We start from the raw sequence: 461,373 nt of genomic DNA, 5'->3' as shown, positions 1-461,373 counted from the left end.
TCGAAACTAAAATCGATTCTACATCATTTGGGGTCAGAGAACTGAACTGTTCCAGGTGATGGAGCAGCTGGTTGTATTTCAGTTCAAAACCCTTAAGTTCCTGATCATCACCCAGTACCTTAACTTCGTTACCTCTTGCTACCACTTTAAGTTTAGGGAAAGCATTTTTGATCAACTCGTAATGCTCATTATTTGTACCCCAGAACTGTACCGGATCTACCGATTCTAATGTTAATTTTAGTTCGTTCAAAATATTGTTTTTTAGATAGGAGTGTATATTTTGATATAAAAATTGAATATTTGTACGCGATTTGCCGCTTACGCAAGATTAAGAATAAATATTCAATTTTTAATGGCCATTATTACTTTAACAACAGATTTAGGATCAAAAGATTTCTATCAGGCTGCCCTTAAGGGAAGTATCCTGAGTATCTTGCCTACGGCTACTATTGTTGATGTAACCCATGAAGTGCCATCCTTTAACATTTCGCATGCGGCATTCGTGTTAAAGAACGTTTACCCCTACTTTCCCAAGGGTACTGTTCACCTGATCGGCATCGATTCCGTATTCAGCCAGCACACCAAATACATTGCCCTGAAACACAAAGATCATTTTTTTGTAGGTGCCGATAACGGTATCTTTTCCCTGCTGTTTGAGGAAAGACCGGAAGAAATTGTGGAGCTGAATATCATGCAGGACCTCAAATACCTGCACTTCCCGCTGGTCGATATTTTTGTTAAAGCAGCAACACAGCTGGCTAAAGGCGCGAAATTAAAAGACATAGGTGTGCCTACCGACAATATTGAGGAACGCATGCTGCTCAACCCGGTCATTGAACGCGACATGATCAGGGGAAGTGTGATCTATATTGACACTTTCAGCAATGTGATCACCAATATCACCAAAGAACTCTTTACAAAAATCCAGCGCAACAGGGATTTCACCTTGTATTTCCGCAAAAGTGAAACCATCAGCCAGCTCAGCTGGCATTACAATGAAGTTCCTGAAGGGGAAAAACTCTGTTTATTCGGCATCAGCAACCACCTCGAGATCGCCATCAACAAAGGAAAGGCCAGCGGACTGCTTGGTTTGCACCTGAATGATATTGTCAGGGTCGAATTTCATCCTTAAGGCATAGAGTTTGCTGGATACCTGGCAAAAAACAATCCATGCGCAATATCCTATTCTTTTTACTGGCCTTTTTAAGCACTTTTAAAGCGCTGGCGCTCCAAAATGACACCAGCGCCTATCAGACCCAGCGTTTAAAAATTAATGCACTGCTGGCCGAAAGAAGTGCCAGATTTGGACAGTATGATGAAAGTTTAACTGCCCGTACCGGAATATTCGGCCTTCAGACTAAAAAAGACATCCGGAACTCGAACGAAATCCTGAGACAGGTGGTTTTGAATGACAACAACATCTTCAGGGAGCTAAAAATTTTAATGGAATATAAGGACCTGGAAGTAAAGACAGTTAAAAATGATGCGAATCAAACGAATGACAGGATACAAAATTACAAAACAGCGATCAAAACTTTACAGGACCAAAATGAAGGGCTCCGTAAAGAAGCCATAGCACTAAACGTAGATAAAAACTTGTTAAAGCTAACTGTTGCGCTATTTGTTCTGACAATTGCAGCACTAATCTGGTTTTTCACAAAAAAAATGAACCGTTTAACAAAAAGAAATGAAGAAGCAGTTTTTTAAAATACTCGTTAAGCTCAATAAAGTATTGCTGCCCAGTCTGTACAAAAAAGATCCGATGAAACTGACCAACGTACAAAAAGCCATACTCGGGTACAAATACTGGACGCTTACGAATTCTCTTTAATTGAAATAGCTGGTCAGTAAACCTACCAGGAACTTGGGTTCTACCCAGGTAGATTTGGGTGGCATCACCCCTCCTGCGTCGGCCACGGCAATCACCTGTTCAACAGATGGCGGGTATAAGGTAAAAGCCAGGGCGAACAAGCCGTTATCTACACGGCTTTGTAAGGTAAGCACCGGTGTGTTCCCGCCTTCAAATGTAATCCGTGCATCTGTTCTGGGGTCTTTGATGTGCAGTACCGGTTCCAGGATAAAGTTTTGTAAAATGCGCACATCCAATACTTCAACAGGATCATCTTCGTTGTATAAACCTGCTTTCGGAAGCAGCACATACCATTGCCCGTTAAAGTACATGCCCAACTGGTGCAATGCATCAGGTTTTACCGGGACAGCGGATTTCTCCAGTAAAAACGATTGCGAAACAGCATCCAGAAAGCCTTCGGCGGTCAAATTCCCCATATCCCTGATCAGCCGGTTAAACTCCAGTACCTTAACCTCCCTGGTATTCATGTATACCGTACTGAAATAATTATAAAGTTCGGTTCCATTGTGTTTTGCCGCATTCAGTAGTTTCTTTTGCAGTCCCATTTTTGCCATAGCAGCAGCCCGGTGATGCCCGTCAGCAATATAAACTTCAGGTAGCTGCGCAAAGGAATGTACAATAACCTCCAGGTCGTCCGTAGCAGTAACGGCCCAGATCTGGTGTTTCGTACCATCTTCAAAAACAAAATCGAGTGCTGGTTTGGCTGATAAATACTTAGCGGTTACCCTGTCTATCACCGCATCAGGACGGTAGGTTATCAGTACAGGATTGGCATCCAGACCTGTTTGCTGCAGGTAATCGGCTAAAAGTGTTTCCCTGCGCGCTACTGTCGATTCATGTTTTTTTATCCTGTTTTCCAGGTAGTCACTGATGTGCGTAAGTGTCCAGATCCCGGTCTGGACCAAGCCATTGTGGTTTATCCGGTAAATGTAAATGGCGGGTTGTGTTTGTTTAACCAGGTAATGATGCGCGATAAAATCTTCCAGGTTTTCGCTGATCTTTTTAAACACCAGCTCCTGTCTTGTGCCTCTCAGGTAAGGATTATCCAGTTCAGGGTCAATGAGATGGAGAAAACTGCATGGGTTTTCTGAAGCGATGAGCTTTGCCTCACCCGTACTGTAATTTTCAAGCGGACGCGTTACCACTTGCTTTTGCAAATGCACAGCAGGTTTAAGCGCACAGAATGGCTTAATTGTAGGCATATATTTGGTTTAAAAACAAAAAAGGGTACCTAATCCTTAAATCAGGTACCCTTTTTTAAAAATTACTTATTTATTAAAGTGCTCAATAATCAACGAAGCCAGTTCAGTACCGATACGTTCCTGCGCTTCATTGGTTGCCGCACCAATATGTGGCGTTAAAGATATTTTAGCATGTTGCAAAATAGCAGCATCCGGAGTAGGCTCGTTGTCGAATACATCCAGACCGGCAAAAGCAACTTTACCACTATCCAAAGCAGCAATCAAAGCCGCCTCATCAATGGTACCGCCACGTGAGCAGTTTACCACACCTACACCCGTTTTCATTTTAGCGAACTCATCTGCTCCTAAAATAGGTTTATCGGCAAATGGGGTATGCAAACTGATGAAATCGCTGTTTGCAATCACTTCATCCAGGGCAACTGTTTTGAAAGGGATCTCAACAGCAGCACCTCCCTGAAAGGTTAAGGCCAAGGTACCTTCGGCCGGATAAAGATCGTAAGCCAAAACGTTCATCCCTAACCGAAGCGCTACTTTAGCAGTTTCGCGGCCAATACGGCCAAAACCAATGATCCCCATTGTTTTACCCTGCAGCTCTACACCACCGGCATAAGCTTTTTTCAAGGCGTTAAATTTGGTATTTCCCTCAACAGGCATTTTTCTGTTGGAATCCTGTAAAAAGCGGATACCGGTAAACAAATGTGCAAAAACCAGCTCTGCTACCGATAATGAAGAAGCTGCAGGTGTATTTACCACTGCAATACCTTTACTGCGGGCATAATCCACATCAATGTTGTCCATTCCTACACCACCACGGCCAATCAGCTTAAGATTTGGCACCTGGTCTATCAGCTCCTTACGCAATTTGGTTGCACTTCTAACGGTGATCCCATCGTAATTTTTTAAGGCTTCTACCAATTGATCCTGTGGCACAGTATCAGTATCTACCACAAAACCAGCTTCTTCTAATAATCTTTTACCGACAGGATCTATCCCATCGTTTGCAAGTATCTTAATCATTAATATATAAATTATTGGTGTTTCTCAGCAAAAATCTGCATTAATTCTATTAAAGCGTGAACGCTTGTAATTGGCAATGCGTTATACATGGAAGCCCTGAAACCGCCCACACTTCTGTGTCCTTTTATACCTTCAACGCCGTTCTCTTCTGCAAACTTCAGAAATGGTTTTTCCAGTTCAGGATTCTCCATTACAAAACAAACATTCATTCTTGAACGGTCTTCCACTGCGCAGGTACCTCTGAACAAAGGATTTCTGTCAATCTCCGTATATAAAGCTTTTGCTTTAGCCACGTTTTCTTTTTCAATTTCAGCAACGCCGCCTTTAGATTTTAACCACCTCAGGTTCAGCATGGCCACATAGATAGAGAACACCGGCGGCGTATTGTACATAGAGCCCCCGTCAATGTGAACTTTATAATCCAGCATGGAAGGGATCGCCCGGCCTGATTTACCCAGGATCTCATCCTTAACAATCGCAATGGTTAAACCTGCTGGTCCGATGTTTTTCTGTGCACCTGCATAGATCAGGTCAAACCTGGAAACATCAATTACGCGGCTCATGATGTCCGATGACATGTCACAAACTACAGGAACCTTGGTTTCAGGAAAACTGAACAATTCAGTGCCATAGATCGTATTGTTTGAAGTGCAGTGAAAATAAGCACTGTCTTCAGGAATGCTGTAATCTTTAGGGACAAAAGTAAAGTTCTCCGCTTTTGAAGAAGCAACCACATTAGCCGTTCCAAAGGTTTTCACTTCTTTAATGGCTTTATTGGCCCAAACACCGGTCTCCAGGTAAGCAGCAGTACCACCCTGAGGTAATAAGTTCATCGGAACCATCGAAAACTGTAAACTGGCACCACCTTGTAACAATACAACCGAATATCCCGATGGTACGTTCATTAATTCCTTGATCAGTTTTACGGTTTCATCTACAACCGCTTCAAATTCAGGAGCACGGTGAGAGATTTCCAGAATGGATAAACCATCTTTAAAATCCAATACCGCCTGTGATGCTTGTTTAAATACTTCCTGAGGTAAAATACATGGGCCTGCGCCGAAATTGTGTCTCATTTTCTATACTATATTTATTGCGTGTAAATGTAACAGTTTTATGTCGTTTATCATTTCGGTTTTTTAAACTTCATGGCCAGTTTTACGTTAAGCCGTCTACCGGTTAAGTAGTTAGGTACAGCATATTGTACGTTGTCCAGATCTTTCAACCATAAATAAGAAACTGTATTATCAATATTTAACAAATTAAATACTTCAACACTGGCCGTAAACGAACTAAAATATTTCTCTAAAAAACCTGATTTTTTTACATTAAAATCATCTAAAAAATCTTTAGAGAAACCAATATCCACCCGCTTGTAGGCCGGGATATGAAAATCATCGGAATACCTTTGCAGCAAGGGCGAGCCTATTGGCAGTTTAGCCCCGTAAAGCAAGGTAAGGTGTACCTTATAAGCCGGACTGTTCAGCAACCTGTCCTGAAAATAAGCGGAGAAATTTACCCTTTGGTCTGCAGGCCGTTTCAGGTAACCCAGGCCGTCATCTTTCAGGTCCTGCGCCGACTTCAGGAAGGAGATCCTGAAGTAAGAGAGCAGGTCTTTCACAAACTCACCACCGATGTTAAAATCAGCGCCGTAAGTATAGCCACTGGCCGTCTGTCCGGCCAGGTACCTGATCCGTACATTGTCCATCATATAAGGCACCAGCCGGTCCAGGTATTTAAAATAGAGTTCTGAACTAAATTTTAAACGGGTCCCCAGGGCATCAAAAGCATAATCCAGCCCTGCAGAAGTATTGTAGGAGCGCTGTGCCTGCTGGTTTAAGTTAAGCGACCCGTTAAAATTCCGGATGCTCCGGTAATCCGGTGCCTGTTGATAAACCCCGGCAGTAAAGCGGAATATCTTCCTGTTTTTTGCCGGCCGGTAAGCCAGCAAGAGCCTCGGGCTTAGCAAAAACTGTTTACTCAGGTCGTTATAACTTCCCCTGAGCCCTAACTGAAGATCGGTATTGGACGAGAGTGGGTAACTGTCCTGTACATAAGCGGTATAATACTGGATGGCCAGTTTATTTTTAACAAGGATACTGTTGTCCTGATAAAAACTGTGCACTTGCTGGTTCGATATATATCCGGCAGAATCAATCAGACTGTACTCATTCAGGTCATCGTTATAATCCTTACGCTCAAAACGCAGCCCCCAGGAAAAAGTATGGTTCTTAAAAATCTGGTCTGCTTTCAGTTCTGTACTAAAACTCTGCGAGGTAAGCCTGTTCATGGCATAATTGATATACCCCCCTATCGCGCTGCCTGCTGCAGCAGTTCCAGCCCCTTTGTCAAACAAATACCAGCCCACCATGTCAATATGCTCTTTTTCATCCGTTTTGAAATAACTGCTGATCCACTTGATCACATAAGCTGGTTTTGGTATAAATTTTAAGGTTACTGCGCCACCTGCCGACTGGTAATTGTCTTTTTCCTCGCCCTCATAATCAATATTTAAACGGAGCTTCGTATCAGCCGTTCCAAACTCTGTTTCCCGGCTTTCCGGGATCAGTTTAAACCTTCCGCTATTGTAGTTACCCAGCAGATTTAAACTGAACCGCGGGGATAAATTATAATGGTAAAGTAGTTGCACATCTGTAAAACTGGGTGTATAAACCCCCTTGGTGTCCTGGCTGTTCAATATGCCCGTATTGTTCTTGTACCGTATGCCGGTAAGCAGGTAGCTGTGCTGGTTTACAATTTTTGAACTCAAGGCCAGACCAAGCAGTTCTGCAGTGAAGGTGGTTGCACTACTGTCGGGCCTGTCGTATCTCACATCCAATACGGAAGATAATTTGTCCCCGTACCTGGCTTCGAAACCGCCAGCCGAAAACTTTGCCGAACTCAGCAGATCCGTATTGATGAAACTCAGCCCTTCCTGTCGCGCATTCCGAACCAGCAGGGGCCTGCTGATCTCTATATCATTTACATAGACCAGGTTCTCGTCAAAACTACCGCCACGCACGCTGTATTGTGCACTCAGTTCATTATTGGGTGATACCCCTGGCAAAGTTTTCAGCACAGCTTCAAAATTCCCTGAAACCGAAGGCATAGCTGCTGCATCGGCAATATTAATCAGCGTACTGTTGCTCAGCTGGTTTTGTTTATTGGTAATGGTAACCTGCTCCAGTTCATTCGGATTTATGCTCAGCACCACATCCTGGGTGATCCTTCCGGCCTTCTGCTGATTGATGCTGATCAGCACCGGGTGGTATCCCAGCAGTGCATATTTTAAGGTAAAGGCTTTACTTTTTGAATAGATGTTGTAAGCCCCATGCTCATCGGTAACGTTGGATTGGCTTTGTCCCAATACCGTAACGGTTACCAGTTGTAAGAAATTCCCGGACTCATCTGTAACCAGGCCAGATACTTTTACCAATGGCTGCGCACTTGTCCTGGCAAAGCCGAGCAAAACAACAAAAACCAACAGGTATGTTCTGAGCATTAACGGATCATTTTTATTTAAACATGCTGTACAAAGCCACCGTCAATCTGTTTGAGTTCCGAAATCATGGCCATTGGCGATGCAGCAGCAAAAATAGCATTTCCGGCAACCAGTACATTGGCACCGGCCTGCAATAAAGCAGCGGTATTGTGTAGGCCTACCCCACCATCAACTTCAATCAGCAGATCAGGGTTTACAGCTGCCGCCATCTTCCGCAGCGCAGCAATTTTATTCAGTGAATTCGGGATGAACTGCTGCCCGCCAAATCCCGGGTTTACAGACATGATGAGTACCATATCCAGATCAGCAAGTATATCACTCAGCAAACTTACAGGTGTATGCGGGTTCAGTGCCACTCCAGCCTTACAACCAGCAGCATGGATAGCCTGAACGGTTCTGTGCAAATGGGTACAGGCCTCATAATGCACGGTAATAACCGCAGCTCCTGCAGCAGCAAAGCGTTCAATGTACTGGTCCGGGTTCACAATCATCAAATGCACATCCAAAGGTTTCCTGGCAAATCTGCTGATCGCCTCCATTACCGGAAAGCCAAATGAAATATTAGGAACAAACACGCCATCCATTACATCTACATGGAACCAATCGGCTGCACTGGAGTTGATCATTTCAATATCACGCTGCAAATTGGCAAAATCTGCTGAAAGTACGGAAGGTGCAATAAGATGGGGCATTTGAATATGATTTTTGATTTACATTTTTTAGCAATGGTAAAGATAAAAAAATAACCCATGTAAATAAAAAACCCCCGCTATTGGCGGGGGTTTAAAAAATTTATAGCACTCGTGTCAATTTCTATCGGCCTTAGCCATCACAAATTAACTATGCTTTGTTTTCAGCAGGGGCTGTTTCCGGTCTTGGCGGACGAGGCAATAATGCTTTTCTGGAAAGCTTCATTTTACCTTGTTTGTCAATATCCAACAATTTAACCTGGATTTTATCACCTTCTTTAAGCACGCCATCCATAGTTTCTAAACGTTCCCATGCAATCTCAGAGATGTGCAACAGTCCGTCTTTACCCGGCATGATCTCTACAAATGCACCAAATGGCATGATAGATTTCACTTTACCATCATAAGTAGCACCTATGTCTGGTTTAGCAGCAATGGCATTGATACGGGTAACCGCAGCATCAATTGCAGCTTTGTTATCCGCAAATATCTCAACGATACCTTTGTTGCCTACTTCTTCAATAGAAATAGAAGCGCCGGTTTCCCGTTGCATTTCCTGGATGATTTTACCACCTGGTCCTATTACCGCACCAATAAATTCTTTATCAATGCTCAAAGAAACGATACGCGGAGCGTGATCTTTGTAATCCTCACGAGGTGCAGAGATCGTTTTCTTCATCTCATTTAAGATGTGTAAACGGGCCTCTTTAGCCTGGTTTAAAGCGTTGGTCAATACTTCCCATTTCAAACCATTGATCTTCAGATCCATCTGGCAGGCTACAATACCTTTTTCAGTACCTGTAACTTTAAAGTCCATATCACCCAGGTGATCCTCATCACCCAAAATATCAGAAAGGATCGCATATTTACCGGTTTTCTCATCCGTGATCAATCCCATAGCAATACCCGAAACAGGTGCTTTGATTTTAATACCGGCATCCATCAGGGCTAAAGTACCCGCACAAACAGTTGCCATTGAAGATGAACCGTTAGATTCTAAAATATCAGAAACAATACGGATGGTGTATGGATTTTCTTCCAGTCCGGGCAATACTTTCTTTAAGGAACGCATGGCCAGGTTACCATGACCGATCTCGCGGCGACCGGCACCACGGTTAGGACGAACCTCTCCGGTTGAGAAACCAGGGAAGTTATAATGTAAAAGGAATTTGTTGTATCCGTTAATGAAAGCACCATCAATCATCTGCTCATCATCTTTAGAACCTAAAGTAACGGTAGTTAACGATTGGGTCTCACCACGTGTAAATACAGCTGATCCGTGAGCAGCAGGCAAATAACCAACTTCACTCCAGATCGGGCGTACAGTACGTGCATCACGGCCATCTAAACGAATTCCTTCGTCCAATACCAGGTTACGGATGGCATCATATTGCACATCATGGAAATATTTTTTAGACAAAAAGCCGGTAACATCATCGATATCTTCGCCTAAAGTAGCGATGAAATCCATCAAAACGGCTCCAAATGCATCACCACGTTCACCTTTACTGGTGTTGCTTTTAGCAATTGCATATACTTTATCATAAGTAGCAGCAAAAACCTGGGCTCTTAATTCAGGATTACTGTCTTCATGAGAATACTCGCGTTTAACCGTTTTACCTACCAGCTCAGCCAGTTCTTTTTGCGCCTGAACCTGGATCACAATAGCTTTGTGTGCAAATTCAATCGCTTCCACCATTTCAGCTTCAGAGATCTCATTACATTCCCCCTCAACCATCACGATATCATTCTCTGTACCGGCAACAAGGAACTCCATATCGGCCCGTTCCAGATCACTTACATAAGGATTGATTACAAATTTACCATCAATTCTTGCTACACGTACTTCAGAGATTGGTCCGTTAAAAGGAATATCTGAAACTGCAATAGCAGCCGAAGCAGCTAAACCAGCCAGACAGTCAGGCATTATATTTTTATCAGAAGAGATCAATGAGATCATTACCTGGGTATCGGAGTGATAATCTTCAGGGAACATCGGGCGTAAAGCACGGTCAACCAAACGTGAGATTAAAACCTCATAATCTGACAACCTGGCCTCACGGCGAAGAAAACCACCAGGGATACGGCCTGCGGCAGCATACTTTTCCTGATAATCTACAGATAAAGGTAAGAAATCAACACCTGCCTTAGCACCTACCGTAGATACTACAGTAGCCAAAAGCATGGTATCACCCATTTTAACAACAACAGCACCATCAGCCTGTTTAGCCAATTTACCTGTTTCAATTTCGATTGTTCTTCCATCGCCCAGATCGAACGATTTTTTTATTACATTCATTTAATAATAGTTGTGGTATGTTTTCCTCTTTCTACACACCTTGTTTATATAAGTTTTTTTATTTTTCACAAAAATAGCTAAAACCCTCCGGATTTTTAGCTGTAAATTAAAAAGCCATTCCCGGAAGAATGGCTTTTCTTGATATAAGTACGCTTATTTGTTGTCTTTCGACCCCAAAGGTTTGATGATATCCCTAAGTCCTAACGACTTAATGATCGCACGATAACGCTCAATATCTTTTTTGTAGAGGTAAGCCAGGATTCCACGGCGTTTACCTACTAATTTTTGCAGAGACAACTGGGTAGAGAAATCTTTACGATTTTTCTTTAAATGCTCTGTTAAGTGCGCAATACGATAAGTAAATAACGCTACCTGACCTTCTGCAGAACCCGTGTTTGTTTCTACTTCGCCGTGTTTTTTAAAAATATCGGCTTTTACTTCTTTACTTAAATACATTCTTGAATGATACTAAAGTGTGTATAAATTAATTAATTGCGGCAAAGATACAGTATGTTTTAATGATTAGCAAGTATATGCTGAACTGATATTTAAATAGTAAAACCTTATGTTTGTAAAATCAATCCTTACCCGATGGAGCAAACCCAGTACAGCACATTTGAAACCGAGTTAAAAGTACGCCCTGATGACATCGACATGTTTAACCATGTACACAACAGCAAGTATTTTGACTATGTGCTGGCTGCACGTTATGAACAGATGGCCGAACATTACAAAATGCCGATGGAGTCTTTCCTGGAGAGCGGATTTGGCTGGGTAGTGCGTACAGCCCTGGTTGATTTTAAACGCCCCCTGATCCTGGGCGACGTGATCCTGATCCGCACCGGCATCCTTACCATCAATGAAAAAGGCTGCAGAGTACAATTTGAAATAGCAAACAAACGGACCGGCAAGGTAGCTGCTGATGGCTGGTTCGATTATGTGATGATCGATACTACAACCGGCAGGGGCTGCAAGGTGACCGGTGAAATGATCAAAGCCTACAGCATTTAATTTCCTTTTTTACCTTACCAATACCCGGATGCCATTGGGCTTTTGCGCATGCCCAGATCACGTCAGCATTACAACAGCTTTAAAATGGGTTTTAATTGGGTTTAGCCGAGGCGAACCCGATATGGAGCCGTTATGAACCCGTTATCATCCTATGATGATGAACAGGTGTAAATTCAGCTTCCGGATGGATTATTTGAATAATAATTTTTGTAACTCCTAAAAATTTATAATTTTGCAGTACACAAACCGCAAAAACGATGAGAATCTTTGCAGTCCGTTTGAGGTTCTAAGAACCGAGGGCTCCTCCCTTCCCGCAAAACATCAGCTTCAGCACTAAATGCTGCATAACGGTTTATATTTTATTTTTTTCCATTTTTTATGTCAGAACAGAAAACAGCTTCCATGGGCAAGCTATCTCAAATTTTTATTCTTTTAAAACAGGCCCTTAAAGGCGAAGAGCTCGATTTTACAAAGGGCAGCATGCGCCGGGCTGTACTTTTACTGGCCATCCCTATGATGCTGGAAATGGCAATGGAGTCTGTTTTTGCATTGGTAGACCTTTATTTTGTAGGCCACCTGCACAACAGCAGTCATGCCATCCAAACCGTCGGTTTAACCGAATCGGTGCTCACCGTTATCTATTCCTTAGCGATAGGCATGAGTATGGCCGCAACTGCAGTGGTTGCCCGGAGGGTGGGCGAAAAAGATCCTGAAGCAGCTGGCAAAGCCGGTATGCAGGCCATTTTTATTGCGGTATTTTTTAATATACTGATCAGCATTGCCGGTTTCATTTATGCCAGGGAAATCCTGGTACTCATGGGTGCTTCGGCAGAAACTGCGGATCACGGCACTACATTTATGCGCATCATGATGGGCGGAAGTGTGATCATCGTATTGTTGTTCCTGATCAACGGCATATTCCGCGGTGCGGGTAATGCGGCCATAGCGATGAAAAGTTTATGGATCGCCAATATTGCCAACATCATTTTATGCCCGGTACTGATCAATGGATTTGGTCCTGTACCCGCCTTCGGATTAACAGGAGCAGCCATGGCCACCTCTATCGGTCGCGGTATCGGCGTTTGCTATCAGCTGTACCATTTATTTAAAGGAAGCGGCGTACTGAAAATCAAGCTTGCTTATTTAAAACCACACTGGGAACAGATCAAAGCCTTGTTAAAAATTGCCACACCAGGTATATTTCAATTTGTGATCGCTTCCTGCAGCTGGATATTTTTAGCGCAGCTGGTGGCCACTACCGGTGGTGACCACGGCTCGGCAGGTTATCAAACTGCCCTGCGCTTAATGATGTTCTTCATGCTGCCTGCCTGGGGCATGAGCAATGCAGCCGCTACCCTGGTAGGACAAAACCTGGGCGCCAAACAGCTGGAAAGAGCAGAACAGTCGGTTATGAAAACTGCCAAATACATCATTATCTATATGTTGCTGGTCATGGCCTTTACTTTTATCAGCGGCAGGTTTTTCATCTCTTTCTTCAGCAATGATGTACAGATACAGGAAATAGCCATTGACGCGCTGCAGATCATGAGCCTTGGTTATATCTGCTATGGTATAGGTATGGTACTGATCAGCACTTTCAATGGTGCGGGCGATACCTGGACACCTACCTGTGTTAACTTCTTTGGTTTCTGGCTGTTCCAGATCCCGCTGGCTTATGTGCTGGCCAAACATTTCGGGATGGGGCCCACCGGTGTATTTATAGCCATTCCGGTAGCCGAAACGGGCATCGCCATTGCAGGGTTGATCCTGTTCAGAAGAGGAAAATGGAAAACAGTTAAGGTTTAGGCACATAGCCTAAACCTGGTGTCAGCCAGTGTAAAAGGAATACGCGTGAGTAACGGTAATTGAACGGGGCAAATAAAAGTACACCTGCCAGGATGATCCCTGCGTAAACCCAAAGGTTTTCGTAAACCAGGTCAACCCCCAGGATATACGTGGCTACACTTATGGTGATCATTTCGGCAACGTTCATGGCATAGCTGATAAACATGGCCACATAAAAGAATCCGGGTTCACGCTCAAAGCGCAGGTTACAGGAAGGACAAAATTCATTTGTACCCTGCGCTTTAAAAGCATACATCCTTCCTGAAAAGATAGCCCCTTCGCGGCACCTTGGACATTTACATGCTACCACTGCCTGTAATTTTGAGATTGGTTTCATACACATACATTATAGGTATACAAAGATACGCAACCCCGCTTTCTCCATTTATGACCTGGATCATATTTGCATTTTAACGATCTTGCCCCGCTGTAGTTTTAACACATGCTGTTCCGATAATTTCTTTACAATACGGATTACGGTTTCTACCCTTAAACCACTCATGTCTGCCAGCTGTTGCCTTGTGAGGTCTAATACAGCCCCTTCTTCCAGGTTTCTGAGCAGATAGCTGATCAGTGTGCTGATGCGGTGTTCGGCCTGTTCATTGGCCAGTTCTTCGAGCATCATAGATTTGTAAAATAACCTGTTGCTTAAAGTTCTGATCAGTTCCATGCTAAAATTACGGTCCTGTTCCAGCAGTTTAAAAAACTCATCTTTGTTTACAACGATGAGTGCTGCATCTTTAGTAACAATGGTATAGGCCAGGTAAGGCTTATTTACCAGCAAGGCAGGTTCGCCAAAATATTGGTTTGCCTTAAAAATCCCCTGTATAAATTCTTTGCCGTCATCATTTACGGTTACCATCCTTACTTCCCCGCTTTTGATGAAATAAACAGCTTTGGGCTGGGCACCGGGTTCGTAAATTACCGTGTCCTTTTGGTAAACATGTACCGGGTAATGGTTATCTGTCAGATATTTCAGGATCATATGGCGTAAAAATCGTTACCTGCTAAGTTAATCATAGCATTTATAAAATACCTAGTTATGGGTATTTCCAGTGATATGAATTTAATGTAACTTCGGCGAAATATAAACCCTATATAAACGAATGATTATGAAAAAAAACTTTACTAAAAATTCAATTATTTTATTAACTATTATGCTGCTCAGTGCTGCTGTCTCTGTAAATGCACAGGAGAATAAGCCGGAAACAGAAAGTAAAAACCTGGTTAAGTGGAACTTTGCGGCCCTGGCGCTAAAAAATTACTCCTTTCAATATGAGCGGGCAATTGGTAAAAAGATCTCCGTTGCTGTAGGTGTGCGGTTTGCCCCTAAATCAGGTGTTCCTTTTCCAGGCCAGGTAGAAAAACTGATCGATGACGAAGACACCTGGAACAGCATTAAAGATTTTAAGACCGGAAATACAGCCATTACCCCTGAGATCAGATTTTACATGGGCAAAGGCGTATTCAGAGGTTTTTATGTAGCACCTTTTGTAAGGTATTCAAAATATACCGCCGAAGTACCCTATACTTTTGATGTGGAAGTTGGGGGAACAACAAGAACTGAAACCATGCCACTTAGCGGCGATGTAACTGCCTTAACCGGAGGTTTGCTTTTTGGTGCGCAATGGAAACTGAGCAAGCTGGTTTATTTAGACTGGTGGATCTTAGGTCCTAATTACGGAACTTCTTCAGGAAATATATCCGGTAAAAAGACTTTGAACTCAGAGGAGCAGCAGGCTTTGAGAGAATCTCTGGAAGACCTGAGCGACCTACCTTTGGTTAAAACTAAATATGAGGTAGACGGAGAAGGTGCCAAAGTTGACTTTGACGGGCCATGGGCCGGGTTAAGGGCCGGATTGAGCGTTGGCTTCAGGTTTTAACTGATCAAACAAAAAAGGCCTGGCACATTTAAATGTGCCAGGCCTTTTTTTATATTCAGCAACCTGTTAACCGATCGTTTCCCTGATCAGTTTGGTGTAAAAATCATTCAGCTTCATTCCGGCGGCAGCCACCTGTTGCGGGATAAAGCTTGTAGCGGTTTGTCCGGGAATGGTATTGATCTCAATGAAATAAAAATCACCTTCGTCTCCGTTCAGGATAAAATCTATGCGCACCACTCCCCTGCAGTTAAGCTTGAGGTACACGGCTTTGGCAATCTGCGAAACCCTTTCCAGAGTTTCCTTCTTAATTACCGCAGGTGTAGTTTCAGTAGCTACCCCAGGGGTATATTTGGCTTCAAAGTCAAAAAACTCTTTGGCGGTTTCTACCTCGGTAGCTGGCAGCACAGTAATTTCACCATCCAGTTTTACTACTCCAATGGTAAATTCCCTTCCGGAAATAAATTCTTCTATTAAAATCTGGTTATCCTCTTTAAAGGCGCGGTCTATTGCCGCCTGCAGCTCATCAGGATGGTTTACCTTGCTCATGCCGATGCTGCTTCCGCCGTTGTTGGGCTTCACAAAATAAGGCACTTTAAGGGTATTCTTTATTTCCTCCAGGCTGTATGCGGTATCTTTAAAGATCTGTGCCGACCGGGCAATATTCAAAGCTTCGATATCGTTAACAATGGCCTTGGTGTAGCCTTTATTCATCGTAACTGCCGATGTAAGTGCATCGCAGGTAGTATAAGGTATGCCCAGCATGTCAAAATAACCCTGCAGCTTGCCGTCTTCGCCAGGCGACCCGTGAATGGCTATAAATACCCCTTCAAACTTTATTTTTTTTCCGTCCAGGGTAATAGAAAAGTCATTGCGGTCTACCTCAATTTTTACCGAACCGGCTGGCTCATAGAACCAGCCTTGCTGGCTGAGCATAATTTTATATACATCAAACTTATCTGCATCCAGGTTCTGCGCAATGGTAGCTGCGCTTTTAACCGAAACCACCCATTCGCCGGTAGTACCGCCAGTTAATAATGCTATTTTTTTTTTCATTAGTTTAATATCTTGTTCATCTGCTATGCCCCACAAATATAAATTAGTTGATGCAGATGTCATTTTAATTCCAATAAAATATTTTTTTAGCCTAAATTTGGCCGCAATACCTTAAAAGAACAAATCGTGCTATGGGCAAATTCATTACTTATCTAAAGACCAACTCTTTTAGAAACAACCTTATTGCTGCTATCCTTACAGTAGTAGTGATATTAATGGCGGCCTTCTTTAGCTTAAGATATTATACCAAACACGGACAAGGACTTAATGTCCCTGCTTTAAAAGGCCTTGCTTTTACCCAGGCTGTGAGTAAACTGGAAGCACTGGGCCTGCGCTACGAGGTAGATTCGGTTTACATCATGGACTCCCCTCCGGGGATAGTGATTGACCAGGATCCAAATGCCAATACATTTGTGAAAGACAACCGTACGATTTACCTGACCATCAATACCGCCCAGGCACCCAATGCTAAATTTCCGGAAGTAGAATTTAAGTCTTTGAGGGAAGCGCAGGCATTGATTGAAAGTTTTGGTCTGAAAGTTGGGGATACCACCTACAAGGCCGATGTAAGCCGGGATGTGGTGTTACAGGTACTGTTTGGAGGACAAGTGATCAAGGCAGGTGAAACCTTACCTAAGGGTTCCAGGGTTGACCTGGTGCTTGGCGATGGAAAAGGGAATGAGGAAGTAAATATCCCGTCTTTAATTGGTTTAACCAGGGATGAGGCCTTATTTTCGTTAAGAAACGGGGCAATGCTGAACCTGGGGATCATTAGCTATGAAGGCACAATTACCGATTCGGCAACAGCTGTAGTGGTAAGACAAAACCCTTTTGCAACCGATTCGGTAACTAAGGTAAAGATCGGCACCCCGGTAAACATTACGCTCTCCAATAAATAACATGTAGAATTACTTGCTGTATATATGACAAACGAAAAGAAGAAGACCAAAGGCAAAATTATACTGGCCCTGGCACTGGCTGTTTTAGTGGTTGCCGGTTATTTTGGGTTCAATTTCTATCGGGTATATTTCTCGCCAAATGCGACCGGCAGCGAAAAATACCTGTATGTAAGAACCGGGTCTACAATGGACGATCTGTTTGAAGAGCTGAGGCGCAAGGACATTTTAAATGAGATCGGTACTTTTAGCCAGGCTGCTGCCAAAATGGACCTGGCAGGTGCCTTAAAACCTGGCCGGTATAAGCTGAATAAGGGGATGAACAACCGCAGCATCATCAATATGCTGAAATCAGGCAACCAGGATCCTGTAAAGCTGAAGTTTCAAAACTTAAGGAAAAAAGAAAACTTTGCAGGCTATCTGGCCCGTAACCTGGAGCCCGATTCCTTAACGTTTATCAACCTGCTGGATTCTGCCGCACTGATAGAAAAATATGGCTTCAATAAAGACAACAGCTATGTGATGTTTATTCCAAATACCTATGAAATGTACTGGAATGTAACGGCAGCAGTTTTTTTTGAAAGGATGCACAAGGAATATGAAAAATTCTGGAATGCGGAGCGCAAACAAAAAGCTGCCGCGTTAAATCTTACCCCCATACAGGTATCCATACTGGCCTCTATTGTGGATGCTGAAGCCTTATACGACAAAGAGATGCCTGTTATTGCAGGCTTATATTTAAACCGGCTAAATAAAGGTATATTGCTCCAGGCCGATCCTACAGTAATTTTTGCCAATGACGATTTCACGGTAAAGCGGGTAACCAATTCACTGTTACAAGTGCAATCGAGGTACAATACCTATAAATATGCAGGCCTGCCCCCTGGCCCTATTATGATGCCGAGCATCAATGCCATTGATGCCGTACTGAACAGGGAGCAAAACAATTACATCTATATGTGTGCAAAAGAAGACTTTTCCGGCTACCATAACTTCGCGGTAACTGTTCAGGAGCATGAGCTCAATGCCAGGAAATACAGAGCGGCATTAAATAAACGCAACATTTACAAGTAGATTTTAAGTAGATTTGGTAAATGGAGTGGGTACACCAGCAACTGTTAAAGATCAGAATTTATGCTTTGTTTATAGACTGGACCAAAGTATGTATACTTCCTGGCTTTAGCCCGCTCCCCCTTTATACCGTTGCGACTTTCTTTTTTAAAGAGATCGGAAAAGATTCTTTGGTGAACAAAGCTTCTTCCCTGGCCTATAACTTTATGCTGGCAATTTTTCCGGCCATCATTTTTCTATTTACCTTAATTCCGTTTATACCCAAAAGATTTCATTTTCAGGACCAGCTGATGCAGCTGATCATGCTGATCCTCCCGGCAGATGCTTACCATGCCTTTAGCGCTACGCTTGATGAAATTATACACAAACAGAACAGTGGCTTGCTGTCTTTTGGTTTTTTGCTTTCACTTTTCTTCGCCACCAATGGCGTGCATAACCTGATGATGGCCTTTAATAAATCCTCGCTGATCATTGAAACCCGTACCTGGTTTAAGCAGCGGCTAATTGCTATTGTTTTAACTCTGATCATTGCTTTATCGGTAATCGTATGCATTATAGCCATGGCCATCGGTGAATATGCGTTAACTTATATCGATACCGGACTGGACATTAAAGGCGATTTTATGGTTTACCTGATCAAGCTGACCAGGTGGTCGCTGCTGGGTATTTTATATTTTGTGACCATCTCTATATTGTACCGCTACGGCCCCGCCCATGCTAAAAAATGGCGCTTCTTTAGTGCAGGTTCCTGGCTGGCAACTATCCTGGCCTTTCTCACCATCTGGGGATTTTCTTTTTACATCAACAATTTCAGTTCTTACAATAAAATCTATGGTTCCATAGGTACGTTAATTGTAATTATGATCTGGCTTTACCTGAATTCTCTGATCTTATTGATCGGCTTTGAGCTGAATGCAAGTGTAGATCTGTCGAAACGGAGTGTAAAAATCATTCGCCCGAATTTCAATTTGTTCAAAAAAACGGCCTCTATTGATGAAAAATCAGAGAAAAGATAAATTTTTCTGGCTCAGTTTTAAGCATTTATCCATTTTTTACTAAAATAATCTAAACAGAGTTTGCAGAATCGAGCGGAGTTTGTACTTTTGTCGCGGAGAGTTGGCAGAGTGGTCGATTGCGGCAGTCTTGAAAACTGTTGACTTGTCAAAGGGTCCGCGGGTTCGAATCCCCCACTCTCCGCCAGAGGGTTCTTCCTCAAAAGAATCAAAGGGTTGTTCTAAAAAGAGCAACCCTTTTTCTTTAAGTATCAATAAGTTACATCCAAATTCCGGATTAATAAAAGGTGTTCTAAATACCTCCTCTCTAAATGTGAGTCCTTGTTTGAACACCTGGCGTAAAATAGCGTGTTTTTGTCCTAAACTGGAATCCTGGAAAATTTTCGGCATGTTCAACATGTAGGGTATGAGCGATAATTCTTCATGCAGTTCACCTTCCAGAAGTTCTGATAAATCAAATTCTTGTGCTGATCGCTGATTTGAAGGGTGGATTTGGGTTTTCGCTCGATAAGTTTTTCATAGGAATTTGATTAATCCACAAGGATGATCAAATACACGTCCGCTATTCCCAGGCGTCTGGGACTATTAAATAGTCCGTCTGGAAAGTCCACATCCTGGGTTGTCCTTTGTGTCCGACCAGAACCCGCATACCAAACCTGCCTAGCCATAGCCCCAATGAGGTAAAAGTCAATATCCATTTTCTCGAAGATTGCCTCCAGGTCGTCGAAAACCCCTTTTAATTCCCCTAATCTAATATTGTTCATATTCCTGCTTTAAAAACTTATGATATATCCGTTCCGCGGCTTCCATGTTTCTCGGATCCGCAGTAATCATTAAGTCTGCATAGATCAGCAATGCCGGCGCAAGAGGTGGTGGTCCTTCCTGCTCCTCCTGCCAGAATTTCTCATAAAAGGTAATATTTCCCTCAGTATCCGGTATTAGCCGCCATTGCTGCATCAGACTTGTTCGGGCTTCTGTTGTATAAACAGTCAGATCCTTGTGTTTAAGATAGTTGTTGAGTAGTTCAGCTGCTGGTTCCCCCCCCCAGACTGTTTCGCCCTTCTTTATCGGAAAATTCATTAAATCCCTGAAATCCGTTTCTCTGTTTAGCCGGTATTTCCCGATCAGCAGAAACGGCCTTAAAGTCTCCTTATAGCCTGCCATCCATCTTTCCAGTAAAGCGCTTTTGTTTTGAAGGGCCAGTTGTTGGTCATTGATTTGTAGCAGAAAACCTGCCTGCTTTAAACCCAAAATGATGTTCCTGATATTTCCCAGGGCAACCCCGGTAAGCCGGGCGAGTTTCCGGTGTGGCATATTGATTGCCTCTGGCTTCCATAACAAATAGAATACTGTTCTTAATCCTGTTTTCGTAAAAGCCCTGTTGGTAACAGTCCTTAGCTGCTCAGGCACTTTTCTGCCCTCCAGCCAGAGATAGATCCCCGGCTGTTCTACATATATATTCCCCGCACCATCCAGGTAGCTAATCTTATGTTCTCGAAGTTTTTCCTTAAGGATCGGAAAAATTCGCTCTGCGATCACCATCATAGGCTTAAAGTGTTCAGCTTGCTTCAGTATTTTAGGTAACTGGTATGCTCTTAGTTCATTTTTAACCTCAACAAAAAACCGAACCTTATTACCGGCCCATGCAAGATCAATCGTTCCATCAATCCCATCATCAGGTGGTGTATTAACTAAATTCCACTCCCCTTTTATGGGCGTATATTCTTCCAATTGATCTATTGCCTGTTGCGCTATTGTATGTTCATAGTTCATAATACATCGTGTTCACGTTACGTGAACAATCAAATATAGTGAACAACATTAGAATTATCAAATTAAAATTCAATATGATCTGGCTATAACAGGTCCATACGAATCGGGCTCTGGGCCTGGAAAGACGTTCAAAGAAAGAATTATCAAGCCTATGGTCATTGATACTGTCTAAAAAATTACCTCATGCGGCTCCCCTAAGTGGACAATTAATCTTCAAGTTTCCTGAAAGAGTTTCTTTTTAATGTGCTCACCAATAGTAACAGGCTCAATTGGATGGCATAATAATGATCCACATTTAACCAATATTCGAATCATTATAATTCCTTCTTTTTATCCTTATATATTTCCTTAATAACCTCAAATATTCCTTGCAAATGTTCAAATGGGCTCCCTTCATCCCCGTCAGAATAATTTAAAGCCCAACATTGTTGGGCTTTATTGTTTATAATGCTTTTGGATTCAATTTTCGGTGTTTTAAAGTTATTCATCTGCCACTTACTTTTCAATGGTATTTAAAGCCAAGTACGGCATCACTCCAAGCGAGTTTAAGAAAGTCAGTTGAATCAAATATAGTTTATTAACTTCGTGCTGATGAAGATTCCAGAAGAAAAACTCTCCATATCAGATAACATCATTCAAGCTATTGTTGATCAGCCCTCTAATGCGCCAAAAATACTTAAAGAGGATTTGAGTAACCAAAAAACTGAAATTAGTTACCTTATCGACAATTACCTGCCGGGTAGATATAAAGTATCCATATTCAAAATAATTGAACTCGTTTTTACTGATGAACTTCATGGTAAATTCAGGATAAACTACAATGCCACAGAATTTAGTGGATGCGAACTAACGGAAACAGAATTAGCTAATTTTATAAATGTGAACTTCGCTATTGATAAAGACACATTTCAGGTTATTTTAACAGGAGAGGAGATTAGGGAAAGAGACAGTTTCGAAGAATTTTAGTAAGCGATATCAATAACTCAACGCAAATTTCTGTTAGATACCAATCCATACCAGTAATTTACCAATTACAAGTTTGCCGTCCGATGCACAAACTGGATGTTTATAGAAAAAATTATGAAGATATCGCTTTTAACGTTCTTAACTGGTTGCTTGTACAGCTTAAATTCAATTGCTCAACCAAATGTGGTTATTGATACCGCTCATATTAGACCGGCTAAAATATCTGTATTTGATGACAATTGGTTGCTAACCAATAAACCAAAAAGAACATTTTTAGATCCGTACCTCGCTCTATTTCGAGAAAAAGAGTTTAACATAAAGCTATTTTCTGATGTGAAGGTCGACATTACGAATATTGCTAAAAATGCACATTATCGGCTTTACCTGAAAAACTTATCTGATGAAAGCTATGTGCTTATTTCAGACCGTTGGACATACAACCACTGCGACTCAAGTGCTAGCATTTTAATTGATCGCAAATTATTCAACCGGCCATTTAGGTACGAAGTGTCTGTTATTCCAATGGCTAAATTAGATGGTAAGACCTTTACAATTTTGAGTAACAAAGTTACCGACAAAAGCGTTTTCGGAAAAAAGAGAGCCTATTTTAATGCTGATGAGCTTTATAGGGTAAGAAAAAATTTCATATGGCTACATGCATTTCTCGCATATATGGGGATAGCCTTTTATTTAACTATAAGGTTCAGGGCGATTAATGCCACAAAACAAAAAGAAAAAGCCCAACTTCAATTAGATGCAGTTCGTTCTCAATTAAATCCGCACTTTCTATTCAATGCACTCGCGGGTATTCAAAACCTGATGAACACTAATCAATCAGAACAAGCCAATAGGTATTTAACCCGGTTTGCACGATTAACCAGGGCTGTTTTAAAAAGCAATGATCTTATTAGTCTGGAAGAAGAGTGTAACTTACTGGACGATTACCTTCAAATGGAGCAATTGAGGTTCAACTTTAAATATGAGATAACAACAGATCCCAATCTTGATCTTTATAATACTGAAATACCCTCCATGTTATTACAGCCATTTATAGAAAATGCGGTAAAACACGGTATCGCTAATTTAAACAGCGATGGACAAATCAATATTGCTATCTTTAAAACTTACAGTGATCTTATTCTCAAGATCGAAGATAACGGAAAGGGATTTGACGCCTCCAAATCTTATGAGGGTTTGGGTTTCGATTTGAGCACCAAACGGATAGCACTTTTAAACAAAATCTATAAAAAAGATCCAATACGATTAAGCATGGAGTCCAAACCAGGAAAAACGACAGTAACTATTACTTTAACCAAATGGCTCTAATTTATGAAAGCAATAATAGTTGATGATGAACTCGCCAATGTAAAAAACCTTACCATTTTATTGAATAAGTACTGTCCGCAAGTGGAAATATTAGGCACTGCAAATAACAACCAGGACGCATTTTCGCTATTTGAATTAGACAAACCACACCTTATTTTTTTAGATATCCAACTAGATAACGATACCGGTTTCAATTTACTCAAGCTGCTGCCGAAAAAAGACTTTGAAGTTATCTTTGTAACTGCCTACGATAATTACGGCATAAAGGCCGTTAAATTCGCTGCATTGGATTATATTTTGAAACCTATTGATATTGATGAACTGGTATCTGCAGTAAATAAGGCAGAAGTTAAACTAAAGGAGAAACAGCAAACCATGCAGCTGGATTTTTTGGTAAATCACATTAAACGAGATCACGCTGTGCCCCTCAAAATTGCTTTACCGCAGCAAAAAGAAATAATATATGTGTTGCTAACTAATATTGTGCGTTGCGAAGCAGAGGGTACTTATACGTTCTTTTACCTGCAAAATGGTGAGAAAATATTGGTGTCTAAAGTGCTTAAAGAGTATGCTGAACTTTTGGAGAATAATGGATTTATAAGAACGCATCAAAGCCATCTGGTAAACCTCAAATTTGTAAAAAGCTGGCTAAAAGAAGATGGAGGTATGCTGCTGCTAGAAACCGGAGAGAAAATACCGGTATCCAGACCACATAAAGATAAGGTTAAAAACCAATTAACAGGCGCAACTTTGTAAGCTTACAATACCTGCTTAATAATGCAGAGAAACCTGCTTTATTGAAAAGCTGCCTTGCCAAGTTGTTCGTCGCCAAGATAAACCCATACTGCACCCCTGAGGTATTTATTAAGGGCAACATGCATATCCTGAAGCTTAATCTTACTTATGGTTTCTATTTTGTTTTCCAGCAATTCGTATCCTCCCAGTGCTTCTGCTTCGCCCAGGTCATCAACGATCAGGCTTGAGCTCTCCTGGTGTTTGTAGTATTGGTTCCGGTAATTTTTCTTCATACCATCCAGAAATTCCTGACCATAACCACCTGACAAAACACGTTTATACACACTGACCATTGCCTGAAATGCCTTTTTTGGTTGTGTAGTACTTACATACATGGAAGCATAGGGGATTTGCTGTACTTCTACTGTAGCTCCCGGTGCATAGGAAAGCCCTTGTTTGGTTCTTACTTCATAATACAACATACTACTTAAAGCATTAATGCCCAGCGCAAAGGGATAATAATCAGGACTACTTAAAACGGGCGCATTCAGCACACAGCTCAGGTAGTTGGTAGCCAGGGGTCTGTGTTCCGTAAACAGCCGCTCTCCCTCCAAAGGTTTTTGTTCATAAACCGCGGGTGTATATGGTTTTGCCTTAAGTGTGCCAAACGCCGCTGTAATCTTTTTTTCCAGCGCTTCTTTTGTGATGTTCCCGGCAACAACAAGAAACATCCGGTTCTTATTCAACAGGATTTCATGATAGTAGTTTTTTACGCTATCCGCGGTAAAACCACTTAAGGTTTTATCTGTGCCCAATGGATCTATATCATAAGGACTGCCATGAAACATTACCGAAGCGGACATCTGATCAATCCTGCTTTCAGGATTAGATTGGCGCGCAAAAACGGAAGATATGGCTTTTTCCTTTTCATTTTGAAATTCAGCCGGATCAAATGCAGGGTTTACAATGGCGTCTGTAAATAATTTCCAGCCCTGGTCAAAGTATTTGCGGATACAGTCCATACCGATTGTGCCAAAGTCTTTCTTCGAGCCTCCCTCGATTTCGATCCCATACTCGTCGGCCAGTTCATGATAATCCTGTACCGTGTAATTTTTTGTTCCGCATGTGGCCGCCGTCGACAAGGCCAGGTTCTCCATCCCGCTTTGCTGTGGTGCATAGTTTGTTACCCCGCCTCTATAATACATACGCATACTGATTGTCTCTTTTTGTGTAGGTCTAAAAATTACTTTAAGCCCATTCACGTCAAAAGAAAAGGTTTGATGCTGGGCAAACAACTGGCAAAAACCAATAGACAAAAGTGTGGCTAATAAATATCGTTTCATGATGGTCTGACTATTTAGATTTGAAAAATTCCAGTGGCTTAAGGGATTGAATGGCGGGCTTATCAAGCATTAGCCCCGCACAGTAAGGTTTATTCTTGATATACTTTCTTACATAGTCGAGCAGGTCTTTCCGCGTAATTTTATGCAGGTTTTCTTCGTAATGCGTATAATATTCGACTGATGCCGAAGCCCACCAAAAGGAAAGTAAATGTGCATACTCTGAGGTTACCTCCCGGCGTTTTACCTCGTCGATCGACAACAGACGCTTAGCACGTTCAATCTGAATATCAGATAAATAATCTTCCTCATCCCATAGCGAAATTTGTCTCAGCACTTCTTCATAGCACTCCCTGATCCTGGCAGGGTTTGGACTAACCATAAAGCTGATCGGACCGGTATACTTCTGCGTATAATAATTAACATCTGCCTCCTGGGCAAGCCCGGAGTTGATTAAGGCCTTTTTCATTTTAGAGCCGTTCTGGTTTACGATAAAAGAAAAAACATCCGCCGCATAGGTTGCAGGAATATCATTTCTCGTATCAGGACCATGCCAGCTGATCAGCAGGTAGGGAATTGGGGTTTTATCGGATTCTACAATATAATAGTCCGGTTTTTCCAAGGGCTTCATTTCCGGAATGGGCCATTTTTTAAAAGGGTCAAAACCTGAACTTTTCCAACTGCCAAAAATTCGCTCAGCTTGTGAAAATGCTTCTTCTGTATTTACATCTCCTGCAATGACCAATATGGTGTTGTTAGGCCAATAATATTTAGCTTGTATGGAGTCCATTTTTGCGGGGGTAGCCGATAAGATAACCTCATGATTGCCAATTACATTTTTTCTGGAATAATTAGCGCCCCACATATGCCTTGAATTCGCCTCCATCAGCGCAAATACCGGACTGGACTCATGCCTGGTGAATTCTGCATTTACAATTTCATTTTCCTTCGTCATCTCAGCTTTAGCAAACTTTGGGTAACGTATGGCTGAATTCATAAATTTCATGCCCTCCTTCAAATTTGCCGCAGGCAGCGTGAAATAATAGTTCACTACTTCTTCGCGGGTCCTTGCATTTGAATTGATATCCAGCTCATTACTTTTGTTGGTAAAGTGCTCATAACTTGGATAGTCTTTGTTTGCTTTGAAGAACAGGTGCTCGTACAAATGGCTTAATCCATTATAATCGTCTGTTTCTGTAAAAGAGCCATTTCTGCAGGCGATCTCGATGGTAACCAAAGGCACAGTATTGTCTTTAACAACAAGAACTTCAAGGCCATTGGCAAGTTTTTTGAATTGGGTATTTCCGGCCGGGACTTCCTGGGCCCGGACCGTGCCCAGACACATTAAAAATAATGTGGCAAATAAGCGTGTGAATTGCGTCATGTATTTAGATAATTGCTGCCACTAATTAAACATATTTCACCCGAAAAAACAATTAAAACTTCCGGTAAACTGCTATTATTTATACCGAAATATTTTTCCGGTTTTTTCTCCCTTTATGTGGTTATCACATGGAAATTTTAAAACTGTATCATATCAAACAAAAAAATAATTAGATTTAGCGTCAACCACAAATTGAGATTTAATCTGAAAACAATGTCTAAGATCGACAGAAGAAAATTCATCAAACTTTCCGCGGGTGCGGGATTAGCCACTACCATTTGGGCCAGCTGGCTTGAAGAAGCGCTGGCCATCCAGGCGCATAACAAAACAAGATCCATTAAAGATGTAGAGCACATCGTTATCCTGATGCAGGAGAACCGTTCATTTGATCATTATTTTGGCACTATGCGGGGAGTAAGGGGCTTTGGTGACCGGTTTCCGATTCCATTGGAAAGCGGGCAGCGGGCTTTTTTCCAATCCGACGGAAAGAAGATCATTCCACCATACCATGCCAGTAAAAAAACAAGTAATGCGGCATTGATCAATGGAACGCCACATGACTTTCCTGATATGCAGGCAGCCTGGAACCAAGGTAAATATGGGTTCTGGCCTAAGTTCAAAACTCCCTTTTCTATGGCGTATTACACCAGGGAAGAGATTCCCTTTCAATATGCGCTCGCCGAAGCCTTTACCATATCCGATGCACACCACTGTTCTGTGGCCACCGGTACCGATCCGAACCGCATCATGTTCTGGTCTGGATCAAACTTTAACCCTGAAAAACGGGCCCAGGGAATCAACTGCACTGAGGCTGATTCCGAACCTACCAACATTCGCTGCTGGGTTAAGGGTGCCTTGCCGGAGCCCGGGTACATTTATAAAGGCAGCGCATTCCAGTGGCCTACCATTCCTGACGTGCTTCAGGAAGCAGGCATAAGCTGGAGGATCTACCAGGATCCGAACGACAACTGGGACGGCGCCATGCACGGCGGACTGGCATTTGAAAGTTTCCGGAATGCAAAGCCAGGATCTCCGCTCTATGAAAACGGGATGAAACACTGGTCGCTTGATGACTTGAGAACGCAGGTGAAGGACAATAAACTTCCGGCTGTGAGCTGGGTACTTCCATCCCAGAAAAATTCTGAACATCCAGGAGCCCCATCCAGCCCTTACCGCGGCTCAGATTTTACCCATGAGGTGCTGAAAGCACTCACCGCTAACCCTGAAGTTTGGAGCAAGACCGTATTCTTCCTCACTTTTGATGAAAACGACGGACTCTTTGACCATATCCCTGCTCCGGCAGTCCCGTCTTACAACCTGGACAATACACTGGCCGGAAAATCTACCATCGATGTAGCCGGCATGTATTTTAATAACGAAGCAGGAACCGGACGCGTTCCAATTCCGGCGTACCCGCCTAAACCCGGAGCGCCAGTTCCGGAAGTCAAGACCCGGTCTTACCAGGACAAGCGGGATACCATTAGTGGAAACATTCGTCCCTGGGGAATGGGCCCCCGGGTACCGCTTTATATCATATCGCCATGGAGCAAGGGCGGATGGGTGAATTCTGAAGTTGCGGACCACACCTCTGTAGGGCAGTTTATTGAAAAACGGTTTGGGGTAAAGATCCCGGCAATAAGTCCCTGGCACCGGGCCATCAGCAGCGACCTTACTTCGGCTTTTGATTTTGAAAGACCTAATGACCCTGTTTTCCCAAAGATGCCTGAAACTGCCAATTATGCGGAGCTGGATGAGGCTTCAAAAAAGCTGCCCCGCGCTACCGCACCTGACTCCCCTTCCCGTTTATATCAGGAAAAAGGAAACCGGTATTCCAGGGCCCTGCCATACCGGTTAAATACTTCATTAAAACCATTGAAAGAGAAAAAGAAAGTTCAGCTGCTCTTTAAGAACAATGGTACTGCTGGTGTAGTTTTCCATGTTTATGACCTGAAAGACCTGGATAAGATCCCCAGAAGATATACGGTTGAGGCAGGCAAATTTTTACAGGATGAATGGGCTGTCAAAACAGACGTTTATGATCTTGAAGTTTTTGGTCCAAATGGATATTTCCATAAATTTTCCGGAAATCTGGCACAGGAAGAACCTGTAATAGACCTGGAATATGACCACAGAAAAGGTGGCCTGAATCTGAACATATTCAATCCAGGCAGGTCAGCTATGGAGGTCTCTGTAGTTTCCAGTGCCTATGGTTATCCTACGCAAAAAATTGCATGCAAGGCTGGTGCTAAAAAGAGCCTGAAATGGGAATTGACAAAAAGTGCCTGTTGGTACGATTTTGTGGTCAGCACCTCCGGTATCTTTCATTATCGCCTGGCGGGAAGAGTAGAAACCGGGAAGCCGGGGATCAGTGATCCGGCAATGGCTGCTGAAATATAGTATGCCTATTCAAAGGCATGCTTAATTGCCTTTAACGGCCCGCAAAACGCGGATAAAATTCTCGCCCAAAATGAGTCGGATGTCTTTTTCGCTGTAGCCCCTCTTCAATAATTCTGCGGTAACCAGGGGATAATCTGCCACGCTGTTTATGCCCATCGGGTAAGACTCTGCACCATCGAAATCGGCGCCGAGCCCTACATGCTCGGGCCCAACCAGCTTTACCAGGTAATCAATATGGTCTATCAATACAGATAGCTTAGGCCGTATGCTTTCGGCCTCCAGATGATGCCGGGTGATCAGCGTATCGGCTGCATCGCCTCTGCTATATTTTGCAGTCAATTCTTTCAGTTCTCCATCATATCTGGTTAAAAAATTTTTCTTCCTTGCATAATACCCGGAATCTATGAAACCACTGTAGAAGTTTACAAACACTACCCCGCCGCTCTTCGCTACTTCTTTAATCTGGCTGTCCTTAAGGTTTCTCGGCACAGCATTTAAGGCATATACCGAGCTGTGTGAGGCAATCACCGGCTTGGTGGACACCTTCACCGCATCGTAAAAGGTTTGTTCCCCAACGTGTGACAGATCTACCATTACGCCGAGCTTGTTCAGGCGTTTCACTACCTTCTTTCCAAAAGCATTCAGACCGGCTTTGTTGCGCAGTTTACCCAGCACTTCTTCGGCGGCAGAGCTTGCCCAGGGGGTACTGTTGTTCCAGGTCAGGGTCAGATAGGTCATGCCTCTTTTGGCCAGGCTGTCTATATAGTCCAGCCGATTTTCGATCATATGCCCGCCTTCTACACCAATTAGGGCAGCCATTTTGCCTGAGGCTACGGCTTGTTTGAGGCCCGCTGCATCTGTGACCTGGGCGATACGGTCGGGATATCTTTTGATCAGGCTTTGCAGGGAATCGATTTGCCGGTTGGCCAATGCATAGCCGCCGGTATGGTCGCACCAGATGGAAAATACCTGCACATCCAGACCACCCTCTTTTGCCCTCACCAGGTCAAAATTACCAGTAGCCTGCCTTTGCCCGATGTCAATCCCAGACTTGATCTGGTTGAACATGATATCGCCATGTGTATCTACCACGATAGCCCGTTCGTGCAATGTTCTTGCAGGCTGCGCGTAGCTACTCAATGCGCAAAAGCTTAACAGCAAAAAGGCAGGGAATTTATTTTTCATCAGTATGCCATTGTTTTTATAGGTGATGAAGCTATCATGAGCAATATTCATCGCTGTTTGTGCGTGTTTTGCTCATGATGGTTTCCTGCCTTTAATTTAGGAAATAAAATCGAATATGTATAGTGATCTTAACCTCTACCTTGGCAATTCCGGCCTTGGCATGTGGTATTGAGTTGCCGTTACCGCTTGTAAGAAAGCTACAATAGCTTTCTTTTCATCTGGGTTAAGATTTAACTTTCTTAATATTTTATCGGTTTGAGGATACAATGGATCGGCGGCTTTTTGTTCCGGCTTCGGATCAATCATGTGCATCCCACTATTATAAATATTAATGATGCCATCGATGTTATCAAACAACCCGTTATGCATCCAGGGCGCACCATGCATCACATCCCTTAATGACGGGGTTCTGAACCTTCCTACGTCTTCTGGTTTTTTAGTAACATTATACCGGCCCAGGTCTTCATATTTACGTTTGTAATAGGTTAAGCCTATGTTGTGAAATTCTTCATCGGTTAGGTACTGACCATAATGGCAGTTCATGCAACGGGCTTTGGTACGGAACAAGTGTAATCCTTCAATCTCCTGGTCGGTAAGCACCTTGGTATCGCCCGCAAGGAAACGGTCGAAACGGCTTTGGCGACTGGTTATCGTGCGCTGGAAAGCTCCCAATGCAGTAACGATTTTTTCATAGGTCACCTTATCATCGCCAAAGGCTTCTTTAAATAGTTGTTTGTAGGCTTTGATAGCCCCTATTTTCTGTCCTACAACTTTTGGCTTCATGGCCATTTCGTTATGTGCTTCAATTGGCGATTTGGCCTGTTCTTCCAGAGTGGTTGCTCGTCCGTCCCAGAACAGGGTTTTGCGATGGGCCACATTCAATAAGGATATGGTATTGCGGTTGCCACTTAAATGGTCGTTACCCAGGGCAACGGCGCGTCTGTCTCCCCATGAAATTTGGGGATCGTGACAACTGCTGCAGGAGATTTGTCCTGAGCCAGATAACAAGGGGTCGAAAAATAGCAGTTTACCCAGCTTGATCTTAGGTTTTTCCATCAGGCGGAAATAACTGGTATCCGTTTTAGGCAGGGCTTTAAATTCCTGCCAGGCTATGCCGGAGTCTATATCCGGTTTTGGCCAATTACCAACGGGACGTCCATACATAGTCCTTAAACTATCCAGTGAAGTGCCATCATAAGTATAGCTGATCTGTCTGAATGACATGTGCAATAAAACAAATACGATAAGGAGACTTGTACCTACAAAAAACTTCATCTTTTGGAAAATTTATGCAAAAATAGGGTAATTATTCAAATACTAAAAGTTACAGCCTACACTGACATTGGTTGAGTAAAAATGATTACCCATAAACGTAACATCTCCTGCATAGGTATGCGCATAATTTAACTTTAGGTATGCGCTTAAATTATTTTGCACCGCCCTCGTATATTTGACCATCACATTTCCCTTAATGCGGGCCGCTGTGAGAAACTGGTATTCCTGGTTAAGAAATTGTGTCATTGTAGCCGGAGCCATATGGTCTGCCGCCGGCTTCGTTGCTGTTCCATCTATGGCCATTTCTCCACTTCCGGCGCCATAACCCATACCCAAGCCAATAGTAAAAGCATCTTTCTGTTTTTGGTATTCCCTGCTTAGTTGCCCGTAAATCTGATAACTATTTATTTTCTGATCTCTGTAATAGGGATACAGGTCTGTACTTTGATCTTTAACCATATAGTCAACAGTTAAACTGGCAGCCCACTTTGGGCGGCTATTTTTTACGCCAAGGTAAATATCATAGCTCAACCCGGCATTTATCGTCTCACCCGAAAATACATTGCGGTCTCCATAGTAAACGATCCTGTTTACCTCGCCTATGGTCGTTTCTCTTCTGTAAATAGTCTCTTTATTCTCCAGAAAATCGTATTTGCCCTTCAAAGTAAAGTGGTGTTCAATATCGTCAGCTTTCACAGACAATTGGCCGTTGTAAGCAAAACCTGACCCGTTGTGTCTGGTTAAAAGTATGGAAGAGGTCCCCTCTTCTCCAAAAAAGCCTCTTCTATCTTCGTAACTGAACTCATTAAACAAGGATACTTTTTTATTAAAATTAAGATTTAGCTGCAGGGAACCGCCCTGCCTGATATCTTTTAAGGGATTAGTGTTCTGACTTGAGGTGTAGCCATAGTCGCCGAACAGTTCTGTACGGCCGTAAAACGAGCCATAATCGATCAATGACAGGTACTGTTGATCAGTATTGCCATAGGCCCTAAAACTCAGGCTTTCAATCCGGCGGTTATAGTTATAATTTGCACCAAATTCAACAACCTTACTTAACTGATAAAGCGCACCAATACTTACATCCATTGTCAGGAGCTTGTTTACGTGCCGCAAATCTTTCCTTTTTGCAAAGTTGGCAGCTCCGTAACTGAGCTTGCCACCAATACTCCATTTAGAAGTTACCTGGGCGCTCAGGGCGCCATTTAAATTGTAAAATTCAGATTCTTTGGTACCATTATTAGCTGCATCCAGCTCTACAATATCAAAGGGATTCTGGTAAGGATCTAGAAAGGCAGAACCACTCATATTTTTGCCCTTAAAGTTTTGGTATTCAAACCCGCCGGCTAATACCACAGTCTGATTTAAACGCGTATAGGAATTTGCCTGTAAACCATAATCCTGGCTATCGTCAGACTGAAAGTAATTTCTAAAACCGCCATCCTGTTTATTAAAAAAGAGTTCAGCATTAGAAATATTAACCGATTGGTAATGGTTTAAGCCTGCAGCATTCCTGGAGTTCAGCCAGGCATTACTTTTACGGATATAGTCCATATCAGCATCAATACTTTCTGCTTGTTGCGCAAAGAGTGTGGTGGTTGTGCATATGCCGGCCAAAAGGGCATATAAAAAATATTTTGATCTAAACCTCATGTCAACAATTAATAGTTACTTAAAGATGCTTTTAAGCGTAAGTGCATGTCGTTACTTGAATTATTGGAGTCTTTGTATATAATCCGTGCCCCATTCTTTATTGAAGCTTCTGCATTGATATCACTTGCATCTGTACTTCCCCCTATGGCAACAGTGCCTAGGTTATAGCCATAAATTATTTTACCGGCATTTCCCTGTATAGCCAGCGTGGCTTCCTTATCTACATTTCTGTAAACGGTATAGCCCTTAGAATTGGTATGGTAAACATAGCCGGCATCGACAGTTGACAGGAAACGTTTTTTGCTGTTTTGGTTATTGAGCAGAAAACTCTCCACGCCATCCAATATCCAATCTATTGGTATCTTTTTGTAGGAACCGTTTACTGTGTAGCTGGCGTCAGAAGCCAGTGCTGCCGGTGTAATTCCTTTCGGCTCAAAAATAAATAACCCCGGACTTAGTACGCCCGGTGTCCAGGCATTTCCGGTACTGTAACTCAACGCTTTCAAATAATGCGTAGCTGGTATTAATTCTGAAGGCGACTTATAATAAGTGGCATTCTTATAAGTACTTGCCATATCATACATGGCATAATAATCAGGGTTGGCAAAATTGATAGACTTACTGTGCGTTAACGTATTGTTTACTGCCTGGTAAAAAGCAACTACTATCTGTGCTCCGGGCTGTAAAGTTAAAGGCTGGGTAAAGTACCAGAACCCGCCCGCGGCCGGTATGTAGTTTTCATTTTCATAAAGCAATTTGCCATCCGTTCCGTAAAAGTTGTTAGTAGCATGTGCATTTGCAGGGCCTGTTGCTGTAATACATAAATTGGTAGTGGTACAAGGAAAATCGGAGTTGTTATAAATCACGATGTATCCATCGTAATTAAAGGTACTGGAACCACTGTCGAAAGGTGTACCACCGACCAGTATCTCTTTGATCACCAATTGCGAAGATTTTGATTCCTGTAATTTCATGGTAATTATATCGCCATCTTTCCAGTTGTTTACAATTACCTGGTTGCTGCTTAACGCATTGTAATTATAGATATTTGTGCCAATTTTACGGGTTTCGGACGAGGCGATATCATAAACGTCCGAAGGGATATTAAGTACCACTTTACCTTCGGCATCAGTCAATCCTTCAAAAACAGAACCATTACCTGTTAATTTCACTTTAACGCCTGCCACCACAGATAAAGCACTGCCTTGCGGATATTCTAATTGAACCACTACTTGATGTAATTCAAACGATCTTTCTTTTTTACAAGCAAGGTTGAAAGCGGCAATGGCCAGCAGTAAAATTATCTTATTACTTATTTTCATGATCAGCTGATTAAAATTTTACCCTCAATGATGCCCCGTAATTAAATGCGGGAATATAGCTGCTGGCGAACAGTGAAGACGCTGTATCCGCCCCTGAGGACTTTACCTTGGCCATGTTGTTAAAAAAGTTATTGGCAAAAAAAGACAGAGAAGCATACTTGCCTATCTCTTTGGTCACATTAAGATTGGCTGAATAATAACTGGATATTTTATTCCTGTTAAAGTAATAATTGGTATTGCTTTTAACTACCATTTTTGCGAGCTCGTTGTACAGGGCTACATCATTATCTTTTGCCCATTTAAATTTTTCCAGAAAGGGAATCTGGGTATTTAAATCATCTAAACTGGTATAATAAGTTGGATAAACGGCGACAAACCGGTCTCCACCATAAATATCTGTTGAGGTTGCAGATGGTAAATAACTCTCTTTGTTGTCAAGTACATAAGCTCTTGTACCCAGATCGCTCTCCGATAAATTTCTTGAAAACCTATAGAACGACCCTTCTAACCTTGCTGACACAATTAACCTGATGGCAGGAATATGTGTGGTCACCGTGAAGTTCATGTTTAGCGATTTACTGGTTTCGCCGTTGGCAGAATTTGCACCACCAATAAAATAACCAACATATTTGTAAGGCTGACCATTGGCCATATTCTGGGTAGCATTAGGCATGTATGCCGATAAATTCTGTTCCAGGCCCTTATAATAATAGTAGCTGCCGTCCACAGTTAATGAGGTCTTTAAGGCCGCTATCCGTTTAAAGTCTATGATCCAGTTGATGCGTTTACGCGATACCTGCGAACCGTTACCATATTGGCCATTGCCATTAAAGCCGTACATATTGGTATAGCTGAGCTCCTCCGCCGGGAGTACTCCTGTTTTATCGCTTACCGTAACTATCCCTGTATTTTTATCAACGTTGTAGATCCTGTTGATACTTGGAATGGCCGAGCCCAGCAGATCGCTCTGGCCGGTATATTTATAAAAGTAAGGTTTAAAATTCTGGTAGTACTCGTAGGGGTTCCTGGTATAATCATCTGAAAAAGAGATAAAAACTCTGGTGCCTCTTAAATTAAAATTAATGGCCAGTTCCTTTTGTTCATTGCTTTGCCATTTCAGGTCCGGATTAAAAACCCGGTTCCGCTGTTCACTGTAATATGCGTAATACGTTTGTCCGTTGGCATCTGTGCCCGGCGAAAAGGTAAGTACATCGCGATAAGTAGGTGTAGCATACAGGGCATCGAAACCAGGAAGTTTTACCGTTTTACCCCATGATACTTTAATGCTGAAATCACTAAACAGCTGATCTTTGTTTTCCCAAAAAGTATATTTTGCATTAACCCTGGGCGACCAGTTGTTAATCCTGCCGTATTCAGAACCGTTGATATCCGTAATTTCCGAACGCATCCCCCCTATGAGTTGAAAGGTATTGTTACCAACCGGAACAGTCAATGCGTCTTCTGCAAAAAAGGCGTAGTTATTGATAAAGGATTCGTTTTTGTAAGGATAAGTCCGCCAGCTTGGTGCGGTCCCCAAGTCGCCATAATAAAGGCCCTCGCCATTATTGCCACTTACACTATAATCGGCACCCAGCATTAAATTGTTATATGATTGTCCAAACTTCTTTGCCCAGTTGGCCTTCAGGCGTGCATTGTAATTGATGGTCTTATTGGCTGTAAACTCACTCTCGTACCAGATTCCTTTAGGTATCAATACGATTGCTGCATCAGGATTGTTCTCATACAGTTCTCCTACGTGATATCCGTCTTCCTTTGTACGGATAGAAGCTACAGAGGCCGTAGCAGATTCTAAGCTTCTGTCTTCAAACAATTTATTGCTGTAATTCAGTGTTGCGCTTGCATCTAAACTGGTCAGCCAGGGTAATTTCAACAACCATCTCGCCGAAAAATTAGTCCTTATTGCATCATCCTTTTGTTTGACATAGGTATCACTGATTAAATCCGGATCACTTTCCGAATTATAGCCCCCAACATTACCTGTTACACCTAAATTTAAGGTCAGCGGACGATTGTTATTTTTATTGAGGGTATTGCTGTAATTTAAAGAAAGGCTATTTCTATCATACGTAGTATATGGAGAGGCCAGATTGGCTACAGATTTGGTATGCTCTACATTAAAGTTTAATACACCAGCTCTTTCCCCCAAACTCAAGCCCTTGCTTAACGCTACCAATTTAGAATTTGGCCGTGTAGACATTTCTACCAAATAAGGCGAAACACCTTTACGCGTATTAATTTTTACCATGCCATTGGTCATATCACCATACTCTACAGACGGTAAACCTGTGATCACCTCAATAGATTCGATATTGGTAGTGGAAATCGGCTTAACATCTGGCCCCTGCCCTGTAGGATTAGCACTGCCGGTAACCCCATTCCTATTCATGTCATCTCTTAGCCCGTTATTTGATACACGCACACCATCTATCTCTATACCTACACCAAAAGTGGCATTTCCACGTTCAGCACTGGTTCCGTTTATACTAATCCGTTGTGCTGCAGTGGTCGCCAGGTTCAGGTTGGTATTGGTTTTTCCACCAGGCAATAAACTCATTACATCTGTAACCTGAAGCATTTGTAAGTGATCAAGTGCCTGCCTGTCCATAATATAAGATGTTGCCAGGTCTGTTCCTTTTTTGGCATTTATTTCTACCGTAGGTAAGGTTAAATTATCCTCATCCATTAATAATACGACATCAATATTCTTAGTTATGGTATATTGGAATTCCCGCTTAACAAAACCTAAATATTGTACTGTTAATTTTACCTCACCTGCCTGCACATTTTTAAGCACAAAAGAACCTTCCGCATCGGCCATGGTCCAAATCCCACTTAAAGGAATAGAAACTGTGGCAAACTCAACGGGAGTCTTTTGTTGTCGGCTTAAAACCTTTCCAGATATAGAAAATTGTGCAAAGGCACTTACTGTACAACAGCATATGAACAATGCGATAACAATGCTCGTTTTTCCTGTATTTTTAATACCCAATTTGATAATGTATTAGCTATTCCTATTTAGACTGATTATAATTAGGGCAAAAGTAAAGTTTTTAACGAACAAACAAAGGCTTATTTTTAATTAATCTAAAGAAGCTTCAATAGAATTAAAGGAAAATATCAGGGAATTAATATTATCTTAATCCTGTATAAGTAGATTTACATCCATATGAACGGTTCAAGAAGAAACTTTATCAAAAATACCGGCCTGGTGAGCCTGGGTTTTATTGGTCTCCACAATTTTGCTGCAAATGCAGCAATGAATGTACTGGCAACTTCAGGAACCAGCCCCGGCTTTGGCCCACTCAACCAGCAGCCCGGGGATACCCTCAGCTTGCCTAAGGGCTTCACTTCCAGGATCATTTCCCGCAAAGGTGACCTGATGAAAGATGGACTGCTGGTACCCGGAATGTATGATGGAATGGGCTCATTTTCTACTGCAAACGGCAAAACCATATTGATCAGAAACCATGAAAATTCTCCGGGAGCAGATTTGCTTGGGCCGTTTGGAAAAAACAATGAACTGATCCATAAAATCAGTAAAAATAAGATCTATGATTTTGGTAAGGGTGAAGATACCTGCGTAGGTGGTACCACCACAGTCGTTTATAATGAAAAAACACAAAAAGTAGAATCCCAATACCTCAGCCTGATCGGCACTGTAAGGAATTGTGCGGGTGGCATTACTCCATGGAAATCATGGATCACCTGTGAAGAAAGCAGCCTGAAAGTAAGCGATGGCCTGGAAAGGGACCATGGCTTTAACTTTGAAGTTCCGGCGACAGAAAAAATCGGGGTTACTGATCCCCTCCCCATCAAAGCCATGGGCCGCTTCACACACGAAGCTGTGGCTGTTCAACCTAAAACCGGGATTGTTTATCAAACCGAAGATGAAGGAGACAGTCTTTTTTACAGGTACCTGCCCAATGCCTATGGCAAATTACACAATGGCGGAAAACTGCAGTGTCTCGCCATAAAAGAATGGAAAAGTGCAGATACACGCAATTACCCGAACCTAACTACAGACAGGTTTCCTGAAAAGCGGTCTTTTGAAGTAGAATGGATAGACCTGGCAGATGTGGAAGCGCCTGACAGCGATCTGAGATTAAGGGGATTTAAACTGGGTGCTGCCAGATTTTCCAGGGGCGAAGGCATCTGGTATGGAAAAGATGAACTGTTTTTTGCCTGTACGGATGGCGGCAACAACAGAAAAGGGCAGATTTTCAAATACATCCCCAGTAAATTTGAAGGACAGGCTGGAGAAAAAAGTGCTCCCGGAAAACTGGAGCTCTTTATTGAACCCAACAATACCGAAGTTTTTCAGAATTGCGATAACCTGACGGTAGCGCCCTGGGGAGATGTGATCATCTGTGAAGATAAAAAAAATGCAAGGGTAATCGGCATTACACCGCAGGGAAAAACCTATGTTATCGCAAAAAACATCGGCTACCCCAATTCAGAATTTGCCGGCCCTGTATTTTCTCCTTCGGGAAATACACTGTTCATCAATATTCAAACACCAGGACTGACACTTGCCATCACAGGCCCATGGAAAAGCATTAACAGTTAAAACTGCTTAGCGGATTTACACTTATTTTTTTTATTTTCGGCGCGCACCGTTTTTGAAAAATACAGGTGATTAGAAATAAATGCTGAAACCGATTTTACTTGAAAACGATACTTTACTGATCCACCCCTTCCGGCCTGAAGATTTAGACAGATTTGAGCAATTGACCGCTGACATCTTTTCTATTTTATCAGACGACACGACCCTGAAATTTATTCCGGGAAAGCGGCTGAACAGTTTGCAAGAAGCGGAGTTGTTTTTGCAGACCATGATCGTTAATTACCATTCGGGTCACAACTATATTCACTTCATCAGCCATAAACAGCTCGGCAAGGTAATCGGCATCATTGACCTGATCTCCCCAGAGGTGGCCAGCAAACATTATCAAATGGATCATTATCCCTTTTTTATTGAGTTTTACCTGAGTGGTTTTGCCAGTGGCTGCTACATCATGACAGGGGTGCTTCCGCTATTGATTGATAACCTTTCAGACCAGGGAATTGTTCAGATCGGTGCTGTAGTTAACCGAAAGAACATCGCGGCAAGAAAAGTACTTGAAAAAGCAAATTTCACATTTAAGACGCAATTTGACCTTTTACAAGACCTGTACGAAACTTCCTGACCTGCTTTCAGACCCTAAAATTGGATGTGCTGATGCTTTTTTGATGTCAAGATTCTTTACTACTAGGCTATTTTCTCATATAAAACACCAGTGCTTTTATAGGTAAGTTCGTTATGAGCTATCTCAGCAGATAATTTCATGATTTTATTGCCGGGAAAATAGAAAAATAAACAAATGGAACATATGAATTCTCAAATTTCGCAGGTAAGAATAGGTTTGATGCTATTTTTACTGTTAACGAACGTTGTTGCACAGGCCGGAGATCCGAAAAAAGAAAAAGAACCAGGAAAAAGTGAATGGGCATACCTTGGAAAAGATGGCAAACTGGTTTACAAAAAAAGTCCTAAAGGAGACCGGATGATGGATTTTTCCTATGCCGGTTACATGGGCGGCGGTGTGGCCCTGCCTGATGTTCCGGTAAAAGTTACCCTGAAGCCGCTAAGCGATGTAAATTCGGATTGTAGCACCTTAATTCAAACTGCAATTGACCAGGTGTCTGCCATGCCCCTGGATAAAAATGGTTTTCGGGGAGCTGTTTTGCTGGCACCAGGAACCTACCCTTGCGCTAAAACAATAAAAATTGCAGCGGATGGTGTGGTACTCCGTGGAAGTGGTAAATCAGAAAAAGGAAGCATTATTGCGATGAGTGGTGACAAACATACCGCTGTGGTCCTGTCAAATGGAATTAATCAACGTGTTGGCAATCGGCTGGGTAATGCTGCAGGTAATGAAAAATCTATTAAAATAACGGATAAATATATCCCTGCCGGAAGCCTGAATTTTATGGTAGCCGATGCCGCTGGGTTTAAGGTTGGGGACAATGTGGAAATCAGGAAACCGGTTACCGGCAAATGGATAAATTTCATACAAATGGATGACCTGCTGCGTGATGGGAAAGCGCAAACCTGGATTAAAGCTGGTTCTTTATTGATCACTGAACGTCGCATTGCAGCCATAAATGATCATAAAATCAGCCTGGATGTTCCTTTGGTGGATTCTTATGATGCAGGTTATACCAATGATGAAACAACAATGGTATTGGCCAATGGTGTAAAACGGCTTAAACAAGCAGGCCTGGAAAATTTACGTATTGTATCTCCTCCACAGGCAGTTAATCATACAAAAGCGCTTTATTATGCGGTCAGACTGAACGGAGAGGACTGCTGGATGAGAGATCTGGACCTGATAGAAACCATGGAAAGTGTGGGAACCGGAGGGCGAAGGATTACCCTGCAACGCATAACTGTTGTGCGCAAAGCCTTACATGAAGGTGCTTCAAAACCGGCAGAATTTGCACCCAATGCAGGGCAGATACTAATAGACCGCTGTTCAGTTGAAGGTGACAACATCTGGTACGTAGCTATTGGTGCCGGCCAAACGGGACCTATCGTTTTTCTGAATTGCAATTTTGTTGGTAATGGCCGTATTGAAGGGCATCAACGATGGAGTACAGGTATGCTTTTTGACAACTGTAAGGTACCCAATGGCGGTATCGATTTCAAAAACAGGGGGAGTATGGGTTCTGGTCATGGCTGGGGAACCGCCTGGTCTGTAGCCTGGAATTGTGAAGCGGGCAGCTATGTAAATCAAATCCCTCCAGGCACGTACAATTGGGTGATTGGCAGCAAAGGAAAAAGTATGCGCTTGCCAAGACCTTTTAATAACGCGGATCCCGCTTTACCGGAAGGCATCTTTGATGCTCAAAATGTCCGGGTTGATCCTTCAAGTTTATATCTGGCCCAGTTAGATGAGCGTTTAGGCAAAAAAGCACTGAAAGCAATCGGTTATTAAAAAAGGATCAGGTATTGTCGCTGGTGATGATCTCCTGTAATTTTGATTCGTTTATCACCTGGATTTTTCTACCGGTCAACATCACTATATCTTGTTTGGAAAAATCATTCAACACTTTGAAGAGGGTTTCGTAAGTGGTACCGGCAAAGGAAGAAATGTCTTGCCGGCTGATCTCTAGCTGGATAAAACCATTTTCATCCAGACCAAACTGTTGTTTTAACGAAACAAATGCCTGTGCAATACGTGCCTTAACAGACATGTGTGCCAGATCGCGCATGCTGCGCTGGGAATCCTGCAGTTCATTGGCAAAAAATCTCATCAGCTGATAAGTAAGGCCGGTATTTACTTTTAAGCTGGCCTCAAAGAAATCCATGTCCAGGTAGCAAACCACTGCAGGCTCCAGCGCCGTTGCAGATACCGGATACAAAGGCTGCTTACCTAAACCCATGTGGCCGATAATGTCGCCCGGTCGGGCAAAACGGATGATCAGTTCTTTTTCCTGGTCCCATCTTTTGTGAACTTTAAAACTGCCTTTGTATATAAAGTAAATCCCCTTTACGGCATCTCCTTCTTTAAATAATTGCGCTCCCTTTTTTACTTCGTAGTTCCGTTTCTGAACTGCAATAGCGGGCAACCATTCGGGCAGACAAAGCTGGCACAGGAAACAACTTTTAAGATCGCATACATTCCCGCATTCTTTCATTTTTCAAATATGCAATTTTTACCAGAATACATGAATTAGGGCTATAAAAATATACTTCATGTAAAAAATATAAATATTGTTAAAACAATGTATAAATACAATATTAACCAATAAATAAGATAAAAAATATAAAATAAACAATATTATAATTTTTAAATGATTTTATAAACCTTAGCTTTGCGCCAATTTTACACTGATCATTTACAGAAAACCATCATGAGCTTACCTACACAAACAGGAATTCCCATTGCTCCCTCTTTGCCCCATTTGCCAGCTAAAAAAAATACCGGCAACACCAGATCTTCAAAAAGGAGGTTGCTGCAGATTTCCCTTTTATCAATTGCGGTGGCCATCATCATCAGTTTAATTGCCAGGTTCCTGGTTTTATTGATCCACCTGGTTACCAATATCTGCTTTTACGGCAGTTTTGATTTTAGTTTTCGCAGTCCTGCCGACAATCAGCTGGGGCTATTTGTGATCATTCTTCCGGCAATTGGAGGATTACTGGTAGGATTAATGGCTTTATTTGGTTCTAAAGCCATCAGGGGGCATGGGATTCCGGAGGCCATGGAACAGGTATTGACCAATCAGAGCAGGATAAAACCCGCTATTGCCATTTTAAAGCCCGTATCATCTGCTATTGCCATTGGATCTGGTGGACCGTTTGGTGCTGAAGGACCAATTATCGCTACCGGCGGGGCATTGGGTTCTACCATAGGTCAATTGTTTAAAATCACACCCAATGAGCGGAAGGTGATCCTTGCTGCAGGTGCTACAGCAGGTATGTCGGCCATATTCGGCACGCCCATCGCAGCAGTTTTTCTGGCCATAGAATTATTGCTTTTTGAGTTTTCTCCGAAGGCCATTTTACCGGTAGCACTGGCCTGCATAACTGGCGCGGCCGGGCATCAGCTACTTTTTGAAGCAGGCCCGGTTTTCCCGATGCCTGATCTGGAAAGTCCCACAAATTTAGCCCTGGGTATTTACAGTGCGACTGGTATAGCTATTGGTTTTATTTCGTTGGGCTTAACTAAAATCGTTTACTGGATAGAAGATACTTTTGAGAAATTGCCCATACACTGGATGTGGTGGCCCGCAATAGGTGGCCTGGCGGTAGGGTTAATTGGTTACTTTGCCCCGCATACACTTGGTGTTGGCTACGACAACATTACAAGTGTGCTGTCGGGTAATGCACCCCTGACCCTTATGCTGAGTTTATGCTTCTTTAAATTTCTTTCCTGGGCAATTGCCCTGGGCAGTGGCACTTCGGGTGGCACACTGGCCCCGCTTTTAACCATTGGCGGTGCTGCAGGAGCAATTTTCGGGACGTTAATCCTGATCCTTTTTCCAGATTCAGGGATCAATATCCCTATGGCAGCACTTATTGGAATGTCTTCCATGTTTGCAGGTGCCTCCAGGGCTTATCTGACCAGCATTACTTTTGCTTTGGAGGCCACTATGCAATCGCATGCCCTGCTGCCCCTGTTAGGGGCCTGTACCGCAGCTTACCTGGTTTCTTTTTTCTTCATGGAAAATACCATCATGACCGAAAAGATATCCAGGCGAGGGGTTTATACACCCGATGCCTATGAACCTGATGTATTGAGGAGTATAACGGTTGCACAGGTGTTGGGCAAAGGCCGTAAAGTGCCGGGTGAAGGACCTGCTATTGACGAATTATTACAAAAAAACCTACCGGTAGTAAAAGGCAGTGACCCGCTTTCCAAAGCTGTGGAACTGATGGCTTCGACCGGCGAAGAATTCCTGCCGGTATCTTTATCGGCGAATTTAAAGGAGCCTACCGGCATTCTTACTTACAAAGACGTTTTGCATGCGTATAAGTTATACCATCAGGAGAACCAGGAGGCAGGTGTTAATTTATCGCTGAGGAGACAACGCATAAAAATTATGGTTAAAAGTCGTAAATTAATGGATAAGACCCGATCTGTATGATCCTGACCAAACGAATTTACGCCGCTGCTGAGGCATCGGAACCTTGTCTATTTTCATCAGTTAAACGATTACATTATTCGCGCCACCTTTCATGTTTTCAATCTTACTTAAAAACATGATCGCCATCATATCGGCTTTCTTTTTCGTTTCTTCAGCCATTGTACCTTCAAAATAGGTATCAATAGTTTGTTTGAACAGCAGCAACCAGCGTTCGAAATATTCTTTTTCCAGAGATAGCGGGGCATGCCGGGCAAAGGGATTGCCTTTAAATCCAGGTACGCCAAAAAGTGCGGCATTCCAAAAATTATACATCTTTTCCAGGTGTGGCTGCCAGTCGGTAATTACGGCATTAAAGATCGGCCCAATCAGTTCGTCTGACTGAACCTTATCATAAAAACTGTCTACAAACAGTTCAATATCTTCAAAATTAGCAAGTTCTTTTTTCATTGTGATGATTATTAAAAAGCGCTATGGGTTTTCGATCCCTAATCCGGTATAAATGTAAACAGATAAGGCCCAATAATGAAAGACATAAGGTTCTTTTATTATCGGGCCTTCAGTATCCCAGGGAAAATTACGATAATCTGGTAACTTCTTCTATCCGGTAAGCTTTTATACCTTCGGGCATTTCCCATTTCAATTCTGATCCCTGGCTGTAGCCCACCATAGCTACGCCGATAGGTGATAAAATAGAAATGGTGTTGTGCTTATTCCTGGCTTTTGCGGGCGGAACAATGGTATGGGTAAATTCTGCACCTGTTTCCAGTTCTTTTACACGCACCCTGGTGTTCACGGTCACTACGTTGGCAGGGATATCTTTATGGAGGATCTGCCTGGCATTGCGAAGTTCCTGTTCCAGTTTTGCCTGGTTATATTTGCTAAGTTTCCTTCTTCTGATGTGGTCTTTCAGGAGGTCAAAAATCCCTGTTGATAGTACGATTGATGTTGTCATGATGTAAATAAATTGATAAGGTTTAAAATAAATTATTGGATAGTTCATGCCCTGGCATGTAGATTTTTATTTAATATTCCATTCATTAATACCTCCCAATAGCGGGCTTTTTTTTCCAGCTTATTCCTTCTCCATTTATGGTCTGAGAATTTATTGAAGAAAGTAATGGTTAGGGGAGCTTTATCCTGATCCTGATAAATGAGCTCCATTTGGATACTGAGCTGCTTCTTAATCAGCCGGCAGTTGTCTATATCTTCCATATCCACAATCCGGATGATGTTGTTCTTCAGGTCTACGTACAGTACTTTGTGCTTCACCAGGTCGAACCCCAGGGTCTTTTTCCGGAAATGATCTGTAATGGAAAGCTGCATCCTGTTACTTGCAGCAATTTGTTTGACAAGCGTATGCAGACGGGCTTCATCTTTTATTTTCCATAGCCTGTATTTTTTGATCAGGAAGATCAGAAGGAATAAAAAAATGAGTATGATGGAGAATATAATGTGATCAGACATGTTTAAATAACTAAATGCCGGAACAGCAGTTCATGCCTGCTTAACCAGAAAAGACAATAAGAAAGAATAATTAAAAGGAAGGCCCCAGACCTGTCAGATAGGTTGGGGTTTAATTGATAAAGTCTTTACTGCTTTTTAGAAAAGCATCTCCCAATTCAGATTGGAGTGTAATAAAACGGTTAAACATAGCAGTAGCCATTCGCAATTGGCTTGCAAATTTTTTATCGGATAGGCTATTTAACTGTTTATATGGGTTCATTTAAAACAAATGTAACCCAATCGCCTTTCATAAAAAAATATTCAGGCTTATAAGCGGTATTATTGCACTATTATGCCAAATGGCAATTATAATACCGGAATTTTTGCCGTTTTCAGAAACCTGTTCCTGTATTCCTTAGGAATAATGCCTATGATCTTTTTAAAATGCCGGTAGAAATTAGAGAGGTTATCAAAGCCACTTCTGTAGCATATTTCTGAAATGCTGTAATTGTTTTCCATCAGCAACCTGCAGGCATGTCCTATACGTATTTCGGTAACGCAGTCAGAAAATGTTTTACGAGTATGGTATTTAAAGTATCTGGAAAAAGAGGCAACACTCATGTTGAGTTTTGAAGCGATTTCCAGCACATAGATCTCCTTGGTATAGTTTTTCATGATAAACTCAAATGCATTATTGATCTTCTCGGTATCTCCACTCTTATTGGCCGCGAACCCCGCAGAAAGCAGGGGTTTTAATTCTGTACTTTGAGATAGCTTTACCAGGATCGCAAGCAGGCTGAGCAGGCGTTCTGCAGGATCCTCTTCATGCATATGATACAATTTGTTGATGATGTATTTTTTTGTTTCTCCATGTATCTCCAATGCGAGGGATGACTTTTCAAGTAACTTACTGACCAGGTTCATTTCCGGAATTTCAAAAAACTGGCTGCCCAGAAAGTTTTCCGTAAAATGGATAAAGGTTGAGCCTGCTTCCAGGTTATTGTCTTCGGAATAAAACTCTTCACTGTTTCTGAAGAGATGCGGGATGTTGGAACCAATTAAGGAAAGATCGCCTTCTTCGAAATGACAAACACTATCGCCAATAAAACGGGTTCCCCAGCCTTTCCTGATCCAGACCAGTTCATATTCTTTATGCAGATGCCATCTTTTATCAAAATACTTGCAATTCCATTTGCTGTATAAAAAAGAAGCGTCAGAAGAACAGGGTAGTTTATGTAATTGTGGTTTCATACTTCTAATTATATTAATATAATTATCACGAAATAATAACCTTCTAATATAACCAATTAGCAGGTTAAAAATTCAATCATTTACAGATTCTGCTGGTCTGCCATTGCAGCCCAGGGTTCAACCTGTGAGATTTTTTTGGAGATCAGTTCCCGGTAACAGTCGGGCAGATCAAAAGTTTTCAGCACTCCCGGAAGCAAGGTCGCCAGGGGCCAGTTATAATCTTCAGCCACAGCAATATCGCTGTAACTCGTTAATGCATTTTTAAGGCTGACCTGGACAATATGGTCAGACAGCAAAGCCGCAAATGTTGCAGGTAAGGCTCCCCATCCCTTTCCCGCGATGTGGATTTCATCATATCCATTGAATTTAAGCCAGTTGACCACTTTAAGCACATCATAGGTACGCTGCCCCAGATAAGGATCATGGAGCATGATGCTATGGATGGCATAAAAATAATCACTGCCGTAAGGATCCTGAAAACCAATTGAACAGGTATTGGGTGTCGATTCGCCAATACCCCGCACATCGCAGGTAAACACCACCGAGTCAGGCTCTTGTCTGATCAACTCGTCAAGAAAAGGTTCTTCCTGCAATTCTGCATCTGCTGAACGGTGTGATATATAGAGCAGGGCGCGTTTTAGTTTGCGGGGTACTCTTGAAAACAGCTCGGTAGCAGACAGGCAATAAACTATAGAAAATATCCCCGGTACCGTTTCTACAGTATAGGTAGCACAGTGTTTTGATTTGCGCCGTTGACCAAAAGGACGCAGGATCCGATAATCTGCCAACCCATCAGCATCCGGTAATTTCAAAGCTGTTATTACCGCTTTTTTCAGGCCCTCTCCACCGGGATTTCCCCTGCCTGCCTTTTGTGCTGCAGAAAGTTTACTGCTGATCGATAACAAGGTTGCTTTTCCAATGTCCAGCTGTCCCTTTGCAGTGCACCAGAGGGTTTCTGGTTTTTCCAGTACAATTTCAGGTTCTGTATCTCCTGTGGTTGCTCCGGTTGCTTTGTTAAAGAAGGCATACATGGCCTGCCTGTTGGCTTTAGAATAGGCATGATAACCGGAGTCTGTAAACAATTGGATATTTTCTTCTTTACCCAGCAAACGATATAATTTTTTAAGTCTTTCATAGGCCTCGGCAGTTCCCCTTGTATCGAAAAAATCTTTTTCCTGGCTCAGTAAGATCACTGGTTTAGGGGCCATACAGGCAATAAAATCTGACTGGTCAAGACCAGCGGCAAGTACACCAGGCAGGCATTGTTCTGTATCGGCGGGTTCTTCATTTTCCAGGTTACGCCTAAATGTAGTAACCCAGCAGCAAGGGGCAGCCATGGTAAATCTTGGCTCTATGGCACATAAGAATGCGGTTTGCATGCCGCCTCCTGAATTTCCGGTTACACCTATATGGCTGGGGTCTACTTCCTCCCTGGTCAGTAAATAATCCAGGGCCCTGATGGCATCCCAGGCAAACCAGCTGGAGATCGATTCACCGGTGAGAAAGAGCTGGTTACCTGCATATATGTGTTCCGAGGTACCAATGCCATGACGTGGTTTTAAATCTTCAGAGACCGCCTGGATACGTTCTCCCTGCGCTATCGGGTCAAAAAGCAAGACCACATATCCTTTACTCACCAGGCCTTGGGCAAAGGATTGTTCATCGCCGTAAGCTTTGCTGGTTCTGCCATGCCCTACAGTACCAATAATACCGGGTAAGGGAACCGATTTGTTCTTTGGCAGGTAAAGATTTGCTGTTACCACGAAATCCGGGCGGCTTTCAAAGGTCACTTTTTCTATGGTATAATTATTTCGCTCAAGTATTTCAACAACTTTGGCATTAAGCGGCGTTTTTTCCGGCCAGGGGCCAAAACAGTCCATAAATTTTTTACGGACATCGCGAATATAAGCCAATGCATCATTTTTGCTCCGTATTCCCGCACGCCGCTTTTCGGCCCGCTGCTCTATTTCACGGACCCGATGCACAAAATATTCCTGCACCATTCTTGGAAAGCGGTTTAAAGCGGGCTGTTTGGCATTTGCAGCAATACTTACTTTATTACCTGTAATTTTTTTAGTGGCATAACCAGGAATTACGGCTGCTCCCATCAGGCTGAACCCGGTTAAACCGGTAAGTTTTAAAAAATCTCTTCTTTGCTTTTCCATGATCATAACTATTTTAAGCGTTCTATCTCGTTGCTCGCAAGCAGAAATGAGCCCACACCTTTCGGATCATTCGTTTTTACACGTTCTTTTAAATAATAGGCATAGCTACCATCCCTGTTGTCGTCTAAACCTGCTACCACTACTGTTCCCTTCAGATTTACCTGTCCATCAGGCGCGGTTTCAATAAAGGTATTGATGATCCCGTCAAATCCTTTTGTAGCTGTGTGTTTAAATTTCGCGGAGAGATACCCCAGCCTTACTCCTTTTGCAAGGGCATAAACAAACATATTTGAAGCAGAAGCTTCCTTATAATTTCCTTCGCCTTTCGGCTGATCAAGCACCTGGTACCATACTCCTGATGAAGGGTCCTGTACTTTGGCAATGGCTGTTGAAAACCGTTTGAGGATGGCCAGTATTGCTGGTCTTTTAGGGTGGTTCTGTGGAAAATATTCCAGTACATCAACCAATGCCATGCCAAACCATCCCATAGACCGGCCCCAAAAACTAGCGGATAAGCCTGTTTTTTTATCGGCCCATTTTTGTTGCCTGGCTTCGTCCCAGCCATGGTACAAAAGACCTGTTTTACTATCCCTTGCATGGTTTTCCATATAAATGAACTGGTTGGCGATATCGTCAAAACTGGCCGGTTCATTAAATGTGGCAGCGTACTCCGCGTAAAAGGGCTCTGCCATATACAAACCATCCAGCCACATCTGGTAAGGATAAATGTGCTGATGCCAAAATCCTCCTTCTTTGGTTCTGGGATGTGTTTTAAGTTGATCCCGCAACAGCATTGCTGCTTTCTGGTATTTTTCCTGATGGGTTGCTTTATAAAGTGTAAGCAGGATGCGGCCATTTTTTACCTGGTCCAGGTCATAATATTCTTTTTTGTAGCCTTTTATAGATCCGTTATCGGTAACGAAGCGATCCATGTTTTTTTGTACGTATTTGAAATAGCGCTCATTTCCTGTACGCCGCCAGATATTCGTCATTCCTTCCAGCACTAAGCCTGTAAAATAGGACCAGGAAGCAGGTCGGCCCTTCTTTTCCATTTCCACTGAATCTTTCCAAATCGTCATTACGGTATTTGCCATTTTTTCAGACCAGTTTTCCTGGCGCTGTCTGGCATTTACCGCAGTCCAGATCAGTATCAAAAAAACAACTGCAATATATTTAAGGGTTTGTTTCATCCTGTTTCCATTTAATGTTTAATAGGTAGCCCTGCCACCGGTAAGATCGAACGTAAAGCCTGTGGTAAAACTATTCTCTTTAGAAACAATATACATCGATAAATTAACGGCTTCTTCCAGCGTCCCGCACCTTTTCATCGGGATTTTATCAATCATATACTTTACCTGGTTTAAAGGCATGGCATCCACAAGGGCGGTACGTATAACCGCAGGAGCCAGTGCATTAACGGTAATTCCCGTTTCAGCATACTCTTTTCCCTGTACCTTGGTCATGCCGATCACCGCTGCTTTTGAGGCCGAATAGGCCAGCATACCTGCATTGCCCTCTTTACCAGCTACCGAAGCAAGATGGAGTATGCGACCATACCTGAGCTTCATCATATGGGGCAATACAGCCTTGGTAATGTAGAAACTACTCATAAAATTCAGCTCAAAAACTTTATGCAGGTCTTCACTGCTTACGTCATGACTAAACACATTCGTCGCACCCGTAATGCCGGCGCAATTGATGAGGATATCCACCTTGCCAAATTCGGCCACAATGGCTTCTATGGCTTTATTCACCAAAACCTGCTTTGTAATATCAATGGGAAATAATTTTGCCTTTGCGGCATAGCTTTTAAATTCGGTTTTCAAGGCCGCACCATTAATATCCAATAGCGCTACAATTGCACCTTCCTTTAATAATTTATGTGCCAAAGCAGAACCTATTCCCGAGGCCGCCCCTGTAACAATTGCTATTTGTTCTTTAAATTCATTCATCTGTTTGGTTTTCTAGGTGTCCGCTTCAACAATTTGGGTTATTCATTTATGGCTTTAAGCAGTCTTTTGTTTAGTTCTTTAATGTATGCCGCTGTTGATGCATCTGGTATATAGGCTGCTCTACGGGCTACACTGTTGTGCAATATTCCTCTGGCGATTAACAATTCTTTTTCAGCGTAGTGAAAGAGTTCCATATTTTGCAGGGAAAAGAAGATCTGCGGCATTACTTTTTCGAATAAATCGAATGCTTTATCGTTCTCGCCGTTTTTCCGCAACCGGAATACTTTTTGCAGGATATCTGCTACGGCAAGACCAGGCATTACCCCAACAATGCCAATCGGAATCAGCTCCATCATATACAAACCACCCCAGCCTTCCAGCAGGCCAACTTTTCCAGCGGTGCTTTTAATGATGTCCTCAAATTTTGGGGCACACAATGGTTCTTCCAGTTTCAGGTATTTGAAATTGGGATGTGCTTCCATTAATGTGGTAATCAGTTTTACACTTATCGATGAACCGCCTGGATTAAAATCCTGGATCAGGACTGGGGTATCAGGTACTGCGCTTAAAAATCCAGACAAATATTCTTTTATAGCATCCTCTGCCAGACCGAATATGCGGGGTACAGCAAGTGAGATCAGATCGGCTCCTGCGGCTACATTAGCCTGCGCCAGTTTAACTGCTATTTTTAGAGAAGGATGGTTAGATTGTGCTATAATTTTTAATCGCCCTGCAGCCTGGTCAACGGCAACTTTTACTACCCTTAACCGTTCCTCATCAGTGAGTTTATAAAACTCACTTGCATAAGCGGGTAGACAGGCTGCCTGTACACCGGAGCTTATTGCAAAATCGACCAGGCGCTTCAGTGCAGGCTCATCAACTTCTTCAGTTTCTGTAAATGGAGTAGGAATGATAGGTATAACACCTAATAATTCTTCAGTGGTTTTCATATTTATATTTTATCTGGTTGTTTTGGTTCATTCTATAATCCACTATGGTGATAATCAGCGTAGAAACAAAGACCAGGATGCCACCGGCAATGGCCTGGTTGTTCAGCGTTTCATTAAGCCATATTGCGGCAATCGGCAATCCCATAAAGGTGATGAGGTAATTGGATAAGGCGACCTGCATTGCATCTAATACTTTTAATGCCCTGAAAAACAAGACCATGGAAAGAAAATTATGAAAAAAAGTAAGCAGCAGCATCCCTGTCCAGGTTTGTGTGGTAAAAAAGGGAATTCTGGCATATATATCCCTTTCATAATACCATACCAGCGGCGAGAGCAAGATCAGCATGACCACATAGGTATAGCATACCATTTCCATTTCTGTATACCTGTCTGCCACTTTTTTACAGCCCACATTGTAATAGGCGTTGCCTAAAATGGCCAGAAAGATGAGCACATTGCCCAGCGCATACTTAGAGCCGAAATCCATTTGCTTGATATCGCCTGTAGAACATAATATGACACCTACAATAGCAATAAAGAAACTGAACCACCTGATTTTATTCATTTTTTCCCTCAGCAGCAGGAAAGCAAAAAGGGCAGTAATTACGGGTAAACTCAATGTAAGAATGGCCGCATTACTGGCCAGGGAATACTGGGTGCCCCAGGTCATCAATACTTGTGCAGGGAAAGCGCCCAACAAGGCCAGCTGCACGAATACCAGTACATCTTTAAAACGCTTCCCTTCCTTCTTAAAATCTTTGATTACGAAAGGAACCAGGAAAACTGTAGCCATGAGCATTGGGCCATATACGGTAAAATAAGGACCTACCTGATCCTGTGTTAGCTTGATACAGGTAAACTGCATGGCCCACATCAGGTTACAGGCAATGAGTAAAGACCAGGATACCAGCGTTTTTTTCATGATGGTGTATTTAATTGTATACCGGTTTTAAACTTTTCCATAGCAGCCCGGTCCAGTGATACACCTAAGCCATCACCTTGCGGAACCACTGCGGCCCCGTTTTGAAAAACAATGGGGTCTTCGATGAGGTCATCCGTCCGTACCAGCTCGCCAAAAATATCAGAGGGTATGCTGCAATTGATGCTTGCTACTGCAATATGCAAGGCCATAGCTTCTGAAATACCCAGGTCAACTTCCGATCCGCGCCAGCAGGCTTTCCCTTCCAGATGGGCAATTTCTGCCAGCAGCAGGCTATTGTAAGCAGAACCGTTAAAATTATATCCATCAGCTGCATCTGCCTTTACAAAAGTGATCATGTCTTTAATGTCCTGGGTATAGGGCAGGGAAATGTGCCTGAACAAGGGAATTCCAAGCTTTGCTTTCAGGTACCGGAACCCTGCTACATCTGCATGCAGAATAGGATCTTCCAGGCCAAGCATGATTTTCTTGTCTACGCCTTCCATCAGCCGCATGGTCGTTTCTACATCGTTCCACCTTTGGTTGGGGTCAAGAATAAGCTGGATGCCATCTCCGCAGCGTTTCCTGATTTCTTCCGTCCAAAGCCTGACCGGATCTTCGTCCGAGCACTTAAACTTAAACACTTTATGTCCTTTTTTCATGGCCTCAAAGGCCTTTTGTGCAGCATCCTCAGGAGTTCTTCTGCCAGTCCAGCCCATGCATTCCACCACCTGCCTGTACCCACCACCTAAAAACTGGTACACGGGCACGCCTAGTATTTTACCCAATAGATCAAGTATGGCACTTTCAAAAGCTTCGTAAATCCTTTGATCGGCAACAGGAAGCCTTCTCCAGTTCAATTTTAAAATATCCTGTCCCGTTAAGGTTTGCATGGCTTGATGGATCAGCTTTTTTGAGGCAGTTCTGTAAGTTTCTCCAATGCCTGTTAAACCATTGTTCAAGCTGATCTCCAGGATCCATTTTGGCTGATCAGCAAAGCTGGTCCAGCTTGCCCCGGTCAGGAATTTCTCCGCAAACTTAGCATCGCTGTCTATAACGCTGTCCGAATTCAGGCTGCCCGCTTTTGCAGGTACAATTACTTCAGTTGCTTTTATGGCTGTAATGATGGTATGGTTCATCTCGTTTATAAGTCTCCTATGTTTTGCGGATATTTTTCTGCCAGTTTCCTGATATCGTAACTGAATTCAATGAAAAGTTTTTCCCACTTTTCTGCACTCTCCTTGGTATAAGGGTAAAAACCCTTTGCATTACTTACGCCCTTAGCGCCCGATGAAACCAATTGTTCCAGCATTGCCGGTGTTTTTTTGCTATTGTCAAGATCCGGGAACAGCTCTTCCATTACCGTTAAATAGGCAGGTATCCCGGTCAGGTCCATAAACCTGAACGGCCCGGCAAAAGTAATCCAGTAGCCCAGGTCATTCCTGAGTGACCGGTCGATATCTTCGACAGTTGCAAAGCCTTTTTCTACCAGATGAAAGGCTTCTCTCAGCATCGCGTACATCAGCCGGTTGGTAATAAAACCCCTGACATCTTTTTTTAACAGGGAAGGCTCTTTTCCCCAGCCTTCTGCTAACGCGATGATTTTTTCAGCATATGGAACAGCAGACTGATTTCCACAGATTACTTCCATAAACCTGGTAATGTGTGCTGGTTCGGCCCAGTGTATACCCAGCAATCTTTCCGGATGTTTGAGTTCCAGTTGTAAAACTGATACGGGAATTGCAGAGGTATTGCTTCCTATAACTGCTGTAGCCGGTAAAACGGCTTCCAATTGTTTAAACACGTGTCTCTTTTCTTCAATATTTTCGATGATAGATTCAACAACCACCTCATAACCAGTCAGTGAAGCAACATTGTCGGTTATGGTAAATCTTTCCAGGATATCTGCAGGCGCTTCATGTATAATATTTTCAGTTTTTAGCTGCTCCAGATAAGCCTGAACACGATGGCGTGCTTCCGGAGCTTTATTGATATCCCTGATGAGAGAAGTAACCGGATGTCCGGCCGCTAAAATACAAGTAGCAATGCTGCTGCCCATCAATCCAAGCCCGACTGTTCCTATAGGTATCTTTTTATGCATCTTCATTAATTTCAAATTTTAGGTTTCATTTGGTGCTCAGATCATTAAGAAAGGGCCAGCTTTTAAAATCTTTAACAAAAGCTGTAAGTGCTGTTAAAGCCTGGGTAAACAAATGCTCCCCTTTTTTTGCCGAAGCCAGCTGGGGTTCTCCGCTGCTGCCATTACCCGAAATGTAGGGTGTTTGTTTAACCATGCTTATTCCTTTATAAGGTTCATCATCTTCCCATGGGATATAGCCATTGCTGGCTGGCCTTTGGGCACGTTTAATATGTTCCGGAAAAACTTTTTCAGGAAATAAATGAAGCATCAGACTGGTTTCATATTCACAGGCATGGCTGAGGGCCGGACTTTCCATCGGCTGATCTCCGCTAAAGGCACTGCCAGCCAGTTCCCAATAGGTAGCCAGTACGATATTTGGATTCATTGTTGCATCATACCTGGCACTTAAGATGGAAAGGGCCTGCCTCACCGGCGTAATGTTTCCGCCATGGCCGTTCAATAGTACAATCCGTTTGAACCCACCCGACAACAATGAAGCTACCAACTCGACAATAACCTGCGTGTAAACTTCCGCTGGCAAGCTGATCGTGCCCCCAAATGGAAGATGATGGTGACTGGAACCAAAAAACAGTGTTGGGCATAAAAGTATATCATTGGGTAATACCTGTTCGGCCGCAGCAGCCAGCCTGCCGACGATATCACTGTCGGTTGAAACCGCCAGGTGAGGACCATGTTGTTCTATCGCACCAAGTGGCAATATAGCTATATGGTCTTTACACTTATTAATTGACTGAAAACCGGCTGATGAGAATAACATATCTGTTTTTTTTCTATGTGATAAAATTAGAATATACCAGTAGCTGATAATTCTGTTTATGAATTGATTATGTATACTTTATTAACATACCTCCATAGATTAATAAAGTATTTTACCGGTAGTTGTTAAGCAATTTACATAAATCCCGAGAATCTTATTCCTTTCTGCCGCTCAATATGCAACGTATCGAGATCAATTTTGCCAGCCTGCTGCCCTGTATATTTTCAAATGGCTGTTCCGGTAAAAAAAGTACGCATAATAGATTGATTACTACATATTTATAACGCAACATCCCGATAATTTTAATACAATCAATTATTTAATCACAAACAAATTCTAATCATTATGAAAATCCAATCATTACTCCTCTTGTCGGCGCTCCTTTTTGGCAGCTGTTCGAAGGTACTTGGCCCAGGTGCCGAAAGCCCGGGCAAGACAAAAGCTGACCAGCTGATGCTCCAGGGCTTTACCGGTGACGAACCCTGTATTGGCTATGCCATGGTTAACGGAACCACTACCGGTGGCGCTGGTGGTTCTGTTGTTACTGTAACGACTTTTAACGATTTGAAGGCGGCTGCTGAAGGTAACACTACCCCTTTAATTATCCAGGTTTCTGGAAGTATAACCGGAGCTGGGCTCATCTATGTAAAATCCAACAAATCTATCATTGGCCTGCAAGGTTCAGTGATTACCGGTGCAGGTTTCGGGGTTTATGATGGGATGAACAATGTGATCTTCCAAAATCTGACCATAAAAGATGTGGAAACCTACACCAACATTATTGTTAAAAATGGTTCACACCATGTTTGGGTAGATCATTGTGAACTTTCATCCGACCGTACGCACGGATGGGACTTTTACGACGGCCTGATAGATATCGGAAACTGGTCTGACTATGTAACCATATCCTGGAATAAACTACATGACAGCCATATACCAATTCTTATTGGTTTTGGAGATAATGTAACACAGGATATCGGGCACTTACGCACAACTGTACACCACAATTACTTTTATAATGTATCAGAGCGTCAGCCCTGCACCAGGTTTGGCTATATGCACGTATTTAACAATTACGTTTCAAACAGCAGTGGTTACGGTGTTGGCGCAACAATGGGAGCCACTGTCCGTACAGATAATAACTATTTTGACAATACGTCAAGGCCGCTCTGGACCGATTTTAATTCAGCACCAGGATACTTCAGCGGAGCGAGTACCAATTACTATGCCCCATCCTGCGGACCAAACATCATATCAACTGCGCCGTCTACCTGGACACCAGTGGCCGACTATTCTTATGCCGCCTATCTGACTACACCTGCCCAGGCCAAAATTGATGTACTGGCTGGTGCAGGGCCTTATTTTACCACAACAGCACCGGCTATTGCCACACAGCCCAGCAGCTTAACCGTTAATGTAGGTGCCAATGCTACCTTTACCGTATCGGCAACCGGCACACCTACCCCAACTTACCAATGGAAGAAAAATGGGACCAACATTAGCGGTGCTACTTCAGCCTCATTAAATTTAACCAATGTACAAACTACAAATGCCGGCAGTTATACCGTTGTGGTAACCAATTCTGCTGGCTCGGTTACCAGTAACGCAGCAGTATTAACTGTAAATACCGTTTCAGGCACTACCTATCAGGCCGAAAATGCTGTACTTACAGGCGGTGCTGTCGCTGAATCAGACAATCCAGGCTGGAATGGTACAGGTTTTGTAAATTCACCAACTACCGGGGGCTCTATGCAGTTCAATAATGTTAACGGACAAGGTGGGGGTACCAAAACACTTACTATACGTTTTGCCAATGGTGCTGGCCCATTAACAGGACAGCTTGTGGTAAATGGGGGATCGCCTGTCAGTTTAACCACTGCTTCAACCGGTTCATGGAGCACCTGGAACACCATGACGGTAAGTATTACGCTGAACAACAATTCAACGAATACGATTGCCCTTAAATCGAATGGATCTGACCTGGGCAATATAGATGAGATCAACGTATCTAGCCCTGCCACTCCCGACACTTACCAGGCAGAAAGTGGAACACTTGCCGGTGGGGCAGTATTTGAGACCGCATTCTCTGGTTGGAATGGTACGGGCTATGTGAATCCGCCAACAACCGGAGGGTCGGTACAGATTAACAATGTGGATGGAAACGGTGGAGGAAGTAAAACGATAACCATACGCTATTCATTACTTTCTGCTCCAAGCCGTGTGGCACAATTGGTGGTCAATGGTGGTACACCGGTTAACATTACCGCTGCCGCTACCGGATCCTGGAGTACCTGGACAACCGTTAATGCCACAGTTACCTTAAATAATAATTCGACAAATACCATCAAGATACAAACCAACGGACAGGACTGGGGTCTGATCGACCAGATTATAGTTCCCTGAGCTTAACAATTAAAACTATCGAGGGTGTTCTTAACCGGACACCCTTTTTCATTTCCCGGGCAGGAAGCTATTTTTCTAAATTACCGTTCCCGTCAAAAAAGTACGCATAATAGATCGATTACTACATATATGTAAAGCGCTATCCAGATAAATTTAATACAATCAATTATTTACCACAAACTAACCTCAATCATGATGAAGATCCAATTATTATTTCTCTTACCGGTAATCCTTTTTGGCAGCAGTTGCTCGAAGGTAATTAAGTCAGGTGCCGAAAGCCAGGAAAAAAAAACGACCAAACAATTGATTGATAAAGGATTTACGGGTGATAAACCCTGCATTGGTTACGCCATGGTTAACGGGAACACTACCGGTGGCGCTGGTGGTGCTGTTGTTACTGTAACTAACTATGACGAACTGAAAGCTGCTGCAACAGGAAACACCAATCCATTAATCATCCAGGTTGCAGGAAGTATCACCGGAACCGGGCTCATTTATGTAAAATCAAATAAATCAATCATCGGCCTGCAAGGATCAGTAATTACCGGGTTGGGTTTCGGGGTATACGATGGTATGAACAATGTGATCTTTCAAAACCTGACCATAAAAGATGTGGTAACTTATACCAATATTATTGTTAAAAATGGTTCGCATCACGTTTGGGTGGACCATTGCGAGCTTTCATCAGATCGTACGCATGGATGGGAACATTATGATGGCTTAATAGATGTTGGAAACTGGGCAGACTATGTGACCATATCCTGGAATAAACTACATGACAACCATATCCCCATTCTTATCGGTTTTGGGGATAATGTAACAAAGGATACCGGACACCTGCGAACTACAGTTCATCACAATTTTTTTTATAATGTATCCGAACGCCAGCCCTGCACCAGATTTGGATATATGCATGTATTTAACAATTACATTTTAAACAGCAGCGGCTACGGAGTTGGCGTAACGATGGATGCCACAGTGCGCACAGATAATAATTATTTTGAAAATGCCAGTAAGCCTATATTTACTAATTTTAATTCGAAGCCAGGATACGTGAGCGGTGCAGAAACTAATTTTTACGACCCCTCTTGCGGTGCAAACATAATAGCAACTTCTCCTTCTACCTGGACACCAGTTGCCGATTATGCTTATGCAGCCTATCTTACAACGCCACAACAGGCCAAAACAGAGGTATTGGCTGGCTCCGGTCCATATTTTACAACAAGATCCAGGGAAAGCAAGTAGCAAATTAAGAAATGTTATATTTCAGGTTCAGTCCTATAAACGCATAGCAATGATTTGTAGCAGTATTTTATAATTCAGGTCTCTGGAATATTTACCCATTTCAGTTGATTTCCCTGCTTTATACGCTTGGAACACCCAGGCCGACAGTTCATTACCCGGCTCCTGATTCAGCCATTTTTGTAAAAGATCTTCAGCTTCGATGGCTTTTCCTTTTTGTTTTAAAGCCCAGGCACTGATCAGATTGGCAGCTGAATTTTGAATTTTACCATTGTTCTGGAAAACATCAAAGGCCAGAATTTTATCCAGCATTTGCTGCGCAGCTGTGGTTTCTCCCAACAGCATAAAGTTCCGGTAAGCCATCCAGTCTTCCAATCGTTCATCAACCTCGGTTTCGTAAGGTTTGCCTACGCCAAGATTTTCTGGCCATATGCGAGCTGCTGAGATTTCATTTAAAGCCTTTCTATAGTTCTTCTTGTTCATTTCTTCCAGTGCCAGCTTCAGCAAGGTTTCTTTATACAATTCTCTTCCGCTGGTTCCGCCTTCGCTTGGAAGAACAACAAGTGATTTCAGGAGTTTTTTCGCTTCAGCATACTTACCGTTCAGCACCAGCACTTTTGCTTTTATGGTCCCGATAAGATAGTTGCCGGAAAAATCTTTATAAGCAGCATCAGCCAGCTGCAAAGCCTTTACAGGAGCCTCCGCTGAAATATAATACTGGATCAGACTTTCCCTGTAGCGCCAGTTGTGTGGGTCAAGTGCTGCTGCCTTCTGCAGGTCGGCAAGCATAGCGGCGCTGTTCTTTTTAGGTAATTTAGCCCTTGCAGCATAATATGGAGCATATTTTGGTACATCAGCAATCTGATCAAACAATGCTGTTACCCGTTCCATATTGTTCAGGTGCCAATGAATTAAGGCCAGGTGGTACTTCAGTTGCCACTGCCCATTTTTTAATATCAACTGTTCCAGAATTTCAGCGGTCTCTGTGCGAAAAGGGAACACCAGATCCAAACTCAGATCGGCATCGGGCACCCCCTTATTTTGAAGAGCGGCTTTCCAATAACTAACGATGGTATGTGCAGGTGCCAGTTCAAGCACCTGGTTTGCTTCGAGCTTTAAACCTTTATGATCATACCATATGGCCAGTTCGAGAAAACTTTCCTGTGGCAGTTCATTGCTGATTAAAGTGGTAAACTGATGCTGAACGGCCAAACTGCCCCTAAGAAGGTATCGTTCAAACCTGGCAAAATGATTTAAAGGATCATATGTTAAAAGTGTATCCAATACATTTTCTGCTTCCTTTTTTTTATCGAGTAAACGGTAGCATACCGCCAGCTGCTGATAGGCATCCATAGCATAACGGTTATAATCTATACTTTTAATTGCATAAGCTATGCATTTTTCAAGCGCTTTCATTTTCAAATAGTGACCCGCGAGCAAGGTATAGGCGGCACTGCGGTACTCCACACCCATAGCCGCAATGGTCAGGCCATCGATCGCATCGGCATTCATGCCTAATTTTAAATTGATTAAGCCATAGTAATAATTTGCCGCATCGTCATAAGTATCGATAGCTAAAGCTCTTTTAACCTGGCTCAATGCCTCAGTGTACTGCATTCGACGGTATAACAGCATGGCCAGCTCTGTTAGTGCGGGCATATAATGGGGTTCTTTTTCCAGTGAAGCCCTTATATTTTCTTCTGCCGCAGTATACAATCTTTGTTTGTACTGCTCCTTGCCCAGGAGGTATAGTCCGTATCCGGATTTCCAATCAAAATCAGCAGGCATATCCATAGGCCGGTTTAATTTACCGCTTTCGGGTGATGCATGGTAACTAAGTTTATGCGCTCCGAGAATAGCAACTATCTGCCCATGTGCTGTTGTTAGCCGGACAGAATCTTTAAACAATTGCAAGGTATTTAGCCGGAGCGTCCTGGAATACACGACCTCATCATTTACCTTGATCTTTAATTCGTCCTGAACAGGCTGTAAGGGAGAGAAAAATACCTTTAACCAGCCATCCTCTTGTTTAACATTTAAAGCGCCATAGTTATTGGCTGCAACTACTCCTTTTGTTTTTACAATAGGAAACCAGGTTTCTGACCATTGATCTGTTAAAAATGGGGCAAAACCTTTATGTTTAAAAGGGCTGAAAGTACTTTTCTCATCCTCCTGAATAAATAAACGGCCGCTTTGCACTTCAACATACTGTCCATTGGTGTCTGTCAAAAGCTTTTCCCAGATCATACCTTGTGGAGACAGGCCCCAGATCCAGATCTTTTGTCCGTTCTTTTCACCCCTGCCAGAATACCTGCCCATTCCAAAATCCTCATCGTGCCAGTAGCCTGCAAAAAAATCATTTGCTTTACCAGCCACATGGTAGGATTTAAAACTGCCAAAATCATTGTTCTTATAAAAAGAGATGTCCCTACCATTTTTTTTATCGATAGGCCAATCGTTATGTTCTCCGCTATGTCCAAGATATTGAGTACCCGGAAAAACAAACTGCAAATTACCGTCCGCTTTAATCCCGGCGGTCATCCAGGAATAATAAGGTTGCGCTGTAGCAGTTAGATTGTACCAAAACGATGAGGTAGTAAAATAAGCTTTATCCTTGGGTAAATTAATGTCTAAACGCCATGCAGAACGGCTCAGCAGATCTAGATTTCCGATTACACAACTGGCGCTCCCATCGTTTTTATGGATCAAAGTATAATCTACCGGAGCAGATACATGGGCGGCATGTCCCATAATGCCATAATTGGCCTCTATTCCTCCGCTTGTCCAGGGGCCCCGCAATGCGATATCCCTGAATTTTACCACCTCATTGTTGTAGATAAAGGCTTTCCCTGTTGATTTTTCGATGGCAGTCCATATTTTACCACCAATTTCAGGCAAAATCGTTGCTTTGATGTAATCATTCTCCAGTTCAATCACTTTCCATTTCTTTTCGATGGCCTGATTGGTATAGCCATCAAAGCGAAAATACGGGTAGAGTTTTCCAAATTCAGGGATAGGATCAGGATCAGAAAAGGGATAGGTTTTAAAGATTTTAATGTATTCTTTAACAGTTGCTTTTTGTTGCCCGCTGCCGGCTAATGAAATGCATAAAACAGCGCAAATGCTTGCCATTAGTTTCTTCATAATTGCCCCTTCTTTTTTAGAAAATATTTAAGGAATGGTGAACATTACTGTGAATGGTAGTATAGAAATGCTTTTTGAATGGCTTCATGACCTTTCAAGGCAGTAAGGGGCCAGGCATTTGCCGGAGTAAAAACCTGCATTTCGGTGTGTTTTTGAATCCTGCAGCCACTTTCATCTACCTTTCCTGCTTTGTTTTTAACCGCATTTAAATTTAAACCCAGCTTTTTTGCAAAAAAACCATACATGGGAACCCTTTTTGAATACCCATAATCGTGACCTTCGTTGGGCAGGTGAACATTTTCGATGTTGGCTCCCTTTCCATAAAATCCATAGATCTTTTTAAGATATGGATAATCTGTACCAGGTACAGACCTGGTCCAATCGGTCCCATCAGATATCACCAACAGTGGTTTAGGCGCTATTAATGCAGCTATTTCCGTATTATTGGTTTTATGCCCATCGCAGAGGTCATGTATAGGTAAACCACTCTCACATGGGCAACCTCCGTAAAAACTGGAAGACACCATCACCACAGGTACGCTAATACTTATTCTATCGTCTAAAGCGGCCAGCAGAAAGGATTGTGTACCTCCTCCCGAAGCTCCGGTTACACCTACCCTGCTTTTATCAGCATTTGGTAAGCTGAGCAGAAAATCAAGTGCACGCATGCTGTTCCAGGTTTGTATGGCTAAAGAAAAACCCGTTTCATGAAAGGATGTACTGCCGGTTTGTACAGCCGACTCTCCCCAGGAATACATATCGTAATTGAAAACAATTGCACCCATTTTTGCCAATGCCGCACAACGGTATTGTACATCTTTACCGTAACGGCCACTACCTTCGCCGGTCATCGATTCACCTGCCCCATAAAAATGTCCGTTTGGCGACAGGATCACAGGAAATGGTTTAGGGCCATCATTTGGGAGGTATAATGTTCCACATACGAAATAACCCGGAATGCTTTCAAACGCCACATTTTGCACCGTATAGCCATGCATTTTAACCTTAGCTCTTATGATAGGATTAAGGGGCGTTCTTTTGATTTGCTGATTTATACCCAATGCAGTTAACATGCAGTTACGCAGGGCCCTTTTCCTTTTATCAAAAGCTGCTGCGTCGGGATAGGACTTTAACAGCTCATCCAGGTGTGCGCTACCGGCTGATTCAGAACGTCTGTAATATTCGTAACGCGAGATCAGGTAAGTATTGTTTCCCATTTCCCGGTATCCCAAGCCAATAGGATTTAAAATATTATCTAAAGTATGGCCCAGATCGGAGGTAATCCGCCAGCTGGCATATTGCACTTCTGCATTTTTTAACCTGTCATCACAGTTAATTTTAACCTGAAATGTTTGCTCCACTTCTGTTAAAACCGCACCCAGTGTCTTTTTATATACGTCTTTGGGTTGCTGTGCCTGTCCGATAAGTGGACTGGCTATAAAAAAAGCGATCAGGAAATGGTAAACAGCTGTTTTCATGGTTAATCTGTAATGGCAACATCGTGATAAAGCAAATAAGCTTTGGCTATTTTTAATCCGGAACTTTCATCTCCGGCAGTAATTTCAAAATTTACCTGCTGGTTTTCATCAAATTCTTTCAATAAGGTGATGGGTGCCCAGCCCCATTCTTTCCAGCTGATATAAAATTCTTGCGTAATGCCCAGGTATCTTACGACAACTTTCTGAGGTATGGTTGATTCGTTCAGCATCAGCAGCCGAAGCTGGATACCGCCTTTATGGCTGATGTTCAGTTTAACCGCAAGGGGCTTATTGCTCAATGCGGCTCCATTAACGCCTTTGATAAGCGTCCCTTTAGTTACACTGTATTTGGTTTCAGTTTTAAAATCTTCGAAAGTGCTATCATCGGTTACTGCGCTTGTTTTCACAAGCTCAACTTGCTGCCCCTGCAAAACGTTATTGCTCAGGTAAACAGCAGTCCCCATGTTGTCTTCCGCTTCAAATAAAGCTTTGCTGTAACCCATGGAAGTACAAAAACTGGCCATAATACGATCTGAATTTCGGAGGTAGACCATTGGGCTGGTCTTTTCTTTAATTTCGGCCTTCACCGAAAAGAGTTCCAGGTCATTGACCCTGTCAAATACCAATGCCGGTCTGCTCTCCTTTTCAGCCGCATACATTTTTACATTTTGTAAATGCAGGCCATCCACATTTCTGCAGTATAATCCATAGGCAGGCAGGTTTTTAAACATCGTGGACATCGGATATAAAAACTCAGCAAAAGGCACTTTATTATAAGGACCAGGTTTTTGTGCCCATACGTAGTTTACCGTATAATTGCTGATGCTTACATTTTTAATTTTTTGGCTGTGCATACCCATGATGCTGGAAGGTGATTTTGCATTTGTCACCGAAACATTATTGATCTGGATATCCTTTACTTCATCAATCTTATTTACATACTGACCAGCCTGATAAGGTCTTGCCCTATTGCCCAGCCTGATAAAAATCGGGGTGTTTACATTGTCCATTACAATGTTCTGGATCAGGATGTTCTGCATCATTCCTCCATCAACGGTCATCAATTCTATGCCCGCATGATTGGGTACGTCCTTAAATACACAATTACTTACCGTTATATTTTTAAAACCACCATTGGATTCTGTACCTATTTTTATAGCTGAACCTGTAGTTCTCATGACACAATTGCTGATGCTGATGTCCTGACAAAGCATATCGTTTGTTGCTTTCAATACAATGGCATCATCGGTGGTCAGAAACCTTGAGTTTGAAACCGTAACACGCTCGCAGGCATCAATATCCAGGCCATCTCTATTGCCCCTCGCTCTGTTTTCGATCACCAGGCCATCAATATTCACGTCCTTACAGGCTAATAAATGAAAGGTCCAATTGGCCGATTCCAACAACTGCACATCGCGGATGATGATATTCTCGCAATTTACCAACCGCATCAGATAAGGCCTGAGGTTTTGCGGCCTAACTTCCTGAAAATTTTTCAGGCCGTTGCCATGTATCACTCCGGATCCGGTGATAGAGATGTATTTGGCATCCTCAGCAAAGATCATAAAATATTTCGCATAGAGGTCTTTACTGCGTGAGGGCATTTTTTGCGCTACGGCGGTATAATCCTTATAATCAGGGCTGCCCAGCAACATGGCACCGGCCTGTAAATGTAAGTTGATGTGATCTTTAAGGATGAGGGTGCCAATTTTATAAACCCCCGCCGGAACCGATACCATACCACCTTTATTTTCAAAAGCCTTATCTATGGCATTTTGGATAGCACGGGTATCTAAGGCAACACCATCACCCTTGGCTCCAAATGCCTTTACATCGTACTGTGCATACAGCATTACCGGGATAAACAAACTTAAAACAACTAAAATAAACTTCATATGTATTCAGCAAAATATGGAACAAAAATTAATGGGCCTCCAGCCCTATCGCTTCAGTCACCTTAGGGTTTTCAGCAATGCTTAATGCCAAAAGAACAATGGCATTTCCCTTTTCCTTTTCATTCACCCCACAGAGCCTGACCTCTTTTATCTTTTTTCTAAACCTGGTATTTTTCCATTCAAATGCAAAAAAAGTAACCGAAGTATCCCCTGCTGCACTACAATCAACTGCGACAGCCTGATAAGCATGTGTGCTGGTGTTTTCGGTCATTTTATCCTTTTTTATTCTTTTGTTCAGGTTCCAGTCTAAAATATTTACCGCGTAACGGATAGGAACTGTTTCCACAAATCCATCTTCAAAAACAATCTCATACCAGCCCAGCAGTTCTGCCGTATCATCAAAATTGTATTGGGAGTAGTAGCCCTTTCGGTTGCCTGCTTCTTTTGCAGAGGCATGCAAAAACAGTAAGCTGCTTACATCTTTATTGATAGGAATTCCCTTAAGGGATGGCCTTGCCTCTGCTTTTTGGCTGCTGACTACCATTGCAATACCAGCTTGATCATCGGCAGGTTTTAAATCAAATGTCCGGTTCCCGGAACTTACCCTGCCCTGTAAAAGCTTTTGACCTAAACTATCGGTCCCTTTTGTTAAGGAGGAATTGTAAAGCCGGGAAATATCGACCGGACTCACTTTAGCACCATCATCGCTTGGCAGCGTTTTTCCACTTAGATTTTTATAGGTTTCAGCAACCAGTGGTTCCATCATTGTACTCAACTGATTTGGTGACAAATAGGATTTTGACCACAACAGGTTTGCATCAGCAAAAATATCAAACATCAGGTCCTTGTTCATGTTTAAGGGCGTTGTTGCAGACCAGGAAGAGGGGGCGCCACCTAATATTCCCTTGATTTTAGCCCTGTCCTGCCAGTTGCTGATCAGGGGATGAAAGTTCCCATATACCTGTTTAAAGCCAAAATCAGCTACTTGCTGGTCATTCTTAATATCAGTAAAGAACCAGTTAAAGATCAGAATATCCTTTGGGATCAGTTGCTTTACCTGCTCTAGTGTAAGTGCACCAGGGATTTTGTATTTATAGCCGGTTAAGCTTGTCCACTCCTGAAATCCTTTTGAAGTTACGGATTCCAGCAAATGGTCGCCCCAAATGGCAGTCTTAATTCCTCTTTTAGCGAGATAAGCATGGATTTTATTTAGATCCCCTGCATACAGTTCACCGTAATCTTTTCCCCGGCACAGGTTACATACGTCTTTTTCAACCCGCCATTCATCGTGCCCAACATGGATCATTGCGGGCTTTATCACCTCAATATACTCATCAAGCACATCAAAATAGATGTCGTAGATTTTAGGCTTTAACGGGCAATAGGTATCAGGATAGGTCTGTTCGGGATTCTCTGCCAATTCTTTATGCCCTGAAAGCAGGTAGTAAGCATGGGTTAAAGACGGTAATTCAGGAATCACCTCCATGTTAAATTCCCTCATATAACTGACCAGATCGGCCACATCAGCCTTCTCCAGTATTCCGCCATCTGCGTTATCCTGATGGGATGAATCCTGAAATTCGCGATGTTTTCCGGGTGGGCGGTCTATCCTGCTGTAATTTAAATATTTATTAAAGGCTACAGCACCAATATTCAGTTCGGGATGCAAATCCAGACGCATGTTGGCATTTAATTCCAGGATGATCTTATTGTATTTGTATAAAACTGCAAAGTCTTTAATGAACCGCTTAAAGAACTGGATATTTTCTTTACCCGGAAGATACAGTTTAATCCCTCTGAAAGCATATTTCGGACTGTCTTTAACCATAATCCCTGGGATAGAGATTTTATTGTTTTCTTTAGTAATGAGCTGCCGGAGTGATGAAAGTCCCATAAATGCACCATTTTTACTGTTTGCGGCAACAACAACCGTATTTCCGGAAACCGCTAAAATGTATCCCTCCTCTCCCAATTTCTTTAAGGCCGGGGTTAAACCATTTTTGTTACAATAGGCATTAACCAGTGGGTTAGCCAGCGAACCGATCAACAGGAACTTATCCTTTAAATTATAGCTTGTCTTTTTTACTGTTTTGATGGGAAAACCATATTTATCAGCCAGTTCATAAGCCAGAGATCTGGCTAAAAACTCATCTGCTGCATCTGGCTTTTCCCGCAGGATAATGAAGGTAGATTCATCCAGAATGAACCTACCTTCTGTTAATTTGACCTCCTGGGGAATTGGATAGATCAGTGGCCTGTCGCGGGTATTGGCATGCCCTTTGAAACACAACAGGTTAAATAAAACCAGGAACCCCAAGCTTCGGCAAATGATATTTTTTCTGATCGTCAAATTCATCCTAATCGCATTATAATTATCTCTCTGTAAAATACTTAATCTTTAGTAAACGTCCAATCATCTGTATACAGGGTTTTGCCCCCGTCAGAATAGACAAATACATGGATAGAAGTAGTACCCGCAGGTATCAATGTACTAAATGATTCCTTTTTAAAGGTTGCTGAGGTAAATGGAGGGCCGCCGACGTCTTTAAGTCTGCCGTCCGGACTGTAACATTGAACGTTAAAGTAAATGCCATTTCCGGCACCTACTACTTTACACCAGCCGGATAAGGTATAAGTTGCACCGGCTGTAAATCCGCTGGTAATGATCTGTCCGCGACCAGTATCTGCTGTAGGTCCTATTTTAAGTGAGTTCTTGCCTTTATAAACATGAGCAGGATCTGTATTCAATTCAGAATCAGAACCATATCTCTTGTCCCATTTGGTTAAACCATCTTCCAGGCCGGGGTTGACCAGCAGGTTTTCTTTTTCAACAACCACCTCGCAAACAGCTGTTTTACTACCATCTGCAGTGGTTGCAGTAATGATAGCCGAACCAAAAGTAACACCGGTTACCAATCCCGTTGCGCTTACTGTTGCGACGGCTGTATTGTTGCTGCTCCAGGTTACCAATTTATTGGTGGCCAATGCTGGTGCTACCACTGGTTTTAGTTGAGCGGTCTTATCTGGCTGAATAGATACCGTAGCAGGCAGTGTAACGCCTGTTACGGCTACTGGGTTTGCAGTAACCGTAACTTCACAACTGGCGGTTTTACCACCATCAGCAGTAGTAACTGTAATGAATGCTGTACCGGCAGTTACACCTGTCACTAAACCTGTAGCGTTTACAGTAGCTACAGCAGCATTGCTGGTAGCCCAGGTAACGTTGTTATTGGTAGCAGAGGCTGGTGCTATAATTGCACTCAGCTGAACGGTACGTCCAATGGCCGTAGCCGCTGTTTCATCGGCCTGCGTTACGGCAAATACCTCTATAACGTTAGCTGTTACGGTGATCACACATTTTGCGGTTTTATTCCCATCTACTGTCGTTGCAGTAATGGTAGCTGTACCCAGGGTAAGGGCGGTTACCAGTCCTTTATCACTGACCGAAACAACAGCTGCATTGCTGCTGGCCCAGGTTACGGCTTTGTTACCGGCGGTTTTTGGGGCTATAGTAGCAGTAAATGTGGAGGAACTGCCAACTACCATAGAAGCCGTTTCAGAAAACAATACTACATTTTCAACCGGTCCTCCGGTGGTTTCCTTATCCTTTTTACATCCGCTTAACCAGGTAAAAGACCCCAGAAGCAGCAAGGCGATATATTTTAATTGCAATTTCATCTGATTATTTTTTAAAGTATGAAATGATAATTTAGTATCCCGGATTTTGGGCATAGTCATCGTCATTGAGCAATATCGCTGCAGCAGGTATTGGTCGCAGTACTTTAAATTGCCCGTTAGTGCCCAGAAAAGGATTGATACCGATATCGAACCACTTTGTTTTGATGTCGCGGTTATACAATTTGGTACGCGACATGAGTGTGCCTGTTCTCTTCAAATCAAGCCAGCGATGATATTCTCCTACGAGCTCACGTGCCCGTTCATCCAGGATAAAACTCAGGTTAACATTTCCTGCCGATATAGCCATCGCAGCCTCCCGGCCTGGTTTGGCTGCCCTTCTTCTTACCTCACCAATCCTTGCAGCTGCTGTACCTGGGTTATTGGATTTGAAATAGGCTTCAGCAGCAATGAGATAGGTTTCTCCCAAACGTGCCAGGATCAGATCTCTGGAACTGGTGGCCACATCATACAATGCTGTCGGGTCATCAAATTTTTTAACAGCAGGAGAAGTAAAGCTTCCTGAAGCATTTTTACCTGGCTCCCATGCCGCACCATAAGGTATGATTTGTGTGGCAGTTCTATGTACGGGATCGGCTGCACGCCATTGCGCATCTGTCTGGGTGTCCCATTTAGGCTTGTAATAGTAAGCGATATTCAAATTTGCCCGGTTTGCTTTTTGATCATAATAATCGAGATAGCGTTGATACAAATAAACCATAAAGGTTGCTTCAAAACGCGAATCATCAGCAGTATAGCAATCATAAACATACAATGATGGTACTAAAGAAAAATAACGCAGCGGTGCTCCGCTACTAGGTAATGATCCCATATAAGGTCCAAAATAATAAGCTTGCTTGTTGCCACCGGCAAGTCCGCCATTGGTTAAAGAACTCTTATCGTATTGTACGGAAAACAAAACCTCAGGATTTTTTTCATTTCCAGGATAAAAGAGATCTTCAAAAGAGGTGGTTAATGTTTGACCCGCAATGGCTGCATCTGCCAGAGTTGCCGCAGTTGTAAAGTCCTGAGGGGTACCGAATGTGTCATATCCCCTTGTCAAATAAACTTTGGCCAGGAAATGTCTGACTGCTCTTTTGGTAACCCGTCCAAAATCCCCTGTTGTTTCAGGCACTGCTGCCAGCGCTTCGTTCATTTCTTTTAGCACAAAAGCATACACTTCCTCTGCAGTATTTCTTTTAAATCCAATAATAGGTTTATCGGTACGATCTGTAACAATGGCCACACCTCCAAAATTCTGGACCATCAGAAAGTAATAAAATGCCCTGATAAACTGCAGCTCCCCTTTTCTTAGTGGAAGATTGGCAGTTACAGCTGTTTTATCATTAAAATATAAACCTGTATTGCAAGCCTGGATAGCCCTGTACAAAGAAGTATAATAAGCAGAAACGTTTCCGTCATCAGCATTTAAGGTTCTATATTCACTTAAGCCAATAGGCAGTACATCTGCGGCCTCGAGGTACATATCTGTACCAACTTCATACATAAAAGGCTCAGCGTAGATGTTACGCAGGGATGCATAAGCACTGTTTACTAGTTTTTCATAGCCATCGGCAGTTTTAAAGAAATCTTCTGCCACCACATTGGACCTGTTTTCCTCTTTAAGAAAATCTTTCTTACATCCTGTCGTTGCGCACAACAGGAAGAACAAACAAAATATATTAATCTTTTTCATGTCCCTTCAATTAAAATTTCAAGTTTATACCAAACTGATAGGTAATAGATGCAACTCCGGTATCATTTAATGCTGCGTTCACATCGCCATCGGTTTCCGGGTCAAAGCCCTTGTATTTAGTGAAAACAAACGGATCTAACACATTTGCATAAACCCGGAGACTTTTGATCCTGGCTTTTTGCAGTAAACCTGCCGGAAACGTATAGCCCAGCGTGATGTGCTGTATCTTCACAAAAGAATTCGGTGTAATGTGCATTAAGCCCCTCCAATATGGCCCCGCATTATTGGGTTGAGGATAATAATTAGAGGCTTTACCCGCGTTTACATTATTGGGAGGCATGTAATAATCTCCATTTATAAAAACATAATTGGTAAGGCCGTCATACCTTAAAAAGTCGGCGTAGACACGACTAGACATCAGCATACCCTGCCTGGCATAAATTGATGCCGATAAATCAATATTCTTATAGGTAAAGTGAGTAGAAAACCCTCCGGTCCATTTTGGGTCTATCTGGCCCAATATGGTACGGTCTTCCGGATTACTGATCTTGTTGTCATTGTTCAGATCTTTTACTTTCGACTGTCCTGGAGTCTGGCTGTAGATCAATGCCTGTGCCTTTTCACTTTCCTGCCATACCCCATCTAAAACATAGTTATAAAAAACGTTGACAGGTTTACCGATGAACCAGCTGTTGGCCGGTAAATCAACGCGTTTCCCTAATAATTCTTCAATTGCGTTTTTATTGCGGGCAAAAGTAAAGGAGGTTGACCAGGTAAAATCTTTTGAGGCAACGTTCTGCGTTCTTAATGCTAATTCTATCCCTTTGTTACTTACAGAACCCACATTGTCTTTGATACTGGACCATCCGGATTCAACAGGGATGTTTCTTTCCATCAGCACACCTTTGGAAAGCTTGTCATAAACATCTACAGTACCCGATACCCTGCCTTTAAACAGTCCGAAATCCAGTCCCAGGTTATATTCACGTGTCCGCTCCCAGGTCAGGGCACCATTGGCAAGCCTGTTGGTCATATAACCTGAAGCTGGTGTACCGCCGAAATCATAAAGTGCCGGGTTTGACAGCAGCGCCTGGGTTTCATAAGGGTTAATGTTATTGTTGTTACCGGCTTCACCGGCACTAAACCTGAGTTTTGCTTCTGATACAAATTTTACTTTTTTTAAGAAGTCTTCCTGAGAAATTACCCAGGCAACAGAGGCAGAAGGGAATGATGCCCATTGACGACCTGCAGCCAGTTTAGATGCCCCATCCCAGCGGTTGACAACCGAAGCCAGGTATTTGTCTTTATAAGCATAATTTAACCTGGCAACGTAAGAGATCAGTGAAACTTTCGCATAAGAACTGCCGGTATTGGTACGGTTTAGTGTAGAGCCCATATTGTACCATCCCGACTCAAAAGGCAGATCAGCTACCGAAGCTGAACTACTTTCCAACTCATCATTTTGAATACTATATAAACCTGTAAAAGAAAAATTATGTTCTTTGATCGTCTTATTTACCGTAACCATGTTGTCCATAATGTAAGCAAATGTTTGCCGGTTGGTTACCTGGGCAGACGAGAGGTTCCCATTTCTTTCCTGTGTTTGCGGACCTGAAAAAAGACCATTCCTGCTGGAGTTTACCCTGGGCGAAAAGGTTGACCGGATGTCAATCCATTTGAGCGGTGAAAACTGCAGGAAAATATTTCCCAGGGCAAAATTAGTTTTGGTGTTATTTTGAGAATTCGCCAGTTCCAATATCGGATTTACAAACGTGCCATACCCGGTATAGCTTTTTGCCACAGGATCCCAGATCTGCCCTGGCTGAAAGGCCAGGCTACCATCTTTGATATCATAAGGCGCATAGAAATCCAGTTGTCGGAAGGCATTGTTAATGGCCACATTACTTCCGCGTTCTAAATCAGACCTGGTAAAATTAATGTTCATACCTGCACGCCATTTTTCGCTGATCGTAGTTTCTACACTAGCTTTGAAATTGTATCTTTTTAAGGCTTCATTAACCAGATTCCCTTTTTCATTCTGATAACCAGCGCCAATGATGTATTGGATATTGTTGTCGCCTGATGTTCCCGATGCAGTAAGCCAATGGTTCTGCTGATTACCCGTTTTCAATACAATATCACGCCAGTTGGTATAATCTTTCTCATTTATCCTTCGGAGGATCTCAGCATTTCCCCTGGCCGGAGAATTGGCATCATATGGCGTATTGTTGATCATTCCATTGGTAATAAAGCTGTTCTGTAACAATTCCCATTGCTGGTCGCCATTCATGAAATCGGGCATCCTGGCTACCTGCCTGCTGCCATAATAACTGTCTAAGGAAATGGTTGGTGCCCCCTTGGCACTTCCGGCCAGTTTGGTCGTAACCAGAATTACGCCATTTGACCCTCTTGATCCATAGATTGCTGTAGATGCAGCATCTTTCAGCACATCTATTTTAGTGATGTCCTGCGGATTTAAATAGTTAATGTCATCTACGATTACCCCATCTACGACAAATAAAGGCTGCCCGCCAGCCAATGAATTCTGGCCCCTGATCTGGGTGCTGAAGCTGGAAGATCCGGCCCTGCCGGATGTACTCTTGATGTCTACACCTGCTATCTGCCCTTGTAAAGCTTTCATCGGGCTTACCGTACCCCGCTCTGCTACAGCTTTTCCTTCTACACTGCCTACTGCTGTTGTTAATGAAGCTTTCTTTTGTGTACCATAGCCCACTACAACTACTTCGGTTAGTGATTTATCTTCAACACTAAGTTTAACTTGAATGGTAGTCTGGTTATTTACTGCAATTTCGCTGGCTACATACCCGATGTAGGAGAATACCAATGTGGCATTTCCAGGAACTTTAATGGAATACCTTCCTTTTGAATCGGTTGATGTACCAATGGAACTGCCTTTTAACTTAACGCCTACTCCGGGCAAAGATTCGCCATTAGTGGCATCAGTAACCAGACCGGTCACAACAACTTCTTTAGTCTGGCCATTTACCTTATTACCAGCAAGCAGTTGAATAGTTATGATAAAGATAACTAATACAATCATCCTGAGGCTAATAATCCTTTTTTTTGTAAAAAAATTCATAGTTTTATTTCGTTTTAATGGATGGTATGATCTTCGTATAACCGAAGACAGAATTTAAAACAGTACAGTGAATCGCGATGCCTGTCGCGACAAACTACCTATGAAATCATTTCACACCGGTGAAACGATTTCATAGGTTTTTTTAAGGGTAGTTGGGTTTATCTGACATTTTATTTGGTTTGGTTTTGGTTTGGTTTGATCTTTCAATTAACTATTGTTAAATTACATTAAGTAATTCTGATTAGCAGCGAGAGCAAAAATTGAAGCATTAAATCCCTTATCCGTTTTGATACAATAAAATTGTATTTTTTTTTGTTGTGTTAAGTGTGAATATTAATTGATTTTATATACTTTCTTAACATTATTGTATAAGTTATCCCATTAAAACTGATGTATTATAATAAATAAGTAAAGAATGCTACTTTATTTAGCTGAAGCGGGCAATCTGTTTCCGCTTTCAAACAGTTCATTTTTATTTATAGGTTTTAAACTCAATTTTTTAGCCTGGCTAAATTCATTGCTCATCAGCGTGACCTGTGTTGTTCCTTCATCAAATTGAAAAACTGCACCGGTATCCTTAGGTGCCCTGCAATTGTAAATATAAGCCCCTTTAACTTCCTTTAACCAGATAGCAGCCGATTTTGAGCGAAGCGATTGCCTGCCGTTAAACCCTGAAATTTCCAGGCCCCTGATGTACCAGCAACGAATGGCACTTCCCCATTCTTCCTTTTCTTCTTTAGCCCAGGTAAACTGAACATTTCTTAGTTTAAGGTCTTCAACGTAGCGGCACATGATATCAAACGGTGCTACCTGGTGCCCCCAAACGGTAAAAGGATAAGGAGGATCCTGATGAAAATCGGTTTCCCGGCCAGGACCGACAAAAATCCTGACATTATCCAGCGTTAAGCCACTGATGTATTTTTCCTTTGCGCCACTGATAAAAATACCGCCATATCCATTGGCAATGACATTAACAATGCTAATGTTTCTCACGGCACCAAATGCACCATCTTTTCGCCTTGGATGTGTCCACATATAAATAACCTGTCCTCCGTTCTTTAAACCAGAGGTTTCCAGGGTGATATTGCTTACGATCACTCCATCGATCACTCCCCCATCACGCATCCATAAACCGAATCCACAACCCGAGTCACGGATGGCACAATTGGAAAAAACAATATTTCTAAACTCACCATTTGATTCAGAACCAATCTTTAAGGCAGTCTCGGAGGATTGAAGAATGCAGTTTGTGACCACCACATCCCGGCAAAATTTATTCCCTCCCTCCCGGTCGGTAATCTTCAAAACAATACAATCGTCGCCGCATTGTAAATGACAGTCGGATATACGGACTTTTGAACAGCCATCAGGATTTATCCCATCTGTATTTGGTCCGTCTTTTTCGTAAACGCCATTCAGAATAGTTATTCCCGTTATAGTAACACCTTCACAATCGATCGGATGTATAGACCACCTGGGGCTGTTTATGATCGTAACCCCTTCGAGCAGCAGGTTATCACATCTTAAAAACTGCATCATCCATTCTGGTCTTCTCATCCGTCGGTTTATTTCATCCTCCGACAGTGCCTGTTTCAGCAGTTCAGCCCAAAAAGATTCTCCATTGCCATTAATCGTCCCCCTACCTGTAATGCTTATATTTTTTGCATCCTGGGCATAAAGCAAACATTTAAACCGGTATTCTTTTAAATCACCACTGGCAAAAACTGTGGTACCAGCCGACAGGTAGAGATTTACATTGGTTTTTAATTCAAGGGTACCTGTTAAAAAATTACCCTGGGGAAAAAATACAGTGCCACCTCCATTTTTAGTGCATTGATCAATTGCAGACTGAATCGCCCTGGTATTTAAAAAAACGCCATCTCCTTTGGCGCCAAAATCTTTAACGTTAAAAACCGGCAAGATGCTTTCAGCGTTTGTATGGAATACTTGAACAGATTTGGTGGTTCCATGTACCGGATTGGCAGACAACATGGCTAAGCCGCCTGTCGCTGCTGCAAATCCACCAATAAAATCCCTTCTGGAACGTTTACTATTTCTGTTCTTTTCATCCATGATCTAAAATGTTTCGAAATGTTAAAATCAAATTTAATGGTAATGAACAGCCTCAATAATTGATAATCTATTCAATATCTATACTTTTTTAACATTTGCCTGTAAACGGCCCGGATGAACTAGCTACTGGCAGGAAGCCGAAAAGAAAATGATACCTGTTCGGAGTTCAGGTGAACGGTGAGTTCTCCCCCGTTTTGCTGAATGTATTCCCGGCACAAATGCAAGCCCAGGCCCACACCTTTCTCATTAGCGGTACCATAAGCGGGGTTATGTATCTTATCTGCATGAAAGGTGTCCAGATGAACAGCAGCTGATCCGGAGACCGGATTGGTAATACATACCTGGATATATTGAGCCTCTTTTTTTAAGGTAATGGTAATGGTATTTTGTAAAGGTGTAAACTTAATTGCATTGTCTATCAAATTGCGCATGATGAGCTGCACCTGGTTTTCATCCGCAAAAACTTCCATGCCCTGCTCAGCAATCAGCACTGCCCTGATTGATTTTCGTTCAATAAGTGGCTGGTAAACCAATAACAGATCGTCTGTCAATTGCTTTAAATTAAAGTTTAACGGAAAAGCTGTTACCCCCTCCATCTGGCTCTTTGCCCAATAAAGAAGGTTATTTAAAGTATTATGAATGGTATCAATGCTTTTCCTGCTTTCATTGAGCAACATTTTAAGGTCCTCGAAGGTCAGCAGGTTCATATCTTTGAGCGAGAAAATACTCAAAAGGCTATTAAAAGGACTGCGCAAATCGTGCGCAATGATAGAGAACAGTTTATTTTTTACGGCATTTGTTTCCTCGAGGGTTGCTATGGTCTCGTTGAGCGTTGAAGTACGTTCTTTTAACATTTTAACACTGTTGTTGAGCTTTAAGGTTCTGCCCTGAACTAGTTTCTCGAGTCTTTCTTTTTGAGTCGTAATCAGCCGGATATTCTGTTTCCTGATGGTATTGAACCTATCACCCAGTGCAAAAGACAACAACAAGAGTTCAAAAGTGGTGCCTGCAGGAACAATGTAAAATGTATAATCATGATAAACAAAAACCCCTGACAAAGTTAGGGTAATGAATAAAATAGGAATGCATACAAAAGCCCAGGCCAATATATAATATAAGGCGGCTTTATGCCCCCTGTGATAAGACAGGAAACCATTAATCCATAAGAAAAGACTGGACAACATCAACAGGTAGTTTACTATTCCGGATATCGTACTTTTATAGCCTAAGCCACTGATAACCAAAATTACGAGCCAGCAGAAGATCAGAACATTATAAATTCTGATCACACCAGGCATCCTCTTTTTCAGCTCTAAAAAATTGATAGAAAACAAAGCCGAAGCCAGACAGGATATGCTTAAGAAAACATGTGGATAAAGATTGATAAAGGCCCGAAAATCCGCACCGAAAACATATCCATAGCCCCTGATGTAAAATACCAGGTAAATGAACAATGAGCCTACATAAATGCTGTAAATAAAATAAATATGATCTTTAAAACTCAGGTAAAGGAAAAGATTGAAAAAGAACAAAATGATCAGTGCCCCAATATACATGGCCTCAAAACGTGTTTTAACTGCAGCACTTGCAATTAAAGTTTCGGCTGTAACCAGTTTAACAGGAAGCAGCAGGATATTATTTGTTTTTACGCGGATATAAACCGTCTGGACGCCCGCCTGAGAACCGCCGCCCCCAAGATCAAAAACATAATTATTGGAAGCCACTACCCTTTTTGTTTTTGCAGCCAAACTACCGGTATGTAAATACAGCTGATTTCCGTCCGGAAAAGCAGCATGTAACTCAATAGATTCAACATTGGGAACATCTATTACCAAAAAGGCCTTCCCATCACTTTTATTGATGTAATTGAACTTCATCCAAAAAGCAGACTGACGATTTCCAAAAGCAAGAATATCCGCATTTGATTTTAAAAAATCCCCTTCTTTATCTGATTTCTTAACCTCATCAAGGCTTAGACTAGCCGTTTTATCCTCCAGATAGCTAAGAGATCTGCCAATATTATGATAGGGCGATCTGTCATCCAGCTCTATCAATGGTTGAGCAAGGCCCCTGCTTAACGAAACCAGGGAAACCAGTAAAATTAAAGAGTAGCGCATAAATTTGGTTAATGTCCAAAGTTAATATTAAGCAGGCTAATTCAAGCATGTGTGAAAATTTACTTTAAACATTTTTCGCCATGGATTGTAGTTAATATACCTAACCATTAATACTTTACATGATGAAAGCTAAAAACTTACTGACGATCGGCTTAATTGGCTTTTCTGTGTTGCAAGCCTGTCAAAATGCAGATAATAAAACCAGGGAAATGCAATCAGAAGTGATTGACTCTACAATGGAAGCACATTCCATTACAGATACAACAGCCTTAAACCGGGGGGCAGATATGTCCATGTTCGTCAATGAAGCTGCCATTGGCGGAATGAAAGAAATGGAACTTGGAAAAATAGCCATGGAAAAATCGGCCAATCCAAAGATTAAAGATTTTGCAAAGAAAATGGTAAAAGACCATACCAAAATTGCACAAAAATTAAAAACCCTTGCTGAGGGGAAAAAAATGGTTTTACCCACTGCCCTCTCTCAGGCAGATCTGGATCATTTCGCTGAAATGAAAAATATGTCTGCAAATGAATTTGACAAGCACTACATGGGCATGATGGTAAAAGATGATGTCAAAACATTAGACCTGTTTAAATCTGCAGCAACTTCCGGTGATACGCCCCTGCAAAACTTTGCCATCAGCACCCTGCGTACTATAGAAGCTCACTATAAAATGGCAACCAGTTTAAACGATAAGCTTAAATAAATAAGGGGGTTAGGCTCTTTTACTTAAACTTTCCATCAACTGTTCATACAAATCATCACTTGCTGCTTTTTTAGTTTTGATTTTCTTAACGGTAGCCCTTTTCCCCTGTGCTTTTGATTTGATGATCTTTAACAGTTCTTTACTGTAATCATTCTTAAATGCACTGATGTCAAACTTAGCGGTATATTGTTTGATCAACGCAAGACCTACCTGCAGTTCCTTTGGATTAATGGTAACTGCATCCTTCAGCAGCACCTCTTTCGTATCGCGTATTTCCTCCTGAAAACGAATCTTGGTGATCACTATGGTTCCATTAAGCGGATGAATAACACATAAGTTTTCGCTATTTCTTAATACAAACCTTGCTACTCCTGCTTTTTTTGATTTTTCTAAGGCTTTAAGTAACAAAGCATAGGCTTTTCTACCTTGATTTTCAGGTTGTGTATAATACGAGGTTTCGTAGTAAACCGGATTGATCTCTCCTATGTCTACAAAATTCTCAATTTCAATTACCTTGGTTTTTTCTGGTTTTACCTCTTCAAAATCGTGTTCATCAAGTACGATATACCGGTCTTTCAAAAAGTATCCTTTAACAATTTTATCATAGGGTACCTCTTTCTGGGTTTTCTCATTTACCCGTTTAAACTTGATATTGTTGTGGTCTCTTTCGTCCAGCATGTCCAGATCCAGCTGGCTGTTTTGAACTCCTGAAAATAGCTTTACCGGGATGTTAACCAAACCAAAGCCAATTGACCCTTTCCATATTGATCTCATCTGAATTATTTTTTGATACGGATACCTGTTGTCTGCTATAAACAATTAGCCGGGTAAAAGGTTCAAAAAATATTTTTATCAAACTGTAGCAAATGAGCTGCCGGTAACGTCTACCTATAAATAATGCAATGTATGGAGTCAAAAGAATTATTCAGAGAAATCGTTAAAGTTCCCCAAGGCCCTGATATGGATGCCGAACTGATTGCGGCACTAACCAGCTTGTGTTTTCAGGAAGAAAGCCTGGTGCCATCAGACCTGCTTTTTGTTTTTGGTTCAAATGTTCAGCACCGGGAAATTGCTGATATTATTAGTTATATGCTGAATATGGAACTTGTAAACCAGGTGTTAATTACTGGTGGTGTTGCCAATTACAAGAACTCTTTTTATAAAAAGGAGGCAGAATCCGAACAGATTAAGTCATTTATTCCGATGGAAAAGTATGGAGGTAAACAGATTTATACTGAAAATAAATCAAAGAATATTATAGAGAACATTGTGGAGGCCCGTAAGGTATTCTCTTTTAAAAATATCAGGAGCATGACATTTTTGTCACATTCTTATGCCTCTACAAGGGCCGTTTTATCCTTAAAAAGATTTTTTCCAGCTATTGCGCTGCATTGTATTCCGCTGCCACTTCCTACTGATCATTTAAAATACCCTATAAGTAAGCAGATGTGGTCCAAAACTGCCTATGGACGTGGTTTGATATGGGGGGAATACCTGAGGTTGAAGACCTATGGAGAAAGGGGTGATTTCCCTATAACCGAAATCCGAAATTCATTGGATCATATTCATGATTTATCATTGCAAAAGTCATTATATGTAGCATAACAGCTTCATCCGCTATTATGCTACATATCAGCTGCTAGTTGGCAGTACCCGAAATCTTATTATCATTAATGCTGATGTTTTTACTGCTTCCTTCAACGCGTACAAACTTTTTGGCGGTAACCTTGCCGGAAACGTTTTTAACAACTGCATGCTGAACATTTTCTAACCTGATGATGGATTCAGCACCAGTAGTTTCAGGAAGTTTCCAGTCTGACACTTCAATGTCTATCCCATCCTCACATACAAATGCTGGTCTTAAATCATTATGATCAAGATTGAATTTTACGTTTTTAAGCTTCAATCCTTTTACATGTCTGGCCCAAACACCATAAGCAGGTACACGCGGACCAAAAGTTTTCACTTCAGGATACTGATCAATAGCTTCAGGTACAGCCTGGCGGGCGTGTTCTGCCAAACCTCCACCTGCCAGACTGATCTCAATATTCTCCAATGTTAAACCAGTGATGTAATGACCTGGAACGCCGGTAATTAAGATCCCCGATGGCGGCATCAGTTGCGCATTTGCCGAAGCATTGGCCTTAACGTTCCTGATCACTACATTTTCAAATGTACCGGTAGGCTGTTTGGTGTCGCTTGTTTTGCGGAATACACTTAACCTGGAGCCCAGGCGGAATAACATGGGTGTTCTTACATCTTCCATGGTAATGTCCGAGATTTCTACATTACGCAAATGCGCACCATCCACCGTCAGCAATTTAATTCCTCCGTTCCGGGTTTCATAAATATGGCATTTAGAAATTTTGATGTTTTCGAATGCCGCCATTGATTCTGTACCCATTTTTATACCAGCCTGACTACTTTTCAAGCGTAAGCCAGTCACTTCAATATTTTTACAGGCCATTTTACTGGAGGTAGTTTTAAATACCAAAGCATCATCACCGCTCACTACATCACAGTTTTTAATCACGACTTCCTGACAGCCATCGATGCCAATGCCATCGTTATGTGCTACCCCAACACTCTGGATCTTTACATTTTCTATATGAAGATTTTTACTTTGAAAATAGTGCGATGTCCAGGCACCTGCGTATTTAAGTGTTACATCATTTACCTTCACCCCGTCACAGCGTACAATGCGGACCAGGAATGGTCTTAAACCCCAGCGTTGTCCTTCGGGCCGGGTATCAGTTAAAATGTGTTTTGCTTTTATGGCAGAGCCCTGCCCGTCAATTGTCCCTTCGCCTTCCAGTCCTATATTTTTAGCATCTACAGCAACCAGCAAAGCCCAGCCCACATCAATACCCAGTCCTTCAGTAAATGGGTCGAGATTTCTGTAGTCTTTCAAGTCAGTACTTCCCAGCAAAACCGCATTCTTTTCAAAATGTATGGTAATGTTATCTTTAAGTACAATGGTACCTGAAAGAAATTTCCCTTCGGGAAAGATCACTTTACCTCCGCCAGATTGGTAACAGGCATCAATGGCTTTTTGAATCGCCGTTGTGTTCAGGGTAATCCCATCACCTACGGCACCATATTTCAAAATGTTAAAATCAGCAGCTTTTACAAAATTTGTAAAAGCTGCAAGCAGAAATAAACCAAGCAGTAATTTCAATTTAATCGTTCGGATCATTATTTTTTTATAATATAATTTACATTTTTTTATGGACCATTAAAACCAGCCTGTATTTTGAGGATATTTAGGACCGGTAGTAACCCCATCGATTTGTTTTTGCGGTATCGGCCTTAAAACATGGAAAGGCTTAATGTTGGCCGCTGCCTCAGGATTATAATTTTTAGTTTTTACGCGATCAATCAGTTTGTTGGTCCGCACCAGATCCCACCATCTTACGTTTTCACCGCAAAGCTCTCTTGTACGTTCATCCAGTATAAAATCAAGCGAAGGAATGGCAGTCACATTCATTACCGCCGGGTTTGCATTGGGATAGGCACCCCTTCTTCTTACGATGTTGATGTTATCAAGGGCATCTGTTATCGTAGCTCCACCCATAAAAGCAGCCTCTGCAGCAATTAAATAGGTTTCGGCCAGGCGGTATACAATTACCGGTCTGATAGATGGATAATTTAAATCAGCGCGCTTGGTATCGTTATATTTTTTCATGTAAGGTGATAAGGTAATGTCATATTTACGCGGAGGGATCAGTAAATATCTGGTAGCCGCAATTTTTGCATCGCTGACGTCAAAACCAGGCATAAATATCGCCGTATCGCCAACGGTGAATTTAACCTGGCCAACGGCAGCATTAGCTGGAGCTCCCGGTGGTATTGGTGCTTCCCATTTAGGAAGAGAAGAGGCATTGTTACTGATCCAGGTAGTTAAAAAGGTTTTGTTGTAACGGGTGTCATTTACCCTTTCCTGGAAAGCCACATTGCTTAGCCATGCAGTAGGCACGCAACGGATATATGGACGGCCATAAGTTACAGAACGCTGCATACCAGGGCGCAGTTCGTACTGCGGCACCCACATATGATTCAATACATTATCAGCACCGCCACTGTTATTTGGGCCGTTATAAGCTAAGTTAGAGGTATGCTGAACATTCCAGATCACCTCATTGCTGTTTTCATTTCCTTCTGCAAACACATCACCAAAATCCTGCAGCAATGATAATCCGCTGGTCGTAATAACGGTTTTGGCCATATTGTAAGCATCTACATAATCATTTGCTTTTTTTGCCGGAGAACCTGCCCTGGTTAAATATACTTTAGCCAGCAAATGTTGTGCAGCTGCTTTTGTAGCTACCCCGGGTAGTGCTCCTGATGATTTTGGATTGGCATAAAAACTTGGGGTAGCAATGGCATCCTGTAGGTCTTTCACAATAAAATCGTAAACTTCTGCCATTGGCGTACGTGTTGCCGACGTGACAGGTGTGCTCTGGAAAGTCTTATTTAAAGTAACATCACCCCAAAACTGTACCAGGATAAAATAATAATTGGCCCGAAGGAATTTAGTTTCGGCCACAATCCTGCTTTTAAGGTTATCATCCAATCCGGTAACCGCGGCAGAATTATCAATGATACCATTACAGGTATTGATGTTCATATAACAGTCTTTCCAGATGGCTTCAACAGTACCGTTAGCAGTATCATAATTGCTATTGTATTTGTTGATGTTGTTGTTCCCGTCCTTTCCGGTATAAAATTCATCTGTTCCGATTACTGTCATCGTAAAAAGGTTTTGATTTCCCCAGAAAGAACGGGTTCCTGCATAAGCGGCATCAAGTCCTTTTTGAAAACCCTGAGCAGTGGAAAAAAACTCAGGAGTTAAGTCAGAATGTGGTTCTTCCACCAATGTTTTTTTACAACCTGCGGCCAACGCTAAATATAAGCAGGCTGTAAAGTATATAACTATCTTTTTCATAATCTTAATCATTGAATTATAAACTCATATTTAAACCGAAAGTCATAGAATAGCTTGCCGGCGTATCTACACCTACAGAACTCCTGTTGTTACTTCCGCTGATCGCTTCGGGATCTATACCCTTATATATATTTCTATACTTGGAGAAAAGAATAAATGCGTCATTTACTGAAGCGTATACCCTCAATGACCTTCCCCCTATCTTAGCGGCGAGCGGTGCAGGTAAATTATAGCCCAGTGCCATGCTCCTGATTTTCACAAATGTACCATCAAAATAACCCAAGGTAGAATTGTTAGGAGTATTGGTTGATGCGGCATTCGGCTTAGGCCAATAGTTCTCGTGGTTTGTTGGTGTCCAGTAGTTTACATCAAGATTGTTGTAGTTTGCCTGAAAGGTATTCGCAAATCCGCTGTTGTGCACACTACTGATAATGGTACTTCCAAACCTTCCAAAAGTAACTACGGTAAAGTCAAGATTTTTATAGGCAAAACGATGGGTCATACCTCCAGACCATTTGGGCTGGCTCGATCCTATAAATATCCGGTCATCTGCTGTAATTTTACCATCACCATTTGTATCGGCCAGTCTGATGTTCCCGATTACAGAACCGGTGCCGGTAGTTAATGTTAACCCTAACCTTTTAGCCTCTGCAGTATCAGCAGGGGTATTTTGCCAGATACCGATCCTGTTGTAGTCGTAAATGGTTCCGATAGGCTGACCTACATACCTGTTATTGGTAATGTCATTAATTATTCCCTCCTGTAACTGCGTAATTTTACCCCTGTTGATGGAAATATTCAGATCGGTGCTCCAGCTGAATTTTTTCTTACCATCACCGTCAATGTTTACGGTACTCAGCTGGAATTCCAATCCCCTGTTTTCAGATTTACCAACATTTGTTAAAACCGCATTTGGAATACCCGAGGTGAAAGGAAGATTTTGCGGCAATAGTAGTTTGTCCGTATAAACCTGGTAAGCTTCTATCGAACCGGTAATCCTGTTCTTTAAAAAGCCAAAATCGACTGCGACGTTTGCCGTTGTTGTATTTTCCCAGGTCAATGCAGGATTTGGAACATTGGAAAGGTATAAACCTGTAGTTGTCTTATCACCAAAATTGTAATTGACTCCAGTAAGCGCACCAAGTGTCGCGTAGGCATCTATGGAAGTGTTACCTACCATTCCGTACGAGCCCCTGAGTTTCAGGTTTGAAATAGCGCCCGCACTTTTAATAAAATCTTCCTGGATCAGATTCCAGGCTACCGCAGCCGAAGGGAATACTTTATATTTACCTCCTGGTGCCAGGCGGGAAGAACCGTCTGAACGCATGGTAAGTGTTAACAAGTATTTATCCCTGAAACCGTAGTTAAGCCTACCCATATAAGATATCAGTGCCCATTTGCTATAATCTCCTGAGCCAACAAGGTTAGATCCCAATTGAGGGTTGTAATACCATACGTTATCTGCGATCAGGTTGTTGTTGTTAAAGGAATTTGACTGATTCTGAGCTTCCTGCAAAGAAAACAATCCTGTAAAATTTATTTTATGATGGTCAGCAATTACCTTATCGTAGGTCAGGACATTTTCCAGCGTATAATCCGTTCTGAAACCCGTACGGTTACTGGAAGTTGATAAACCACCCAGATTATTGGAAGTCGCACTGGCATAAAAATTTCCATAGACATCAGATTTGATCTCTGCACCTCCATTAAAGCGGTACTTTAATCCCGGAGCCAAAGTAGCTTCCAGAAATAAGGTAGTAAATGTTCCAAAACGTTTCCTGTTTTCTATTTTAGCACCATCCACAAAGTCACCTAATGGATTCCATACCTGGTTTGCACTGCCTGGTACAAAGCCCCATAATTTGCCTGTTTCATCATAAGGAGTAGCAAGCGGACTGGCACGTAGCACCTGGCCCATCGGGTTTGCCCCCTCACCTCTGGTATAGCTGAAATTGTTTATGCTGTTCAGTCCTACCCGGACATATTTACCCAATTGATGGTCTATGCTTATTTTAGCCGTAAAACGTTCAAAGGATTGGCCAGGATAAATTCCCGTTTCGTTATGATAACCTCCGGATAAAGCATATTGCGTTTTTTCCGATCCACCGGACACGCCAACCTGGTGGTTTGTAGTGATCCCATTTTTATAGATCAGATCCTGCCAGTCGGTACTTCTGCCCATTTTGATAGACTCAAGCTCCTGAGGAGCGAAAATACCATCAGTCATGATCTTGGGGTCATCTACCCCTGTGTACTTAGGGGCTCCGCTAACAAAATTCCCATTTACTACAGCCCATTTTTTCAGCATCTCAAATTGTTTACCATCCATTACATCGATCTTACCGAGATTTTTGGTCACTCCGGCATAACCACTATAAGTAACTACTGCTTCGCCAATTTTCCCGCGTTTTGTAGTCACCAGGATCACGCCGTTTGCACCTCTGGATCCATAAATAGCAGTGGATGAAGCATCTTTAAGCACCTCGACAGATACCACATCGTCAGGGTTCAGATCATTGATATTGCCATTATAAGGGATACCATCCACCACAAATAGCGGATCATTATTTGCGCCTAATGACCTGGCTCCCCTGATCCTGATTACAGGCGAAGCCCCTGGTTTACTGTTACCCCCGCTTTTTTGAATGTCAATACCACTACCCCTGCCCTGAAGGGCCTGAGATAGATTCGCAACCGGCACCTCCTTAAGCGCCTGTTCGCTGATGGAAACAATAGAACCGGTAATGTCAGATTTCTTCTGGGTTCCATATCCTACTACGATTACTTCGGATAAGGTTTTGTTTTCCGGAACAAGTATTACATTTATTGTCGATCTGTTTTGAACCGCAACCTCCTGGGTAATATACCCAATTGAGGAGAAAACCAATGTACCTGTACCATCAGGCAAGGTTAAACTGTAATTTCCGGTTGCATTGGTTGAGGTGGAGATGTTTGTCCCCTTCAACTTTACAATCACACTCGGCAGTGGACCTTCAGCATCAGAAACTTTTCCTGATACGGTTATTTTTTTTGTAGAATAATTTTCAGTGCTGATTGTGTTACCCCTCGAATAGGAGTCCACCACACAACAACACAATGAAAAAACTACAATACACCAACGAATAGTAGAAGTTCGATTAATCATGATTAATGGCTGTTTAGTTAATATTTGATTACCCTAAATTAACCAAACGGCCAGGCTCATTTATCTCTTACATTAGCATTGTAATCATTCAGTTTGTCATTTCAATCCCCAATAATTCTGTCCGTCTGATTTTACGGGTTCAAGTATAAAATCAGGTGTTTTTTGTCCGTTATACAATACCACTTCCTCCCCTGCTTTTAAATCCAGTCTAACCACGCCATCTTTCTGCTGGCTAATGCTAAACTCCGGTTTTCCCGCAGCTTTAATATCACCCTTCCAACCGGTTTTAATTAAACAAGGCGAACCAGCCAGGCTTTTCACTTTAATAAATTGGGTTACTCCGTTCTTGCGGCTGGCACTGATTAAAAAAGCCCCCTTTGCACGCAGGTCATTAAAAGATGCCTCCTGCCAGGCATCAGGTACCGCAGGAAATACACGGATAATTCCATTCCAGCTTTGTAAAAGCATCTCATTCATGGTAGTTACCGCCGAAAGTGGCGTTTCTATTACCGGACCAGCCTCCAGGTACATGGTATTTGGTTTAATACTGTACTTGCCTTTCATCATTTCATTCAGCAGCTGATGGGTTTTATTTCCGTTACCCATCATCGCATAAATAGAACCGGAACCGGTATATGAATAGCCCCTCCAGGCGGAATTATTGTTTTCCCATTGACTTAAGGATCGCTGGATCAAGTCCCGGTTTTCCTGTTGGTCCCAGTTCACTTCATATATCGGGTAAATCTGCAGCAGGTGCGAATAATGGCGGTGCGAGATAGAGAAATCTGCATCACGGCCAATCCGGTAACCTAACTTATCCTGCGGGTAAGGGGTAAGCGCGGCCAATACTTCCTTCCATCTGGCCTCAAGCGGGTCATTTAAAGCCAGTGTTTTGTTGATGTGCAATAAAGTATTTAAGCCCCATTTAAATACAGACAGGTCATAATTTGCATCGCGCGTAATGCCTTTAGGATATTCAGGAGAATAAGTATATGGAAGATGATATTTTCCATCACTTTCTTTATTGATGATGTTCAGGTAGTAATTAACTGCCCTGTTTAAGACCGGGTATAGGTTTTTAATGATCCGTTTATCCATGGTATTTTCATAAGCCTGGTAATATACATGCAACAGCCAGGTCAGGTTGCCCAGTTCCATTGATGCTGCACTGGCACTGGTGCTTTCATTTCCTTTTAGTACTTTGATGCCGGAGGTCATGGCATAAGGCCCCGACCTGCCCAATGCTGCCGAATTGTGTTGGTAAGGCTGGGGGGCATTTTTAGAAAGATTAACTATATTATCGTCGATCATTTTCACCAGCGGCCCCACCAGTTCCACATGATTGGAACTAAAAAAAGGATAATAGGTAAGCTGGATGTTTAAGTTCCACCAGTATTTTGGCCAGGGCGTTGTCTTATACCAAGGCCCCATGAGATCAATTGGATACGCCCCCACCCTGGTTGCTGAAGCCATTTTATACTGCTGAATCCACCAAAAACTTTCCAGCCTGGAATCGGGAACAGAAATAAAACTTTTCTGATAAAACTCAAGCCAATGTGCGCGGTGAGCAGCAGTAATTTCCTTAACAGACGGAGCTGTTACTGTAGTCATTAGCGTTACAGCTGTTTCTTTTGAATCGTCTTTTGGATAGGCATTTGCAATCGTAATTAGTAAGGTATTTGAATTTCCTGATTCAATTTCCTTCCATGAAGTGGTATAGCCCCCACCCACTCTTAAAGGCTGATGGCTATAACTGACCGATCCTTCTTTAAGTAACTTTTGCACCGGGTTGGCCGGATATTTTGAGGCACTGTCCCGTCCTAAAGAAAGATAGGGGCTTAAAGCAAGAGCTGGTTTCCAATGCCAGTTCACCAGTTTTTCATTGTTCGCTTTGGTTGTGTTTAAAATGATGAGGTCTTTTGTTGCTGCCACTAAAGCGCTGAGCCGGATTGTGCCCTTATCCGTTTCCAAAGTACCTGCCAGCTCTGCTTTAAGTAGGTCTAATCGCAGTTTGATGGTCTTTATCTTTCCTTTAATCTCCATTAAAAAACTGCCAATGGGCAACCTCGCACGGCCAATTGAAGGGTTTATACCTTCTACATGGTCAACTACATCGGTACGGCCCAGGTCAAAGCGCAGGGTATTGGCATCTTCACGGTACACCATTATACCCAGCAAACCATTCCCTAAAAATGCACCCTCTTCCCATTTGTCAGATAAAGAATTGAACACCAGGTCGTTCCGGGACATAAAGGTTTCCCAGTTTATTTTCTGCTGAATTTGTGCAGCGCCCTGCTGCTCAAATCCCAGCAGCAACAATAAAGCAATTACAATAGATCTGTTCATGGTTAAGTGCTTAATTTTGGGCAACAATTTCAAAAATTGAACTACTGAGGGGGCTGATTTTACCTGCCGAAAGATTTAATCCGATATTCATCAGGTAATCGCCGCTAAATACTTTTCCATCATCAGGAAAGGTCGATTTTGCATCCGGCAATAAATTTATTTCCTTAATCTGATAACGTTTTAATGGATCAAGACCTGCTAAAAGTACCTTCCCCATATATTCTTTACGTCTGAAATTAAGCAGGTAATTAAAAAGCACTGCTTTGTTTTTAGGTTCATCCACATACATTAACACTGCCCTGTTCTCCTCATACGGAGAAACTAAACGGTACAGGTCACCAAACCAGATGACCTCACTGATCTTTTTATAAGTTTTAACCGCCTGGTTACTGAATTTAATTTCCTGCTCGGTCAAATTTTTAACCCTGATATCATAACCCATTTTGCCCATCATGGCCACATCGGTACGGAACTTCAACGATTGTTTGCCCATAGAGGTTACGTGGCTGGAAACAGTTAAGGCCGGGAAGAAGTTAAGGTAACCCCACTGTATAAATACCCGCTCCAATCCATCGGTATTGTCACTTGGCCAGAACTCTGTGAAATATTTCAGGCCGCCGTAGTCAACCCTGCCACCACCGCCTGCGCACAGCATGATAGGCAGATGTGGATGTTTTTTTCTTAATCGCTCCAAAATAGCATACAAAGCCCTGTTGTAATCGATGAAAAGATTACCCTGGTTCTCTTTTAGTGCAGGCGAATAGGTATTGGTCAGCATGCGGTTACAATCCCATTTGATAAAGGCGATGCCCGGGTTTTCCGTTACCAGATCGTTCACCATATCATAAATAAAATCCTGCACCTTTGGATTGATCAAATCCAGCACCAACTGGTTGCGCGAGTAAGCCTCTGCTCTGTTTGGCAATTTCAATATCCAATCCGGATGTTTCTCGTACAATTCACTTTTAGGGCTAACCATTTCAGGTTCCAGCCAAATGCCAAATTGCAGGTTCTTTTTACTGGCCTCAGTAACCAGGTAACCAATGCCACTTGGCAGTTTCTTTCTATCCACCTGCCAATCACCCAGTGCAGTTTTATCACCATCACGTGGGTATTTATTGCCAAACCAGCCATCATCCAGTAAAAAGAGATCTACCCCCAGTTTATTTGCCCCTTCAAACAATTCAACTAGTACATCCTGGTTAAAATCCATATGTGTAGCTTCCCAATTGTTTAAAAGCGTTAACCTGGGTTTATTTCCATCCAATACGCCATAATTCCTGGCCCAGCGGTGCAGGTTTCTGCTGGCTTCGCCCTTACCTTTTTTGGTATAGGTAAATATAAAAGCAGGGGTTTCAAAAGTTTTACCCGGCTGTAATTTATACTCAGAAGCATAAGGGTTCATTCCGGCGATCATCCGCAGGCTATTTTGCTGATCAATCTCAAATGAGCATTGAAAATTACCCGACCAGGCCAATGTGCCGGCAATCAGTTCACCGCTGTTCTCCTCAGCAGGTTTATTTAAAGCCAGGTAAAAACAGGGCGAACGATACATTTGCGCACGTGTACCCAGTTTGCTGTCCAGCACTTTTATCCCCGTAGTCAACTGGCTTTCCTTCATCCTCATCTCTGTCATGTAATCCCCATCAAACTGGCTTAACCAATATTTTGAAGCGTCAAAATGCAGCATAGCAGAAGCATAATTGGTTAAAGTAACCGGCTTTTTCTCCTTGTGTTTTATTTCTGTCCATTCTTTGATAATATCCTCATTAAAATAAGCGGCAAAATGTAGTACCACTTCTACCAGGTATTGTGGATCTTTAAGTGTTATGGAAGTAGTAGCTACATTGTCATCTTCCTTTTCAGTTTTATGCGCAACATACTTTAAATCCAAGGAAGGATTGCCATCGCTATGCACCATACGGATCGCAGGCTCAAATAAATCACCCATACCAGCACCGATATAAGCCTCACGACGGGTAGATTTTAACAAAGCCTGGTCGCTGGTACTGATTAGTTTCTGTCCAAGATAACTCTGGTAAAGCTTTTGCCCGGATATGGTAAAAATGAGCGATGTATGCTTTGTTTCCACAATAATCTGCTTGTCTTGCTGTGCAATGGCACTCAAACCAATTGTAAAAAGTAAAAAAAAACAAGCTGTATATTTATTCATTTGTAAATGGATATTCATGATGGCTTTTTGTATTATAGTTTAATTACCTGCATAGCACCTTCTTTTACCTGATATTTATAATCTTTTCCATCCTTTTTAATGGTGATCAGCAATTTGTCTTTGCCTGCCCGCGCTACTTCCAGGTCAAATACATTTCCAAAAGAATGGATATTGCGCAAAGCCATATTGTTCCAGTCTTTTGGCATTCGTGGCGTACATTCAAAATCACGGAATCCTACAGGGCGCATGCCAAACAATCCTTCTGTAAATATGCGGCAATATAAACCACTTTCAGCCGAAAGATGTCTTTGATTACCTTCAGGATAAGCCTCTACCGGATAAGGAACATGATCTCCAAGCAACCTGCGCCGCGAATAATATTTAATAAAGTCCATTGCTTTTTCGGTTTCTCCAGCCTGCAATACGCCCCTTAAAGCATAAAGCGTTGACCTGTCCCAGAAAGTTTCTTTGCCCGCCTGTGTGGCCAGTCCGTCGGCAGTCCATAACCTGGGTGAAAACAAGGCATCAATAGTTCCCTGTTTCCTGTCAAATATCCCCATCGTTAAAGGCAGGCAAATCCAGGCCCTAAGCACATCATTCCCTTCATAATATTTATAGGTTTCAAAACCTTCCACATTGCCGCCAAAGTATTTTTCCATATTTATCCTTAGTGCATCGGCCTCCTTGCGGTAAGCTTCAGTCTGGCTTTTGGGCTTATTTAATGCATGTCCAAGCAATACTGCCGAACGCAAGGCATCATAATATAAGGTATTGGTAGAAAGATTGGCCTTTCCTGCCGGAAAACGTCCTTCCAGTTCATCTCTGTCTGAAGTAACCACTCCCTCAGCATTCATTTTACGTTTGCTGTATTCCAGGCACCACTCAATCAAAGGCCATAATTTACGTGCCGAATCAATATTTCCGGCGGCCAGTGCATATCTCGAAGCACCGTAAGCGATCATGGCCTGGTCCCCCCTGTCTCCGGCGCCTTTCCATACAGCGTCACCTTCGGCAACGATAGAACTTGGAATGGCTTTATAGTCGGGGTTCATGTATTTTGCAAACCAGGCATAAGCATTCATGGCCGAAAGGTGGCCAATCCTGTCGCCAGAAAAAGCAAAATAAGGATTAATGTATTCAGCCTGGTCATTTGCCCATATGGCCGCATAATAGGCCAGGCCACCCGGACCATGCATATAGCCACCCTTTGTTTTATAAATACTTTCAGTTGCCCTTAGTTTAGCAAATTCAAATGCGGTGTTTAAAACCTGATCAGGAGTTTCCAGTTTTAGAGGAGCCTGTATTTCATTAATCCTTGTCACTCTTTTTTGCTCCTCCGCGTCTGCATTAATTACAGGCAACTGATCAGGATGGTCTGTTGCCAAATAATAAACTGTAAAACTGACCGATTGACCAGGCTTAACTACAGTGTTCCCATCACCTACCGTGCCCATAATTACACTATGCTGCTGTACTTTGCTTCTGGAGGGATCTGTTTTCACTTCACGTTTCAGGTATTCCATGGCTATGGGAAGATCATTTGCTGTAACGTTTGTAAATACAAACTTTTCCATCGCCATAGGCTGGTCAACAGAAGGGAAAAAGCTCCTTTCTATGGTGGCCAATACCGGGGTACCTGTTTCAGCGCTTACACGCATAATGCCTTTATGATTGATCTTTTTAATGCTATAGCCTAAACTGCCTGACTTCCCACTTTTGGCTGTACTAAAATCAAGCAAACGTTTATTTACATAAAATCTAGGCAGTTCATTATCCTGAAATGAATAAGAGATGTGGGTTCTGGTTCCGTCAGGCAACATCCTGAAAGTTGGAAAAACAACTGTACGGCTGATTTTTGATCTTTTAATACTATCCAGTCCATATTCCACCCAGATGGCTACCTTCTCACCAGCCATCTCTATGTGGTCAGTATGTGGTACAGTGTTGTTGATGGCCCAGGTAATGCTACCATTGGGTTGTATGGCCCAGCGGTCTGTTTGCTTTGACAAAGCGGTTTTTTGTGCATATACAGAAGATGTGGTGATGCAAAAACCAACAATAATAAGCTTCGTTCTTGTAAAAAATTTATTCATGCTGTTTGGGTTCAAATTGGCTACTGCAATTTGAAGATTTTTTACAGCAAATCCGGCCATACTATTGGCCAGTTAGTAAACTATCTTAGCATGGCATGAGCAATGACCATTTCATGGCAATCATTTACCGGATCTGCATTTCCCCAGTTTGCATTAACTTTGTATTTGAAGTCATTATGGCCAATTATTAATTCCATATTACAGTTCCGCTTCAAAGGCTTCCACTTCTTTAAATTTTGTCTGCCCTTTAACCAACCTGCCCAAACGTGGTTTACGTTCGTTGTACACCTCAACTGCGTCGGCATCGGCATACCTCAAAAATAAGATTCGTCTGTCCCTGCTCTCCGACATGTTACCATCAGATTTATGAAGCATCCAGCAATTAAAGATCAGTGCATCACCCGCCTTCATCTCCATTGGAATGGCAAGGCTGTCATCTGCCTTTACAATAATCTCAGATTGACTTGCCTTTTGATTTTCGTCCTGGTACACCCTGATCTGCCCTTCTTTATGACTGCCTGGAATCAACCATAAGCAACCATTTCCCCTATCCGTATCGTCAAGCGCAGTCAGCGTTGTCAGCGCATTATAAGGCTCCAGCTCCCCATAGCCATTATCCTGATGCCAGCCAAAGGGCCTGGTATTTCCCTTCATTTTGAAAGTCAATTGTGAAGTTGCCCCTTTTATGTTTGGACCAATAATTTCTGAAGCAATCTCAACCAGTGGTCCCTCAAAATAATAATCCCTGACGGTTGCTGCCTGGTGATGGATATTAACCAGTAAAGAATTTTGCAGCCAGCTCTTATCTGGATCAAAAGATTCCTTTTCCCTGCTCCAGGCTTCCATACACTCCGTCTGCATTTGTTTTAATCCTTCCGGTTTTAAAATGCCCCTGATGATCAGGTAGCCATATTCACGATAAGCTACCAATTCTTCCTCAGTTAACTTCCTGAAATTAAATAAACGTGCTGCTTCCATTTAGTTTTTTATTAGATCTGAATAATTGACGGTTTTAAAGACAATACCTTCATAAGGCTTTTCATACCCCGCCTCAAAAAAACTCGCAATTGTGGTTTTATCTATAACCGCGATGTCAGAATAAGCCGATGGGCCGGCATGTAAAACTAAATTGTATTTCCAGGTTTTGCCATCATTCAGGCTCATCCTCAAGGTCATATTTGCTCTCAGTTTAGCATTTGCAGGATTGCTAAACAGCAAAGCAGGTTTATTCTTATTGTAGAAGTGGCTCAACAAGCTGCCCTGACAAATAGGTTCTATTAAAACTGTATCCTTTTCAACATTATTCCAGCTCAATCCGCCATCGCTGCTGGTACTGGTATGCCTGGTTTTAATGCTCCGGTCGGCATTTCTCATGTTCAGCATTAAACGGCCTTTAGAAATTTCGGCAACAGTAGTTTCATTCATTTTATCCTGAGGGGTATTGTTGCCAAGGTTCCAGCTTTTACCGTGATCATCTGAGTAGATGATGTGCGCAAAATTTTGATTAGTAGCTCTTTCAATATGGTTTATAGGGATCACCAATCGACCTGCATATTTTCCTTTGGTTATTTGCAGCCCGTGGCAAGGCCCGGTAGCATACCATGACCAGTCGGATTTCTTTACCTGGTCTGTAATTTCTACCGGTCCCGACCAGCTCCTGCCATCATTATCTGAATAAAGCTTGTATACATGCCTTCCTTTTTTTGCAGCATTGCTGATGATCTGTTTTTCATGATCTGTACCAAGATTCCAGGTAGACAATAACCAGATCCTACCGGTAACCTTGTCCTGTACAGGAACAGGATTGCCACAGGTATTGGTCGAATCACTCCATACCACCTGTAAACTGCTCCAGGTTTTGCCCCTGTCCGCCGATCTTTTGATCACCAGATCGATATCACCCGAATCGCCACAATTATTTCTTCTGGCTTCAGCAAAAGCCAGTAAACTACCATTCCCGGTATAAATCAAGGCAGGGATCCTAAAACAGGAGTAGCCATTTTCTCCAGCTTTGTAAATGAAATTCAGACTATCAAGACGGGGATTTCCCAATGTTAAAGAAGCTGCCGAAGAAATGTTCCTGCAAAATAAGATCAGCATCAGGAAACAAAACACTCCGCCAATCATTTTTGGATTTTTGATTGAGGTATACATACATAAAAATTATTTGGTTAGCGCAGTTCCTTAAGATCCGCATTGCACAAATGTAATTAATACATATATATGTAGTACATAAAATTAATTATTCTAACTTATTTTTATTTAACTATTGCCAAAAACACTTTTGGCTTTATGGATCGTTTTTTCCAGGTCAATTCCTTTTCCCAGTACCCCTTTAAATAGATCCCCTTCACCCTTCAAGCGTTCCAGCGCATTAAAAATGCTAAAGTCAGTCATTTTTAAACCAGGTTTCACTTCCTCCCAATGCAGGGGCATAGAAACCGTTGCGCCTGGTTTTGGTCGCAGTGAATAAGGCCCCGCAATAGTCGCCCCTGGACGATTTTGTAAAAAGTCGAGGTACATTTTTCCCTTACGCGCCGGAATCATCCGTTCCAGACTTGTAAAATCCGGAATCTGCTGGTGAACAAGACTGACAATGATCCTGGCAAACATCTGCGACTGGTCATAACTATATTGTGCAGCCAGGGGAATATAAATGTGGATACCGGTAGAACCGGATGTTTTGCAGAAGCTGGGTACATCCATCTGGTCGCAAACCTCCTTTACCGCAAGGGCAGCTTCTACAACCTGATCAAAACTCTGCTTATCCGGATCAAGGTCGATCACACAATAATCAGGGTTGTCTGGCGAATCTACCCGGCTAAACCAGGGATTCATTTCAATGCATCCAAGAGATGCCATCCAAAGCAAGGTGGCTTCATCATCCCCCACCAGGTACTCTTTAGCTTCGCCCTCAGCAGTAGTATAAGGAAAAGTTCTGGCCCAGTCCGGTGCCTTACCTTTTACATCTTTCTGATAAAAACTTTGACCGTTAATACCACCTGGAAAGCGGTTCAATGACATGGGCCGGTCTTTCAGGTAAGGTAATATATACTCCGCAACCTGGTAATAATAATTGAACAGGTCTCTTTTGGTTACCTGGTCTTCTGGCCAGTATACTTTGCTCAGATGGGTGAATTTCAGTTCATGTCCACAAACTTTACGAACCTGAGTCTCATCATTAGGATTTAGTAACGTTTTGCGCGCAGCGGCCCTGGGCGGCTTAATTGCCTTTGCATGTTTATTTGTTTTAGCCATGTCTTCTGCCTCCATATCTAAATCTATAACAGCTTTGGTTTCAACTGCTGCCTCCCTTGTCACATCTTTTGCTTTCTTATCTATCCGCATGCCCTGAAAAGAAGGGTGTCTGAATACTCCATCCGAAGTTACTTCTGCATAAGCCACCTCACAAACCAGTTCAGGTTTCAGCCAGGTTGCCTTTGCTGCAGGTGGATTCGGACGAAAACGGGAAGGCTTGTTCACATCCGGAACTTCATCAAAAGGACTTTTAGTAATCATTAATGGCTCAAACTGCTTCATCATTTCCTTTTGTAACTGGTCGGAAAAACCCGTACCTACCTTACCTGCATACTGTAGATGGCCCTTTTCATAAACGCCCAGCAGTAAAGAACTGAATTGTTTAGAGCTGCCGGCATTTTTGGTAAATCCTGCTATCACTACCTCCTGTCTTTTGTTAATTTTAATTTTCAGCCAGTCGGTACTGCGGTTGCCGGGCGTATAGGTACTGCTTCCTCTTTTGGCAATAATACCTTCCAGTCCCATTTTTTGAGCAGCCTCAAAAAACTCGGTTCCTTCGGCGGTAAATATCTTACTCAGCCGGATGCGGTCATCGTCCTGCGGCAATATACTTTTTAAAATGGTTTGCCGCTGTAATAAGGTTAAGCCGGTAAGGTCCTTACCATCATACCAGATCAGGTCAAAAACATAGTACACCAGTTCGCCATCGGCCTCGCTACGCCAGTTTTGCAGCTCAGCAAAGTTGGAGACCCCTTTATCATTCAGCACCAGTATTTCTCCGTCTACAACTGCATCAATTTTCCAGTTTTGCATGACCTCGTAAATGGGGTAAAATTTTTCGTTGAATGGTTTATTATTGCGCGAGACCAATTGCACATCGCCATTTTTCCGGCTGAAGCCAAGTGCCCTGTAACCATCCCATTTCACCTCATAAATCCAATCCGGATCATCAAATGGCTCATCAACCAGCGTGGCCAGCATGGGTTTCATGCCAATGGGTATCTTTTTTTTCGGTGCTTTTTCCAGTTTTTCCTCGTGGCCATGCTGCCATACTTTATCGCTGGTCTGTTCCATTGCAGCAATGGTTTTGCCGGATAGCACTGATTTATCCTGTTTGGTGATATCGGTCGTAGCTGCATGGTCATCCTTATGTTTGATCAGCAACCAGCCATTCTCGCCCATGCCATGGGTTTTAACCAGGGCAAATTCACCTTTTAATTTTTTTCCATGCAGTTTTATCTTGAGCGATCCATCTTTCAACTGTTTCCGCAGATGCTTATCCTGCGCTTTTTTTCCTTCAATTTCCTCAATAGGTTCATAGACACCCTCATCCCAAACAATCACCGTTCCACCACCATATTCTCCTTTAGGAATCAAACCCTCGAAATCTTTATAATCGTAAGGGTGATCTTCCACCATCATGGCAAGCCGTTTCACTTTAGGATCGGTAGATGGTCCTTTCGGTACTGCCCAGCTCTTTAATACCCCTTCCATTTCCAGCCGGAAATCATAATGAAGGCGCGAGGCATCATGTTTCTGGATTACAAAATGTAACTGATCATTAGTTTTAGATTTACCAGCTTTTGGTTCAGCCGTTTTCTTAAAATCGCGTTTCTGGCTATACTTATCAAGTCCCATGGCATCATGTTTTCTCAGGGATTAACAATCCTGCGCCGGCATAGTTTCTCTTTATTCGCTAAAACTAGAATTTAATATTCCCTCTTAATTCTCCACCAGGAATTGTGGAACTGTGTACATTTAAATACCATTTGCCTGCAAGCAGCTGGCTTATTTCTGCGTCGGTAAGCACACGTGTTTCTCCCGACATGCTTCCTGAACTGGCTGTTGTAAAACCAGTAATTCCTATAACAACAACAGAACTTTTGGTATCCGAGCCATCTTCAGCTCCGTGAAAGTGCATATTTGTGGTTGTTGCAACAGTTGAACCAAGCTGCCATGTAAAACTATAAGTGATTGTTTTTGTATCAGGGTTAAATACAACATCCCCCATGCCTGTACCCGTGCTGGTGTTGGCAGGAACTTCCTGAGCACCGGAAAACATAACATGGGCTTTCTTTTTAAGGTCAACAGGGTCTTTATCTTTGTTCTTTTTACAGGCTGAGAAAGAGACGAATAAAATAACAGCTACAGCGATTGCTTTAGAAATCCGGGCAAATGATTTTGTTTTCATAATAGATAAGTTTATTTACTTATCTATACGTTAGTAATTGCTAAAAGGTTGCCTGTTGTGTTTTATTTAAAAAACCTCAGGCCATATTTAAGCATCACATAAACCGGAAAAGTTAATGCTATCCAGGACAACACATGCCAGACCCCAATGCCCATTATCGCCAATAACAAGCCTAAAATGGTAACTACTGCCAGCAAAATGGGAATGCCCCATACTTTAAAAAGGAATTTGTTATTTTTCTGCATCCTCTTGAACGGTTGATAAGGTTAGTGATCCGGAGGATGCTGCCATAAGTCTTTTTAACTGAGCTGATCTCGCCTTGCGTCTGGCGAGCCAGAGGTAGATCCCGGAAATCAATACAATAATGGTCGCGATATCAAAGATTGCCCATATCACCTTCATTGGCATCCCCCCATAATCTCCAAAATGAAAAGGCTGAGAGATAAAGATTGTTTTAAGGTACCACGGAAGATCTCTCATATCTGTCAGCTCACCCGTTTTGGCATCTATCAATGCAGGCTTAATGATTCTGGAAGTCAACGGAGTAGTTCCGATCATATATACTGCATAGTGGTATTTACTGGAATAAAGTGTACCTGGATATGCCACAAAAGATACATCCATACCGGGAGCAGCTGCTTTAGCTGTCTTAACAGCGGCATCCAGCGAGCTTAAGGTTCCAGTAACTTTAGGTTTGTCTTTGTATCCAGCGATCATTTCAGCCAGCTGCCCGGCCTTCCAGTTGTCCAGCGCAGGGTCCACTAAGGTATTTATAACTCCCGTTAGGCCTACCACAGATGCCCAGGCCAGTGTTACGATTCCAAGCAGGTTATGTAAATCCAGCCATTTTAATCTTAATGACTTTTCTGTCCTGACCATCCCAAAATCAAAACGTTTCATGATAGGCCCATATAACACAACACCAGAAATAATGGCTACAATAAAAAGCAAACCCATAAAACCCAGAAAGAGCTTACCAGGTAAGCCTGCCAGCATCTCCACATGCAGGTAATACATCACCAGCATAAAATCCATTTCATTGGGCGGCGTATCTAATACTTTGGCAGTATACTCATTCATGTTTAAATAATGATCTGCTTCAATAGGCGCTTCACTGGAATCTGCTACCACAACAAACATTTGTCCGGGATGGTGGTCTGTATCCCAGGACACATACTTAACAGCCTTTACAGGTACATTTTTTAAGGCCTCATCGAGCACTGTATCCTTTGAAGGCAATGGAGTTCCGGGAGCAATAGCGGCAACTTCCTGTTCCTTGCCCAGCATGTGGTCAATTTCCTCATAAAATATAAGCGGTAAACCGGTCAGGCAAAGCATCAGCAAAAACACTGTGCAGATCAGGCTGGTCCACTTATGAATATCAAACCATTTTTTAACCGTTTTAGCGTTCATAAGCTGTATTAAAAATCATTGAATGAATTAAGGAGTCATTTTTCACTAAAACTTAAAGGCGATACTTCCGGCAAAACTTCTTTGTCTTTGCGGATTAATAGACCAGTAGCCTATATAATACTGCTCGTTCGTGATGTTGCTGGCATTAAAAGCTACCCTAAATTTGCTGCAGTTATAAGACACCGTTCCGTTTAACAAAGTATAGCTTGGCAGTTCAAAAACACCGGTAACACTATTGTCAATCACCACGTATTTTCCGGCGTAGTTTCCGCCTAAGCCCAGCCCAAAGTTTTTAAAGGTACCATGTTCAAATTTATAGTTAGCCCATAAATTTACCTGGTCAGCAGGTCCCTGACCTCCCGGTGCCCTGCCTGGTTCATTATAAAAATCTACGTTAGATCCTTTCAGGACTTTTGAAGAATTGTGGCTATATCCTGCAAGAAGAGTTAGTCCGCTTACCAAATTAGCATTAACATCTATCTCAAAACCCCTGCTCTTTACTTTTCCACCTTGTATTTGATTGTTGGGATTTACAGGATCGGTATACACCCGGTCACTTATTTTGATGTTGTAATAAGACAAGGTCGCACTCAGTCTGTCAGACAGCAAATTGGTTTTTATACCAAACTCAAGCTGGTTGGCATGCTCTGGCTTGAACGATTGTATTTCGCCGGTTGGATTGCCATCCATATCGTAAACACTGCCGGGAGCAACATTAACAAAGGCATTCATGTAATTGGCAAAAAAAGATATTTTGTCAAGTATAGGCTGATATACCAGACCTAATTTTTGCGAAAGGGCAAACTGATTGAAATTATCTTCATCATCTTCTTTGTCTCCAGGAGATACGAAATAATCTGTCCTTAAACTCAACATAGCCGAAAAGCCCGACGTAATATTAACCACATCAGAAACATATGCACTATATGAGCTGTTTGAAATATCAGTATCAAAATCCGGATCATGCGTCAGTAAACCATCTACATAAGATTTTGTAAGCTGAGGTACAGCAACATACTCAACCGGATCAGGACCCGGTGTAGTAAAATCAACAGAGTTGCCCTGAGGGGTTACATACCTGGCTGTTGCATAGTTAGTACCCTTATTGATCACATTGCGGTTAAAATAATCCAAACCAACTAACAAGCGGTTTCTTATGCCGGCAATCTTAAAGTCGCCGTTAAAATTTTGCTGTACATCAATCGTCCTGGTATTGTTGTTTTCCCTGGTAATGTCCTGAGGAAAGAAATTATCAGGGGTACTGTCGTCAAAAATATAAGTATAATAGCCATCAGATTTTACCCATCCCGCTGACACTACGGTTTGGGAATTCCACTGGTCCGACAACTTATAATTCATTTGCGCCTGAATATTAGACCTCGGGTTGTTCATCGTCAGGCTGTTGCTCGTGAACGATTCTTTTACATTAAGGTTTAGATCTTCAACTGTTGTAAAAGGAAGCGCGGTAGCACGGTCCGAATGAAAGAAAACAGGCGGTACTGCTCTCTTCTCATGGTATATTTCAGCCATCAAATCAAACTTCAGTTTGTAATTTACTTCGTAAACCAATGCTGGAGATACAAAGTAAGATTTCTTAAAACCTGCATTCTGAAAACTATTCTCCTTATGGTAGGATGCATTTAAACGCAGTGCAATCTTTTCGGTCTTGCTAAGTGGAGTATTCACATCAACGGTTACCCTGTGCAACCCAAAGCTTCCTATATTATAAGCAACTTCTCCCCCGGTTGTATAATATGGCTTTTTAGTAATGGTATTGATCACACCTCCGTATCCATAAAAACTGGCACCAAACAAAGTTGCCGACGGGCCTTTGATCACCTGAATTTCTTCAACGTTGGCGACATCCATATTTCCACTCGTCAGTCCTGGAAGCCCATTGATTAGATTGGGCTGCGCATCAAATCCCCGCAATGCAAAATAAGAACCACCATCGCCACCACGTCCGGTAGACTCCCATGTTCTGTTGATACCAGGAACATTTCTCATGGCATCATCATAGCTTGTGATCACCTGTTGCTTTAAGACTTCTGTTGGCACAACATTATACACCTGTGGGTTCTCCAGATTTTTTAATGGCATTTTTGCTACCGCAGCCGTTACCTTATTTGCGTTTCTTGAAGATATGATCACTTCCTCTAACTGATCTGCATTTTCATTTAGTATAAAATCAGCAGCCGTAGTTGCGCCAGCATTTACTTTAACAGTTTGTTCCTGTTTTACCAAACCAATAAAGGTGGCAATTAAGCCATACGTACCCGGTTTAATCCCCTTTAACTGATATTTTCCTTTTTTATCGGTTAAAGCAGTTTTTCCGATTCCTTTGATATTTATAGTTACAAGTTCCGCGGGTTTTCCATCAGAGGTTTTTACGGAACCGCTAATAATACCGGTCTGCGCGTAAGACAGACTCACAGAAAAGAAGAGTAAAACAAGGCAATTGGTAATGCTTTTTATCATGGTTTAAATTGTTTGATCGATGCAAACCTACTATTTAAAAAGATTCTAAACAATATTATTTAAAATTAATCTAATTAATAACAAAAAAATATAGCAGACAGGCTACACTTGTTCGGCCCGGAATTTGATAGTTGATAACAAGGTCGTTAGCTTTAATTAAGCGGAAAGGAACAAAATGTATAACAGGAGCTTAAATATCAAATCAGATAACAAAAAAGTAATAGATTTTAACATTGTGCAGGCAGAACAGAAAGCACGTGAAAGGGAACTTTCTAGATCTTCAGCAGCGCAAAACGATGTTGCCCGCAATATGAAAAACAAAAAGCTTGCTTTGGAAACCATAGCCGAAATTACCGGTCTTTCTATAGCAGAAATTGAAGCGCTATAATGTTAACAAGGGCTAGACAACTTTCCACCTCGTTATTAGCTCGTCAATGCCTCAGTCGTACCTTGTTCGCAAAAAGTACCCGTTTTGCGAACAAGGTACGCGCAAGGTATGAGCAAAGTACGACCAAGGTGGATAATTGTCTAGCCCAATGGCAAAGTAAACCAGAAAGTGCTACCTTTTCCTTCAACACTTTCTACGCCAATCTCACCGTCATGTTTTGAAATAATTTCTGCACTGATGTAAAGACCCAAACCCAGACCAGTCTGATCAGAATGGCCTACACGAAAATAACGATCAAACAGAAAAGGGATCTTATCTGCCGGAATTCCTGGGCCTTTATCGGACACAGATAATTTCGCCACATTCTTGATCTTCTCGACATGAATTGCAATTACCTTAGATTCAGGCGCATATTTGGTGGCATTGGTAACAATATTGCTGATCACCTGCTCAATGCGTTTGGCATCACAGATGACCTCAAGATGTTTGTCACCGGTAATCACAATATCATATGAGTTCTTAGTCAAACTGGTTTCACAACAATCCTCAACTAGCTTACTCAAATTAACAACAGTCCTTTTTAAGGGTAGGCCGCCTTCATTTAACTGATCAGGATTTAATAAATCAGTGATCAGCCCACTTACCTTATCTGCACTTCTGCCAGCTACATCAATTAGATTTTGCATCCGTTCTGAAGAATCATGTTTCATTCGGTGCAACAGCTGCATGGATGCCTTTAAGGAGGCTACTGGTGTTTTAAGCTCATGAGTAGCAATATTGATCATGTCGTCTTTTTTTTGCTGCAGCAATTTAAGCTCATGGATATCTGTGGCGGTGCCTATCCAGAACAAAACCTCTTCAACTTCGTCCTTGATGGGCTGCATATGGATCAGGTACCAACGGTAATCTCCCTTTGCAGCCCTTATACGGAGCTCATAACTCCCATTGTCTCTGCTTTTAATGATAGTTTTAAACTGTTCAATATGATATTTTAAATCATCAGGATGCACCACTTCGGACATGTTTCCGTCCTTTTTTTTACCCACATCAATACCTGTATAGGAATGCCACTGTTCATTGTAAAAGTTAACTTCACCGTCAACCGTATTTGTCCAGGCAATTTGAGGAATTGCATTCAACAGCCCCCGAAAATGTCTTTCGTTCTCTTCAAACTCCAAACTCAGCAGCACAATATCTGTTACTTCATAAACGAAGATCATCAGGCCGTCTATCCTTTCATGCGAATCATAGCGGGCCTGGCAAATGAAATTAAAGTACCGGTCTTCTGACCTTAAAGTTGTTTCGTTAATCAGGGGGATCAACCATTCATTGCCCTGGAATGTTTTGCCATTTTGGTAAACCTTTTTTAAAATGTTCCATATTTCCAGTTCTCTAATTTCAGGAAAAGCAGATAAAAAGGTCTTACTTAAAAGATCGCGTTTAGGGAAAAGCTTAAAAAAAGACGGGTTAACAAACTCCAATACAAAATCGGGCCCGTCCAAAATACAGATACCAGCAGAAGCCTGCATTAAAAATCTCCTGAGCCGGTCGCGCTGATGTTCCGGTATCTCATTCAGTTCTTCCTGGGTCTGTACCAGCTCATCATTAACGGCTTCGAGTTCTTCAGCAACGGCTTCCCGTTCCTGGCTACCCTGTTCAATCTGTTCACCTGTACTGGCCAGTTCTTCTCCTAACGCTGTTTCCATCACAGGTACAATATCCTGAAGTTCCTGCTCCGGATCACTTCCCGATATACCGTGCCAAATGATCAGCAAACAATCAACCATCCTGGCCGGCCCTGAGATAGGCACAATTTCTATCTGCCAGAGCTTTCCTTTATCTGAACCATCCAGGTTCGCGTATTCTTTAAAATTTAAAACGGGGACTTTGATGGTTTCCTGGTTGCTTTGCGCCAGTGATAAGCTGTTCAGCAGTATACTAAGGTCATTGGATTCTTTTTCAAATACCGGCTTAAACACCTCAGTAACTGCCCTGCCAACCATATTATGGCCGGCTGTCCGGCTAATCATCTGGTGTTTATGGTTACGGGTTATGATGGTGAAATCAGGGCCATCAGCTTTAACCAACACCATTGGAATCGTCGCATAGTTAAATACGGACTGGAACAATTGTTCATTAGAACCTATCATTAGGCAGGAAAATTAATAATCCAGCAAAGATAAGCTAACTATTCTGTAAACTACAGCGGCAGGCTAAAAAAGAAAGAGGATCCAATACCTATTTCACTTTCTACCCAAATCCGGCCTTTATGCAGCTTAATAATCTCTGCACATAGATACAATCCGATCCCAAAGCCGGATATTGTTGTGGTATGTTTGGTTTCCACCCGGTAAAAGCGATCAAAAACTTTACTGATTTCATGTTGCTTGATACCCATGCCCTGGTCTTTAACTTCAATCACGACTTCGGCCTTAGTAAGCTTACAGATAATTGATACTACCTTACCCAAAGGAGAATATTTAACAGCATTGCTCAAGAGGTTAACCAATACCTGGGCAATTTTTTCCCTGTCGGCCAGAATTTCAACAGCTTCACAAAAATCTACAGTAATTTCATGCTGATTATATATCAAACCCGCTTCTTCGGCTACCTCTGCTACAAGCTGGCCCATATGTGTAGGTTGAAGGTTCAGCACCAGCTTTGCAGATTCCAACCTGGCCACATCGAGAAAACCTTTAATCAAAGAATGCATTTTTTCTACCTGCCCAAGTGATTTTTCAGAAATGGTACTGAAAAAAGCATGCGCTGCAGTATCATCGCACTTGCCCTTCATCAACTGCAGGTAGCCCTTCAAACTCGTTAACGGGGTTTTCAACTCATGGCTAACAATAGCAATAAAATCATTCTTGCGAATCTCCTCCAGTTTATGGGCAGTAATGTCTAATATGGTTCCTGAAAAATGTGCTGTCGATCCAGGCTCAGCCGGATACAATTTTCCTGTTGCCCTTAGCCAGCGGAGTTGTCCGTCTTTATAACTTTGAATGGGGTATTCCAGCTCAAATCTACTGCCCTTTGCAATGGCCTCTTCTATTGCCTTAGCTACGCTTTCGCGATAGTCGTCGGTAATCAGGTTTAATGCATCATTATAGGTCATCACTTCATCAGTCTGGAAACCGAACAACTCTTTCATTCGTTCAGAAGCTATAAATTCCATATTTTCGGTGTTGACGTACCATGTACCCAGTTCGGCCGACTGCACTGCCTGCTTTAATTGTTCCTGCGCCCATTCCACTTGTTTTCGGGCCTGCACCCAGGGGGTAACGTCGCTGAGAATAACCAGCAACCCAGTTACGCGCCCCTTTTCGTCCTTAAGCGGATGATATAAAGAATGTACATAGGCCTCCCTAAGCCCTCCGTTGTGGTATAAATTTATTTTTAGTTCATTATTTACGCGCGGAATACCAGTGTCGTAAACTTCATGGAGCCATCCAATCATCGGCTGCCCCTGAAGTTCTGGTCTTGCCAGTTCATGCGGTTTACCAATCACCTCCTCCCTGCTCCGTCCCCAGATCTTTAAAATATTCTCATTTGCCAGGTCAATCACCAATTCTTTCCCTTTAAGGAAACACATACCCACAGGCGATTGATCAAACAGACCACGAAACCTGGTCTGATTATCCTTTAAGCGTTCAAAGAGCTGCTTTAAATCTTCCTGGGTTTCAAAAAGTTCATCGTTGGTAGCCACAAGCTCTTCATTTGCCGCCAAAAATTCTTCATTCAGTGTTTCCAGTTCCTCCTGCCGTTGCTGCAGCATCTTTTTTCCTTCAGTGAGTTCTGTTACCTCATTTACACTGGCCAGTATGGCCTCTACCTTCCCTTCAAGATCAAAAAGCGGATCGTACGAGAAATCGACATAGATCTCTTTAGCTGTTCCATCAGGCAAAGCGATCGTAGCCTTAGCTGCCGGACTCGCCACCCGCTCGCCGGTATCAAAGATATTCCGGAGCAAAGCCGGAAAGGGCTGGTCTGCAAGCTCTGGAAATACATCTGTCAGGTTTTTATCAACAACCGCTTCTTCAGTACGGCCCCAGATTTCCAGCATCTGCTGGTTGGCAATCTCGATGCGCATTTCCTTCCCTTTAAGGATAGTGAGGCCAATTGGGGTAGTCATCACCATCCGCTTAAGCTGATGGGCACTTTCTTCAACTTCCTTACGCGCCCTAACCTGCTCCGTAACTTCAGTAGCTACTACCATGATACTCAGCGTACGGCCAGCCTCATCTTTAATGGGATGGTAAACAAAATTGAAATAACCTTCCTTAAGTACTCCTGAATATTCCAGTACAGCCATTACTTCATTTCCGTAAAAAGCTTTCCCAGTAACAAATATATCGTCAAGTATGCCCAAAAAAGCCTGGCCTTCAAGTTCCGGCAAAGCCTCATGTAAAGCTTTACCGATAACAGCATGGTTTTTTCCCCATATTTCCAGCATCCTTTTATTGGCTGAGTCGATCAGCAGGTCTCTGCCTTCCAGTACGCCAATGGCCACAGGTGCATCCTCTACAATAAATCTGGCCTTTTGCTCACTGTGTTGCAACTCAAGGGTACGCTGCTGTACCCGAAGTTCCAGCTCAGCATTTAACAATTTTAAGCGTTCCTGGGTGTTCAGCAATTCCTCGTTAATCGCAGTCAATTCTTCATTTGCCGCTGCAAGTTCCTCATTGGAAGTCGCAAGCTCTTCATTAAGCTCCTGATTATTATCCAGGAGATCATCACGTTCTTCCTTTGAGGCTGTTAATGCCTGTTCCTGCGATATACGGGCTGTTACCTCATGTAAAGTGCACATCAGGTATGCTGTAGCAGCACCTGAAACATCCGTTATCGGATGGATTTCCAGTTCCAGCCAGGTATGCTTATCTGTATGGGTATCCAAAACGGGATGCAGTACCAATACCTCGGCCTTTTCCATAACTTGCAGATACACTTCTTCGAGGTTCAATTCGGGATAAAGTTCAGCTATGTTCTTCTGGTTTTGCCATGCAGCATTACTGCTAACCACTATAAAATCTGGAAGTTCAGCTTTAAGAATTAGTCTTGCTTCAGCAAGCTGGTTAAATAGGATCTGGAAAAGTGGGTCTTTTGAATGGTGCATTGAGGTAAAAGTCGTGATTTCTGATTCAGGAAAAAAACAATTTATTTTTTTTAACACAATTGTAAATGCAGCTGCATGGTCGCAAACAATCAAGACCAGTCAACAAATCAGTATAAAATGTGTTATCCTATCAATGGCATCACCTACAACAGCAAACTGGCGTTTCAAATTACACGAAACCATTTATGAATCCAACACACCAGCAGGCAAAGCCTTTGATGTGGCGCTCCTCTTTGCAATATTTGCTAGCATTGTTGTAGTCATGCTGGACAGCGTACAAAGCATTCACAACCAATACGGAAAACTTTTCAGTACGATAGAATGGATTTTCACCGGACTTTTTACCGTAGAGTATATCCTCAGACTCATCAGCATCAAAAAGCCTGTTAAATATGTATTTAGTTTGCTGGGCATTATAGACCTCATCGCATTGATCCCAACCTATTTGAGTTTTTTCTTCATCGGCGCACAATCCTTGCTGGTATTTAGGGCATTAAGGTTGCTGAGGGTTTTCCGGATCTTTAAACTTGGCCAGTTTATTACCGAAATGAATTTCTTAAAACTGGCCCTTAAAGGGAGTATCAGAAAGATCAGCATATTTCTGCTTACCGTACTTACGCTTACCGTTATTTTGGGCTCTGTCATGTATCTGGTAGAAAAACGGGAAAACGGATTTTCCAACATTCCGGAAAGCATTTATTGGGCAATAGTAACCATCACTACAGTAGGCTATGGGGACATTTCACCCATCACCCCGATAGGTAAATTTGTAGCTTCTGTAGTAATGCTGATTGGCTACGCCATTATTGCTGTACCTACCGGCATTATCACGCACGATCTGGCCTTAGCCGCCCGGCAAAAAAAAGAATTACCGGAATCATGCCCTGGTTGTGGCAGTGAGGGTCATGACAGTGATGCATTATTTTGTAAATTCTGCGGTTCGTCCCTGTTCAAATGAACCGTAAGTTCTGGAATGAAAAAACTAGAAAAATCGCTTAGTTTCTGTAAAACTGATAGTTTTCTTTAGTAATGATGTCTATTGGCATATGGTAGATTTTCTCAACCGGGCTAGTATGAACAAAATGTGTATAAAGTGCCATTATCCCCCTGTATCCCTGCTCAATCGGTTTTTGACAGATCAAAAAATCAATGGTCTGTTTTTTAAGGTATTCGATATTATCTGTTAAAAAATCGAAACCGATCAGCTTTATATTTTCAATTTTTTCCTGTTCCAGGTACCTTGCAACAGAAGATACGCGTGAGTTGGTCACAAAGATCAGGTTTATCTGATTTGATTTCAATACAGTCGACAAGCTGGTCTTTACCGAATCGTAAGCAGTATCCCTGATATCGACTTTCAGGATCTCGTTGTCTTTATGGTTATCTGAAAAGTATTTCCTGAAACCTTCTTCTTTTCTAAGCAAATGGTGATGGTTGTCTATCTCTTTTGAAATATTAACTACCAGTACTTTATCCTTATCTTTTAATAAATATCCGGAAATGTGCGCAGTGAGGTATCCGCTATGGTACAGATCAGGTCCTATATAGCATAAGCTGTTCTTATCAGGAATATCCGAATTGATGAATACACAAGGCATATTCCTTTTGCCGCATTCATCTACAAACTTACTGGACTCTTCTATAAACATCGGCGCCAGCAATACTCCATTAAAATTCCCCTTAAGTACCAGCTCTGATTGTTTTTCAAAAGATTTTTTATCATTCTGATCAAAAAGAAAAGTCTCTATCTGGATCCCATAAGAAGATATTTCCGACTCAGCCTGCAAAACACCACTTAATGGCGCATTCCAATAATCCGTTTCTTTAGATACAGAAGGAATAATTACTGCAAAACGCAGGATCTGTTTGGAAGCCAACCTCCGGGCAAGGATATTTGGTTTATAGTTTAATTCCTCTATAATTGCGTCAATCTTTTCCTTTGTTTTGGCAGAAACCCCTGTTCTGTTGTGCAAAACCCTATCAACTGTGGCTATGGAAACGTTTGCCTTTCTTGCGATCTCACGTACGCCAACCAATGCTTTCTCTTCAGTTCTTTTCATTCTTATTTCAGGTAATCTAATGGCTATAAATTTGCACTTATTTTATCAAATAAAATAAATACAGCAATAAAAAAACAAAATTATTTTTTAATTAAGGAACCTTACAATTATTTAATTTAGCCCTTAAAGAAAAATACTGCTTTGCGCATCAGTAAACATCAGGGCATTTTGGTGCTTTCTGAGAATGGTTGAAGGATATCTTTCTGTAATTTCCTGGATAAGCGTATGATGTACAGCCTGGGCCTTTTTTTCGCCTGGAACCATGCAAAATAAATATTTTCCGGAAAACAAAGTAGGTATGGTTAGGGTGATGGCAAATTCCGGAACTTTACTGATGGTAGTAAAACAACCATCATTTACCTGCTGCTGCCTGCAGGCTTCATCCAGATCAACCACTTTCACCAGTTTTTTATCATTAAAATCGGCTACATGCGGATCGTTAAAAGCCAGGTGCGTATTTTCACCTATCCCCATGCAAACAATATGTGGTGGAAACTCCTTTAACAGGTTTTCATAACGTTCGCATTCCTGATCCACATCATCAGCATTGCCATTGATATAATTTACAGAACGAAAATTAACTTTATCAAACAGGCCGGATTTTAGAAAATTGCCGAAACCTTGTGGTGCATCGACATCAAGTCCGATATACTCATCCATGTGGAAAGCATTAATGCGCGACCAGTCAATATCTTTGTCAATTAAAGCCGACAGAAATTCATTTTGCGAAGGAGCCGCTGCAAAAATAATGTTGATATAAGGTTCATTCCCATTGAGCATATTCCTAATTTGTTGGTAAGCCGCTTCTGCAGCCCTTAAGCCAAGCAATTTTCTATCTCCCAGTACCTGGACTTTCAATTTATCTTTTTGAATCTCTTTAATCATCGCTATGCTGTTGTTTCCAGTGATCTTTGCTTTAAGATACTGGCTGAATTGTAAATAATTTCTCCTTTTATAATGGTCATGGCGATATTGATACCAGCATCAAAGATTACCAGATCAGCATCTTTCCCAACCACTAACGATCCCTTTTTATCGGCAACCCCCAAAATTCTGGCAGGTGTGGCAGTGATCATCTGTATGGCCTCCTGCAAAGGCACCTCGGCATCTTTAACCATGGTCCTAACCAGGCGGTCAGCCGTAGCTACGCTCCCTGCAAAGGCACTGCGATCCATTAGCTTGGCCACACCATCTTCTACAATGACCTCTAAACCATCTTTAATGTTCCCTAAAATACTTTTTCCCGGAGGCATGCCTGTTGCTCTCATTGCGTCTGTAATCAACGCAGTTCTGGATGCACCTTTGATTTTATACACCAGCTTCAATAGAGGTGCTGGTAAATGTATGCCATCAGCAATAATTTCTACATCCATTTCATCAATGAGGTAACCCGCTTCAATCGCTCCTGCATACCTGAAGGCATTTCTCCGGCTTACACCCGACATGGCCGAATAAAAATGAGTAGCCAGTGTATATCCGCTTTCAAAGGCTTCTAACACTTCTTCATAGATTGCGTCGGTATGTGCAATAGCAGGAATGATACCCAGGGATTTCAAGTGCCGGCCAAATTCACAGGCTCCTTTAAGTTCCGGTGCAGCACTCCAGCGACGGATGGAATGTGCGTGAAACAATACCTTTTTATACTCTGCAGGATCTGGATTGCGCATATACCTTGGATCCTGTGCACCGCTTTGTTTTTTGGAAAAATAAGGTCCTTCCAGGTGCATTCCTAAAAATTGGGAACCAGATTTATTTTTTATTTTTGCGATTTCATAGTGCGCCAGTGTTTCCAGTAAGCCACTCAGTTCGCTGGTTAATGTAGTTGGGCACATTGCTGTAGTACCATATTTCACATGAGTTTCGGCAATTTTGAGGAAAGAGTTCACATCTCCATCCATAAAATCATAGCCACCACCCCCATGTATGTGCATGTCAATAAAGCCAGGTGCGATATATTTTCCGTCTGCATTGATCTCTATAGCGCCGGGAACGTCTACGTTGCCAGCTACAACCGTACTGATCACACCATTGGTAACTACTACCGTTCCATTTTTAATGATGCGGTAAGGGGTTATAATACTGCCATTATATATTTTTAGTTTCTTATCACTCATAGTCTGATTAGCGCTAATGCAGGATTTTTTGCAAAGATATTGATTATTATTCTTTTTGGGTACGTACCCGAATAAATATATTATCGGAGTATTGTAAGATTTAACTGGGTTTGCTAATTCTTTAACGCGAATTCCAGCGCTTTCGTAGTGGTATAATACTTACTCAGCAAGGCAGCTTTTTCCCAATCGGGCAACTTTCTTTCTTTTAAGTAGCCGAAATACTTCTTGGCAACTTCGGCAAAATGAGCTTCATGGCCAACATTATACTTTACAGGAATAATGACCTCCCAGCCCGCTTTATAAGCCTTTAACTCCAGTCCAGGATACGTTTTAGTCAGTTTTTCCATGGTTTGTTTCACCACTGTTTCATAACTTTTATCCCAACCCGTCTGAGGTTCTATGTACAGGGTAGGTTTGTATTGCTGTGCTGCGCCCTGCTTGATAATCAGGCTGGCCTTGGTGCCATGCATTACGGAATAATGCGTATCTCCGGTGCCTTCAGGGGCCTCGAAATTCCAGATCACAGAAACTTTTGCATGTACGCCTTTGAGGGTATAATTCATTTCCCCGTTGGAGTAAACATTCAGGATACTGTCTTTCACATCTTTTTGCAGAAAAGCAGGATAACTGTCAGCACCTGTACTTTTCTTGAATTGTGAAGGACTTATCAATGTGGCCCAACGCTTTGCCGAAAGCATATTTACATCCTTTTTATAATCAATGTGCTGGTCAGCAAAACACTCCCACTGGATCATGTCTACCAGATGCGTAGTTACATCAACCAGTCCGTTTCCTTCCTGCTCAACGTCAAAATACCATTGGGGCCGGATCAACGGGGCGCCCGAAACATATTTGAAGAAATGGTGTACACTTTCTTTTGTAATGGCCGGTTTTTCGGCTGTACCTTTTTCGAGCGTGCCAAATACCTCTTGCTGCAAAGAAAGTTCCTTTTGCAGCATATTTGTAATTTCATAACGCTCGGTCATGATATCGTACAGCAGTACGTTACTTTTTTCTGCAGATTCAAATGCTTTTTCCAGTTGTTCAAAGCCTTTGGCGTCAATTGCCATAGGTTTATCCGACAGTACATTGATCCCGGCAGCTACAGATTTTTGAATGTAATCTGTTTTCTTCTGATTGTTACCGGCTAATATCACCACATTTCCCTTCTTTTCATCCAGCATCTTTTGCAGATAGTCTTCTCCTTTATAGACTACCTCCTGCCACGCAGTGGGATCATCTGCCCTGCTGTTGTATTTCTCGATCAGCTTTAAATGAGCTTCCAGTTCTGGTCCTTCGGGCGCATATACGTGTACAACCGGGCTAATCTCATTATACATGGATTTTTGTATCAGGGCAGCATGAAAGTGCCCCGGATCAAGTGTTAATAAACTGATCTTTGCTTCTTCTGACTTAGGTGCTTTATTTTGGCAGCCCACACCCGTTACAAAAAGTAGGCACATAGCCACCAGTGCCTTATTTTGTTTACGATTAATTTTAAAATGATTATCCGAAAATATAGACATAATGTGATTTTTAAGAGGTTTTAAAAGACCAGCTTCTAAGCTTGTGGCCATAAATTGCATAAAATATAAGGTACAGGTAACAAGGAAATAAAACCCAGTACGCTGCTCTCAAGTTAAACAAATCTGCAAAATATCCATAAAAAAGAGGCATAATTGCGTTTCCACATAAGCCCATGATCATTAACGAGGCACCAACCTTAGTAAAACGGCCCAGGCCATCAAGCGCCAATGGCCACATACCCGCCCATACCAATGAGTTGGCGAAGCCGAGCAATACCACGAACCAGATGGATATATCAGTTTCATGCCCTAAGAAAGTAACCTGCCCTTTGGCATAAATGATCAGCAGCGTAAAAATACCACCCAGGATGGTACATATCCTCAATGCATTGGCCTGGCTGATAAATCTTGGAATCGTAGCGATCCCTAATAAATAGCCGCAAATGGTTACAAACAAAGTATAGGAAGGAAATACTTTGGCTTCAAGCAACTGTATGTCCATCGATCCTGCATAGCCGATAATGGTATCAATAGCAATAACCTGTGTACCTACGTGTAAAAATATACCAAATGCCCCAAGAATTAAATGCGGGAACTGGAAAATGCTGGTCTTACCGGAATTGGCCAATGCGACATCTTCACTTTCCTGTTCTGTATTGATCTCGGGAAGTGGAGAAAAGCGGACAAACAAGCCCAGGCATAGCAATACTACACCAACGCAGGAATAGGGAACAATTACCCTCCGGATGAGTTCATCCAGGGCAGCACTTTTTGCAGCAGCGTCCATTAGTGGCAATTGTTTAAACAGGTCACCGTCTGTTGCCCTTAATATGACTGCAGCAAATAACAATGGTGCCAGTATACCGGCACCTTTATTACAAATACCCATAATACTGATGCGCTGGGCTGCACTTTCTTTTGGGCCGAGTACAGTAATGTATGGATTTGCAGCGGTTTGCAAAATAGCGAGACCAGATCCCAGCGTGAACAAACCCAGCAGGAATATTTCATAAGTACGCGTAAAAGCAGCCGGTACAAAAATAAATGCACCCACTGCCATGGTCCAGAAACCGATCATCATCCCCTTTTTAAAGCCTACTGATTTTAAGAGATAGGACGAAGGCACCGACATGACAAAGTAGGATATGTAAAACGCAAAGGCAACCAGATAGGATTGAAAGTTATTGAGCTCACAGGCGATTTTAAAATATGGGATCAATATGGCATTTACCCAACTTACAAAACCAAAAATAAAGAACAATAACCCGATGATAAAAATGGAGATAACGGTGTCCCACTTGCTCAGTGAGCTGACATCAACAGATGCTAAGTTTGTTTTCTTCATAAATTATATAGTTGGTTCCCAGCCTTTTTGATAAGTTCTCTTCCAGAATTTCATCGCTGCCGCATTGTTTAAAATATGACCGTTTTTTGGATCAATATCGAGTGTGCTTCCTGCACGCTGGGCAATATTACCCAACTGTACCAATAAAGTACTCTGGTGACCGCTCAAAATGTCTGATCTTAATGCCGTTCCTTTTTTAATGGCGTCAAAAAAATTATTGATGTGTAGGGCATCCAGACTTTGCGAAGGATTGGTTAAACTTCCAGCAACAATATTTACATCGTTTTTAACCTCTTTAACCAGTTTATTGTTCAGATCATAAATGGTATAGCCATTTCCGGCGCCAATTTGTAAAGACCCGTTTTCTCCGTAAAAGATTACGCCCACACTTGCTCCTTCTATATTCCTGCCATTACAGCTTCTACCCTCCCAGGTAATGGTACCTTTATTGCCAAATTCAAGGGTCATTACCTGCGTATCCGGCGTTTGCCAGTCATCCTGGTACCTGTAACGACCACCGGCAGAAGTAACTTTTGTTGGATAATCAACACCCAATCCCCACCTGGCCAGATCTACCATATGTGTTCCATTATTTAAGGCTTCTCCCGTACCCCAGTTCCAAAACCAGTGCCAGTTGTAATGCAGGAAGTTATCTTTATAGGCCACTCGTGGAGCAGGGCCCTGCCAAAGGTCGAAATTTAACCAGGCCGGCACTGCAGTTTCTTTACCGATCCCGATAGAAGGACGGTTATTAGTATACCAGGTTTTGGCAAAATATGGACGTCCGATGATCCCTCCATGCAGTTCTTTTATGGCGGCGACAATATTTGGATAAGAACGTCTCTGGTTACCCATCTGGATTATATTTTTGTATTTAGCGGCAGCAGCCAGAAGGATTTCCCCTTCATTGGGATTATGACTGCAGGGTTTTTCCAGGTACACGTGTTTACCCGCTTTTGAAGCCAGTATTGCTGCCGGGGCATGCCAATGATCGGGGGCAGCTACCACCAGAACATCCACCTCTTTTTGTTCCAGCGCTTTCCTGAAATCTGGTTCAGCTTTCGGCCTTTTGTGTTGGTTCTTTTCAACAATACCAATGCATTTATCGGCGGCACGGCTATCCACATCACATACATAACTGATTTCACAATTGCTTTGCTGGGAGAAATTATCGGCAAGTGCTAAACCACGGGCATTTACGCCCATCATCGCAACTTTTATCCTGTCGTTAGCGCCCAATATATTGGCATAGCTTTTTGCACTAAACCCTGGAAGTATACCTCCAAGCGATATTGCAGTTACCCCTGTCACAGCATTTTTTATGAAATGTCTGCGGGTATTTCCGTCTGGTTTATTCATATTTTATGTTATTTGGCCTTAGTCAGCAGCTTTTCCATACTTACAGGTACACCACCTTTTGCTTTACTTTCATCTGCGGCTTCCATAAAGGCAGCAATCTCTAAAGTTTCTTCTGGTCTCACTGGTGATTGTCCGGATTCGAAAAATTTAACAATTTCTTCCAGCAAAGGGTTGTATCCCGTAAAGCTACCCAGGGCCACAGTCGCTTTTTCACCAAATACCCTACCCCCATAACCGCTCGCACCTTTACGGGTTCCTCTGAAACTGCCTATCCTGCCGTCTTCCCAAACACCAACAACCACATCCGTATCTGGGGTATGTATCCTGGTTACAGTTTTACAACCTGTTCCCATAAGGGCAAACAGCATTTCGATACCATGTATACCGTACCAGAAAAAATCCGGATGTGTCTTTTCTAATTTAGATGGGCTATAGGTTTCAGCGCCCAGTACTTTACCTATTTTTCCTGCACTGATCTCTGCTATCCCATCAATATACCTCAACGAAGAGGAAGAAAATACGGGAGTATTGTATTTTTTGGCCAGTGCAAATATGGCAGCGGCATCTTCCAATGAAGCAGCCATAGGTTTATCAATGAACATTGGCTTACGTGCCTTCAAAACCTGAGTTGCCTGTTCCAGGTGTAAACGGCCATCATTGGTTTCCAGCAGCACTACATCAACTTTCTTTAAAAGATCAGCTATAGAGTTTACGATTTCTACTCCCATTGCTTTAACTTCCGCTGTGTAACCCGGAATGCGTTCTACACTGCTCGCAATATCGTTACTTCCCTTAGGATAAGCTGCCACCACTTTATATCCCCCGTAGGATGCCGGGGCATTAGCTGCATTTAATGTTTTGGTAAAAGCAGTAGCATGAGAAGTATCCAGACCAATGATCCCTACTCTTTTCCCTGTTGCCAGAACAGGTTTCGCGTAAAGGGAACTTATATTTCCGGTAACGCTTAAACCAGCCCCGGCTAATGCTGCCATTCTTATAAAATTTCTTCGGTTGTAATTACTCATAATTATCTATCTATAAATTAAACTTACAATTTTTGTTTTAATACTGAACAGGAGAAGTGTTAAACAGAAAGGTCCGGAGAATTAGCTCCGGACCAATCCAACCTTTCTAACCAAGTTTTTTTCTGGATGTCTTCAGGTGCAGCTACCGAAATACAATCCACATTAAACTTCAATGTACATTAGCATCCTAAAATTTTAGATTCCGAACTAAAATGACAGTAACTCGTGTACGTACCCGAATCTACAAACTATATATGAGATATGCAAATTTATTTTGCAATTATAAAAAAAGCCATGCACTACGATGCGGTATCAGTAAAGCATGGCCACTATCCGGGTTCAAAGCTTCTATTTTTTTGCTGTGCTGTGTGAGAGAATGAATTTAACCATCTTCTTAGCGTCAGCCTGTGTAACTTTAGGATGGGCAGCCATCGGAATCTGGCCCCATGTTCCACTACCGCCTTTAATTACCTTTCCAGATAACAAGGTAAGGTTTGCATCTGTGGGCTTATATTTTTTAGCAATCTCCAGATAAGATGGCCCAACCAATTTACTATCAGGTTTATGACAGGCAAAACAGTCAGATTTCGAGATCAGCAATTTACCGGCCTCTATCTCCTTCGGATCTTGCGATTGGCTTCTAGCTGATCCGGCTGTAAATAAACCGACTACTAAAAAGCTTGAAAAAATTAAGGTACTGTTCATTGTTTGTGTGTTATAATTAGGTTATTGTGTTTTGGCTAAATTATAATATTTCTATTTATCATGTCGTAAATATCTAAATATTTTTATCTCCTGCTGATCTGAAAAATCATTTTATGGATTACCCTTTGTTAAACAATTCGTTATAATGTGCCGAAGGTTCAAAAATGCCCCCGCTTTGTGCATAATAATCGTCATTTAGTTCGAATATCCCGTTCTTAGGTTGTACCCATGAAGCACCAGCTGATGGATGATAATTCAGCATGTTTTTCCAGTTTTTGTAATTCATATCGCCGTTTGTTTCCATTAAACCCATTTCTATACCTGGAAATGGCAATACTCTGGCGGCAAGATTCTTGTTCCAATCTATCAAAACCGGGTTTACTGTAAGATCTGCACATAAACAGGGAATTTGATGCTCAGCGGCAAGTTTGGCTATTTTAACCGACATGCTCAATGTTTTTGCAATACCTTTCAATACCATTGCCTTATAGCCTTGTTCTATTCTTCTGATCGCAGCTGCCTCATCGTGCACACTTTCATCTGCTCCTATCCTTACACCTAAATCCGATACATTTTCCTCGTTCTGTTCAACCAGAGGTTCTTCGTAAAAAAGAATCTGTTCAAACGCACCAATCTTTTTGGCATGGTCCAGGTAACGCATCACTGATTCTTTACGTTCATACCTTGCATTCGCATCCATGGTATAAATCAGTTTACCATCTGCAGTCTGATTGGTTCTGAAGTCTTTAAGTGCGGCATGTACCTGGCTCAGTTTTTCCATATCTTTTTGCAACATTTCCGATTGGCTGCCTGGATGTCCTGTTTTGATTTTAAATACAAAATAGCCAGCAGCAGCGGCGTCTTTTAAGTCCTGCACCGGCATTCCATAAGGCACCTGGTACATAATGGCCACTTTCTTGTTGTGAAACGACAAACCCTTTTTATAAGGTTCAGGGATCATCTCATCAAAGGTCCTGTAACCATTCTCTGCTGCATATAACAACCAGGCGGCATTATCAGCACTAATCAGCGCATTGTACACGAAGTTGATGTTTAGATCTGCACTCCCGGTTAGCCGTTTTGCCTCGGTAACCAGTTCCGGAAATATGGAATCCAGCAGCATTACCGGGTCGGTAAAAGGCGTTTGCTTCATTAATGTTAAAGCTTTATTGACCACCAGAAACATCAGTGCGTTTCCACCCGCTTCCGTATGTCTTGCAAAAAGGTTTGCATCGCCATATAAAACGCTTTGTGTGGCCAGGCCAGTTTTACTTAAACCTGATGAAGCGGTAAGTTTAGCAGCAACCTGCCAAAGTTCAGTTAAGTACCCACCCTTAAAGCCGAAAGGGCGGACAAGTTTTTCACGTTCAAAATCAGCATCTGTATTTATTATCTTAATATTTTTCATGGCCTTTTTTACCGGGTAAGTTCGCTCATTAAAACTGCCACCGGAAAAGGCAGCTATCAGACTTGTGTTTTTAATGAACTGTCTTCTATTGATCATTGGCAAGAAAAGATTTCACAAAATCATCGTCTATAAGGGCCGGATAAGCAGCAGATACTCTTTCTATTTCATCTGCCTGGCCCTCAGACAACTGTTCATTCGGATTCAGGCACCAGGTGCCTTTCAGCAATCCCTGTCTCCTCAGTACTTCGTGAATACCAGGGATGCAACCATGAAAACTATGAGCAGGATCAAAAATGGCCGCATTCATGTCCGTAACTTGCACCCCTTTACTTAACAATGCCGCAGCATTCGCATAACCATTAGCCTTACATCGCTTGATTTCTTCCAGCAGCCGCACTGCAGCCTGAGTCCAGACTGCCCAATGCCCTAATAGCCCTCCAATAAACTCCTTTTCCACAATTTTGCCATTTACCTCAAATTGATAGGTGGTTAATAGATCGGCTACAATGTTATCATCGTTTCCGGTGTACAAAGCGATCTTTTCTCTCCGCGAAGAATGGCACACAGCCCTTACCACATCTAAGGTCTGATAACGGTTAAAAGAAGCTACTTTTATGGCCTCCACATTTTCTATTTCTGCAAACTGCAGCCAGAAATCATAACTAAATACGCGTCCGCCAACGCTCGGCTGCAAGTAGAATCCAAATACAGGTAAAATTGCCGCTACAGCTTTAACACGGTCAAGAATTTCTGTTTCGGTCCAGTCCTGCAAACCTCCCATACTTAGGAGCCCCATCTCATAACCATATTTAAGCGCGGTTTTTGCTTCTTCAACAGCCTGGGCAGTTGGTCCGCAAATTCCAGCCACTTTAATAAATGGCCGGTCTAAAGCCGCTTTTTCTACTTCTTCTGCCGCAAGTTTAAGTACCGTTTCATAAAGATTAATTTTCGGATCTCTGATCTCAAACTGTGTGCTATGTACACCTACTGCAATCCCGCCAGCTCCGGTAGCCATGTAGTACCGCGTCAGTAAGCGCTGTCCTTGTTCGTCTAATCTCCTTTCAGCCGTTAAGGCGAGTGGATGCGCCGGGATCAGGGTACCTGCATCCAGAAAGCGTTTTATTTCAGGTGTTAGTTGCTTTGCCATTAGAATTGTCCTTTCCTTTCCTGAAAGTGGGTAGGTTTATTAGAGATCTTTCCACCACCTTGTAACCAGCTTACTGTCATTTCCAGCATTTCCCTGATGGTTACTCTTGGGTATCCAAATAGTTTATGGGCTTCAGAAGCATTGTTCAGCAGGGCTGTCGGCTGCACTTCATTCTCGAATAAGGGTTGTTTGTTCATCAGTAAGCCAAACTGCTCCGCCAGCCATTTAACCGAAAGGGTCTCAGGGCCGGTTACATTTAAAAGTTTTGCCGGAGTACTGCAATGCAATAAAGAACGAATGGCAATTTCGTTAGCATCTCCCTGCCAGATTACATTTACATTTCCTGTTGTCAGATCTATCGCCCTACCCTCATTTATTGCTTTTGCAATTTCAAGCAATACGCCATAACGGAGATCAATGGCATAATTTAAGCGATAAATCAATACTGGTGTGCTATTTTTTTCTGAAAAATGCTGGAAGATACGCTCCCTTCCCAAACAGGACTGTCCATACTCACCCACCGGAGCTACCGGATGGTCTTCAGACAAACCGCCTGAAGTAACAGCGGTAAAAGGATAAACATTTCCGGTCGAAAACACTACGATATTAGAATTTTTAAAACGTTCGGCAACACGTCCGGGCAAATAAGCATTCATCGCCCAGGTAAAAGCTTCTTTTCCAGTAGTTCCAAATTTGGTACCGGCAAGGTAAATGATGTTAGGCGCATCGGGCAAACCCGCCAGGTCATTTTCATTTAGCAGGTCTGCAGAAATGGTCTCTATACCAGCAGCCTCCAACTCTTCACGTGCCGAAGCATCTGAAAAGCGAGATACTCCAATGATGCGTTTTTTTATACCCGCCTGATCAATTGCCAGTTTGGCTAATTTGGCCATACTTGGCCCCATCTTACCCCCAACGCCTAAAAGCATGATGTCCCCTTCAATCTTGTACATATCAGCAATCAGCCTATCAGACGGCCTCAATAATTCTTGCTCCAGTTGTGCTAATTCATTCATCTCAAATATGTGTTAATACGTTATTTAAAAAACAGTTCTTGTACATTACTCAGTGCCAGAAATATCAAAATCAATAAACCTACCGCCCCGAAAATTTTAGTGGATAAGGAATTCACGTGTTTGCCCATTATTTTTGGATCATTAGAAATCGCATACATGGCAATGCCTATAAAAGGAACCAGGAATATTGTTACACTCTGGGCAAAAACAATCAGTTCCAAAGGAAGTTTTCCAAATTTTATGGCAATGATTGCGCCAAACACCATTACCAAAGCAATGAATATTTTAACAGCTTTTGAATTTAACTGACTGCCCTTTCCAAATGCATCGCCAAGTAAGGCACCTCCCACCGTTGCATTCCCCACCAAAGAGGAAAAGGAAGCCCCAAAAAGGCCGATAAGGAAAAATGTGGAGGCTGCACTGCCAAATAAAGGTTCTAAAGCTCTTGCCATATCTGATGCATTTTTTACTTTGATCCCCTTAGTGTTCAATACTGCGGCTGCGCAGATCATTACTATTGCACTCATAATCCCCAGAATAACAATTCCGGTAATACTGTGGCTCTTCTTTTCTTTAATCTCAGGATTTATTTTTATTCTTTCCTGCACCAGATAGCTTTGGTAAAAAGCACCTACAATCGAAAAACAAGAGGCAAAAAAGGCTATAACCAGGCCAATTGAACCGTCGGGCAATTCTGGAACAAGGCCTTCCGCCATACCCGAAATACTTGGTTTGGCAAAGAACAGGGTGGTCACAAAGGCAAAAAGCATAAGGGCGACTAAAAAGATCATCAGCTTTTCCAAAACTTTATAAAAAGCGCGAAAGAAAAGCAGGCTGATGCCAACGACATTGAATATGATTACCCACAAAACGTGTGAAGTTCCGGTGGCCTCGCCAACAGCAATCCCTACACCTATCGAATTGCCTGCCTGAAATGATGTCGTGACAAAGAAAATACCAAGTCCTACTGCTATTGCAGCAGCATTGCCCCATTTGCTACGGATTACACTGAGTAACGATTGATCCGTAGCTACCCCAATTCTGGCACCAATAATGGTAAAAATCGTCATAAAGAAGATTGCGACAACTACAATCCATAACAAACTGTAGCCATAATCTGCCCCAAGCTTGGAAGTGATGGTCATTTTACTTGGCCCAAAAACCAGTGCCGCGGTAATAATTCCAGGTCCGAGTGACAACAGCCACTTTTTCATATTTGATATCATATTCAGGTTAGTTTGGTTCTGTTAACAGCGCTTGCAATGCATTAAACAACACACTTCGTTAACGTACCCGAAATTATTAAAATAAATATGTAAATACAACTTATATTAAAAAAAGACCAAAAAAACTTTAGCATCAAAAAATGGAATATCCCATTTCCTCCAACTGCTTTATGCAGAAGTAATCAGCATATCGAAGAAAAAAACTACTTTTTTAAAAAATCGGAGCCAAATATCTTGTCCCAAAAAGCAGAAGTAACCCCGTATCCACGCGTCGAATCGTCATAATGATGCAGCATGTGGTGGTGCTTAATTTTTTTCCATACCCCATTTTTAAACTGGGCATGGTGCAGCATATAATGCGTAATGTCGTAAAAAAGATAGCCCAGGATAAAGCCGGCAAAAAAACCATCCAGCATATTTTCAGGCAGCAGCCAGCGGAAAAGAAAATAGAAAGCTGTCGCCAAAGGTATGCTGGCTGAGGGCGGCATTACCAGGCGCTGTGCATCATTAGGATAATCATGATGTACCCCATGAAATATAAAGTGAATGCGCTTGCCCCATGATGAAGATGGATAAAAATGGAATACAAAACGGTGCAATACATATTCGGTTAATGTCCAGATGATCAGGCCAAGAAAAAGATGCACCAGAAATATTAAAAAACCATTTGTACCAATAGACGCCCAGAAAAAATAACCGATAACAGGTATATAAACAATTAAAGGGACATAATATGGCACTTTAGACAATGCTTCAAATAAAGGATTCTTAAACATCCTTATCGATTCCCGGGAATTGGATACAAAATTTTTTTTCATCTTTAACGAATTCTGCTACCTGACAAAAGGAAACGCTAAATTACGGCTTTTCTTGTTTTCTTAAAGCAGCAATTATTGAAATTTAGTCATTTTTAATACCTGAATTTCATGGCTACATAAGGATACCAGCCTTCATTGGAATGCCCCATTACAAAACGAAATACCGTTAAGGCAGCCGGGGCAAAATAAATTCCGCCGCCATAGCCCTGGTGCCAGACATTGGATTTCTCATCCTTTTTCCATACTCTGCCTATGTCATGAAAGCCCAATAAACCAAATTGACCTGGAAGGATGTAATTGATGAAGTCGGCCACTTTAACCCGCAACTCCAGGTTATTGTATAAGCTATGCTGCCCCCCAAACCTGAATTCCCTGTAACCCAACAAATTTCCCTGCCCGCCTAAAAATTGCGACTGATAAAAAGCCTGTTTTCCTATGGTCAATCCTCCTCCTATACGATCTGTAAGGACTATTTTCTTCTTTTTTATACTTTGATACACTGAAAAACTGGCATTCAGTTGTGCAATGGAATTTGAAAAGGCATTTAAGCCCTTATAAGCTGAGAGTTTTGCCTCTAAATAAGTACCCGAAGAAGGCAGAATATCGCTATTGCGGTTGTTGTTGATAAAATTAACGGAAAGTCCTGCATAACCCTTATCTTTTGTAATGGTAGCACTATCAGCAGAATGCAGTAGTGAGGGATTGTTGATAAATCTGCCCTCATTATCATCCCTGCTGTAGCGGTAATATTGAAATGAGGGACCAACACTAAAAGTCCATTTGGCGATTTGCCACCTTATTGCCGGGTCAAACTGGTACAAGCTAAATCTTGCCCGGTAATACCTTACAAAATCACCTGTTTTATTAAAGCTGGTTTCATTTCCCAGGCCATAAAAATTCTGAGAATTTTCCGGAGCATAAGCATCCGCCTGCAACACAAGATCCACCTTACCTATAACGCGAAACAGCTCCGCCTTGTAATTGAACCGGAAACCTTCAGTAGCAAAAGAATGCAGGAAAGAAAAAGAATGCGTACTTCCATAAGGCCATTTCCGGAAACCAGGCTGTACAATTTTATAAGAAAGGCCCAATAAAAGCTTGTCATCTATATTATAGCCCGCATTTAAAAGCAACATTTTCCTGGTATACAGATCAGTTGGTACAAAATGGGTATTTGAAGTATCTCTGTCAAAATGCGTGGCGATCCTACCGGTCTTGCCGCTTAAGGTGACATTACTGTCCATACCGTAAACAGGTACCCTCCTGTAGGCATTTTCTATGTGATAATTTTTTTTACCTTTTACCCCAATAAGCCTGAGCTTAATATTTGAACTGCTGTTGTTCAATACCAGGCTGTCATTGCCATCCTTCACATAAAGCCTGATTTCTTTGGTTACGGACGGGTCAAAAGTCCGGTTAAAAATAACATCTTTTACCAGCCCATCTTTTGTCCGTTTATATATGGTAACATGGAGTGCATTTCCGGGGGCATCAGTAACCTGCACAAATTCATTTTTATTGCTGGCCTGTACATCAACAATTCTATTTATAAAATGATAATACTTATTCATCATTTCAGGTAGCTTTGCACGTCTTTCCTTTAGTTGCGCTAAAAGGCGGTCATGCCGAAGTGAGTATCCCGGATCCGGCAACTTCTTCAATGCCCTTTCCATTACTTCATCCGTTACCGACGCACAGAACTCATGAACAATACGTGTCCATTCCGCTTCACCCATTCCGGAAAACCACTTACTGTACAGTGCTCTGCCTTCCCAAAAAAACCAATTGATATCAGGCAGGTTCCGTTCATAACCCTGAATCATCGGCAATAACCAGGAAGCCTGTGCATACCTGGGAATTAAGCCTTCTGACAAATAAAAGACCTGGTCCCTGTCACGCGGAATAGGCTGATACCTGGCTGTTCCGTTTTCCAGTTTAACCGGCTTCCAGCGCCACTGGTCTTCGTGCCGGTCCCAATCTCCCAGCAAGGCATCCAAAGCTTTAGCCTTTAGAAACAGCGGACCGTCATAGGTATGGTCATTATTGTCGTTCAGCTTTCGCATCATTTTCTCTGAATTATCGGTATCCCCCGCAGGCTCCCTTTCTTCCAGTAAACAAAGCGTATGTTCAAATACTTTTGCAAATTCTCCCAATTTCTCATCCGGCAAAACCCATCCGATCATCGGATCGCTGTGTGGCACGCCAGCAGCTTCAGCAATGTCTGGAACCACCAGCGCCGAAAAAGGGTTTTGTGCCGACATATTGTCTTTCACCACTTCACCGGCAAAAGTTTGGCGAAAAACGGCAGGCAAAAGTATTTCCGGAAATTTTTCCACGCTCCGCAGTACCCATTCCTTACCTTGCGCATCCACCAATCTCAATGAATGAGACTGATTGCCACCCCCCCGCTGTGTAGGTGTTAATCCTCCTTTTATTACCGAAATTCTAATCAGGGGCACGCGTACCGGCATTGCGTATTCTTTGCGATAATTCTCTCCGAAAAGGAATCTGTGAAATTTTCCTACGCTATCATATTTCGGATAGATACTTACCGTAACAGAATCTTGTGCCCTGACCATAAGTGTACCTGCAAAGAATAAAGTAAGGGAGAGGAGAAATTTAGCCATACCAAAAATATCTGAACATAAAGCTACGAATTTCTTATTCTATGGTAAGATTTTTAAAATCAACAAGCTGTAATTTTGTGTTGTCATTAAAAAGGAGACGTTATGAACAACCAAATTTTAGGAATACACCACATTACTGCCATAGCAGGAAATGCAAAAAGAAATTATGATTTTTATACTGGTATACTGGGTTTAAGGCTGATCAAAAAAACGGTAAACTTTGACGATCCGCATACCTACCATTTTTATTATGGTGATGAAAAAGGTACACCAGGAAGCATTTTAACTTTCTTCCCATGGGAAGGCATACAAACCGGCAGAAGAGGTACAAAGCAAGTTACCGAGATCGGCTACAGCGTTCCGGCCGGAAGCCTGGATTTCTGGCAGAACCGCTTTGAACAGCACAACATCATTTACAATAAAACCGCCATTAAATTTGGTGAGCGTTACCTTACCTTTCTGGATCCGGATGGCTTAAAATTTGAACTTACCGAAGCTAAAGTAAAAGACAACAGGCCACAATGGGAAACTACCGGAGTGGACAAGACCAATGCAGTGCATGGCTTTCACCACATCACCATTACCACCAATAAAATGGAAGGTACAGCTGCCGTTTTAACGCATGTATTTGACTATAAACTGGTTGAAACTGAAGTGAACCGACATCGGTTTATCACAGATGCTGTTGAACATGCAGCAATTGTAGACCTGGTAGAAGCACCCGGAGAAGCCATAGGTCATGTAGCCGGCGGTTCTGTACACCACGTGGCCTTCAGGGTAAAAGACGAAGCAACACTGATGTATTTCAGGGATAAAATAGTGGAAATGGGTTTAAACATTACTGAAAAAATAGACCGTAATTATTTCTATTCATTATACTTCCGCGAACCGGGAGGCGTACTTTTTGAACTGGCAACCGATAATCCGGGCTTTACCGTAGATGAGCCACTTGCAGAACTGGGCAGTAATTTAAAATTGCCTGCACAATACGAAAGCATCAGGGAGGAAATAGAAGACATATTACCAAAATTAACTTAACATGTACACCCATCAGAAAAATATAATCACTGCCGGAGTTCCGGTAAACGAGGCCAAAAGAGCGGTAATTTTTATTCATGGGCGAGGAGCCACTGCGGAGGATATCCTTTCCCTGAATAATCATTTTGAAATAGACCATGCTGCGTTTTTTGCACCGCAGGCCAGCAATAACAGCTGGTATCCTTATAGCTTTATGGCACCGGTCAAAGAAAATCAGCCAGCCCTGGATTCGGCGCTGGGTATGATCAAAGAACTGGTATCAGAGATAGAAGATGCAGGTATTCCTCAAGATCAGATCTATTTCGTAGGTTTCTCACAAGGGGCCTGTTTAACCCTCGAATACATTACGAGAAATGCAGGCAAATATGGAGGTGCGGTGGCTTTTACGGGCGGATTAATTGGCAAAGAAATCAATATGCAACATTACAAAGGCAATTTTAAACAGACCCCTATATTGATCACTACAGGCGATCCGGATCCGCATGTACCTGTTTCAAGAGTAGAACTAAGCAAGGGTATCATCGAAAAAATGAATGCCAGGGTTACGGTAAAAATTTATCCAGGCAGGCCTCATACCATTACCAAGCAAGAAATTGAGCTGGCCAGAAAGATCTTACTGGCAACTGATGGTCATTAATATTACAAAAAAAAGATCACATGAACTGATGAATAAGCAGATTGTATAGACGAATATTGATCATTATTTTGTTATTTTGAAGGATATTAAAGAACAGGCCATTTTTTATTCAAAAAGCAAAACATGCCAGTTACAAAAAAAGAAGAAGACTCTAGTCATATTTTATCCATTGATATTGGCGGCACCAGCATTAAGGCCTGCATTTTAAATACAAAAGGCGACCTGCTCTCCGAGTTCAAAAAACTCCCTACTCCAGAAAATTCAACTCCAGAGGCAGTACTGAACTGCATTAAAGAACTGGTAAAAAGCCTAAATGACAATTTCCAAAAGATCTCTATTGGTTTTCCCGGCTACGTAAAATGTGGTAAAGTACAAACTGCAGTAAACCTGGCCAAAAACAAATGGACAAATGTAAATCTTGCCCAGCAGGTGAGCGATTTATTTGGCAAACCCGTGCGGCTCATCAATGATGCCGATCAGCAGGCCCTTGGCATTGTTGAAGGCAAAGGTTTCGAAATCGTATGGACTGTAGGTACAGGTTTCGGCACTGCACTGGTCTTCGACGGCGACCTGCTCCCGCACCTGGAGCTGGCACACCTGCCCATCACCAAAGATAAAGATTACGACGATTACATTGGTGACCGGGCATTTGAAAAAATCGGGAAAGAAAAATGGAACAGCCGTCTTGCCCGTATCATAGAGATCTATAAAACAGTTTTTAACTATGACACCCTCTATATAGGTGGAGGTAATTCCAAACACATCACAATCAAGCTGGACCATAACATCAAACTCGTATCCAATAAAGATGGGATTAAAGGCGGGGCAAAACTATGGGACCTGGAAGAAAAATACCATGTGTATACCAACCATCCCAATAAAAAATAGACAATGAACAATAAATATACTTTAGGGATGATTGGCCTTGGCACCATGGGACGCAACTTATTGCTGAACATGGCCGACAAAGGATTTGCGGTAACCGGTTACGACAAAGATGCCAGGATGCTGCAAAAACTGGAAGAAGATGGCAAAGCCCATAATTTAAAAGGCTACGCAGTTTTAAAAGACTTTATACAAAGCCTGGAATTACCAAGAAGGATAATGCTGCTGGTACCCGCAGGCCAGATTGTAGACAATGTAATCCAGGAACTCGTTCCTTTATTAGACAAGGGCGATATGATTATCGACAGTGGAAACTCCCATTTCACGGATACCAGCCGCCGGGCAGCTGAGCTGGACGAACAGGGCATCCACTTTTTCGGAATGGGCATTTCTGGCGGCGAAGAAGGTGCCCGTTTTGGCCCCAGTATGATGCCTGGAGGTGACAAAACTGCATACAATACAGTTAAACCAATTTTAGAAGCCGTATCGGCCAAAGTAAACGGCGATCCTTGTGTAGCCTATATCGGACCTGGCGCATCCGGTCATTTTGTAAAAATGGTACACAATGGTATTGAATATGCCATGATGCAGATCCTTGCCGAAACTTATTACCTGTTAAAAAATGGAATGGGCTACGACAATGAACAGCTCTACGATACCTTCAAAAAATGGGATGAAGGCCGCCTAAAATCCTTTTTACTGGAAGTAACCCGCGATGTTTTTAAAGTTAAAGATGAAAAAACAGGCGAATATTTAATTGATGTAATTGAAGATGAAGCCAAATCAAAAGGAACCGGAAAATGGACTTCACAGGTAGCAATGGATTTGCAATTGCCTATCCCAACCATCAATGAAGCAGTGAGCAGCAGAGACCTTTCTAAATTCAAGCAATTGCGCGTGGCCCTGGATGCTGCGCTGCCACATCCGGCAGAAAAAATCGACAATCCTTTAGAATTTGAAGCCCAATTGGAGCAATCGCTTTATTTTGCCATGATTACCTGCTATGCCCAAGGCTTGCATTTACTGGAAGCAGCTTCTGCAGAATATAAATATGAACTGAACCTGAAAGAAATTTCTCAAATCTGGCGTGGAGGCTGTATCATCCGTGCAGCGTTGCTAGAGGACATTTATCAGGCGTATACCCAAAACCCAAAACTGCCGCATTTGTATGCAGATGCTGCAATTCAGGACAAATTGAAAGAGGTTGTACCGTCAAGCAGAAAAGTAATCATCAAAGCGATTCAAAATGGTTTTGCAATTCCTGCATTTGCATCGGCAATCACTTACTATGATTCCTTTAGAACAGCTAATTCACCCCTTAATTTAACCCAGGCACAAAGAGATTTCTTTGGCGCCCATACCTTTGAACGTACAGATAGTGAAGGCATTTTTCATGCCGACTGGAATTCGAATAATTTGTAAAAAACATTATAATGAAGACAAGCATCAACCTTAATCCAACCATTGTAGTTATTTTTGGTGGTACCGGTGATTTAAATCTGCGCAAACTTGCGCCCGCGCTCTACAATCTCTATGCTGATGGCTATATGCCTGAGAAGTACGCCATTATTGGCACGGCAAGAAGAAAACTTACAGATGAAAAGTTTAGAGAAACACTGATGGATGGTGTAAACAACTTTTCAAGATCTGGTAAAGTGAAGGTCGACAAGTGGAACAAGTTTGCTGAGCACCTTGTTTATAGTCCGGTTGATGTGGAAGCTCCGGAAACCTTTGGCGATCTGAAAGCCAATATTGAAAAATATCAAAAGGAATTTGGCCCCACTACACAAGTATTGTATTATCTGGCTGTGGCTCCTAACCTATTCCCGCTAATTGCCAAATGCCTGGCTAAATATAAACTGGCTGGTACAGAGGACAATTGCAGAATTGTAATTGAAAAACCTTTTGGCCGCGATCTGGAAACGGCACGTGAGTTAAACTGTATTTTAACTGGCATATTTACCGAGAAACAAATCTATCGCATTGACCATTATCTGGGTAAAGAGACGGTACAGAACATTATGGCTTTCCGCTTTGCCAACTCCTTCCTGGAGCCGCTTTGGAACCGTACTTATATTGATCACGTACAGATTTCTGTAACGGAGCAATTGGGTGTTGGCGACAGGGGTGGTTATTATGAAGGTGCAGGTGCATTGCGCGATATGATCCAAAATCACTTATTGCAATTGGTGTGCTTAATTGGCATGGAAACCCCGGTTAATTTTGATGCAGATGAAATCAGGAACAAGAAAGTAGATGTATTGAAAGCAATGCGGCCATTTGGCCCTGATGATATCCGTTTCAGCACCGTTCGTGGTCAATATACTAAAGGTTGGGTTGAGGGTAAAGAAGTTCCGGGCTACCGTCAGGAAAACGGCGTTGATCCACATTCTAACACCGAAACTTTTGCGGCCATTAAATTTTTTGTTGACAACTGGCGCTGGCAAGGCGTACCTTTCTATGTACGTACCGGAAAACGTTTATTCCAGACCTCTTCATTAATTACCATACAGTTTAAAGATGTGCCACATCATATATTCCCCTCTACTGTCACAGAGCATTGGCAGCAAAACAGACTGATCATCAGTATTCAGCCTGAGATGAGCATCCGTTTACAGGTTCAAGGCAAAAGACCGGGATTGGACATGGTGCTGAACCCTGTTGACATGGTATTTGATTACAACGGGACCTACGATACAGAAACCCCTGAAGCTTACGAAACCTTGTTACTAGACGTAATGACTGGTGATCAAACCCAGTTTATGCGTGCAGATCAGGTAGAGAGTGCATGGGAATTGCTGATGCCTGTGGTGAACGCATGGGAGAATAAAAAATCATTAAGTTTCCCGAATTACACGGCAGATTCATGGGGGCCGGAAGATGCGGAAGCCCTCATTGCCAGAGATGGTTTCCACTGGTTTACCCTTCCATTAAATAAAGAATAATGAATTTACTGATCTATAAAACACAGGCTGAATTACTGGAAGATCTTGCAGCTTATATCATAAAAATAGCCAACAAGGCGATTGATGAGCAGGATTGTTTCAATTTTGTACTTACCGGCGGCAACTCGCCAAAAGCATTATACGAAATGCTGGCCACTACCTATAAAGATCAAATCGACTGGAAAAAAGTTTATTTCTTTTTTGGTGATGAACGTAACGTAATGCCAACACATGAGAGTTATAATGGCCTGATGGCAAAAAAAGCCATATTGGATCCGCTGAACATTCCTGAAGATCATATCTTCTATGTAAATACATCCCTGGCGCCTGAAAAAGCGGCCATAGAGTATAACAAGGCTATAGTTAAACACTTTGACGGGGCCGATCTGATATTCGATCTGATTTTGCTGGGCATGGGAGATGACGCACATACGGCATCATTGTTTCCAGGTACAGACATTTTAAACAATAAAAATGTAGAGATTGATTCGGTATTTGTAGAAAAACTAGCTACTTACCGCATCAGTTTTACCGCTCCCTTAATCAATAAAGCAAAGAATGTGGCTTTCCTTGTTTTTGGCGAAAGTAAAGCCCAGGCGGTAAAAGAGGTGATTGAAAGCAAAAAAAGAAATACGAAGTTGTATCCTGCACAATTGGTAAACCCGATTGATGGTGGGGTAACCTGGTTTTTAGACGATGCCGCAGCAGGCTTACTGGATAGTTAAACTATCCAGTAACCTTCTGTGGTAATTGATCTGTCCAAGGTGATAAGCCAGGTGTCCGGCCAGATGGATCAGCATAAAAGCAATTGAACTGCCACCCTCTACTACCTTTACCAGGGGATAGTCTGCCTCAAGATCCTGATCCGTTAAGCCCTCAATGGCATCCCCTACTACCTTAATTGTAGCTTCAACCATACTAACCAGTTCGGCACGTGGCACATCTTTAAGTGAAAACTCCAGTGGCCTGTCCCTTACATATCCCGTTTTGCCCAGTTCAGCCCCGACAAAAGTATTCAGATTGCCCACCAGGTGCAAACAAAGGTTCCCGGCAGAGTTTGCAATATTCTGGTCAATACGCCAGATGTCCTGTTCATTTTGATATTGCTCAATTTCCGATTTCAACTTATTCAGGTCTCTGGTAAAGAGTGATTTTAACGATTCTTTTAACATAGCTCATCAATTTTGCTGCGCCATAAAGTTAAGCTTTAACAATCGTCACAGCAAACATCAGCTACCGGAACCAGGGGCGATGTACGGTAAATCCGGTAACCTCCCAGTCCTTCCGTCAGCGGATTGCTGATTTTCATTCGCCCTGAAGCTGCTGCAGCATGGATGCTTTCCTCTTTATAGCCATCCAGGTGGTAAACCTCTTCATGCGTCACTTCCCTGTCGTACCTCATCTTTTTCCGGTCGTTTTCAATATGCCAGGTATTATCAAGCGGGAACATTTCTACGCACAATACGCTCAAGCTGCTGTTTCCAGGTAGGCCTAACGCTTCCAGTTTAGTTTCGACATCTTTAAGTTTAAGCACTGCTGTCCCAGACAAGGTGCCCTCAAAAAAAAGTTTGGTTTTAGTTTTTACAGGAACATCGCCATATCTGTTCCATAGGGTATATCTTTCTTCCAGCAAATTAAAATCTGCCGTTTGTTCACGTATGGCGATCAGACCTGGTTATGCCATTAATATCGGACAGTTCGGTTTCGCAACATCAATACCGTTTCCGGCCCCCTTCCATATTGACTGTAAACCTTCGTTGCAAGCCAGGGCAATGCCCCCACTATTTTTGATCGCAAAAGGTTTGTTGACATCGAGTTCAGCTATGGCCAGGCACCAGCCCGCAGAACGAGCAAACTGCTGTTTTCAATATTTTCTTTAACCACCGAAGCGGTTTCAGTTTTCAAAAGCCTCAGGTTACTGGCATTAAGGTCTGCTTTCCGGAGCAACCCAACCAGGTTCTCAAGGCTTGTATTCTGGTTTTCCGGTTGATCTTTAAGGTCGTGGATTAGACGGAGGTAGTTTTCAAAGGGAGATGATTCAGGCATATTAACACAGGTATTAATTAATAAATCAAAACAGATGCAGCAACTGAAAAATATTTAAGCGCCGGAGCGTATTGGCGCAGGAGACGGATAGAATGTATATTAAATGTAGAAAGGTTTTTCTAAAAAACAAAAGTTTTTCAGAAAAACCAATCCACAAATGTTGATAATGAATTGTACCAGAATATCGTGCAATTAAAAACCCGCTACCTTTTGGCCTTAGGCCAGCGTATTTCTGAAATTTTCATAGAAAGCCTTATAATTACCTTTGGCTGCACCAACGAGCAGGATCTTAACACCGAGCGCTTGCAATATATCTATTCTTTCCTGCTGAGATTGCATTGTAAATTCAGGTATGATCCAACGAATAGTGTTGAGCAGTCCAGCTCCCTTACGTTTTAACCTTGCACGGAAATTTAAAATGAACCAGAGATGTGTTTCTGTAAAATCCAAACCAAAACCAAGGATGTCTATATCTCTGGTAAAGAAAAGGTGCACCCAGTTTTCCTGGGCGTTGTCCATGAGTTCAGCAAGTCCTGTCCCCGAATTGTCCTTCAAGAGATTATGGATTTTCTCCAGGTAATCCGCATAATGCTCAAATCCGATTAAAATCGATGCCTCAGAAAAATTGGTAAGCTTCCCTTTATACCCATTATCACATTCACCATGTATATGCCAGACCTTATGGTCATTAACCTTATTATACCTGTAAAGGCTGTATTTAGGGCGCTTTAAATGTTTACCCTTTTGCGGATCAAAAAAAGTCATTAAAGACCTTTCAATACAGTAATCATAATTGGTAGTTATATAATGCGCATAATGTCCCGTATTAATGACATCTGCCAACACCGGATTTGGTTGCAGCTTAAGGGCTTCAGCTCCCATGATCTGCTTTAGCTTTTTTACATTATCCTCCACAAGCTTACTGCGGTCAATATCAAACGAAATCTGCTCAAAAAAGAGCTGATAAGGCTTAGTCCCTCTTTCCACATTCACCTTTACCCTGCGACAAACTTCGCGCAATAGATCGTCCCAGGAAATCGGATTATCCAGTTGATTCATCCCATTTCCAAGGAACAGGTACTTTTCCCCGGGCTTATAGTATTTTTTAAGTGAAGTATATTTTAAGCCCATGAATTTGTTGTTCAAACTTTTTCATAATAATTCTATTTTAGTTTTAAACGGTGATACAATATAGAAAATTAAACAAATTACGAACAAGCACTAATTCATAAGTTACTTTAACTGCTTTTGTTATAACCACAACCGAAAGCAGATCAGGATCATATATACGGTCTGAGTATTGTCTAGTAGAAGTAGTTATCTGCTACCAGTCCGGTACTGGTCTGGTACTAAACGGATAGGTGCATACACCTATAAAACATATATTAAAGACGGCTGCCATCCCATTCCGGCATACCAGGCATTTTGGGTATTCTTCTGAGAAAACGAGGAAATCAGGTAAAACATAGTACGCTATATGCTATTTCGCTGTTCCCTTCCTACCCTTATACTATAACTAGTCATTATGGCCCGTTCAAATACGGCACATACTCGGCTAAAGCCGAACCAACCTCGACCATGAACCGACCTTGTACCGAGCGGAACCCGAAGCTGGAGGTCAATGGCAGGGATGCAACAGCAACGTGTCTTATGCGACTATAGCTTTACACAATTTGCTATAGGCAACCTGCTGGACAGAAAAATTACCTTCTCAGATAAGGCATAGCTTCTTTTTTGCTTTTCATTAGAAAAAACAAAAATTATGCAGCCTTGAAAGAGAATGGTTATTTTTCCCTATTCCGCAACTCTAGCTTCTCTCCGGCCTTTGTAGTAAAATTAAAGCTTTCACCTTCCAGTACTTCGGCCTTTTGGCCATTACGAAACAATTGAACAGCTTTGCCTGGCCATGGATTGTCCATGATGCAGTTTCGACCGGCTTCGCTTTGTATTTTCACAAAACTTACTTCTCCATTTTGCAACTGGCTGCTGATCAGAAATGCACCGTAAGCACGCAACTGGTCAAAACTGGCATCTTTATCCTTGTTCCAGTTGGGAAAAATGCGGATCACCTGTTCATAGCTTTGCAGCAGCATTTCATTAACAGTAAGTGGTACTGCCGCCAAGGTTTCTGTGCCGCCGCCTTCGGCAGTGATCCAGAGGTTTGGTAAGGATTGCGCAATAATCCGGTCCTTTAATTGTTTTAATATTTCATCCGGATCGTAACCCACCCTTACAGCAGCAGGAAAACAGGTTTCAATGCCGTTCCCCAGGGTATTTGCCCATTCACCAGGGCCTTTCATTCTTTCCTTCCAGCGACCCACATCATTTAAAAGGATCTGGTTAAAGGATGAATTGGTTTTAGGGCCACAAACGCCTCCGGGAAGGATGAGCCCGTGAATAGAAACCCGGGCAAGGCCATTGATCTGGCTGTGCCATGGTGAAGGGCTTTTTTCTACTCCTTTTAAACTCAGTTTTCCATTTACCTCGCCTACTGTAAAATCACTGAGGTGCTTTACAATGTGCAGCCATTTGGCTAATCTGCTGGTATCAACGTTTAAAAAAGTGCTGAGGTCGATGATCCCTTTAAACAGCATTTTGACCAGGCCAAGGGAAAGAGTAGAATTAAAATCCCCCAGCATATCGCGCCATTGTCCTTTGTTGCGCAGGTTGGGCATCACTTCACCATAATGATCGTTGTAGATCACATAACGGCCATTTTCAAATTTCAGGTAATCCTCCCAGAAATTGGCACATTCCAATACATAAGGATAAATTTTCCGGGCATAGGCAGCATCATAAGTACTGTAAAAACGCATCAGCATATTGCCCACACTAAACACCGCATTGATCTTTTGCCCCAGGAATTTAAAGCCCCCATCAATGGTATTTTCGCGGGTGGCATAGCGTTTTTCCATTTCATCGGGCGTAAGTGGCCATCGGGTGGTGACCAGACCCTTTGGGCCTATCCCTACGGGATAATAAATACCTTTCATGCTCAGTAAGGCTTGGGCATGCAGCTTGCCTTTTTCCATGTAATCGAGCAGGGGCTGATCAAAGTTATCGGTCTGTGCTATGTGATTTGAGGAATAAGCGGCCCAGTATGGTGCCTGGTAATTGTAATTTAGGTGATAATCGCCACCCCAGGCCGAAGAATCCCGCGTTACAAAAGGCCCCCAGATGCCAGGGGCAAATTTATCGCCCCGGGAGGTTACACCAAAAAGATATTGCGAAGCATAGTAATATTTCTCTATAAAAGGATCGCCTATGCGCACATTCGAGCGACCCCAGAAATCTTTCCACCAGGCTTCATGTTTTTCTTTCAGCAGGGCAAGGCTATTTTCAGTGCTTGACTGGGCTTCAGCGATGGCTCTTTTTTTCCAATCGGAACGGTCCTGATTGGTGTAGATGGTAACTGCCAATGTTACTTTTTGATTGGCTTTTAACGCTATACTGCCATCATTTTCCATTTTAGATCCCAATACTTTCAAAGCCATGGCTACACGACAGGGCCATTCCAGCAAGGGTGTATTTTCAAATGACCGGGTAACCCAGGTTACATCACCATCTTTCCCTTCGGTATTAACCGAAGTATTTCCCTTTGTAGCTAGCAGCCTTGCATTTATAACGCAGGCCTTATTTGCAGTAAATTCGGCAACAACTGTATTAGCTGTAGCCGAAACCCATGCATTTAAAGAAACCTTCAGTTCGTTTTTGGTAAACCGGCCTTTAATTAAAGCTTTATCCTGTACCTGTTCGGCATAGTAATTGGCGCCCTTAAGGGCGTCAATATTCACTTCTAACCATCCTGGCAATGCAATACCGCCACCTGGATAAACAGGGTAGGCACGCCAGAAATCATTTTTACCCAGGTAAAAACATAAATTATCCGGGCCACCGCCAAGGGTAAGACCAATATCTCCGTTTCCAGCCAATGGCCCATCTGGCGTTTTTGCGGTGGGTACTTTTTTCGGTGCTTCCGTAAATGCTGCTTTGTATTTCCCGGCATATATCTCCTGCCCTGTGCTTTTCTGAGCAAAGCACAGGGCAAAAACTAGCATCAGGCCCGACAAAGTTTTAATTATCATATTTTCAAATTGTTACTTTCCTGAAATTGCCTGCATACGGCTGTTACCCGGGTATATTTTTATCAAACGAACACCATGCTGTTCAACATCCGATGCAAAGCCTTCTTCAGACTGTTCAACATCCTTTTGTCGCCACAGATCGCGAACAGTTTGCTGGCCACGCAGGCCCAGCATTTTCCAGGTAACTGTAATTTTCTCTGTTTTCTTTCCGCGGTTAAACATTCCTACAGCCATTGAGCCATCCTCGAGCGGCTTGGCATACACCACTGTCTCCCCGCTTTCGGCTACAGCCATACCAAACTTACCCAAGGGATCCTGGTTCACATCTATCACCTCATTATTCGTCAGCAAGCTAATCGTGAACGCGTCCAGCTGTGCCATATCGCAACCGATGAGCAAGGGCGATGACAGTAAACACCACAAACTAATATGTGTATACTGTTCGTTGGCAGTTAGACGGGTATAGTGTAATTTAGGCCCCCAACCTACCATCCCTACTACCAGCATATCCGGATCTACCCAGTGGCCCGGCCCGGAAAAAGGGGCCCATTTTGTTTGGTTGAACCCTAACTGGCACATTCTATCCCAGGTGTCCCTGATGTCGCCCGTGGTTCTCCAGCTATTGGCCAGTTTTTCCCATTGGGTTGCATCGCCGTAGGGCGCACTGTTTGACAGGCTATATACCACATCCCGGTTCTGGGAACGCAAAGCATCCATCATTTCTTTAACATGATATACATCATTCGGGTTCCAGTCGTACTTTAAATAGTCCATTCCCCAATCCATCCATTGCTGCACATCATTTTTCACAAATGAATAGCGGCCATGGTGATAGTTTACGCCATGCTTTTCCTTTTTTTCAGGATCTACAAAACGATAAAACTCATTGTGTTTACCTTTTTTTACCCAATTGTAGGTCCCATCTGCATTGTCAGCATACGCGCCCACATGACCGGCATATGTTCCAACCCAGGGCCCGGAGTAAATTCCGATCTTAAGGCCCATCCGGTGTATTTCGTCCGAAAGCCCCTTCATGTCAGGAAATTTAATATTAGGCTGAACCGCATTGTATTTGCCCCCCCGCAGTGCCTGCCAGCCATCATCAATATTAATATACTGCCACCCATAATTTACCAATCCTTTTTCAACCATTGCTTTAGCCGAACTGAGCACTTTGTCCTGGCTCACCGCATCACCCCAGCAATTCCAACTATTCCAACCCATAGGCGGAGTTAAGGCTATTTTATCTCCTACAACAATGCGGAATATACGCTTTGATTCTCCCAACGCATTTTTTGCAGTTAAGGTCACTTTATACTCGCCCCGCTCCATAACCCGACCTGTTATACGACCGGAAGCCCGATCAACGTTCAATCCTTTTGGCAATTTTTCTGCCCCGAACTGCATTGGACGGAGGCCTGTAGCAGGAATGGTATACAGAAATGCCGAACCCGCACGCACACCAAATATGCTGGCCCCGTTTATTTTCGGGGTTTCAGGCGGAGGCGGCGTAAGGATATATTTTTTCAATGTATCAGGCACGGTATTTTGTGCCCTTACTAATTCCTTATCAAGGAGTAAGATTCCAAATGAAAGTAAGAATACAGCTAGATTTTGTTTCGTCATGGTTTTTATAATAATGGATCAAATGGAATCAGCTCCTTTCGAATGCACATTTAGCATTGCGATGAACAACTAAAAGATATTACTTAGTGAATTTAGCGATATAGCCCCCCCAGGAGCAAGGTTAAGCAATATTCTGTCTTTTTTACTGTTTACGCCTTTGCTTACTTTTAAACTTGCAGGATTCCCTTTTACATCACTGACTTCGCTGGTTTGGAATACGCTTTCGCCCAGAAATGAAAGGGAAACATCCAGTGTCAATGCTTTTGTACCATTGATGACAGCCAAAAACCAGGTCTTACCTTTTCTGCGTGCATATACCGTAGCTTCGCCTATAGCGGAACCCGGCAATACGATGGTTTCATCCCATATCGAAGGGATGCTTTTGATAAGGTCAACTGCGGGATTGTCCAGCAGGTGTTGCGGACTGGCAGCATAGGTAAGTAAAGGTGCACTAAAAATGGCTGCTGTGGCAATCTGATGTGTCCAGCTGGTATTTTTACGACGTTCGCCAAAATGTACCGGCGTATATTCTGCAGCCCCGGCAATGAACCGGGTAAAAGGCAGCGTTACGTTATGTGTGGCCCTGTCGGCCAGCTTACTGGCTTCCATTCCTTTAACAGCCTCCCTTGTCAGTTCATTTGGCCAGGTACGCTCCTGTCCGGTTGGTTTATTGGCACCATGAAAATCCACCATCAACTTCAATTCTGCGGTTTCCTTTAAGATGTCCTGGTATAAATCGACCACTTCCTTTGCTTCATGATCAAAGAAATCGAGTTTTAAGCCCCCGATTCCCAGGTCATGGCAGCGTTTAAAAAAGGCATGTCTTGCGCGCGCGTCCCATAGGTTTTTGGAATGCTCCCAGAGCCAGATCTCCACTCCTTTTTGTTTGGAATAACTGACCAGGTCCTTGAGCTCATCGTCGCTCCATTTGCGCCAGAAACCTTCCAGGATATTGTGTTTAAAACCCAGCTCGGCTGCCATTCTGGAAAATTCCTTCATATTGGCTACCGTACTTTCTCCACCCTCGTCCAGATATTTCCATACCGCAGGGCCCGGTTTTATCCATTCCGTTTTAATGCCCTGGGGAAATATGTTTTTATCTGGCGGCGGACAAAGGTTGTGTACCATATCGTTGTTTACCAATGCATTTAAACCGGATGCAATCATGACTACCCGCCATGGGGTACTTATGGTTCCGGTTATGGCTGCTGGTCTGGACAACTTCAGGGTATCTTCCGGGCTGTAGCGCAGTTTATAAGGATAAGAAGTTGGCTGGTTTTGCGGTAATCTCAGTACCATTCCTCTTTTTCCATCTGTTTGCAGTGCCATACCGCCATAATTTTTAAGGTCGGCCTCGGTAATGGCAAGGTAGAGTTTGCTTTCGGGCAACTGCAGGGTTATCGAAGGTGCCGCCCATTCGCCGGCTTTTACAGTATCCAGTCCTTTCTTTTCATACAGGCCTTCATAATGCATGTAAAGGTCGTGGTACCAGGCGGTCGTACCTTTTGGCAAAGTAAATACTGTCGCTTCATCTACAATTCTCTGATCCGCTTCTTTTCCAGGTACGATGAACCGGAATGCGACACCGTCATTAAAAACACGGACATCCAAAATGTAATTTAAACTGCCTTTTGTGAGCTTAATTTTTGCCCCATTATATTGGTTTCGGGCTATTGAATGTATGCCATACCAAGGGTATGTTTCATCCTCCTGGTAAAATTCGCCCTTACCGAGAGTAACACCTTCGGTAATCACTACACCATCAACCGACATGCTGAAAGCTGAAGGTGCGATTACCTTTTCTTTATTTCTGCTGATAAAATAGTTCAGTTTATTGTTTTGTACGATAAGTGCAAATGATATTTTCTTGTCGGGGCTTTGGATACCCGTACCCTCAGTTTGAGAAAAGGCTTTCGCCGCTATCAATAGCAGCAGCGAAAGCAACAGGTTAATTTTAGTCATACTTTTTATTTATAAAAAGTCAGGATTCTGTGTCCAGACATTTCTCATGATGTCCATTTGCCCCAATGGGATCGGGAACAGATACGATTTGAATTTACGCTTTGTTCCTTTGGCATCGTAAGGCACCTGGGGAATTACCTGGGCAGCAATTTTCCAGCGGATCAGGTCGTTATAGCGCAATCCTTCAAAGGCCAGTTCTATTCTTCTCTCATTCCTTATAATTTCCCTGGTTAGCGCTAGTTTAGCCGGCATATTTACGCCTGGCCTTGCCCTCACGTCATTCAAAGCTTTTAAGGCACGCAGATCTGCACCCTGACCGCTTTCAAACATGGCTTCGGCGTACATGAGCAGTAAATCAGCATAACGGATCTTGACCATGTGCTGATCACTCAGGGTTGCTCCCGATGCATTGTTTATCGCTGGATTCACCCATTTTTTGAAGGCCATGGTGGTATAAGGGATCTGTCCTTCGGCAGTACTACCTGCCTGTTTAAAACCTCCGGGATTGTATGCCCATGGATCGTTGGCTTCAAAAATGGTCATCTTTCTGCGGGGATCGTTCGGTTCATAAGCGTTTCTAAGCTCAACAGTTGGAAATACAGACATCCTTCCGCCAATCACCTGGTCCAGGGAATGATAATCATCAGGTGCCCTGAATTGTACCGACAGCATGATTTCTTTGTTATTGAACTGATCACCAAAGAAGATCCCGGCGTAGTTTGCGGAGAGCTGGAATGGATTTGCAGGATCGCCGATCAGGGTCCATGCCGCATTAGCGGCTTCGCCATAGCGTTCGTTATTTAACAGCACCCTCGTTTTTAAAGCGATGGCTGTACCTTTAACGGCATGCCCGTCAGTATAAGCAAGCTGGGGCAGGTTAGCGATGGCATAGTCCAGGTCTTTAAGTATCTGGGTAACTACATCGGCTTTTGGAGACCTGGGTGTATTTGCATAGTCACCGCCAAGTTCAGCAGGTTGTAAGATGATGGGCAACGCGCCATACAGCTGAGTTAGTTCGTTGTAATAATATGCCCTTAAGAACAGGGCTTCAGCCTTCAGTTTTTTATTGGTAGCCTCAGCCATATTTGGTACCCGGTCTACGTTGGCCAGAAAATAATTGCAGGAAGCAATACCTTGGAACCCGAAGGTAAAGGTTTTGCTGATGATCCCTGTGGTTGCAGAATTGTGATCACCCCTCATGACGATGTCAAAAGCCTCATAATTTGAGGTATTTGAAGCATTATCAGAAAGTGCCTCCCAATACAGGAAGTTTCCGCTCTGCCCTTTTCCATTAGAAAATATAGGCTCTTTAAGTTTGGCATAACAGGCTACCAATGCCTTGTTGGCCTCTCCTTCTGTTCTCCAATAATTTTCGGCATTAGGGTTAGAAAGCGGATCTTTATCCAGTGCCTTTTTACATGATGTAACAAAAACTGCCGACATCACCAAAATTCCTATAGTTATAAATGTTCTCATTGTATACACGTTTAAAGGGTAACCTTAAGTCCGAATGAATAAATCTTAGCCTGCGGATAAATGGCCGCTCTGCCACTGGCAGCTGCGCGTTCCGGATCACTTCCATCAAAGAAATTGGTAAAGGTAAGCAGGTTATCGCCAGATACATACAGCCTTAAACCTTGTATTTTAGCTTTACTGAGTAACTTTGAGGGGAAGTTATAGCCCAATTGCAGGTTTTTTAACCTGAGGTAAGAAGCATCCTGTAGCCACCAGTCGGAAACCTGGGTGTTCGGACCATAATTTTCATTGAAGATATGCGGTATGGTATTGGAAGTTCCTTCGCCATCCCAGGCACCTCTCCAGAAAGTAGGCGGCGGACCGGCCTGTCTGAATGGTGCAATACCCCATTCTTTTACGTAGATTTTACGTCCTTGTACTCCTTGTAAAAAGAAGCTCAGGTCAAAGTTTTTATAATCGGCATTAACGGTTAATCCATAATTGAATTTAGGGAAGGCCCCACCGACGATTACACGGTCGTCAGTAGTTATTTTACCATCAGGAGCACCATTTGGTCCACTTACATCCTTGTATTTCATGTCACCAGGTTTGGGCTTCACAATTGGCGTTGGTCCGTTGTCAATCTCCCCCTGGTTCTGGTAAATGCCATCAAAAAGATACATGTAATAAGAGTTATAAGGCAGTCCTTCCTGCGTAATCGTACCATTACCGCTGTTGATCTCGCGGGCACCGTATTTTACCACTTCATTTTTATAGGTTTCAAAATTTCCCTGCACTTTATAATGGAAATCGTTCACTTTGCCTTCGTACCCTAAAAGGAACTCAACACCTGTGTTTTTCATTTCCCCACTGTTTACGGTTGGCCCCGCCAGTCCGATAAAGTCTGGCACCTGAAGTTCTCTTAAAATATCTGTGGTTGTTTTAGTGTACCAATCTACGGATCCAAACAGGCTGGATTTAAAGAGGCTGAAATCAATTCCAAGGTTAGTTACTGTTGTGGTTTCCCATTTCACGTTCCGGTTGATGAGGTCGGTTTGGGTTACCCCCTGCTGCAGGCTGCCACCGATAAAATACAGGTATGGGTTTAAAACCGACTGGTAAGGATAGGGCATAGATTCGCCAAGCAGCGTTCTGTTCACGTTCTGGTTACCCACCTGCCCCCAGGAAACCCGGGCTTTCAAGTTGTTCAGCCAGCTCACATCCTTCAGGAAATTTTCCTGGTTGATCCGCCAACCTGCAGACGCAGAAGGGAAAAAGCCCCATTTGTTACCTGATGGGAAACGGGATGAACCATCATAACGGAAGTTCATTTCCAAAAGGTATTTCTCTTTGTAGTCGTAGTTTAATCTTCCGAAGAGCGATTGTAATGCCCATTCGTAGCTGAAACCATCTACTGTTTGCCCGCCTGGTTCAAAAATACTTGGATCCAGCAGGTCATCAGATGGTGCATTTCTTTTAAAGCCCTGTAAACGATCATACCTGAAGGTTTCCTGGCTAACTCCCAGTAAGGCGCCCAGGTTATGGTCTTCGGCAATTTTTTTGGTGTAATTCAGCGTTCCGAAAACGGTATACTGAACATCTTTATCATTGCGAACTGTTAAATTGTTCTCGCCAACTGTACCATTCCATTGGGTGTTATAATTGTACAAGCCTGTGCTGGCATCGGGCAGGAACATGTAACCGGGGATACCCACCACGTGTACTTTGGTTTCTCTTTCGTTATATTTAACCGCACCTTTGATCTCCCCTTTCAATCCGGGAAGGATGTCTACGTTTAAATAGGCAGACGCCAGCGCATAATGGTTGTTCAGGTATCTGCCTCCATTTTCCGCTGTTGCCACAGGGTTTTTATTTCCGCCTTCAAAGATGAAGGCTTTTGCAGCATACCTGCCGCTGCCATCGGGCAGTTTAGGCGTAAATGTAGGGTGAGCGGCCAAAGCACTTAAGATCTGATCTTCGGTTGAATTGCCGTCAAAGTTATTGTTTAAGGCCGTTTCATTCCGCTTGCCTTTTGAAAAGGAAATATTGGTACCAAAAGTTACCCTTTTATTCAAGGCCGTTTTGAAATTAAATTGGGCATCGTACCGTTTATAACCTGTCGCAATCAGGATACCATCCTGATCCAGGTATCCGGCACCAAAATTATAGGTAGTTCCTTCTTTACCACCATTTACACTCAGGTAATGCTGCTGCATGGGGGCGGTACGAAAGATCGCATCCATCCAGTCGTAGCTCGGATATTGTGCCGGATTGGTTAATGCACCCTGGCGATAGGCTTCTATATGTTCGGGTAAGTAAGTCTGGTTAGCACTTGTTCCGGTATGGATGATGGCTTTGTTCAGCAATTCCATGAACTCCACAGAATTGGTGATCCGGTCATATATAGAAGTAGCCCGCTGGCTGCCAAAGTTATAGCTGTAATCAATGTTTAACCTGCCGGCTTTACCTGACTTTGTGGTTACCAGGATAACGCCATTGGCGGCCCTTGAACCATAAATCGCTGCTGACGCAGCATCTTTTAAGACTGAAATGCTCTCGATCTGGTTGGGGTTAACATTGTTTAGGTTTCCTTCAATTCCGTCGATTAAGATCAATGGATCGTTGGATGCCTTACTGAAGGTACCCATACCACGGATTTGTATGCTTGCACTTTCGGCGCCAGGTTGTCCTGAATTCTGGGTTACCTGTACACCGGGCATCCGGCCCTGTAATAAAGAGGTAGTATTAGGTGCCTGTCTGGTGGTCAATTCAGTACCTGTAACAGAAGCTACCGCGCCGGTCAGGTTCACTTTCTTTTGGGTACCGTAGCCCACTACTACTACTTCTGATAGTGCTTTATCCTCTTCTTTTAAAACCACATCAATATTGCTGCGACCATTTACAGGTATTTCCTGGGTGGCAAAACCAATGAAACTGAATACCAGGGTACCTGTGCCATCGGATAAGGATATCACATAATTGCCATTGCTATCGCTCATGGCGCCTACATTTGATCCTTTAAGTTTTATGCTCACTCCCGGTAATGGCCCGCCGTTCGGATCGGTAACCTTACCTTTGATGTCAATCTTCTGGAGAGCCTGTTTAACTAGTGAAACCACAGCCTGTTTCCTTTCCTTAATGATCACGGTCTTATCTTTGAGCATAAAAGTAAAAGGCTGGTCTTCAAAACAGCGTTTCAGCACTTCTTCCAGTGTTTCATTATTTACAGAAAGGTCAACTCTTTTTGCCTTCCGGATGTCTTCCAGATCATAGAAAAAATCATAACCGCTTTGCTTACGGATTTCTTTAAATACCTGTTCCAGACTGGCATTTTTTTGTGATAGGGTGATGCGCTGGGCCTTACTGGCCTGCGCTAGCTGCAAAAAGGCTGTGACCAATAAAATCAAGGTAAATTTCATTATCAACAGAAATTTGTGTACAAAGCCTGGTGGCTTACATACAGATTGTGTGTAAAAGTTCATACATTTGATAAGTTGGGTTAAACTAAAAATTAAAGTTTGCGGGTAATCCCAGCCATTTTTTTACCGGGAGTGTTCGTAGCACTTCCGGTTTTTTATTAAGGCGACTGCTGTGTAATTTTTCTATTCTTCATCTTGTTTAATTTTGGTTAGTTGTTATTTATTTTTGCTTGTTTATAGATAGGCTATTTTAATACGATTACCTTTTTACCTTCTACTGAGAAATGGACCTTACCAGTTGACTCCATGATTCCCAGTACAGAAGAAATGTTTTTTGAACGGGAGATATAACCGCCAAATTTCAACTGGTCGAAATTCCCTTTATAGATCACTTCTACATCATACCACCGCGATACTTTTTTCATGATGCTCTTCAGGTCATCTCCTTTGAAAACAAAATCGCCGTTTTTCCAGGCCATGATGGTTTCGGTATCCACAGTTTTTACAGCTATGGCATCGCTGCGCAACTGGCTTTGCTCGCCAGGCTTCAGTAATTTAGAAGGACCCTTTTTAAGATTGCCATTTGTGCTTTCTACTACAGAAACCCTTACCGAACCTTCAAGCAGCGTTGTTTTGACTTCATCCTCCTCATCGTAACTATTGATGTTAAAATGTGTACCCAGTACTTCTACCTCCTGGTTTCCGGTTTTAACTATAAAAGGCATGCGTTTGCCGGTATTGCCCTTTATTTTGGCTACTTCAAAATATCCTTCCCCATTAAGGGTTACCTTACGGGTATCTCCACTAAATTTAGTTGGGTAACGAAGGGAAGAGGCCGCGTTTAACCATACCCTGGTGCCATCGGGTAAATTGATCTGGTATTGCCCTCCTTTTGGGGTTTCGATGGCATTGAATGCAGCCATTCCATTTTTTCCGGCTGCTTTTTCATCCACAGCATATACCAGCTGCCCATCGGCGGTTTTTTGGATACTCAGGCCCTGCTGTTTGGCAATCTCTCCATTTCCGGCATCTGTTAAAGAAATTTTTGTGCCATCAGCCAGGGTAAGGAAAGCCTTATTGCCACCTGGGGCGATGTCGTCATGTTTTGAGCTGCGCTTGCTAAGAGGATTTACCCCGGCCTCTTTTGATCTGAAAAATCCGGCAGCACCAACCAGGAGTGTTATTGCTGCTGCAATACCCCACCACCAGGCAGTGTTTAGCTTTCGCTGGGGCTTGCCTGCTGTTAAGGATGCCCACACTTCATTTTTGGAAAGTTCTATACTCAGGGGCGCAGGGGCATTTCCTTTGGATGCCAGATCAAGGTACCAGCTTTCTACAATTGCTTTTTCTTCTTCATTGCAATTGCCTGCTTTGTATTTTTCTAATAATTTACCCGGGTCTTTCTGCATACCGTAAACTGTATTTTTCCTTTTTGTACTTATAAGACAGGAAAGCCAGGGGGTATAGGGTACTTATTTTAAAAAAATATTTTTATGGTGCATTTACAAATCATTTCTTGCGATGCCGCAATACTGACCATTCAATTCCTTGCCTTAACAACTTCCTGTAATTGGGATTTCCAAAGGCTTCCGGTCCATGGCCCAATTGGATAAACAGTACATCTGTTTGCTCATATGAATTAATCCATGCGATACAATGCGAACTCCCGGGATGGGTAGTACTGAGTAGCGGCCGGATGTTTGGCTGAATACCAAAGTTTCCATATACTTCATCGTAGATCTTAAAATCTTTTAGCCCTCTGGTAACGGGATGCTTAGGGTCTGCTATTTTTACCGGGATAATGACATCGTGCTGATAGCTTGATTTTATGGTATCACCTTTTACAAGCGTTGCCTTCTCATAATATTTACCGCCAATAATCCGCTGAAATTCATCCCAATCCTGATAGGATACCAGGGAATGGTGTAGAAATATCATGGCCTTTCCTTTCTTCAACAATTGTACATACGCCTGTTTTTGTGCTGGTGTAATGGAATTGTACATGTCATAAAAAACAAGGGCATCGTATTTGTCGACAGCCGGAGAGGCGATCAGCTCATTCGCTGCCGGTTGTTCCAGTTTATCATAACTGATACCTCTACCTAGAGAATCAAATAGGTGATAGAACGGTTCCTGTTTAAAACCATGCCCGCCGGTAATGACCAGGATTTGTATCTTTTGCTGCGCAAAACAAGTCATACTGATGATGCATAATAAAATGGCAATTCTTATTGCTTTCATAATGGAGTAGATTAGCAGCCCTCAGCAGCTAGTTTATTAAAACAGGAAATAAATTAAAAACAAATAAACAACAAGGGTCAATTTAGGCCGGAGAATCCGCAAGGCCTTTTTTACATGTGTTCTAACAGTTTGCTCAGATAACTGCAATTTTAGGGCGATCTGCTTATAGGAAAGATACTCCTTCCTGCTGAGTTCAAATACTTCCCGCATTTTAGCAGGCAGGGCCGATATTTCCCTTTCGATGATCTTTTTCATTTCCCGCTCTCTGATCTGGTAATCGGACAGGTAGCTGTCACAGTCTATAAAATTGCGGAGGGAATTGATGTATTTGTCCTTTACCTGCTGGTGTTCCATACGGTTGATGATCCGGTTGCGGATACCTGCATATAAATAAGCGGATAAGCTGTGTTCAAAAAACAGGCTTTCCCGTCGGGTCCAAAGAATTTCAAACAGTTCCTGAACCACATCTTTTGCCTCATCTTCGTTAGCCAGCATCTTACAGGCGTGAATAAATAACAAGCCGTAAAAGCGGTCAAAAATAACAGTATAAGCCTTATGATCGCCGTTTCTCAGCAGATCTGCCAATTCCTCATCAGTAAATTGGTTGTAAGACATCATATATTCGGTTAGCAATACTCAAATATAGCATTTTTAAACTCGCTCAGATTGGCATTTTATTCAGCTTTTTTGTCAGGATATTACGCTTCGTCCTCTGTGCTGTAATCAGTTGGGGTACGGCCAAACTGCTTGGCAAATTCTTTACTGAAATACTTACTGTCATTGAAACCGACCATATAGGCCACTTCATAAACGGTATAGGTATGTTGTCTGAGCAACTGGGCAGCTCTTTTTAACCGCACAGATTTGATAAAATTATTTACCGTCATGCCGGTGAGCGCCTTTATCTTTTTATACAGGATTGGCGTACTCATCCCCACCTCGGCAGCCAGTATATTAACATTAAATTCATCCATACTGAAATTATCTTCAATGATGCGCATGATCTTATTTAAGAATTCTTCATCCGTAGATTCTATGAGTATATTAGAAGGCTGCAGGGTAATTTGCTGGCTGAACTTTCTTCTCATATTAGCCTGAAGTGCCAGCAGGTTATTGATATTGAGCTGCAGCACATCAATGCTAAAGGGCTTGGTAATGTATGCTTCGGCACCGGTTTTTAAACCACTTACCTCGTGGATATTTCCGGAACGCGCCGTTAACAGGATGATGGGGATATGGCTGGTACGGGCATCAGTTTTCAGCACACGGCAGAGTTCCAGTCCATCCATTACCGGCATCATGACATCACTGACAATGATGTCCGGGATTTTCTCAAAAGCAAGCTGAGCGCCTTTTTCTCCGTCTTCGGCCTCAATGATGTGGTAAAACGGACGTAAGGATTGCCTGATAAAATCGCGGATTTCCCGGTTGTCCTCTACAATCATCAGGGTGATGCGTTCTTCACTGGTTCCTTCATCCGGGTTATCTTGTTCGGCTGTTTCTGCAATTTCCTGGGGCAAACGGTACAAGTCCGGACTTTCTACATTGACAAATTGGGGGATCAGCTCATCCTTTTTAAAATGACTGTGTCCGGTCCTGAGCTTAAGACAAAAGCAGGTTTGGACATTTCCTGCAGATAGCGAACTGGGCAGCAGCAATAAATCGCCATGGTGCAACCTGGCTATCTTTTTAGATAAGGCGAGTCCTATCCCCGTACCGCTGTTCCGCGACAGCGGATCTTTAACCTGATAAAAATTGGTAAATATCTTGTCCCTGCTCTCTTCCGGAATACCTTTTCCATTGTCTGAGACTGTAATTTCCAGGTATCCATTTCCGGTCTTTTTAACCGATAATGTAATGATCCCGTAGTCTGGGGTAAATTTAAAGGCATTAGATAAGAGGTTAAAGAACACCTTTTCCAGCTGTTCATGGTCGAAATAGACCTCTATATGATCATCATCACTAATAAACTGGTAACCGATATGGTGTTTGATCGCGAGGTACTGAAAAGATAAATAGATCTCTTTAGCAAATTCAACGATATTTTCGGGAGATACGTTCAAAGTCATTTTACCGGCCTCTTCTTTTCTGAAATCCATCAGTTCATTAACCAGCCGGGTTAAGCGGTTTGCATTCTTTTTAACGGTTAGCAGCCGGCGGTTCAATTTCGGAGACTCTTTGGTATCGTTTATTAAGTGTTCTAAAGGACCAACAATAAGCGTTAAGGGTGTCCGGATCTCATGAGAAACATTGGTAAAGAAATCCATCTTCATCTGATAGATCTCGTGTTCTTTTCGCAAAAGGGCCCTGATCCACAAAAAGCGGAAAACCAAAAACAGGATTGCTGAAAAACACAGTGCATAGATCACATAGGCCCACCAGGTTTTCCAGAAGGGTGGCCGGATATGGATGATCATTTGTTCTGCTTCTTTTGTCCAGACCCCATCATTATTGGCACCTTTAATGAGCAACTTATAAGTTCCTGAAGGTAGATTGGTAAAGGTGGCAGCGGGTACAGTTACATAATTCCATTCTTTATCCAGGCCCTCCAGTTTATAAGCATACTTATTTTTTTCCGATTTGATATAGTTGAGCACCGCAAACTCCAGGCTAAAAATATTCTGGGCATGTGAAAAGGAGATTTCCTTTGTCAGGCTGATGTTCCTGTTTAGCAGCTTACTTTCATCGCCGATGACAACTGTTTTATTAAAAAGCCTGAGCCTAGTAAAAATAACTTTAGGTACTTTTTTGTTTTCTTTGATCTGGTCCGGAAAAAAGCTGACCAGGCCATTGTAACCACCAAAATAAAATTCTCCTTTGCTATCTTTAAAAAAGGAGTTGTAATTAAACACATTACCAGGAAGACCATCCTGTACCGTAAAGGTTTTAAAAACTTTTTTATCAAACTTGGCCAATCCATCGGCCGTGCTGATCCATAAATTTCCATGATCGTCTTCCAGCACGCCAAGAATGACATTGCTGGGCAAACCGTTTTTCATGGTAAAAAAAGTAGTTTTATTTTTAAAAGGATTGTAACGTATTAAGCCTGCATCGTAACTACCCAGCCAGATGATGCCTTTACTGTCTTCCTGGATCAGGTTGATGTCATCGAATTTTGAACTGTTGTCATTGATCGTAAAGGCTTTTACTTTATTCGTATTTGGATCAAAGATATAGGTACCTGAATTGGTGGCAATCCATACATTCTTTTTACTGTCCTCAAAAAAGTAACGGATAAACTTCAGGTCGTGATGATTGGTTGCACTGCTGAAAGGAGTAAAATTATCTTCTTTTTCATTGTATATAAAAATGCCCTGGGCCCTGGTCCCAATCCATAAACGGTTTCTGCTGTCGTGCAGCAGACAAACAATTCGGGTGGAATTTAAAGCTTTAGGATCACTGGTATTTTGTTTATAATGTTTAAAGGTCTTTGAACCAGGCAGGTATAGGTCCAGGCCACCTTCATAGGTTCCTATCCAGACTTTACCACTCTGATCAATAGAGATGGCTTTAACCAGGTTGGAGCTTAAGGAATTGGGGTTTTCCACATCATGCTTGAAACTGGTAAACTGCCCGTTAGCCCTGTCGTAATAATTCAGACCCTCGGCTTCGGTTCCGATCCATAAATTATGGTATTTATCTTCAACGATAGAACTGACCACGTTACTGCTGATCCCGTTTTTCCCAAGAGTAGTTTTGTACTCTCTGAAAGGGGTTGAATTGGCATGGTAAAAGTTAACTCCTCCATAATAGGTACCTGCCCAGATGGAACCCGTTGCATCTTTCAGAATATCATAAATGGAATTCTGGTTCAGGCTGTTGGGATCTTCAGGGTTGTGGTTCAGTACCGTAAATTTATTGGTTTCCAGGTCGAGTAAATTGATACCATTTAAGGTGGATATCCATAAACGTCCATCCTGATCTGTCTTGATTTTACGGATCACATTACTGCTGATGCCATCTGGCTGTCCTTTTCTGGACATAAAATGCTTAAATGTGCCGGTACTGCGGTTGAACAACTCCAGTCCGTTATTATGGGTACCTATCCATAAGTTGTGTTTGTGATCTTCATAAACGATATTGATGTCATTGTCAATTAAACTTTCCCGGTCACCGGTTTTGTGGAAGTAGGATTTAAAATGGTATTTCCCATCCTGCATCCACATGCTGCTCAACCCGTGGAAAGTGCCTATCCATAAAACACCTTCATGATCCTGGCAAACAGTCTTGATCAGGTGATGGGGCAATCCGCCGTTAGCCGGCATAAAACGCTGAAACTTATCGTGTCCGATCAGTTTATTTAAACCGCTGTCTGTTCCAATCCAGATACTTCCCTTGCTGTCTTCGCAAATTGTTCTGATGGTATTGTTGCTGATGCTGTGTTTGTTTTTCGGATCATTTAAATAACGCTTGAAGGAATTTGTTTCGGGCAAGTACCTGTTGAGTCCTTTCTGCGTACCTACCCAAAGGTTTCCTCTGCGATCGGTAAGCAGAAAATTAATGTTCTGCCCACTGCTTAAAGAGGTATTGTCTCCTTTTTCGCGTTTATAGATCTCAAAATTCCGGGTATTGTATTTGTTCAATCCGTCTTTAGTGCCAAACCACATGAAGCCCATGCTATCCTGCGCAATTGACAATACGCTGCTTTGTGAAAGCCCGTTTTCAACGGTAAGGTGGTTGAAATTCATTTTGTTTTTCTGGGCATCAGCAACCTCATATCCCAGCAACAGGATAATCAGCAGAGCTACTTTATTCAAAACAAATGATGAAGACATTCAAGAATGGGTTTGGTTAAGGGTAAAAATAGGTGTTTACTTTCATATTCGCTATTTCCGGTCACAAAAAAGGGTGTCTGAAATGATACAGACACCCTTTGCAAGATCAATATTTTGTCGGCTTATTGCTGAACCGTAAATTTATAAACGGTTACTGTTTTATATTCCTGTCCTGGCTTTAACACTGTTGAAGGGAAGGCAGCCTGGTTAGGAGAATCCGGAAAATGTTGCGTCTCCAGGCAAAAAGCAGAACGGTGCGGATAGCTCACCTGGTTTTTACCATCATGTTCTTCACCGGTTAAGAAGTTACCGCTATAAAACTGCAGTCCTGGTTCTTCGGTTAGTATATCCATTACAATACCTGTTTTTGTACTGCTAACGCTTGCTACTTTTTGCAATCCTGCTTCTTTTCTCAATACAAAGTTATGGTCATAACCTTTTCCATATTTTAGTTGTTCGTTACTTTCGTTAATCCTTGCACCAATGGCAGTTGCTTTATTAAAATCGAAAGGCGTGCCTGCCACTTTCTCAATTTTGCCGGTAGGGATCAGGGTAGCATCAACAGGGGTATAACCATCGGCATTGATGGTTAGCAAATGATCTGTAATGGTCGAATCTCCATCTCCATTGAGGTTAAAATAAGCATGATTGGTTAAGTTAACTACGGTGTTTTTATCGGTAGTCGCGCTATAGCTGATTTTAATCTCATTGTCATTGCTCAGTTCATAAGTTACCTTAACGGTCAAATTACCCGGATAGCCCGCTTCGCCGTCTTTAGAGAAATAAGCCAGCTCCAGAGTTTGTTCGTTTACCAGTTTTGCATCCCATACCTGGCCAAAGAAACCATCAAAGCCACCATGAAGGGTATTCACCCCATCATTGAGCTGCAGTTGATAAGCACTGCCGTCTAAAGTAAATTTTCCTTTTGCAATGCGGTTTCCGTAACGGCCAATCAATGCGCCAAAAAATGGTTCTCCTTTTTTCTGGTAAGATTTAAGACTGTCATAGCCTAGCACCACGTCAGTAAAGCCACCTTTGTTATTGGGTACCCATAAAGAAATAATCCTTCCACCGTAATTGGTAATGCTGGCTTCTGCCCCGTTTCTATTTTTTAAAGTATATAAAGCTACTTCTTTTCCATTAAGATTAGCTTTAAATGCGGCTGAATCCGGATGTTTAACAATTGAAACCACAGTGCTGCTGGTATCGCTGCCTGCAGTTTTGGTTGTTGAAGGACTGTTACAGCTGCTCAAGGTACACAGGGCTGCAAAGCTTAAAAAAATGGTTTGGATTGTTTTGTTCATAATGTGTGTTTTATATCTGATCGGTTAACTAAATTAGAAAAAGAATATTAAATGTCAAAACCACCCTTAATATTGGTGAATATAATATCTTTACGCCGGGTATATTTCGTCAACAAGATGCAATAAATTTTAAGATAAACCATAAATATGCCCAAAGAAAACAAACAGAATTGAAATAAAATTATCCTGAGAATGACACAATATACTGATCAAAACCGGTTTTTAATAGCAGTTGACTGCATTGTATTTGGTTTTGACGGAGAACATTTAAAGCTACTGCTCATTAAACGGGGGTTTGAACCGGAAAAAGATAAATGGAGTTTAATGGGTGGTTTTGTGCGTCCTGAAGAAAGCCTGGATGATGCGGCAAACCGGGTGCTTACCCAGCTTACCGGTCTGAATGGTGTTTACCTGGAACAAATTCTGGCTTATGGCAATCCTTTAAGGGATCCGATAGAAAGGACGCTCTCTGTAACTTACTTTGCATTGATAGACATCCATAAATATGAAGCGCAGCTGAACGACCAGTACCACGCCGAATGGTTCTTGTTAAAAGATGCGCCATCGCTGATATTCGACCACGATGAGATGGTGGAGACTGCAAAAAAGAAAATAAGGTATAAGGCAGCCCTCCACCCGATCCTTTTTGAGCTGCTGCCTAAAAAGTTTACCATCCCGCAATTGCAGAACCTGTATGAAGATGTCTACAATACCCAAATTGACAACAGGAACTTCATCAGGAAGCTGACGGCCACCAGGTTGCTGATTAAACTTAGCGAAAAAGATAAATCCGGTTCTAAAAAGGGAGCATTCTATTTTAAGCTGGATAAGAAAAAATACCAGGCCAACTTCCAGGCTTTCCTGAACTTCATTCCGAAGCCCGATAAATTAATAGCTGTATAGTAGTCTTTTAGCTCAATTGAAAGGTTTATTCAAATAAATTCTTTTAATAAAAAAAATAAATGTTAATTAGACGTTTATTTAACTAAATATGAGCAAAGATCAATACGTGATAGGGGTTGATTACGGGTCGGATTCGGTACGGTCTGTCATCATCGATACAAAAAACGGGGCAGAACTGGCTTCTTCAGTTTTCTACTATCCCCGCTGGCAAAAAGGTTTATATTGCAATCCTGCAAAGAATCAATTCAGGCAACATCCTTTAGATTATATAGAGGGTTTGGAACAAAGCATAAAAGACTGTATCCAAAAGGCAGGCGGCAGCGCTGTTGCAGGAGCCATAAAGGCGATTGCAGTAGACACGACAGGTTCCTCTCCTGTTGCAGTAAATGCAGCAGGAACGCCACTTGCTTTATTACCAGAATTTGAGGAAAACCCAAATGCCATGTTCGTGCTATGGAAAGATCATACTTCGGTAAAGGAAGCCATGCAGATCAACAAGCATGCGGAAAAATATGAAACCAATTATTTAAAGTATTGTGGCGGTATTTATTCATCAGAATGGTTCTGGGCCAAACTATTACATATTTTACGCGCGGATGATGCAGTAAAAGAGGCCTGCTATTCCTGGGTAGAACATTGCGACTGGATCCCTTTTCTGCTTACCGGCGGAAACGAGGTTTCGGAAATGAAAAGAAGCCGCTGTGCCGCCGGACATAAAGCCTTATGGGCTGAAGAGTTTGCCGGTTTACCACCTGATGCATTCTTTACGGAGCTTGACCCTGTGTTAGCGGGCTTTACGGAACGTTTATATCAGGATACCTATACCTCAGATGAAACAGCAGGGACGATCAGTGCAGAATGGGCAGCGCGCTTAGGGCTGAATCCTGAGGTCCTGATTGGCGTAGGCGCTTTTGATGCCCATATGGGGGCTGTTGGCGGGCAGATAGAACCTTATCATCTGAGTAAAGTAATGGGAACTTCTACCTGCGATATCCTGGCCGTACCCACAGCTGACATCGACAATAAACTGATCAAAGGGATCTGCGGGCAGGTAAATGGTTCTGTTATTCCAGGTATGCTGGGACTAGAGGCCGGACAATCGGCCTTCGGCGATACTTATGCCTGGTTTAAGGAGTTGCTTTCCTGGCCGGTTAAGAACCTGCTGAAACAATCCACCATAATAGATGCAGCTACCGCAGCTGCTTTGGAGCAGGAATTAATGGACAGGATGATCCCCGAACTGAGTAAACAGGCTTCCCTCCTGCCTAAAAATGAGGATGATGAACTGGCTGTCGATTGGTTAAACGGCCGAAGGACGCCGGATGCCAACCAGGAATTAAAGGGTGCCGTCAGCAATCTTGACCTGGGTAGCGATGCCCCCCGTGTATTCAGGGCACTGGTAGAGGCTACCTGTTTCGGGGCTAAAAATATAGTAGACCGATTTATAGCAGAAGGCATTCCTGTTAAGGGGATCATTGGCATTGGCGGCGTAGCTAAAAAATCTCCTTTTGTAATGCAGACCATGGCCAATGTACTGAATATGCCAATCCGCATCCACCAGTTTGAACATACCTGCGCATTGGGTGCAGCCATGTTTGCTGCTGTGGTGGCCGGTGTATATCCCAATGTTGAAGCCGCAATGAAAGGTATGGGCAGTGGTTTTGACAAAGAATATTTCCCGGAACCGGAAAATGTGGGCTATTATGAAACCCGTTTTTCAAAGTATAAAGCACTGGGTATATATATAGAAGAAAATACAAAAAATGAACATTAGGCTTAATTGTGATTTTTTCACAGCTAAAAAAATATCGATATGAGTAATTATCAGGAAATCAGAGAACAAGCCTACGAAGCGAACATGCAGCTGCCCAAACTGGGGCTGGTATTGTTCACTTTTGGCAACGCCAGTGCAGTGGACAGGACTAAAGGCGTTTTTGCTATTAAACCGAGCGGAGTTGCTTATGAAGAACTGAGCCCGGAAAAAATGGTGATCGTGGATTTTGAGGGTAATACAGTTGAAGGGCTTTTACGTCCTTCTTCGGACACCAGGACCCATGCGGTGTTATATAAACATTGGGAAGGGATTGGTGGCATTGTACATACTCATTCTACTTATGGAACTGCCTGGGCGCAATCACAGCGTGCCATTCCAATTTACGGTACCACACATGCCGATCACCTTACCGTAGATATTCCATGTGCCCCACCTATGCAGGATGATATGATCGAGGGGAATTATGAATATGAAACCGGTTTCCAGATCATGAGCCATTTTAAAGCGGAAGGCCTGAGCTATAAGGAAGTAGAAATGATCCTTGTGGGAAACCACGCGCCTTTTACCTGGGGGAAAACTGCAGCTAAAGCGGTTTACAATAGCGCGGTACTGGAAGAAGTGGGCAGAATGGCCCTGCTTACGGAACAGATCAGAAAAGACGTACCCAAATTAAAAGACGCTTTAATTAAAAAGCACTATGACCGGAAACATGGTGCAGATGCTTATTACGGACAATAAAAGATAGATAAAAATGATTAACCTGAAACAATTTGAAGCCTGGTTTATTACAGGAAGCCAGCATTTATACGGAGAAGAAACACTTAGGCAGGTAGCAGAACATTCTATGCAGATTGCAAAAGCATTGAATGATGCCCCGCAAATCCCTGTTAAGATTATATTCAAGCCGGTTGTTAAATCACCTGAAGAAATTTACCAGATCTGCCAGGAAGCCAATACAGCAGAAAACTGTATCGGGGTGATTGCCTGGATGCATACTTTCTCGCCTGCAAAAATGTGGATTGGCGGCTTAAAAGTATTACAAAAACCTTTGCTGCACCTGCATACGCAGTTTAACCGGGACATTCCATGGAGCACTATAGATATGGACTTTATGAACCTGAACCAGAGCGCCCATGGCGACCGGGAATTTGGTTTTATCATGTCGAGGATGCGCCTGAACCGCAAAGTAGTAGTTGGCCATTGGCAAGACAATGAAGTTAGAGAAGGGTTGAATACCTGGTTAAGGGCAGCAGCAGGGTGGAATGACATGCAGGGTGCTAAATTTGTGCGCTTTGGCGACAACATGCGCTATGTTGCGGTAACCGACGGGGATAAAGTAGAAGCAGAAATCAAGTTTGGGTATTCCGTAAATACACATGGGATCGGTGACCTGGTTGCGGTGATCAACCAGACCAGTGATGCAGCAATTGATCAGCTGATCAAGGAATATGAAGCGCGTTACGTGATGACCAAATCCCTGGTTAAGGGCGGTGATCAGCATGCTTCTTTACGTGAGGCCGCTAAAATTGAGATTGGTATGCGCGCCTTTTTGCAGGATGGCAATTATAAAGGCTATACCGATACTTTTGAGGACCTGCACGGTATGGCACAACTTCCGGGTATTGCTTCACAACGCTTAATGGCTGAAGGCTATGGTTTTGGCGGCGAAGGCGACTGGAAAACAGCTGCGCTGGTAAGGGCCATGAAGGTAATGGGCACGGGCTTAAAAGGCGGTAACTCTTTTATGGAAGATTATACCTATCATTTTGATCCGGCCAATTCACTGGTTCTGGGCTCACACATGCTCGAGATCTGCGAATCTATTGCAGACGGGCCGGTAAAATGTGACATTCAGCCTTTGGGTATAGGTGGCAAGGCAGATCCGGTAAGGTTGATCTTTAACGCTGCCGGTGGTCCTGCACTCAATGCTTCTATTGTAGACATGGGCAATCGTTTCCGCATGCTTGTGAACAATGTAGATGCTGTTGCTGCAACAGAGGATATCCCTAAATTACCGGTTGCACGCGTATTGTGGAAACCGCAGCCGGATATGAAAACAGGTTGTGCTGCATGGATCTATGCGGGTGGTGCACACCATACCGGTTACAGCCAGAACCTGACTGCTGAACATATGACTGATTTTGCAGATATGGCTGGTATTGAAACTGTAATTATCGATAAAAACACGAATCTTAACCAGTTCCGCAACGAGCTCAGATGGAATGAGGTGTATTACCAATTGAACAAGTAAACACAAAAAACCAAATATTATAGCTTATGAGCAGCAGTTTAGTCTTTACAGATTATGTAGTTTTCATTTTCTACTTCCTCATCGTCACCGTTTATGGCTATGTCATTTACAGCAGGCGTAAAAAAAATGAACACGATGCCAAAGCATTTTTCCTGGCGGAAGGTACATTGACCTGGTGGGCTATCGGGGCTTCCCTGATTGCCTCCAACATTTCTGCCGAGCAGTTTATCGGCATGAGTGGTGAGGGTTTCTTCCTGGGGATTGCGGTTGCGGCCTATGAATGGATTGCAGCCATTGCCCTGATCATTGTAGCGGTTTGGTTCATTCCGGTATACCTTAAAAATAAGATCTATACCATGCCCCAGTTCCTGCAAAACAGGTACAATGAAACTGTTGCCCTGATCATGGCGGTTTTCTGGCTGTTCCTGTACATTTTTGTAAACCTGACCTCTATCCTGTACCTGGGTGCAGTGGCCATCAACGGACTAACAGGGGGTGAATACCTGCATGTGATCATGCTGGGGCTGGCTGTTTTTGCCTTGCTCATTTCCCTTGGAGGTATGAAAGTGGTGGCGTATACAGATGTGATCCAGGTTGCGGTGCTGATTTTTGGTGGTTTGGTAACCACCTATATTGCGCTGACCGTAGTAGGACAGAAATTTGGCGTAGGTGCCAATGCTATTGCGGGCTTTAATGTGCTCATGGAACAAGCTCCGGAACATTTTAAAATGATCATACCGAAGCCTACGGCTGATTCTTCACAAAACGAGATCAGCAAATACCTGACTTTCCCAGGTGCATTATCTTATGCGGCTGGTATCTGGATCATCAACCTGAATTACTGGGGCTGCAACCAGTACATTACGCAAAGGGCATTGGGTGCTGACCTGCAAACTGCCAGAACAGGTATTTTATTTGCGGGTTTCCTGAAACTCCTGATGCCTGTGATCGTGATGCTTCCTGGTATTGCAGCTTTTGTATTGTATAAAAATGGCCACTTGCCTCAGTTGGTTGGCGGAAAAGATGGTGCGTATTCGGCTGTCCTTACCTTCCTCCCTACCGGCCTTAAAGGTTTATCCATTGCAGCCTTAACTGCCGCCATTGTGGCTTCGCTGGCAGGTAAAGTAAACAGTATCTCTACAATTTTCACTTTAGATGTCTATTTAAAGTACCTTAAAAAGGATGCTGATCAGCGGAATCTGGTATTTGTTGGCCGCGCTACAGTTTTTGCAGGACTGATTCTTGCCGTAATGTTTACCTGGACCGATTTACTGGGCATTGGTGGTGTTGGTGGTTTCACTTATATTCAGAAGTATACGGGCTTTATCAGTCCTGGTGTATTTGCCATGTTCATCCTGGGTATGTTCTGGAAAAGGACTACCGGAAGTGCAGCCATTGCTGGAGTAATTGCGGGTTTTCTTTTATCGGTTTTCTTTAACGAGCTGGCGCCGTCTGTAATGGGTAATGATACCTGGTTGTATACGGCCTATCCTAATGGTAAAGGTGGTTTTGAGATTCCTTTCCATATCTGTATGGGTTTATCTTTTATGTTTACCATGATCCTGATGATTGCCATCAGTATGGGTGGGCCTAAAGTTAACCCTAAGGCTTTTGAACTGGATAAAGCGATGTTTAAAGTGTCCCCTTCTACATTGATCCTTATTGTGCTGACCTTATTGATTGTAGGGGCGCTGTATGTGAAATTCTGGTAAAAGGACAAAATAGGGATTCTTCTCAATTCTGGCATCTGTTTTCCGGCTTCATCAGGAAGCTGGAAAACAGATGCCAGAATTGAGAATTTTTATAGACCAGTTTGTCTTGTATCATGGATATAGGAGATACTTCGCCCGTATAGCCTTAAACTTCTCCAATCCAGGTTCCCAGCTTTTTCTAATGTCGGCTTCCGATACTCCCGCTATGATCTGCTTTCTCAATTGATCGGTACCTATGCGCAGATCAAAAGCCGATACATCCTGGTTCGCTCTTCCGGGAGTAAAGAAATTAGCTTTATCTGGATAAGCATTGTATAATTCAATTAACCAGGATAAATTAATCTGGCGGCTCTTCCGAAGCTTGTTAATGTCATAATTGCGAAGATCAAGGCCATAACAGACAGCGTCCTTGTGATTTGGTCGCTCACTCATTCCTGGAATACTTACCGGTTTGTATGAAAATGAATACTTGCCTTTCAATGCGGGTGCTCCCAATATAGTAAATGGCATATAAGTTCCCCGACCTTCATTGATCGCTGTTCCTTCAAACATACATAAGCTTGGGAAAAGCATCACTGCTTGCTGTGTATTTAAATTGGGGGAGGGATTTATCGGCAATACATAAGGCATGTCATGATTATAGTTGGCAACTTTTATAATCTTTATTTTGCATTTTTTTTTCAGATATCCCTCTCCGTTAAGATATTGTGCAAATTCACCGATAGTCATGCCATGCGTCATGGGGGTATAATGGATCCCTATGCCAGATTTAAATTTGTCATCAGTCATCACGGGTCCGTCTACTACATATGCGTTAGGATTAGGCCTGTCAAGAATCAGCAGTTCTTTGTTGTTTTCTGCACAGGCTTCCATTACATACTCAAGCGTATTGATATTTGTATAGTAGCGACAGCCCACATCCTGAATATCAAAGACCATTAGGTCGATATCCGCCAGCTGTTCTCTTGTTGGTTTCTCATTTTTGCCATATAAAGAGATGATTGGAATGCCAGTTTTAACATCTACCTCATTGCCCACTACAGCCCCATTACTGGCGTTGCCTCTAAAACCATGCTCAGGTCCAAACACTTTTGCAATTTTAATTCCAAGGCTTACTAAACTGTCTACACTGCTTTTCTTGCCAATCATGGAACTCTGATTTGCAACCAGCCCAACCCGCTTTCCTTTCAGATAAGGTAAATATTTTTCAGTCTGGTCGGCACCTGTGATAATTCCAGGCCTATTAGACCTACTTTGGTTAGACGATACAATTCGTGTGGCACCTTTCATGTTGATCGCCAGAAGTGTTAAAAAAAGTAAAGAAGTTAATCTCATCATTTTAGAAGGGTTATAATTTCTATATTACCATTAGTGCTATGCAGGATCTCTCTAAACCACAAGGACTAAATTAGGAAATTTGGTTTACATATTTTAATTATCCGGCAAACCTTATTTGCTTTCTAAACTTTCCATAAATGCAATGATAGCCTTTTTTTCTTTTTCAGTGAGGTGCAGATTTTCTTCGGGAAGCGTTTGATTGGAAAGTTTTATTCCTAATCCAGCAGCACCTCCATTATTATAAAATTCCATTACCTGATCCAAGGTCTGATATACTCCATTGTGCATATAGGGTGCTGTTTTATTGATATTCCGGATAGTGGGAATTTTAAAAGCATGTTTATAAGAATCAATACCAATCACATCATAGTAACCTAAATCCGTATCCAGCGTGGAGTCCGCCAGGGAAACAGGAACACCAATTACTTCCGTTTCACTTGTAATGAACTTTGGGGGAGTAACTCCATTAAACAAAGGAGCGAAATGACAGGTGGCGCATTTGGCTTTTCCCATAAATAAATTAAAGCCTTTCAATTCCTGCTTAGATAAAGCATTTTCATTACCACGCATATATTCGTCAAACCGGCTATTGAGTTTTATCAGGCTACGGATGTAGGAAGCAAGGGCATTCGTTACCTGATCCGAACTGATCACTTTCTCCGTATTTGCAGAGAAAGCCTTTGCGAATAACGAAGAGTATGAATTGTCTGCAGAAACATATTTTATGATCGCCTCCATCGAACCGTCCATTTCCTGTTTGCTGCTGATTACGTCACGCACCTGATCCTCCAGGGTTAACGCACGCATATCATAGAAATAATTTGACTGTAAAGCAACGTTGAGTAAGGATGGCACATTTCTTCTCAGCAGATTTGCAGAATCATGAATAGCTGTATGCTTTGCCTGTCCGTCCGAAAAAGACAAATCAGGATGATGACAAGATGCACAGCTTCTTGTACCATTACCGGATAGTGCTGCGTCAAAAAAAAGTCTTTCACCTAGCCCCACTTTTGCTGCTGTGGTATGAAATTCAGGGCCGGGAGAAAAGGCATCTGCATTAAATGCATCCGAATCAAACAATGTTCTTGCCTCCTGCTTAAGCATTCGGTTATATTTAATTCTGCGACCCGGCAAGTCCTGTTCCAATTGTGCTATCCCGGCACTGATCTTATTTCCGAAACGTGTAATAAATACGGCTCTGTCTAAGGAGTCAAAATTAGTATGATGATAAAGATAGGTTACGGAGGCATCCAGATCCCGCAATAAAGCCGTTTTTTTCTTTTTATTTACATACAAAGAAAGGACATTTCGTAAGCTTTTTAAGGATTCGGCAGCCTCTTGCATACTGTTCAAAGCAACAGCATTATCGAATCCTGTAAGACCCAAAGTGATGACCCTGAATATCTCTAACTTGGTTGCATCCAATATTCGCCAGTCGGCAAACTGATGATCATGAAAATAAGAAATCAGGTACTCCGTATTTGTTATTAAATGACTGACTGCGCTGATGAGTTCGTCTTTCTTTGCAGTATCATATTCCGGGTAGATAAATTCCTCGATCACCTGCAAACCCATTGGATCGATAGCACGGGCTAAAGATGGGTCTAGTAAATCAGCATTCTCAATCTCCTCCACTGGCGGGCCATTTAATCTCTTGCTCAGGTCGGCAGTAAAATATTCTGAAGCCCATTCAAATTTTTTGAACAGCAATCTTGACTTTAAAAAGGCTTGACGAACGCTGCGTCCGTCAACCTTATCTTTTGTAAGCTCAAATAAGAGCGTATCTTTTAAATACTTGTGGAAGGATACGATCTGAGTTAAAACTTCTTTTTGAATTTTTCGTTCCCGAGAATTGGCTTGTATTTGTTCTGTATGGTTCGAATTAACGGAGGTAAAGCATACAATAAATAACCCAGTTAACAGGAATGCTACTATTCCGACCTGCTTACTCATAACCTCCTCCTCTTCCTTACCAACAGTGACTTATTTAAATGTCAAAGCATTCCTGAACGGATTTGCATTTTTATCCCGCTCAGCTAAAGGTGCTATTCCCCACCTATGCTCTATAAAGGAAAGAATGCTGACTGTTTCATATGGTGTATGATCTACAACGCCTTTTTTTGCAAATGGCCCGATAACAATTGCAGGAATGCGGCTTCCTGGTCCCCATCTGTCAACAACGGGTGGGGCTACATGATCAAAAAAGCCACCAAACTCATCGTAGGTTAAGATAACCAAGGCATCCTTTGCATTAGGTCCTTCTAATACTGCATTAATCAGTTTTACTGCAAGTTCTTCTGAAGAATATACAGCAGAAGCACCTGGGTGTTCGTCATTCCCTCCGCCTGGTTTCACAAAAGAAACACTGGGAAGGTTACCTTCTTTCGCTGCTTTTATGAAATCATCTTGATCCTTCATATGTTTCCGGCCTGCTGTCCCCTCTTCATATTGGGCAAAATACAGGAAAGGTTCATGATTATAGGCGAAATTATTTTTCCTTCCTGCCACCGCATCATTCCATCCTTCAGAATACCAGGCCCAGGATATATTTTTTTCGCTCAGCCGGTCACCAATAGTCGGCATCGTCTGAGATGGCAATAATTTGGAAGTATCCGATTTTACAGGATAAGGTGCATTTCTTGAAAGAACGTGATTGACAACATAGCCGTCGGGAGTAATTATGCCATCCTTTATCATTTTGCCATCAGCATCAAATTTCGCGATCAATGATTTCGGAGCGTTCGGCCAAACCGGAACGGCTGCGGAAATCAGGTAAACGTGGTTAAAATAAGAGCCGCCAAATACACTCTGAAAAAAGTTATCACACAGTGTGTATTTTTGGGCGATCGGATACAGCGGTATTTTTTTTGTGTTATAATAACCCATCGTCAGTCCTTTGGAATCATTATATGCCGCGAACTTATCCATCTTTCCTCCGTTAATCTGCAACTGGTTATGAAAAAAACGGTGCGTAACATCAGGGGTTGCCTTGTCGGACGGAACATATTGGTCTATATTGAAAAATCCATTTGGCAGATTGGTAGGGAAAGCGTTGTTCCGAGGAATCTCAGGCAGGTATTTATAAGGGTTTCCATCCTTATCAACTTGCACAAAGTTACCTTTTTTAGCATTCCTAATGCCATTTGCTCCTTTAAACTCTCCATATAGATTATCAAAACTGCGGTTTTCCATATAGATAACAACCAAGTGCTTAATCTGCCCAATGCCTTTATCAAATGAGGTTTCCTGGTCTTGTACTTTTTTGCTGATCCCGCAACTGCTGATCAGCAAAATGATAAGAGACATATAAATAGATCGTTGTATGTTCATTCCGTTCATTAACATTCAATTGTACTCAAAATTTCCATTTAGGTTACAAACATAAGATTTTATATTAAAATGTCTCCGTGAAATCAATTTCCTCATCCCATGTAGGCACCACATACGCTGATAGCGTAACTTTCACTGCCATTGGGCGGATAATAAAAAAAATCCGTTAATAGCGCCACTATTAACGGATCTTTTAAATTGCGGAGATTAATCCGGTAACCCTAAAAAAGATCGATTTCCCCTTCATCAAATTCCTGCAACACCAATCGTTTCCTTTGAAGGTTAATCATTATGATGATCAAAACTACCTTTAATACGAACCTTCAGAAACAAGAAATCGGTAGAAAGGCAAAAGCGATAGGCGAATAAACCGATCAGGCAGTTGGTTCAGAAATCATTGGTTTGTATTTGTTCCAGTTATCAGCAATGATCCAAAGGTTTATGGCAAAAAGCGGTAATGCTATTGCCAGACCAGATGGCATGAAATAACTGTTGTGCAAGATGATGCCAACCATCACCGGCAAAATAACGATAGCACCTAGCGCTCTTGTTTTAGGGATAGCAAACAAAAGACCGCCCAAAATTTCTATAGCACCTATAAGTGGCATGAGCCAGGAAATCGTCATAAAAGCCCCCATAATTTTCATGATGTCTTCAGGCATTTCGGGTACAGGCATATAGTTTAGAAATTTGTTAAGGCCTGCATTGATGAACATGAGTCCAAAAAGGAGGCATAGGATAAGTTTTACGATTTTCATTTTGTTATTTTTAAGGATTAATTATTTTACTAAATGTATTATATTATTCCAAATTTATAGTAAAAACCGGGTAAAAAGCAGATCCATAACGACAAATTAAAGGGGGAAATGCGACATTTTCAAGCGGGTTTCTGCTTATACCGACACCATCGCCTTGATCACCCCATTTTTAGGATCAAGCCAGCCCTTAAATTCTTCCTTTACTTGATCAAACAAAACCCTGTGTGTAATGTAGGTAGCGGGTTCTACCAGCCCGGCTTTCATGGAAGCAATTACATGTTCAAAATCCGCTCTTGTGGCATTCCTGCTGCTCATTAAAGTAGCTTCACGCTTATGAAATTCGGGGTGACTAAATGAGATGTGCTCTTTTTGAAGTCCGATCAGAACAAAACGCGCTCCATGAGCCATGTATTGAAAGGCATTATTGATGGCTTTCAGACTGCCTGTGGCATCGATGACTACAGTGGGCATATCTCCGCCTGTAATTTCTTTCAATTGCGCCAGCACATCTGGTGCCAGTGCATGGATCACATGGGCCACCTTCAGTTTATCTTTGCAGAACTGTAAACGGTCATCATTGATATCGAGCGCAATGACCTTGCCCCCGGCAATCCGTGCAAATTCCATAGTCCCCAGACCAATAGGGCCAGCTCCGATAACCAGTACAAATTCGTCTTTAATGATCGCCGCACGACGAACACCATGTGCCCCAATGGCAAGAGGTTCTACCAGTGCAAGCTCATCAAAACTCAGGCCTTCACCATGGATCAGCAAACGGGAAGGTACAGAAAGGTATTCTGCCATTCCGCCATCCACATGGACACCACAAACTTTGATATCGGTGCAGCAATTTGGTTTACCGGAACGACAGGCAATACAAAGCCCGCAATTAAAATAAGGAATAAAAGTTACAGCCACTCCTTTTTCAAACCCCTCAGCTCCATCGAATTCAAGCAGTTCGCCGGAAAGCTCATGCCCCAACACCCTTGGGTAGCTGAAAAATGGCTGGGTGCCTTCAAATGCATGCAGATCTGTACCACAAATCCCGATACGTCTGATCTTTATAATTGCATTGCCCGGGCTTAATACAGGTTTTTCAGCAAGCTGGTATTCAAACGTTCCGGGTGTAGTGCAAACTAATGTATTCATTTCTTCTTTTTTTTACTATAATAACAATTTATGCGTTTGCCAGCGCCCTGTCCAGGTGTACATATCCCCCATCCACATGGATGATCTGTCCGGTAGTGTGACTTGATCGTCCCGACATCAGGAAGGCTGCCATATTCGCAATCTCTTCCGCTGTGGTCATCCTGTTTTCGAAAGGTATTTTGTCTGTGATCTCTTTTAGCTTTTCTTCCGCATCCGGAAGGGTCGCAATCCAGGTTTCGTAAGCAGGCGTCCAGCATTCTGCAACCACTACCGCATTTACCCGGATTCCGTATTTTAACAGTTCTACAGCCCATTCCCTGGTCAGTGCATTTCTGCCTCCATTGGCCGCAGCATAGGCTGAAGTACTGCCCTGCCCGGTTTCGGCAGTTTTAGAGGTGATGTTTACAATTGCACCCTTGCTTTTGATCAGTTCGGGCAGTGCAAAATGTGCCATTAAAAAATAATGAACTACGTTTTTATGCAAGGAAGCCATAAAATCTTTGTAGTTCCCATTTTCCAGTCCTACACCATCATTTACACCTGCATTGTTTACCAGTCCGTCTATCCTGCCAAAAGCACCGATAATCGCTTTCACCGCATTTTCACAGGCATCAGGATCGCTCAGTTCTGCTGCAACCTGGTAGGCCTTGCCCCCGGCAGAGGTAATTTCTTCTACCACTTTCAGGTTATCGGCTTCCTTTCTTCCCACAATTACGGCGATTGCCCCCTCGGCTGCAAATACCTGCGCAATAGCTTTACCTATGCCTTTGGCCCCGCCGGTAATGACAATGACCTTTTCTTTTAACTGTAAATCCATATCCCAAAAAATGCTTTATTTTTTACCCAACTGTTTTCCGATCCAGTTCACCAGGTCCTGGCCAGCTTTAAAATTCTCGTAACCGGCAGGGAGTTTTCTGCCATCCACATATTCATTGTACAACCACGGATCGCCAATGGCAAAGACTGTTCCTTTACCGTATTTAGCTACAGCCATGACATTGTCTCCATCCTGATCTTTGAGTACTGCTTTTGCGGAAGCCGAAAGTTTCAAACTGCTGTATTCTTTGATGTACAATTGTTTTGCGGTTTTAAATATTTCATTGCCTGCGGGTACCATCACTTTACCCATTTCAAACTGGTTTTTTACTACCCGGCCTTTGCTGTCTTTATTAAATTCAAGGCCGAAAGTTTTGGCCAGCTGGTTAAAATGATCCAGCTCAACGTTACCGGTATCATTGGCCATTAATACCAATACGCCTCCGCCTTTAACCCATTCTGAAATCGCCTTAATGTCATTTTGGGCAACAAAATTGGGCTGCTCAGTTTCTTTTTTTGTATCCGGATCAGCAATAATATAAACTGAAGTATTTTTCAAATTGGATACCCCAGGTGCGGCATTTAAAGTGACCGTTTTAAATCCCGCGTTGTTAAACTGATCTGCCCACATAGAAAAACCACCATTGCCCAGCTCGTCCCATTTGTAATGCCAGGAGATCAGGTTTCCGCTCTGGTCTTTCCTGGTTTCATTGTTAAAATACGAATCGAGTAATACGGTTTTTCCCAGTCCTGGCTTAGGAAGAGCGGCAATTTCCATTTCATTTGCTGCCATTAAAAATGCGCCCACACCTTTAGGATCATTGCTGATTACTTTTTCACTCATATAATAGTCATAACTGCCGTCACGATAAGGCTTACCACCTAAACCAGAAACGCTTACTGTCCCCTTCAGGTTAATCTTACCTTCTGCACGTTGTTCTACAAACTCCTGCTGAATGCCTTTATAGCCTTTACTGGCTACTGCAAAATAGGAAACGGGGAGATAACCCAGACGAACGCCTTTAGCGATAGCATATACAAACATACTGGAAGCCGAAGACTCAAAATAGTTGCCTTTGCGGTTCGGCTGGTCTAAAATATCATACCATACCCCTGTTTTGTTGTTTTGCGTGGCTTTAATAGCTGCAGCCAGACGACTCAGGATATTGATCATTTCCTGGCGTTTAGGATGAGTTTCAGGAAAGTAATCCAGGGTTTCTACCAATGCCATTGCATACCAGCCCATAGCCCTTCCCCAGATGTGCGGGGAAAGTCCGGTTTTTGGATCTGCCCAGCGTTCTGTTTTGGTTTCGTCCCAGCCATGGTACAACAAACCGGTCTTCGTATCTCTTGTATTTTGGTCTACCCAGATGAACTGATTGGCGATGTCGTCAAAAGCTTCCTCGTTTCCGATAAGCGCCGCATATTCTGCATAGAAAGGCTGTCCCATATACAAACCATCCAGCCATACCTGGTTTGGGTAGATTTTTTTATGCCAGAAACTACCTTGTTTGGTTCTGGGCTGTATCTTTAATTGCTCCCATAAAGTGGTTGCAGCTTTAAAATATTTTTGCTGACCCGTTATTTTATACAGTTCCAGCAGCACCGTACCATTCTTTACATTGTCAATATTTACATGGTCCTGACTATAGGTGTCAATTACTCCGTCTGCTGAAATGAATCCATCCATGTCATTCTGGATGTATTTGAAATAGTCGGCATTAGCGGATCTTTTCCATAAGGCATCCATTCCGTCCTGCACCACACCATGGTCGTAAGACCATTTTTTTGCCCTTTCCGGCCAGATTTCCATTACGGTTGCAGCCATCTGATCGGACAAAGGTTTAGCGTTTGTTTTAGCGGACTGGGCAGCTCCTGAAGATACTGTCCCCATCAGCGCCAATAAGCTAATTATAAGGGTTCCTGATTTATTCATACTCGTTTATCTGATATTGGTTTCTTACAATTCTACATAGTTTTACCCGGTGATTAGCGTAAAAACGGCAAAATAACTACGCAATCGTTGCCAAAGTATTATTTTAACCTGATCTCGATATCCTTTCTCCTGGATTCCGGTATCACTTTCAGCAATTTCACTTTGCCGTCTTTTAACTCCGCTTCAATCGTTGTCTGACCGGAGGCATGCAATTTAAAATGGACATTCCATTCCTTAGGCCAGGCCGGGAACAAGTAAATGTGCTTTTCATGGGTTTGCAACAACATTTCCTGCAAGCCGATCATACCGGAACCACCCCAGTTGTGATCGGGTACCCAGTCAAATCCAGGCCCCCAGAATGCCGGAAACCTCCTGCCCGAATCTTTTAATTTCAGCAAGGTCAGTTCAGCCGCTTCCTGGCTTAAACCCAGCCTCGCTGCAAAAATATTGTCCTGTTTCCAACCCACATGGCTCCTGAATTTTAACGCATCCGGATCATGTTTGAAGGTATTGATGGCCGTGTCCAGCCCTGGTCTGCCAATCCCGTAAATTCCCCAGGGATAAACCGGGTACAATTGCGGACTTTCGGTATTGTTAACCCGCTCCCATACTTTAGCCGCTGCAATGGTTGTATGACCATTAAACTCAGCGAAACTAATAGGCGGAATGCGTTTCAACATAGCTTCCCAGTTATGTTTTTGCTGCGTGGTAATGTCCTTAACCTGCAGCAGCCTGCTCAATACCGTTTTTAAGGCGCCTATGGTGGAGGTAGCATTATAGGCCATTTTATAAGTCTCGGCAGCTGATCCTGGGTACAACACCAGGTGTCCGCTGGCATCCAATGCCTTACTGCCCCTTTGTTTCGCCAGATAAGTATAATGTTCATCAAAAAAGGTGAGGCAGCTTTCGATGAAGGGTAAATATACCTTTACCTCTTTGCCTGCATAACTTTCCGTTTCGAGCATCATCATACAAAACTCCAATACCGTATCCCATTCATATTCCAGCCAGGCATTGTATTCCATGCCTTTATCGTAATGCTCCGGACGTTTCCACCCATATTCGGCGGGATTTGGCAATCCGAAATTCTCCAGCTGTTCGGTAAAGCTTGCCCCTTTATGTTTCCAGTAAAATTCCGTCCGCAATTCGGCGTTTTTCAATAATTTCGTATAAAAATCAAACTGGGGCTGCATCAACGCAGCATCTCCACTTTTTAACATCGGCCAGTAAACCAGGCGCTGGTTTTGTGCAGTATGGGTACCTCCGCCCCAGTTTCGGAAATCCGGGGTATATTTTAAGGCTGTATCTACCAGAACAGGATCGTAGGTAAAAAGACCTCCGTTAAATTTGGTCGGATAAGTGCCAAAAGCATTGCAGCCCAGCATATAACGGAACAATTGATAATTCATTCCTGCCTGTGCAACTGTTTGGTCCTTGTTGCTGTTCATTTCTATAAAACTACGCTCCCAATAGGCATTCCACCACTTTAGGCTAGGCTTAGCATCCTTTGCAGCGGTCTGGTCTTTTGTCTGGTTCAAATCCGCTGTCCACTGCCGGAGATCGGCGGTTTTTGCCGTATGCAGTGCCAGGTTAAGGCTGATTGAAGTCAGCCCTTTATCGCTTTTCAATTTCCAGCCTTTAAATGCAGTACCTGCGTAAGTTCCAGAGTAATTCCCTGCGGGGACCATTCCTGTTCCCCACATCGTTCCGCCAAATACCAGGTTTTTAAGCGGGTTAAACAGCTGATCTTTAATGCTGTCCATACCCTGTTGCTTAACGGTTACCTCAAATACCGAATTTGTTTTGTTCTGATGATAAAACAACACTGCTGCATTTTTAAAAGCAATGCTGTCTTTTAAGGTCTTTATTTCTCCCTGCGGTGCCCATTTATAGGAATTCTGATTATTTTCTCTGCCTTTGGTAACCCGATTTGCATATCGCCAGCTTTCATACCCGGCTTCAGCAATCGTTTTCTGGTTGCTTTTAATTTCCAGGTGAACCAATGGCTTAAATACATCAACCCAAACTTTCACTTCTGTAGTTAACGACCCTTTTTTACCGGTAATTTTCACATACCCGTCTTTTAGGATCAGTTCCTGTTTAAAAACTGCATCTTCATCAAAAGGATTGGGACTTAGTTTTAGGCGCACGCGACCAAGTTTTAATAAAGTATTGTTTTCATCAAAAGTACCGCTCCTGGCCATGTAAAACAGCAGCTCACCTTTTTCCACCCAAACATTCAGACCAATATCACCACCCCCGCAAGGCATGGACCCTGCAGCGTTTTCACTCTGGCTTGTCCATACCACATTCGGAAGTTCCTGCGCTTGTGCAGAGAACAGCAAGCCTGCCGATAAAACGATACCGGTGATAATGCGCTGTATGTGCTTATTGCTAGTCAAATTGTGTTTTATTTCTATATTAATTGTCCCAGTCATCTGTACGAAAGGAGGATACCGGCAAAGCATCTGTACCAAACAAATCTCCCTTCACAAAATCTTTAAATGCATACCTTACTGCCACAGGATTTTTTACCTGGTCTGCAGAAACCGTTACACTACCGCCCGAAATTTTAGCAATTGCCGGGTAAAACTTTTTATCTGCGCCTGCTATTTCGAATAAAGTTAAGCTTTTACCGAAAGATGTGAGGCCATTGGCCACATTTTGAAATTTAAGCACTATGGTATCGTCTTTAATACTCATGGATTCATAAACGGGACTGGCATTGCCAAAACCTTTAATACCATAAGTATTGCCCAGGGCAAGGTAAGCCAGCCGGGTTCCACCCTTTTCCTTATTGGCCGGGTGGATGCAATTTTCTTCGCCGATGTCCATCAATACCGCCATACCTGATGCCGGTATCTTAGTCAGTGATTTGCGTTGCGCATCCCTGATAAAGGCTGAACTAAATTTACCACCCGTACGGTAAGGTGGCAGCTGGACATAGTTGTAAGGAGCAATCTGCGCATAGTAAAAAGGAAATTCACCTATCCCCCATGCTTCCCGCCAGGCTTTTACCATGGCAGGGAAGAGCGCTTCGTAACGGTCTGCCCGATCGTAATTGGATTCTCCCTGGTACCAGATCGCACCACGGATACCAAAACCAATCACCGGGTATAACATGCCATTGTATAAGGTGGTCGGCGTACGGCTCACTTCCTTTATGGTATCTGTTTTAGCCGGTATTTTTACTTCAGGAAACGCCTTTAGCTGTTCAGGAGACATCCAGGCCTCTATAGAAGAACCTCCATAACTGTCGTTGATCAAACCTATTGGTACCTGCAGCATTTCACTCAACAGGCTTCCAAAATAATAGGCTGTAGCACTGAAGTTAGCTACTGTTTCGGGTGCAGCAGCTTTCCATTCAGAGGTTTTATTGTTGTCCTGCCTTTCGGTAACAGAAGAACGCGGAACCGTATACAACCTGATTTGCGGATTTGCAGATTTCAAAATGGCTTCGTTAGACCCGATAACAGGCTGTCCTTTAAAACCCTTCAGGGGCATCTCCATATTGGATTGTCCGCCACAAAACCAGACTTCGCCGATCAGAATATCTTTTAGCACCAGGGTTTTGCCATCGCTGATGCTGATCTCAAAAGGACCACCTGCCTTGGGTGTGTTGATCTTTAGCTTCCATTTGCCATCTGTCGCTGCTTTTATGGTGTATTTATGCTTATCCCATGAGGGAACCAACTGCACCTCAGCCCCGGCTTTTGCCCAGCCCCATATGGAAACTGCTGTTTGCTGCTGCAAGACCATATGGTCGGTAAAAATGGAAGCTGGTTTTACCTCGGCAAAAACGCTTTCAGAAAGCGCAAGTGCCAGGGCCGCCAACACAATTTTTCTGGTATATAGTTTAATCCTGTTCATTTTGATGTGAAATTAATGCGGCTTCTTTTTCTTCTTTTAAAGCTTTCCGGCGCCAGTAATTGGCCAGTATAGAGCCCGATATGTTCATCCATGGGCTGAATACTGCTGCTGCCAGGCCAACTGTGCCTAATTTACCCATCGATCCGGCCAGCCCTGTAGCCATTCCTCCGTTCTGTAATCCAACTTCAAATGCCAGCGTTCTCGCATCTGCTTTATTAAGTCCTAATATCCTGCTGAAAGTATATCCGAAAAAATAACCTGCACCATTATGGATAACAGCAGCAATAAACAATAAAAAGCCTACCTGCAAAAGATGATCACGTCCGGCTGCGGTAGTAACTGTGGTGAAATAAACAATCCCGGCCATAGAAAAGTAAGGCATGAAATCATCAATTTTAGGAGATTTCTTAGCAAGCATATGATACAGTACACCAATAACAACCGCTCCTGTAAAGAAATTAAAAACTTCTAAACTTTCTAAAACTGGTTCAGATAGATGAGGGGCAAAAGTGTCTTTCCAAATCAGCAGGTTAATCACTAACCATGCTGCAGAAAGCATTGCTATACCATTTAATTTCGCTGTCTGGTTAGGAGATGCCGTTTTAAGATAATCATGAATAAGTGCAGCACTTAAAGGAACAATCACAATCTTAATGATCTCCATCATCATATTAATGAACTTTACTTCTATTAAAGTTCCGGCAAGAATTTTCATTAAAAAAGGGGTCATTACCGGAGCAACAATGGTGGTAACAGCAGTTACTGTTACAGACAGTACCAGGTTTCCTTTGGCAATGTAAGTCATTACATTAGACGCCAATCCGCTGGAGCAACAGCCAATCAGGATAATTCCTGCCGCAATTTCCGTATCAAAATGAAAAACTTTAGTTAATAGCAATCCCATCAAGGGCATCACCGTAAAATGGCTCATTAAACCTACAACAACACCTTTTCCAGACTTTGCAATTCCTGTAAAATCTTTAATGCTCATCTTCATCCCCATGCCAAACATCACCAGTTGAATGACGATCAGAATAAGCCATTTATTTCGCATATCTACACCGCCAATGTTAAGCAGTTTTTCAGGATAAATCATCCCGGCAACAACCGCCGTAATGATCCATGCGGTATACTGATAACTTTTCAGAGATTCCAAAGATCCCATACCAATAGCAGTACTGACCGCCAGCACAAGTGCTGCAGGCTGCCAGAAAGCGGCATCTGAGCGCAGCAGGCCATACAGTAAAGCAGCAAGGGCAAGCAGGGCGATAAGCAGGCAAAACCTGCGGAACTTATACATGGCCCTTATTTAATCAGGTTGGCAATGTGTTGAATCGCCAGTGCCGGACTGGCCAATATCGGGATGCGTTTTTCTGCATCCGGTAAAGTATCTACCACACGCGACATTGATGCCTGTGCCAGTACAATGACATCTACTTCGGCAGAAAGCTCCAGGAGCGCCTGGGCAACCAGTTCATCGTGTTTCTCGGGATTCCCTCCCATCAGGGCCTCAAAAGCACCTTCACACAGTTTGGAGCTCAGTTCAATTTCTTTTCCGGCAATTGCTGCCCTGCGTTTTACCAGATCGCTGGTTGGCCCAAGTGTGGTTGGTAAAGTTGCGATCACACCGATCTTTCTGCCGGTTTGAACAGCAAGGTCGGCCATAGGCTGATCGACCCTTAACACAGGAACAGCGGTTAAACCTGCAGCCGTTTCAATGGCTGCACCTATGGAAGAACAGGTAACCAGGATAAAATCGGCACCTGCTGCCTCGGCAGAGGATACATGGTCTACTACCCTTCTGGAAGTTAATTTAGTCAGTTCATTACGGCTAATAACATCCTTTATCAAACTGTCATCCACGATATTAAACACATTTACATCAGGTAAATATTCACTACACAATTTCTGGAAAACAGGTACCAGTGTGGCAGAGGTATGGACAAGTCCAAGTATTTTTGCTTTCATATTTTTGGTTATATAAGGTTATTTATAAAAAAATCTTCTTTTCCCACCTGCCCACCTTTAAATACCAGTTCTAACTGATCAATGGGCGAACCCGGGGCATCCGCCCGGCAAACAGGCGCACCAGGACTAAGCGGGGCAATCATTTCAACTGCTGCAATCCCCATCGCCCTGGCAGCATAGCTGGAAGTATCCCCTCCGGCAATAACTACCCTTTTTAGTTTTATTTTTTCCGCAGTTTTACAGGCAATCAGGCCCAATAAGCTTCCATAAAGCTGTGCCGTTGCGGCTTTCCCAAAATTCTTTTCTCTAAACAAGTAATCGGTTTCGCCAACCCGCCGGTCATCATTGCCCAGGCTGGTATGGATCAGCGGATGTTTGCCCTCTCGGATCAATCCGGCTACCTGTGCTGCATATTTTCCTGCAGCAGTGTCCAGCAACATGGAACCGGCATTTAAATCTTTGGCAGAAGCCTGGGCCGCCAAACCTATGGTATCTATAGCAATTTCGGTAAAACCATTCTTTATGGCATAGGCAATCTGGGCTGCCGTAACCGGCGAGCAACTTCCGGAAGCAATGAGTACAGGTCCCTTTCCAATGGTATTTTCCCATACTATTTCCCCCTTTAGTGTATCCTTTTCCTGCCAGTAAGCGCCCAGCGCCATCTCTATTCCTGAAGACCCCGCTGAAAACAATGTTTTCGCATCGTCAGCCATGCCATCTATAATTGCACCTATCCCTTTAAGTTCTTCCTGCTGTAAGGCATCGAAAAGTACAATATCCTGTCCTTTCAGATTTGGCTGCTTTGGTTCCTGCTGGTATTTATGCAAGGCCAGCATATCAAAAAGGCCTATTCTTTTATTCGTTTGTTTAGCCAGGTGTAAGCGCAGATCACTTTCTTCAGCCGGGGTTACCGGATGCCTGGACATAGAGGGATGCAGGTCAAGCCGGTAAATGCTCCCTTCGCTGCCAATACCCATGCGGGCAAACAAATTGCCGAACAGGCAATACCGGCCTAATACCGGCGCGGCAACCAGTAAAGGTACAGTCAGGGTATTAAACACCTCGGCACCAATATCAATGGCTTTACCGATGCTGCCAATACTTGCAGAAGAATCAAAGGTAGAGCAAACCTTATAATGCACATGACGCGGATTGAGCATGGCCAGCGCGCTAAATGCGGGTTTAAGTTCTGTTTCCATTTCGGCAGGTGACATCGTCCGGCTCATTCCCGCAATGCCAATCGCCTGCAAATCCGGATAACATGCCAGTTGAGCAGCTGTTGGTGATTCAATGAACAATACCGTCCTGATGCCCGATCTGCTTAAAAATTCCAGCGCATCGGTAGAACCGGTAAAATCATCTCCATAAAAGGCTACTAACAATCGATTCCTATGCATCTTTTCCCTGCTGTTATTTTTTTCCAAATACATTTACCGAATGGCCAAATTCAGGATACCTGGCCGCTATTTCTTCAATGGACAATCCCGCTACAGCGCCTTCCCAGGCCTGCTGTAAAGCCAGTACACCACCAGCCGGTCCGTCCGGATGGGCCAGAATACCACCTCCGGCCATATACAAGAGATCTACAGAAGGTACACGACGGTAGGTTTCCGGGGCCTGTCCGCCCCACTGCCCTGAGGATACCACCGGTAAAACCGAATAACCACCAAACAAAGGTTTAAAGCAAGCCTCAATAGAACGCACTACCGAATCGTCAGACTCCCAGAATTTATTCTGAATGCCATTTACATGGATCTGGTCTACACCAGCGAGGCGCCATAATTTCTGATAAGCAGGAAACTCAATACCCAGTAAAGGATGACGGTTGAGCATGCCCCAGCCGTTGCGGTGGCCATGTATGGCCAGTTCTCCTATTTCCCCGATCTTCTTTACTCCTGCCAGCCCAACACTGTTGAGACTGATCATGGCCGAAGTACCACCTGAACTAAGGATCTTCTCATAATTGCGCTGCATCTGGTCAATGTCATCGCTGATGTTAAAAGCATACATTACTTTTTTTCCGCTGCGATCAGCATGCCTGTTGATCACTTCCATTATGGCATCCACCCGTTTATCGAATGGGGAATTTGCGGAGGAACCCAGGAGTTCATCATCCTTAATGAAATCAATTCCAGCCAGTGCAAGTGTATTTACCAGTTCAGCAGTCTGTTTCGGTGTCATGCCGATGCTCGGTTTGATAATCGTTCCGATCAAAGGCCTGTTGTACACTCCTGTTAACTCCCTGCAGCCTGCTACCCCAAACTTAGGCCCTTTAAAGGCAGTAGCAAAGGAAGGAGGTAAATCTATATCCATTAACTTAAGCCCGGTAAACTGGGTAAGCTCATATAAATTTCCCTGCAGGGTAGACACCATCACAGGCAGGTTATAACCAAAATTCTCTATAGACCAGGAAACCTCGATCATAGCCCGCTGGTATTTTCCACCCGATGATACTACACCTGGTATAGCAGGTTCATCAGCCGTATCCAGTGGGTTGATGCTTTCTACCCTTGCAGCAAAACGCTGTTTCAATTCGACAGTCTCTCCTGGAACGGCAATAAAAGTTCCTGAACTTTGTTCGCCTGCCAGCACCTGGGCCGATTTTTCCAGGTCAAGCGGTGTTTCTATATAATATTTTGCGGTTATTCTTTCCATAATCGTATTGTTTATCTGCTTACCGGTAACCAAACAGACATTTCAGAATGCCCCCTGTTTCCCCAGGCAAAATAAGGCACCAGTTTGATAGGACTCAGTACACTAGCCTCATTAAGCGGGCGGTAGAGCACATTTTTCCAGTCTTTATTTTCAATCAACCTTGCATTGCCTTCGAGGCTCATCATGTCCGCACCATCAATTTTGATGGGCGTAGCTTTCAAGCTGATGTTGGCCGGAATAAATACATTAAATATCTTTTTGCCTGGCAGGTCTGGTGATTCCAGGCAATACACTACCGGTCCGCGTTTCACTGCAATCTGGTTCCTGTTTTCTTCTACCAGCGGATTCGATTCTACCAACCGCGCTTCCATCGGCAATACCAGCTCTACCACATCCCCGGCTTTCCATTTGCGGTTCAGTTCGGCGTAACTACCCGGTGTAAGGTTCATGTTTTCCACTTTACCATTTACTTTTAAATCTGCTTTAGTTGCCCATCCCGGTATCCGGAAAAACATGGAATAAGGTTTGCTGCCCGTTGAAAGCACATTGATTTTGATGTTGCCGTCCCATGGATAATTGGTTTCCTGGTTTAACTTCAGTTTGGTTCCATCAGCTAAAGTAGTATTTATGGTATTTCCACCATATAAATTGAACCACAGACCTTTATCAGAAATGCTATACGCATAATCGCTTACCTCGGCAATGGTGCGCACCACGTTAGGCGGGCAACAGTTTGATAAACCAATGTATGGCACACGGTCTTTAGACCAGCGTTGTTTAAAAGGCAGATCGTCCGAATAACTGAGCGGATTGGTATAGAGGAATTTCTTACCATCCAGGCTGATGCCTGACAATACACTGTTGTGCAGGGCTAGTTCCATTACATCCGCGTATTTTGCATCGCCACTGATCTGGAGCATGCGCCAGTTCCACAATACATTGCCAATATTGGCACAGGTTTCATTGTGCGCCGTAAAATTAGGCAACTGAAAATCACGGCCGAAGGCCTGGTGGATCTTTTGTACTTCTGTCGGGTTATAAGATGTCCCATCTGGCGAGGTACCGTCATACAGCGATCCGCATCCTCCGGTAATGTACATTTTATGCTGGTTCACATCATCCCACATCAAATTTAAGGTACGCATTAAAGAGTCGTTGCCCGTTTCTGCATATAAATCTGCAACACCCGCATACAAGTAATTGGCACGGACCGCATGGCCCATGGCCTTGGTTTGCTGTAAAAACGGGATCCTGTCCTGGTTGTCATCTGTTCCATCTTCAATCTTACCTTTGATGGCTATCAGGTGTTTAGCCAGCTCCAAATAATGTGGATCTTTAGTGGTACGGTACATTTCAACCACGCCCATATAATGGGATGGACAAATGGCATTTCTTGCGAGTGCCGGTGAGGCTTTCTGGTAAAAATTATACAGGTATTCGGTCGCCTTTTTAGCAACATCCATTAAATTGGTTTTACCGGTAGCCCTGTAATGCACACAGGCAGCCGTCATCAGGTGCCCGATGTTATAAGCCTCAAAGCTTAACCGGTCCTGAAACTGGTTCTTTGAGCCTGTTTTACGCTGCTCAATCATCGCCTTGGTATAGATGTAGCCGTCTTCACGCTGGGATTTCGCGATCACAGTAATGGCTTTATCCATCTTAGCCAATAAATGGGGATCATTGGTAGAGGCGTACATGCTCGCCATCGCTTCCAGTGTTTTATAATAATCCCCATCATGGAAAGAAGGCCCTTTATGCATCCCGGTATCTAATCCTGCGGCAATTTCAAAATTCTTAAAAGCATGGCTGATGTGTTCATCATTATAGATGTCCCACATGTTCGGCACCATAGTTTCCCTGGCCACCTTAAAACGATCAGCCCAGAAACCTTTGGTCCAGCTTACATCCTTCATATTCGGACTGTGCAATTTAGCATGACTGCTTTCTTTTGTATTAACCAGGCTTTTCTCCTGTGCATTAACCACACCTGCTACCAAACAGCTGGTAAAACACAAACCTAACATCATTCCTTTTGGCATCGCTATCGTCTTCATCAGCATATCATTTAGTTTATATCTGTATCTTTCGTTTAATTGTTGTTCAGCTGCTTAAAAAGCCTTACAGGGCCAAGCAAACCAGCTTCATTCAGCGGCTTGCCTTCCAAACGGTATGGTGCGTTTGTTTTTGTAATCCGCTGCTTTTCGGGCAAGCGCTGGTCGCCGATGATCCTGTTGGCCCAGGTATTAGTTACCGTGATGTTCAGCACGTTATTTCCACTTCTTAAGGCCTGGGTAATATCAGCCTGAAAAGGCGCAGTCCAGACTATCCCACAGGAAATCCCATTCACTTCCACGGCCGCTATACAGCCTACAGTACCCAGATCCAGCAGATATTGTTGTCCCGCCTCTTTTTTCACTTTAAAATCATTACTGTAAACTGCTGAACCTGAATAATATCTGATCAGGCTATCCGGATGCCTGGTCCAATCGTTCAGCGCAGTAAAAGTTACCGGCTTTTCAGGGCCACCGTAAGCAGGATCAAAACTCACTTTCCAGCTGCCACTGATCGTGTTTACCAATTGCTGATCTTTCCAATTTTTACCTGTAGCAGAGGCGGTAGCAACTGTCCCATCTTTAAAGATGACAAAAACAGAGGCATTTGCTTTCAGCTTTAACTGCATCGTTGTACGACCAGCTTCTGCTTTCCAGGCCTGCAGGCCTATTGTTTTATCAGTTACAGCATCATATAATTCAGGTGTTTTACCTGAAGTTCTGAAAGAAAACTCCAGCAAACGTTCTTTATTTTCCTGGTTAGCAATAAAATAAAACTCTTTATCAGCTGCAATCCGGTGCGTGTAAGCAACCTTTTTCGCATATTGCCCATTTTCTTCTTTTACCAACAGGTCTCTTTCCAGTCCAACCGGGTCAAAGCTTTCCGCCTGATAAGCCCCCATAATGATTCTTCCCTTACCCAGTGTTTTCACTGATATTTGCTGTTGTCCCTGTCCTTCTGTTTTAAAATTGCCATCCCAAAGCGCTGCCAGCAAAGTCTCAAAATCCCGATCGCTGCCTGTTTTAGGCAGGCCCAGCTGGAATTTCGGGCGGTCACCGAGTAAAAGGGTTGCCCCAGCTTTTGCCAGTTCATTCAGTTTTGCGACCACTTCCTTACTCATGTACTGATAATTTGGGTTCAGGAGCATTTTACCTGGAATAACCAATATCGCATAACTCACACCACTGGCGAATACCACTCTCCCTTCTTTTACACTTGCACCAAGCAATACATCAGGATTAAAGGAATCATAGGCATAGCCCCTTAATGGGTTTACCCAGTTTTCCGGATCGGCCATATTTGCAGAATGGGTAACCCCTGCCGGCTTTTGCCTTAAAGGCTCAGCAACATTGGCCAGTCGCTTTGCTTCATCTGCAACCACATCAGCTCCGAAAATCCCGGGCAACAGGCTAACCAGGCGATCAGGCAATACGGAGCGACGGGGTAACTCCTCACCGATAAACACGGCTACATCAGCTACCGGCTTACCCTGTTGTAAAAGCTCCTGACAGCGTGTTGCATAATCTACCCAGGCCCTTCCCGGTTTCCACCAGGTCTGGTCCCGCTGGAAATACAAACCAATCCCATCCAGCGTCATTCCTGGTTTTTGGTCCAGCCATGGATTATGCGCAAAAACATGGTACACCAGCTTATTGACACCCAATGCATAATTCCTGTCCTGTAAAGTCTTCATATTGCCAGGATGTTCATTCCAATCCATCCTTATGGTCGTAAATGCTTCTGCCTGTATGAGGGGCTTACCATAAATATGTGCGCCGGAAATGGCGTCCAGCATGTCGTTCAATTTATCGTGCGTAGGGCTGTTCAGCCAGAATTCGCCCATCGGCACATCTACATTTTTATAATGCAGCAGGCCATCACTCAGCATGGTTGGCGCTACATTCTCGGCCGCAAAAGTGACACCTTTCTCTTTAGTCAGCCTCGACAAGGTCTGGTAAAACTGGTCTGCAACCAGCTCGGCAATGGTTTTTCGCACATCATGCAAAAAACCTTCAGACAGTTCAGCACTCCCCAGGGGGATCCCTACCATGGCAGGCAGGTAAGGCATCAGGTCATAACCTCTGCGTTTCTTAAACTCCGCTGCAAACAGTGGCGACCAGTTCTGGCTGCCACACTCCCAGCTGTCTACAAACAATTCATTCAAAACCTTTGAAGCGATTTCGGTCCCTCCACGTTCTAGGGCTGCGCCATACCAGCTGTCAAACTGTAATTTCACCGCAGCCGGATTAAATTTATCACATTCCAAACCCATACCGGCCCCTGCGGTAGCATTCTTATGCCCCGTGGAAGTATGTCCTATCCGCAATATCGTCCAGTTTCCCTTGGGCGCCTTCCAGTCTAAGCTGCCGTCTGCTTTAATTTTATCACTCAGGTTGATGATCTTATCCATCGGCACACATAAACGGTCTTGCAGCGCCTCTTTTGTACTCCGCTCACTAACGCGCCACACTAGCCCGGCCTTTCCTTCGTACTGGTTGATCCTGGCCTCCGCAAAAAGCTCCAGGGTTCTCAGTTTTAATGAAGGCTTCCATTTGGCGGCATCCAGGTCTTCTGAACCTGGCTCTGACCCTTTTTTATCGTATACAAAGCGATAATATTTTGCAGTAACCGGGACAATACTATGGGTCACATCGGCATCTGTATCCTGCCAGCCATGTCTTGGCGGCTGCAGGCGGCCGATAGAACGGAAATTTTTACCATCGTCACTCACTTGTATTTCCAGACGCTGCGCCTGATAGTTATTGCTTCCAGTACCTATGCGAATGGTACGGGTAGTAAAAGGTTGTTTAAAAGCATACTGGATCCAGCAAGGTTCATTGCTGCCAAAGTTCTTGGTATTGCCCGGCATGATCAGCCCGCTTGCATCTGCAGCAGTACTGGTTGTAATTTCGGGAATCACTGTTTGTGTAGAGATGCCGGCACCTTCGGCTGAAGGATAAGCATACACAGCAATGTCTCTATAATAACCTTCCAGGGTTTCCGGCTGCTGTAATTTTATTTTTTCATTTGTTTTATCTTTGATATTCAACTGAGTAGATACCACCTTCTGCATAGAAAGTTCAGGTGTGATCCATGGCCCACCTGCAAGCGCAAAACCATCACTTACATGCATCCCCAGCTTCAGGTTCAAACGTCTGGCCTCCTGCATAGCGAAAGTGACCATCCCCCACCATTCTGGAGTAAGCTGCCGTACAGATGGGTTAAATAAAGGTGGATTGGGTACATCTTTAATCGACAAGAGGTAAGCCCCTCCGATACCTGCTGACTTCATGGCTTCCAGATCGGCGGTAATACCCGGTTTTGAAACCCCACCCTTGATCCAATGCCATAATACCCAGGGTTTAGCCGACTCATTTACCTGGGCCATAGCTGTGCCAGGCTGCAGGCTGCAAACCAATAAAACGAATGCTATTATTTTACCTATATTCAAATCCATTATGATTTAGTGGCTATTTTATAGCCTTTTAAACCGAAATAAAGAATGATCAGAAAGCAGACCAATGGAATGCTGTAACCAATCTGGATATTGTCACCATTCATATCAATGAGAGTTCCCATTCCATAAGGAAGGATTGCTCCCCCAACGATAGACATGATCAACCAGGATGAGCCCGGCTTGGTATCGTCGCCAATTCCTTCAATCCCCAATGCAAAAATGGTAGGGAACATCACAGACATAAAAAATCCGATTGCGCCCAGGGCATAAACCACATAAGCACCTTTGCCAAAAATAGCGATCAGACTTAAAAAAACAGCAATAAATGCATATAGCGCCAATAATTTATGCGAAGAAATAAACTGCAACATGGCGGTTCCGGCAAAACGACCTACGGTGAACAGCAAACCATAGACGGCGAGGTAGTATGCTGCAGTCTTTTCGTCAAACCCGCCACCCTGCTGGGCCATCCTGATGAAAAAACTGGTTACACACACCTGTGCACCAACGTAAAAAAACTGGGCAATAACTGCCCACCTTAGGTGTTTATGACGCAAAGCCCCAAAGAAGCTGCCCTTTGCCTCACCATCTTTACTTATTGTTTTTATTTCCGGAAGGTTTACAAAATAGAAGACAATTGCAATCAGCACTAATACCGTCCCCAATACAATGTAAGGCATCTTTACGGAAGCCGCTTCTTCCATAAAATAGCTGGTACGCGAAACATTGCTCATTGCTGCGAGTTGGTCTTTGGTGTAAGATTTACCAGAAAGGATAAACATAGATCCGATAAATGGCGCAACCATTGCCGCCAATCCATTAAATGAAGCTGCAAGATTTAACCTGCTGGTCGCTTTAGCGGGGTCGCCCAACACGGCTGCATAAGGATTTGCAGCAGTTTCTAAAATCGTTAATCCGCAGCCAATGATAAATAATGCCACCAAAAAAGTGAGATACGACAACTGGTTCGCCGCCGGTACAAATAAGAATGCGCCTGTAGCAAATACCAGCAAACCGATGATCATACTTGCTTTATAACCCCATTTTTTTAGCAGCATCCCAGCCGGGATAGCCATAAGAAAATAAGCAAGGAACACTGAAGTGTCAATCAAAGTGGATTGACGGTTGTTCAGGTCGCATGCTTTTTTTAAATGCGGTATGAGTATGGAATCCAGGTTATGGGCCATTCCCCAAAGGAAAAATAAGCTGACCACAAGGATAAATGGCACCAGATATTTCTTGCCTGCCGCAGGATCATTACCCGTTATGACTTCAGGTGCTGTTGAATGGTTCATATATTGGTTTTTAGGTTATTATCTTTTGTATGGCCTCTATACAGAGGTACTATTTCTTTTTTACCAGCAAGAGATGATCACATACCAATACCACCTCGCCGTGCTGGTTGATGATCTCTACATGTTCTGTCACCGTTCCATATGCCGGTTTCTTTGCTTCTGCCTTTTCGGAAATGGTGATCTCCGAATGAATGGTATCTCCTATATACACGGGTTTTACAAAACGTAAACGGTCATAACCTTTAGAAAAGGCTTCAGGGTTGATCTCGGAAGCCGTAAGTCCGATCCCAATGCTGAATATCATGGTGCCATGGGCAATCCTGTGCTTAAAAGGCTGCGTTTTGCACCATTCCTCATCCATGTGGTGCGGAAAAAAATCTCCTGTATGCCCTGCATGGACCACAAAATCTGTTTCTGTAATGGTCCTGCCCAATGTTACCCGTTTATCCTGCAACAGGTAATCTTCAAAAAATATCGATTTAAAATACATCTGCTGTACTGCTTTTAATTGTTTTTCAATTGTTCCTTTACTTTTACACCTCCTTTATCACTGGAAATGTAAGCGCTCTCCACCACTGCCATCGTTCTGATCACATCTTCCACGCTGGTATGCAACACGTCTGAAGAGCCTTCTCTGTAACGCATCAGGTTAGCCATAGTACCAATAAATGCCTCAGGAAACCAAGAGCCTTCCAGTTGCAGCTGCTTCCATTCCAGAGCTTTCCCTTCTTCCTTCAGGCAATACTCAAATATGTCAGGTACCCCATGCGGATAATCCATCAGCAAACCTACATTCGCTTTGATCGCGCCCTTTGTACCTTCCCATTTGATGAAACACTCCTGATTGTGGGGACCAAAATCATGGTCGTGATTGGTATTGATCACGGCATGCATGGTATCTCCGTAATCCATCAAAATGGTAGAACGTGACGAGGAAAGGGTTTTAGCGGGATGTTTTAAGGTCTTCGCCATTACGGTTTGTGGGTCTCCTAAAAAAGAGCGCAACATGTCGACATAATGGATACTATGGTAAAGAATTTCCAGACGGGGATGAACCATCACATGCGGAAAGATCTCCCAGGGGGTTTTTATGGTCACCCTTACTTCCATGTCATATAGCTCCCCAATCAGACCTTGCGCTATCATATCCCTTGCAGCACTCACAAAGGGCGCAAAACGCAGCTGGAAGTTGATAGCAGCTACCAGTTTTTTCCTTCTGCAGAGTTGCAGAATCTCCCGGGCTTGTTTAAAATCGTCACCCATAGGTTTCTGAATCAGCACCACTGCGCCATCTGGCAATTGTTCCAGCACTTCAAGGTATTGCTCCGGCATAATGGTCAGGTCGTATACTACATTTTCAGGTGCTTTGGCTATCGCCTCTGCAACTGAATTGTATATGTTAGGGATATGGAAAGCTGAAGCCAGTTTCTCTGCCCTTTCCCGGGTGCGGTTTACGATGCCATGTACCCTAAAGCCTGCCTTTTGATAAGCCGGGAGATGTGCATCAGCTACAATACCCCCGGCCCCGATAATGATAATGGGCTGAATGGTTTCCGGTAAAGCGGGTTTATATTGAATATCCATCATGCGCTGTTTGTCAATTTTGTAATCTGTTCCTGGGCAAAGCTTAAAATCTCCGCGGTAGCCTGTTCCGTATTTAAGGCATTCAATACCGCCATGTCTATGATCGCCGCAATGCCCGCCCAATTGCTTTTTTGCGGAAGTGTTTTTGCACCTTCATGCAATTGCTCGAGTTTATGGTAATAGGGCACCAGCTCGTTTACTGCTCCATCCTTCCAGGTAGAAATCCGGCAGCCAATTCCACCTTCCAGTGTCAGTTGCTTATCATTCTCTTCATTTACTGCAAAACGGATAAAGTCGTAAGCCCTTTGCTTGTGTTTGCTGCCAGAGCCTATGGTATACAGCCAATATACGTTTAAAGACGCAGAAGCGTTATTTCCGGAAACCGGAAGCAAGGTTACCTCTACTTTACCTTTAACTGACGAAGCGGTATCTACCTCACATACCGAGGCAAAACCAAACCAGTTGATCATCAGTGCAGCCTCTCCTCTTGCAAAAGCCTGTCCGGCCTGCACAGAATCGTAGTTTGATGAACCCGGATGTACGGCGGTTTTATCTTCAATTAGCTTGCGGTAAAAATCAAGTCCTTCAGCAGCGGCTTTGGTATCAACGTTGATGTTTCCCTGCTCGTCCAGCAATGTCCCACCCCTGCTCCACAATTGCAAACAAAAATCAAATACCGTGTTGTGTCCATCGGGGTAGCAGGCAAATACGCTGCCGTAAAGGTTTTGTTCCGGACGATTAAAAAACCGGGCTACCTGCCTGAATTCTTCCCATGTTGCAGGCGGCTTCAGATCAGTTTTGTATTGGTCAAAATAACGCTGCTGTTCGGCAGCATCATCAAATAGATCCTTTCTGTAGATCAGGCATTCCGGGCCATCATGAAAAGGCAGGCCCATCAGTTGTCCGTCAAACTCCTGCAAAGCCAGGAGCGAATTGCTCCAGCCTTCCGGAAATGCGGAAGGGGCGTTTGCAACCAGGTATGGGTTCAGCGTTTCAAAAGCGCCATCTGTATACCCCTCCAGCAGCCAGTCGGTGTTGATATGGGCTACATCCCATTCCCCGTTTTTTAAGCCTTTATTCCCCAGGGTAGCCTCGTGAAGCTCGTGCAGGTCAAGCGGAACCAATTCTGCCTGCAGGGTACAACCCGAATGCAGACAATACTTATCCCATACCTTTTGCATTGCCGCTTCAAAAGGCGCAAATTTACGCACTGCTATCCTGATGGCCTCCTTACTCATGAACACTTGATTTTAAGGTTACAAACTGCTTAATGATATTTTCATTATCCTGTCCTAATTTAGGAGAACCTTTGGAAGAAACCAGTAATTCACCGTCAATCCTGATCGGGCAACGGGTAGTCTGGTAACGATAGCCATCCTTCATCTCTACTTCCTGAATCATATTCAAAGCTTTAAAGCCTTCATGTTCCATCAGTTCTTTCCAGTTCAGGACATCTGAACACCAGATGTCTGCAGGCTCCAATACCGCAAGCCAGCTTTTGGTGGTATCTGTTTGTAAATGATCCGCAAGAATGGCTTTGATCTCATCGCGTTTATCAAAAGCTTCGGCCGGATCTATAAAAACTTCCATTGCCTTACAGCCCAATAAAACAGCCAGTACAGGTATGGATCCCATTGCCAGGGCAATGAAGCCATCAGCAGTTCTATAGATCCCGTAAGGTGCACCTAAATAAGCGTTGGCATTATTTTGTACGGTACGTTCCGGAAGTTCGCCGCCATCATTCATAAAGGTGGTGAGGGTTTCAAACTGAAAATCATAGGCCGACTCGATCATACTCACTTCAACCAAAGCCCCTTCGCCGGTGGTTATTTTGCGGAAAAGACAAGCCAGGATGCCTTGTGCGAGGTGCGAGCCTGCGAGCATATCCACTATAGAAAGGCCCATGGCAACCGGACCGCTATCCGCATTCCCGCTCAACCAGGTTAAACCTGTAACTGCCTGCAGCAAAAGATCCTGCCCAGGTTTACCTTTTGCTGTGCCCTCACCGCCGTAGCCTGAAAGTGCCGCGTAAACTATACCCGGATTGAGCTGCTGCACCGTTTCATAATCAAAACCCAGTCTTTTCATCACGCCGGGCCTGAAGTTATGGATCATCACATCTGCCTTTGACAGCAGTTCCCGTACCATTTTGCAATCTTCTTCCTGCTTCAGGTCCACTTCAAAGCTTTCTTTATTCCGGTTGATGGCATGAAATACAGAGGATTCTCCGTTCATAATTACGTTGGAAGTGTACAAGGTACGGCAAATGTCCCCAACACCCGAACGCTCAATTTTAATTACCCTTGCACCCATATCTGCCAGCCTCAAACTTGCAGAGGGTCCAGACAGAAACTGGCTAAAATCAACAACTAAATATCCTTCCAGGGGCTTCATATCTTATATTAAATCAAATTCTTTGTTAATGTTCTGGTTGTCTTCGCCAATTTTTGGCGCTGCTTTGTCGGAAAACAACTTGTAGCCGTCTATCTGGATGGGCAACCTGGTGGTATCCATCTTCCTGCCGGCACCCAAATCCAGCTCTTGCCTGATCTTCATCTGCTTAAATACTTCCTGTGCGGTAGCTTCTTTATAATCCAGTACCGCTGCACACCAGATGTCATGAGGCTCCAGCAAAGCTAACCAATGGGCAGTAGTATTGGTTTTAAAAGTTTGTCCCAGCAGTTCCAGCAGCTCGTCCCGGTTTTCAAATGAGGCAGCCGGATTTACATAGAGTGCTGAAATGTCGCAGCCAATGATCCCGCTGATCTTTTCCAGATCACCCATAGCCAATGCCAGGTAACCATCTTTAGTTAGATAAGTACCATAAGGCGCACTTAAATACGCATGCGCACTACCTTTAACGGCGCTTCTTTGTGGCAGCTGTCCGCCGTCATTCAAATAGGTGGTTAGTACTTCAAACTGCACGTCGAGCGCCGATTCCAGTAAGCTCAGCTCCAACAGCACACTTTTACCGGTTTTGGCCCGCTTCAGCAATGCAGCAAGAATTCCCTGCGTAAGATGATTTCCACACATGATATCTGTTACTGATAAACCAAAAGGCATGGGGCCTTCTGCCTTGCTGCCAGAAAGTTGTGTTAAACCAGACACAGATTGCACCAGCAGGTCCTGCCCCGGTTTTGCGGCCCAGGGACCTTGATTACCATATCCTGTAACTACGGCATATATAATTTTTGAATTGATGTGTTGCACCGTTTCATAATCCAGGCCTATTTTTTCCATTACTCCGGGTCTGAAGTTATGCGTCATCACATCTGCCCTGGCAATCAGTTTTTTTAGTAAATCCAGATCTTCCGGGTTCTTCAAATCTGCCGCATAAGACTCCTTATTCCTGTTAATGGTATGAAAGAGTAAACTATCCTCCCCTACAAACAGGTTTTTAATGGCCAGCTGCCTGCAGGCGTCACCTTTTACCGGGCGTTCAATTTTAATGACACGTGCGCCAAGATCAGCCAGTTTTAAGCCAGCTGATGGTCCTGCCAGAAACTGGCAAAATTCTAAAACAAGAATTCCTTCCAATGGTTTTTTCATGACAGCTGCAGACTTCTGGATTCAACGTATAAACTGTTCAGTTTTTTCAGCACCGATATTTCCGGACCTCCGTTCATGAGATACTCACGTACGATATCCCCGGCATGGTCCTGGAAAAACATGTGACCATGATAACGTGGGCGCAGGAAAGCCCGCTGCAATGCCGGCAAAGTATTTGCAAAAAAATCATTTGATCTCCTGTTCACTTCTGTATCCTTCCAGGCATTTAAATGCCCGGGTTGCCCCCCGTTGTCAAAGAAAAGGCTGCACTGACAATCAGCTGAAGCCACATAAGCAGCATATTTTACAGCCATTTCTGTATGTTCAGTAACGGCAGACACTGCCAATCCGGTACCTCCCAATGTACTCCGCAAATTGTTTAACCCGTTCAAAGAGATCATGTCATGAAAATGAAGGAGTTTAGGCGCATAACCGGCTCTTGAATAATTGGAATAGCCGTAAGCAAAAGGACAATAAGCAATGGCATCAGTTAAGGTCATCGCTTCATAGACCTGTATGGGGTTTCTTTTAAAATTATCCGGATGGATCTTTGACGCCAGCTCCCTATACATCCTGAGTGCCATAATTCCGGTTTCACCGGATACGATCAGGTCTTCCTGCTGGCAGGGATCCTCTCCTAAAGAACAGCAAAATGTATAAAAATTCATCAGTACATCGATGGGAATCCCTGCAAAAGCCACCAGACCTTTATCTGCCAGGTTTAATAAATCCTCAAATGATTTCGGTAACTGCAACCCCTGCCGTTCCAGCAAATCAGGTCTGCTGGCTGCAACAGGTGTTGCCGCATCTATTGGTAAAGCCCACTGATGTCCATCGTAACTGTAACTTTCGTAGGAATGCCCTACTGTATTTTCTTCCTGGTCTTTTAAATAGACTGCCGGAAGATATTGATCCAGGGGAAGGATGGACCCTGTTTTAGCCGCAAAGCCTGCCCAGGGATGATCAATCACCAGGAGATCAAACTTTTCTGCCAGCTGCTGTATAGAAAAATCAGCAAAAGCCTGTAAACTCCTTTTCTCCCATATGATTTCTACTGATGGATTTAACTCCGAAAAACGCTGCGCCGTTGCCATCATTGGTGTAAAACCGCGGCTGTGGTTCCATGTTATTCCTTTTAAACTAATTTTGTCACTCATGACCTTTCTGCTCTTTATCTTTATTTTTTTATCGCAATGCTATTTGCCTTTCAGGGTAATCGTTACCGCGGCCTGCTGTAAGCCTTCAGAAGAGGCAGTTAATGTTAATTTTCCAGCTTTATCTTTTGCCTGTACAATGGCCAGGCAAAGTCCGTTATAAGCTTTGCGGTAATCCGCTTTAAAAGGCTCCAGACTGGCCTGAAAACCATTATCCACGCCTGCTATTGTTCCTTCGCCTTGCAGTTTAAACTGTACCAGGCTGGCTGCATCCGGCACCGGGTTTCCATTCGCATCTAAAATTTTCACCGTTACAAAAGAAAGATCTTTGCCATCGGCAGCTATGGTAGTCCTATCTGCTATCAGTGCAATTTTTGCAGGTTTACCCGCCGTTTTGATCTCCTTCACCAGAACTTCCTTCCCGTTTTTCCTGGACACTGCTTTTAATGTACCTGCTTCATAATTTACAGGCCATGCTACGTGCAGTTCTTCTCCCTGTTTGCTCCGGGTGCCCAATGATTTTCCATTCAGGAACAGCTCTACCTCATCTGCATTGTTGTAATAGGCCCAAACGTCTACCTTTTTACCCGGCTGCCAGTTCCAGTGCGGAAACAGGTGTAGTACCGGCTTACTGGTCCATTCGCTCTGATACATATAATAGGCATCCTTAGGGAAACCGGCCAGGTCAACAATCCCGAAATAAGAACTTCTGGCCGGCCATGGATAAGGTAAGGGCTCACCTAAATAATCAAAGCCCGTCCACACAAATAATCCGGATACATGATCATATTTTTTGGCTGCCGCCCAGGTTTCTTCATGGGTAGAACCCCAATAAGCGGAAACATTATCGTAGGAGGAAGCCGCATATGCTGCATTTCCATCTGTAAATTTAGTTTTACCATCTTTGGGCCAGCGGCGGATACTGTCAGACGGCATGTCGTAAAAACCACGGGTATCTAAAGAAGAGGTTGTTTCTGTCGCAATTAACTTTTGCCCGGGATAATTTTTAGCAAAATCCTTATACAGTTTATGGTTGTAGTTCAAACCATAAACATCTAAAGCACCTGACTGGTAAATAAAATTCTTTTTAGCATCAGTTTCTGTAAGCGCTGAGGTAACCGGACGTGTGGTATCAAGATCCTTAACCAGTTTCACCAATTCTTTGGTGATGGCAACACCAGTACTGTCGAACTGCTCACGGATCTCATTTCCAATGCTCCACATTATAATCGAAGGATGGTTTCGGTCGCGTTTCACCATATTCTGCAGATCCCGCACATGCCATTGGTCCCAGTTCAGGTGATAATCCTGTTTGTTTTTCTTTTTGGCCCACATGTCAAAAGCTTCATCCATCACCAGGAAGCCCATCTTATCGCATAGGTCAAGCAGTTCGGGCGCAGGCGGATTATGTGCGGTACGGATGGCATTTGCTCCCATTTCCTTCATCATTTCCAGCTGGCGTTCCATTGCCCTTACATTAACCGCAGCTCCTAAAGCACCCAGATCATGGTGCAGGCAAACACCGAATATTTTCAGGTATTCGCCGTTCAGGCTAAAACCTTTTACCGCATCAAAGTTAAAATAGCGGATACCTAAAGGTGTTTCATAGCTATCCATCAACCTTTTTCCCGAAAACACCTTTGTCACTACTTTATAGAGCTGAGGGTTATTTACAGACCATAGTTCCGGTTGACTTACTGTACTAAACTGTTCTACAGAGATCAGTGTATCTTTTAATGGGATGTGATCAGTTTTCGCCGTGGCTACAAGTTTTCCTTTTGCATCATAAATCTGTGACTGCACCTCAATCTCGCCTTTTAACCCGGCTTTATTCCTGATCTGGGTTTTAAAACTCACCTTTGCACTGGCTTTGCTTACTGCAGACGTACTTATAAAAGTTCCCCAATGATCAACGGCTATATTTTCTGTTGCAGTTAACCACACATTCCTATAGATGCCTGATCCCGAATACCAGCGTGAATCCGGCTGGGCGGAATTATCTACCTTTACGGCAATCACATTTTTACCTGGTTTTAAATATTTAGTCAGTTCATAATGAAATGAAGAATAGCCATATGGACGTTTTCCCAGTAAATGGCCATTTATCCATACTTCACTGTTTTTATAGATCCCATCAAACGTTATGTACACCTCCTTTTTCTGCATAGATGTCGCCAGGGTAAATGTTTTCCTGTACCAGGCTACTCCTGTGGGCAATCCTCCACCTTCTGGTTTTGCCGGGTTCTTTTCGTCAAATTTCCCTTCAATGCTCCAGTCATGGGGTAAAGTAAGTGTTCTCCATTTTCCATCATTATAGCCGGGCGATTTCGCCTCAGCATCATCACCCAGAAAAAACTTCCAGTTCTGGTTAAAATTTTGGCGTATACGGGGGGAGCCATAAGTGGCAGCTCCAACCATCAGCATCAGCAACAATAAAACGAGGTTCCTTCTTAACATCATTACGTATCTTTATTATTTCTTATCCAGGCTTATAAAATTTATTTTACTTTTTCCAAAATCTTTTGAGGTGGCTACTGCAATGCCGCGCTGGTCTTTTTTATTTACCGCACAATAAAAATGGTATACTACTCCTTTATGTTTTAACACAAAGGATTTATGAGCATACAACGCATCATAAGGTTCAGAAGATTCAATTAAATTTTCTCCTGTCCAGTCTGTCCAGTGAACCAGGTCATCAGAAGCTGCAAAGCGGTTAAAAGCCCCCTGCCTGTCCTGCCAGAAGGCCCCAAAATAGAACATGACCCATGTTCCGTTAATTTTCTGAATTATGCCATCACCGGTAATCCCAACCGGGTGATGAACGACCGGGTCTTTACCAAACCTTTTCCAGTGCAGCATATCGTCAGAAACGGCCATACCGATGCGTTCATACCACCTTGTTTTTTTATTGTTTAACAGAGAATCCCCAACTGCATTGTAATACATTACAAAAGGATGCCCGGTGAGTTCTTGCTTGTCCTCAATTACCGTGCTTTTAAACAGTTTGTTGCGGTTTTCCCACCAGCTAACATCGGCATCAGCCGAAGTTAATACAGGCTCAGGGAGTCTTGTCCACTCATGGGCAAGCCAAGGTTGTTTATCGGTATACGCCATGCCAATAGCCAGGGGCTCAGTTTCGTAACCCTTTTCTTTACCACCAAAATAAGACATCCAATATTTGCCTTTATACTTACCCAGTTTATAATCTCCGCCCCATTTAGTGCTGGTCAAAGCATTGTATCCTGCTTTCTGGTTATCATCCCATTTGCCTGCATCGCCGAAAGACATCTGCCTGCCCAGCTTTTCCCAGTTCAGCAAATCTTTACTTTTGGCCAGCCAGGTCTCGTAGCCACGGCCACTGTAAACCAGGTAAGTCATATACCAGGTATTACCTGCCCTGAACACTGTAGGGCAATCCATTTTATGAGCCTCATCATCCGGTACCAGGGCCAATCCATATTTATAAGGAGTTTTAACTTCCTCATAAATCGCTTTCATCTTTACAGCCGGAATCTCTTTAGCCGACTGGGCAAAGACTGTTGCGGAAACAAAGAAAGCAAGGATAGATAAGCAGGTAAATTTCATGATCAAAACTATTGTACTTTAAATTTATAATTGCCCGAACCGATTTGAAGCACGGCTCTTCCTTTTTCAAAACCAGCCGGTTGTATGTTTTTACCGCCCTCGCTGATCTGCTGTTTTGCTGTAGCAGGTAGGTATATTGTTGCTTTGGTATTTGCAGGTATAACCACGTCCAGTTCAAATGCAGCAGCTGTTTTTCGCCAGTTGGTCGCAATTTCACCGTAAGGCGAATGGTAGCTGCTCTTTGCATAAGTAAGCCCGTCCACAGGTTCAGGATAAATCCGGATGTACTTAAAAGCTACCGATCCCTCCTCCTGGCGGATTCCGGCGATGCCACTGTAAAACCATTCCATGATATGCCCCAGCATAAAATGGTTGTTAGATACCGTTGGAAGCGCTGCCCAGGATTCTGTTAAAGCGGTTGCACCTTGCGCCAGCTGGTAACCATACCCCGGTACATCAGCCTTGCTGTTCATGTCATAAATCACATTAGACAGACCTTCCGCTTCCAGTACCCTTAATACATAACGGTAACCGATATCTCCGGCGGTTAAGCCATTGTTTCTCCCCCTGATGTCTTTAACCAGGTTCGCAACTACTGTAGCTTTATGCTCTGGCGCAACCAGGTTCATGTAAACCGCCATGGCATTAGCTGTTTGGCTACCCGTAGCGTACTGTTTGGTTGCTGCATTAAAAAAAGTATCATTAAAAGATTTTTTAACTTTCAGTGCCAATGCTGCGTATTTACCGGCATCCTCAGTTTTACCCAGTAAGCGGGCAATTTTTTGCATGATGTTCAGGTCATAATAATAAATCGCGGTTCCGGTAACGCCCATTGGGGTTAGCTGCGAAACTCCCGGACGCTGTGGTCCCAGATCAAACCAATCGCCCAGACCTTGTGAGAGTATGTTGTTTTTTGCTTTCGTGCCCAGGTAAGTTAGGTAGCGTTGCATCATTTCATAGTTTTCCGTAAGCGCCTGCGTTTCTCCATACCATTCATACAGGTACCATGGAATCAGGATGCTGCTGCTTCCCCATTCCGGAGAATCGCGGAACATGCCATTGCCATATTCAAACTTTACGTATTCGGGGGAAATTTCTGGCACCAGGCCTTCTGCGGTCTGCGAATTCCGCATGTCCTGCAGGGCTTTTTTAAATAAGGCCGCAGCATCATAGTTGTAACGCACAGAGCTGCCCATCAGGTGAAGTTCCTCAAGCCAGCCCAGTTTTTCGCGGTGCGGACAATCGGTAAATACGCTGACCATATTACTTTTTATCGCCCAGTTTACCAGATCATTGGTTTTGTTAAAGAGCTCGCTTGAACTTTCAAATGCTCCTGCTGTTGCTGCCGCATTGCGTACGTGTAAACCTTTCAAAGCAATTATTGAAGGTTTGCCCATTGTATTGGCCTGGCCTTCCGGTACTCCTCCAATTACCTCCAGGTACCTGAAGCCGGTATACATAAACCTTGGGCGCCAGGTTTCTACCCCCTCGCCTTTTAATATGTACTGAAAATAAGTAGGACTACCGGTCGCACGTTGGTTTGCAGTGCCATCTGCTTTGAGCAGTTCGGCAGGAAGAATTTTTACGGTATCTCCTTTTTTTCCTTTTACAGTTAACTCAATAATAGCCGAGGCATTCTGGCCAAGGTCGTATACCCAACTTCCGCCATCAACAGGTTTTATTGTTTTTGGATTGAACTGGTCAAATATCTTTAATGGTTCTGCTTTTTGCGAAGTTAAAGCCGGCCCTCCTACCGAAACGGCATTTTTCCATTCCTGATCATCAAAACCTGCTGCATCCCAGCCTTTTTGTTCCAGGTTGGCATCATAATCCTCCCCACCATAAATACTGGAGAAGATAACCGGAGAAGGTGCTGTTTTCCAGCTTTCGTCGCTGATCACATTGGCCATACTACCGTCCTGATATTCAATCAGCAAACGACAGATCATTTTAGGATAACCAAAAGATGCCCTTAGTTTTTTATACCGCGCCTTAATCGGCGGAATATAATAAAAACCATTGCCCAACATTACACCCATTGCATTCGCCCCGCTTTTTAGCTGTGCCGTTACATCGAAGGGCACATATAAAGCTTCCTTGTCGTATTTAGTCCAACCTGGATCTAAAAAATGATCTCCCACTTTCTGTCCGTTCAGGTACAGGTCAAAATGGCCAAGGCCGGAAATGAACATGGTCGCTTTTTTTACCCCGTTGGTAACCCGGAATTCTTTTCTTAACAGGGGCTGTATATTATTACCTGTCGGCTTGTCTTTTTTGGTGTCCAGCGGTAAAATGGTAACCAGTGAGTCTGGCATCTTTTCGTAACCGATCCATTTGGCCTTGTTCCAGTCTGCAGATGTCAAGAGTCCCATTTGCCAGTTTGCCACTACAGACCATGCCGAAACATTGCCCCTGTTGTCCCAGACTTTTAGTTTCCAGTAATAGGTTTTACCGGCAGTTAGCGGTTTGCCTTTATAACTTACCTGCAGTGATTGGGCGGAGAGGACCTTTCCGGAATCCCATAAATTTCCTATACTTCTATTTAATGAAGATATATTATCCGACACCAGCACCTGGTACGCAGATTGAAGTACATTTCTTTCTGCCGTGGACAATTTCCAGCTCAATGCAGGTGCAGTGGCTTCAACGCCCTGGGGATTATTTTTATAAGTACAGCGCAGTTCATTTACTTTCAGCTGCTGTGAAAATACCGGAATTGTAACGAAAAATAAACCAAGGAAATAGACTAGTTTGCTCATTCTGTTTATAAGATTAATACCTGTTAAAACTAAATTAGCCATTTAGCTGAATTTTTAACCAGGTATCCGGTTTATAAATGGTTATTAATTCAAATATAAATATTTATTTCAAATATGAAAACATATATTAGGTAAATTTTATAGCCGTTTAAAGCAAAAATGAATAAAAAGCATTTAGTATGTTTGTTGATTAAAAAAATTACGCAGCTTTTATGAAGGATAAAGAATCAAAATACCAGGCTCCCGCACTTGATAAGGGTCTGGACATACTGGAATACCTTTCGGCGCAGTCTATTCCACTTTCTCAAACCGAGATTGCGGTAGGAATAGACAAAAGTCCGAACGAAATTTACAGAATGTTGATGAGTCTGGAAAGTCGCGGATATATTTTAAGAGATGAAGTTTCAGGAAAATACAGGCTTTCTTTAAAACTGTTCTATCTTTCGCACAGGCATACCCCTGTTGATGAATTGCGCAAAGCAGCACAGTACCCACTGGAAGAACTGGCCAATACAGTAAGGCAATCCTGCCACCTGAGTATATTATATATGAACCAGGTTATGGTGATCATCCATGCCAAAAGCCCGGGCCCTATTGCGCTTTCCATTGAAGAAGGCAATTTGTTTCCTTTGCCTTTAACAGCATCAGGAAAAGTATTACTCGCCTATATGCCCGAGACAGAGCAGGAAATTGCCTTAAACGGTAATGCAATCTATGCAGAGTACGGCGATAAGGAAAAGAACAAATTCTTAAAATCTTTAAAAGACATACAGGCTAAGGGTGCATATGTTAAAACCAGTGATCTGGCCGCAGGTGTAGTGGACATATCTGTTCCAATTGGAAGGGGCAGTACAGGTATTATCGCCTGTTTAACGGTTTCCAGTTTAACTGCCTTAAATATGAATAACGAGATTGACAATGAATCGATTCTGGCCGAAGCCAGCAAATCCGCTAAAAAAATAGAAGAACGGATTGGGATTATTGCATTATAAAGGGAAAAATTGACCGTTCTCTTCGAAGGCTGGAATAAGTGGCGCGAAGAGCGCCAATTAATCCTATGCCTTCTCTGAGAAGGTAAATTTTATCTGAATAGCAGGGTGGTTAATACTTGTCAAAGAATTGACAAGATTGACAATATATTTCTTTTTGGTTAATTATGGATATTGTTGTATATTTACAACCATGATTTAATGATGACCAAAAAGATCCAGCTATGAAAACCAATGCTCCCATATCCGAGGAAGAAATCTTATTAAATGTTAAATGCAGACTTGAAACACTGGGCCAGATGATGGAAGAACTAATGCCGATCTTCAGTAAAATCAGAACGTATGACCTCAATGAGGATGAAGAGTCTTAAATTTCATGGAGACTAATAAGATTAAAGCTGACATATCTGAATTTCACAGCTCATCTGCTAGGCTTTTGCCGCAATAATCAGCTGTTTTACAGCACCTAAATGATAGGCTGCATGAGGCAGCAAAGCCAGGGTACCTGTAACCAAAGCAGGGTTTGACCAGTCTTTAACTTCTTTTATGGAATAAATCACTTTCTGATAAGCTACAAGCAAGGCAAGCTGCAACTGCTCCCACTCTTCTTCGTTTACTTCTTTTACCTTCCAGCTTTCGACCCAATTGCCTGATGGCTGTTTACCTTTATAAAACTCCATAGCAAATTCAAGGCTCCACCTTAAATGCTCAGTATGTGCCGCTACCGTAGTACCACCTTTAACCAATGGTTTAGAAGCCTGTTCGGCAGTCAGTTCCTTGGCGGTAGCCGTAAGGCCATGTCCTGGTTTTCCGTCAATAATCCAGACTTCACTGGTTTCCGAGCCAATATAAATCTCTCTTAAAAGTTCGAGAAAAGGTTTCAGTATTGCTTCCATAATTGTTTTTAGGATATAACAATCTAGGTTGAAATATTGTTTACTGCTATTCGTGTTGGGGTTGCGACCGCAGGGAGCTTCGCCGGCGCAGCCTACGAACAGGCAACATGTTTTAACCAGGAAAATTACTTTTGATAATTAACCGTGTACTGAACACCTTTCATCAATTTAATTTCGTAAGTCCTTTTACCTACTTCAACCACTTCAGCTCCTTTTACAACCGGCTTGGACACGCTCTTAAACCTTAAAATACCTGATCCTTCATCTGCCTTAACCCTGATCTCTTTTTTGCTGCAATACAATGAAATCTCGCCTGATGGCGTTGGCACCTTTCCTTCCATCCATTCCAGGCCGCCCAGCGAGGGCTCAACCACATAGCTTTCATAACCAGGAGAAAGCGGTTTTACGCCCAGGTAATATTTGCCCAGCAGATAAATCGGACTGGCACCCCAGGCATGGCAAAGGCTTTTACCAAAAGGACGTCCGTACATGGCCAGGTGCTCCACCCCTTTTTTATCCGGGTTATATTCTTCCCAGAAAGAAGTAGCACCCAGCTCCAGCATACCACCCCAGTAATCTTTCATTTGTTTCAGTACGTAAGATTGCTCCCCCATGGCACAAAGTGCTTCCAGTTCATAAAAACGCATGTATGGCGTGGTGATCTTTTTTATTTGGTCATTCATCAGTACATGTTGCTTCACAGCCTGCTTTTGTGCAGGAGTAAAGTAATCAAAGAAAATACCGAACATGTTGGCGTAACGTGTTACATTGTCTGTCGGTTTTCCTCCAATCCGGCTGTGTACGAGGGCATGCTTCTGATCATCCCAATACAGCTTAAAGATTTTTGCTTTCAGCTCGGCTGCCAGCTTTTTATAGTTGACAGCAGCCTCAGTGTCTTTTGCCATATCCGCGCACAGCGCCATTGTTTCGAGGCTCCGGCAAAACAACAACTGCTCAAAACTTACTTCTCCATCTTTACTTAATTTATCAGCCCAGTCGATAAAGATCCAGTCGCCAGGCATCCATTCCAGTAAACCATCTTTGTTGCGGCGGCCCAATACATAATCCATCAGGCTCTTCATTCTTGGATAGACATCCTGCACAAATTTCTGATCGCCGGTATACTGGTAATAATCATAAATACCCAGGAACCAATAAAAGGAATAATCCATAATGGTATTGATGTGTGCCGTTACCGGATCTTTACCTCTTTGTGCCAGTAAGGTCCTTTTTACAATAGGTGATTCATTAAAGGAATAATAGTTCATCAGATAGCTCTGGTAAGCATCGCCCGACCATACCCAGCGGTCACGCTTAATCCCGTCGATAAAAAACTCCCGGGTATTGAGGTGAAAAGTATATTTGGATATCTCATAGATCTTATTGACCTGCTCATCCGAGCAACGGAAATTCCCTTTTTCTGTAACCGGTGCATATTCATACAACATGCTCACCTTATCCAGGGTAACATTACCTTCGGGTTGACAGTTGACATACCTGAAAGCTTTAGAAAGCTCAATTACTGAATCCTGTTTTCCTTTTCCGTCAATTTCCAGCAGGTCCAGGGTTTCACAATGATCGGCAGATAAGGCTTCCTCTTTAGATTCTCCATAATAAATATGCAGTTTGCCCTTGCCCTTTAAACCATGCAGTTTAATGAAGCCAAAGGTTTCCTTACCGAAATCGGCCAGAAAACCATTGTTGAGTTTATCCATTTTTACCGCTGCCATAGGGGTAGTAGCCAGTTTAAACTGAGAAGGTGGTGATAACGGATCGGTCAGATTCCAGGAGGCGGCAGATACAAAGGTAGTACCTGATTTATCTGAAGCTTTTCCACTCGCATCAATCCATTCCTTATCTTCAAAAGTAGCCAGCCAGCTCTCATCTGAAAGGATGGTTTTTCCCTGTACCAATATGGCAGGTACTTTATCCTGTCCATATACTTTTAAACTGAGCTTGTGTTTCCCGGCTGGTACGGTGATCTTTTTAGGATAACCAGAAAAAGCCTGTCCGTCCAGTTTCACATTGTATTGCCCCTCTACGTATAGATTGACTTCTTCGGCAGCGGCAAGGTTAAATTCTTTATGGAACTCAACCAGCACATAATGACTGTCCATTTTCCAGAATGGCGGCAGGAAAGCTCCCCTTTCTGTTCTGCGGTTTTGCATTTTATTGGATACCCAGATGTCCAGATCGCCAGGATACCAGATCCAGGCCGCTTTACCATTTTGTTGAGCCAGAACGACATCGGTACAGCAGGTAAGGGCCAAAAGAAGCAGCAGAAAGGTTTTCTGCTGGATGTTTTTAAAAAAAAGGGAAAGAAGTTTCATAGCAAAAAATTAATGTCCGTTAAAAAATAGGTATAGGGCAACCATCACGATGGCCAGGGCAATCCAGGAAATCCAGACACGTTTGGTTGGTTTTTCGATGGCGCTTTTGTCCAGTTCATTGATCTCATAAACTGTAGGGTTCCTGTCTGCCAGTGAAATCAGTATGGCAATAAGCAGCAATCCGGCAAAGATTAAGAAGGAAAGGATGAGGTAATGCGGCCAGAACAGGTATTTGTCTGGTGGAAGGATCCACAGGTAAGTAACACCGGTACCCAAACTCAAAACAGAACCTACCGAAAGTGTAAAATTCACTGCTTTACGCGTAGTTCTTTTCCAGAAAACGGTTAACAGGAATACCACGGATAAGGGTGGTGCAATAAAGCCCAGTACCGATTGAAATACATCGAACAGGTTAAGACCTTTGATATTGTCGATGGCCAGTACCACGATGACAGCAAAAACACAGCCTGCGATGACGGATAACCTGCCCATCCTGATGATCTGTTTGTTTGTAGCCTGGGGGTTGATGTTTTTTACATAGACATCCATGGTAAATACCGTACTCAGAGAGTTGAGGGAGGAACCGATGGTGCCAACTAGTACTGCAATGAGCACCACGATAACCAGACCGTTCATTCCCGGAGGAAAGAGATTGGTCACCATAGTCATATAGGCTTCGTTAGGATCTTTTAAACCCGGAAATAATACATAACATAATATGCCGGTAATGATAAACAAGGGTAATGACAAGATCTTTAGCCAGCCAATAAAACTGACACCAAGCTGCCCCTGTTCCAGGTTCTTTGCGCCTAAAACCGACTGAACCATAGCCTGATCTGTACAAAAAAATGCAACTGCGGCTACCGGATAACCAAGCAAAATGGCATACCATGGGTATTTAGGGTCGCTGGCCGGCTGGATCAGGTTCCAGTAATGCGCGGGTGTTTTGCTGTATAATGCTTCAATACCTCCTACTTTGTACAGGCCTAATACGGTTAATGCCAGTGAGACGGCAATTAAGAGGATCATTTGAAAGACATTGACTTTGGCGATGGCTTTTAAGCCTCCAAAAAAAGTGAAGAGCCCTGCAAATGCCACCAGTACGGTAACGGATTGCCACATGGGAATACCCAGGATTTGTCTTACTAAAAAGCCTCCGGCAAACAGCCCCAGGGATAACCAGGAAATGAGGATTTTGATCAGTGCATACCAGGCAAGTATATTCTGTGTGGAATCGCCATACCTTTTGCCCATAAATTCGGGCATGGTACTTACTTTTGCAGCCAGGTATTTGGGCGCAAAAACAATGGCCAGCAAAAACAGGAAAACAAAGGCATACCAGTCGAAATTGACGGCCACAATACCTGTGCTGTAACCAATACTGGCAAAAGCGAGCAACATGGACGGGCCAACATTGGTACCCCACATGTTAAAGCCTATGCTGGACCAGCCCAACGATTTATTCGCCAGGAAAAGGGTTTCGTCTTCATTTTTCTTTTTAGAGAAACTGGCCCGGTAACCGATAACAATTAGAATAACCAGATAGGCGATGACGATGAAGTAATCCAGGTTGGTTAAGCGTTCAACAATGTTTCCCATGATATTAGATTTGTATTGGTTTGTGCATTAAAGGCCGAAATCGCTCCTTAACAACTGATATTCATTCAGTATATCGTTGATTTTAACGGGAACACCGGTTTGCAGCGAGCGGTCCATGGCCTGCAATAAGGCGATGGTTCCGATACCTTCCTTTAAATCGGGATAGGCAGTAGTGTTGTTTTCAATGCTTTCCGCAAAATATTCCAGGTAGTTCTGGTATTCGCCGGCATGGTGGCTCTGCCCTTCAAAGCGGAAGAAATGTTTCAATTTGGCATCGCCCCAGGTAATCAGCTTTTCTTCGCCGGTATTGGTAGTTACTGCATAACGGAGTTCGTGGTAATCGGCCTGGCTGGCACCTTCAGTTCCTCTTAGTACACAGCTCATTTCGCTTTCCCTGTAGGCGGGTTGAATGGGCCCGGTATAGGCGCCGCTTACACGTGCTACTCTCCCATCGGTAGCTTTGAAAATGAAATGCATGGTGTCTTCATTTTTTAATCCCGCTTTTTTCCCATTGGCGCTGATCATGCCATAGCCCATTACTTCTTCAATTTCAGGCAGGTACCACCTGATAAAATCAACAGGATGGCTTAAACCTCCGTACAACCATTTAAAAGAAGGTTCCAGTGCCCATTTTTTTTCCAGGAACCAGCGGTGGTCTGCATTGTAATGGCATTCTACTGTGATCAGCTCACCAATAATGCCTTCGGTGTAATCTGTTCTTTGCTTTTTATAAGGTTCAAAAAACCTGGAGCTCTGGCCTACAAAAACTTTTTTACCGCTTTTGGTGGATACTACCAGTAGTTCCTTGGCCCTGGCCAGATCGTCTATGAAAGGTTTGGTACATACCACATGTTTACCATGTTGCAGGGCCAGTTTCACATGGTCTGCATGCAAATGATCGGGCGTATATATGGCAATGACATCGATGCTCGCATCATCCAGCATTTCCTGATAACTGGTCGTATAATGCGGGAAATCGAACTCTTTTGCCCTTTGCTTGCACACGGCTTCGCTGGCATCGCAAATTTTTACCAGCTCATATTTATTGCTTGCAAGGGCGGCCGACATGGTGCTGCGTCCTTCACCTAAACCTAAAATTCCTAATTTTAACATATTGTTCTAAATCTTTTATTCTTTACTAAAAAATACCCAGGTTTCACCCGGCTTTGTACCTGCAATCCCTTCCTGATATTTCTTCATCACCTGGTTCCATTCCTCAACCCGAGGGTTATTTAAGCTGGTTTTAGGGTTCAGTTCATCTAAACTGGCTCCTTTGGGTATGCTGATGACCAGCATCAGCTGCCTGCCATTCTTAAAGATCCTGAGCTGCTGAAAATCAGCATCGCAAAACCCTTTGGCCACTTCCGGCCATTTTTCAAATTGCGTAGCGTGGTAGTTAAGGTATTCTTTTTGCAGCTTTTCATCTTTAACCAGGTTGGCACTTAAAATGATGTTGTCCCATTCTTTAACCTCTTGTTGTCCGCAATTTGTGCTACGATCGAAGGTGTAAAATGCCTTGTCGTATAGCTTTACCTCCGCGTTGTTGAACTGCTGGCGGATTTTCTTCATCAGGTTTTCAGGGGAAGCCATTGCGGCATATAGCAGCAAACGGTTGTTCCAATGGTATACGGAAGAGGCTGGGATTCCCTGCTGCATACAAACCTGCTGTAAAGAATCTTTAGCAGCTTTTACAGGTGCTTTGAGCATTACTTCTATAGCCACTTGTTTGCCGTTTTGAAGGGAAACGTCGTTGATGCCTTGCCTGGTTTGGACTTCGGCTCTTTCTTTGCGCAACCATTGATAATCTGGCTCTAATCCTGCCTGCTGCTTTATGCTTGCGGCAACTCCGGGTCCGTTACTGAGCCACACATTTCCTGGTCCATTGGCATTTTGCAGATATTTATCAGCGGGCGTCCAATTGTCTTTTACGGTAAACCAGGAAGAACCTTCATCGGTGTACAGGTAAAACCAGTGCCCGGGATCATGTGGATAAGGGGCTTTGTAAATGCTGTCTATCACATTGCCGGTAATTGATGAACCTGGCTGGGCAGATAAGGTATAAATCCCTGCCACATCGTATAGGTGTTTTCCATAATGGTGGATCCGGTTTGCGCTGACGGTATTGTTGCGCATGGCATTGCTGCTCTTTGTCCAGCCCCAACCCATACTGATCCCCGAATAGCTGACTTCATTAATCTCGTTGTGCGCTATGTTTATCCCCCTTACATAACCGGCACCAATGCCTACGCAACCCCAATCCTCATTGGTTGCGTCGGTAATCAGGTTGTTCAGGATGCTTTCGCTGGTGCATATCTCCCTTTCGTCTTTTGGGTTGTATGGTAAATGTGCCTCTGTGGCTTCGTCAGAAAATATACCCAGCAATATCCCGCTGCCGCCTATGTCCTTAAACAGATTGCCCTTGATGAGGTTGTTGCTGGTGCCCTGCCTGTAATCGAGCCCGGTTGAGGCATGGTGCTCAAAACGGCAGGACTCAAAACTGGTGCGCTGTGCATACGCTACCGAGACTGCTGCTGCAGGGCGTCCTACCCAGGCCTGGTTTTCCAGGGTCTTTTTATCGGGTGTTCCGGGAACTTTTAATTTATAGGCATCGAGCATATACATGCCTGCCTGGTGTGGCACATGCCCGAAATGCGAAGGTCTTAGCCAGCTGGCATGCTGGAACGAAATATTTTTAAAATGTACATGTGTTACGGGGTGATCTATGCTGCCTTCCATTTTAAGCAGTGTTTCCAGATAAGGTACGATCACCTCAGCCGTATTCATATTTTCGGTAGCTAAAGGCCAGTAGTAAACCTTGCCATTCTTCAGATCTTCATACCATTCTCCAGGCTGATCCAGGAACTGAATGGCATTGGTTAAATAAAAGGGTGAATTACCTGTTTTGGTGGAAAGCCACGGGGCTGGCCAGGGATGTTCTGACTGCACCCTGCTTTCGGGTTCCATGAAACTCAGTTCGGCTTCATTGTTGCTTACCTTAACTGATTTTACCCTCAGGTTAGCTATGGCCCACCATTGCTGGATGACCATTTCGACACCTTTTGCTGCAGCAATATTTTTTGTGAGCGGAATTTTGCAGGTACGGTTGTCAAAATCCCAGGATAAAATGCGCTGCATGCTATCTGCATTGCAATCTCTTGCCCTTATTGCTTTTTTACCGTTTACCCAGAGCTGGCGGAATTCCAGCGCCCTGTTTCCTGATTCAGGTACGTCGGCCACCCAAACTTTAGCCGTTGCAGCTTCTGGTAAACCAGGTACATCCCCTGCTTTTTTCCAGCCCGATATCTGCCTGCCACCGCTCAATACTACAGTTTCGTTTTGAGCAGCAGTAATACAGGTAGGGCTTGCTGCACTTCCGCTATCTTCCGGCCGTACCACAACCGGTTCATCCAGCCGGTAAACGCCTTGTCCTATAATGATATTGATCCCTTTTTTAACCGAAGGATCGTTCAGACGCCGCAACTCCCTGGCCTTGCGTAAAGCATTCGCTAATGTTGCCACCGGCTGCGCTTTGGTTCCGGGATTATGGTCTGAGCCTTTTAAAGAGACATAAATATCTGCCGCCTTAAGCTCTCCAATCAACAGCAAGGTGATAAACAGTACCAGGTAAGTTTTAGCCGATCTCATAAAGGTTTATTGAAAAACCGACTTTACATAAGCCGTATTTGCACTAAAGTTCCATTTTACATTTCTTGGGTCTTTCTGGTCTCTTGACCTTTCGATCACCAGCCAGCCTTTCCAGCCCATATCGTCCAGGGTTTTACGGACTGCTTTCAGGTCAATTTTGGGATCATTTTGCAACCAAACACCGTCTTCATTGGTACAATGGATCTGGATAATGTTCTTTTTACCCAGTATCCGGAGCTCCTGGTGCAGGTCGCGTCCATTTTTAATGGCATTGGAAAAATTGAAATAACTTCTAATGGCGCCTGAACCAATTTCCTGCAGCAGCTTCAATTCTCCTGCAGCATCCAAAGCAGTTTCAATCCCTATTACTACACCCGCTTTTTTAGCCATTGCGCCGACAACTTTCAATCGTTCTACTATCGCAGGGCGAAGTTCCGGGTTTTTGATGAGGTCTCCCTGTACACCCAGGGGCAGAAAAGCCACTTTAACATTCATGGCTTTCATAGTGCTGATGCAATCGCCGATCATTTGTTTGTAGGTGGGCCTGGTAGCTAAAGATTGGGCATAAAAGCCGGTCATGGCCAATGAACAGATCTCCAGGTTCAGCTCTTTTGCTTTGGCCAGGAATTCTGCACATATTGCCGGATCGGCCAGTTTGTTGTCGAAGGTATCCCGGTTGCCCAGGCCACCCATATCGAGTTCAACGCCGTCGGCACCAATTTCTTTGCTTAAAGGAAAGGCACTTAACTTTTGTCTTTTCAGGATCATCAGGTCTATTACCGCTACTTTGTAACGTGGTGCTTTAAGGGTGGCAAAGGCCCTTAGCTGTTCTGACAGTAAAACTCCTCCTGCAAGCAGTCCAAATTTCCGGATAAAAATACGCCTGTTGTCCATTTTCTTATTTTGTTGCTGCTTTAAATACTTGTTCCAGTTGCTCAAAGCCTTTTATGGCATTTGCGGGCAATTGCTCACCCTTTTCTCCAAATACATACATGGCTGGTTCTTTTTCAATGGTACATTTACTTTCGTCATATTTACCGTTTTTATCTTTTACTGCAGTAACATCGAGTTTGAAATTCAGCACTAAAAAATCGTATAGGGCTTTCCGTTTGGAATAACCAAAATCATGTCCTTCTTCCGGCAGGTGTACATTTTTAACCCCTTCAGGCTTCCCGTAATATCCATATATGGTTTTGAGGAAAGGCATGTCATGTTCAGGCACCGTAACCGTCCAGTCTTTGCCATCTGACACGACCAATTGCGGATTGGGCGCAACCATAGCGGCCAGTTCCACGTTATTGGTTCCTCCTGCGCAAAGATGTATGGGCATGCCGCTTTCGCAGGGGCAGCCTCCATAAAACGAAGAAGAAAGTGACACTACCGGTGCACTCAGTTTAATCCGGTCATCCATTGCAGCCATTAAAACGGTATGGCTTCCGCCACCGGAGCCACCACTGATACCGACCCTGTTGGAATCTGTTTCTTTAAGGGACAATACGTAATCCAGTATCCTGATGCCGCCAAGGGTTTGCATGGTCTGTGACAGGCTGCGCCTGTGGTCTTCCGATTTAAACTGCAGCAGCGATTCTCCCCAGGCAAAAAGGTCATAGCTGAAGGCCATTATACCCATACGCGCCATGGTTGCACAGCGCAGCTGGCAGTCGGCACGGTAACGTTGCTGTGCCCAGTGCCCATCAGGACTAAGCATAACAGGAATCTTACCCTTGATTTTTGAGGGTTTGTATAAGGAACCATTGATATACAGGCCCGGCAATATTTCTATCGCAATGTTTTCTATGGTATAGCCATCCATTACCCTTTTCGGGGTAATGAGGGGTTTAGATAAAGGTTTTGCAGGTAAAGGCGATAATTGCTGTGCCTGGTACAGCAATGGCCGGATCAAGGCTTTACGTTTTTCCCAGCTGGCTTTATCCTGGTAAAGGGAAGCCAAATGGTCCAGGGTAGCCTGGCCCTCTGCTGCGTTCCAGCGGTAATACTCGTATTCTTTTAATTTGTAAACCCCTTCTTTTTCTTTATTGACCTTCATATCTAGGGGCGCAAGCACATTGGCCAGCGTTTCATCAATATCCGGCCTGAAGCGCCATAAGGCATAGTTTACCCAACGGTTTTTTACCTGGTTTTCGCTGTACTTTATTTTTACTTTGAAACGGCCTTCTATTTCCGATATAACAGTTTTAAGCGGCTGCCGGTACAGGCTGTCCGAATTTTGGGCCTGTGCCAGTATTTTACTGCTCAAGCCCATTATCACCAGAAATAAAATGATCCTGCTCATCTGCTATTCTTCGTTCTTAACTTCTGTAATCACCGGGGCAGTATAGCCCTTTAATTTCGGCCAAACGCCGTTTACAATTTTCTTAAGTTTAAGCTTGGATGGATCTACCACTACATGTTTGATCTTTTCCCTTCTCCAGGTATAAATGAAATGCAGCATGCCATCCGAAGTCTGGATCACCGCAGGATAGGAATACTGGCTGATCGGAGAATCTTCAAGGATCAGTGCAGCAGACCAGTTTTTTCCATCTTTGGAAACCGCGACATTTAAGGGTGTCCTGGCGCCTTTTGCCAGATCTCCAGGAGGCAATACATGGTTGTATACCAATACATGTCTGCCGTCTTTCATGGTTACGGCATCAGTGCCTGAATTGTTATTCGGCAATGTGGTTTTGGCTAAAGCAGACCAGGTTTCGCCGTTGTCCTGCGACCACGATTCTACAATTGCCCTGTTCCTGCTCCTGGCAAGGATCTGTAATTTTCCATTTCCGTGATCCAGAATACTTGGCTGTATGGCATTGATATCCCCACCTTCGAGCGGGCCGATTACGCGCCAGGTCTTACCATTGTCTTTGGTTACTTCGAAATGGATTTTCCAGCCATTGCCTTCCTTACTGGAAGGGCTGAATAAATTGCCATTACTGAGCAGAACAGGTTTATTTTTAACCGGGCCGATATTGCCTTCCGGTAATTTCTGCGCTTCAGACCAGGTGATGCCTCCATCTTTAGAACTGCGCATCATTCCCCACCATTCTGAGGGTTTTGGACCGATCTTATAGAAAAGCAATAACTCTCCTCCTGGTACCTGGTACAATACCGGGTTCCAGGTTGGCAGCCTCAGTTTGTCATTTTGTATGCCATTGGCTACCGAAACCGGGGCAAGCCAGGTGCCGTTAACTTGTCTGCTGATGTAAATCTCCACATCGGGATGACGTTCGTGTGTACCCCCAAAATAGGCCGCTACCAATCCTGTTGGGGTTTCGGCAATCGTGGCCGAGTGACAGGAAGGAAATGCTGCCTTGTCATATAAAAATTCGTCTGTTATGATGCCCGACCGCCATTTTTGCGATTGAGCTTTTAAACCAAATCCTCCGGTTAAACAAATCAGTAAACCGATTATCCCTGCGCTTCTTTTTAACATTTCTTTAATTTTATAATGGTGTTGTTATTGCTTTTTATTTGCCTTTTCGGCCTTGATCTTCTTAGTATAATCGCTGTATAGCGCTCTCCAGCTGCGTCCGTTTCCATTCAGAAATTGCTCAGATTTTGTTTTGTAGATCTCGAAAATGGACGAAATCTGTTTCATGTTCTTATAGTCTACAGCCATTTCGCGGGCTTCTTTTAAAAAGCCAAAGATTTTCGCTTCTTCTGCAGCTGTCAGGTCCGGTACAATGGCTTTATAGCCTTTCATGGTAAATTCTACTTTGCCTATGGTGTATTTATCCAATATGGCCTCTACCTGCTCCGGGCTTAAATCTTTGCGCAGGCCTTCCATTAAATCCTTGTGTACCGTTTCCGGCATGGCGGAATCGGCAATAATGGTACGGTCCAGTTCACTTAGTTTAGTGCCGGTCACCGGGTTAATGCCCGCCGGAACTGTAGCGGCCGGATGGGCATTGTGCCAGTCTTTTACATGGGTCATGTGGATGGCGATTACGCTTTCTATACGTTTGCTTTTAGCAGCGTCGTCCAGTTTTAAGGCACCTGCATATTCAGCAGCTTTAGCGCTGACATCGGCTGGGATGGTAAGGCCCTGAGCATTTACCCTGCCCTGGGAAAGGAAAGAAATACCGGCCATCAGGCAGCAGCTCATTAGAAATTTTGTGGTTCTGTTCATCTTTATATCTTTTTATTTGGTTGATTTGGCAGACAATGCTATTTGACAACAAATGAATAATTACCCGATCCTGCATCAAATAACGCCCGGTTGCCTTCCATTTTTATAAATTTTAATCCTTGTGTTTGTAGTGCTTTGCCTTTTCCTTCCTTTATCGCTTCTGCAGATTTCGCGGGGATATTTATCCTTGCCGTCGTGTTGACAGGTATGCTGATGTTCCAGGTAAAAGCAGTGGCTGATTTTGTCCAATGGCTTTTAATGAGTCCGTATACAGAATGGTAGCTGGCATTTACCTCATTTAATCCCTCAATCAGTTCGGGTTTCATCATAATTTCTTTAAAACCAGGCGCGGCAGCTTTAATACCTGCAAGATTTTCATAATACCAGATCATCAAATCGCCCAGCATCATGACATGGTTCTGTGAATTCATTTTAGGGGCAGCAGTATTTCCATTCCATAACTCCCATATGGCCGTAGCTCCGTTTGCTATCATATAACCCCAGGAAGGATAGGTTTTCTGTGAAGCGATCCTGTAGGCCAGGTCTGCCCTGCCTATTTCCGTTAGTGTCCGCATCAGAAATTGTGTACCGATTAATCCGGTACTGAGGTGTCCATTGTTCATTTCTTCAATAATCGAACAGATCTGTTTAATCACGGCTTTTTTATTGGCCTCCTCAACCAGGCCAAAATAAACCGGCAGGAGGTTATCTGTTAATTTATTATCGCCATAATGTCCCTGTGAATGATAAAATTTGCGGTTAAAGGCCTTTTTTAATTGGGATGCCAGTAAAACATACTCCTCACTGTCAGCTATATTACCGGTAAGCTTGCTGTAGCCACTCATCATATTGGCCAGACGATAATAATAGGCGGTAGCAATTAAGGCACTGGGATGCTTCTGATCTGCATTTACCCCTTTGCCTGCTTCAGCCGTTGCCGGCGGTGCACACCAGTCTCCGTAACTATCCTTGGTCATGATCCCCTCGGTGTTCATATACCTGTCCTTCATATAGCCCATCCATTTTTTTACAGCGGGATAATTTTTACGGATTACGGTACTGTCGCCGGTTTGCTGATACAGCATATCGGCCACAAAGAGTAAGGTTGCAGGCCAGGTTACATTATCGCTGTAATACCGCCAGAATGCAGGCGCAACATCAGGTATGGCACCATCTGCTTTCTGGGCGTAACGGATATCTTCCAGCCATTTTTTATACAGAGCGGTATTGTCAAACAAAAAGCTTTCCCCATAGGCGCCTACCGTTCTGTCGCCCAGCCAGGGCTGGCGCTCATTACGCTGAGGACAGTCAACAGGCATTCCCTTGTAATTGGAAGCAATGCCCCACCAGGAATTTTTGAAGATCTGGTTGAGCAGGCTATTGGACGACTCAAAAGTGCCCGTGGTTTTCATATCGTCATACACCAGGCATCCTGTAAAATCGCTTTTTTGGGGAATCCCCGGATAACCACTCAGTTCTGCATAACGGAAACCCTGATAGGTAAATCTCGGCGCCCAGGTTTCTGTTCCTTCTCCTTTAAGGGTATAAGTATCGGTTGCTTTTGCATCGCGCAGATTTGTTCTGAACAGCTCGCCGTTGGGCTCCAGTGATTCTGCAAAGCGCAGGGAAACCGTTGTTCCCTTCTGGCCTTTTACGTTAAATTTTACCCAGCCTGCAAAATTCTGTCCAAAATCTATAATGTACTTACCGTCTGGGCGTTTGTTGATGGCGATTGGAGCCAGCGTTTTCATCACTTTCATGGCTTCATTTAATTGTCCCTCATAAGTACCGCCTGGTTCCTGTACATACTGGGCTTTAAGCCATTTGTCTTCCTTAAATCCAGGTTCAGCCCAGCCCTTAAATTCTTTACGGGCATCGTATACCTCACCGTCATACTCGTTATTTGCCAAAATTGGCCCATCAGCAGTCCCTTTCCAGGTATCGTCAGTTTTTATGGAAGTAGTAGAACCATCTGTATATTTAATGACTACCTGCAGCAATAACTTAGGGAAGCCAAATGTTTTCACCTTATAGGGTTTGGCCTGGCGCATGGCAAAAAAGCGGCCATTGCCCAATACTACCCCAATGGCGTGTTTACCCTGTTTTACCTGTGCCGTAATGTCCAGGGTATTGTATTTTATATTTTTGGTATAATCAGTTGGTGCAGGTGCCAAAACCTGATCACCGATCTTTTTACCGTCTATGTACAGCTCGTATAAGCCCATGCCCATAATATAAGCGGTAGCTGAGGCGACGGTTTTGTCGGTTGAGAACTCTTTTCTGAAATAACGGGCTGATAAACGGCCCTCGGTTTCATTGTCCCATGGAAAAAACTGGTCAAATCCGATCCATCTGCCCTCCCAATCTTTATAATTCAACAAACCCATTGACCAAAACGCAGGCTTGCTCCAGCTGGTTTCGCCATTATTAGTGGAGATTTTAACTTTCCAGTAATATTTGTTTTTGCTTTTTAGTCCTGGCCCTGTATACCGATTGTATATAGATTCTGCTGAATTCACTTTGCCTGAATTCCATACATCTGCATCCCTTTCCGTAAGTTTATCTGCCGATGAGGCCACCAGGATATGATAGGCCGTCTGCTTTACGCCGCGCTGGTCAGCAGTAATTTCCCAGCTTAAGCGGGGTTGAACCAGGTCGATCCCTACAGGATTCTGCAACATTTCGCAGCGCAGGTTTTGCAGCGATACCTGTGCAAAAGCAGTGCTGAGGCTGAGCATCAAAATGGCTGTGAATAAGATATGTCGTTGTAGGTTCATTTTTTCTGCCTTTATCTATTTAATTTACGCAATTAATTGTTGCCTGAGAAATCAAAGTAAAGCGTTAAGTTCAAAGCTCTTGCGGGATCTTTTTCATAATCATAGAAGATATTTTTCATGGCCATTGGTCCGCTTCGCTCGGCACGCTGTGTTTTTGTTCCTATACCAGGAATACCCTGCATAAAGGAAATATCGCCCGAAGGAAAAAGTGGCTCATAATTGTGCCATTGATCGGTTTTAAAAGCGGCACTGAACAACCTTAAAAAAACATCTTCATTTTCGGTAACTACTTTAAAGGGCTGGTCTTTTGTAATGAATTTGCACCAGTACATATTGGAATGATAGCCCTTAAATTCAGGATAAACCCATGCTTCACCGGTTTCTGTGCTGTTATAGTCTTTCTTCCAAACACCAAAAGGATTGCCTTTTAAGCGGTTTTTCCAAACCCTGTAAGGCCCCCTGCCCATATATTCTACGCCTTTGATCTGGTTTTCAGGAAAGGAAAAATTCAATCCGATAAAATTTGTTGTGTATTCTACCGGGAAGTACTTTACATTTAGTTTTACCCAGCCCGAAGGATAAATTATCCATTGGAGTGTATTGTAAGCGGTTTTTCTGTTAAACGTAGATTCAATGATCAGGTTTTCGCCTTCCATGCGCTGACGGATATTTTGAAAATTGCTGCTGCCTTCTTGTATGATGGGTCCGTTTGAGAAAGGAACAATTCCTTTTTCATTTTTTACCTGGCGCAATACCCCTGTTTTTTTGCTGAAACTTAAATGTATTCCATTGGCAGAGGCCATATAAAGTGTGTCACTTTCTTTAAGCGTTACAGGTTGGCCGCCGGTGATTTTAACCATAGACAAGGCTTCTTTTCCCGGAAGGGTGATCGGGAAGCTCCAGGTATACAGTTCTTTGCCATAAAAATCGGTAGCTGTAAGGTATAATACATCGAAAGACAACCAGTTTTGTGGCAGGTTTACCTGTAATTTACCTTTCTCAGCAGGTTTTACGTCCGGAGCTATTGCTTTCCCGCTTAGTTCCTGTTTATTTTTCAGATTGAGCAGTTTCCAGCTGAACTGACAGGTCTTGAGATTGGCGAAATGATAGCGGTTCTCCAGGTTAAACTGACCGTCAAATCCGGGAGTCATTTCCCGATGCTCAAAAAATACCGGGCTCCAGATTTCTTTAATGGCGAAAAAGCTGCCTTCCTTTTCATGGTAGGGCCCTACAATTCCATCTGCTCCGCGGTTACCATCGGTGTCAATACTGTTATTTTTATCGGTACGGACTACGCCCTGATCAGCAAAATCCCAAAGAAAGCCTCCGGCAGAAAGCGGGTTGGACAACATGTCGTTCCAGTAATCTTCCAAACTGGCCCCATGCCCGCCATCGAACATGCCATGCAAAAATTCAGTAGGCATCACTATGCTATGGCCATGTCTGTAATTGCCTATACCATAATTATATTCCCGGTAATGCTGCGTATCAAAACCATTAAAATCCTCCCATGGGTGAATGACAGGTCGTTTTTGAATATCCCCTGCTGCGAACAAGGGATCCAGTTCGCGGTTATGCCCGCCTTCATTTCCATTTGCCCAAAAAACAATGGAAGGATGGTTGACATCATGGCGCAGCATTTCTTTGACCAGTTTGCTTCCTGTAGGCGTATCGTAATGACCATGCCAGCCGGCCAGCTCATCCATCACGTATAGGCCCAAGGAATCGCATACATCCAGGAAATGTCCATCTGGCGGATAGTGTGACATGCGTACGGCATTCATGTTCATTTCTTTCATCAGGACCACATCTTCAATGCTGTTCTTTTTACTCAGCGTCCTGCCCGAGGCGGGCCGGAAGGAATGACGGTTCACGCCTTTAAATTTTATTTTGGTACCATTTACGTACACACCGTCCCTAGGCTTTACTACAATGGTACGGAAACCGATCTTTTTACTTACCGTATGCAGGGCTTTGTTTTTTTGATATAGGGTAAATGTTGCGGTGTATAGGTTTGGAAATTCTGATGACCAGAGCTGGGGTGCCTGGAAAGTTCCGGCTAAACCAGTTATGCCTGGTTTGCTTAGTGTAGTGCTCAATTCTGCACCGTATTTTTTACCTTCAGCGGTGTACAGCTGCAGCGTTAACTTATCTGCTTTACCGGCTACGTTAACCTCGGCTTTAAGCTGACCATCAGCTCCCGCATCGATGGCTATGCTTTCCATATGTTGTACTGGTAAAGCCTCCAGGTATACCGGCCTGAATATCCCTCCGAAAATCCAGAAATCCGCTTTACGCTCAGCTTCGTTTACCGATTTATTGGCAGAATGTTTGGCTACTTTTACTTCCAGCAGGTTGGATGAATTGTATTTCAATAAAGCGGATACGTCATAACGGAAGACATAAAAAGCGCCCCGATGCATCGGGCCTGCTGATTTCCCATTGAGTTTCACTTCAGTATCGGTCATCGATCCTTCAAACACGATATTGATCTTTTTACCTTTCCAGGCAGCAGGAACTTTAAAATTATATTTATACAATCCCTGTTCCTTGCCCCTTACACTATCTTTAGCAAATCCATAATCGTATTTTCCAAAACCCTGCAGTTCCCAGTTTGAAGGAACAGGTATGCTGGTCCATTTACCGGAATTCATACCTGCAGTGCAGAAAAAATCCCATTTAACCGTATCGTCATTACCAGTACCCGACAAATACAACTGCTCAGTTTGCTGAGCGTGAACAACAGAACAGAGCAACAGCAGAATAAAAGAAAGGATCGATTTAAGCTTCATGAAAATGGACAGGTTATATGGGATTAAATTGTGCGATAAGTGGATTATCCGTACGGAATGGAAGCGCCGGCAGACCGTTCTTATTGTATAAATTAGGATTGGCGGATTCTGTCCAGCCAAAACGTACGGCAACAGGCTTTTTCACCGCAGCTGCTGAAACCAAAACTTTAGTTCCGCTGATGCGGGCTGTAGCTGGTACAAACCTGCCATCTGCTCCTGCGATGGTAAAATCGCTCAAAGCTTTTCCGTTTGAACTCTTCAATCCGGTCCCTACATGGTCAAACTGCAGTTCGGCGGTAGGACCTTTAAATTTTACGGATTTGTACATCGGCCCCGAGTACACTATTTTTTTACCATAATCTTTGGCCAGCGCCCACAATGCCAGGCGTCTGCCCACTTCCCACTTATAGGTAGGATGTAATTCATCTATCTTGTCATTAAGATCGGTGGTAACTACCATACCAGTTTTTGGCATCCGCATCACCTGCGCCTGCCCTTCCCAGAATTCTGGTTCAATTTCCACATTTTGCATGGTTTTAGAGTAAATGAATGGGGCGATCTGTACATAATAGAAAGGCATGGAAGGGTTTTTCCAGCCGCTTCTCCAGCTCTTGATCAGCGCTTTCATTTTATAACTGTAAGTAATGTTCTCTCTCCTGAAACAATTGGTCTCTCCCTGGTACCAGATCACCCCTTTAATAGCAAAGGGCATCAAAGGCTCAATCATGGAAGGATAAAATTTACCGGGATCGCTGCCCAGATATTGTCCCTGAAAATCAGGACCTGCCAGGATTGCTGCAGGGATCCAGGGTTCTATGGCGCTCCCGCTGACAGCGGACGTGATCATGCCTACAGGAACACGCAATTGTTTTTGTAATTCTTTAGCGAAGAAATAACCTGCAGCTGATGAGTTTTTGAGGGCAGGGTCTTTGGCTATGTTCCAGTTTTTAGGGTTGGTATCGGGTTTGGCCAGGTCTTTACGATTGACCACAAAAATCCGGATCAGCTTATTGTGTGCATTGGCCACTTCATTTGCCGGAAAGCCCAGCTTTTCATTGAGCGGCTTTTTCATGGTCTTCAATTTATGCATAGCATATTCCATGTTTGATTGTCCGGAACAAAGCCATACCTCACCCACCAGTATATTCTTCAATAAAATCGTATTTGTCCCTTTAATGGTCATTGTAGCGGGAACTGCTGATGTTTTTAAAGGCGACAAAACCACCTTCCAGTTGCCCCTTGCATCCGTCACCGCAGTTTTTTGCTGTGTGGCAAAGCGTACACTGACATTTTCGCCCGGATTTCCATATCCCCAGATATTTAAAGGTTTATCTCGCTGCAGGATCATATTACTGGATAAAATCTGCGGCAAAAGTACCTTGGCATGGGTGGTTGTTATCCATCCAAAAAATAAGGTCAGGCAAAGGAAATACGCTTTAAAGTTCATAGTTTAATTAAAATGCTGTTGTTCTTAATGATTTGACGTAATATACGGCTTCTTTCACTGGAGTCCCAGCATCTTTAAGATCAAAATCCTGATCGGTAGGTGTATCTACATCCGGATAACGCCTTACATCGCCTGTCCGGAACATAATTTTTTCAAATGAAGCTACCGGCACAAACATAAGCCTTGTTCCTTTGTTCTGACCATTGATAAAAATATCGTACATCCGCTTGTTCATATCCAGTTCTATGCGGATGTCATACGTTTTTCCGGCTTCGTATTTCATGATGCCGGAATTGCGGTAACCAACTTTAGCTTTTAACTCCCCGTCTGCGTCAAAAATTAACCTGGAAGCAGCTGTACCTTTGGCATCCTGAAATTCAATGTGTAATGATCCGGTATTGTTCTGGGCTGGCGTTACTGAAAATTCAACCTTTACTTTTCTACCTGCCGGGAACATCCGTTCGGCTTTGGCATAATCATAAGGATCCTTATCCCTCAATGTCAGTGCTTTTATGCCATCTGGTGCTTTTTCTATACGGACTGGAGCCCAAAGAGGGCTAAAAATATTCCATAACCTGAGCTCCTGCCCGTCCGGAAGGGCATTGAATACTTCATTGACCTGCTCTTTAGCGTTGGAAACAACCGGCACCGGAACTTTTGCTACCCACATGTCTTCTTTGTTCATGCTGTAAGTAAGCCACATATTGCCATCTGCTGGTTTGCCATCGGTTTCTGGAATTCCACGGATATACTGGGGGCCATAGGATTTATAATTGCCGCCATACCGCATGGGCGAGATCTCCCCGTTTACCAGCAGCAGGTCTTTATAATTTAAACCGTCATCACTGGTAGACACAGCCAAAGGCCAACGAAATTCCGAAGGATTATAAACAATAGAATAGCGGCCATCTGATGTACGCTGTCCCCAGATCTTGGCATTGCTGTTTACCACACCAGGAGCCCTTAAGGGGTTAAATTCCCAGCTTTTTCCATTGTCTTTACTGATGGATGTAAGGGCATGTTTCCACAAACCTACTACCCTTCCATCCTGCAGATGATAATAACTGAATGCTTTTACCGGCCTGTTCAATGGAATTAATGGGTCGTTTCTGTCCGCTTCTTCTACCATTTGCTGCATCATTAAAGGGCTGTCCAGAATTTCGTTACAAGCTTTTACGAAGTCTTTATCTTTGCTTTTGGTATACATGGGGTAAACGGCATGCTTCATATCCCAGCTGGCATTGGGCCTCAGGAAATAGATCGGGCCATAACTGCCATCTTTTCTGATCTCCCGGATTACGCGACCGATTCCCTTGCCATCATTCGGATCGTCTTTTTTATCCATTGCGATGCCGTAATATGCCAATAGGAACAAACGGTCTGATTTGGATACATAAAAACCAACACGCTGGTGCATGGTGGCATATAAATCTTTAGCTTCCCCGGGATAACCTTCCTTTTTCCAGCCATCCGGAATTTTATATGGTGGAAAAACTATGGCTGGTTTAGACCACTTATATCCGTCTTTAGAGCTTTGCAGCAATGTTCTGCTTGGCGGAATGTGTTCTCCAACCGGATCACTGAGGTATTCCAGATAAAATGTTCCGTTCCAATAGGCCAGCATGGGTGCATGGTTATAGGTCCAGTTTAATCCATCGGCCAGTTCGGGATGTTCCCTGTTTGCCCTGAAGGTCTGGATATTGTGCACCCCCATTGCAGGCACAAGCTGACCGTGGTGATAATCGGCATTAACCAGGTCACTGCCGGTATAACGTAAGGTATCTTGTGCTTGTGCTGCTTGTACCAGTATCAGCAATACGGGGGCTAACCAAATCTTATTTTTTCTCATTATTATCTTTTAAATCAGGACTATTGGCACGGTCCTTTTTCAAATTTTCAATTATTTTCCTGTTTACCTTAACGATTGTACCATGCTTATGCCCTGTAGGGATAAGGGTTGCCGAAGACACATCAATGAAAGTTTTAAAATCACGGGTTTTCATGGCTGCATACCTTTTCTCGCCATAGACATCGTAATAGATCAACCAGTCTTTACCTACTTTAACTACCGATGGTCCTTCTGTCAGTTTACCTGTAAAAGATGCAGAAACACCTTTATATGGTCCCAGGGCATCCTTACTGAAAGCTACTTTTAAATTCCTGTTTGGCCGGGTATTGTCTTTCAGCACCAATACATGGTCTTTTTCTGAGCGTTTTACGATGACTGCATCAATCACACTAAAACCAGGATCCAGAAACAGCTTTGCATCACTGAATGATTTAAAGTCCTTAGTGGTAATAGCGTACATCCGGTGGTTATTCTCCTCTTCTTCTATCCCTCTTGCAAAGCGATATGGAATGGTAGATGCCCATATGATCACATACTCCTTTTTTAGCTCATCATAGAACAGTTCCGGTGCCCAGACATTGATGACATTATTTTCATTTTGCAGTACCGGGATAAACTGCTGTGCTGACCAGTTGATCAGGTCTTTAGAACTGGCATATCCAAATCCACGGTCGCCCTTCCAGGCGCAGGTCCATACCAGGTGGAAAACACCATCCGGTCCCTGTACCATCGACGGATCGCGCATGATCTTCTGCTTGCCAATCTCTGGTTTGAGATAGATCTTGTTCAGGTCGTTCCATTTGTAGCCATCATTGCTGTACAGCATTCTTAGACCTTCACTGGCAGGTTCATGAAAGGAAGTAAATACATAGCCTTTTCTGGCGCATGAACTTCCCATCACCAACAGGGCCAGTACAAATACAAAACGATATAGGATGTTAAACCGCAGCATCAGCATTTATATTTTATCTATGATCAATACCCAGTCGTTTCCGTTCTCTTCTGATCCGGGAGCATCAAAATCATGTGTTCCTATATTTTCAATCTCGCCGATAACTGTTGTTTTTCCATCTCTTGGATTGAACCAGGACGCTTTAACTTTATCGCCCTCCAGCACGGCCATTTTTAAGGGGATGTTTCTGCCGGTGTACGTATACACAAAAATGTAATCCTTGCTCCTTGTGGCCAGTAACCTGTTGTATTTTTCTCCATCAACACCAGCCGCCCCTGCCAGGACTGACTGATCTGGCACCCTGTCAAAATAAGCCTCCCCTTTTTTGGAAAGCATCAGTTTTTTTAAATGCACCATCTGTCCTGCACCAGGATCATTGATGGCTTCCTGCCATGGTTTGGTTGCACCGTAAGCAGGATCTTTATCCTCAGGATTGTACATCTGCATTACGGAATTATCTCCATAAGTGTAGCCAAATGCACCTGCAAAAACTGACCAGTAGCCATATCTACGGACATCTGCATCGTTCCATTTCGGCTGGGTCACATCATGCAGGCCCTGAGGGATACCTTCGTAAGATGGCTCCCCATCTATAGTAGGTTTTACGGGTTTCAGGTTATAGTCTTTTTCTATGTATTTCCAGTTGTCCTCTCCGTAATGCCATTGCTCTTTTGCAGAGGTATCCTGCTCGTAACGGCGATGTCCGGATTGCGACATATTAAAATCCAGCCATTTGGCTTCATGAAACCATTCTGATGATGCGGTGCGGCCCCTTGGATGAAAAGTGATGAGGTGGTTTGGGTCGTTTGCCCGTAACGTGCTGCCAATCATCTCCCATACCGGTTTCACTTCAGACCCCTTAATATCACCACCATTTAACCAAATGATGTTCCATCTGTCTTTATAGCGTTTTGCCAGAAACTCCGCATAAATTTTAGCCTGCTCAGGAGTCACTTTTTTATTCTTTACATTGGTACCCCAAACCGGCACCATGGCCATATAGATACCTTTTTCAGCAGCTTTATCTACAATATAATCCACATGGTCCCAAAAATCATATTGTGCAGCGTCTGTAAATGTGGTTCCCTGTGTAACCTTTGGTTTTGAGATATCACCACCAATCAGTGAAGAATCTCCATAAATGTTAACAGAAGGTACAGTATGCAATACCATTACCTGGATCACATTAAAGCCTTTTTGCATGCGGTCTTCCAAATAGGTATTGGCTTGTTCCCTGGTCAGTTTATTAAACAAAAGCCAGCCGGTATCTCCCAGCCAGAAAAAAGGTTTCCCATCTTCTGTGGTAAAATACCTGCCATTAGCTGAAATATGCAATCCTTTTTTTAAAGCCTTTGGCTTTTGGTCTGAGGCGCATCCAAGTACGACCAATGAAACGACAACAAATAATGCTATTTTTTTATACATAGATATGGCTTTAAATTTTGTTGATAAAGATCACCTCATCCGCAGATGAAAGTTTTTTCAGTTCGATAGCAGATCCACCCTTGATCTTTTCCTCTTTTAATACGGTACCATTACGTGGATTGATGTATTGCAGCAGGTAATTTCCTGCTGCTTTGCTCAGATCGGCATGTATTGAAGCCTCAGTACCATTATACCATACATAAGCTTTGCCTGGGTTTTGAAGGGCATATTGCCCGATAGCTTTACCAGCTGGAGCCAGGGCTTTCATTTCAGTAACTGCGTTAAGCAGGTTAGCTGGGGCAGGAACATTCGACAAGGAACCACCCGCCATGAAAATAGCCCAGCCAAAAGCGTCAAAACCATCTCCTGAATAAATCACAGCCTTATGTGGATACTGTGTGCGATATTCTGCTACTGCACGGTATACCTGTTCAAAGGAAGTTTTTTTAGGCTTTAATAAACGTGCATGCTGACGCGGAGCAAGGTTTTTTCCGCCTTCTGGTGCATAAGCTGTCCCATCCGCCTGATAATGCCAGTAACGAATGTCAACCAGGTCAACCACTGCGGCTCTGTCTTTATCAGCCAGTATGGCATCTTGTACATCTCTAGTAGTGCTTAGGCCAATGATCGGGTGTTTCCCGGTTTCTTTTTCCCATTCTTTAATGGTATCTATCCAAAATTCTACAAAATGTAAAGGCCCCGTAAATTCTGCACTGATCAGCTGGATTACACCTGTATTGTCTTTGAAATTATCCAGGCATTTGCGGATATAGGCGCGGTGGAGTGCGCGTCGCTGCACGTTGCTGATGTCATAAAACTGCCCGGCCATAAATATCCGTTTGTCACCGGCATAAGGTACCGGTTCGGGAAAGCCTGTACTGTTAATGTTATTTGCGGTCCGCCAGGGGAAGTCTGCATAATGTGCACCTGCTTCTATGATGTTGTGCTGAAAATAGTTCTCATGGATCAGTACCAGCCCTTTCTGATCAGCCAGGTCTGCGAATTGTTTTAAGCGGCCCCAATACCATGGATTGTATTTACTGATGTCGTATTTACTCAGGCCATCCCATGCCTTATCCTGCCCGCTGCGCGCAAAAGGCAGCTCATAAAAAGGTGTCCATACCTCACCGTCCATCCTTCTGATCCGCTCATGGTCATCGCGTCTTCTGTCGTACCATAAACCGTAATTATGTTCCAAGATCTTCACCGAGCCCTTTTGCATGAGGTCTGTGACTTCTTCCAGGTCGTCTGTTAACCCCTTGCCAATGCGACCAGGTACAAAACGGGTAATGTGCATTTTCATGCCTTGCAGCGCATAAGGTCTTGCACTGCCATTCCACCATTGCACGTCTGCGCGATTGCCGGTAACCGGGGCAGTACCTCGCAGCAGCCAGCCATTATTTATCTCCATGGCCGGAGCCTTAGCCGGAACGGTTACTTTATCCAGCCCTATTTTATCGATATTTTTTGCTGAGCCTGCAGTTGTCGGAATTTTTTGCCGCGCTGTAGCCTGGTCTATATATTCAGTTAATTGCATGTCCGGTTTAACAGCCAGTTTGGTAAGTTTCTGAGCCACATCCACTGGTGGGCTGCTGGAAGCTTCCGTTTCTACAGGCATTATAAAAGTCCTGTCATCAACTTGTTTACCCAGTCTGTCTTTCAGTTGTGCATAATATAAACTCCTTGGCTGGATCTGCTCATTGGACATATCCCAATATCCATTGCCGGCAAACTGTGCCCAGGTACCGAAGGCCCAGTTCTGCGCAGTTGGCGGAGCGTAACAATCTACCCTTGCTGCTGTACACTGCCAGAACACACTGTTTGCTGCCGACCAGCCTGCGCCTTGTCCGTCCTGCCAGCGGTTCATATAGCTAAGGGCCTGTCCATCGACATTAACAACATCAAATAACACACCTGAGGCCCAGCTGTCTATTGTTCCGCTAAAGCTAAATGGCAAATAAGCCTGGCACTGTACAAATGCATTGGGACCAGGAGCACAAAAGCCTACAGCAAAATCATGATAGCCGTACTCGGAATATAGTCTTTGAAACAGTGTTTGCCCTCCGGTCGTTAAAAAAGTATACCTGCGCTCGCCACCAATTTCTGAAACCGGGGCCAGGGATTTACAATCTTCAACGGTTATTCTGTTTGCTGTTTCCTGAACGTTTACTGCCGAGCCTGCAAAGTGTTCAAAAACAACCTGCCGTACCCAGGCATCTGTTACATTTTCCAGTGAGATCGCAGTCCAGCGGTGGTATTCATCTTTAGGGTTTTGATCATCAAAAGCCGATATAAACCTGATATTTTCTGTACCTGAATTGGAAATTCTACCATTCCAGCTGTATTTTGATACTGTTGCACCACCATAGTTTGCATCCAGGGCAGTAGTTAAAGGTGCATCCAACAGCAGCGTACTTCCTTCAACGGCAACAATTTTTCTATCCCAATAAATGTCCCTTTGTCCTGGTTTCCATCCCAAAGAAGTAATGCCTCCGCCAAAATGAGCTGTACCGAGTTCGTCGATCCAGTTTTTTGTTGATATGCGCTGAACGATTACCTGATCCCCTTTCTTAAATCCCCCATCGGCAACCGTAATTTTCATGGCGTTTACCGGCACATAATGAGCTGTAACTGCTATAGCGGTTTCCTTAACACGATCCGCTTTTCCTGCTATGCGAAGTACCCCCAGTCTATCCAGCCCGGTTGCAAACAAGATTGTTCCGTCTGCTCCCATTCCGCTGCCACGCAAAACCACGCCCGAAGCATTGATCTTTAAGGTACCGGCAACTTCATACTTACCTTTTTCAAGCAATACTGCTCCTCTTAAACCATCTTTACCCAGAGGTAAAGCAGCCACATAATTTAAGGCTGATTGAATCCTTAAAGTAGCATCTCCATTCTTTACAGGAACGATAATTTTAACGGCGGCATCTGGTATAGCCTGTTCTCCTGCCTTATAACCTGCGTATGAAAAATCCGGAATACGGTTACCTTTCTCATCAGGCGTATAATTTAGCTGACCATCTTTACCTTTAAATATTGGTTTTGGTGGCTCGGGTGTTTTTACTTTTTGCGCATATCCCGCTACAACAGGAAACAGTCCAAGCATCAGTAAAGCCCATATGCGACAATATTTTATAGGAATGTATTTCACAATCGTTGTAATTTTACAAGTAGAAATAACGGTTAAGAACCCTTAGATGCCACTCAAATTTATATTGGTGTCACAAAATTAAAAGATAAGCCCAATGCTTGTTGTAGCATTTTCCCTATCTATTATATGATCTTATCATAACCCACATAATTGTGTAAAGTCCTTGTTATGGTCTTACATTTTTAAGGTCCGCCAGGCTGTTCAGGTAATTTTCAATATTTGAGTATCCGTTTTTACTGATCTTTGCTGCGTCTGAGGCATTTTTTGCATCCAAGCTGTTTTTAATTTCCCAGGCATCAGGAATTCCATCGTTGTCCGAATCCTGGTAAGGCGTTCCTTTATATTCCGGGTAACCACCTACCTGGCTAATGTCTGAAATGATTCCTTGCTTATAAGAATCTGCAGGTAAACGTCTTTTAATAAACTTTCCGCCAACTGGCAGTTTCGCCTGTTCGCTATACTGTATTTTTCCTGTTTTCACCTGTTCTACCACCCGGATATCCACTGCATCCCGCTTAGGTAAGGTAGCACCAGCATTGTTCAATACGTAATCGTATGCCTTGTAAGCATCAATGGTTGTTACCTTTGCCATTGGTAAAGGTTTGTCTGTGCGGATAGAATCCAGCAGTTTTTGGTTATTTGTTTTATCAGCCGGCTGTACACCACCAGCCCAGTTGTCTTTGGTTACTTTTTCATTTCCTTCTATTACATTTCCGGTAACATAAGCTTTTCCAAAAACGTGTGCATATCTTTTGTCGCGTCCGGATTCCGGTTTCAATATCCGGTAAGAGATGGGTTCACCAGCAGGGGTAATTGGTCCTGGTTTATAATAGTTATTGATGAAACTGAAAAGGGAATTGTTGTCACCTCCGTCTGCACTGCGGTTCCACCAGTTAAATACCACATTGTTTACAAAACCAAAATCGCCATACATACCTACTGAAGGATTTCTGCTGATATTGCTAGCCCATAGATTCCTCATAAATGTGCTGTTTAACCCACCAAGAGTGCTTCCAAAAGAATGGTTGTAAGTGTCCAGGGCTTCAGAAAAAATGGAGTTCTGGATCGTTACGTTGACAGTAGGCAATTTCTGGGGTTTTGATCCATCTTTGGGATCATATACATGTCTGTAAATAGACATGTTCTCATCTAATCCCCAACTGGCAGAAACATGGTCAATGATGATATTTCCGATCGGATTACCTCCTAAAGCATCGTCTCTTCGGGTTACCTCGGTAGCACCCCTGCGAAAACGCATGTAACGGATTACCACATCATGTGTATCTATCCATATCGATTCACCAGCGATACATACACCATCACCAGGGGCTGATTGTCCTGCGATGGTCAGGTATGGTGCCCGGATGCTAACCGGGCTTTTTAAGTGTATTATTCCTGCAACATTAAAAACGATGATACGTGCACCACCTTCTTCACAAGCTGCGCGGAATGATCCTGGGCCGCTATCTTCGAGGGTGGTGACTACAATGACCTTACCTCCCCGTCCGCCTGGTGTAAATGCGCCGCCACCCTCAGCGCCCGGAAATGCCGGAAGCTTAACCTTTAAAAGATCGGAAGGCTTAGCTGCAGCCGGTACATATGGCCTGCCATTTTTCATTTCCAGTTGTACAATACTGAAGGCTTTTTCCCATGCCTGATCAGATAGTTTTCTTCTCTGTGCATCTACAGCATCCGATGAATCCTGTAAAGCGGGTGGAATGGTTGGATATTGAGCAAAAGCTACTCCTGTACAAAGCAGGGAAAGCATGATTAAAAGGGGTTTTTTCATAAAAGACATAAATAGCTGAATGCTTTGAAGAAGATCCAGTAGGTTTAAAAATTTGGTTAGTAATTCAAAATTAATATATGGTTAACGATATATCTTGTACAATTTTCACATGGTGCTGTATGATGTTATCATAATCAAAATTTATCCGCCTCCAAAACGCTGTAAACGGAAGTTAAAGGAAATTAAAAAATAAGTAGTAAGCCGGTTGCTTTGCCTGTCAACAATTTCATTATCAAACACATCCCTGGATACACCAGTATTCTGATTCAAAAGGTCAAAGCCCTGCAGTTTGATGCTTCCTTTCTTACCTTTGAGAAAGCGGTGTTCCAGGTAAAAACTCAGTAAAGTCGGGTTGTTAATGGCCGTGTTAAAGCCTTCATTAAAGGTTTGCGAAAAGTCGTAACCCAGTATCCAGTTCTTTAAAAAATAATTGCGCCCCTGCAATCCCAAACTGATCTGACTGGTATGGCGATCGGTAAATGAGGAACCTGAATAAGAGGTGGTATTATAGGTGTATGAGGTATTCAATTCTGAATCCATGATGTCTTCCAGGTCCAAACGAAACTTCAAACCCTGGGTGATGCCAAGGTTCTTACCAATGTTACGCTCATTATTCGAAAAAGCAACATTATTACTAAAATCGGAACCTCCATACCAGGTGATCATATATTTGCGTTTTGACAGCGGAACAGATAAGGAATAACGGCCCCTGGCGCTATAAAATCCATTGGTATTGATGTAACTGGTTTCCTGTCGTAAACTGTCGGGAATAATCACTTTACTGGTTACAATTTTATCCTGAACCTGGTCAAAGCTCAGGTTTGCATGCATCATATAACCCGAAGACAAGCCAGTCTGTTTGTATTCCACTTTCATCTGGTGTATAAATTCAGGTTTCAGATCAGGATTACCTGTAACTGTATTTTGCAGGTTTGAATTGTCTGTTATGGGCTGCAGCTGGATAAAGCTGGGTTGCCTGCTGCTTCCATTGTATTTTGCGGAAATTACTTTTTCCTTTGAAAAACGGTATACCAATCTTGCCGTAGGTATCCAGTTGAATGTCTTTTTATTGGTTTGGATTGCCCTGCCAATGTCAGTACCCAGCAATGCTGAAGGTTGTGCAGAAACACCTAACGCATAATTCAGTTTATCTTTTTTAAAACGATAGTTTAGCCCGATCCTGTTGGTAATAAAAGTATAGTCGTAATTGCTGCTGAGGTTTAAATTGGGGGTTTCTGCATTGCTAACCGGATCTACATCCTTTGTTTCCTTGAAATTTCCGGTTTTAGAACGGCTCCAATCGTAGCTCAATTCCAAAAAATCGGACTGGCTAAGGGGTTCAATATAAGCCGCCCTGAGCTGGCTGCTGATGTTGTTGTTGTCATTATTGGCCAGTTGATATTGCTGATCTTCTGTAACTGTACCTAGTGAATCTGTATTGGTATAGTCATTTCTTACATTCCTGTCTTCATTGCCAGAACTGGAGTTGAGATTGGCATTTAAGCTAAAGTTACGCCTCGGTTTTTCAAACTTATGGTTATAAAAAACTTTTGCACCAAAGTTAAGGGAAGAAGAATAGTTGCGCTGACTGCTTTGTCTTAGGGAAGAGGCTTGTAATATTTGGGTATTGGTTAAGCCCGAATTGTTAGCCATTGCCGTATTGTAAGCAACATCAGGCTCTATTTTTATATAGTTGGCATCGTCTGGTCTGATTTCAAAGTTCCAGGCTAAATTGTGGTTATTGTTAAGGGCATTATTGTTGTTAGATTCCTCTTCAAATCGGGTATAATCCTGGTAAATATTCTGGCTAAAAACATGTTCTAAAGTATTATTATTCTGATTATTAAACCTGTAACTACCATAGGAAACCACTTTTTTACCCCAGTTGTTCCGGTAATTTAATTTAACCGATTTATTTTCTGAGGTACCGGCAGACCGGCCTTCGGTATTGTTCAGATCAGCTTCAAAGGAAAGCTGCTCATCGTCGTTGAGTATATTGGCTTTTATCCCGCCAGAATACCGGCGTTCACTCCCTGCCCCGATACTGCTTTTAGCAAAATAACCTTTCTTTTTATCTGGCTGTAAATTAATGTTCAATATTTTTTGCGGTGTTCCGGTCTTTAATCCTGTAATATTCGCCTGGTCACCATAATCGTCTATGATCTGTAAATTCTGTACGATATCTGCCGGAAGGTTCTGGATCGCAGCAGCAACGTCATCACCAAAATAATCTTTGCCGTTTAGCCTTACCTTAGTAACAGCCTCACCTTGTGCCGTAATGTTTCCGTTCTTGTCTACCTCTACGCCAGGCAGTTTTTTAATGACTTCGGCTACTGCATCACCCTCACGTACCTTAAAAGCGCTGGCATCGTATTGTACCGTATCTTCCTTTAATATGACCGGGATAACGCCCACAATATTTACTTCTTTAAGGGAATTGCTTAATTCTGATAATTTGATAGCACCCAGGTTGACCAGTTTTAAATTCCTGCTGATTTTAAAACTTTTTACAAATGGCTTGAAACCAATATAATTTACAGAAATGGTCACCAGAGAATCTTTTACATGCTGGAATTTAAAATTACCATCTATATCTGAGGCAACCGCCAGGCTATCTGTAACAGACCTTAATTTTACCAATGCTGATGGCAAAGTAACTCCAGCAGTATCCTGAACAGTTCCCGTAATTATTTTCAGTTGCTGAGCATGACTGTTCAGGTTAAAAAATACCAGTCCCACAATGAATGCGATCACATATTTCATAATATGAAAGAACTCAATATTTACCTCAATAAAAATGAATACCGGATGAAGGGGGATTATTTGATTCTGAATGCGGATATCATTGAACTGAATTATTGATCAAGCCAGTCTTTAAAAGCAGGGGTTTTCTGACTGCTTACAATTACTTCTTCTTCTATCGGGGGATGGAGTACTAACTTTAGCCTTCCTTTAAAATAAGGATGGATCTCTTTGGCCGCATCAATATGTATGATCAGTTTTCTGTTTATATGAAAAAATAAACCCGGATTAAGCATATGGATCAACTCATCAAGGGCATAGTCAATCGGGAATTTTTCTCCCTGCCCGGTTACCAGCAGGCTCAGCTTGTTATGAGAATAAAAATAAGCGATGTCATCAGTTTTTATAGTTTTTATTTTCGCACCTGATTTCACCATGAACCTGCTTTTATAACTGGCTTCCCCCTTCTTGATCATGTTGACGATGTCGTTCATCTGAACAGGATCAGCTGAGGTTGAAAAGGACTGCCGGATATCCTTCATTTTTTCCAGGCTCTTGTACAGCTTATCGTACTGTATGGGTTTTAAAAGATAGTCGATACTATGCAGCTGAAAGGCATCCAGTGCATACTGATCGTATGCAGTGCAAAAAATTACGGGACATTTTACGGTCATTTGCTTAAAGATCTCAAAAGAAAGTCCGTCGGATAAATGGATATCCAGAAATATAAGGTCCGGAAGCGGATGCAGCTGCAACCATTTTACGGTACTTTCTACACTAGGTAAAACTTCCAGTATCGTCATTCCTCCATATTCAGCCAATAAACTCTGGAGTCTTTGCGCAGCAGGAACTTCATCTTCAACAATTAAAACTTTCATCCGTATGGGTTTAACCTTTCGTTTTGCTAAGATATTAAATAAGCCCTTAATCCTCCAGCTCCAACAGCGGCAGTTTCACAATAAACAAGTTTTCATTTTGTATCACACTGATCGAATTATCAGAGAGGTATCTGTACCGTTTGCTGATATTTTCCAGTCCGGTATTAGCTAAAGTGCTTTCCGTCTGTTGCTTAGGCTGATAATTATTCTGGACCACTAAAGTTTTCCCGTTTTCGATAAAAATACGGATGACCAGCGGGCTCTGCTCAGCTATTTTATTGTGTTTGATCGCATTTTCCACAAGCATCTGGAGTGACAACGGAGGTATACATAGGGTATCTGGTAAATCAACTGGTATAGCTATTTCCACAATACATTGCTCTTCAAAACGCTTCTTCAATAAGAAAACATACGATTTAATAAATGCAATTTCCGTATTCAATGAGACCAGCTCTTCTCTTTTATACTGTAGCACATACCGGTATACATCAGCAAAGCGCTCTAAAAAGAGCTGGGCATCTCTGGAATTTTTTTCAATAAGTGCCGACAACACATTCAGGTTATTGAATAAAAAATGCGGGTCGATGTGCATTCTAAGTGCCTCCAGCTGACTGTTTAAATTTTCCTGCTTCAACTGATCGGATTGCAGGTGCTCCTTTTTCCACTGCATCATAAAATAGATGCCAAAATTGACTGAAAGTACAGGAATAATAAACAACAGCCCATAAATGTTGAGCACCAGGATCTGGGCCAGGTCAGGTGGAGTTACTGTACTGGTAATCTTAAACAGGTAATAGCTGAGATTGATGCAGGCCAGGGAGTAAAGACAACTTAACATCAGCTGAAGGAAAAACCTTTTGGCTGCATACTTAAACCAGGATATATGGCCATCTAAAATCCTGAAAATAAACCTATTGCCAAACCACAGTAAAACAATAACCGTTAAGATCCATAAAAATGCGACAATATAGTTCTGGTACATCATTTTATTTGAATGAGATTTCAGTAATCATATTCCAGGGTATATATTTATTTTCTGAATTGGCCTGCCAGACCAATATACCCCAATTTTTTGCGGTTACATCATTGTGATGCCCTAAAATCAATTCCCGTCCATCGTTTAACGTCACATTGGAATAGCTTTGTCCCATAGGGGACATTTTACTAATGTATTTAAAAGGCAGTTGATAGTACATCCCATCTTTATTTCCTTCCATTAAATCACAATTCCATTCTTCGTCCATGTCAAAAACACAATTGCCTTTATAGATCTTTTTGTCCCTGGTACTTACTGTAGCATATATTTTTTTGGGGCTGGCATAAGCGTCATATCCTATGTTATCTGGAACACGTTCAAGCTGCAACGATCTGAAAGCCTTCCAGGATACAATTACCCTTCCCCACTGAGGATGCATCACTACAATCCCACCATTGGCAGCCGAAACATCCCTGTCATCGGTTAAATAAACTTCCTTTCCAGATTTCAGGCTTACTGTGGCACCTTTATTAAACCGCTCCATGGCAGCGATATCTGCAAAAACATATTGCATCCGTTTTTCTCCGTTCAGCATTCCTTCCAGGTATTGGTTATCCAGGTATTTCATTTTATCCCATTGGATAAAGCCACTAAAAGCCCCTTTTGTGGTCATGACCGTTCCATAGAGTGGGTTTCCTTTAAGGTGGTTTAAGCGTGAGGGGCCAGCAAAAAACCTGATGGTGCTAATGGCCGACCATTTTATGGTGTTTACCAACTCATTGTTATAAACTACGATATCTTTGCCCAAATGCCGGCTCTCCTGTTCGTCTACAGTTACCCTGATTTTAGCGCCACTTTTATAATACAGCTGGGCTTCCTTTAACCCGGTTACATGGATCAGTGCAATATCTCCAAAACGCGATAAGATCTCGCTTTTCCTTTCGGGATATTTGTCTTTCCATAAGTTCATGAATTTCCAGTCGATTACTGGCTCAACCCCATCTTTAGACAGGTTCTTGAGCTGATATTCACTTAAATACCTCAGATTCGGGTTAACCTGCTTGGCAACCAGTAAAATATCAGTCCATAACATCTGACCGCCACTCCACCTGATCTGTCCGGTATAAATCTGCTTATTTTTTAATTTAATTTCCCCATATATAAACCCCTCGTGCTGAGCTCTGGCTTCAGCCGCGATAAAAATTAAGAGGAAGAAATGTAAATACCAGCAATTAAATCTCATTGTTTTAGTTAATCCAGACAATTTATTTATTTATATTGTTCTAACCAATAAATACCCACCAGATACTGATAATTTAGAATTGAACCGGGATATTATCAGGTTGAATACATTCATCCATAAGTTATCCCGGTTCAGTACAATAAAGTCTGATTACAACCCTCATCTATTGGCAAACAGTGATAATTTCTTTCTATTTATATGAACGAAACACCTAAGTTTCAAAACATAACAACCAGATATATAATGAAACCCTTTTACACCACACTCCTGCTGTTCGCTTCGTGCCTTTGTATGCCATGCATGACAATGGCCCAAAAACCAAAACCCGTACTAAAAGTAGATTTAAATGTTTCTTCCCGCAGAGCAGCAGAAGTAAATGAATTTGAATACATACCCTGGCCTGTTAAATCCGGTATTTCTGATAAACTTACTGTCAAAGGCGTAACGATCACCTTTACAAAAAAAGGTCCTGCAGGTTCCGGACTTGTAACCGATTATTATAAAACCGGTGTTCAGGCACCAAATTACGCAAGACTAGCCAGTGATGGACTAATGGTTAGCGACGGAAATGCAGGAGCCGAAATAGAAATGCGCATCAGCGGGCTTCCGGCGGGGCCAAATACCCTGCTCACCTTTCATAACATTATAGGAGGTGGAGGTCCGGACATTTATGCCCCAATTGACATATATGTAAATGGAAAACTCGGGGCAAATAATTTGGCACCCTCTTACCGGGTACTTGACAACACCAAAATCAGCACAGCTTATCTGCAGTTTAACGCAGAGGCAGGTAAAGATGTGGTATTAACTTTTAAGGCTGATCAAGCTTCGGCGGCGGCCAACAAAAACCTGATCATTAACGGCTTTGAACTGAATACGCCAAATGTGATCGATCTCGCCAGTTCGCCCCGGCCACTCCACAGCGATGAGCACGTAGCTGCAGATTCCGGAACGCTTCCAATGAGCTGGACAGCTGCAAAAACAGCAGTTTCACATGACCTGTATTTTGGAACAGATTCTACTGCAGTAGCTTCGGCTACCCGCCGTTCTCCAGAATTCAAGGGCAACCGCAAAACAACTACTTATACTGCAGAAAAAATATACAGTATGCTTACCTATTACTGGAGAGTTGACGAATTAAATGCTGCCGGTAAAGTAACTAAAGGCAACATCTGGCATTTCAGGCCCCGGCAGCTTGCTTTTACAGGTGCCGAGGGTTATGGCCGTTTTGCCCGTGGTGGCCGTGGAGGAAAAGTAGTTGAAGTTAACAACCTGAACGATTCAGGGCCCGGCAGTCTTCGTGAGGCAGTTAGCCAAGATATCGGCCCGCGCATCGTCGTATTCACTATATCAGGGATCATCACCTTAAAATCGCGCCTGGTTGTAAATCAACGTTATGTAACCATTGCCGGACAAACTGCCCCTGGTAAAGGCATCTGTATCCGCAGTGCACCCTTAGGTATTGTAGCTGACGATGCCATTATTCGTCACATGCGTGTTCGCCTTGGAGGCGGTACAACTTATGATGGAATGGGAATTACCGGCGCAAACAACAGCATTGTAGACCATTGTTCTATCAGCTGGACCATTGATGAATCATTTAGCTCGAGGGGAGCCCATAATATTACCTTGCAGCGCACCCTCATCTCTGAGGCATTAAATATTGCCGGGCACAATAAATATGAGGCCGGGAAATCACATGGCTTCGCAGCCAGTGTTGGTGGAGATGTAGGCAGTTTTCACCATAACCTGCTGGCCCATTGTGCCGGCCGGAACTGGAGTTTAGCTGGTGGCGCCGATGGTGACGGAAACTACTTAGGCAGAATGGACATGCGCAACAATGTAGTGTATAACTGGGACCACCGTACTACCGATGGTGGCGCTATGGAGGTTAACTTTGTAAACAATTATTACAAGCCCGGTGCAGCTACTAATTTTAAATTTGCCTTAAATGCACAGCACGAAGGCTACGGCGGCGGAATGCAGCGTTATTTCTTTGATGGCAACATCATGCCAGGGCAATTTGATGAAAAGAACCAGGAAGCCGGACGTAAAGAATCGGGTAAAAAAGTAAGTTATCAAACTTTTGTCGACAAGCCCTTTTTTCTTCCTTACGTAACCACACAAAGTGCAAGAGATGCCTATAAAGACGTATTGTCTGATGTTGGTTGTAACCAGCCCGTTTTTGATGATCATGACATCCGAATCATTAATGAAACACTTGCCGGAACTTATACCTATAAAGGCAGCAAATCCGGTAAACCCGGATTGCCCGATTCGCAGGAGGATGTTGGTGGATGGGAAGATTATCCTGAAGTACAGCGCCCGGCATCTTTTGACAGCGACCACGATGGCCTGCCAGACTGGTGGGAAAAACTACATAAGCTGAATCCAAACTCTGCTTCTGGTGATTTCTCAGATGCCAATGCAGATCCGGATAAAGATGGTTTTACCAATCTTGACAATTACCTGGAATGGATAGCGGGGCCACATTTTATAGTGGCAACAGGAGAAAGCGTTACCATCGATTTGAAACAACTGTCGAGGGGTTATACTGAAAAACCGGTATATCAGGCTTTGGCCGCAATTAACGGCCAGGCAAAACTAGAGGACAAGGGTATTGTTAAATTTACCGCCGATAAAGCGGGCCTGGCTTCTTTTAAATTTACAGTAACCGATGCAGCAGGAAGTTCATTTACCAGAACGGTAAATATTGCAACAGGAATTTAAGACAAAATCATAAATGCGATTAAAAAGGGAGCAATTAGCATTGCTCCCTTTTTACAAATCCCTTTTCACCTCATCAGCCTTTCCTTGAAAAGCCCGGCTACTATGGCGCCACTAAACATCCAAGCTTCCTCTTTTTTCGTTTTTAATGTATAAGTACAGGTTAAATTAATTTTAATTATATGAAGGAGCTCGCAGAAAGAAAATCGAAGCTTGTTGCAGATAACATTAGAAAAACAAGAGAATTGAGAAATTACACTCAGGATTATCTGGCAATAAAATTAAATATATCACAGAATGCCTATAGTAAAATTGAATTGGGTTACAGCAATATTACCATACAACGGCTATTCCATATTGCAGATATCCTGGAAGTTGATGCAGAACAACTGTTGACGTGATAGCGTACGAAATGGTCAAGTGATACTATCTTGTACATCAGTAATACTCATATCTATCACAAAAACCTTATCTTTACAAAAGTAACCATACAATTGAACATAAATCTGAAGTTGCTTTAGAGAGGTATAGCAGAAACCATAAACATAAAATCTGAACAGTACAATGAAAGACCTGCAGACCCTGATTGACTCCGGAATACTCGAACTGTATGTCTTAGGCCAGACAACGGAACAAGAGAATCTGCACATTGAACAAATGAAAGCAACTCATCCGCAGATACAGCAGGAAATTGACCAGATCAGCCTTGCACTGGAAAAATATGCATTGGAACATGCCGTCAAACCAGATCCCATTATCAAACCATTTTTGCTTGCCACAATAGACTATACAGACCGTGTAAAATCAGGTGAACTTATCACTCCTGCTCCACTACTCGACGAAATTTCAACAGAAAGTAACTACCGGTACTGGATCAGCAGAAAAGACATGATACCTCCTCACTATTTCGAAGATGTATTTGCAAAAATAATAAGTTATACGGCGCAGGCCATTACAGCCATAGTCTGGCTTAAACACATGGCACCCCAGGAAGTACACGATAATGAATTTGAAAGATTTCTGATCCTGGAAGGCAGCTGTAACATCCATATCGAAAATGAGATCCACAGCTTAACCCCCGGAAGCTACCTGGAGATACCCTTGCACAAAAGACACCATGTTATCGTTACCTCACAACAGCCTTGCAAAGTATTGTTACAGCGTATCGCCGCCTAACTAGCTGTACCAGTAAATGACAGTATTCCTGTAAGTTGTACTTTTCATGATAATAAATACATCAAAAACGTTTTTCATTTGTTTATCTACAGAAGCTTACAATTATGATGGCAATTACGCTACCAACAATTACAGATCAACCTGCAATAATCCAGCTTGTTAAAAACGATGAAAGTGAGTTTATACAGGACCTCTACAATCGGTACGGAGCCGCTCTATTCGGCATAATCTTAAGAATAGTAAAATCTGATGAATTGGCAGAAGATGTTTTTCAGCAAACCTTTCTAAAAATCCGTGAGGAAAGTGTTCAATACCAGCCATCCAAAACAAGAATTTTTACCTGGGCGGCTGCTATTGCCAGAAATATAGCTATAATTTATTCATCCGGCAAACCAGTGGTCAACGAAGATCATGCTTTAAATACGGAAGAAGCCGTATTTAAACTCATTTACCAGGAAGGCCATACCTGCGCCCAGGTGGCTGATAAATTGGGTATTTCTGTTCAAACGGCCAGAACCAAATTTAAAATAGCAGTCAATACATTCGTAGTTCGGTAAAAACAAGTTCAGCTGTAAATCAAACGCTCGGCAAGATCCTCATTTAGTACCAGTTAACTGTAAAAACCATGTATAGCATTGCTGCATCACTTTATTGTTGCCGAAGGTCGATTGCTTTCAGCTCAATTTCAACCCTTCTGTTTTTCTGACGCCCGGCTTCTGTTTTATTTGAGGCTATAGGAACAGTGCTACCAAAAGGGGTGGTTATAATTCGTTCCGCCTTTATACCTTTACTAACCAGATATTTCTTTACATTAATAGCCCTTTTATCAGAAAGCACCCAGTTATACTTATATTTTCCAATAGAGTCTGCATGCCCCCTTAAAGAAATGGCATAATTGCTACTTTTAATCTCCTTTGCCAGCTGATCAAGATTTGAATAATAGTTATTCCGTATTGCAGGCCTGTCAAAATCATATTCCAGTGTTCTCGTCAGGGCGGCCAGAGATTTTGCCCTATCTGATATTACTGGGACTTTACTATCACTATTTGAAGCGATAAAAACAGTAGTTGCACTTGCTGTTAACAATAAAGTTAATACAGCAATACCTGAAGTGATAATTTTGGATTTCATAACTTTAATTTTAAAAGGTAAATAATCTGAATTTCTCAACAATCAACAATAGGTATCATATATACGTATTAAAAAAATGCTTGGATTCAAGCGAATACATATTTTTTAAAGAAAATGAAGAGGGGATTTTAAAAGCTATTTCCCGTTAACTGTTTATTGATAAAGCCGGATAGATCAACTACAGCTCCAAAGACTTTATTGTTGCTGAATTTTACGTCAACCGGCTTTCCCCCAAACGCAGTAATTGCACTTACTGCTGCACCCGACGAAGATTTATTATTATTTCCTTGAATAACTGCATCGCTTACAGTTGCTTTGTCTGTTCTGATCACAAATCCCAGATCAAGCCCTGCCCCACCCGATGCAGATGTTGCGTAGCTAATAGTATCAGCAACAAGATTGATTACCTGGTTAACAGCAGCACTTGAATTATATTTTGTATAACTAAATACCCCAAACCGTTCTTTGTCCGTACTTATAGTATAAGCAAAATGGTTCTTTTCGACATCCAGTTTATAAGTTGCAGCGCCGCTTTCAATACTGATTCCCTTGGTAATGATATTGGTAAAAGTGTTGCTTTGTATCAGGGCATTTGCCTCATAATCTCCAAAAACATGTATACCAATATCGCTCTTACTGAGTTTATTTCCTGTGACTGTTGCTGCACGGGCATGTTGTATATTTTCAGGGACAGGAAAGGTATAATTAAGAATGATAGCTGTTGATCCTGGATTTTCGAGAATGACATTATTGGCAACTGCAACGTTGCAATTACCCCTTACTTCAATCGCGTAAATTTTACTGTCGGAGATGATATTGCCAGTTACCCTGACATCAGTTCCTACTGCTGAAAGTGCTATGCCATCAATAGCTTGCTTAGGATCTTTTCCTGTACCAGTTATCACATTTCCTTTGATCAGGCTTTCATTTGTTTTGCCCCAGTCTTCAATTGCCATACGGCCGGCATTAGTTATAGTATTGGTCAGCACCTGGCAGCCGGACGAATAATCCGTAAGATGGTTGCCATTAGCTGTCACAGCATTTGAATACGCATTTTTTATATCATTACTTTCAACAATAGTACCGTCAGCACCATTTTCGGCATATTTTATACCTAATGTTAGGAGTCTATTGTTCTTTATCGTATTATTCGAAGATGCCGGACCACTGATCCAGACAGCCTCCATACCAGTTAAAGCGTAAGGCAGGTGGAAATCAAAAACGCAGTTTTCAATTATGGTACTTTTACTGTTTAATATATAAATGCAGGCATTATTCCATTCACTCCAGTGATAAGGCTGATCCGATTGGGCAAAGGTAATCCGATTGATAATGAACTGATCAGCAGTGTTACCAAAAAAATATCTCCCATTGCTGAGCAAGGTGCCAGACATGTTATTTCCGGCTTTTATGATCGTAGATCCCTCCCCGTAAATTTTAACACCTGCTTTAAGATTCACGGTTTGGTTAATGATATAAGTCCCGCTCTTTAAATAAATTTCCGAACGTTCATCAATTAACTTTTGCAGTGCAGCCGTATTATCTGTGATGCCATCACCAATTAATCCATAGGATTCAAATGACTGGCCTGGCTTACCAATTCCATTTCCTGGAGAAACCGGCAAATCCTGAACAGTTTCTCCCTTCATTTTACTACATGAAAGCAAAATGAATGACAGCGCGAAATTCAGCATGATAATTTTAATCATATAAATACCGCCTAAAATGATTGAAAAATTGAAAAACTCCCTTAATATGAATCAAAACAGGTAATCATTTTACTCAAAATTACTCAGTTTGGGGAACAAGGTACTAATTTAAATATTTAAACCAAATTTTTTATTAAAAAATAAAACTAAGAATATTTAAAATACGTAAGAATATCTAAATCAGGTGTTATTTCAAAGATTTAAGCAGGCTTTTAGAATGACTAGCATAATTTTTGAAAAATATCTAACAGGTTTAATTATAGTTTCCCACAACATCTAAATAATTTACCAAATGCATAAAGACTCCCGTAACTCTTCAAAAAGATCTGCTCTTTTTTTAACGTTTATTCTCTTATTCCAGCTTTTGCTTGGCTCTTGCGTAAATTCCCGAAAGACGGTGTATTTCAATGATCAACAGGATGCTACTTTAAAGTCAAACAATATACCAATCCGGAACGTGGTCCGTCCAAACGATATTTTAAGTATTGCTGTGACAAGTCTGAACCCCACAGCTACGGAGGTATTTAATAAGCCAAATAATGCATACGTAAGCAGCAGCAGTGTAAATGGAGCAAATTTACAATCGCCTGGTTATCTTGTCAATGACGACGGAAACATTCAATTCCCCGTTCTCGGAGAAATAAAAGTCAGCGGACTTACGACCAATGAACTTCGCATCAAGATTACAAATGAACTGCAAACCAAGAAGTTATTAATTGATCCGATAGTGATCATCAGGCAACTCAATTTTAAGGTAAGTGTACTGGGGGAAGTTTCCAGACCAACAGTAGTTAACGTTCCCAGCGAAAAAATATCCTTGCTGGAAGCACTTGGCCTGGCGGGAGATATTACCATATATGGCAAAAAAGACAATGTCATGATCATCAGGGAAGAAGATGGTGTTAAAAAGATCAAACGGATAGATTTGAACTCAAGTGAAATCTTTAATTCAGAATACTACTATCTAAAATCCAACGACATTGTATATGTTGAAGCAAATAAGGCTAAAATAGCCGGTTCAACAAGATCTTCGCAACTCTTACCTATAATTCTTAGTGCACTTTCATTTGGTGCCATTATCATTGACCGTATCGTAAAATAGCGCCATGAAACTGATCAGAAAAACTTCGGAACAACGTGCAAAGAGCGAGCCCATGGGCAATATGATTTTTAAGCTTTTACCTTACTGGCCTCTTTTTCTGGGCTTATTTATAGTGTCCATTATCGGCGCCTGGATATACCTGCAATTTACTGCCCCACTTTATGAGGCCAACGCACGTATACTGATCAATGAAAAAAAAGGTGGTGATGAGATGAGATCTTCAGAACCAATGGAAACTTTTAATCCTAAAAAAACGGTGGATAATGAACGGGAGGTTATTATATCTGCTCCTGTTTTGCAAAAAGTTGTGTATGACCTTGCGCTGTACGCCCCTGTTTTAACACATAAACAATTGACTACTAAATCTCTATATAAAAATTCTCCCGTAAGGATCATCGTAAAAAACCCACTGGAAATAGTTGAAAAAGAACGGATAGACTTTTTCTATACACCAAGCGGTATCACCATCGCTGATAAAAAATACCCGTTGAATAAATGGGTAAAAACGGATTACGGAACATTAATGTTCAAAAAAAACAATGTTCTTTTAAATGTACCCGACGGTGATTTTTCCTTTTCCCTGATTTCTCCAAAAAAAGCAGCAACAGCTATTGCAGAAAAACTCAAAGTAACGGAAGCAAATAAGCTTTCTACCATCTTGAATGTTTCGTTTTTGGATGAAGAGCCGAAAAGGGCTGAAGATGTATTAAACGATATTCTTAAAGTTTACGGTTCTTTTGAAATTGATGAACAAAACAGATTGGCGGCAAACACACAGGAATTTATTGGACAGCGTCTGGCTTCTGTAGAGAATGAGCTGATTGCCATTGAAAGCAAGCTACAAAACTATCGTTCAACCCGAGGAGCAGTTGATGTTGGTGCCCAGGGAAAGCTCTATCTGGAGAATGTGAGCACAAATGACCAAAAAGTCGGCGAGATAAATATGCAACTTTCAGTATTAAATCAAATTGAAAAGTATGTGGGTTCAAAAGATCTAACCGGCGGCATAGTCCCTTCTACTGTAGGCATTAGTGATCCGGGATTAACACAAATGGTTAAGGATATTTATGAATTACAATTAAATACAGAAAGCTTGCGAAAAACCACAGGAGAAAACAATCCGATGGTTGTTTCCTACAAGGACCAGATTGCTAAAATAAAGCCCCAGATTATGCAGAATCTGCAAAATCAAAGACAGAGCCTCACTGCAAGCCGGAATAATTTGTCGGCAACTACAAATAATTATTCATCTGCATTGCAGGCTATGCCAGAAACAGAGCGTAACCTTGTAGACATCAACAGGCAGCAGCAGATAAAAAGTGGCATTTATACATTCTTGCTGCAAAAGAAGGAAGAAACCGCCTTGTCGTACATTACAACCGGATCTGGCAGTAAGGTTGTTAACCCGGCCGAATCATCCGAATTTCCGGTGAGCCCAAAAAGGAAAATGATTTATCTTGCTGCCCTATTTGGTGCTGGAATCGCGGGAATCGGCTTTGTATCCTTAAAGGAAGGTATGAGAAGGAATATCATGTTCCAAAGAGATATTGAGGAACTTACCTTGTTGCCTGTTATCGGAGAAATTACGGCAAATGCTTCCAATAAATACCTTGTAATGGGTTCCAAACAGCGAACCTTAATTGCAGAACAATTCCGGAGTTTAAGAACCACATTACATTATCTTGGCGTAAATGCGATCAGGAAAAAGATCATGGTTACCTCGGCAATTTCCGGTGAAGGAAAAAGCTTTATCGCTTCAAACTTAGCCATCACACTTGCAATGACAGGAAAAAGAGTGGCTTTATTGGATTTTGATTTAAATAATCCATCTATACACCGTAAGTTCAATATCAAACAAACTGCCGGCATCTCTGATTATCTGCAGGGCAAGGCAGATACACAGGATATTATCAATGCATCAGCCGAACATGCGAATTTATCCATTTTATTGACTGGAGCACTTCCTGAAGATCCGGCAGAGTTGATCATGAACGGTAAGGCAGAAGAGTTGATGACCTACCTGGATGCAGAATTTGATTATATTATTCTTGATGTCCCACCAGTTGGACCAGTATCCGATGCTTATATTCTTGCGCCTTTATGTGATGCTACACTATTTGTAGTCAGACATAGCTATACGCCAAAAGCCTTCGTAGAACGGATTGACGAGAATATCAAATTAAACAATTTACCTAATCCTGCAATCGTATTTAATGCCGTTGCACCAAGGGGATTTGGTAAAAACAATTATGGATACGGTTACGGTTCTGGAATGGTATACGGTGGAAACTATGATCAGAAGAGACTTGATACGGAAAGCAAAAAATAATGAATGTTAAGGTTTTAAAATGGAACTTCGTTTTTCAATATGGATATGTGATCACAAATATCATAAACTCCATAATCCTGCTGCCTTTATATTTAAAGCGGATTGATGCATCTACTTTAGGTTTGTGGCTTGCTACCGGCAATATACTGGCCTGGATGACCCTGGCCGATCCTGGAGTTGGTGACGTTTTACAACAAAAAATTGCCCAGCTCCGCGGAAAGAATGAAGTCATAAATACAGGTCTGACCATTGGATCAGGGCTGATGGCGTCACTCGGAATTCTGCTGATTTCAGTAATGGCTGGATTTGTTTTTTATTTCCTTATAGGACATATCATTAATAAAGATGTATCTGCATACGATGGCTTACAGACAGCCTTACTGATTTCAATTATTGCCACAGGGATGTCGTTGGTTTCATTTAGTTTATCGGGAATCAACCAGGGGCTGCACAATTCGGGTCCGGTAGCCATAAGCTCCTTAACAGGGAATTTTTTATTTCTAATTACCAATGTGCTGTTGTTGTATTTAGGGTTTGGAATTATTTCTATTGCTTTTGCTAATTTGTGCAGGGCACTCTACATCAATGTATTTAACTTCTCTGCCCTTAAAATCGCATTAAAGAAGCAACAGATCACAATCAGGTTTCATACCGGTCATTTTAAAAAATTCATTAAGATCTTTTCATTTACATCTGTTTCCAGAATTATAGGAGGTGTATCGGCCAGTATGGATATGATCGTTTTGGCAAGATTTATTACGCCGTCCATGATCACAGTGTTTGAAATTAATAAACGGCCGATACAAATGACCCAGTCCCTGATTGGCAGGCATTCGGTTGCACTGATGCCTTTAATTTCACATGCACATGGAACTGGCGATGAGGGAGGGATTAAAAGCCTGATCAATACTCAATTTAAGTATTATGTATATGGAGCAATGTTTATCGCGCTCTGTTTCTGTTTCAACTATCATAGTTTGATTACTGCCTGGACCGGGCAGGGCAAGTATGCAGGAGATCAGGTTGTGTTCCTCCTGATTGCCAATTTCTTTTTTGGTTTAATCGGTTATTTTATGGCAAATATGGGTTATGCACTGGGAGACATTAAAATGAACAGTTTTATCAATATCATCAAAGGAATTGTTTCCGGTATTTTATTCTATGTGATGACCAGTTCTTATGGAATTATAGGGCTGCTTGCAGTGATGTTAACGGTAAGCATCTGTATTGATTTTATATTCTTCACTTTCCGCCTGTATAAACTGGGTTATTTGAATTTAAATTATCTGCGGAATTCCCTTGTACTCTGGGCTAAAATAATTCCATCTGCAACTTTAGCCGGTTGGATACTTAGTTATTTCTTTAATATCATTATTCCTGAACAGATGTACATCACCAGGATTTTACTGAATGGCTTCAGCTTTACAATTTTCTTTGCGGCATTGGTGTTGCTTTTGGACCTGACACTAAGAAATGAAATAGGTAACGTACTATCGTCAACATTCAAAATAAACCTTAATAAACAAGCTTCATTAAACCAACATTAAGAATATGGCTAAATTGGTGGTTATGCTCCGCGTAAAAGATGGGATGTTCTTTGCAAAAGAATGGCTGGATTGTATGGAAAAACTTGCTGATGAGATTGTAGTGCTTGATAATGGATCTACTGATGGAACCTATGAAATATTAAAAGCACATCCAAAAGTGGTGGATATGGTTCGTACAGAAGGATATAACGAAGGACGCGATAAAAACCTATTGTATGACCGTGTTCGTTTGCGTAAACCAGATTGGTGTTTATGGATAGACATTGATGAAATTTTTGAGCCTGGTCTCAACAGAAACGATTTTAATCGGTTAATGAGCAACAGATATATCAATAAATTTGCATTCCGACGGTTTCACTTTACTGACAAGGAACATTTTGCAGGATCATGGTACAGGCTAAATTATTCCGCTGGTCATGACCGCATCATGTGGAGAGAAAATCCTTCAGGATATTTCCAGGATCTCATTATCGACTCTCCAAATATCAAAGGCATAAAAGGGCTTAAAAAGAACACCAATTTCCGTTTAAAACACCTGGGTTATATCAATAAAGAACTTGTTGATAAAAAAGCAGAGATCTACAGAGCGATCATTCCAGAGAATGAGGAAATTTTCCAGAGTATGTATCTGAAAGGGGAAAGACCAATAAAATGGATTGACAACAGAAATAGCCTTAAAGTAATTTTGCTAAATAATTTGTTAAATGCCATCCAACTTACACATCTGGTGCCGAAGGTAATCAGACGATTTAAAAAACTGATTTGATGAACTATACCCTAAAAATATTCAATTATCAATTTGATGTGAAGGAAATTCTTATCATATTCTTCACTTACCTTTTGATGGAGAATATTTTTTCCTGGCTCATATTGCCTAATTCGATCATCCTTTTAATGTATGAAAAGATTTTAAGTCTTGTTATTTTTGGATTCATCCTGTATAACTTCAACAATCTTCGAAAAAGTGAACAGATCTTCATTGGACTGATGGTTTTGGTACTCATCCGGCTAATATTTATCTCAATGGTCGATTACGGAACGATCTTTCAGCAGCTTACACTTTTCACCATACTTTTCCCTATTGCTTTTACCATTTACATTAAATGTATCTGCAGGTCCCTTGACTTCGATCTGCTGGAGTTTTTCGCGAAATTTTACCTGATCCTATATGTTGTGTTTATGGTCATCTATGGGCGGGAATTTTCATTTAGTCTGGACAGCGTCCAGATGGACGACTACGGTCCATTTTCTGGCGACAGCAGGATTATCCATGCCAGATCCATCTTTATGATGATCATCACTTTGCTTTGGTTCCTCCACAGTTTTATCAGGGACGGAAAATTAAAATACCTCCTTCCTTTCTTATTTTGTTTTGTCGTCATCATCTTGCACCAGCATCGTTCGGTATGGGCCAGTGCAATTTTTGCGCTCGGGGTATATATTTTTATGGCTACCAGAAACAACCTGATCCCTTTAGCAAAAATACTGAAGTTCATGCTATGGAGTATTTTTATACTGGGTCTTGGTGTCTTTATCCTATCACAGTTTTTCCCCGGTCTGCTTACATTTTTTGCTGAACGTTTTAGTGAAATCCTGGACCCCTCAAGAGAGGATGGAACTGGTAAGTTCAGGGCAGATCAGCGACAGGTTTATTTTCCCATGGTTTTAGAACGTCCATTTTTTGGATGGACATTTGAAGGCTTTGAGATGAAAAATCCACTCGTAGACTGGTGGCCGGAGAAAACCGGACAGCATTTTCACGAAGGTTATATGGAAATGCTCTTCTATCATGGTTTTTTTGGTTTACTATTAAAATACGCTTATCTCCTATATTTAACTTTTAAGGCTTTCAGTAAAAGACTAAGCCAGGAGTCTGTGGTCATGATCGCGTTCTCCATGGCAGGGCTGATCTTTTCTTTCAGCTATGTACTGCCCTTGATCTTCTGGGGACATGTTGGCCTATGTTTATACTATCTGGAAAGAGAACCAGAGAAAAAAGTTATGAAAAAAGAGGTGCAGGAAACCTCTACGGACGATTATCAGCTAACTAATTATAAATATCAATAGTAATAGTAATATGGATCATATATGTACCTGGTTGTGTGCTGATGAAGTAGGAGAAGAAAGTATTTACCCGCAAACCGGAGAAAAATCTTCCGGAAAAAAGCATCAGCAAATCTACTGGCGCTGCGTGCTGCTGTTTTACGCAACCAGCAGGCGGTTCAACAGGAGCCAGAAACATTTGCTTTTCACCAACGTAAAACTGCTGCCCATTGTGGATGAAATTAGTGTGCAGGTGATGTTGAAAGACATGAATGTAGAAGTAATTCATACCGATTTTAAATATAAAACGCCTAAAGGATATTTTAATCTTTTTCAGAACCAGTTTTATGAGTTCTCCATTTTAGAATATATTATTCAACACAATAACAATCAGGAAGACCAATACCTGATATTAGATTCAGACTGCATTTTTACCAAGTCCGTAGCTGATCTTTTTGAAGAAGCAAAACCTGCCGGATTTATTTCATTTGAAGATGCTTGTACCACAGAACTTGTCATTCATGGTTTGAGTAGGATAAATATGAAACATCTTTATGAAGATTTATCCGGGGCATCTGTAAATGAGATACCAGGATATCATCTTGGCGAGTTTTTTCTGGCAAATGTAAAAAATATCAGGCTCATTTTTAAAGGTTTCAAGGAATTATGGCCGGAATTGATGAGAAGACATGAGGCAGGATTGCCCAAATTTAATGAAGAAGCACAGACCTTAAGTTATTTGTATTATAAGAATGGTTTCAAATCCAGTACAAAAACGCATTACTTGAAAAGGATCTGGACAAATCCTGTCTTTTACAGAAATGTGGAAACTTCGGATACAGAGGTTTCCATATGGCATTTACCAGCCGAAAAAACGTTTGGTCTGGCCCGCTTATATGCAAAATTGATCATTGAGCCCGCCGATTACGGCTTTTACCTCAGCCATGATATTTTTATAAATACGGTAAAAACTACCCTCGGTATTCCTTATCTACCCCTTTCCATGAAAATGGAATATTATATTCTGAGTTATTACAGGGCATTGAGAAAGAGAATAAAAAAGATCCGTTTAATTCCTAAAGCAGCCTTATGAAAATAGCCGTCTTATTAGCCACGTTTAACCGTAAGGCGCAAACGCTATCCTGTTTGCAGCGAGTTTACCTTCAATCTCTGCCCACTGGAACCGAGCTTGTTGTTTTCATGACGGATGACAACTCCTCTGACGGTACGGCTGAAACAGTTGCCAATTACTATCCTCAGGTAAATTTATTAAAGGGGACTGGAAATTTATTTTGGGCAGGTGGAATGAGGAACTCCTGGACAGCGGCCTTAAAGGTTAATCCTGATTATTTTCTGCTCCTAAACGACGATACTTTATTAGCGTACAATGCCATTGATAAACTTTTAAATTATTATGATGGTCACAGAAACCAACCAACGGCCATTACTATAGGGAGCACATTTGATGTTACAAGGAACGAAATCTCTTATGGCGGCAGAAAATTATACAACCAGAAAAAGGTTCAAAGTTATCCGGTGTTCAGTGAAACAGAATACATGGAATGTGACCTTGCCAATGCCAACATCATGATGGTACCGAAACAAATTGTTCAGCAGCTTGGCATACTATCTGATCGTTATACACACAGTATTGCAGACTTTGATTACACTTTAACTGCAAAAAAAGCCGGATTTAAGAACATGGTAATTCCAGGCATATTAGGAAATTGTATTGATGATCACGGCAATAACTGGAAATCTTCCACCACATCATTAAGAGATCGGATCAGGTATTTAAAGAGTCCCAAAGGATTGGCTTATCATGAGTATTTAGGGTTTATTAAACTGCATTTCCCCTTGCATGTGCCCGAAGCATTTGTCAAGCTTTGGATAAAAACCTTGTTCCCGGTATTGTGGGACAAATTTAAAAGATAATCAGCATTGTAAAACAGCATGGAAAGATCAGTTATTATAGGGGTATTTTGTTACAACAGGGCCAGCAAATTAAAAGCCTGCATTGATGCACTTTTAAAAAACCCTGAATGTGGATCAATGGATATTGTTTTTTTTAGCGACGGCTATAAAAAGGAAGCTGACAAGGAGGCTATCTTAGAGGTACGGGCCTATATCGATTCCATTACAGGATTTAAAAACGTAATCAAGCATTACCGTGACCATAATTTTAGTACAGGTCCAAATTTCCGCGACGGACTTACCTTCCTAAGCAATCACTATGATGAATTCATTATTGTAGAAGATGACCTGATCGTATCTCCCAATTACCTGAAATATCTATTAGATGGGCTTGAATTTTACAGAAAGGACCAATCTGTTTTTTGTGTCACTGCCTATGTGTTCCCAATTAACTGTAAACAATATCCTTATGATACGATAGTTTATAAGAGGTTTTGTTCTTATGGATGGGCGGGCTGGGCCGACCGTTTTAAAAATATCATATGGGATAACCATGACCTGAAGGAGCTGATGGATACTTCTCCCGGATTTAAAAAGAGACTGAATGCAGAAGGTTATGATCTTGTCAGGATGCTTAAAAAGCAAATCTCAGGAACTATCTCAACCTGGGACATACAAATGCAGGCGCACGTAGCCGAAAACCGCTTGAAAGTAATCTATCCGGCACTTTCAAAAGTAAGCAATATTGGTTTTGATGAAGAGTCTACAAATACTTATGGGATCAACTACCTGGTCACGCCTTTAGACAAGGGCATAAAACGGAGTTTTAAATTCTGCCCTCCAAACTATTTGGTTTCAGACCTGCAGGCACAAATAAAAAAACCATATGGACTAAAATCATTAGTTGTGCGCAAGCTCATCAATGAGTTCCTGAAATTTACGAACAAGGTCAAAAAAGCAGGATAATGAAAGTATTGATTATTCATACGTTTTATAAACAGGGCGGTGGTGAGGATAGTGTTGTCAGTAATGAAATGGCATTGTTAAGGGCCGAAGGTATCGACGTATCCTTACTTACTTTTAACAATGCCGGAAAAACCTTCCTGAAATTGCTTCAGCTTCCTTTTAATTATGGTGCGTACCTGGCAACAAAGGAGCGGATCGATACTTTCAGGCCAGATGTGGTTCACGTCCACAACCTCCATTTTAGTGGGTCTGCGTCGGTAATCTACGCAGTAAGAAACGCTAACCTGCCACTGGTCATGACCCTGCATAATTATCGCATGGTATGCCCTTCAGGCAGTTTATATAACAATAACAAGCTATTTCTGAATTCCCTTCAAAGTTCCTTCCCCTGGGCCGCTGTAAAAAAAAGAGTTTATAAGAATTCTCACCTGATCACCTTATGGCTTTCGTTGTCAATATATATCCATCACCAGTTAAGAACATGGAAAGCTGTAGACAAATTTATTCTACTGGGAAAGCATTCCAAATCTATACTGGAAAAGTCAAGATTAGGGAACTACGCTGAACGTATGGTGGTTAAGCCCAATTTTTGTTATCCTGCCGCATTTTCAAGAGTAAATACAATCCGGACACATTACCTTTATGTAGGAAGACTGACTGTAGAAAAGGGCGTTCTTATATTACTGGATGCATTTGCAGAAAGCAAATTACCCCTAAAGATTGTTGGTACAGGGCCTTTGGAATCTTCAGTGCGGGATTATGCCAGCCAATACGCAAATATTACCTTTCTTGGCCAACAACAGAAACCTGTTGTTGATGAACTGTTAGATGAAACGATTGCATTGATTTTTCCTTCTGTATGGTATGAAACATTTGGGATGGTAATTATTGAAGCCTTTTCAAAAGGGGTTCCGGTTATCTCTTCGGATCTTGGCAACATGAAGGACATGATAAAAAATGAGGTAAACGGCCTCCGGTTTGAAGCGGGAAACAGCAAAGACATGACAAGCAAACTTTTGCACTTCAGCCAGCTGCATTCGCATGAGAAGGAAACTTACCGTCAAAATGCGCTGGATACCTATACAAAACACTATACGCCTGAAGCTAACATCAAGCAGCTTTTAAAAATCTATGCAGCTGCAATTAATAAGCATTCTCATCTCCCTTTATAGTAACGTATATAGTAAGGAATATAATCTTTATGTCTAGTAATAAATTCCAGTTCTCAATATACCAGATATCGTACTCGATCCGCTTTTTTAGTTGAGTAATTTTTTTGATCTCACCCCTGAATCCATTAATCTGTGCCCAACCCGTAACCCCGGGTTTAGACAAATGACGAATCATATACGCCTCTTCCAAATTTGCAAAATCTATGGTGTGTTTAAGCATATGAGGCCGTGCGCCTACTATTGACATTTCTCCCATTAACACATTGAAAAACTGAGGCAGTTCATCGAGGTTTGTTTTGCGCAAAAAACGCCCGACTCTTGTTAAACGGTTATCATTTTGGGTAACCTGAGCCGTAGCTTCATTTGCGTTATTAACGGGCTTCAGACTGCGCAGCTTTAAACAAGAAAATTCTCTATTGTTTCTACCTGTCCTTTTTTGTGAAAAAAAGACAGGTCCCTTAGAATCAAACTTTATAAGAATAGCTAAAATAGGCAATAACCAGGAAAGAAGAAATAAAAGGATCATGCTGCTCATAATGATATCAAAGAGCCGTTTTTTTATTTGCGCTGTTCTATATTCCATCGGCTCTGACCGCAAAGATAGAATGGGCATATTATCAATAAAATCAACATGTACTTTCCTGCCAATAAATTTACTCAGGTCCGGCACAAATCTAAACCGGATGAAATGTTTTTCTGCTTCTTCTGCTATTCTGTAAAGATCAGCAGAGCTTTCCGGAGAAAGCGTGCAGTAAATTTCTGAAATATGATGATCGATGGCATAATCCAGACAATTTCCAACATTCCCTAATATCGGATAAGCCTGTTTCAAACTATCCTCATCTATATCATCAAAGTATCCCCGAAACCGCAAGTTACTTTGACTCGAATAAAATAACCTGGTTAAGGAGCGGGATGTCTCATTAAATCCTATTATCACTACATTATTATAGAATTTTCGATTTGTGCGGGTATACAACACATAAGAAATAAGCATCAACCGACTGATTAACAAAAAAATCCCAAACCCTACCACTATGCATATTGCAAAGAATTGGTCCAGGTGATAATTTGCCAATAAACTAAAAGAAACCAGGGCGAAACAAAACATGACCAGTGAAATCGCTGTTCGTTTTGATAATATCTTTAAATTAACATCTTTATATATGATGTAAGCCGCTGTTAAATACGAGCTCATCAACCAAAAGATATTACTAACTAAGTTGAGCACAATAAAAGTTTTTATTTCTGCATCAGAACCAATATCTATTCTTGACAACAATAAGATAAACACCAGATTTAGCACGATCAGATCGGACAACAAGAAAAAAATCCTGTATACATTTGTATATTTATTACTCATAACGCATTCCCTCCCCCATTCTGAACATTAAGTTTCTTTTTTATAATATGGCCCAGATAAATGGGCCCATAATAAAAATAGCGGCGCCACATCCTGCTGGGTTCATGAATAAATCTGCCAAGCCATTCCAAACGAAGGTCAATCCAAAGCTGACCAGGGCGTTTTACCGTTCCGGCATAAAAATCAAATACTGCGCCTACAGCGCATATTATTTTTGCATTAATTCTTTTTTTATGTTCGTTGGCCCATTTTTCTTGTTTAGGAGCAGTGAGACCAATGAATAAAACATCAGGGTTAAATGAATTGATAGCCTCAATCATCTCCTTGTTGTCCTCATCATTGAAATTTGGTTTAAATGGAGGAGAAAAGAATCCCATTTCGATACCAGGATACTCTTCGTACAGTCGCTGCCTGATCTTTTGAAGGGTACTTGTGGAGGATCCAAGGTAAAAGCACCTGCCATTTCTTTCATTTAAATCAGAAAGTAAATGCAAGTGTAAATCGGTTCCGGATATTTTCCTGATTTTTTTCCCTGTCAGAAATCTTTCCGCAAAAACTATACCCTCGCCATCCGGCAATAAAACTTCAGACTCCCGGAGGGCCTGCTTAAATTTATCGTCTTTTTCTGCAATACAATAGGAATATTGATTTATTGTATTGATTACTGTTTTCTGAACAAACGGTAAATCACTTAAAGAACCGGTATAGAGATCATAGTCAATCCCACTCCTTTTTAAACCCTTCATGTTTTTCATTGGTAGATGATTTAATAAATAAGTTTTAACCTTAAAATTTGGGCTACGCTCGTTGACTTAATATGTTGGAAGGGATGTACTCTAATTTACGTAAATTATTCAATTAAAGTTTTGGATATTATTGATATATAGGTGATTACAAATCTAAAATTAAATTGGCATGCCGATTGATTTCTTGCCGAAAGCTGTATTTGAGAAAACAATTACCCACTAGCTAAACTTTGGAAAAAAACACCCCAGTCAATATTATTTACATAAAAAGAAGTAATTTAAACTTTTACTAAACTTTAAGGAATAAGCCACCAAAACAACCCTAAAAAGTAGTACTCCATATTAAAGTTATACAGTTAACTTACCTAATAAGAAAAAATGAAGGGAAAAATTATACCCAAATAAATTTGTCAATTAATACAACTTTAAGTTGTATTAATTATTTTTTTATTTTTTTTGAACTAAAAAGTTCCTTGTTTTTGAATGGATAACGACCAATTATTTTATAGAGGCTTCCGTTAGAGACTATTGATTTAAGCGTATTCAAATGACCTTCGTGATGAAGATCTGTAGCCGCCATATCATAGAACCCTTTCTCCAAAAGATAATTTGATGCCCATTTGATATCTTTTCCATAATATCCGTTTACTGACAACAAATTTAATTGGAACAGCACACCTATGTCTTTTAATCTACTGTATTTGTCAAGCTGTTTATGGTAAAAATTATAACGCTCCGGATGTGCCAGGATTACCTGATATCCTTTAAGTTGTAAATCAAAAATTATTGTCTCCATTTTGGGCATTTCATAGGCATACGACATTTCAACAAGGATGTGTTTCCCAGGCAAGCACAATAGGTCTTCGCAAGCTTGAAATGTTTCATCAATCATATACTCTGCAGCTGTATTTATTTCAACATTTAAATCAATACCCGTTAAAGCAGTTTTAACTTGAGTTAAGGCATCAGTTATGGTTTCAGGCGTATTCGGGTAAATTTCTGAAAAAATATGAGGCGTACATATCAGCTCAGTAAATCCAAGTTCTTTGAGTTCTTTTATAAAAGCTATAGATTGCCCTATATCTTTTACTCCATCATCAATACCCGGCAATAAATGAGAATGCATATCAACACCCAGCCATTCCACATCGGTCACTTTTATTTTTTTATGAAAAAAAGAGATCATTTTTAAAGATCAATATTATTTTTCGAACAATGGAATTATATCTTTTTAAACTTTATTAACTGCATAAAACCTTCGCGATTCGCTTCCACCACATTATTATTTAAGATTTTGTCAGTTTAATTTTATTTAAATTTTCATAAACAAAATGTAAATCAGACTGTTGTCATCCCTGGGCAAATGGAGAAAACCAGGGATTCCGGAACATTATTTTTTATTAATCAAAATCACATGCCAGAAGGAACAGTAAAATTTTTTAATGAGTCAAAAGGATTTGGCTTTATCGTCCCCAGCAATGGCGAACCCGAAATTTTTGTACACGCAAGTGCCTTAAGCACACCTGTTAGAGAAAATGACCGGGTAAGCTATGAAGTGGAAGAAGGAAAGAAAGGCCTTAACGCCGCTAAAGTAAAAAAGATCTGACAGCAGTCACAGCTAAAAAGCATCCAAAAAATGGATGCTTTTTAGCTGTGACTATTGATTAATGAACACGGTTTGATGTCATCTTCCCATTCAGAACCCTCCTCTTCCGCTCCTGATTCCTTCTCTGGGTATTCTTGCCAGAATTTAGGATTCCTGGCAGGTGCGAAGACCGACATACGAATTGAATATTGTTATAGATGGTTAGCAGTAACCTATAATTTTGTTTTTTAATAAAAACCTTTCCAGTATCCGAATGTTACACTGGCACATCAAAACTTATAAAAATGGAAAACAGCACAGTAAACACAGAAATTTTAAACGATCTGATTCAAATCAACAACGACAGGGTAGCAGGCTATCAAAAAGCACTGTCAGAATTATCCGATAACGATAGCGACCTCAGATCATTATTCTCAGAGATGATCAGACAAAGCGGCCAGCATGAATCAGCGCTTACCCAGGAAGTTCAGGTACTTGGTGCTTCTGCAGAATCAGGCACCACTACATCTGGCAAAATATACCGGGCCTGGATGGATGTAAAAGCAGTATTTACAGGACATGACCGTGAAACAGCTTTGAATAATTGCGAGTTTGGAGAAGATGCCGCTCAGAAAGCATATAAAACGGCTTTGGAAACCGAAGGCCTGTCAACAAACCTCAGAAGTATGATCTCTGAGCAAAAAGCAGATTTAAGAAACTCACATGATCAAATTAAAGTATTAAGAGATAGCGTATCATCTTAATCTCATGAAACAATTAGCTTACACAATGGTTATCATGCCAAACAAAAACTTAGCACTATGAAAAAATTAATTTTAGCGCTGGCCGTATCTGCGACCACACTGGCATTCCAGGGTTGCGGGAACAGCTCAAACAATTCAGCCGACACATCAGACACCTCTGCTATGGCAACTGACACGATGGGAATGGCTGATAACAGCGGTATGAGCGTTGAACAAAGCGACATCGATTTTGCGAATAAAGCCGCAGTTGGAGGAATGGCTGAGGTTGAATTCGGAAAACTTGCCCAGGAAAAAAGCAGCAATGCCCAGGTAAAAGAATTCGCTGCTATGATGGTCAAAGACCACGGCATGGCTAACGAGGAGCTAAAGGATATCGCCGGCATAAAAAGCATCACTTTGCCAACTGCCCTTGATGATGAACACAGCAAAAAATTCGAAGAGCTGAAATCAAATTCAGGGACCGACTTTGACAAGGCCTATGTGGATGCTATGGTAGATGGACACCAGAAAACCCTTGACCTCATGACCAGTGAAGCCGGCAGCGGAAAAGATCCTGAACTAAAGGGATTTGCTTCCAAGACAGCACCTATAGTGAAAATGCACCTGGATATGATCAACAAGATCAAAGCAGGATTAAAATAATCAACTATATTCCTAAAACCCGGCCCACCAGCCGGGTTTTGTTTTATCATTCCCCGATAACTACACCCCTTTTCCTGAAGCATTTTCCACCGTCATCAGTTTGTAATTCTGAAACCCCAGTTAATCTGTTTAGGATTTCTTTTCGTAAATTAAACAAAAAGGATACATGGCAATTTTTCTACCTCACACAAATAAACAGAAAAATGAAAAAGCAAATTTTAACACTGCTGGTATTGACAGCAACGCTGTCTGCCTGCTCCTCTTACAACTATTACGCGGTAAGTAACAAGTCGATGGGCTCCCAGTACAAGACCTATGCATGGATTCCGGAAGGCAAGTCCAAAGCCTCTAAGATTTATGATAACGACGTCGCTACCGACAGAATTATCGAATCAACCAGCCGGGAACTCGAAAACAGGGGGCTGGAACTGAATAATAAAAAACCTGATATTTTAGTGCGGTACACTGCTGTAGTCAATAACGAAACAAAACACTACAATGACCCGGTTTATTACAATCCACCCGCAAGGCTGAGTCCGCGAATAGCTTATTACAGGGGACGTGCTTACCGTTACTATTCCTATTACAACCCATTACCGGTTTACGTAGGTACCGAGACCAGAAAAACACAGATAAAGGAAGGCAGCATCATGCTCGACCTGATAGACCGAAAAACTTCAAAGGTCATCTGGAGAGGCTGGGCCGAAGGAGAAGTCAACAACCCTGAAAAGGCCATCAATGAATTACCTAAGGTAGTAGAGAATATTTTTAAAAAGCTGCCAGGTTAGCCCAGTATTAGTTAGAAAACTTTTATACAATTGGATATGAATATAAACAGCAGTTGTTATAGAACAACTGCTGTTTATATTATTAAACTTATTTAAGCGCAGTTTTAAGCTGAACAGCAGCATACTCCATTGCAGCTTTTGCCTCTGGTACAACAGCTCCCATTCCGAAAAACTCATGAGTAACACCATCATAATTTTTGCTGTCAACCTTCACTCCTGCCCCCTTTAATTTATCAGCGAGCATCATTCCGTCACTTTGTAAAGGATCGATCTCAGCCGTTATAACTGTTGTAGGCGGAAGACCTTTAAGATTAGCGGCAACAAGGTTGATGCGCGGATCTTTAGCTTCTTCCATATTATTAAGATAATTTTTCACAAACCAGCCCATCATTGGCTTATCAAGCGGTTTAGCCCCAGCATTTTTTTGGTAGGATGGTGTATTCATATCCGCACCCGCAACAGGATAAACGGCAAGTATAGCTGTTGGTAACATCACCTTACTGTCTCTGGCTTTGATAGCTGTGTTCACAGCAAGATTTCCACCAGCGCTTTCTCCGGCAACTGCTACACGTTTAGGATCTCCATGTAAAGCCGCTGCATTTTTAAGAACCCACTGGTAAGCTGCAAAGGCATCATTATGGGCTACCGGAAATTTATGCTCCGGTGCAAGACGATACGCCACAGAAACGACAATGGCACCCGTCTGGTCAGCTAAACTTTTAGAAGATCCGTCATAAACATCAATACCAGCAATCACGAAGCCACCGCCATGATAGTAAACGATGATGGGGCTCGGACCTGTTACATTTTTAGGTGTATAAATCCTGAGGTGGATATTTCCACCGGGAACAGGTATTTCTTTGCCAATCGTGTCTACGGCCATTACCGGCATAGGAATGTTGTTCTCTTTCATCAGGTCCATCACTGCATCAGTTGGTGTATGGTTCTTACGTGCTTCTTGTGCCGAAAGTTCCGGTATCGGCTTATCCTTATAGCTCGCCAGTTTTTCCATTACTGCCTGCATCTGCGGCTTAATGCCCGGGGCCCAATCCGGCGCAGGCCCCAGCGGCCTGATTTCGTTCATATTAGCTGACGAATCCCGTACCAAAGCGTCTGCGGCTGTAGCGGTACTGTCGGCATCAGCAGATTTAGTGCTGTTGCTCTGGCATGCAGAGAAGCCAACCCCAGCAAGCACAGCCATTGATAAGATAAATTTTACTTTTTTCATAATAGATAGTTTAATATCTTTCAAACAGCTGGATATCATCCTTGTTTCTACTATTCCTATAAGTTGTACTTTTACTCGAAATCAAAAGTGATTCCGGATTTATAATTGGAGTAACCTCACCCAACCGATGACGGGCAGGGGCATGCCCCTGCCCGCAAGGGCCACCTATTGTACAAGCCCAGCAATGCTACAGTACCGATAAACATAAACGTGGCGTTAAAAAATAGGTGATTTTTCCAGGATAGCAAATTCACTACGCCGCCGCAGGTACAGCCCAGCTTTAAACCAGACGCCAACATCCCGCCTATATAAACTTCAAACACCCCCAGCAAAATCAGCGCAGCCCATAACCCTTTCTTTCGCCAGCCGGGCAAACATAAAGCCAGCACAATCAGCAGTTCTACCAATGGCAGCAGCACAGCCAGTACAGGCGCCAAAGTCTGCATCAGCACCAAAGGCGAAGCCGCATCTGGAAAATAAACTTATCATATTCCAGCAGCTTACTCAGTGCGGTGTAGCCAAACAACAGCATCAGCAACGCTATGCATATTTCAATAAGTATCATTTTTGCTCTCATTTATATTCGCTTTAATACAAACAAAAATAGCCTCCGCGAAGGAAGGCTAAAAGGCTATTTAGCCCTTTCAAAAAGGTTTGTTGGCCCCCTGGTAGGGGGCTATTTAGCCCCTAATCAGGATAAATCTTCCGGGCTGCTTTTAAACAGGTAATAGAAATGCCAATAAAGCTGGCGATCTCCTCATTGCTCAACCTCCACACCCCATCAACATAGAATTCCCGAAACTGTTGTTTAAATACATGGTAGCGCAGCTTTTTATCTACCATCTGCAGTATCTCTGTTTGCAAATCCTTGCGCGCAGTTTCGGCAGCCCTGATCTTTTTCATCCTCTTTTTTATCTCCAAAACCCATACCTATCCCTCCACGACTCGTCATATTAGTTTCTACAATGTGTGCATCTTTATGGTCTGCCAGCCATCCGTTGATTTCTGCTTGCAATGCTTTTATAGAGGGAGCGGCAAATATCTGTATCTTGTTCATAACGGTAAGGTTTTATAATTCGCAAGGTGACCGCCTTGTATAAATAACAAATAAAACTTATAATGTTTTGGACAGGGTGAATAATTTTATTTTTAGTTTTCATGATAGCCTGCCGCGCTGTAATATTTTCATAATGGCAGTACCTTTTATCGCAAATGGCAGCACATTTCAAATTTTGAAAACCATCTGGCGTTTTGAATGTTCCTTCATTAATCTATTATAAACTTAAAAAGCTGATTATGAAAAAATTACTGATCACAACCTTGATGGCTGCCTTTTGCTGGACAGCCTTCGCCCCCAGCGCAGAGGCACAGGATACTACACGCAGGAAGCAGGACACTACAAAAAGACACGATCCAAAATCTAAAATTCCTAAAGACAAGAAAAAGGATAAACGTGATACCACACAGCGTAGACCAGATACAACATCTACGCCGCCAAGACCGCAATAATTTTCTTCCACTAATTCAAAAAGCCTTAGACTACACCTTAAGGCTTTTTGAATAACAATATCCCCAGCCAACTCTTCATAGGCTGTCAGGGAATGTTATTATAATCTTGAAGCGAAAATAGATAACCCGCTGAACCCGCTTCATTTTGAATTTCTCCTCCTATCAAGGCTACGAGGTCATTATTGTCGTCTAAGACCTGGTACAATGCAAAAGGATGTAAAAATCTGTCATAACATGGAAATTCACCATCTGTAGGCAAACAGGCACACCACATGGTAAAAGACATCCCCCGTCCATTATTATTACTGGACAAGTGATAAACAAATCCAGGTCTTGTGGTTGTGCAGCTACAATTAACCCCAGTACCTGTGGTGAATGACCGGAAATGCAGTGTATTGGCCGGGCTTGGTGATGATGGTGTATTAGCACCACTTAAATTCATTACTCCGGCGTCCCAGGTGTTAAAGGCTGCAGATGAAGGGGTAATAACAGGTGCTGAAACTTCATTAACCGCTTTTGCAGATACTGCTTTGCTGGTAGCATTACTAAAATTAGGAAGGCCGTCACTTACGATCTGGGTTATTGTTTTAAAAGTAGAAAAAAGCGAGTGGCTTCCATACCCTCTTCCGTGTGTAAGTGAATAGGTTGATGATAGTAAAGATGCACGGGCTAACGCCGGAGTAGGGTTGGTTATTGTCCAGCTTTCCTGAGCACCTGCAGCAAAAGAAGGGGTTGCCCACGTGATATCCAGTTTTCCAGTCGTAGTATTATACACATAAGTCCCCGTCCATGATTCGTACTGTCCTGCAGGAAAGCACCACCCATATGGGGTATAAGCATTGCAGGTTTTGGTTAAACCTTCCATGGTACACACATGAGCACTAAAAGGAACCTTTCCCACCTCATTGGGGCTTTTCCAGGTCCATACAATTGCTCCTACAGTTCCGCTAGTTGTAAACGATAGCTGCCATATCCGCTCCCATGTATATCCATTCGTGTCAAAATTACCATTCACCCAGGTAAACCTTTCTTTTCCACCGGGCAAGTCCTGTACAGAAGTTATTGAAGATATCTTATTCGATACTCCTACTCCATTTTTCAAACCGTCATTTTGCGGATATACGTTTTTAGGATCTACATTTTGAGTACATGCAGAAGCGCAAATGAGATATGCCAAAAGAACCAAAAATGACATTAAAGCACTGTACACGTTTAGTTTAAAATTTATTTTTTTCATATTCTATAAATTTAGTTTGCGGTTTTAATGCGTTTTTATTAATTAAATTTACATTATAAAAACGCAAATACAAGTTTTTTTATATATTTGTTTGAGCATAGGTGTTACAGAATGCCGTATTTAAAGCAACCCGCCCCTGCACGGATAGGATATCAGACAAAGAACCCATGAAGAGAAGAATCGTTAGCTTTTTAATAATATTTTGGATAGCATCATTTTTTGCCCCGCGGGGTTCAGCTCAAACACCTGTTAAGCAGAGACCTGTCTATCCTGTTGTAGCTGAAGATGGAGCCTGGTGCTGGTTTACAGATCCCCGGGCAGTATATCATAAAGGGTTGCAGGAACGGATTTATTTTGGCTATATAAACAGTAAAGGCGATGTGGTAATTAGTGCCAGAGATGTAAAAACAAAAGCAATTCAAACCCATGTGCTTCATGCAAAATTGCAAATTGATGATCACAACGTACCCTCTATTTTATTTTTACCAGATGGTAAAATTCTGACATTTTACACCGAGCATAGCGGCCGGATATTTATGCGTAAAAGTAAAAATGCCGAAGATATAAGCGAGTGGGAAGAAGAGAAAATTCTTTCTTTTGGGCTGGCCGGCAACAAACGGCTATGTTACTCACATCCCGTAATGCTTTCAGGCGAAAATAATCGTATTTACATGTTTTACCGGGGCCAAACTGTAGGTGAAGCATATCCCGGTTGGCGGCAATATATTTCCTATAGTGATAACCTGGGGGATTCCTGGTCGGAAGGTCAGTCTTACTTAGATACCAAGGCGATAAATAATGCCATCTACCTGAAAGTGAGTTCGGACAATAAATCAAGGATTGATTTTGTATTTACAGATGGGCACCCGAAAATAGGACCTGCCTCTGTTTATCACATGTATTATGAGAAAGGTAAATTCAGTCAAACCAATGGAGATGAGATTGCAGACATAAAAAATGTGCCGCTGAATCTTAATAAGGTTAATAAAGTTTACGATGTTACCGCAACCAATGTTAAATCATGGATCTGGGACATTGCTTTAGATAAAAACAGAAGACCGGTAATTGCGTATACCCAATATCCCGAAGAAACAGATCACCGTTATCATTATACCCGTTGGAATGGTAAAAACTGGATGGATCAGGAGATCTGTAAAGCAGGTGGGATGATTACTGTGATAGAAACAGGTAAAAAAGTACTGGAAGCCCATTATTCGGGTGGTATTGTTCTGGATCATAATAATCCTTCCAATGTTTATCTTTCCCGCCAGATTAATGGCGTATTTGAAATAGAACAATGGAAGCTAAAAAGAGGAAACTGGAAAGTTAATAAAATAACGGACAAGTCTGCTGAAAGTAATATACGGCCGTATGTGATAGCTAATTATACTGGCAAAGAACCCATGGTGTTATGGATGAATGGATTATATAATCATTACACAAAGTTCAAAACAGCTTTGATGATTAATGAGGCCCGTTGAACTGTTAAATTCTAAATGATATTTATTAATTTTATGAGAAGGAACGAATGCTGTAAATCTATTTTTAATCGGAGCCAGGAACTTATTATGCTATCGCTCTGCATTACTCTAATTCTGTCAGTATCACTTCCCGTTGCATCCCAGGATTTAGGAAAGGGTTTCTTTGATCATGGTATAGCTTCTCCGCACAGCAGCGCCAAAGGTATTGTGGCCACGGTAGATGGAAAAGGACATCATATCGCATTGGTTTGGCTTTTTGATCATCGTGGGGGCTATGCTTTGCTTATGATTGATGCAGAGACAGGCAAAAGTGAGCAATTTCCTGTACCTATCCCAGTTGGCGATTATTCCTATTCTTCCATACTCTCCAGTAAAAATAAATTCTACACACTCTTCAATAGTCATTTTGTGGAGTTTGATCCTATAAAAAAGAAATTCACTTTTACTAAAAATTCTCTGCCTCAAATGGCGATGGGGATGACCGAAGATGATCAGGGAGTTATTTGGGCAGTTACTTATCCAAACAGCGGCCTGGTTTCCTTCAACCCAAATACCCGGGAATACAAAGATCATGGTTATGTATACAAGCAAAACTGGCTTCAATACCAAAGATTTATAGCTGCTGACGATACCGGATGGATCTATTTTGGCTTAGGCTTTACCGCCAGCCAGATTATTGCCTATGATCCTGCTTCTGGTCGGGCAAAGCCTATGTTTGAAGAAGCAGAACGTGAGCGGGGCTCTGCCTATGTTTATCGGGATTTAAATGGTAAAGTTTACGGTCAGGCCCTGCAAGACAGCTCAAAGGATTGGTATGAATTTTATAAAGGTAATCGTCGTAAAATCGGTAAACAGCCCACCCTTAACATAAAACCTATTATAACGGGTACTCAAAACCTATTTCACCGGGACTTTCCCGATGGCAGAAAAATTAGATCCCTGGATTTAGTGGAACGCAAGCTTGTTATAGAAGATCCAAAGACAGCTATTAAAAAGGAAGTTAGCTTTGAATATACCGGTGATGGTTCCTGGACTATGGGGGTAGGTGTTTCGCCTGATGGAACGATTAGTGGTGGAGCTTCATTTCCCATGCGCGCTTTCAGTTACGATGCCCGGATCAACAAATGGGCAAACCGGGAAGCTTTCGGCCAATTCAATGCGATAACACATCAGGGTGATCGTTTTTATTTTGGCGTCTATCCCAACGGATCTTTACTGGAATGGGACCCCTCTAAACCATGGATAAATACCCAGAAGAATAAAGCTGGAACTAATCCGCTCTTCCTCACCGCGTGTACACCAACTATTCATCGTCCCGGCAGGCTTCTGGCATATCCAGATGACAAAACCATTATTATGAGTGGAACACCTGAATACGGTTACACCGGAGGAGGCCTCCTTTTCTGGGACCGGGAGAAAAAGGATAGGATATTGTTAACAGATACATCGGTAATCATCGATCAATCTACAATAAGTCTGGTTCCATTAGCCAAAGGACTCTTGTTAGGAGGAACCACAACCGAACCGGGAACAGGTGGTGAGAAAAAAGCAAAAGAAGCCGAAGTGTACATAATGGACATGGCATCAAAGAAATTACTATGGCATAAGGCGCTCTTTCCGGGCGTGCAGGAATATACCGACATGACCGTTGGAAAGAGCGGATTAATATATGGAATAACCGACAGGAAGAAATTTTTCGTTTTTGATCCGGTAAAAAAGCTTATAGTGCATGAAAAAGAAACGACTTCATATTTTGGGTTAACTACTTATGAACAATCTCCACGGGTTTTCGTTCGTGGGAAAGATGGAGCAATTTATTTGTTATTTGTGAAAGGTATTGTGAAGGTAAACCCTGTTTCATTTGAAATGACTATGATAGCAGAATCACCCGCTCCGATAGATGCAGGTGGAGATTATCTTGATGGGCGAATTTATTTTATAAGTGGCTCACATCTTCTCAGTTACGTGCTGCCTGTGAACGAAAACTATCAACCGGCTGCAGGCAAATAAGCTGAATTTGTTTTACATTAGAATTTCCCGGCTTTCCTGTCATCAGGTTAACCTTTCCGCTTTCCTGATAATGTCTTTAATAATGCCGTCCAGTTCCTCTGCCGATCGCGTCAGATGCTGTAAAGACTCCCTGCTGGAATCTTCAACACCATTCCACAGGAGTTTAGACAGACCCATAATATTGGCTAAAGGGGCCCTCACCTGGTGGGCCTGCATCCAGGCAATTTCCCGCAAACGGTCAATGACATTCTGAGTTTTGATCTCCTCTTCTATCCGCCTGGTTACATCCCTTGAATTGGCTACGATACCAGCTACAACGATATCATCTGTCATGTCGGTGATAATAGTCTCAATCCAATGGTAGTGGCCATCAATACCTTTGAAACGGAACGGCCTGATTTTAACCCTTTTTTGTTCACTGAGTAGTCTAAACTGACTGATCACCTGCTCTAAGTCTTCCCGATGAATAAAATCAAATGCATTTTTTCCGATAAATTGTTCCGGGTCTATCCCTAAAATAGACTTTGAGGTCGGGCTGACGTATTTATAGTTAGCATCAGGGTCAAGTATGGCTACTAAATCCGATCCATCCTGTACCAGGGCTTTAAACCGCTGCTCACTTAGGCGTTCGAAATATTCATCAAACCTTACCGAAATGTTCTCCTGAACTGCCCTATGGTACTCAGAGTAAAACTTTGTTGGAACGGCATCCGGATAAACCTCCTAGATATTTTTCCCTATGATGTCTTTCCGCAATATAAATAAGAGCCGTTCTGCTGCTTTATTCCAATAGGTTACTGTCCAGTCTTTATTTAAGGCGATAAAACCATCTGTAATACTTTCCAGGATGTGCAATATCCTATGGTGATAATCGTCCACTTGTTTTTGTATCCTGGTACTTGCGGTAATGTCTTTAGCGATCACTTGTATACCAATTATTTCCTGCTTGATCACGATAGGGAGATTGGTCACGTTCAGTATCCGCTGCGTTCCTTTAGCACTGATGGTCCGGATGTCGAAATTCTGAAGTTCGCCCTGAAGGGTCTTCCTGAAATGACCATAGGCCTTCTCCACATCTTCCGGGGCAATAAAAGGAGTAAACGAAAGCCTGAAAAGCTCTTCTTCCCGGCATTCTGCCAGATCTATCAAAGCTTTATTGGCGCTAATAAAATTTCCCTCTGGATCCAGCGTAAAAACAGCATCAGGATAATCATTAAACAGGGGATGCTGAAAACTGCTTTGGATCAACTGTCTGTTTAGCGCTGTTTTTTTATCCAGATCGGTTTCGGTATGCGCTGTATCCGTAAGGTTTTGAACTATAAACTTGATCTCGTTTTCTTCATCCAGTAAAGGAAAGGTATTAATTTCCCAGTTTGCCAGGTGATAACTGGAAGCCTTCTTAGAATACATGGTATGTTCCAGCGCATTTTTCAGGCTTTCCATCCCCTTTGGCCCCCAAATTGTTGACCTATGATAGACCGTTTCATAAACGCCTTTTCCAATGAGTTCCATGCGATCAGGAACGGAACTTCGGGGATGATACTAGGATAGGTTAATGTATACTACATTTAGAAAGCAGAATAGTTTGCGATATTTTATTCCATTAGTTATACCAGTAAACGTCCTAAATTGCTGGAGGTTCCCTGCTACGATACTGTAACCGGCTTTCATATCCAGTTCAAGTTCGGCACACGCTCGGCTACAACCGAAGCAACACCCTACATGAACCGGACCTGAACCGGACGTGATCTGAACTTGCAGTACAACAGCAGGAGTACAATAGCAGCGCAGCAGGCTTAAAGGTAATAGCTGCCCACAAAAAAAGGGAGCACTTAACAGTGCTCCCTTTTTTATCAACAACAAGATGGTTATGGTTTTACCGTTTTAACAGGCACCACACTGTTCAGGTATACTTCAATGTTTGAATAACCACTTTTAGTAATCCTGGCTGCATCAGTCGCGTCATTTGGATTTAAACCATTTTTAGATTCGTAACTATCCGGCATCCCATCATTATCAGCATCCTTGTAAGGTGTGCCTTTATATTCAGGATAACCACCTACCTGGCTGATGTCGGTAATGATGCCCATCTTATAAGAATCCTTTGGTAGCCTGCGGTGTTCAAAATCTGGTTTATCTGATAATTTAACATTTGCAAGAGTAACAATTTTTCCTGTCTTTACCTGTTCAATTACGCGGGTATCAACCGGATCACGTTTTGGCAAAGTGGCACCAACATTGGTGAGCACGTATTTATGCGCATCCATGGTTGGTAAAATGGTCATTTCGGCCATTGGGAAAGGTTTTTTAACCCGCATAGCCGCAAAATAAGGTTTAGCCTGCTCGTAAGACATCAGGTTACCCTTTTTATCTTCAACCTGTACACCTCCATCCCAGTTGTCTTTGGTTACTTTTTCATTGCCTTCAATGATATTTCCTTCTACATAAGCTCTCCCAAACACCACATAAGGCAATTTACTGCGACCAGATTCCGGCTTTAATATCCTGTAGCTGATCGGGTCTTTCAGTTCCGTTACCGGGCCTGGCTTGTAATAGTTGTTGATGATATTGTATAGGGCGGTATAATCACCACCATCTGTAGAACGGTTGTTCCAGTTAAAGATCACATTATTGGCAAAGTTAAAAATGCCGTTCCATCCGATAGACGGGTTACGTGCACCATTATCCGCCCAAAGATTACGCATAAAATTACAGTTCTCTCCACCAAGCGTACTGCCAAAAGCATGGTTCCAGGTATCCAGAGCTTCAGAAAAAATAGAATTCTGAATGGTAATATTTACCGTAGCCAGTTTAACCTCCTGTTTGCCCGTACTGTCATTATACATGTGGCGGTACATGGACATGTTCTCATCCAACCCCCAGCTTGCCGAAACGTGGTCAATCATGATGTTTCCCACCGGATTTCCACCAATGGCGTCATCTCTGCGGCCAACAAAAGTTTCCCCCCTTCTAAAGCGCATAAAACGCACAACCACATCATGGGTATTTAACCATACCGACTCTCCAGCCACGCAAACCCCGTCACCAGGGGCAGTTTGCCCCGCAATGGTAATGTAAGGAGCACGGATAATCAGAGGTGTTTTGATCCGGATAATCCCGGCCACATTAAATACCACAATCCTGGCACCTCCCTGCTCACAGGCATCACGCAAAGAACCAGGGCCACTGTCATTTAAATTGGTTACCACAATTACGCGACCACCACGGCCACCAAAGCTATAAGCACCCCCGCCTTCTGCGCCCGGAAAAGCCAGAAGTTCAGCTTGTGGCAGATCAACAGGTCTTCCGGCCCATGGAATATAAGGTTTTCCTTCTTTAGCTTCTTTTTCCATAATCGGAAGCGCCTTTTGCCAGGCAATCTCCGATTGGCGATAGGCTTCTTTCATCATATCACCTGAAGCCTTAGCCACATCCTGTGGAATTTTAGGATACTGAGCGAAAGCAGAGGGCGCTGCAACAACGAGTGCTGCAGAAAATACGAATTGCAAAAATATCTTGTTCATTTCTCTCGAATAATAGATATACCAGAAAGCAGGTGGTATTTCAGATTAATATAATTTGGTTAGATTGTATAATAACTCAAAAATGCAATCTATAAAATGCCTTTTACTATAGTATTTTTCCCATCTCTTATACGATCTTATCCGATCTGTGTATTACGCCTGAAAACAACGTTTTATGTCGCAGTGATGTTACAGCTTTTACATAAAACTACCATCTCCTCTTCTCCTGATTGGCTGCCCTTTACGGCCTTTGGCCCCACTCCATTTCTGCAGGCGCATGCTCAGGCGAAGCATAAAGTATTGGCTCAGGGCGTTAGACCTGGTATCCGTATATCCTCCATTGTCATTGTAATCACGGCTTACAAAATTATTCTGGTTCAATATATCAAAAGCATGCAGTGTTATCCTGCCCCTGCGGTTAAACAATTCTTTTTCCAGGTAGGCATTAACCACAAAAGGGTTACTGGTCAGGTTTGCAGCAATACCGCTTACATAGTTTTTACTGGCACTGTAACCAAATAACCAGCTGTTTAAAAAGTATATTTTCCCGTCAACGTTAAAGGCCAGGGTATTGATCTCATTTTGATTTTTTAACAAAGTATTCTCAGACTTCGTATAATTATGAGAAGCATAAGGATTAATTTCAAACCAGTCTGTAGGGTTAATCCTGGGTCCAAACCGTTCAATAAAAGTTTTAACAGTATTGATGTTCTGCCCGCCGTTGCTCATTGAAATGCGATGGTTATAGTTTGCAGATCCGCTGAAAGACAAGTTATACTTGCGGTTACTCAGCTGTTTACTGATGGAGTAATTGCCTGCCAGACGATAGGAACCGTTCACATTGATGTACCTCGTTTCAGAAATATAAACAGCTTTCTGGTTGGGCCCGACTACCACATTGGGATCCAGTACATCTATCGTATTGTTTACCACACTGTTCTGCGTAAAAGAAGCATTCATATTCAGCGAATAATTCATTTTAATATCTGCCAGGTAGTTGTTGTATTCAGACCTGATGGTATGTGTAAACGATGCTTTAAGGTCAGGATTACCAATTCTGGGATTCTGAGGGTTGCTCACATCTCTTACGGGCTGTATCTGATCAAATGAAGGTTCATTTGCCGAACCAGAATAATTAAGCGAAATCTTATGCTGTCTGGACCATAAATACTCCATTCTTGCAATGGGGATCAGGTTAAAACTCTTGCGTTCAGTTGTGGTGCCCAGACTTACTTTTGTACCAGAAAGCAAAGACGGTATTCCAGTTAAACCAGCCGAAAACCTGAATTTAGAGGTGTTCACCATGCCGTATCTGAAGTTCATTGAAATGCGTGCCTGGGTAAAGGAATAATCGAAAATATTGCTCAAAGAATCGATAACCTGGCCGTAACCATCCGGAGTAACATTCCGGGTTGTGGCATCGTTACTGTAACCATTGTAATTTAACTGGGCATTTAATTCCAGCTGTGTATTTAGCGACAATGGTTCTACATAAGTTAAACTGCCCCGATAGGTGTTTTGCAGGTTTTTTCGTGCAATGATCCTGTTGACCAGGGAGTCCCTGCGCTCTGTTTCGTCCTCATTCAAAAAATAAACAATATTGGCTTCCCGCTGCTGTTCTGCATCGTTATTGTTGCTGTTTAAATTGGCATGTAAAGACAATCTCCTTCTTTTATTGCTAAACCTATGTGTATAACTGATGGCCGCACCGAGCTGAGGCCTGGTGTTTGTACTTTTATTTGAACTGATCTGGCGCTGATGCCGGAAACCAGTCTGATAAGACGAATCGGACCTTAAACTTAATGAAGAGCTGTAATTAACTGAGGGCGAAAAATTAATGAAGTTGTTGCTGTCCAGCTCAAAATCTATATCGGCCTTAAAACTGTGGTTTTTCGAATTGTTATCGCTTACACTGCCCCTGGTGGTATTGGTGGCAATCAATGTATCTTTTTGTGTATCAGGATCCCTGAAATTGGTAAATGAATGCGTAAAGCTGTTGTTTAAAGCGTTTATATCGTTCGCATTAAACCCGTAATTGATGTTAACTTCAATCTTCTTTCCTATTTTATCCCGGATGCTGAAGGAAGCGTTACCGTCATTTGTTGTGCCACCTGATCCTCCGCCACCACCACCTCCGGCAACACCATTTACTATATTTTTATAACCTGTCCTGACACCGATCTGTTGATTGCCATTGATCCTTGTCCCAAAAATACCTGCATCGTAACGCTTGTTGTTTCCTCCGGCAGTATTTAACCGCAGCAGGTTACCTACCGACTTATCTGTTCTGGTCGTGATGTTCAATATCTTTTGAGGATCTCCTTCTTTAACACCAGTACGAGCAGCTTCATCGCCATAATCGTCTACAATCTGGATCTTATCTACAATTTCGGCAGGCAGGTTTTTAATGGCGTTGGCTACGTCACCACCTAAATATTCTTTTCCGTTCAGCTTTGCTTTCAAAACCGATTCGCCATTGTGCACAAGAGTACCATCGGTCCCAACTTCCATCCCTTCCATCTTTTTCAGCAGCTCGTCAACAGTTGAATTCTCCCTCACTACATAATCGCTCGCCTTATATTCTATGGTATCCGTTTTATAGGTAATGGAAGGTTCCCCATTAATCACTACAGTATTTAAGGTATTTCTTTCTTCCTTAAGCACTATAGGGTCCATTACAATTCTCGGCAACATGTCGTTTTGCTTAAAGCGCATTGGAGGAGTTTTAACATAGCCAATGCTTTGAACCACGATGGTATAGGTGGCCAACTTCACATTTTTAAATATGAAATAACCATCGTTATTGGTTGATGTTTTTAAAGTGTCTTTAGCAGAGGTAAGGCTGACCGTTGCACCTATCACCTGCAAATCGGTAGTATCTTTGACAATCCCACTGATTTCACGTACCGAAAGCGGAGGAGGTGTTGGTTTAGTGGTTTTTTTTTGAGCATTAATCTGAGTCGTCCCAAATAAGATCAGTAAGAATAAAAGGATACTTGTCTCGCATTTCGCCATTAGGAATATTTGGTTTGGTTTAAGGTAAGACCATCACTAATGACATAGGTTTAATCCATAATTAATTATTGATGCATTCCTGCAAAAAGGACTGCAATTAAATTGCAGTCCTTTTGCGTTTAACCAGAAAAATGTATGTTTTAGTATCCTGGATTCTGATAACCAACAGGATTACTGATGGCATCGATCTGTCCTTGAGGGATAGGTCTTAAACCATGTGTACCATCTGCAAAATATTGACCCACATCAGGGTTTTTCTGCATCAGATAGGCTTTATTCAGCTTACCAGTACGTTTCAGATCGTACCATCTGCCGTATTCGCCGCAAAGTTCCCTGGCCCGCTCATCCAGTAAGAACTGCAAAGATATGTCGGCAGCACTTACCTGTTGCCCCACAACCCGGGTTCTTAAGGCATTTACGAAACCTGCAGCCGTGCTGTTCGCACCACGAAGATAAAATTCTGCTTCCGCAGCTATCAGGTATACCTCACCAAGACGCATTACAGTGGCATAGGCATCGCTGGTATAGCTGTTTGCCCTTGGGCTGATCAATGATCCTGAATTGAATTTGGTTAAAGAAGGATAAAAACGAATAAAAGGATTGTCCACTTCGCCTGGTGACTGATTTATCCGCGTATATTTCATTTTTACCTTTTGATCATCAGCATATAAATCTTTGTAATCTACTACAATGTATTTCTGCGCCAATTTTGTCGCCTGTTCGGCTGCATAACCAGGTTCTTCCGGACGAACAATCTTAATTGCCAGTTCTGTGTTGTTCACTGAAGTACCTGCAGGCACAGCAGCACCTACCCTGTCGAATTGCCTGATGGCATCTACTGTCCAGTTATAATTGGTATTGGCGGTCCAGCTGGTCTGAAACGACAATGCATACCTCGGGTCCAGGCTGCCATCAGGATTTTTAAATACATCCATCAGGTATTTGGTTGGCATAAAGTTACCACCAGACCAACGCCCCACAACCGTTTGAAAACCTGCAGATACGATGGCCCCGAATGCAGTTGGTGTAGCATAGAAACGCTTAAAATCGTTATTGTGGTCATACAGATTGGTAGAGCCATAATTTTGTGAGTAAGGCAGCTGGTAAAGCGCCTCCAGGTTATTTTTATTGTTAGCCGCATTAAAATTATCGACAAAGTTGGCGTACAGACGTGTATTGTAAGTAGCAGGTGCATCTATCAGCTTTTTAGCAGCTGTAATTGCCTCTTCCAGGTATTTATCCGTTCCATATTCTTTAGTCTGCAGACAAGCTTTCGCTAACAGTCCGATTGCTGCCTTTTTCGATGGGCGTCCGGCTTCCGCGGGTGTAGTTGGAAGGTTATCAGCAGCAAAACGCAGATCCGGAAGAATTACTTTTTCATAAACCTCCAGCTGAGGGGTACGGAATGACTCGAAAACAGGCGATTCTGTTTCCAAAATGGTTAGTGGGACTGGCCCGAATTGTTCCACCAGGTGAAAATAATATAGGGCTCTTAAAAAATGAGCTTCCGCAACCAGTGCGTTCTTTTCCTGATCACTGCTAAAATCCGTTACCTTATCTGCACGCAGGATAACGATATTGCAATAGTTAATGGCATCATAAGCACCGTTCCAGTAATCCTTGGCCATATCCAATGACATTGCCCCACCAGAAGCGTACTTCATGTAATTCTGATTGCTGCTGGAATTCAGGTCAGCTGTCCAGATATCTGTTCCACCTTCTGTAACCAGCAATAAGTTACGTCCATAGAAATACCTGGACAAGTCAAAGTAACAACTGGCCACCAGCTTATTAAATCCTGCCTTGGTAGCTGCAACCTTATCTACCGTTACACCCGATGGATTTACCTCCTCCAGGGAGCAGGAACTGGTAAATAGCCCCAGTCCCAATACGGCGATGTATATATTCTTTATCTTCATATCTGTAAAATTAAAATGTAACGTTCAGTCCGAGTACAAACTGTTTGGTTAATGGAAAATTGTCAGAGCCATTGGATTCCGGATCCTGATATTTCAGCAAATCGCTTTTGGTAAAGATGAAAGGATTGTTGGCTGTAGCATAAAAACGAAGTTTTTGCATAGCGACTTTCTTCAATATACTTGCCGGCAAGGTATAACCTAAAGTGAGGTTTCTGATCTTAAAGAAAGAACCATTTACATATTTTAAAGCATCAAAACCGATATAACCAGAGGTATTTGCATGGATTCCCGGTCTTGGTAAATAGGCTCCGGGATTTTCAGGAGTCCAGTAATCAATATCATCAGGGCTGTTTGATGTAGTTCCATTGATCGGGTTATAACGGGTAATCAGGTTGCTCGAAATCATTTGCCCCCACCTCGCAGTCAGCATCACACTGGCGTCAAAATTCTTGTATTTAAAATTATTCTGCAAACCAGCTGTCCAGTCAGGAACCCCGGAACCCAAGATTACCCTGTCAGTTGCACTATAGGCATGCTTTCCATCGGTATTAAAGGTTCCATCGGTAGCCAGCTTGATATCCCCTGGTACAGAATTGTACTTGGCCGCTTCCGCAGCTTCATTTTCCTGCCAGATGCCCAGGTATTTGTAATTAAAGAAAGCACTGAGCGGCTGCCCGTAAAAGAAATTATTTGAGATTAGGTCTTTACCTCCGGGAAGCGAAGTGATTTTTTCTTTATTGGTTGCAAACGTAAACGTACTGCCCCAGGAGAAATCGTCGCGTTCGATATTGCGGGTGCTGACCATGATCTCCAATCCTCTGTTATTCATTTCACCGATATTTTGCCAGATCTTAAATGGTGATCCCCATGATCCGCCAAGAGAAGCCGGCAGGTCACGCTGGTACAACATATCTTTAGTATCGGTATTGTACCAATCCACAGTCAGGTTTACGATACCTTTAAAAAACTCCGCATCCAAACCAATATTGGTATTGTAAGATTTCTCCCAGCCCAGCTCCCTGTTCGCCAGCAACTGGTTCAGGATAAATGAAGGAGCGGCAACATCGCCGAAACCAACCGGCCTTGGGGCATTATAACCGCCAGCCTGTGTACCATAAGCACCCACACCTCCTGAGTTTCCGGTTACGCCATATCCCAAACGAAGTTTAAGACTGGAAATGCTTTTAACTTCTTTAAAGAAATCCTCATCACTGATTCTCCAGGCAAGAGCACCTGCAGGAAAGGAATCCCACTGGTGGCCCACAGACAGCCTGGACACGCCGTCCCAACGGTTAGAGAGCGACAAAAGGTATTTACCTTTGTAATTATAGTTTAACCTTCCTACAAAAGAAGTGGATTGATCCTGCAGGTAGGCAGAGCTGATAATTGCCGATGTCCCGGCACCGAGGTTATGAAAAGAATAGGAATCCATATCAAATCCGGAAGCACCTGCAGAATTGATTTCTGTCCGGTTCTTTGCCAGTGAGGTTACGCCGGTCACACTAAAATGGTGATCATCACTGATGTTAAAATCATAGGTCAGGATATTTTCCCAACGATAATTCACCATTCTTTGGTTCTCGATTACTGCTGCAGGGATTTTATAACCCGCTACAGGGTTGGCGATAGACTGCGTACCAAAATATCTTCCGTTACGGGATGATCCCAGCGTAGTTCCGATCACCGATCGAAAAGATAAACCGTTGATGGGTTTAAACTCCAGATAAGCATTACCAGCGAAATAAGTATTTAGCGTATTGTTTTTATATTGATCTTTAATCTGGTCAGACAAGGGGTTGGTCACATTCTCTACAGGGATATGGTTGATGTTTCCATCAGCATCAAAAGGATCTCCGAAAGGTGCGAAGGTGAGACTGTTTCCAAAGATATTCTGAGCAGCTGCATCATTGTCCGTATAGGTTAACTGTAAATTGGTTCCTACTTTAAAAAGCTTGGACAAGGTATGGTCGATATTTGCACGCACCGCATACTTTTTATTCTGGTCATTTTTGATCAAACCCTGTTCATCGTTATAGTTTAACGACAGGTAAGCACTGGTTTTTTCAGTTCCCCCGTTAACGGCTACACTGTAATTCTGCTGTAGTCCGTCTCTGAGTGCGAGATCTACCCAATCTACCCATTTGCCCGCTTCATATGCAGCCTGCTGCTGAGGATTATTGATGAAGATTTCGTTATTAAACTCCGGATAATTTCCTTTTTCCCCGCGGTATGCCTCACGTTTCAACTTGATATAATCATCACCGATAAGCCCGTGCGGGTATTTAGGAAAACCATTATACCCAAAGAAAGAATCAAAACTGACGCTGGTACTTCCCGCTTTTCCTTTTTTAGTGGTGATCATCACTACCCCATTTGCTCCCGCAGAACCATATATCGCAGTAGAAGAAGCATCTTTCAACACATCAATCGATTCAATGTCATTCGGGTTGAGTTCAGCATAACTGCCAGGAATACCATCAATGATATATAAAGGATCATTGCTGCCGAATGCCGAACGGTTACCTCTTAGCCTGATGGTTGGACTTGACCCTGATTTACCTGAAGTCTTCATAATGTCCATCCCCGAAACTTTTCCCTGAAGGGCGTCCATGGCATTGGCCGTCGGTGTCAGCACAATATCATCTGCTTTAACAGAAGCCACCGCGCCGGTCAGGTCGCGTTTTTTCACTGTACCATATCCCACCACCACTACCTCATCCAGATCCGAGGTTTCATCTTGTAGTGTAACTGAAATGATTGTTTTTCCAGCTGCCGGAATTTCCTGGGTTTTATAGCCCAGCATCGTGATCACCAAGGTTTCTGTGCCTGTCGGCAGGTTTAAACGGAAAGCTCCATTTCCATCCGTTGATGTACCGGTAGTTGTGCCTTTGATTTTAATACTCGCTCCTGGCAAGGGCTGGCCCTTGCTGTCTTTGATTGTTCCTGTTACCTCTGCAAGGCGGGAGACAACAACAGCCTTATGCGCTTTCTTTAGGTCAGGCATTGCGGCGATGCCTGTTATGGGTAAAAAGAGTGCCATAACAAGCAATTTGTTTTTCATACTTCTTCTCATCAAATAATTTAAAATTTGGTTAACGTTATTTAAGTTTTTAGTAAAGAGTGCGGAACTGATGATCAGATCATCTGAAGACGACAAGTCTCCATAGATAGTTTTTCTGTCAATAAGGCCCCAAAAATGCGATCTATAATAATGGATTTACTATAGTATTTTTTCAAGGAATTGTACAATCTTATCCGATCATTTTTTTAAACGTCATAATAACATTTCATATCACAGAGATGTTACAATTTTATGGCATACAACCGATAAAAACAGTTTTCCACACCTATTTTTGTTTCATTACTCCTATCAAACAAGCAGATCATTCCAATAAAAGCACGGCCACCAAACCTTCGTTTATTTTCTTTTTTTTTCGTTTGTTAATTATTTTTTTACTTTATTTGAGGATTACCACATTTAAAACAAAATCCAACAGGAATAATCATGCTCGCTAACCAAAGAAAAGACAAGATACTGGAACTGTTAAAGGAAGACGGATCAGCCAAGGTGGTAAACCTTGCAAAACTCTTCAAGGTAACTGAAGTTACCATCCGGCAGGACCTGGAAAAACTGGAAAAAGAAGGCCTGGTATTGAGAGAACACGGGGGAGCTTTTTTAAAGAACATGGAAAACCAGGTCCGTACTTTTTCCTTAAGCCACCAGGACAACCTGGATAAAAAAGAACTGATTGCAAACAAATGCCTGGAATTTATAAATGCCGGCGATACCATTATTCTCGATTCCGGATCAACCACCACCGAAATTGCCAAAAAATTAAAAGGAATTAAAAATTTAACGGTAATTACCAATGCTTTAAATATTGCATTACTGCTGGGTGTAGAACCCGGAATAGAAGTGATCATGACGGGAGGAGAATTTAAGCCCCCTACTTTATCTTTAACCGGACAAAAAGCTGCAGATTTTTTTAACGGGCTCAATGTACATAAACTCTTTCTTGCCACAGCAGGTCTGTCACTCAAAGCCGGGCTAACCTATCCGAGCATTAGCGATCTGGTAGTAAAGAAAGCGATGATCAGCGCAGCGGAAACCACCTATTTAGTAGCAGATTCTACCAAAATAGGTAAAAGCTCTTTTGCCAGTTTAGGCGCATTGTCGCTTATAGACTACATTATTACCGATGCTGGCATACAGGAAAAGTATAAAACCTTATTAAACGAAAACGAAATAGAGCTGATTATAGCAGACTGATGATGGAAAAGCAAACTACACTAGGTGTAATTATAGGTAACCGGGACTTTTTTCCCGACAGGCTTGTGGCCGACGCAAGAACAGAAATATTAGGGGAATTGGCTAAACTGAATATCAGGGCAATCCTTCTGGAAGAAGGACAATCGAAACTTGGTGGCGTAGAAACCTTTCATGACGCGCAGAAATGTGCTGAGCTTTTTAAACAACACCGGGACGAAATTACGGGAGTTTTAGTGGTGTTACCCAATTTCGGCGACGAAAGAGGGGTTGCTGAAACACTGAAACTGTCCCAATTGAACGTACCCGTGCTCATCCAGGCCTACCCTGACGACCTGGATAAACTGGATGTAGCGCGAAGAAGGGATTCCTGGTGCGGTAAAATATCAGTTTGCAACAACTTATACCAATTTGGCATTAAATATACCCTGACCACCAAACATGTTGTCCATCCCTCAGACCCTTCTTTTATAGCAGACCTGAAAGATTTCATTGCAGTATGCCGGGTAGTAAAAGGATTAAGAAATGTACGTATCGGCGCAATAGGTGCAAGGCCAGGAGGCTTCAACACGGTGCGTTACAGTGAAAAAATATTACAGCGACACGGCATCTCGGTGGTTACTGCCGATCTTTCTGAAATTCTGGGCAGTGCAAACAAGCTGACCAAGGATGATCAGGTGGTAAAAGATCACCTGGAAAAGATCCACAATTACGCACCATCCGGGGCTACTCCTTCCGAAGCACTGGTACAAATTGCAAAACTGGACGTGGTACTCAATGAATTTGTAAAAACCCATTCCCTGGATGCAACGGCCATTCAATGCTGGACCTCACTGCAGCAAAACTACGGCTGTAACGTATGTACAAGCATGAGCATCATGAGCGAAAACATGCTTCCAAGTGCCTGCGAGGTTGATGTTACCGGTACATTAACCATGTACGCCATGCAACTGGCATCAGGTTCACCAAGTGCATTGGTAGACTGGAACAACAATTATTCTGCTGATGATGAAAAATGTGTATTGTTTCATTGTGGAAACTGGGCAAAATCCTTCTTACCAGATATACAGATCAGCAATGCCCCTATTTTAGGTACTACTGTTGGTGTTGAAAACACCTATGGAGCCCTTGATGGCCGCACACCGGCAATGCCCTTAACTTATGGAAGGATCAGCACTGATGATACCAGGGGAGTAATCAAAGCCTATTTCGGCGAAGGAGAGCTTACCGATGACGCACTAAATACTTTCGGTAACCGTGCAGTGGCTAAAATCAGCAACCTGCAAGGATTGATGCAGTACGTTTGCCGAAATGGATTTGAGCACCATGTGGTCATGAATGCATCCAAAACCGGAGCCGTACTTAAAGAAGCCTTTGAAAACTATATGGGATGGGAAATTTACCAGCATTAACCTGCTCAATTTAACGATGATGACGGAGAAAGAACTTAAGGCAAAATCGGTTGCTTACCGAAAAAATATACTCAAATACATTTATGGCGCAAAGGCAGGCCATACAGGCGGCAGTCTGTCTTGCGTAGACATTTTAAATGTGCTTTACAATGAGATCATGAATGTCTGTCCTGCCAACATCAAATCACCAGACAGGGATCGCTATATCCAAAGTAAGGGGCATTGTGTGGAAGCACTTTTTGTAGTACTGGCCGACCAGGGCTTTTTCCCGGAGTCAGACCTCGAGACCCTATGTCAATACCAGTCACACTACATTGGCCACCCAACAAAAAAGGTAAATGGTGTAGAACAGAACACCGGTGCATTAGGCCACGGCTTGCCTTTGAGCGTGGGGACTGCAATTGCGGCAAAGCTTGATGCCAAAGCTTACAAGGTTTTCACTTTGCTTGGCGATGGCGAATTGCCAGAGGGCTCCAACTGGGAAGCCGCATTAACCGCAGCACATTACAAACTGGATAATCTCTGTGCCATCATTGACCACAATAAGCTCCAGATCACAGGTAAAACAGCTGATGTATGTAATACCGATCCTATAGACCAAAAATTTGAGAGTTTTGGCTGGGCAGTTAAACATGTTGACGGCCATGACCATCAACAGCTGAAAGCGGTGTTGTCAAGTATACCCTTTGAGCCTGGTAAACCCAGCATGGTCATCGCCCATACCATCAAAGGTAAAGGCATCAGCTATATGGAAAACCAGCTCAAATGGCACCATGGCGTACCATCTGAACAGCAATATGAACATGCATTGCTGGAACTTGATCAATCATTGGCTTCATAATTTTAAATACAGTGGAAACAATTGTAAAAAACAGCACCAGCAAAGCAAACCTGGAAATTTTCTCGGAAACCCTGCAAAAGCTGGCTGAAACCGACAGGGATATCATCGTGGTAACCAGTGACTCAAGAGGCTCGGGCAAGCTCGTTCCTTTTGCCGAGCACTTTCCCGAACAAATCATTGAAATTGGTATAGCAGAACAAAACCTGGTAGGTGTTGCCGCCGGGATAGCTTCTGCAGGCAAGAAGGTATTTGCAGTATCGCCTGCCTGTTTTCTTACTGCAAGATCATTTGAACAAATCAAAAATGATGTGGCCTATTCAGACAATCCGGTTAACCTGATCGGCATCAGCGCAGGTGTAAGTTATGGTGCACTCGGATCAACCCACCATAGCTTACACGATTACGCTGCCCTGAGAGCGGTAAACAACCTGATCATTGTTGCGCCCGCAGACAATTATGAAACTGAGCAAGCCATTATCCAAGCCGCAGCACTCCACCAACCGGTATACCTCCGTTTCGGAAAGAAAAACATGCCCAACCTTGGCGCCGAAGACCAGGGCTTTCAGTTTGGTAAAGGAAGGACCATCAGGAAAGGAACCGACCTGACCCTTATCGGAACAGGCGAAACGGTGTATCCTGCTTTACAGGCAGCTCGGAAATTACATACCGAACATGGCATTGAAGCCACAGTGCTAAGCATGCATACCATTAAGCCCCTGGATTACGAACTCATTTCAAATCTGGCTAAAGGCGGCAAACCGATCATCACCATAGAAGAACACAGCATTTTCGGGGGGCTGGGCGAAGCCTGCGCGTCTTTTTTAATGGAAAACAATTACAGGAACCCTTTTAAGATTATAGGCATTCCAGACGAGTACACCGTAACAGGTTCCCAAAATGATATTTTCAACCATTATGGAATATCTGAACAGGGAATTTTAGCTGCTGCCCTGAAATTGATAGGCTAACATTAACCAAAAATTCTAACCAAATATAATCCTGTAAACTATGAAAAGAATTTATGCATTCTTTTTACTGCTGTCATTACTGACATTAGCATCCTGCAGCAATAAAAACGCTGCTGAAGAACCTAAAAAAATTGCAGTAATCGTTTCTACATTAAATAATCCCTGGTTTGTAGTGCTGGCAGAAACCGCGGCAGCAAAAGCAAGGGCTTTGGGTTATGAAGCAAAAATCTTTGACTCTCAGAACAATACCGCACTCGAGGCAGACCATTTTGAGAATGCGATCAGTTCGGGGTTTGATGCCATTTTGTTTAACCCTACCGATGCAGATGGCTCCATTGCAAATGTATCCAAGGCCAAGGCTGCCGATGTTCCGGTTTTTTGTATGGACCGGGAGGTTAACTCTACCAAATCTGCCACTTCCCAGATCTTATCCGACAGTTATTCAGGTTGTATTGCCATCGGCAAATTCTTCGTTAAAAAACTAAATAAGAAAGGCAAATACGTAGAGATACTTGGTCTTGTGGGCGATAACAATACCTGGGCACGTTCCAAAGGTTTTCATAGCGTAGTAGATCATTACCCCGGATTGAAAATGGTTGCTCAGCAAAGTGCAGATTTTGACCGGAATAAAGCAATGGAAGTACTGGAATCCACATTACAGGCAAACCCGGATATCGACGCCGTTTTTTGTGGAAACGATGCCATGGCCATGGGGGCTTACCAGGCTTTGTACGCTGCCGGAAAGGCGGGCCATGTACAGGTATTTGGTTTTGATGGCGCCGATGACGCCCTGCAGTCGATAAATGAAGGTAAGCTAAAAGCTACGGGAATGCAATACCCTAAAATCATGGCTGAAACTGCCGCACTTTATGCACAGGAATATTTTAAAGGCAAACGCGATTTCCCGCAAAAAGTACCGGTAGCAGTTGAGCTCGTAACTGCCGAAAATATTAAAAATTACATTTCAAATTAGGTTATGAAGAAGTTCTTAAAATATTTATCTGCCCTGATCATTCTGCTTTTTGTTGGCTATCATTCTGTTTATTTCAAAAAACTGAATGAGGTACAGGCTAGTGCTTCGGTCGGAAAAATCAATACCACCGCCTACAGTAGAACATTCTGGGATAAAAAACTACCCCCGGCCCTGGATAAGGCAGTAACACTTGCCGGGCTGATCAGTCAGTTGCACACGTCGCCTGATAATGCTTTTAAAACACATGGCAGGGCCCTGGGGATCGGCGACCTGAAATATTTCCTGGTAAAAGGTGAGGGAAGGGTGCAACAGGTAAATGAAAATGACATCGTGATCGCCCTGCCTTCAGAAAAATACAATATAAACTTGAGGATTGCAACCGAATATGTGTTTGGAAACGCGGTCAGAGATGCTTCGGGATTGATCAATATGAATGAATTTGACAATACTGCAGATTTTAATGAAGTATCAGCAGGGATCAACAAGATCATCCGGGAGGAAGTACTGCCTGATTTCAGGAAAACCATAAAAAAGGATGACAGCATCAGCTTTACCGGCGCTATTGAGCTGAACAAAAAATTTCTGAACCTTAAGGATATAGAGATTACACCCATACAATTACACATACTTAATCAATAGGACATGCTGATTGTAGAAAATATAAGCAAACATTTCGCAGGGATTAAAGCCCTTGACCAGATTAACCTGGAAATTCAGCCTGGCAAAGTAACTGCAATTATTGGTGAAAACGGTGCAGGAAAATCCACTTTAATGAAAATCCTGTCGGGTGTGTACCCCGAATATGAAGGCCGGATCATTTTTAAGGGCAACACAGTTAATTTCCTGAACCCAAAACAGGCCCAGGAAAGCGGCATCTCCATTATCCACCAGGAACTGAACCTGATCCCCTATTTGTCCATTACAGAAAACATCTTCCTTGGCCGCGAACTCACCACCTACTGGGGCGAGCTGGACAAAAAACGGATGCGTCTGAAGACAAAGGAATTGTTAAGCCGTTTAAAGCTGAACATCGATCCGGATACCCGGATCATAGACATCAAAGTCGGACAGCAGCAAGTGGTAGAAATCGCCAAAGCATTGCTTACAGAATCAGAAGTGATCATTATGGATGAACCCACTTCGGCCATCAGCGATAACGAAGTACAGATCCTGTTTGAGATCATCCACGACCTCCGGAAAGAAAACAAATCCATTGTTTACATATCCCATAAATTAGACGAGCTGTTTAAAATAGCCGACAACTATGTCATCATGCGCGATGGCAAAGTGATAGAATGCGGAGGCATGACAGATATCAAGACCGATGACATCATCCATAAAATGGTGGGCAGGGAAATTAATCTCATGCGGAAACAAGGCTGCACAGCCAGTCATAAAGAGCTGCTCAACGTTAGCAAACTGTACCTGAAACATCCCTACAATAAAAATGAGTTTTTACTGAAAGACTTATCTTTTAACCTTAAAGAAGGGGAGATTTTAGGCGTATTCGGGTTGATGGGGGCCGGAAGGACCGAACTGCTGGAGGCGCTTTTTGGTCTGCACCCTAAAATGATTTCGGGCGAGATACAAATTGACGGCAGTAAGACCACCATTACCTCAGCTGGAGATGCCATAAAGGCGGGGCTGGCCCTGGTGCCCGAAGACAGAAAAAAAGACGGGCTTTTACTTGGCCTTGATGTGCAGCAAAACATTGGCCTCACCACTTTAAAAGATATGGAGCACCTGGGCTTGCTGGAAATAAGGAAAGAAACCCAGCTCAGTGATAAGTACAGAGACGAGCTTAAAATCAAAACATCATCCGGTAAACAGGCTGCAGGCAACCTTAGCGGGGGCAATCAGCAAAAAATTGTCATTGCCAAATGGCTGGCTACCAAGCCTAAAATATTTTTACTGGACGAGCCTACCCGGGGTATAGATGTAAACGCCAAAAATGAAATTTACAAACTGATCCTGAATCTTGCCGCGCAGGGAATGGGCATCATTATGGTCTCCTCAGAACTACCCGAAATACTGGCCGTATCAGACCGGGTACTGGTCATGTCGGAAGGCAGCATTACCGCACAAATTCCTATAAATGAAGCCACTGAGGCATGTATTTTAAAAGCAGCTATTCCAAAATCAATCTAAACTATGGACTTAAAGTTATATAAACCTTACCTGATAAAGTTTCAATCGTTAATCGCGCTGTTCCTGCTTTGCCTGTTGATCAGTATCATATCTGACAAATTTCTTACCGCTTCCAATGGATGGAATGTCATGCGGCAAATTTCGGTGAACATCTGCATATCAGTTGGCATGACACTGGTGGTTTTAACCGCCGGGATCGACTTGTCAGTTGGCTCTATTTTAGCCCTGTGTGGTGCTTTAACTGCCGGTTTACTCAAAAATGGGATTGGCATTCCAGACGCCAATCTTTTTATTGGCTTTACCATTTTGGGCGCTATGCTGGTTGGCATACTGGCGGGAACCTCATTGGGGGCATTTAACGGCTGGGCAATCACCAGGTTTAAAGTACCGGCCTTCATCGCAACCCTGGCCATGTTAACCATTGCCAGAGGCTTAACCTTGCTGTATACCAAAGGCTTCCCCATTTCAGGGCTGGGCGATCAGTTTTCCTATTTAGGCACCGGCTGGTTCCTGGGCATCCCTGTTCCGGTCTGGATCTCTGCTATTGTAGTCATAGCCGCAGTGGTATTGACTACAAAGACCAGGTTAGGCAGGTACATTTATGCCATCGGCGGCAATGAAAGCGCGTCCAGACTGTCTGGTATCAACATCAGTAAAGTTAAAATCATTGTATACGCCATAGCCGGAGCCCTGGCCGCTGTTGGCGGTCTTATTGTAACCTCGCGCTTAGACTCTGCACAGCCCAACGCGGGCAGCAGTTATGAGCTCGATTCTATTGCTGCAGTGGTCATAGGTGGTACATCCTTATCAGGAGGAAAAGGAACCATCATGGGCACCGTACTGGGTGCAATTATCATAGGTGTATTAAACAATGGTCTGGTGCTGTTAAACGTTTCTCCGTTCTGGCAGCAAGTGGTAAAGGGTGCGGTGATCCTCCTTGCAGTGATCATCGATAAAGCCAATTCAAAACCTGAATAATTATGAGTTCAAAGTATATTCTGGCAATAGATCAGGGAACCAGCAGTACCAAAACATTGCTGTTTGATGAAAATGGAAAAGTTGCAGCCAAAGGATCAGTGCCCCTGAAAAGCATTTTTTACGGGGAAGGTTTTGTAGAACAGGTCCCAGGGGAGATTTACCAGAATGTATTGGATTCATTGGCATTATGTTTAGCGGATTTTAAACGAGGCGGAGGTAAGCCCGATGACATACAGACCTGCGGCATCTCGAACCAAAGGGAAACCTTTGTGATCTGGGATGACCAGGGTGTCCCGCTGCACAACGCCATCGTATGGCAGTGTAAGCGTTCCGTAGACATCTGCAGTAAACTATCCGCTGATGGATTGGCCGAAATGATCAAGTCAAAAACCGGTTTGATCATCGATCCCTATTTTTCAGGGACAAAACTGGCCTGGCTGTATCAGCATGACCAAAAAGTCAGAAAAGCCATTGATAGCGGAAAGGCTTATTTCGGCACCATAGATACCTGGCTGCTCTACAAACTGACAGATGGTCAATCTTATTTTACAGATTACACCAATGCTTCCAGAACCCTGTTTTTTAATCTCGGTACGCTAAACTGGGACCAGGAACTCCTGAATACATTCGGGCTCTCCGCATTAAACCTACCCACCATTAAGCCATCCTCTTTCTTCTTCGGAACAACAGACTTTAACCAGCTGATGCCAAATGGACTGTCTGTTACCGCAATGATCGGTGATTCGCATGCCGCTGCCTTCGGCGAAGGTTGTTTCCGTACCGGAACAGCAAAGGCAACCCTTGGCACAGGCTGTTCTATCCTCATGAACATCGGTCCGGAACTCCAATCATCCGGCAGCGGTATGATCAGCACCATTTGCTGGAGTACCGAAGATCAGATCGCTTATGCGCTGGAAGGCGTAATCGTTTCCTGCGGATCCACTATCGAATGGCTTAAAAATGAACTGGGCCTTTTTTCCAGCAGTGCCGAAACGGAAAGTATGGCCAGATCAGTAGCAGACAACAACGGCGTATACTTCATCCCTGCATTCAGTGGCCTGGGTGCCCCCTACTGGGACATGAACCGAAAGGCCGAAATCAGCGGGCTCAGCTTTGGTGCCAATAAAAACCACATTGTAAGGGCAGCGCTGGAATCTGTTCCTTACCAGATCAAAGATGTGGTAGCCGCAATGGAAAAAGACACGGGCATCGCATTAGCGGGGTTAATGGTTAACGGAGGAATGACCAGCAACAGCTTTGTACTGCAGTTCCTGGCCGATTTGCTGGACAAAACTGTAACCAACATGGGAATGCCCGATGTATCAGCCTTAGGTACGGCTTACCTGGCCGGATTAAAAACAGGCTTTTTTACAGGTATAGCTCAGCTGGAGACCTTAAATTCCGACAAGACAACGCTTCAGCCAGCTGTCGATAAAATCATGATCAACCAAGCCTATAATGGCTGGAAAAATGCAATAACATGAATCTAAAACGAGTAATTTCCATTTGCCTGCTTTTTACCGGCAGCACATTACTGGCCCAGCAAACCGTCCCGGTTAAGCCCAGGATCCTCATCAGTACAGATATTGGCGGTACTGATCCGGACGACAATCAATCCATGGCCCATTTCCTGATGTACAGTCATCTGTTCAACACCGAGGGCCTGGTATCCTCTCCTTCGTATGGCAATGGTAGCAAGCAGGAAATATTCAGAATGATTGACCTTTACGAAAAAGATCTGCCTAAACTAAAAACACACATTAAGGATTATCCTTCAGCAAATGCGCTTCGCCAGGTAACTAAACAAGGCAGGCATGGTGCTGCGCCGTATATCGGTTATACAACTGCTACTGAAGGCTCCGACTGGATCATTCAGTGCGCTAAAAAGAAAAGCACACAACCCTTATGGGTACTGGTTTGGGGCGGATTGGAAGATGTTGCCCAGGCTTTACATGATGCGCCTGAAATAACCAGTAAAATTAAGGTGTACTGGATTGGTGGGCCCAATAAAAAGTGGAGTGCTTCCAGCTATGCCTATATCGCCCAAAATTTTCCTGACCTCTGGTTTATTGAAACCAATGGTTCATATTATGGCTTTTTTTCAGACCATGGCGTTCCTCAAAAATTAAACGGAAAAAATTATTACGACAACTATATACGGGCAGCGGGACATCTTGGGGCTGATTTCAAAAAATACTATCAAGGAGAAATCAAGATGGGTGATACGCCTTCCCTGCTTTATATGATGGACGGAAATCCTGCTGATCCATTTAAAGAAAGCTGGGGCGGAAGTTTCGAAAAATTGAACCACAGCCCCAGAATCATCATGAAGGGCAATACCACACTTTCTGATACAGTTACCGTATATGCTGTTCTCGACTTTCAGTTTAAAGGACCGGTAATTGACATCCCCACCGATTCAGCTTGCTTCAAAATGACAGTCAAGGCCGGAATCGGCGTTCAGGAATGGGATGGCTTTTACCTGGGCAATGGCAATTACGGGCTCAAATATGCGCCTAAAGAGACGGAGACCCTAAGTTATACCATCACTTCTAAAATACCTGGCTTTCCTGAACAAAGCGGGCAGCTGGTAGTGGATAACATCTGGCCGGGCAAAAACCGCTCAACGGATTATAAATTAGGCGCAAACTGGTATACCGACAAAGCAGCCCCCGAACTTTTTGACGGGATCAGGCAAGGTGCCAAAACCGTACTCAAATGGCGAAATGAGGCGATGTTGGATTGGGCAAAACGCTGGGAATGGCTAAGTAAATAGTGGTTTCCCATCCTTATTAAGTACTTAAAGCAATTCTTATCGCTTCCTCAACAGCACTGCAGGGACTGTTACCACTGATATCAAATCCACGCCTCGATAATAGCGGCGGTTGCGCCATAAACTTAGGCTCCCGGCCACAATGCCGCTGCGCAGCATGAACCAGAAATGGATGACAGAGATAAACTGTACCAGCCTTTCCGGTAGCCAGGGCTTCGGGCCGCTCAGGCAATTCCGGGAGTTTCGTTGCCAGCTCCATAAAAGACAGCCCCTCCTCACCTTCCGGCTCCAGCAACCTGGCAACATCCAGGTGCGATCCTTTTAAAATTCTGGTCGGTGCATCCAGTTTGCTGACATCCGAAAACAGGAACAGCATCAGCAAGCCCCGGCCTTTGGAATGTACATTGATGCGGGCGGCAAAAAAGTCGGTCGGATCATCCCCGGCAAAACCAGCATCTACATGCCAGCCGGTATCCCCCGAATCTACGGCTGATGGGAAACGGACTGGAAAAGCACCCATGCTCATGCAGGGGATCCATTTTCCCTTGCCCACCAGCTGATCGAATGCGCCATGAAGAATATTTGTGTTGGCAGCCTTGATAAATGGCTCCTGAGTATACATACCCAGCCAAACTACCGGTTGCGTCCAGGTACTGCTGTCCTCAGGATCAGCCGGGATATCATTCCATAATATATTTCTTGCTTCTGAGGCAAGTTCAGCAGAAAAAGCGTTATCAATACGGACAAAGCCGTCAGTAATAAACGATTGTATTTGTTGTGAATTTAAGCTATCGCGCATAATGTTTAATATAAATTTCAGACAATAAAGATTTACTGCCCCCTCCGGGGCATCAGCCATATGACTTGAAAATTATATTATAACATTACGGTCATTCTCATGCAGCAAATTTAATGATTTCCGTTAAGATTGCAACCACACCAAGACGTTCAAATTTATCATCCTCCAAGATATTTCCGGATTTCCGATTCAATTTTCCGGCAGGAAAGCAGCCAGGGCTTTTTTATGATCGACACGCTGACGTTGTCACCGTTGATCTTATAATCTCCGGAAAGTTCGAAGCCCTTAGCCGAAAAAGAAAACTCACCTGCTGAGGTATCCCCTTGAAATAAACCATCAGTTTGCGCCTCAACAGCAGATTTTAGCTGTTCAATCATTTCATCTTTTGGCTTGGGATATTCAATAGAAAAACAACACATAACAATAGGGATCTTATTTAAAGGCAAAATAAAGGGAGCAGACCTATCGATCAGACTCCCTTTTGTTTAACGCTCTCTTTACCAAAACACTTTTACATCAACATTGTTTTGGGCAGACAAAAAAACTTGTATCATTTTTTGTTTTCTGAGTTCCGTTACGAATCGGGAGCCCTGAGTTCGTCGTTTGCCAGGGAGTTTTTCCAGGGATCATCCCGATCCTTTTTGGGTAAATTACCAGTTAGTGGAGCTTCCGGATTATTCCCGGCATCTAAATCATAATCCGGAACCTGGTTATTTGCTGTTGCATTTATAAAACATTTCCCCACTTCGTAAAGCGCAATACCAATCAAGGCATGTTTAATGAATCCCATAGCTGTAGTATTTTGCAGAAATAACAACTTCCAATAAAAAAAGTTTGACGTATTTATACCTTCCGCATTCGATATCCCAGCCTGTTAAGAATGGCTGAATTATAAATCCTTAAACCGGCAAAACTACTTCGGGTTGAAAGTTGTTAAGTGAAAGAAGCAAAATTGCAGAAATCTATTATTATACATAACCAGCTAAATTGACAGCCCGCGAAAATACTACATTAAAAAAGGAAACGATTGTTTCAAAGCTCCTGCTGATACTGGGGCTCAGCATATTATTGGCAACCGAGGGGTATTTTGGTTACCAGTTACACCAGCTTTCAGACCAGCAGCAAGAGATTAAGGAGGATTACTCCAATATCAATAACATCAGTTCCGGGCTGTTTTCAGTAGAACAATGGCGCGACAAGGTATCGGCGATCGTAAGTCATCAGATCCGTGATTTTACGCTAAGCCCAAAACAAAAGAAAGACCTTCAGAAAGAGATTGAGCAAATCATCCTCGCACTGATAGACAAAGCTGAAGCATTGATAAATAAGCCGAAAAAAACGCTCGACGGAAAAATTAAGAAGTTTGTAGTTAAGACATTTGTAAATACAGATGACTTCCGGGAAAAGGCCCCCTCTTTTGCCAAAACGATCATCGCCAAAGTCTATAATCCCACCAATAAAAAACAACTGAGCAAAATGGCAATGTCCAAGTTTGATGACCTGGAACGTGCAGAATACCTGGATAGTGCAGTAGCTGCCACAAAGGCAGCCACGGATAAGGTCTATCAAAAATATCATGCAAGCTCAGCAGACGAATTAAACAATAAACTGATTTCCTCACTGTCCCGCATCAAAACTGCTACTTACAATTACTCATTTGGTATGCTGGGCTGCATCGTCATTGTGTTGGGTCTCTGGTGGATATTCAGAAAACGGACAGACCTGCATGCTCCTCTTTTTATCATGTCTTTGATGTTCGCATTTATCCTGCTTTTTATCGGTTTAACGGCATCCATGATTGAGGTGGACGCACGCATTAAGGCCCTGGATTTTATGCTGCTGGGCGAACATGTGGTTTTTGAGAACCAGGTATTGTTCTTTCAAAGCAAGAGTATCCTGGATGTAGTAAAAGTTTTGATCGCACAGCCAGCAGCTGACTCTGTACTGGTGGGCGCACTGATATTGGTTTTCAGTATACTTTTCCCCATCATGAAGTTAAGTGCTACCGGCATCCACCTGCTGAGTAAAAAGAACATTGCCCAAAACAAAATCATCAGGTATTTTGCCTTTGAATCTGGCAAGTGGAGTATGGCTGACGTCATTGTTATCGCCATTCTGATGGTCTATATTGGTTTAAACGGTTTGTTAGACAGCCAGCTGAGGAGTTTGAACATCAAAAGTGACGATTTAAATGTGATTACCACCAATAATACCGCGCTACAGCCGGGCTTTATCATTTTTATCAGTTTTGTATTGTACGGGCTCATTTTGTCGACCATATTAAAATTCATTTCCCCTCATGAAAGCCACTAAAAAAACACTTCTGCCGAAAATCCTGCTGATGGTAGGCTTAAGTATACTCCTTTGTGGCGAGATGTATTTCGGTTACCGTATAGCTACACTTTCCAGGCAGCAAGAGGAACTAAAATCAGACTACAGTGTTGCCAATAACATCACCTTTGGCATTTTATCTGTAGACCAATGGCGGGAAAAGATGGCAGCGATTGTAGACGGAAAAGTCAATGATTTTAACATGACGGCCGAACAAAAAAAGGAGCTTCAGAAAAAAGTTGAAAAGCAGTTAAACCAACTGGTGGACAAGGCAGTGGCGGGGATCAATAAACCGCAGAAGAGCATTGGTGGAAAACTAAAAAAACTTGCTTTCAACGTCCTGGTTGACCCTAAAGAAATTAAGGACGAAGTACCCACCTTTGCAGCTACCATCGTAAACCGGATCAATAAACCGGCTAGCAAAAAAAGGCTTAAAAGCGTTGTTACCAGTAAAGTTGACCAGCTGGAAAACCAAACTTTCGACAATACTGAGCCTGCCAGCGTTACAGTAACCAGGCACATCTATAAAAAATACCGTGTATCCGATACAGAAGCTTTTGAGAAAACCATCAATTCCCGGCTAACCACCGTGCATACACTGATCTATAATTACACCTATGCGATGGTTGGCTGTGTAATGCTGGCCCTTTGTCTTTGGTTACTGATGAAAAAGCAGGTACGGCTTCATAGAACACTATATATACTTTCTCTTTTGTTTGCCTTTATCCTCTTACTCGTGGGGATCACAGCTACGATTATAGAAGTTGACGCACGCATCCAGTCCCTAAACTTTACGCTGCTTAGCGAAAAGTTAGCGTTTAGCAACCAGGTGTTATTTTTTCAGAGCAAAAGTATAACAGGCATCATCCGGGCCTTAATTGAACAGCCCAAATTTGATGCGATACTGGTTGGCATACTCATCCTGCTCTTCGTTGTCATCCTGCCAGTGCTGCGACTGATTGGTAAAGGTATCCTGATATGGGGCAGAGATAAATATGCAGAAAACAAAGTGATCAGATTCTTAGCCTTTGATTTAGGTAAATGGGACATGGCCGATGTCATGGTTGTCGGTATTGCGATGACTTACATTGGATTAAACGGAATCTTAAAAAGTCAGCTTTCCAGTTTAAATATACAGGAAGAGTTATTGTCTACAGTAACGCAAAACAACACCACCTTACAGCCGGGTTATTATATTTTTGTGGCTTACGTAGTTTATTCCGCCATATTGTCGCTGATATTAAAGCGCATAACGCCGATAAAACAATAATTCGTTACTGCTTTTTCGCGAGATATCCTTCCAGGATGCTTTTTAGGTAAAGCTCAGGTTTTGGCATGGTGATCACAGTACCAGGATCCTTGTCTTGTGAGTGCTTGATGTAATTCGCTTTGATCTTACCCCAGTCTTTAGAATACAGCTGGATAAAAGTCTCAACAAACTGTTTGTCAGTATATTTTTTAGGAAGCTTACTTAGCACCACTTCGATCTTTTCTTCTTTATTATGTAATACTGCCATCGCTGTTTAGTTTTAGAGCTTGCAAAGCTACAATAAAAAAATTTGAGCTACGCGGATTCTGGCATTTAATCCTGGCAAACATCATCTGCTATCCAGTTTTGTAACTGGCCCGATAACGGAAGGCCAAAGCTAAAAGTTGAGCCCCTGCCCAACTCGCTTTCTGCCCATATCTTGCCATGATGCCGGTCAATGATCTCTGAACAAAGATATAAGCCAATCCCAAAGCCGGAAATCGAGTACATGTGACTGCCCTCTACACGGTAAAACCGGTCAAATATTTTAGGAAGATCATCGGGTTTAATGCCCATGCCCTGATCTTTTATGCTGATGTTCGCCATACCATTAACTATAGTGCAGGCAACATTGATGATACTTCCTCCCGGCGAATATTTAACGGCGTTACTGATCAGGTTGTGGATTACCTGCTCAATCTTGTCCCTGTCGGCATTGACCATAGTTGTTTCAACAGGCTCGAACACTACCTGATGACTGGAAATGGTAGCCAACGACTCCTCTTCTGCCTCTTTGATCAGTTCAGCGAGATCAATCAGCTGAAGATCTATATGAATCTTACCTGATTCCAGTCTGGAGACATTCAAAAACCCATTGATCATACTGGTCATTTTTGCTACCTGGGTATTTGCTTTTTCCAATACACTGGCAGCAAAATCATCTCCCCCCCGTTTCATTTTTGAGTGCAGCATCTGCGTATAGCCTTTCACCGAGGTAAGTGGTGTTTTCAGCTCATGACTAACCATTGCGATAAAATCGTTCTTACGGAGTTCATCTTCCTTTTTTTCCGTGATCTCGTGCAGCACGCCCGCAAAGAAATCCTTACCATCGCTACGCTGAATTTCACCGATACCACGCACCCAGCGTGTCTTTCCGTCATGATGGCCAATTATAGGATATTCCATATCGAACCGGGTACCTTTGCTAAAGGTGGCTTCCATAAGTTCGGCTGCCTGCTGCCGGTAGTCTTGATGGATCTGGTTAATGGCATCATCATAAAGGATTTCGTCATCAGGGTGGAAACCAAAGAATTCTTTCAGGCGGGCATCAGCAACAAATTCCCGTGTTTCTGACTGGATAAACCAGGTACCGAAATTAGCAGCATTAATGGCCAGGCGAAGTGCCATCTGCGCCTCTTCAATCTTTTGCTGGGCAGCAAGCAGTTGTTCATTGAGTACAGCAAGCTCTTCATTAGTTGCGGTTAATTCCTCGTTTGTAGCTGCCATCTCTTCATTCGTTGTTGCCATCTCCTCATTAATAGCTGCCATTTCCTCGTTGATAGTTTGTAATTCTTCCGAACTCCGTGCGAGGGTAAGTTCCCATTCCTTGCGTTCTGTAACGTCCCTGGTTGTGCCTGCTACAGCTTCTACCTCACCTTTATCATTCACAACCGGGGTTAGGATATAGTCATAGATCCGCCTGCCTAAAGTAGCGTGTGGAAAAGCCACTTCACCACGAACAGCTTGTTTAGTGGCTTTGATATGGTCTATTTCCCGTTCGTGCATTTCGGCATGCCAGGGTTCGTAGCCATTTTCCAGCAAATTTCTGCCAATGGCATCATCCCATGTTTTACCCCACATGGAAAGTAAGGCACTGTTGGCATAGGTAAAACGATAATTCAGATCAAATACATAGATCAGATCGGGCGTGCCAGCGGTAATGGTTTCATATAATCTTTTTTGTTGCTCAGATCGCTCTCTTTCTTCCCGCAGGGCTTCTTCCGTCCGTTTACGTTCGGTGATATCGCTTGCCGCACCAAACCATTCTATGAGTTCCCCTTTGTCATTGAAAATGGGAACGGCACGCGAAAACGTCCAGCCCGGCGAACCATCTGCCTGCAATACCCGGTGCTCCAGCTGAAATATCTTTTTTTCCTGTATGGCCTCATCAATAGCTGTTTTTACTTTTTCCAGATCCTGTGAAGGGACGTATTTAGGCAGCCAATCTGCCATCGGTTGTTTTGTATCTGATAAAAAACCGCGCCCATCCAATTCTTGCATTACACGCCAGTCTGCACTCATACTGTAAACGATATCGGATGTGGCAGAAATCAATGCCCTGAAACGGTCCTCGCTGGCAGCGACCGGCTGTTTATTTAAAGGGGGCTTATGGGATGAATTAGTCATAAACGTAGATTAAACCAGGTATAGCCCTAACAACAGGAAAAAATATTCAATTGTTTTGTAACCCGCTCTAAAAACTTTTATGGCATATCCTCATTTAGCTCATTACCTTTTGATTCGCGTGCCTTCGGTTTAAGACTGGCATCTGCCAGTGTAATCCTGATGGCCATATACGGCCTCCCCGGAAGCTTAATTTTGCCATTTCTGCTGTCTACAAAGGAATAGCCATCCAGTTTTTTGATTTCGAAATCATTATTTACCGGGTTAATGGTCATGTTCCAGGTATCAATCACCTCGGCCTTAAAGTGCATTCCATCACTAAGTCCAGATTTAGGCAGCTTAAATTGCCATTCTTTTAAAGTCTCTTTACCCAAATAAATCAGATAATAGTTGGCGTATTTACCTGCAATATTGGTTGCATAAAAGTGATCGATAGGTTCCAGTCCTTCCTGTGGTCCTGTTTCAACGATATTTTTCAGGAACGCAATGCGCGCCGGGCTTTCGCCCTTCAACGTTCCTCCTGCTCCAATCCATCCGGGCAAGGTTTCACCATGGGTCGCATATCCTCCGCCGATATAGGCGTTCCAGAAGCGGAAGACCATTTCCTTACCGCTCAGTTGCCCCCATCTCCGCGTACTGGTACCTTCGTAGTTGATCTCATCATTAACAACAGGCTTTTTGTAAATATCGCGTAGGAGAGCGGTTCCCCAGGGGCTTTTTACGGCATTGTAATATTGAAGGCTCACATGGGTTACCCATGGTTTATTATAATCATACACCCGGTCAGCATTGTGGATCGATCGTAAATGACCATAAGGATCAGCTTGTTGCACAACCTGGAAGTAGCGGTCCCAATCCTCATCTGTCAGGTTTTTTATGAAACTATTTTCGTTGCACAAGCTCCACCAGATGTTGTGATAAGCACCAAACCTGGCTACCATATATTTTAAAAAACGAATATTAGTCGCATCATTCATGGTATCAAAGCCCCATTTTCCCTTATCGTAAGGACGAAATAAAATCAGATCGGCCTGTATACCCATTTCAGTAAGTTGCGCTACATCCTGTTCCAGCATTTTAAAATAGGCTGGATTGAAACGGGAAAAATCAAAATTTGATTTTTCATTTCCTTCGAAAGGAAAAATACTCATCTTATCAGGCCCATCAAGATAGATACCTTTATAAGGTGGTACAGCCAGCATGCGTACTTTGTTAAATGGTGCTGCTTTAAGCGTGGAAATGGTCTGGTTTTTAAGTTCCTTACCCTGGAAAGACCATTCATATATGGTTGTGCCAAAAGGGAAAAAAGGGGTACCATCTGCATAACCAAAATGATAAACATTACGCACCCTAACAGGTCCATGAACCTGCTTTTTCGCAGGGATACAGGTAAAACTACCTGTCTTTTTATCGAGTCCAGGTTGGTTGCTGCTGGTCGTATAAGTCCAGGTACCCTCTTCATCGGGCATAAACCTGATTTTATAAATACCTTGTCCATCATAAAAGCCTTCCGGCTTAATGGATTTGTTACCATTTTTAAATTCTGCGGAAAGCTGTGTGTTTACAAAGGGATTACCCAAACTGCTTCCCTTTAATGCAAGCTCAAAAATTTCCCATTTAGCTATTTTTTCCTGCGCGTTTACATCTGCAAGAACAAACATCATGGCTAAAAGCACTAAAAAATTGTTTTTAAAATTCATGTGAATTGATTTATAATGATGACAGCCTTACCTTATCTTTAGGTTCGATCTGCATTCTCTGTTGTATTTGTTAACTCAAAAACCTAAATAATTACCAAAATAAAAATGAATCATTGATGAAAGAGGATTATTCCTGACCGACTATGGATATTTTCAAGTTGAATGTTATTTTTTAGATAAGGATTGAAGTTGGCTATTTAAAACCGTCCTATTCAATTTAAGCTGTACTTTTCCCATCGGGTGAAATCGCTTTTTAAGATCAATAGCCGCATAAACAACGGTAAAAACATCATTTCCTTCGTCAATCAGGCACATGGGCGTTCGCATGATATCCCACCACTTTTTCACTTTCGTTTCTATTGGTATATAGCTGGCCGCTGACCAGTTATAGCCATCCCGTGATAAGGAATAACCGATCATATTTGGTAGATGATGCCCCCAGCCTTCAGGCCCTCCGTCAAAAATTGTGATATAACAATCTGCTGATAGCTTATAAACTATCGGATTTTCAATAAACCAGGAATGAATGGTTTTGATTGGATTTACAGTGGTATCCATCCTGGTCCATGGACCTTCCATCGAAGCTGATCTTGCCAGGCCAACAAACCAGCCTTTACCAGGTTTATCAGGATAATCTTTAAAAGACTGATATGGATATGCACCACCATAAAAGGCCAGCCATTCGTTATTGCCAGTTTGATAAGGGAAAAAAGAGTCTACACCCTGTCGTCCTTCCCACAGTTGGGTATCAAGGCCTGGTTCCATTATGATTTCGCCTGCTTTATAGGGCCCGCTTATCCCCTCCATACCGGGAGTTTCAGATTCTGTTCTCCAGATTCTGCCAAATGAGTGGTTAGGGGCAATTTCTTTATCTACGGTATATGCCAAATAATAGCCATACCATTTATTGGCTTTTTCATTAAAAACAGGCATATACGACCAGATTGCCCCCCTTCTGTCGTTTAGCGGATTATCGTCATGCGTAAGAGCATATGTTCCGCTAGCCTGGTAAATGGTAGAAATTCTTTTCCAGTTGATCGCATCTTTGCTTGTCCAGTGTCCAATCCTTGTTTTAACACGGTCGTAAGTATAATCCTTCGCATTTTCTCCGGCACGTTCCGTTGGGAACATATGATAAACACCATTGATCTTAACACAAACGCCACCTTCAAATCCTCCTCTTATATCTTCTGTGCCAGCCATTCCTTCGTCCAAAACCGGTTTTCCCGGCCCACCGGTTACCTCAAATATTGCCTTTTCTGTGCTGAACCCTTCAATAAAAAAAGGCTCCCACAATCTCCCGTCAGGACATCCTGCATCCTGTCCGTTAAAATTCGTTAATGAAGATACCGCACCCAACACTATAAAAAGGTTATCATTCCAAGTTAAATTCTGCAGGCCTTTTTTATACCTTACTGCGTATACATCCACAGCAGGTAAGCCCGTTATACTCATTGCATTTTTAATGAGCGGTGTTTTATTTAATTCCCCATTGCCAAAATTAATGGTTTCTAATGCGGATGATTTTAGTACAGCTGCCGAGTCCCTGAAAATTCCCATAAGCATATAACATGGACCGTTTGTTTTGAATTTTATAGATCCCGCTTTTACGATGCCATCGGTTAAAGGCAGTTTTACGGCATTTAGTCCCGAAATATCTTTACTAATCTTGGCAATACTGTTTTTAGCTCCGGAAAAGACATTTACAAACTCCGATAATTTTATGGTGCTATATCCCTTTCCGATCAATTTGTACAAAGGAATTTGAGCTGCACCAGCGTAGTTTATGCAAAATACACAAGGAAATAACAACAACAATAAGGTTCGGAAACTACGCTTAAAAATACTTTTCATCTGGATCAAATTTTTTGTATGATTAAAGATAGTAAAGGAAATTACCAGGAAGGGGAAATTCTGTGCAATCGTTATCGGAAACCACTGTTCTGATAAGCTAAACTTGCAGGATAATTCAATACGTCAAAGAAGATCTCCAGGCCAAAATCACTTCAGCCTTAACAAGGCAAAATTTAATCCCGTATCCAATCAGCTATCAAAAAAGGAGGCTATCGCCTCCTTTCCTTTTTCCCAAAACAAATATCCAATTTGCTCTCTTTGTTTTTTAATTCAGTCACTTCCGTACGACCAGCCTGTGCCAAAACTACACTTCCGCTCATTCTTTCGCTGCCATCAATCATTCAAATCCCTTGTACACTCATTTCTGAAAAAACATAGCATTTTTTGGCTTCCAATGCTAAATTTTTAACACAGATTTGGAAAAGAAATAAAATTGCATATATTTACTTATGTAGTACATATGATTTTGTGTCATATCGAACTCAACCCTGTATGAAATCAACTGAATAATAACGCTAATCACCTATCATCAAATGCTAAAACAAATTAACTGTCTGACGGGAATAAAATTGAAACATTTTCGTATGCTGTTGGCTTTCATGGCCATTTCTTTTTTAACGGTCTCTTGTAAACACAATGACGATCCAGCTCCCACTTCACCACCTTCTGTAATATCTTTATCACCTTCGATAACATCGTTGTCTCCAAATGTTGGGGTCGAAGGAACAGAGGTAGTCATTCTCGGAGAAAATTTCGGTGACAATACTAGTGAGATAGAGGTTACTTTTGGTGCTAAGGTTGCCGAAATAACCAAAAAGTCAAGTACCGAACTCAAAGTTAAAGCTCCCTCTGGCCTAAATGATGTCGCTGCAAACGTGATTGTATCGGTTAAGGGTAACCGTTCAAATACAAAAACGTTTACTTATAACAATACTGCAGGCCCGGTGATAGCATCTATAACCAATACCTGTTTTTATGGTTCTACGGTTGTCATTAACGGCGATAACTTTAGCCCGAATATAGGAGACAATTTAGTTAAGTTTGGGACAATAGAGGCAACGGTTACCGCGGCAACGAAGACCTCCTTAACGCTTACTACCCCCGGTTTGGGTGATGCAACTACCGCAGACGTTACGGTTACCAAATTCAATATAGTCTCGAATGCCAAGAGCATTGCTGTCGATGTTGACCAAAACAAGATCGCAACATATAACTGGGCTACGCACACGGTAAAACCAGGGTTAACTTACAAAACAGGTGAGTTCAGCCTGTTTGGTGTAACCCAACGAAGGGTATATGTTTTGGACGTTACGCTTAATACGTCCAATACCTTGGGAATAGGTTTCACTACAACGGATGTCAATACGGTAACCATGTGCAATAACTACAATGCTGTAGCCGGTATAAATGCAGGGTATTTTCCATATAATGGGTCTAGCAACAAAGATCCTTATATCAGGATCAACGCAGCTACGGTTCAGAATGGCCACACGGATGTCAGCCAACTCTATACGAATTCGGCTCTGCTCATACACAACAATGTGGCTACCGTGAAGAAATTTACGGAGAGTGGCAAGAACCTGAATTTAGTAGCGGCGGCCATACCTATTACGCAGGCAGAGAACATCATTGTGTGTGGCCCCATGCTGATCACTTCCGGCACCATAGAAACGCTGGATATGTCGGTCGGACATAATAGTTCGCAGACCGCAAGGACCGGGTTGGGTGTAACAGCAGATGGTAAACGTATTTTCATGGTGGTTGTAGATACGGGGGGAGGTTTTACGGGTGTAACTACGCTACAGTTGGCAAAGATCTTGCAGGCTTTAGGATCCGTTAATGCAATGAATTTTGATGGTGGTGGTTCATCAACGATGTTTGTCAACAATCAGGGTGACAAGGGACGTGTAAACTTTCCTACTGGAGGTACATGGCAGAGACCTGTCAGAAGCGTGATTTACGTCAAGTAGTGAAGTGGGGAGCAATCTCTTTTAATATGACCTCAACATTTGTATCGATGAAGCCAGCATTTATAAATTCTATATAAATATCCCCATTAAATGAGATCAGATTTATTTTCTTAGGTTTTATAAACCTGGTATAAGGAAACCTGTACATATGAAACGACGGAAATCTCTAACATTTTATCTGGTCCAATTGTACAATCACCTGATAATAAATCACTTTAACAACATCAGCATACTGCTTTTGCCGGGTTTGATTATTAAGAAGTTTTGTCTCCTGGTTTTCGTCCATCGCTGAAAGTATATTAGATGTCTTCGAATGTACCAAGATAGCTAAATTACGCTTCTCGAGCCAATTTCCTATGGTACTTGGAGGTAAACCATATTTGCGGCCAACAGCCCGCTTACTAAGAATACCTGAATTAACTTCGCATACGATTTTCTCTTTAACATCATCACCTAATCGCCCACAGGGTTTCCTGGTTGCAATTTTTGTCTTGTCTTTACTTTTTGTTACCATTTTTCTGTTTTTAATGACAAGCTATAGCAGGACGAGACAGTTTGGCTTTCCATTTAACCTAATTACCCTGTTTAACCGAACTTTAATTTATAATGATCGGTGGCTAAATTGAAAATAATGGAGATAAAAAAAGGCTGCCCCTTTCGGTAGCAGCCTTTAAACCAAACATAATAATTACTTTTGGGTTTTTATACTGATATCTATATAAGGTTTTCCATCCAGATCTTTGGTTATACTGTTAATATGTAAAACCCCATATTTACCTTCTGGAGTCAGGAAATAAACAATTGATCCTGCTACAAAATTAGTTGTAGTCTGGGTAAGGTTAATTGTTCTTTTCTTAGCTTCCTCCTCAATAATTGAAGAAGAGCCTATAGTATTACGATATACATTTGTACCACCGGTTACTGGCGCACTAAATTTAGTAGGCCTCTTTACCCATGTGCTAACATCGTAAACGGTTAGCGGGTTAGGGTTTGCATCCAGCGCATAGATATTATAGGTATAGGTAATCGCACCAGTTGTGGGATTAACATTCATTCTTCTATAAAGTCCAAAATCGATATCTGCAGCATTGGCCTGCCCGTTGGAATAACTAAAAGACTCACTTCTTTTTATAGAATAAAAAGATGGGGCCACCCGGGTAGTAGTATCTGGGAAATACACCCTTCGGTTTACCGTATGGATGTAACTTGGTGAAACTTCTACAGTAATGGTCTTACCTCCATCTCCCATAAAATAACCCAGTTTATTTAAGGGATAAACACGAAAGCTGGTCTTTCCATCTCTTTGCATTTTTAACGAAAACTGACCAGTAATCTGCCTTCTTTGACCCTCGTTTGTTATTGCAGTGCTTGTACGCGTCTGTGTACTGCTGCTGCCTACCGATCTTTCGAATGTAATAGAATACATATCTTCATTTGCTGAAGTAATGGTATAATCGATGTTGATCATATCACCATCATTTACCAACTTATAATCTGTAACACTTAACGGCGATAGTGCATTATAGGTTACAGAAACGTCTGTGAACATATTGAATATATTTTCAGAATCTTTTTTACAGGATGTAAGGCCTATTGCGACCGTGAAAAGACAACCTATTAAGATATTTTTAGATTTCATATCATTTTGTTTTTTGAACAATAACTATTTGTATTAATTAGCAAGTGGATCAAATGTACCACCGGCCCAACCGATTGTAGCTTGTATGTTCGCACCTGTGTTCACGAAGTCGGTGTTAAAAGTATAGAAGTAATGAAACTCAGGTATATTGTAAGGCAGGTAGCCCTGAACGCCAACAATGTTCTTTCTAAAATATTGACTGTAAACAGCTTTGTTCTCCAAATTTAGCGTTTCTCTAAACCTATCGCCGGTAGTTGGATTAACAACCACTTCTAAAGCGTTTCTAACGTTAGTACCGCCTATCACTTCTATTTCGATACTTGTCATGTTACCAGTAAGCAAGTGCATCCTGCGTGTTCTGCGTAAATCAGAGTTGCGTTTATTTTCGAATGCAAATTCTACCATTCTCTCGTTCAGGATTAAATCACGCATTCTTGCAGCAGTGGTTACAGATCCTAAACCAAAATCATTAGCCGGTGTAGCACCAACCTTGATCCCTGCTCTTTCTCTGATCTTGCGCACCATATCCTTCGCAAGTGACAGGTTTCCGGTTTCATTTGCGCAATCCGCATAATTAAGGATCACTTCAGCAAATCTCATTTCGATCCAGTCCATTCCATTGCCACCAATATTATTGGTGTAGGCTGATGCAGCAGCCGTCAGTGCGGGTGTAGTAAAACGCTTACAATATACCGGCATTAAGTTGGCTTCGCTTATAGCTCCTGTATATGTCCATTGCTTTCTTGTCGCCTTACCGCTCAATGCCCATATTCCTCCATTATAAGCAATTGTTGCGTTAAATCTTGGATCCCGGTTTTGCCAGAACATCACGTCATCATAGGTGTACTGTCCTGGTGAACCGATTGGATTACCATCAAGCATCGGGTAAGCATCCAGCAACCTGGTGGTAGCGCGATATCCCTGGTTTGGAGAGCCTCCTTCAGAGGATGGTCTTGATCTTCTTTCTCCGTCATGTCCTCTCCGCTCCAATGTACTGGAATAAGTTCTTACGATGATCGTTTCTGTATTTGCAGTACCTTCAGTTTGAAATATTGAAGCATAATTAGGCAAAAGGACACGGCCCGAGGATACAGCTAAATCATAAGCGGTTTTATTGGCTTCAAGAGCTGTAGCCCAGCGACTGGCATCATTGCCAGGGTTAAACTGCGGGCTTGCCCAGTATAGTAATACTTTTGCCTTCAAACAGGTAGCAGCCAGTTTATCCAGTTTACCTCTGCCGCTGGCATCATCCCAAACTATACCGTTCAAATTGGTAATAGCCGAATCCAGGTCGTTGGTAATGGTCTGAAAACACTCACGCGCACTTGCCCGGCCACTTACTGTTAGATTATCCGGACTTTGGGGTGTCAATACCAAAGGTACACCACCATACACTTTTACCAATTCAAAATACACCATGGCTCTCAGGGCATAATACTGCCCAAGAAAGGAGCGTTTAAGCGCCGGAGCCATAGTACCACCAGGTATATTTGCGATGGCATCATTACATCTTGCAATGTCCATATACTTGTTGCCTCCGGCGTTGCCGGTATATACATTACCCGCAAACCTGATGTCATTATTTCCCAATTCCCCTTGTAAACCCAATGCAGCTCTTGCCCACTGGTCTGCCGCAGGAAAAAAGTTTTCATCACTTGCAAAATGTACGCCATAACGGCCGTTCATATTGTTGGTATTATGGTCCTGAAATAGGAACTGCGGCATAACCACATCATAAGCCCGGTTAAGGTGCATTTGTACAGAACCTTCTGTGTTCCATATGGCTGCATCTATCCCATTTCTATCTCTCAATTCAAAAAAGTCGTCATCATTAACTTTACAGGAAGAAAGTAAAGCTACTGCCGTTGCGAAAACCATCAGGTATTTTTTAGCAACTGTTTTATATCGTTTTGTCATTACTTAAATATTATAAGTTTACACTTAGACCTAAGGAAATTGTTCTCAATATTGGATAATCATATGCACTTGAGGTATATGGATCTTTATATTTCAAAGGATTTACCAGTGTCCATAAATTATTACCTGTTGCCAGTATCCGTGCGCCACCCAAACCTAATCTGTTTGCTATTTTAACCGGAAGTTTATAGCTTAAAGTCATGTTATTTACCCGGATAGTGGTTCCATCAACCGCCCAAAAATCAGAATTTTTGGTAAGTGAAGGATCATCGAATCTTGGATACTTACCTGTCATTGGGCTTTCAGGTGTCCAGTGGTCTTGCCAGATATTCAGTATGTTTCTGGTATTTGACGGAGCTATGCGGGCACGGCTATCGTAAAATACTTTCCCACCAAAGCGGGCAAGGATATTGGTGCTCAAACTGAAGTCCTTATAAGATAAGTTCAGATTAATACCTGAGGCAAAAAACGAGGTGGTATTGTCAAACATCGGCGCCATATCCAGATCATTAACTACGCCATCTCCGTTGGCATCTTCGTAGTACAGCCATCCTGGTTGTGGTACGTTACCATATAAAGTATAGTTAGGATTTTTTAGCAGGAAGGCGTCAATTTCTCCCTGGGTTCTGAACATACCTATTGTTTTAAGCCCGATGTTACTGCTGTTGTATTTTCTTGGATCAGTTCCGAATGAAAGGGCAAGCCATTCATTTGGTCTGTTTTCCTGCAGGTTACCTGGTGCGTAGATCATTCTGTCAACTACAGAGTTTCCGTAACTAAAGTTAACACTGGTACTTAACCTTAAATCTTTGGCTAATGTTGCCCTGTAACCAATACTAAATTCAGAACCCCAGTTGTAAGCCTCACGATAATTTATTACAGGTGCGGTGAAACCTGCATATAATGGATACCTGTTATTATTTCCTCTGTCAAAACCATCAAATGTCCGGTTACGGAAAAACTCTACCCCAACATCCAGTTTACTGTCAAAAAGTGAAGCTTCTACACCGACATTTATGGTTTCCTTTTTTTCCCAGGTGATGTCTGGATTTGGATATACCGATGGGTTCAGACCATTTCCATTATAACTCCCAAAGAGGTATCCGTTTGATACATCTATGGTGTATCTTTCCTGCCATAATCTTTCCGTAACTCTGTCATCTCCAACAATACCATAATTAAATTTCAACTTCAAAAAGTTAACAAAGGATACATTATTTTTGAAAAAGTTTTCTTTACTCACTATCCAACCCAAACCAATACTGGGTGCTAATCCCCATCTGTTACCTGAAGCAAAGTTTGATGAGGCATCTAAACGAGCAACTCCTTCGATGAGATATTTCTTATCAAAATCATAACTGAAACGTCCAAAAAATGAGCGTTTTGTAGACTGAAAGATATTTCTGCTCTGACGTGTTAAAGTATTAGGATCAAAAGCCCAGTAATCATCTGCTTCCGGTATGAGCTGATTTCTCCAGTATACACTTAGATCTTCAGATGAACCCTCTGTTTGTTCACCACCCGCAATCATATCGAAACTGTGTAAACCAATTGTTTTAGCATATTGCAGGGTAAAAAAGCCTTGATAACTGCTTTCCTTGCTCAAACCTGGCATCACTTTGGAGTTTGCAACAGTAACCGCCTCAAAAAAAGGTGTTACCGGATCTGGTTGATCACTATAAATTGCTGAATTGTTTCCTATCCTTAGGAAGTTATACAATTTATAAGGCGGATCATATTGTGTGCTTGCTGAATTTCCACCGCCTTGTGATACCTGCAGCTTTGCAGTTAAACCCTTTAAAAATTTAGGCTGATAAGTTAAACTGGCATTAACACGATAAGACTGACTTTTTCTATCGTCATAATATCCAGATTGCAACACACCTAATGGATTACGTGGTGAGCCATTATTAAAATTCACAGGCAGGCCATTAAAACTAATGGGTACCCATCTTGGTACGGATATGATAGATTCAAAAAAGCCGGCATCGTTTTCACTAACAGTATTTTGACTTCTCCTAAGGTTATGATCAACGTTAAAGGCGATATCTGCTTTCAGTCCTTCAACAATGGTGGCCGTCAAACCGCTTCTGAAACCATACTTATCAACTTTTAGTCCGGCATAGTTACCGTTTTCATTCTGATAACTGCCTCCTGCAAAAAAGGTAATCTTATCGCTTCCGCCTGAGATACTTAAATTATGCCTTTGAGTTGTAGCAGATTTCCATAATTCATCGTACCAGCTTTTGTAATTGGTCCCCGCTATATAGTCCAGGTCTGCCTGAGAAAAGAAGGCTGATTCTGAGGCATTATAAAGTCTGTAAGTGTCGTTCAATAATGTTGCATGTTCCAAACCACTTAACATCTCGGGAGTCCTGGATGCATCAGATACACCTACATAACCATTATAGCTGATGCTGGGCTTACCAATTTTACCTCTTTTAGTTGTAACCAATACAACGCCTTTAGCACCTGCAGCACCATAAATGGCAGCTGAAGCATCTTTCAGGAAGGTGATATTTTCTACCATGGAAGGATCCACAGCATCGAAGGCGTCACGCCCTACTGTAATTCCATCTATAATATACAAGGGTTCAGCTGTAGCTCCCTGCACAGTTTCGGACGCTGTTGAATTTCTGATATTCAAAGTTATTGAAGACCCTGGGCGACCAGAAACCTGGCTCACTCCCACTCCGGCAATACGGTTTCTTAAGGCACCCGCGATATTTGGCGCCGGAATATCCATCACTTCCGCTCCGGTAATTGTTGCTACAGAACCCAATATATCGGATTTCTTCTTGGTACCATAACCTACAGAAATAATTTCAACTTCCTGCAGCGATTTATTATCGGCAGCCAGTGCAACATCCAGGCTGGTTTTACCAGCCAGGTTAATCGTTTGCCTGGTATATCCGATGTAAGAAAACACCAATGCATCCGTTGCAGGGTTAGCCTGAATGGTATAAATACCATTTGCATTTGTGGAAACATTACTGGGTAGGCCTTTAATGCTGACATTAACACCAGGCATAGGCCCGCCATCGATACCGTCAGTAACTTTACCTGTGATTTTCTGTACCTGTGCATACGAAGACGCACAAATAAGCAGGGACAACAGTACTATCCCTTTTAATGTTCGTAAAAGTTTAATATTCATACTTGGTTTATTTTGTTGATACTTGGTTCCTTTATTAAATCAATGTAGATTGATTGTTAATGCGCTATAATAAGTATTAGCAGCTAACTGGTTTGGTTTAAAGTAAATGTCAGTTCAAATAGGCCGCCTTTCTTCTTTTCTCCCACTCTTGTCCTTCCTTTTTTAAATCATATCCTGCAGCAGACAGGTAATTGTTAATTCTTCCTTTATATTTGCCAAACCAGGCATGTTTCTTCTCTGCCGATTCTGCATCCATGGCATGTTCCCTGGCTTCGGTTAACCAGGCAAAAATTTGTTTCTTCTGTTCTTCAGTAAGCGTCAGGATCTGTTCCTGATAGGCTTTGTAAGTGATCGGCAATACATTATAGGTCATTCCGTTTTTTACCTGGTCTATTTGCGCTTCGCTTAACTCGGAAGAAAGTTTAGCTAGATATTTTTTATGCAGTTTGGCAAGTTTGGCATCTACTTTAACGCCCTCAGCTTTAACAGCGGCTTCTATTGCCACTTTATCACCTTCATTAGCTGATTTTAATGCTTTAACCTTCTGATCGCGTTCAGCGTAAATATCGTTCAGGTTATTGTACTGATCACGAATGATGTTACTGACTTTCTGTTGTTTTGCCTGATCCTTGATATCGAGTACTGCTGCAATTTTATCGGCACGCTGGCTGATTACTTTCAGATAAGCCTCTTTTTCATTTGCAGGAATGGCATTATTCTGGGCAAACACGCCTGCAACGCCCGATAGCAATATAGCCAGTAATAGGTAAACACGTTTCATAATCTATTAATTTGGTTAGTATTCTTTTTTAAAATCTGGGGTCTAAAGGTTCACATCTCCACAGAAATGCACTTTTAGGCCAAGCTCATCCATCGCTGCCGCTTTTATGCGACAAGCACTGTGCGCTGCTGCCTCATCATTTGTATATACAACATGTATATGGTTCGCTTTGTGTCGGCTCATTAACTGGTCTCTGCTTACACCCTTTAATACTGCATTCATTATAGGCCATTCGGGTGTGGTGTTGTTCCAGCGCCTGTAAGTTTCTTCTTCAGGTAAAGCAACAACCTCGCCTACTCCTAAATCACAATGCAGTTCATTATTTGTGACGTATACCCTGCTCCAGACAATTGCGCCAGGTTTGCTGATCCCTTTAAGGGTGCCCCCACCCAAACGGAAATACATAGCAGGTTGCCTGTCGCTGCTGGCGCCCGCATAGCCGCCGGTAAAATGAGCGGCCGGTGCTGCGCCCGAAATCAGAAATAACCATACAAAATCGTCAATTCCAGCTCCTTTGTAATGTTCACCCCAACGGATGTCGTGCAAAGTATTTTCGCCCTCCATCCCCAGCTCTTTCCATAACTTATAGGTAAGGAGCGCATCAATTCCGGCACATTCATCTACTTCATTAAAATGGGGCAATGCTTTGCCCGCGTAAAGTTCTTTACCGTTTTCTGCAAATACAGGGGGCCTGTCTTCATTATTCAATAAACCCTCTACCAGGTCGCTGGCTACAGTAAGGTCTTTTAGCCCCTGCTGGTATTGGATGCCAATCGTATCACAGCCAAACTCCTCAGCAATACGAACCGCGGCAATGTACATTTTACATTGGTCCAGCGTCTGTTCCCTGGTTAGCTCAGTTTCAGGGTTTGTACCCCAGTTAAACTGCATGCCTTTGTTCAGCAGCCAGTTCAAAACAGCTTCTGCTTCTGTATCTTTTACCCGGGTCATGGCCGCATAAAGCGCCGACTGGCTCAGTCTTTCTTTAAAGAAACCTGTGGGGTGCAGCAACTCATCAGGAACAATGGCATTGTACATGCCCATGCAGCCTTCATCAAAAACACCCATGATCACTTTTCTTTCTTTCAGTTTTCTGGCAAAGTTCCTGCCTTGTTCTTCTTCATTAAAAGGAAGCTTGTGCAGCGCCAGGCTTTTCACATGGCTAAGATTATGGTGTATTTTTCCCGTTGCCAGCCATTCGTTTAACCCGGCAATAAAAAAATCATCTGTAAACTGTTCAGACCATAAGGTGCTGTAATTTATACCTGCTTTTGTTAAACAGCCATTTAAATTGAGCATACCTACCAGGCCGGGCCATTGTCCGCTCCAGTTGGCCACAGTTAATATCGGTCCTTTATGTGTAGTTAAACCTGCAAATACATGATGTGAATATTGCCAGACACTTTCAGCAACAATTAAAGGCTGTTCGGGATTGATATTCCGGAATACGTCCATCCCCATTCTCTGGGAATCAATGAAGCCGTGTTTTTTATTGGCATCATAAGGATGGGCGCGTCTTACCGTCCAGCCTAGTTTACCAATTGCCCTACTCAGCTCACGCTCCATTTGCGACTGCGCTTCCCAGCAATTTTGATTTGCTGACAGTCTCAGATCACCACTTGAAACCAGAATAATTTCTTTGTTTACCCCTTGCATTTTAATTTATTACTGAACAAAATATTTACTAAAAAATAATTTGTCGGTTTATAATTTGGTTATTGCCAATACGGCCTTATACAAAACTCTGCAATACTGCGTTTCAATTACTGATGCTTATTAGCAAATTAATGTAGGATATTATCATTAAATAACTTATATTTGATCAATAACCCTTATTATTTGCAAAAACAACATTTTGAATAATTAAATATAAATATAATATTCAAATATAAAAATAAAATGAAGCCTCATTTTCATAAAATTCCGAGCACGCCCCAAAGATCGTTTAGTATCCGGCACGACATCAGGCCAAATTTTGGGAACATCTGGCACTACCATCCGGAACTTGAACTTCACTACGTTATAAAAGGTGAGGGTGTCCGGTTCATAGGCGACAACATCAGCAACTTCAGCCCTGGTGAAATGATCCTGCTTGGCGAGAACCTGCCACATACCTGGCGCAGCAAGGATGAGTACTTGCAAAATAATCCTGACTTGCAAATAGAGGCTATGGTTATCCAGTTCCTGCCTGATTGTTTAGGCAAGTACCTGTTAAACCTGCCAGAGGCTTACCTGATACCTAAGTTGTTTGAAAAAGCAAAAAGCGGAATGATCATCAACGGAAAAACAAAGGACAAACTGGCCGCACTGATGAGCTCTTCTATTGAGGCCACCAACCTGGACCGGATCATTATCCTGCTGTCCATTTTAAAGACATTGGCCGAAACGGATGAATATGCTACCATAGTAACCGGCAAAAATACCTTTTATCAGAGTAATGAATCGGAAACCCAGCGCATCAATAAGATCTGTAACTATACCATGACCAATTATAAGAACGATATCACTCTGGAAGAGATTGCCTCTTTAAGCAATTTAAGCATTACTTCTTTTTGCAGGTATTTTAAACTGATGACCAAGAAAACCTATTATGATTTTCTGATAGAGATCCGCGTAAGTCATGCCTGTCGCTTTTTAATAGAGAATAAACTGCCTACAGAAATGATCTGCTTTGATTGTGGTTTTAACAATGTTTCCAATTTCTACAGGCATTTTAAAAAAGTAACAGGCATGACCCCTTTGGATTATAAACGTAAATATCTGAACGAATAGGGTCTTAAATCATCACCTGTATATCCAGCTCATTTTTCAGGCTGCTGTAATTGTCAAACAGGCCTTCTATTTCCTTAACTACAGCGCCGCTGAAGTTACCTACATCCCTGCGGGTGAAGGTGGATATCTTTAATCCTCTTTTCTGCAGAAAATATTTGGAAACAACCGGGTAAACGTTGTGCATCACATCCATATTATCAATCATGAACTGCTGCACACGCTGCACCTCATTTTCCGATTGTGGATCATTATAATGCTTACACAGCCATACAATCAGTTCCGGGAAATAATTACCCTGGATACAGGATAAGCCTGCTGAACCTGCTTTTAGAGAATCTACAGCATGTACCATATAGGCATCGTACAAGCCAAATTTGGGATAAGCTTGTGTTACTGCCAGTTTTTCTTTGATCTGTTCCAGGTCCAGGCAGGTATCCTTATGATAGATCACCCTACCGGTCTCTACAAACCTTTGTAACTGTGCAGCGTTCAGTGTTCTTTTATAAGGCACCGGGCATTCATAAAAGCCCAGAGGGATAGCCACCGTTTGACTGATCAGGTCAAAAACCCTTTCATCAAATACAGCATCCGTTTCGTATTCGGCCGCAAGCAGGCTTGCAATAATGATCACGGCTTCCGTACCCAGGTCGTTTACCCGTTTTACAAAATCGGCCTGTTTACTGATTTCGCCTCCAAATGTACCTGTCGCTACTACAGGTACTGCGCCGTCGGCCACTTTAATGACATGGCTGATCACTTTTATTCTTTCTTCATCGCTCAGTTCAAACATTTCGCTCGATAAGCAATTGGCAAATAAGCCTGAGGCTCCGGCCTTTAGGTATACTTCTGTAAGTTGGGTAAGTGCACCGTAATCTATGTCGCCGTTGTCAAAAAAAGGCGTAAGCATGACCGGGATGAACCCTTTTTGTGAGTTTTCCATTGTATATTATGTAATGATTTTTATATTTTCTTTTTCAATTTTGTGAGCCAGACACCCACCAGGAAAATACTTAGGGTGCCAACTACGATGATCATATTTTTATGGAGCGGATTTCTAAGAAACTCATACTGCGCAGGCAGATGTGAAGAGAAGGTCATCCAGATGATGACTACAATACCAATCATGGTTGCAATGAATGCCTCATGGTTTTTTGTTTGCCGGCTTGCAATCCCCAGTAAAAACAAACCGAGCATGCCTGCTGCAAAAATGCCGGAAAGCTCCCACCACACATCAAGGATACTCTTTACACCAATCATGGCAATCCCGGCCCCCATTCCCAGCAAACCAAAGCCAACAGTAGCGAGGTGCAAAAGCGACAGGTTTTGTTTTTCGGTGATATCAGGTTTAAAATATCTTTTATAGATGTCTACTGTAAACACGGTAGCTGATGAATTCATACCAGAACTGATGGTACTCATTGCGGCAGACAGGATTGCCGACACAATGAGACCAACCAAACCAGCGGGTATTTTTGTAACCATAAAATGTGGCATAATTTTATCGCCGTAATCAGCAGGCTGTAAAGTTTTTTCCAGATTGGAGATTTCTGCAGCTGAAGCACTTAAAGGCAGGCGTTCTACAGCTACCTGGTGTTTTATAGATGCAATCAGATCCGGGTTTACGTCGTAATAGGCATATAAAGCAGAACCAATAACAAAGAACATCAGCGATGCCGGCACATACAACCATACACATAGCCAAATTGATTTGGAGGCAGCTTTTGAGGAAGAAGCGGTATGGTAACGCTGTATGTAATTCTGGTCCATACCAAAGTTGTTCAGATTGATGAAGAAACCATAGAGCAATACCACCCAAAAGGAGGAACTGATAAAATCAGGAGAAAAACTCCCCAGGCTAAACTTATCTGCGGCTTTACCGATCTCGATCACTTTAGCTACCCCACCTGGCATATTGGTGATGATGAGGTACAGGATCAGCAAGGCACCGAACGTTTTCACTACGGCCTGCACTACCTCTGTCCAGATTACGGCCTCAATACCGCCAAGTACGGTGTAAATGATGATACAAACACCCATCACCACCATAATCATCTGCATGGAATAACCGGTTAGGGCCTGTAAGCTCAGGGCAATCCCGAAAAAGATAGAGCCCATACGTGCCAGCTGGGTAAGCAGAAAGCAGATCACGGCATAAGTACGTGCCCAGGCACCAAATCGATGTTCAAGATGCGTATAGGCCGAAATTTCTCCGGTATTGCGGTAAAAAGGCACAAAATATTTGGAGGCCACCCAGGCTGCCAGCGGCATAGAAAGGCTGAATACGAATGCATTCCAATTTCCGCCAAATGCTTTTCCAGGTACACCTAAAAAGGTATTGCTGCTCAGAAAGGTAGCATAGATGGATAAACCTATGGCCCATCCAGGTATTAAACCCGAAGCCTTGGTAAACTGGTCTGAATTTTTATTGTTGCGGGAAAAATAAATCCCTACCAATATCATCCCGATAAGGTAAATGACAATTATAGCAAGATCGAAAATAGGGAGACCCTTCATTTTGGCGATTAAAGATTTATAAATTGGTTAAAGCAAATATCAACTTGCTGTTATCTATATTAATATAATATTTTCTCTATATATTGTAATATCTTATCTTATTCTATACTGGTTTTTATTAAAACATAAGAGTATTGTACAGCAGTAGCGCTATTGCACATCGAGGGCATCAATACTCAATCCAGCTGCGTCTTCGGCTATTAAACGCACTTTATAAGTTCCTGCATTGATCATGGTACCGGTATTGGTATTGAAATAATTCCACTTGCCTTTTTTTGTCGGATTAAATTCGATGGGATCAGCTGCTTTTAATACCGTACCATCCAGGGTTAAAACTTCTATTTTCCCTTTCAGGGGACGTTCAAAAGGATTATGGTATTTAACTGTCAGGGAATAGGTATCGGCTACACCAACAACGATACTGAATTCCAGCACATCACCCGATGGCTTTTTAAAAGTAGCTCTTTCTTTTTCCATCAGCATTTCTTTAACCAGCCCCTCGCCTTTAAAATCAGCATTTACAGCTTTGTAACTGGCTACGGCTTTCAGATCGTAGGCTGGCTGCATATGGGTTGCAGGTAAAACGGCAATGGTATACATACTGGTATTCGGGGCTTTTGGCCCCGGCACCACACTTTCTCCTTTTAGAAAATGCCTACGGTAAACTTTAAAAGTTGTGCCTGCATTATTGCTGAGCTGGGTTTTGGTGTCTTCATAGCCTTTCAGCCAGTCCGGCTGAGCAACTGCATCGGCAGCGATGTAAACATCCGCATCGGCGTTAACCTTAAATGGCGTTGCAACTGCTGACCGGCTTGCTGTCTGGATCCATTCTGCTCCATACAGGGCTGATGGCAATGCGGTAAAAGAGGTTTTCGCATCCGTATATTGCTGCGCGCCCAGGTCCATCCAGGTTAATCCCCTTAGTTCTTCCGTGTTTGCAATAACAGCACTGCTTTGTGCTGCCGGACGCATATTTTTATTTAGGCTGGCGATGGCTATGGCCGAGATCACAGCCTGGCCGGATTTTACATTTGGAAAAGAAACCAGCAGCGCCCCTCCTTTGACATTTGCCTTTACCGTCTTTTTTAAAGCTCCATCATGCCCTGCTGCTGCCCAGATATCTACATCCTTCAATAAGGTATTTCCATTTACCGCCACATCAAACAAACGCATTCCCCGGGCATCCATTCCTCCACCCGTTCCCAGCCAGGGCTCCACAAAATAGAGTTCGATGAGGTATTCTCCATCAGGTACCGGAAAATGAAAGGAAAGCTGATCTCTGCCGTAGCGGAAAGATTGAAACAGCGGCCATTCTGTTGTCCCTTTTATCGGATCGAAGGTACGGCGCTGACTGGCAAAAAAAGCAGGCATTCCCGGAAAAGCGGCTGTCCAGGATACTGAACCAAAACCACCTTCAGTTAAAGCACGGTCTGCAGACCACAACTGCCCGTTCTGGTCCTTATATTCCGGCCCGCCACAATTAACGCGGTACAGGTAATGGTAGCCCTCTGCTGATCTGGTCAGGTTTTCTGTACCTTTGTTAAATGCTTTAAAATGCGGGGATTCTGGCAGGTTGTTTAATACGATATAATCCCTGGCTACGGCCTTTCCATTCACATAGCCAATGGCATACAATACATTATATTGCACATTTACCCCATCCCATTGAAAATGGGTACCCACACCGCCGCGCTTTCTTTTACCCAGCGACAACCCATCTACATCGTTAAATAACGCTACTTCATCACAGTTGGAATATATCGTAATGCTGTCCTTTTTACCGGGTTTCAGCCACCTTTCCGGCCAGGTATGCGAAACAATATAAACCATAGGTTCCGTTTCTTTCGGCGCATAATTTGCCCTGAACATATAAAACACATCCAGGGGTTCTTCCCAGGGTGTAAACAGACCTTTGTAATTTACAGGCCCGACCCTGTCCAGTTCCCTTAAACCTTCTCCTCCCTGCACCCTGCCAGGATTGTCATGCGAGTTGAACAACCAGAAATAATGCCCGGCTGTTTTATCTTTTACCGATTCGGCCAGACGCACCTTGGTCTCCATCAACTGGGTCATGTTATTCTCACTATAAACTCCTTTTTGGTTAAAAGGCCCTTCAGTATGCAAATCAAGCGTACGCCAGGCGCCGTACTCGCCGATAAGCACCTGCCGCTGCACATCTTCGGCATAGGTTAAAGGATCGCCGCCATAAGTGCCCGTCCAGTTTTGCGGCACATCCCAGTCTGTGCCTTTGCCGCCGTTACAGGTGGTTACTTTTCTTTGTGAAGAAGCTGTCGGATCCAGCCGCCTGATCAGTTCAGTGCATTCCCTGGCAAAATCTTCAGGCAACGTACTTTCGTTTTCTAATCCCCATAACACCACGGAAGGGCTATTCCTGCGCTCTTTTACCCAGTCTGTAAGCAAAGTCTTAAAGTTTTTCCTGAATTCTGGCGTGTCGTACCAGATGTGTGCTGCCATCTGTGTCCAGGATAAAATGCCCAGCTTATCCCAGTATTCCTGGTAAAGCAGGTTATGTGGCTGGTGTGCATCACGAAAAGCATTAAAACCGGCAGCTTTGACCTGCATCACCCGGGAACGGATCTGTTCTTTGCTAAATGCATGGCTTTGGCCGATGAGGTGTTCATATTCTGCCACGCCATTGATAAAAACAGGTTTACCGTTTAGCAGAAACCGCTTGGGATCTTTTGGATCTTCACCCACCGGCCAGCTGATCCAGCGGATGCCATAAGGGGTATTCAATTCATCTAACACCTTATTACCTTCAGCAATAGTCGTTTTTAGCGTATAGAGGTAGGGGTTTTCAACAGACCAGAGTGTAACTGCTTTAAGTTGGTCTGTCTGTTGCGGAATGATCGTCTTTTTTCCTGGCATTAGCTTTTTCAGCTGTTTGAGTTCTGCTATTTTTTTACCTGAACGGTCAAACAGCTGGTTGGTTAAAGTAATGGTACGGGGAACCTTGCTGTAATTTTTAAGCTCCGTTTCCATTTGCAGTACGGCAGATTTTTCAGAAACCTGATCGTCATTCAAAATATGTATGCCAAAGGGCTCAATCCTTACCTCACTGGTTACTACCAAATGTACCGGTCTGAAAATACCCATGGGCTGCGAACCTTCAGAGAAACCGCGTTCTGTGGAACAGCCTCCGTCTACCCAGGGTAAATCCTGGATATTGGCCGGATGGTCGGCACGCACTGCAAGTACATTAGCTTGTCCATTCAATTTAATGCTTTCGGTTACATCCAGGGTAAATGTAGTACGGCCACCCGCATGGTAGCCTGCTTTTTTTCCGTTCAGCCAGATTGTGGCATAAGAACCTACCCCTTCAAAATATAAAAAAAAACGTTTGCCGGTTTTCTTTTCCTTACTGCTGAATCTTTTGCGGTACCAGGCATAACCATGCCTGTTGCCATGCAACATCCGGCGGTAGCCTTCATACTGGTCCCAATTGTGCGGAACATTTATGGTTTTCCAACCCCTATCGTTAAACCCAATGGCTTCAAATCCCTCCTGTGCCCTGATATTTACATCATCTGCAATACTTTGCCAGCCCTCGTTCAAGGCAATGCTTTTGCGCTGTCCTGTTTGTGAAAAACCAGGAAGGCTCATCAAAAAACAAATCAGAAAAGCCGCAGCACTTCTTTTACTCATAATTTCTCCAGATCCCCATTAAATTTATAGCTTGCCCCTTTCTGGGTGGCAATGCTGGTAATTTTATTTCCATAGCGCAGTAAACAAACGCCCCCTGTTTTTGAATAGACCTCAAGCGCAGTCAAAGCACCATTGTTCCATTTAAGGTTCAGTACAAAGCCCCCGCGTGCACAGATTCCTTTCACTTCACCATCCGGTAAATCGGCCGGTAAGGCAGGGAGCACCTCCACAAACTGGGTATGGCTTTGCAGCAGCATTTCGGCTATACCCGCAGCCCCTCCAAAATTACCGTCAATCTGGAATGGCGGATGGGCATCAAACAAGTTTACATAAGCCCCGCCACCTTTTGCAGCCGGACTGATCAGCATTTTAACCAATTTCATGGCATGGTTGCCGTCCTTAAACCTTGCCCAGAAATTGATCTTCCAGGCAAGGCTCCAGCCAGTGCCTTCATCACCCCGGTAAATCAAAGACTGCCTTGCAGCCTTCATCATATCCGGCGTGTCCCAGGTAATGTCATTACCCGGATGTACACCCCATAAATGCGATATATGCCTGTGTTTATTTGTGGTGTCGTCCTTATCTTCCAGCCATTCCTTTAATTGTCCGTACTTGCCAATCTGGTTGGGTGCGATCAAAGTTATTTTCTCTTCCAGTGTTTTTTTAAAACCGGCATCGATCCCTAAGAGCTCAGCTGCTGCAATGCAATTCCTAAAGAGGGTACGGATGATCTGGTGATCCATGGTTGGCCCCGCTACCAGCCCGCCGTTTTCCGGAGAGTTGGAAGGTGTACTGACCAGCCATCCCGTTTTAGGGTCTTTCACTAAAAAATCGTTAAAGAAAACAGCGGCCTGTTTCATTAAGGGATAGGCTTCATTTTTAAGAAAAGCCAGGTCCTGCGTAAACCGGAAATGCTCCCACAGGTGCTGGCTCAGCCAGCCTGCACCTGATACCCATATGCCATGATTTGAGGCATTGATCGGCGCTGTTCCATTCCAGAGGTCGGTATTGTGGTGTAGTACCCATCCTTTGGCATTGTAATGTACTTTAGCCGTTATTGCCCCGTTTTTTGCCAGTGCATTTATTTTTTTAAACAAGGGTTCATCCATCGCTGGCAGGTTTAACACACCTGTTGGCCAGTAATTCATCTCCAGGTTGATATTGGTGGTATATTTACTGCCCCATGGCGGAGTAAGCAGCTCATTCCAGATGCCCTGCAGGTTGGCAGGCTGTGTTCCTGGCCTTGAACTGGAAATTAACAGATACCTGCCATATTGCATAAACAATGCAGCAAAAGCCGGGTCCTTCCCTTTCGGGAATTGTTCAATACGCTCATCGGTGGGTACATCGGCCCTGGTATCCGCTCCGAAACTGACCGAAAAAGTAGTATAATACCGCTGGTATTCTTTAATATGCGCTGCCTTAACCTGCGCATAGCTTATGGCGTTTAAGCCACTAAGGGCTTTTACACAGGCGCTGGCTGGGATACCCGATACATCCTTGTCGTTCACAAAGCTGGTACCGGCAGTTAGGTAAAGTGTTACTGCATCCGCCCCGGCAATGCTGATCTTATCCGCTCCGACCAGTAATTTTCCACCGCTGACAATCGCCTGCAGGCGGCTTTCTCCTTTCAGTACCCCGTCTCTTACTTTCAGATTAAGTGCAATGGTATTCGCATTGATTTTCTTCAGGCCTGAATATTTATGCGGGCTTCCCAGCAGAGCATCAAAGCTGATGCTCCCTTTTTTATCTGCCGTTAAACGGATGACTATGGCCTGATGTGGTTGCGAGGCAAAATACTCCCGAAGGTAATTTACACCATTCTGGCGGTAGGCTGTACTGGCTACAGCCGTATTCAGGTCCAGCTTCCTTTTATAATGGCTGATCCGGGCATTTCCTGCCTTAAAATTCAGGTAAAGGTCTCCAAAAGGCTGATAGCTGGCCTGGAACTGAGGCACCAGTGGAGGTTCATCATTTTGCACCTTATATTTCCATTCTTTGACCAGCGAAAGTGCATTTCCTGGCATATCCTTCGGATAAACGGCAATGGCCTTACTGGTATCCTTATAACCGGCCAGGCCACCTTTATCAAAATAATTGAGTACCTGTATCGCTATGGTGTTTTTTCCGGTTTTAACCAGTTTGGCCGGGATGGTATACTTTCTGGGTTGCGTGCCATCTGTATTGCCTGCCAAAACACCGTTTATATAAGTCAGGTCCTGGTCACGGATGCGGTTCAGGTCGAGCACCAGGTCTTTGCCCTGCCAATCGGCGGGGGCATCAAAAGTAGTACGGAACCATACTGCGCCATCCAGCCCTGAAAGCCCTACGGCCTCCCAGCCTTCATAGCTCGGTACCTTAATACTCTTCCAGGATTGGTCGTCAAAATTTTCAAGCGCAGGATTTCCCTGCAAACCCTTTAAGGCTTTCATCTCCGCTACCCATTTGCTCCGGTCGCCTGCAGCGCTCATGCTGCCCATAAACTTTTCGGCGGCCAGCTTTTCGGCCTCCTGCTGTTTACCTTCAAAAAGCAATTGCCGGATCTGTGAAAGGTAATTTGCCGCGCCTTTATGGTTATAATCCCTGGGGCCACCCGTCCATAAAGTTTCCTCATTAAACTGGATGTGGTCTTTTTCTACCCCGGCAAAAATCATGGCACCCAAACGACCATTGCCAACCGGCAATGCATCCGTCCATTTTTCTGCAGGTTTAGTATACCAGAGCTGGTATAGGGGTTGCTGGGCAAGTGCAGCAAAATTGGTTACGATAAGGCAGACCAGCCATATTGCTGATGTCCGGGCTTTTAACACGTGGATCATAATGATACAGATTAAAACTATTTAATGGCGTCCCCCGAAATAACCCTTACTGCTTCCGTAACTTTTCCTTCCGTTACAACAGGAGTTTTTATATGCTTAAAGTTATTGTTTCCCAGTGTGATATTTTTAGTTTTTTCTCCACTGATTTTCAGGTATACTGCTGTCCCTGCAGCAGGGAAGCTGTTGTATATAAACGCATCATTTACGTTCTTAAGGTCAATCACAGCTGCATTTACACGCGGCGTATAGCTTTTTAACCCGTTTATGGTTAAGGAGCTGACATTTTCTGCTTTAAGAGAAGGGCCTGTTTCTGTATTTACCTCTACATTATGAAATGCAATACGGTTGGCATTCCAGATGTTAAAACCCGTTTTTGCCTCCATATTAATGTCATTAAAACTGATGTTTTCAATAGGCATTTCTTCCAGTCCATTTAAATAAGCGGCTTCGTTCATCTGCCCGGTAATGTTGCTGAAATGAATATTTCTAAATCTTGGTGTACGCTCGGAAACTGGTTCCAGTGTGGTTTTTGCATACTGAAGATCAAGTACTATGGCCTGTTCTTTTATGTTTTTCATGATGATGTTATCCACCCTGATCTCTTCTACCACGCCACCCCGGCCACGCGCAGATTTGATGCGGATCCCGCGGTCGGTTCCATCAAATACACAATTGGAAATGGTGATCTTTCGTACATCACCAGACATTTCACTTCCGATCACTACACCACCGTGACCAGACAGCATGGTGCAATTGGTAATGGTATAATTCTCTGCCGGTGTGGCCATTTTCCTGCCGGGCGCATCCTTACCCGATTTGATGGTAATACAATCATCGCCTACACTGATATGGCAATTGGAAATGTGCACGTTATTACAAGATTCCGGATTGATCCCATCTGTATTTGGCGCAAAAGAACCTGGGTTATTAATGGTTACCGCATGTATGGTTACATTTTCACTAAACTGTGGATTAACCGTCCAGAAGGGTGAATTGCGAATGGTTATCCCTTCTATAAATACATTTTTACAGTACATGGTCTGGATAAACGGTGGGCGCAGAAAACCCCGTTTCATTTGTTTAGGGTCATCAGGCAACAAAATATCCTTGTTCAGGTCATCAAACATATACTGCCATTTAGAGCGCGGCTGATCTGCTTTATAGCCTTCCACGAAATCCCACCATTTTTTGCCATGGCCGTCTATAATCCCACGACCTGTGATGGCAATATTTTCTGCTTTATAAGCATAAAATAAGGGCGAAAAGCTGGTCACATCTACGCCTTCATACCTGCTTTTTACCATGGGTAAATAATCGTCAAAATTATCACTGAAGTGCAGTTCAGCACCAGCATCAATAAAAATCGTAATGTTGCTTTTCAGATGAATGGCTCCTGTAAGGTATTTTCCGGCAGGGAAATAAACTGTCCCTCCACCAGCCTTTGAAGCAGCATCTATCGCTTTTTTAATGGCCTGGGTAGCCAGTTTACTGCTGTCATTCTTTGCCCCATATTTCAATACATTGTAATACGATTGCGCAGCGGCATTACCCGCAAACCCCATCATGCAGGCAAAAAGGACAACAACTTTAAGTATACGGCAGGAACTGTAAAACTTCATTTCGGCTTTGTTAATTGATGATTATTTATTTTAATTACTGCAGGTTTTAAGTTTGCAGCACGATAAATTTCTTTTCCATTGGCATAGATGAACAATCCTTTGCCTTTATTGTATTTTTTACCGGTTTTATCCCAGCGTACCTGTATTGTTTTTCCATGATAAGTAAGGTTGTCCAGTAAGAACCAGTCCCATTTACCTTCGGGGATTAAAGGCTGGAAGCCTACAGCCTGGTCTGCCCTTGGCTTAATGCCAATCAGGTCGTTGATCACCAGATCGCAAAAAGTAGAATGATTGTAGAAACTGCTTCTCGGGTTATCCCCTTTCAGCCATTCCCCATTCTTTTCGTCCTGGTATTCACCCAGATAAGGTTTGCCGTTTTTCTGATGAGAAAGCGCATATTTATGTAGTTCATCGTAAAATACCCCAGGGGTCATTTCACCATGGTGCTTATAGTTCGTTAGCAAATTGGCCAGGCCTTTTAAGGTCTGCGAGCTGGCAAAAGGCCACAAAGCGCCATCCCACTCACAACTGTGCCCGGAACCCCGCGTTCTGAAAGTCGGCTCCCTCCTTTCGGCAGTGGTTAATCCCCAGGGTGCTTTAAATCCTGCAGTATCCAATAACTGCCCCCATGCTGCTGCATATACCGGCTGATCGGCAGGCAGATTAAAATCCCAGGGCACAAATCCGATAGCCTCGCGTGCAACTGCAAGTTTTCCATTGGGATGCCTGGTTTTAAAAAAGCTATTTTTACTGTCCCACAAGCTATCCTGTACCAGTTTTTTTAGCTGTGCGGCTTTAAGATTGTATTTTTCTACCAATGCTTTATCCCCGGCAATACCCGCTATACTGGCCAGGGCTTTTGCATTGCCATACATATAGCTGCTAATGGTAGGCCTGCGGTTCTCGTCTTTACGCGATCCGCTTACCGATTCTTCCATTCCATCCTTTACATCAAATTGCCAGAACAGACCGCTTTTAACTTGTCTTTCTGTTTCCCATTTGGCATAATCTGCATCCAATGCGGGCAATATACGTTTCAAATGTTCTGCATCAGGTGCGACCAGGTAGTTCTGGTACACGGCATCATCAATCCAGCTGCTGAACTGGTGGAACCGCGGTCTTTTCTGCCCTACATCGGCATGGTATAACCAAAAATCAATGTATTCTTTTAAGTATGCTGTATTCTTCAGCCAGCGACCTTCATAAATGTGATGTCCTGCTGCACAGCTGATGGCATTGTATTTACCAGCATGACCAACAGGTTCGATAAATTCGGTAAAAATAAAGCCCTCAGGTGTTTTTTTCAGATGCTTACGAAACGACCACCATCGATAGTAATAGTTTTTTTCCAGTACCTCATCCGGGCATTCCAGCAAGGGCACATTTGCTGCCAGCCAGTCAAATGCAGCTGCATTGGGCACAAAGTTCTTTACCGCTTCGGTATCAATGGCATTAAAGTAAGCCACATACTTTTTAAGTTTTGCCGTGCCTGCGGGCGCTTGTCCAAAAGCCCCTGCCATAAAAAACAAGGACAATCCCATCACTATAAACTTCTTCTTATTCATCATCATTCAAATAACCAGTCAATATCTTTTCCTTTTCCATCCAGGCCGGCATTGTAAATCCTCATTTCCTGGGCATCACTGATAAATCCAAGCACCATACAAGCTCCCTTACCTAAAGTTAAGGTATTTGTGCCAGCTCCGAACGAATAGGCATGCACATTCAGCGGAGGATAACCAGCTAAAACCAGGGCATTGGAAATCTTAATTTCCGATTGCCCATAATTATTTGCACTCGCATCAGTTTCCAACTCAGGCGCTTTCAGATAAGCAGGATCTTTTTGGTTGAAAAAACCTACCAATACTTTTACAGGAGCCGTATTACTAAACTTCAGGGTAGTGCCCGATTTGATTTGCTGTGCTTTAGCCAATTTTAACCCTTTAAGCCCGATCAATTGCTCAGCAACATCCTTTATATGGGCCACCGAATCTGTAAACACCAGGGCATCCTTTGCAATAAGATAAGTTTCGTTACCGGAAAGTACTTTGACCGTAGCATTTTTAAAGCGCTCCGGCTCACTTGCTTTACCAGTACCGGCAGACTTTAAAGAATCAATGCTCCTTTTAAAGTGATCCAGTTCTTTAGTAAATACAGGTAACATTTCTTTCCAGTGGATAAAGGTTTTATCCACCCCGCGCATTGGTATTTTACGCTGTTTGGTTTGCATGCTGTTGGCATACAGGTAATCGTTTTCCGTCAATTTCACCAGCCTAGCGTAATGGTCTACACTTTTTTGCAGCAAGGGCAGCGCTTTTTCCAGGTCGTTGATCTCATTAGAATATTTATAGCGCAATACCCAAAGCGCGGATTTAACTTTTTCCGCGTAAAAGTTCGCCATGGCGTCATAACAATACATATCGTTTTTAAGTCTCCTGAACTCTGCCGTATCTCTGGTTACTGCAGGTTCGGCCTCATTGATGGCCATCAGGGCTTTTTTCCCATGTTCCACTACCTCCCTGGCTACCTGTACAGGTGTTTCACCAATATGTCCCTGTTTTTTCCACTCTTTTTCGGCATATTCAATGATCATTTCTCCTTCCGGGGCTTCCGATTCGTACATTAAAGTAAACAGGCCATAGCGATAAGGATTGATGAGCTGGGTCATCAGCATGCCCAGGGTCAAGGTTTGCCTGTTCCCATCGGTAATCCCATAACGGCGCAGCAATTTCGGTGAGATTTCTCCGGACGCTTCATAGGCATTCAGGATAGCCTTACCAGCCGTCAGGTCGGTACCATACTTAGCAGCAAGTTCCTGCCCCCAGTAATTGATTTCCTCATTTCTGTCCCTGGTAGAATTCCAGGCGTATCTTGCCCATTCCTTATACCAGATCCAGTCCCTGTCCAGCTGCAGCTGCCTGTTGCCCAGTTTATCTGCAGTGTAAGGCCAGTCCCAGTATCCGGATTGCGGGTACAGGTGCAGGCCTTTGGCGCCATATATTTTGTTCATCGCCTGTACAGATTTCTGAATAAAATCAGCCGAACCATAACGGAAAGGCTCCAGGTTGGCCAGAATATGAACATTAGCAATGTGTACAGTACCAATATTACTCAATTTACGGTGTAACGCAGCCCAGCTGCCTCGAGGCTCGTAGGTAGTCAATGCCTCTCCGTTAAACTTATTTTCTGTATATAAATTCTTGTATAAGGGTAAAGCTGCCGCCATTACACTTGGGGCATCCGTATCATGCGCACGCAGTACAATCGGCGGTTCATGCTGAATACCGGCAGCTTTTAATCCGTCCTTTACCCCAGGAATAATGGTTTTGGTAAACCATTCAATATCATCCTGTCCTACACCTTCCATCGCCTCCCCTAAAGCGACCAATAAGCCTACGTTGGGGTATTTCTCCACAAAAGCAGCGATAGATTTACGGGTATAGTCGGAGATCAAAGGAATAATCGGCCGGTTTCTGTCCTGGGTTTTAAGGTGATGCTTTTCGGCAAAAGGTTTAGGGATAATGATGTTATAGAACATCTGGATCACCCAGATGCCACGTTTGTCAGCCTCCTCCGCCAGGAATCTGAACATTTCTTCGTTTTTCTTAAAGGTTGCATCATCTACCTCAACTGCATAGGGATAATCTTTTAACCTTACCAATGAAGCAAACGGATGGCCATTCCAAAGATAAAGTGAATTGTAACGGTTTTCTACCATCATATCCAGGTACTTTAACCATAAAGCTTTATCATAAAACCAGGGAAAAGATTCTGGCGTATAAGGATATTCATACACATCGCGGCCCGGCAGGTATTCTGGTTTCTGCAACCCTATACAAGTACCGCGCAATACCATTTCAGGTTGATCAGTCAGGGAAATATTTACAGGAAGCTTACCTGTTTTTTTTAGGAGGGCCTCCAGTTCCATACAGCCGTATAAGGCGCCCGAAGGGTCTGACCCTTCAATAATCAGGCACTTATTTTTGTCATAAGTAATGTTAAAACCCTCCTTTCCAGGCCGCTTTACGCTACTACCCGATAAGCCTTCGAGCAGGGCATCTCCCCTGGTACCGATCACTATCAGCTCATTTCCGACAGGCAGCTTATCTTTTTGTACAATCTTAACATCATAACCAATTAATGATAAAGACTTTGCTAATTTATCGGCACCAAACCTAAGCCTCGGGCTGCTTTGCACAGGAATGACAAGGGTACGCTTATTTTTTTTATATACTTCGGATGCATTGGATACAGCAGGGCTGACCAGCAAAAAACATACAAAAATAAAAACTGGAAAATTTCTCATTTGATACAGATTTCAGAAGATCCGAATCAAAAACATGATCCGGAATATATTTGGTTACCGTGTGAATTTCAAATATAGCCTTGCGGGTAATTCCTTTCCTGTAGCATTTCCCCAAAATCCTGTAGGATATTATCATCGGCCATTTCTGCCTGTAAAAAAGCTGTTATATTAGGTCAAATGCACGTGCGTACTGGCAAATTTCATAGTAAGAACTGGTATTAAGTTTCTGTTTGATATTTTTACGATGTGTTTCGACAGTATTTTGGGCAATAAACAGTTCTTCTGCTGTTTCTGAGGATGTTTTACCTAAGGCCATCAACGAAAGTACTTCCCGCTCCCTTTTACTCAATTTACCAAACAGGTTCAGGTTTCTGTGCAGAAAATTATTTTCTTCCAGTAAACGTGCTGCCTTGGCAGCCATGTGATGCATGGCATCAATTGGAAAGGACATCGTAATGGTCAATATGGGTTGTCCTTTTTCATTCCTCAAAAAAATCTTTGTGCTGCTCATGTGCCAGTTCCAGTCCTCCTGTCCGGACAACCTTACCTGCTGAAAGTAGGTCAGGTATTCCTCATTATTGTTTCGTTCCAGCAAGCCCAGTAACTTAGGCACGTAATCTTTGGCATCTTCACTGTTAAAATACTCAGCATAATACTGCTCTGCCGTTAAACCAATTACATCCTCCAGCTTAACCCCAAGTTCCTTTAACCCCCGGGGCGACATCCAGATTACAGTCCCAACGAGATCATGAACAATCACAACCCCCGGTAATTCATTAGCAACGGCAGCGATTCCGGCTACCGCGTTTCTTATTTCATCCTGTAAAGACGGATCATCCATCGTTAAAAACGTTTCTTCAAGTTATATTTTTTTACAGCTATTACGCGGCGTGGTTAAATAAGTGTAAACATATATAAAAATAACTAAAATACCCATAAATGGGTATTGTTTGCCTTGTTATTTTATTCTTGTTTTGCATCGGCGGTAAAGATGAGCCAAGGCTGGATCTTTTATGCTGAAAATTAACAATTTAACAAACAATCTAATTTAAACTATGATGAAACGTTTTACTTTATTTGCGTTGCTTTTAGCGGTGGTAACCATTACAGGATGTAAAAAAGATGATGATGAAAAAGCTGCTGATAACATTATTGGCAAGTGGTACCCAACATCTTCAGTGGAGACCGAGTATTTAAATGGTAAGGTGATCAGCCAGGAAACTGAAACTGATTTCGACAATGAATTTACAGAATTCAGAAGCAACGGAACTGCCGTTGATAACGATGGAGATGAGTACACGTATAAAATTACAGGTTCAAAATTAACCATGAGAGAAAATGGTGATGACGACGATGAAGTGTACGACATTAAAAAAATCAACTCCAGTGAATTGGTAATTTACGGGGAGAGCACTTACGAGGATGGAGCTGACAAGTACAAATACACCACAGAAATGACACTTAAAAAGAAATAATTTTCCCAAAAAGATTTCTTTAACAAAAGCTGTCCGGTTAATCCGCACAGCTTTTTTTTTACAACAGGATTTAACAACAACGGAAATTACATCAAAATACGGCACATAATCAGAACAATATTTCACCAACGCTAAATGTTATCCGTACACACAAAATAATCTGTAAGTATTTGAAAATCTGACCGAAATACATTTTCTTTGCCCTGATTAATGATCTGAACAAACCAATACAAGCTTAAAATCTATATGAATACGAACACATTGGATCAGGTTGATCTGCAAATTTTGCGTTTACTTCAAACAGATGCGAAGCTGACCAACAAGCAGCTTGCCCTTAAGCTTCACAAAGCCAGTAATACCATTTATGACAGGGTAGACAAATTAAAAAAGCTCGGTTATATCACCGGTACCATGACCCTCATTGATAGAAAAAAGATGGGCGAGTTCCTGGTTGCTTTTACCCATGTTCAATTGAATGAACACTGTACTGATTCCCTTAAAGCTTTCCAGCACGAGGCGTCAAAATTTGCGGAAGTGATGGAGTGTTACCACATGACCGGATCTTTCGATTTTACCTTAAAGATCGTAGTGCGCGATATGACCTGCTATAATGAATTCCTGGTAGAACGCCTGGCAAAATTACCACATGTAGGTTCACTGAGAAGCTATTTTGTCATCAATGAGACCAAGCGTGAACTTGCTTATCCTATAGAAATGCCTGCTTCTTCTTAAACAATTCCTTCAGGCTTACCGTCTTGTTACTGATCATCGGTTTTGCATAATAAGCCAGGAACAATATATAGGCCAGGGTCAGGTACAGGAACACCAGCGCAAAACGCAAACCGATCCAATCGCCCAGTGAGCCGATAATCAGCGGCACCAGCGCCCCTCCAAAAATACCTGAGCACAATATTCCGGAAAATGAGCCATGATGCTGCGCCACGGAGTTTAAAGCCAGCGAGAAGATGATAGAGAACATCACAGAGATGAAAAAACCCGCTAACGGAAAGGCATATAAAGCCAGTTCTTTGTGGCCAAATAAAGCCAGTGAAAGCACCAGCATAGCAATGAGGCTCGCCCCTTTCAGGATCAATTTGGAATCCCAGAGCTTTAACAGTACCAAACCTAGTAAACAGCCCAAAGACATTAAGCCCCAAAACCAGGCTACCGCCTGCGCACCTTCCTGATTTGGGTCAACTCCATGGTAAGTTCTTAAAAATTCAGACATCCAGTTGGCCAGCGATTGTTCCGTACCTACGTAAGCCACGATACCAATGAAGAAAAGCACTACTTCCTTATTCTTCAACAGGCTCAGGTAAACACTTCCGGCTCCGGATTTTTCATCTTCCTTCAGTTCTACCGCAGGCATTTTGATAAAAGAAAGCAACAGCAGGATCAACAAAAAGATAAAACTGAACAGCCAGTAAAGCGCGGTCCAGGACAAGCCATCTTTAACCAGCCCGGCCAGCAAACCAACCAAGGGATTTTCTATCGGGCTGGCAGAAAGTTCGGCCAGAAGGTAAGAAAATACAAAGGGGCTGATAAAAGAAGCCAGGCCGAATACCAGTTGGCCTAAAACGGAAAAGAAAGCAAAGTTCTCTTCGCCCCCGGCAGTGCGCATCAAAGGGTTAATAATTACCTGCAGCATGGCCATCCCCATTCCAATGATAAACAGCGAGCCCAGGGCAATGCCATATTGCGGATAAAGACCGAAGGCCGTAGCCCCGATAAAGTTTAGCAAAAAAGCGATGAGCATAGATTTTTTTTCACCTATCTTTTCTATCATTATCCCCGAAGGAATAGACATGATCCCATAGGCCAGGAAAAACGAAAAAGGCAGGAAAGCAGCCATCGTTAAGCTCAGTTTATACGTCTGTATAATAATAGGCATCAATGGTCCAAGGATATTGGTTACAAAGGAAATGACAAACCAGATCAATAAAATAACACCAACTAAAAAATTATTACGCTTCATATCATTTCTTTTAAATCAATTGAATTTTGAAAACACCCTGGCTGCACAGCCCAGCAGGCCGGCCCAGTTACCTAATTTTGCGGCTACAATGCGGGTATACTGAACCGTACCTGGCATGGCAAGCTCCATTACCCTCCTTTTGATTTCTTCGATGTAGAAACCGCCGGATTCGCTAATGCCACCACCCACAACTACTTTTTGCGGACTAAACACATTTACAAAACTGGCAATTCCTGTTGCCATATAGTCGAAATGTTTTTCCATGGCTGTAATTGCCTGCACTTCATTTGCAAGATAATTGTCTACGATCATTTTACCCGTAATGCCAGCCTTTTCTGTTCCATGAAGTGCGGCATAATCACCGATCAGCGCAGCTACAGAAGCATAAGCTTCAAAGCAGCCGGATGACCCGCAGGAACATTTGGTCCCTCCCCGCTGTATGGTGATATGCCCCAGCTCAGTACCCCTGTTTTTATACCCTCCGTAAAGTTTTCCATCGATGATCAATCCTCCACCAATCCCTGTTCCTACAGTAATAAATACTACGTCCGTACAATTGCAGGCTGAGCCGTAAATCAGCTCTCCCCAGCCCATCATGTTCGCATCATTGTCTATCACAACGTTTAAACTGGTAGAGCCGGCAATGATCTTGCCCAGGTTTAGGTTTTCAAATCCCGGCAGGTTATCTGCACCGCCGATCACTACATTTTGATCTACGATTCCCGGAAAACCTATGCCAACGCCAATTACCTGTGCCGGCGCATGCTCCACACATTTACGTATAGCCGCGTTGATCAGCGCAATGACTTCCCCCTCTGTTACCACATTATTTAACGGAAACAGGAAAGAGTAGATGATCTCCCCTTCATTATTTATCAGGCCGCATTTTAAAGATGAGCCGCCAACATCAATTCCGATTGCGTAAGACTTTGTCAATTTTTTCTAATTTTCAATTATTGTACATCGAAATTAGTACTAATGACCGCTAAAGGATTTCAATATTGTCTTTTATGATTTAAGTTTTGTGCTAAACCTTATTCATCGCGCTCCATATCCTTTTTTGCCAGGTATTCGGTAGGCATACAATCATAATATTGTTTAAAGGCCGTCGAAAAATAGGAAGGTGAGTTGAAGCCTGACATATAGGCAACCTGCGCTATGGTATATTGCTTAGATTCCATCAGCTCCACCGCTTTTTTAAAGCGGATCCTTTTGATAAAATCTGTCGCAGATTCGCCGGTAATCGCTTTAAGTTTTAAATACAGATTGGAACGGCTCATGCCGATTTTTCTGCTGAACTTATCTACTGAAAAATCTGATTCGGTAATGTGCGACTCAATAATGGCAATGGCTTCCCGCAAAAAGTCTTCATCAAGGGTATTGAAAGCAATATTCTCAGGGATGATATCCGTAGAACTGGAATAATACTCTTTTAACCTTTTTCTGGAACGGCTGATATTTTGCAGTTTTGCCTCCAATAAAGCAATTGAAAAGGGTTTGGTCACATAATCATCTGCTCCTACTTCCAGGCCCTTGATCTGGTGATTGGTTTCATTTCTGGCCGTCAGCAGCACCACCGGAATGTGACAGGTCTGGATATTCTGTTTTATCCTTTTGCAGAAATGAATGCCATCCAGCTCAGGCATCATCACATCACAAATGATCAGGTCTACCTGATCTTCTTCCAGCAGCACAAGCGCCTCTTTGCCATCATAGGCAACACTAACCTGGTAAGTACTGCTGAAATAATTTTTAAGGTAATCCACAATTTCAGGATTATCGTCAACCACCAAAAGCTTTTCTTTTTCTTGCCCTTCATCCGCGGTTAGGGCATATCCGGTCTGCTCTTCCTCCGGCATACCGCTTTGCCGCTCATTTTCAACAGACAGTTCGTAACGCTGGCTTGAACTGTGTTCGTCCGCATCATATTGTTCATCGGCAAGGGGTAGCAGCACAACAAACACACTGCCTTTGCCCAACACGCTTTCTACCGTTATCGTTCCATGGTGCAGCTCTACCAGGCGTTTGGTAAATGCAAGCCCAACTCCCGAACCCAGGTTCATTTCCTCTCCGCTTACCTGGTAAAAACGATCAAATATTCTTTCCTGATGCAATGCATCGATACCAATACCGGTATCACTTACTTTAATCACCGCGTCATTGTTCTTTCTGGACAGTTCAACAGTTATTGACCCGGCCTCGGGAGTATACTTAAAGGCATTGGAGAGTAGGTTGAACAGTATTTTTTCAATAGAGTCCTTATCAAAATAAAAAGGCAGCCTGGCTTCTGTCGAATTGAAGGTATACCTGATCTTATTTTTATCAGACAGCGTGATGAATGAGCCATAAACCTCATGTACAAAACTCACCATATCTGCTTTGTTTACTTTCAGTTTTTTGGTACCCAATTCCGTTTTTTTGAATTCAAACAGCTGATCTACCAGATGGTACAGGCGTTTTGCATTCAGCATCATCAGTTCATGTTGTTTCCGCAGTGTTTTATCTGCCACTGGCTTATTCATGATCTCTTCCAGCGGGGCAAGGATCAGCGTTAGCGGCGTCCTGAATTCATGAGAAACATTAGTAAAAAACTCCATCTTCATCTGGTTAATGGAATCTACCTTCTCCCTTTCCATTCGTTCCAGTTTTAACTGGTGCAAAGTCCTGATCCGCTCAGAAACCACCTTGTAAACCATGTATCCGGCAGCCGAAACCAGCAGACAAACCAACAGGTAAAACCAGTTGCTGTTCCACCAGGGTGGCAATACCACTATTTCCAGACTTTTTACAGCACTGCTTTCTCCCAGCGGGCCAATAGCTTTTACATGAAATACATAATTCCCCGGCTCCAGGTTGGTATAGCTTGCCTTAGCTACATTATCGGTCAGTTGCCAGCCGGCGTCAAAACCTTCCAGTTTATATTGGTATTTGGTTCTGTTTGGCGAGATGTAGTTAAAGGCATTAAAGAAAATGCTGAACTGCTTAAATTCATGCCCGAAAGTGAGTTTAGTTGCCTGGTCAATGTGCTGGTCCAAAATACCATAACCATCGTCAGGAACAACGGTTTTATTGAATACCTCCAGTCCTGTAAAAGTCAGCTTCAACTGGAGCGGATCCTGCTTTAAGGTTTTGGGGTAAAAATAAGAAATCCCATTTATGCCCCCAAAAAGCATCATTCCATCAGCAGCCTTACAAAAAGCATACAAATTAAACTGGTTATTTTGCAAACCATCCTTGTTGTCAAACACCTGGATTTTACGGGTATCCGGATTAAATTTTACCAGACCTTTATTGGTAGATATCCAAAGGTAACCATCATCATCTGGCTGTATGCCATAAATGGTACCTTTAAGAAAATCCTTGCGGGTATTAAAAGTAACAAAGGAACGGGTATTTTCATCATAAAGATTTAAACCATCACGGGTGCCCAGCCATATTCGCTTTTTGTGGTCCTCAGCAATACAATTCACTACATCATTGCTTAGCAATGTGCCCGGAAAAGTATCGAACAGGAGATTTTCCGGATAAAACAGGTTTACCCCGTTTGTTGTACCTATCCAGATCCTTTTTTTGGAATCCTCCAGCAAATAAGTGATCTCATCTGAAGTTAAACGGTTCCCGGCTTTGTCAATGTAAATGTGTGTAAATGACTGATCTGTCACATTAAACTGGTCCAGCCCTGTCCTGGTGCCCACCCATATCCTGTTCTGGTGGTCTTTCAGTAAGGCATAGACCATATCGCCTGTAATGCTTTTCGGATCGCTGGCGGAATGTCGGAATACTTTACTCTTGCCGCTTACCGGGTCCAGGTAATTTAAACCTGCGTTATGTGTGCCTACCAGTAATTTGCCGCCCTGGTCAAAAGCGATTGACTTGATGTTGTTTGAGCTCAGTGAATTCGGATCAGATTCTTTATAGGTATAATACCTGATGGTTCCGGCTTTACGGTTCCAGTAATTCAAGCCCTTATCGTTTGTACCGATCCAGAAATCGCCTTTGTTGTCTTCTTTAATCAGGTTAACCACCTGGTCATTCAAAGAAAGCCGACCTGTATTCTGGTTGAGCAGGTTAAACTTGATGTCATTCTGATGGTAATAGTTGACACCTCCATAAAAAGTACCTAGCCACATGCCCTGTTGCTTGTCGGGGTATACGCAACGCACAGAATTCTGGCTTAAGGTATAGGGTATGGAAGCCTGGTGATAGTAATTCTGGAAAACATCAGTTTTGGGATCAAGGATAGAAAGCCCCCTGAAGGTACCCAGCCAGAGATTCCCCTGGGCGTCGGTATTAATTCCCCTTACATCATTGTCTGCCAGGCTCTCCTTACCGCTTACCTGGTGCCGGTAGTTTTGTACAGCTCCCGTAGCCAGGTTGTATCTGATCAGTCCCTGACCCTCAGTACCTATCCATAACAACTGCTTTTCTATAAAAAGCTCATTGATCCTGGGTTTATTTAATCCGAGCGCAATTGAAGTCAGCTTCCTGCTGGCCGTATTCATTTTAAATAAGCCCACATCTGTACCCACCAGTAATGTTTTCTTTAACAAAGCCAGGTGTCTTACACTTTTGATGCCATAGGCCGTTGCATCAAAATTAACCTGTTTGAACTGTGCCGTATTTTGATCGAGATAAAACAGTTCACCTGTGGTAGAGCTGGCCCAGATCAGGTTTTCCGCATCTTGTATGATGGAGGAGATATACCATTCACCCGCTTTCCTTGGTAATTTATAATTCTGAAAATTATTGCTGGCATAATCATAGCGGCTGATGCCTTGATTGCCACCAATCCATAACAAACCTTTACGGTCCAGGTAAAGGCTCCTGATGTAATTGGACTGTAAACTCTTTTTGTCCCCTTTAGAGGGCCGGTACACTGTAAATACCTCTCCATCATACCGGTTAAGCCCATCCTGGGTAGCCATCCACATAAAGCCCAACGTATCCTGTACCATAGTGAAGACCGTACTTTGGGAAAGTCCCTTATCTACCGAAACACTTCTGAAATAACGCGTTACAGGCTGCCCCAGATCAGCCTGGGCATGCGCAGTGCTGCCGGCTGCCAACAATAATACCAACAAAAAACTATATACAGCATTCTTCATCATCACGCCAGCGCTTAATACATCCACTAATCCTGCTTAAGATAAGCTTTATTTTTAATTTCCACCAACAGCTATCAAATCAGCATAACCAAGCGTTTACTTTAAATAATTATAGCTGGAATCCAGGTTAAAACGCTTTTGCATCTCTTTACTCGGTTTTGGCGTTTTATCTACTTCACTAAAATAATCAGCAGTATCCCAGATCTGTGTATTGCCATTTGTTTCTCTAGGATCTTTCGTTTCTACTAAATAATTGCGCAGTTTTGCAACCAGGTCCTGTTTAATTTTTTGATACTCCGGAAGCGCTGCCAGATTGTGTAATTCATCCGGATCTTTATTGATATCAAATAGTTCTTCTGCCGGACGTTTGCCCATTCCCAATTCAAAGAAAGGCTTTACTTTCGGATCATTTTTATGTTCTATCAGGTAATATTTAGTTTCACCCGGCCAGTTGAACATGTAGGGATCAATGTCTCCATAAAACGGTGGATCACCAGCCGGCCATCTATCCGGCTCATAATTTTTAATGTAAAGGTAATCTTTAGTACGGATTGCCCTGCCAGGATAGCCAAGACCATGCTGACGAACGAAGGCATGACGCTCGCGACCCAATACCACAAAATCTCTTGACTTTTCTTCTTTTCCATTCGTTACAATCGGCAATAAACTCTTGCCGGTCATTTCAGCTGGTATCTTTGTTTTTCCCAGCTCAAGGAAGGTAGGTGCCAGATCATTCAAGGTAACCAGATGGTCTACTACAACATTTTGCTTGAATTTACCTGGCCAGGAGATGATCATCGGCACATGTGTACCGAAATCGTACAAGTTGGCCAGACCGCGTGGCATTTGCCAGCCATTGTCACTGCATACCACAATTACCGTATTGTCCAGCTCACCACTCGCTTTCAATTGTTCCAGGGCCTCACCCAGCTCACGATCAAAGGTTTCAACCGCAGCATAATAGTCTGCAATGTCTTTTCTTATACTGATATGGTCAGGCAGATAAGCAGGAACTTGTAATTTATTTGGATCGATACCGGCTTTTTCGCCAGAACCTTCCACATAAGGACGGTGAGGTTCATGACTACTGATCCAATAGCACCATGGGCCATCTTTTTTATCCTTTAAAAACGCACCGAAACTATCAAATTTATTACCAGCCGGATTTCTTGGACGTTTATTGGCCTCAAAGCTACCTGGCCCCCAGCCTTTTCCCTGAAAACCTATCGCATAACCAGCTTCTTCCAGCAAATCCGGATATACTTTATACTTAACCGGTAATACGCCCCATAAATTACCCCCATCTTCTAATCTCCAGATGTCCTGGCCGGTCAGCATACCTGCCCTTGCAGGCGTACAGGAAGGCGAACTGCAAAATGCATTGGTAAAGCGTACCCCTTCTTTCGCAATCCTGTCCATATTAGGCGTACGTACAGTCTTATCACCATAGCTGCCCACATGGTTCCAGGACTGGTTATCAGACATGATCATCAGGATGTTCGGACGTTCCTGTTTTTTTTCCGGAGAAGAGCAGGAAGCCAGTGCCAGCACCATTAAAAATGCAGCAGGGAAATATTTCAAATTGTTATATTTCATCTTTATCTATTTTATAAAGCTTCAGTTGGGTTCGTATCTTTATATTGTACCTGCAGCTTTTTCAGCTGCGTTTTCAAATCATTAATGATCGGCTCATAAGTTTTATCACCGTAAAGGTCTTGCATCTCATGTGGGTCTTTCTGCATATCGTACAACTCCCATTCGTCAATATCATTGTAAAAATGGATCAGTTTATAGCGTTCTGTTCTGATGCCATAATGCCTTTTTACCATGTGCCAGCTTGGAAATTCATAATAATGATAATATACAGCTTTACGCCAGTTTTCTGGTGCTTTACCTGCATTGTCCAAAACCGGCCGCAAGGAGGCGCCCTGCATATCGGCAGGTATTTTTACACCTGCATAGTCCAGTAAGGTTGGTGCAAAGTCCAGGTTCATTGCAAAAGCATTACTAACCGATCCGGCTTTAACAGAAGGCGGATACCTCACCAGTAATGGTGTACGGAAAGACTCATCATACATGAACCGCTTGTCGAAATACCCATGTTCGCCCAGGTAAAAGCCCTGGTCAGAAGTATACACGATAATTGTATTGTCCAGCTCTCCTATTTCCTTCAGATAATCCAATAAACGGCCCACATTTTCATCTACCGAAACCACACAGGCCAGGTAATCGCGCATGTACTGCTGGTATTTCCAGCGCACAAGGTCGGCTCCCTTAGGGTTCAGTCGTTTAAATTCAGCTACCCTTTTGTCATATACTTTTCTCCACTGCACCTTTTCTACATCAGTCATGCGGTTGTATACTTCAAAAAAACGGGCCTTATCCAATGAAGGATCATTGGCCTGTTGATAGTCGTCGCCTTTGGCATCTTTAAATTTAGCGGTATTTGGCAGTTTAGCCATAGAATCCAGCTGCGCAGTAGACAGCATTTTAAGGTCCCAGGCAGGCCACATGTCTGTAGAAATGTTCATCAGCTGTTCTTTTGCTGCCCTGCCTCTGCCTTTAAAATCATCCAGCAGGCTCGCCGGTTCCGGAAAAACGGTATCATCAAACATCCCCAGGTGGCGCGGCGCAGGCAGCCAGTTGCGGTGTGGCGCCTTGTGCTGGTAGATCATCATAAACGGCTTGTCATGATCCCTCTTTTCGAGAAAACCAATGGCCTTATCGGTGATCAGGTCAGTAACATATCCTTTTTCTTTCACCAGTTTGCCATTTTCCAGAAATTCAGGTTGATAGTACTGGCCCTGGTTTGGCAGGATACTGTAATAATCGAAGCCCATCGGGTTAGACCCCAGGTGCCATTTGCCAATCATAGCGGTCTGATAACCAGCTTTTTTCAGTAATTGAGGATAGATGACCTGTGTACTGTCAAACACTTTCGAATTGTCGGTAAGCCCGTTCAAATGACTGTATTTGCCGGTAAGTATGGTAGCCCTGGATGGCCCGCATACCGCATTGGTTACAAAGCAGTTGTTAAACAGCATGCCCTCTTTGGCAATTCTGTCCAGGTTAGGTGTTTTTACCAGCTTACTGCCATAAGCACTCATGGCCTGAATGGTATGGTCATCTGTCATGATGAACACGATGTTCGGTCTTTTAGCACTTTCAGCAGGCTTTGGCTGCTGGCAGGACATGAAGGCCATGCCAGCAAGCAAACCCGGTAAAATCAATTTCAATTTACCCATTATTAATATTTAGGATTCTGTTTCAGATTAGGATTTAAATCACGTTCACCTTGAGGGACCGGATAAAGCTCATGTTTATTGTCAACAAAGTTGGTCCCTGCCACGTAAGGATAGTTACTCCTGTAAACTTTAAGCGCTGCCTGTGCAGCCCTTAAACTTGAACCCAGTATGTTCCACCGGATCAGATCAGATTTCCTGGTACCTTCAAAACAAAGTTCGTAAGCACGCTCTGTTTGCAACCTCGTCAGGAATGTAGTTTTATTTAAACCGGCCGGCAAATCAACCGCAGCATCGGCAGTCAACAGCGGTTTGCCAAAGCCCCTTCGGCGTACCATATTAACCGCCAGATAAGCATCACTGTTAGGTCCTTCGTTAATTTCATTTTCAGCTTCGGCCCGCATCAGCAACACATCCGAATAGCGCAGTAAGGTCCAGTTGATATCTGTATTGTTCAGATCTTTAGGGCCGGTGTTCTGCCAGTCCCTTCTCCATTTGCCCGGTGCCCATTTGGAATCATTGGTTCCTGTAAAAGGCACCTGCACTGCATTTACATCCAGCTGATAGGTACCTACCGCAACATCTCTTCGCAAATCGCCGGCTGCATAACTTTTCTGAAACAATGCAGTGGTCTTGTAAAAAGAGTTTGCCCTGCCGTAAGGGTTTTTGTCGGCTGCTACCGGGGCATTCCAGGTGCCTATTACACCACTGTTCGCCAAACCACCATCAAGGTTATACAAGGCCACTTCATACATACTTTCCTTAGGTTCAAGGATCAGTTTACAGTGGTTTTTAAAAATCTGCTCGTAGCTTGGGTTCAATACATGCTCACCCGATTCCATGATCTCTTTTGTCTCCTTTAATGTAATGGCATAATAGTCCTTATACTTAGCCGGGCGTTCCATCAGTTCATTTGCCCTTAAAGAATAACCTGCCCTGTACAGCGCTGCCCTGGCCAGCATACCCTTGGCCGCCCCTTTGCTGATCCGCTCATCCACAGGTTTCTGGGAAGCCCATGGCAGATCCAGAATGGCCTCATTCATATCCTTAAACACCTGGTCGTATACCAGCTCACGATCGGTCCTTGGCAGTTGCAGGTCATCTGTTGCTGCTGTCGGCTTCAGTTTCATCGGTACATCACCAAATAACCTGATCAGGTCAAAATAATATTGTCCCCTTAAAAATTTAGCTTCGGCAAGTAAACGTGCCAGGTCTTTCTTCTGGGCATCCGTACCATTCTTGTACAGGTCCATTTCCGGGATCCTTTCGATGACCAGGTTGGCTCTGTCTATCCCTTTATAGAGCAATTGCCAGCATGCGGCCACATAAATATGTACCGGTGTCATTGCATAATGCGCAGCTACCCGGGGATCATTGCTCAAACCTGTTCCGTCCATCTGGGCAATATCACTGTCGATGTCAAATACCAACGACATGTAGAAACCATAGGTGTTATTGTTCGACATCGGTTCATATACACCCAGCACGGCCATTTTGGCTTCATTGGCATCTTTAAAAAAGGTATCTGCAGCATAATAAGATGCAGGTTTTTCTTCCAGCCACTTTTTGCAGGAAGTAGGCATACCCAATATTGCTGATGCTACAACTATTAATTTAACAGTTCTGATAGCAGTAGTTTTAAAATATTTGTTCATGATCTTACAGTCTTGAATTTAAAAAGAAACATTTAGGCCCGCAACAAAAGATCGGGTTCTTGGATAAGCACCAAAATCAACACCCGGGGTTAGGCCGGTACTGTTTGCTGTGCTTACTTCCGGATCATAGCCGGAGTATTTGGTAAAGGTATGCAGGTTATAACCAGTAACATATACCCTTACTCCTGACACCTTTACTTTGGATAACCATGCTTTTGGCAAAGTATAACCCAGACTTACATTACTGATGCGCAGAAATGACCCATCCTCAACCATCTGGTCGTAAAACCTTAAGCCAGTACCGGCACCATTATAAAGAGGTATGGTTTTACCCTCGTTTAATGCCGCTAAAGCAGCCGGGTCTGTTACGCGCTGTCCGGAAGCATCAATACTCATCCAGCGGTTAGCTACGTAACCAAATGCATTTTTATAATCCAGATTTGTCTGACTCATATTCAGCTTATTGGCATTATACACGTCATTGCCATAAGACCAGTTTAAGAAGATACTCAGATCAATACCTTTATAAGAGAAGGTGTTGTTCATCCCCCCGATAAAGTTTGGATTTGCGTTTCCGATCACTACCCTGTCGTCAGCATTTATCGTTCCGTCGCCCGTCTGATCAACCAGTTTTAAAAAGCCTGGTTTTGGTACATTGTTCGCATCAAACGGAATCCCCGCTTTCAGGGTATAAACTTTAGTAGTAGGGTTATAATCAAATTCGTTTACCTGGTATAAGCCGTTAGATTTATAACCAAACATTTTGCCTACAGCACCACCTACACGTATAATGTAGTCCTTTTCCTGTAAACCGCCCCAGCTTGCAGCGCCATACATAAACTCATTTCCACTAGCCAGTGAAATTACTTTATTATAATTAAAGCCCATATTAAATGTGGTATTCCAGCTAAAGCCACCAGCATCTTTAATATTTACAGTATTTAAAGTGAACTCAACCCCTTTGTTACTGGTAGAGCCTACATTGATCAACATGGTACTGTAACCCGAAAGGTTAGGCACATCAGCATTTAGCAACAGATCAGTTGTGCGGTTGTCATAGGCATCAACAGTCAACTGGATCCGCTGGTTAAAGAAACCTACATCCAGACCAATGTTCTGTGTGCGTGTTTTTTCCCATTTCAGATCCGGATTAGGTAATGTTCTCGAACCCACCGAAATTACATTCTCATTGTTTAAAGGATAGTAACCAGACTGGAACAGCGCCTGAGAAAGATAATTAGGGATCCTGTTATTTCCGGCTACTCCAACACTTAAACGCAGTTTCAGATCAGATATCACCGGAATCTTTTTCATGAAATCTTCTTCAATTACCCGCCATGCAAGTGCACCTGAAGGAAAATAACCGTATTTATTGTCCGAGCCAAATTTGGATGAACCATCCGCTCTTAAACTTGCAGAAAGAATATACTTGCCTTTATAGGTATAATTGGCTCGCGAAAACAGGGAAAACATTTTCTCATCTTCAGAGAACGAAGTTGGGATTCCAGGTAAAACACCCTGCGACAGATCGTCCAGCCCTAAGCTCTGGTCTGGAAATCTATTTGAGCTGGCACTGAAATTTTCTGATTTCGAATACAATTGTTCCTGCCCAACCAATACATCCAGTTTATGCACCTGATTAAACAGGTTAGAATAGGTTAAAGTATTGCTGTAATTCCAGTCGTTTCTGTCCGACTGGGCAATCGAACCATTTGGCCCGCCCGACCGTTTCGCATTCACTGAGCGGGAATCGTTAAATATTTTAGTTTTTGTACCCGAAGTTCTTAAACCTACCAAACCCCTGTAAGTAATGTTTTTAAACAGTTCATAGTCTACAGAGGCGTTTAAATTCAGGACCTTATTGGCCGACGTTCTTTGCTGAGAAAGGGCATTGATGATTGGGTTTTGTAAGGTATTGCCACTGTCATCCTGTAAATAAGGATCTTCTTCCATGCCTATCAGATCCGCATCTGTGCCTTTTAACCCAAAAGTTGGACGAAACTGAAACACATTTTGCAACTGGTTAAACCGGGTATTGCCTTCCCGGGTACCTACTCCAAAGGTATTTTGATCGGAGTAGTTGATAATCCCCATTACTTTTAATTTTTTACCCGCATTGTGGGTTACGTTCAATTTGGCAACATTCTTTTTGGAACCACTGTTCAGCATGATCCCTTCGTCGTTGTTATGAGAATAAAAGAAGTTGAAACGGGTTTCTTTGTTTCCACCCCCCACACCAAATTTATGGTACTGGCTATTGGCCGTGCCGCCAAACAGTTCATCCTGCCAGTTTACCCCCTCCTTATCTCCGTATAAACTTTGCAGATCTGCAAATGCACCGTAGTTACTTAAAAACTTAGCCTCCTCAGGAGCATTTCCCAGACTTTTTTCATATTGTAACAATACATACTGATACGGATTTAAAACCGGCAGCATTTTCGTAACGTCTTTAGCACCAAAATACATATCGTACGATAAAGTCAGCTTACCAGCTTTAGGTTGCTTGGTAGTAACCAGAATTACCCCGTTAGCACCTCTGGCACCATATATCGCAGTCGCAGAAGCATCTTTCAACACATCCATGCTTTCCACATCCATAGGATCAAGAAAACCCAGTCCATTCGTTTGCGGGATCCCGTCAATTACATAAAGTGGCTCATTACTTTGTGTAATTGAACCTCCACCTCTGATGGTGATAGACGGGCTTGAGCCAGGTGTACCATCGGCTGCAGCAACCTGTACCCCTGCAATACGTCCGGCCAGTGCACTGGCTACGTTCTGTACAGGCACTTTGCTCAGCTCTTCTCCTTTTACGGATGAAATGGCGCCGGTAAGTTCTTTACGTTTTACTGTTCCATAACCTATCACCACTACTTCATTCATGGTTTTGGTATCAGAAGCCAGTTTTACATTAAGGGTAGTCCTACCGTTTACAGGTTCCTCTGCAGTTTTATAACCCATATAGGAGAAAACCAATATCGCATCGGGCTTACTGGTAGTTATACTATAACCTCCATCCACACCTGTTGATCTTCCGTTGGTTGTTCCCTTCACAGATACGCTTACTCCCATAAGCGGTTCACCGGCGGCGTCAGACACAACTCCTTTTGTAGTTGTATTTTGGGCATAGAGCGTAAGGTTACCCGCAACAATAATTAATAGCAGTAAAAATCGTTTCATAAATTTTTTGGTTTTACATAATTTGGTCCATTGACAAAACGAATGTATAGCACTCTTATCACAATGGATTTAGGTATTGTTTAAAATGCTATCACTTTTGATTAATCCCGCATTTTTTTCACAAAAATACCTGCCAGCATGATTTAATCCGCTAAAGTATTTCAAAAAGTTCCAGGATGATGTTTAAAAAATCAGACATTCATCAATTTCTAAACGAATATATCCGATACTTAAAGCCAGCCTGGTTTACACTTCCTACCTTCATCTTTAGTAATAAAACAAAACTTAGATCAGATATTTATGAAATCACTACTCAGTGCGTTTGTTGCATCTATTGCATTAATAGGCACAGCAAACGGAATGGCAGCCACAAAAAGCAACGGGGATGACTGGCTAAAAAAATCGACCAAAACCGCAGTATATCAGTTAAGCAGGGCTGCACAAACTTATACCCCAGGGATGAACCCGAGGTCGGTCAATCCCGATGGAACGGTAAGACTGGCGCCGCCGCGGGATTGGACAACCGGATTTTTCGCCGGAACCTTATGGTATGGGTACGAATTATCAGGTGACAAAAATTTAGCAAATGAAGCCAAAAGATTTACCCTGGCATTAGATACCATGCAATATATAAAGGATACGCATGACCTGGGCTTTATGTTATACTGTTCCTACGGAAATGCTTTTCGCATTACGGGAGATAAAATTTACCAGAAGCCATTAGAAAATGGTGCTGCCAATTTGTACGCCCGCTTTAATAAAAAAGTGGGTGCCATCCGCTCATGGGATTTTGGTCACTGGCAGTATCCTGTAATTATTGATAACCTGATGAACCTGGAGTACCTGTACTGGGCAGGAAAGGAATTCAATAAACCGGAATGGTTTGATGCGGCTAAAACACATGCGTTTACCACCATGAAAAACCATTTCAGAAAAGATTATAGTTCCTATCATGTGATCAGTTACGATACCCTTTCGGGGAAAGTGCTGCAACGTGAAACCCATCAGGGCCTTACCAACGAATCGGCATGGGCACGCGGGCAGGCCTGGGGCCTTTACGGTTATACCATGAGCTATAGAGATACCAAAGACAAAAAATTCATTGAACACGCAGAACGCATTGCGGCCTTTATCATGAACCACCCTGCCATGCCTGCTGATAAAATTCCGCTTTGGGACTTTGATGTGCACAACCGCGAAAGGTCGCCCCGTGATGCTTCCGCTGCCGCCGTAATCGCTGCTGCCTTGTTAGACCTAAGTACCCAGGTAAAAGATGGCCAGCAATATTTTAAATTTGCCGAAGACATCCTCAAAACATTATCCTCAGATGAATATCTGGCTAAACCCGGAGAGAACCAGTTTTTCATACTGAAACATAGTGTAGGTGCGCTCCTGTACAATTCGGAGATCGACACGCCTTTAAATTATGCGGATTATTACTATCTGGAAGCATTAAAACGCTATGCTGCCATTAAAAAAATTGACTTAAAAACAATTAATCAGTCTTAGTTAAAAAACAGCCATAGTTTTTTCAAACAAAAAAGCCGGCTAATTATAATTAGCCGGCTTTTATATATATATAAACCCTATTATTTAGCAGGCGTGATCACTATTTTTCTAAACTCAATGGGCTGGTGGTCGCCCTGTAGGTAAATTGATCCGGGTTCGCCCTCATTGCTGTCCAGTGCGCCACCGGTAATGCCGGGAATTTCCTGGTTACTAATGATTGTTTTACCATTGGCTATTACGGTTACCATACGGCCCACTAAAGTAATGTCATAAGCCTGCCATTGATCAGGCCCCAGGGTTGCCATTTCATTGGCTGTTAAAAACCCATAAATACCACCAAATAATACGCTGTTAGGATGGGCATCTTTAGGACTGTCTTCAATCTGGGTCTCATAACGTCCCCTTAAATACACCCCGCTATTGCCACCTTTAGGGTATTTAAATTCTACATGCAGTTTAAAATCATTAAATTTTTGCTCGGTAATTAAGTTTGAACCGGGTTTTGGGCTAGTCAAAATACCATTCTTTACCTCCCACTGGTTTTTGCCTGTCGCCTTCCAGCCACTCAGGTCTTTTCCGTTAAATAAATCAATGGCTTTACCCCAAACAGGCGCTGCTGTCCTTTTTAAGTAAGGCGCCTTTACCCCTTTCCAGCTGTATTTCTTTCCTTCGCTGTTGATCAGGGTACCTTGTATTCCTGAACCGGTCAGTTCACCTTCAATAGTAAAATTCTGTGTACCTTTTTCCCATTGCGGTGGAATCTCAAACTTAAATTTACCCTTATCGAATTTAACTTCGGCTACCGGACGCGCACTTCCCGAAGCCGCCACAAAGTATCCCACTAAAGTACTATAGCCGGAAAGCTTTACTTCCAGCCAGGAAGGAACCGGCTTACCATCCTCATCAACGGTAATGTCCCAGCGTCCGATTAAGTCTTTCGGTTCTGCCGGTTTTTGTATAACCACAGGCAAGTGATTACCTGATGCCAATGCCGTTTCAGCAACACCTGTGATCAGCAGACAACCTAAACCCAATACAAAGATTTTTTTATACATACAGCTTTATTTTTTCAGGCCAATATAACCTTTATTTAAAAAACCTTATAATTTCATAATATTTATTTATTAGTTTCATAACATTTATTTTTATTAAAAAATATTATATTAGTACTTTATAAACATTGAATTATATTTTTTTATTAGCAAAAGAGATTGATGTAAAAGGTATTTAGGTGAGGTAGCAACAGCGATACATCATGGGGATGAGTGGTTTATTTTAACAAGAATTCTTAACCAAAAACTAAATATTAATTAAAAACATCAACATGAAAAAAACAAATTTAATGCTCAAAAAGGCCCTGATGCTATTGGGCCTTGGCTTTTGCCTTGCAGGATGTAAACAAGCCCTGCTTACCGATTTAAAGGAAGATGCAGCTCAGGCCCCGCCCAGAACAACCGCCGATGCCCAATTGCTATTAGCCGGCGAAAGCCCTTTCAAAGTCTTGTCTTTTAATGTAAGGCACGATGCCGCAGGTGATCCCCAAACGCTTGACCAGCGAAAAGGAAATATCCGCCAGATTATTGTTGACAATAATCCCGACGTTTTTGGGGTACAGGAATTTTCTGACGATTTCTTTGAAACCTGGTTCAGGGCCCAAATGGCCACCTTAGGCTACGGTGAATACTATAGCACCGCTATCACCACTACACCTAAGGCTATTTTCTATAAAACCGCCAGGTTTACGCTCCAAAGAAGTGGTACCGCAAGATTAGGGGCCTCACCCATCATCAATACGGCTACCTGGGTAGTATTGCTGGATAACATCACGTCCAACAGGTATTTTATCAGCAACAGCCATTGGCAGTTTGATTCGCAACCTACACGGATCGCAAATGCCAATGCACTGGTTGCGCTTGTAAATGCCCAGAATACCGACAACCTGCCGGTAATTGTATTTGGTGATTTTAATGCCCAGCCAGGTACTACAGAGATGTCGGATCTTAAAAACGGACTTGACGTAGTAGATGCGCTAGGTGACAGCACCGGTGACCTGACCTTTCATGGCTGGGATGCCACCGGCAATTCAAAACTCGACTGGATCATGAGCGACCGGAGCATGGGCTTTACCAGCTGGAATGTCATTACCACGAGCTATGGCGGTTACTGGCCTTCAGATCACTGGCCGGTTATTGCAACTTATGTTCCGGGCGTATTTGGCGGCCCACATACCGATGCAAATGGAAAAAGTGCCAGTGCCAATACCCAGTTTTATTTTGCTGATGTAGATGGGGATGGGAAAAAAGATAAAATATACTGGAACCCAACCTACGATAGCGGCAAACCCCAGGTATTTCTTTCCAATGGCAATGGCACCTTCGCCTCACCTGCCGTTGTACATACCGCGGGCGCCTCAACGCTCAGTACCACCCGGTATCATTATGCAGATGTAAATGGTGATGGCAAGGCCGATCAGATTTTATGGAACCCCACTTTAAATTCCGGTCATACCAGGGTTTACCTCGCTACCACAAGCGGGAACTTCAGTTCAACAGTTGTTGACAATCCTGAGGGAACCAGCGCAGGAACGACCACTGTATATCATTTTGCTGACGTAAACGGTGATGGCAAAGCCGATAAAATTTATTGGAATGCCACTTTTGATTCGGGTAAAACAAGGGTGTACTTAGCTACTTCGGGCGGCAGCTTTAGCGGGACTGTGGCTAACGGTGCGGAAGGTGCCAGCACAACTGGCGGAACCACTTTCTATTACGCGGATGTAAATGGAGATGGCAAGGCCGATAAAATACTATGGCACCCCACTCTAAATTCAGGCAAAACCATGGTTTACCTGTCTGACGGGGACGGTACTTTCACTGCTTCCAGTACCTTCAGCAATTCGGGAGCAACCAGTGTCGCGGCTTCGACCGTATTTTATTTTGCAGATGTAAATGGTGATGGCCGTGCCGACAAGATCTATTGGCGACCAGACCTTTACCTGGGTAAGCTGAAAGTCTATTTCGCAACAACAGGCAATGTCTTTGACGGACCTATATATTCACTAAGGGGTACCTCGCAAAGTGCAAATACCAATTTCTACTTTTCAGATATCAACGGCGATGGCAAAGCAGACCAGATCCGCTGGAACTATGCAGAGAACACCGGCGAACTGAGAAATTATTTTGCTAAATAAAAAAAGCAAAAAACGTTAAATATTATTTAATATAGAAGCCTGTAAAACCTGTATTTACAGGCTTCTTTATTTATAAATTCCCCTTGATCCTCCACTCCTTCTCCTGTGCATATCCTGTTCCCCTATCGTTCCGCTATAGCTGCGCTATGTTTCCGCTATGTTTGGCCTATTCCGCGATAGCCCAATTATAGCGCAATATTGGTTCAGGTATGTAGTATATGGCCAGGCGTGGCAGATGTATGGCCACGCCAGGGCGAAATGATAAATCACACAATACATTTAACACCTCACTAAAACAATTACTGTAAAGGTTTTAAATAAATGTATCTTGATACTTCAAACCATTTATTGATGATGAAGACTTCCATAACGCTCGTAACGCGCTCAGCATTCTTAATGCTTTCCCTTCTATGCAGTTTATTTTTTGCATGTGCTCAAAAACAGGGATTTAATATTGATGCAGAGGAGTTGGTTGCTGGTTCAAAAATACCAAAAGGCTGGATCTTTGCTTTTAATGAGGATCAAAAAAAAGCATATGTTACCGAACTTGATCCTATCGTAAAGCATTCCGGAAAGCATTCTATTTCAGTTCTGAATATAAACAATAAGACAGGCTTTTACGCCATTGATTACCCGATGCTTAAAACCTTCGAAGGCAGAGAGATTCTACTTAAAGGCTATATAAAAACAGAAAACGTGAAATCAGGCTATGCAGGTCTTTGGATGCGTATAGATGGCGAACAGCCAACAATTGCTTTTGACAACATGGCAGATAGGGGTGTTAAAGGCAATACCGACTGGAAGCAATATACCATCAGACTTGCTTACGACGCGAACGCGGCAAAGTCAATTCACATTGGAGGATTACTGGTTGGCGATGGAAAAGCCTGGTTCGACGGGTTCGAATTGTTTATAGACGATCAACCCATTGCAAAAGTCCCGGAAAAAAAAGCCGACTTAAGGAAAGCAACTTTGGATACAGCCTTTAATTCCTCTTCGGGTATATCGCCGTTCGCACTAACTAACCAGATACAGCATAACCTGATGCTAGGGGGACAGTTCTGGGGTTTCTTAAAATATCACCATCCATCTGTAGCCAATGGCGATTATAACTGGGATGCAGAACTATTCAGGCATTTACCGAAGATCATTGCCGCTGCCAATAACGCTCAACTAAACCAGGTACTTGAAGAATGGCTTGATAAACTACCGGCCACTCAACCGGCTGTAGAAGTGAATACTCCAGCAAATACACAGATTGCTTTTAAACCCGATTATGGGAACTTACTCAATGGTTCAATATTTTCCAAATCACTTACGGAAAAACTGACTACAGTTAAAAACAGTAAGAAACCCAATACCCATTATTACTTATCGTTCTTCAAAGGGGTGGGAAACCCGAAGTTTGAAAATGAGAAATCTTACGCAAAAATGGTTTATCCGGATGCCGGGTATCGACTACTAAGCTTATACCGGTACTGGAGCATGATCAACTACTTTTTTCCATACAAGGATGTGATTGGAACAGATTGGAATACCATACTGAACAATTCGCTTCCAGATTTTGTAAAGGCAAAGGACCAACGCGAATACGTATTGGCCACGCTAAAACTAATCGCAAGTATTCACGATACCCATGCCAATATCTGGAGTAGTAATACCGCTCTCGAGGAATTTAAAGGTAACTATAAGTTACCCTTTAAGGCAGAGTTTATTGAAAATAAACTGGTAGTTACCGACTATGCTTTCGGTGATACACTCGGCGTTAAACAAAAATTCCTTATTGGTGATGTGATATCGGAGATCAATGGCAGATCAACAGCAGAACTGGTTAAATACTTTCTCCCCTATACCGCCGCATCCAATTATGATACGCAACTGCGCGATCTGCCCATTAATTTCCTGCTTCGTGGACAGTCAGATCTGTTCAACGTTAACCTGCTTAGGGCAGGAAAAAAAACAGAGCAGAGTATCAAAGGACTTAAAGCAAACTATTTTGCCAATTCAAATTCCAAACTAGAAAATACAGGTTTCAAATTACTGGATAACAATATTGGGTATATCTTTCCTGGCCGGTATAGAAACAGTGATTTGCCTGCAATCAAAACACTATTTAAAAATACGAGGGGAATCATTGTTGATATGCGTTGTTATCCTTCAGAATTCATGCCTTTTACATTTGGGAATTACCTCAAATCGGCTAATACGCCTTTTGTGAAATTCAGCAGTAGCACGCTCGACCATCCCGGTTTGTTTATGTATTCCCCATCGCTAAATAACGGAGGAAGCAAAGAAGAGGCTTATCCTGGAAAGGTTGTAGTGATTGTTAACTCGACAGCTCAAAGTCAGGCGGAATACACCACCATGGCATTTCAGAGTGCACAACAGGTTACCGTGATTGGCAGCACAACAGCAGGGGCAGATGGGAATGTGTCTCAGATTCAATTGCCAGGCGGCATTTATACCATGATTTCGGGAATAGGTGTATTTTACCCTGATGGCAGCCCCACTCAAAGGGTAGGCGTTAAAATTGATCGGGTGATCAGGCCAACTATTAAGGGTATTATTGAAGGCAGGGATGAATTGCTGGAAAAAGCTAAGGAATTAATAGCCAAAGATCAACTTATTCCAGAATAGGATAAACTTTTAAGAACATTAAAATTCATTAGATTAGTGGCACAATTAAATTAAATAATATTATGCCTACGCCTATTTCAGAATGCTTGTACTGCCAGAACAATGAAACGCTAGATCGTTTAATGATTAAAATCGGAGATTTATCTGTATCTCAATTGTTTCTATTTAAAGAACAATCACATCCCGGACGCTGTAATGTGGTTTACAAAGACCATGGAGTTGAATTTCATGAATTGAGCGACGAGCAACGTAATGCATTTATGAAAGATGTAGCCAAGGTAGCAAAAGCTATTGCTGCCGTATTTAATCCTGATAAAATCAATTATGGAGCGTATGCGGATACCCTATCTCATCTACACATGCACATTGTTCCCAAGTATAAAGATGGATATGGATTTGGCAGCGTTTTTGAAATGAACCCACAAAAAGTTACGCTATCTGACGTTGAATACGCAACAGTTACAGAAAAAATTAAAGCGGCACTGTAGAAATGTCAACTCCGGATCTCGCGGCGCATGAACAGGTAGTAGGCAAGCGCAAAGCAAGCTAAAGTTGCCCCTATTAACCCGCTTACCTGTGGCCATACGATCATTAAACTCTCCCTGAATGGCAAAGGTGCGGGTATTGCCCCGGCCATCTGCTCCATTGTCATCGGACCAAGACTTCGAACGGAAGGCATCAACAGTGTAGTGCTGGCATCTGTATAAAGCTGGTTGGGTGCGATGCGCAATAGATCCAGGATGAACTCATTATAGCGCAGGATCTGATCTTGTGTCAAAAAAGTGGGATCAGGCAAAAAAGATCTGATGACCAGGTTGATCACAATCTGGTAAAATACCGTAAAAAACAACCATATACCTATTGCCGTAAGGGCCGAGGTTGCCGCTTGCCTGAACTTGACAGACAGCACAATGGACAAAGCCAGCCAAAAACCAACATAGGTAGTGCTGATCACGATGAACCCAAGTATACGCAGCAGCTCCTGCGGCTCCATCCTTACCCCAGTCAGGACCAGCCCTCCCCCTGTCATCAGCAAGGTGAGTACCAGGAACAGGGTGCCTACCATGATCAGGGCACTTATAAACTTGGCAAGTAGTAAATTATCCCTGTAAATGGGTTGTGCCATAAGCCTGGTCAGTGTTCCGCTGTTCTGTTCAGAATTGATGGCATCAAATCCCAGACTGATACCTAATAAGGGCGCCAGAAAGCTTAGGAACACGTGAAAGGGCGGTATAGAGTTATCAGTAGTAGTTAAAAGTTTAAGGTACAAGAAAGTGTGGTCCGGATCATTGGCATTGCCTATGGCCGATCGGATATTGCCCAGGGATACATACATCGATGCAACGAATGTTAATATGATCAGTCCGATCAGTACGATAAAGCGCCAGCTTCGGATATGGTCTGCCATTTCTTTGCGAACCATCACCTTAAAAGGGCTGGAAAGTGGTTGACTCTTCATTGTATTCAGTTAATGTCTTCAAAATATTTTTGATAAATGTCATCCAGACCATAGTCTTTTTGATGTACACCCAGGATGTCGTATCCCTTTTCCACAAAAAAGCGGACCAGTGCTGGCGTAATGTCTTGTTTACATTCAAATTCTATTGTCTTTTCATTTATCGTGATCTGCTTAATGGCCTCCCATTGTTCCAGCTCCTGCTCCAGCGACCGGGGCAGGGGAACAACATGAGCTAATTTAATGGATACTACATGCTCACTATTGCTAAACATGTTGCCTGATAAGGTATCGATATTGCCCTGGGCCAATAGCTTGCCCTTCACGAAGATCCCTACCCTGTCGCATACTTGTTGTACATGGTGTAAGTGATGTGAGGAAAGCAGAACCGTTAACTCCTGCTCTATGCTTAAACGTTTAATCAGTGTCAGAAATTCGCGTACGCCGCTGGGATCGATTCCCAGGGTCGGCTCGTCAAGGATGATCACATCAGGTTGCTTAATTAATACATCGGCCAGGCCCAAACGCTGTTTCATACCCCTGGAAAAGGTTGATGTTTTCTTATTTAAAACCGGGGAAAGTCCCACTATCTCCATCGTCTCTACGGTGCGTTTCCTAATCTCCCTTTCGGTCAGCCCGTTTAGCCTGGCAATATACATCAGGTTTTCCAATGCAGTCATGTTATCATAAAAACCTAAGGTATCGGGCATATAGCCAACTTTTCGCTTCACAGCAATGGGGTTATTTGTGGCGTTATGACCGCAGACAAATGCAGAACCACTTGTTGGATCAGTAAGCCCCAACATCATCAGAATCGTAGTTGTTTTGCCTGCTCCGTTTGGCCCCAGCAGGCCAAAGATCTCACCCTTATAGATGTCAAGGCTCAGATTATCAACCGCCTTTTGCTGGCCATAACATTTGGTCAGGCCCTTGAGTTGTATGATAGGATCCTTCATTGTTCTATCTTCTGCCGTACTTGCGGATGAGGTAATACACCAGGGAAATGGCCGCCAGGATAACCAGTATACCGATCCATCCCGAGAGCAATGAGGTTGTCACGACCATCCTGAAGGCAGCCTGGGAATTGCCATTGCTGTTTGTTGCGGTAAAGGTAGCGGCATAATCTCCAGCGATAGTCTTATCAGGAACCTTAAGTTTTGCTGTGATGGCCAGGGTTTTACCTGGTTCCAGTTGCTTAATCTTTACCGGTTCAAAAGTGGCTTCCCAATTGCTGGGCAATTGAGAGGAAAGTTCAATGTCGTTTAATGGCAGCGTACCTGAGTTCTTTACCTCCAGATGAATTTCCTTATGGCTGCCAGAGGTAAGCTCTTCGCTCAGCTTTCCGGTTGGTGTGGTTAAGGTTATTCCATAGGATCCCTTTACCACAGCCTCCAGATTAAGGGACAGGGTATCTGCATTAGCTATTGCCTTCAAGGGCAATTTGTATTTGCCAGGTGCAGTACTTGCCGCTGCATTGACCTCGATGGATACATCCCGGGTAGTTCCGGCATCCATATTTAACGAGGTAACCTGGTTGCCATCAACTTTATAGCTGATCATCCAGCCAATGGGCAGATTGGCTTTAAACTCGAATACTGCGGGTTTCCCGGATCCATTATGCAAGGTGGTATTGTAACGGAATGTTTCACTAGTTGCAGCCTCGATATTGATCAGTTTTGCCGTGAAACTGGACTGCCCATCAATATTTGCAGCTGGGCTTTGCGCATATAATGCCAGGCGGGATGCAAAAAAAAACAGGAAAAATAATAAGAATCTGAACCTTGCAGGAAGGTGGGTAATTGAGAATTTTGTTAACATGATCTAAACACTAGAATTTATAATAATAGCTTAAAAAAAATGTCTCTTCAATATTTTAATTTGACGGAACAAATCAAGAAAACAAAATAAAATTTTCAAATAGGTTTAACATTTTTTAACAAAAAAACCTTATTGACTATCTCCGGATTCGACTATAACAAAAAACCCTTTAAATCTTACGATCTAAAGGGTTTTATTGTTGTGTCGGGGTGGCAGGATTCGAACCTACGACCTCCTGCTCCCAAAGCAGGCGCGATACCGGGCTACGCTACACCCCGAACTGGTATCTTCTTTTTACTGGTCAATATTAAACTACCTTTCCAGGTGATTTTGTCGGGGTGGCAGGATTCGAACCTACGACCTCCACATCCCAAATGTGGCGCGATACCGGGCTACGCTACACCCCGAACTTGGTATCTTTCCCATAGCCTTGATTGCTACGGGACGCAAAGATATAAAAAAAATATATTGGTGCAAATTATTTACCTGCTAATAAATTTAAAAAAATACGCTTTCTAAACAAGTTTAAGGCTTTTTTCTATAAATCAGCATCTTACAGATTTATCAGCTGATCTTTTTAATTTAAATTCAGCCATGTAATCAAAAAAAGTATTGGTAAATGTCTGACGCCTCCCATATAAGGGTTAGCTTTCAACGATTGCGCCGGATTACCTAAGTGGGTTGTTTCCGGACGGGGCGGCGGTCGTTAAAAACCAGTAGTACAGCAATAAGCCCGATCACAAAGTAGCTTAGAATAAGAGGGAATACGCCTTTTATCAGTAAGTGACTAATAACCGAGCCCAAACTCGATCCGATAAAAAAGAAAATTGTACCATAAACAGCCGAGGCCATTCCTGCGATCTTCCCCATAGGTTCCATGGCCAAAGCGCTGCTATTGGGCTCGACAGCTAAATTGATAGCCATCAGCATGGCAATGACAACAAAGAATAGGAGCATATCCGGCGGATCTCTGGTGATTAATACCAGCAATAATAAAAAAACGGCTATTATAAAATAGAGCAGGAGGAGCCCTTTGATAGTTCGCCTCGCTCCATACTTTGATGAAAGATGGGAATTCATTAAAGTACAAAAAGACATCAGAAGCCCCATGCCGCCAAAGATCCAGGGAAATGCTTCCGGCCTGCCGTATATTTCGCCAACAATATGTTCTGAGCTGGATACGTAACAGCTTAAAGCAGTAAAAAGGATGGTGGTTATTCCTGTGTACCTGATGAATGTGCGGTTGCCGAGAACCTCCCGGACTGATTTGAGAAGACTTGCCAAATGCAATGAGGAGCGTTCACCCCGAGGAAGCGACTCCTCCAGCCGGAGCGACCATACACATACGATAACCGCGAATAACGATGGCGTAAGAAATACCATTTTCCATGATGCAACGGATAGTATCGCCAATCCCAAAAAAGGAGCAAATACCGGGGTAGACAGGAATATGGTTAGAATAAGGGACATCGTGCGGGCCATCTTGTCCCCGGCAAAACGATCGCGAACACCTGCAATGGTAGTCATAAAAACAGCTGAAGCACCCATTCCAGCCACAAAGCGGGCCGCACACATGAGCACTAGGTTTGGGGCAAAGGCTGCAGCTATACCACCAATGATATATAGCGGAAAACCTATCCGCAGGATCGCCAGTCGCCCAAAACGGTCTGAAAGCGGCCCAAAAATAATCTGGGCGATCTGTCCCATAAAGAAAAATGAAATAACTTGTGCTGTAGCGGTTGATTGAGGCTGGAGGGCAAAGTGCCTCCGGAGTTCGCCAAATACCGGGAGCATAATGTCAATCCCTAAAGCTGTCAGCATCATAGTGCAGGCTGATAATGCAATAAATTCAGCCGGTTTCATTTTAGTGTTTATCATCTGCTACCTTATTTATTAAATTCCGGATATGGAAAGCCTTTGCCAGTTTCGCAATAAGATTTCAGGCTTCGGAAAAAGAGCGCCCAGTCGTAGCTGCATGAGGCAAACTCCGGTGTATAAGCCGCCCATCCATCATGATGAAAGAGCAATATCGACCCCCTTGCGTGTGGCTCTAGTTCAAAAGTAAGCGTGGTGCCGATCCACTCTTCATAAGCATGAAGACAAAGCCATTTTACGCGGCTATAGGGTTTAAGTTCCTCTATCTTCATTTCTTTAAAATAGGTGGGCCCAAATGCAAACCTTGAAACACTCCCAGTCTCAGCCTTCGCAGTCGTTTCTGGCGTCCACCAGCCTGCAAGTCCTCCCTGTGTGGTCAGTGCAGCATAAACTTTTTCTGCCGGCGCTTCAATGAGCAGCCTGTGGCAAATACTTTTCGTACCAGTTTGTTCTGCTGAAACATGTTGATCGGGAGACTGCGTTTCCTCGGCATCTTTAGGCGTCGGACTGCCTTTGCCCGTCACTATAAGGTCTTTCAAACTGTCCTGCACATAGTGTGTCCATGCATCATGACAAACATTAAAACATTCATACTCAGGAACCAGGCCTTCGTGTGTAAACGTCAACTGTGTTTTCCCGTTTTTGCCGGAGATTTCAAAGATTATCCTGGTATCCTTCCATTCACTTTCATCTTTGGTAAACTTGAAAAAATTATCCAGGACATGCCAAACCATCTTTTCATCGGGAACAATTTCAATGATCCTCATCCTTGCACGATGTACATCCTGGTAGTGGTAAACAAATTCACTATTGAGCTTGTCCGTATCACCCTCAATATTTTCAGACCACCAGCCCCGTACATTATTGATGGCATTAAAAACTTCCTGTGCTGTTGCATCAACCAGAATGGTTGTTGTGAAATCTTTTGTTTTCATTTTAGCTAATTTAATTACATAATTTTTATCTGTTTAACGATCAAGCGCCTGTATGTCAAAAGTATAAAAAGACAGATTCCGGCCAGCGGTGTAAAATAGACTTTATCGGGGGGTGATTTAGACGATATAGTTTTTTAACTTTATATCACCAATAAAAGGAGGAGTCAAAATGAAACACCTTACTATAATCGTTCCTAACGGACAAAGCAACTTAAGTACAATAGCCAGTATAGTGGGCGCCTGCGACGTATTTACAAGAGCAAATTCCTTTTGGAAAGATGCCGGTAATGAAGAGCTGTTTAAAATTGAACTCGCAGGCAGCTCAAAAAAAACAGACTATTATAACGGCTTGATCAACATTAAGCCGCAGACCAATATTTCCGTGATCAGCAAAACTGATCTCATCATTATACCGGCTACATCGATCCGTACTTATGAAGATGCGATGAATAGCAACCGGTTAATGATTGACTGGATTGGGAATCAGTATAAAAATGGTGCGGAAGTAGCCAGCATTTGTACTGGGGCCTTTATACTTGCCTCGTCAGGTTTGCTGGATGGGAAAAGCTGTTCCACGCATTGGCGTGTTGCAGATGTCTTCAGGAGCTCATTCCCAAAAGTTAATTTACAAGCTGATAAATTGATTACAGACGGACATGGAATTTATACAAATGGTGGTGGTTATTCTTTTTTAAACCTGCTCATTTATCTGGTAGAGAAATATTACGACCGGCAAACTGCCATCTTTTGCGCAAAGGTTTTTCAGATTGAAATCGACAGGCAAAGCCAATCGGCATTTACCATATTTACAGGCCAGAAACTACATGGGGATGAAATGGTAAAAGAAGCTCAAGCTTATATCGAGCTTAAACTGGATGAAAAAATATCTATTGAAGATTTATCTTCCATGTTTGCCGTCGGAAGACGAAATTTTGACCGGAGATTTATCAAAGCCACAGGCAATACGCCCATTGAATATACACAGCGGGTAAAAATTGAATCGGCAAAAAAAGCACTGGAAACCACGCGCAAAACCATCAATGAAGTAATGTATGAAGTTGGCTATTCGGATGTAAAGGCCTTTCGCGAGGTATTTAAAAAAATTACCGGGATATCACCACTGGAATATAAAGGCAAATACAATAAGGAACATTCTTTAAATTGATTAACGGGTATCTTTTTTTACAATACATTCACACCTATTTCGTTATTACCATGAGCGTTTAATATTTATTAAGAGCTCATTAGCAAAAATCATTTTAAAAATGACGTCTATAAAGCAGCTTAACCTACAGCAGGGCTATGCGTTACTGGCTAAAAAATCACACCAAACTGGGACACACCGGCATTACGGAATTGAATTGATCCTTTGTGAGCAAGCCGGTTTTGACCTCTTTACCGAAAATGGGAGTTATTTGCGTTTGAACGCCGCCATCATACCATCCAACTTGCCACACCGGTTTCAATGCGGGGATGCTACCTGTCAGCTTTTATTTTTAGACCCGCTGTCTCCGCTGGGCCAATATGTCTTTAATCGTTATCAACTATACCTGAGGCAAGACATCGTGGCAAATCCTCCGGATATAGAAAACCTGTTTAGTGATTTCCAGTCGCTGAATTCGTTGAGCTCAGCGGCGGATATGAACGGGCTCAGAAAAATAGATTTCAGGATTCAAAACTGCCTTCAGCAAATCCGCGCCAACCCAGATTGTGCCAAATTATCCGTCAGACAACTGACCGAAGTTTCTTTTCTTTCTGAGAGCCGTCTATCCCATCTTTTTAAACAACAACTAGGTGTTTCAATCAGACAGTTCATATTGTGGAACAGAATAGGCCTGGCAGTTTCAAAATCTAACGATGGCCATTCCCTAACCACAGCGGCACTTTACGCAGGCTTCTCCGATTCATCTCATTTCTGCAGGGCATTCTCTGATATGTTTGGCAGCAGTCCATTCCATACACTGAAAAGTTAGCAGTTTTATACAAGTTTTTATTTCTTCTTTTAGAGAACTTTGCTATAAAACGTATTTAAAGAAGAAAGGAAATTATCATGAAACTATTTATGCTAACCGCGTTATTCCCATTATTCGCTTTCCCTACTCCATCACCTGTTAAAAACAAAGAACTTTTAAAACGCTTTTATAAACAAGTGTATGTGGAGTGGAACATGAAAATGGCGGATGAAATGTTGTCTCCCAACTTTGTCTCGCATGATTGGCGCCAGAGTTTGGGAAAAGGGCCGAAAGCGTTCCGGAATTATTATTCAGTATTTAACAAAGCTGTGCCGGATGCGAAATATGAGGTTCAAGATATTCTTGCCGACGGAGACCGGGTAGCCGTTCGTTGGGAAATGCACGGAACCTACCAGAGAGCTTTCCCCGGAATTGATATTCCTGCTGCCGGACAAGCTGTGACCCTTAAAGGAGTAGCGATATACCGTGTAGAAAACAACAAATTGATGGAACGCTGGGTGGTCTCTGATTTGTATGAACTGCTGAAAAATATCCAGGGACAATCAAAAAAGTCTTAAGCTAACTAATCAAGTCCATATCGCCCCTTGCATTTGTCCAATTTGCCTCCCATTTGCTATCCAATTTATGACGAAATTTAGGTTATAAATCAAACTTAAACAATAAACCTATGATACTTAAAAACAAAATTGCTGTAATCTACGGAGGGAGCGGCGCAATTGGCGGTGCCGTCGCACGCGTGTTTGCAAGAGAAGGCGCTAAAGTTTATATCGCTGCCCGCTCACAAGAAGGGCTTGATGTCGTGGCCAAAGACATAACCGGCATTGGCGGACAGGTAGAAACGGCACTTGTTGATGCCTTTGATCAGCAAGCCGTTGACCGCCATGCTCAAGCTATCGCACAAAAAGAAGGCAGTATTGACATACTTTTAAACGCCGTCAGCGTCCAGCACGACCAGGGAACCTATCTGGAAAACCTCAGCATGGAAGAATTCATGCGGCCGGTTAATGGCTTTCTTAAACCCCTGTTCATCACCAGCAAAGCTGTTGCCCCATATATGGGGGGTAAACGTCCGGGGGTTATCCTCACCCTGACTACTCCAGGTTCCAAAGAACCAGCACCGGGCGTACTTGGTCATTGTGTCGTATCTGCGGGCACAGAGGCGTTTTCGCGCGTGCTGGCCGCCGAAATGGCCTCCAAAAATGTTCGGGTGGTCTGTCTCCGTCCTCATGCCATCTCAGACGCCCCGGCGGCAGGCTCTTATACAAAAGATCTGTTCAAGACCCATGCAGAATATAAGCAAAACGCAGCTGGACAGCCGATAAGCGAGTGGCTCCCAAACTCCCCGATGGCGCAAAGTACGCTGCTCAAACGTCTCCCTACGCTATCCGAAGTGGCTGAAACCGCCGCATTCGTAGCCTCTGAAGGAGCCGGCGCAATGACCGGGGCGATTGTAAATTTGTCTTGCGGTGCGCTGGTAGATTAACTTGTAATTCATCCACTTCCAGCCAACAAAAAAGCCTGAAATCTTTTGATTTGCAGGCTTTTTTGTTGATTTGAAATCAATTTCAGCGGAGGAAGAGGGATTCGAACCCTCGGTACCGTTGCCAGTACGACAGTTTAGCAAACTGTTCCTTTCGGCCACTCAGGCATCCCTCCGAATTCCCTCATCAAATCCTTGTTGAGGGAGTGCAAATATAGCAATTCATTGATGTTTGCAAAAAAAAATTACAGAGTTTGCAGATAATCTATGCGCACATGATAAATACTCATAAGCATTGTCTTGAAAATCAGCTTTATAGTTTCGAGATCTTTTAATGTAATATCGCAATTATCCAGCTGCTTTTGCTCCAGTTTATAATCAATGATCCTTTCAACGAGGTCATTTATGCTCTGTGCATCCGGATTTTTCAGACTTCTTGAGGCCGCTTCCACCGAATCGGCCAGCATCAGTACCCCTGTTTCTTTAGAAAAAGGTATAGGCCCCGGATAACGGAAAATATTTTCATCCACAAATTTCTCGGGCGAATTCTTTAAAAATGACTGGTAAAAATAATCCACCCTGGTATTGCCATGATGTGTCCTGATAAAATCGATTACACTTTCCGGCAGCTGATGCCTACGGGTTATTTCTATGCCTTTATGCACATGTTTAATGATGATCTGGGCACTTTGCTCATAAGGAAGCTTGTCGTGCGGGCTGAGGGCTGTATTCTGGTTCTCAATAAAATATTGCGGGTTCTCAATTTTACCAATATCGTGGTACAAGGCCCCTGCCCTAACGAGTAAAGAATTACCGCCTATTTTAAATATAGCCGCTTCAGCCAGGTTGGCTACCTGCAGCGAATGCTGAAAAGTACCCGGGGCTTTAAAGGCCAGTTCCCGCAGCAACTTGTTATTGGTATTGGTCAGTTCAATCAGCGCCACATCAGAGGTAATGCCAAACATCTTTTCAAAGGCATAGATCAATGGATATGCCAGCAGTGAAAGCAATACACTGACAATGAAGGGCACAAAATTGATCCATTCAATCTGACTAAAAGATCCCTCGCGCAGCAAGGCTATCCCTAAGAAAGAAACAAAATAAGCAGAAAGAATAAACAAAGCTGACAGAAGCAATTGCTCCCGTTTAATCAGGTTCCTGATGCTGTAAATCGCTACCATGCCCGATGTAACCTGGTAAAATACAAATTCAAAACTGTTGGCCACAAAAAAACCTGAAATGAGCACCACCAGCAAATGCAGGTAAAGCGCAAGCCGGGTGTCAAATAAAATGCGGATAATAATGGGGACAATACAGAATGGAATATAATAGATACTGGGCAGGTTGAGCTTAATCGCCCAGGTTAATGCAAGCAGCATCGTGGTAATCACCAGCAGAATCAGCGACAGTTGCCGGTTATCGGCAAAAATATCTTTCCTGAACAATTTAAGAAATACCATCAGCAGGCTCACAATAAAACCAACCAGTAATATTTGCCCCAGATAAACCAGTTTACTGTCGCCTATGGTCTTGGTCTGCGCTTCGTAAGCCTCCTTAAAAGAAAGCAATTTCTGGTACACCTCATCGTCAACCACATTGTCCTTGGCAATGATCAGTTCCCCTTTCTGCACCATGCCTCGTGTAGTAGACAAGCTGCTGACGGTGTTGTTCTGTACCACAGCAGTGAGCTTTTCATCAAAAACAATATTCGGCTGTAAATGATCTTCTACCAGGTTTTCAATTACTTCCTTGATTTTCAGGTTTACTGATTTAAAATTATTTTTAAAGTAGGCCAATGCGGTTTGTACCGTAAAAACATCCTGTGTACTCACTGTTTTACTGATGTTATTGCTCAGCAAAGAGAAATCATAATTGGGATTGTTTCCCTTTTGGTGTTTTACATTAATAGCAATGATACCTTTACTGTAAATATCCTGCAATTGTTTAAAAGAGGCTTGCCGGTAACCTTGTTTTTCATTTTCGGGAAAGGCATTTGTTCGCCATTTTACATCAAACTCGTTCAGATAAGCCTCTTCAACAGCATTAAACAAATCTTTATTTAACTTATAAATAGGCAAAACATTATCCAAAGCATCCTGCTTATCAATGATAACCTGGGGGCTTGTCTTTAAAATGGCAAAACTAAAAGGCGACACCAGGTCTTTGTTTTTCCAGATTGTCCCCTTTTCAAATTCATACCTGAAACGTGGCTGCTTGGGCAAAAATACGGTTATAATGATTACCGAAAGCACCATCATGATGTATTTGATGTTGGATGAGTACTTTCTGTACAGTACTTTATGGGAATTCTTTCTGATTTTAGCCAAAGCGATATCAATTGATTATTATTCAAAAATAACATTAATTTTCTATCATAAGCATATCCATTGCTAATTGTGAACGTTTGCTCATGATGATTTCATCAGTTTATATATTTTCACAGGCAATGAAGCATATGATCCTTTTTATAATTTGTTTTTACAAAAATTTATGGCGTAATTTATGATATCAAATTAATATCATTATGTATCAGGAAAAAATCATTACCCCGCCATCCGGCTATCGAATTCTTGCCCTGTTTGTTACGCTTGTACTATGCGGAATACTGGCAATAGCAGTTCAAAATTTTGTAATTATAGAAGTTATTTTATTTGTAAGCGGTTTCTTAATTTTACCCGGTTTCATCATTAACAACCCTAACGAATCTAAGGTGCTTACCTTATTTGGTGAATATGTGGGCACGGTTAAAACCGATGGCTTTTTTTGGGTCAACCCTTTAACCGTTAAAAAGAAGGTATCATTAAAAGCAAGAAACCTGAACGGACACCAGATTAAAGTAAACGACAAGCTTGGAAATCCAATTGAAATTGCAGCCGTTGTAGTCTGGCAGATCAAAGAAACTGCGAAAGCAACCTTTGCAGTTGAGGATTACCTGCAATATGTAGCCATCCAGAGTGAAGCAGCAGTACGTCATTTGGCCAATATTTTTCCTTACGACAATTTTGAGGATGAAGAAGCAACAATTACCTTAAAAGACGGTGCAGAAAAAGTCAGTTCACTGCTGGAGTCTGAATTAAGTGAAAGATTGTCCCGCGCCGGAATAGAAGTTGTTGAAGCCAGAATTTCTCACCTTGCCTATGCACAGGAAATTGCAAGTGCCATGTTGCAGCGCCAGCAGGCTACTGCAGTAATAGCTGCCCGTAAGCTCATTGTTGAAGGTGCTGTTGGAATGGTGGAGATGGCTCTGGACAGACTTTCTGAAAAAAATATAGTAGAATTGGATGAAGAACGTAAAGCAGCAATGGTCAGCAATCTGCTGGTAGTACTCTGCGGGGATCGCAATGTTCAACCTGTTGTAAATACGGGAACACTATATAATTAACAGATCAATAATCAGATATGTCTGAAAAAGATAAAAAAGCTTTTGTTCTTAGAATAAATCCTGAATTGCTTAAGGAAGTAGAAAAATGGGCTGGTGATGAGTTCAGGAGTACCAATGGGCAGATTGAGTTTTTGCTAAATGAGGCGGTAAAGGCTAAAAAGAGAAAGCGGTTAAACAAAAATGATACAGACCAATAATGTTAAAAATGCGGAGTTATAACCACTGAATGATTGTAATAATATAACTTTGCTGCCAACTAACTTTATAATACTAATGAAAGAAGTAGTCATTGTATCTGCTGTAAGGACCCCAATCGGAAGTTTTGGGGGTTCGTTATCAGGTTTTTCAGCCAGTCAGCTGGGTGGTTTTGCAATTAAAGCAGCTGTTGAAAGGGCCGGGATTAAGCCCGGTGATATCCAGGAAGTTTATATGGGCAATGTCTTATCCGCCAATTTAGGCCAGGCACCTGCCACCCAGGCTGCTAAATTTGCAGGTTTACCGGATGTTCCTGCTACAACAATTAATAAAGTTTGTGCATCGGGAACAAAAGCCATTATGCTGGCTGCGCAAAGCATTGCCCTGGGCCAGCAAGATATCGTTGTTGCAGGTGGCATGGAAAGCATGAGCAACGTACCTTATTACCTGGAAAAAGCAAGAAATGGCTACCGTCTGGGTCATGGTCAGCTCACAGATGGGCTGGTAAAAGATGGTCTTTGGGATGTGTATAACGATTACCACATGGGTTCGGCAGCTGAATTGTGTGCTGCAGAATGTGGTTTTACCCGTGAAGAGCAGGATGCTTTTGCGATTAGCTCCTATAAAAGAGCTCAGGCTGCACAAATTGAAGGCAGATTTGACAATGAAATTATTGCTGTGGAACTAAAGGACCGCAAAGGCGACATTACCTTAATTGACAAAGATGAAGAGCCTTTTGCAGTAAAATTTGATAAAATACCAGGGCTTAAACCTGTATTTAAAAAAGATGGTACAGTAACTGCCGCAAATGCATCAACCTTAAATGATGGTGCCGCAGCTCTTGTGTTAATGAGTGCCGATAAAGCAAAAGAACTGGGCTTAAAGCCTATGGCCAGGATTCTGGCTTACGCTGATGCCCAGCAGGCACCGGAATGGTTTACCACTGCACCGGCAAAAGCCATCCCATTGGCTCTTAAAAGCGCAGGAAAAAGCATTAGCCAGGTAGATTATTTTGAAATCAATGAAGCTTTTTCTGTAGTTTCGTTAGCCAACAACAAAGAAATGGGTTTAAACGCAGAAAAAGTGAACGTAAATGGTGGTGCTGTTTCATTAGGGCATCCCCTTGGTGCTTCGGGTGCCAGGATTGTAGTTACCCTGCTTGCTGTATTGAAGCAGAAAGCTGGTAAAATAGGTGTCGCCGGTATTTGTAACGGTGGCGGTGGCGCCAGTGCATTAGTAATCGAAAACATGAGCTAGATGATCAGGGCCTCAAAAGCTTTAATAGTATTCTTTACATTATGCTGTGCTGCAAATCTGGTTTGGGCGCAGCATAGCTTTGACCTTACAAATGTTCCGGCATTAAAAAACTACCAGGATTCACTGGTCTCCATTACTGATTCCATGTATAATGCCACAAATGATCAGGATCGGTTTGCGGCAAATGCACAATTCATCAAAACCATGGTGGCTGCATTAAAAACCAATGCCTCTTTCAATTTCCCCTTCGATTCTTTAAAAAAAGTAACCGTTTTAAAATCCCCTGATAACGCTTTAAGACTTATTTCCTGGTATGTACCCACAGACGAAGGTAGTTACCGCTTTTTTGGGACCATACAGATGGCCACCAAAGACGGAAAACTATCCATGTTCCCTTTAATTGATGGCACTGATAAAATTCAGGATGTAAACGGGGTTACCGACAACAAGAATTGGTATGGTGCACGTTATTACCAGATCATACCAGTAAAGTTTGGACAACAGCCCTACTATGTTTTAATGGGCTGGAAAGGACATAATGCTAAAACTTCGAAAAAAGTGATCGAGATCCTTTCATTCGATAGGACGGGCCAGCCTGTATTTGGCAAAGGGGTGTTTGACGGTTTAAAAGGCAGCAATCCTAAAAACAGGGTGGTGTTTGAATACAACAAGTTAAATTCCATGACCCTCACCATGGACAAGTCTGTAAATATGATCGTATTTGATCACCTTGCCCCTTTTACACCCGATCTGGAAGGAAATTTTGAATTCTACGCATCCGACTTAAGCTTTGATGCGTATAGAATTGCAGGGGGCAGGTTAAAACTGGTAGAAAATGTAGAGCTGAAGAATGAACCAAATGCGATGGATGATTTCTATGCGGACCCAAAGGATAAAAACAACAAAGCCCCGAAAAAACTTTAAACAAGCGCATCATGCAAGCCCGATCCATGTTAAAAATTTGTGAGTATGACCACATGTAAGTATCTTGCGCGATTAAAAAAACAAATATTCATAGCATAACTAACTAAACTTATTATATAAAAAACTGACATGAATACACAAAGTTTGGACACACCAAATAACTTTTTCGAGAATAAGGTACTCGGGCATCCGGCAGGATTGTTTGTTCTATTCTTTACCGAGATGTGGGAAAGATTTTCTTACTATGGGATGCGGGCATTGCTGGTGTTATTTTTAATTTCCAGTCTGGATAAAGGTGGATGGAACTGGCCGGAAGAAAATGCACTGGCCCTATACGGGACCTATACCTCATTGGTTTATTTGACGACCATTATGGGCGGCTATCTGGCAGACAGATACCTTGGTTACCGTTGGGCTGTTGTGATCGGGGCCTGTTTGATGACCATGGGACACGCCAGTATGGCTGTAGAAACCCCTACTTTTCTGTACCTGGGTATTGGTTTCCTGATTTTTGGCAATGGATTTTTTAAACCAAATATGACTTCAATCGTGTCGCACATTTACAAAGATCATCCTGAAAAGAAAGATGGTGCTTATACCATTTTTTATATGGGCGTAAATGCAGGTGCATTTTTAGGCATTATGCTTTGTGGTTATATTGGCGAAACCGTAAGCTGGAGCTGGGGATTCGGCCTTGCAGGTATTTTTATGTTTTTTGGTATGCTGCAGTTCTACTTTACCCAGGGCATATTTGGCGATGTGGGTAAAAAACCTACAGCAGCAGATAACCTTAAGAAAGCCAGCAATGATGATGGTGACAAAAGGGTACCTTTCACTAGTTTTGACCTTACTTTAATTGTAATTTCCTTATTATTAGGATTGATATGGATATTAAACGATCCTTATTCTAAAATCAGCGGCCATAATTTATTAGATTTTACTGCCCTGGGTCTGTCCGGACCAAGTTTTACCATAGTTACCGGGGTGATCATATTTTTAATCTTACTGGTGGGCAGGATCCTGCGATATGCCAAAGTAACAAGAGACCGTTTAATTGCAGTAACCATATTTGCTTTCTTTACCGTATTTTTCTGGGCTTCTTTTGAACAGGCCGGTGGCTCTATGACCATCTTTGCTGACAAGTATACCCAACGCGATTTCTCGGGCAGTGCTGCTGCAACTTTTAAAATTATCAATACCCTCCTTACTGTGGTACCGCTTGGTATCATCACTTTTGTACTGTGGAAATTGTTTACACAGACCTTTAAAAAGTTTGCTGTTGGAAATTTCATTCTGGGAACCAGTTTCGTGGTGATCTGGGGTGTGGTGATCTGGATGCTGAACAATGAATTTCAAAAAGAAACCACTACCGTTGCAGCTTCCTGGTTTGGCATTTTAAACTCCTTCTTTATCATCTCATTTGCACCCCTGGTTTCAAAGATCTGGGAAAGCAAATATAATCCACCTGCAGCATTTAAATACGGTTTAGGGATGACCCTGCTTGGTCTCGGCTTTGCTTCCCTGGCCTATGGAGCATCGGCCATCAGTGGTCCTGATGCTTCAATCAAGGTAAGCATGATCTGGCTGATCTTTGCCTACCTGTTCCATACACTCGGTGAATTGTGCTTATCGCCTGTTGGTTTATCTTATGTAAGTAAGCTGGTGCCTGCGAGAATGATTGGTGTGATGTTCGGCATCTGGTACCTGGCTATTGCTATTGGTAATAAGACGGCCGGTGCGATGGGTGGTATGATCAATGAGATCACCCATAAATATTCGCTCTCTACTTTTTTCCTGATTTTCACCCTGGTACCGCTTGGACTGGGCATACTGGTAATGCTGCTGCACCCACTCCTTAAAAAACTAATGCACGGTGTCAGATAATCAAACGAATATGGCCGAACAATTGTCATTGGAAGATATCCAGAATTTTAAGGGTAAATACCCTAAACAGCTCTGGGCATTATTTCTGGTAGAGATGTGGGAACGTTTCTGCTTTTATGGAATGCGGGGAATGCTGGTCATATTTATGATCGATAAAGTGCTTGGCCTTGCCCTTAGCGACAAGAGCGCGAACCTGCAATACGCAGCCATACAAGCCTTTGTGTATACCTTTACCTTTTTGGGCGGTATTTTTGCCGATAAGGTTTTGGGCTTTAGAAAGTCGCTTTTTTTTGGCGGAATGGTTATGGTACTCGGAAACCTGATCATTGCAGCCTCCCCAAAAGATTTCTTCTATATCGGTATAACCCTTTCTATTATTGGAACAGGCTTTTTTAAACCGAATGTTTCCTCTATGGTTGGCGATTTGTATAAGGAAGGTGATGGCCGCAGGGATGCCGGCTATGGGATGTTCTATGCAGGCATTAACATCGGTGGCCTGTTGGGTGGTGCCCTTTGCGTTTACCTGGGGAAGTACGTATCCTGGAACTATGCTTTCCTGGCCGCAGCCATTGTAATGGCATTAGGCCTGGTCACTTTTATATTTACCCAGAAAACCTTAGGTCCTATTGGTGATTCTCCGCTAAAGCACATGCCAGTCCGTAAAAAAAGAATGCGGGAAATCGGGGTTTACCTGCTTTCGTTAATCTCTATCCCATTGATCCTGATCATGGTACAGAATACAAAGTACACCGACTATTTTATGTACAGCATAGCACCACTGGCTATCTTATACTTTTTATACGAAACCTATACCGTTAAAGAGCATAAGTTCAGGTTAAAGCTGTTTGCTGCTTTTATATTTATCTTCTTTTACTTTTTGTTCAATGCCATTTTTGAGCAGAGCGGCGGCTCCCTATCTCTTTTTGCAGCTGAAAATTTAAACCACACCCTGTTGTTCTTTAACATCGACCCAAATGTAGTAAACAACAGTTCCAATTCATTTTTTGTGATCCTGTTCAGCCCATTGATCGGCCTGCTGTGGTTATGGCTGGCCAAAAAGAAAATAGAGCCCAATTCCATCATTAAATTCGGCATTGGTTTTCTTTTCCTGGGCGCATCATTCTATGTTTTCTTTTACACCCGCTTCTTTGCCGATATAAATGGCATCACTTCCTTAAACCTCTTTACTTTTGGCTACCTGGTAACCACACTGGGTGAGCTGTGTCTGGGCCCGATTGGTATGTCGCTGGTTACCCAGCTTTCTCCAAAACGTTTAACAGGAATGATGATGGGCATGTGGTTTCTGGCAAGTGCATTCGGACAGTTTGCTGCTGGTAAGCTGGGGGCCGACATGTCGGTTAGTGATGAACATGCTTCTTTGGTAACCAAGTTGCAATCATACACGGCTGGATATTACCAGCTGGCCATTTATGCTGCAGTAGCCGGTGTATTTTTAATTGTGTTTTCGCCTTTAATTAAAAAATTGATGCAGGGCGTTAGTTAAACTAAAAAGAATCCATAATTTCGCTTTATAATTTATTTTACGTGTCAGACAGCCTGGTTATTATTCCTACTTACAACGAGAAAGAGAACATTGAAAAGATCATCAGAAAGGTTTTTTCATTGAACTACTTTTTTGAGCTCTTGATTATCGACGATGGTTCTCCGGATGGCACGGCTGATATTGTTAAAAAACTGCAGCAGGAATACCCCGCGCTTCACCTCGAACAACGGATAGGAAAACTGGGGCTGGGCACAGCCTATATCCATGGGTTTAAATGGGCCCTGGCAAGGCCACAGTATCAATATATCTTTGAAATGGATGCAGATTTTTCGCATAATCCCGAAGACCTCATCCGTTTAAGAACAGCCTGCACCAATGGTGCAGATGTGTCCATCGGTTCCAGGTATGTGAATGGAGTTAACGTAGTAAACTGGCCCATGAGCCGGGTGTTGATGTCCTATTTTGCATCGATGTACGTAAGGATCATCACTGGCATCAATATACAGGATGCCACTGCCGGCTTCAAATGCTACCGGTCTAAGGTTCTCGCCACCATACCTATGGATAAAATTAAGTTTGTGGGGTATGCCTTCCAGATAGAAATGAAATTTACGGCCTTAAAATATGGCTTTAAAGTAATTGAAGTACCCATCATTTTTACCGATCGTACAGAGGGCAGCTCAAAGATGAGTACAAAGATATTCAGGGAAGCATTTTTAGGCGTGATCCAGATGAAGGTCTGGAGCTGGTTCAGGAAATACGACCGATAAGTCTATTTTTCTTCACGTGGCTTACCATCGCGCATCATGGTTCCGAAATCCCAGTCCTTATCCATCGCAGAAACGATCTTTACAATCCGCTTGGTACGTGTAGCTTCTGTTTTTGCCGTATTCAGCCAGTTGATATACCAGTTTTGATGCGACTTGGGCTGTTTTAAAAAGTTCTTTAATAAATGCGGCTCATCAGCCAGGCAAAGTTCCAGATCTTCCGGCATCCCGATCTTGAAAGTTTTATCTTCCTCCAGGCTCAATTCAATTACGGCTCCTTTCTCTTTTCTCAGCTTTTTACGCAATGCGCCATTTAAAGCAATAATAAAGTTACCCTCGCCCATCGGAACAAAAGACACGCCTTCAATTTCCACATGGTCCAGTTTGCCTTTTACCCTGAAACTCTTTCTGCAATCTGGCTTGATCTGGTTGGCAATGGCCTGCGGAATAAATACATAGGTCCAGCCGGATTTCTCCCCCATTTCATTAAAACGTTCTATTTCTGCTTTGAAAATGATCATACCGCCCTAAAATTAGGAAATTTCTGCAACCGTTAATAGGAATTTTTCCAAACTTCCCTTTTTAAGACCCCAACCCGGTATGCATCAGAACAGTAGTATAAAAAAAACATGCAACAGAACAATCTGCACAAAAAAACCTGCAGAGAAAAGAATAGTCTGCACCCAAAATATATGCGATAGAAAGGTAAGCATCCGAAAAAAGGCTTGTGAAAGTGAGAACCTAGGAGTTTTTGTCCTTCTTCAGGACAAATATTCCAGTTCGAACAGCACAAGCCTTTTTAAAAACAGCTCATAAAATAACCCTAACTGATTTTATGAGCTAAAATTTCTCCTCTACACCCAACCCAAACAACGCGAAATCATATTTCACAGGATCCATAGGATCCAGTTCCAGCAAGCGCCCCGTCAATTCCACAGCAGTCCGCCAGTCCGTTTGCCTGCGTTCAATGAGCCCTAACCTCCTCGCCACCCTATCCACATGCACATCACAAGGGCAAATTAAGTCCGCAGGCTTCAACCGCTTCCATATCCCAAAATCCACCCCTTGATTGTCTTGCCGAACCATCCACCTCAAAAACATATTCAAGCGCTTGCAGGTAGATTTCTGCAAAGGAGAAGACACATGCTTAATCGTTCTTCTCGGGTAATCAGGCAAAGAGAAAAAATACGACCGGAAATAATTGAGTGTTTTTTCTATTCTGGGTACTCCGGCATTTAACTCCGGCAACAGACAAACAGCAGAGGCACTTTCCAAAAAGGACCCGCCAGTAACATCAGCGATATACTCCTTTCTAAATTCATCAGCAGGTGCTAAAAAAGCTGTTTCCAGGCTATCCGATTGCTGGTAATGCTGGTTAAAGAAAGCTACAAAATACAACAGGTCTGTATCGTTAAAGGTCCTGTGTTTAAAGCCCAGAAGCCCTTTCAAATCCCCGTCCTGATGGTGCAGCATAAAATTGTAAGGCGCATGATCCATCCTGGCAAACAATTCATTGCATTTATTGATAATCGTTTTGCGCTGTCCCCAAGCTAAAATTGCCGCAAAAAATGCGGCAATTTCTATATCCTGTTTTTTGCTGAACTGGTGCGGAATGCAGATCGGATCATTTTGGATAAAGTCTGGCCGGTTGTACTGCGCCACTTTGATGTCCAGGAAATCTTTAAGTGCTAAAAACTCCAATCCCTGCTTATTTAAGTGCTTGTTCCAGGTCAGCGATCAGGTCATCAATATCCTCAACACCAACGCTTAAACGCAGCAAATTATCTGTAACACCCACCTTTTCACGCTCTTCCTTTGGAATGGAACCATGCGTCATAGACACCGGATGATTGATCAGCGACTCTACCCCACCTAAAGATTCGGCCAAGGCAAATACCTTGAATGAACCCGCAATGCGGAAAGTTTCCTGCAGATCAGCATCTTTCAAAGTAAAAGATACCATGCCTCCAAAATCACGCATTTGCTGCTTGGCAATATCGTGGTTAGGGTGGTCTTCAAAACCAGGCCAGTAGATCTTGTCTATTTTAGGATGTTTTTTTAAGAAATGTGCCACTTTTGCCCCGTTTTCACAATGCGCTTTCATGCGCAGGTGCAGGGTTTTAATGCCCCTTAACACCAGAAAAGCATCCTGAGGACCAGGTGTAGCCCCACAGGCATTGTAAATGAACCAAAGGTCTTTGTACAACTGATCGTCATTAACCAGCAAAGCCCCCATCACCACATCCGAGTGGCCACCAATGTATTTGGTTACAGAATGCATCACGATATCTGCACCCAGATCTATCGGGTTTTGCAGGTAGGGTGAAGCGAAAGTATTGTCTACCGTGAGCAGCAGCTGGTGTGTTTTGGTCAGTTTTGCAATGCCGGCAATATCCACAATCTGCATGGTTGGATTGGTCGGCGTTTCTATCCAGACCAGCTTGGTTTTATCGTTTACATAAGGCAAAATGTTTTCCGGTCTGGAGAGGTCCAGAAAATGGAATTTAATGCCATATTTAGCATAGATTTTAGTGAACATGCGGTAAGAACCACCATAAAGGTCATTCCCGGTAATCACTTCATCACCAGGCTGCAACAATTTCATTACTGCATCTGTTGCACCCATGCCACTTGAAAAAGCCAGGCCGTGTTTTGCATTTTCCAATGCAGCCAGGCAGGCTTCCAAAGCTTTACGCGTTGGGTTGGTACCTCTTGAATATTCAAAACCTTTATGATCGCCCGGCGATTTCTGCCAGTAGGTAGAAGTTTGATATATCGGGGTCATCACTGCCCCTGTTGTTGGATCAGGCTCCTGACCCGCGTGGATAGCTTTTGTTGCGAACTTCATAAGTTGTTATTTTGCTCTGTTTCTGCCTTAAACTGATAACCAAGGTGTTTACCTGTGGGGTAACCGCTGGCCACCAGCATAGATTGTTTTTGATTTAAAGTTACGTCTTTTACCTGTGCAAACGGAGGAATGATCAGGTCAGAATCCAGGCAGAACAGAATCGACCTTTCGATGATATCCGTCAGCTTTTCTTCTGTTACCGTATTATTGGCAAAATCCTGGTATAGAAAATCCAGCGCCCCCTCACCTTCTACCATAAAATGCTTTTCTTTATTGATCAGGATCCTTGCAATGAGGGAACCTTCATCTGCCAGGCGGTTGTATTTGATAGAATCCGCAAGAAAATTATGGATATAAATGATGCCACAATAACTCAAAGAATCATCATCTTTAATGTATTTGGTTTGATATATAGAATGCGACGGATCAAAAGTAAAGATATTAGTATGCATGGATACCATGAGCATATCGCCTGAAAACTTAAGCTGCCCTTCAAACTTATTGCTTTCATTGAAATGAACTTCCACTGAAGGATCTTTAGCGGTATAATCCTGCTGCAATTTGACGGCTATTGCTGCAAGCTGCTTTTTTAACAAAGCAAATACCTCAGCCGTACTTCTGTAAATGGCCTGTTTTAAGGAAGCCTTATTTTCAAATTCCGTTAGTATCTGCTGATAGTTTTCTGTCCCCATAATCAAAAATTAGTACGCCCTTGCAAACAATACACGTTGCTTAGATGGTTTTCCTGAATAAATGCAAACACCATCTTCCAGCTTGTTGTTTAATGGCACACACCTGATGGTCGCTTTAGTCTCTTCTTTGATCTTTTGTTCCGTTTCAGGTGTACCATCCCAATGTGCGGAAATAAAACCAGCTTTGGTATCCAGCAATGTTTTCAGTTCTTCATAAGAATTGGCGTCTGTAATGTGCTCCTCCCTGAAATTTAAGGCTTTGTTATAAATGTTCTCCTGAATTTCTTCCAGTAACTGTGCAATATAGATTTCCAGTCCATCCTGTGCAACTGTCTGCTTTTCCCTTGTATCCCTTCGGGCAAGCTCAACAGTTCCATTTTCCATATCACGGCCACCGATCGCCAGACGTACCGGAACACCTTTCAATTCATACTCTGCAAATTTAAAGCCAGGGCGCTGCGAATCTCGGTTGTCATATTTCACAGAGATGCCCATACGTTTCAGTTTAGCACTTAACTCGTCAACAAAAGAGGTAATCTTTTGCAATTCTTCATCATGCTTATAAATTGGTACGATAACGACTTGTATAGGTGCCAATTTTGGGGGCAGCACCAAGCCTGCATCATCGCTGTGTGCCATAATCAGTGCGCCAATCAAACGTGTGGACACCCCCCACGAACTTGCCCATACATGCTCAATTTTACCTTCTTTACTGGTAAATTTCACATCAAATGCTTTAGCGAAATTCTGGCCAAGAAAATGGGAAGTTCCTGCCTGCAATGCCTTTCCATCCTGCATCAAAGCCTCGATACAATACGTATCCAACGCACCGGCAAAACGTTCATTAGGCGTTTTCACGCCCTTTACTACTGGTAAGGCCATCCAGCTTTCTGCGAAATCCGCATATACCTCCAGCATTTGTTTGGTTTCCGCTATAGCTTCATCTGCTGTCGCATGTGCAGTATGTCCTTCCTGCCATAAAAACTCAGTAGTACGTAAAAACAAACGGGTCCGCATTTCCCAGCGGACCACGTTGGCCCATTGGTTTACCAGAATAGGCAGGTCCCGGTAAGATTGGATCCAGCCTTTATAAGTGTTCCAGATGATCGTTTCAGAAGTAGGCCTTACAATTAACTCTTCTTCCAGTTTAGCTGTCTCATCCACAATGATGTTTCCATTTCCATCATTTTTCAGACGATAGTGTGTCACAACGGCACACTCGGTGGCAAAACCTTCAACATGCGACGCTTCCTTGGAAAAAAATGACTTAGGGATGAATAAGGGAAAGTACGCATTACTATGGCCTGTATCTTTAAATTTTTGGTCTAAAACCGCCTGCATCTTCTCCCAAATGGAATAACCATAGGGTTTTATCACCATACATCCTTTAACAGATGAATGCTCTGCCAGATCGGCTTTTATAACAATGTCGTTATACCACTGGGAATAATCTTCGTTTTTACTAGTAATACCTTTGCTCATAGCTGTTTGGAACGTTTTTTGTGTTAAATGCCTTGTATAGTAGGCTACAAATTTATAAATTTATACCTACAAAAAAACGCAAACACACAAACAAGGGATATAGTTATGAAAGCAATTAATTTATTCACCAGCGTGCTCGCACTGACAACGGTAGTTGTGGCGTCATGCTCTGCGCCCAGGTTAGCGCAGCAAAACTCGAATGATGATGTTTATAACTCAGTGGCGCAGGCTAAGGAATATAGACAGCAGGTACCGGTAAAAGAATCGGAGTACAATGCTCAGGATGATTATTACGGAACCAGTGATCCTTATTATGACATGGATTACTCTTCACGTATCAATAGGTTTTCTTATGCCAATCCTTCCTGGAGGGGCTATTACGATCCTTATTTCGATGGCGGCTGGTATGGTAATTACGGCATGTCATTGGGCCTGGGCTTCGGCTTAAGTCCGTTCTGGGGCTCGATGTGGAGTTCTCCATATTATGGCTGGGGAAATTACTATTCTCCTTTCTATGGCTATAACAACTGGGGCTATAACAATTATATAGGTGGCGGCTATTGGGGCGGTGGCTACTGGGGTGGCGGTTATTACACCGGCAGAACCACTAACGTACCCGACTACAGGGCAAGACCTGCCAGGGGAAGCAGCAATGGCTACAATGGAACGAGAGGAAATACGGATTACCTTTCTCCGAGATCCAGTGCAAGAGGACAAAACAATACAGGTAACGTAAGTACCGGACGACCTTCAAGGGGCAGCAGTGGTACTACGCAGCGTCCAACTACAACTGAAAGTGCTAGACCAACCAGGACGGAAACTTCAAGGCCAACAAGAACAGAAAGTTCAAGACCTGCACCTTCCTACACTCCTCCGTCAAGAGGCAGTGAAGGCAGCTCTTCCGGTGGAAGTTATGGTGGTGGTTCATCTGGCGGTTCCGGTGGAGCAGGCGGCGGTGGCAGACCATCAAGAGGTGGTGGCAGATAATTTTAGCGAAATACACAGATGAAGAAATTTACACAAATGCTAATGGTAGCTATAGTAGCTACCACAGGCACAACATACGCGCAGTACGCAGGTGACGCCATCCGCTTCTCTAATGGAAATTATGGCAGTTCAGCAAGGTTTAAAGGAATGGGAAATGCCCAAATCGGCGTTGGCGGAGACATGAGTTCTTTAGGGGGCAACCCGGCTGGCCTTGGTCTTTTCACCAGGTCGGAATTCAGTTTTACCCCTGAATTTAACAGTGCAAGTTCAAAATCTGATTTCCTGGGAACCAGGACGAACGACTCAGGAAACAAATTAAATGTAAACCAGGCCGGTGTGGTATGGTATAACCCTACCTATCGCGCGCAGGGTGCCGACACCAAAAAAGGGGTATTGAGTACTGTATTCGGGATCGGTTTTAACCGGAATGCGGACTTTACCCAGCATACCAGCTATGGTGGAGACAACACTGCGAATTCCATGCGTACTTATTTTGCCGAGCTGGCCAATGGCTCCAAAAATGCGCAGGGCGACCTGGCTGCAAATTCCCTGGAGAACTATGCATTTGAAGACTACCTCATCAATTATGGAACACCTGGCAATGCCAATACCTATACTACAAATGGTGTAGTTGGGGCCAATCAGCTGAAAAGTCAGATCACCTCAGGCGGAACTTCTGAACTGAATTTTTCCGGTGCCTTGAACATCTCTAACCAATTGTACATTGGTGCAAGCATCGGAATGGTGAATGGACGTTACACCAGCGATTCAGAATTTACAGAAAAAGGTACCGTCAACCCTTATGACCCTACTGACGGTTTTACCGGGAACGAGAACTATAGCTATGTTTATGCGCAAAACCAGGAAACCAAGGCTTCAGGTGTAAACGGACGTTTAGGCGTGATTTTCAGACCAGCGGGCAATTTCAGGATAGGCGCCACTTTCCAGACGCCTACCTGGTTATATGTAGAAGATATGTACTCGGAAAATCTGTATACTACCCTATCGGGAGATCGCTTTCCGAACCGGAATTCGCTTAACTACAATTATACCTACCGTTTAAAAACACCTTTAAAAGGATCACTGGGCGCAAGCTACGTAATTGGCGGACAAGCGATCATTTCTGCAGATGTAGACTTCATTGATTATGCCAGCACCCGTTTTTCTCAGGAAGGTGGAGGGATGGCTGACCAGACCATAATAGACAACAACGCAGATATTAAACGCCTGTATACCTCAGCAGTAAACTACAGGGTTGGTGCTGAATATAAAATAGAGAACCTGAGCTTAAGAGCAGGTTATGGTTTAAATGGCAGTCCTTTAAAAGATGACAGCCAAAACATATTTGACACCAGGTATTACTCCGCAGGCTTAGGTTATAGGGTAAACGAGTATTATATAGACCTTGCTTATCAGCGTATGGAATCTCAGGACAGATTAAGTCCTTACACCTTAAATAACAGCACTGCACCTGTTGCGAGCCTTAAAAACGCCAATAACAATGTATTCCTTACTTTTGGGATTCGTTTCTAAACACATTTGACCATTTCTTCACATGATAAAAAGGCCGGTTTAAACTCCGGCTTTTTTTATGATAAAATCCCGTGTAAAGAAGCCCCTTTAAGCGCAAATCTTTCTATGTTCCTTTCCACAGTCTCATCTTTGATCAGTTCTGGCGCATGGTGCGGCTTTTTACGCGCATCAATGATAACCGCCCCCCTGCAGCCCCAATGTTTATGATGGATAAAACTCCCCAGTCCATGTATATCTACTGCGGGATTGCTCCTGGTGAAAGTGACCCAAACCAGGTTGTGGATGTTCTTTGCCGTAAACTGTGCGTCATCGCACAAAACGATCAGTGCAAGCCCCTCAGTTTGCTGTCCCTTTAAATGCTGTTCCAGTAAAATGAGCTCCTGTTCAGTATGTGCCTGGTCAATATAGGAATCGGACTTAACAGCCAGAACACCCGGGATAGCCAGTTCATAACTTTCAAACGGCTCCGGCAGTGTAAAGCCTTTGGGCAACGCATTGATCAGTATTCTTTTTTGGACGCCTGCGGCGGCAAAAACCACTTTCGACCCACTATTGAGTCCATCACCGCTATAATCCAGTGTATCTATAGTCGTATTGGTATGGAAATGAAGGTCTGTTTTAAAGTCCATCCTCGAAAGTACATGCTGCATAAAACCGGAAAGGTCATGCGTATCCAAATGCTCATCATCTTCCCTGGCAGCAATAAACAGGTATTTGGCCAGGCTAAGCTGGTTCTTTCCTAAAACATGGTTGGCGATGGTCAGGATCTCCTGAGGTCTGCGTTCCTTTAGAAATGGAGTATACCTTTCGCTGCCTATAGCAAACAATAAGGGATGGACGCCGGCAGCGTCAACAGCATTTACTTCTTTTAAACCGTGGATCTCTTTCGGCAGGGCTGATCCGGCAATTTCATGGATCAAGGCACCAAAACTGGTGTCCTCCTGGGGCGGTCTGCCTACTACAGTGAAGGACCAGATGGCATCCTTACGGTGGTAAACCTGATGCACTTTCATCAAGGGAAAAGGATGGGTAAGGCTGTAATAACCCAGATGATCACCAAATGGCCCCTCTGGTTTATTCTCTTGCGGATAAACCGTTCCGGTAATTACAAAATCAGCATCGGCTGAAAGGCAAAAACCTTCTTCATCATAAAAATACCGAAACCTTCTATTACCTAAAGCCCCGGCAAAGGTCATTTCCGAAAGCCCTTCCGGCAAAGGCATCACTGCAGCAAGCGGGTGTGCCGGCGGTCCGCCAACAAAGATACTAACCTTCAGGGGCTGGCCTTTGGCATTTGCTTTACTCTGGTGCACTCCTATTCCACGGTGGATCTGGTAATGCAGGCCTATTTCCTTATTGAGTTCATAATCGTTACCAGCCAGCTGGATCCTGTACATGCCCAGGTTGGCATTCAAAATTCCCGGCTTATCTATATCTTCTGTGTACACCTGTGGCATAGTAATGAAAGGTCCCCCATCCATAGGCCAGTTCACGATCTGTGGCAATTCGCTGATGGTGGTTTTACTGAACACCGATTTAAAGGTTTGTTTTAAGGGCAATGCAGTAAGGGCTGTAAAGCCGATACCTGGAAGCTTCAAAGGATTTTTAAGGGCTTTAACAGGATCGGAACGCAGGTTTACCAGTTGCTCTACTTTGGGCAGGCTATCCCTGAACATGAACTTGGAACGTTCAAGTGTACCAAACAAATTCGAAACAGCCGGGAATTTACTCCCTTTAACGTTTTCAAAAAACAGGGCAGGTCCTTTTTTTTCATATACACGTAAATGAATAGCCGCCATTTCAAGATAAGGATCCACCTCTTCTTTTATGCGAATTAAATGACCATGTTTTTCCAGATCTGCCACGCAATCTGCTAAGCTTTTATATCCCATCGGTTCAAAGATATTAAAGAATTATGGTTTTAAGTATGCCTGTTAAACAGAAAAGCCCTGCTTGCGGGCAGGGCTTTTCTGTTTAACAGGCATTACTTTTTCCCGGCAAAGGAACGCAGCATCCAGGTATTTTTCTCTTTAAACTGCATAAACCTGTTTACCATATCATTGGTACCGTCGTCACCGGCTTTATCTGTGGCTTCCAGCAGGTCGCGCTCCAGTTCAATTAATTTAGCCATATCTTCCAGAATGGCGTCTACCATATCCAGGTCTTTCATGCCTATGGTATTGATCTCTTTAATGGCTGATTCTTTGATATAATCTGCGAAACGGCTGTGCGGTGGCTTGCCCAGGGTAAGCACACGCTCTGCAATCTCGTCAATAGTCAATTGGGCGTTGGTATACAACTCTTCAAATTTAATGTGTAAGGTAAAAAAATTCTGGCCTTTAATATTCCAGTGGCAACCTCTTAATTTCTGGTAATGGATATGGTAATTGGCCAGGTAATCATTTAACATGTCTACTACAGGTTTTACTTGCTTTTCGCTTAAACTGATTTCTTTTGCGTCCATGGTATTTATTTATTTTTATGCTTTTTGTTGTATATTGAATACTTTTAAGCATAACAGTTAACTTAAAAAATGGTTTTTAAAAATGTTTCCAAAACAAACAATAGGACCATAAAAAGAACGTTTAATAATCGAATTCGACGCTTTATTTATATTATTCGTATAATTGCCCTTTAAAATTTACAAAGACATTAATGCATAAATATTATATAGTATCCGTATTCGCTCTTCTTTTAAACCTGTCGGCCAGTGCGGCCAGGCCCAGGGATTCGATAGGAGTAGAAAACTATAACGGAAAAAAACTCATTGTACATCAGGTGGTTGCCAAAGACACCTATTACTCCATGGGCCGGCGTTACAATGTTGTTCCCAAAGACATCATGACCTTTAACGACAATAAGTTTTTACAAATTGGCGTCATCATTAAAATACCTACAAACATCCCTTTTAATGCAACCGCAACTGCCCCCGGCAAAATAAATAATGCAGCTGTTTCCAGGGGTACCGGCGATGCAGAACTGACAGAACATGTGGTGCAGAAGAAGGAAAACCTGAACATGCTGGCCGAGAAGTATGGCACAACAGTTAACGAAATTAAACGGGTTAATAACCTGAATTCAATAAACCTCCAGATTGGACAGTTGCTGAAAATCCCCGGAAGACCAGCAGAACAAGTACCTGACCAAAGTGCCCAGTTACCGGCAGTACAACCCAAAAAAGAAACTGTACAACCCAAAAAAGAAACTGTACAACCCAAAAAAGAAGAAACTCCCGTTAAAACATCCATACCTCCTGAAAACAGGTATAAAAAAACGGAACAGGCTCCTGCAAAAAATGAACCTGCAGCAGAAAAACAGGAAGCACTTCTGGTACACACCGTTGGCTCTAATGAAACCATATATTCCATAGCCACCACCTACAAAATGACAATGGACCAGTTAAAGGTCAAAAACAACCTGAAAGACAACTCGTTGTATGTTGGTCAGAAACTGCTGATCAGGGGCCAATACCCCGTAAAAACTGCGCATACACCTGAAGATAACCCTGCGGACACCTTAAATTCCATTAAAGATCCGGCCTTAAGGTATCCTGCAAGCCGGTACGGCCTGAACCAGATGGACGAGAAAGGAACAGGCATCTGGATTGCCGATGCAGACCTGGACCCTTCAAAAATGCTGGTACTGCACCGTACTGCCCCTATTGGAACGGTAATGAAAATCACCAATCCCATGACCAACCGCTCTACTTTCGCCAAAGTTGTTGGTAAATTCACAGAGAATGAATCCACAAAAGATGTGATCATTGTAATGACTAAAGCTGTTGCTGACGCACTGGGTGCCTTAGACAAGCGGTTTTATTGCAATTTAACCTACGGCGGCCAGGACAATGAACAATAAACCTTTCCTGATTGGTATTGCCGGAGGCAGCGGCTCGGGCAAGACTTTTTTTTTAAACTCTTTTCTGCATCATTTTAAACAGGACGAAGTAACCCTGGTTTCACAGGATGATTACTATTTCCCAGCCGGAGAAATGACCCAGGAAGAGAACAAATTATACAATTTCGACCTGCCCTCGACCATCGATCACGAACAGTTTTTGCTCGACATTAAAAAACTGATGAAAGGTGAGGTCATCTATAAAAAGGAGTACAATTTTAACAATCCCCTGGCAGTTACCAAGATCCTGGAGATCAGCCCCGCACCTATTCTTATTGTAGAGGGCCTTTTCATTTTACATTTTAAAGAAATAGCCGCTTTATTAAACCACAGGATCTTCGTGGAAGCGGAAAACAGCGTTGCCCTGCAACGTCGCATCAGACGTGATGGAATGGAACGCGGTTATCCGGAAGATGATGTGCTGTACAAATGGCATAACCATGTCGTGCCTGCATACCAGCAGTTCCTGCTTCCCTATAAGGGGACATGCGATACCATCGTGATCAACAATAACGACACACCTGATGACATCATTAAAATAACGGAAAAGATCTCTGGAGACCTGAAAGAAAAATACTGCAAAAAAGACTAACTCAATACCATTTCCGGGATATAATCAGCTGCAAACAGCTTACCCCTGGTAGATTGCCTGATAAAATCGACATTCACACCCGGTGCCCTTTCCAGCAGTTTAAAGCCTCCTTCGGGCAATACATCCAATACAGCAAGCTCGGTTACAATCTTCTTGATACATTTTACACCGGTTAAAGGCAAAGTACATTCGGGCAACAACTTGCTTTCCCCTGCCTTGTTCACATGCTGCATGGCAACAATAATATTTTTAGCAGAGGCCACCAGGTCCATAGCCCCGCCCATCCCTTTAACCATTTTACCAGGAATTTTCCAGTTGGCAATGTCCCCGTTCTCAGATACCTCCATAGCTCCAAGAATGGTCAGGTCAATTTTCTGGCTCCTGATCATCCCAAAACTTAAAGCCGAATCGAAAATAGATGATCCCGGTAAAGTAGTAATGGTCTGTTTACCTGCATTGATCAGGTCGGCATCTTCCTCCCCTTCAAAAGGGAAAGGTCCCATACCCAAAAGGCCATTCTCCGACTGCAGTACCACATGGATTCCTTCCGGGATGTAATTGGCTACCAATGTCGGAATACCAATTCCCAGGTTTACATAATATCCGTCGCGTATTTCTTTTGCGATACGTTGCGCAATTCCGTTCTTGTCCAGCATATTTTTATGGAACTATCCTTTGGTTCTTACTGTGCGTTGTTCAATTCTTTTTTCGTAATTCGCCCCTTTAAAAATGCGGTGAACGAAGACACCCGGGGTATGGACCTGATCGGGATCAAGCGCCCCGGCTTCCACTAGTTCTTCCACTTCAGCAATGGTTACTTTGCCTGCCATAGCCATCACCGGATTAAAATTTCTGCTGGTAGACCTATAGATCAGGTTGCCGGCCGTATCTCCCTTCCAGGCTTTTACGATGGCAAAATCAGCTTCAAAGGCATATTCCATCAAATAATCCTTACCCTTAAAATTCCTGATCTCTTTACCTTCAGCCACCTCAGTTCCCACTCCTGCTGGTGTAAATATGGCTGGCATTCCATACCCGGCTGCCATACACCTGGTGGCCAGCGTACCTTGCGGAATCAGTTCTACTTCCAGCTCTCCGCTCAGCAGCTGTCGTTCAAACTCCGCATTTTCACCTACATAAGAAGAGATCATCTTTTTAACCTGGCGCTGCTGCAGCATTAAACCAATGCCAAAATCATCTACTCCCGCATTATTGGAAATACAGGTTAAGCCTTTAACGCCCTTTTTTACCAGCGCCGCAATACAGTTTTCCGGAATACCGCATAAGCCAAATCCGCCAAGCATCAGGGTTTTGCCATCGTCAATATCTTTTATCGCTTCTTCAGCACCTGAAACAACTTTATTGATCATATCCTTAGATTTTGCTGCTAAATTATACTATATCCGGCGAACCGACCAACTATTTGGCAATTTCTATGATCTTATCGTTGCTGCCATTGCTGCTGCCGATGTATATTTTTCCATCAGGCGACTGACATATGGCCCTTAAGCGGCCAAATTCATTTACAAAAAAATCTTTGCTCCCCAGTATTTTATCACCAGCCTCATTCAGCTTAAGCTGGGTAAATTTCGAAGCTTTTAAGCTGAGCAGCAAGAGGGAGTTTTTAAACTGGGGGATGAAGTCCGAGTTGTAATGGGTTAAACCGGAGGTAGCAATGGTAGGTGTCCAGGCCATTAAGGGCGCTGCCACATTGTTTGCGCTGCAAAAAGTTTGTTCTGCCGGCTTATCGCAAAAGCCTTCCACGTTCGGCCAGCCATAATTACGTCCTTTTTCAATCAGGTTAACCTCATCGTCGTTATTTGGCCCGTGCTCTGAAGCATAAAGTCTGCTACCCACTTGTACCAGCCCCTGCGGATTACGGTGCCCGTAAGTCCAGAGCCTGTTGTTCGGGATCGGATTATCAGCAGGAATGGATCCATCCATATTTACCCTCAGTATTTTACCGGATAGCGAACTTGTGTTTTGTGCATTTGCAGCAGCACTGGCATCTCCGGTAGTGATCAACAGCTTTTGATCGCCGGTAATCAACAGCCTCGATCCGTTATGGATAGATGCCGCCGGAATAAGATCAAGTATCGTTAAAGGTGAGGCTAAACTGCTGCCCGAATAGGTATAGCGCACCACCTTTTCCTTATAGCCCGAACCGGAATTGTAATTGTAAACCACATATACCCATGGATTGGTATTGAACTGCGGGTTTATGGCCATGCCCAGCAAGCCCCCTTCTCCATCTGAAACCACATCGGGCACATTCAGCAATAAAGTAACCGCACCGGTCTGCGGGTTTACGCGACTGATCTTGCCCCCACGCTCGGTGATCCACAATTGCTGGTCAGGGCCGTAAACCATTTCCCATACGTGCGAAAGACCGGTACTTACAGTTCTTGTTTTCAATTCCACATCCGGAAGCTGCTCCTCTTCCTTGCCGGGTGTTTTATTCTTTTTGCAGGCATAAAAAGCAAGCAGCAGGGTAAAGATACTTATAGCGAGGGTTTTCATATTTTTTAGATTTGAGGTCAGGAAAATAAGTTATATAATATAACACACTCATTTTAAATATGTTTAATTAAAATAAACATATGTAATACCATCACCACCGCGGTCAGCATGCTCATCCTCTACACGGTTCACCTGGCTGTACTTTTTAAGGTATTCCCTGATCAGCTTTCTCAAAATGCCATCCCCCTTACCATGGATCAGCTTCACAAATGGAAAACCCAGCATAATGGATTTGTCCAGGTACTTTTCCACTTCATGCAGCGCATTTTCGCCCCGCATCCCCCTAAGGTCGAGCTCCGCGTTAAAATTGCTGATGGCCTCAGCAACACTACCGGTATAAGAATTGCGCTGTGCTGCCTTTTTTGCCTCTTTATTACTAATCTTATACACCCTGTTCTTTTTTAAAACAGAACGCAGGTCGCCAAGCGCCACCACCATGTTGTCCCTGTTGATCTCCAGAACCTGGCCTGTGGTTTCACTGTCCTTCAGCTGTATCCAATCGCCCACTTCAATAGGTGTATTCAGGTTCAGCGGCATAACAGGCTCCGGTTTTTCCGTTTCCTTTACCTGGTTTTGCACCAGTACTTTCTGGAGGTTTTGCCTCAGTTCCCTGGTTACCGTTTTGTCTGCCTGCTTGTCTTTAATCTCTGCAATGGTATTTTCAACCAGTTTATTTGCATTTCTAATGATGCTCTGGGCCTCCAGCTTCGCTTCCTTGATCAGCACCTTTTTGTTCTCGTCCAGAAAAGCTTTCAGTTTTTCGTTTTCAGCTACCAGGTTCCTCACCTTGTTCTGCTGATTGGACAAATGGAGTTTGGTATCGTAGATCTGTTTCTTCTCCCTTTCCAGGTCAACCAGTAAACTGTCTACCCGGTTCTGATTGGTCCCTGTTTTAGCCCTTGCCAGTTCAAGCACTTCCTTTTGAAGTCCGATATTCTGTGCAATCTCAAAGGCATAGGAGCTGCCTGGCTTGCCCATTTCCAGGATATAAAGCGGCTTCATCCGGTCATTATCAAACAGCATGGAAGCATTTTCAAGCCCGGGCGTATTGCCGGCAAACAGCTTTAAATTAGAATAATGGGTAGTAATCACCCCTCTTACTTTTTTATTGTTCAGTACTTCCAGCACCGCTTCCGCCATGGGGCCGCCAAACTGCGGATCGGTACCCGTGCCAAATTCGTCAATCAGCACCAGGGATTTTGGTGTAGCATGGGCCACAAAATAGCGCATTTTGGTAAGGTGGGCACTGTAAGTACTCAGGTCACTTTCTATAGACTGGTCGTCACCGATATCGGCAAAGATATGGTCAAATATCCCCACTTCACTCGATTCATGAACAGGGATCAGCAAACCAGATTGCACCATCAGCTGCAGCAGGCCAACTGTTTTCATACATACCGATTTACCACCTGCATTGGGCCCCGAAACCAATACGACCCGCAGTTCTTCGTTGATGTGGATATTTAAAGGCACCACCGTCTTTTTATCTTCCTTAAAGGAAAGGTACAGCAAAGGATGCCTGGCATTGATCAGCCTGGTCTTTGCCGCATTGATCAGCACCGGCATATCCGCTTCTACATCAATGGCAAACAAAGCTTTCGCCCGCACGAAGTCCAGCTTGGTCAAAAAACCGTGATAAGACAACAGTAAAGGTGTGTAAGGCCTCAATTCTGTGGTCAGCGCAATCAATATCCTGATGATCTCCCTGCGCTTGTCAAATTCCAGGTCCCTCAATTTATTATTTAAAGTAAAAACTTCCTCTGGTTCAATATATACCGTTTGTCCACTTGCAGATTCATCATGAACAAAACCTTTCAGCTTCCGTTTATTCTCGGCCAGCACCGGGATACACATCCTGCCGTCGCGTATGGTTAAACTGCCATCGGCAACCCAATTGTTGCTTACCGCCTGTTTGTAAATGGAATCCATGCGCTTACGTACGTCCTGCTCCGCTTTTGCAATGTCACCGATGATCTGCTGCAGTGCAGGCGATGCATTTGGTTTGATCTTACCTTTTGGATCAAGTACAGTTTCTATCTTTTTAAGGATGTTCTTTTCTACCGGCAGATGTTCAAACAAGGCCTCCAGGTTAGGATATACAGCCGCACGTTCTTCAAAAAAACGCAATACCGAAAATACGGTTTGCAATGAAGCGTACATCTGGTGCAGCTCATCCTCTACCAGGTAGGTACCTTCTACCCTGATCTTTTCGGCCAGGCTTTTAATGTCAAAAAAGGTACTGATCTGCAGGGGCTCCTGGTTTTCAAGGATACTTTTGAACTCCTGTGTTTGCCGCAAGAATTTATTGATCTGGTCAAATTTGGCCATCACCTGCATTTTTGCAACCATTTGTTGCCCCATTGGGCTTAAGCAATGTTTGTGGATAAGCTGTTTTACCTCATTAAAACCCAAACGCTCCAAACAATTTTCCGGATATAACATACTTATTTTAAATCTTTTGGCCCCTTATAGCGCATTTTTAATTTGATCACCTCCGTATGCTCAATAGGCAGATCTTTGCTTCTGGCAGTATCCCTCAGCAAAAAGTTGGACCAAAACAGAGAATCTGCCTTTCTTGTAGAATCAGCTAAAGCCCTCCGCCTTATTTTTAATACCTCATTTGCACTCATCAGCGAATCTGCTTTTACAATGACATCCCTCTCTTTGCCCAGTTTACCGGTTACTTTAATATAAATGGCATTCAATGCTTTAGGATCGTCGTAATAATAAGCCATGCTCCTGGCATACAAGGCCGAATCAATATTGTATTTTTTATAAATCCCTTTATAATAAGCTGCTGCGATGATCTTGGCAGAATCGGGACGGCCTACATTGTTAACCAAACCATCTGTCAGGTGGATATCGTGCAATACCATGGCCATATCATCCGGCTGTATGATATCCTTGGGTATACCCGGTTTACAGCCTGAAATGGAAAAAAAGACAATTAGGATATACAGAATTTTCCTCATTATGTTAAAACATCATTATTTCTTAGACAAAGTTCGCTAAGGTTATTAATTTTACCAAAAATACTGATAAATGAGTATAGCAGATAACTTATTAAAATATAAAAGCGAACTGGATCAGGCATCCGTCAAATTAATCGCGGTATCCAAGTATCAGCAAGCCGATGCAGTGTTAGCCGCATACCAGGCGGGGCAAAGGATATTTGGAGAAAACATTGTACAGGAACTGGTTGAAAAACAGGCTGAATTGCCTCAGGACATTGAGTGGCACCTGATCGGCCATCTGCAAACCAATAAGGTCAAATACATTGCTCCGTTTGTAAGTCTGATCCAATCAGTAGACAGTTTAAAATTATTAACCGAGATCAACAAACAAGCGGCCAAAAATAAAAGGGTGATCGATTGCCTGCTGCAGATCTATATTGCAGATGAAGATACCAAGTTCGGTCTTGGCTTTGACGAAGCCATAGCACTGTTGCGTTCTGATGAATTTGCGGCGATGCAAAATGTACGTATTGTTGGATTGATGGGCATTGCCAGTAACCATGCTCTAGAAAAACAAACATCAGATGAGTTTCATGAACTTAAAGTGCTGTTTGACGGCATTAAACTAAGTTTCTTTAGAAAGGCAGCTTATTTTAAAGAAATTTCCATGGGCATGTCCGGCGATTATAAACTGGCAATCGAGCAGGGCAGTACAATGGTACGCATTGGCAGCAACATTTTTGGAAAAAGAACGATTAAACATTACACAGCAGAATGAGCTTTACGATAAGAGTAGCAGTAAAAGAAGATTGCGCGAGATTACTGGAACTGGTAAATGAACTGGCTGTTTATGAAAGGGCAGCGGAAGAAGTTACGGTTACGCTGGATGAGTTCATAGCTGCCGGTTTTGGCGAAGAAAAAGTCTGGGACGCATTCGTAGCCGAAGAAAATGGGTTTATTGCCGGGTTTGCGATCTATTATACCCGGTACTCTACCTGGAAAGGCCGCCGTTTATACCTGGAGGATTTTATCGTAACCGAAGAATATAGGGGCAAAGGGATTGGAAAATTGCTTTTTGAGGCGGTCATCAAAGAAACAAAAGAAAAGAACTTTAAGGGCATGACCTGGCAGGTGCTGGACTGGAACCGGCCAGCCATTAATTTTTACGATAAATACGACGCCCAGCTTGAAGCCGGCTGGTTAAACGCCTCTTTTTCTACAGAAAAGGTTGCCGAACTGCGAAACCAGGTATAATGTTACCGGTAAAATACAAACCGCGTCAGAACTCATGAGTACAAAAAACAATAGCATATAACGAATAATAAATACCGATGAAAAAACTATATATATTGTTAATGGCAGCCAGCTTTTCAGCCTGCCAAAGCGAGCAGAAAGCCAGCAGCAATGCAGATACCACTGCTGCTGAAGCTGCAGATCAGTTGTCTTTTAAATATGATTCGGTTAAAGTGTACAGCAAACATCCTATAGCCGGCACCGAAAATCTGAAGGATACCACTAAAGCAGTGATCTCCTACCCGGTATTTGCAGATCAAAAAGTTAATCAGTTTATTGAACAAAAAGTAATGAATTCAGCCAACGAAGGAGAACACTACAGCTCTTATGAAGATTTCGCAACTGCTTTTGTTAAAAATTTTGACGATTTCAGCAAAGACAATGCAGCCTATGCACAAACCTGGTTTATGAATGGGAAGGTAGAAGTTATTGCACAACAGCCGGATTACCTTTCCCTATTGTACACTTATGTCAATTACGAGGGCGGGGCACATCCAAACAGTGCTTTTACCTACCTGAACTACAACCCGACAAATCATCAGGAAATCCTGCTCGATTCCCTGATCAAACCAGGCAGCATGCCAGCCCTAACTGCAATTGCAGAAAAGATCTTCAGAAAAAATGAAAAGATCTCCGCTACGGCCAGCCTGAAGGACAGCTACTTCTTTGAAAATGACAAATTTAGCTTAAACCAGAATTTCACCATTGCCAGAGAAGGATTAAAATTCCTTTACAACCCCTACGAGATCAAAGCTTACGCATTTGGCACAACGGAACTGCTTGTTCCTTTTGCAGCGCTCAAAGAAGTTGCAAGGCCCAACAGTTTATTAAACCCCGAAAATTAACAGATGAGACCATCATGAGTTTACGATTATCAATAGCAATGAGCTAAACATGATAGCTTCATCACAGTTAAAAAACATATTAATCCAATGAAAGTATTTAAATTTGGTGGCGCATCCGTGAAAGATGCCGAAGGAATAAAGAACGTTTCATCCATCATCAACCGCCATCAGGGCAATGAATTACTGGTTGTGGTTTCCGCAATGGGGAAAATCACGAATCAGCTGGAAGACTTGTGCAGGGCCTATCTGAACGGGCATGACGACATGCAGCAAATATTCGAGGCCATAAAACTGTACCATTTTAACGTTTTACACCAGTTGTTTGCCGATCACAGCCATCCGGTATATGATGAGGTGATGAACACTTTTGTAGAAATAGACTGGCTGATCGAAGAAGAGCCTGACGATGCCGCCGATTATATTTACGATCAGATCGTTTCTATCGGGGAGCTCGTTTCCTCTAAAATACTGGCAGCCTGGCTGGCAACATTGCGCAACGATGTCAAATGGCTGGATGCCCGCAATTACGTCCATACAGACAATACCTATCGCGAGGGATTGGTAAACTGGGATAAAACGGAAGCAGAGATCCGGAAAAACCTGGTACCTTTACTGCAGCAAAACATTGCCGTTACCCAGGGTTTCATTGGCAGTACCAGTGAAAACTTCACCACCACCCTTGGCCGTGATGGTTCTGATTATTCGGCCGCCATCTTTTCTGCCTGTTTAAACGCGTCCTCTTTAACGATATGGAAAGATGTGCCCGGTGTATTGAATGCAGACCCGAAATGGTTTGATGAAACCGAGCGTATTCCACAACTTTCCTATCATGATGCCATCGAACTGGCCTATTATGGGGCAACCATTATCCATCCCAAAACCATAAAGCCAATCCAGAACAAGAGCATACCCCTGCATGTCCGCTCCTTTCTTCAGCCGGAAGCCGAGGGAACCGACATTACTGAATTGAAGAACCACCTGCCTGTCCCTTCTTTCATTTTTAAGGTGAACCAGGCACTGATCTCTATATTCCCTAAAGATTTTTCTTTTATTATCGAAGAGAACCTGAGCGAGATTTTCAGCCTTTTCCATAAGCACAGGGTTAAAATCAATACCATGCTCAACTCGGCCATCAGTTTCTCCATCAGCTTTGATCATGACGCCCTGAAACTGGAACGCTTAATGGCCGATCTCTCTAAAGATTACAAAGTAAAATACAATACCAATGTAGAACTCGTAACCATCAGGTATTACAACCAGGAAACAATTGACCGGGTTTCGGTAAATAAAAACATACTTTTGGAAGTAAAAAGCAGGAATACCTGCCAGATTGTAATGCGTGATAAAATAAACACAGTATAAAACAGGTTATTGAACAAGCACATTTTAGACAACACCGTTCAGGACTACATCAGCCATCACTTAAACGATGATGTGCATAAAATTGCCATGGCCAAAAGTCCTTTCCCGGATATTGAAGCCCGGGAACTGGCGGGCCAGATTGCCGCGAAAAAAAAATCAGCGAAGAAATTACCTTCCTGGTATCATCAGGATGGCATTTATTATCCCCCAGCCCTTTCCATCGAACAATGCTCTTCAGAAAGCACTGCTGCCTATAAAGCAAAGCTGCTCAAAGGAAAGCATGTAATTGACCTTACAGGCGGCTTTGGTGTAGATGCACATTATTTTGCAAAAGCTGCTGAAACCGTATGCCATTGTGAAATTAATCCTGAACTGTCTGCAATCGCCGCTTACAATGCCGGCATATTTAAGCAGCACAACACGCAGTTTATAGCCACCGACGGGATCCGGTATCTGCAGGACAGCACGGCAAAATTCGATACCATTTATATAGATCCGGCCAGAAGAAGTACGGCCGGTAAGGTATTTATGCTCAAAGACTGCACGCCGGATATAACGGTACACCTGGACCTGCTGCTCGCTAAATCCCAAAAGATCATCATCAAAACAGCGCCATTGTTAGACCTTTCCGCAGGCTTAAAAGAACTTAAAAATGTAAGCGAAATTTACATCCTGAGCGTAAAAAATGAAGTAAAAGAATTGCTTTGGGTGTTGAAGAGTACAGCCACCAAGACCATACAGGTTACTGCGGTGAGCTTAAATGAAACACAAAAAGCATTTGGTTTTTTTAAAGGCGCTGAAGAAGTTACCGCAGCTAAATTACTGGAAAGTACTCCCCATGGCTATTTGTACGAGCCTGATGCCGCACTGCTTAAAAGTGGTGGATTTAACCTCATCGGCTTAAACTATGGGCTGAAAAAACTAAACATACAAACCCAACTGTACACTTCAGACCAGATCAACAGCTTGTTTCCTGGCAGGATATTTAAAATCCACCGCGTCATTAATCCTGGCGAGCTGAAGAAAGAAAAAATGCTCCGCGGAAATGTAATCGTCAGAAATTACAGGGACAGGGCCGAAAACCTGGTTCAAAAATATAAGATCAAACCGGACAAACATCAGTTCCTGATCTTCACGCAAAGCAGGAACGATGGCTACATTGTTGTTGATGCAACCATCATACAGCATTATTAACCACTTCGTTTTAACATTCTTTAACAAACTTTAACATTTACAAAGACCTGTATCCTAATGATTTATTTATTTTTGATTAACCCTAAATCAAAAACAAATCATGAACACCTATCAGCGTCTGAACAACCTTGCCGGTTTTATACTGTTTGGTATGGCCACTCTAGTTTACTGGCTTACCATGGAACCCACGCTTAGTTTCTGGGATTGCGGAGAATTTATAGCCGCTGCCCATAAGCTGGAAGTAGGGCACCAGCCCGGCGCCCCCCTTTTTCTGATGATCGGCAAGTTCTTCTCCCTGCTGGCCATGGGCAATACCACCAGGATCGCTTACTGGGTCAACTTCAGTTCCGTACTCTTCAGTGCAGCTACCATCATGTTCCTGTACTGGACCATCACCGCCCTGGCTTCCAAACTCTATCCTAAAGAAAAAAACAATATCCAGATCTTCAGCGTGATGGCAGCTGGCGGCGTTGGGGCCCTGGCCTATACTTTTTCTGACACCTTCTGGTTTTCGGCAGTAGAGGCCGAAGTATATGCGCTTTCAACACTTTTTACCGCCATTGTGTTCTGGGCGATCCTGAAATGGGAAAATGAACCTGATAACCGCTGGCTGGTATTCATTGCTTTCATGGTTGGCCTGTCCATTGGGGTACACCTGCTGAGCCTCCTGGCCATTCCAGCCATCGTGCTGGTCTATTATTATAAAACAGTGCCAAAGCCCGATGTAAAAGGAACCATTAAAGCATTGCTGTTTGGCTGCCTGCTGGTAGGCTTGGTGCAGTTTGCGATTGTGCAATACCTGGTACTCAGTGCCGCCCAGGCCGACCTGTTCTTTGTCAATACCCTGGGCCTCGGTTTTGGCAGCGGTGCCATCACATTTATCCTGATCGTCATCAGCCTGATTGCTTTTGGCATTCATTATACAGTTAAACACCGAAAATATAAGCTTAACCTGGCGCTGGTCTGTGTTGCATTTATTCTTTTCGGTTTCAGCTCCTATTTCATGATCGTGATCAGGGCAAATGCCAAACCAAACATCAACCTGTCCAATCCGGACCAGCCTTTTTCCCTTTACGGTTATCTTGGACGCACCAGTTACGGGGATACCCCGCTTTTATACGGCCGTACTTTTGATGCCCGGCAAACCGGCATCAAAGAAACCGGGACCGAGTACAGGAAAGGTGATGAAAAATATGAAGAATCTGGCAAAACCTATAAGGCCGAATACGACAACAACCTGATCTTTCCGCGCACTTACAGCCAGAAACCCAATCACATCGCCTTTTACCGCAACTGGCTGGGCCTCGGAGAAAACGAAACACCCGGTCTGGGCCAAAATCTGAGCTTTTTTGGCAGCTACCAGGTTGGCTTTATGTACATGCGCTATTTTTTATGGAATTTTGCCGGCAGGCAGAACGACATCCATAGCCAGGGCAGCTTTAAGGAAGGCAACTGGATCAGCGGGATAAAAAGTCTGGATGCCCTGCGTCTGGGGAACCAGGCTAAACTCCCGCCATCGGTTACAGAAAATGAAGGCAACAATGTATTCTATGGCCTGCCCCTGCTATTGGGACTGGCGGGAATTGTTTTTCTGTACCGGAAAAACAAACAGCTTACGCTGGTCATTGCCACACTTTTCTTTTGCACCGGACTGGCCATTATATTTTACCTGAACCAGGAGCCCTTACAGGTCAGGGAACGCGATTATGCTTACGTAGGTTCATTTTATGCCTTTGCCATTTTTATAGGTTTTGGTGTACTGGCCGTCAAGTCATTGTTTCAACGTTTTGCACCGGCTAAAGTAAGCCTTGCCATCGCAACCATATGTGGTCTGCTGGCAGCTCCGGTACTCATGGGCAGCCAGGGCTGGGACGACCACAACCGTTCTGGCAAACGGACCGCAATAGATTTTGCCAAAAACTACCTCAATTCCTGTGCGCCAAATGCCATCCTCTTTACCAATGCGGATAACGATACCTATCCATTATGGTATGCACAGGAAGTAGAAGGCATCAGAACTGATGTGAGGGTAGTGAACCTGCAGTTCTTAGCAGACAGCGACTACATCGATCAGCTAAAAAAACAAGCTTATCACTCTGCCCCGCTGCCGATTGCCATGGAACGCCATCAATACCAGAAAGGGGTACGCGATTACTTCCCTTACGTTGATTACGGCTTTACGGATAGTGTAGAACTCAAAGATCTGCTGGCCGTACTCACCTCAGACAGCAAGGAAGATAAAGTGGAAATGCAGGGCGGTTCTTTTGAAAACTTTCTGCCCACCAAAAAGCTAAAACTCAGTATCGATGCCCGGCAGCTGGTCAAAACAAAAACAATAGCTGCTAAAGACCTGAACAAAGTGGCCGCAAAAATGGAATGGGATTTTAAAAAAGATTTTGCCACCAAGGCTGATCTGGCCATTTTTGATATTCTGGTACACAACAACTGGGAAAGGCCGGTTTACTTCGGTTCTTCCCTGTCAGAGGACACCTATATCGGCCTGGATAAATACCTGCAGCTGGAAGGTTATGCCTACCGCCTGCTCCCTTATCAAAAAGCAGCGAACGACCACCGTGATAAATCTGAAGTAACCCATACAGCGGTCATGTACCACAATACCATGCGTAATATGAATTTCAAAGCCTTCCATAAAACGAAGTACCTTGATCCGGAAAGCCGCAGGGTAGCCAATGATACCTGGGTTTTTCAAAATGCACTGGCAAACAACCTGATTACTGAAGGAAAGAAGACCATGGCGCAGCAAGTTATGACAAAAAGCATAAAAGAACTTCCTTTAAAGCTATATTCCCTTCATGACACCCTGAACAGGCTGCAAACCATCAGCACCCTGAACCGCCTGAATGACCGGCAGAACGCCAGCTTACTGGCCAGACAAACGCTTTCCTTTTTAGACGGAGAACTGAGTTACATGGCGTCCCTGACGCCAGCGATGCAACATAGTTCTGTCCGTGACATCCAACTGGGCATGTATGTATTGAGCGAATTGGATGAATTAACCGCAAAAGGCAGGGAACCAAAACTAAATCAGCAGATCAAGGCAAAATTTCAGGAACTGGAAGAAATTTTTAGCAGAACGCTAAGTTAAAGGCCCATAAAAAAAGGCAGGATGTATATCCTGCCTTTTTTTATAACTATAATCAGCTTACTTATTTGGCTGAGGTGTTGTCCTCAGGTAGGGTTTGATCACTTTATGCCCTTTCGGGAATTTTGCAGGGATGTCTTCCGTTTTGATGCTGTTCATCACTACTACATCCTGACCATCTTCCCAGTCGGCTGGTGTAGCCACACTGTAGTTGGCAGTAAGTTGCAAAGAATCGATCACCCTTAATACCTCGTTAAAGTTACGGCCGGTAGATGCAGGATAAGTCAGCATCAGTTTTACCTTTTTATCTGGAGATATAATAAATAAAGAACGTACGGTTAAGGTTTCTGATGCATTGGGATGGATCATATCATACAGATCAGCCACTTTTTTATCTTCATCAGCAATAATTGGAAAATCTACCTCAGTATTTTGGGTTTCATTGATATCCTTGATCCAGCCTTTATGTGATTCCGCAGAATCTACGCTCAAGGCCAATACTTTCACGTTTCTTTTTTCAAATTCCGATTTTAATGCGGAAGTACGGCCCAACTCGGTAGTACATACCGGTGTATAATCTGCCGGGTGAGAAAACAACACCCCCCAGCTATCTCCTAAGAATTCATAGAAGTCAATGTCACCGATAGAAGTTTGTGCTTTAAAATTGGGCGCTGTGTCCCCTATTCTTAAACTCATAATATATATTTTAAGGTGTAAATAATTACGTATACAAGGTAAATAATAATGTCTACAAATTAAGTATAGTATTTAAAATAATTCTCTTTGTTTTGTAATTTCTTTAGGCTCATTGATGAAATCAACTTCGGCCACTTTAGCCCCTAAATGCTGGTTGAATTGCTGGATCGTATAATTTGCCAGGATCGGGGTATCCTTTTCATCGTGCTGGTGCAGAAAAAAGTATACCTTTTTTAATCCCTTATCCAGCCAGGTCTTTATCCTCGCTACCCAGTCGTCAATTCTTGCAAAGTCAGAATCCTTAAATTCCTGACCATTGCCTACAAAGCGGATAAATATTTCGGGGATAGTCAGCTCCATGTGCAGACAATCCCGTCTTCCGCTGGCGTCGGTAATTACCGCCCCCTTGTTTAACCTGGCCAGCAGTTCAAAAAGCCTGCTGCGCATATCCCGGTCCGAAAACCATTCTTCATGTCTCAGCTCCACAAAAACTCCCAGATCATGGGGCAAATGCTTCAGGTAATTTTCAAGTACTTCAAAATTTTTGGGGCCAAAGTTATCACCCAGCTGCAAAAAGCAGGGACCCAGGAATTTACCAAATTCAGAGATGCTGGACAAATACAGGTCGGTAGGTACTTCCGCATCCTTTAGCCTTTTGATATGGCTGATGGTCCTGGAAAATTTGGGGCAAAAAACAAAGCCGTTCACTGAATTTTCTTCCGCCTTAATCCGCCATTTGCGGATCAGTTCAGCATTAGGGATGCTGTAAAAAACGGCATTCAGTTCTATGGAATTGAAATGCTTTACATATTGATCCAGAAAGTCGGCTTCTTTCGTTTTTGGGGGGTAAATCATGTTTACCCATTCTTTTCGGCCCCATTTGGCGCAACCAATATAAAAATCAGGAGCTGCAACAGGTTTAAGGCCTTTCAGGGTCTCAGCAGTTTGTTTACCGTCTTCGGGCAGTGTAAAATCGACGCCGGCAAGGGCAGAGGCGGCTACCTTTCCAAAATCCATAGTTAAAAATAATTAATATCCGATACCTGCGAAACAAGATTTATGCCAGGCCATATAAATATAGCATTAAAAATTGGATGATCATATGGATCAGGGTTCTGCCACAACCTTGATCGATATGGCTACCGCTTTGGAAGAAATACCTGTTGTCTTGTCCACTGCTGTTACTGCACCGGTATAAATTCCCAAAGGGGTGGCAGGTGGAAGGGTAACAGCATCCCCACTGGCTATAAAACCACCATTTGCATACCATTTAATGGTAGATTTTGAGGGTTTGGACTTGATGGCAAATGTAAATGATTCCCCTTTGCGTTTCATGGCGTGTTTAACAGCAAGAACAGGCGCGGCAGGCCGGATTTTTGGCGGTTTGCCATAGCCTCCCAGCAATTTATAATAGCGTACGTAATCAATTTCATAGGTTTGGGGCAATGCTGACTGGTCAATTGTGCCCACAAAATTACCACCTACAGATAAGGCAAGCACCAGATTAAACCAATCGTCAAATGGCCAGTGGCTATGACCGCCACCATCATTTTTAAACTCAAAACTTTGCACATCGTTTATAAACCATCTGATATAATCAGGTGTCCAATCTATCCTGTAAATGTTAAATTTACCTGCATTCCCGGAAACAGAAGTCTGGTGCCCCGCTGGTCTTCCCCTGGCATAATTAAAATAACCGGAATGAATGTGGTTATGGATCAAATGTGGCGCATTTCCGTTAAGCTCGATCAGATCAATTTCTCCGCAATCAGGCCAGCTTTGTAAATTGTACCATTGATGGTCTTCTCCAAACATAAAAATTGCAGGCCACATCCCGCCGCTGACCGGTAATTTTGCGCGTATTTCAAACCTTCCGTACTGGAACATTCGTTTATCAAGTGTATTCAGCTTAGCTGAAGTAAACTGAAATCCATGGAATGCTTCTGCTCTGGCAATGATCTGAAGTGTATTGCCTTTTACAACAGCATTGTCAATTCTGCGGGTATAATATTGCTGTTCTTTGTTTCCCCAACCGTAATAGCCATTTCCCTCATCCAGTCCCCATTTAGCCGAATCTGGTGCCCCGGTATAGTTGAACTCATCTCCCCAGCTTATTGCAGGATTAAAACGGTACTTTTCAATGGATAAAACTGACCTGTCACCATTCAGGTCTGGCCCGAAAAAGCCTGCGTACGCAACTGAAAGCGATGTCAAGCCTATAATACAGCACACACAAGGCATTAAAGTTTTTAGCAGCAGGTGCTTCAAATTAACCTTAATTAATTACTAGTTGTAAACCTTGATCATAAAAACAAAATCCTGCATCTTCTCAATTTGTTTGGTAAGTTTCAGGCCTTGCAGCTGGTTATTCTTACCGGATGCGACCCTTCTCAGCAGAGAATCCTGTGGAATTGCGTTCAATGCTTCGGCAATGTATTTTGATTTTACCGCAAAAGCTGCCCCGTCCGTATTGCTCTCCTTAGCATTGATGATCCCGATCACATTTCCGTTATTGTCTAACAACGGCCCGCCACTGTTACCCGGGTTCACTGAAATGGCAACCTGGTACGCCAGGGTATCGCCGTTAAACCCGGTTTTAGAACTCAGGTAACCTTTTCCAAATACCACATCATCCTTAGGATAGCCCAAGGTATAAACCTGTTCGCCCATTCCTGCAACGCTCTTTTTTAAGGAATAAGGCAAAGCTGAAAGCGGAGAAAACCCCTTATCTGTAATTTTCAAAATGGCAATATCATTTACGGGATCACTATATACCATTTTTACTTTATAGGATTCTCCTTTATAGTTCTGAACATATATAGAGTCCGATTTTTCAATGACATGGTGACTGGTTAAAATATAACCATTTGAAGAAAGCGCAAAGCCCGTACCCCCAAATTTACCAGGATTTACGTTACTCGGTTTTGCAGGCTGGTTCGACTTTACATTTCTGATCAGGCTGTTTGTTGAACTTCTCAGGTTGTTCACTTCTTTATTCAGTTTTTCATAAGAACCCGTTTGCTGCGTGGTTTGCTGTATAGAATAAATGGTAACCACAGTTAAAAGGATAAAAGAAGCGGCCACAGCAATGGCGGCTTTATTTTTACGCCACAGGTTAACAATGAATGATGGATGCGGGCCAAGTTTTCTGCTCAGGCCATTCACATCAATCTGGTTGTGCACCAGGTTCATTTTATTTTTCAGCTCAGAAACTTCCGTATAATCAGCCAATGATTCCATAAAAACCTTATGAGCAACTACTTTATGATCAACAGCAGGATCATTTAAACGCAGCAGTTCAAAGGCTTTTGTTTCTTCCTCATTAAGTTTACCGTTCAGGTAATCTTCAATTATACCGGCTAACTCTATCTCGTTCCTCATATCAATTTAAGATTGAAAAAATAATTTCTTTAACCTTTGCAGGCATTTATACTTCTGTGTTTTGGCATTATCCGTATTGGTATAGCCAAACTTTTCACAGATCTCCTGCATGGAAAGGTTATTTATATAAAAATCCTGAATAATCGTCTTACAGGGTTCACCCAGGTGAAGGAGCGCCGATTGCATTTTTTCAAATTGCTGATCTTTCTCTTCATGCTGTTCTACATCCACCTCAACGGCTACCACATCTTCAAAGTCTGACAGATCATTTGATTTTTTGCTTTGCTGTGCAAGTTTTTTCAACCAAATGCGTCTGCAAACCGAGTAAATGTATGTTTTAAGTTTACTGCTTAATTCAAAATTACCGCTTTTTATTTTGTTGTATAAAACGATGATGCCTTCCTGATACACGTCTTTTGCATCATCCTCATTACCGTTGTTATTTAAAATAAACTGTAATATCATCGGAAAATACCCCGTATACAATTTATTTAGCGCCTCTTCTGAGTTATTTAAGATACCTAAAACAACCTCTCTATCTGTTGGAACTGAACTGCTTAACTTATTACTCACCAATTAATACCTTTATACGTGAATGGTAACCCAATGTTAGCTAAAAAAATTATTTTTTTCCTCTATTTTACTTTTAATACGCAAATCAGGCCTGAGTAACCCATTCCATACTTATCTTTTTTGTTACCTTTAATGGATAAGTGCCAGTATACGGCAGGTCATTGTGCACAAGAGGTTGATTAGGGGTTAGAAGGGTGTTGGATAGGGGTTGACAGACACGGCTCAAATGCCAAGCACAGTCAGAAAGAAAAAATAAAATTATCAAACAGACGAAAATAATACACCCTTTATGATATCTTTGCGCCGTTGGATGACTACCCGGTAAATTTATTTACCTGTAAAACAACTACTTAACGTTAAAAAGTACGATTAGTAAAAATAATTTTACTTTTTTTTGAAACAGCTGGGTTACCTTTTAAACTTTCGGGTATTAATCTGTAAAATTAATTAATTATTTAAAATAGAATTAGAATGAAAAACGCATTTAAATTTGGCTTTTTAGCTTTAGCAATCTCTTTATCAGTAGCAGCTTGTCAATCATCTGAAAAAACTGGCGAATCTGCAGATACTACTTTAACTGATACTTCAGCTGTTGTTACTACAGTTGATACTACAGTTACTGATTCAACTGTAAAAGATACTACAGTTAAAACTACAACTGAAGAAGTTAAACCAGCTCACTAAGCTAAATTAATTTTATAAAAGGCTTTGGATATTCCAAAGCCTTTTTTTTTGCCCAAAATCACTAATAATGTTACCTTTGCGCTTGTAAAAAACCCTTTAATTGATGAATTTATCTCCACTTCAAGCGATTTCTCCGGTAGATGGCCGTTACAGAAACACCACACAAAGTCTTTCTAAATATTTTTCAGAATCTGCATTGATCAAGTATCGTGTATATGTAGAAATTGAATATTTCATTGCATTGTGCGAGGCCGGCTTACCTGGATTAGATCAGTTTGATAAGGCTAGCTACCCTAAGCTGCGTCAGATTCATGAACAGTTTGACGATACCCATGCCCAGGAAATTAAAGACACCGAAAAAATCACCAATCACGATGTAAAGGCAGTAGAATATTTCATCAAAAAGCAATTTGATCAGCTTGGCCTTGCCGATTATAAAGAATTTATCCATTTTGGATTAACATCTCAGGACATCAACAATACCGCTATTCCTTTTACCTTTAAACTGGCGCTTGATGAGGTCTATTACCCGGCGATTACTGCGCTGATTGACAAAATAAAAGGACTGGCATCGGAATGGGCCGCAGTGCCATTGCTTGCGCATACACATGGTCAGCCGGCCTCTCCAACTAAATTGGGCAAGGAGTTTCTGGTATTTGCAGAGCGGCTGGAGATTCAATTAAAAACCTTAAAAAGCATTCCAAACAGTGCTAAATTTGGCGGTGCCACCGGAAACTTTAATGCCCATCATATTGCTTATCCAGGCATCAACTGGGTAAACTTTTCCAATAACTTCGTGAATGAAATTTTGGGATTAACCCGTGCACAACACACTACACAGATAGAGCATTATGATCAGTTTGCGGCACAGTGTGATGCTTTAAAAAGGATCAACAACATCATCATAGATATGGACAGGGATATCTGGGCTTATATCTCTAAAAACTATTTCAAACAAAAAATAAAAGAAGGGGAAGTAGGCTCATCGGCTATGCCACATAAGGTAAACCCTATTGATTTTGAAAATGCAGAGGGTAACGCTGGGATAGCCAATGCACTGTTCGAGTTTTTTGCTGCCAAACTGCCCATTTCCCGTTTGCAAAGAGACCTTACGGATTCAACGGTGTTGAGAAATGTTGGAGTGCCTATGGCGCATACCAGCATCGCCATTGCATCTACATTAAGGGGCTTAAACAAATTGCTGTTAAATAACGAAGCCATCAATGCCGACCTGGAGAACAACTGGGCAGTGGTTGCCGAGGCTATACAAACTATTTTAAGACGGGAAGCATATCCCAATCCTTACGAAGCGCTGAAAGACCTGACACGTACCAATCAGAAGATTACTGCAGTTACCATGGCAGATTTTATAGATGGCCTTGAGGTAAACGAGGAAATTAAAAAAGAACTGAAACAGATTACGCCTTTTAATTATACAGGTATCTTTTAAAGGCATTAAAGGCCTTGTTTAAGATATATGACCTAAAACAGACACCTGTAAAGGAAATTGCATCAATGAATTATTTATTTTTGTATAAAAAATTAAGACAATGACGATCAACGTATATACAGAACAGACTCCGAATCCTGCTACAATGAAATTCATGGTCAATAAATTATTGATCAATGGCAGTGAAGACTTTGCAACTAAAGAAAGCGCGGAACATTCTCCTTTTGCAAAGGAACTGTTTAAATTCAGCTTTGTTAACGGCGTTTTTTTTGCCAGCAACTTTGTAACCATCACCAAGACAGAGGGTACAGAATGGGCTGATATTGAACCTATCCTTAAAGAATTCGTAAAAGGTGCGGTTGAATCGGAATATAAGATTAAAGAAGATACCTCGGCTGAGGCACCTGCTTTTGAAGGTTCTGACCTGGAGATTAAAATACAGCAGATCCTGCACGATTATGTACGTCCGGCAGTAGAACAGGACGGTGGCGCAATCAGCTATAAGTCATTTGACGATGGTGTGGTTACCGTAGAACTCAGGGGTTCATGCAGTGGCTGCCCTTCTTCTACCATCACCTTAAAATCAGGCATACAGAATTTATTGCAGCGTATGGTACCTGAAGTTAAAGAAGTAGTGTCTGAAGCGCTATAAGCCATATAAAATATACAAAAAAGGGGATCATGATGAATGATCCCCTTTTTTTGTACCAAACGCTTTCCAATTTTACTGACTGTTAAAGTGTTTGTTCATCAGCGCCAATAGTTCCTGGTCTAAAAAAGCATTGGTTGCTAAAATCTCTCTTTGTTCCATGAATTCAGCTCCACCCTCAAAATTGAGAATATGTCCCCCGGCCTGTTGTACCAGATAAGCGCCGGCAGCAACATCCCAGGAATTCAGGTTATATTCAAAAAAGGCATCAAACCTGCCACAGGCTACATAAGCAAGATCCACTGCCGCAGCCCCTATTCTTCGTAAACCATGGCAGCTCCGCATCATCTCAGAAAAAAGGTTCATATACTGGGCCTGTTTTTCAAACTGATAATAAGGAAAGCCAGTAGCCAGCAGGCAATCTGCCAGCCTGGTCCGGGAAGAAACTACTATGGGTTTGTTATTTAAAAAAGCCTGACCTCCTTTAAAAGTATAAAACATCTCCCCCCTGTTGATCTCATAGACGACACCAATAACGGGTTTATTTTCTTCGTACAGTGCAATGCTAATGGCATAGGTCGGTATACCATGGATAAAGTTGGTTGTCCCGTCAAGCGGGTCAATGATCCAGTTGTAAGTAACTCCGTTCCGGTTTACAGTCTTTTCTTCGGTGACGAATCCAGCCCCAGGTATCAGCTTGGCTAAATTCCGCACCAATTGCTTTTCTGCATTCTTATCCACATAAGAGACCAGATCGTTCAGTCCTTTGAACTCAATGGCCGTCACATCGAAGTTCATGGATTCTTTCCGGATAAAATTACCGGTCAACCTGGCTATAGCAATAACCTTAGCACACAATATTTCGTAGTTCAAATCCTGCAGATATTAATAATTAGCTAATTTTTCCTTATTCCTGACCGAATAGGCCACCAAAAGCAGGCCAGACAGGAACAGCAGGCTGGATATCATTTCAGCTTGGGTAAACCGGACACCTGCTACCTCATACTTGGTATTTACCCTGATCAGTTCTATAAAGAAGCGCTCCAGTCCATTTAGCATTAAATAGATACCAAATAGCATTCCAGGCAATTTAACACGGTGACGGATGCGCCAAAGGATTAAAAAAAGAATAAAACAAACCACTACCTCATAAATAGGTGTCGGATATACGGGAAGTGGCAACTCATTACAAAATTTACCTACGCAACCTGCAATCGGATCGCCTTCATTGGCCACATTGTTGGGATAAGTGTAGCCCCAAAGCCAGTCTGGCAGCCAGCTAAATGGTTTTGGGCTTAGGTTTACAATACCCCAGTCCCCATCGCCAGACATATGGCAGCCAATACGGCCAACGCTGTAGGCGAGCATCATACCAGGGCCACCAATATCCAGCATGTGCAGGGGCTTGATTCCGTTTTTACGGGCGATGTACAATACAGCAGCACCGCCGCAGATCAATCCGCCATAAAAGGTCAATCCGCTAAAGGACAACAGGCTGTTTACCGGATCCTGCACAAAGGTATCCCAGTGCTCCAGGTTATCAAATATTTTGGCGCCTAAAAAGCCCCATACTGCTGCCCAAACGATCAGGTTACCCATCAGTTCGTGAGGGTGCTGGGTTACTTCAACCGTTTTAGGTTTAGGCAGTTTTCCTTTGTTTTTTTCCTGGTAGTCCCACCATGCAAAAAGGCCGGCAAAGAACAAGCCGCCCAATACATTTCCCTTGAGGGATAGCAATACCGTTTGTGCATCACTCACAAAAAGCTTATAGTTTAACAGTGCATAAACCAGTTTATAGCCTATCAAAAAGCCAAAAACTGCATTAGACACCAGCTCTACAGTACTGGCAGGTTTACCTATAGTCACCGTTTTTTTTACCGCATGGAGTATACCCAGGGCTTCTTTGCGTTTAAACTCTTTGGTAAAGGCCCAATAACCTGCAATAAAAGCCAGCGCTACAAAAACGCCGAACGTGTTAAATGGAAGCGGGACCTGTACACCAAAAAGGTATTCTATAAAATGAGATACGGTAGGAAACATACGTGAATAAAAGTTTTATGCGAATATAGGATTAATGCGCTAATACTGCTGCTGTTTCTGCAACTTCTACCTCTCCGTCGGCACTAAGTGCTACTAAGCTGACCGTTTTGATTTCATTGACCAGTACAGGATCATATTTTGCCTTCACTTTTACATAATTTTTAGTAAAGCCATGCATAAACCCATTTTTCTGATCGTCTTCAAACAGAACCTCAGCAATTGTTCCGATCTGTGACTGGTAGAATGCCCTGCGTTTCTTATCTGACAGGATGTGCAGCATCTTACTGCGATCTGCACGGGTACTGCCTGCAACCCGTCCCTTCATTTCGGCTGCCATGGTTTGTTCACGTTCTGAATAAGTAAATACATGCAGGTAAGAAACATCCAGTTCATTCAAAAACTGGTAAGTATCCAAAAAATCCTCCTGGGTTTCGCCCGGGAAGCCTACGATGACATCGACACCAATGCAACAGTTGGGCATTACAGCTTTTATTTTGGCCACGCGTTCGGTATACAGCTCCCGCTGGTAACGCCTGCGCATTAAGCCAAGGATTTTATTGGATCCAGATTGCAATGGAATGTGAAAGTGGGGAACAAACAGCCTGGATTCCGCTACGAATTCAATGATCTCATTGCTCAATAAGTTAGGTTCAATAGAAGATATCCTGATCCTTTCAATCCCTTCAACTTCATCCAGAGCTTTGACCAGATCAAAAAACTGATCTTCACGTTCGCCGTTCCTGATGCCAAAATCTCCAAGGTTTACACCCGTCAACACAATTTCTTTGACGCCGCTTTCGGCGACCTGCCTGGCCCGGTTAACCACATTGGCTATGGTATCGCTCCTGCTGCCACCCCTGGCCAGTGGTATGGTACAATAAGTACAGGGGTAATCACAGCCATCCTGTACTTTTAAAAAAGTACGGGTACGGTCGCCTATGGAATAGGCCGCAATGAAATTATGATTTACTTTCTCTATATTTTGTTGATGGACAACCGCTTTAGGCTGCTTGGTCAGATCAGAAATGTATTCTACAATACGGAATTTTTCAGCAGCCCCCAAAACCATATCTACCCCTTCAATCTCTGCAATTTCCGTAGGTTTCAGCTGGGCATAACAGCCTACTATTGTGATGTAGGCATGCGGCGCGTACTTTAGGGCTTCTTTAACCACCTTACGGCATTTTTTATCTGCATGTTCTGTTACAGAACAGGTATTGATCACGTATACATCTGCCGCATCGGTAAAGTCTACAACGGCATAACCTGCATCGGTAAATAAACGGCCTATAGTTGATGTTTCAGAGAAATTCAACTTACAGCCTAATGTATAAAATGCAACTTTCTTCATCCTTTTCAATTGGTATCCAATGGGCCGTAGCCCACCGAGAATTTGCAAAGGTAAGGTTTTAACTGATATTATTTCTCATTCCAGCGGTAAGTGTCCTGCTCCAGTCCGGCCAGGTCAATAACCCGGCTAACTACCGTCTGTGCCACTTCTTCAATGGTTTTAGGGATGCTATAGAAGGAAGGGTTTGCCGGACAGACGATTCCACCGGCTTCTGTAAGGGTTTTCATGTTATTGATGTGGATCAGGCTAAAAGGGCTGTCGCGAACCACTGCAATGAGTTTCCGGCGTTCTTTTAACACCACATCAGCTGCTCTGGAGATCAGATCATTGGAAATTCCCTGTGCGATACGCCCTAACGTACCCATAGAACAGGGAATAATAATCATGGTGTCATATTTTGCAGAACCGGAGGCAAAAGGGGCATTGAAATCCATTTTCGGATAAAAAGTAAATGGATAGTTGTTGTAGTCCTGGTTGCCCAGTTCAAAACGCCATACCTCTTTTGCATTGTCTGACATGACGACCCCAACTTTTTCCAACTGAGCAGACAGCTTTAACAGATTATCTAACAACAGTTTAGCATAAACAGATCCACTGGCACCGGTAATGGCAACGATTAATTTCCTTTTACTCATAGCTGGCATAAAGATACGGGATGCATTGCCAACAAAAAAGGGCCGAATATAAATATTCGACCCTACATCTACCTATGAAAAACATACCCTCGAAAGGGTAAGCTCAAATGTAACTATCTTTTTTAATAAATGAAAGTTTAAACATACTTTTTTCATCCTTATTTCATTTGCTTTTTCAGCAGTATTTATTTTTTTGCTATTGCCTTTCGGAGGTTTAGTGGTGACAAAGCCTTCCTGGTTTTTCAAATTCTGTATCCTACTGGAAAAACCGCACAATAAGCGGGCAAGGCCAGCCTAAACAAAACCGAAAAAAAGAGTAATGAAGTTATCGCTGCCCGTCTTGCAAAAATAAATATTAAGCGTTTTTGGCATTATCTATTGCAATTTTGTCTACTATTACGTATTTATAAAACATTTTTTTTAATTTTAAAATCGTACCTAACCAATATGATCATCCTGATAGATAAAATAATAAACAGATGAAACCCCAGTTGCTTAAAGTTTCCAATAACCTGGTAAATTCATTTAGTGCCAGGAGAGATAAAGTACCTTACATTAACAACCGCTGGCATTATCACCCCGAGGTTGAACTGATCTACTTTAAAAAGGGAAACGGAACCCAGTTTATTGGCGACAGCATCAAACGTTTCAGTTCGGGCGATATCGTATTGGTTGGGGCATACCTGCCGCATTACTGGAAGTTTGATGAAATATATTTTAATGAAGATGAACAGAACAATGCTGATGTAGTGGTGGTTCATTTCTGCGAAAACTTCTGGGGCAATCATTTCCTTTCTCTTCCTGAAAACAAGGGGATCAGACTTACGCTGGAAAAAGCCCAGAGAGGCATACAGATCAGGGACAAAAACAAGAAACAAATCGGTGTACTGATGGAAGATATCTTGCAGGCAACGGGTCCGGCAAGAATTATTTTACTGATGGAAGCCCTACTGGCGATTGAGAGCAGTGTTCAGGACAAAGCATTATCTTCCATGGGTTTCCGGAACAATTTTGAAGAAACCGAGAATGAGCGGATCAATGCCATCTACAATTATTCGCTAATGAATTTTAAACGGAAGATTGCAATGGAAGAAATGGCTGCTGTTGCCAACATCAGCCCCAATTCCTTTTGCAGGTATTTTAAATCAAGAACGCGTAAAACCTATACCCAGTTCATCAGTGAGATCAGGGTGGGTCATGCCTGTAAGCTACTGATAGAGGACAGCATGAATGTAAAGCAGATCTGTTATGAAAGCGGCTTTCATAATTTTGCCAGCTTTCATAAACATTTTAAAATGATAACGGGCCAGAGCCCGCTAAATTATCAGAAATCTTACCTTAGTAAATAAGTTTATTTTATTTTACGGATTACCTTTTCATAAGCATCTGCATAACGCATCATCCCGATATCGTTTGGATGGGTCCCATCCACCATCGTCTCAATATCCTGGTTAATTTCAGCTTTAGACAGGTAATAGATGTTTTTTATACCTTTTGCTTTCATGGCAGCATAAGTTGCCTTCAATACAGCATTTACCCTTTCATAGGCTTTTGTACGGGGCTGGCTGATCCCTCCATCTGTATATCCGTCGTGTTCGGTCAGCAAAATGGGTACACCTGGCTTTTTCGATTGCAAATGGGCTACCGCATCTTCAATTTTTTGTTTGATGATCTCATTGGTAAAAGCCTCTCCCGTTAAATTAGGTAAACAATCCAGGATATACAATCCGGCATCGATTTCAGGGAGTAACGCTACAATCTCTTTTTCCAATCGTCCGTTGCCTGAAAAAGCCAGGTTAATGACAGGCCGCTCAAGTTTACGGCTTAACATAGAAGACCAGGTAAGGCCCGGACGACTCGCACATGCGCCCTGTGCAATAGAAGTACCATACACCACGATTGGCTTTTGCGTGGATAAAGGCAATGGTGTAAACATACTTTCTTTAGGCACACTGATTTCCATCCAGCGCACCGAATTGTATAAAGGAAGGTAAAGTGTATATTCCCTTTCCTTCAGATCAGCGGTTTCCAGGTTTAAGAAACGGTATACAATGGTATCTCCGAAAGCGTATTTTCCGGCAGACCAAAGCCATTCGCCTTTACTGCCTTTTGCATATAGATCTACCCCGCTAACACCGGTTGCCGGCATGTGTGGCATTTGTACCGGTCCTTTTACCTGGTACTTCACCACGATCTCGCTGGCGTTTGACCTGAACCGGAGGTTAAGCCCGGTACTGTTCTTAGATAAATTCCAGACCGGCTGGCGCACCAGTTGCTCGGCTCTTGCCGGAAAACGATCATAATAGTCTTTTGCTTCTGTTGCCCAGGCCTGCCCGGCTACCAGGCTTTTTGGTTCTTTGGCAGGGTTCCATGTTTTGTATTCTTTTACATTCTGGGCAATACAGAAATGCGTTGTTGCTGACAGCAGCATGAAAAGGAAGAGTTTCCGATACATTTGATTTAAGGATTATTTTATTTTTCTAATTGCTTTTTCATAGGCCTCGGCATAATGCATCATGCCGATATCATTTGGATGGGTACCATCTACGGTACTTTCGATATCCTGATTGATGGCTGCCTTTGAAAGCAGGTAGACCTGCTTTACTCCTTTTTCTTTAAGTTTGGCAAAGGCAGTGTTTAAGGCAAAATTTACGCGCTCGTAAGCTTTCCTGGCATTAGGGTTCAAGCCATCATCCATATGGCCATCATGTTCAGTGAGCAGAATGGGCACTCCCGGTCTTTTCAGCTGCAAATGTGCAACTGTGGCTTCTACTCTATTTATGATCTCCTCATTGGTATATTCCGGTCTGGTTAAATTGGGAAGACAGTCCAGCACATACAAGCTGGCGTCAATCTCCGACAGCAGTTCACAAACCTCTTTTTCCAGCTGTCCGTTACCGGAAAAGCCAAGGTTAACAACCGGCCGGTCTAGTTTACGTCCTAAGATGGAAGTCCAGGCCAGCCCGGGCCGGCTTGCAGATGCCCCCTGTGCAATGGAAGTTCCATAAACCACAATTGGTTTTTGTACCGAAGCGGGTATAGGGGTTAATGTGCTTTGTTCGGGCACGATGATTTCCATCCAGTTCACCGAATTGTATAAAGGCAGGTACAGGGTATATTCCGGCACCGAATGATCAGCCGTTTTAAGGTTTGTGAAGCGGCATACGATGGTATCTCCATAGGTATATTTTCCAGCAGCCCAAACCCAATGGCCATCCGCACCCTTTGCGTACAGGTCGAGCCCACTTACCCCAGTTGCAGCCATGTTGGGCATTTGTATGGAACCGGAGGTGCCATATCTCACGATCATCCCGGGAGCATCGGATTTAAACCTCAGGTAGAGTCCGGCGCTATTTCTGGATAACTTCCAAACGTCTGTACGCACCGAGGTTGCTGCTTTTGCAGGAAACCGGTCATAATAATTTTTTAAGCCGGTATGCCAGCCCTGTCCGTTCACTGCACTTGCCTGATCATTTGCAGGATTCCATATTTTACTTTGTCTGATATTTTGGGCAATACACAAATGCGTTGTTGCCGCCAGCAGCATTAAAAGGGTGACTTTCCGGTACATGGCTTAAATATAGTAAAATAGTTTTTAATTGACCCGGGCAGGCTCGCGCAGATTTTTGCCTTTCCGGCCGGTAAGATCGTCGCCGAGATCAGTCCTGGCGTCCTCCGCCAAAACCAAAATCTTTTTTACGATTTCCGGGTACTGGAGCTGAACGTCATAAGCCTCTCCGGGATCATGCGCAAGATCATATAGGCCCATCTTTACCTCCAGCCTTGTTGCAGCACCTGGTAAACCGTCCTTACCGTGCATATCGCTGGTATAAGAGACAGACTGATGGGACAGCACCAATTTCCAGTGCTTATACCGTACCGCTTTTAAACTATTGGCGTTGTAGTAATAATAAAAAACCTGCCTTGGGTCTTTGTCAGACTTACCGAGCAGTAAACCTTCAAAGCTCAGGCCATCTATCTTATTTTTCGGCGGGGGCGCATGGGTGATGTCCAGTAAGGTTGGCAGGATATCCATATTGGTCAGCAGCTCGCTGTTCACACTGCCGGCTGCCACCTTGCCGGGCCAGCGGATGATACAGGGCACCCGGGTGCCTCCATCCCATACCGTCATTTTACCACCCCTAAAACCACCTGAAGAACCTGCATGGTTACCAAACCGCAACCAGGGCCCATTGTCGCTCATCACGATAAGAATGGTATGCGCAGCTAATTTATTTTTATCCAGGGCGTTTATGATCTCCCCAACAGACCAGTCCAGTTCCATGATCACATCCCCAAAAAGTCCCAGTTCACTTTTACCCCTGAACCTGGCCGAAGCCGCCAGCGGTACATGTGGCATCGGATGAGCCAGGTAAAGAAAAAAAGGATGGTGTTTATTTTGTTCAATAAAGCCAACAGCTTTTTGGGTAAAAGTGCCCGTAAGTTTGGCCTGGTCATCGAGTGTGTTGTTATAGGCAACCACTTTATCCCCATCCAGTATGGGAAGCTTTGGATATCTCTTTTTTCCGGGAACTGAATCCTCAGGTTTGCCATAGTAATCTACAGGCCACATGTCATGTGAATAGGGCAATCCGTAAAAACTGTCAAAACCATAATGAACCGGAAGATTGGGCGCTTTACTTCCCAGATGCCATTTGCCAAGCATGGCCGTTTTGTAACCTGCTTTCTTTAGCAATGAAGCTATGGTTTCCTCCGCAGTATTTAGGGCTGTTTTGGAGACCGGGGACAACGCACCGCTCAATCCTAAGCGGTTGGGGTAACAACCGGTTAATAATGCTGCTCTTGACGGACTGCAAACCGCCTGAGCAGCATTAAAATGTGTAAACCGCATACCCTGCGCTGCCAATTTGTTAAAGTTAGGCGTGGGTATGCCGGTCATTCCATAGGGTTCAGTGTCGCCATAGCCCATATCATCCATATTGATAATGATCACATTAGGCTGATCAATTTTTCCAGACTGGGCATAGCCAGCAGAAAAACAAAAAAGGGACAATATCAGCAACCTGGCGTTCATATACTACCTCCCCATCCAGCCGCCATCTACTGTCATGACCGTGCCATGCATGTAATTTGATGCCGCTGAGGCAAGGAATACCACAGGGCCTTTAAAATCTTCTGCCTCACCCCAGCGACCTGCAGGAATGCGTTCCATAATGGAGCGGCTGCGATCTTCATCAGCCCTCAGGGCTGTAGTGTTGTCTGTAGAAATGTAACCCGGCGCAATGGCATTTACATTTACCCCTTTTGATGCCCATTCATTGGCAAAAGCTTTGGTTAACTGACCAATGGCACCTTTACTGGCCGCATAACCAGGCACGGTAATGCCACCCTGGAAGGTGAGTAAAGAAGCGGTAAAAATCACTTTACCACTCCCCCTGGCAATCATGTCTCTTCCAATTTCCCTGGTCAGGATAAATGGAGCAGTCTGGTTTACAGCTACTACCTCATCCCAGAACTCATCAGGATGCTCTGCAATTGGTTTCCTAAGGATGGTCCCGGCGTTGTTCACCAGGATATCGATCACCGGGTGATCTGTTTTTACCTGCTCACAGAATGTTTTTATGGCTTCCCGGTCGTTAAAGTTACACTGATAAGCGTAAAACTTCCTGCCCAATGCGTTTACTGATGCAGCAACCTCGCTGCCATTGAGCTCCAGATTGGCTGAAACCCCGATGATATCTGCTCCCGCTTCAGCCAATGCTTCAGCCATTGCTTTGCCAATACCGCGTTTACAACCGGTAACCAAAGCTACTTTTCCTTTTAAATTAAATAAATCTAGTACTGCCATTTTTATTGCTTTATATCTTATTGCACAGCGGCTGTTAGCGGTTGCTGCAATTGTTGTTTAAAATTATTCAGATAAGTAAACCACGCCTGTGCATTGGTTATTTCATTGCCTTTACTCCAGGCCGAACCGTTATAGTACAACACAGCTTCTCCGCTTTTTGCTGAAGTATGGCTTAGTAAATGGGCTTTATCGGTATCCATGGTTACTGGTCCGGCTGCAATCAGGGTAGCTACACCAGTGGTGCCGTCTACGCCATGCTGTGGCTCCCAATACGCTAAAATCCCTTTTTGCTCATCCATTAAAATGGTGCCTGCTTCTTTTCTTTTCACAATGCCTACCACTACCGGCAAGCTGTCACCCTGATAAGTATATACCGCGGCTATTCTGTTCATATGCGAACCAGCATCCAGGCTAATGGTTTTAGTTACCGTTACAGATTTTCCGGCAACATCCCAGGCATCATAACCCAGCTGAAATGTGGTGCGCAGCGGACCATTATCCAGTACTTTCCAATGGTGGTAGTTTAACGGGAAATAAACGGAATCTTTTACAAAAGGCGCAATATCGCCGGCGCCCAGTGTAAGTCCGACACTGTAATAATCCATTCCATCGCCATGATCGGTATGGTAATCACCACTTTTGTACCAGTCATTGATCACCAGTTTGCTTGTCCGTTTTACCCAGACATCGGTGCCAAATGCATTGTCTTTTCTGGTCTCCAGGGCTTTTCCATACATACGGAAAGCTACTTTGTCATTTTCCCAGGCAAAATCATCATAACGCTCAGGTACATAGCGCCCAAAGGTTTTTTTAGCCACTGCTGCAGCTTTGCCAGGTACGATTAAAAATTTAGCACTGGCATTCGCTTTCAGGCTTACCTGCAGCAACAGGTTTTGTATCGCAGCCTGTCCGCGGTGTTCCAGCTGAAAAGGGACTTCTTTCCGGGTTACTGCATGGATCACTTTAAAATTAGCCGTATCAATGCGGGGATACCTGGCTGTTACCTTATCCCAGCTTAGGGCTACAAGGGCATTTACCCGGTCCAGTTTTGCAGGATTGCTTACGGTTATTGTCGCTTTGGCTCCGGTGCTTTGCGCCATAACAGGTAGGCACAGTGCAGGGAACAACAGTAAAAGACCGATTATTTTATTCATCATATATATCAGTTAAGGTTACAGCTTATTTTAATTCAGTGATGGCACAATAGTCCATATCTCCATAGTCAAGGTTCTCACCTGCCATGCCCCAGATAAAGGTATAATTACTGGTCCCGGCTCCGGAATGGATAGACCAGTTGGGTGAAATTACCGCCTGCTCATTCTGCATCCAGATGTGCCTGGTTTCCTGAGGTTCGCCCATAAAATGACAAACACTTTGTCCCTGTGGCACTTCAAAATAGAAATACACTTCCATCCTTCTGTCGTGCGTATGCGCCGGCATGGTATTCCAGACGCTTCCGCTTTTCAGTTCGGTCATGCCCATCTGCAGCTGGCAGGTTGGCAATACACTGTTTACCAACAATTTGTTGATTATCCTGTGATTGGCAGTTTCAGGTGTACCCAGCTCTACAATTTCAGCATCCGCTTTGGAAACCTTTTTGCTGGGATAACTCTGGTGTGCAGGCGCAGAATTGATGTAAAATTTTGCAGGGTTATTTTTATCATCAGACGCAAAAGTTACCTCTTTAGTCCCTTTGCCCAGGTATAAGGCTTCCTTAAATTCAAGTTCATAAGTTATTCCATCTGCAACAACTTTACCTTTTGCCCCTACGTTAATAATCCCCAATTCCCTTCTTTCCAGGAAATAAGCAGCCTTTAGGTTTTCAGGATTAGACAGTGCTACTGCTTCATTTACCGGCATCACCCCACCGGTGATGTAACGGTCGAAATGGGACAGGGTCAAATTAACAGCATCAGCTTCAAACAAGCTTTCCATTAAAAAATTCTTACGCAAAGCAGCAGTATCAAATTGTTTTGCTTCGCCCGGGCTAACCGCATAGCGGCTTTCAAAAGATGTATTCATTGTTTTTTTTTATTTATTTCATCGCAATTCAAAGAATTGCTATTGTGTTTTACGATTCATTTAAATGGTACTGCTCGACATTCTGCTGATCAGTTTTACAGGGACAACCACTGGTTCAGTTTTGTAGGTAGCGCCTTCATGATCAGGGCTTAGCAAATCAACCAGTGTTTCCACAATCCGCTTCCCTACCAGGTTTGGAAATTGCTCAACAGAAGTAATTGACGGACTGATGATCGCCGTGCGGGGATCATTGGAATAACCGGCAATTTTTAATTTTTCAGGTATGGCTATTCCCGCGGCCTTGGCAAACTCAATGGCAGCAATGGCTGTGGTATCATTATCGGCGAATAGCGCATCCGGCACTTCAGTTGTTTCAAATAACTTCTGCATGGCTTTAATCGCATTTTCATGGCTCAGCTCCTGATGAAAGATCCAGTCCTGGTTTACAGGCAAACCCTGTTCTTCCATTGCTTTTAAAAATCCTGCAGCCCTGTCCTGGTAAAGGTTAGAAGTTAAAGGCCCTGATATGTGGGCTATTTTTTTAGAACCGGCAGCGATCAGATGGCTTGTAGCAGTATAGGCACCTTGAAAATCGTCACCTTTAATCAATGTTGCTTTATAAGGGTTTACCGGAACCCTGTCGTAAAAGATCACCGGGGTATCGTGTTCTACAAATTTATCAAAATGCCCGAAATCAATGGTTTGCAAGGTGCAGGCAGCAATCAGTGCATCTACCCTGGAGGCATAGAGGGTTTCCGCCAGTTCGCGCTCCATACGCACAGAATCATTGGACTGGCAGATGATGAGGTGATAACCATGCTTGTGCAAATCGTTCTGAATGGTGGTAATTACCTCTGCATGAAAAAACATGGACACCCTTGGGATGATCAGCCCAACGGTACGGGTCCGGTTGCTCCTTAAGCCCGAAGCCATATGGTTGCGGCGGTAGCCCAGCTTGGCAGCCATCTCCACCACATCGTTCCGTGTCTTTTCCTTCACATAAGGATGGTTGTTCAGTGCCCTTGAAATGGTTGCAGGAGAAAGCTTTAACGCTTCTGCGATATCCAGTATGGTGTTTTGATAAGTCTTTTTTCCAGTAGCCATGGTCCTGTAATAATTGGCAAGCTACATACTTTTTTCTTGATATGAAAACGTTTTCATAATTTATCGAGAATGTTACCCGGGGTATGATGGCACAGGATGGTCTGATGAGTTAAAAACGCTATCTTTAGCCCCATAACCCTATATATACATGAACGTAGGCCTTTTTGTACCCTGTTATATCGATCAGTTTTATCCAAATGCCGCTATTGCTACCTTAAATCTATTAAGCAAACTTGGCATAACAGTAAAATATCCTGTCAATCAAACCTGTTGCGGGCAGCCGATGGCCAATTCCGGATTTGAGCATTTAACGCAGGGTTGTAATGAGCTGTTTATTGATAATTTTGCGGAGTTTGATTATGTAGTTTCCCCTTCGGGAAGCTGCGTATTACACATCAAAGACCACCTGCACTCTCCAACGGAGGAAGCTAAGGCATCAGGGATCAGGAAGAAAGTTTATGAGCTTACGGAATTTTTAACCGATATACTTAAAGTAGAACAGCTAAACGCCCGTTTTCCGCACAAAGTTGGGGTACACCAGAGTTGCCATGGACAACGCGGACTGATGCTGGCACAGATGACAGAGCTGGTGGAGGCTCCTTTTTCAAAACCTTTGCAATTGTTAAAAATGGTGGAAGGCCTGGAGCTGGTGGAGCTGAACAGACCTGACGAATGCTGTGGTTTTGGCGGTACATTTTGTGTTGCTGAAGAAGCAGTTTCGGTAAAAATGGGAAAAGACCGCGTAGCAGATCATTTGAAAAATGGTGCGGAATACATCACGGCAGCAGATATGTCTTGTTTAATGCACATGGAAGGCATCCTGCGTAGACAGAACAGTAAGGTTAAGGTGCTGCACATTGCAGAGATATTAAATGCAGAATAGTTTTAAACGGAAAGCCAAGCAATAAAAAACACATGAGTTCAGCAACAAAAGATCACGCCGGCTTAGCTGACATCTTTAATCAGGATGAGGAAAGGGTAAACTGGCACGATGAAACTTTATGGTTTGTGCGCGCCAAACGTGACAAGGCCGCCCATAACATCCCTGAATGGGAATCTTTACGAGAAGCAGCTTCGCTGATCAAGAACAATGTTTTATCTAACCTGCACGATTATCTGGTAGAATTTGAAACGCAGGCACAAAAAAATGGAGTAACCGTACACTGGGCAGCCAATGCTGAAGAACACAACCAGATTGTGCACAGGATATTGAAAGCCCATGGCGTTAACAGGCTCATCAAAAGTAAATCTATGCTTACGGAGGAGTGCCATTTAAATGAGTACCTGAAAAATAATGAAATTGAGGTGATCGATACCGATCTGGGTGAACGGATTGTGCAGCTTGCGCAGGAGCCGCCCAGTCATATTGTATTGCCCTGTATCCATAAAAAGAAAGAAGAAATCGGCGAACTGTTCCATGAACACCTGGGTACCCCGGAAGGTATGGCCGATCCGGTATTTTTAACAGCTGCCGCCCGGGAACACCTGCGCGAAACCTTTTTAACACGCAAAGCGGCCATCACCGGCGTAAATTTTGCCGTTGCCGAGACCGGAGAATTTGTGGTTTGTACCAATGAAGGAAATGCGGATATGGGCGCACACCTTGCCGACGTACACATTGCCTGTATGGGTATTGAAAAGATCATCCCTAAACGCAGGAACCTGGGTGTGTTTTTAAGGTTACTGACCAGGAGCGCTACCGGACAACCGATCACTACCTATTCCAGTCATTTTAAAAAACCAAGGCCGGGACAGGAAATGCACATTGTACTGGTTGACAATGGCAGGACCACGCAATTGAGCCGCCCGGATTTTAGAAATTCCCTGAAATGTATCCGCTGTGCGGCCTGCATGAACACCTGCCCAGTTTACCGCAGAAGCGGTGGCCATAGCTACCATACTGCTGTTGCGGGACCTATAGGTTCTATCCTTGCCCCCAACCTGGACATGCGGGAATATGCAGACCTGCCCTTTGCCTCTACCCTTTGCGGCTCCTGCAGCAATGTTTGCCCGGTGAAAATCAACATACACGAACAATTGTATAAATGGCGGCAGGTGATTGTAAAAGAGGGCTATGCCGATCCCAAAAAAAAAATAGCGATGAAAGCTATGGAATTTACCCTGTCGAGCCCTTTTGTTTATAAAAATGCCGGTAAGGCCGGCCGCTGGTTTATGAAACATGCGCCTTTTACCGTAAACAATAAACTAAACCTTTGGTACCAGCACCGTGAAATGCCTGAAGTGCCTGAACAATCATTTGGAGAATGGTATAAAAAGAACAAAAAACATGAGTAGCAGAGCAGATATATTGGCCAAAGTATTACAAAACCAGCCTGAATTACAAGTGCTTCCGGAAGACCTGAGCACTCAGTTTCCGGCAATTGACCCTGTTGAGGCTTTTAGAACCATATTGACGGCCATAGGTGGCGCATTTATTGATGCCCCGGACCATCAGTCTGTTCAGCAATATATATCGGAGCACTTTACAGGGCAAAGGATCATATCTACTTTGCCTGAACTCGCAGCAGTATCAGAACAAGGCTGGGAAAACCAGGATCCGCATACTTATGCAAATGTAGATCTGGCCATCATTGCCGCGCATTTTGGCGTTGCAGAGAATGCCGCATTATGGATTACCGAAGACCTGATGCACCAAAGGGCTGTACCTTTCATATGCCAGCAACTAGCAGTGGTTGTGCGCAAAAAAGACATCCTGCAAACCATGCATGATGCTTATTTAAAAATAGGCACAGCTGATTACGGTTTTGGAAGCTTTATTGCAGGCCCCTCTAAAACTGCTGATATAGAGCAGTCGCTGGTGCTTGGCGCTCATGGCCCAAAAAGCATGACGGTGTTTGCACTGGATTAATCCTCGATAAAATCAAGGTCTTTGTGATGGGTTTCCGGAATGGTACGGATACAATAGAAACCTATACCAAAACAAAGCAGCCCAACAACTGCTGCCGAATTAATGGCCAGCAGGCCGGGCTTTAAACCTGTATATAATGTGGTCATCAAAACTACCGTCCCCCTTACCATATTGGGTATGGTGGTAGCAGCTGTAGCCCGTACATTGGTACCAAACTGTTCGGCTCCGATGGTGACAAACATGGCCCAGTAGCCTATTCCAAAACCGATCCAAAGACACATCGCGTAAAGTCCCTTATCGGTACTGATGCCCCCGTAAAGATAGATGATACTGCCAATTGCAGTAAAAATCATTAAATAAGTTACCGCTCTTATGCGCGATTCCAGCCAATAGCTCACCAGGCCACTGACCAGGTCGCCGGCTGCAAGCCCGACATAACACCACATTACCGCCAGCCCGGGTTTGATCGCTTCTGCAATACCCAGGGCTTTGCCAAATTCATTGCTGAATGTAGCCAGAATGCCTATGACATACCAGGTAGGCAAACCTATACCAATACATTTCAGGTACAGGACCAACCTGCTTTTTTTAGTAAAGAAAGAAAGGAAATTACCTTTAGCCACCTGGTGTTTTTCTTTCATGGAGTGGAACATCCCGGATTCAAATACACCTATCCTTAAAAACAAGAGCAGTATGCCCATACCCCCACCTATGAAATAAGCATTTCTCCAGCTAAACAGTTCTACAGTAAAATAGCCTACTACCGCACCCAACAAGCCCACTCCTGCCACTACCGATGTGCCTATTGCCCTTAATCTTTTGGGCAGGCTTTCGGATACCAGGGTAATCCCGGCACCCAGTTCGCCGGCCAGGCCGATACCTGCGATAAACCGGAGTGCTTTATACACGGTTACATCGTGTACAAAACCACAGGCGAAGTTTGCTATGGAATAAGTAATGATGGAGCCAAACAATACAGAAAGCCTCCCTTTTTTATCACCGAGCACACCCCAGAGAATGCCTCCCAGCAATAAACCGGTCATTTGCCAGTTCAAAATGCTTGCGCCTTGTATAGAGACCTCAGCTTCGTTGAGGCCCAGTTCGGTTAAGCTGGGTATGCGCACGATGCCGAATAAAAGCAGGTCATAGATGTCTACGAAATAGCCTAAAGAGGCTACAATAACAGGGGCGCTGAACAGGTAAGCTGCTGCACTTTTCTCTTTGCTGAGGTCGGTCATCTGGTTATTTTAATTTGGTTGGTTATGACGCCGCTAAAATATTTAATTATTATAAATATCCGTCAGTTATTTTCTAACAGTGGGTAATTAAACAAAAAACAACTTGAAAATCATATTTATTTGGCTTTCAGCTCAATCCAAACCGGTGCATGGTCGCTTGTTTTTTCCCAGCCACGAACATTCCGGTTTACACCGGCAGCAACAAGCTGATTACTGATGTTCGGGCTCAGCAGAAAATGGTCAATACGTAAACCCGCGTCACGGCCATAGGCATTGCGGAAATAATCCCAGAAAGTATAGATCTGGTCCATTGGGTAAAGCTTCCTGATGGCATCTGTCCAACCCTGTTCTACCAGTTTTTTGAATGCCGCACGGGTTTCCGGCCGGAACAAGGCATCGTCTACCCAGCGCTCAGGTTTATACACATCCAGTTCTGTTGGCATCACATTGTAATCTCCGGTTAATACCACCTGCTGCCCGGATGCCAGAAGTTCAGCAGCATGAACAGTTAACCGCTGGAACCAGCCCAGTTTATAATCAAACTTTGGTCCCGGAGCGGGGTTTCCATTAGGTAAATAAAGACAGCCAATAGTTATTCCGTTAACCTGCGCTTCTATGTACCTGCTGTGAAGGTCTTCTTCATCTCCGGGCAAGCCACGCCTGATTTCCTTAATTTCTGCGGTTTTTGAAAGTATAGCTACACCATTCCAGCTTTTCTGCCCATGCCAGATCGCATGATAACCGGCATCCCGTATGGCCTGCTCCGGAAATTTTTCCTGAGGAGCCTTTAACTCCTGCAGACAGGCTACATCCGGCTTTGTTTCTTCCAGCCAACGTAACAACACTGGCAAACGTCCATTTACTCCATTTACATTATAAGTTGCAATTTTCATAGGTATCCAATTTAATAAAAACACGGCGATGCAGCAATAGTTTTTTACATTTCCGGACCAGGGCTCGGTTGAACCTGTCCTTTAAAAAAATAAATACCTGGTTTATACAGCGTTTAAGTCCGGATGCTGGTCATGTTTATTCCTTTTTCAAAAATACAGCGCCCGCTGAATCATTGCTGATCTCGCCGCGAACCTGGGCCTTAACCTTAAATGAAGCCCCGGTTTCATAGTCGCTGATGCTAAATTTATAGGTATTGTTTTTGGCAACTCTACCCGTATACCCATCATGAATATCCTCTGCTATTTTTACACCATTTTTAAAGAGCTCAATGCGCTGTATATCCAAACGCGAGGCGCCTTGTGTGTACCAGAACGAAAGTTGATAATTACCATTCTGATTAACTTTTCCGGTAACGTTAATTTCCATACTGTCGAATGTTTTTCCTTTAACCGCTGCGGGGGCCCACTCTTTAACCAAGACTCCATAAGGCTTAAACTTGTCATATTTTGCAGGAAAATAGAGCGGCAATGAGTATTGATTGCGGTTTACCACCGTAATCGCATAAAAATTTTTCAAACTGTCAACCTTTACCGGGCCAGCGTAAACGGACGAAAAAACGTTGGGCCTGGTTCCGTCTGTTGTATAGCGGATCTCAGCACCCTTAACCGTATTCTCCAGGTTCAGCACAAATCCATCAGTTCCTTTTTTATTACTGATCAGTTTGGGGAGCGGAACTCTGTATCCATAGCCCGCATGGTCATAGCGCTGGTAATGCCTGCTGATGCGCTGCTCAAAATCTGTCCAGCTTTGTTTATTTAGCGGTGTCCAGCAAACCTCAGCCAGGGATGCCATGCGCGGAAAGGCCAGGTAATCCATATATTTTTCCGATCGGTTCTCATTCAATTGCCGCATTTCCTGTAATGCAGTACCATGAATAAACTGATCGGACCATAAAGCACCCTGCGCACCCAATATCTGCGGACGGTATTTTTCATCCAGCCCCCTGATCATAGGATTGAGCTGATAAGCCTTTTCCAGTGAGATCGGCGGGATCCAGGTTGCTGCCTGAACCTCTCCTGGCATATCACTTTCAGCAGCATCGAGATAGCTGAATTCGGTTAAGGTCATCACCGAATAATGGCCGGCTTTTGACGCCTTAATGGCTTTTTCCGGATTATGCCAGATCATACCAACCACCTTATCTGTTAAACCATCTTCGATAATCTCATCCCAGCCCACAATCGTTTTACCATATTTTTTAACCATCTTTTGTACCCGATGGTTAAAATAAACCTGCAAATCTTTCTCATTTTCCAGGTTGAGTTCTTTTTTACGTTTCTGACAATACGGACAAGCCTTCCAGCGGTCGTACTTGGCTTCGTCTCCGCCGATGTGGATATATTTAGAAGGAAATAGGGCAAAAGTTTCAGCAAATACGTCTGCAAGGAAATCAAAAGTCGATTCCTTGCCCACGCAATACAGTTCCCTGCTGATAGAATGTTGGGTCTGTACCGTATATTGTTCGCCGGTGCAGCACAAATGCGGATAAGCGGCAATAGCTGACAAAGTATGCGCCGGCAATTCAATTTCAGGAATCACATCCACATTACGGGCAGCAGCATAGGCTACCATTTCTTTGATGTCATCCTGGGTATAATAACCGCCCTGTCGGTCGGCACCCAGTCCGCTCCAGGCACCAACGGATGTTAACTTTGGATATTTTTTGATCTCGAGTCTCCAGCCCGAATCATCAACCAGGTGCAGGTGCAGCACGTTCAGTTTATACATGGCCATCATATCTATAAACTTCAGTACATATGCTTTACTGAAAAAATACCGGGCGACATCCAGCATCATCCCCCTCCAGGGATACAAAGGTGCATCTTCTATATCTGCCCCCTCAATTTTCCAGGTGGTTTGTTTCTGGCGCTGTTTGTTGTAAATAGCCGGCGGCAGCATTTGCAGCATGGTTTGGACACCATAAAAAACACCGGCCGGACTGGCACCATGGATCAGGACCTGATCGTTCTGCACGCTTAAACGGTATCCCTCTTTATTTGCAGCAAATGTTTGATCTAACCTCAATATGATCCCCTTTTGCAGGCCTTTACCAAGTTCGGCAAGTGCAAAATCAAATCCGGTAGCAGGAGACAGGGCTGCGGACAGCAATTCTGCCTCGGCCTTCAGGCCTTTTTCATAGTATATTTTAGTATCCGAAGCTATGGTAAAAGAATTCCCGTTTGCTTTGATATTTTTGGGCAAAGGAATAATGTCCGATTGTGCAAAGGTGTTTAGCGTGTTCATCAATAAAAAACAAAGCAACAGCCATTTGTTTAATTTCATCATAAGGGTTGTTTTTGGTTAAGTAATCCGGTGGCTTAAAGCAATATTAATGAAATAATCAGCTTAAAAATATCCTGTTAAACCAGGAATGGCCAAACAACCGTTTGTATCGGTCAGAACAACCGTTTGCGCAATTTTTACACATAAAGTCCGATGGGCTTTTTAAGTAATATAATCCAGAATTTTCTCGGTCAGTTCCAGTTCAGAAAATGGTTTGATCAGGTAGTCGTTTATCCCTGCCAGGGCATACAATTCGTGGGATGCAGGGGATATTTGGCCGGTTATGGCAATTACAGGCACCTGGGCTATCTTGATTTTAGGGTTTGCCCGGATTCTCCTGCTGAGCTCGAGCCCATCGATCTCTGGCATTTGTATGTCTGTCAGTACCATATCGTACTGCTTTGTTTCCATCAGGCCCAGTGCTGCTCTTCCACCTGTAGCCGTATCAAAACTAATTCCCAGTTTCTTAAAGATCATCTTTATCACCAGCAGGTTCATTTCTGAGTCATCAACAACCAGGATATGCATGTCTTTAAATCGATCGCTGCTCAGTATTCTTTCATTTTGCAGGGCCATGTTTTCTTCTTCGACCGGAGCAATCTGGTAAGGCAGTTCTACGGTAAAAACCGTTCCTTTTCCAAGCGTACTTTCTACTGAAATCTTACCTTTATGCAGGTCTACCAGTTTTTTGCAAATGGTAAGCCCCAACCCGGAGCCTGTTTGCCAGTCTACACGACTGGAATTGATGACCTGTGAAAACTCATTAAAGACAACAGGAATATTTTCTGCAGAAATGCCTATTCCCGTATCAACAACTTTAATACACAACCAAACATGAAGTTCATCGACCTTTTTAATTTCCGCCTTTACGGTAACTTTTCCTTTATCTGTAAATTTAATCGCATTTGCGGTCAGATTGGTCATGATCTGTTTCAGGCGATAAGGATCACCGTCCAGCACCAGGTCAGGTGCATCGTCCAGCAGCAATTCCAATACCAGTTTTTTCTGATCAGCCAATACCCTGGTCGTATCTGCCATCTCTGTCAAGATCCGTTTATACCTGAAAGGCGTTTTAGCCAGTGAAAGCTTTTTAGTTTCCAGCCTGGAAAAATCGAGCACCTCATTAACAGCCGACAAAAGCATAGAAGAGGAATTGTCCAGCAACTTAGACATGGCCAGCTGGTCTTCATTTAAAGGGGTTGATTTCAACTGTTCCGATACACCGATGATGGCATTTAGTGGTGTCCGCATTTCATGACTCATATTGGTAAAGAACTTTGACTTGCTCAATACCTGTTCTGCAGCCAGGTTATTTGCATTAACCGTTTTGTTGTACGAACGGTACAGCTTATACAATAGAAATATAATCCCCAGGTAAGATAAAATACTGATACCCAGATTAATTTTCCCTGACCAGTTTATCGTATCCAGGGAAGTTTTTGCCTTGTTCTTAAGTGCGGCTTTTCTGGCTGCTTCATTTACAACAGCATTGTCTTTATACGCATTAAACAACAGCTTGATATTTTCAAATATCCGTTCATTTAAGGATAAAATACTTTGCTCTTTCTCGTTAAGCCTGGTATGGTTCTTCTTTTGGTCATCCAGCAAACCCTTATAATAATTCCCAACCTTTTCCAGCTGTTGTTTATGATAAGCCTCTACCCCGGTCTCTACAGGTTCATAAGTAGTTTCTGTTTTTTTCTTAATGGTGGCAGTATCTTTAGGTTCAGGATTGTTGAAAATTGCACTTTTCAGGCGCTGAAAGAATTTTTTCTTTTTTACCTCCGGCTCGGCTTTTACTTCTTCTATTTCAACTGTTTTTTTTACTACAGGCTTTGGAAAGGGTTTTGCCGGTACAAAACGACCATTAATCTTATCTACGTTTAACTGCAGGTTGATATTGGTTATCGAATCGGCCAGTTTCTTGATTTCACCATAAATCAGCATCTGCTTACGTTTATTGTGCAGATCACCAACAATATCGCTTGAAATGTTACTGCTCTCCTCAGCGGACAGACTACCAAGCAGATCAGAGATGAGCCTTATTTCCGAAGTGTATTTCACAAAATATGCAGGGTCCCAGATGGCGGTATACATCCTGAAATTATTCTCCGCTACCTGTAAACTCAGCGTAATTGTATCTAGCTTAGAGAGCTGCCGGTTATTGGACTGCAGTTCATTAAGCGTAGCTATCAATGTTTTTTGCTCTGAACGTTGTAACAGTGAATTCCGGAACAACATCGTCATAAAAATGATAATGATGCCGAATATGATCAGAAAGGAACGTTGTTTTTTCTTCATCTGGTTGTTTTAACTTCGATCACATTTTATTTAACATCATGGTCATCAATTAATATTTAATATATTTAAAAAACCAACCATAACCCGCTCCTGAAGGGCAACAGTTCAGGACTAAAATAATGAAAGGATTTGTAAAAAACTATAGTGGCATTATCTGGCTGTTAACGGGCATTACTTTAGGCAGTATTGCAGGATTGATATTTGGAAAAAAAGTGGAGGTATTAAAGCCCATAGGCGACATATTTCTAAACCTGTTGTTCACCGCCGTAATCCCCCTGGTTTTCTTTGCCATCTCTTCGGCAATAGCCAACATCAAACCATCAGATAAACTCAGCAGAATGATGGGCGTAACTGCAATTGTATTTCTCGCTACCGTACTGATATCGGCCATACTAACTATCATTGCTGTAAAAATATTTCCTATCCACGAATCGCTGGGCAGTGCACAACTCAGCGAAAAAATTGAAGACAGTCCTTTTTCTGAGCAACTGACAAAATTATTTACCACAACAGAATTTTACGAATTACTATCCCGTAAAAGTATGCTGGCCATGATCATCTTTTCCATTATTATTGGATTTGCATCCTTAAAGGCGGGAAAAGCGGCTGATCATTTTGTCGGTTTTCTGCATTCAGGCAACGAAGTGTTCAAGGGTGTGTTTATCCTGATCATGAAGCTTGGCCCGCTGGGCCTGGGAGCCTATTTTGCATACCAGGTTGGTGTATTCGGCCCCCAGTTGTTTGGCACCTACGCCAAATCTTTAGGGCTGTATTATGGCTTCGGCGCCTTTTATTTTATCGTTGTGTTTAGCCTCTATGCTTTCATTGCCGGAGGGCTAAAGGGCATCAGAAGGTATTGGAAAAATAACCTCATCCCTTCTGCTACAGCCGTGGGCACCTGCAGTAGCATTGCAACAATTCCAGCTAACCTGGATGCGGCAAAAAGAATGGGTATTCCCGACTATATAGCCAACGTAACCATTCCACTTGGCGCAACTTTACATAAAGATGGTTCCAGCATTTCTTCGATTGTTAAAATGGCGGTTGTTTTTGCCTTATTTGGCAAAGGCTTTGATACTGCCGATGCCATTGTACTTGCGCTGGGTATGACTGTATTGGTAAGTATAGTAGAAGGAGGAATTCCAAATGGCGGCTATGTAGGTGAACTGCTGTTCATCTCGGCCTATGGACTACCCATTGAAGCCCTCCCACCTGCCATGATTATCGGCACTCTGGTTGACCCAATGGCCACCCTGCTCAATGCTACCGGCGATACAGTGGCCTCCATGGTAGTGAGCAGGTTTACCGAGGGGAAGCAATGGATGGATGATATCAATCGAACAAGTTAATACCTAATCCATTTAACTGTACTTTCATTTAATAATAATTACTACTTTTAAACTTTAGAATTATATTTAAAACCAGAAAGAAACCAAACAAACCAATTATCAATGAAAATTTTAAAAGCATTAGGCATAATCCTGTTATTTGTGATTATTGCTGCTACTGCAGGGGGCTTTTATGTCAATGTTGCGCTTCCCGATACCGGAAAGCCCGCTGTAGTAAAAATAGAACCTACACCGGAACGTCTGGAGCGTGGCCATTACCTGGCCAACCATGTAGCAGTATGTATCGATTGCCACAGCAGTCGTGACTGGGGCGTATTTTCAGGACCTCTTGTAGCCGGAACATCAGGTAAAGGCGGCGAATTGTTCGACGAAAATATGGGTTTTCCAGGTAAAATTTATGCCCGTAACATTACCCCGCATGCACTGGGCAACTGGACCGATGGCGAAATATTAAGAGCAATTACCACGGGCGTAAACAAAGACGGGAAAGCGCTATTTCCATTAATGGCCTACAACAGATTTGGAAAAATGGATCAGGAAGATGTTTACAGCATTATTGCGTATATACGCAGTTTGCAGCCGGTTAAAAGCGAGATCCCTGCTACTGAGCTGAATTTTCCGGTAAGCCTGATCAACAATACTTTACCAAAACCCGCGGATTTTCAAAAAATACCTGCTGCAAGCGACACGCTGAAGTATGGAGCTTACCTCATCAATGTTGCCGGTTGTGTAGATTGTCATAGTAAAATGGACAAAGGAAATATTGTACCAGGTTCTGAATTTGGAGGTGGTATGGAGTTTAAACAACCTGCAGGGACTATACGCTCACCCAATATCACCATGCATCCAACCAATGGCCTGGGCAACTGGACCAGGGAAATGTTTGTACAAAGGTTTAAAATGTATGCAGATAGCTCATTTAAACCACAGCACATCAGCAGGGATGAGCTCAATAGCCCAATGCCATGGACCATGTACGCCGGAATGACACAACAGGACCTGTCCGCAATATATACTTATTTAAAGAGCTTAAAACCGCTTGATAATAAAGTAGTGGTAAGAACGGTTAAAGCTTTGTCTAAATGAGCAAATCCTGCTAAATATCTCGTAAATAAAAAAGCAGCTTAAATAAGCTGCTTTTTTATGGGGTGGAATATGGGGCTCGAACCCACGACCCTCGGTACCACAAACCGATGCTCTAACCAACTGAGCTAAAACCACCATGTGTTTTTCAACGCTACAAAAGTACGATTAAAAACATTTTATTCAAATATTTTTAATGATTGGGATTGATTTTTTTTTAATCCTTTAAATTTCAACCCATTGAATTTTCACATTAACATAATTTGTAGCTTTAAAATTGCTTTTATGGCTTAAAAAGCTAGATTTGCTTCACATTATGATAGAAATTTATACAGATGGTGCAGCCAGTGGAAACCCGGGTCCAGGTGGATACGGCGTAATTTTGCGTTCAGGTAACCACTACAAAGAGCTGAGTGCTGGCTTTCGGTTAACCACCAATAACAGAATGGAGCTATTGGCAGTTATAGTAGGTTTAAATGCCTTAAAAACTCCGGGACAAGAAGTAACGGTGTTTTCTGATTCTAAATATGTGATTGATTCTGTAGAAAAAAAATGGGTGTTTGGCTGGGTTAAAACCGGCTTTAAGGGCAAAAAAAATAAAGACCTGTGGATGCAGTTTTTAAATAGCTATAAACTGCACCAGGTTAAATTTGTTTGGGTAAAAGGCCACAACAACCATCCTGAAAATGAAAGATGTGACCAGCTTGCCGTAGCCGCCTCAAAAAACAGGGAGGCACAAGCTATCGATGCCGCATTTGAAGCAGAGAGAAACAGCACTTCATTGCTGTAAATAAGTCTGAGCCCCGTATTACAGCCTGTACCAATTGTCTTTTTTACAAAGTCTCCAGTGTAGTGTTGATTGTATTTTCCAAGGCTGTTACAATTGCAGCTTTATAGGCATTAAAACTGAGTTGCCGGCTTTCTTCCGAATCACTTTCTTTAAGCGCTATTCTGCTATTTTTTATGGCCTGCAATTCATTTGTATATAGACCCATAAAAATATCCGCATCCTTATTCTTCAATATTCTCACCGTATGTGAGTATTTTTCATGACTATCAATCAGAATTGCTAAATTTTTCTCATCGTAAGTATTTACAGCTGCGATTTTTGTCAATAGCTTTTCCAGCTTTCCTCTTTCTTTTGCGTAACCCATAATTGAGGCAAATATACCTGTTCCAGTTAAGAATCCACTAATCAATACCGCCTATTACCCCTAATTCTTCCAGTTTACCATCAACCGAAGCTCCGTTTATGCCTTTATTGTTTTTATCAGCAGAAAATTCCGTCATCAGGTTTTCGGCAACCTGAACCATTTTCGGAGAACCAATAAAAATAGAAGTACGCTGGTGCAGTTCAGTGGGCTCAATATCCAAAATCCTGTTAAAGCCATCAGAGGCTACCCCTCCAGCCTGTTCCACAATAAAAGCCATTGGATTACACTCATATAACAACCTCAATTTTCCATTTGGAGAACTGGAGGTAGTCGGGTAAATGTAAATCCCCCCTTTGATCAGGTTACGGTGTATATCGCCTACCATTGAACCGATATACCTTGACGTATATGGCCTGTTGGTTGCTTTATCCTCAACCTGGGCATATTTAATGTATTTTTTTACACCTTCCGGAAAATGGACATAATTACCTTCATTAATTGAATAGATATTGCCGTCTTCAGGGGTTTTCAGATCCGGATGCGACAGGCAGAATTCACCAATAGAAGGATCCAGGGTAAAACCGTTCACTCCCTTTCCGGTGGTATAAACCAGCATGGTAGAGGACCCGTAAATTACATATCCTGCCGCAACCTGCTGTGTCCCTTTCTGCAATACATCGGCCAGGGTTGCCATACCTTCCGTTGATTTTCTCCTGTAAATGGAAAAGATAGTGCCTACAGCCACGTTCACATCGATATTTGAAGAGCCATCAAGCGGGTCAATACAGACAATATATTTGGCATTTTTTGACACCGGCGAATCGATAGGTACAAAGTCATCCTCTTCTTCTGTAGCTACTATACAGCATTCTCCGCCGCTGGTAAGTGCACTGATAAACTGCGTATTGGCAAACACATCGAGCTTTTGCTGCCCCTCACCCTGGATATTAACAGTCCCGGCTTCACCCAAAATATCTACTAAACCTGCTTTATTTACCTCACGGTTCACTATTTTGGCAGCAATCCCAATATCTCTCAGCAATCTGGAAAGTTCTCCTTTTGCATAAGAGAAATCAGCCTGTTTCTCAATTATGAATTGACCCAGTGTTTTTATACCCGACATATACTTAGTGTATTTTATACGTTATCTATTCCCTATTTCTATGGCGGCTAAGGTATGTATTTTTTCTTCCGAAATACAAAATCTAATTAAAGTTTTTATTCTATGCCAACCGGAATTACCAGCTGCACCGGGATTTATATGCAGGCAATTTATTTTTTTGTCGTACATTACTTTTAAAATATGGGAATGACCGGAAATGAACAACATCGGAGGCTTAGTGTAAATTTCAGGTTTCACCTGCGGCGAATACCGGCCAGGATATCCGCCAATATGTGTCATCCAAACAGCTACCTTTTCACAGTTGAAACGGAGATGCTCGGGATAGACTGACCGGATCTCCTTATCGTCTATATTCCCATAAACACCCCGTAGGGGCTTAAAGGCAGCAAGCCGCTCCGCTACGTCGGGCCCAAAATCCCCCGCATGCCAGATCTCATCGCAATCTGCAAAATGTTTAAACACCGCATCGTCCAGAAAGCCATGTGTATCAGAAATCAGTCCTATTGTTTTCATCGTTGTATTAAAATGCAAGAAAAAAATCTTTAAGCAACAGTTTATAAGCATTGGTATAAACCCCCAGTGCTGCATAAATATATAAATTTTGATGGTGTGAAGGCTGCATGGAATAATCCAGGCAAACAATCTGCCTGATTTCAGGTTTGCTTTCATCAGAATGTATGTGTAAAACTACAGATGCTTTCAAACCATAAGCCCCCGCCTGATCAATAACATTAATCGCCTGTTTCACCGGAAGTATAAACCAAAACCTGCCATCGCTGCTCAGCATTCCGGCTATCCGACGCAGCAACAGTTCAAAAAAGACAGCATCCGTATGCCTGGCTATGCCCTTTCTGTGTTCCGGATTTTTAAGATCGTTCACAAAATAAGGCGGATTGGAAACAATTAAATCATATCGTTCACCTGTTGAATAATCTTCAATAGCCGAATGTATCACCTTAATCCTTTCAGAAAAAGGAGCATTCAATGCGTTTTTTGTTGCTATAAATGCAGCCTGCTCATCAATTTCTACAGCATCTATCTTCGCTTCCGGAAACCGCTGGGCAAGCATCAATGCAATTACACCAGTTCCGGTTCCTATGTCCAGTATCTTCGTGGCAGCCGGCTTAAGGGCAACAGCACCCAGTAGCACCCCATCCGTATTGATCCGCATGGCACAGCCCGTCTGATCTATTTCAAACTGTTTAAATTTAAAAGCATGTTTCATTCTTGCCATGGCGGTTTCAAAAAGCAGATTTTATACCCGCAAGCAAAGGTAACAGAATGAAATTAATTCGCTATCTTAGTACAGTGGCAACACATCTAATGTCTGGACCTACTATTACTCAAAGATTAAATGCTTTAACCTCTGTTTAATACAACTTCGATTCTTCCATATAAACTCTTGCTTTATTACAGGGAAAGAACAGGGGTTAAACAGGGACTTTATAGGGACTTAATAGGGATAAATTCCTATATGATCCTTATTATATCTATATGAAATTTAATTAATTTAATATTAACCACAAAGCCTGTTATCTTCAAGACTGCCAGTTGTACCAAATCTGTACCTGCGCTGATCTTAATTTTATTGCATTTCATACAGGAATTTATTGTAACGTATCTTAGCGCTTTTAAAATTTTAACGCTAAATTTGCATCTTCAAAAAAAAAGCATGATTTATTTCTTCTCCAGCCCATCCGGTACAGTTTTCGCTTTACAAATAGAAAGAGAACTGCATACTACAGATATCACTAAACTAGAATGGCTGTTTGGCGGTGCAAAATTGCAACAAGAAACAACTTTAACTGATTTTTTTGTAGGCCCGCGCGCGGCAATGATTACCCCATGGAGTACCAACGCTGTAGAGATTACGCAAAACATGGACATCCAGGATATTATCCGCATTGAGGAGTTTAAGCAGGTAACAGAAGATTTCGCGGATTATGACCCCATGCTTTCTCAGAAATACAATCAGCTTGACCAGGAAATCTACACCATAAATATTAAACCGGAGCCCATTCTTCAGATTACGGACATTGCCGCATACAACAAACAGGAAGGTCTTTCTTTAAGTGATGAAGAAGTAAATTATTTAAATGAACTTTCGGCGAGACTGGGCAGGGCACTGACCGATTCGGAGGTATTTGGCTTCTCGCAGGTTAATTCAGAACATTGCCGTCATAAAATCTTCAATGGAAAATTTGTGATCGATGGTGTGGAACAGCCAACATCACTGTTTAAACTGATCCGTAAAACTTCAGAAGAAAACCCGAATGATATTGTTTCAGCTTATAAGGACAATGTAGCCTTTATAAAAGGCCCTAAAGTGCAGCAGTTTGCGCCTAAACGAGCCGATGAACCTGATTATTATACATTGAGCGACTTTGAATCAGTAATCTCTGTAAAAGCAGAAACACATAACTTTCCTACTACGGTTGAGCCTTTTAACGGTGCTGCAACCGGATCAGGTGGCGAGATCAGGGACAGACTGGCCGGTGGACAAGGATCGCTGCCACTTGCAGGCACGGCCGTTTATATGACTGCTTTGTCCAGACTGGAAGAAAACCGTCCATGGGAAAAAGGTGTGGAAGAAAGAGCCTGGCTCTACCAGACACCGATGGACATCCTGATCAAAGCTTCCAACGGGGCTACTGATTTTGGAAATAAGTTTGGGCAGCCATTGATCACGGGATCAGTACTTACTTTTGAGCACGAAGAAAACAACCGTAAGCTTGGTTTTGATAAAGTGATCATGCTTGCTGGCGGCGTGGGCTACGGTAAGGCCAGCCAGGCACAAAAACATAAACCTGCATCGGGCGACAAGATTGTGATCCTGGGTGGAGAAAATTATAGAATAGGTATGGGCGGCGCTGCGGTATCCTCTGCTGATACCGGTGCTCTAGGTACCGGGATTGAGTTAAATGCGATACAACGTTCCAACCCCGAAATGCAGAAAAGAGCGGCTAATGCAGTTCGCGGAATGGTAGAAAGCGATCACAATGCTATTGTATCTATACATGACCATGGTGCTGGTGGTCACTTAAATTGCCTTTCTGAACTGGTTGAAGAAACTGGCGGAAAAATAGACCTTGATAAACTACCTGTTGGCGACCCTACCCTGTCGGCTAAAGAGATCATCGGCAACGAATCTCAGGAGCGCATGGGCCTGGTGATCGGACAGGAACACGTCCATACTTTACAAAAAATTGCAGATCGTGAACGCTCACCGATGTACACAGTAGGAACAGTTACCGGCGATCATCGTTTTACCTTTGAATCGGCTACTTCTGGCCTGAAACCTATGGACCTGGAGCTGAAAGATATGTTTGGCAGCTCGCCTAAAGTGGTGATGGAAGACAAAACGATGGATAGAAAATATCAACCCGTAACTTATGATGCTGAACTGTTAAATGAATACCTGGAGCAGGTATTACAATTGGAAGCTGTAGCCTCAAAAGACTGGCTGACCAATAAGGTAGACCGTTGTGTGGGTGGCCGGGTTGCTAAACAGCAATGTGCCGGTCCATTGCAATTACCGTTAAACAACTGTGGTGTAATGGCGCTGGATTTCCAGGGAAAAGAAGGCATTGCAACTTCAATTGGCCATGCTCCTGTTTCTGCCTTAATTGATGCAGCCGCAGGGAGTCGTATTGCCATAGCAGAATCACTGTCAAACCTGGTTTGGGCACCACTTAAAGACGGGTTGAAAAGCGTATCGCTTTCAGCCAACTGGATGTGGGCCTGTAAAAATGAAGGTGAAGATGCCAGGTTATACGAAGCTGTTAAAGCATGTTCTGATTTCGCGATTGATCTTGGCATCAATATTCCGACAGGAAAAGACTCCCTGTCAATGAAACAGAAATATAAAGATGGTGATGTAATTGCACCTGGTACCGTAATTATTTCGGCAGCTGGCAACTGTGATAACATTACACAAGTTGTAGAGCCTGTTTTGCATAAAAACGGTGGGGCCATCTACTACATCAATCTTTCTAATGATGCCTACAAGTTAGGTGGATCTTCATTTGCACAGATCTTAAACAAAATAGGCAACGATACCCCTGATGTTAAAGATGCGGCACAATTTAAAAATGCATTCAATACACTTCAGCAACTAATTAAAGAAGAAAAAATACAGGCTGGTCATGATATAGGCAGTGGCGGTTTAATTACTACCCTATTGGAAATGTGTTTTGCTGACCGTGACCTGGGCGCTGCTATTGATCTTTCCGCGCTGGCCGAACAGGATATTGTAAAACTACTTTTTGCAGAGAATATTGGAGTGGTATTCCAGGCAGATGCAGTTGTTGAAGCCAGCTTTGCGGCAAAGGGCATTACTTGTCATAAAATTGGTGAAGTAAGCCATTCAGCTACATTGACCATAAAAAATAGTCCTGCTGAAACCTTAAACTTTGACATTGATCAGCTGAGGGATGTATGGTTCAAAACCTCTTACCTGCTGGACAAAAAGCAAAGCGGCCCGGTTAAGGCTAAAGAACGTTTTGACAACTATAAAAACCAGGTATTAAAATATCATTTCCCGGCTCAGTTTGACGGTAAAAAACCAGTTATCGATGCTTCAAAACCGAGACCGAAAGCTGCCATTATCCGCGAAAAGGGAAGCAATTCTGAACGTGAACTGGCTAATGCCATGTATCTGGCCGGTTTTGATGTAAAAGATGTACACATGACCGACCTCATTACAGGCAGGGAAACTTTAACAGATATTCAGTTTATTGGCGCTGTTGGTGGCTTCTCCAACTCGGATGTACTGGGATCAGCTAAAGGCTGGGCAGGTGCATTTATGTACAATGAAAAGGCCAGGATAGCATTGGAGAACTTCTTTAACCGCCCCGACACCCTTTCTGTAGGCGTTTGCAATGGCTGCCAGCTTTTTGTAGAACTGGGCCTGATCAATCCGGACCACGCTGAAAAGCCTAAAATGCTGCACAACGAAAGCCACAAACACGAGAGTATATTTACTTCACTGACCATAGCCGAGAACAATTCGGTAATGCTGTCTACGCTTGCCGGAAGTACATTGGGCGTATGGGTTTCTCATGGCGAGGGCCGTTTCCAACTGCCATATGCAGAAGACAAGTACCGCATTATAGCCAAGTACGCTTATCAGAGTTATCCGGCCAGTCCGAATGGCTCGGATTACAATACCGCCATGCTATGTGATGAATCTGGCCGTCACCTGGTGATGATGCCGCACATTGAGCGCTCTTTATTCCAGTGGCATTGGGCAAATTATCCGCAAGGCCGTAAAGATGAAGTATCGCCATGGATGGAAGCTTTCGTAAACGCCAGGAAATGGATTGAAAAAAAAGGAATTTAATCAGTGATGCAACAATTTATAAAATCCTGCGTCTTATAACTGCCGATCTCATAGAATCGTGTTATTTTGACTATTATTAAATTTAAGCAACATACTGATGAAACCTATATTCCCGATATTATTTGCAGCCCTGTTATTTTCAAACGGCGTTAAATCAGCACCAACAACTCCCGTTACCCGGACTGCTGCTATTGCTACTTTAGAGGAAAGAAATGTAAAAAACTTTAACGGCATCATAGCTGGCGGCCCAATTGAGGTAGTAGTTAAATTTGGCAGCACAGAAAGTCTGAGATTTGAGGGCGACAAGGAGGCTATCGCTACACTGGTTACTGAAGTAAAGGGCGACAAACTGGTCATTCGCCCGCAAACCAGCTGGGTAAGCTGGGCAAGAAAATATGAGCACAAAAAGATCGTTGCCTACGTAACTGCAAAACAGCTGAGCAGTTTAACTATGAGTGGAGATGGCAGCATTACCGTATCGGGCGCCATTACGGCTTCAGAATTTGCAACTACACTTAGCGGATCAGGCTTTATAAAGGCCAATGTAACTGCCGATAAAATTACGGGGGTAGTGAGTGGATCCGGAACTGCAGACATCAGTGGAAAAGCGGATTTTGCCAGCGTAACCCTTAGTGGCGCCGGAACTTTCGGCAATAAAACGCTGTCTGTAAACGAGCTTTCGGCAAGGATAAGTGGTAAAGGCAACATAAATATAAGCACTGACGGCACCATAAAAGCTGTAATTAGCGGATCAGGCCATGTATATTACAGCGGAAATCCAGAAATACAGAAAACGGTTATTGGATCTGGAGGGGTAGTAGAAAGGTAAGCTTCATCTGCGTACTTTTTTATTATCTTTAAACCCGAACCAAACATCTGCCCTCTATGTTTTTAGAAACGGTTATATTTATTGTCGTTATTATTCTGCTGCTCGTTGTATTGCAATTAAAGAAGAACGTAACGGAAAAACTGGAATTTTTATACCTGAAAATTGAACAGTTGTCCAGTCAGCTGGAAAAAACAAAGCCTCAAAATATAAAAGATAAGGATCAGGCTGAAAGTCCGGCACAAGTGTTGCAACAGGAACCATTTAAGCCTTATACACCTTATACACCAAAGGATGTATTTAATCCGGAACCTATAGCTATACCCGAACCCGAACCTACTCCAATAATACCTGATCCTGTTCCTGTGCCCGAACCGGCTGCCCCACCCGTCATTGAAGATGTACCCTTTGCTAAACCGGTACCGAAAGTTGAAATACCTGTCAAAATCCCGCAATTCTCTCCGGAACCTGTTAAAAAACCTTCTTTCAGTGAGCGGAATCCTGATCTGGAGAAATTTATAGGGGAAAACCTGTTCAATAAAATAGGCATAGTGATCCTGGTATTGGGTATGGGTTTCTTCCTGAAATATGCGATAGACAAAGATTGGATCAATGAGATTGGCCGTATCAGCATTGGCTTTATCTGCGGTGGCATTTTAATTGGCTTGGCGCACCGGCTGCGTAAATCTTTTACCACCTTCAGTTCTGTACTGGTTGGCGGCGGCGTGGCCATTCTTTATTTTACGGTAAGCATCGGTTTTCATCAATACCAGTTGTTTAGCCAGACGCTTGCCTTTATCCTTACCCTGGTGATTACAGGTTTTACCATTTTACTTTCCATCAGCTACGATCGCAAAGAGCTGGCCTTATTTGCCATATTGGGGGGATTTGGTGCGCCTTTTATGGTCAGTACCGGGGAGGGGAATTACCTGGTGCTTTTTACATATATCCTCATTTTAAATATCGGCATGCTGGTACTGGCCTATTATAAAAAGTGGCCCATCATCAACATCATATGTTATCTGTTTACCATCATATTATTTGGTGGATGGTTTATATCAGTTGAATTTAACGGGAGCAGTAAAACACCGCCTTATGCAGGCGCCCTTGTTTTTGCATCACTTTTTTACCTGGTGTTCCTCCTCATGAACATCATCAACAATATTAAAGAAAAAACAGAGTTCAACGCCCTTGAAATCGGTATTTTACTGAGCAACACTTTTTTATATTATACCGTAGGGATATTAATTTTAAATAACCTGGGCGGTGGCGATTACAGGGGGTTATTTACCGCACTGATTGGGGTGGTAAATTTAGTATTTGCTTATGCCCTGTACAAAAATGACAAAATAGACCGGAACCTGATTTACCTGCTGATCGGCCTGGTGCTGACTTTTATCAGCCTGGCCGCCCCGGTACAATTAAAAGGTAACCAGATTACCTTATTCTGGGCAGCAGAAAGCGTGTTACTGCTTTGGCTTTCCCAAAAATCTGGTATTGCACTCCTTAAACAATCTTCGGTAATTGTACTCTTACTTATGGCAATTAGTCTGGTGATGGACTGGCAGCAGGTTTATGGCAGCAGCATTTACCATACCAGCAACCGTCTTCCGCTGATTGCAAACAAAGGACTGATCACAGGATTAGTAGTGGTTGCTGCATTGATATGGTACTCCCGTTTGCTAAGATCGGAGATCAGGTCTATACTTTTCAGGGAGGTTAAAACTTCGAGGACCATCCTCGCCATTGGCGCTATTGTTATTGGCTACCTGGCTATTGCCCTGGAATTAAATCACCAGGCGTACAATTATTTCCCTTTATTAAGAATACTTGCGCTGGCCTGCTACAGTTATCTGTTTCTTTGTATTTTATTGATTGCGGTACGCAATTCAGATATTGATGAGTTTAAATTTGTTGTAGGTGCTTTGGCAGCCGTTTGTCTGCTTTGTTATCCCCTGCTTTTCAATTCGGAAACGATATTTTTAAGGAACAGCTACCTGGAAAAAGCAAGCAGCAGCTCAAACAATTACCTGTTCCATTACCTGACGGTCATTTTAATTGGCTGTACCATTTACAGCATGTATAAAAATGAAAAACGCATGCGTTCCACTGCTGGCCTGCTGGCATCTCAATGGTTTACAGCTTTTATCATCCTTTATGTAGCCAGTGCAGAGCTCGATCATTTGCTGGTGATGACACAATATGGAAAAGGTAAAACCATAGCCGGGATACTCGATAATGCGCATAAAACAGGTTTTGCCATTTTATGGGGATGTTTTGCTTTAATATGTATATATATAGGTATGAAGTGGAAATCGAAAAACATACGGATCATTTCCATTACGATACTGGCCGTTACTTTGCTTAAGTTGTTTATATTTGATTTAAGAGGCTTATCTGAAGGTGGAAAAATTGCCGCATTCCTGTCATTAGGCATCTTGCTGCTGGTCATATCCTTTATGTACCAGCGTTTAAAGAACCTGTTGCTGGCAAATGATAAGGAAGCCCCTATAGTCAAAACCGATACTGACCAGCCTGATACAGAAGCGCAATAACCTAGCCTAAGCAAAATGAATTGTAAGCTATACTTATTTATCACCTTATTTTTGTGGGGTATGGCCGGCAAAGGGCAGTCTTTTAAATGGCACGCAGTGCTGGAGGAAGTACCGGTCAGTGGCTTTTACAATATTGCACTGACACCTGAGCTGGTTTCCAAAACGGATGATCCTGGCCTGGCAGACATCAGGATATTCGAAAAGAATAAAGAAATTGCCTGGTTGCTAAGAAAGGGAACAGACAGCACAGATACGGCCGGAACCCTCAATTTAAAACACTACAGCAGCGTACCGGTTGCTTCCGTAAAAACACAGGAAATAAAAACCAGCAAACAATCTATGGTAACAGTCCTGCTGCACAAGGCCTACCAGGTTGACAAGTTAAAATTAACTGTTGAAGGGTTCAGGTTTTACAGGCGGGAAGCCTGGCTGGCAGAACCAAATCCGGATTTTAAGCATAAAAAGAATAGAGATCCTTACCATAGGCTGTTCAGCTTTATTATTTTATCGGGAAAACCGACAATAATTGACCTTCCTGGAGAATCCAGGTACAAACAATTACAACTGATCATAGCAAACGAAGACAATGCAGCTTTAACAATAAAAAAAGTTGAAGCATATCAGAAAAATATGCATTTAACTGCTTATCTTGAAAAAGATAAGCGTTATACCATTAAAACCGGCCAGGCAAACATGAACCCGCCCAGATATGACCTTGATTATTTCAATGACAGCATTGGCAAGGGGCTGTCTTTTGTTAAGGTTGGTAATTTTAGCCGTAACAATACCGAAGTAAAACAAGGTAAAAGCTTTTTTGTGAGTAAAAGCTGGATTTGGTCAGCTTTAGCCGTATTAATTGTATTTATTGGATATTTATCTTATCGAATGGTAAATGACATGCAAAGAAAGAAAGCAGAATGATTTCATAAAATCTGTAAAATTCGTATCATTTTATCCACAAACCATCTCAAAAACCAGATAATTCTTTGAAAACTTATCTACATTCGTATTTTTGCAAACAATTTATTGAAAATAAGCAATAAAAAACCTATTTTTGACCAAACTTTAAACAAATAAATGAAAAGCTTAAGAACAATTGCATTAAAAGAGGCACAAACAAGAATTTCACCAGAAGTAAAGTCTCCTTCGGATAAAATTTCTGATTTTTTCGGCGTAAATGTTTTTGATAAGAAAAAGATGAAAGACTACTTATCAAAAGAAGTATTTCAGAAACTTATTTCCTCAATTGACCAGGGTGAGTTAATCAACCATGAAGATGCCAACCACATTGCAACAGCTATGAAAAGCTGGGCAATGAGCAAAGGTGCTACACATTACACCCACTGGTTTCAACCCTTAACAGGTACTACAGCTGAAAAACATGACTCATTTTTTGAGCCAAGCAGCGATGGTGCAATTGAGGTATTTGCAGGTAGTGCATTGGTTCAGCAAGAACCAGATGCTTCAAGTTTCCCTAACGGTGGTATCCGCAACACTTTTGAAGCGCGTGGTTATACTGCATGGGACCCTTCTTCTCCGGCTTTCATTATGGAAAGCAAAGCAGGTAAAACACTTTGTATTCCTACCGTATTTGTTGCCTACACCGGCGAAGCCTTAGATTATAAAGCTCCTTTATTAAAAGCACTTTCTGCTATGGATAAAGCGGCTGTTGATGTTTGCCAGTATTTCGATAAAAGCATCACTAAAGTGAATGCATCACTGGGTATCGAGCAGGAATATTTCCTGGTTGACCTTGCATTATACAATGCACGTCCGGATTTAGCTTTAACCGGCCGTACTTTATTCGGACACATGTCTGCTAAAGGACAACAATTAGAAGATCACTACTTCGGATCTATTCCTGAGCGTGTATTCACTTACATGGTTGACTTTGAAAACGAAGCTTTAAAACTGGGTATTCCTTTGAAAACCCGTCACAATGAGGTTGCCCCTTCTCAATTTGAATGTGCACCTATTTATGAAGAAATCAACCTTGCGATTGACCACAACCAATTGTTGATGGACTTAATGGAAAAAGTTGCTTTAAGACACAATTTTAAAGTGCTTTTACATGAAAAACCATATGCAGGTATCAACGGATCAGGTAAACACAACAACTGGTCATTGATCACTGATACTGGTAAAAACTTGCTGTCGCCAGGTAAAACACCTAAAAACAACCTGATGTTCCTGACGTTCTTTGTGAACACCATCAAGGCGGTACATGAGCATGCGGATTTATTAAGAGCAAGTATTGCTTCTGTAAGCAATGATCACCGCTTAGGTGCCAACGAAGCTCCACCGGCAATCATTTCTATCTTCCTTGGTTCTCAGCTTGCTGAAGTATTGGATGAGATCGAATCTTCAAGAAGCATCATCAAGAAAGTAAAAAATGAAGATTCTTTATGGTTAGGTATTCCTAAAATCCCTCAGATCTCTTTTGATTCTACTGACCGTAACCGTACTTCACCTTTTGCCTTCACAGGAAATAAATTTGAATTAAGAGCAGTTGGTTCTTCTGAAAACTCTTCAGCACCAATGACCGTGTTAAACGCTATCGTTGCAGATCAATTGGTTAAATTTAAAGTTGAAGTTGACAAACTGATCAAAAAAGGAGAGAAAAAAGACGTTGCTTTATTAACCGTACTGAAAAGATACATCAAAGAATCTAAAGACATTCGCTTTGAAGGTAATGGATACAGCGATGAGTGGGCTGCAGAAGCAGAAAAACGTGGTTTGGCTAACATCAAAACTACGCCTAAAGCTTTAGATGCATACGTTAGTGAAAAATCTACCGAGCTGTTTGGTAAATTAAACATCTTTAACCCACGCGAACTGCATGCACGTCATGAGATCCTGTTAGAGAGTTATTACAAAAAATTGCAGATCGAAGCCAGGGTAATGGGTGAAGTAACCAACAGTATGATTATCCCTGCAGCTATTGCATACCAGAATACTTTAATTGAAAATGCTAAAGGTTTAAAAGAGCTTGGTCTTTCAGCGGAGGCATTGGCTACACCATTGGCCATCATCAACAAGGTATCTGAGCACTTAAATGTGGTTAAAACCAGCATTGATGCGATGCTAGAGCAACGTAAAAAAGTAAATGCAATTGAAGAAAGTCGTGAAAAAGCAATTGCTTACGACGAGAAGGTAAAATCATACTTTGATACCATCCGTTACCATACTGATAAATTAGAGCAGATTGTGGATGACAGCGTATGGCCGCTTCCTAAATTCAGAGAGTTGTTGTTTTTAAAATAACCAAACCTCAATAATAAATTTTTTAGTTTTTATAACCCCGGCCTTAATTGGCAGGGGTTATTTTTTTAATCAAAAGCCCTAACATTCGGGCGTTTGCTTATCTTTGCAGCAACATGAGTGATAACAGGTACAACCAGCGTGGCGTTTCTGCCTCGAAAGAAGATGTGCACCAGGCCATCAAGAATATAGATAAGGGTATTTTCCCGCAAGCCTTCTGTAAAATCATCCCGGATATTTTAGGCAATGATGAAGCATTCTGCAACATTATGCATGCAGATGGAGCAGGCACCAAATCTTCCCTGGCTTATGTATACTGGAAAGAAACCGGCGACATTTCTGTATGGAAAGGCATTGCCCAGGATGCGATCATTATGAATATTGATGACCTGATCTGTGTGGGTGCTACAGATAACATCCTGTTGTCATCTACGATTGGCCGTAACAAAAACCTGATTCCAGGTGAGGTTATTGCGGCCATTATTAATGGTACAGAAGAAATTTTAGCAGAACTGCGCGAACAGGGTATTTCTATTTATTCTACAGGAGGCGAGACTGCTGATGTAGGCGACCTGGTACGCACCATCATTGTGGATTCAACTGTGACCTGTCGTATAGCGCGCGATAAGATCATCAGCAATGATAAAATTCAGGCTGGCGATGTAATTGTAGGGCTTTCTTCTTCCGGACAGGCTACTTATGAAACTGCATACAATGGCGGTATGGGTTCTAACGGACTTACCTCGGCACGTCATGATGTATTTGATAAATCGGTTGCCAACGCTTACCCGGAAAGCTTTGATCCTGCTGTACCATTTGACCTCGTATTTTCAGGTGGTAAAAAATTAACAGACAAGGTACAGATTGATGCCCAAACCGAAGTAACCGCAGGTAAACTGGTACTTTCCCCTACCCGCACTTATGCGCCTGTAATTAAAAAGGTTTTAGAAAACTACCGCAGCCAGATCCATGGCATCGTACATTGCAGTGGTGGGGCACAAACCAAGGTACTGCATTTTGTAAATGATGATGTGCATATCATTAAAGACAATATGTTCCCTGTTCCTCCCCTGTTCCAACTGATTCAGGAACAGTCCGGAACAGATTGGAAGGAAATGTACAAGGTATTTAACATGGGCCACCGCATGGAACTGTATGTCCCGGCAGCTATTGCCGAAGCCATCATTGCCATCTCCAAAAGTTTCAATATTGATGCGCAGGTTATTGGCCGTGTAGAAAGCGCGGCCCAAAAGCAGGTAAGCATTCACAGTGAAACCGGAGATTACACTTACTTTTAATTAACCTGCTATTTCATTAAGCTGTTGATCTGTTCATCGATTTCTGCGGCTTTGATTGCAGCTTCTTCCAGTGGCATTCCTTTTTTCATAGGGCGCTTGTGTCCGGCAGCTGTTAACCAGGCGTCTTTCATGATGTTTTGTTTTTCAGCTATCAGCTTTAAAAGCTCAACCTTTTTGGAATGATGGATTGCTGACAGCACATCGGGTGCGGTGCTGATCTTCTTTTCGCCCAGGTATAGTAAAATTGCTTTTGCCATGATCCAGTGCCCAACATCACCAGGATGTATACCATCAGCTGCCAACGCAAAGCCGTTGATCTGCTGCACTTCATCAATTTTACGGTGCGCCTCCAGGTAATTTTTCATGGGGTAGTGCACATCTGCTACCTCCCAGTTCTTCGCTTTCTTTTGGTTCAGCAACCAGTCTGAATATTTGTCAAGCACAACAGCATAGCCTTTTTTTCCGCCCTTCAATTCGTCATAAACGGGTGGCGTAAGGTGAACAATCCTGATCCCCCTTTCAGCATAGGTGGCATGCAGCCAGTTAATACCTTCCTTAAACTTTTGAAAACGTTCTTTATCGAAGGGCATGTACAAGCCATCGTTCATTCCATAACAGGCAAACACCAGATCGGGCCTGGTAATGGCCATTACCCGTTCCAGGCGTTCATGAAGATCAGGCCTCGGGAATTTACCCCCTGCATGCCCGGTTTCAGACAAACCTGAAACAGTTTCACTCGGAAGGCCCATATTGATGAATTCAATTTTCTGGCCCGGATAATTCGCCGTACAATAGGCTTCCATATCGACGATGTATTGCCCGGCGTAGGTAATGCTGTTGCCCAGGAACAAGACTTTTTTAGTGCCAGCCGAAAAAGGCTGTGCAAATGAATTCATGTTCACGAGCAACAGGCAAATACCTGCAAGGAACGCCAAATATATTTTAACAGATGATCTCATTTCACTAAATTAGGTTTTTAATTGAATGACCCATACCGAAATGCGCTACTTGCTCCTTATTTCTTAATGCTTACTTAGCACTTCCCTATTCCACCTTGCCTGGGCCTCCCTGTTTGCACCATGATTCGTTTCTTCATCGTACCTTAACTGGAGTTTTTCGAACCTGGCATAAAACTTCTTGTAATTGGCATTGATCTCTTGCTTATAATTCCTTGTATACCTGCTGGCATTCAGGGCTTCTTCCACCTGCTTTCCAATAATAAACCCGATGATGACATGCCCCTGCTCATGTTCTACAAGCTGATCGATATTCGCTTCTTTAACCCTTTTCCGGTCAAGGTAACTCCGGGCACCATTTGGTGAAATGTTCACCTTCACTTTCACCTCAGTTGATTGCTTATTGCTTTGGATCTGAAAGTCGTAATCATAATCTATATAAGTCATGCTTGCAAAAGCGGCATTTTTAGGAACATTACCCTTAAAAAAACCCAGATCTATTACAGGAATTTCTTTAAAATACCCCTGTCCTGTAGCGTTTATAACCAGAAATAGTAAAACTAAAAAAAACGCATGTTTAAAAACAAAAAAGAATTTATATCCCATAAAAGATTAATGATATCATCTATATCAAATTACAGACCACATTAAGCTAAAACGAATTTTTATTGGATTAGATCTGTTATCATACCGATTTAAAGGTCACTCAGCAACAGTACCCGTCTCCACTTTTCCAGCCCGCTTATAATTGGCCATAATTACGCCGCTTGGAGTAATAATACTGTCTGCTAACGTAAATGCTGCCGGAATCGCGTCACTGTCAAACAACTTTTTCCCCTTGCCAAGAAGTACCGGGTGAATGTTGAGCCAAAGTTCGTCCACTAAATCATGCTTCAGTAATAGCTGAACGAGCTCGCTGCTGCCCCATACTTTCAGGTCAGCACCTGCCGAATCCTTGAGCTGCTCAATAGCTGCCACTGTGGTAAGGAACACGCTGTTTTCCCAATTTGAACTATCCATGGTATTGGATATCACATACTTGGTAACCTCATTTACACCCGGCCACTGGCTCGCATGTTCTGGCCAGTAAGCTGAAAATATCTCAAATGTTTTTCTGCCAAGAAGAAGATCTGCAGGTTCCATCTGTTTTTGCATGAACTTACCAGAAACTTCGTCAGCATAAGGGGCAGTCCAGCCGCCATACTTAAACCCACCAGATGAATCTTCTTCTGGGCCTCCAGGGGCCTGCATTACGCCATCTAACGTAATGAATGATAAAACAATTATTTTTCTCATGACATTGATGTTTATTAAAGATATAAATCTCGCGAATAAATCACGTCTCACTGCAGTGTGAATACGACAATCATCATGGTTAAATGCGACAGACCCTCTTGAATCATTTAGGGACTGGTTAGGGTCTACTTGAGGCTTCTTTTACAGGCTAATCCCTGTTCCAGAATGCAGGTGGCTCGATACCTAAACTGCGCAGATAAACAGTACCCTGGGCACGGTGGTGAATTTCATTGTCAATGAAATAAAGGATGCTGGAAAATACCTGTCCTTCATACATACCAAAAACAACGGTATTTTCCTGAAACCGGTTTTCGCTGATTTTGGGCCAATAGGATTTGATCTCATCCGTTGCCTGATCCCATAATTGCAGCAGAACTGCTTTGGTCGGCGCTACATCTTTAGCCGAATGGCTGCTAAACCCTGTAGCCTCCGGCCATTCATCTGTTGCAATACCTTTAATACCAGGGCCTGAAATATCTAACAATTCCTTCACCATATCGGCAAATGGGCGCATTCCACCAATATTGTACTCAAATATTTTATCTTCAGGGAAAGCTTCAATTACCCTCCTGGTCAAACGACGGTGTCCAAGCCATTCCTTCAGGACATCAGTACTGGACGCAAAAGTGGCAATTTCAAGTGTTTCGGTGTTGCTGTTTTCAGTTGTCATAATGCTATTTTCTAAATTAATTTTAATTTCTTACACAAAGAAAACAGGGCTTACTGACAACCCTATGGCAGCCTGATATTATTTTTTTACCTTTGCAGCAACACTAACTATTATATGATGATAAAAAGAACAGTTTATCTGCTGTTGTGCACCATTCTATTGTCTTTTGGCAATACGGCTCAAGCAGATGAGGGGATGTGGATCCCCATGCTGATAGGTAAAAACTATGAGCAAATGAAAAAGCAAGGTTTTAAACTTACCGCTAAAGATCTTTACAATGCCAATGGTTCGAGCTTAAAAGATGCCATAGTTCATTTTGGCGGCTTTTGTACTGGCGAAATTGTATCCGATAAAGGATTGATCTTTACCAATCACCACTGCGGTTATGAGGCCATTGCCTCCAATTCAACTGCCCAGAACAACATTCTTGACAACGGTTTCTACGCAAAGAATTACGGCGAGGAAAAACCGATTAACGGCTTGTTTGTACGCTTTTTGCAAAGAATGGAGGATGTAACTGCCCGGGTTAATGAAAGTACCAGGGGGTTAAACGGTGCTGAAAAAGAGGCAAAAATGACAGAGATCTTTAATTTGATTGCCAAAGCAGCTGTTACAGGTCCGTCCATTGAAGCAAATGTTAAAGACTTTTATAAATCCAACCAATTCATTCTGTTCGTTTATGAACGTTTTGACGACGTCCGTTTGGTAGGTGCCCCACCGCAAAACATCGGTAAGTTTGGTGGCGATACGGACAACTGGGAATGGCCGCGTCAGACAGGCGATTTTTCGGTATTCCGCGTATACGCTTCAACAGGCAACCAACCAGCTAAATATAACGTTCAGAATGTACCCTACAAATCTAAAAAGTTCCTTCCTATCTCCATTAAAGGGGTAAAGAACGGCGATTTCTCCATCGTTTATGGTTATCCGGGCCGTACAGACAGGTACCTGACTTCTTATGGCGTTGATCTCGCCACAGAAAAGGTTAGCCCCACTATCGTTAAGCTTCGCGATATCCGCTTAAAAGCCTGGAAAGCTGAAATGGACAAGGATGTGGGCCTGCGTCTTAAATTATCTTCAAAATATGCCCAGATTGCCAATTACTGGAAATACTTTATCGGACAGACTGAACAATTGAAACGTTTAAAAGTATCGGATGCCAAAAGGACGGAAGAAAAAGCTTTTACACAATGGGCTGCGCAAAAAACAGAATTTGCAGGCTTAATGGAACAGTATGATCAGATTTATAAGGACATTGACCCGATCTCGGTACAGCGTACTTATATCAATGAAGGTTTTAATGCATCGCAATGGGCGATTAATGCGTCTGGCATTGGCAGGGCATTGATCAATTTCAGCAAAAGTAAATACGAAGCTGCTGCTTATCAGCAGATTCAGGAAAATCTGAGTAAAGCCCTGGCTGCTTATCAGGATACCTATAATGAAACCGCTGACAAGAAAATATTTGCGCAGATACTGGCTTCTTTTTACAAAGATGTTCCGGTAAAATCACAGCCTAAGTTTTTTGCTGAAATTGCTGAAAAATACTGGACAGGCGCCCCGGAAACTACCTTTGAGAAGTATGCCAATTATCTGTGGTCGAACAGTAATTTCATCAACCCGGAGAAGCTGAAAGCATTTATTGCCAGCAATCCCCCGGCAGAAGCCGTAACCAATGATCCTGGATATCAGTATGCATTAAACATTGTTCCGTCCGAATACATGAAGAATAACTTCGGTTCGCTGGTGGCGGATTTTGAAAAGAAAAAGGCTGAACTTGACCATCTTTATCTTAAGGCGATCCTGGAAAAAAATGCAGGTAAGATCATGTATCCTGATGCCAATTCTACCATGCGTTTGTCTTATGGGAACGTACAGGATTATTCACCTAAGGATGGCATGGTATACAAAACCACGACTACCATTGACGGTGTGATGCAAAAATATATTCCGGGCGACAGTGAATTTGACTTACCAGCCAACCTGATTGAGAATTACAACAGGAAGAATTTTGGTCAGTATGGCAACGACGGTACTTTAACAGTTGGCTTCATTACCAATAATGACATTACAGGAGGTAACTCCGGCTCTCCGGTGATCAATGGTAACGGAGAGCTGATTGGCCTTGCTTTTGATGGCAACTGGGAGGCCATGAGCGGGGATATCGCTTTTGACAAGAAATTTAAACGTACCATCAGTGTGGACATCCGTTATGTACTGTGGTGCATCGATGTACTGGGTGGTGCGAAGAATATCATCAGCGAGCTTGACATCAGGAAGAAATAATTAAGAATAATGACCTGTTTCTGCTGGGTACCCACAGAAACAGGTCAATATGAATTGACACCAATAATTTCGGTGCCTACTGGCTATAAGCAGTTTTTAAACCAAATGAAAATGTAATGCTATAATCCAAAAATGTTAAAATCAAGAAGGATACCGTTGTGATCAGATGCAAATCTAGATCCTGAAAGTATATTCGGACAGATAGCATTTGTCCAACCCGCATTAAAAGGCCCGGGCCTCCAATTTGACACATCAGGAATGGTATTATTTACCGGATCTTTCCATAAAATATAGTCAACGATTATACCGTTAGAAATTGCGTTCCAAGAGTGAAAAGAATAAGGGCGAACTTCAGCGCTATGATAATCTAACTTTTCTAAACCTGAATTGATCAGTGCCTGAATGGTATTGTCATAATGGGATTGCTGACCTGGGGTAATTGTAACGCTTGAACCATGTCTATATCTGTCTGTTATATTAAAGTCACCAACAATAGCGACTGGAATAGAAGTAAATGTTTGGTATCTGGTTATAATTTCTCCTGCTTGCTGCACTCTTTCCGCTTCATCTAAACCGAGATGTGTATTAACAACCCAAACAAATTTGTTTTGGAGTAGAAATTTTTGTGCGATTGCTGCCCTTTTTTCTTTTGTGCCATACTGGGGATAATCCCACAGTTGTAACTTTGTATACGGTATATTACTTAGTGTCCCAATTCCGTGAGTAGTTCCGGTTGGACTATAATACTCATAATCCCATGTCCCTCCCAGTTTAGTCTTAATTAAGTCCAAAATAGAAGGATTAACCTCTTGCAAGCATATGATCCCATATTGACCGGAAAATTCTGTACTAAGTAAATTTGCGAGTTCTTCAAATGCGTCATCCAGAAGCAGAAGTGGTTTAACGCAGCTAGATTGTAAATTGCAAAACAACATAAAAGATTCATCTAAATTTTTCCAGGTTGCAGCTCCACCAGAAGAATATAAATACTCACCAGCGTTTAAAGTGAATACATCTGTCTTATCATCCCCATCCAAATCTCCAAATCGTACCTGATCAATGGTTTCTGTATTTGCTTTTAAGTTTATCCATGAAGTTGTGGCGCCCGAAGAATATTTCCAGCGAACAGCATCTTTGCAAAAAACATCAGTTTTACCATCACCATCAAAGTCTCCGAATCGTAAATCGGCAAAGGGGATGGTAGAATCAGTACCCAGATTTGCCCATGAGCTTGCAGCACCAGAGGAATATTTCCACTGACTACCAGTTTTAGTAAAAACATCTGTTTTACCGTCGCCATCAAAATCTCCCAATCGCACCTGATCAATGGTTTCTGTATTTGCTTTTAAATTTATCCAGGCAGTAGTGCCACCCGAAGAATATTTCCATCGAACAGCATCTTTACAAAAAACATCTGTTTTACCGTCACCATCAAAATCTCCGAATCGTAAATCGGCAAAAGGGATGGTAGCATCTGTGGCCAGATTTATCCATGAACCTGTACCTCCCGAAGAATATTTCCATTGACTGCCAGTTTTAGTGAACACATCTGTTATACCGTCGCCATTAAAATCCCCAAATCGTAAATTAACAAGGGTGGTAGCATCTGATAATAAATCAATCCATCCATTTTCTGCTCCAGGAGAATATCTCCATTGACCAGAAAAAATTGAAAATATATCAGTAATGCCATCACCGTTGAAATCTCCAAATTCTATGTTGCTAAGTGCTGGATTGCTGTTCGCAAAACAACTGCCGCTGTACAAACGACTGGCTCCTAAACCTACATTGAGCGTAAGCAATTTTACATTCAAAGAATTGATGGTCATTAAATTTGATGATGATAAAATTTTATCTTTCGTTTTATCTGGAGATTTTAAATGATCATCAACCTTACTACAACCTGTAAAAACAAATACCAAAATGAAAACTAAATACGGGTAATTAAAAATTCTAAAAAAATCTTTTAAGTTTTTCATGTTTTTTTGTTTAATTATTTACAAATCTATCCAGGATGTATTTGCACAGGGATGTAATACATCGATGCATCGGTGTTGCCAGGCACATCATTTAACAGGTCGATATCAGGAAATAAAAATTAGTTTTTCTCTTTATAACCATTCAGACCATAAAAAACAATATACAGGTAACAGAGAACAGGAATAATAAATGCCAGTTGCCAGGAATAATGATCTTTGATCAGGCCCTGGGCAAAAGAGAGCACTGCCCCTCCTACTATTGCTGTAGACAGCAATCCTGATGCCCTGGTAGTTTGGGCGCCTAACCCTTGTACTGATAAAGAAAATATCACCGCAAACATAATGGCATTACATAACCCTACCGCCACCATACACCATACGGCAAATATTCCTGAACTCATAACGGAGCATACAATCAGGGATGCGGCTAAAACTGCAGCAATGGCCAACACTCTTGCCGGTTGGAAAAACTTTAAAAAATAAGCGCCGACAAACCTGCCCACCAGCATTCCACCCCAGTAAAAGGATAAGTACAAATTTGCAGCATGTTCAGGAACGCCTAAAGTATCCGCAATGTAATTGGTTAGAAAGGTTCCTATAGAAACCTCTGCCCCAACATACATAAACAAGGCTATTACACCATATTTAAGGTTTCTGTAACTAAAAATGGGTTTTGTTTCTGTCCCGGCATTAGCTGCACTGGAAACACTGGTAGTAATGGATGGTAAATTAAGCCGCCATACCAGTAAACCAATAGCTAACAAGCCTGCCCCGATTAAAAGATAAGGCTTAATCAGTGCAGAACTGGAAGTATTGGATTCGTGCAGGCGCGAAAGGATAAAATGTGCCCCGAACACAGGGGCTATCGTAGTGCCCACAGAGCCAATTCCCTGAACAAGAGTTAGACGGGATGCTGCCGTTTCAGGTTTGCCTAAAATTGTAATATAAGGATTAGCGGCCACCTGCAACAAAACAATTCCAATAGCTACAATAAATAAAGCTGCCAGAAACAAGGCATATTGATGATAAATCGAAGCCGGAAAAAATAAAAAGGCACCCAATGATGCGATCATAAAGCCTGCAACCATGCCATTTTTATAACCAATCTTTTCAACCAGTTTTCCGGAAGGAATAGATATTAACCCATAAGTAAGGAAAAAGTAAAACTGTACCAGTGAAGATTGAGAATAGGTTAGGGTAAAACCCTGTTTAAAAAACGGAACCAGGGTATCATTCAGAACGGTAATGAACCCCATCATGAAATATAATACCGCCAGGGAAATTAGTGCAGGAACATAACTTCCTTTTTGATTGTCTGTTGCAACCTGGATATCGCCAGCTGATGATAAAAGTGCCATTTATTACGAATTTATAAGATTTTCTGATTCATTTTTTTTCTTTTGCTGAACCTTTTCCATCGTTTTCCAGAGCTGGTACAAGCCTCTTGGAACATGAAAACATCCCTTCCATTTCCCTCCCTTAAGCGGAAGTAAAATTTCACCCTGACGGTTCAGGTAACCGTACCATTCTCCAAACTCTTCATCAACGAAATGTTCCCAGGTGTACTGGTGTAACTTCTCAAACCAATTCCAACAGCGCTCGTCGCCGGTATGCAGGTATCCTTTCAATACAGTGATCATCGCTTCCACATGCACCCACCATAACTTTTGATCCCATTCCAGTTGAAGCGGAGGATTTCCATTTACATCTAAAAAGTAAAAAATGCCCCCATTCTCTTGATCCCATCCAAACTCAAGTGTTGAAAGCGAAATGTCAACACATTTCCTGATCAGTTCCTGGTCATTGCTTCGCTCTGCAATATCCATCACAAACCACATGGACTCCAGGCCATGGCCCGGATTTACCAAACGCCCTTCAAAGGAATCGTTAAAATTGTTACTGGTATCGATATTCTCCAGAATCACACCGTATTCTGGTTTGTAAAATTTGTTTACTACTGTGTCTACTCCATTTTTCAACACTGTTTCTACCAGGTTACCGTCCAGCAAATGTTCTATTTCCAATACCAGATTACAAAGAATCATTGGCAAGGAGAAGCCCTGCAGATCCCTTGTACCTGGATATGCTTTGCTATACTTTCCTTTTGGATTATTTTTCCTTTTCAGGATGCTGTCAAATGTCTCTCTTGCAATTTCAGCGTAGCTGCTGTTTGCCGTTGCCTTGCTCAGCTGGGCAAAAGCCATAGCCGCAAAACAATCAGAAAAGATATTATAGGCCTGAATAAGCGGCTCCCCTTCTTTTGTTAAGGAGAAATACCAGTCTTTGTTTTCATCGCGTCCATGTTTAATCAGAAAAGCTGCACCTTTTTCTGCTATTTGAAGCCAGGAAGGGTTTTGTTCTACCTGGAGATAAAGCATAGAAAAAGTCCATACTTGTCTGCATTGCAGCCAGATGAATTTATCGGTATCATATACTTGCCCTTCTTTAGTAAGACAGGTAAAAAAGCCGCCGTTTTCGGGGTCGATCGAGTTGTTTGCCCAGAAAGGGATGACATCATTTAACAGGTTTGATTTGTACAGCGCTATATACTCGGTTTCGCTCATTGTAATAGGTATGTTGTTTAAAGTTAATATTGTAGTTCGGCTATAATTGGCACATGATCGGAAGCATAGCGCTCTATCACTGTCTGATAGCTTTTAATGCTAAAATAACTGGATGCCTGTTTGTTCAGCAGGATGTAATCAATGGTGGTAGTGGGATTAGTTGCTGGAAAAGTACTCGGACAAGTGGTACAACCCATAGTCATTTCTGTTTTAATGATGTTCCAGGTATCACTGGTCGGAGGCATATTAAAATCTCCACCAACAATTACCGGAGCATCTTTGTAAGGCTGAATGGCTTTCAACAATTCACGGGCATGGAGTTCGCGGTTACTTTCGGCCAGGTGGTCAAAATGCGTAGATACAAAATAGATTCTTTTGGCATTAGGTAATTCTACCTGAACGATACCCACTACCCTTAATTCTGCACCCGTGCCGGAATTTACAGGCAGTGAATAGCGGGAGCTGGTTTTAATCGGAAACTTAGATAAAATTGCCACCCCATATTCTCCATTGGAGCGGTCTATTGCCTTTGCAAAATAATAATTCATGCCGGTAAGCTCGGCCAGTTTCTTTGCCTGGTCCAGGTTAATTCCTGAACGGGTCGTAAACTTGTCTACTTCCTGCAAGGCTACCAGATCCGGGTTGCCTTGTTTAATGGCGTTCGCTGTAGCTTCAAGGTTAATTACAGTAGCCGCCTCGGAGGGAGGATTGCCTATATGGATATTGTAAGACATTACAATTAAGGTTTCTTTCTTTTTTTCAGGCTCTTTTTGATCGGAAACGTTGCTTTTGGAACAGGATGCACCAACCATAAAGGTAGCGACAGCCAGTATTTTAATGGTTTTCATCATAGCTATTGTTATCAATTTAATTATTCCAGCCTGGGTTTTGGCCAAGCGCCGGGTTCATTAAACGGTCATTTTCAGGAATTGGGTACAGGTAAAACTTATCCTGCCAAACGCGGGGTGTGGTTACCATCCATTTGATTTCTCCCTTGTCACTTTCGGACAATACCATCGCATTCGGACGGCCACCAACGGTTTCAGAAACATTGATGTAATTTACGCCTGCTACCTGGTTATTGGGTAGTGTTTTGTAAAATGCGACATCCATTATTCCGTCTTTGTTTAAGTCTAAGGGGATATTTAAGGCCGGTACATACATACCGTTCCAGGCCTTCTCTATCAGCTTTCCGCTTTTCCAGCGTACCAGGTCATAAAACCTGAAACCTTCCAGGGCAAGTTCTATCCCACGTTCTCTTCTCACCTCCAGAATAACCGGATCTGTAATCCCGGGAAAATATTCAGCCGTTAAATAAGGATCTGCAAGTGTTGGTTTAGTGGCTGTATTTTGGGTAATCCCTGCTCTGCGTCTAAGCGCGCCGATAGTTGTATTCCAATCCGCATCCGAAAGTGTGCCCAATTCAGCTTTTGCTTCCGCATAGTTCAACAGGATTTCTGCAAACCTAAATAAGGGAATAATGTTGTTGTTCATACTTCCACTATCGTAAAAAGTATCGTCTAATACCCATTTTGTAGGCTGATAACCAGTATAAGTATAAGAAAAAAGTGGTGGAGAAACCAGGATATTCCCACCGTTTACGCGGTTATATCCTTTAGTGCGGATGGTTTGTTCGAGACGCTTATCCCGGCCTTCTACTTCATCAGCGAAAGCCATGGTTTTATATCCTGTCTTGCTGGTAAATGGCGTTCCATCTATGCTAAGGTAGGTATTGATAAATGACCTGGTAAAACTGGCCCTGTCGCCATAGGTGGCGCTGGTATAATACCAGTTGGCATCGTGGTATATACCCAATGCATCACTGTAAACATTGGCCAGCATCACTTCAGCGGATACAGGTGTCTTGCTCACAAATAATTCCCGGTAGGGTTTCGAATCCGAGCCACCGGTATACAATGAAAACTTGCTTTGGTCGATTACTGCTTTTGCCGCCGTTTCGGCTTCAGTAAGCCAGCTTGCTGCAGTTTGCTGCAAATTGTAATTCGTATGGTATTTACGAAATGTACCTTCAAATAAACATACTCTGGATTTAAGGGCATAGGCAATGTATTTGGTAATTAGAGATCTGGAACCGTCTTCGGTAGTGCGGATATGCTGTATCGCATAATCAAGATCTCTGCGTACAGAGTCCATAACCAGTACCCTGGAATCCCGGCCTTTCATCATCTCAGGATCATTGACTTCAAAAGTTCTGTTGATCCAGGGCACATCGCCAAAACGCTTTACTTTCGCAAAATAGAACCATGCCCTGAAAAATCTGGCCAGGCCGCTATAATGCTCCCTGATCTCTGTAGGGATAGCTGGGTTTACGTTATTTTCCAGAAAATAATTGATATTCCTTAAGTCAGCCCAGGTCCATCCGGTGCTTTGACGCGGACCATATGCCCCATCTCTAATGAAATCGGGAACATCTTTGCGTGCGATGTAATCGGACATGTTATCGCCTCTGAGGATCTCGGTATGGGTAGGAAGCAGGGTATAGAAAGAAGTGGTATATAGTTCCAGACCCTTTTCACTTTGGAACACCGCCTCTTTGCCTACGGTTGATTTTGGTTGCTGATCTAGTTTGCTGCATGCGGCTAACAGAACGGCTAGTATCGAAACAAAAAATATTTTTTTCATCTTTTTATTTTGTTAATGAGCTGATGACCTTTTAAAATGTAATAGATAAACCAAGTGAGTAACTCTTCATCATCGGATAATTGAATCCATCACCCTGGTTAGAGTTGGCGAGGTCCTGATCGGAATCACCTGTATTCTCTACATCAATGTCTTTGGTGATCTTATGCATCGGCGAATAGGTAAAAAGATTTTCTCCGGAGAAGTAAATACTTGCTTTAGCTGCGCGAAACTTTGAGCTGATGCTTGCCGGCAAGGTATAACCAACCTGGATATTCTTTAACCTGACATAAGCTATGTTTTGCAGATACCGTGTCTGTACTTCCCGAAGGGTTCCACCAGCGGCCCAGGCCAGGTACCCTGTATATCTTGGAAAATAAGCATCGGGATTTTCTTCTGACCAGATGTTGCCGATTTGTGCTGCCGGTGGGTGACCGTAAGGTGCGTTATACTGGCCCCAGAAAGTATTTGCACCACGACTTGGGTACCAGCTTTGCCTTCCAACCCCCTGAAAGAAACTGCTGACAAAAAAGTTATTCCAGTCGGCTCCTAAGCTTAAACCAAACCGGTAACGTGGCTGATCGTTGCCAATGATCACACGATCACCGGGTTTGTCTGCGGTATTGTCTCCATAATCGATAACCCCATCATTATTAATGTCTTTGAATTTAATATCACCGGTACGCCATGCTCCGGTTGCTGTTGAACTGAAAAGGCTTTGGTCAGCTGATCTTCTGATCTCGTCGGCTGAGATAAAGAACCCATCAGTAACGTATCCCCAAATTTCTCCCAAACGCTGTCCTGCGTAATAGTCATCCAGTCTTTTATTAGGATTGTTGTATTTTAAAATTTTTGAAACGTTGTCTGAAACTACTGCTTTTACGCTGTAGTTGAAAGGCTTATTGCTCAGCATAAACTGATCATTCCAGTTTACAGAAAGTTCCCATCCCCTGGTTTCCATATCTGCATAATTACCTCGAGGAGAAGAAGATCCAAATACTGCAGGCTGCTCTACACCGGGAGTAAACATATCTACCGTTTTCCTGATATATGCATCTCCGGAAATGGTCAGCTTATTTTTAAGCAGGGACATGTCCAGCCCGATATTACTGGTTGTAGCCGTTTCCCAGGTAAGGCCATATGGGATTACATTGGGATTCCTGGTATAAGCGGGCTGTACACCATTAATGACACGAGGCAAAGTGCTGAGCGTCAGTAATTCCTGAAACACGTATGAGTTGATGTTACCATTGCCAAGCGAACCGTACGAAGCACGCACTTTCAGATCGGAGATAATATCTTTAGATACCTTCCAGAAAGGTTCAGAAGAAATTCTCCAGCCTGCAGATATGGAAGGGAAAAAAGCGAAACGCTCATTTTTCGGAAATTTTGAAGATCCATCGTAACGTCCGTTGATTTCAACTAAATAGCGTTTATCAAAGGCATAATTAAACCTGAAAAAACCACCGCTAATGTTCCATTGTTCGTAACCGCCGGTAGCTGCGATAGACTGGCCGAGGGCCAGGTTCAAATCTTCTGCATTCTCATATATCAGACCATTCCTTTCTGCACCAATCCGCTTATAGGTACTTAGCTCATAGTTAAACCCTGCCAGTGCTTTAAAATCATGCTTATTGTTAAAGGTTTTTTCATACTCGCCATAAATGTTGGTACTCATGTATTGCGTTTCTCTGAAAATCTCCCTGATATCATTATAATTAAGTCCCAGATATTGTACCACTCCGGGTACACGGCTGTACGGTACTGGCACCCTAACCCTTGTCTCATTGTTCAGTGTATTCTGGAAAGTAAAGTCACCCTTGATGCGCAGTGTATTGTTAAAGAACTTTGTCGCAAAGTTGGTGGTATTCCTTAAAACCCTACGATCGTAGTCCATTCCATTTTTACCATACCAGTAATCTCCAACTGTATATGCGGCAGAGTGTGTAAGGGTGCCATCAGGGTTAAACATCGGAGCCATTGGCGGCCCTTCAGCTACCATATTTCTCCAGATTCCACCATCTTCACCTACATTCATAGGGGTGTGGTATTGCACACTGGAAAAATCAGTATTGTTGCCCAGGGTTAACCAGGGGTAAAGTTCAATTGACCCTTTTGCACGCAGGTTGTACATTTTATAATCATCAGAATTGTATCTGAATAATCCTGGCTGATCCAGATACCTTCCTGTTAAATAAAAACTGGTTTTGTTGCTGCTACCGGAAACGGAGATATTTTGGTCAAGTGAATAGGTATGGTCTTTATAAAGGTCATCCATCCAGTTGTGGTTTTCGTAATAAACATATTCACCCGTTACAGGATCAATTCCGGTTTTTGGAAGGGAGGGATCTAATGAGCGTTTCCTTAATTCTTCCAGGTATTGTGGAGAAAACCGAAGCGTTTTGTTCACATTTTGCGGTGTACTTGCATAATTGTTCCAGCTGGAAAATGCTTCATTAAACATAGAAGCCCATTGGTAACCGTCGGTTACAAAATCAGGTACAGTAGTGGGGTTTTTAATGGCATAGTTACTCGAATAATTGATCTCTGTACGATCTTTTGCCGGCTTTTTAGTGGTAATGAGCACTACACCAAATGCACCACGTGCACCGTAAATTGAAGCTGATGCTGCATCTTTAAGTATGGATACCGTTTCGATGTCATGTGGATTAAGCAATGCTGGATTACCTTCTACCCCATCTATGAGTACAAGTGCACTTCCACCCTGCCCTACAGATGTTGCCCCACGAATATTAAAAGCAGGTGAGGAATTAGGTTTGCCATCGGCTGGCGTAAGGTTAAGGTTAGGCATCGCTCCCTGCAGGCCCTGAGCGAGATTGGTTATAGGCCTGTTTTTAAAAACCTCGGAAGTGACCTGATCTACGGCACCTGTCAGGTTTTCTTTTTTCTGAGTACCATAACCCACCACAATGACTTCATTCAGGCTGTTATTTTCATCTTTAAGCACAATGGTGAAAGTACCTGAAGCCTGAAAAGCAATTGTTTGGGACTTCATGCCAATATAGGCATACACAAGCTCGCCCGGCACTTGAGGAACTTTAATAGAAAACTGTCCATCCGCGTTGCTTACGGTTGATATTTTTGTGCCTTTTAACAATATGCTCGCTCCGGGTAGGGGTTGTTGATCGGATGTAAGGACCTTTCCTGATATTGTCCATTCGCTCTGGCTGTTCTGCTGAGCATAGCTTTGCTTCATAAAAAAGCAAAATAGGACGGCAACAAATAGGATATAGTGTTGTGGTTTCATTGTAATTCGTTTTGGTTGCAGTATTTATGGCTTTAATTAAAATAGGAACAGAATGTCATCAATATTGATACGTGGTTTGTTCTTATTGGCAAAGGGTGTAGAAGAATTTACAATACGGAACCTTACGTTTTCACTGAAACCAGCATTAACCGGAATGATGTTGGTTTTAAGGGTGGTCGATTTGATGTCAACTTCCAACTGCTCCAATAAGCTATAGGTATTTCCTCCATCTCTTGAAATCTCTACATTCAAAGTAGTTGGGTTAACATTTCCAGTCTCCGCTGCTGCAGGGTAAATACCATGAGAAATTTTTATGCTTTTCACTGCCTTTACATCAAAATTCATAGTAACAATCCCTTTCCGGGTGTTGTTGTCAACAGTACCTTGCAAACGGATGCTTTGTAATCCGGTTTTCAGATCGGCAGCTGTATTTGCGGTAATTCCCCCATCTATAATCCAGCCTCCGATTTTAAACTGCAATGTTTTAACATCATAAACAGAACTGGATGCTGCTTCAAAATCTTCCAGCAATTCTTTCAGGCCAACTTGTATATCATCCAGGTTTCTAGGGTTAATAAAGAATTTTTCATCCTGAATTCTCAAAATCCCTGTATATGCTTCTACAAAATCGGGTGCCTGATTGGTGCTGAACAGGGCCTCTGGAAGGATATTGGAAAATACAGTACCAATACCATCTTCTAAGGTCAATTCTCCGGCCAACATTCCAGCGGCGCCGCCAGACAACTCTACTTTTTCCAGTTTTACCAGAATTGGCCCCCAATACCTGGCATTGACAAGTAATGTAGGAAGATTGGTGACTTTGGGACTTAGATCTACTGTTTTCCCTGTTAGTGTTACCTGGCTGCTTTTTAATGAGCTAATTACAAGTTCTCCTTTAACCATAACAGGATTTGTACCTGCAAGATCGATCTGAACTTCAGCTCCCAATGGATATTGTTCTGAACCAGATTCCATTTTGAGTATCACTGCGGCGTCTTTTCCTTCTTCTTGTACGATGATGTTTCCATTACCGATGTTTTTGTTCTGTGCATCGGAGATTACAATACCCTTAATGTTTGTGTTACCAAACAACATGTTCTCTTTTACGGTAACCTTCCGGAGACCTGTAATACTTTGCGGCTTTGAAAGTATATTATCCGGAATGTCGATTTTATCCGAGCAAGACCAGAAGCTTGCAATAAACAGCAGGAAAATACTTAATGTAAATGTTCTTTTCATAAATTATTCTGTTTGGTTAAGGTTGTAAAACTGTTCTTACTTTTCGTTTAACATGGTTTTTATACGTTCCTGAGCCAGCATCTTAAAACCGGGGGCCTGATAGCTGCGCCTGGAATTGTCCCAAAGGTTTTGGTTCTGGCTTTTAAGGATCAATCCGTTAATGATCCAACTTTGTGTCCATCCGGTTAAAGTTCCCCAGGGACCCCATCCCGAGTCAGCATTTGAAGCCCAGTAGTCCCATCTTTTATAATCGAACGCCCTGAACCAGGCCCCATCTAAATCCATATGTGCGGGGCTTCTTACCTGGGCCCTAAGCATAAAATTGGCAATACTTGTGCTGGCATTTGCATATTTCTCCTCTCCTGTTGCAGCAGCAGCTTCGTTTAAACTAAAGAAAGCAAAATTGAGGGTATAGAGCAGATCAGTAACAGGATCTCCGTTTGTAGAAATCAATGGTGCCTCTTTAGATCCATATTCGGCATTGGAAGCTATGCGTTCATATCGTCCAAACCCGGCTTTACCCAGTTTTTCTGTTATTGCACCGTCTTTGGTCAGGTCTTCCAATAATTTGCTACATACAAAACTGAGCCATTCCCGATGTTCCTTTGTATTTTCTATTCTTACCAGCCATGCCAGGGGCAGGATCATCCTGGTGTATTCCTGCTGTATGCCATTAGTCCATTTCCAATCAGGATAGGTTTTCATGGTGATGGCAATAGCCTCTTTTGCTTTCTTTAACAGCGGCTCATGACCAGTTTTGTCATAAAGCCATAAATAGCAAGCCCAAAGCCAGGCTTCATAATGCGGATGTACATTTACGATCTCCCGCTGACCTAATGCCGTCCAGCTTGTTTTTTGCATAGCTGCATCTCTAAACCAGGGGCCTCTGAAACCATTTTTGCCAGCCGTT

General features: G+C 42.8%; 347 protein-coding genes and 5 tRNA genes (2 of these 352 only partly in view). 115 read left to right on the top strand and 237 right to left on the bottom strand.

All coding sequences use genetic code 11. The features are described 5' to 3' along the window. A protein-coding gene (locus tag R2Q85_RS02530) for a PhoH family protein (RefSeq protein ID WP_316810168.1) crosses the window boundary here: on the bottom strand, positions 1-250 show its 5' portion. The gene continues 719 nt to the left of window position 1, outside the view; the window shows 250 of its 969 coding nt (coding positions 1-250); the start codon lies at positions 248-250; the stop codon falls past the left edge of the window. A 102-nt stretch (positions 251-352) separates the two neighbouring features. Here R2Q85_RS02530 and R2Q85_RS02525 point away from each other — a divergent pair, with 102 nt between their 5' ends. Genes R2Q85_RS02525 through R2Q85_RS02515 form a run of 3 tightly spaced genes read left to right on the top strand, consistent with a single transcriptional unit; the run spans position 353 to position 1,831 of the window. Further along, positions 353-1,132, top strand: a complete 780-nt coding sequence (locus R2Q85_RS02525) for an SAM-dependent chlorinase/fluorinase (RefSeq protein ID WP_316810167.1) — start codon at positions 353-355, stop codon at positions 1,130-1,132. A 38-nt stretch (positions 1,133-1,170) separates the two neighbouring features. After that, entirely contained in the window at positions 1,171-1,707 is a 537-nt protein-coding gene (locus tag R2Q85_RS02520; RefSeq protein ID WP_316810166.1) for a hypothetical protein, read from the top strand. Further along, positions 1,688-1,831 carry a hypothetical protein gene (locus R2Q85_RS02515; protein ID WP_316810165.1) on the top strand — a complete coding sequence of 48 codons (144 nt, stop codon included), beginning with the start codon at positions 1,688-1,690 and terminating at the stop codon, positions 1,829-1,831. The genes R2Q85_RS02520 and R2Q85_RS02515 overlap by 20 nt, the downstream gene beginning before the upstream one ends. On the opposite strand, the gene R2Q85_RS02510 is transcribed toward R2Q85_RS02515, so the two are convergent. From R2Q85_RS02510 to rpsO, 7 genes are all read right to left on the bottom strand, one after another. Further along, entirely contained in the window at positions 1,828-3,072 is a 1,245-nt protein-coding gene (locus R2Q85_RS02510) for a DUF1015 domain-containing protein (RefSeq protein ID WP_316810164.1), read from the bottom strand. The genes R2Q85_RS02515 and R2Q85_RS02510 overlap by 4 nt on opposite strands. Before the next feature lie 66 nt (positions 3,073-3,138). Continuing rightward, on the bottom strand, positions 3,139-4,089 hold the full coding sequence (locus R2Q85_RS02505; RefSeq protein WP_316810163.1) for a D-2-hydroxyacid dehydrogenase: 951 nt from the start codon (positions 4,087-4,089) through the stop codon (positions 3,139-3,141). Between the two features lie 11 nt (positions 4,090-4,100). After that, positions 4,101-5,165: a 3-phosphoserine/phosphohydroxythreonine transaminase gene (gene serC, locus R2Q85_RS02500; RefSeq protein WP_316810162.1), complete on the bottom strand. Its 1,065-nt coding sequence runs from the start codon at positions 5,163-5,165 to the stop codon at positions 4,101-4,103. Between the two features lie 50 nt (positions 5,166-5,215). Continuing rightward, positions 5,216-7,591: a carboxypeptidase-like regulatory domain-containing protein gene (locus R2Q85_RS02495; protein ID WP_316810161.1), complete on the bottom strand. Its 2,376-nt coding sequence runs from the start codon at positions 7,589-7,591 to the stop codon at positions 5,216-5,218. A gap of 17 nt (positions 7,592-7,608) precedes the next feature. After that, positions 7,609-8,283, bottom strand: a complete 675-nt coding sequence (gene rpe / locus R2Q85_RS02490; RefSeq protein ID WP_316810160.1) for a ribulose-phosphate 3-epimerase — start codon at positions 8,281-8,283, stop codon at positions 7,609-7,611. A gap of 148 nt (positions 8,284-8,431) precedes the next feature. Further along, a complete protein-coding gene (gene pnp, locus R2Q85_RS02485) occupies positions 8,432-10,579 on the bottom strand; it encodes a polyribonucleotide nucleotidyltransferase (RefSeq protein WP_316810159.1) in 2,148 nt (715 codons plus the stop codon). A 153-nt stretch (positions 10,580-10,732) separates the two neighbouring features. Next, the gene (rpsO, locus tag R2Q85_RS02480) at positions 10,733-11,035 is read right to left on the bottom strand and encodes a 30S ribosomal protein S15 (RefSeq protein WP_316810158.1); all 303 of its coding nucleotides are present in this window, start codon (positions 11,033-11,035) and stop codon (positions 10,733-10,735) included. A 135-nt stretch (positions 11,036-11,170) separates the two neighbouring features. Here rpsO and R2Q85_RS02475 point away from each other — a divergent pair, with 135 nt between their 5' ends. After that, the gene (locus R2Q85_RS02475; protein WP_316810157.1) at positions 11,171-11,590 is read left to right on the top strand and encodes an acyl-CoA thioesterase; all 420 of its coding nucleotides are present in this window, start codon (positions 11,171-11,173) and stop codon (positions 11,588-11,590) included. A 378-nt stretch (positions 11,591-11,968) separates the two neighbouring features. Beyond that, positions 11,969-13,396, top strand: coding sequence for an MATE family efflux transporter (locus R2Q85_RS02470; protein WP_316810156.1), 1,428 nt, complete (start codon positions 11,969-11,971; stop codon positions 13,394-13,396). On the opposite strand, the gene R2Q85_RS02465 is transcribed toward R2Q85_RS02470, so the two are convergent. Next, positions 13,386-13,772 (bottom strand): DUF983 domain-containing protein, encoded by a 387-nt coding sequence (locus R2Q85_RS02465; protein WP_316810155.1) that lies wholly within the window; start codon positions 13,770-13,772, stop codon positions 13,386-13,388. The genes R2Q85_RS02470 and R2Q85_RS02465 overlap by 11 nt on opposite strands. 60 nt (positions 13,773-13,832) lie before the next feature. Beyond that, entirely contained in the window at positions 13,833-14,420 is a 588-nt protein-coding gene (locus tag R2Q85_RS02460) for a Crp/Fnr family transcriptional regulator (protein ID WP_316810154.1), read from the bottom strand. Between the two features lie 127 nt (positions 14,421-14,547). Between R2Q85_RS02460 and R2Q85_RS02455 the strand changes: the two genes are divergently transcribed. Further along, the gene (locus tag R2Q85_RS02455) at positions 14,548-15,318 is read left to right on the top strand and encodes a DUF3575 domain-containing protein (RefSeq protein ID WP_316810153.1); all 771 of its coding nucleotides are present in this window, start codon (positions 14,548-14,550) and stop codon (positions 15,316-15,318) included. Between the two features lie 66 nt (positions 15,319-15,384). On the opposite strand, the gene R2Q85_RS02450 is transcribed toward R2Q85_RS02455, so the two are convergent. Beyond that, positions 15,385-16,371 carry a D-alanine--D-alanine ligase gene (locus R2Q85_RS02450; RefSeq protein WP_316810152.1) on the bottom strand — a complete coding sequence of 329 codons (987 nt, stop codon included), beginning with the start codon at positions 16,369-16,371 and terminating at the stop codon, positions 15,385-15,387. Positions 16,372-16,502: 131 nt separating this feature from the next. On the opposite strand from R2Q85_RS02450, the gene R2Q85_RS02445 reads away from it, so the two are divergent. From R2Q85_RS02445 to R2Q85_RS02430, 4 genes are all read left to right on the top strand, one after another. Continuing rightward, positions 16,503-17,270, top strand: a complete 768-nt coding sequence (locus R2Q85_RS02445) for a PASTA domain-containing protein (RefSeq protein ID WP_316810151.1) — start codon at positions 16,503-16,505, stop codon at positions 17,268-17,270. 24 nt (positions 17,271-17,294) lie between these two features. Further along, positions 17,295-18,341 carry an endolytic transglycosylase MltG gene (mltG, locus tag R2Q85_RS02440; RefSeq protein WP_316810150.1) on the top strand — a complete coding sequence of 349 codons (1,047 nt, stop codon included), beginning with the start codon at positions 17,295-17,297 and terminating at the stop codon, positions 18,339-18,341. Between the two features lie 20 nt (positions 18,342-18,361). Next, the gene (locus R2Q85_RS02435) at positions 18,362-19,354 is read left to right on the top strand and encodes a YihY/virulence factor BrkB family protein (RefSeq protein WP_316810149.1); all 993 of its coding nucleotides are present in this window, start codon (positions 18,362-18,364) and stop codon (positions 19,352-19,354) included. Between the two features lie 94 nt (positions 19,355-19,448). Then, a tRNA-Ser gene (locus R2Q85_RS02430) sits at positions 19,449-19,538 on the top strand. A gap of 343 nt (positions 19,539-19,881) precedes the next feature. Here R2Q85_RS02430 and R2Q85_RS02425 read toward each other — a convergent pair. From R2Q85_RS02425 to R2Q85_RS02415, 3 genes are all read right to left on the bottom strand, one after another. Then, complete coding sequence (locus R2Q85_RS02425; RefSeq protein ID WP_316810148.1) at positions 19,882-20,115, bottom strand: hypothetical protein; 234 nt, start codon at positions 20,113-20,115, stop codon at positions 19,882-19,884. Beyond that, positions 20,102-21,124, bottom strand: coding sequence for a type IV toxin-antitoxin system AbiEi family antitoxin (locus tag R2Q85_RS02420; RefSeq protein ID WP_316810147.1), 1,023 nt, complete (start codon positions 21,122-21,124; stop codon positions 20,102-20,104). Before R2Q85_RS02420 ends, R2Q85_RS02425 begins: the two co-directional genes overlap by 14 nt. 314 nt (positions 21,125-21,438) lie before the next feature. Continuing rightward, a complete protein-coding gene (locus tag R2Q85_RS02415; protein WP_316810146.1) occupies positions 21,439-21,612 on the bottom strand; it encodes a hypothetical protein in 174 nt (57 codons plus the stop codon). Positions 21,613-21,715: 103 nt separating this feature from the next. Between R2Q85_RS02415 and R2Q85_RS02410 the strand changes: the two genes are divergently transcribed. From R2Q85_RS02410 to R2Q85_RS02400, 3 genes are all read left to right on the top strand, one after another. After that, positions 21,716-22,090 carry a hypothetical protein gene (locus tag R2Q85_RS02410; RefSeq protein ID WP_316810145.1) on the top strand — a complete coding sequence of 125 codons (375 nt, stop codon included), beginning with the start codon at positions 21,716-21,718 and terminating at the stop codon, positions 22,088-22,090. A 114-nt stretch (positions 22,091-22,204) separates the two neighbouring features. Further along, positions 22,205-23,416, top strand: a complete 1,212-nt coding sequence (locus R2Q85_RS02405; RefSeq protein ID WP_316810144.1) for a sensor histidine kinase — start codon at positions 22,205-22,207, stop codon at positions 23,414-23,416. Between the two features lie 3 nt (positions 23,417-23,419). Next, positions 23,420-24,172: a LytTR family DNA-binding domain-containing protein gene (locus tag R2Q85_RS02400; protein WP_316810143.1), complete on the top strand. Its 753-nt coding sequence runs from the start codon at positions 23,420-23,422 to the stop codon at positions 24,170-24,172. Positions 24,173-24,210: 38 nt separating this feature from the next. Here R2Q85_RS02400 and R2Q85_RS02395 read toward each other — a convergent pair whose 3' ends face one another. Together R2Q85_RS02395 and R2Q85_RS02390 are read right to left on the bottom strand one after the other, a co-directional pair. Next, complete coding sequence (locus R2Q85_RS02395) at positions 24,211-25,494, bottom strand: pitrilysin family protein (protein ID WP_316810142.1); 1,284 nt, start codon at positions 25,492-25,494, stop codon at positions 24,211-24,213. Between the two features lie 10 nt (positions 25,495-25,504). Then, the gene (locus tag R2Q85_RS02390; RefSeq protein WP_316810141.1) at positions 25,505-26,875 is read right to left on the bottom strand and encodes a pitrilysin family protein; all 1,371 of its coding nucleotides are present in this window, start codon (positions 26,873-26,875) and stop codon (positions 25,505-25,507) included. Positions 26,876-27,088: 213 nt separating this feature from the next. Here R2Q85_RS02390 and R2Q85_RS02385 point away from each other — a divergent pair, with 213 nt between their 5' ends. Continuing rightward, complete coding sequence (locus R2Q85_RS02385; RefSeq protein ID WP_316810140.1) at positions 27,089-29,272, top strand: phosphocholine-specific phospholipase C; 2,184 nt, start codon at positions 27,089-27,091, stop codon at positions 29,270-29,272. Positions 29,273-29,293: 21 nt separating this feature from the next. Here R2Q85_RS02385 and R2Q85_RS02380 read toward each other — a convergent pair whose 3' ends face one another. From R2Q85_RS02380 to R2Q85_RS02360, 5 genes are all read right to left on the bottom strand, one after another. Then, positions 29,294-30,508, bottom strand: a complete 1,215-nt coding sequence (locus tag R2Q85_RS02380) for a dipeptidase (RefSeq protein WP_316810139.1) — start codon at positions 30,506-30,508, stop codon at positions 29,294-29,296. 84 nt (positions 30,509-30,592) lie between these two features. Next, on the bottom strand, positions 30,593-31,732 hold the full coding sequence (locus R2Q85_RS02375) for a cytochrome-c peroxidase (RefSeq protein ID WP_316810138.1): 1,140 nt from the start codon (positions 31,730-31,732) through the stop codon (positions 30,593-30,595). Positions 31,733-31,774: 42 nt separating this feature from the next. Next, positions 31,775-33,385 carry a DUF6850 family outer membrane beta-barrel protein gene (locus tag R2Q85_RS02370; protein ID WP_316810137.1) on the bottom strand — a complete coding sequence of 537 codons (1,611 nt, stop codon included), beginning with the start codon at positions 33,383-33,385 and terminating at the stop codon, positions 31,775-31,777. Positions 33,386-33,393: 8 nt separating this feature from the next. Then, the gene (locus R2Q85_RS02365) at positions 33,394-34,707 is read right to left on the bottom strand and encodes a DUF4876 domain-containing protein (RefSeq protein WP_316810136.1); all 1,314 of its coding nucleotides are present in this window, start codon (positions 34,705-34,707) and stop codon (positions 33,394-33,396) included. A gap of 10 nt (positions 34,708-34,717) precedes the next feature. Further along, the gene (locus R2Q85_RS02360) at positions 34,718-37,717 is read right to left on the bottom strand and encodes a TonB-dependent receptor (RefSeq protein WP_316810135.1); all 3,000 of its coding nucleotides are present in this window, start codon (positions 37,715-37,717) and stop codon (positions 34,718-34,720) included. A 177-nt stretch (positions 37,718-37,894) separates the two neighbouring features. On the opposite strand from R2Q85_RS02360, the gene R2Q85_RS02355 reads away from it, so the two are divergent. The 3 genes from R2Q85_RS02355 (at position 37,895) to R2Q85_RS02345 (ending at position 41,705) form a co-directional block, all read left to right on the top strand. Continuing rightward, positions 37,895-39,295 (top strand): alkaline phosphatase PhoX, encoded by a 1,401-nt coding sequence (locus R2Q85_RS02355; protein ID WP_316810134.1) that lies wholly within the window; start codon positions 37,895-37,897, stop codon positions 39,293-39,295. A gap of 79 nt (positions 39,296-39,374) precedes the next feature. Then, complete coding sequence (locus R2Q85_RS02350; RefSeq protein WP_316810133.1) at positions 39,375-39,914, top strand: GNAT family N-acetyltransferase; 540 nt, start codon at positions 39,375-39,377, stop codon at positions 39,912-39,914. A gap of 183 nt (positions 39,915-40,097) precedes the next feature. After that, positions 40,098-41,705, top strand: a complete 1,608-nt coding sequence (locus R2Q85_RS02345; protein ID WP_316810132.1) for a hypothetical protein — start codon at positions 40,098-40,100, stop codon at positions 41,703-41,705. A 7-nt stretch (positions 41,706-41,712) separates the two neighbouring features. On the opposite strand, the gene R2Q85_RS02340 is transcribed toward R2Q85_RS02345, so the two are convergent. After that, positions 41,713-42,408: a Crp/Fnr family transcriptional regulator gene (locus tag R2Q85_RS02340; RefSeq protein WP_316810131.1), complete on the bottom strand. Its 696-nt coding sequence runs from the start codon at positions 42,406-42,408 to the stop codon at positions 41,713-41,715. Between the two features lie 216 nt (positions 42,409-42,624). Between R2Q85_RS02340 and R2Q85_RS02335 the strand changes: the two genes are divergently transcribed. Beyond that, positions 42,625-44,361 carry a chloride channel protein gene (locus R2Q85_RS02335; RefSeq protein WP_316810130.1) on the top strand — a complete coding sequence of 579 codons (1,737 nt, stop codon included), beginning with the start codon at positions 42,625-42,627 and terminating at the stop codon, positions 44,359-44,361. Positions 44,362-44,421: 60 nt separating this feature from the next. On the opposite strand, the gene R2Q85_RS02330 is transcribed toward R2Q85_RS02335, so the two are convergent. The 12 genes from R2Q85_RS02330 to R2Q85_RS02275 form a co-directional block, all read right to left on the bottom strand. Continuing rightward, entirely contained in the window at positions 44,422-44,808 is a 387-nt protein-coding gene (locus R2Q85_RS02330) for a group III truncated hemoglobin (RefSeq protein ID WP_316810129.1), read from the bottom strand. A 127-nt stretch (positions 44,809-44,935) separates the two neighbouring features. Next, positions 44,936-45,313 carry a GreA/GreB family elongation factor gene (locus tag R2Q85_RS02325; protein WP_316810128.1) on the bottom strand — a complete coding sequence of 126 codons (378 nt, stop codon included), beginning with the start codon at positions 45,311-45,313 and terminating at the stop codon, positions 44,936-44,938. Between the two features lie 44 nt (positions 45,314-45,357). Beyond that, positions 45,358-45,825: a hypothetical protein gene (locus tag R2Q85_RS02320; RefSeq protein WP_316810127.1), complete on the bottom strand. Its 468-nt coding sequence runs from the start codon at positions 45,823-45,825 to the stop codon at positions 45,358-45,360. A gap of 345 nt (positions 45,826-46,170) precedes the next feature. Next, positions 46,171-47,055 carry an AraC family transcriptional regulator gene (locus R2Q85_RS02315; protein ID WP_316810126.1) on the bottom strand — a complete coding sequence of 295 codons (885 nt, stop codon included), beginning with the start codon at positions 47,053-47,055 and terminating at the stop codon, positions 46,171-46,173. An 80-nt stretch (positions 47,056-47,135) separates the two neighbouring features. Further along, entirely contained in the window at positions 47,136-49,220 is a 2,085-nt protein-coding gene (locus R2Q85_RS02310; protein WP_316810125.1) for an alpha/beta hydrolase family protein, read from the bottom strand. A gap of 8 nt (positions 49,221-49,228) precedes the next feature. Beyond that, the gene (locus tag R2Q85_RS02305; RefSeq protein WP_316810124.1) at positions 49,229-50,410 is read right to left on the bottom strand and encodes a glycoside hydrolase family 88 protein; all 1,182 of its coding nucleotides are present in this window, start codon (positions 50,408-50,410) and stop codon (positions 49,229-49,231) included. 18 nt (positions 50,411-50,428) lie between these two features. Then, positions 50,429-51,172: an SDR family oxidoreductase gene (locus R2Q85_RS02300; protein WP_316810123.1), complete on the bottom strand. Its 744-nt coding sequence runs from the start codon at positions 51,170-51,172 to the stop codon at positions 50,429-50,431. Between the two features lie 38 nt (positions 51,173-51,210). Next, on the bottom strand, positions 51,211-52,122 hold the full coding sequence (locus R2Q85_RS02295) for a dihydrodipicolinate synthase family protein (protein WP_316810122.1): 912 nt from the start codon (positions 52,120-52,122) through the stop codon (positions 51,211-51,213). Continuing rightward, positions 52,109-53,044, bottom strand: coding sequence for a DMT family transporter (locus R2Q85_RS02290; RefSeq protein WP_316810121.1), 936 nt, complete (start codon positions 53,042-53,044; stop codon positions 52,109-52,111). Before R2Q85_RS02290 ends, R2Q85_RS02295 begins: the two co-directional genes overlap by 14 nt. Further along, a complete protein-coding gene (locus R2Q85_RS02285) occupies positions 53,041-54,180 on the bottom strand; it encodes a mandelate racemase/muconate lactonizing enzyme family protein (RefSeq protein ID WP_316810120.1) in 1,140 nt (379 codons plus the stop codon). Before R2Q85_RS02285 ends, R2Q85_RS02290 begins: the two co-directional genes overlap by 4 nt. Positions 54,181-54,185: 5 nt before the next feature. Beyond that, positions 54,186-55,148, bottom strand: a complete 963-nt coding sequence (locus tag R2Q85_RS02280; protein WP_316810119.1) for a 3-hydroxyacyl-CoA dehydrogenase family protein — start codon at positions 55,146-55,148, stop codon at positions 54,186-54,188. A 19-nt stretch (positions 55,149-55,167) separates the two neighbouring features. Beyond that, positions 55,168-55,959 carry a creatininase family protein gene (locus R2Q85_RS02275; protein ID WP_316810118.1) on the bottom strand — a complete coding sequence of 264 codons (792 nt, stop codon included), beginning with the start codon at positions 55,957-55,959 and terminating at the stop codon, positions 55,168-55,170. A gap of 345 nt (positions 55,960-56,304) precedes the next feature. On the opposite strand from R2Q85_RS02275, the gene R2Q85_RS02270 reads away from it, so the two are divergent. Then, positions 56,305-58,362, top strand: coding sequence for an immunoglobulin domain-containing protein (locus tag R2Q85_RS02270; protein WP_316810117.1), 2,058 nt, complete (start codon positions 56,305-56,307; stop codon positions 58,360-58,362). Between the two features lie 192 nt (positions 58,363-58,554). Continuing rightward, positions 58,555-59,607 (top strand): hypothetical protein, encoded by a 1,053-nt coding sequence (locus R2Q85_RS02265; protein ID WP_316810116.1) that lies wholly within the window; start codon positions 58,555-58,557, stop codon positions 59,605-59,607. 33 nt (positions 59,608-59,640) lie between these two features. Here R2Q85_RS02265 and R2Q85_RS02260 read toward each other — a convergent pair whose 3' ends face one another. The 9 genes from R2Q85_RS02260 to R2Q85_RS02220 form a co-directional block, all read right to left on the bottom strand. Further along, positions 59,641-62,748, bottom strand: a complete 3,108-nt coding sequence (locus R2Q85_RS02260) for a DUF5107 domain-containing protein (protein WP_316810115.1) — start codon at positions 62,746-62,748, stop codon at positions 59,641-59,643. Between the two features lie 44 nt (positions 62,749-62,792). Continuing rightward, positions 62,793-64,226, bottom strand: coding sequence for an acetylxylan esterase (locus R2Q85_RS02255; protein ID WP_316810114.1), 1,434 nt, complete (start codon positions 64,224-64,226; stop codon positions 62,793-62,795). 2 nt (positions 64,227-64,228) lie between these two features. Next, positions 64,229-66,121: a glycoside hydrolase family 28 protein gene (locus tag R2Q85_RS02250; protein WP_316810113.1), complete on the bottom strand. Its 1,893-nt coding sequence runs from the start codon at positions 66,119-66,121 to the stop codon at positions 64,229-64,231. A 28-nt stretch (positions 66,122-66,149) separates the two neighbouring features. Next, the gene (locus tag R2Q85_RS02245; RefSeq protein WP_316810112.1) at positions 66,150-68,477 is read right to left on the bottom strand and encodes a glycoside hydrolase family 20 zincin-like fold domain-containing protein; all 2,328 of its coding nucleotides are present in this window, start codon (positions 68,475-68,477) and stop codon (positions 66,150-66,152) included. 35 nt (positions 68,478-68,512) lie between these two features. Further along, complete coding sequence (locus R2Q85_RS02240; protein WP_316810111.1) at positions 68,513-69,799, bottom strand: Ig domain-containing protein; 1,287 nt, start codon at positions 69,797-69,799, stop codon at positions 68,513-68,515. Positions 69,800-69,830: 31 nt separating this feature from the next. Beyond that, positions 69,831-71,492 (bottom strand): RagB/SusD family nutrient uptake outer membrane protein, encoded by a 1,662-nt coding sequence (locus R2Q85_RS02235; protein ID WP_316810110.1) that lies wholly within the window; start codon positions 71,490-71,492, stop codon positions 69,831-69,833. 10 nt (positions 71,493-71,502) lie between these two features. Then, the gene (locus R2Q85_RS02230) at positions 71,503-74,553 is read right to left on the bottom strand and encodes a TonB-dependent receptor (RefSeq protein WP_316810109.1); all 3,051 of its coding nucleotides are present in this window, start codon (positions 74,551-74,553) and stop codon (positions 71,503-71,505) included. A 462-nt stretch (positions 74,554-75,015) separates the two neighbouring features. Further along, complete coding sequence (locus R2Q85_RS02225) at positions 75,016-76,665, bottom strand: glycoside hydrolase family 28 protein (RefSeq protein ID WP_316810108.1); 1,650 nt, start codon at positions 76,663-76,665, stop codon at positions 75,016-75,018. Between the two features lie 119 nt (positions 76,666-76,784). Further along, on the bottom strand, positions 76,785-78,782 hold the full coding sequence (locus R2Q85_RS02220; protein ID WP_316810107.1) for a sensor histidine kinase: 1,998 nt from the start codon (positions 78,780-78,782) through the stop codon (positions 76,785-76,787). A 119-nt stretch (positions 78,783-78,901) separates the two neighbouring features. Here R2Q85_RS02220 and R2Q85_RS02215 point away from each other — a divergent pair, with 119 nt between their 5' ends. After that, positions 78,902-79,489, top strand: coding sequence for a DUF4142 domain-containing protein (locus tag R2Q85_RS02215; RefSeq protein ID WP_316810106.1), 588 nt, complete (start codon positions 78,902-78,904; stop codon positions 79,487-79,489). 9 nt (positions 79,490-79,498) lie between these two features. Here R2Q85_RS02215 and R2Q85_RS02210 read toward each other — a convergent pair whose 3' ends face one another. Further along, entirely contained in the window at positions 79,499-80,263 is a 765-nt protein-coding gene (locus R2Q85_RS02210) for a Ku protein (protein WP_316810105.1), read from the bottom strand. Positions 80,264-80,395: 132 nt separating this feature from the next. Here R2Q85_RS02210 and R2Q85_RS02205 point away from each other — a divergent pair, with 132 nt between their 5' ends. Continuing rightward, entirely contained in the window at positions 80,396-81,094 is a 699-nt protein-coding gene (locus tag R2Q85_RS02205) for an ElyC/SanA/YdcF family protein (protein WP_316810104.1), read from the top strand. Positions 81,095-81,128: 34 nt separating this feature from the next. Here R2Q85_RS02205 and R2Q85_RS02200 read toward each other — a convergent pair whose 3' ends face one another. The 13 genes from R2Q85_RS02200 to R2Q85_RS02140 all read right to left on the bottom strand — a co-directional run bounded on the left by R2Q85_RS02200 (position 81,129) and on the right by R2Q85_RS02140 (position 103,531). Beyond that, positions 81,129-82,685 carry a glycoside hydrolase family 28 protein gene (locus R2Q85_RS02200; RefSeq protein WP_316810103.1) on the bottom strand — a complete coding sequence of 519 codons (1,557 nt, stop codon included), beginning with the start codon at positions 82,683-82,685 and terminating at the stop codon, positions 81,129-81,131. Between the two features lie 39 nt (positions 82,686-82,724). Beyond that, positions 82,725-84,434 (bottom strand): RagB/SusD family nutrient uptake outer membrane protein, encoded by a 1,710-nt coding sequence (locus R2Q85_RS02195; RefSeq protein WP_316810102.1) that lies wholly within the window; start codon positions 84,432-84,434, stop codon positions 82,725-82,727. A 16-nt stretch (positions 84,435-84,450) separates the two neighbouring features. Next, complete coding sequence (locus R2Q85_RS02190; RefSeq protein WP_316810101.1) at positions 84,451-87,579, bottom strand: TonB-dependent receptor; 3,129 nt, start codon at positions 87,577-87,579, stop codon at positions 84,451-84,453. A gap of 96 nt (positions 87,580-87,675) precedes the next feature. Further along, positions 87,676-89,925: a glycosyl hydrolase family 95 catalytic domain-containing protein gene (locus R2Q85_RS02185; RefSeq protein WP_316810100.1), complete on the bottom strand. Its 2,250-nt coding sequence runs from the start codon at positions 89,923-89,925 to the stop codon at positions 87,676-87,678. Between the two features lie 10 nt (positions 89,926-89,935). Continuing rightward, the gene (locus tag R2Q85_RS02180; protein WP_316810099.1) at positions 89,936-92,098 is read right to left on the bottom strand and encodes an alpha-galactosidase; all 2,163 of its coding nucleotides are present in this window, start codon (positions 92,096-92,098) and stop codon (positions 89,936-89,938) included. A 32-nt stretch (positions 92,099-92,130) separates the two neighbouring features. After that, entirely contained in the window at positions 92,131-94,191 is a 2,061-nt protein-coding gene (locus R2Q85_RS02175) for a hypothetical protein (RefSeq protein ID WP_316810098.1), read from the bottom strand. Between the two features lie 198 nt (positions 94,192-94,389). Beyond that, positions 94,390-95,169 carry a phytanoyl-CoA dioxygenase family protein gene (locus tag R2Q85_RS02170; RefSeq protein WP_316810097.1) on the bottom strand — a complete coding sequence of 260 codons (780 nt, stop codon included), beginning with the start codon at positions 95,167-95,169 and terminating at the stop codon, positions 94,390-94,392. After that, positions 95,170-96,345, bottom strand: coding sequence for a sialidase family protein (locus R2Q85_RS02165; protein ID WP_316810096.1), 1,176 nt, complete (start codon positions 96,343-96,345; stop codon positions 95,170-95,172). A 108-nt stretch (positions 96,346-96,453) separates the two neighbouring features. Then, positions 96,454-99,087, bottom strand: coding sequence for a DNA ligase D (gene ligD, locus R2Q85_RS02160; RefSeq protein WP_316810095.1), 2,634 nt, complete (start codon positions 99,085-99,087; stop codon positions 96,454-96,456). Positions 99,088-99,151: 64 nt separating this feature from the next. After that, entirely contained in the window at positions 99,152-99,640 is a 489-nt protein-coding gene (locus R2Q85_RS02155; protein ID WP_316810094.1) for a CHRD domain-containing protein, read from the bottom strand. A 62-nt stretch (positions 99,641-99,702) separates the two neighbouring features. Further along, complete coding sequence (locus R2Q85_RS02150; RefSeq protein WP_316810093.1) at positions 99,703-99,885, bottom strand: hypothetical protein; 183 nt, start codon at positions 99,883-99,885, stop codon at positions 99,703-99,705. Then, on the bottom strand, positions 99,872-101,053 hold the full coding sequence (locus R2Q85_RS02145) for a PepSY domain-containing protein (protein WP_316810092.1): 1,182 nt from the start codon (positions 101,051-101,053) through the stop codon (positions 99,872-99,874). The genes R2Q85_RS02150 and R2Q85_RS02145 overlap by 14 nt, the downstream gene beginning before the upstream one ends. A gap of 45 nt (positions 101,054-101,098) precedes the next feature. Further along, positions 101,099-103,531, bottom strand: a complete 2,433-nt coding sequence (locus R2Q85_RS02140) for a TonB-dependent receptor (RefSeq protein WP_316810091.1) — start codon at positions 103,529-103,531, stop codon at positions 101,099-101,101. A 175-nt stretch (positions 103,532-103,706) separates the two neighbouring features. On the opposite strand from R2Q85_RS02140, the gene R2Q85_RS02135 reads away from it, so the two are divergent. Next, entirely contained in the window at positions 103,707-103,919 is a 213-nt protein-coding gene (locus R2Q85_RS02135; RefSeq protein ID WP_316810090.1) for a hypothetical protein, read from the top strand. Between the two features lie 140 nt (positions 103,920-104,059). Here R2Q85_RS02135 and R2Q85_RS02130 read toward each other — a convergent pair whose 3' ends face one another. Continuing rightward, positions 104,060-106,069, bottom strand: a complete 2,010-nt coding sequence (locus R2Q85_RS02130) for an ATP-binding protein (RefSeq protein WP_316810089.1) — start codon at positions 106,067-106,069, stop codon at positions 104,060-104,062. Positions 106,070-106,119: 50 nt separating this feature from the next. Beyond that, a complete protein-coding gene (locus R2Q85_RS02125) occupies positions 106,120-109,032 on the bottom strand; it encodes a PAS domain-containing protein (protein ID WP_316810088.1) in 2,913 nt (970 codons plus the stop codon). 133 nt (positions 109,033-109,165) lie between these two features. Between R2Q85_RS02125 and R2Q85_RS02120 the strand changes: the two genes are divergently transcribed. Next, positions 109,166-109,990 (top strand): ion transporter, encoded by an 825-nt coding sequence (locus R2Q85_RS02120; RefSeq protein WP_316810087.1) that lies wholly within the window; start codon positions 109,166-109,168, stop codon positions 109,988-109,990. 37 nt (positions 109,991-110,027) lie between these two features. On the opposite strand, the gene R2Q85_RS02115 is transcribed toward R2Q85_RS02120, so the two are convergent. The 14 genes from R2Q85_RS02115 to R2Q85_RS02050 all read right to left on the bottom strand — a co-directional run bounded on the left by R2Q85_RS02115 (position 110,028) and on the right by R2Q85_RS02050 (position 127,408). Continuing rightward, positions 110,028-111,092: a substrate-binding domain-containing protein gene (locus R2Q85_RS02115; RefSeq protein ID WP_316810086.1), complete on the bottom strand. Its 1,065-nt coding sequence runs from the start codon at positions 111,090-111,092 to the stop codon at positions 110,028-110,030. Positions 111,093-111,215: 123 nt separating this feature from the next. Then, positions 111,216-111,977, bottom strand: coding sequence for a glucosamine-6-phosphate deaminase (locus R2Q85_RS02110; RefSeq protein ID WP_316810085.1), 762 nt, complete (start codon positions 111,975-111,977; stop codon positions 111,216-111,218). A gap of 2 nt (positions 111,978-111,979) precedes the next feature. Continuing rightward, the gene (gene nagA, locus R2Q85_RS02105; RefSeq protein ID WP_316810084.1) at positions 111,980-113,206 is read right to left on the bottom strand and encodes an N-acetylglucosamine-6-phosphate deacetylase; all 1,227 of its coding nucleotides are present in this window, start codon (positions 113,204-113,206) and stop codon (positions 111,980-111,982) included. Positions 113,207-113,319: 113 nt separating this feature from the next. After that, positions 113,320-114,732: a putative oxidoreductase C-terminal domain-containing protein gene (locus R2Q85_RS02100; RefSeq protein WP_316810083.1), complete on the bottom strand. Its 1,413-nt coding sequence runs from the start codon at positions 114,730-114,732 to the stop codon at positions 113,320-113,322. 10 nt (positions 114,733-114,742) lie between these two features. Then, positions 114,743-116,077 (bottom strand): sugar MFS transporter, encoded by a 1,335-nt coding sequence (locus R2Q85_RS02095; protein ID WP_316810082.1) that lies wholly within the window; start codon positions 116,075-116,077, stop codon positions 114,743-114,745. A gap of 3 nt (positions 116,078-116,080) precedes the next feature. Further along, on the bottom strand, positions 116,081-117,436 hold the full coding sequence (locus R2Q85_RS02090; RefSeq protein WP_316810081.1) for a Gfo/Idh/MocA family oxidoreductase: 1,356 nt from the start codon (positions 117,434-117,436) through the stop codon (positions 116,081-116,083). A gap of 8 nt (positions 117,437-117,444) precedes the next feature. Beyond that, positions 117,445-118,461: a Gfo/Idh/MocA family protein gene (locus R2Q85_RS02085; protein WP_410478826.1), complete on the bottom strand. Its 1,017-nt coding sequence runs from the start codon at positions 118,459-118,461 to the stop codon at positions 117,445-117,447. A 348-nt stretch (positions 118,462-118,809) separates the two neighbouring features. After that, complete coding sequence (locus R2Q85_RS02080; protein ID WP_316810079.1) at positions 118,810-119,166, bottom strand: c-type cytochrome; 357 nt, start codon at positions 119,164-119,166, stop codon at positions 118,810-118,812. A 118-nt stretch (positions 119,167-119,284) separates the two neighbouring features. Beyond that, entirely contained in the window at positions 119,285-120,670 is a 1,386-nt protein-coding gene (locus tag R2Q85_RS02075) for a mandelate racemase/muconate lactonizing enzyme family protein (protein WP_316810078.1), read from the bottom strand. Then, on the bottom strand, positions 120,660-121,721 hold the full coding sequence (locus R2Q85_RS02070) for a dihydrodipicolinate synthase family protein (RefSeq protein ID WP_316810077.1): 1,062 nt from the start codon (positions 121,719-121,721) through the stop codon (positions 120,660-120,662). Before R2Q85_RS02070 ends, R2Q85_RS02075 begins: the two co-directional genes overlap by 11 nt. Beyond that, positions 121,721-122,737, bottom strand: a complete 1,017-nt coding sequence (locus R2Q85_RS02065; RefSeq protein ID WP_316810076.1) for an NAD-dependent epimerase/dehydratase family protein — start codon at positions 122,735-122,737, stop codon at positions 121,721-121,723. Before R2Q85_RS02065 ends, R2Q85_RS02070 begins: the two co-directional genes overlap by 1 nt. Before the next feature lie 20 nt (positions 122,738-122,757). Beyond that, the gene (locus tag R2Q85_RS02060; protein WP_316810075.1) at positions 122,758-123,963 is read right to left on the bottom strand and encodes an Nramp family divalent metal transporter; all 1,206 of its coding nucleotides are present in this window, start codon (positions 123,961-123,963) and stop codon (positions 122,758-122,760) included. A gap of 203 nt (positions 123,964-124,166) precedes the next feature. Next, complete coding sequence (locus R2Q85_RS02055) at positions 124,167-124,781, bottom strand: sterol desaturase family protein (RefSeq protein WP_316810074.1); 615 nt, start codon at positions 124,779-124,781, stop codon at positions 124,167-124,169. Between the two features lie 92 nt (positions 124,782-124,873). After that, entirely contained in the window at positions 124,874-127,408 is a 2,535-nt protein-coding gene (locus tag R2Q85_RS02050; RefSeq protein ID WP_316810073.1) for a BamA/TamA family outer membrane protein, read from the bottom strand. A gap of 102 nt (positions 127,409-127,510) precedes the next feature. Between R2Q85_RS02050 and R2Q85_RS02045 the strand changes: the two genes are divergently transcribed. From R2Q85_RS02045 to pgl, 6 genes are all read left to right on the top strand, one after another. After that, a complete protein-coding gene (locus R2Q85_RS02045; RefSeq protein WP_316810072.1) occupies positions 127,511-128,446 on the top strand; it encodes a ring-cleaving dioxygenase in 936 nt (311 codons plus the stop codon). 1 nt (position 128,447) lies between these two features. Beyond that, the gene (locus R2Q85_RS02040) at positions 128,448-129,083 is read left to right on the top strand and encodes an alpha/beta hydrolase (RefSeq protein ID WP_316810071.1); all 636 of its coding nucleotides are present in this window, start codon (positions 128,448-128,450) and stop codon (positions 129,081-129,083) included. Between the two features lie 123 nt (positions 129,084-129,206). Further along, positions 129,207-129,971: an ROK family protein gene (locus tag R2Q85_RS02035; protein ID WP_316810070.1), complete on the top strand. Its 765-nt coding sequence runs from the start codon at positions 129,207-129,209 to the stop codon at positions 129,969-129,971. Between the two features lie 3 nt (positions 129,972-129,974). After that, complete coding sequence (gndA, locus tag R2Q85_RS02030; protein ID WP_316810069.1) at positions 129,975-131,390, top strand: NADP-dependent phosphogluconate dehydrogenase; 1,416 nt, start codon at positions 129,975-129,977, stop codon at positions 131,388-131,390. A gap of 11 nt (positions 131,391-131,401) precedes the next feature. Beyond that, positions 131,402-132,913, top strand: a complete 1,512-nt coding sequence (gene zwf / locus R2Q85_RS02025; protein ID WP_316810068.1) for a glucose-6-phosphate dehydrogenase — start codon at positions 131,402-131,404, stop codon at positions 132,911-132,913. Continuing rightward, a complete protein-coding gene (gene pgl / locus R2Q85_RS02020; RefSeq protein ID WP_316810067.1) occupies positions 132,913-133,638 on the top strand; it encodes a 6-phosphogluconolactonase in 726 nt (241 codons plus the stop codon). Before zwf ends, pgl begins: the two co-directional genes overlap by 1 nt. Here pgl and R2Q85_RS02015 read toward each other — a convergent pair. The 14 genes from R2Q85_RS02015 to R2Q85_RS01950 form a co-directional block, all read right to left on the bottom strand. Further along, entirely contained in the window at positions 133,624-134,085 is a 462-nt protein-coding gene (locus tag R2Q85_RS02015) for a DinB family protein (protein ID WP_316810066.1), read from the bottom strand. The genes pgl and R2Q85_RS02015 overlap by 15 nt on opposite strands. Before the next feature lie 35 nt (positions 134,086-134,120). Further along, complete coding sequence (locus R2Q85_RS02010) at positions 134,121-134,546, bottom strand: hypothetical protein (RefSeq protein WP_316810065.1); 426 nt, start codon at positions 134,544-134,546, stop codon at positions 134,121-134,123. A gap of 188 nt (positions 134,547-134,734) precedes the next feature. Beyond that, a complete protein-coding gene (locus tag R2Q85_RS02005; protein WP_316810064.1) occupies positions 134,735-134,959 on the bottom strand; it encodes a hypothetical protein in 225 nt (74 codons plus the stop codon). 216 nt (positions 134,960-135,175) lie between these two features. Next, on the bottom strand, positions 135,176-136,105 hold the full coding sequence (locus R2Q85_RS02000) for an SIR2 family protein (RefSeq protein ID WP_316810063.1): 930 nt from the start codon (positions 136,103-136,105) through the stop codon (positions 135,176-135,178). Positions 136,106-136,743: 638 nt separating this feature from the next. After that, on the bottom strand, positions 136,744-139,044 hold the full coding sequence (locus R2Q85_RS01995) for a glycosyl hydrolase family 95 catalytic domain-containing protein (protein ID WP_316810062.1): 2,301 nt from the start codon (positions 139,042-139,044) through the stop codon (positions 136,744-136,746). A 12-nt stretch (positions 139,045-139,056) separates the two neighbouring features. Continuing rightward, the gene (locus tag R2Q85_RS01990) at positions 139,057-140,670 is read right to left on the bottom strand and encodes a putative Ig domain-containing protein (protein ID WP_316810061.1); all 1,614 of its coding nucleotides are present in this window, start codon (positions 140,668-140,670) and stop codon (positions 139,057-139,059) included. 69 nt (positions 140,671-140,739) lie between these two features. Continuing rightward, positions 140,740-142,632: a glycoside hydrolase family 97 protein gene (locus R2Q85_RS01985; RefSeq protein ID WP_316810060.1), complete on the bottom strand. Its 1,893-nt coding sequence runs from the start codon at positions 142,630-142,632 to the stop codon at positions 140,740-140,742. A 9-nt stretch (positions 142,633-142,641) separates the two neighbouring features. After that, complete coding sequence (locus R2Q85_RS01980; protein ID WP_316810059.1) at positions 142,642-144,108, bottom strand: RagB/SusD family nutrient uptake outer membrane protein; 1,467 nt, start codon at positions 144,106-144,108, stop codon at positions 142,642-142,644. Positions 144,109-144,119: 11 nt separating this feature from the next. Next, positions 144,120-147,506: a TonB-dependent receptor gene (locus tag R2Q85_RS01975; RefSeq protein ID WP_316810058.1), complete on the bottom strand. Its 3,387-nt coding sequence runs from the start codon at positions 147,504-147,506 to the stop codon at positions 144,120-144,122. A gap of 245 nt (positions 147,507-147,751) precedes the next feature. Then, complete coding sequence (locus tag R2Q85_RS01970) at positions 147,752-148,915, bottom strand: FecR family protein (RefSeq protein ID WP_316810057.1); 1,164 nt, start codon at positions 148,913-148,915, stop codon at positions 147,752-147,754. 100 nt (positions 148,916-149,015) lie between these two features. Next, positions 149,016-149,747 carry a ThuA domain-containing protein gene (locus R2Q85_RS01965; RefSeq protein WP_316810056.1) on the bottom strand — a complete coding sequence of 244 codons (732 nt, stop codon included), beginning with the start codon at positions 149,745-149,747 and terminating at the stop codon, positions 149,016-149,018. 36 nt (positions 149,748-149,783) lie between these two features. After that, on the bottom strand, positions 149,784-150,365 hold the full coding sequence (locus R2Q85_RS01960; RefSeq protein WP_316810055.1) for an RNA polymerase sigma-70 factor: 582 nt from the start codon (positions 150,363-150,365) through the stop codon (positions 149,784-149,786). Positions 150,366-150,445: 80 nt separating this feature from the next. Next, entirely contained in the window at positions 150,446-154,522 is a 4,077-nt protein-coding gene (locus R2Q85_RS01955) for a two-component regulator propeller domain-containing protein (protein WP_316810054.1), read from the bottom strand. 122 nt (positions 154,523-154,644) lie between these two features. Then, positions 154,645-155,826, bottom strand: coding sequence for an aldose epimerase family protein (locus R2Q85_RS01950; protein ID WP_316810053.1), 1,182 nt, complete (start codon positions 155,824-155,826; stop codon positions 154,645-154,647). A 192-nt stretch (positions 155,827-156,018) separates the two neighbouring features. On the opposite strand from R2Q85_RS01950, the gene R2Q85_RS01945 reads away from it, so the two are divergent. The 5 genes from R2Q85_RS01945 to R2Q85_RS01925 all read left to right on the top strand — a co-directional run bounded on the left by R2Q85_RS01945 (position 156,019) and on the right by R2Q85_RS01925 (position 162,466). Continuing rightward, positions 156,019-156,729: an NUDIX hydrolase gene (locus R2Q85_RS01945; RefSeq protein WP_316810052.1), complete on the top strand. Its 711-nt coding sequence runs from the start codon at positions 156,019-156,021 to the stop codon at positions 156,727-156,729. A gap of 88 nt (positions 156,730-156,817) precedes the next feature. Continuing rightward, positions 156,818-158,503, top strand: a complete 1,686-nt coding sequence (locus R2Q85_RS01940) for a ribulokinase (RefSeq protein ID WP_316810051.1) — start codon at positions 156,818-156,820, stop codon at positions 158,501-158,503. 39 nt (positions 158,504-158,542) lie between these two features. Further along, positions 158,543-159,241: an L-ribulose-5-phosphate 4-epimerase gene (locus R2Q85_RS01935; RefSeq protein ID WP_316810050.1), complete on the top strand. Its 699-nt coding sequence runs from the start codon at positions 158,543-158,545 to the stop codon at positions 159,239-159,241. A 13-nt stretch (positions 159,242-159,254) separates the two neighbouring features. Continuing rightward, on the top strand, positions 159,255-160,754 hold the full coding sequence (araA, locus tag R2Q85_RS01930; protein ID WP_316810049.1) for an L-arabinose isomerase: 1,500 nt from the start codon (positions 159,255-159,257) through the stop codon (positions 160,752-160,754). A 26-nt stretch (positions 160,755-160,780) separates the two neighbouring features. Next, positions 160,781-162,466 (top strand): sodium:solute symporter family transporter, encoded by a 1,686-nt coding sequence (locus R2Q85_RS01925; protein WP_316810048.1) that lies wholly within the window; start codon positions 160,781-160,783, stop codon positions 162,464-162,466. Positions 162,467-162,577: 111 nt separating this feature from the next. On the opposite strand, the gene R2Q85_RS01920 is transcribed toward R2Q85_RS01925, so the two are convergent. From R2Q85_RS01920 to R2Q85_RS01800, 25 genes are all read right to left on the bottom strand, one after another. Continuing rightward, a complete protein-coding gene (locus tag R2Q85_RS01920) occupies positions 162,578-163,804 on the bottom strand; it encodes a DUF1343 domain-containing protein (protein WP_316810047.1) in 1,227 nt (408 codons plus the stop codon). Between the two features lie 111 nt (positions 163,805-163,915). Beyond that, positions 163,916-165,757 (bottom strand): cytochrome-c peroxidase, encoded by a 1,842-nt coding sequence (locus tag R2Q85_RS01915; RefSeq protein ID WP_316810046.1) that lies wholly within the window; start codon positions 165,755-165,757, stop codon positions 163,916-163,918. Positions 165,758-165,787: 30 nt separating this feature from the next. Beyond that, positions 165,788-167,134, bottom strand: a complete 1,347-nt coding sequence (acpA, locus tag R2Q85_RS01910; RefSeq protein ID WP_316810045.1) for an acid phosphatase — start codon at positions 167,132-167,134, stop codon at positions 165,788-165,790. A gap of 374 nt (positions 167,135-167,508) precedes the next feature. Beyond that, the gene (locus R2Q85_RS01905; protein WP_316810044.1) at positions 167,509-167,892 is read right to left on the bottom strand and encodes a DoxX family protein; all 384 of its coding nucleotides are present in this window, start codon (positions 167,890-167,892) and stop codon (positions 167,509-167,511) included. 135 nt (positions 167,893-168,027) lie between these two features. After that, complete coding sequence (locus R2Q85_RS01900; protein WP_316810043.1) at positions 168,028-169,041, bottom strand: zinc-binding alcohol dehydrogenase family protein; 1,014 nt, start codon at positions 169,039-169,041, stop codon at positions 168,028-168,030. 28 nt (positions 169,042-169,069) lie between these two features. Continuing rightward, positions 169,070-169,858, bottom strand: coding sequence for an SDR family oxidoreductase (locus tag R2Q85_RS01895; RefSeq protein ID WP_316810042.1), 789 nt, complete (start codon positions 169,856-169,858; stop codon positions 169,070-169,072). Between the two features lie 15 nt (positions 169,859-169,873). Further along, the gene (locus R2Q85_RS01890) at positions 169,874-171,793 is read right to left on the bottom strand and encodes a glycoside hydrolase family 105 protein (protein ID WP_316810041.1); all 1,920 of its coding nucleotides are present in this window, start codon (positions 171,791-171,793) and stop codon (positions 169,874-169,876) included. 98 nt (positions 171,794-171,891) lie between these two features. Next, a complete protein-coding gene (locus R2Q85_RS01885; RefSeq protein ID WP_316810040.1) occupies positions 171,892-174,195 on the bottom strand; it encodes a DUF5703 domain-containing protein in 2,304 nt (767 codons plus the stop codon). Between the two features lie 19 nt (positions 174,196-174,214). Then, positions 174,215-175,663, bottom strand: coding sequence for a sialate O-acetylesterase (locus tag R2Q85_RS01880; RefSeq protein WP_316810039.1), 1,449 nt, complete (start codon positions 175,661-175,663; stop codon positions 174,215-174,217). Continuing rightward, positions 175,650-176,963, bottom strand: a complete 1,314-nt coding sequence (locus R2Q85_RS01875; protein ID WP_316810038.1) for a bile acid:sodium symporter family protein — start codon at positions 176,961-176,963, stop codon at positions 175,650-175,652. The genes R2Q85_RS01880 and R2Q85_RS01875 overlap by 14 nt, the downstream gene beginning before the upstream one ends. A 5-nt stretch (positions 176,964-176,968) precedes the next feature. Further along, positions 176,969-177,631, bottom strand: a complete 663-nt coding sequence (locus R2Q85_RS01870) for an aspartate/glutamate racemase family protein (protein WP_316810037.1) — start codon at positions 177,629-177,631, stop codon at positions 176,969-176,971. 8 nt (positions 177,632-177,639) lie between these two features. After that, on the bottom strand, positions 177,640-179,028 hold the full coding sequence (locus tag R2Q85_RS01865) for a four-carbon acid sugar kinase family protein (RefSeq protein ID WP_316810036.1): 1,389 nt from the start codon (positions 179,026-179,028) through the stop codon (positions 177,640-177,642). Between the two features lie 13 nt (positions 179,029-179,041). Next, the gene (locus R2Q85_RS01860) at positions 179,042-180,286 is read right to left on the bottom strand and encodes a ribulose-bisphosphate carboxylase large subunit family protein (RefSeq protein ID WP_316810035.1); all 1,245 of its coding nucleotides are present in this window, start codon (positions 180,284-180,286) and stop codon (positions 179,042-179,044) included. Between the two features lie 11 nt (positions 180,287-180,297). After that, a complete protein-coding gene (locus tag R2Q85_RS01855) occupies positions 180,298-182,340 on the bottom strand; it encodes a glycoside hydrolase family 127 protein (protein ID WP_316810034.1) in 2,043 nt (680 codons plus the stop codon). 35 nt (positions 182,341-182,375) lie between these two features. Next, on the bottom strand, positions 182,376-185,795 hold the full coding sequence (locus tag R2Q85_RS01850; RefSeq protein ID WP_316810033.1) for a glycosyl hydrolase: 3,420 nt from the start codon (positions 185,793-185,795) through the stop codon (positions 182,376-182,378). Then, a complete protein-coding gene (gene fucP / locus R2Q85_RS01845) occupies positions 185,795-187,090 on the bottom strand; it encodes an L-fucose:H+ symporter permease (protein ID WP_316810032.1) in 1,296 nt (431 codons plus the stop codon). The genes R2Q85_RS01850 and fucP overlap by 1 nt, the downstream gene beginning before the upstream one ends. Before the next feature lie 49 nt (positions 187,091-187,139). Beyond that, positions 187,140-187,580 carry a MaoC/PaaZ C-terminal domain-containing protein gene (locus tag R2Q85_RS01840; RefSeq protein ID WP_316810031.1) on the bottom strand — a complete coding sequence of 147 codons (441 nt, stop codon included), beginning with the start codon at positions 187,578-187,580 and terminating at the stop codon, positions 187,140-187,142. 14 nt (positions 187,581-187,594) lie between these two features. Next, positions 187,595-188,677: a Gfo/Idh/MocA family oxidoreductase gene (locus tag R2Q85_RS01835; protein WP_316810030.1), complete on the bottom strand. Its 1,083-nt coding sequence runs from the start codon at positions 188,675-188,677 to the stop codon at positions 187,595-187,597. Continuing rightward, positions 188,674-189,912: an extracellular solute-binding protein gene (locus R2Q85_RS01830; protein ID WP_316810029.1), complete on the bottom strand. Its 1,239-nt coding sequence runs from the start codon at positions 189,910-189,912 to the stop codon at positions 188,674-188,676. The genes R2Q85_RS01835 and R2Q85_RS01830 overlap by 4 nt, the downstream gene beginning before the upstream one ends. Next, positions 189,905-191,068 carry a CaiB/BaiF CoA-transferase family protein gene (locus R2Q85_RS01825; RefSeq protein WP_316810028.1) on the bottom strand — a complete coding sequence of 388 codons (1,164 nt, stop codon included), beginning with the start codon at positions 191,066-191,068 and terminating at the stop codon, positions 189,905-189,907. Before R2Q85_RS01825 ends, R2Q85_RS01830 begins: the two co-directional genes overlap by 8 nt. 3 nt (positions 191,069-191,071) lie before the next feature. Beyond that, positions 191,072-192,223, bottom strand: a complete 1,152-nt coding sequence (locus R2Q85_RS01820) for a CaiB/BaiF CoA-transferase family protein (protein WP_316810027.1) — start codon at positions 192,221-192,223, stop codon at positions 191,072-191,074. Continuing rightward, positions 192,220-193,380, bottom strand: a complete 1,161-nt coding sequence (locus R2Q85_RS01815; RefSeq protein WP_316810026.1) for an ABC transporter substrate-binding protein — start codon at positions 193,378-193,380, stop codon at positions 192,220-192,222. Before R2Q85_RS01815 ends, R2Q85_RS01820 begins: the two co-directional genes overlap by 4 nt. Before the next feature lie 39 nt (positions 193,381-193,419). Beyond that, positions 193,420-195,837, bottom strand: coding sequence for a beta-galactosidase GalB (gene galB, locus R2Q85_RS01810; protein ID WP_316810025.1), 2,418 nt, complete (start codon positions 195,835-195,837; stop codon positions 193,420-193,422). A 12-nt stretch (positions 195,838-195,849) separates the two neighbouring features. Then, positions 195,850-196,962 carry a glycosylase gene (locus R2Q85_RS01805; RefSeq protein WP_316810024.1) on the bottom strand — a complete coding sequence of 371 codons (1,113 nt, stop codon included), beginning with the start codon at positions 196,960-196,962 and terminating at the stop codon, positions 195,850-195,852. An 8-nt stretch (positions 196,963-196,970) separates the two neighbouring features. Further along, the gene (locus tag R2Q85_RS01800) at positions 196,971-199,721 is read right to left on the bottom strand and encodes a family 78 glycoside hydrolase catalytic domain (protein WP_316810023.1); all 2,751 of its coding nucleotides are present in this window, start codon (positions 199,719-199,721) and stop codon (positions 196,971-196,973) included. 212 nt (positions 199,722-199,933) lie between these two features. On the opposite strand from R2Q85_RS01800, the gene R2Q85_RS01795 reads away from it, so the two are divergent. Beyond that, positions 199,934-200,713, top strand: coding sequence for an IclR family transcriptional regulator (locus R2Q85_RS01795; protein ID WP_316810022.1), 780 nt, complete (start codon positions 199,934-199,936; stop codon positions 200,711-200,713). 221 nt (positions 200,714-200,934) lie between these two features. Continuing rightward, on the top strand, positions 200,935-201,081 hold the full coding sequence (locus R2Q85_RS01790; protein ID WP_316810021.1) for a hypothetical protein: 147 nt from the start codon (positions 200,935-200,937) through the stop codon (positions 201,079-201,081). 57 nt (positions 201,082-201,138) lie between these two features. Here R2Q85_RS01790 and R2Q85_RS01785 read toward each other — a convergent pair whose 3' ends face one another. The 21 genes from R2Q85_RS01785 to R2Q85_RS01685 form a co-directional block, all read right to left on the bottom strand. Continuing rightward, the gene (locus tag R2Q85_RS01785; protein WP_316810020.1) at positions 201,139-201,606 is read right to left on the bottom strand and encodes a hypothetical protein; all 468 of its coding nucleotides are present in this window, start codon (positions 201,604-201,606) and stop codon (positions 201,139-201,141) included. Positions 201,607-201,731: 125 nt separating this feature from the next. Beyond that, positions 201,732-203,936, bottom strand: a complete 2,205-nt coding sequence (locus R2Q85_RS01780) for an amylo-alpha-1,6-glucosidase (RefSeq protein ID WP_316810019.1) — start codon at positions 203,934-203,936, stop codon at positions 201,732-201,734. A 9-nt stretch (positions 203,937-203,945) separates the two neighbouring features. Beyond that, the gene (locus tag R2Q85_RS01775; protein WP_316810018.1) at positions 203,946-205,535 is read right to left on the bottom strand and encodes a sodium:solute symporter family transporter; all 1,590 of its coding nucleotides are present in this window, start codon (positions 205,533-205,535) and stop codon (positions 203,946-203,948) included. Positions 205,536-205,562: 27 nt separating this feature from the next. After that, positions 205,563-206,648 (bottom strand): Gfo/Idh/MocA family oxidoreductase, encoded by a 1,086-nt coding sequence (locus tag R2Q85_RS01770; protein WP_316810017.1) that lies wholly within the window; start codon positions 206,646-206,648, stop codon positions 205,563-205,565. A 15-nt stretch (positions 206,649-206,663) separates the two neighbouring features. Further along, complete coding sequence (locus tag R2Q85_RS01765; protein ID WP_316810016.1) at positions 206,664-209,180, bottom strand: L-rhamnose mutarotase; 2,517 nt, start codon at positions 209,178-209,180, stop codon at positions 206,664-206,666. A 6-nt stretch (positions 209,181-209,186) separates the two neighbouring features. After that, positions 209,187-210,074 (bottom strand): sugar phosphate isomerase/epimerase family protein, encoded by an 888-nt coding sequence (locus R2Q85_RS01760; protein ID WP_316810015.1) that lies wholly within the window; start codon positions 210,072-210,074, stop codon positions 209,187-209,189. Positions 210,075-210,078: 4 nt separating this feature from the next. After that, positions 210,079-211,473: an acetylxylan esterase gene (locus R2Q85_RS01755; protein ID WP_316810014.1), complete on the bottom strand. Its 1,395-nt coding sequence runs from the start codon at positions 211,471-211,473 to the stop codon at positions 210,079-210,081. A 3-nt stretch (positions 211,474-211,476) separates the two neighbouring features. After that, positions 211,477-212,613: a sialidase family protein gene (locus R2Q85_RS01750; protein WP_316810013.1), complete on the bottom strand. Its 1,137-nt coding sequence runs from the start codon at positions 212,611-212,613 to the stop codon at positions 211,477-211,479. A 24-nt stretch (positions 212,614-212,637) separates the two neighbouring features. Further along, complete coding sequence (locus tag R2Q85_RS01745) at positions 212,638-213,309, bottom strand: DUF3826 domain-containing protein (protein ID WP_316810012.1); 672 nt, start codon at positions 213,307-213,309, stop codon at positions 212,638-212,640. Positions 213,310-213,347: 38 nt separating this feature from the next. Next, positions 213,348-216,086, bottom strand: coding sequence for an alpha-L-rhamnosidase (locus R2Q85_RS01740; RefSeq protein ID WP_316810011.1), 2,739 nt, complete (start codon positions 216,084-216,086; stop codon positions 213,348-213,350). Positions 216,087-216,118: 32 nt separating this feature from the next. Beyond that, positions 216,119-218,878 (bottom strand): glycoside hydrolase family 2 TIM barrel-domain containing protein, encoded by a 2,760-nt coding sequence (locus R2Q85_RS01735; RefSeq protein ID WP_316810010.1) that lies wholly within the window; start codon positions 218,876-218,878, stop codon positions 216,119-216,121. Between the two features lie 13 nt (positions 218,879-218,891). Next, positions 218,892-220,325, bottom strand: coding sequence for a sialate O-acetylesterase (locus tag R2Q85_RS01730; RefSeq protein ID WP_316810009.1), 1,434 nt, complete (start codon positions 220,323-220,325; stop codon positions 218,892-218,894). Positions 220,326-220,332: 7 nt separating this feature from the next. Continuing rightward, entirely contained in the window at positions 220,333-222,174 is a 1,842-nt protein-coding gene (locus R2Q85_RS01725) for a six-hairpin glycosidase (RefSeq protein ID WP_316810008.1), read from the bottom strand. Further along, positions 222,161-223,126, bottom strand: a complete 966-nt coding sequence (locus tag R2Q85_RS01720) for a glycoside hydrolase family 43 protein (RefSeq protein ID WP_316810007.1) — start codon at positions 223,124-223,126, stop codon at positions 222,161-222,163. Before R2Q85_RS01720 ends, R2Q85_RS01725 begins: the two co-directional genes overlap by 14 nt. Positions 223,127-223,132: 6 nt before the next feature. Next, complete coding sequence (locus tag R2Q85_RS01715) at positions 223,133-224,551, bottom strand: glycoside hydrolase family 140 protein (RefSeq protein WP_316810006.1); 1,419 nt, start codon at positions 224,549-224,551, stop codon at positions 223,133-223,135. Positions 224,552-224,561: 10 nt separating this feature from the next. Beyond that, the gene (locus R2Q85_RS01710) at positions 224,562-227,705 is read right to left on the bottom strand and encodes a DUF6298 domain-containing protein (RefSeq protein ID WP_316810005.1); all 3,144 of its coding nucleotides are present in this window, start codon (positions 227,703-227,705) and stop codon (positions 224,562-224,564) included. A 166-nt stretch (positions 227,706-227,871) separates the two neighbouring features. Then, positions 227,872-229,494, bottom strand: a complete 1,623-nt coding sequence (locus R2Q85_RS01705; protein ID WP_316810004.1) for a polysaccharide lyase — start codon at positions 229,492-229,494, stop codon at positions 227,872-227,874. 141 nt (positions 229,495-229,635) lie between these two features. Continuing rightward, a complete protein-coding gene (locus R2Q85_RS01700) occupies positions 229,636-232,257 on the bottom strand; it encodes an outer membrane beta-barrel protein (RefSeq protein WP_316810003.1) in 2,622 nt (873 codons plus the stop codon). 92 nt (positions 232,258-232,349) lie between these two features. Then, the gene (locus R2Q85_RS01695; protein ID WP_316810002.1) at positions 232,350-233,114 is read right to left on the bottom strand and encodes a LytTR family DNA-binding domain-containing protein; all 765 of its coding nucleotides are present in this window, start codon (positions 233,112-233,114) and stop codon (positions 232,350-232,352) included. Positions 233,115-233,160: 46 nt separating this feature from the next. Further along, positions 233,161-234,099 (bottom strand): sensor histidine kinase, encoded by a 939-nt coding sequence (locus tag R2Q85_RS01690; protein ID WP_316810001.1) that lies wholly within the window; start codon positions 234,097-234,099, stop codon positions 233,161-233,163. A gap of 1 nt (position 234,100) precedes the next feature. Continuing rightward, positions 234,101-235,333 (bottom strand): hypothetical protein, encoded by a 1,233-nt coding sequence (locus R2Q85_RS01685; protein WP_316810000.1) that lies wholly within the window; start codon positions 235,331-235,333, stop codon positions 234,101-234,103. 243 nt (positions 235,334-235,576) lie between these two features. On the opposite strand from R2Q85_RS01685, the gene R2Q85_RS01680 reads away from it, so the two are divergent. The 4 genes from R2Q85_RS01680 to R2Q85_RS01665 all read left to right on the top strand — a co-directional run bounded on the left by R2Q85_RS01680 (position 235,577) and on the right by R2Q85_RS01665 (position 239,793). After that, on the top strand, positions 235,577-238,063 hold the full coding sequence (locus R2Q85_RS01680) for an Ig-like domain-containing protein (RefSeq protein WP_316809999.1): 2,487 nt from the start codon (positions 235,577-235,579) through the stop codon (positions 238,061-238,063). Positions 238,064-238,242: 179 nt separating this feature from the next. Continuing rightward, positions 238,243-238,461, top strand: coding sequence for a helix-turn-helix transcriptional regulator (locus R2Q85_RS01675; RefSeq protein ID WP_316809998.1), 219 nt, complete (start codon positions 238,243-238,245; stop codon positions 238,459-238,461). A 163-nt stretch (positions 238,462-238,624) separates the two neighbouring features. Next, positions 238,625-239,236 carry a cupin domain-containing protein gene (locus tag R2Q85_RS01670; protein ID WP_316809997.1) on the top strand — a complete coding sequence of 204 codons (612 nt, stop codon included), beginning with the start codon at positions 238,625-238,627 and terminating at the stop codon, positions 239,234-239,236. A 104-nt stretch (positions 239,237-239,340) separates the two neighbouring features. Beyond that, positions 239,341-239,793 (top strand): RNA polymerase sigma factor, encoded by a 453-nt coding sequence (locus R2Q85_RS01665; protein ID WP_316809996.1) that lies wholly within the window; start codon positions 239,341-239,343, stop codon positions 239,791-239,793. Positions 239,794-239,884: 91 nt separating this feature from the next. Here R2Q85_RS01665 and R2Q85_RS01660 read toward each other — a convergent pair whose 3' ends face one another. Continuing rightward, entirely contained in the window at positions 239,885-240,367 is a 483-nt protein-coding gene (locus R2Q85_RS01660) for an OmpA family protein (RefSeq protein ID WP_316809995.1), read from the bottom strand. Positions 240,368-240,495: 128 nt separating this feature from the next. After that, a complete protein-coding gene (locus R2Q85_RS01655) occupies positions 240,496-242,016 on the bottom strand; it encodes a right-handed parallel beta-helix repeat-containing protein (RefSeq protein ID WP_316809994.1) in 1,521 nt (506 codons plus the stop codon). A gap of 352 nt (positions 242,017-242,368) precedes the next feature. Here R2Q85_RS01655 and R2Q85_RS01650 point away from each other — a divergent pair, with 352 nt between their 5' ends. From R2Q85_RS01650 to R2Q85_RS01610, 9 genes are read left to right on the top strand one after another with little or no spacing between them, the layout of a single operon-like run. Continuing rightward, positions 242,369-243,178, top strand: coding sequence for a polysaccharide biosynthesis/export family protein (locus R2Q85_RS01650; protein ID WP_316809993.1), 810 nt, complete (start codon positions 242,369-242,371; stop codon positions 243,176-243,178). A 4-nt stretch (positions 243,179-243,182) separates the two neighbouring features. Beyond that, the gene (locus tag R2Q85_RS01645; protein ID WP_316809992.1) at positions 243,183-245,507 is read left to right on the top strand and encodes a polysaccharide biosynthesis tyrosine autokinase; all 2,325 of its coding nucleotides are present in this window, start codon (positions 243,183-243,185) and stop codon (positions 245,505-245,507) included. Then, complete coding sequence (locus tag R2Q85_RS01640) at positions 245,507-247,054, top strand: lipopolysaccharide biosynthesis protein (RefSeq protein WP_316809991.1); 1,548 nt, start codon at positions 245,507-245,509, stop codon at positions 247,052-247,054. The genes R2Q85_RS01645 and R2Q85_RS01640 overlap by 1 nt, the downstream gene beginning before the upstream one ends. Before the next feature lie 22 nt (positions 247,055-247,076). Further along, positions 247,077-247,820, top strand: coding sequence for a glycosyltransferase family 2 protein (locus R2Q85_RS01635; RefSeq protein ID WP_316809990.1), 744 nt, complete (start codon positions 247,077-247,079; stop codon positions 247,818-247,820). After that, positions 247,820-249,121 (top strand): O-antigen ligase family protein, encoded by a 1,302-nt coding sequence (locus R2Q85_RS01630; RefSeq protein WP_316809989.1) that lies wholly within the window; start codon positions 247,820-247,822, stop codon positions 249,119-249,121. Before R2Q85_RS01635 ends, R2Q85_RS01630 begins: the two co-directional genes overlap by 1 nt. 10 nt (positions 249,122-249,131) lie before the next feature. Further along, the gene (locus tag R2Q85_RS01625; protein ID WP_316809988.1) at positions 249,132-250,190 is read left to right on the top strand and encodes a hypothetical protein; all 1,059 of its coding nucleotides are present in this window, start codon (positions 249,132-249,134) and stop codon (positions 250,188-250,190) included. Beyond that, complete coding sequence (locus R2Q85_RS01620; RefSeq protein ID WP_316809987.1) at positions 250,187-251,032, top strand: glycosyltransferase family 2 protein; 846 nt, start codon at positions 250,187-250,189, stop codon at positions 251,030-251,032. Before R2Q85_RS01625 ends, R2Q85_RS01620 begins: the two co-directional genes overlap by 4 nt. Before the next feature lie 18 nt (positions 251,033-251,050). Continuing rightward, a complete protein-coding gene (locus R2Q85_RS01615) occupies positions 251,051-251,977 on the top strand; it encodes a glycosyltransferase (RefSeq protein WP_316809986.1) in 927 nt (308 codons plus the stop codon). Continuing rightward, positions 251,977-253,149 carry a glycosyltransferase family 4 protein gene (locus tag R2Q85_RS01610; protein ID WP_316809985.1) on the top strand — a complete coding sequence of 391 codons (1,173 nt, stop codon included), beginning with the start codon at positions 251,977-251,979 and terminating at the stop codon, positions 253,147-253,149. The genes R2Q85_RS01615 and R2Q85_RS01610 overlap by 1 nt, the downstream gene beginning before the upstream one ends. Here the strand turns inward: R2Q85_RS01610 and R2Q85_RS01605 are convergent. From R2Q85_RS01605 to R2Q85_RS01595, 3 genes are all read right to left on the bottom strand, one after another. Next, a complete protein-coding gene (locus tag R2Q85_RS01605) occupies positions 253,121-254,428 on the bottom strand; it encodes an undecaprenyl-phosphate glucose phosphotransferase (RefSeq protein ID WP_316809984.1) in 1,308 nt (435 codons plus the stop codon). The two genes, R2Q85_RS01610 and R2Q85_RS01605, sit on opposite strands and share 29 nt — an antisense overlap. Positions 254,429-254,508: 80 nt before the next feature. Then, positions 254,509-255,267: a WecB/TagA/CpsF family glycosyltransferase gene (locus tag R2Q85_RS01600; protein ID WP_316809983.1), complete on the bottom strand. Its 759-nt coding sequence runs from the start codon at positions 255,265-255,267 to the stop codon at positions 254,509-254,511. A gap of 430 nt (positions 255,268-255,697) precedes the next feature. After that, entirely contained in the window at positions 255,698-256,444 is a 747-nt protein-coding gene (locus tag R2Q85_RS01595; protein WP_316809982.1) for a tyrosine-protein phosphatase, read from the bottom strand. 228 nt (positions 256,445-256,672) lie between these two features. Here R2Q85_RS01595 and R2Q85_RS01590 point away from each other — a divergent pair, with 228 nt between their 5' ends. From R2Q85_RS01590 to R2Q85_RS01575, 4 genes are all read left to right on the top strand, one after another. Beyond that, positions 256,673-256,864, top strand: coding sequence for a cold shock domain-containing protein (locus R2Q85_RS01590; RefSeq protein ID WP_316809981.1), 192 nt, complete (start codon positions 256,673-256,675; stop codon positions 256,862-256,864). A 284-nt stretch (positions 256,865-257,148) separates the two neighbouring features. Continuing rightward, on the top strand, positions 257,149-257,607 hold the full coding sequence (locus R2Q85_RS01585; RefSeq protein WP_316809980.1) for a PA2169 family four-helix-bundle protein: 459 nt from the start codon (positions 257,149-257,151) through the stop codon (positions 257,605-257,607). 57 nt (positions 257,608-257,664) lie between these two features. Beyond that, a complete protein-coding gene (locus R2Q85_RS01580) occupies positions 257,665-258,249 on the top strand; it encodes a DUF4142 domain-containing protein (RefSeq protein WP_316809979.1) in 585 nt (194 codons plus the stop codon). Positions 258,250-258,452: 203 nt separating this feature from the next. Beyond that, on the top strand, positions 258,453-259,037 hold the full coding sequence (locus tag R2Q85_RS01575) for a DUF4136 domain-containing protein (protein WP_316809978.1): 585 nt from the start codon (positions 258,453-258,455) through the stop codon (positions 259,035-259,037). A gap of 88 nt (positions 259,038-259,125) precedes the next feature. Here the strand turns inward: R2Q85_RS01575 and R2Q85_RS01570 are convergent, their stop codons facing one another. From R2Q85_RS01570 to R2Q85_RS01550, 5 genes are all read right to left on the bottom strand, one after another. Beyond that, positions 259,126-260,265 carry an alpha/beta hydrolase gene (locus tag R2Q85_RS01570; protein ID WP_316809977.1) on the bottom strand — a complete coding sequence of 380 codons (1,140 nt, stop codon included), beginning with the start codon at positions 260,263-260,265 and terminating at the stop codon, positions 259,126-259,128. Between the two features lie 116 nt (positions 260,266-260,381). Then, positions 260,382-260,711, bottom strand: a complete 330-nt coding sequence (locus R2Q85_RS01565; protein ID WP_316809976.1) for a MauE/DoxX family redox-associated membrane protein — start codon at positions 260,709-260,711, stop codon at positions 260,382-260,384. Then, positions 260,711-260,842, bottom strand: a complete 132-nt coding sequence (locus R2Q85_RS01560) for a hypothetical protein (RefSeq protein ID WP_316809975.1) — start codon at positions 260,840-260,842, stop codon at positions 260,711-260,713. The genes R2Q85_RS01565 and R2Q85_RS01560 overlap by 1 nt, the downstream gene beginning before the upstream one ends. Before the next feature lie 110 nt (positions 260,843-260,952). Next, complete coding sequence (locus R2Q85_RS01555; protein WP_316809974.1) at positions 260,953-261,108, bottom strand: hypothetical protein; 156 nt, start codon at positions 261,106-261,108, stop codon at positions 260,953-260,955. Beyond that, a complete protein-coding gene (locus tag R2Q85_RS01550) occupies positions 261,098-261,322 on the bottom strand; it encodes a hypothetical protein (RefSeq protein WP_316809973.1) in 225 nt (74 codons plus the stop codon). Before R2Q85_RS01550 ends, R2Q85_RS01555 begins: the two co-directional genes overlap by 11 nt. Positions 261,323-261,561: 239 nt before the next feature. Between R2Q85_RS01550 and R2Q85_RS01545 the strand changes: the two genes are divergently transcribed. After that, entirely contained in the window at positions 261,562-261,774 is a 213-nt protein-coding gene (locus R2Q85_RS01545; RefSeq protein WP_316809972.1) for a hypothetical protein, read from the top strand. Between the two features lie 85 nt (positions 261,775-261,859). Here the strand turns inward: R2Q85_RS01545 and R2Q85_RS01540 are convergent, their stop codons facing one another. Continuing rightward, positions 261,860-263,011 (bottom strand): hypothetical protein, encoded by a 1,152-nt coding sequence (locus tag R2Q85_RS01540; RefSeq protein WP_316809971.1) that lies wholly within the window; start codon positions 263,009-263,011, stop codon positions 261,860-261,862. A gap of 167 nt (positions 263,012-263,178) precedes the next feature. Here R2Q85_RS01540 and R2Q85_RS01535 point away from each other — a divergent pair, with 167 nt between their 5' ends. Together R2Q85_RS01535 and R2Q85_RS01530 are read left to right on the top strand one after the other, a co-directional pair. Then, the gene (locus R2Q85_RS01535; RefSeq protein WP_316809970.1) at positions 263,179-264,492 is read left to right on the top strand and encodes a BNR-4 repeat-containing protein; all 1,314 of its coding nucleotides are present in this window, start codon (positions 263,179-263,181) and stop codon (positions 264,490-264,492) included. 33 nt (positions 264,493-264,525) lie between these two features. Next, the gene (locus R2Q85_RS01530) at positions 264,526-266,502 is read left to right on the top strand and encodes a hypothetical protein (protein WP_316809969.1); all 1,977 of its coding nucleotides are present in this window, start codon (positions 264,526-264,528) and stop codon (positions 266,500-266,502) included. A gap of 42 nt (positions 266,503-266,544) precedes the next feature. Here R2Q85_RS01530 and R2Q85_RS01525 read toward each other — a convergent pair whose 3' ends face one another. The 6 genes from R2Q85_RS01525 to R2Q85_RS01500 all read right to left on the bottom strand — a co-directional run bounded on the left by R2Q85_RS01525 (position 266,545) and on the right by R2Q85_RS01500 (position 278,033). Further along, positions 266,545-267,159: a PAS domain S-box protein gene (locus R2Q85_RS01525; protein WP_316810294.1), complete on the bottom strand. Its 615-nt coding sequence runs from the start codon at positions 267,157-267,159 to the stop codon at positions 266,545-266,547. A 66-nt stretch (positions 267,160-267,225) separates the two neighbouring features. Further along, positions 267,226-268,014 carry a PAS domain-containing protein gene (locus R2Q85_RS01520; protein ID WP_316809968.1) on the bottom strand — a complete coding sequence of 263 codons (789 nt, stop codon included), beginning with the start codon at positions 268,012-268,014 and terminating at the stop codon, positions 267,226-267,228. Between the two features lie 356 nt (positions 268,015-268,370). Then, complete coding sequence (locus R2Q85_RS01515; protein ID WP_316809967.1) at positions 268,371-270,026, bottom strand: polysaccharide lyase; 1,656 nt, start codon at positions 270,024-270,026, stop codon at positions 268,371-268,373. A 198-nt stretch (positions 270,027-270,224) separates the two neighbouring features. Beyond that, positions 270,225-273,041 (bottom strand): outer membrane beta-barrel protein, encoded by a 2,817-nt coding sequence (locus tag R2Q85_RS01510; protein ID WP_316809966.1) that lies wholly within the window; start codon positions 273,039-273,041, stop codon positions 270,225-270,227. 140 nt (positions 273,042-273,181) lie between these two features. Beyond that, positions 273,182-274,960: a RagB/SusD family nutrient uptake outer membrane protein gene (locus R2Q85_RS01505; protein ID WP_316809965.1), complete on the bottom strand. Its 1,779-nt coding sequence runs from the start codon at positions 274,958-274,960 to the stop codon at positions 273,182-273,184. A gap of 10 nt (positions 274,961-274,970) precedes the next feature. After that, entirely contained in the window at positions 274,971-278,033 is a 3,063-nt protein-coding gene (locus R2Q85_RS01500; RefSeq protein ID WP_316809964.1) for a TonB-dependent receptor, read from the bottom strand. Positions 278,034-278,465: 432 nt separating this feature from the next. On the opposite strand from R2Q85_RS01500, the gene R2Q85_RS01495 reads away from it, so the two are divergent. From R2Q85_RS01495 to R2Q85_RS01450, 10 genes are read left to right on the top strand one after another with little or no spacing between them, the layout of a single operon-like run. Continuing rightward, entirely contained in the window at positions 278,466-279,230 is a 765-nt protein-coding gene (locus R2Q85_RS01495; protein ID WP_316809963.1) for a DeoR/GlpR family DNA-binding transcription regulator, read from the top strand. Then, the gene (locus tag R2Q85_RS01490; protein ID WP_316809962.1) at positions 279,230-280,639 is read left to right on the top strand and encodes an L-fucose/L-arabinose isomerase family protein; all 1,410 of its coding nucleotides are present in this window, start codon (positions 279,230-279,232) and stop codon (positions 280,637-280,639) included. Before R2Q85_RS01495 ends, R2Q85_RS01490 begins: the two co-directional genes overlap by 1 nt. Continuing rightward, positions 280,602-281,480 (top strand): transketolase, encoded by an 879-nt coding sequence (locus R2Q85_RS01485; RefSeq protein WP_316809961.1) that lies wholly within the window; start codon positions 280,602-280,604, stop codon positions 281,478-281,480. The genes R2Q85_RS01490 and R2Q85_RS01485 overlap by 38 nt, the downstream gene beginning before the upstream one ends. Positions 281,481-281,491: 11 nt before the next feature. After that, complete coding sequence (locus R2Q85_RS01480; protein WP_316809960.1) at positions 281,492-282,448, top strand: transketolase family protein; 957 nt, start codon at positions 281,492-281,494, stop codon at positions 282,446-282,448. 40 nt (positions 282,449-282,488) lie between these two features. Then, on the top strand, positions 282,489-283,421 hold the full coding sequence (locus tag R2Q85_RS01475; RefSeq protein ID WP_316809959.1) for a D-ribose ABC transporter substrate-binding protein: 933 nt from the start codon (positions 282,489-282,491) through the stop codon (positions 283,419-283,421). Between the two features lie 3 nt (positions 283,422-283,424). Further along, a complete protein-coding gene (locus R2Q85_RS01470; RefSeq protein WP_316809958.1) occupies positions 283,425-284,060 on the top strand; it encodes a DUF2291 domain-containing protein in 636 nt (211 codons plus the stop codon). Positions 284,061-284,063: 3 nt separating this feature from the next. After that, entirely contained in the window at positions 284,064-285,569 is a 1,506-nt protein-coding gene (locus tag R2Q85_RS01465) for a sugar ABC transporter ATP-binding protein (protein ID WP_316809957.1), read from the top strand. Positions 285,570-285,572: 3 nt separating this feature from the next. Further along, positions 285,573-286,547, top strand: a complete 975-nt coding sequence (locus R2Q85_RS01460) for an ABC transporter permease subunit (RefSeq protein WP_316809956.1) — start codon at positions 285,573-285,575, stop codon at positions 286,545-286,547. Positions 286,548-286,549: 2 nt separating this feature from the next. Beyond that, the gene (locus tag R2Q85_RS01455) at positions 286,550-288,031 is read left to right on the top strand and encodes a glycerol kinase GlpK (RefSeq protein ID WP_316809955.1); all 1,482 of its coding nucleotides are present in this window, start codon (positions 286,550-286,552) and stop codon (positions 288,029-288,031) included. Further along, positions 288,028-289,323: a nucleoside hydrolase-like domain-containing protein gene (locus R2Q85_RS01450; RefSeq protein WP_316809954.1), complete on the top strand. Its 1,296-nt coding sequence runs from the start codon at positions 288,028-288,030 to the stop codon at positions 289,321-289,323. The genes R2Q85_RS01455 and R2Q85_RS01450 overlap by 4 nt, the downstream gene beginning before the upstream one ends. Positions 289,324-289,339: 16 nt before the next feature. On the opposite strand, the gene R2Q85_RS01445 is transcribed toward R2Q85_RS01450, so the two are convergent. From R2Q85_RS01445 to R2Q85_RS01435, 3 genes are all read right to left on the bottom strand, one after another. After that, positions 289,340-290,119 (bottom strand): phytanoyl-CoA dioxygenase family protein, encoded by a 780-nt coding sequence (locus R2Q85_RS01445; RefSeq protein WP_316809953.1) that lies wholly within the window; start codon positions 290,117-290,119, stop codon positions 289,340-289,342. 158 nt (positions 290,120-290,277) lie between these two features. Then, positions 290,278-290,496 carry a hypothetical protein gene (locus R2Q85_RS01440; RefSeq protein WP_316809952.1) on the bottom strand — a complete coding sequence of 73 codons (219 nt, stop codon included), beginning with the start codon at positions 290,494-290,496 and terminating at the stop codon, positions 290,278-290,280. 197 nt (positions 290,497-290,693) lie between these two features. After that, positions 290,694-290,909 (bottom strand): hypothetical protein, encoded by a 216-nt coding sequence (locus R2Q85_RS01435; protein WP_316809951.1) that lies wholly within the window; start codon positions 290,907-290,909, stop codon positions 290,694-290,696. 197 nt (positions 290,910-291,106) lie between these two features. Between R2Q85_RS01435 and R2Q85_RS01430 the strand changes: the two genes are divergently transcribed. Both R2Q85_RS01430 and R2Q85_RS01425 read left to right on the top strand, forming a co-directional pair. Beyond that, positions 291,107-292,432, top strand: a complete 1,326-nt coding sequence (locus tag R2Q85_RS01430) for a paraquat-inducible protein A (protein ID WP_316809950.1) — start codon at positions 291,107-291,109, stop codon at positions 292,430-292,432. Further along, complete coding sequence (locus R2Q85_RS01425) at positions 292,419-293,720, top strand: paraquat-inducible protein A (protein ID WP_316809949.1); 1,302 nt, start codon at positions 292,419-292,421, stop codon at positions 293,718-293,720. Before R2Q85_RS01430 ends, R2Q85_RS01425 begins: the two co-directional genes overlap by 14 nt. A 4-nt stretch (positions 293,721-293,724) precedes the next feature. Here the strand turns inward: R2Q85_RS01425 and R2Q85_RS01420 are convergent, their stop codons facing one another. The 4 genes from R2Q85_RS01420 to R2Q85_RS01405 form a co-directional block, all read right to left on the bottom strand. After that, the gene (locus R2Q85_RS01420) at positions 293,725-293,967 is read right to left on the bottom strand and encodes a hypothetical protein (protein WP_316809948.1); all 243 of its coding nucleotides are present in this window, start codon (positions 293,965-293,967) and stop codon (positions 293,725-293,727) included. A gap of 65 nt (positions 293,968-294,032) precedes the next feature. Next, on the bottom strand, positions 294,033-296,105 hold the full coding sequence (locus tag R2Q85_RS01415; RefSeq protein WP_316809947.1) for a PAS domain S-box protein: 2,073 nt from the start codon (positions 296,103-296,105) through the stop codon (positions 294,033-294,035). Between the two features lie 77 nt (positions 296,106-296,182). Next, a complete protein-coding gene (locus R2Q85_RS01410) occupies positions 296,183-297,802 on the bottom strand; it encodes a DUF5060 domain-containing protein (protein WP_316809946.1) in 1,620 nt (539 codons plus the stop codon). A 165-nt stretch (positions 297,803-297,967) separates the two neighbouring features. After that, a complete protein-coding gene (locus R2Q85_RS01405) occupies positions 297,968-299,656 on the bottom strand; it encodes a hypothetical protein (protein WP_316809945.1) in 1,689 nt (562 codons plus the stop codon). Between the two features lie 584 nt (positions 299,657-300,240). On the opposite strand from R2Q85_RS01405, the gene R2Q85_RS01400 reads away from it, so the two are divergent. Then, entirely contained in the window at positions 300,241-301,626 is a 1,386-nt protein-coding gene (locus R2Q85_RS01400; protein ID WP_316809944.1) for a phosphodiester glycosidase family protein, read from the top strand. Positions 301,627-301,792: 166 nt separating this feature from the next. Here R2Q85_RS01400 and R2Q85_RS01395 read toward each other — a convergent pair whose 3' ends face one another. The 6 genes from R2Q85_RS01395 to R2Q85_RS01370 form a co-directional block, all read right to left on the bottom strand. Further along, entirely contained in the window at positions 301,793-302,140 is a 348-nt protein-coding gene (locus R2Q85_RS01395; RefSeq protein ID WP_316809943.1) for a hypothetical protein, read from the bottom strand. Positions 302,141-302,314: 174 nt separating this feature from the next. Continuing rightward, positions 302,315-303,265, bottom strand: a complete 951-nt coding sequence (locus R2Q85_RS01390) for a hypothetical protein (protein ID WP_316809942.1) — start codon at positions 303,263-303,265, stop codon at positions 302,315-302,317. Positions 303,266-303,298: 33 nt separating this feature from the next. Continuing rightward, a complete protein-coding gene (locus R2Q85_RS01385) occupies positions 303,299-305,182 on the bottom strand; it encodes a RagB/SusD family nutrient uptake outer membrane protein (protein WP_316809941.1) in 1,884 nt (627 codons plus the stop codon). Between the two features lie 10 nt (positions 305,183-305,192). After that, positions 305,193-308,339, bottom strand: coding sequence for a SusC/RagA family TonB-linked outer membrane protein (locus R2Q85_RS01380; protein ID WP_316809940.1), 3,147 nt, complete (start codon positions 308,337-308,339; stop codon positions 305,193-305,195). 109 nt (positions 308,340-308,448) lie between these two features. Further along, on the bottom strand, positions 308,449-309,120 hold the full coding sequence (locus R2Q85_RS01375) for a DUF3826 domain-containing protein (protein WP_316809939.1): 672 nt from the start codon (positions 309,118-309,120) through the stop codon (positions 308,449-308,451). A 42-nt stretch (positions 309,121-309,162) separates the two neighbouring features. Next, entirely contained in the window at positions 309,163-310,776 is a 1,614-nt protein-coding gene (locus R2Q85_RS01370) for a fucose isomerase (RefSeq protein ID WP_316809938.1), read from the bottom strand. 243 nt (positions 310,777-311,019) lie between these two features. Between R2Q85_RS01370 and R2Q85_RS01365 the strand changes: the two genes are divergently transcribed. Beyond that, a complete protein-coding gene (locus tag R2Q85_RS01365) occupies positions 311,020-311,892 on the top strand; it encodes an AraC family transcriptional regulator (RefSeq protein WP_316809937.1) in 873 nt (290 codons plus the stop codon). A 4-nt stretch (positions 311,893-311,896) separates the two neighbouring features. On the opposite strand, the gene R2Q85_RS01360 is transcribed toward R2Q85_RS01365, so the two are convergent. The 8 genes from R2Q85_RS01360 to R2Q85_RS01325 form a co-directional block, all read right to left on the bottom strand. Continuing rightward, positions 311,897-312,832 (bottom strand): dihydrodipicolinate synthase family protein, encoded by a 936-nt coding sequence (locus R2Q85_RS01360; protein ID WP_316809936.1) that lies wholly within the window; start codon positions 312,830-312,832, stop codon positions 311,897-311,899. A gap of 20 nt (positions 312,833-312,852) precedes the next feature. Then, a complete protein-coding gene (locus R2Q85_RS01355; RefSeq protein WP_316809935.1) occupies positions 312,853-314,406 on the bottom strand; it encodes a sodium:solute symporter in 1,554 nt (517 codons plus the stop codon). A gap of 150 nt (positions 314,407-314,556) precedes the next feature. Further along, entirely contained in the window at positions 314,557-318,072 is a 3,516-nt protein-coding gene (locus R2Q85_RS01350; RefSeq protein ID WP_316809934.1) for a malectin domain-containing carbohydrate-binding protein, read from the bottom strand. Continuing rightward, a complete protein-coding gene (locus tag R2Q85_RS01345) occupies positions 318,069-320,891 on the bottom strand; it encodes a glycosyl hydrolase family 95 catalytic domain-containing protein (protein WP_316809933.1) in 2,823 nt (940 codons plus the stop codon). Before R2Q85_RS01345 ends, R2Q85_RS01350 begins: the two co-directional genes overlap by 4 nt. Before the next feature lie 17 nt (positions 320,892-320,908). After that, on the bottom strand, positions 320,909-322,510 hold the full coding sequence (locus R2Q85_RS01340) for a glycoside hydrolase family 28 protein (RefSeq protein ID WP_316809932.1): 1,602 nt from the start codon (positions 322,508-322,510) through the stop codon (positions 320,909-320,911). Further along, complete coding sequence (locus R2Q85_RS01335; RefSeq protein WP_316809931.1) at positions 322,507-324,081, bottom strand: MGH1-like glycoside hydrolase domain-containing protein; 1,575 nt, start codon at positions 324,079-324,081, stop codon at positions 322,507-322,509. The genes R2Q85_RS01340 and R2Q85_RS01335 overlap by 4 nt, the downstream gene beginning before the upstream one ends. Further along, positions 324,078-326,816, bottom strand: coding sequence for a hypothetical protein (locus R2Q85_RS01330; RefSeq protein WP_316809930.1), 2,739 nt, complete (start codon positions 326,814-326,816; stop codon positions 324,078-324,080). Before R2Q85_RS01330 ends, R2Q85_RS01335 begins: the two co-directional genes overlap by 4 nt. Positions 326,817-326,979: 163 nt before the next feature. Further along, positions 326,980-327,657, bottom strand: coding sequence for a LuxR C-terminal-related transcriptional regulator (locus R2Q85_RS01325; protein WP_316809929.1), 678 nt, complete (start codon positions 327,655-327,657; stop codon positions 326,980-326,982). A gap of 214 nt (positions 327,658-327,871) precedes the next feature. On the opposite strand from R2Q85_RS01325, the gene R2Q85_RS01320 reads away from it, so the two are divergent. Beyond that, positions 327,872-328,291, top strand: a complete 420-nt coding sequence (locus R2Q85_RS01320) for a lipocalin family protein (protein WP_316809928.1) — start codon at positions 327,872-327,874, stop codon at positions 328,289-328,291. 246 nt (positions 328,292-328,537) lie between these two features. After that, positions 328,538-329,023, top strand: a complete 486-nt coding sequence (locus R2Q85_RS01315; RefSeq protein ID WP_316809927.1) for an Lrp/AsnC family transcriptional regulator — start codon at positions 328,538-328,540, stop codon at positions 329,021-329,023. Here the strand turns inward: R2Q85_RS01315 and R2Q85_RS01310 are convergent. From R2Q85_RS01310 to R2Q85_RS01280, 7 genes are all read right to left on the bottom strand, one after another. Next, the gene (locus tag R2Q85_RS01310) at positions 328,998-330,266 is read right to left on the bottom strand and encodes an MFS transporter (protein WP_316809926.1); all 1,269 of its coding nucleotides are present in this window, start codon (positions 330,264-330,266) and stop codon (positions 328,998-329,000) included. The two genes, R2Q85_RS01315 and R2Q85_RS01310, sit on opposite strands and share 26 nt — an antisense overlap. Before the next feature lie 15 nt (positions 330,267-330,281). Then, complete coding sequence (locus R2Q85_RS01305; RefSeq protein ID WP_316809925.1) at positions 330,282-331,202, bottom strand: ROK family protein; 921 nt, start codon at positions 331,200-331,202, stop codon at positions 330,282-330,284. A 98-nt stretch (positions 331,203-331,300) separates the two neighbouring features. Further along, the gene (locus R2Q85_RS01300; RefSeq protein ID WP_316809924.1) at positions 331,301-335,374 is read right to left on the bottom strand and encodes a two-component regulator propeller domain-containing protein; all 4,074 of its coding nucleotides are present in this window, start codon (positions 335,372-335,374) and stop codon (positions 331,301-331,303) included. A 93-nt stretch (positions 335,375-335,467) separates the two neighbouring features. After that, entirely contained in the window at positions 335,468-336,967 is a 1,500-nt protein-coding gene (locus R2Q85_RS01295; RefSeq protein WP_316809923.1) for a sulfatase, read from the bottom strand. Between the two features lie 11 nt (positions 336,968-336,978). Further along, entirely contained in the window at positions 336,979-338,616 is a 1,638-nt protein-coding gene (locus R2Q85_RS01290; RefSeq protein ID WP_316809922.1) for a sulfatase, read from the bottom strand. A 2-nt stretch (positions 338,617-338,618) separates the two neighbouring features. Next, positions 338,619-340,268: a RagB/SusD family nutrient uptake outer membrane protein gene (locus R2Q85_RS01285; RefSeq protein ID WP_316809921.1), complete on the bottom strand. Its 1,650-nt coding sequence runs from the start codon at positions 340,266-340,268 to the stop codon at positions 338,619-338,621. 18 nt (positions 340,269-340,286) lie between these two features. After that, on the bottom strand, positions 340,287-343,448 hold the full coding sequence (locus R2Q85_RS01280; protein ID WP_316809920.1) for a TonB-dependent receptor: 3,162 nt from the start codon (positions 343,446-343,448) through the stop codon (positions 340,287-340,289). Positions 343,449-343,748: 300 nt separating this feature from the next. Here R2Q85_RS01280 and R2Q85_RS01275 point away from each other — a divergent pair, with 300 nt between their 5' ends. Further along, positions 343,749-344,957 carry a glycoside hydrolase family 88 protein gene (locus R2Q85_RS01275; RefSeq protein ID WP_316809919.1) on the top strand — a complete coding sequence of 403 codons (1,209 nt, stop codon included), beginning with the start codon at positions 343,749-343,751 and terminating at the stop codon, positions 344,955-344,957. An 80-nt stretch (positions 344,958-345,037) separates the two neighbouring features. Here the strand turns inward: R2Q85_RS01275 and R2Q85_RS01270 are convergent, their stop codons facing one another. Further along, positions 345,038-346,012, bottom strand: a complete 975-nt coding sequence (locus tag R2Q85_RS01270; protein WP_316809918.1) for a DUF1080 domain-containing protein — start codon at positions 346,010-346,012, stop codon at positions 345,038-345,040. A 269-nt stretch (positions 346,013-346,281) separates the two neighbouring features. Between R2Q85_RS01270 and R2Q85_RS01265 the strand changes: the two genes are divergently transcribed. From R2Q85_RS01265 to R2Q85_RS01255, 3 genes are all read left to right on the top strand, one after another. After that, the gene (locus R2Q85_RS01265) at positions 346,282-348,147 is read left to right on the top strand and encodes an FG-GAP-like repeat-containing protein (protein ID WP_316809917.1); all 1,866 of its coding nucleotides are present in this window, start codon (positions 346,282-346,284) and stop codon (positions 348,145-348,147) included. Positions 348,148-348,498: 351 nt separating this feature from the next. Continuing rightward, positions 348,499-350,784 (top strand): S41 family peptidase, encoded by a 2,286-nt coding sequence (locus R2Q85_RS01260; RefSeq protein ID WP_316809916.1) that lies wholly within the window; start codon positions 348,499-348,501, stop codon positions 350,782-350,784. Between the two features lie 62 nt (positions 350,785-350,846). After that, the gene (locus tag R2Q85_RS01255; protein ID WP_316809915.1) at positions 350,847-351,272 is read left to right on the top strand and encodes an HIT family protein; all 426 of its coding nucleotides are present in this window, start codon (positions 350,847-350,849) and stop codon (positions 351,270-351,272) included. A gap of 5 nt (positions 351,273-351,277) precedes the next feature. Here R2Q85_RS01255 and R2Q85_RS01250 read toward each other — a convergent pair whose 3' ends face one another. The 7 genes from R2Q85_RS01250 to R2Q85_RS01220 all read right to left on the bottom strand — a co-directional run bounded on the left by R2Q85_RS01250 (position 351,278) and on the right by R2Q85_RS01220 (position 356,868). Continuing rightward, entirely contained in the window at positions 351,278-352,243 is a 966-nt protein-coding gene (locus R2Q85_RS01250) for an ABC transporter permease (protein WP_316809914.1), read from the bottom strand. Between the two features lie 5 nt (positions 352,244-352,248). After that, positions 352,249-353,196: an ABC transporter ATP-binding protein gene (locus tag R2Q85_RS01245; protein WP_316809913.1), complete on the bottom strand. Its 948-nt coding sequence runs from the start codon at positions 353,194-353,196 to the stop codon at positions 352,249-352,251. A 4-nt stretch (positions 353,197-353,200) separates the two neighbouring features. Beyond that, positions 353,201-354,058: an NEW3 domain-containing protein gene (locus R2Q85_RS01240; protein WP_316809912.1), complete on the bottom strand. Its 858-nt coding sequence runs from the start codon at positions 354,056-354,058 to the stop codon at positions 353,201-353,203. A gap of 204 nt (positions 354,059-354,262) precedes the next feature. Then, positions 354,263-354,336 (bottom strand) — tRNA-Pro (locus R2Q85_RS01235). A 55-nt stretch (positions 354,337-354,391) separates the two neighbouring features. Then, positions 354,392-354,465: transfer RNA gene (locus R2Q85_RS01230), tRNA-Pro, on the bottom strand. A 265-nt stretch (positions 354,466-354,730) separates the two neighbouring features. Beyond that, positions 354,731-355,936, bottom strand: a complete 1,206-nt coding sequence (locus R2Q85_RS01225; protein ID WP_316809911.1) for an MFS transporter — start codon at positions 355,934-355,936, stop codon at positions 354,731-354,733. Between the two features lie 8 nt (positions 355,937-355,944). Continuing rightward, positions 355,945-356,868 (bottom strand): SRPBCC domain-containing protein, encoded by a 924-nt coding sequence (locus R2Q85_RS01220; protein WP_316809910.1) that lies wholly within the window; start codon positions 356,866-356,868, stop codon positions 355,945-355,947. 169 nt (positions 356,869-357,037) lie between these two features. Here R2Q85_RS01220 and R2Q85_RS01215 point away from each other — a divergent pair, with 169 nt between their 5' ends. From R2Q85_RS01215 to R2Q85_RS01200, 4 genes are all read left to right on the top strand, one after another. Continuing rightward, positions 357,038-358,033: a GlxA family transcriptional regulator gene (locus R2Q85_RS01215; protein ID WP_316809909.1), complete on the top strand. Its 996-nt coding sequence runs from the start codon at positions 357,038-357,040 to the stop codon at positions 358,031-358,033. A gap of 100 nt (positions 358,034-358,133) precedes the next feature. Further along, positions 358,134-358,841 (top strand): AraC family transcriptional regulator, encoded by a 708-nt coding sequence (locus R2Q85_RS01210; protein ID WP_316809908.1) that lies wholly within the window; start codon positions 358,134-358,136, stop codon positions 358,839-358,841. A gap of 77 nt (positions 358,842-358,918) precedes the next feature. Then, positions 358,919-359,398 carry an ester cyclase gene (locus R2Q85_RS01205; RefSeq protein WP_316809907.1) on the top strand — a complete coding sequence of 160 codons (480 nt, stop codon included), beginning with the start codon at positions 358,919-358,921 and terminating at the stop codon, positions 359,396-359,398. A gap of 110 nt (positions 359,399-359,508) precedes the next feature. After that, entirely contained in the window at positions 359,509-360,324 is an 816-nt protein-coding gene (locus tag R2Q85_RS01200; RefSeq protein ID WP_316809906.1) for an SDR family oxidoreductase, read from the top strand. A gap of 86 nt (positions 360,325-360,410) precedes the next feature. Here R2Q85_RS01200 and R2Q85_RS01195 read toward each other — a convergent pair. Then, positions 360,411-360,497, bottom strand: a tRNA-Ser gene (locus tag R2Q85_RS01195). A gap of 69 nt (positions 360,498-360,566) precedes the next feature. Next, positions 360,567-362,648 carry an HD family phosphohydrolase gene (locus R2Q85_RS01190; RefSeq protein ID WP_410478822.1) on the bottom strand — a complete coding sequence of 694 codons (2,082 nt, stop codon included), beginning with the start codon at positions 362,646-362,648 and terminating at the stop codon, positions 360,567-360,569. 197 nt (positions 362,649-362,845) lie between these two features. Here R2Q85_RS01190 and R2Q85_RS01185 point away from each other — a divergent pair, with 197 nt between their 5' ends. The 7 genes from R2Q85_RS01185 (at position 362,846) to R2Q85_RS01155 (ending at position 370,237) form a co-directional block, all read left to right on the top strand. Then, positions 362,846-363,703 (top strand): SPFH domain-containing protein, encoded by an 858-nt coding sequence (locus R2Q85_RS01185; protein WP_316809905.1) that lies wholly within the window; start codon positions 362,846-362,848, stop codon positions 363,701-363,703. A 17-nt stretch (positions 363,704-363,720) separates the two neighbouring features. Beyond that, entirely contained in the window at positions 363,721-363,900 is a 180-nt protein-coding gene (locus R2Q85_RS01180; protein ID WP_316809904.1) for an Arc family DNA binding domain-containing protein, read from the top strand. Positions 363,901-363,976: 76 nt separating this feature from the next. Next, positions 363,977-365,155: an acetyl-CoA C-acyltransferase gene (locus R2Q85_RS01175; protein WP_316809903.1), complete on the top strand. Its 1,179-nt coding sequence runs from the start codon at positions 363,977-363,979 to the stop codon at positions 365,153-365,155. Next, complete coding sequence (locus R2Q85_RS01170) at positions 365,156-366,079, top strand: hypothetical protein (protein ID WP_316809902.1); 924 nt, start codon at positions 365,156-365,158, stop codon at positions 366,077-366,079. Between the two features lie 129 nt (positions 366,080-366,208). Further along, positions 366,209-367,963 carry a peptide MFS transporter gene (locus R2Q85_RS01165; protein WP_316809901.1) on the top strand — a complete coding sequence of 585 codons (1,755 nt, stop codon included), beginning with the start codon at positions 366,209-366,211 and terminating at the stop codon, positions 367,961-367,963. A 10-nt stretch (positions 367,964-367,973) separates the two neighbouring features. Next, positions 367,974-369,467: a peptide MFS transporter gene (locus R2Q85_RS01160; RefSeq protein ID WP_316810292.1), complete on the top strand. Its 1,494-nt coding sequence runs from the start codon at positions 367,974-367,976 to the stop codon at positions 369,465-369,467. A gap of 41 nt (positions 369,468-369,508) precedes the next feature. Further along, a complete protein-coding gene (locus R2Q85_RS01155; RefSeq protein WP_316809900.1) occupies positions 369,509-370,237 on the top strand; it encodes a polyprenol monophosphomannose synthase in 729 nt (242 codons plus the stop codon). 2 nt (positions 370,238-370,239) lie between these two features. Here the strand turns inward: R2Q85_RS01155 and R2Q85_RS01150 are convergent, their stop codons facing one another. The 5 genes from R2Q85_RS01150 to proS all read right to left on the bottom strand — a co-directional run bounded on the left by R2Q85_RS01150 (position 370,240) and on the right by proS (position 375,256). After that, the gene (locus R2Q85_RS01150) at positions 370,240-370,755 is read right to left on the bottom strand and encodes a YdeI/OmpD-associated family protein (RefSeq protein WP_316809899.1); all 516 of its coding nucleotides are present in this window, start codon (positions 370,753-370,755) and stop codon (positions 370,240-370,242) included. Between the two features lie 319 nt (positions 370,756-371,074). Next, positions 371,075-371,935, bottom strand: a complete 861-nt coding sequence (locus R2Q85_RS01145) for a TIGR02757 family protein (protein WP_316809898.1) — start codon at positions 371,933-371,935, stop codon at positions 371,075-371,077. A gap of 7 nt (positions 371,936-371,942) precedes the next feature. Further along, complete coding sequence (locus R2Q85_RS01140) at positions 371,943-373,082, bottom strand: cystathionine gamma-synthase (protein WP_316809897.1); 1,140 nt, start codon at positions 373,080-373,082, stop codon at positions 371,943-371,945. After that, on the bottom strand, positions 373,079-373,774 hold the full coding sequence (locus tag R2Q85_RS01135; protein ID WP_316809896.1) for a hypothetical protein: 696 nt from the start codon (positions 373,772-373,774) through the stop codon (positions 373,079-373,081). Before R2Q85_RS01135 ends, R2Q85_RS01140 begins: the two co-directional genes overlap by 4 nt. Positions 373,775-373,783: 9 nt before the next feature. Beyond that, the gene (gene proS / locus R2Q85_RS01130; RefSeq protein WP_316809895.1) at positions 373,784-375,256 is read right to left on the bottom strand and encodes a proline--tRNA ligase; all 1,473 of its coding nucleotides are present in this window, start codon (positions 375,254-375,256) and stop codon (positions 373,784-373,786) included. 105 nt (positions 375,257-375,361) lie between these two features. Between proS and R2Q85_RS01125 the strand changes: the two genes are divergently transcribed. Beyond that, positions 375,362-376,243: a hypothetical protein gene (locus tag R2Q85_RS01125; protein WP_316809894.1), complete on the top strand. Its 882-nt coding sequence runs from the start codon at positions 375,362-375,364 to the stop codon at positions 376,241-376,243. Between the two features lie 18 nt (positions 376,244-376,261). Further along, positions 376,262-377,776: a hypothetical protein gene (locus R2Q85_RS01120; protein ID WP_316809893.1), complete on the top strand. Its 1,515-nt coding sequence runs from the start codon at positions 376,262-376,264 to the stop codon at positions 377,774-377,776. Between the two features lie 56 nt (positions 377,777-377,832). Here the strand turns inward: R2Q85_RS01120 and R2Q85_RS01115 are convergent, their stop codons facing one another. Together R2Q85_RS01115 and R2Q85_RS01110 are read right to left on the bottom strand one after the other, a co-directional pair. Continuing rightward, positions 377,833-379,668: a UbiD family decarboxylase gene (locus tag R2Q85_RS01115; RefSeq protein ID WP_316809892.1), complete on the bottom strand. Its 1,836-nt coding sequence runs from the start codon at positions 379,666-379,668 to the stop codon at positions 377,833-377,835. A gap of 92 nt (positions 379,669-379,760) precedes the next feature. Further along, positions 379,761-380,240 (bottom strand): DNA starvation/stationary phase protection protein, encoded by a 480-nt coding sequence (locus tag R2Q85_RS01110; protein WP_316809891.1) that lies wholly within the window; start codon positions 380,238-380,240, stop codon positions 379,761-379,763. A gap of 191 nt (positions 380,241-380,431) precedes the next feature. On the opposite strand from R2Q85_RS01110, the gene R2Q85_RS01105 reads away from it, so the two are divergent. Continuing rightward, positions 380,432-381,634, top strand: coding sequence for a LysM peptidoglycan-binding domain-containing protein (locus tag R2Q85_RS01105; protein WP_316809890.1), 1,203 nt, complete (start codon positions 380,432-380,434; stop codon positions 381,632-381,634). Then, positions 381,624-382,265 (top strand): uridine kinase, encoded by a 642-nt coding sequence (locus R2Q85_RS01100; RefSeq protein ID WP_316809889.1) that lies wholly within the window; start codon positions 381,624-381,626, stop codon positions 382,263-382,265. The genes R2Q85_RS01105 and R2Q85_RS01100 overlap by 11 nt, the downstream gene beginning before the upstream one ends. Here the strand turns inward: R2Q85_RS01100 and R2Q85_RS01095 are convergent. The 5 genes from R2Q85_RS01095 to R2Q85_RS01075 all read right to left on the bottom strand — a co-directional run bounded on the left by R2Q85_RS01095 (position 382,262) and on the right by R2Q85_RS01075 (position 387,757). Then, a complete protein-coding gene (locus tag R2Q85_RS01095; RefSeq protein WP_316809888.1) occupies positions 382,262-382,921 on the bottom strand; it encodes a CoA transferase subunit B in 660 nt (219 codons plus the stop codon). The two genes, R2Q85_RS01100 and R2Q85_RS01095, sit on opposite strands and share 4 nt — an antisense overlap. A gap of 12 nt (positions 382,922-382,933) precedes the next feature. Continuing rightward, positions 382,934-383,635 carry a CoA transferase subunit A gene (locus R2Q85_RS01090; protein WP_316809887.1) on the bottom strand — a complete coding sequence of 234 codons (702 nt, stop codon included), beginning with the start codon at positions 383,633-383,635 and terminating at the stop codon, positions 382,934-382,936. Positions 383,636-383,684: 49 nt separating this feature from the next. Beyond that, the gene (locus tag R2Q85_RS01085; RefSeq protein ID WP_316809886.1) at positions 383,685-384,785 is read right to left on the bottom strand and encodes a PQQ-dependent sugar dehydrogenase; all 1,101 of its coding nucleotides are present in this window, start codon (positions 384,783-384,785) and stop codon (positions 383,685-383,687) included. A gap of 63 nt (positions 384,786-384,848) precedes the next feature. Further along, positions 384,849-387,227, bottom strand: coding sequence for an endonuclease MutS2 (locus R2Q85_RS01080; protein ID WP_316809885.1), 2,379 nt, complete (start codon positions 387,225-387,227; stop codon positions 384,849-384,851). A gap of 2 nt (positions 387,228-387,229) precedes the next feature. After that, positions 387,230-387,757: a DUF4296 domain-containing protein gene (locus tag R2Q85_RS01075; protein ID WP_316809884.1), complete on the bottom strand. Its 528-nt coding sequence runs from the start codon at positions 387,755-387,757 to the stop codon at positions 387,230-387,232. A gap of 70 nt (positions 387,758-387,827) precedes the next feature. Between R2Q85_RS01075 and R2Q85_RS01070 the strand changes: the two genes are divergently transcribed. From R2Q85_RS01070 to R2Q85_RS01045, 6 genes are all read left to right on the top strand, one after another. Further along, on the top strand, positions 387,828-388,517 hold the full coding sequence (locus tag R2Q85_RS01070; protein ID WP_316809883.1) for a YggS family pyridoxal phosphate-dependent enzyme: 690 nt from the start codon (positions 387,828-387,830) through the stop codon (positions 388,515-388,517). Further along, the gene (locus tag R2Q85_RS01065; protein WP_316809882.1) at positions 388,514-388,993 is read left to right on the top strand and encodes a GNAT family N-acetyltransferase; all 480 of its coding nucleotides are present in this window, start codon (positions 388,514-388,516) and stop codon (positions 388,991-388,993) included. Before R2Q85_RS01070 ends, R2Q85_RS01065 begins: the two co-directional genes overlap by 4 nt. 77 nt (positions 388,994-389,070) lie before the next feature. After that, positions 389,071-389,877, top strand: a complete 807-nt coding sequence (locus tag R2Q85_RS01060) for a DUF3298 and DUF4163 domain-containing protein (RefSeq protein WP_316809881.1) — start codon at positions 389,071-389,073, stop codon at positions 389,875-389,877. A gap of 87 nt (positions 389,878-389,964) precedes the next feature. After that, positions 389,965-391,239 (top strand): aspartate kinase, encoded by a 1,275-nt coding sequence (locus tag R2Q85_RS01055; RefSeq protein ID WP_316809880.1) that lies wholly within the window; start codon positions 389,965-389,967, stop codon positions 391,237-391,239. A gap of 9 nt (positions 391,240-391,248) precedes the next feature. After that, positions 391,249-392,433, top strand: coding sequence for a hypothetical protein (locus R2Q85_RS01050; protein ID WP_316809879.1), 1,185 nt, complete (start codon positions 391,249-391,251; stop codon positions 392,431-392,433). 100 nt (positions 392,434-392,533) lie between these two features. Beyond that, a complete protein-coding gene (locus R2Q85_RS01045) occupies positions 392,534-395,539 on the top strand; it encodes a DUF2723 domain-containing protein (RefSeq protein ID WP_316809878.1) in 3,006 nt (1,001 codons plus the stop codon). A 57-nt stretch (positions 395,540-395,596) separates the two neighbouring features. Here R2Q85_RS01045 and R2Q85_RS01040 read toward each other — a convergent pair whose 3' ends face one another. The 5 genes from R2Q85_RS01040 to R2Q85_RS01020 all read right to left on the bottom strand — a co-directional run bounded on the left by R2Q85_RS01040 (position 395,597) and on the right by R2Q85_RS01020 (position 400,186). Further along, on the bottom strand, positions 395,597-396,232 hold the full coding sequence (locus R2Q85_RS01040; RefSeq protein ID WP_316809877.1) for a peroxiredoxin: 636 nt from the start codon (positions 396,230-396,232) through the stop codon (positions 395,597-395,599). Between the two features lie 72 nt (positions 396,233-396,304). Then, positions 396,305-397,249: a DUF72 domain-containing protein gene (locus R2Q85_RS01035; RefSeq protein ID WP_316809876.1), complete on the bottom strand. Its 945-nt coding sequence runs from the start codon at positions 397,247-397,249 to the stop codon at positions 396,305-396,307. A gap of 90 nt (positions 397,250-397,339) precedes the next feature. Continuing rightward, positions 397,340-398,500, bottom strand: a complete 1,161-nt coding sequence (locus R2Q85_RS01030; RefSeq protein WP_316809875.1) for a glycoside hydrolase family 16 protein — start codon at positions 398,498-398,500, stop codon at positions 397,340-397,342. Positions 398,501-398,518: 18 nt separating this feature from the next. Then, positions 398,519-399,613 carry a serine protease gene (locus tag R2Q85_RS01025; protein ID WP_316809874.1) on the bottom strand — a complete coding sequence of 365 codons (1,095 nt, stop codon included), beginning with the start codon at positions 399,611-399,613 and terminating at the stop codon, positions 398,519-398,521. 6 nt (positions 399,614-399,619) lie between these two features. Beyond that, positions 399,620-400,186, bottom strand: a complete 567-nt coding sequence (locus R2Q85_RS01020) for a sigma-70 family RNA polymerase sigma factor (RefSeq protein ID WP_316809873.1) — start codon at positions 400,184-400,186, stop codon at positions 399,620-399,622. A gap of 471 nt (positions 400,187-400,657) precedes the next feature. On the opposite strand from R2Q85_RS01020, the gene R2Q85_RS01015 reads away from it, so the two are divergent. From R2Q85_RS01015 to R2Q85_RS01005, 3 genes are all read left to right on the top strand, one after another. Beyond that, positions 400,658-400,870, top strand: coding sequence for a hypothetical protein (locus tag R2Q85_RS01015; RefSeq protein ID WP_316809872.1), 213 nt, complete (start codon positions 400,658-400,660; stop codon positions 400,868-400,870). Between the two features lie 103 nt (positions 400,871-400,973). Continuing rightward, positions 400,974-402,320 (top strand): adenylosuccinate lyase, encoded by a 1,347-nt coding sequence (gene purB, locus R2Q85_RS01010; protein ID WP_316809871.1) that lies wholly within the window; start codon positions 400,974-400,976, stop codon positions 402,318-402,320. Between the two features lie 100 nt (positions 402,321-402,420). Further along, entirely contained in the window at positions 402,421-402,972 is a 552-nt protein-coding gene (locus tag R2Q85_RS01005) for a NifU family protein (RefSeq protein ID WP_316809870.1), read from the top strand. 72 nt (positions 402,973-403,044) lie between these two features. Here the strand turns inward: R2Q85_RS01005 and R2Q85_RS01000 are convergent, their stop codons facing one another. From R2Q85_RS01000 to R2Q85_RS00985, 4 genes are all read right to left on the bottom strand, one after another. Beyond that, on the bottom strand, positions 403,045-403,842 hold the full coding sequence (locus R2Q85_RS01000; RefSeq protein WP_316809869.1) for an inositol monophosphatase family protein: 798 nt from the start codon (positions 403,840-403,842) through the stop codon (positions 403,045-403,047). A 12-nt stretch (positions 403,843-403,854) separates the two neighbouring features. After that, positions 403,855-405,009, bottom strand: coding sequence for a prolipoprotein diacylglyceryl transferase (locus R2Q85_RS00995; protein WP_316809868.1), 1,155 nt, complete (start codon positions 405,007-405,009; stop codon positions 403,855-403,857). A 31-nt stretch (positions 405,010-405,040) separates the two neighbouring features. Next, entirely contained in the window at positions 405,041-406,360 is a 1,320-nt protein-coding gene (gene mtaB, locus R2Q85_RS00990; protein ID WP_316809867.1) for a tRNA (N(6)-L-threonylcarbamoyladenosine(37)-C(2))-methylthiotransferase MtaB, read from the bottom strand. Between the two features lie 68 nt (positions 406,361-406,428). After that, positions 406,429-406,995 (bottom strand): UbiX family flavin prenyltransferase, encoded by a 567-nt coding sequence (locus R2Q85_RS00985; RefSeq protein WP_316809866.1) that lies wholly within the window; start codon positions 406,993-406,995, stop codon positions 406,429-406,431. Between the two features lie 479 nt (positions 406,996-407,474). On the opposite strand from R2Q85_RS00985, the gene R2Q85_RS00980 reads away from it, so the two are divergent. Next, entirely contained in the window at positions 407,475-408,344 is an 870-nt protein-coding gene (locus R2Q85_RS00980; RefSeq protein ID WP_316809865.1) for an AraC family transcriptional regulator, read from the top strand. 2 nt (positions 408,345-408,346) lie between these two features. On the opposite strand, the gene R2Q85_RS00975 is transcribed toward R2Q85_RS00980, so the two are convergent. The 7 genes from R2Q85_RS00975 to R2Q85_RS00945 are packed head-to-tail and all read right to left on the bottom strand — an operon-like array spanning position 408,347 to position 415,930. After that, the gene (locus tag R2Q85_RS00975; RefSeq protein ID WP_316809864.1) at positions 408,347-409,450 is read right to left on the bottom strand and encodes an SGNH/GDSL hydrolase family protein; all 1,104 of its coding nucleotides are present in this window, start codon (positions 409,448-409,450) and stop codon (positions 408,347-408,349) included. A 12-nt stretch (positions 409,451-409,462) separates the two neighbouring features. Beyond that, a complete protein-coding gene (locus R2Q85_RS00970; protein WP_316809863.1) occupies positions 409,463-410,566 on the bottom strand; it encodes an SGNH/GDSL hydrolase family protein in 1,104 nt (367 codons plus the stop codon). 24 nt (positions 410,567-410,590) lie between these two features. Continuing rightward, positions 410,591-412,030 (bottom strand): sulfatase, encoded by a 1,440-nt coding sequence (locus tag R2Q85_RS00965; protein ID WP_316809862.1) that lies wholly within the window; start codon positions 412,028-412,030, stop codon positions 410,591-410,593. A gap of 3 nt (positions 412,031-412,033) precedes the next feature. Further along, a complete protein-coding gene (locus R2Q85_RS00960; protein WP_316809861.1) occupies positions 412,034-412,804 on the bottom strand; it encodes an SDR family NAD(P)-dependent oxidoreductase in 771 nt (256 codons plus the stop codon). A gap of 17 nt (positions 412,805-412,821) precedes the next feature. Continuing rightward, a complete protein-coding gene (locus tag R2Q85_RS00955) occupies positions 412,822-413,961 on the bottom strand; it encodes a DUF4861 family protein (RefSeq protein WP_316809860.1) in 1,140 nt (379 codons plus the stop codon). 22 nt (positions 413,962-413,983) lie between these two features. Then, positions 413,984-414,826, bottom strand: coding sequence for a 5-dehydro-4-deoxy-D-glucuronate isomerase (kduI, locus tag R2Q85_RS00950; protein WP_316809859.1), 843 nt, complete (start codon positions 414,824-414,826; stop codon positions 413,984-413,986). 60 nt (positions 414,827-414,886) lie between these two features. Next, positions 414,887-415,930: a LacI family DNA-binding transcriptional regulator gene (locus R2Q85_RS00945; RefSeq protein ID WP_316809858.1), complete on the bottom strand. Its 1,044-nt coding sequence runs from the start codon at positions 415,928-415,930 to the stop codon at positions 414,887-414,889. A 148-nt stretch (positions 415,931-416,078) separates the two neighbouring features. Here R2Q85_RS00945 and R2Q85_RS00940 point away from each other — a divergent pair, with 148 nt between their 5' ends. Genes R2Q85_RS00940 through R2Q85_RS00930 form a run of 3 tightly spaced genes read left to right on the top strand, consistent with a single transcriptional unit; the run spans position 416,079 to position 418,799 of the window. Continuing rightward, positions 416,079-416,813, top strand: coding sequence for a (Fe-S)-binding protein (locus R2Q85_RS00940; protein ID WP_316809857.1), 735 nt, complete (start codon positions 416,079-416,081; stop codon positions 416,811-416,813). A 32-nt stretch (positions 416,814-416,845) separates the two neighbouring features. Beyond that, entirely contained in the window at positions 416,846-418,225 is a 1,380-nt protein-coding gene (locus tag R2Q85_RS00935; RefSeq protein WP_316809856.1) for a lactate utilization protein B, read from the top strand. Next, a complete protein-coding gene (locus R2Q85_RS00930; RefSeq protein WP_316809855.1) occupies positions 418,218-418,799 on the top strand; it encodes a lactate utilization protein C in 582 nt (193 codons plus the stop codon). The genes R2Q85_RS00935 and R2Q85_RS00930 overlap by 8 nt, the downstream gene beginning before the upstream one ends. Here R2Q85_RS00930 and R2Q85_RS00925 read toward each other — a convergent pair. From R2Q85_RS00925 to R2Q85_RS00910, 4 genes are all read right to left on the bottom strand, one after another. Continuing rightward, positions 418,796-420,037 (bottom strand): MFS transporter, encoded by a 1,242-nt coding sequence (locus R2Q85_RS00925; protein ID WP_316809854.1) that lies wholly within the window; start codon positions 420,035-420,037, stop codon positions 418,796-418,798. The genes R2Q85_RS00930 and R2Q85_RS00925 overlap by 4 nt on opposite strands. A 116-nt stretch (positions 420,038-420,153) precedes the next feature. Continuing rightward, positions 420,154-420,930: an exodeoxyribonuclease III gene (xth, locus tag R2Q85_RS00920; protein ID WP_316809853.1), complete on the bottom strand. Its 777-nt coding sequence runs from the start codon at positions 420,928-420,930 to the stop codon at positions 420,154-420,156. 136 nt (positions 420,931-421,066) lie between these two features. After that, positions 421,067-423,277 carry a beta-N-acetylhexosaminidase gene (locus R2Q85_RS00915; protein ID WP_316809852.1) on the bottom strand — a complete coding sequence of 737 codons (2,211 nt, stop codon included), beginning with the start codon at positions 423,275-423,277 and terminating at the stop codon, positions 421,067-421,069. A 159-nt stretch (positions 423,278-423,436) separates the two neighbouring features. After that, a complete protein-coding gene (locus R2Q85_RS00910; RefSeq protein ID WP_316809851.1) occupies positions 423,437-425,575 on the bottom strand; it encodes an ATP-binding protein in 2,139 nt (712 codons plus the stop codon). A gap of 119 nt (positions 425,576-425,694) precedes the next feature. On the opposite strand from R2Q85_RS00910, the gene R2Q85_RS00905 reads away from it, so the two are divergent. Next, positions 425,695-426,924 carry a dicarboxylate/amino acid:cation symporter gene (locus R2Q85_RS00905; RefSeq protein WP_316809850.1) on the top strand — a complete coding sequence of 410 codons (1,230 nt, stop codon included), beginning with the start codon at positions 425,695-425,697 and terminating at the stop codon, positions 426,922-426,924. A 102-nt stretch (positions 426,925-427,026) separates the two neighbouring features. Continuing rightward, positions 427,027-428,010 (top strand): c-type cytochrome, encoded by a 984-nt coding sequence (locus R2Q85_RS00900; RefSeq protein ID WP_316809849.1) that lies wholly within the window; start codon positions 427,027-427,029, stop codon positions 428,008-428,010. Positions 428,011-428,068: 58 nt separating this feature from the next. On the opposite strand, the gene R2Q85_RS00895 is transcribed toward R2Q85_RS00900, so the two are convergent. Beyond that, positions 428,069-428,145, bottom strand: a tRNA-His gene (locus R2Q85_RS00895). A 178-nt stretch (positions 428,146-428,323) separates the two neighbouring features. On the opposite strand from R2Q85_RS00895, the gene rnhA reads away from it, so the two are divergent. Further along, positions 428,324-428,797, top strand: coding sequence for a ribonuclease HI (rnhA, locus tag R2Q85_RS00890; protein ID WP_316809848.1), 474 nt, complete (start codon positions 428,324-428,326; stop codon positions 428,795-428,797). Between the two features lie 43 nt (positions 428,798-428,840). Here rnhA and R2Q85_RS00885 read toward each other — a convergent pair whose 3' ends face one another. From R2Q85_RS00885 to R2Q85_RS00870, 4 genes are read right to left on the bottom strand one after another with little or no spacing between them, the layout of a single operon-like run. Next, positions 428,841-429,161, bottom strand: a complete 321-nt coding sequence (locus R2Q85_RS00885) for a hypothetical protein (protein ID WP_316809847.1) — start codon at positions 429,159-429,161, stop codon at positions 428,841-428,843. A gap of 37 nt (positions 429,162-429,198) precedes the next feature. Further along, entirely contained in the window at positions 429,199-430,284 is a 1,086-nt protein-coding gene (fbp, locus tag R2Q85_RS00880; RefSeq protein ID WP_316809846.1) for a class 1 fructose-bisphosphatase, read from the bottom strand. A gap of 21 nt (positions 430,285-430,305) precedes the next feature. Beyond that, on the bottom strand, positions 430,306-430,797 hold the full coding sequence (locus tag R2Q85_RS00875) for a metallophosphoesterase family protein (protein ID WP_316809845.1): 492 nt from the start codon (positions 430,795-430,797) through the stop codon (positions 430,306-430,308). A gap of 7 nt (positions 430,798-430,804) precedes the next feature. Then, positions 430,805-431,518 carry a tRNA1(Val) (adenine(37)-N6)-methyltransferase gene (locus R2Q85_RS00870; protein WP_316809844.1) on the bottom strand — a complete coding sequence of 238 codons (714 nt, stop codon included), beginning with the start codon at positions 431,516-431,518 and terminating at the stop codon, positions 430,805-430,807. Between the two features lie 438 nt (positions 431,519-431,956). Between R2Q85_RS00870 and purL the strand changes: the two genes are divergently transcribed. From purL to R2Q85_RS00840, 6 genes are all read left to right on the top strand, one after another. Further along, the gene (purL, locus tag R2Q85_RS00865; RefSeq protein ID WP_410478821.1) at positions 431,957-435,625 is read left to right on the top strand and encodes a phosphoribosylformylglycinamidine synthase; all 3,669 of its coding nucleotides are present in this window, start codon (positions 431,957-431,959) and stop codon (positions 435,623-435,625) included. A 97-nt stretch (positions 435,626-435,722) separates the two neighbouring features. Next, positions 435,723-436,454 carry a head GIN domain-containing protein gene (locus R2Q85_RS00860; RefSeq protein WP_316809843.1) on the top strand — a complete coding sequence of 244 codons (732 nt, stop codon included), beginning with the start codon at positions 435,723-435,725 and terminating at the stop codon, positions 436,452-436,454. 56 nt (positions 436,455-436,510) lie between these two features. Continuing rightward, positions 436,511-439,006, top strand: a complete 2,496-nt coding sequence (locus tag R2Q85_RS00855) for a DUF2339 domain-containing protein (RefSeq protein WP_316809842.1) — start codon at positions 436,511-436,513, stop codon at positions 439,004-439,006. A gap of 15 nt (positions 439,007-439,021) precedes the next feature. Next, complete coding sequence (locus tag R2Q85_RS00850; protein ID WP_316809841.1) at positions 439,022-439,927, top strand: hypothetical protein; 906 nt, start codon at positions 439,022-439,024, stop codon at positions 439,925-439,927. 156 nt (positions 439,928-440,083) lie between these two features. Further along, positions 440,084-442,270: a glutamine synthetase III gene (locus R2Q85_RS00845; protein ID WP_316809840.1), complete on the top strand. Its 2,187-nt coding sequence runs from the start codon at positions 440,084-440,086 to the stop codon at positions 442,268-442,270. Between the two features lie 113 nt (positions 442,271-442,383). Further along, a complete protein-coding gene (locus tag R2Q85_RS00840; RefSeq protein ID WP_316809839.1) occupies positions 442,384-443,565 on the top strand; it encodes an AIR synthase related protein in 1,182 nt (393 codons plus the stop codon). Between the two features lie 8 nt (positions 443,566-443,573). On the opposite strand, the gene R2Q85_RS00835 is transcribed toward R2Q85_RS00840, so the two are convergent. The 4 genes from R2Q85_RS00835 to R2Q85_RS00820 form a co-directional block, all read right to left on the bottom strand. After that, entirely contained in the window at positions 443,574-444,524 is a 951-nt protein-coding gene (locus tag R2Q85_RS00835; RefSeq protein WP_316809838.1) for an SGNH/GDSL hydrolase family protein, read from the bottom strand. 63 nt (positions 444,525-444,587) lie between these two features. Further along, on the bottom strand, positions 444,588-445,127 hold the full coding sequence (locus R2Q85_RS00830; RefSeq protein WP_316809837.1) for a DUF922 domain-containing protein: 540 nt from the start codon (positions 445,125-445,127) through the stop codon (positions 444,588-444,590). Positions 445,128-445,223: 96 nt separating this feature from the next. Then, on the bottom strand, positions 445,224-445,817 hold the full coding sequence (locus tag R2Q85_RS00825; RefSeq protein WP_316809836.1) for a dihydrofolate reductase family protein: 594 nt from the start codon (positions 445,815-445,817) through the stop codon (positions 445,224-445,226). Between the two features lie 148 nt (positions 445,818-445,965). After that, complete coding sequence (locus R2Q85_RS00820; protein ID WP_316809835.1) at positions 445,966-446,487, bottom strand: DinB family protein; 522 nt, start codon at positions 446,485-446,487, stop codon at positions 445,966-445,968. Positions 446,488-446,604: 117 nt separating this feature from the next. On the opposite strand from R2Q85_RS00820, the gene R2Q85_RS00815 reads away from it, so the two are divergent. Then, positions 446,605-448,773: a S46 family peptidase gene (locus tag R2Q85_RS00815; RefSeq protein WP_410478834.1), complete on the top strand. Its 2,169-nt coding sequence runs from the start codon at positions 446,605-446,607 to the stop codon at positions 448,771-448,773. Positions 448,774-448,892: 119 nt separating this feature from the next. On the opposite strand, the gene R2Q85_RS00810 is transcribed toward R2Q85_RS00815, so the two are convergent. From R2Q85_RS00810 to R2Q85_RS00775, 8 genes are all read right to left on the bottom strand, one after another. Continuing rightward, positions 448,893-450,752, bottom strand: a complete 1,860-nt coding sequence (locus R2Q85_RS00810; RefSeq protein WP_316809833.1) for an FG-GAP-like repeat-containing protein — start codon at positions 450,750-450,752, stop codon at positions 448,893-448,895. A 119-nt stretch (positions 450,753-450,871) separates the two neighbouring features. After that, entirely contained in the window at positions 450,872-452,110 is a 1,239-nt protein-coding gene (locus R2Q85_RS00805) for a sugar MFS transporter (protein ID WP_316809832.1), read from the bottom strand. A gap of 3 nt (positions 452,111-452,113) precedes the next feature. Then, positions 452,114-453,316 (bottom strand): AGE family epimerase/isomerase, encoded by a 1,203-nt coding sequence (locus tag R2Q85_RS00800; RefSeq protein WP_316809831.1) that lies wholly within the window; start codon positions 453,314-453,316, stop codon positions 452,114-452,116. Positions 453,317-453,339: 23 nt separating this feature from the next. Then, entirely contained in the window at positions 453,340-454,167 is an 828-nt protein-coding gene (locus tag R2Q85_RS00795; protein WP_316809830.1) for an endonuclease/exonuclease/phosphatase family protein, read from the bottom strand. A 16-nt stretch (positions 454,168-454,183) separates the two neighbouring features. Beyond that, a complete protein-coding gene (locus R2Q85_RS00790) occupies positions 454,184-455,959 on the bottom strand; it encodes a RagB/SusD family nutrient uptake outer membrane protein (protein ID WP_316809829.1) in 1,776 nt (591 codons plus the stop codon). Between the two features lie 31 nt (positions 455,960-455,990). Beyond that, positions 455,991-459,224 carry a TonB-dependent receptor gene (locus tag R2Q85_RS00785; protein ID WP_316809828.1) on the bottom strand — a complete coding sequence of 1,078 codons (3,234 nt, stop codon included), beginning with the start codon at positions 459,222-459,224 and terminating at the stop codon, positions 455,991-455,993. Positions 459,225-459,260: 36 nt separating this feature from the next. Beyond that, positions 459,261-460,463 (bottom strand): DUF5689 domain-containing protein, encoded by a 1,203-nt coding sequence (locus tag R2Q85_RS00780; RefSeq protein ID WP_316809827.1) that lies wholly within the window; start codon positions 460,461-460,463, stop codon positions 459,261-459,263. A gap of 36 nt (positions 460,464-460,499) precedes the next feature. Then, a protein-coding gene (locus R2Q85_RS00775) for a hypothetical protein (RefSeq protein ID WP_316809826.1) crosses the window boundary here: on the bottom strand, positions 460,500-461,373 show its end. Its footprint extends 1,277 nt past the window's final position; the window shows 874 of its 2,151 coding nt (coding positions 1,278-2,151); its start codon lies beyond the right edge, outside the window; its stop codon occupies positions 460,500-460,502.

This window comes from Pedobacter heparinus (assembly GCF_032678725.1).
GTDB lineage: Bacteria > Bacteroidota > Bacteroidia > Sphingobacteriales > Sphingobacteriaceae > Pedobacter > Pedobacter heparinus_A.
This window is presented reverse-complemented; position numbering and strand designations above follow the sequence as displayed.

Coding starts and splice junctions, on each gene's coding strand:
- R2Q85_RS00785 (WP_316809828.1), bottom strand. CDS start 459,224: ATGAAACCACAACACTATATCCTATTTGTTGCCGTCCTATTTTGCTTT.
- R2Q85_RS01550 (WP_316809973.1), bottom strand. CDS start 261,322: ATGAACAAGATACAGATATTTGCCGCTCCCTCTATAAAAGCATTGCAA.
- R2Q85_RS01450 (WP_316809954.1), top strand. CDS start 288,028: ATGAATCTAAAACGAGTAATTTCCATTTGCCTGCTTTTTACCGGCAGC.
- R2Q85_RS02085 (WP_410478826.1), bottom strand. CDS start 118,461: ATGAGTAATTACAACCGAAGAAATTTTATAAGAATGGCAGCATTAGCC.
- R2Q85_RS01895 (WP_316810042.1), bottom strand. CDS start 169,858: ATGGATTTACAGTTAAAAGAAAAGGTCATTGTCATTACCGGCGGGGCC.
- R2Q85_RS02380 (WP_316810139.1), bottom strand. CDS start 30,508: ATGAATATTGCTCATGATAGCTTCATCACCTATAAAAACAATGGCATA.
- R2Q85_RS02450 (WP_316810152.1), bottom strand. CDS start 16,371: ATGAAAAAAAAAATAGCATTATTAACTGGCGGTACTACCGGCGAATGG.
- R2Q85_RS01780 (WP_316810019.1), bottom strand. CDS start 203,936: ATGAAACTTCTTTCCCTTTTTTTTAAAAACATCCAGCAGAAAACCTTT.
- R2Q85_RS01210 (WP_316809908.1), top strand. CDS start 358,134: ATGACGTCTATAAAGCAGCTTAACCTACAGCAGGGCTATGCGTTACTG.
- R2Q85_RS01245 (WP_316809913.1), bottom strand. CDS start 353,196: ATGAAGGATCCTATCATACAACTCAAGGGCCTGACCAAATGTTATGGC.
- R2Q85_RS01775 (WP_316810018.1), bottom strand. CDS start 205,535: ATGGGAAACATTGTTGAACGCTTAACCAACCTGGATTACTTCATCGTC.
- R2Q85_RS01730 (WP_316810009.1), bottom strand. CDS start 220,325: ATGAACTTTAAAGCGTATTTCCTTTGCCTGACCTTATTTTTTGGATGG.
- galB (WP_316810025.1), bottom strand. CDS start 195,837: ATGATGTTAAGAAGGAACCTCGTTTTATTGTTGCTGATGCTGATGGTT.
- R2Q85_RS01970 (WP_316810057.1), bottom strand. CDS start 148,915: ATGCAGAAAGACCCGGGTAAATTATTAGAAAAATACAAAGCAGGCAAT.
- R2Q85_RS00875 (WP_316809845.1), bottom strand. CDS start 430,797: ATGAAAACAATAGGACTGATTTCTGATACACATGGCTTTCTGGACGAT.
- mtaB (WP_316809867.1), bottom strand. CDS start 406,360: ATGAAGAAAGTTGCATTTTATACATTAGGCTGTAAGTTGAATTTCTCT.
- R2Q85_RS00870 (WP_316809844.1), bottom strand. CDS start 431,518: ATGGCAAGAATGAAACATGCTTTTAAATTTAAACAGTTTGAAATAGAT.
- R2Q85_RS01055 (WP_316809880.1), top strand. CDS start 389,965: ATGAAAGTATTTAAATTTGGTGGCGCATCCGTGAAAGATGCCGAAGGA.
- R2Q85_RS01725 (WP_316810008.1), bottom strand. CDS start 222,174: ATGAGAAAAAATAAGATTTGGTTAGCCCCCGTATTGCTGATACTGGTA.
- R2Q85_RS01345 (WP_316809933.1), bottom strand. CDS start 320,891: ATGATCCACGTGTTAAAAGCCCGGACATCAGCAATATGGCTGGTCTGC.
- R2Q85_RS01535 (WP_316809970.1), top strand. CDS start 263,179: ATGAAGAGAAGAATCGTTAGCTTTTTAATAATATTTTGGATAGCATCA.
- R2Q85_RS01225 (WP_316809911.1), bottom strand. CDS start 355,936: ATGATAAACACTAAAATGAAACCGGCTGAATTTATTGCATTATCAGCC.
- R2Q85_RS01170 (WP_316809902.1), top strand. CDS start 365,156: ATGATCAGGGCCTCAAAAGCTTTAATAGTATTCTTTACATTATGCTGT.
- R2Q85_RS00960 (WP_316809861.1), bottom strand. CDS start 412,804: ATGGCAGTACTAGATTTATTTAATTTAAAAGGAAAAGTAGCTTTGGTT.
- R2Q85_RS02400 (WP_316810143.1), top strand. CDS start 23,420: ATGAAAGCAATAATAGTTGATGATGAACTCGCCAATGTAAAAAACCTT.
- araA (WP_316810049.1), top strand. CDS start 159,255: ATGATTAACCTGAAACAATTTGAAGCCTGGTTTATTACAGGAAGCCAG.
- R2Q85_RS00935 (WP_316809856.1), top strand. CDS start 416,846: ATGAGTTCAGCAACAAAAGATCACGCCGGCTTAGCTGACATCTTTAAT.
- R2Q85_RS01940 (WP_316810051.1), top strand. CDS start 156,818: ATGAGCAAAGATCAATACGTGATAGGGGTTGATTACGGGTCGGATTCG.
- R2Q85_RS00825 (WP_316809836.1), bottom strand. CDS start 445,817: ATGAGAAAAATAATTGTTTTATCATTCATTACGTTAGATGGCGTAATG.
- R2Q85_RS00955 (WP_316809860.1), bottom strand. CDS start 413,961: ATGATGAATAAAATAATCGGTCTTTTACTGTTGTTCCCTGCACTGTGC.
- R2Q85_RS02245 (WP_316810112.1), bottom strand. CDS start 68,477: ATGAATTTGACGATCAGAAAAAATATCATTTGCCGAAGCTTGGGGTTC.
- R2Q85_RS00915 (WP_316809852.1), bottom strand. CDS start 423,277: ATGATGAAATTAAACAAATGGCTGTTGCTTTGTTTTTTATTGATGAAC.
- R2Q85_RS02130 (WP_316810089.1), bottom strand. CDS start 106,069: ATGATAGGTTCTAATGAACAATTGTTCCAGTCCGTATTTAACTATGCG.
- R2Q85_RS01180 (WP_316809904.1), top strand. CDS start 363,721: ATGTCTGAAAAAGATAAAAAAGCTTTTGTTCTTAGAATAAATCCTGAA.
- R2Q85_RS02470 (WP_316810156.1), top strand. CDS start 11,969: ATGTCAGAACAGAAAACAGCTTCCATGGGCAAGCTATCTCAAATTTTT.
- purL (WP_410478821.1), top strand. CDS start 431,957: ATGATTTATTTCTTCTCCAGCCCATCCGGTACAGTTTTCGCTTTACAA.
- R2Q85_RS01425 (WP_316809949.1), top strand. CDS start 292,419: ATGAAAGCCACTAAAAAAACACTTCTGCCGAAAATCCTGCTGATGGTA.
- R2Q85_RS01515 (WP_316809967.1), bottom strand. CDS start 270,026: ATGAACAAGATATTTTTGCAATTCGTATTTTCTGCAGCACTCGTTGTT.
- R2Q85_RS01490 (WP_316809962.1), top strand. CDS start 279,230: ATGATGGAAAAGCAAACTACACTAGGTGTAATTATAGGTAACCGGGAC.
- R2Q85_RS02185 (WP_316810100.1), bottom strand. CDS start 89,925: ATGAACAGATCTATTGTAATTGCTTTATTGTTGCTGCTGGGATTTGAG.
- R2Q85_RS01640 (WP_316809991.1), top strand. CDS start 245,507: ATGAATGTTAAGGTTTTAAAATGGAACTTCGTTTTTCAATATGGATAT.
- R2Q85_RS02390 (WP_316810141.1), bottom strand. CDS start 26,875: ATGACGCAATTCACACGCTTATTTGCCACATTATTTTTAATGTGTCTG.
- R2Q85_RS01280 (WP_316809920.1), bottom strand. CDS start 343,448: ATGAAACGATTTTTACTGCTATTAATTATTGTTGCGGGTAACCTTACG.
- R2Q85_RS01390 (WP_316809942.1), bottom strand. CDS start 303,265: ATGAAATCTAAAAATATCTTAATAGGTTGTCTTTTCACGGTCGCAATA.
- R2Q85_RS01695 (WP_316810002.1), bottom strand. CDS start 233,114: ATGAAAGTTTTAATTGTTGAAGATGAAGTTCCTGCTGCGCAAAGACTC.
- R2Q85_RS00800 (WP_316809831.1), bottom strand. CDS start 453,316: ATGAGCGAAACCGAGTATATAGCGCTGTACAAATCAAACCTGTTAAAT.
- R2Q85_RS02465 (WP_316810155.1), bottom strand. CDS start 13,772: ATGAAACCAATCTCAAAATTACAGGCAGTGGTAGCATGTAAATGTCCA.
- R2Q85_RS02240 (WP_316810111.1), bottom strand. CDS start 69,799: ATGAAATTGCAATTAAAATATATCGCCTTGCTGCTTCTGGGGTCTTTT.
- R2Q85_RS02410 (WP_316810145.1), top strand. CDS start 21,716: ATGAAGATTCCAGAAGAAAAACTCTCCATATCAGATAACATCATTCAA.
- R2Q85_RS01820 (WP_316810027.1), bottom strand. CDS start 192,223: ATGAAAAAACCATTGGAAGGAATTCTTGTTTTAGAATTTTGCCAGTTT.
- R2Q85_RS01900 (WP_316810043.1), bottom strand. CDS start 169,041: ATGAATACATTAGTTTGCACTACACCCGGAACGTTTGAATACCAGCTT.
- R2Q85_RS01460 (WP_316809956.1), top strand. CDS start 285,573: ATGGACTTAAAGTTATATAAACCTTACCTGATAAAGTTTCAATCGTTA.
- R2Q85_RS02205 (WP_316810104.1), top strand. CDS start 80,396: ATGGAGTCAAAAGAATTATTCAGAGAAATCGTTAAAGTTCCCCAAGGC.
- R2Q85_RS01005 (WP_316809870.1), top strand. CDS start 402,421: ATGACGATCAACGTATATACAGAACAGACTCCGAATCCTGCTACAATG.
- R2Q85_RS01700 (WP_316810003.1), bottom strand. CDS start 232,257: ATGAAATATGTGATCGCATTCATTGTGGGACTGGTATTTTTTAACCTG.
- R2Q85_RS02060 (WP_316810075.1), bottom strand. CDS start 123,963: ATGATATCAAATATGAAAAAGTGGCTGTTGTCACTCGGACCTGGAATT.
- R2Q85_RS02120 (WP_316810087.1), top strand. CDS start 109,166: ATGGCATCACCTACAACAGCAAACTGGCGTTTCAAATTACACGAAACC.
- R2Q85_RS01315 (WP_316809927.1), top strand. CDS start 328,538: ATGAATACGAACACATTGGATCAGGTTGATCTGCAAATTTTGCGTTTA.
- R2Q85_RS01705 (WP_316810004.1), bottom strand. CDS start 229,494: ATGAAAAAACCCCTTTTAATCATGCTTTCCCTGCTTTGTACAGGAGTA.
- R2Q85_RS01495 (WP_316809963.1), top strand. CDS start 278,466: ATGCTCGCTAACCAAAGAAAAGACAAGATACTGGAACTGTTAAAGGAA.
- R2Q85_RS01620 (WP_316809987.1), top strand. CDS start 250,187: ATGAAAATAGCCGTCTTATTAGCCACGTTTAACCGTAAGGCGCAAACG.
- R2Q85_RS01160 (WP_316810292.1), top strand. CDS start 367,974: ATGGCCGAACAATTGTCATTGGAAGATATCCAGAATTTTAAGGGTAAA.
- R2Q85_RS01435 (WP_316809951.1), bottom strand. CDS start 290,909: ATGGGATTCATTAAACATGCCTTGATTGGTATTGCGCTTTACGAAGTG.
- R2Q85_RS01500 (WP_316809964.1), bottom strand. CDS start 278,033: ATGAGAAGAAGTATGAAAAACAAATTGCTTGTTATGGCACTCTTTTTA.
- R2Q85_RS01380 (WP_316809940.1), bottom strand. CDS start 308,339: ATGAATATTAAACTTTTACGAACATTAAAAGGGATAGTACTGTTGTCC.
- R2Q85_RS02275 (WP_316810118.1), bottom strand. CDS start 55,959: ATGTTATTCTCATCAGCCGGTTTTCAGTCAATTAATAAGTGTAAAGAC.
- R2Q85_RS01720 (WP_316810007.1), bottom strand. CDS start 223,126: ATGCTGCGGTTTAACATCCTATATCGTTTTGTATTTGTACTGGCCCTG.
- R2Q85_RS02370 (WP_316810137.1), bottom strand. CDS start 33,385: ATGAGGTTTAGATCAAAATATTTTTTATATGCCCTTTTGGCCGGCATA.
- R2Q85_RS01545 (WP_316809972.1), top strand. CDS start 261,562: ATGAAAAAATTACTGATCACAACCTTGATGGCTGCCTTTTGCTGGACA.
- gndA (WP_316810069.1), top strand. CDS start 129,975: ATGAACAATAAATATACTTTAGGGATGATTGGCCTTGGCACCATGGGA.
- R2Q85_RS01075 (WP_316809884.1), bottom strand. CDS start 387,757: ATGAGGAAAATTCTGTATATCCTAATTGTCTTTTTTTCCATTTCAGGC.
- R2Q85_RS01890 (WP_316810041.1), bottom strand. CDS start 171,793: ATGAATAAATCAGGAACCCTTATAATTAGCTTATTGGCGCTGATGGGG.
- R2Q85_RS00970 (WP_316809863.1), bottom strand. CDS start 410,566: ATGTACCGGAAAGTCACCCTTTTAATGCTGCTGGCGGCAACAACGCAT.
- R2Q85_RS02325 (WP_316810128.1), bottom strand. CDS start 45,313: ATGACAACATCAATCGTACTATCAACAGGGATTTTTGACCTCCTGAAA.
- R2Q85_RS01045 (WP_316809878.1), top strand. CDS start 392,534: ATGAACACCTATCAGCGTCTGAACAACCTTGCCGGTTTTATACTGTTT.
- R2Q85_RS01765 (WP_316810016.1), bottom strand. CDS start 209,180: ATGAGATCGGCTAAAACTTACCTGGTACTGTTTATCACCTTGCTGTTG.
- R2Q85_RS00815 (WP_410478834.1), top strand. CDS start 446,605: ATGATAAAAAGAACAGTTTATCTGCTGTTGTGCACCATTCTATTGTCT.
- R2Q85_RS01600 (WP_316809983.1), bottom strand. CDS start 255,267: ATGAAAAACATGAAGGGTTTAAAAAGGAGTGGGATTGACTATGATCTC.
- R2Q85_RS02175 (WP_316810098.1), bottom strand. CDS start 94,191: ATGAATAAATTTTTTACAAGAACGAAGCTTATTATTGTTGGTTTTTGC.
- R2Q85_RS02090 (WP_316810081.1), bottom strand. CDS start 117,436: ATGAATAAACCAGACGGAAATACCCGCAGACATTTCATAAAAAATGCT.
- R2Q85_RS02055 (WP_316810074.1), bottom strand. CDS start 124,781: ATGAAAAAAAATTTTGTATCCAATTCCCGGGAATCGATAAGGATGTTT.
- R2Q85_RS01505 (WP_316809965.1), bottom strand. CDS start 274,960: ATGAAGATAAAGAATATATACATCGCCGTATTGGGACTGGGGCTATTT.
- nagA (WP_316810084.1), bottom strand. CDS start 113,206: ATGAGTGATAAGAAACTAAAAATATATAATGGCAGTATTATAACCCCT.
- R2Q85_RS01350 (WP_316809934.1), bottom strand. CDS start 318,072: ATGAGTAAAAGAAGTGCTGCGGCTTTTCTGATTTGTTTTTTGATGAGC.
- R2Q85_RS01335 (WP_316809931.1), bottom strand. CDS start 324,081: ATGATGATGAATAAGAAGAAGTTTATAGTGATGGGATTGTCCTTGTTT.
- R2Q85_RS01660 (WP_316809995.1), bottom strand. CDS start 240,367: ATGAAATCCAAAATTATCACTTCAGGTATTGCTGTATTAACTTTATTG.
- R2Q85_RS02405 (WP_316810144.1), top strand. CDS start 22,205: ATGAAGATATCGCTTTTAACGTTCTTAACTGGTTGCTTGTACAGCTTA.
- R2Q85_RS01470 (WP_316809958.1), top strand. CDS start 283,425: ATGAAGAAGTTCTTAAAATATTTATCTGCCCTGATCATTCTGCTTTTT.
- R2Q85_RS02005 (WP_316810064.1), bottom strand. CDS start 134,959: ATGCCTGAATCATCTCCCTTTGAAAACTACCTCCGTCTAATCCACGAC.
- R2Q85_RS01375 (WP_316809939.1), bottom strand. CDS start 309,120: ATGAAACGTGTTTACCTATTACTGGCTATATTGCTATCGGGCGTTGCA.
- R2Q85_RS00855 (WP_316809842.1), top strand. CDS start 436,511: ATGTTTTTAGAAACGGTTATATTTATTGTCGTTATTATTCTGCTGCTC.
- R2Q85_RS01785 (WP_316810020.1), bottom strand. CDS start 201,606: ATGGAAGCAATACTGAAACCTTTTCTCGAACTTTTAAGAGAGATTTAT.
- R2Q85_RS02320 (WP_316810127.1), bottom strand. CDS start 45,825: ATGTCTGATCACATTATATTCTCCATCATACTCATTTTTTTATTCCTT.
- R2Q85_RS02100 (WP_316810083.1), bottom strand. CDS start 114,732: ATGTCTATATTTTCGGATAATCATTTTAAAATTAATCGTAAACAAAAT.
- R2Q85_RS01095 (WP_316809888.1), bottom strand. CDS start 382,921: ATGCTGGACAAGAACGGAATTGCGCAACGTATCGCAAAAGAAATACGC.
- R2Q85_RS01365 (WP_316809937.1), top strand. CDS start 311,020: ATGAAGCCTCATTTTCATAAAATTCCGAGCACGCCCCAAAGATCGTTT.
- R2Q85_RS00930 (WP_316809855.1), top strand. CDS start 418,218: ATGAGTAGCAGAGCAGATATATTGGCCAAAGTATTACAAAACCAGCCT.
- R2Q85_RS01080 (WP_316809885.1), bottom strand. CDS start 387,227: ATGTTATATCCGGAAAATTGTTTGGAGCGTTTGGGTTTTAATGAGGTA.
- R2Q85_RS01850 (WP_316810033.1), bottom strand. CDS start 185,795: ATGGATTTGAATATAGGTAAAATAATAGCATTCGTTTTATTGGTTTGC.
- R2Q85_RS01310 (WP_316809926.1), bottom strand. CDS start 330,266: ATGAAGCGTAATAATTTTTTAGTTGGTGTTATTTTATTGATCTGGTTT.
- R2Q85_RS01630 (WP_316809989.1), top strand. CDS start 247,820: ATGAACTATACCCTAAAAATATTCAATTATCAATTTGATGTGAAGGAA.
- R2Q85_RS01175 (WP_316809903.1), top strand. CDS start 363,977: ATGAAAGAAGTAGTCATTGTATCTGCTGTAAGGACCCCAATCGGAAGT.
- R2Q85_RS01420 (WP_316809948.1), bottom strand. CDS start 293,967: ATGGCAGTATTACATAATAAAGAAGAAAAGATCGAAGTGGTGCTAAGT.
- R2Q85_RS01815 (WP_316810026.1), bottom strand. CDS start 193,380: ATGAGTGACAAAATTAGTTTAAAAGGAATAACATGGAACCACAGCCGC.
- R2Q85_RS01715 (WP_316810006.1), bottom strand. CDS start 224,551: ATGTATAAAAAAATAGCATTATTTGTTGTCGTTTCATTGGTCGTACTT.
- rnhA (WP_316809848.1), top strand. CDS start 428,324: ATGATAGAAATTTATACAGATGGTGCAGCCAGTGGAAACCCGGGTCCA.
- R2Q85_RS01520 (WP_316809968.1), bottom strand. CDS start 268,014: ATGGAACTCATTGGAAAAGGCGTTTATGAAACGGTCTATCATAGGTCA.
- R2Q85_RS00790 (WP_316809829.1), bottom strand. CDS start 455,959: ATGAAAAAAATATTTTTTGTTTCGATACTAGCCGTTCTGTTAGCCGCA.
- R2Q85_RS01150 (WP_316809899.1), bottom strand. CDS start 370,755: ATGATCATTTTCAAAGCAGAAATAGAACGTTTTAATGAAATGGGGGAG.
- R2Q85_RS01800 (WP_316810023.1), bottom strand. CDS start 199,721: ATGAGCAAACTAGTCTATTTCCTTGGTTTATTTTTCGTTACAATTCCG.
- R2Q85_RS01905 (WP_316810044.1), bottom strand. CDS start 167,892: ATGAAAATCGTAAAACTTATCCTATGCCTCCTTTTTGGACTCATGTTC.
- R2Q85_RS01555 (WP_316809974.1), bottom strand. CDS start 261,108: ATGGTAGATAAAAAGCTGCGCTACCATGTATTTAAACAACAGTTTCGG.
- R2Q85_RS02455 (WP_316810153.1), top strand. CDS start 14,548: ATGAAAAAAAACTTTACTAAAAATTCAATTATTTTATTAACTATTATG.
- R2Q85_RS01830 (WP_316810029.1), bottom strand. CDS start 189,912: ATGAGTAAGGAGGCCATCAGGATAGCAGTGCGTAAATTTGCGCCTTTT.
- R2Q85_RS02420 (WP_316810147.1), bottom strand. CDS start 21,124: ATGAACTATGAACATACAATAGCGCAACAGGCAATAGATCAATTGGAA.
- R2Q85_RS02065 (WP_316810076.1), bottom strand. CDS start 122,737: ATGAATGAATTAGCACAACTGGAGCAAGAATTATTGAGGCCGTCTGAT.
- R2Q85_RS02300 (WP_316810123.1), bottom strand. CDS start 51,172: ATGAATGAATTTAAAGAACAAATAGCAATTGTTACAGGGGCGGCCTCG.
- R2Q85_RS02050 (WP_316810073.1), bottom strand. CDS start 127,408: ATGGCTAAATTTCTCCTCTCCCTTACTTTATTCTTTGCAGGTACACTT.
- R2Q85_RS02330 (WP_316810129.1), bottom strand. CDS start 44,808: ATGAAAAAAGAACTTGCTAATTTTGAAGATATTGAACTGTTTGTAGAC.
- R2Q85_RS01860 (WP_316810035.1), bottom strand. CDS start 180,286: ATGGAAAGAATAACCGCAAAATATTATATAGAAACACCGCTTGACCTG.
- R2Q85_RS02195 (WP_316810102.1), bottom strand. CDS start 84,434: ATGAAAAAGATAGTTATATACTTTACAGCCTGCTTATATTTAGCGTTG.
- R2Q85_RS01340 (WP_316809932.1), bottom strand. CDS start 322,510: ATGAAGTTTTACAGTTCCTGCCGTATACTTAAAGTTGTTGTCCTTTTT.
- R2Q85_RS01140 (WP_316809897.1), bottom strand. CDS start 373,082: ATGAAGTTCGCAACAAAAGCTATCCACGCGGGTCAGGAGCCTGATCCA.
- R2Q85_RS00780 (WP_316809827.1), bottom strand. CDS start 460,463: ATGAAAAGAACATTTACATTAAGTATTTTCCTGCTGTTTATTGCAAGC.
- R2Q85_RS01610 (WP_316809985.1), top strand. CDS start 251,977: ATGAAAGTATTGATTATTCATACGTTTTATAAACAGGGCGGTGGTGAG.
- R2Q85_RS01445 (WP_316809953.1), bottom strand. CDS start 290,119: ATGCGCGATAGCTTAAATTCACAACAAATACAATCGTTTATTACTGAC.
- R2Q85_RS01400 (WP_316809944.1), top strand. CDS start 300,241: ATGCTGTTGGCTTTCATGGCCATTTCTTTTTTAACGGTCTCTTGTAAA.
- fbp (WP_316809846.1), bottom strand. CDS start 430,284: ATGTCGGGTATAAAAACACTGGGTCAATTCATAATTGAGAAACAGGCT.
- R2Q85_RS02475 (WP_316810157.1), top strand. CDS start 11,171: ATGGAGCAAACCCAGTACAGCACATTTGAAACCGAGTTAAAAGTACGC.
- R2Q85_RS02230 (WP_316810109.1), bottom strand. CDS start 74,553: ATGATTGTATTAGTTATCTTTATCATAACTATTCAACTGCTTGCTGGT.
- R2Q85_RS02340 (WP_316810131.1), bottom strand. CDS start 42,408: ATGAAAGAATGCGGGAATGTATGCGATCTTAAAAGTTGTTTCCTGTGC.
- R2Q85_RS01015 (WP_316809872.1), top strand. CDS start 400,658: ATGAAAAACGCATTTAAATTTGGCTTTTTAGCTTTAGCAATCTCTTTA.
- R2Q85_RS02315 (WP_316810126.1), bottom strand. CDS start 47,055: ATGAAACCACAATTACATAAACTACCCTGTTCTTCTGACGCTTCTTTT.
- R2Q85_RS00850 (WP_316809841.1), top strand. CDS start 439,022: ATGAATTGTAAGCTATACTTATTTATCACCTTATTTTTGTGGGGTATG.
- R2Q85_RS01865 (WP_316810036.1), bottom strand. CDS start 179,028: ATGCATAGGAATCGATTGTTAGTAGCCTTTTATGGAGATGATTTTACC.
- R2Q85_RS02515 (WP_316810165.1), top strand. CDS start 1,688: ATGAAGAAGCAGTTTTTTAAAATACTCGTTAAGCTCAATAAAGTATTG.
- R2Q85_RS01440 (WP_316809952.1), bottom strand. CDS start 290,496: ATGATTGAACAGCTAAAATCTGCTGTTGAGGCGCAAACTGATGGTTTA.
- R2Q85_RS01565 (WP_316809976.1), bottom strand. CDS start 260,711: ATGCAGACTTTGGCGCCTGTACTGGCTGTGCTGCTGCCATTGGTAGAA.
- R2Q85_RS01840 (WP_316810031.1), bottom strand. CDS start 187,580: ATGTATTTTAAATCGATATTTTTTGAAGATTACCTGTTGCAGGATAAA.
- R2Q85_RS01985 (WP_316810060.1), bottom strand. CDS start 142,632: ATGACTAAAATTAACCTGTTGCTTTCGCTGCTGCTATTGATAGCGGCG.
- R2Q85_RS01920 (WP_316810047.1), bottom strand. CDS start 163,804: ATGATGAGATTAACTTCTTTACTTTTTTTAACACTTCTGGCGATCAAC.
- R2Q85_RS01675 (WP_316809998.1), top strand. CDS start 238,243: ATGAAGGAGCTCGCAGAAAGAAAATCGAAGCTTGTTGCAGATAACATT.
- R2Q85_RS02385 (WP_316810140.1), top strand. CDS start 27,089: ATGTCTAAGATCGACAGAAGAAAATTCATCAAACTTTCCGCGGGTGCG.
- R2Q85_RS01105 (WP_316809890.1), top strand. CDS start 380,432: ATGCATAAATATTATATAGTATCCGTATTCGCTCTTCTTTTAAACCTG.
- R2Q85_RS02460 (WP_316810154.1), bottom strand. CDS start 14,420: ATGATCCTGAAATATCTGACAGATAACCATTACCCGGTACATGTTTAC.
- R2Q85_RS00985 (WP_316809866.1), bottom strand. CDS start 406,995: ATGAGTAAAAGGAAATTAATCGTTGCCATTACCGGTGCCAGTGGATCT.
- R2Q85_RS01995 (WP_316810062.1), bottom strand. CDS start 139,044: ATGATAATTAAAACTTTGTCGGGCCTGATGCTAGTTTTTGCCCTGTGC.
- xth (WP_316809853.1), bottom strand. CDS start 420,930: ATGAAAATTGCAACTTATAATGTAAATGGAGTAAATGGACGTTTGCCA.
- R2Q85_RS00965 (WP_316809862.1), bottom strand. CDS start 412,030: ATGAACGCCAGGTTGCTGATATTGTCCCTTTTTTGTTTTTCTGCTGGC.
- R2Q85_RS01465 (WP_316809957.1), top strand. CDS start 284,064: ATGCTGATTGTAGAAAATATAAGCAAACATTTCGCAGGGATTAAAGCC.
- R2Q85_RS02255 (WP_316810114.1), bottom strand. CDS start 64,226: ATGAAAACAGCTGTTTACCATTTCCTGATCGCTTTTTTTATAGCCAGT.
- R2Q85_RS01240 (WP_316809912.1), bottom strand. CDS start 354,058: ATGTTAACAAAATTCTCAATTACCCACCTTCCTGCAAGGTTCAGATTC.
- R2Q85_RS02295 (WP_316810122.1), bottom strand. CDS start 52,122: ATGAAAACCACTGAAGAATTATTAGGTGTTATACCTATCATTCCTACT.
- R2Q85_RS01685 (WP_316810000.1), bottom strand. CDS start 235,333: ATGAGATTTAATTGCTGGTATTTACATTTCTTCCTCTTAATTTTTATC.
- R2Q85_RS01185 (WP_316809905.1), top strand. CDS start 362,846: ATGTATCAGGAAAAAATCATTACCCCGCCATCCGGCTATCGAATTCTT.
- R2Q85_RS01060 (WP_316809881.1), top strand. CDS start 389,071: ATGAAAAAACTATATATATTGTTAATGGCAGCCAGCTTTTCAGCCTGC.
- R2Q85_RS01355 (WP_316809935.1), bottom strand. CDS start 314,406: ATGAAGGGTCTCCCTATTTTCGATCTTGCTATAATTGTCATTTACCTT.
- R2Q85_RS02260 (WP_316810115.1), bottom strand. CDS start 62,748: ATGAAGAAACTAATGGCAAGCATTTGCGCTGTTTTATGCATTTCATTA.
- rpe (WP_316810160.1), bottom strand. CDS start 8,283: ATGCCCCATCTTATTGCACCTTCCGTACTTTCAGCAGATTTTGCCAAT.
- R2Q85_RS01665 (WP_316809996.1), top strand. CDS start 239,341: ATGATGGCAATTACGCTACCAACAATTACAGATCAACCTGCAATAATC.
- R2Q85_RS02265 (WP_316810116.1), top strand. CDS start 58,555: ATGATGAAGATCCAATTATTATTTCTCTTACCGGTAATCCTTTTTGGC.
- R2Q85_RS01255 (WP_316809915.1), top strand. CDS start 350,847: ATGCCTACGCCTATTTCAGAATGCTTGTACTGCCAGAACAATGAAACG.
- R2Q85_RS01795 (WP_316810022.1), top strand. CDS start 199,934: ATGAAGGATAAAGAATCAAAATACCAGGCTCCCGCACTTGATAAGGGT.
- R2Q85_RS01370 (WP_316809938.1), bottom strand. CDS start 310,776: ATGCAAGGGGTAAACAAAGAAATTATTCTGGTTTCAAGTGGTGATCTG.
- proS (WP_316809895.1), bottom strand. CDS start 375,256: ATGAGCAAAGGTATTACTAGTAAAAACGAAGATTATTCCCAGTGGTAT.
- R2Q85_RS00900 (WP_316809849.1), top strand. CDS start 427,027: ATGAAAATTTTAAAAGCATTAGGCATAATCCTGTTATTTGTGATTATT.
- R2Q85_RS00980 (WP_316809865.1), top strand. CDS start 407,475: ATGAAACCCCAGTTGCTTAAAGTTTCCAATAACCTGGTAAATTCATTT.
- R2Q85_RS01745 (WP_316810012.1), bottom strand. CDS start 213,309: ATGAACAGAACCACAAAATTTCTAATGAGCTGCTGCCTGATGGCCGGT.
- R2Q85_RS01110 (WP_316809891.1), bottom strand. CDS start 380,240: ATGGACGCAAAAGAAATCAGTTTAAGCGAAAAGCAAGTAAAACCTGTA.
- R2Q85_RS01790 (WP_316810021.1), top strand. CDS start 200,935: ATGAAAACCAATGCTCCCATATCCGAGGAAGAAATCTTATTAAATGTT.
- R2Q85_RS00905 (WP_316809850.1), top strand. CDS start 425,695: ATGAAAGGATTTGTAAAAAACTATAGTGGCATTATCTGGCTGTTAACG.
- R2Q85_RS01270 (WP_316809918.1), bottom strand. CDS start 346,012: ATGTATAAAAAAATCTTTGTATTGGGTTTAGGTTGTCTGCTGATCACA.
- R2Q85_RS01960 (WP_316810055.1), bottom strand. CDS start 150,365: ATGATGTCTTACAACCAATTTACTGATGAGGAATTGGCAGATCTGCTG.
- R2Q85_RS00805 (WP_316809832.1), bottom strand. CDS start 452,110: ATGGCACTTTTATCATCAGCTGGCGATATCCAGGTTGCAACAGACAAT.
- R2Q85_RS00810 (WP_316809833.1), bottom strand. CDS start 450,752: ATGAAAAACTTAAAAGATTTTTTTAGAATTTTTAATTACCCGTATTTA.
- R2Q85_RS01250 (WP_316809914.1), bottom strand. CDS start 352,243: ATGAAGAGTCAACCACTTTCCAGCCCTTTTAAGGTGATGGTTCGCAAA.
- pgl (WP_316810067.1), top strand. CDS start 132,913: ATGAATTTACTGATCTATAAAACACAGGCTGAATTACTGGAAGATCTT.
- R2Q85_RS01035 (WP_316809876.1), bottom strand. CDS start 397,249: ATGGATTTTGGAAAGGTAGCCGCCTCTGCCCTTGCCGGCGTCGATTTT.
- R2Q85_RS01285 (WP_316809921.1), bottom strand. CDS start 340,268: ATGAACAAATATTTTAAAACTACTGCTATCAGAACTGTTAAATTAATA.
- R2Q85_RS00795 (WP_316809830.1), bottom strand. CDS start 454,167: ATGATGAAAACCATTAAAATACTGGCTGTCGCTACCTTTATGGTTGGT.
- R2Q85_RS01120 (WP_316809893.1), top strand. CDS start 376,262: ATGAAGAAATTTACACAAATGCTAATGGTAGCTATAGTAGCTACCACA.
- R2Q85_RS00840 (WP_316809839.1), top strand. CDS start 442,384: ATGAGTGATAACAGGTACAACCAGCGTGGCGTTTCTGCCTCGAAAGAA.
- R2Q85_RS01615 (WP_316809986.1), top strand. CDS start 251,051: ATGGAAAGATCAGTTATTATAGGGGTATTTTGTTACAACAGGGCCAGC.
- R2Q85_RS02375 (WP_316810138.1), bottom strand. CDS start 31,732: ATGAAGTTTTTTGTAGGTACAAGTCTCCTTATCGTATTTGTTTTATTG.
- mltG (WP_316810150.1), top strand. CDS start 17,295: ATGACAAACGAAAAGAAGAAGACCAAAGGCAAAATTATACTGGCCCTG.
- R2Q85_RS01735 (WP_316810010.1), bottom strand. CDS start 218,878: ATGAAGCTTAAATCGATCCTTTCTTTTATTCTGCTGTTGCTCTGTTCT.
- R2Q85_RS01580 (WP_316809979.1), top strand. CDS start 257,665: ATGAAAAAATTAATTTTAGCGCTGGCCGTATCTGCGACCACACTGGCA.
- R2Q85_RS01755 (WP_316810014.1), bottom strand. CDS start 211,473: ATGAGCAGGATCATTTTATTTCTGGTGATAATGGGCTTGAGCAGTAAA.
- R2Q85_RS01040 (WP_316809877.1), bottom strand. CDS start 396,232: ATGAGTTTAAGAATAGGGGACACAGCGCCCAATTTTAAAGCACAAACT.
- R2Q85_RS01760 (WP_316810015.1), bottom strand. CDS start 210,074: ATGGACAACAGGCGTATTTTTATCCGGAAATTTGGACTGCTTGCAGGA.
- R2Q85_RS01410 (WP_316809946.1), bottom strand. CDS start 297,802: ATGAATTTTAAAAACAATTTTTTAGTGCTTTTAGCCATGATGTTTGTT.
- R2Q85_RS01125 (WP_316809894.1), top strand. CDS start 375,362: ATGAAAGCAATTAATTTATTCACCAGCGTGCTCGCACTGACAACGGTA.
- R2Q85_RS01570 (WP_316809977.1), bottom strand. CDS start 260,265: ATGAAAAAAGTAAAATTTATCTTATCAATGGCTGTGCTTGCTGGGGTT.
- R2Q85_RS02075 (WP_316810078.1), bottom strand. CDS start 120,670: ATGATCAATAGAAGACAGTTCATTAAAAACACAAGTCTGATAGCTGCC.
- R2Q85_RS01455 (WP_316809955.1), top strand. CDS start 286,550: ATGAGTTCAAAGTATATTCTGGCAATAGATCAGGGAACCAGCAGTACC.
- R2Q85_RS01070 (WP_316809883.1), top strand. CDS start 387,828: ATGAGTATAGCAGATAACTTATTAAAATATAAAAGCGAACTGGATCAG.
- R2Q85_RS02140 (WP_316810091.1), bottom strand. CDS start 103,531: ATGATAAAAAGCATTACCAATTGCCTTGTTTTACTCTTCTTTTCTGTG.
- R2Q85_RS01835 (WP_316810030.1), bottom strand. CDS start 188,677: ATGATGGATATTCAATATAAACCCGCTTTACCGGAAACCATTCAGCCC.
- serC (WP_316810162.1), bottom strand. CDS start 5,165: ATGAGACACAATTTCGGCGCAGGCCCATGTATTTTACCTCAGGAAGTA.
- R2Q85_RS01750 (WP_316810013.1), bottom strand. CDS start 212,613: ATGTTAAAAAGAAGCGCAGGGATAATCGGTTTACTGATTTGTTTAACC.
- R2Q85_RS02520 (WP_316810166.1), top strand. CDS start 1,171: ATGCGCAATATCCTATTCTTTTTACTGGCCTTTTTAAGCACTTTTAAA.
- R2Q85_RS02270 (WP_316810117.1), top strand. CDS start 56,305: ATGAAAATCCAATCATTACTCCTCTTGTCGGCGCTCCTTTTTGGCAGC.
- R2Q85_RS02435 (WP_316810149.1), top strand. CDS start 18,362: ATGGAGTGGGTACACCAGCAACTGTTAAAGATCAGAATTTATGCTTTG.
- R2Q85_RS02200 (WP_316810103.1), bottom strand. CDS start 82,685: ATGATCCGAACGATTAAATTGAAATTACTGCTTGGTTTATTTCTGCTT.
- R2Q85_RS02135 (WP_316810090.1), top strand. CDS start 103,707: ATGTATAACAGGAGCTTAAATATCAAATCAGATAACAAAAAAGTAATA.
- R2Q85_RS01935 (WP_316810050.1), top strand. CDS start 158,543: ATGAGTAATTATCAGGAAATCAGAGAACAAGCCTACGAAGCGAACATG.
- R2Q85_RS01200 (WP_316809906.1), top strand. CDS start 359,509: ATGATACTTAAAAACAAAATTGCTGTAATCTACGGAGGGAGCGGCGCA.
- R2Q85_RS02220 (WP_316810107.1), bottom strand. CDS start 78,782: ATGCGCTACTCTTTAATTTTACTGGTTTCCCTGGTTTCGTTAAGCAGG.
- R2Q85_RS00885 (WP_316809847.1), bottom strand. CDS start 429,161: ATGGGTTACGCAAAAGAAAGAGGAAAGCTGGAAAAGCTATTGACAAAA.
- R2Q85_RS02395 (WP_316810142.1), bottom strand. CDS start 25,494: ATGAAACGATATTTATTAGCCACACTTTTGTCTATTGGTTTTTGCCAG.
- R2Q85_RS01915 (WP_316810046.1), bottom strand. CDS start 165,757: ATGAGTAAGCAGGTCGGAATAGTAGCATTCCTGTTAACTGGGTTATTT.
- R2Q85_RS01805 (WP_316810024.1), bottom strand. CDS start 196,962: ATGAAATTTACCTGCTTATCTATCCTTGCTTTCTTTGTTTCCGCAACA.
- R2Q85_RS00910 (WP_316809851.1), bottom strand. CDS start 425,575: ATGAAGAAAAAACAACGTTCCTTTCTGATCATATTCGGCATCATTATC.
- R2Q85_RS02115 (WP_316810086.1), bottom strand. CDS start 111,092: ATGAAAAGAACTGAAGAGAAAGCATTGGTTGGCGTACGTGAGATCGCA.
- R2Q85_RS01320 (WP_316809928.1), top strand. CDS start 327,872: ATGATGAAACGTTTTACTTTATTTGCGTTGCTTTTAGCGGTGGTAACC.
- R2Q85_RS01405 (WP_316809945.1), bottom strand. CDS start 299,656: ATGAAAAGTATTTTTAAGCGTAGTTTCCGAACCTTATTGTTGTTGTTA.
- R2Q85_RS00845 (WP_316809840.1), top strand. CDS start 440,084: ATGAAAAGCTTAAGAACAATTGCATTAAAAGAGGCACAAACAAGAATT.
- R2Q85_RS02165 (WP_316810096.1), bottom strand. CDS start 96,345: ATGTATACCTCAATCAAAAATCCAAAAATGATTGGCGGAGTGTTTTGT.
- R2Q85_RS01540 (WP_316809971.1), bottom strand. CDS start 263,011: ATGAAAAAAATAAATTTTAAACTAAACGTGTACAGTGCTTTAATGTCA.
- R2Q85_RS01530 (WP_316809969.1), top strand. CDS start 264,526: ATGAGAAGGAACGAATGCTGTAAATCTATTTTTAATCGGAGCCAGGAA.
- R2Q85_RS02365 (WP_316810136.1), bottom strand. CDS start 34,707: ATGAAAATAAGTAATAAGATAATTTTACTGCTGGCCATTGCCGCTTTC.
- R2Q85_RS00995 (WP_316809868.1), bottom strand. CDS start 405,009: ATGTTTCCTACCGTATCTCATTTTATAGAATACCTTTTTGGTGTACAG.
- R2Q85_RS02415 (WP_316810146.1), bottom strand. CDS start 21,612: ATGAATAACTTTAAAACACCGAAAATTGAATCCAAAAGCATTATAAAC.
- R2Q85_RS02280 (WP_316810119.1), bottom strand. CDS start 55,148: ATGAAGATGCATAAAAAGATACCTATAGGAACAGTCGGGCTTGGATTG.
- rpsO (WP_316810158.1), bottom strand. CDS start 11,035: ATGTATTTAAGTAAAGAAGTAAAAGCCGATATTTTTAAAAAACACGGC.
- R2Q85_RS02290 (WP_316810121.1), bottom strand. CDS start 53,044: ATGAAAAAAACGCTGGTATCCTGGTCTTTACTCATTGCCTGTAACCTG.
- R2Q85_RS01085 (WP_316809886.1), bottom strand. CDS start 384,785: ATGAAAACCCTCGCTATAAGTATCTTTACCCTGCTGCTTGCTTTTTAT.
- R2Q85_RS01625 (WP_316809988.1), top strand. CDS start 249,132: ATGGATCATATATGTACCTGGTTGTGTGCTGATGAAGTAGGAGAAGAA.
- R2Q85_RS01990 (WP_316810061.1), bottom strand. CDS start 140,670: ATGACGAAACAAAATCTAGCTGTATTCTTACTTTCATTTGGAATCTTA.
- R2Q85_RS01645 (WP_316809992.1), top strand. CDS start 243,183: ATGAAACTGATCAGAAAAACTTCGGAACAACGTGCAAAGAGCGAGCCC.
- R2Q85_RS02510 (WP_316810164.1), bottom strand. CDS start 3,072: ATGCCTACAATTAAGCCATTCTGTGCGCTTAAACCTGCTGTGCATTTG.
- R2Q85_RS01980 (WP_316810059.1), bottom strand. CDS start 144,108: ATGAGAACATTTATAACTATAGGAATTTTGGTGATGTCGGCAGTTTTT.
- R2Q85_RS02215 (WP_316810106.1), top strand. CDS start 78,902: ATGATGAAAGCTAAAAACTTACTGACGATCGGCTTAATTGGCTTTTCT.
- kduI (WP_316809859.1), bottom strand. CDS start 414,826: ATGAATACATCTTTTGAAAGCCGCTATGCGGTTAGCCCGGGCGAAGCA.
- R2Q85_RS02070 (WP_316810077.1), bottom strand. CDS start 121,721: ATGGCAAAGCAACTAACACCTGAAATAAAACGCTTTCTGGATGCAGGT.
- R2Q85_RS01590 (WP_316809981.1), top strand. CDS start 256,673: ATGCCAGAAGGAACAGTAAAATTTTTTAATGAGTCAAAAGGATTTGGC.
- R2Q85_RS01395 (WP_316809943.1), bottom strand. CDS start 302,140: ATGGTAACAAAAAGTAAAGACAAGACAAAAATTGCAACCAGGAAACCC.
- R2Q85_RS01965 (WP_316810056.1), bottom strand. CDS start 149,747: ATGAAAGCAATAAGAATTGCCATTTTATTATGCATCATCAGTATGACT.
- R2Q85_RS01595 (WP_316809982.1), bottom strand. CDS start 256,444: ATGATCTCTTTTTTTCATAAAAAAATAAAAGTGACCGATGTGGAATGG.
- R2Q85_RS01090 (WP_316809887.1), bottom strand. CDS start 383,635: ATGATCAATAAAGTTGTTTCAGGTGCTGAAGAAGCGATAAAAGATATT.
- ligD (WP_316810095.1), bottom strand. CDS start 99,087: ATGGGACTTGATAAGTATAGCCAGAAACGCGATTTTAAGAAAACGGCT.
- R2Q85_RS02285 (WP_316810120.1), bottom strand. CDS start 54,180: ATGAACCATACCATCATTACAGCCATAAAAGCAACTGAAGTAATTGTA.
- R2Q85_RS00860 (WP_316809843.1), top strand. CDS start 435,723: ATGAAACCTATATTCCCGATATTATTTGCAGCCCTGTTATTTTCAAAC.
- R2Q85_RS02035 (WP_316810070.1), top strand. CDS start 129,207: ATGCCAGTTACAAAAAAAGAAGAAGACTCTAGTCATATTTTATCCATT.
- R2Q85_RS01510 (WP_316809966.1), bottom strand. CDS start 273,041: ATGGCGAAATGCGAGACAAGTATCCTTTTATTCTTACTGATCTTATTT.
- R2Q85_RS01165 (WP_316809901.1), top strand. CDS start 366,209: ATGAATACACAAAGTTTGGACACACCAAATAACTTTTTCGAGAATAAG.
- R2Q85_RS01670 (WP_316809997.1), top strand. CDS start 238,625: ATGAAAGACCTGCAGACCCTGATTGACTCCGGAATACTCGAACTGTAT.
- R2Q85_RS01065 (WP_316809882.1), top strand. CDS start 388,514: ATGAGCTTTACGATAAGAGTAGCAGTAAAAGAAGATTGCGCGAGATTA.
- R2Q85_RS01955 (WP_316810054.1), bottom strand. CDS start 154,522: ATGTCTTCATCATTTGTTTTGAATAAAGTAGCTCTGCTGATTATCCTG.
- R2Q85_RS02495 (WP_316810161.1), bottom strand. CDS start 7,591: ATGCTCAGAACATACCTGTTGGTTTTTGTTGTTTTGCTCGGCTTTGCC.
- R2Q85_RS02210 (WP_316810105.1), bottom strand. CDS start 80,263: ATGAGATCAATATGGAAAGGGTCAATTGGCTTTGGTTTGGTTAACATC.
- R2Q85_RS02250 (WP_316810113.1), bottom strand. CDS start 66,121: ATGAAGTTTATTTTAGTTGTTTTAAGTTTGTTTATCCCGGTAATGCTG.
- R2Q85_RS00975 (WP_316809864.1), bottom strand. CDS start 409,450: ATGTATCGGAAACTCTTCCTTTTCATGCTGCTGTCAGCAACAACGCAT.
- R2Q85_RS02095 (WP_316810082.1), bottom strand. CDS start 116,077: ATGAAGAAAACAAACTTAGCATCTGTTGATGTCAGCTCACTGAGCAAG.
- R2Q85_RS02225 (WP_316810108.1), bottom strand. CDS start 76,665: ATGGATGAAAAGAACAGAAATAGTAAACGTTCCAGAAGGGATTTTATT.
- R2Q85_RS01300 (WP_316809924.1), bottom strand. CDS start 335,374: ATGATGAAGAATGCTGTATATAGTTTTTTGTTGGTATTATTGTTGGCA.
- R2Q85_RS01330 (WP_316809930.1), bottom strand. CDS start 326,816: ATGAGAAATTTTCCAGTTTTTATTTTTGTATGTTTTTTGCTGGTCAGC.
- R2Q85_RS01260 (WP_316809916.1), top strand. CDS start 348,499: ATGATGAAGACTTCCATAACGCTCGTAACGCGCTCAGCATTCTTAATG.
- R2Q85_RS02505 (WP_316810163.1), bottom strand. CDS start 4,089: ATGATTAAGATACTTGCAAACGATGGGATAGATCCTGTCGGTAAAAGA.
- R2Q85_RS01825 (WP_316810028.1), bottom strand. CDS start 191,068: ATGAAGCCCCTGGAAGGATATTTAGTTGTTGATTTTAGCCAGTTTCTG.
- R2Q85_RS02150 (WP_316810093.1), bottom strand. CDS start 99,885: ATGCAGAAAAATAACAAATTCCTTTTTAAAGTATGGGGCATTCCCATT.
- R2Q85_RS01205 (WP_316809907.1), top strand. CDS start 358,919: ATGAAACTATTTATGCTAACCGCGTTATTCCCATTATTCGCTTTCCCT.
- R2Q85_RS02190 (WP_316810101.1), bottom strand. CDS start 87,579: ATGATTAATCGAACTTCTACTATTCGTTGGTGTATTGTAGTTTTTTCA.
- R2Q85_RS02080 (WP_316810079.1), bottom strand. CDS start 119,166: ATGAACAGTACCTTAATTTTTTCAAGCTTTTTAGTAGTCGGTTTATTT.
- R2Q85_RS01295 (WP_316809923.1), bottom strand. CDS start 336,967: ATGAAATATAACAATTTGAAATATTTCCCTGCTGCATTTTTAATGGTG.
- R2Q85_RS00945 (WP_316809858.1), bottom strand. CDS start 415,930: ATGGCTACTGGAAAAAAGACTTATCAAAACACCATACTGGATATCGCA.
- R2Q85_RS01680 (WP_316809999.1), top strand. CDS start 235,577: ATGAAACCCTTTTACACCACACTCCTGCTGTTCGCTTCGTGCCTTTGT.
- R2Q85_RS01575 (WP_316809978.1), top strand. CDS start 258,453: ATGAAAAAGCAAATTTTAACACTGCTGGTATTGACAGCAACGCTGTCT.
- R2Q85_RS01740 (WP_316810011.1), bottom strand. CDS start 216,086: ATGAACCTACAACGACATATCTTATTCACAGCCATTTTGATGCTCAGC.
- R2Q85_RS00940 (WP_316809857.1), top strand. CDS start 416,079: ATGAACGTAGGCCTTTTTGTACCCTGTTATATCGATCAGTTTTATCCA.
- R2Q85_RS01880 (WP_316810039.1), bottom strand. CDS start 175,663: ATGAACAGGATTAAACTATATACCAGAAAAATTGTGTTGGCGGCCCTG.
- R2Q85_RS02445 (WP_316810151.1), top strand. CDS start 16,503: ATGGGCAAATTCATTACTTATCTAAAGACCAACTCTTTTAGAAACAAC.
- R2Q85_RS01770 (WP_316810017.1), bottom strand. CDS start 206,648: ATGTTAAAATTAGGAATTTTAGGTTTAGGTGAAGGACGCAGCACCATG.
- R2Q85_RS01875 (WP_316810038.1), bottom strand. CDS start 176,963: ATGTATAAGTTCCGCAGGTTTTGCCTGCTTATCGCCCTGCTTGCCCTT.
- R2Q85_RS01220 (WP_316809910.1), bottom strand. CDS start 356,868: ATGAAAACAAAAGATTTCACAACAACCATTCTGGTTGATGCAACAGCA.
- pnp (WP_316810159.1), bottom strand. CDS start 10,579: ATGAATGTAATAAAAAAATCGTTCGATCTGGGCGATGGAAGAACAATC.
- R2Q85_RS01385 (WP_316809941.1), bottom strand. CDS start 305,182: ATGACAAAACGATATAAAACAGTTGCTAAAAAATACCTGATGGTTTTC.
- R2Q85_RS02170 (WP_316810097.1), bottom strand. CDS start 95,169: ATGGAAGCAGCACGTTTATTTAATTTCAGGAAGTTAACTGAGGAAGAA.
- R2Q85_RS00820 (WP_316809835.1), bottom strand. CDS start 446,487: ATGACAACTGAAAACAGCAACACCGAAACACTTGAAATTGCCACTTTT.
- R2Q85_RS00925 (WP_316809854.1), bottom strand. CDS start 420,037: ATGACCGACCTCAGCAAAGAGAAAAGTGCAGCAGCTTACCTGTTCAGC.
- R2Q85_RS02425 (WP_316810148.1), bottom strand. CDS start 20,115: ATGAACAATATTAGATTAGGGGAATTAAAAGGGGTTTTCGACGACCTG.
- R2Q85_RS01265 (WP_316809917.1), top strand. CDS start 346,282: ATGAAAAAAACAAATTTAATGCTCAAAAAGGCCCTGATGCTATTGGGC.
- purB (WP_316809871.1), top strand. CDS start 400,974: ATGAATTTATCTCCACTTCAAGCGATTTCTCCGGTAGATGGCCGTTAC.
- R2Q85_RS01135 (WP_316809896.1), bottom strand. CDS start 373,774: ATGGGGACAGAAAACTATCAGCAGATACTAACGGAATTTGAAAATAAG.
- R2Q85_RS01415 (WP_316809947.1), bottom strand. CDS start 296,105: ATGACTAATTCATCCCATAAGCCCCCTTTAAATAAACAGCCGGTCGCT.
- R2Q85_RS02305 (WP_316810124.1), bottom strand. CDS start 50,410: ATGAAACAAACCCTTAAATATATTGCAGTTGTTTTTTTGATACTGATC.
- R2Q85_RS02345 (WP_316810132.1), top strand. CDS start 40,098: ATGAATTCTCAAATTTCGCAGGTAAGAATAGGTTTGATGCTATTTTTA.
- R2Q85_RS01115 (WP_316809892.1), bottom strand. CDS start 379,668: ATGGGATATAAAAGCTTAGCAGATTGCGTGGCAGATCTGGAAAAACAT.
- R2Q85_RS01655 (WP_316809994.1), bottom strand. CDS start 242,016: ATGAAGGGAGAAACTGTTCAGGATTTGCCGGTTTCTCCAGGAAATGGA.
- R2Q85_RS01945 (WP_316810052.1), top strand. CDS start 156,019: ATGACACAATATACTGATCAAAACCGGTTTTTAATAGCAGTTGACTGC.
- R2Q85_RS01025 (WP_316809874.1), bottom strand. CDS start 399,613: ATGAGGAACGAGATAGAGTTAGCCGGTATAATTGAAGATTACCTGAAC.
- acpA (WP_316810045.1), bottom strand. CDS start 167,134: ATGAACATACAACGATCTATTTATATGTCTCTTATCATTTTGCTGATC.
- R2Q85_RS01975 (WP_316810058.1), bottom strand. CDS start 147,506: ATGAAATTTACCTTGATTTTATTGGTCACAGCCTTTTTGCAGCTAGCG.
- R2Q85_RS01585 (WP_316809980.1), top strand. CDS start 257,149: ATGGAAAACAGCACAGTAAACACAGAAATTTTAAACGATCTGATTCAA.
- fucP (WP_316810032.1), bottom strand. CDS start 187,090: ATGAACCATTCAACAGCACCTGAAGTCATAACGGGTAATGATCCTGCG.
- R2Q85_RS01690 (WP_316810001.1), bottom strand. CDS start 234,099: ATGATGTACCAGAACTATATTGTCGCATTTTTATGGATCTTAACGGTT.
- R2Q85_RS02110 (WP_316810085.1), bottom strand. CDS start 111,977: ATGATTAAAGAGATTCAAAAAGATAAATTGAAAGTCCAGGTACTGGGA.
- R2Q85_RS02180 (WP_316810099.1), bottom strand. CDS start 92,098: ATGAATAAATATACAGCTTGTTTTTTTTTACTTTTTACAATTGGTTTG.
- R2Q85_RS01950 (WP_316810053.1), bottom strand. CDS start 155,826: ATGAACAAAACAATCCAAACCATTTTTTTAAGCTTTGCAGCCCTGTGT.
- R2Q85_RS01855 (WP_316810034.1), bottom strand. CDS start 182,340: ATGAAGACGATAGCGATGCCAAAAGGAATGATGTTAGGTTTGTGTTTT.
- zwf (WP_316810068.1), top strand. CDS start 131,402: ATGAAGACAAGCATCAACCTTAATCCAACCATTGTAGTTATTTTTGGT.
- R2Q85_RS02310 (WP_316810125.1), bottom strand. CDS start 49,220: ATGGAAAAGCAAAGAAGAGATTTTTTAAAACTTACCGGTTTAACCGGG.
- R2Q85_RS01290 (WP_316809922.1), bottom strand. CDS start 338,616: ATGGGTAAATTGAAATTGATTTTACCGGGTTTGCTTGCTGGCATGGCC.
- R2Q85_RS02145 (WP_316810092.1), bottom strand. CDS start 101,053: ATGAACGCTAAAACGGTTAAAAAATGGTTTGATATTCATAAGTGGACC.
- R2Q85_RS02350 (WP_316810133.1), top strand. CDS start 39,375: ATGCTGAAACCGATTTTACTTGAAAACGATACTTTACTGATCCACCCC.
- R2Q85_RS02040 (WP_316810071.1), top strand. CDS start 128,448: ATGTACACCCATCAGAAAAATATAATCACTGCCGGAGTTCCGGTAAAC.
- R2Q85_RS01475 (WP_316809959.1), top strand. CDS start 282,489: ATGAAAAGAATTTATGCATTCTTTTTACTGCTGTCATTACTGACATTA.
- R2Q85_RS02045 (WP_316810072.1), top strand. CDS start 127,511: ATGAACAACCAAATTTTAGGAATACACCACATTACTGCCATAGCAGGA.
- R2Q85_RS02015 (WP_316810066.1), bottom strand. CDS start 134,085: ATGTTAAAAGAATCGTTAAAATCACTCTTTACCAGAGACCTGAATAAG.
- R2Q85_RS00835 (WP_316809838.1), bottom strand. CDS start 444,524: ATGAGATCATCTGTTAAAATATATTTGGCGTTCCTTGCAGGTATTTGC.
- R2Q85_RS00830 (WP_316809837.1), bottom strand. CDS start 445,127: ATGGGATATAAATTCTTTTTTGTTTTTAAACATGCGTTTTTTTTAGTT.
- R2Q85_RS01100 (WP_316809889.1), top strand. CDS start 381,624: ATGAACAATAAACCTTTCCTGATTGGTATTGCCGGAGGCAGCGGCTCG.
- R2Q85_RS01635 (WP_316809990.1), top strand. CDS start 247,077: ATGCTCCGCGTAAAAGATGGGATGTTCTTTGCAAAAGAATGGCTGGAT.
- R2Q85_RS01560 (WP_316809975.1), bottom strand. CDS start 260,842: ATGAGAGCAAAAATGATACTTATTGAAATATGCATAGCGTTGCTGATG.
- R2Q85_RS01650 (WP_316809993.1), top strand. CDS start 242,369: ATGCATAAAGACTCCCGTAACTCTTCAAAAAGATCTGCTCTTTTTTTA.
- R2Q85_RS02525 (WP_316810167.1), top strand. CDS start 353: ATGGCCATTATTACTTTAACAACAGATTTAGGATCAAAAGATTTCTAT.
- R2Q85_RS02235 (WP_316810110.1), bottom strand. CDS start 71,492: ATGAAAAAGATTAATATATTTTGTTTGTTCTTCCTGTTGTGCGCAACG.
- R2Q85_RS02125 (WP_316810088.1), bottom strand. CDS start 109,032: ATGCACCATTCAAAAGACCCACTTTTCCAGATCCTATTTAACCAGCTT.
- R2Q85_RS01275 (WP_316809919.1), top strand. CDS start 343,749: ATGAAATCACTACTCAGTGCGTTTGTTGCATCTATTGCATTAATAGGC.
- R2Q85_RS01870 (WP_316810037.1), bottom strand. CDS start 177,631: ATGAAAGCAAAAATACTTGGACTTGTCCATACCTCTGCCACACTGGTA.
- R2Q85_RS01360 (WP_316809936.1), bottom strand. CDS start 312,832: ATGGAAAACTCACAAAAAGGGTTCATCCCGGTCATGCTTACGCCTTTT.
- R2Q85_RS01215 (WP_316809909.1), top strand. CDS start 357,038: ATGAAACACCTTACTATAATCGTTCCTAACGGACAAAGCAACTTAAGT.
- R2Q85_RS02335 (WP_316810130.1), top strand. CDS start 42,625: ATGAGCTTACCTACACAAACAGGAATTCCCATTGCTCCCTCTTTGCCC.
- R2Q85_RS01925 (WP_316810048.1), top strand. CDS start 160,781: ATGAGCAGCAGTTTAGTCTTTACAGATTATGTAGTTTTCATTTTCTAC.
- R2Q85_RS01325 (WP_316809929.1), bottom strand. CDS start 327,657: ATGGATGATCCGTCTTTACAGGATGAAATAAGAAACGCGGTAGCCGGA.
- R2Q85_RS02355 (WP_316810134.1), top strand. CDS start 37,895: ATGAACGGTTCAAGAAGAAACTTTATCAAAAATACCGGCCTGGTGAGC.
- R2Q85_RS02155 (WP_316810094.1), bottom strand. CDS start 99,640: ATGAAAACAAAATCATTTGCCCGGATTTCTAAAGCAATCGCTGTAGCT.